This window comes from Paenibacillus sp. BIC5C1 (genome assembly GCF_032399705.1).
Lineage (GTDB): Bacteria > Bacillota > Bacilli > Paenibacillales > Paenibacillaceae > Paenibacillus > Paenibacillus taichungensis_A.
The window spans coordinates 2537549-2998921 of record NZ_CP135922.1; the positions used below are offsets into that span (position 1 = coordinate 2537549).

Here is a 461373-nt window from a genome sequence, read left to right on the forward strand (position 1 = left end):
TTAGCAAACCTACGGTTACTGTCGTCATTGGAGGAGGGCACAGCATCGGGGTTCCGATCGCGGTTGCCTCAACCTATTCCCTTATCGCGGGTAGTGCAACAATGACCATTCATCCGATCCGTATGAACGGACTTGTGATAGGAGTGCCTCAGACGTTTGAGTACATGGAGAAGATGCAGGAACGTGTCGTAAGATTTGTTACGTCACACTCCAATATCTCTGAAGAAATGTTCAAAGAACTGATGTTTAAGACAGGTGAACTCAACCGCGATATCGGAACAGCTGTGGGTAGCGCTGATGCGGTTAAATATGGATTGATGGATGCCGTAGGCGGGATCGGCCAAGCCATCGCTCAGTTGAATCAGCTCATAGGAGACAAAAGACAGACGCTGCAGGCTGGAGGCTATACCCAATGACACTTTACACAGTGATGCCACCTGAATTGCTGTGGTCGGGGATGTGGAATGAAGGAGAAGATACCCGTGAGATCAAGATGAACGGATTATTGATGCAGGTCAGACCTGTTAATGAAAATGAGGCTGTCATTGTACGTTTACTTGAATGCCCCTTGGAAGCTTATCTGAATCCCGCTAATATGCCCGGATCTATCGTTCCGCTTTCGGGTAACCCGGGACCAACATAACGCGACCAAATAAGACAAATTGAGCAGAAAAAGAACATATGTACGGATTATATTTGTATGGTATAATATTCTTCTGGGGGTGACCTGATTTTGGCCAGAAGAAAAAAGAGGAAAAAAAAGGCCGCAGCTTTTAGCGGCGTTTTAAAATATGAAATTTACGGCATTGTGCTTATAACCCTTGCTGTCATTGCTTTGTCGGGTGAAGCAACCGTGGGGCGCTCGCTTTCCAAGATGTTTGGATTGATGCTTGGCAAGTTCTATTTTGGGATTCCGCTTATAGGGATCTATTATGGCTTAATGGTGATGATTCATCGGAAATGGCCGAGCGGCTGGACAACGCGCAAGACAGGGCTTGTATTGCTGGTGTTTGCTTTAACCCTGATGAGTACCGTCTCTGCCATGCACCAGAAGCTTATACCAGTTGGAGCCCTTGAGCCAGGTGCTGTACTTACACAGATACATAATGATATGCAAACCGAGTTGCTCACACCTGCTGCGCCAGGCGAACGGGATTCGATGCTCAATAAGGACATTAGCGGCGGTTATATAGGAGCGGCTCAGTTTGCCTTGTTCTTGTGGTTGTTTGGCAGCTTGGGAGCCCGATTGATTATGATCGTGATGTTCGTTATCAGTTTCATGCTGGTTACCAATCTTTCTTATGTCGATCTGATTCGCATTTTCAGAACGAAGATATGGGATGCAGGTAGTGCGATGTACAAAAAGCTGGAGGCTAGACCAGCAGCACGTGCTACTTCAAGCTCTGCGGGCAAGAAAAACGGGAATGTTCGCAAAGTGGTACCTGTTCCAGTAGACGACGAAGATGATGATGACGATTACGATGATCTGCAGAATCAGCAGCTACCGAAACGAAAAGCACCGATTTTTTTCCAACTCTTTGGAAAATGGGGTTCTGATCGGGAACGGACGAAGACTGAGCGTGGAGTGGACGAGGATGATTCTTTAGATTCGGAACAGGTCGTCTACCGAGCCGAGCAGGAAACGCCTGCAGATTCATGGCATGATGAGCCAATCATCGCATCCGACATAATGGCTCCCGCAGCAGTTCCTGCGCAATCAAGACCTAATTCGGCTCCAATCATTCGTGACTTCTTTGAACATGTCAGATCAGAGGATGCGAGTAAAGAGGATGATCTGGATGATGCGTATCCTTTCCCGGATGATCTAACGGATAACATGCAGGGAGAAGAGCTTCCAATCAAGATCTCAGATGAACTTGTGGATAACAATGAGTGGCCTGAAGCGGCGGATGCCGGAACAGCTACGTTGGATTCTGTTGAGGGTAGTTCCGACGTTGGGTCAACGTTGAGCAATGCGGTTCAAGGTTCGGTTGTTTCAGATACGGAGGGGCAGGAAGTGCAGCCTGTTAAGCCGCCTCCACTACCTCCGAAACCTTATAAACTTCCGTCTTTCAGACTTCTTTCCAAGCCGAACAATGGAGGCAAGGGTGGCGACCAGAAGGATTATATGCAGACTGCACGCAAGCTGGAAGCAACGCTGGAAAGCTTCGGTGTTCGTGCCAAAGTACTTGAAGTAGTCAGAGGACCTGCTGTTACACGGTATGAGATCCAACCGGATATTGGTGTGAAGGTCAGCAGAATTGTAAGTCTGACAGACGATATTGCATTAGCCTTGGCGGCAAAGGATATCCGAATGGAAGCACCAATTCCCGGCAAATCCGCTATCGGTATTGAGGTACCTAATGGAGAGGTTTCCGTTGTAACGATGAGGGAGGTCATGGAGACAGCTACATTCCAGGAAGCCGAATCCAAAGTGACCATTGCATTTGGACGAGATATCTCTGGACAGACGATCATCGGTAATTTGGCTCGTATGCCCCATCTGCTGGTGGCTGGTGCGACGGGTTCAGGTAAATCAGTATGTATCAATGGTATTATTACGAGCATCCTGTACAAAGCGAAGCCGGATGAAGTGAAGTTTTTGATGGTCGATCCCAAAATGGTCGAGCTGAACGTATATAATGGTATTCCGCATCTGATGGCACCGGTCGTAACGGATCCTAAAAGGGCTTCACTTGCTCTCAAAAAGATCGTTGTTGAGATGGAGAAAAGGTATGAGTTATTCTCCAAATCCGGTACACGTAACGTTGAAGGTTATAACAATCTGATGAAAGACAACCCAGCGGCGGTTTTGCCTTACATCGTTGTTATCGTGGACGAGCTGGCTGACCTCATGATGGTTGCCGCAGGTGACGTGGAAGACGCGATTGCTCGATTGGCTCAGATGGCGCGTGCAGCGGGTATCCATCTGATCATTGCCACACAGCGTCCATCTGTGGATGTTATCACTGGTGTAATTAAAGCCAACATTCCGTCCCGGATTGCCTTTGGTGTGTCCTCTCAAGTGGATTCTCGAACCATTCTGGATATGGGTGGGGCCGAGAAGTTGCTGGGCCGAGGAGATATGCTGTTCATGCCTATGGGAGCTTCGAAGCCGGTTCGTGTACAAGGTGCTTTCATGAGTGATGAGGAAGTTGAAAATATCGTGAATTACGTGCGTGGTCAAGGTGAAGCGCAGTATGACGAATCCATTGTTCCTGAGGTGGATGATTCCGTTCAGGCAGCAGATGAAGTGCAGGATGAGTTATATGAACAAGCAGTGCAGATTATTTTGGAGGCGAAGCAAGCTTCCGTTTCTCTATTGCAACGCCGAATGCGAGTGGGTTATACCCGCGCAGCACGTTTGATTGACTCCATGGAGGCCCGAGGTGTGATTGGTCCTTACGAGGGCAGTAAACCAAGGGAAGTATTGATCTCACTGGAACAGTATCAACAGAATAAAATAAGCTCGTAATACACAGCATGTGTATACGATCCAAGCCCTTAACCTTACTGGTTGAGGGCTTTTTGCATGCCATTTGACTGAAGATTTGCCATGATGTCCAATGATCGGAGGATTTGGTGCATAGGAACGAAGTATGCTTGTCATAATAACCTTAGCGATTCTGTTAATCCCACAAGAGAAAGGTAGAGCACAGTCGATGCGAAAAATGAACATATGGCTTTTCACTGCTATTTTGCTGATGTCCGCATTGGGAATTCGTTATTTGCTTCCTGGGAATACAGCAACCGATAGTCCAAACCCAAGTATCCCGCAGGTCGAAGAGAAGTCCCTACCCACCTTTAGCACCAATGCTGTGAAATATGGAAGTTACGGTCAGGATGTATACGAGCTTCAAGGCCGACTGAAGTATTTGGGATTTTACAATGGTAAAATTGACAGTAATTTCGGCAGCACCACATTGAAATCGGTAAAATGGTTTCAATCGGAATTCGGCATGAAGGCGGATGGTGTGGTTGGAGCCAAAACCAAGCTGAAACTTTACAATGCTTCAAAACAATGGTCGCCAACAGAAACACCATTGCACAAGGATCAAACTTCAGGAGGTAGTGGCAACAATAACAATACTGCTGATAAAGAGCAGGACAATATGGGCTCTGCCAATTCCATGGGATTGTCAGAGAACGAAATCAAAATTATGGCTAACGCGGTGTATGGTGAATCTCGCGGAGAGCCATTTGAGGGTCAAGTGGCAGTGGCGGCAGTTATCCTGAATCGCGTGAAATCGCCGAGTTTCCCGAACACACCGTCAGGAGTGATTTTCCAGCCGGGTGCATTTACTGCCGTTGCAGACGGCCAGATTTATCTGGAACCGAATGCACAAGCTAAAAAAGCAGTTGAACAGGCGATGAATGGTTGGGACCCATCCGGTGGATGCCTCTATTATTTTAATCCGAAGACAGCTACATCCAAATGGATCTGGACACGTCCTCAGGTAAAAACAATCGGGCAGCATATATTCTGTATGTGATGATTTTGGAAGCAACCAGAAGGCGTGACTTCGGTTGCTTCTTGCCTTTTGAATGGGTTAAAATGGTTGTTACGTTTAAGCTTCACTTATTGCACGATAAATGACGCCGTAAAGGGGTTTTGACATTTGAATACATCAGGATTTGAACGAGGAAACCGGAAAGAATTCCGTATACATGTTCTTCCTACGAAACGTTTTAAGACATTTGCGATCTCGCTATACGCAGGGGTTCCCCTGCAGGAAGATACGGTTACCAAAGTAGCCTTAACACCTTTCGTACTTCGGCGCGGTACCGAATCCTATCCGGAAACAACGCAATTTCGTGAACAATTGGAACATTTGTATGGAGCGGGTTTTGGCTTTGATGTCTATAAACGTGGCGATTACCAGATCGTACAGTTCCGTATGGACACTATTAATGATTCTTTTGTTGGCGGAGACGAGCAGCTGTTGGATCGTTCATTTGCTTTTCTGGGTGAAGTGCTCACACGCCCTGCACAGGAGGATGGACATTTCCGAACCTCTTATGTACAAGCTGAGCGGGAGACTGTTCGCAAAATGCTTGAGTCCATCGTGAATGACAAAATGCGTTATGCTGCGGAACGTAGTATTGAGGAAATGTGTAAAAATGAACCTTATCGTCTGCACCCGCTTGGTGAGCGCAAGGATTTGCCAGGCATTGATCCAGATACATTGACAGCTTCGTATCAGGAATGGTTACAGCAGGCAAGCATGGACTTGTATGTGGTGGGCGACACCACGCTGGAAGAGGTAGAGAATCTGGTTCAGCGTTATTTCAATGTAGAACGAGCGACTTCTTCCGACTATCATACACAGGAAGCTATTCGTGGAGATAAAGAAGTGGAAACCGTTGTAGAACGGCTTAATGTTAATCAGGGTAAGCTCAATATGGGGCTTCGCACGTCTATCACTTATAGTGACCCTCAGTATGCAGCTGCTTTGATGTATAACGGCATTCTCGGAGGATATCCTCATTCCAAGCTGTTTGTTAATGTTCGCGAAAAAGAAAGTCTGGCGTACTATGCCTCTTCGCGTTATGACGGACATAAGGGGATTGCAACGATTCAATCCGGGATTGAAATCCCCAATTACGAAAAAGCCGTCATGATTATCAAGCAGCAGCTGGATGAAATGAAGAACGGGAATATCACTGACCTGGAGATGTCTCAGACCAAGGCGATGATCCGTAATTTGCTCAAGGAAATGCAGGATTCTGCATTTGAGCTGATTGCTTATGATTTCAATCGACAGTTATCCGGCAAAGAGCGGACCGCCGAGGAACTGCTGGCCCAGGTAGAACAAATCAGCAAAGAAAATGTTCGTGAGGCGGCAGAGAAATTCCGTCTGGATACGATTTATTTCTTGCGTGATGAGAAGGGGGAATAGTCGGTGGAAAGCATAACATACGATCGTTTGCAGGAAACGCTGTATTACGAAGTGATGGATAACGGGCTGCATGTTTATATTTTGCCTAAACCGGGTTTCCAGAAAACATATGCCACATTTGCAACCAAATACGGTTCGGTGGACAATCATTTTAAGGTCGAAGGAGAAGAGGAAGTGAAGGTCCCGGACGGAATTGCTCACTTTCTGGAACACAAAATGTTTGAAGAACCAACAGGGGATATTTTTGCTACATTTGCTTCTCATGGAGCTTCTGCCAATGCTTTTACCAGTTTCGATCAGACGGTTTATTTGTTTTCGGCAACGGAATATGTCAATGAAAATATACAAACATTAGTTGATTTTGTGCAAAATCCTTACTTCACCGATCAGAATGTGGAAAAGGAAAAAGGGATCATCGCACAGGAAATTAATATGTATGCCGATAATCCGGATTGGCGCGTTTATTTTGGCCTGATCGAGGCAATGTATCAGAAACATCCTGTGCATATTGATATCGCCGGAACCGTTGAATCCATTGGTACCATAACCAAAGAAACGTTGTACACATGTTACAACTCTTTTTATCATCCAAGCAATATGCTTCTGTTTGTCGTGGGTGGAGTAGACCCGCAGGAAGTGATCGATATGGTTCGTTCGAACCAGGCGAAGAAAAATTACAAACCTCAAGGTAAAATCGAGCGGATTTTTGAACCGGAACCTAAGCAAGTGGGTGAAGCCAGACGTGAATCCAAATTGGCCGTTTCCCTGCCTAAATGTTTGTTTGGTTTTAAGGAAACCGAAGTGGGACTTACTGGAGAAGAGCTGCTCCGCCGGGATATGACAACTAAACTAATGATGGATCTGTTATTTGGTTCCAGTACCCCGCTATTTCAAAAGTTATATGATGAAGACCTGATTTCGGACAGCTTTGGGCATGAATATAACAGTTCGCCGCAATATGCTTTTTCTGCTATTGGCGGGGATACCAAAGACCCGGATCAACTGCTTGCGCGTATCCGTGAAGAAGTCGATGCTATTGTGGAAAAGGGATTTGATGCAACCGACTTTGAGCGCGCACGCAAAAAGAAAATAGGTGGATATTTGCGTATGCTCAATTCACCAGAAAACATTGCAAATGAATTCACGCGTCAGCAATTCCGTGGTGGTGATTTTTTCAACATGCTCCCGTTGTATGAATCGCTTACACTGGAAGAGGTAAACCGCAGATTGAAAGAGCATATTCGTTGGGATCAACTGGCGATATCGCTTGTCGTGAGTCCTTAATATGGAGAGGGGAACAGGACAATTGAAGCCAATTGGAGAAATGACGGTACTTGTAACAGGCGCGAGCGGAGGCATTGGAGCAGCTATCGCAGAGCGTTTTGCCAAGGTGGGTATGAATGTAGTGATTCACTATATGAAATCGCATGAAGCAGCTAATGAAGCGGCGAGAAGGTGCATGGAACAAGGCAGTGGTAAAGTCATGACGGTGTCTGCTGATCTACGCAGTCGGGAGCAAATTGAACGTATGCGTGAGAAGCTGGAATCCCATGGGCTGATGCCGGATATTCTGGTGAATAATGCAGGGATATCTCATTATGGAATGCTGTCCGATGTTACGGAAGAAATCTGGGATGAAGTGATGGCGATCAATCTGAAAGGCACGTTCTTATGTACACAGGAAATGATGCCTCACATGATCTCCCAAAGATATGGTCGAATTATTAACGTGTCGTCTATTTGGGGACTGTCGGGTGCCTCTTGTGAGGTGTTGTATTCTACAACCAAAGGCGGTGTAAATGCATTCACCAAAGCTCTTGCCAAAGAGTTGGCTCCATCTGGCGTAACGGTGAATGCTGTAGCTCCCGGTGCAGTTCAAACATCCATGTTGAACCATCTGGACCAGGATGAACTAAAAATGCTGGAAGAGGAAATTCCGGCAGGAAGACTTGCCCAGCCAGATGAAATCTCATCACTGGTCTACTTCCTTGCGCTTCCCGAGTCTGGATACATTAATGGGCAGATTATAAGTCCAAATGGTGGCTGGCTCACGTAATATATGGGGCGTGTATTCAATTTTGTTTTAAATTCGGGGTAGTTTCTTGATGGGAATTAATGGTTCATTGATGATCTTCGATTAATTCAAAAATGCTCGTATATAAAATGTCCGGGAAGCACATATTACAACTGTTGATTTTAAATCTCATGCGTCAGCTAAGGAGGATTTATCATGTCAACAGAAAAAACAGTGCTCTCAAGTTTTGACACATGGAAGAAGTTTTTGGGTGACCGCGTGCTGCAAGCAGAGAAGATGGGGATGAGTGAAGATACCATCAACAAACTTGCATACGAAATCGGTGACTTCCTGGATGAGAAAGTCGATCCGGCGAACCATTCCAACCGGGCATTGAAAGAATTATGGGATGTCGGCGATGCAGATGAGCGTCGTACGATCGCGTGCCTGATGGTCAAATTGGCCAAACAAAACGCATAAGATTACAGATGGAAAGCTCCCGCAAGGGGGCTTTTCTCTAATGATTACACATTGATTACAGACCTGTTCTTGTAATTCATTTTCATTTTATATATCATTAACGTGACCCATTTTTAGAAGATATCTCAGATTGTCGTCCAATGGACGCGTTCTGTTACTGTCGAATAATGTGGAATAATGCTTTACGGGGTGTTTAAATGGAATCTAAACAATGGTATATGGAGTATAAAATACATAAGAACAGACCCGGTCTGTTAGGGGATATTGCCTCTATGCTGGGGATGCTTGAAGTAAATATATTGACCATCAACGGTGTTGAAGGCAAAACCCGGGGGATGCTGCTGGAATCGGACGATGATGAGAAGATTCGTCTGCTGGGTGAAATGCTTGGCAAAGTAAACAGCATAACGGTGTCTGCTTTGCGTCAACCGAAACTGGTCGATATTCTGGCTGTGCGTCATGGTCGTTATATTGATCGTGATTCGGACGATCGCAAAACATTTCGTTTTACGCGGGACGAACTTGGGTTACTTGTGGACTTTTTGGGTGAAGTATTTAAGAGGGAAGGCAATCAAGTCATTGGTTTGCGTGGAATGCCGCGTGTAGGTAAAACGGAATCCATTATTGCAGGTAGCGTATGTGCGATGAAGCGCTGGACGTTTGTTTCCTCCACACTTCTTCGTCAGACCATAAGAAGCCAGATGTCCGAGGACGAATTGAATCCAAACAATGTGTTTATCATTGACGGAATTGTCAGTACGATTCGTTCAAGCGAACGGCATTATAATTTGTTACAGGACATCATGACGATGCCAAGCACCAAGGTTATTGAACATCCGGATATTTTTGTGCAGGAGTCTGAATATGATTTTAATGATTTTGACATTATTATTGAACTGCGCAACAATCCGAATGAAGAAATTATTTATGATACGTTTACGGCCAGCTACACCGACGAACTGTAACGCTCCGTACGGGATCATGAAATAGATAAGCAACAACCATAGAGATAAACATAAGGAGGAGATGGCATGTCTGAACTGGGTCAGCAGTTAAGAGAGGCCCGGCTGCAAAAAGGGATGAGTCTCGACGATGTACAGGAAATGACTAAAATTCGCAAGAGGTATTTGGAGGCGATAGAGGCAGGAGACTACAAAGTGCTGCCTGGTAGCTTCTATGTGCGTGCATTTATCAAAACCTATGCGGAAACGGTGGGACTAAATCCTGATGAGCTGCTGGAGGGACATAAGAAAGATGTACCTGCAGAAGAAACGGAAGCAACCATGGAGCCAGTGATTCAAAAACGTTCAAGCCGCCCGGTTGAGCGCAGTAACCGCTGGATGTCTGTTGCGCTGATGTGGACTTTTCCGGTATTAATTCTTGTGCTGTTGTATGTGTATGTAGTGATGAACAAGGATGATTCGGATACACAAGGGCTGGATCAAACGAAGATCACAGATAGCCAGCAGCAACCTCAAGATAAACCGGATGAGCCTACAGAAAATGGCCAAGCTTCTAATCCTCCAGCTAATGAATCAGGTAGCGGAGAAACGAATGAAGGCGAAGCAGGCGGTAACGGTGGCGGAACAGCAGAAGGGCAGACTGACGGACAAACTGACGGACAGACGGATGGGCAAACGACGGGTGAAAATGAAGAGAACCCAACGGATAATCCGCCAGCTTCTGTAACTGTTGCTGAAGACGGAAAATCAGGCAATATTACGAACTTCAAAGTGAACGGCAGTGCAGGGCAGCCTGTGACGGTTACAATTAAAGCAACGGGGCATAGTTGGCTGGAAGTATACAAGGGCGAGAACTCCAGTGGCGAGAAGTTGGAATACGGCAACACCGCTGAGGGAGACAGTTATACTTTTGAATTGGACAGTGCAGGAATGTACATTAAGTCGGGTTACGCTGCAGCGACCACAATTGAAGTTGCAGGGCAGGTTGTGACAGACGGGAAAGCGACAAACCGCATTCGGTTAAGACTTGGTGAGGATACGTCCTCCACTGGTACTGAAGGCACGACGACAAATGAAACAGGAAGCACCGGCACTAGCGCCGAATAACCAAAGTTTCTGCGGGAGACACTAACCTTGTCTTTAACTTGCAGTCAACTTTTGGTGAAGTGAGGTGGATGGCTGTGACAGTCAGCTGGATCGTAACAGGTTTGGGGATCATTGTCAGCCTCCTGGGTTATTACTTGACCCCAACTGCCTGGGGTTACGGAATTTTGGGTTTTGGACTTGCACATGTGCTTCTGGGTGTGCTTGACATGTTCAGACAGCCTAATCGCAGCCGTTATTAGAAGGGCAACCGCACGAAAAGCATTTTTGGCAACCATCTTAAGTGGTAGCCAAAGATGCTTTTTTATTTTGAAAAACCTCATAAAATTAGACTTTTGCTTGGCGTATCCTCTATAATGTTACAGAACATATGATTAACTGAAAGGGTGACTGGTTTGAGTTCAGAAAATTCATTTGATATCGTGTCCAAAATGGACTTGCAGGAATTGACAAATGCCGTTACACAAACAGAAAAGGAAATTGGCACGCGTTATGACTTCAAGGGCAGCAAGAGCAGTCTGAAACTGGATAAGGATGCGTTAACGATCGTATCTGATGATGAGACCAAACTCAAGGCTGTTATCGATGTACTGCAATCCAAGATGGCTAAGCGGGGTTTACCTTTAAAAAACATTGATTATGCAAAAGTAGAACCAGCTTCTTCAGGTACAGTCCGCCAGCGTTTGAATTTCAAACAGGGGATTGATCAGGATATCGCTAAAAAAATTAATATTCTGATTCGTGACTCCAAGATGAAGGTGAAGAGTCAGATTCAGGGAGATCAGCTCCGGGTAACAGGTAAAAGTAAGAATGATTTGCAGGCAGTTATGCAGTTGTTGAACGGTGCCAATCTACCTTTGGATCTGCAATATACAAACTTTAAGTAATATCTCCTCATTGCAGCTAGGTATGTTTTTTGACACTGCAATTGGCGTATATTATACTAAGTGTGCATTGCTGGCAGATAAGCATCAAAGCCCAGTCATCATCGTTTGCTGACTTTGTGAAAAGCAGTACATCTTCTGAAAGTCACCGGAACGTTTAAAACGGTTTTGCGTTTGAACGGTTGACTTTATTTTTTGCGTTTTTACATAGTGAGAGCACTTTAGTGCTGATTGACAGTGAAACTGTACATTTCATGTTCCGGATGATGAATACGGGATTAAGATGAATGTTTGGAGTAATGGAGGATAAGAGGGAGGGCGTCTTGTGAATTTACCCAACCGGATTACGCTTGCACGAATTTGCTTAATCCCTTTTTTAATGGTGTTCCTGCTCGTAGATTTTCCGTTTTATCCAGAGCCGTTGCAATTGGGAAGCTTATCACTTCCGTATAATCAGTTGATTGCTGCTGTCATTTTTATCATTGCAGCAAGCACGGATGGAATTGATGGCTATCTGGCGCGGAAAAATAATATGGTCACCAACCTAGGGAAATTGCTTGATCCGCTGGCTGACAAGTTGTTGGTTACTGCGGTGCTGATTTCACTTGTGGAAATGGGTAAGTTGGATTCCTGGATTGCTGTGGTCATTATTAGTCGTGAGTTTGCGGTTACCGGCTTGCGTCAGATTGCATTATTGGATGGTTCGGTTGTTGCGGCAAGTGCCTGGGGCAAACTGAAAACCGTCGTGCAAATTGTGGCGATTGTGCTGCTGTTGTTGAATAATTTCCCGTTCTCATTTACGGGTATTCACATGGACGTTATTGCCGTTTGGGCTGCAGCGATCATTACGATTTGGTCAGGTATTGATTACTTTATCAAAAACAAAAATTTGCTTCATTTATCGAAAGCGTAACGTTTAGGTTAAATGGGTAAGCATGAAGAAATCATTTGTACGGAGGGCAATAGGAAATTATCCTATTGCCCTTTGATCACTCACCACATGTACAGGAGGATGCTGAATGAAGGCAGAAATCATTGCAGTTGGCACAGAATTGTTGCTTGGACAAATTGTGAATACCAATGCCCGATATCTATCCCGTGAATTGGCTGCGATCGGGATTGATGTATATTTCCAAACGGTGGTTGGTGATAATCTTAATCGACTTAGTGACGCTATTCGCATCGCTCAGGGTCGTGCAGACGTCATTTTATTTTCCGGGGGCATCGGTCCTACACAGGATGATCTCACCAAGGATGCGATCGCGGCGGTCTTGAACCGCAAGCTGCATATAGATCGAATGGCTATGGACAAAATCGAGAGCTTCTTCCGAGATCGTAATGTGGACATGACTGAAAATAATCGCCGTCAGGCGATCGTTATAGAAGGCGGGACACCGCTGGCGAACGAAACAGGCCTTGCCGCAGGAAATGCGATTTCCGACAATGGCAAACATTATGTAGTGATGCCTGGACCACCGAAAGAGCTGATTCCTATGTTTGAACAGGAAGTTAAGCCTTGGTTATTCCAGCATGTACTGACAGAAGAAATGCCGATCTACTCGAAAATGCTGAAGTTTGCAGGAATTGGAGAATCGGCATTGGAAGACCGACTCCTGGATTTGATTGATACGCAGACAGATCCAACGATTGCTCCTTATGCCAGTGAGGGAGAAGTTACGGTACGTGTATCTACAAAGGCTCCAAGTGAGAGTGAGGCGAAGCTGAAGCTTGATGCAATGGAAGTTCAGATCCGGGAACGATTGCCAGAGCATCTCTACGCGAACGAGGATGTGCCTATAGAGTATACAATCGTAACAATGATGTCTGATATGGGTCTGACCCTTAGCGCGGCTGAGAGCTGCACAGGAGGGCTCGTCATGCAAAGTCTGACGTCAGTCCCTGGCAGTGCTTCGATGCTTAAGGGCGGAATAGTATGTTACTCCAATGAAATTAAGGAGAAGCTGCTCCATGTGCCACATGCCTACCTGGAAGGTGAAGATGCACCGGGCGCAGTGAGTCCGGAAGTCGCCAAAGTGCTGGCAGAACAGATTCGCATGATTGGGGATGCCGACTTCGGTCTGTCGGTTACAGGTGTAGCGGGGCCTGGTTATTCTGAACGCAAACCCCCAGGACTTGTTTTCATCGCTTTGGCAGAGCGTGGCAAAGAGACAGAAATTCATGAACTGCGCATTAATGGCAATCGGGAGACGGTTCGGATCCGTTCCGCGAAGGCGATTCTTTATCGTTTGTGGCGCAAGCTTGTGGAGATGGACTAGTTCACGGCTCAGATTGCATTTGCCTAAGCAAGCAAGTATAATAAAGGAAGACGGAAGAACCGTAGAATTAGGCTTTAAAGCCTTGTTTACGGTTCTTTTTTCTGTTTAATGGAAAGTTTGCTTGAGGAAGAGGCGCCTCGGCCTTCACAAAAAAAACGAATGTATGTTCGAAAAAAAGCTTGGCAAACGTGTTAAAACAAGGTATCATTATCTTATAAACAGTAAAGGGTGTGAGCTTATTGTCAGACCGTCGTGCCGCGCTTGATATGGCGCTCCGTCAAATAGAGAAGCAATTTGGTAAAGGATCCATCATGAAACTGGGTGAGTCGACTCACATGCAAGTGGAAATCATACCCAGCGGTTCCTTGGCTCTGGATATTGCATTAGGAACAGGCGGCTTGCCTAAAGGCCGTATTGTTGAAATATATGGACCAGAATCTTCCGGTAAAACAACTGTAGCATTGCATGCGATTGCTGAAGTACAACGGGTGGGTGGACAAGCTGCATTTATCGATGCAGAGCATGCTCTTGACCCGCAATACGCAAGCAAACTGGGTGTTAACATTGATGAGTTGCTTCTGTCTCAGCCAGATACGGGTGAGCAAGGGCTTGAAATTGCAGAAGCACTTGTACGTAGTGGCGCTGTGGATATTGTCGTTATTGACTCCGTTGCTGCATTGGTACCAAAAGCGGAAATCGAAGGCGAAATGGGTGATTCCCATGTCGGTTTGCAAGCGCGTCTGATGTCTCAGGCGTTGCGTAAACTGTCTGGTGCAATCAGCAAATCCAAAACCATCGCAATCTTCATCAACCAGCTTCGTGAAAAAGTCGGTGTTATGTTTGGTAACCCGGAGACAACACCTGGTGGTCGTGCCCTGAAATTTTACTCTACAGTGCGTCTGGATGTACGTCGTATTGAGAGTATTAAATCAGGCAATGACATCATCGGTAACCGTACTCGTATCAAAGTTGTAAAAAACAAAGTGGCACCACCGTTTAAACAAGCGGAAGTGGACATTATGTACGGAGAAGGTATTTCGAGAGAAGGCAGTATCATTGATATTGGTACAGAGCTGGACATCGTTAACAAAAGTGGTGCGTGGTACTCTTACGAAGGCGAGCGTTTAGGTCAAGGACGTGAGAACGCGAAGCAGTTCATGAAAGAGCATGCACAGATTGCTCAAGTGATTGAACAAAAAATTCGCGAAGCCAGCAATCTGACTACTGCAGTTCCTGCCCCTACAACTGAAGATCAACAAAAAGAAGCGGCAGAAGAACAAGAATTGTTTGAAATTAACGAGTAATGCTCTGAATCCCCGTAACTTGTCTGATTGAGCTTGGCTCGATCTAGATCTAGTAATGGAGTAAGGTGTGCGCTCGTGCTGTCCAACAGCCTCTGTCCGAATGGGCAGGGGCTGTTGGTACGTTTTCTGTTAGGGAGAGGCCGGACATTGTTTCCGGCCTTTTGTATTAGCATCTGGTGTCTTTGTGAAGTTACGCTCTAAACGTATGCAGTTTAGCTGCGTTATCTCCGTCGGAGATCAGCTAATCGAGAAAGTCTTTTGTTTTGTTGAGTGCTTTCAGTTAGACAGCATGTGACACAGGTACCAAATGAGTGGAAGGGGAGACCGAAATGGATCAACATGAAGATGATTTATATGAAGAAACCGAGCTGGAGGGAATCTCCCAATTCCCGGATAATGAAGAACTTATCATTACACGAGTTGAACGAACGAAGAGCAGGGAAGCTCGTTACCGAATTACCTTTGGTTTATATTCAATTACGGTTCTTGAAGATGTAATGATTAAATATCGGATGACCCGGGGAAATACGTTTCTGAAAAAAGACTTGGAAGATATCATCGTAGCTGACGAGCGACAGCGAACGTATGTGCAATCTTTGCGATATCTGGAGCATAAACCCCGCACACGCCACGAATTAAGTCAGAAGCTTCGTCAGAAAGAGTTTGCAGCACCGTTGATTGAAGAGGCCCTGGATCGGCTTGAGCGGGAGAATTTGGTCGATGACGAACTGTTTGCGAAGGAATGGACTCGTCAGCGTATGGAGGGCCAGCGGAAGGGAAAACTGTGGATAAGGCAAGAGCTTCGTCAGAAGGGCATTGCCAATGAGCTAATTGCTGAAGCGCTGGAAGGTGTAAGTACAGATGCGGAATATGAGACGGCTCTAATTGCCGGACGCAAAAAATGGAATCAGGTTAAAGGAGACATCCAGGAGAAGAAACGTAAAACGCTTCCCTTCTTGATGCGACGAGGTTTTTCCATGGATATGGTGCGTCGGGTCGTGAATTGTTTAATTGAAGAAGACGGGGCTAAAGACTCCGAAGAAGACGAAGCGTTGTTATGGGATTAGCAGACTGGACTCACTATACTGCATTCTCTTGACAATTTCTTTCGTCAAATACTAAAATGGACATGAGTCTGTAAGAAATGGACAACCCTTTTTCCTTCCAAAAAAGCGGTTTCTGTTTTTTTAGATTTATACCATTCATGATTATGGGTTCGCCAGAAACGGTGAATAGTACGTGGCAACATGTACACTTGAAATGAAAATCGGCGGGGGATCGCCGTGAGTATTCGTTATTCCCAAAAATATGTTAGGTTTGAAAACTGCAAATTGACCCAAGGAATGCCTTGGAGGAACCAACGAGGAGGTGAACAGTATGAATCCTGCAATCACGATCGCTCTCGTTGCAGCCGCGCTATTCATTGGGTTCGGAGTAGGATATTTTATTCGCAAATCTCTTGCAGAAGCTAAGATCTCCAGTGCGGAAGAAGCTGCCGTACAAATCGTGGAGAACGCGAAGAAAGAGGCAGAAGCACTGAAGAAAGAAACGGTGCTGGAAGCGAAAGATGAAATTCATCGCATTCGCGCCGAAGCTGAAAAAGACACTCGTGAACGTCGGAACGAAATTCAACGACAAGAAAGACGATTGTTGCAAAAAGAAGAGTCGCTGGATAAAAAATTGGAATCACTCGAACGTAAAGAAGAGCAAGTGGCTAACAAAGAGAAACGAATTGATGAGACACAGCAGCAGATCGAGATGATCTACAAAAACCAGGTGACGGAGCTGGAGCGCATATCCAACCTCACCATGGAAGACGCACGCAGTATCATACTGTCCAACGTAGAACAGGAAGTTCGTCATGAGACGGCTCAAATGATCAAGGACATTGAACAGCAAGCGAAGGAAGAAGCGGACAAAAAGTCCCGCGAGATTATTACACTCGCCATCCAACGCTGTGCGGCTGATCACGTGGCGGAAACAACGGTATCCGTTGTTACTTTGCCAAATGAAGAAATGAAAGGCCGGATTATCGGTCGTGAAGGACGTAACATCCGTGCGCTTGAAACCCTTACAGGGATTGACCTCATTATCGATGATACGCCAGAAGCTGTTATTCTGTCGGGCTTTGACCCGATTCGCCGTGAAATCGCCCGTACTGCCCTCGAAAAACTGGTGGCTGATGGACGTATTCACCCGGCACGGATTGAAGAGATGGTGGAGAAATCCCGCAAAGAAGTGGATGAGCGTATCCGTGAATACGGTGAGCAAGCTACCTTTGAAGTGGGCGTGCATGGTCTGCATCCGGACTTGATTAAAATTCTGGGCCGGTTGAAGTTCCGTACAAGCTACGGTCAAAACGTCTTGAAACATTCGATGGAAGTCGCTTATCTGGCTGGGTTGATGGCTGGCGAACTCGGAGAAGACGTAACCCTAGCAAGACGTGCAGGTCTATTGCATGACATTGGTAAAGCGCTGGATCACGAAGTGGAAGGATCACACGTCGAAATCGGCGTGGAACTAGCGAAGAAATACAAAGAACATCCGGTTGTAATCAACAGTATCGCGTCCCATCACGGGGATTGCGAAGCGACTTCGGTTATTGCCATGTTGGTTGGTGCAGCAGATGCGCTCTCCGCAGCAAGACCAGGCGCACGCCGCGAAACGCTGGAAACGTATATCAAACGACTGGAGAAGCTGGAAGAGATTTCGGAATCGTTCGAAGGTGTCGAGAAATCGTATGCCATCCAGGCCGGACGCGAAGTTCGCGTTATGGTACAGCCTGAGAAAATCGACGATGCTGAAGCCTTCCGCCTCGCGCGTGACATCACGAAGATGATCGAGAACGAACTCGATTATCCGGGTCACATCAAGGTCACCGTTATCCGGGAAACCCGTGCGGTTGAATACGCAAAATAGAGCATTACGGAAAAGTGGCCGCAGTAGTGGGCCACTTTTCCTGTTGATAGCCTGTTAAAAGGCATTTTTTTAATAAAAATAATGAGCAAGAGATAGAGGTCCTGCGAAGTTTCGGATGCTTTGAAGAAGGCTGCGCTTGGTAGGGATTAAGGAGGCAGTAAAATGAAAGTTTTGTTTATTGGTGATATTGTGGGCAATGTGGGGCGTAAGGCACTGAAGGAAAACCTCCCCTACCTCAAAACGAAGTATAAGCCACATGTGGTCATTGTAAATGGGGAAAATGCAGCGGCAGGCCGGGGAATCACCGGGGCAATTGCGAATGAATTTTTTAACTGGGGTGTGCATGGCATCACCCTTGGTAACCATACCTGGGACAATAAGGATATATTTGATTTTATAGATGATGAACCACGTATGATTCGTCCTGCGAACTTTCCTCCAGGAACACCAGGGCGCGGGTACACGGTAGTCAAAGGAGAAGGTAAGGAGCTGGCGATTGTCAACCTGCAAGGGCGGACGTTCCTGCCTGCTCTGGATTGCCCATTCCGGGTTGCCGATGAGATTGTGGATGAACTGCGTCAAGACCATAAATGCATTCTGGTCGATATGCATGCTGAAGCAACGTCTGAGAAGATTGCCATGGGCTGGCATTTGGATGGACGTGCGTCGCTGGTCGTAGGTACACATACACATGTGCAGAGCAACGATGATCGAATTTTGCCTGGAGGAACAGCTTATTTAACCGATGCGGGTATGGTAGGGCCGCGTGACGGCATTTTGGGCATGGAGCGTGAAGCGGTGCTTCGCAAATTCTACACTCAGCTTCCGGTACGGTTTGTTGTTGATGATGGCAAATGGCATTTCCACGGTGTATTTGTGGAGATTGATGAAGCCACAGGCGCTGCAACACGTATTGAGAAAATTCGTCTGATGGAGGACGAGTGGCGCATGGAATAGGGGTATTGTCCCATTTTGCAGGGAAACCCGTCTAAAAAGAAGGAATTTTTTTGCCTCCCGCGAATAACATCTAGTAAGTGGAAACAAACATTCAACATTCCCAGGGAGGTACTTACCATGGAAGTATTAAAAGTTTCAGCAAAGTCCAATCCCAATTCCGTAGCCGGCGCTCTTGCAGGTGTTCTTCGTGAACGTGGAAATGCTGAACTGCAGGCAATTGGAGCGGGAGCACTGAACCAAGCCATTAAAGCGGTAGCGATAGCCCGGGGATTTGTAGCACCAAGCGGAGTTGACTTGATTTGTATTCCAGCTTTTACAGACATTGTGATTGACGGCGAGGACCGAACGGCCATTAAGCTGATTGTGGAGCCCAGATAATACATGCGTTTATGCATTGAACCTGTTTACGAAGTAGACAGGTTTTTTTGCGTTTTATTCCATACCATAACCGTGTAGAAGGAGAGATTGTCATGCACAACTGGCGAGTAGCCGATTTTCATTGTGATGCATTAAGTAAAATGCTGATGAACCCTACCCATTCATTTGAAAATGCTTCACAGCTGGATGTGAATCTGGAACGTATGAGAGAAGGCAACATTGGTTTACAAGCCTTTGCAATCTATTTGCCCGAAGTGCTTGGCAGAGGCAAGTTTGAACATGTGATGGGCCAATTGGACATTTACCGCAAGCGAGTGGAGATAACCAAAGAACGATCTGAAGGCACACATACATTATTATGGCGAGAACAACTTACGCAGATCGGGCAGACGGACAAACCATGGGGACTGCTTACACTTGAGGGTGTCGATGGAATGGAGGGCAATCTCTTTTATCTGGAGTTATGTTATCAAATGGGTGTGCGGATCGTTGGGCTTACCTGGAACTATGCCAATTGGGCAGCTGATGGTGTATTGGAGAAACGTGGGGCTGGACTAACGGAGAAGGGCAGGGAGCTGGTTCAACTGTGTAACCAAATCGGCATGTTGCTGGATGTTTCGCATCTCACTGAGAAAGGCTTCTGGGAACTTGCTGACCTTAGTGAACGTCCTTTTATAGCTTCGCATTCCAACAGTTATGCCATCTGCCCGCATGTGCGTAATTTGAAGGATGATCAGATTCGGGCCATTATTGCTCGAGAAGGACGTATCGGACTGACGTTTGTGCCGTGGTTTGTGAAGCAGGAAGGCGAAGTATGTATTGAAGATCTTTTGCCTCATATTGAGCGGATATGTTCTCTGGGTGGGGAGCATCACCTGATGATGGGGTCTGATTTTGACGGAATTGCTACGTATATTCATGACCTTGAACATACCGGGCATTATCCGAAGCTGATAAATACGTTGCTCAAGCACTACGATGAATCACTTGTACGCGGTTGGATGTGGGGCAATGCGATGAGTTATTTAGAAGTTAACATGCCGTCGAAAAAATTGAAGATGGAACATGAGAAATTATGATACTGTTGGCCACCTGAATAAAACGAACTGAAAGCAAAAGTCGTACATGTTCAGACGAATTTACCAAATGTAGGGGATTAATGATTGCAAAATAAGTGTATTTCATGAATTTTCAGCAGTTCGTTTTCATTTCACTTCAAAAAGGGGTATAATACCATAGGATTGTTAAGAGCCTGGTTACAGGCCATAGATAAACAAGGAGTGAAATTCACAATGAGCAAAACAGTACCTGTGGGCGTATCTGCCCGTCACATTCATGTATCTCAAGAGCACGTTGAAATTTTGTTTGGTAAAGGTTACGAATTGACTGAGTTTAAACCTCTGTCCCAACCAGGACAATATGCTGCTAACGAAACAGTAGCGGTTATTGGTTCAAAAGGACAGTTTGATAAAGTGCGTATCCTTGGACCTGTTCGTCCGGAAACGCAACTGGAAATCTCGATGACAGACTCTTTTGCTATTGGTGTTAAGGCACCTGTACGCGAATCCGGAAGCATTGAAGGTACTCCTGGTATCACGATTAAAGGACCTGCTGGCGAAGTTACAATCGATAAAGGTGTTATTGTTGCTGCTCGTCACATCCACTTCCATACTTCTGATGCCGCTAAATGGGGTATTGAGGACAAACAATTGCTGAAAGTTCGTTTGGGTGGAGATCGTGGTCTGGTGCTGGAAAATGTACTGGCTCGTGTATCGGATTCCTTTGCACTGGACATGCATATTGATACGGATGAAGCTAATGCAGCGGGCGCTCGTAACGGCGATACTGCTGAAATCATCGACTAATCACATGAAACAAATCTTCAGCCGTGTTCTAGCGGTTTGAATGAACGTATAAACCTGAGCATAACCGCAGCGTCGCTACATTCGACCTGAGGATAGCTCAGGTTTTTGTGTGTTTTCGGGCTCTTCAGCAGACCTGCACAGATTTTGGGATAGGCGAAAGGGCAGCGGCTTTGGATGTGGAACTACAGCCCAATTCATGTTATAATTTGCTGTAATGCTCTTTTGATGTATAAAACGTGCAAATCACGTGAAACAAGATGAAATAACGATTTTTTATTAATAGAGGCTGTAAGGAGTGACCGAAGGAAATGGCTAAAGACTCAAAAAAGGATTACTCCCAATATTTTGATTTCTCCGATGCCAAAGTAATTTCGCAAGATGAATTCAGCAAAAAGATAAGAATCCGGGGCCGGGAGATTAACATCAAGTCGGAACCTAATCATCGTCAGGAGAAACAACGGGGCAAGGAAGACGTCCAGGTGCTTTACGAAACGGCCGTACCCGATGAACTGAAAAACGTGGGGAAAGGCAAACACTATATCGTATATACGTATGGATGCCAGATGAACGAGCATGATTCGGAGACCATCAAAGGGTTGCTTGAATCAATGGGGTATCAGGCTACCGAGGATCGTAAAGAGGCAGATATCATTCTGTTAAATACATGTGCGATTCGGGAAAATGCGGAAGATAAAGTGTTTGGTGAGCTGGGCCATCTGAAAACCCTGAAAACCGAACGTCCTGGCTTATTGCTGGGTGTGTGTGGTTGTATGTCGCAGGAAGAAGGCGTCGTGAACCGAATCATGCAAAAGCATGGCTTTGTGGATATGATTTTTGGTACACACAATGTGCATCGGCTGCCACATCTGATTCAAGAAGCGCTGTTCAGTAAAGAAATGGTTGTTGAGGTATGGTCCAAGGAAGGCGACATTATTGAGAACCTACCGAAAAAACGTGAGGGCATGCGCGGCTGGGTTAACATTATGTATGGTTGCGACAAGTTCTGTACATATTGCATCGTCCCGTTTACGCGGGGAAAAGAGCGCAGCCGACGTCCGGAAGATGTCATTGCCGAAGTTCGCGAACTGGCAAGACAAGGTTTTAAGGAAATCACGCTGCTCGGCCAGAACGTCAATGCTTATGGCAAGGACTTTACGGATCTGAAGTACAGCTTCGGTGACCTGATGGATGATATCCGCAAAATCGATATTCCACGGGTTCGGTTTACAACCAGTCATCCACGTGACTTCGATGATCATCTGATTGAGGTGCTTGCGAAGGGCGGAAACCTGGTGGAACATATCCATCTGCCTGTGCAGTCTGGCAGCACGGAAGTCCTGAAACGTATGAGCCGCAAGTACAGTCGGGAACACTACCTGAAGCTTGCTGACAAAATTAAAACTGCAATTCCAGATGTCGTGTTAACCACTGATATTATCGTTGGTTTCCCGGGGGAGACGGAAGAGCAGTTTGAAGATACGCTGTCACTAGTCAAGGAAGTTGGCTACGACTTTGCTTACACATTCATCTACTCTCCGCGCGAAGGTACACCTGCTGCGGTGATGGAGGATAACGTGCCGATGGACGTGAAGAAGGAACGTTTGAAACGCTTGAACGAGACGATCAACGCATACAGCCATAGCAGCAATGAGAAGCAGCGCGGCAAGGTTGTTGAGGTGTTGGTCGAAGGTGAGAGCAAACGGAATTCCAATGTTCTGGCAGGACGCACACGCAGCAACAAGTTGGTGCATTTTGAAGGACCTAAAGAATTGATCGGTACTTTTGTACATGTGGAAATCACCGATCCAATGACTTTCTATATTCGGGGCAATCTACTCTCAGAGCCAGTAGCCGCCAATCAGTAATACACAACCCTAATAAGATGGAATCGGATTTTTAGATATTAGAATTTTGGAATTACAGCGAAAGTGGCGAAGGAAACGGAATCGATTCTGTAGAAGCGTAGCGTTCGCCTTTGTCCCCAAATTTTAACCTTTAATCATTTTATTAGGAAAAAATTTGGGGACAACAGCGATCGAAAGAACGATCCGTAGCCGTAGCGGCCGTGCAGCAGTCATTCTTCCATCTCTAATATTAATTTTCCGTTTCATCTTATATCATCTCATAGAATGGAGCGATTTCGAGTGGCGCAGGAAGAAGTGCAGTACAACCATTATGGAATGCCTACCTACGATACGCGCAATCTGGTCATACGCGACGACATTATGGGAAAAGCCAAAGAATTGGCTGATATGCTTGGAACGAGCGAAGAAGTTAAACAGTTCCAACAGGCTGAGTCCAAAATTCGTGATCATGAACGCATCCAGCAATTGATTGCAACGATTAAGAAGAAACAAAAGGAAATCGTTGCTTTTGAAAGCTTCAAAAATGCAGACATGGTCAGCAAAATTGAACAGGAAATTGAGGATCTGCAGGCAGAGTTGGACGGCATTCCACTCGTTACGGAATTCCAGCAAAGTCAAAGCGATATCAATTATTTGCTTCAGCTTGTTATTTCAGTAATCCGGGATACTGTCTCCGAGAAAGTGAACGTGGAGGCAGGTACGGATTCACCTCCGACCAGCTGCGGTTAAGTGAAACGGAAGGGTGCGGACGCAGTCCGCGCCTTTTTTGATCATCTCAGACTCCACGTGGTGGGGTTATTTTGTGTGGTGGCTTGATCAAGACAACTTCACTGGATAAGACCTGTTCCGTAAGAGCAGGCTTAATATAATAACGAAGCACTTTAGATCAACTACGAAAAGAACCAATGCTGGTAAAATCATCAACAACAACATACATCATGGGCTTTATACTTAAAGTGCACTAAAGGGGAAATCAATATGGGTATTTTGGACAAAATGGTTGCAGAAGGAAACGGAAGGTTTTGGGGTTTTCTCGGTTGTCGGTTTATTAAAGGTGACGGAGAAAAAGTACAGATCGCGCTGACAGCGGGCGAACACCACACTAACTCCATGGGGATTATTCATGGTGGTGTGCTGACGTCCCTGATGGATCAGGCGATGGGCATGGTAGCTACAGCCGCAATGGCAGTAGACAGTTGTGTGACAACCAATCTGAATGTTCATTTCTTGGCACCCATGAAACAAGGGGAATTAATCGTGACATCAACGATCCTGCATCAAGCGGGGCGTAGTGTGACGGCACAATCTGAGGTCCGGGATGCATCTGGCACGTTGGGGTGTATGGCAACAGCTACATTTCGTATAGCGCGAGTAAAATCGCAAGACACGGAATCGTAAGGTTGACAAAAGATATTATTATGTCATAATGAAAATATCAAAATGAGAATAGTCGGTGGTGCCCATGAGCGAAAACTACGAACAATTCAATACTGAAAGCGATGAACAGGCAGCACGTGCCTATAGTTCCAAGAAATATCGTACACCTGATGGCGTTCCCGCGGATATCGTCATGTTCACCTTGACCAAGCGGGAGCGTAAGACGGTAACCAAGACACTCCCCATCCGGGAGTTGAAGGTCATGCTGATCAAACGCAAAGGATGGCCTTTTGCGGGAAGATGGGCGTTGCCAGGTGGATTTTGTCAGGAAAATGAATCCATCTATGGTGCTGCAAAGCGCGAGTTGATGGAAGAGACAGGTGTGGACGGCGGACATCTGGAGTATTTGAATGTATATAGTCAGCCTGGGCGTGACCCCAGAGGATGGATTATCTCACATGCGTTTTTTGCACTGGTAGAGGAATGGATGCTGGAACACCGTCAGGCGGCAGATGATGCTCAGGATGTTGGATTATTTACGATTCAGGAAGCATTGCAAGAGCTTGAGCTTGCCTTTGATCATCGGACGATTATAGAAGATGCATACCGGCGTATTCAACAGCAAATGCTGGAAACGACGATTGCACGACAGTTCCTGCCTCGTGATTTTACACTAAGCGAGTTATACCAAGTGATTCAGAGTGTTGTACCTGACTTTGAAGAACCGAATTTCATTCGGAAGATCACTTCAACTCGCAGCCGCAAAGGCATTGTGGAAGAGGTTCGGGATGAAGAGGGCAACCTGCTAAGCTCCAATCAATATTCACAGCGTCCAGCGCAGCTATACCGTTTTACCGAGCTTGTACCTCGTCTTTCCATCTATACTTAATTCGCAAGCGAATCATGATGGATTGAATCAGGATCAACCTATTCTCAAAAAGGGAGTGTGGACGATGAAAGCACTGATTGTAATCGATTATACATGTGATTTTGTGACGGGTTCATTGCCTGTAGGCAAGCCTGCTCTAGAGATTGAGGAGACGATTGCAGCGATAACGGAGGCTTATTGCAATAACAAGCATGAGGTTGTTATGGCTGTCGATTTGCATGAAGAGAATGATCCTTACCATCCGGAAACGGCTCTTTTTCCGCCCCATAACATCAGGGGTACGGAGGGAAGACAACTTTACGGAAGTCTGGCTCAGGTAATGGAAGAACGGGAATCCCAGATTCGCTGGATGGATAAAACAAGATACAGCGCATTCTGCGGTACAGATCTGGAGCTGCGGCTGCGTGAACGTGGAATAACAGACATTGCACTGATCGGTGTATGTACAGATATTTGCGTACTGCACACCGCAGTGGATGCTTATAATAAAGGTTTTCACATAACGATATTTGAAGATGCCGTAGCGAGCTTCAATCAAGCAGGACATGATTGGGCGCTTGGACATTTTCGTGCAAGCCTTGGGGCACAGGTGGTCAAAGCGAGCGATACCGTTCTTGCAGGCTTGAACCTATAAACGAACCTGTGATTATATCCATTATACCCTGTTGAACAAGTGTTACGATGCAGGGGAATATGGTGAATAGGAATAAATCGGAGACTTATGCAATGGTACGTAACCATAATCATGAATCATGCGCAATAAGTCTCCACATGTTGACCCGTGTAAGCAGGCAGAGCCTGCCGGCACAAGCGGAAGTCAGAGAGGATGAGACAAATGCAGACGACTAGCCTGGCTTTACATACGGATAAATATCAAATCAATATGATGTACGCCCACTGGGTGAATGGAACTCACAAACGGAAAGCGGTGTTTGAAGCCTATTTCCGCAAGCTTCCTTTTGGCAACGGATATGCTGTTTTTGCCGGCTTGGAACGCATTGTGAATTATATCAGCCAGCTTCGGTTTACGATGGAGGACATCAAATATTTATCCAAACAAGAGGAAAATTACGATCCGGTCTTTCTGGAAGAATTGCTCCAGTTTTCATTTCAGGGGACAATTCATTCCATGAAGGAAGGCGCGCTCGTTTTCCCTGATGAACCGCTCATTCGGGTAGAAGGCTCCATTATGGAGACACAACTGGTGGAGACGGCGATACTTAACTTCATGAATTATCAGACGTTAATTGCAACCAAGGCTTCCCGGATCAAACAGGTGGCAAGTCAGGACACTCTGCTCGAATTCGGAACACGGCGTGCACAGGAAGCCGATGCGGCCATTTGGGGGGCGCGTGCCTCGTATGTGGCAGGATTCCATGCAACTTCCAATATGCTGGCTGGCGAGCGCTTCGGAATTCCGACAGCAGGGACACATGCCCATTCATGGGTGCAGAGTTTTATGAGTGAGCAGGAGGCGTTTGACGTCTATGCCAAAGTGTTGCCAGATCAAGTGACACTTCTGGTGGATACGTTTGATACATTGAACAGTGGTGTTCCTCATGCAATCAAGACCGCCAAGAAGCTAGAGAGCCAAGGCAAAAAGATGAACGCCATTCGTTTGGACAGCGGGGACCTTGCGTATCTATCCATTCAAGCTCGGCAGATGCTGGACGACGCCGGACTGGATTACGTGAAGATTGTAGCTTCCAACGACCTGGATGAAAATACGATTTTCAACCTTAAGGCGCAAGGAGCTCGCATCGATACATGGGGAGTAGGTACACAGCTGATTACCGCTTCAGACCAACCTTCTTTGGGTGGCGTGTACAAATTGGTGGAGCGCGAAGTGGATGGTGCCATGCTGCCTACGATCAAAATTTCAGCCAATCCCGAAAAAGTCTCCACGCCAGGTAAAAAAGAAGTTTTCCGGATCATTGATCCCAAACATGGCAAGGCGATTGCAGATTATATCTGCTATCCAGGAGAAGAGCAACCGCTACAGGGCGGGCCGCTCAAGCTGTTCAACCCGCTACACCCCTATTTGAAAAAGACGGTAACCCGCTACGAAGCAGTGAACATGCTGGAACCGATCTTTGTGAATGGGCGCAAAGTGTATGAACTGCCTACCCTGGATGAGATTCGCAGTTATCACCGCGAGCAGATGGATCTCTTCTGGCCAGAATATCTGCGTAAACTCAACCCTGAGATTTACCGCGTAAATATCAGCCCTGCGGCCTGGAATATGAAGCAGAAGCTCATTGCTGAACACGTGCAATCCACTGAAGAATAAATCAAATAAAGGGGCATAACCGGAAGCAAGTAGGCCGGGTTATGCCTTTTTGGTTTCCATTTTGCTGCTAATTATCCCGCATGACGAAAGACTGTGTGTGAAACATCATGGACGGACAGTCCATGAACTGCGGTATACTGTACCTTCAAAGGAAGCAGGTTCACAAGGAAAATGAAGCAATTATTTCTCGGGAAAGCGCAGGAGACGTCAAATGCTGCATCTTTCCGAGCTTCCCTTTCGACATGATCCATTTCTGTGGCTGTTTCAACTGAGCATTAGCCGGGGATGAATGAAAGAGGAGGTGCAACCATGAGATGGATTTTGTCACTGACCTGGCTGGCCTTCATTGCGTATGCCTGTGTTTGGGCACCTGGGCAGCCTCTTGAGAGTGACCCTGTGTTTAAAGAACTGGTTACACTGCAAAGCAAGGAACCCTGGCTACTAACCGTATTTTCGTGGCTTGGGATTTACCCGGCCATCTTTGCTTGCCTACTGTTAAGGAAATCAGTGGAAAAGAGAGGAATTCGTGTACCAGCTTGGCCTTTTGTGTTGCTGTCTTTTGGATTGGGAGCCTTTGCGCTGTTGCCTTATTTTGCGTGGTCCTCACAAACACACAGAGGTTCGGGGTACGAACAACTCTCTTTTGGCAATCAGCGTGAATCGGGTATAGGACGTGTAGCAGCGCATAAGCTGACCCATGTAATTCTTTTGCTGCTTACATTGGGCACAGGCTTCTATGCAGTGACTCAAGGCAATTCTGATGTATACATGGAAGCGTTCAGGGCTTCTTCCTTTGTACATATTATGACAATTGATTTTGTCATCCTGACGTTGCTTTCCGTGATCGCATTGTTCAGAGATGCTTCTGACAATCGTCGTTCTCACATATGGGCCATTGCAGGGGCAATCCCATTGATAGGTCCGCTCGTTTATTTAATGACAAGCCGGAGAGATTGAGTTCGCCGGATGCTACCCTTATACTTGTTTAATCCAAAAGCGAATAATTTATGATGTGAATAGAAAAATATGTAAATTTATTATCGAGGAGAGGATAACGAATGAAAAATACTTTTCCTGCTTATGTCGTACGTAAAGAAGAACAGGGCGGCGTGAAGGCTGCTATGGAGCAGCTGACGAAAGAGGACTTGCCTAATGGTGATGTAACCTTACAGGTTCAATACTCAAGCGTCAATTTTAAAGATGGACTCGCCACAACAGAAAAGGGTGGTGTGGTTCGCGAATATCCGATCGTACCTGGTATAGATCTTGCAGGCATTGTAGAGGAATCCGTGAGCGGCCGGTTTGCACCGGGGGATCGGGTGATCAGCACAGGTTTCGAGCCAGGCGTGTCTCATTTTGGAGGATATAGTCAATATGCGCGTTTGCGCAGCGAATGGCTTGTTCCCCTGCCGCATGGACTCAGTGAGAAGGAAGCGATGGCGATTGGAACGGCAGGGTTCACTGCTGCACTTTCGGTGGATGCTTTGTTGCGAACTGGAGTGACCCCGGAAATGGGTAATATTCTGGTGACAGGAGCTACCGGAGGAGTAGGCAGTATGGCGGTGGCTATTCTGGCGAAGCTGGGATTTGAAGTGACAGCAAGTACAGGCAAAAAAGATGAACAGGAACAGCTGCTTCGGAATCTGGGTGCCGCACATGTCATTTCACGCGAAGAAGCGGATGCGCCAGCCAAAGGGGCAATGGGCAAACAGCTCTGGGCAGGTGTTATTGATCCGGCAGCAGGTCCGGCACTAGCCGAGCGTCTGAAACAAATTCAATACGGAGGCGCTGTCGCCGTATCAGGCTTAACCGGAGGAGCTGCGTTCGAGTCTACCGTATTTCCGTTTATTTTGAGGGGGATTCAATTGATTGGGATTGATTCAGTCTATTGCCCGATGGAACGGCGGGAACGGATATGGAAGCTGCTTGGCGGAGAATGGAAGCCGGATCGGGCACTGGAGCTGGGGATTCAGGAAATCTCATGGGCACAACTGCCTCAGACACTGGAAACGATTCTCAAGGGCGGTGCTGTAGGTCGTACTGTAGTTAATACGATGTCGGATACACCTGCCGAATAAGATTCTTTTCTCCTAGACATGCTAACTCTACCTGAGAGCGTCACCGTGCATGTGGCGGGAAAGGAAGGATGAGTATGCGTGTTAACGGAAAAGGATTGCAACATAGATCTGGACGTGTGAGGTCTGTCTTGGTCAGTATTGTCGTGGTGCTGTGTACAATATCAGTAGTAGCGTGTTCAGCATCGAATGTTGAGCAGGAACGGAAAATATATACCCGACAAGCGACGGATGAAGGAAATGTTAGAGCAAAGAGTCAAGGTCACGGGTTAAATGGTCCATTAATTCAGGAGCTGGATGAAGCTTTTGTTGCAAAAGGCATAAAGTTGATGAATAATATGTCTGCGGATGATGGTGAGGACGGAATCTCTTATATGTACCTGCTGAATGGAAGTGGCAGACATATTATAAAGGTCCACATTTTCAGCGATGCTCTTACAAGAGTAGCCCGGATGAACGAAATGTACGGTAATGGCGGCGATGAGGCTGTGATGGAAAATGCGCTTGGCAAAACAACAATTCGCAGCAAAGACTACGTTTCACTGGTCTATACGGCTTCAGGTGGAGAGAAGGACGATTATGAAGAAGACGTCATGCAGATATTCCAGCATGTGCTTGAGCAACTGAAGTAATCGACTCCACTAAAATAAATCGGAAAACCCGTCTGATTATTCAGACGGGTTTATATATTTCACGCATGACATGCCTCAGTTCAGGCAAAATGAGTTTTTCCATTGCCAGCTTGACAGCTCCCTTTGAGCCTGGCATGGAGAACACGGCTGTACGCCCAATCGTTCCGGCTACTGCCCGGCTAAGAATGGCGGCAGAACCAATATCCTCGGTATAACTGAGGAAGCGGAAGATTTCTCCAAACCCTGGCAGCTCCTTATCGAGTAGCGAAGACACTGCCTCGTATGTTGTATCTCGGGGGGCAATTCCGGTCCCACCGCTGAGCAGCACGACTTCGATATCGTCACGAACGGCGGCATCCTGCAGGATGCTTCGAATGGTTTCAGTTTCATCCGGTGTAATGATATATTCAATGATCTGGTAGCCCGAATCAGTCAGCAGTTTATGCATAAGTTGTCCGCTTGCATCGGTGTCCTTGGTGCGGGTATCTGATACGGTTACAATCATACAGGATACTGTGTCAGGGGCTTCCTGACGATGTTCTTCCACTGAATTGGTCATAATACATCCTCCTCCAATCAACATGTTCTCATAGCATAGACCATTCAGTAGAATGAGGCAATGGACATGCCAATAGAAGGCCAGGATTGCGCAAAGATTGCAGGATAGTGTACACTCGCTAGGATAGAGATAGATTAGTTCAATTGGACAAATAGAGAGGTGAACAACGATGAGTGAATTAAAAACAAATGAATCATCCATACCTGTATATATATTGTCAGGCTTCTTGGGCAGTGGCAAAACGACGCTTCTTGTTCAACTGATTGAACATTGGCAGCAGCAAGGTCTCCGGCCCGCCGTTGTGATGAATGAATTGGGTGAAGTGAATCTGGATGGTCAAATTGTTGATGCTTCCGTGCCCATGACGGAAATGTTGGGAGGATGCATCTGCTGTACTGTACGCGGTGACTTAGGGCTGCAACTTGCGGATCTTGTGCAGGAGGAGTCACCTGATGTCATTATCATTGAAGCAACGGGAGCAGCAAACCCGATGGAGATTCTGGATGCAGTAACGGAAACATCCCTCTATATGCGACTGGAACTGAAAAGCCTGATTACTGTAGTAGATGCCGCGCATCTGTCAGGGCTGTACCAGGAGCAGAAGGGACAAACCTTCAAGCTGATGCAGGAGCAGATTCGCTGTGCGTCTGTACTTCTCCTGAACAAAACGGACCGGGTAAACGAGCAGCAGTTGGCAGATCTGCGGGACCTGTTGGCACGCTGGAACGGTTTCGCTCCGGTACTGCCTACGGTGAAGTGTGAAGTCGATATGGATGTGTTGCTTCGTAGCGGAGAGAATGTGCATGCCTATCAATCTATTGAGGAAACGAGTAAAAACGTGGAGAAGGAACATCACGTGCATTCCGAGGCTTGCGCAGTGCATGGATGCAGCCACAATCATGAACAAGTGGATCATGATCACGAAGTACATCAAAATTCTCAGGGGAATGGGCATGAACATCCTCATGACCACAACCATAGTCATAATCATGCCAACCCCCATGCTTCGCATGAACATGTCATGGTATATACGCACTATTTCACCCAGCCGGTGAACAGTGAGGCTTTTGAGCGTTTGATAGCTGAGTTACCACGCGATGTGTACCGGGCAAAAGGGATTTTATCCTTTAGCGATACGTCCAGCCGGTTCTGGTTCCAATATGCTTATCGGGAATCTGATTATATGAAGATTACGCCTCAGGGAGATGTGCCTAACGTCGCTGTGTTTATAGGTGAGCATTTCGATCAGTCGATTATTCGCAACCAATTGCTGGAATTAGAGGCGGCAAATCAGGTTTAATGATTCAAGGTTCCTCCAGACGGGGTATTAAGTAGCATAGCAAACTTAGTCTGGGAGGTAACTTTAATGACACAACAACAATATCAACAATGTATCGATGCTTGCCTGGAGTGTATGAATGCTTGCAACGTATGTTACATATCGAGTCTGAAAGAATATGATCTGGCGATGCTGCGTGATTGCATTCGTTTGGATCGTGAATGTGCAGAAATCTGCAGTTTTGCTGCTCAAGCCATGACACGCGGAAGTGATTTCATCGCCGAAATTTGCGAACTGTGTGTGAAAGCATGTGAAGCTTGTGCTGCTGAGTGTGGCAAACATCAACATGATCACTGCCAGGCTTGCGCAGAAGCTTGCCGTAAATGTGCAGAGGCTTGCCGCCTGATGGCCGCAGTAGCGTAAATATAACTCCATTGAACTGAATTGAAAATAAAAAGCCCTGGCAATATTCACGATGCCAGGCTAATCCCCTCACAGAAGACAATGATAAGACATCCGATAAGATGGATTACAACGTTGTCTACTGGAGGGGATTTTTTATGGATTCAACATAGTAACGTTCCTGTTCCTCACCATCCGAAGGTGAAAATTTCTATCCACAGCTGGTACTACATTGGGAAATGCATGTAACAGGTTGCCAAAGCAGAGCTTGATCTGTATAATGATGGCAATGAATTGAAACGATGAATATCCGTGATCGGGAGAGTAGCCAGAATCCATGCATGACAGCGAGCCGGGGCAGGTGGAAGCCGGTATGACATGACCAGAGTGAAGCGCACCCGTGAGATGGTTGTCCGAAGTAATGTTTACATCCGTGAGAGGGTGTAAAGCATGGGCTAGAGGGCAATCCGGCAGGCGGCCGTTAATCGCACCGAGCGGAGCAGGCTGTGAATGTACTATGATGTGCATTTACAACCTGCTCACCAAGAGTGGTACCGCGGGAACTGTGAAGATCAGCTCTCGTCTCTGATATAGAGACGAGGGCTTTTTTGTTTTCTATTGCATGGCTAAATACGATAATGACTAGGAGTGTTCAACATGTTGATGAATCAGGCAGCAGCACATATTGCTCCCTTAACGGGAATGAAGCAAGACGAGGTGTTGAGATTACTGGAGGTTCCACCACAGCCGGAGATGGGAGATGCCGCGTTTCCTTGCTTTATTCTGGCCAAGTCGTTGAAAAAAGCACCCGCTGTTATTGCTACGGATATCGCAGCTCAATTACAGACAGTTGGGCTGGATGCTTCTCCAGCAGGACCCTATGTAAACATACGTTTCAATCGGGAAGATCTGGCGCCGAAGCTGCTGCAAGAACTGGGACATAAAACATTTGGCAAGCTGCAACAGGGGGCAGGTGCACGCGTTGTGATCGACATGTCGTCGCCTAACATTGCCAAGCCATTTGGAATCGGTCATCTGCGCTCCACCGTGATTGGGGCAGCGTTGTATCGGTTATATAACGAGGCAGGCTATACTTCGGTCAGTGTGAATCACCTGGGGGATTGGGGAACGCAGTTCGGCAAACAGATTGCAGCCTACAAACGTTGGGGCAATGATGAAGCCTTACAAGCTGAGCCGATTCGTACATCATTGGAGCTGTATGTGAGGTTTCACGATGAGGCGGAGAATGATCCCTCACTGGAGATCGAGGCACGAGATTGGTTCCGCAAGCTGGAGCAAGGGGATGAAGAAGCACAGCGGTTATGGACCTTTTTCGTAGAAGTGAGCATGAAAGAATTCAACCGGATGTATGAGCGTCTGAATGTACAGTTTGACCATACGCTGGGTGAGAGCTTTTACAATGACAAGATGGGTGCGGTTGTTGAAGAACTGAAATCCAAAGGATTGCTTGAAGAGAGCGAAGGCGCATTGGTGGTACGTTTGGAGGATGAGAATATGCCACCTTGCCTGATTATCAAAACCGATGGAACAACCATCTATCCAACGCGGGATTTGGCAACAGCCGTTTATCGTCATGATGTGATGAAGGCGGATAAAATGCTGTATGTAGTCGGGGGTGAGCAGAAGCTTCATTTCCGTCAGGTATTTGCGGTATTATCACGGATGGGGTATGCATGGTCTGAGATTTGCGAACATATTCCGTTTGGTTTGATGCGTTTCGAAGGACGGAAGATGTCTACCCGCCGGGGAAAAGTTGTCTTTTTACAGGAGGTACTCGACGAGGCAGTTGCTCGGGCATTACAGATTATTCAGGAGAAAAATCCAAATCTGCCGAATCCGCAGGAGGTTGCGGAAGCGGTTGGTGTAGGTGCGATTGTATTCGGTGATCTGCGCAATAATCGGTTGAACGATGTCGATTTCTCGCTCGAAGATGCGGTGAGCTTTGAAGGGGAGACAGGACCTTATGTGCAATACACACATGCCCGGATTAACAGTGTGCTTGCGAAGGCAACAGAGGCGGGGCGTGTGGAAAATAAAAATCAATTAGAGGATGTTCGTAGCAGTAGTAGCAACAATGCTGCGGCAAACTCAGAGAACAAGTCGGTCATGGTCGGTGACACTTCATGGGCATTGCTGAAACTGCTGGCGGATTATCCGCAGTATCTGGAAAAAGCAATTCATCGCAACGAGCCCTCGGTCATTGCCAAGTATGCGATAGATGTTGCCCAAGCGTTCAACCGCTTCTACCATGCGGAACGGATTGCGGATGCGCCGGCTGATATCAAACCATTCCGGGTGGCGTTAACAGAGCGTACGGCGGAGCGTCTTGCCTACAGCCTATATTTACTTGGCGTCCAAGCTCCTGAACGGATGTGATTCTATGGGATGGAGGACAAGTAGATTATTCGATAAAGCAGTAAAAGCAGCAGCAGGCTCAAACGGACGAATCATATCGCTACAACAGGTGAGCAAACGACTTGGGGATGTTCAGGTATTGAATGATATCAATCTGGAAGTAGGCCAGGGGGAGTGCATCGTCCTGGTGGGCAGGAATGGCTCAGGCAAAAGCACGTTGCTGCGTGTGCTGGCGAGCATGTTACTGCCTGACTCAGGCTCCCTGCACAAGCCAAGCCATGGGCGGATTATGTATGCACTGGATGGATTGGCACGCCTGCCCTTCACCTCAAGAGAGTACTTGTGGGAAATGGGACGTATTCGTGGCATGCGCCCTGAAATATTGCGTCAACGGATAGGCGAATTAAGTGAACTTTTATTCGTGGGCACGGCGCTGGATCAGAATCTGCCACAGTTGTCCAAAGGTACTTTGCAGAAAGTGAACTTGATTCAGGCTATGCTACCTGGCCCTGATGGGTTATTGCTGCTTGATGAACCATTGTCCGGTCTGGACGTTCCGGCGCAGGAAGCAATTGTAACTCTGCTCAGACAGTGGAAACAGGAAGGAAGCCAGATCGTAACAGCTTGCCATGAGCTATTGCTGATTGATCGTCTCGCAGATCAGGTCATCGTGTTACAGAAGGGAACGGTGCTGCGTCGCTGGAGCCGGGAAGATTTGCAGCAAGCTGGTGAGCCCGCTGTGAGTATTCAAAGTGTGATGGAAGGGCAGAAACAATCCGTTATCGATGCGCTGCTGGTTGAACAACCGGAAATCATTACATGTCATCGCAGCATGGCTCGTCAGGATTATGGTCGAGAAGTATGGGATTGGAAAGTGTCACGCAGTTCGGCAGATCGGATTATAGGAATGATACTGGCTACTGGTGGTTCCATCGTGTCTGTGCAGCCGGAAGAGAGCCGATTAAATATGGAAGGATTGATGGAGGGGCGGCACCCAAATGAGGTTATGGGCAGGGAAGCAGCGGAAAACCTTTCCTCCATATCTAGGGCAGGAGGCGACCTCCAATGATCTACTTGACTCGTTATTTGTTAAAACATTACATACGTTCACAGAAATATGTTGCGCCGGTGATCTTTTATATCATTACGATGCTGCTTATCTATTCCTACAAACCTAATCCGGTTGCGGACAGTTACAGTGTTACGGCCATGCTGCTCTTTTTTGGTGCCGCTTGGCTGGGCTTGACGGTAATGAATACGGAACCTGCGGGGCAGTATCAATTACTTGTGCTGCATGCAGGAAGCAAACGCAAGGTTGTCCTTGCACAAATAATCTGTGCGTTGATCATGCAGTTTGGCCTGACTGCTATTACCGTGTTATATCCGGTTGTTACGGGCATGTTTGGAAGGCTACCAAGTGCTGGGGAGTGGATCATGGCTTGGTCCGGACATTTGGCGTTGTCGCTCCTGGGTCTGGGGCTCAGTGTTTTCTTCCAAAAATCGTACATTCCCATGTTAAGCCGCAGCATGCCGCCTTTCATAGTGGTGATATTGTTATCGTTTGTCCAAGGTTCGTTAAGCGGACGTTTGCCTGAATCCATACAGGGGGTTGTCAAGATCCTGCCTCCGGCATTTTATCTGGTTCGTGAGATGATGTTATTTGAAGATTTGAAATTGGGGGCTGTTGTGCTGATGACAGTGTGGGCTATACTTTATGCCATAGTTCTACTCATCATCCATATATGGTTATCGGGAAGAAGGGATTTACGGAGTTAGATGCTATTATTCCGCTTAACTTGAATGTTGGTCTATGTTTCGTTACCATAGAGGGACGTTGGATGGAAAGTATTGTACGGAGATAAAGGAGGCTCGCTTATGCAAAAGACAGACATGCAGCATGGTGACATGCTGGACAGCGAACACTCCAGAGAATTGTTTGCATATTACGGATTGGCTGTATATTATGGACAGGCGCTTGAACAGCAACTGGTCAATCTGATTTTATTAATGAAAATGTCTCAGGGAAAAGTTGTTTCCGAAGAAGATCTGGAAGATCTGTACGAGCGGAAGATGAGCAGTTCACTCGGACAACTCATTCATGAGGTACGTCATCATTTTACTTTTTCAGAGGAAGAGACTCGTCAGTTGAATGAACTATGGAAGCAGCGTAATAGCATTGTACATCACTATTTTAAGGAACGTATTCATGAGACATTCAGTCCTGAAGGACGATCACGCATGATCAAGGAGCTGGAAGATTTCAAAGACCGTGCACAGGAACTGGAGATTAGTCTTCAGCAGTACACAGGTGCCTGGATTGCAGAGCTGGGGTTGGATGCTGAATCCGCGGCGGCGTTGCAGACACTCGAACGTATGCATGCAGAGAGCATGCACGCCCGGGCACTGGAAGAGGATGAATCATTGTGATGGAAGGCAAGTCCCGGATACGTAAAATAAAAAGCAGACGCTGGCTTGTAATATCCATTACATTGCTCGTGTTGCTTGGGGGTATATGGACGTTAACTACCGCCTCGCTCATCTGGACCTACACCGATGAGGAATCATCCAGACAAAGTGATGTGGCTATAATCCTCGGTGCAGCCGTAGAAGGGGATAACCCTTCACCCGTATTTCGCGAACGTATTGAGCATGCCATTTTATTATATCGCCAGGGGACGATCAGCCATCTGCTCTTTACTGGTGGTTCTGGCAGTGCAGGAGAACGAGCCGAAGCCGAAGTAGGACGAGATTATGCTGTTGCACATGGTGTAGATACTGCAGATATTCAAATGGAAACAGAGTCAAGAATTACGGAGGAGAATCTGGTGAACTCGCTTAGCGTTGGGAAACAGGCGGGGTTTCACACCTACACCATTGTAAGTGACCCGCTGCACATGAAACGGGCGATGAAGCTCGCTAGTGGACTCGGCATGGATGCTGTTCCGTCCCCAACACGAACGACGGCTTACCAGACCTGGCGAAGCCAATTTCCTTTTCTGGCAAGAGAAACGATATTATATATGGGATATACGGTCAAAGAATGGATAGATGGATAGATGGATAGACAATCCGCAGCAGCACGGAAAGTGACTGGTCTGCGCGATTGTCTTTTTTGCACATGGTGATGAGGCGTTTCTAAGTTCCGGGATAATTAATCGCTGCACTAACCAGTGCGGCTACCCCAAAACCGATGAACCACCAAGGCCAGCGCCGATGATTGCTTTTGCGTATACCGATGAACAAACTGATGATCCCCGCAAGTAATACCACGGTAGCCAAGCTGCTGCCAACGATCCAGCCAATGCTCATATGTTTACCTCCTCTATATGGAATGTTAAGAAAAGCTCCCTATGGAGAGCTTCCCACCTCTGACCTCTGCTTGAAATGGATAAGTACCGTTACGATACGTATGTTGATTATGATTGGATTGAAGCGGGAAATCACTGTTGAATCGGCCTCCGGCCTGTTTGAAGTCTAACTTAAATCCATCGTTATCTGCTGGGATTCGCACTTCAACGTTACAACCTGTGGAGCGACTATCCAGAGATTGAAGCATCGTTGAGGAGTGAATGGTGAGTGGGCTGCCTGTCACTTTGGATTGAATATGGGTGAACTGACCGGATAACTGAACAGGTGAAGAAGTGGCTTGCAGTTGCATATGTTCTGCATGGAGGTCTGTTGCTGTAACCCGACTGCCCACTGATCGTAGACGGATATGCTGGGCATGGCCAGTTAAGGTGAGCTTGCCGGATGTACAGTCACAATCCCATTGTTCCGAAGAAACGTTATCTACAAGAAAGTGGGAACCAACTCCGTTGATCGACAGCCTTTTCAAGACCGCAGGCGGCAGTATAATGTGGAGCGATGTGCGATGGAAGTTAATGCCCAGCGGAAAAGCTTGTTTTCGTCCATCGATCAGACGTAATAAACCTTGGCTGACGTTAGCTTCAAAACATCTAGTTGTTGGAAAACGAGCGGAGCCCCATTGAATAACACGGATAACCGCTTCTGTGCCCTGGCTAATATGCACTTCGCCTTGCATCCATTCCAGAGAAAGGGCGAGAAGGGGTTCTTCGGACAACCATTCTTTGCAAATCATATGTCCATTAGGCTTCAAAATGGTTATCCCTCATTTCTGTCATCGTCTTCATCCAGAATAGGATAAGCATCCATCGCAGCATGTTGGTCTAGAATACGTTCAATTAGTGATTCACTCACAATATTGGCACCAAGCATGTTCATCAACCGCTGTAAAAAATAAAGACGTTGCTTTGTTTGGCTCGAATTGCGGCCGAATAGTGTTGGATTAATCCATATATTGACCAGCATCATGAATACTTCTGCACAAGCTTCGGGATCTTCGGTATGAATAGATCCATCTGTAATGCCTTCACGCAAAATCGCTGCAATCACCGGGGCATCAATCCGCACAGCCTGTTGAATCCCTCGTACAATGAACACTGGATTTTTGATCTGGGTTCGAAGTACGTGATCCAGGGAATGGGCCTGTTGATCAGAAACGACATACTCCAAAATCTGAACTAATTTCTCTCGTGCTGGTGTGGTCCTTGTATTTGTAACTAATTGATCCAGCATCTGAGTGGAATAGTTGAACTGTTGTTCCATGACTGCGTCCAGTATTTCCTCTTTGGATCTAAAGTGATGATACACAGCTCCCTTGGACATGCCGAGGGCAACAATGATGTCCTGGATACTTGTTTTTTCAAATCCTTTTTCTGTGAACAACTGCGCAGCGACGTTCAGAATCTGCTGTAACGTCTGTTCAGGATGCTTATTTCTAGGCATAATAACCTCCTTATATTTAAATACCGACCGTCGGTATGTATAATACAGGAAGATGTTTCCATTGTCAATAAGAGAGGATCAAAAGGAGTGAATACACGAAAGAAGTCTAAAAATAAAAAACCGATATGTGGTCTTACCCCTGTCAAGTAGACAGATAAAAAAAGCTATGCTGCCAGTGCGCATCGATATTCAATCGGTGCGCGCTGTTTGAGTTTGGCTTGAAAGCGTCGGTAGTTGTAATTGTACATATAATCTTCCACGGCTTGTCGAATCTCTACTTCTGAATTACACTGGTTAAGGTACAGCTTCTCTGTCTTGAGATGCGAAAAGAAGGATTCGATGCATGCGTTATCTAGGCAGGTTGCTTTGCGAGAGTGGCTGCCCTTCACGCCGAATGCTTCTAATCGTGTGTTGTACGCCTGAGACGTGTATTGGAAGCCCTGATCCGAATGGAGCACGGCTTCTGAAACGTCTCTTTTTTGTGTCCATTGTTCCACCGTATCCAATACGAGCTGAACATCGTTCCGTTTAGACAACTGCCAAGCTACAATCTCATTGTTGAACAGGTCTTGAATCACGGACAGGTAAACAAATGTACTTCCATTCGGAATATAGGTAATATCCGTCACCATTTTTTGCTGGGGTGCTGTCGCATGAAACTGGCGCTTCAGGCGATTCGGATAAATCACAGATGGCGTATAGCTGGACTTCTTCCGCTTCTTACGAATTACCGATTGGATCGATAGTTCCCGCATGATTCGCCATACTTTCTTGTGATTAACGTTCAGACCAGCCTCCCACAACGCCGTTGTCATGCGAGGATAACCAAACTCTCGGTTTGCAAAATGAATAGCCATCATGTGTTCTTTGATCTCACGCTCACGGTCTTGTCTTGCGTCTCGCTGCGGCTGTGTTGCTCGCCATTTGTAGTAACTGGAACGGGGTATTCCTGTAATCGATAATAGGCGTGTAATGCCATGCGAGCAGCGCAATTCGTCTATGATATCGTAGTTCTCCCGTTGGCTCAGCGCTTCTCCTTTACTAGATTTGGATACCGCTTTTTTAAATAATCCACCTGTGCTTGAAGGTAATCCCGTTCTTCTTCTACACTGCTAAAGGCAGTACGAGGACGTCCTTTCATTGGATTCGGAACATTGTTTTTTCGCTCATCAAACACTTCCCCGTTTTTCCATTTTTTTACCCACACCTTCAGTTGTGAACAGTTTCGAATTCCTTCGCGATCAGCGACCACTTTGTAACTTGAAGAACCTTCGACATAGGATCTAACTGCATTCAATTTAAACTCTTCGGTATACGTCTGAAATGTTTGTCCTTTTTTGGCCATAAAAATATCCCCTCCAAGTGTCACTTGAACCCTCATGATAACATGAAGGTTTTTTTAAGTGTCTACTTAAAGGGGATAATACCATATGCCTACAGACTAAGAGGTCAGCGGGCATATCGGTTGGTTGTTGAAGTATATTTGCATTTATTCCCGGTTTACTTACACGCCGCCTCCAGCAAAGGAGGAAGTGGTTCGAATCGCCTCGCCCAGTGGGTTGTTTCCATTCGTATCCGGTGCTGTTTGAGCACCTTGCTGTAGCTGATACATCTGATAATAGCGACCTTTAAGTTCCATCAATTCATCATGTGCACCTTGTTCAACGATCCGTCCGCGATGCAGGACCAGAATCTGGTCGGCTGAACGAATGGTGGACAGACGGTGGGCGATGATGAAAGTGGTCCGTCCTTTTTTGAGGACTTCGAGCGCATTTTGAATTAATGCTTCCGTTTCGGTATCAATATTCGCCGTAGCTTCATCGAGAATCAGAATGGCTGGATCGAATGCCAGTGCACGAGCAAAGGAGATCAATTGCCGTTGTCCGGCAGATAATGTGCTTCCTTTTTCGATAACCGGCTCGTCGAATCCTTGCGGTAGATGCGCGAGAATTCGCTCAGCACCTACATCGCGCAGCGCCTGTTCAATCTGTGCACGAGTAATCTGCTCATCCCCGAGACTCACATTGGAAGCAACGGTACCCGTGAATAGGTACGGATCTTGCAGTACAATGCCCATATGTTCGCGAATCCACTGTTTAGGCAGATCCTTCACGTTCTGACCGTCAATCGTGATCTTGCCTTTCTGTGGATCATAGAACCGGAACAGCAGGTTGATGATCGAGCTTTTACCGGAACCGGTATGGCCCACCAAGGCAACCGTTTGACCTTGCGAGGCTTTGAACGAGATGTTGTTTAGCACATAATCTTTTTTATAGGCAAAAGATACATCGTCAAACACAACATTTCCTTTGTACCTCGGCATCGAGCCATCGGTTACCGATTCACCTTTCTCATCCATCAGTTCAAAGACACGTCCCGCAGATACCATAGAGGAGTCCAGGTTCGCGAGTTGGTTCACCATACCTGTAATTGGCTGGAACAAACGTCCGAGAACGTCAACGAATGCATACAGTACACCCAGCGAGATGATACTCGTGCCGTCCAGCACACTAGAGCCGAAGTACCACAGTACGACCGCAAAAGCCATATTCCGCAGGACGTTAACCAGATTGTGTGAGGTGAAAGCGTTCAGATTGAGCATTTTGTTCTGGTGTTTCATATAATCATCATTCAGATCTTCGAATTCCTGCTTGGTCTGCTTCTGATGACGGAATACCCGGATAATGGACATCCCCTGAATGGACTCGTTAATTATCGCATTAATCTCGCTCAGGCGTGAACGTATAATTGTATTGTAACGAGTAGCGATTTTACGATAAAGCACAATCCACAGAACCAGCATCGGCACAACGAACAGCGAGATCAATCCGAGGCGGAAATCCAGCAGGAAGAGCGCAACGTACACTCCCGTGATCGTAATGATGCCTGAGAAAAAGTTCGACAGAACCGCAACGAACAGATCCTTGACGGCTTCGGTATCGTTGGTGACCCGAGAGACCACTTTCCCGGCGGGCAGGTTGTCGAAAAAGTGTACGGGCAATCGCTGGATGTGTGCATACACATCGTTACGAAGTTTTTGGATGACTTTGTTGGCAGATGATTGCAGCCAGTATGTTTTGCCAAACTCCATAATGACTGAGATGACAAGGAAGATCATGTAATACACAATCAGTTGATAGATGCTTGGCATTTCCGGTTTGTAGAAGGCAAAGAGTTCACCAGCGGATAAAGGCACCGCCGCATATTGACCCGTTACTTCACCAGCGCGTGTAACCGTCAGTGTTCCGTCCGCATAGGTTCGATCCCCATCGGGGGCACTAACAGGTTCATTCACAAAATAAAAACTTTTCCCGGCTTGCAGTATGCGTACCTCGGTACCTTTCGTTTCATCCGGTTCAAACCGGCCGTCACGTTTGTAGTTCTTTCCATTATAGACCGCCGCTTCGCTAGAAGCAGTAGTCTCATAGAAAGGCTGCTCAATGGCGAGCAAATGATTGTCAATCATGGACTTAGCGATGAAAGGGCCGGCAAGCTCGGCCGCAACTCCAATCGTAAGCATAATTAAAGCGGCAATAAACGTACCTTTGGCTTTTAGGGCGTATTGAAGCAGCCGTTTGCCTGTATTAGACTTCAAAGCGTTGACCTCCTACGTGGACAAATTAGACTCCACCTGCTGCCGTTCATACTGTTCACGGTACCAGCCGTTCATAGCAAGCAGTTCCTGATGGGTTCCTTCTTCCGTTATTTTCCCGTGCTCCAGTACGATGATTCGGTCAGCGTGTTCAATAGCGGACAGACGGTGAGTCGAGATCAGCGTTGTTTTCCCTGAGCGCTTGTTGCGTATATTTTCGATAATTTTGGCTTCGGTTCTTGCATCGACGGCGGATAAAGCATCATCCAAAATCAAAATGTCCGGATCGGCGATAAAGGCACGCGCCAGCGATACACGCTGTTTCTGTCCACCGGACAGCGCAATTCCTTTTTCACCAACGAGTGTGTCCAGACCATCGGATAAAGTGCCCAGATCTCCGTCAAAGGCTGCGGTGCGAATCGCTTCCATAATTACATTATCATCAGCCCCCGGCTTACCGAATTGAATGTTCTGACGGACTGATTTGGAGAACAGCACCTGTTCCTGTGGAACATATCCAATCCAGCTGTGCAGGTCATCTTTGGCGATATCCTGAATCGGATGACCCGAGATGCTTAACTTACCCGATCCGGCCGGGTATTCATGAAGCAATTGTTTGAGCAGGGTGGACTTGCCGCTACCTGTGCGTCCCACGATACCCAGTGTCTGCCCGCGTCGAAGTGAAAAGCTGACATGACTGAGATTGTCTATAGTAGAACTAGGATAACGGAAGGTAACATCCTGCATGGCGATTTCTTCCGGATTAGAAATATGAGCAGGCTGTTCAACATCTTTTACGGCAGGTTCTACAGATAGCGTCTCGTTAACACGATCGAGTGAGGCACTACCACGCTGCATCAGGTTAATTAATTCACCAATCGCGAACATTGGCCAGATCATCATCCCCAGGTACATATTGAACGATACGAGATCACCTAGGGTAATTTCATTATGAAAAACAAGATAAATGCCGTAGGCAAGTGCAATCACATAACTGAGTCCGACACATAACCGGATGGTAGGTTCGAACAGTGCATCCATCTTGGCAACGGCCAGATTTTTGCGGTACACATCTTCGGTGACATCCGCGAACCTTTTCTCGTCCAGACGTTCCTGAACATAGGCACGCACGACTCGAATGCCGGCAATAGACTCAAGCACCTGATCGTTCATATCCCCGAATGCATCCTGTGCCAATGTGTATCGTTGATGGACAGCTTTACCATAGATCATCATGGCGATGGCGATAAAAGGCAGTGGCAGAATTGCGGCCAGGGTCAGTTTCCAGCTAACCAGAAAACCCATGGCGAATAATACGGTTGCCAGAAAAGCAGTGGAGTCGGTTAACGTCAGCATGCCGAAGCCTGCTGTGGTGGCAATGGAACGAAGATCATTCGTGGCTCGTGCCATCAGATCGCCGGTTCTGTTTTTCTCAAAAAAGGGCGGGGTCATCCGCAGCAAATGGTCCATAAAGCGTGACCGCAGCAAGCGTTCAACCAGATTGGCACCGCCAAACAGTTTGTGCATCCATATGTACGTTGTCAGGTAGATAATGATGACCGATCCTAGAATAAGTAAAATGTAACGTGTAAGTGAGGCGCCGGTGATGGAACCGCGTACAATCTCGTCAATGGCATTGCCCAGAAGACGAGGTGGCAGCAGTTCAATGATGCCCACCATAATAAGCAAGGTGACACCAATGAGGTATCGTTTGCGTTCCAGCCGGAAAAACCAGGCCAGATTTTTAAGTACAGAGAACAAGTGGTATCCCTTCCTTTCAAGTTCGTGAAATACATGTTCCGTTCATGTTTTGCCATTTGAGCCCACAAAAAAAGACATACCGCACGCAGGCGGTATGTCTTGGGTATCATTCATACGGCAGCATGGCTCCGAGAGCAGAGCCACCACCGTAGATAAAGTTCAATTGTGAGAGTACAAAACAGCAAACCTGTTTAGAGGCTTCTGTGATGCGGTCTTATGAACGGAATAACGATTTCATGGGTGCTCCGGTATTTAGTTGTATGCTAAATTGATGTAGATCGTCATTGTTAAACACCGTAACCACCCTTTCTTTTTTGGTAATAAATTGCATGTGGATCTCGTATGTTTGCATCTTAACACCGACTTTTATAATCTGTCAAACGTTTTTCCAAAACAGAAGATGCAGCGCAGTGTGATGGAATTATGACAAGAGAATGAACTTTTTTTGCGCATTTGGGGTGGTTGAGGTTTGTAATCAGGCCATTGTAGCGATATGATGGAACATATATATAGAGAAGGAGCTGACACCAAATGAGTACCATACATGTATCTGACCGCGCTGCTCGCTGGTATAAGGAAGAACTGAATTTGAACGAAGGAGACAGCATTCGATTCTTCGCCCTTTATAGCTCCGGCGGAGGTCTTCATCCTGGCTTCTCCCTCGGAATCGCCGTGGAGGAACCGAGACATCCTGCTGATCAAACGAAGGTATCGGGTATTCAATTTTTTATGGAAGATCATGATTACTGGTATCTGAAAGGTCATCAACTTCATGTAGATGTTGTTGAAGAAGGACAGGATATCGAATATCGCTACACCGAGATTTAACGTAATATCTCTGCGCATATAGAATGGCTCATCACCGGTCGCACCGATTTTCGAACAGGAGGAGATACGACATGAATCCGCCAGCCCGAGATTTGGCCCAGTATATCGCGAATCGCTCTCATATTGTTGTTAAGGCGGCGGTTCGGGCCGAGAATGAACAAGGTGAATTATTGCTGATCCAGCATGCTGAACACGGACATTGGCGTATTCCTGCGGGACAGATGCGCCCGGGAGAAGCCATTGAGGACACCGCGCACAGGGAACTGTGGGAAGAGACGGGGTGGACCACCAATCATATGATACTTGAAGGTTTGCATTCCGGTCCGAATCTGAGACATTTGCATGCCAGTGGGGATGAAGAATATTTTGTCATTGCCATGTTCAGGACACAAATTGTTCAGGATACGCTCGTAGAATCACGAGTAAATAGCGAAGCCGGGCTGAAGTTTTTTGATCTCAAATCATTGCCCAGGCTCAATGATTTGAGCCGCTTGCTGTTGAGGTCTTCCGAAATAGAATAAACGGAACAAAGAAGAAGCCTTTCCCGCTGGGAAGGCTTCTTCTTTGTTGTGGCAATCCGTAATCTATGGACTAATATCCATGAGTACGATGATCATTCTTGTGTATCAGCTGGCTCCCGACATACCTAGACTTGATCAAGCGGTTCTTCATCATCCATCGCAAAATCAAAATCGTCAATATCGAAGACCTGCACAGGTGATGCCGATTCAATAATGCGAGCGATCAATTCGACCTGATCGGTAAGTATGGGGGTATCCAGTCGCTGTGAAGTTAGAAGCAGTTCGGTCTCAATGGGATCAAAATATTCACCATATTGTGCGGTATCAACTGCATTAATAATGGCGATGGAGACCTGGTCACCAAACAAAATGGATGGACTTTTGGCCCAGGGAACAGCCAGGGCGCGCTCTATTTTTTTCTTATTCAACGGTTCTTCAAAATAAGAAATCATTTCATTAATCTTGGATTTCACATGCTGGTCATCCGCCGGATTATCCATCAAAGGGTCAGGGCTGGTCTGAAATTCATATAATTCCAGGATGGTGGTGTAAGGAACAATATATTCAACAGGCGCCGGCGGCGCGAGTAATTGACCGTAAATTGCCACCATCACGGCTTCTGTAACAAACTGACGTGACATGGGTTCCTGAATCCTCCTGCGGCCATTAATAGTTGCGAGTTGAATCAATTTTCTTTTGTATGATGGATCATCAAATTGATTTCTCTGCTATGGACTTGGGTGCTTGAGTTGCATGAATAGAAGTATATCATACAACGGTGGGAAAAACAGCCAGTCCGCTGAAGGATGTCAAGTCCCAACTTTGATCATGATTTTCCAAGCAGTAAGGATAAAATTCCTGCTGCAATCAGGGGACCAACCGGTACACCCTTGAACAAGGCAACCCCAAGCACAGTTCCAATAAGCAGCCCGGCAACGACGGTAGGCTGTGTACTCATCAGCGTAGCTCCTCGGCCTCCCAGGTGGGCGACAAGTAATCCCACACCAATGGCGAGCAGCGATTTCCAGTGCAGAAAAGACTCTCCAATCGTCTGCAAACTGATCTTGCCGCTGGCGAGAGGTGCCATAACACCAATGGTAAGGACGATGATACCGATCGTAAGTCCGTACTTTTCCAGCCACGGAAAAGCCTGATTAAGGTTCAGCACCCGCAGCAACAACAGAAATACCATGGCTACGGTTACGGGTGTATTACTGCTGATAATACCTAGCGCGGCAAACACGAGCAACAGCAGTGAGGTCATATCCATCGATTTCATTCCCCTTCGGTCTGCCCGCTATGCCGACCAACGATATGTTCTGCAATATATCTTCCATGCCAGCGCCCGGATTCAATAAACACTTCATTGGCATTGCGGCCTGAAGCGATTACTCCACCAACGTATATGCCTGGTACGCTGCTCTCCATTGTCTGTGGGTCATATACCGGTTTATCCATATCCTCAGACATCTCCACACCTACGGAAGAAAGCAGTTTGCGGTCAGGACGGAAACCAGTCAAGGCCAGCACAAAGTCATTGTCGAGTTCACTTGTGGATCCATCAGAATGCAGCAAACGAATGGAATCGTCCAAAATTTCATTTACACATGAGCCAAGGTGAAGTGAAATTTTGCCTTTTTGTACCATGCTTTCGAACAATGGCCGAACCCATGGTTTAATATGTTCCGAAACACCACTCCCACGATAAACCATGTCAATATGAGCACCGACACGAACCAGTTCCATCGCAGCATCGACAGCTGAATTACTGCCTCCAATAATGGCCACACGTGTGCGTGTGTAAGGATGAGCTTCACGGAAATAATGAGTGACTTTATCTTTGTCTTCTCCGGGAATGCCAAGATAGTTAGGGTGGTCAAAATAACCTGTAGCAACAACGACATTTCGTCCTTCATGAACGATTTCCTGCCCACGCCGATTGACCGTATGTACCTCGAACGTGCCATCGTCTTTGCGTTTGATTTCTTGGGCTTCCTCATAGTTATGAACACGCAGGCCGAAATGTTCGGCTACCTTGCGATAATAGGCGAGTGCCTCGTAACGAAAAGGTTTGTCGTTCGGAGTGCTGAACGGAACATTCCCAATTTCAAGTAATTCCGCTGTACTAAAAAACTGCATATGGGTTGGATACAGATAAATAGATTGGACGATATTGTACTTCTCAACAATTACAGCGGACAGTCCCAGCCGCTCACATTCAATGGCAGCAGATAGACCGCATGGGCCTCCGCCGATAATAATGACATCTTCCATGTTCTTAATCCTCCTTATTTCAAACACTATAATCCTACCGTAAATATGGGTTTAATGCCAGTTCAGGAAGGAGAAGAACGTAAAGAAATGATCCTGAACTGGGGAATTGACTTAGAAGAGGGAAAAGACTAATATCAAATTAGATGATTATCTAAACGAAAGTGAGTTGAGCGAAATGCAACTGGAGAAGATCGTGGCTTACCATAAAGCCCTGGCTGATCCAACCCGGCTTCGGATGCTGTTGCTGTTATCTCAGGGAGAACTTCATGGTCAAGCGCTTGCCGAGAAACTTAACTTGTCTCAGCCAACCGTTACACATCATGCATCCAAACTAAGAGAAGCGGCGCTAATCAAGGAACGCAGAGAGAAAAATACAGTGTTTTTCTCGCTCAATCCCTATTTTATCAGGGAGCACGCGCAAGCTTCAGTTGATTTTATTTTTAGACAAGAGGAGGTTGCCGATATGAGTGATGTGAATGAAACGCTGAAGGCATCCGTAATGCGGAATTTCTTCTCAAAGGATGGACGATTGCGTCAGATCCCGGCTCAATATAAGAAAAAGCTGATTGTACTGGGTTATTTGGTAGAGCAGCTTGAATTTGGACGGAAATATACGGAGAAAGAGATCAATACATTTATTCAAAACTATCATGAGGATTTTGCCACCATTCGTCGGGAGTTTATTATGCACCAGTTCATGTACCGGGAAGATGGGATCTATGAACTGAATCCGAAGGAGATGTGGACACGCTGGGATCAAGTAAAGTAAGTGAAAAAATAATTAGACTTGACAAAAGCGGTTGAAGCTGTGTAACATGATGGATAATTCTACAAGGGAGGCGATGTTAAATGACAAATCTAATGGCAGTATACGTTAATTTGAATATGAACAGCGTCTCCGGAACGGATCAAGGCATGTAATTTTACGGCAGTTGGGCAGTATTGTTCGCAATATTGTCCATATGTACGTAACATCGAATAACATGCACAGATGAAGCCACGGGTGACGTACCCGTGGCTTTTTGTATGTCGAAAATGGGTTGTTTCTGGATAACGAGTATCGGATTGTCGTAATGATGCGTCTGATATGAATGCCATAAAAACAATTGTCCATTCGGCTAACTTCTTATTGCCGCGGGTGCAGTGCTGCTCGTGGTTTATTTGGTTTTGATGCCGGACCGGAGCGTTCGTTGTTGATTGTTGTCAATGTCAATGAAGGATAACAAACCATTTATCGGGAGGAATTTTTATTTTGAATAACACGATGGAGAAGTACGGCTGGTCTGCAAAATGGCAGGAGTTGTGGCAGCAGACGGGTATGGAAGAACAATTAAGAAAACCAGCAAGAATTATTGCAGATCACGGGCAATTGCTTCGCCTGATTACGGCTGAGGGAGAATGCTGGGGGCGGGTATCCGGACGGATGCGTCATGATAATGAGGAGACGGGCATTGTACCAGCCGTTGGGGATTGGGTGGCCGTTACTGGGCAAGCTGGAGAAGAAGCCATCATTCACAGCATTGTGCCACGTCAGAGCAGGGTATCCAGACAAGCCGCTGGTCCAGTGACCAAAGAGCAATTGATTGCAGCGAATGTGGATACATTGCTGATTGTTGCCGCTCTTAATCATGATTTTAATCTGAGACGGCTTGAAAGATACATTATGATGGCCTGGAATGGTGGAGTCAGACCTGTCATCATTCTAAGCAAAAGTGATCTGAGCGAGAATGTGGAAGAACAAATTTCGCTGGTGGAAGGCATCGCCCCTGGGATTGAAGTGTTGGCAATTTCGGCTGTTCAGGATCAGGGCAAATCTTTACTTGAAAAATTTCTGTCTCCAGGCACAACGGTTGCCTTGACGGGTTCTTCTGGTAGTGGCAAGTCTACCCTCGTCAACTGGATGATGGGCGAGAGTGTACAGCTCACGCAGGCCGTTCGGGAGGACGACAGCCGTGGACGACATACGACCACTCATCGGGAAATATTTGTACTGCCGCAGGGAGCGGTATTAATTGACACGCCCGGAATGCGTGAACTCAATCTGTGGGATGAAGGTCAGGATGGTTTGTCACATGCCTTTGGTGAAATTGAGCAGCTTGCAATGGAATGCAGGTTTCAGGATTGCACGCATACCCGGGAAGCCGGTTGCGCCGTGAAGGAGGCTATTCAGGAAGGTTCGTTGGATGAAAAAAGGCTGGGCAACTACTTGAAAATGCAAAAGGAACTGAAATTTCAGCAGCGCAAGGAAGAGACCGCATCCAAACGACGGACCGCTTCAAGCAAACCCGTCAGTTCCCGCAAACCGAAACATGTCCGCAGTACAAAAGACTGGGAAGAAGCCTGAGACCAGGTGGGCATCCCTCTATATCATGCATAGGATAGGTCAGGAGGGATGTCATCATGCCAGATTACAGCATCATCGTAGACCTGTCCGATCATATGTTATATCTTTTGGATGGCTCACAAGTGGTTAAAGGCTATCCTGTCGCTATAGGCAAGATGCTCACGCAGACGCCTAACGGCGTGTTTACGATTATTAACAAACAAGAGAATCCTGGAGGGCCATTTGGTGTTCTTTGGATGGGGTTGTCGGCGCCGCATTATGGGATCCATGGAACCAATGATCCTTCATCCATTGGCAAGTCCGTTTCTCATGGATGCATACGCATGTATAACTCGGATGTGCTGGACCTGTCATCCAAAGTGTCAGTGGGCACACAAGTAACGATCCGGCCCTAGGGCCGGATTTATCTGAAGAAGGCGATTGTAAAGTCACGGCGTGGCCGAGAGAAAGGGAGTAATAACATGCAAATCAGACCAGCGCGTGAAGGGGATGCGGAAGCCGTAGCTCATGTACATACAGAGAGTTGGAAGACAACATATCGAGGGATCGTGCCGGATGATTTTTTGGACAATCTGACTACGGAATCAAGATTGTCCCAATGGGAACGAAATATCCGTTCTGGCGAAAAGGATCAGATTCTGGTGGTGGCTGAGCAGGAAGATGGGGAAATTGTCGGATTTGCCTGCGGTGGAAAGGAACGTGAAGGCAAGTTGCCTTACGATGCTGAGTTGTATGCTATTTATTTACTGAAAGAAGTGCAACAAACGGGTATTGGCCAGCAGCTGGTGAAACACGTCGTTCGTTATCTCCAATCCCTGGACATGAGGAACTTGTTGATCTGGGCACTGGAGCAAAATTCAGCCTGTCGTTTCTATGAAAAAATGGGCGGGATCCCTGTCCAAACACAGTATATCCGTATAGGCGGTCAAGATCTATTAGAGGTTGCTTATGGTTGGGAGGACTTGACTCTTTTTGGAGAAAAGACAGTTCCCGATAGTTGAATAAATGCAAATTTGGCTGAATGTGTTAGGCATCGAGGAGCATTTTCTCATCTGAGGATGAAAGGATTCAGCTGTTCTTCACGTTTGCGCAATCCTTAACAAGGTTAATGAACTACTACACTGTATTGAGGTGAGATATTCAATCTTGTTTGGGAGGCGTTATTCAGATGACTTTAATGGAGACAGAACTTACAACATGGACGAAACAATTTATTAATGGCGAATGGGTAGAAGGCTCCGGCGAGAAGATAGTCGAAAATAAAAATCCGTACACGGGAGAGGTCATCGCAACCTGGCGATCCTCGAACAAGGAAGATATAGATCGAGCATATGAGGCGGCTCAAAAGAGTTCAATGGAATGGAAACAATCCTTGCCAGGGGTAAAAGAAGGTGTACTCCGCAAAGTTTCGGTTCTAATGGTAGAGCGCAAAGAGGAAATTGTAAAACTGCTGATTACAGAATCCGGGAGCACACGCATCAAGGCCGAGGCAGAGTTTGCTTCTGCGAAACGGATTGTGGATGAAGCTGCTTCGTTCCCTTATCGGATGAAGGGGGAGATTCTGCCTTCAAATACACAAGGGAAAGAAAATCGTGTTGTGCGGGAGCCCAAAGGAGTTATCGGCGTTATTGGCCCTTGGAATTTTCCGTTACACCTGTGTCTGCGTTCCGTAGCTCCGGCTATTGCTTTGGGTAATGGAGTCGTTATTAAGCCTGCTTCTGACACACCGATTACAGCAGGCTGGCTTATTGCGGATTTGTTCGAGCAGGCTGGATTGCCTGAAGGTGTACTGAATGTGGTAGCTGGGAGCGGGAGTGAGATTGGGGATTATTTTGTAGCGCATCCGGTTCCCAAAATCATTTCCTTTACAGGCTCCACAGAGGTGGGGCGGGGCATCGGCAAACTGGCGGGTGAGCATCTGAAAGAAACTGCGCTTGAACTTGGTGGCAACAATGCGATGGTTGTCCTGGAAGATGCGGATATTGAACGTGCTGCAGAATCTGCGGTGTTCGGTAAATTTCTGCATCAGGGGCAGATCTGTATGGCACTTAATCGTATTATTGTGCATGCTGATATTTACGATAAGTTTGTGGAGTCCTTTGTCGCCAAAACGAAAAAAATTCAAGCTGGTGATCCTTCGGATTCCCAAACGCTGGTAGGTCCGCTCATTCGTGAGAAGGAAGTGGAGCGCCTGATGGACTTGATTAAGGGAGCCAAGGCGGAAGGAGCAAGATTGCTGCTGGGTGGAACGAGCAAAGGCAGTGTGCTGGAGCCCACCGTACTCGCAGACGTGAAACCGGAGCAGCATATTGTGCAACAGGAACTGTTTGGACCTGTCGCGATATTAATGAAAGCACAGGATGAGCAGGAGGCCGTGCGTTTGGCGAACGATACGCCTTATGGATTGAGCGGCTCCGTATTCACCGGAAATCTCGAGAGAGGGTATCAAGTTGCCCAACAGATTGAATCAGGCATGGTGCATGTAAATGATCAATCTGTGAACGATGAGGCGCATGTGATGTTTGGTGGTGAGAAATCATCGGGAATTGGCCGTTTCGGCGGCGATTGGGCGATTGAGAAGTTCACACGGACTCGCTGGATCAGCATTCAGCATCAATATCGGGAATATCCTGGAGTTCAATAATTCGACAGAGAACATGGATTGGATAATACTTTGTTTTATAATCAGCTAGGGTTCGAGAAAGAGTGACAAAAATTGCGCAGAGTCCGCCTCAAGCTTGATGTGGCGGTCTTTTGCATGTTTTTACACGTTTGAAAAACAGGCGAGGAAATAGTGTGAACAAGCTGTTTGGTATACCTGTAATCTGGTTATTTATGGATACACGGGCAGAACAGATCCGTAAATCCAATAGGTAAAGGGGCCTGAACTTCATGTCCATTGACCGTTTCATTCTGAGAAAGCTTAATACTTGTCAGGAAGAAAATACGCGTGATAATCTGGTTCGGTTGTTTGTCATTCGAATCCAAAAGGCCGAGATGGAAGAAGAACACGAAAATGCCTATGTCGTCAGCCGAGTGCATTAGAAATAGATATAAGAGATTTGGTACACAAAAAAAGGAAGCTTGTCCTTAGCGGCAAGCTTCCTTTTCCTTATGTTCGCGAATGAATGAATTCGCAGTTTCCATGTTGAATTAAACAACTGACTCATCTTAATAAAGTGATAAGGCGAGGGAGTCATTTTCGCTACGGCTGTGAAGAATGGCTTCACCACCGACAATCTCAATACTAATCAATGATTGCAGACATTTCTGTAAAGCACGTTTACCATTGCTAATCTTATGCTCAAGGGCACTGCTGAGCAATCGTAGTGTCTTTTGCACAGGTTGTTTGTTTTCTTGATTAAAATATACAGGGATTGATTTGTTTTGAAAAGTTATTAGTGTTCTCACTAGAAATCACCTCACGAGAGTTATTTCTTACTGGTTATATTAAATTCCAATGCTTAAAATTACCTTAAAATCAGCTTATGAAAACATAAAGGTGGGCAATGTTTGAAAAGTGTTCACAATTCAATTGTGGGCGAAGCATTAAAAAGTCCCGAAAAATCAATTGCCAGCTACCATTTATATGGAAGAAAGATGTGTAGTTTCGCATCCTTGCAATAATTAACGTGACTACTGCCTCGAAAGTTCTGAGTCGAATGGACGATATTTTAATATATACGTGGGTCATATGTAACGAAATTACAGGTTGCACATTGCAAACAGGGTGTTTATGTAAGAAAATAGGGATGGAATAGCGTTTCATCTGCATTATTTTGATTTAATTTGACACTAGGACAATTTACATATGAGACCATGGGAGGGATTATTTTGATTCTTACCGTGTATTCCGGCCGGGAGGAAGGCGAGTGGTTCGACATCGAGGTCCCGGATGAATGTACTATCGAACATCTGAAGACATTGCTGGGAGTCCGCATTTTCGGGCAGGCACCGGGAGAAGGGATTCAGTACATCCTTGAAGCCAAATTTCCGGAAGGATTGTGGTTCTCGCCACAGAACACACAACAGTTAATGGAAACAGGGCTGCGTCAAGGAAGCTGTGTACGGGTCCAACGGGCGTTCTCCACTACTTCTGAAGAAGCGCCAGTGTATGGAAGACGTTCATTGTTTCAGCAGGACAGCAACGAATGAACGATCTGGGCGTATATATTGATTACGGCAATGAAATATAAGGAGGTCTTCTCTTCGTGAATGTGTTATATCAACGTTCTCCAAGAATGACACCGGTTCTTAAGGAAGAAAGGCTGGAGATTCTGAGGCCTCCGGCAGAACCAAACAAACCTACATTTTCAATGATTTCTATTATAATACCGATCATGATGACGATGGTCAGTATCGGATTCTACGTATATATCAACATGACGGGCAAAATGGGCAATCCCAATTATATGATGTTTCAGATGATGACGGTTATGATGATGCTTACTTCATACACGATTCCTTTTTTTGTATATCTGAGCAACAAGAAGTCCTATCGTAAAAAGCTGGAAGAGCGTACTACCATGTATCGTGCACAATTGGAGAAGCATCGTGAAGAGTTGAAGGCAGCTCAAGCGGAGCAAGTGAAGAGTCTGTATGAAATTCATGGGGATCCCAATGTATGTCTTCAGTTGGTGAAGAATCGCAACAGTTCGTTATGGGAACGGTCCCCGGAAGATGATGACTTCCTGCAGGTACGAATCGGCACAGGCGAAATTCCGTTCCGGATCAAACTCCAGGTTCCTCGTGTGGACGGTTATGAAAAGGATGAGTTAATTGAAGCGGCTCATGAATTGGCAGCTGAATTCGAGACAGTACCCGAAGCATCGATTACACTGCCTTTATTTCAGTCGAAAGTTATGGGGTTGGTCGGCAATCGTGAGGAAGTACTCGCTTCATTGCGTGTAATTATTTCACAACTGACCGTCCGTCATTCACCGGATGAATTAAAGATTGCTGCCTTTTATGAAGAAAAGGAATCAAAGGAATGGGATTGGCTGCGCTGGTTGCCCCACATTTGGGATGAAGATCAGGGACAACGCTATATGGCCGACAGGCACAGCGGTGCGCATCAATTGGCGGACAGCTTGTTTTCCGTGTTGAACCGACGGCGCAATAATAAGGAAGATCGATATAAGAAAACCGTGCAAACGCCATGTTATGTGGTGGTTCTCTCGGATACTCAATTAATAGAAGAAGAGCCGCTGCTTCCCTTGCTGTTGGAATCGGCGCAGGAGATCGATGTATGTACCATCATTCTGGCAAACCGCAAGGAATCCCTACCTATGCATTGTCAGTTAATTATGGAGGCTTCCAAAGGAAAAGGGCTTTATATTAAAAAAACTGAGGATGCCGACGTGATCAGGCAAATGTACACGCCAGATGTGATCACCAGAGAGTCCGCAGATGCACTCTCGCGGTATATGTCACCGATTCGTCTGAAACGCTCATCCGCTTCAGATATACCCCAGGTGCTTCCGTTGTTCGACATGTTAAGTACATCTCGAGTGGAAGATCTGGATGTGGTCACACGCTGGAGCCAGACACGGTACCCGGACACACTTCCCGTGCCTATGGGCGTGCGAGCCGGCGGCAAGAAAATTGCAATTAACTTACATGATAAAATCGAACGTCAGGGTCATGGCCCGCATGGTCTTATCGCAGGGACAACGGGCTCAGGCAAGAGTGAGGTTATCCAGTCAATTGTGGCCTCTCTGGCTGCCGAGTTCCATCCACATGATCTGGCCTTTATGTTGATTGACTATAAGGGCGGCGGGATGTCGAATACATTTGTGGGCTTGCCTCACGTCGTCGGCACGATCACCAATCTGGATGGAAATTTGATTGAACGAGCCAATATCTCACTGCGGGCCGAACTGGTCAGAAGGCAGAAAATATTAAATGATGCAGGAAATCTCCAGCACATTGATGAGTATTACAAAATTCTGCGTTCCAGACATGAACAACCGTTGCCGCATTTGGTTATCATCATTGATGAGTTCGCGCAATTAAAGCGGGATCAGCCGGAGTTCATGGATGAATTAATCAGCATAGCGGCCATCGGCCGGACACTAGGTGTACATCTTATACTGGCAACTCAGAAGCCTGCAGGTGTGGTCGATGATAAAATCTGGAGCAATTCGCGTTTCCGTATCTGTCTTCGCGTTCAAAGTGAAGGGGATAGTCGGGATATGATCAAAATTCCGAATGCGGCCTGGATCACCAAGCCAGGCCGTGGATACTTCCAGGTAGGCAGTGATGAAGTGTTTGAGGAAATGCAATTCGCCTGGAGTGGTGCGCCGTATAATCAGCAGGAAGATACAACGACAGTATTGCCTGTTATGGAAGTTCGCTTGAATGGCAAACGGGAACCACTCTTGACTGGAGAGCGCAGAGCTGTGCTCAAAGGTGAGGATGTGCCCAAGCAACTTCAGGTATTTATTGATTATGTGGCAGAAGCGGCAGCAGAGGCGGGGATCACCCGATTACCAGGGCCTTGGTTGCCACCCTTGCCTGAGACACTGGAATGGGAAAGCCTCAACGACTGGCGGGAAGAAGAGAATCGTGAAGTATTGCTTGACGGCGGAGCCGCTGGCCTGAAACCTGTAGTTGGCCTGCTGGATGATCTGCCTAATCAACGACAGCAGCCGCTCGCACTTCCGGTGGATCAGGGACATCTGGTTGTATACGGTATGCCTGGTCTGGGAAAAACGACGTTTGTGCAAACCTTGCTGATGTCACTGGCCCGTTCTAAGCGGACTGAACCTTGGCATGGCTATATTATTGATATGGGCCGGATGATGAAGGATTTCGCAGGCTTGCCTCAGATCGGTGCGGTAATGATGTCTGAAGAGGAAGATCGGATCAAGCGCTTATTCCGATACATCCTGAAACTGTCGGCACAACGCAAGGACATGATCTCGGAAGCCGGGGTTAAGACAATATCAGCCTACCGTCGCGCAGCTCATGCAGCCGTGCCACAGATTGTAGTTGTTATCGATGGTTATCTTTCTTTCCGAAATGCTTATCCCGAGGAGAATGAACTTCTGGAAACGATCCTTCGTGAAGGTGGCAGTTTGGGAATCACATTTATCCTTACGGCCAACCGTGTTACGGATGTATTTGAGAAATTCAGAAGCAATATTCCCAATGCGGTTTCGTTTGAATTGTCTGATCCAAGCGACTATTATTACGCAGTGGGACGGCCGTCCAAGGCGCCTAGCCAGCTTCCACCTGGAAGAGGACTGGTCAAAGGACAGGTACCTCCATTGATGTTCCAGGCGGCTTTGCCATCATCCGGAGCAGATGAAGGCAAGCGTTCTTCCGCTCTGCGCAGCATGATTGCAGAGATCAGAGAAAACTGGAACGGAGAAGATGCGCCGCAGATTGCGCCGCTCCCGGAAGAGGTTAAGCTCAAAGATGTACTTATCCGTACAGGAACCTTCGGGCAAGTCTTAGACGGTTCTTCCTTAACAGTACCCGTAGGTCTGCTGACCGATGATTTGGAACCCTTCCTGCTGAATTTGCGTGAAGGACCGCATTTCATGGTTACGAGTCCGATGGAAGGTGGCAAAACGACATTTTTGCTGACCTGGATGTTATCCCTTGCCTATCATGCGTCTCCTGAAGACGTGCAAATATACACGGTAGATATGCGGTATGGTTCCGGAGGACTGGGGGAAATCAATAGTTTGCCCCATGTCCGTGGACACGTATCCCGTGAAGAACAGCTTGCACCTGTGATCCAACAGTTGTACGATGAAGTTCTAAAAAGAGGCGAGTTAACCGGTGGACCAGAGATCGTTCTCGTTATCGACGATGCGGATACGTTATCCAAGCAATTAAATGATTTTAATGTGAAGGATCAATTGGGAGCGATCGTTCGTCAAGGCAGGGACCGAGGAATACATGTGATTCTGTCAGGAGTTCCTGCAGACTTTCCAACCTTTGGTTCTGACTGGGTGAACGATGTGAAGGCTTCCCAGAGCGGATTGTTGTTCGGGACTTTAGACCCTAATGATCTCTCGTTCTTCCGTATACCTTATTCGGAGTCCGGAGGGAATTCAAATGGGCTGAAGGTACTGCCTCCGGGTCAGGGTTATTATGTAAAACGTAAATATTCCAGGGTTAAAGGTGCAATTCCATGTGATGGCACCTGGAAAATGACCGATTGGATATCTGAAATTCGTGACCGATGGCATGTTGTAGTTTGAGGGGAGGTGGCTCATAATGTTGACGGTTCATGATTCCAAGCAAAAGGTAGTCACTTTGCAAATAAAAGAGCTTTTTTTCCTGGCCGGGATTCTCGGTTCAGACCGATTGCTTGGCGTGGAAGATCCGTTCCGCGGGTATATGGCGGAAGACATTGCTTTGGAGTGGGAGCGTGTAAAAACATCCCTGCTCGACAAAGGATATCTGATTCAGGATCAGGACAGCAGTGAGCTGATCATGACACCGACCGTTTTCTCCAGGGTAGCCATTGCGGGACTGTCCGACAGGGCTTGCTGGATTCGCTACACGCACAGCGGCAAGTCGTATGAAAGTTATGTGCACTGCACGGATGAACGTGTCGTTGAAGTATCCCGTGTTGCAGACGAACCGGATTCGTTCCGGCTGAGTGACCTGGGGAATGTTCGTGAAGCGATTGATTTTCTGATTCAAAGAATGAATTGGAGTGGTCATTCTCCGGCGGAAAAGCCGGCACTGATGTGCTCCAAGAAAAAATTCTATGATGTGATGAATGATCTGAAGAACAAAGAATTACAGGCAGTGGCTGATGAGTTGGTACAAGAGACAAGCGATCCCGAGGGGTCACTTGCGCTTGCGCGCTGTCTGGTGAACAAGGAATCAGAAGGGGAACTGCGGTTGCTTGTATGGAACGGAGAAGGATGGAAATCACAGTCTGCGGCTTTCGCTGCAAGTACGGTATCCAACTGGCTGTTTCGCATGAGTACTGCGGCTTCGGATGATTGGCTTGTTGCAGCACTGACGACGAGAGAACAGTTTCACGAGATGCTGCTGGACTGGCTTAAACAGCCTGCAGGGGAAGAGGAAAGGTGATGGTAAATGCGCATTCGTGTGGAACCGGATGTGCTTCGGGCACTGAGCAGGCAGATTCAGTATGCGGCGGAGCAAATACAACAAAAGATGACAGTATTGGATCAGGCCATTCATTCGTTGGAGTGGGATCTTGAAGCCCGCGCCGCGATCATGAATGAATGGAATCACAGCAAGCGACTCTGCGAAGCAGCAGTACGTCGTTTTATGGACTTGAGCGTACAGCTGGGACGCAAGGCCTTGTTATTCCAGCAGGTGGACATGGAGTATCGTACAGTGTTGAGTCATGTGAACACAGCCTATGGCAATGCGGTCAATATGTTGAATGTTCTTCAGACGGAGCGTGCAGGAGAGATTATGCCTGCGCATTCGGCAACTGCTGCTGTTGTATCCGATCCATTTTCCGCGGTAGCGGCAGTGTACCGTGTACAGGATGCCGCACCGCCTGATGGCTCGCCGGCGACCCTGATTCAGGCCATGCAGCCTGAACCTGTGGCGTGGAGATTCACAGATCCCTCCTTTCGTGGGAGAAGAGAAACCGAACCTGTGGTTTCCTGAGCTCACGGAGGACAAGGCTGAATAAGCAAGACAGCAGAAAGTGAATTTTTTTATAAATAGTCTGTTAGGTGAAGTTTCGAATGCCAAAAATGGGGTAAATAGGATTAGGTCCTTCGGCTTTTGTCCGATCGATCCTTGTATAGTACAATTTGAACAAGTGAACTTAATTGCACAAACCAAGGAGGAATTTACAAATGGCAGGACGGATTTTAGTTACCCCAGAACAGCTTGATCAGGTTTCCAACCAATTTAAACAAAGCGGTGAGCAAAGTCAGCAAATCGTTTCTACATTGACTCAATCCATCACAAGCATGGAGGGGCAATGGGAAGGTATGACGAAACAACGCTTCTTCCAGGAATTCCAGGAAGCCAGCAAACAAATGCAATCTTTCGTTCAGACGCTGAATAGCATCAGCGCGGAACTGACGGCTATTGCCAACAAATTCCGTACGGCTGACCAAGCTCGCTAATCTGCGATACATAGTTCGGGCAGTTTTCATTACCGAAGTTGCCCAGAATCATATGCGGGAAGCAAGCTGAGGATGTATAACTACAGCAAAAACCGGGCGTTTTCACAACACCCGGTTTTTGCTGCACTATGACAGAATGACAGAGAGAGGGATGAGTATGTCTTTTCAACCAAATCCCGGGGATGAAGTGGTGATTAACGACATTGCCTATATCATTGGGCAGCATCCGGCTGCGCCCGGTCTGGCTTACGCCCAAGCTGGAAGGCAGGGTATCGTCTATCAGTTGTTACCCCGTAACGGTTCCATAAGTGGGGCCAAAGCACTAAAAGTATTTTTTCCTAAATTCCGTATCCCGGCTATGGTGTATCAGTCTGAGCATATGGAGTCTTATAGTGAACTGCCAGGTTTGCAGGTATGCAAGCGTGATGTGCTCACTCCGGAAAGAAACGGAGCGCTCATTGGAGAACATCCTGATCTGTTGTATGCGGTATTGATGCCGTGGGTGCATGGTCTGACCTGGTTCGATGTAATCAGCGATCAAAAGCAGCTGACAGCAGAGGAAAGTCTGAAGCTGGCGAGAGCTCTGGCTGGGACCGGTTCGGCTATGGAACAGCGTGGACTGGCTCATTGTGATTTGTCCGCACCCAATGTGATGATTCCGTTTTTTTCCGAAGTGGAGAACCTGAGTGGGATTTCAGCAGTTGAACTGGTAGACGTTGAGCAGATGTACGGTTCCAGAATGGATCGTCCAGATGCTTTGCTTGCCGGTTCACCGGGGTATGCGGCCCATCGGACAGTGCATAGCGGTTTGTGGAGTGCGTATGCCGATCGTTTTGCGGGAGCAGTTATCATTGCGGAGATGTTAAGTTGGTCTGATGCAGCGATTGTGGAGAAAGCATGGGGAGAAAGTTATTTTGACCAGCACGAAATGCAGACGGTAAATGAACGTTATTATGCCATGAGAGAATCGCTCCAGAAGCGCTGGGGCTCCAAGGTGTCCGATCTGTTTATTCGTGCCTGGGAGAGTCATGATCTCAGCAGCTGCCCTACGTTTGGCGAATGGTTTGTGGCACTGGCTGCTGTGGACATCCGTCTGGCAAGTGCAGCATCTGTTGAAGAAGAGTCTGAAGTCAAGACTTCAGACCAGTCAAATGCAGTGGAGACTAAGCAGATAAAAGGGACAGAAGCAGCAAGCGGTATATCGGATAAGCTGGGAAATACGGGTCAGAATGTGCCCGCCGTGGAACCCTCTCCTGGTCAGGAAGCGGTAGTAAACCGTCTCTTCCTTCAGGCGAGAGCACTGGAGGATGAAGGCAAACCGGCTGCGGCGCTCGAAGTGTACCGTTCACTACATCATTTCATTCCGGATAACAGTGCGATGCAGATGGAAGTTGAGGCTGCGATTCAAGAGCTGGACGCGAAGCTAAATCCCAAGCCTGATGATACAGCTCAGCCATTCAAGGTTCCTTTTTACCGATCCAAAAAGTTTATGATTTCTTCGGCGGTGTTGATTGTTCTGCTGGCTGGAAGCGTGCCGACGGTAAAAATACTGGCCGATCAGGCGGAGGTAAAACAGAAGGAGCAGGAGGCGGCTGCCCAACAGGCCGAACAAAAGGCTGCGGAAGAGGCCGAAGCTGCGAGGCTGACTGCTCTGAAGCAGCAGGAAGAAGAAAAGAAACAAAAAGAAGCAGATGCAGCGAAACTGGATGCAGAGGAAAAGAAAAAGCTGGCTGAAGCGGAGAAAAAGCAGGCAGAGGCCAAGAAGAAAGAAGAAGAGCGCAAAGCGCTCCAGGCTAAGTACGATAAGCAAGCGAAATATGAGGCGTATCTTGCCAAGCAGAAACAACAGAAGCTGGAAGCAGCCAAGAAGGCTGAACAGGAAAAGTACGACAAACAGGCGAAATATGAAGCTTACCTAGTCTGGAAAAAAGAAAATGACGCTAAGATTGCGAAGCAGGAAGCCGAACGTAAGGCAGCAGCTGAGGCTCAGCGCATACAGGAGGCAGCCCAGAAAGCTGCGCTCAAGAAAAAGCGTGCCCAGAATGTTGTCACGCTGATAGCGCATTACAATAAAACGTATAATGCGCAAAAAGGCAGAAAAATTGAGAATGCCGAATCATACGCGCGTGATTTCAAAAATCTGTACAACACTGATGCGACCTATTTCAAAGGTGTCGGTAAAGTGGCAGCACGAATGAGTGCGATCAATAAATTCCTGAGCAATACGGATTATACATTACCCAACTTGTAAAATAACGTGAACGACGGAGGTGACACATCCCAGATGAACTACACAATTCAAGCATCCCAGCGCACACCCGCACTGATTATCTATTTAATTGATATTAGCGCCTCTATGAATATGGTTCTGGACAACCGTCGGCGGATTGATGTCGTTTATGATGCCTTATCTCTGGCTATTCGCCAAATGGTGTTTCGTTCGACCAAGGGCAACCGACTGACACCCCGTTACAGGATCGCGATTCTGGCATACAGCGACGATGTGTACGACCTGTTGAACGGGATAAAAGGAATCGACGAAATCGCTGCTGTAGGTTCCTTACCCGACTTAACGCCGAAAAGATTCTCGGATTCAGCGAAAGCTTTCCTGCAGGCCGAGAAAATTCTGCAGGCTGAAATTCCAAATATGCAGGATTGCCCTGCACCGCTTGTATGTCATATGACCGATGGGGTAGCTACAGGCGAAGATCCGGAGCCCATTGCCAAAAGAATAATGGGTATGAGCGTGCCTGATGGCAATGTACTCGTCGAGAATATTTTTATATCCGATCATCTGCTGGAGGGCCCTATTCCAGAGCCGCGAAGATGGAAGGGAATATCCCAGGAGACGGTCCTTCAGGATGAACATGGGGAGAAGCTGCGCAATATGTCCTCGGTTCTGCCGGAAAGTTATCGTGAAATGCTGGTTGAGGCGGATTATTTGCTTTCACCTGGTGCACTGATGATGCTTCCCGGTACTTGTGCAGAACTGGTATCCATCGGGTTTCAGATGTCCGCTGCTACGCCTGTGAGATAGGAGGGGAATCATGAGAGCGATGCGTTTGGCAACATTGTCTGCTGGAGATAAGGGGAGCCGTGCGGACCACTATCAGGGCAACTTTCGTTATGTGAGTGTCCAGACAGGGGAACAGCCGTTGACCCGTTATCAAGGTACATTCAAATGCAGGTATGGCTATGGAAGAGCGGCGGAGACCGTTAATCAGGGAGACACCGGACAGGATTTTGCTGCTGTTCGCATGAATGGTAATGTGTGTACTTTCGTATTATGTGATGGGGTAGGCATGAGTTACCTTGGGGATTTTGCCGCACGCTTTCTGGGGAACGCCTTGCTGGAGTGGCTGGAAACGACTCCGCATCCTTCTTTGGATGTTATGGAACGTCTGCTTCATGATTTGACCAGTTCGGCATCCGAACAGCTGGAGAAGTTGCAGCCTTTGGAAAACTCGCCTGTACTGCTGCGGGAAGTGCTGATGGAGAAGCGGAGCAAGGGAAGTCAGGCCATGTACGTATGTGGACGCATCGAGCTCTCGGCAGGCAATCGAAAAAGCAAAGTGTGGCTAGCCTGGCAAGGGGATTCCCGTATCCGTCTCTGGCGTAACGGTCAGGAGCAATCGGCAGCATTTCAGATGAACTGCCGTACGAATGAACGTTGGTCTACATTGGAAGGTCCAGTGGGTGGCCAACCGCATATCTATGAGGCGAAAATGTCTGCGAATGAAGCAATTCGTCTGCAAATGTACACGGATGGCCTGAATGATCTGGATGCTATCCAGGCTTATATTCCGGATGAGCACATCCAGGTGCTGCTGGATGCCAGACATACGGGCGGGCTTGAAGATGATGCCGCTTTCATTGAGCTGGAATGGTGAGGTCAAGTGAGGATTCTATGACAACTCTGATCATGCTGCTAAAAGTGGTGAGCCTTAACTACGAAAAAACTTGTCCATGTTGATTTAAAAGACACTCTTTTTGGGTAATCTTGTGAAGAATCTACTTACAGAAATTGCATGAACGTACATTCTTACATAATTACTGAGCGAGAAGGAGTGGAATGGATTATGACACAACATAACGGCAAGCCAAGGTTCGAAGGTAAAGTCGCCATCATTACAGGTGCTGGTTCGGGGATTGGCAAAGCGGCAGCACTCAAACTGGCGAGTGAGGGAGCACATGTTGCACTGCTCGATCTGGTTAATGATCGGATTTCGGAGACGGAAGCCGAAATTAATAAGCTGCGTGAAGGTGCGGCAAGAGCATTCGATGTAGATATTTCCGATCCTGCCCGGGTGGAAAAAGCAGTTCTGGAGACCATCGAATTATTCGGCGGTCTGGATATCGTTTTTGCCAATGCAGGTATTAATGGTGTATCGGCACCGATTGAAGAAATTCAGGTTGAGGATTGGCAGCAGATTATTACGACGAATCTGAACGGGACTTTTTTTACGATCAAGTATGCACTGCCTCATATGAAGAAACGTGGTGGCGGCAGTATCATTATCACAAGCTCCATTAATGGTAATCAGCGCTTCTCTAGCTTCGGCATGTCGGCGTACAGTACATCTAAGGCGGGGCAGGTTGCTTTTGCCAAGATGGCTGCGCTGGAATTGGCGAAGTTCAAGATTCGTGTCAATGTCATCTGTCCCGGAGCGATTGCAACGAATATTGACCAAAGTACGGTCAAAACGGATGAGTTGGATCAAATCGTCATCCCGATGGAATTCCCGGAAGGCCAGCAACCGCTTGCGGACGGACCGGGTCAGCCAGAGCATGTCGCTGATCTGGTAGCTTTCCTGGCTTCTGCGGAGTCCAGACACATTACAGGTGCGGAAATTGTCATTGACGGTGCAGAGTCGCTGTTGAGCTAAATGAGCATTTTGTATCCATATCCATCCATAGAGCGACTTTCAATCAGCGTCGTGAGCGAGTTAAATGGAAGGATGTAAAATGTTGTAATGAATGTAACTATGAAGTCGTTCCTCTGGAACGGCTTTTTTTGTTATAATGCTAACATTCGAATAGACACGTGGAACATCAATTAGGAGAGATGAAATGAAGACGGATTTACCGATACAACAGATTATTCCTGAGCTGAGGCAGTTATTTCAGGAGAAGGATACAGGTGTGTTAATTGCCGAGCCGGGTGCGGGTAAAACGACCGTAGTACCGCTGGCACTGCTGGAGGAGCCATGGGTTGCTGGACGGAAAATCATGATGCTGGAGCCTCGCAGACTCGCCGCTCGCTCAGCAGCTGCACGAATGGCGGCTTCACTTGGTGAAAAAGTGGGACAGACCGTAGGATATCGGGTGCGTATGGATACGCGTGTTAGTCAATCCACTCGCATTGAAGTGGTGACGGAGGGTGTATTGACCCGGATGCTTCAACAGGACCAGGGGCTGGAAGATACGGCGATGATTATTTTTGATGAATTTCATGAGCGGCATTTGCATGGTGACCTTGGTTTAGCGCTTGCGCTTGAATCCAGGGCCATGCTGCGTCCGGATCTGAAACTGTTGGTGATGTCGGCCACGCTGGACCCTGTTCCTGTCTGTGCACTGCTTGGTGAGGGGACGAGATGGATTGACTGTCCTGGACGTACGTTTCCGGTGGAAACCCGATATGTATCCAAACCGGCATCCGAACAGATCGAGACTTTTACAGCTCAGGCCGTCGTTAAGGCGCTGGCAGAACAGGAAGGGGATGTTCTGGTTTTCCTACCGGGTGCAAAAGAAATCCATCGCACAGAGCGAGAGCTGTCCAACCGTATGCTTCCTGCCCACGTTCAGGTACATACTTTATATGGCAGCATGTCTGTAGAACGGCAGGATGAAGCCGTGCGACCCGCAGATGAAGGTCAACGGAAGGTTGTGTTGTCCACGTCCATTGCCGAATCCAGTCTTACCTTGGCTGGAGTCAAAGTCGTGGTGGATGCGGGGCTGAGTCGTGCCTCCGTATTCTCGGCACGGACCGGCATGAGTCGGCTAGTCACCCTGCCGGTGTCCAAGGCGTCAGCCGATCAGCGGCGGGGTCGCGCGGGGCGGATTGCACCGGGCCTGTGTTACCGGCTATGGAGCGAAGAGGCCCATGGCGTGCTGCCTGAGGCAGCAAAGCCGGAGATTGCCTCCGCGGACCTTGCGCCGCTGGCGCTGGAGCTTGCCGCCTGGGGTGTCCAGTCCCCTGCAGAGCTGCAGTGGCTGGACACCCCGCCTGCCGCAGCCTACGGCCAGGCACAGGCGCTGCTGCGCCAGCTGGGCGGCCTGGATGACGCAGGCCGCATCACGCCCTTCGGGCGGCGGATGAACACGCTTGGCGTGCATCCGCGACTGGCCAGCATGCTGCTCCGCGCGGCGGAGCTTGGGCTGGCCAGCTACGCCAGCATGCTGGCGGCACTGCTGCAGGAGCCTGCCGGCCTCCGCAGCAGTGGCAGTGCAGGCGCGGGCACCGATCTGCGCCCGCGCGTGGAAGCGCTGCTGACTGCGGACAGCAGCGGCATGCCGCAAGCGGCAGCGTCTGTCGCAGACGTCGCTGCCGTGCGGCGCATGCTCCAGGAGAGCCGCCAGCTGCGCTCGGCGCTCGGCCCGGCGGCCGATCCGGTACGGCCGGATGAGGACAGCTGCGGATGGCTGCTGTCCTTCGCTTATCCGGACCGGATCGGGCAGCGCCGGGAGGACGGCCGCTATCTGCTGAGCAGCGGCCGTGGGGTACGGCTCACAGCGACAGAATCGCTGAGCCGTTCAGCTTATCTGGTCGCAGCCGAAGCCGACGACCAGGGCGCGGATGCGCGCATCCTGCTGGCTGCACCATTGCAGGAGAAGAGACTGCTGGAGCTTGGTCCACATCTGCTGCATGAAGAAGTACAGGTGGCCTGGGACCGAAACACCCGCAGTGTGCGGGCGCATAAAAGGCTGCGAATTGGAGCCATTACGTTGAAAGAGAGCAGTATTGCGCAGCCACCCGAAGACCAGGTGCAGGAAGCTTTACTCTCGGGAATACGTATCGAGGGGCTGGATTGTCTGCCCTGGACAAAATCATCGCGGCAGCTGGCGGACAGGATGCGCTTTTTGCATCATCATGTGCCGGAATGGCCTGATCTCATCGAAGATCATCTGACCGAAGAACTGGCAGAACATCTCAGCCCTTTTTTGACAGGCATGCGATCTGCTGCGGATCTCAAAAGATTGTCGATGCAGGATGTGCTGCTCGGCGGACTAAGCTGGGAACAGCGACAGCAATTGGATCGTGAAGCGCCTACACATATTCAGGTGCCTAGTGGTTCGCGTATTCCTGTGGATTATAGCCGACCTGAAGATCCAACGCTCGCGGTGAGACTGCAGGAGATGTTTGGCCAGCAGGAGACCCCGCGTATTGGTGGTGGTCGAGTACCACTGACCATACATTTGCTTTCCCCGGCGCAGCGGCCTGTACAGGTCACACGAGACTTGGCGAACTTTTGGCGGGAGACTTATTTTGAGGTAAAGAAAGACTTGAAAGGCCGTTATCCCAAACATTATTGGCCGGATGATCCGCTCGAAGCGATAGCGACTAACCGAGCTAAACCGAGAGTTTAGCGGTTGCTTGCCTGAGTTCAACTTCGTATCTCACCACGTGCAGACCCTAAGGCGGTGGCTCTTTGCATATCAATGGTTGGTCATTCTCCTAGGCCTTCAAGGATATGATGTTGAGGTGGAAGCGTTTGAAAGAAAACAAGGCGGGTAATAACATAGCGAACCACTCAATTAGATGAGGAGGGATTCACTATGCAGAAGAAAATCGTAGGTGTGTTTAATACAGAGCGTGAGGCATCATCCGCAATCGAGGGACTGAAAGCGCAAGGGTTCACTTCAGATGAAATCTCGGTCGTTACACAAGATCGGGATGAACTGAAAGCTATTCGCGAAGAGACGGGTACAAAAGCACCCGAAGGTGTAGCTGCAGGTGCGGCAACAGGCGGGGTGCTCGGCGGAGTCGCTGGATTGCTCGCTGGCATTGGCGCATTGGCGATTCCGGGCATAGGTCCTATTCTGGCCGCTGGCCCAATTGCTGCAGCATTTACGGGTGCAGCTGTAGGTGCAGGAGCAGGCGGACTTGTAGGTGGACTTGTGGGTCTGGGCATTCCGGAAGAGGACGCAAGACAGTATGAGGAATACGTGCAAAGTGGTAAAATCCTGCTACTCGTGGACTCTACGGATCGGGACACGGATGTTTATGACGTGTTTAGCAGTAACAGTTATGTGAACCGGGACAGAATTGATGTCAATCGGGATGATGTTACGGTTGAGCGCACGGATCTCGATATGGAAAATCAAAGATTGGAAGCTCGGGATAAGGCCGCTCGACTTGGCAACAATACTTTTCTATAATAAATCGGTTCAGTAAAGACAGGAATCTTCAACTGGAATGACATAAGTGAGCCACCAGGTGGTCATCAGCCGGTTTCCTTTAGAGGAAGCCGGCTTTTGTCCCTGTTTTAACTTCCTGCTGTTGCAAGGTACAGGTGTTAAACCTGCCAGGCAGGGAATAACAATACATACAGCAATACGGCCAGGGCCAGTCCAATTACCAGTAGCATCAGCGTCAGGAACCGAATCAATCTCGTGGATGCCTGGAATGTTTGTGAATTAATCTGATTGCGTTTTCGGTGATAAGCGGAAGCAGAGCACAGGATGATCAGAATACCACTGACCAAGGAAGTAATACCAATGATGATTGCCGCGATATGGGCCATCCGATCATATGCCGTTGAACTGAATCCGAAGCCTGCTGCAAGAAAACCAATCCCGACCATGGCAATGCCGGTACGTACCCAGGCCAGAAAGGTTCGTTCGTTAGCGAGATGCTGTTGTACATATTTGGAGTCAATGGTGGTTATGTCTTGGTCTATACCTGAGATGTAAATCACCCCGTTCATCAATATATGGCTTTATTGTACGTCGTTTTCATGGCAAAACCAAGAAAGGAGGCTTTCTGTTATGCCTCGTAAAGAACGAATTACAGAAATTGAAAGTCTGAGGGGGATTGCTTTTGCAGCAGTCGTCCTTCAGCACTCCATTGCACATTATTCCCTGGTCCCGGAAGCGGGGCTGGAAGACGGTGTATTGCTCGCAATCTTATTAGTGCTGTCCAAATTTGCTGTACCCCTGTTTATTTTTATTACAGGTATGGTGCTTTTCTATAATACAGGAGACAAGTTGCATTATGGACGTTTTATGCAAAAGCGATTAACCGATGTAATCGTCCCCTATATGATTTGGTCACTGATCTATTTCACACTCGCACCTCGCGGATGGAACGGATTTGGTTGGCAGGATATCCCTGACCTTGGTTTAAAATTAATCACAGGCAAAACGACCTCGCATTTTTGGTACATTATTATGCTTATTCAGTTTTATCTGTTGTTTCCCCTGTTTTTGCGAGCCATCCGTTACGTCTATAACCGATATGAGGCGAAAGGGCGCACAATAGCTCTTCTGATCTCCGGTGTGGTGTACCTCGTGCTCGCGGATCAATTGCGAAATATCGCCAGGTTTATGGAATGGTTGAGTGTCCCGGTGCTGACCGATGCCTTTACAACCTATGCGGATCGAAATTTCCTGTATTTCTTTTTTTATTTTGTGCTTGGTGCGGCAGCCGGGCTATCGGTTCAACATTGGAATGAGTGGATTCAACGTTTGCGCTGGGGATATTGGACCGTGTTTATTGTCCTTGGTCTTCGGTTTATATATAAGTTAATGCTGGAGTTCCAGAAGCCGGAGGGTATACAGATTACATTCTATACCGTCAGTCTTATTCGACCGGATATGATCTTATTTCTCATTGCTTCCATCATGGTGATGTACCAGCTGGCTGGCAAGCTCCACAATATCAGAGTAACACGATTGTTGGCGTGGATTGGCGGGGTTTCATACGGGGGTTACCTGATGCACATGCTGATGTTGCGCTACAGCTACATTCCGGATGAACAGTTTTTTGTGGCACTGGGTTTAAACCCCGTAATTCGCATGATCATCACTTGGCTGCTGGCGCTTACGTTATCCTGCGTACTTACGTGGCTCATCTCTCGCGCAAGCTGGGGCAAGTGGGTTGTGGGAACTGTACCGAAGTCCAAACCTGATTAACGGGTGAATACATCATTATATGAAAAATTCAGAATAACAGTGAGTAGAAGTCCGATGAAAATGGAAGCAACAACCTGAAAAAAGTGACGCCATTACTATGACGAACCTTTTTTGAAATAATTTTTTAAAATTTCATTACATGAAAAATTCATAATAGAAAGTCCAAATTCTCGCTCTACCTTACGTTCCTGCCTCTCCATCAGTTCTCCTTCTTGCATTCCAACGCCCATCGATTAAAGGGAGAAAGACGGATAAAGATGGCAGAAGGGGAACATAAGTTTTATAATACTAGATATATAGAGCTGACAGGAGGGGATTGAACGTGGCTTTTATGATTGCGCAGCGGGCATTTATTAAGCTGTATCTGATTACGATGGTTGAACAGCACAGGGGATATGGTTATGAGATGCTGGAAGCCATGAAGCAGGAATTCAAAGCCTACGGTTATGTACCACCCCAGAGCGAGATATACCGGGCGCTGCATGAATTGGTTCAACAGGGTGTCTTTTATCGTACAAAGAAGCTGAAGGGCAGTGATCCCAAAGTCGATTTTCAGGAAATCGTTTTATATCACTTCACGGATGATGGTGCGGAGAAAGCCGAATTATATAAAAAACAGGTTAAGGCTGATCTTGATCGTTGTCTCGGCATGTTACACAAGGCAGAAGAGGACAATTACGGAGTGAAAGGAAGATAAGCATGGACAGACACTTACAGTGGGGTGTACTTGGTACATCTACAATTGCGAAAAATGCAGTCATTCCTGCGATTCAACAATCCGAACGTGGTGAAGTCTTGGCAATAGCCAGCCGCAGCAAGGAGAAGGCGGAAGCTCTTGCAAATGAACTCGACATTGCCAGAGCGTATGGCAGTTATGATGAACTCATTGCGGACCCGGATATTGAAGCTGTGTATATTCCTCTGCCGAACCACATGCATAAGGAGTGGACAATTAAGGCTGCTCAGGCTGGAAAACATGTATTATGTGAGAAGCCGGCTGCTCTGAATTCAGATGAAGCGGCGGAAATGATTGAGGTATGTCAACAGCACGGCGTACTGTTTGCAGAAGCCATCATGTATCGATACCATCCCAAGCATAGACGTGTACAAGAGATCATAGCCAGTGGGGAGATTGGTACGGTCAGAGCCCTCCACGGCAATTTCACTTGCAATACCGCTGACGATAAGGACAATGTAAGGTTCAAAAAGGAGATGGGCGGAGGATCATTATTTGATCTTGGCGTATATCCTATCTCGGCAGCCCGCATGTATCTGGGGCAGGAACCGGAAGCCGTTACGGTACATGCTCTATTTTCAGAAGAGCATGATGGCGTCGATATGATGGCTTCAGGACTTGTGGAGTTTCCCAATTCAGTAGCGTTAACGTTTGACTGCGGCATGTGGGCTTCTGGACGAGCCGAGATGGAGATACTTGGTACCGATGGTCGGATTGAACTGCCCAAGGTGTTCGGTTGGGAGAACAGTGATATTCCACCACAGATTATCGTGCACACCGATTCCGTCAGCCGTGAGGAACGTGTATCGGTATCGAACTCCTATGTTTTGCAGGTGGAGACCTTTGCAGCCGCAGTGCTTGAAGGAGAAACGTTACCGTTCAGTCCGCAAAATACCATTCAGAATATGCGTGTTATTGATGCATGTTTGGAATCGGCGCGAACCCGTCAACGGGTGCAATTAGTGGATCAAAACAGGAGCTAGCATGCTAACATGATAGATGAAAAGAAATGTTCGAAATGGTAGACTCCATCCGCCGGGATGTGAGTCTTTTGTTATATTTAAATGTTATATTTATATATTTTTACAATAATAACAGTTAAATTTGATATTTCCTCCAAAATGATGTGATATAAATAGTAAATAGATGGCTTTTTCACTATAATCTAGCAGAACGTACATCCAGGCAGAATTCACATCTCATATCACTTACATAGTGGCAACGTTCATCCATTTTAAGTCATTGGGAGGCTGGATTTATGAAAAAGTTCTTGTCTACAGCTCTGCTAGCGGTTATGTTAACGATTGTTTTCTTCACAGGTTCACAGATCGCTCCGGTTGGACAGCAGAAGGCTTCAGCTGCAACGTGTACCATCATCAATACGTTTACTGGTGTGGCCAACTATCTCAGCGCCAACGGGAATCTGCCATGTAACTACATTACCAAAGCACAGGCAACGGCACTTGGCTGGGTATCTTCCCAAGGCAACCTTGCTACGGTTGCTCCGGGCAAAAGTATCGGTGGAGACGTGTTTAGCAACCGGGAAGGCTTGCTTCCAGCAGCTAGTGGCCGTACTTGGCGTGAAGCGGATATCAACTACACTTCCGGTTTCCGTAATTCTGACCGAATCCTGTACTCCAATGACGGCTTGATTTACAAAACGACAGATCACTATGCATCCTTTACTCGCTTGAAATAAGGAAGGACAGGACAGACATGAAGAGGGTAGTACTTAACGGTGAGGACTTTTCCAGCACGACAGAGCTACATGAGCTATTGAAGCAAAAGCTTGAGCTGCCAGACTTTTACGGTGCAAATCTGGACGCCTTGTGGGACTGCCTTACAGGCATGATCGAGCTGCCGCTTGAATTAACCTGGACGAACTACCAGATCAGCAAGGAACGGCTGGGTAGTGAAGCAGAGAAGGTATACCAGTTGATGCTGGAGGCGGAAGAAGAGAGTATTGGATTTCAATTCAAGACTGAGGATTAGTACATGAACTACGAATCATAGCAGCAAATAAATATTAGTGTTTGGAGAACAGACGAACAGACCCTTCGGTCTGTTTTTTTGTGTTTTTATGGAGAGGGCCCATTAAAAATCATCAAGAAAAGAATGGAATAAATACAACGTTAAAAATATTTTCACGAAAGGGTTGATTTTCGCATATCATACGTTAAAATAAAATTAACATTAAAAATATTTTCACGTTGAGAGGCGGAATAAAAATGAGCGAAGGTGCAGTCGCACACAAACAAGGGATCGGAGAATTAATTCGGGTTAAACCTTATGTGCAGTTTATGGTGAGCAAGGTTGTATCCAGATTTGGCGATTCGATTGATTCCATTGCTTATAGCTGGATGGTGTACATTTTGACAGGTTCAAAGCTGCTGATGGGAACACTGCTGGCTATTAACTTTTTGCCGAGTATCTTTCTGGGGCTGTTTGTCGGAGCTTTGGTGGATCGCATGTCGCCCAAAAAGGTGATTGTGCTCACAAATACCGGCCGAGGTTTATTTGTGGGCATTACAGCACTTTTGTTTGGTCTGGGTGAGCTGCAAGTCTGGCATCTGTTCGTTATCACCATTCTGAATTCTCTTCTGGAATGTTTTGCGTCACCTGCAGAGGTGTCCACTGTACCGCGATTACTTCCCAAATCGATGCTGCTGTCTGGTAATGCCATGGCCTCATCTGCAACCCGGGTTGCAGAACTCGCAGGACTTGCAGTGGCGGGAACGTTAATTGCAACAGCAGGGATCACGTGGACGATATTGATCGATGCGGGCTTGTTTGCTTTAAGTGCACTTCTGATGAGCCGTGTGGGGTACCCGAAAACCTCAACATCATCTAACAGTGATAATACACCATTGTATTCATCTAATTCTCCTTCAGCAAGAAAAAGTATATTCTCTGAAATGACAGAAGCCTTTCATTTTATGCGTAAACATGTGTTGTTACTGATCGTTTCGATTCTGTTTGCCTTTGTTAACTTTTGTCTGATGCCATTCAATGTCCTTCGCACGCCATATGTCATTGAAACGTTGCATGCCGGAGCAGGAGGATTAAGCCTACTCAGTGGGCTGATTGTGGCAGGCATGGTACTGAGCGGCTTGTGGCTGTCCCACCAAGGATCGAATTACCGTAAAAGTGTGCTGGTCATCGTAGGCATTGTCATGTTGGGGCTCAGTTATGCCATGACCGCTCTCCCGTCTTACATGACGTCCTACCAGCTGCCTGTTGCTGCTGTCTTTTGTCTGATGATGGGCATGGGGATTCCACTCGCTACAACACCCCTTGCATCCTATCTCATGGAAGTTACACCTTCCGAGATGCTTGGCAGAGTGTACGCCCTTCAAAGTATGCTCGTCGTGAGTGTTGCTCCATTAGGAAGCTTGCTTTCTGGAGCCCTTGCTGATTGGGTGGCATTGCCGATTCTGTTTATCGTGTTTGGTGTTTTGCTTGCCATGTCAGCTGCTCTAGTGCTTCTGAGTAAGACTTTCCGCACTGTTCTATAATAGAACTTCCTAAAGCCTGTTATCTTCAGCCTGTTTTGACCGAAACCCTGTTCGGACGGTATAATATACACATGATGGGCAACAGGTACCCCGGAAATGAGGATACAGGTATGCAGCGCAAAGTACTTTCAACGATTGAAGAAATCAAGGTCTACTCCGATCCGTATCGGATACAGATCATGAATATGTTTAATAAACAGGGCAGACCTTCTACGGTTAAAGAGATCGCAGACCAGATGGGCGAAGTCCCAGCCAAGGTACATTATCATGTGAAAAAACTGGAGAAAATCGGTCTGCTGACCATCGTATCCACTCGTGAAATTAATGGAATTATTGCCAAATATTACGATCCCTTCAAGGGGGAAATCCAGCTCCGTAACGAAGATGAAGAGAATTCACCTTTGAAGGAGGTATTTCGTTCCGAAACCTTCAAATTGTTAAATGAAATGTTTGAGCAGAGCCGTCGGCGATTCATGAATCAGGCGGAAAACGGAGACCGCATGTTTATCTCGGATATGACGTTGTATGCTAGCCGGGAAGAAGTAGAGCAGTTGTACAACAACATTACGAAGATGTGTGAACCCTACTTAACGAAAGACAGGCATGATGCGGACCAAGAGGTCTTTCATTTATTCAGTTCCCTATCCAAAGATACGGTGAATAAGCCCGCTATGGAAACCGCTGGGAAATTGAAAAAGAAGGCTTCGCCCGATAAGGGCAAGCCCGCTGCCAAAACGTCAAGACCTGCTAAAAAGCAGAAGGAATCCTCGTCTGGTGGTCAGGCGGAGGAGTAACCGAAGCATATTCATCGGATTGATTGAAGTTCCGTCTGTGTAAAGATGATATGCTGGACCAAGAAAAAAGCCGCCGTTGGCGGCTTTTTCATGCGTAATTTGGCATGATGGGAGACATGTACTTATTTAAGCGTAAACGACCTTAATTCGTTCATAAACTACATGTTTTCATCATAATCTTTCACGTCACGTTTGGCTGCGGTTGCGGGGGAGTTCGATGTGCCATATTCCTCGACGGCTTCCCAGGCGTCAGCGTTATCGAACTTGCCAGCATTGCGCTGTCTTACTTCACCGGCACCGCTAGGCGGCATCGTCATGACTTCCTCTTCAACGGGCCGTTCGTTGCTTAACTCGCGGTTAGGCGTATCATCGATACAGTAGGCCGTGTAAGGGATCGCTTCGAGTCGTTCAAAGGGAATATCCTTACCACAGGTCACACAGGAGCCATACGTTCCTTGTTCGATTCGCCCCAGCGCTTCATTCACTTGGTTGAACTCGTCGGTTAACGTATCATCTATCGCCAGGTCACGGCTTCGCTCAAACGTCTCCGTACCGGCATCTGCAGGGTGATTATCGTATGATGACAGCTCACCAGTTGAATCTTTCAGGGACTCGGCTGGAGCACCGTCTTCCATGCTGGATTCAAAATGACGCTGCAGGTTTTCATGTTGTTCCAAAAGAGCGTTTTTGAGCTCTTGAAGTTGATCTTTGGTTAATGTACTCATAAGGACATGCTCCTTTCCCGCATTGGGGTTGTAGTCAGTCCTTACCCGAATTTCATAAGAAGCAATCAGTTTCGTGTGTAAAGAGGGGCGTTCGATTTTATATCTGACGGATAATGTGTTATAAAAAATATAGAGAGAAAATGCGGCGGTATCGAAGATCTTCTTGTGCTTACCGCGGCGCGTTTGATAATGGAGGGTTGTCAATATGGATGAGCATATGAAACGAAGATTGGACAAACAAAGACAATTGTTCAAGCAATTGGGCGTACAGCTCGACGCTTTATCAATTCATGAAAAACAATTCAACTATAAACTTCGTGGTTATGATCCGGATGAGGTGGATGCCTATCTAGATTTGGTTATTAAAGATTACGAACGTTTCTACGCCAATATAGCGGATCTGATGGACAAGTGGCAAGAACAGCAGTTAACGATTCGGGATCTGAAGTCATCGGCGAAACCAGTGGAAGATCCAACGAAGATTGATCGCAAACAACTGGACGATATTGTGAAACAACTGGAATACAGCGTTCGGCAGTTAAAAATCCGGGCGCGCCCTGAACAGGACCTGTTCTCTGAGTAAGCCTGCACATCTGGGATGATATAAAATCAGCATTATAATGCTCAAATAAAAGGTGGTTAATCATGAGTACTCATTTTTCGGTCAGTGTGCATTGTTTGTTGTTGTTGTCTTTCAGCGCGCCTGAACGAATCACTTCGGCACTGATTGCAGGTAGTGTGAATACCAACCCTGTCGTGGTCAGACGTATTCTGGGCGGGTTGAAAAAGGCAGGGCTTGTGGACTCCTCACCGGGAACAAGAGGATTTTACCTCGCCAAGCCCTCAAGTGAAATCACATTAGCCATGATCTATCAGGCTGCCAAGGATGAAGGACCATTGTTTCCGATTCATGGTAACTGTAATCCAAATTGTGATGTTGGCCTTCGTATTGATAGCCTGCTGACCAATCTGTATCAGGTTGCCGAAGCAAAGGTGGAACAATTCTTTGCATCCATTACCCTTGAAGATATGGAGCGCTCCTGTTCCCAGCTTGAAGTTCTTCCATCACATGCCGAATAAAGCGTAATATAAGGGAAAGGGAAGGTGTGCTGTACTATGAAAATTATTGTCATTTCGGACACTCATTTACCTCGAAGAGCACGGAAGTTGCCCGATCCCTTGGTTGAGGCGCTTACAGATGCTGATCTGATTCTCCACGCGGGGGACTGGTCGGACTGGAGTGTATACAAGCTGCTTAGCGCTTATGCACCCGTTGAAGGTGTTGCAGGTAATACGGACCCGCCTGAAATAGGTCAAAAACTCGGGTTCTCCCGCATCGTTGAGGCGGACGGTTTGCGTCTTGGTCTTGTACATGGTCATCTGGGATCGAAGTCTACAGAGCAGAATGCGATCCACACCTTTGCAGGACAGCAGGTGGATGCTGTGATTTTTGGACACTCGCACATTCCGGTGATGCATACGGTCAATGATGTGCTGATATTTAATCCGGGTTCTCCTACGGATCGGCGGCGTCAGCCCCAGTATTCTTTTGGTATCATGACGACACATTTAGGGGAATTGCAGGCGGAACATGTTTTTTTCGATGAAAAATAAAAGTTGAAAATCAGGCATCTCGAATCAGAAGGCTCTTCTGTTAATCGGGGTGCTTTTTGCTATGTATGCATTCAAAAGGGAACTTGCAAGTTATCTCTGAATGGGGAATATGGTCTGCTGTTTATCTGTCATTCATCTCTTCTCGTTACCCCCTATGGAGGCATTTGTATGAATGATACAATGCGTTTACAACAATAAATTGAATACGTTTACATAAGGAGATGAATGTTCATGAAATTGTCTGTATTCACAGTTGCCACTCCAGACTTGACGGCAGATGAGTTGGCTTCTGCTGCAGCTGCAGCCGGCATTGAAGGGATCGAATGGAGATATCGCGGAATCCCGGCGGATGCTTTATCCGAAGAACCTTCTTATTGGAGACATAATCGTTGCTCGATAGATCCGGACCAGTGGGAGGGACAGGTACCTCTATTTCGTGATGCGGCAAAAAAGCATGGCAGACAGTCGATTGCATTGGTGCCATATCTGAGCTGTGGAGATCTGCTTGCCACGGAGCAAGCATTTCAAACTGCACAAGCCTTAGGGGCATCCATGATGCGTGTTGGAGTTCCCGGTTATGATCGGAAAACCAGCTATCCTGAGTTATACAAACAAGCTGTGCATTATCTGAATGAGGTTCAAGAGATGGCCCAACAGTATAAGGTAAAAGCTGTAGTAGAAACCCATCATCAAACGATTGCTCCCACTGCATCGCTGGCTTATCGGCTCGTGCAATCGCTGGATTCCCAGCATGTAGGGGTATTGTACGATCCAGGTAACATGGTCCATGAAGGATATGAGAACCATCGTATGGGATTGGAATTACTGGGGCCTTATCTGGCACATGTGCATGTGAAGAATGCGGCTTGGTTCAAGGATGCATCAAACATGAATTCGAATTCCAGTGTGAATGAACAAAATACAGAAATATCGCTAACATCAAACTGGCATTGTCAGTGGGCCCCCTTGACCGAAGGCGTGGTGAATTGGTTGCAAGTATTCCGCGACCTCAAATCCGTAGGATATGATGGATATTACGGGATTGAGGATTTTAGCGGAGTCTTGCAATCGAAGGCGATGTTACAGCATTTTGCAGATGTTTTTGCCGAAATTGAACGTCGTGTGGACGAGGAGGTACAGGTATGAGTTTGGTTCGAGTAGCCGTCATTGGCATTGGAAATATGGGTGCAGCACATGCCAGAACGTTGGTAGCAGGAGAAGTACCGGGTGCAGAACTGGTGGCTGTGTGTGATGTGAGACAAGAAATGGAGAGCTGGGTATCCGGCAACCTTCCGGCTTCAGTCACCTATTGGCAGGATGCGGAGCAGATGATGTCATCAGGGACAATTGATGCGGTCATTATAGCAACCCCGCATTATGACCATCCCGAAAAAGCCATTCAGGCTTTTCAGTATGGCCTGCATGTCATGATCGAGAAACCTGCCGGAGTATACACCAAACAGGTACGCAAGATGAATGAAGCGGCTGCTGCCAGCGGCAAAGTGTTTTCCATGATGTATAACCAGCGAACCAACCCTTTATATATCAAACTAAAAGATCTGATTGCATCGGGAGAACTGGGCGAGGTACGTCGCACCAACTGGATTATAACGAACTGGTATCGCTCCCAGAGTTATTATGATTCAGGCGGCTGGCGCGCTACGTGGGCTGGTGAAGGGGGCGGTGTCCTGATCAACCAGGACCCTCATCAACTGGACCTATGGCAATGGACCATCGGCATGATGCCGGTTCGTATGCGTGCCTTCTGTTCATTCGGCAAATACCGGAACATTGAAGTGGAAGATGATGTAACGGCATATGTCGAGTATGAAAATGGAGCAACAGGTGTATTCGTGACTACGACGGGAGAAGCACCAGGTACCAACCGATTCGAGGTCAACGGGGATCGTGGAAAAATTGTCATTGAAGATGGTCAGTTGACCTTCTGGCGTCTTCGTGAACCCGAGCCTGAATTCAATCAGAGATTTACCGGAGGATTTGGACAGCCGGAATGCTGGAAATGCGAGGTGCCGATTACCGGTGTGGAAACCGGACATCCTGGGCTGATTCGTAATTGGATCGATGCCATCCTGAAAGGGACTCCGCTCATTGCTCCGGGAGAAGAGGGGATCCATGGTTTAACATTGTCCAATGCCATGCTTTTGTCAACCTGGACGGATAACTGGGTGGATCTGCCGATCGATGAAGATTTGTTCTATGAACATTTGCAGCAGCGGATTGCCAGTTCAAATACAAAGAAAGACAAGGCAGGGAGCGGCAGTCAGCCTGCCGATCTGTCACAGACGTTTAAGTAAGGTAATTGTGTAGCTGGTTTATTCACGAATCCCAGACGGAAGGACGGAGAAGACATGGCAAAAGACGGAATGTTCTATGCTCCAAAGAGTCTGAAAAAAGAGGTCGTATGTGGTCCAGGTGAGTTTACCATTGCTGCTGTAGCGTTGGACCATGGACATATCTACGGCATGGTTGGCGGGCTGGTGGAAGCTGGGGCAACGCTCAAATGGGTATATGATCCTGATCCGGCCAAGGTCGAGGCTTTTCGAAAACAGTTCCCGCAGGCACAGGTCGCCGCATCTGAAGCGGATGTACTTGCTGACGATGAAGTGCAGCTCGTAGCTGGAGCAGCCATTACATCGGAACGTGCGCCACTCGGCATGAGAGTTATGGCCGCAGGCAAAGATTATTTTACGGACAAAGCCCCCTTTACCACACTGGACCAACTGTCCCTTGCGCGTGAAGAGGTTAAACGCACTGGGAAGAAGTATATGGTCTATTATAGTGAGCGTCTGCACGTGGAAAGTGCGATCTATGCCGGACAACTGATCGAACAGGGAGCCATTGGCAAGGTTGTACAGGTTATGGGGACGGGGCCGCATCGATTAAACGCGGGAGGTCGGCCTGAATGGTTCTTCCAGCATGAAAAGTATGGCGGCATCCTCTGTGATATTGGAAGTCATCAGATCGAGCAGTTTCTGACTTTTGCTTCATGTACGGATGCAGAAGTGGCGTTCAGTCGGGTGAACAATTTCAATCATCCACAATTCCCGGAACTGGAGGACTTTGGCGAAGCATCACTGATCGGTAACAACGGTGCTTCCGGTTACTTCCGCGTAGACTGGTTTACACCGGATGGCCTGGGTACATGGGGCGATGGGCGAACGGTTATTTTGGGAACGGACGGATACATTGAACTGCGTAAGTATATCGATGTGGCGAGAGAGCCTGAAGGCGATCAGGTATACCTGGTTAACCATGAAGGGGAATATCGATATAGCGTCAAAGGACAGGTCGGTTATCCGTTCTTCGGTGAACTAATCCGAGACTGTCTGGATCGAACAGAAATCGCGATGACACAGGAGCATGCGTTCAAAGCGGCAGAACTTTGCTTGATTGCACAGCATAAGGCAATGAGTGAGAGAGTGGTATGGAGTAGTGGTGCGAAGTAAATGGTTTCATTTGGAAAAGTAATAGATTATGTAATGGGAGAGCAGCTGGTGAAGGCTGCTCTTTTGTTTGTTGTAGTACCTTCGCAAATGGAACAATATGGTTTATTATGTATGTAGTTCAGAAATCGAGTTGAATGTGTGGTATTTACGAAGTACATAAATTTAGATGTTATGTGCAATTGCCTTGCCAAACCAAAGAGAGGGATGATGATAATGGATTTTAAACCTTCGAATTACTTGCTAGACAACTTTATTTCTGCTGATTTGTCTAGCTTAACTGAAAATAACACTATTTTATTTGATAAAGAAAGACATTGGGTCGGCGTATTTATATTAAACTCTACCCTTAAATATAAATATGAAGAAAAACAAAGAATATACTTAATGAATATTTTAAGAAGAATAGAATCTACATTTTATCAATATAACGCTGGAAGTGCTTTATTAGATGACTTTTTAAATCACGATAAGGAAAGTATATCTAAATATTTATCAGCGGTTGTTTGCATTGAGACTTCAATTTCTCATTTGTATCAAGCATACATGTTAGGAAGCAAAATGGCCGGTGAGGGTACTAAATTGTTTGAGAAAAATGATGGTTCTTCGATTGAGCGGTTAAACAAGCTTTATAATGTAGCCAAACACTACGATAGTTCTATAAGTAGCGGTAGCTTAGAGGAATTAAATACCATACCTATATGGATAACCAATCAAGGAATTAAATCTAATCAAACCTTTTTAAACTTTGATGAATTGCATGCAATGATGAGAGAAGTAGAATATATAGCTGATGAAATAATAAAGGGAAATTAAAATTGCATATTCATGAAGAAGGCAACAGCACATAACATAATATTCACGCTGCGGACATTCGTCCTTGGTCTGGCATTCGCCTGACACCCGACATGCGTCGAGTCGTGAATACAGGAACGTTAGACGAGAAAACTTAAATCATATTTGCAAAAACTCAAAAGAAGGTGAGTTAAATGAAGCAAGGCGCTATGTTTGATTCAGAAAGAAAATATAGATACTTATTGACTAGAGAATGGGATATTACGCTACCTAAGCTATTATACATAATGTTAAATCCCAGTACAGTAAATGAAAGCTCAGAGGATCAAACTTCGAGACAATGTCTATATTTTGCAAACAAATTTCAATATGGATCACTTGAAGTAGTCAATCTCTATAGTTTGATATCAACCGATCCAAAAAGGCTAAAAGAATCATTAATAGACCCTGTAGGGCTTGAAACCGACAAGTACATTATAGAAGCAGCATTAAGAGCCGATAAAGTGGTCATAGCATGGGGCGAAAAACATTTCTTTAACAAAAGAGACAAAAAAGTAATGGAATTATTGAGGAATGAAGGAATTGATCTATTTTGCTTAAAGAAGGCTAAGTCTGGCCACCCTAGACATCCATCAAGACTTGGACACGACATAGATGAACTGATTTATTTCAGATGATTATTCAGGTAGTAAATTCTGTCGTATAACATAATATTAAAGCGGCGGTTCCTTTTGAACCTTGGTCTGAGCTTGGATTTCGAGGAGGGATTTCAGCAGACAACCCCTTTGGGGTTCGTGAATACAGGAACGTTATACGAAATCATCGGAACAACATTCAAAACTAACTAAAGGAGTGACCTGAATGATAAAGTCGCCTGGAGGTTCAATTTTTCCATATTATTATAAGGGTGGAGAAATCCATTGTCTTAAATATGGAAGTAAGTATAGAAAATATGATGAACTTTTTGAATTAATGAGAATGGAAGAAGAATTTATTTTTAAAGCTAATAAAAAACTGAAGATATGGATTGATCTGTACGAAACATCTATAACAGAAATGGTTCTTCAAGAACTTGTGAACAATCTAAATAACTTGAATGGCTATGTAAAGAAAATCTCATTTGTTGGACTTTCAAGTACAAGTAAATGGAAGTTAAAGCGCAAAATAAAGAATTTAAAACTAGAATATCCTGTTTCATATTTCTCAGATCCGGAGGAAGCAAAGACTTGGTTGATAAGTGAAAGATAGTGAATGTAGCTCAAAAAGGTGATATCACGTTATATGTAATAGCAACAAAGAAATAATAAAAAATTTTAAATTACTTTGGAGGTATGTCGAGATGGAGAGCAAAAAAATCGATAGTAATGAATTCCCGATATTGGAATTTGATGAATCTCGAGTTGCAATAATAGAGGCGTCTAATTTTATCAAGCCAAAAGAAGAATTTGAATATTGTGTAATAACATTCTTTCGAGATGTAATTGAAAAAATGAAAACGGAGGGAAAGTTGAAAGAAGTTGCATCTCTACATTGTGAGACTGTAGATTTGCCAATATATGAAACATATTATGAAGGAAAAAAAGTACATATTACTTTGGGGTATTTAGGTGCTGCGGGTTCAGCTGGATTCTTAGAAGAACTGATAGCCTATGGTTTTCAGAAATTTATAGTTTGTGGTGGTGCAGGTGTATTAAAAAAAGACATTGCTGTTGGACATGTAATAGTACCAGTTTCGGCCGTGAGAGATGAAGGAGTATCATACCATTACATTAAGCCATCAAGAGAAATTGAATGTAATCTAGAGGTATTAAAAATCATAGAGGACGATTTTAATATACATAATGTCAGTTATATAAAGGCCAAAACCTGGACGACAGATTCATTTTATAGAGAGACTAAAGAAAAGGTTGAGTTGCGGAAAGCAGAAGGGTGTGTAACCGTAGAAATGGAAGCAGCAGCATTTATGGCTGTTTCGCAATTTAGAAATGTAAAATTAGGTATTATCTTGTATGGCGGTGATGATTTAAGTGGTGTCGAATGGGATAGTCGAAGTTGGAATAGCAGATCAGAAATAAGAATAAACCTTGTTGAAATATCATTGCGGATATGCAGTTCTTTATAAAAGGAATAGCTATAGTATCCATTTATTAGTGTATTTATTAAAAGGGAAATGCTAAATAGACAAGCAGAAGTTAAATGTAAATATGACAACATAAATAAAATATGCGAAATCGAAGAAGGCAGTTACAACATATATAACACCGTATTCACGCTGCGTCCCCTGATGGGGCCTTGGTCTGCAAGGGGCATTTCGGAAAAGTGGATTCAGCAGTCAACCCTGCGAAGCCACCCGATCTTAGCGGACCTTAAGCCTCTGGGGTTCGTGAATACAACATCGTTATACGCCAATACCGATAAATATTAAAGATAATATTTAAGGAGATAATTTATGAAAGGTAAGGTACTCTTCTTATTTTTTATTACGATAATGTTTTCATCTTGTCAAAATATTAGTCAATCGACTATTTTGAATAGCGAAACTAAATCAATAATGAATTCTGAACTGCCTCCTGATGTAGAGAGTACAGGTAATGGAACCGAATCGAAAGAAGTAACTGAAGGTCGATCAGAGCCTTCTAACAATGAAGTGTTATCCATGAGAATAGGGAACTACGATTTGAAAGGAGAATTTTATGATGAAATGCTTCGAAATCCTATAGATCATGATTATGAAGTAGAATTTAATGAATTACAAAATTCCAAAGAGATTATTACAACAATGGGATGGGGGGAGCTGGAAGGCAAATATAAAGAGATTTGGGATAAAGAGTTGAATCAAATATATAAAAAGCTTCTTTCTAAGTTGGATAGAGAACCAAGAGATGCACTAATCGAATCTCAGAAAGAATGGTTAAAGTATCACTTAAGGGAAACAAAATTTGTAGAGGAGACATTTATTAACAATGGTTACCTTGGATCAAAAGGATCGGTAAGCCTAGGCACGGTTATACGGGAGAGAATTAGGGAAAGAACAATGCAATTATTTGAATATCGATATTTGCTAGATGGCAAAGTTGAGTTTTTATACCCAAGTAAAAAATAGAGTTGGAATCTTGATCACAGGTTTCTAGGTGATGCTTCGAAGACAGTAACGTCGCATAACAATGTATTCATGTTGTGTGGCTATCACACCTTGGTTGTCAGATGTATAATCATGGAAGAACACTCAGACAACAAACGAGCCAGCTTAAGATAAGATCTATCTAAGGCTGGCTCGTTTCGTGAATACAAGAACGTTACATGAAACTTTGGAACGACGACAAAAAAACAAATAAAGGAGATTAACTCAATGTGTACTAGTTTTGCTGTTCATTTAGACAAGACATTTATTGGTATGAACTTCGATATTTCTCGAAGACCCATCAAAATTGTTTTGATTGGTGAAGATCAACTTTTAGTTCTTCAGAAGGATGATGGACAATTTTATCCAGCATTCGGTTTGAATAGTAGTGGTACATTTATGAATTTACTAATGGTCGATCCAATTGAAGAAGGCAAATATAGACGTGGAAAGAATTGCGTACATATTATGAAATTGTTTGATGAAATTCTTTCTGGACGTATCGAGTTATCTCAATTAAGTGAATATTTAACCAATAACATAATTGTTAATGTCCCGAGTCATAGTGTCCACAGTTTGATAGCAGGGAGAAATAGGAAGACATATATTGTTGAGCCTGGAAGAAAGAACATCGATATTAATTCTTCTGATAGGGACTTCATGGTACTAACTAATTTTCCTGTATCGGATAATTTCGATAATGAATATAAGAAGGTTGAAGGATCAGGAAAGGATAGATATATAAAGGCCTATGAAGTCATTACAAATAACAAAGAAACATTTAATATTGCAACAGGCCTTAACTTACTCAAGGATACTGCTCAGCAAAGTGGGGATTATCCAACCCAATTTTCAATTATATTTGTTCCAGAAGAAAGTAAAGTTCATTTTACTTTGAATGGAGATTTTACAAAGATATTTGAATTCTCATTTATCAATAAGCAAATTCAGAGTATTGAAGGTTTTACATGCAATAAGAGTCTTAAACTTACCAAAAAAGGTGTACTACTTTCAGAACTTGAAGATTGGTAATGACTGTACAGATATAGGAATAGGATTTCGAGAGTTATTCAATGTCCGAAGCATCACATAACATTATATTCACGCGTAGGGCCTCGTTATCCGAAATTGGCATAAAGATAATAAGCCCATTGGAGGCGATACCATGGTAGAACACAAAATTGAATTATCCCAAGAAACACTAATTGGTTCATTTACTAAAGAAGTGGCTCCTATCCTTTCGGTGTCATCTGGTGATTCCATACGTTTTGAAACATTAGATGCTGGTTGGGGGACTGGGAAAAGTAATAGTGAAAGAAAGAAACCATTTTCAAGAAAAGAAAAAGTTGATGGCGGTCACGCCTTGGTGGGACCTATTTATATTGAAGGTGCTAAGAAAGGGATGACTTTAGAGATTGAGTTTAATGATATTATACCTGGGCAATATGGTTTTACTGCTGCAGGTCAATATCCTAATTGGCAAAATCAGAAGTTACATTTGACCGAATATAAGGAAATTAGCCTTGATTGGAAACTCGATAATAAATCCATGATGGGAGTATGTGAAATCAATGGCAATTCCTTCTCAGTTTCATTACGACCTTTCATGGGCGTTATTGGAATGCCTCCAGATGACATAGGAATTCACTCTACTTGGCCACCACGTTATTGTGGTGGGAATATTGATTGTAAAGAGCTTGTGAAAGGAAGCAAATTGTATCTTCCTATTTCTGTTGATGGGGGTTACCTTGCTATAGGTGATGGTCATGCTTTGCAAGGGGATGGAGAAATCAGTTGCCAAGCTATTGAATGTCCGATGGAGGTTGTAGATATAACTGTAAATTTGATTGAAGGCATAGATTTGTTAAACCCCCGAGCTAATACTCCTGCAGGTTGGATTACTTTTGGGTTTCATGAAGATCTTAATGAAGCAACCGTTCAAGCTTTAGATGGAATGCTTACCTTGATGGGTGAGTTGTATGGTTTAAATCGTGTTGAAGCTATTGCTTTAGGGAGTTCAGTTGTTGATCTACGTATAACGCAAATTGTGAATGGGGTTAAAGGGGTACATGCCTGTCTACCACATGGAATTTTGAAGTGATTCGAACGTAACTCGAAAAGGACGCCAATATCGTATTCACGCTGCGGGTATTCGCCCTGGATCCGACAGGAGTCGGAGCAAACGCTGGGTAGTAAAACACAAGGGAATGGACGTTGCAAATATATCAACTTTATGTGAAACCATAGTGCGACATTTAATGAAAGCATCTAAAGGAGGCTTGTATGAAGACAATTATCTATATGGTTAGGCATGGAGAATCACCATACAACGAAGGAAATGAAAGAACAAGAGGGCTTACCCCAAAAGGAAAGATCGATATTGAAAAAGTAACGAAATTACTTATAGGTGAAGGAATAGATATGATTATATCAAGTCCTTATACTCGAGCAATTCTGAGTGTTGAGGGATTGGCCGAGCACTTAAAGTTAGATATTAAAGTATTTGAAGATCTTAGAGAACGACATTTTGCATCTTATAATATTGAAAATGCAGAGTTAATGTCTAGTATCAGAGAGAGTTTTAATGATTTTGATTATACCTTGCCGGGTGGAGAGTCCAATGCTGATTGTCAGAAAAGAGCACTCTCAGTTATAAACCCCCTCCTAAAAGAGAACAGAGGGAAGAAAATAGCCATCGGGACTCATGGTCTTGTGATGACTTTGATGATGAATCATTTTGATTCAGCTTTTGGTTTGGAGTTTTTGAATCAATTAAAGAAACCAGATATTTATAAAATGCAATTCGAGGACTTAGAATTAGAAGAAGTAACAAGAATGTGGAATGATTAGATTTCCTAAGGAATATAAAGAAAACTGTGACATTACATGACAGAGTATTCACGCTGCGAGCTCGGCGTCGTGAATACAGGAACGTTATATGAAAACATCCAAATAATTAAAACATCTTAGAAGGATGAAAAGATAAAATGATAAAATCTATTAGTATTGATGAATCGATTGGGGCCACATTTAAGGAAGAAATCGTTGTGAATCCTACATGGACGGACACTTTAAGTTTTTTAAGAAAACTCGATGGAGATAAATTTACATTAGTATTTTTTGAGATATCAGACACGGATTCAGCATTAGTTGGAGGCGGACCTGAATATTTCATTGTGTCTATTACAATTGATGATACTATATATACTCTTATGAACGATAAACTGGGCAACAGTGAAATTTCTCTGGTTGCTGGTGGTCAGTTAGGCAATTATTGCGACAACATTTGTATAGAATTAATTCCCATGCTTGAAGTAATAAAGTATTTTTATGAAACTGGAAAAATACTCGAAGCACATATATGGAAACAAGAATAAAGAATAATAATTATTTTGATGTAACTCGAAGAAGTGAGTGACTTCAAATAATGTCGAATTCAACGTATCAGTTTTCGGGTTAAAACCGAATGCTTTACATCGCTGTACGTTCACTTATGGTGGCTCTCAAGATGCTCCGAAGGAAATGGGGACATATGAGGAATTAGAAACCCAAGTTCATGGAGATATAGTTCTTGATGATGATGTGGAAATTTTAGTAGCTGACCCATCGTTCAAAGGAACAGAAATAGGAAATTACTTAGAGCAAACCTGCATCAACTATTCCATTGAACTATTTTGGCATATGGGATTTGAGATGCGTGCAGAGGAAGTGCCCTCTGATTTTAGAGGTCCAAGCATGCCCTCATTAGCGAAGCGAATCGCAAGCAACGGTAACATTGACGCAAGTGTAATCGGGAGTGCTGTCAACGATTTGAAATGCAATCCTGGTCTCTGGTCTGACAGAGGTAATTACGAAGAAGTGCTTCAGGAATTAAAATACATGTGGCATATACTCGTTCGATATGGTAAATCGATTGCTGATCAGAGTAATTGATTTTTACTGAAGATTATTAGAATCATAGACACTTTAAATATAACTCGCGCAAAGGAAGATGAGAAAATGGATAAAGGGAAAATTATATTTTTGAATGGCGTAACCAGTTCAGGTAAAACTTCAATCGTAGAAGCGATGCAAAATTACTCTGAACCCTTTTTTTATGTTGTGGCCAATGATCTTTTTGAAAATACGATTGGTGATAAACATTTGCAAAAAGACTACTGGAAGTATTTAAGTGAAGCCATCATTCTAATGTATCATACAGCAAAGTTATTTTCCGATCATGGAAAGAATGTTTTAATCGATGGGATACTTGTTGAAAGACCTGAATTAAAGCCGCACTATGATAAAGTTCAAGATATATTTGATGGATATTCTTTGGATATCGTTGAGGTGTACTGCCCATTAGATCTTTGTCGTAAGCGAAATATAGAACGTAGTGACAGAAGAAAAGATCAATCCGATGAGCAAACTAAAATAATGTCGCAACACATTCACTATAGCTTTTCAGTCGATACGAGTTTGAATACGCCGGAAGAATGTGCAGAAATAATTATCAAATCAGTATTCAAAAAATAATTTAATTGATTGAAAATATCAGTTCAAGGAAGCAGAATCAGGAAAACACACTTCAAACTTTCAGTTGAGGGGGAGGAAGAAGCATGGGTTCAAGAATAATGCATCTGATTGTGGCGAATAGAATTGCAGATTCCTTATCTATAGTAGATAAAACACCTTTTTTACTTGGAAATATTGCACCGGACGCAGTTACAACAAAAGATTCATCACATTTTTTTGCTGGTGAAATTCAGGATTATTCAAGAAACGTAGACTATAAAGGATTTTACATAAGTATCGATCACAGGCAGAGGACCTTTATGTTCTGGGTTATTTCACACATTTAATTGCCGATGATATATGGTTGAAAGGTTTTAATTTACCTTGGTTAAGGAACAGAATGGAAGCTAATGAGGTTATATAAACAGTATCATAACGACTTTAAATTATTGAATGGGAAGTTGCTTGAACATTATGGATATGAAGAGGAATTAAGAAACAGGCTCAATTACATTCCAACAATACCGGATTTAGAAGAAGTTAAATCTACAGATGTCGAGAAGTTTGTGCCATATGTATTTAATGATTTGAATTATGACAAAGAAATTTTGATAGAAGCCCTCCTTAATGTTTTTACTTTTGAGCAGATCATTGGATACTTAGAGACATCAGTCGATATGGGATTATTGAATATGAAGTATTTAAAGATAAAGTATAATTTGTAAGTAATTTCATGAATTCTGAAGCATCCCATAACAATACATCCACGTATCGTAACCGCCTGATAGCTGCTCGGTCTATAGTCATGAGAGAAAGTACACCGAAATGTCATGTGGCTCGAAGTTGTAAATATAATAATTAATCTAACGGACAGATTAATAGTAAATGAAGGAGTAAACTATAATTCGCCGAATACTATTTAGGTATAAATAAGTAAAGGAGGATTATATTATGTGGTTTTGTTGTGTGTATAAAAAACCGATAAGAATCCGTAATCTCCCTCAATATTAAAAATTGAGGAGGATTAAAATGAGAATAAATAACAATTATTTAAAAGAACAATTAAAGCATGTGTATTGGTTAAATGGTGGTTGTTGCGCGGGAAAGACAACGATGACACAGAAATTTGTTGCAGAGTTAGGATTTCAAACATTGAGCGATGATGTCTTGAAGTATAGACCATTCACTAATCCGACTGAATATCCTGCTCTTCAATATCCCCATCCCGGTTTAAACTGGGAGGAGTGGTTTAATAGGCCAACTGATGTGGTATTTCGGTGGCTTTGTGAAATCGTTGTAGAGATGATGGGATTTTTCGTTATTGATTTATTGAAGATGCCGACGGATAAACCAATCATTATCGATTTAGGAATATTGCCTGAACATATCCTACCCTTTATTCCTAAAGAAAGAATGATGTGTCTTTATACATCTGATGAAGAAATAGAAAGGCTATATTACTTTAGAGAAGATCACAAGATGATTTTGGACGTTATTAACCTTACATCAAATCCAGCGGAAACGATTAAACATAGCAACAAAACTATGGTGAAATTCTCCCATGAAATTAGAAATGCCTGCGTTAATAACAATATCAAAACACTTGAAAGAACACCTGACTTAGGTATAGAAGAACAATTCAGATTAGTTTGTGAGCATTTTGAATTATGATATGAGCATCTTTTGTTAATTTTATATGTAATACGGGTCAGGCTACCGATATAAGGTAGCCTGTTTAAATAACGGGACATGATAGTTTGGTCATAGTGAATTATAAAAATTATGCACCTCCTGACGTCCTGTCTTTAGTCAAGGATATGAGCCGAAAGCAGATAACAATATGTTTACGCAGCGGCTTCTTACGGAACCTTGGTCTGCGGAATGAATTTCAGGGAAGCTTGCACAGAAAAAGATTCGATTTCGTCGAACATCTTTAATGCAGGAGCGTTATGTGAATACCCAAAATATACAAGGAGCGAAAAATGAAAAAAAGTATAGTGTTTATATTATTCATTTCAACCTTATTAATGGGGTGTAACAAGAACGAGCTAATATATAACGCCCCAACCAATGAACAAATCACTGATTATGTAAATAGTCATCGTTTAGATTTACAAGATAGTATATGGATTAAGGAGTCAGCAATCATTTTGCTCGAAAATTCATTAATAACCCTTTATACAGATCAACATGGGAAGGTATACGACCAAAAATTATCGTGGGGAATAAATTATTCAAATCCTGTGTTTGTAGGAAACGGAAACCCATATATAGCAGTCATAGTTAATAACAAAATGCTAAGCTCTGGAGCTGATCGTATTTTAATTACCTATACTGATGGTAAGTCCTATTCAAGAGGGATTACGGAAAAGAAGGGTTATTTGATTCCTAATACTCAAATTAGTGAAGTAGAGAACTTAGTAATATTCGACAATGAGGGTAAAGAACTTTACAAAAAGTAAACGGAATAGCCCCTTCAGTTACGAATTGATCTTTAACACCGAACTTTGGGAGTAAGAAATATTGTTTATTTAAAGTATTAAGGCGCATAGTGTTGTATTAAGAAGACGTAAAAAAATTATATTATATGGGTGATTATAATGAAGATTATTTTCAAGAATTTCGATGATTCTTATTATGAACAAGTGTGCGATTTTTTGATTGAATTATCAAAAGATGACCGTAGGCATATCAATTGGAACTGGGCAAGGTGGGAGTGGATGTTTTATCATCCTGATTTCAATCGAGACTTAATGGATAAGATTGGCTTATGGTACTGTAATGACGAGTTAGTAGGGATAGCAACGTATGACCACTATTTTGGTGAAGCATTTTTTGCTACTAAACAAGGGTTTGAAGAAATAGAAGAAGATATATTAGAATATACCACTACTACTTTCAGGAATGAAAATGGCCTTGGGATTGCGGTGAATGACAAAGATACTCATACTCTAGATTTATTGCGCAGTAAGAAGTTTGTGGAGAATGATCTGTCTGAAAACATACTTGAACTTACACTAGAGAATGTTAGCCTTGATTATGTAATTCCTGAAGGTGTAATACTAAAAAATATAGATATAGAAAATGACTTATATAAGCTTCATCATTTGTTATGGAAGGCATTTGAAAATGAAGGATCTGTACCTACGGATGAAGCTGCTATAAGTAAGCAAAAAAGAATGTTGTCAGCAAGAAATATGAATTCATTCCTACATATTGTTGCTGAAAATGAAGACGGGGAATACGTTGCTTATTGTGGCTTATGGTACAGTCAAAAAACGGATTATGTTTATGTTGAACCTGTATGTACAATTCCGGAGTATCGGCAGAAGGGGCTTGGAAAAGCAGTGGTATTAGAAGCCTTGAAAAGAGGTCGATCCTTAGGTGCTGAAAAAGCATATGTTATTTCGGATAGTTCTTTCTACAAGTCATTAGGTTTTCAACAGCACTCTCATTATACTTTCTATTGGTATAACATTTGATACTTTCTTGAAACTCTCGGGTTCGTAGGGAACGTTATCTAAAGAGAAAGAATTGTGAGAAAGGATGAACGCATGGATATTCAGGACCTCCCAATTGAAATAATAGAACAAATCGGAAAAGTTCAGAAAATTACTTTTCCGAGGCAAGGTCATACTTCTATCGTGGCTATTTTGGATACGCCCGATAAAAAGTACGTGATTAAAAAGACAGAAAACGATCTCTATAATGAATGGTTGTCAGAAGAATACAAGGTGCTTCAATATCTTTATCATACGGGACTACCAGTTCCGCGAGCATATTCATATCATGTAGAGAATAAAGCGAGATGGCTTTTAATGGATTATATTGATGGAATAAGTTTGAGAGAATTTCTATCTAAAGAGCCCAATCACAAAAATAAAGAAAAAGCTATTTTTAACTTTGGACTTTGTTTAAAGAAAATACATGAATGTTCTTGCCCTGTTGAATTATTGACGAATGATAAACCTTGGTTAGATACAATGCTAAATAAAGCAGAATTTAATCTGACTCACTTTGCAGTAGACGGAACAGATGAATTACTTAAACGATTGAAAGAAGTAAGACCTAAACCAATAGATAACAGTTTGATTCATGGAGATTTTACAATAGATAATGTATTAGTTAATGAAGGCAATATAGTTGGAGTTATCGATTGGTCAGGAGCTACATACGGGGATCCAAGATATGATGTAGCATTGGCAATTAGACCAAAATATAATGCTTTCGATAGTGATAGAGATAAAGAAATATTTTTTAACGCATATGGCAAGTTAAAAATAACGGATGAAGAGTATAACTACTTTGAAGATGGATTATATAGCTTCTTTTAGTTCCCTTCGCAACGTCTTATCAGATAATACCATGTTGAGGCATCGAGCCATTTGCCTTTAAGTCGGTGAAGGTTCATAAAATACAGTGAATGAATGGGATCTCGTGGTTGATTGTCCAAAAGAATTTAATAAAAGAACTATTAATGAAGAATGGTTTGAATTATGAGATTAGAGAAGAACTTCGTAAGTTAATTCAATGATGATAATTAAAACATAATATTTGTTGCTCAAGGAGTGCTGACTGCAAGATCGATTACGAAGAGGCATTAAGTAAACGAATGGAGCTGCGAACATAATTATATTGAGGGGGTTATCATGGTGTATAAGCATAGTGTTTATGAAACAAATAGCTTCTATTGGAATACAAAAAGAAATGACTTTTTAAGAGCAATCGTGCTTCCTTTTTATGGAGCATTTGTTACAGAAGAAAAATGCCAACTTTTTGGCGATGTCTCAGGTAAAAAGATGTTAGAGATCGGCTGTGGAGATGGCCAATCTTTGCAATATCAGGGAGAGCGTAAAGCATCTGAACTATGGGGGATGGATATATCTGAAAGACAAATTGAAAAGGCAACACAACATTTGAAAGCGTGTGGCCTTTCAGCAAGATTGATCTGTTCTCCCATGGAAGAAGAATGTGACCTCCCCGTGGATTATTTTGATTTTGTTTATTCGGTTTACGCCATAGGCTGGACAACCGATCTTGAAGGTACCTTTTGTCGGATCGCTTCATATTTAAAAAAAGATGGCATATTTATTTTCAGTTGGTCTCATCCAATTCACAAATGTGTTGTTGATGAAAATAATAGATTGGTTTTTAACAAGTCTTATTTTGATGAATCTTGGTATTCGGTCGCTCCTGATTTTGTTCAAGGCGAGCTAACTTTGTCTGATCGTAAACTATCAACCTATATAAATGCGTTAGCTAAAGCAGGGTTTGTTATTGAACAAATGATTGAAGAAACCGATCAGGAAATAATCCAACTGCATGATGAACATAATGATCTTGTAGAAAGAGCGAAAATGTTTCCTGTAACCTTCGTTATCAAAGCAAGAAAACTTTGAAATTACTAATAGATCCAAAAAAATATTATCTATGGAGGTATTCATGGTAACGTTAAAATTACATACAGAGAAACCGATTCTACAATCTGAACTAATGGGTCTTTATCAAGATGCTGGTTGGTGGCCTAACCGAGATGAGAATGGAATATTACAGCTACTTGTTAGCGGTGTTGCAGTAGGAGCTTGGAAAGATGATATATTAATTGGTTTCTGTAGGTCTATTTCAGACGGAATATATCGGGCTTATGTAGAAGATGTTGTTGTATTAAGTACGTACAGAAATAAAGGAATAGGAGAACTAATGGTCAAAAGACTTTTAGATGAACTGAAAGATATTGATGTTATTAGTTTGTTTTGTACAGAGGATTTGGATGGTTTTTACGAATTGTCAGGATTTAAACGGACAAAGCAAATTGTAATGCATTATAAGAATCAAGGAAATTAAAAAAAATCAAAGAAGATGGGTACTTACTTAGGAATAAGGGAGAATGTGACAATGTTTAAATACGAAATTGATGAATCTTCTTATTTATCGCTATTGGAAATTAAAGATGCAGAGCAATTATATAATTTGATTAACAGTAATAGGGATCATATAGGTGAGTGGCTGAAGTTTCCTAGTATCACTGTAGAAGCGGATGATTCAAAAACCTTTATAGAAAGAACACGGATAAGATATGCCAAGGAAGAGGGTTACTGGTTAGGAATATGGAGTGAGGATAAACTTGTGGGTTCTATAGGTTACTTATATCTAGATCAAGAGAACAAAAAAACTGAAATCGGATATTGGCTAGGTAAAGAATATGAGGGTAAGGGATTAATTACTAAATCTATTAAAGTACTAATAAATCATGCTTTTGACGAACTGAAATTAAATAAAATTGAAATAGGAGCAGCTACAAACAATATAAAGAGCCGTGCAATTCCTGAGAAATTAGGGTTTAAACGTGAAGGTGAACTCAGAGATTACGAGTATATCAATGGAAGGTTTCTAGATAGAATAATCTATGGATTGAAAGCTAATGAATGGAGAACGGATTAGTACTTCTTATAGAAAGTATATGATATCATCCGAGATTAAACTTTTTACAGCGGTGCTTATGCCCCTTGTCATTCAATTAACAATAAGGGAAGTTGACTCTGACGACTCAGAACTGCCTTAAGCCAGTACGGATGTGTTTAAATAGTGAGTTTTAATTCTGCTTGAAAGGATTGAATTAAAATGAACAATTCTTGGACTATTTGTATTTCAGGAGAATATGACTTGAATTTTATAATGTATGTGGCTAGTGCACATGGATTATTAACAGATGGATTCGATGACGCAGCCTGGCCTAATAGTAAATCTTTAAATGTTGAGCAAAGTAATGAAAAATTTAAAGAGCAATGGAAGGAGCTATGGAATGAGAGCATCTATAAAAAGGGGGAGCGGAGAAAAGGAAAACACCAAAATTTAATTATCGATCCTCCTGATTTTTCAATGATTAGAGAGGGAGACTTAAAGGCCGTCCTGATTAATATGTGGCCGTCATTCATTAAATGGTGGAATATGCCTGCTGGCGGTCAAATTGCAATGCATTATTGGGAAGCTCAACCCGATCTTTTAGCTTTTGTACAAGAATTCGAAAGTCAAGTCGGAAGAAAAATAAATCCATTTAGGTTAGATGTTGATTTAGTATATACAGGTTTAAAAGCACCTATTGAAGTAAATGAACAATTTATAGTCATGCCAATTAAACTTGAGTATTTATGGAAGAAAGATTGGTGGATAGAGAGATTTAAAGATTATTATTGAGTAATTCGAGGAGGGTACAGTATGTCAAGATCGGTTTATATCATTTCGGGTCCCGCCGGTGTAGGGAAATCTACTACATCAAAGAAACTTGTTGAACATTTGGATCGCAGTTCATATATATCTGGTGATGATATTAGTCATCTACCTGTAAACGGGAGGGAAAAGCCTTGGATCTGTCGAGAAACTCATAAGCTGACTTGGATAAATATATTAAGTTTAGTGAAGAATCTACTAGAATTTAATTACGATGTTGTTATAGATTATGTGACGTTTCCGTCGGAAGCTTACTGGTTAGCTAGTGAACTGGAGAGTATGAATGTAAGGATCATTTATGTTGTATTTATGGTCGATCAAGAAACAATTATAAGAAGAGATCAGTTAAGAGAACCATCGATACAAATGGGAGAACGAAGCGTGATCCTATTGAATGAATTTAGAGAAGTATTAAAAGAAGAGAGACATATATTAAATACCCAAGAATATTCTGTTGATCAGGTAGACGAAGTAATTGAAGAGATATTAAACAATACTAGATTTTTGATAAGCTAATTTGAAGAAGTTAAGAAGTGAATTAGACGAGGCAGCTTAGGATACATTCGCACCTGATAACCGCAACGAGCTCTTTCTTTCGAATCTTCAATTGGTGATGGACTTCATTTATACGAGAACGTATTCTAAATAAACCATAGTGAAGAAGGTGCACCTTTCATTGCTTAACCTAAAAATATCAAATAATAAAGCATTCTTTGAACTAAATGATTATGTCTCACAGGTAAAGAATAAAATATCTGCTACTGCTGCTGCCACATATATTATTCATAATGATCGTATCGTGAATGAATGGTACTCAGGAGTACATGGCAATTCTAAACATAGTCGATTCGTTGATGAGGAATCACAATTTAATGTTGCTTCAGTTCGAAAAACATTCTTAGGATTTGCTATTAGTCTTGCATTATATGAAGGTAAAGTCAGAAGTATAGATGATCTTGTTGTGGACTACTTGAATGAGTTAGATAGGGAAGCATTAAGCCATATAACCATACGACATTTGTTAACCCACACTCATGGTTTAGGTAATCTGCATAATAGATTATTTCTTCAAGGAACTGACTGGAAGTACAATAATATTGGTGTTAATCTGCTAATTGAGATTATTCGGAAAGTTTATAAAATGCCTTTATCACAATTACTCGAAGAGCGTTTATTCTCACCTAGTGGCTTTAGTCAAACAGGATGGAGGAAGGAAAATAATGAAAAATTAGTGTGGATTAATGAACTATATAAGGATGATCAAGGTAACCAAGCCAACTTATTTATGAGCATAAAGGAATTGGCATATTGGGGTTATCTGCATTTGAATAAGGGAGCTATAAACGGGAAGCAGATACTTCCTAAAGAAATATTTGAGCAAACAACCACTATTATTAGTCCTCCTGATCTGGAACAACAATTGCCGAGAAACGGTTTTTTTTGGTTTGTGCAAGATGAACCGCGCTCTAATACAGAATTAGGTGATAAACTTCCACACGGTTCTTTTCAGTCTCTTGGCGCCACTGGATGTGCCTGTCTTGTCATTCCTAAGTGTAAAACTGTAGCGGTAAGAATGTATAATCAGATTGGACAAAACCCATTAGGGTACGACTATCTTGAGGATATCAAAACATTTGGGGATTTGGTCTGTAAGTACATAGAAGATATATAAACCGTGAACTTGGCTTAAATGATATTGATAAATTTTACTGGATAAGAATGTATGTTCTGATATAATTGAACTGAGAATAGTAAATCTCTTCCTCTAATTTTGGTTACAAATAAAAACAGTGAGGTGAGTGAGATGGAACAAAGGAATGCGCCAGAGCTAAGAATTGAACTATGGGATGAAGGAGATCTAGATTTGCTTCGCCGATTAAATTCGCCTGAGATGACAGTACACTTCGGAGGACCAGAGACTGAGGAGAAAATCCTAGCTCGCCATAAGCGCTATTATGAAATCGCACAAAATGGAACAGGGAAAATGTTTAAGATTCTCTTGCTTCCGCATCTTGAAGTCGTGGGTAGTGTAGGATATTGGGATCAGACGTGGAAAGAAGAATCTATTTACGAGATAGGTTGGAGTGTTTTATCGGAATATCAAGGTAGAGGAATAGCGACAGAAGCAACAGCGAAGGCCATAGCTTCTATCCGTTCTGAAAAGAAGACACCTAAATTCATTCACGCTTTTCCTAAAACCAAGAATCCCGCTTCGAATGCCATTTGTCGCAAACTGGGCTTTTCGTATATTGGTGAGTGTGATTTTGAATACCCTATTGGAACTACCATACGATGTAATGACTGGAGATTGGCAGTCGAGGAAAATTAAGATCAAGTGCATGGAGGAAATTTTATATCAGTTGCACGGCTTTCTCCATATTTCAGGGCAGATGAGAGACCATCTGCTTTTTTTTGCTTGATTTACTTCATATATGTAATAATATGGTTAGCACATAGTGAATATAATTTCCTGATAAGGACAGGATAGGTGCCTGGTTTCTATGGATTTATTTTTATTTGAATCCAAGAGACGCTGAGTGAAACTACTTAAACCATTAAGGAGAACTAAAATGTTTCAGTTTCCCAAGTTAGAAACAAAAAGACTTGTATTAAGAGAATTAACAGAGAATGATTCCACAGAACTATTTCAATTTTTTTCATTGGATGAAGTTACGAAGTATTATGATGTGGAGAGTTTTACAACCATTAAACAAGCAGAGGAATTAATTCAAAGATGGAGTGAAAGATTTGAAACAGGTCAAGCCATTCGTTGGGGAATCACTTTGAAGTCTGAAAACAAAGTAATCGGAACATGTGGCTTTCATGGCTGGATGAAAAAACATTATAAAGCTGTCATTGGATATGAACTAACACCAGAATATTGGCATCAAGGTTTTATGACCGAGGTGGTTGAAAAGGTAATTGAATATGGCTTTAATACGCTTGGTTTAAACCGAATTGAAGCATTTGTAGAACCGGAAAATGTGGGATCAAGAAAGGTTCTTGAGAAAATCGGCTTCAGAGAAGAAGGCATATTGAAGGAAAATTATTATTGGAAGAATCGATTTGTTGATAATGCCATTTATGCATTTCTCAAGAGTGATTATAAAGTTCATTAATAGCTAACGAAAGAAGGATAACCAGATGATTACAATCAGATTTGTTTCAAATGAGGATATCCCACATATTCAATCTATAGCTCAAGAAACATGGAATTATACTTATAAAGAGATATACTCCGAAGGCTACATACAAAATTTTCTAAGCAGAGCATATTCAGATGAGAATTTAAGTCGATCTGTCGCTAGAGATCTTCAAAGTGCCAAACGGAGTTTTTTAATAGCAGAATTTAATGGCAGAATCGTTGGCTATGCTCAAACAAGACAAGTCAAAGAAGAAGAATATGAATTACTAAGAATCTATATACGGCCAGAATATCACAAAATGGGAATAGGTAAAGAGTTTATTCAGAGATTCACTCAAATTTTAAAGCCAATAAATATACTGTTTGCCTGGGTAGGGAAAGAGAATCATATAGGAAGGGCATTTTATGAGAAAAGTGGATTTAAAGAAATAGAAGAGATGATCGAAACCATAGAAGGGCACAGCAAAACGCAAGTTAAATATGAATTGGAAATCTCCAAGGGAAAGGTGGTTTCATAAATGTTTTTTCTTCAAATGTCGGGATTTCCTGGTTCCGGTAAGTCGACTCTTTCAAGACGGATAGCTAAAATAACGGGTGCCATAATTATTGATCATGATATCTCCAAGTCTTCCATATTAAAATCTATTGGGGATAGTAATTTAGAATTAAAAGTTCTAGGTATGACTTCATATAATATTGATTGGGCGCTGATAGAGTTTTATCTCTCCCAAAGTTATGACGTAATATTCGACAGTCCATGCTTTTATTCCGAGATGATTGAAAGAGGTTCATCATTAAGTAAGAAGTATAATGCTAAATATAAGTACGTTGAATGTTACCTGAATGACTATCAGGAAATAAGTAAAAGATTACAAAATCGAGAACGGATGATAAGTCAGATTTCGGGCACATCTGAAGAAGAGTTTGAAAATAATGTTAATGAAAGTAAGAGACCTAATGATATTCAATGTTTGCGTATTGATTCGTCACAACCTATAGAGAAATATTTAAATAATGTTTTAAATTATATTGATGAAGAATAAGTAAAGTGTTGTGAAATCGAAGATCCAATGAGAAAAATGCAAACGCTTTAAAACATTTCCCGACAGTCGTGATTCTAAGAATAAAGAAAGTAGGCTGAATTTGATGGTGCATGACATCTTATTACATAAATTTCAATATAGTACACTGACTGAGCTTACCGGAGGTTACACCAACAGCAGTATTTTACTTGAGGGATCAGATCCCCTGGTCGTAGCAAAGATTTTCAATGCTCATAATCGTGATGCGATAACAGAATTTAACTGTTTAACCCTATTGAATAATTCAGGTGTGTCGCCAAAGATTCATGATTTTTTTGAAGACAACGGTTCACAGTACATTATTATGGACTACGTGCACGGAATTAACAGCCAGAGATTTCTTGATGATGGAGACTTTCATAGAGCTAAGGAAATCTACGAGTTGCTTGGAATTCATCTTGCAAAAGATATTCACTCATTAAAATGGAGAGATGGTGACCCTGACCTGCCAATCATAGAACTAATAAATATTGATATTGATGATCTTAACTATGTACCGAATAATCAAAAGGAACAAGTAAAACAGATACTTAATGGATCAGTTATAGGGGAGAAAACCTTAATCCATGGAGATTATGGACCGCATAATGCAATTTTATCTAATAAATTAATATCTATTATTGATTGGGAGTGGGCAGGCTGGGGGAATCCACTGCAAGATGTCGCATGGGTAATATGGTTTGTACATTTACATTATCCAAACTTCTCTCGTGAGTTGTCTGAGATTTTTATTAATGCGTATAGTAAATTTTCAGATCTTAAGATTACAAATGAATTAGTGAAGGTATACTCAGTTTCAAGAGTAATTAATGTTTTAGATCGGATAAAGTACACAAATGAAGAAGTGAAAAATGAATGGCTAAAAAGATTGGAATGGACATTGGAAACCAACTTTGTAGGATGATTCGTGGATGAGGCACCCCTTTACATAACATCGTTTTTACACTTGTGCAGGACGATTTAAAATTATTTTAAAACTAATATCCCAAGAGAGGACTAGATATATCTATGAATCCACCTAAGCATATCGTTTCAGCGGCAGCGATTGTGATGAATGAAAACAATGAAATTTTGCTAATTCGGGGACCTAGAAGAGGATGGGAAATGCCTGGAGGGCAAGTGGAAGAAGGAGAATCCATACAAGATGCGGCAGTCAGGGAGACAAAAGAAGAATCGGGGATTGATATAGAGATTATTCGATTTTGTGGAATATTCCAGAATGTGAAGGGTTCAATCGTGAATACATTATTTTTAGCAAGACCGATTGGGGGAGAACCCCTAGTAACTAGTGAAAGCCTAGAAACAGGGTATTTTCCAATAGAAGAAGCATTAAATAAGGTGACTTGGAAGAATTTTAAACAGCGAATTGAATATTGTTTAAAGCCAGATTCGCAACCATTTTATATTGAATTTTAAACCTTCTAACACAAAAAAAGGAGATGGACCTATCTATTCTTATAGATCTCTAGTGAATGAAGACTTAAAAAGTATAAGTTCTTTTCCACAGTCAAAGAACGAATTTAGATGAACAAAAAATAATAACTATACAAATGAAGTTAGAGATTTAGAATGCATTCAAGAAGAACGAAATCGCATTTTATACGTGTAATGTTGGGAACTAACATAGAAGCAAAACATTAAATTAGCTTTAATAACGGAGGATGATATGAAATGGAAATCTCATTATCCAAAGCAGGTCTTAAAGAAGCTTCAATCATTCACGAAATGCAAATAAAAGCATTCATGCCTCTATTAAATAAATATAAAGACTATGAAACAAGCCCAGCAAATCAAACGGTAGAACAAATAGAAGATCGAATAAATCAAAGCTATACAGATTATTACCTAATAAGAGAAGCAAATATTCCTGTGGGAGCCATTCGAATAGTAAAAAAGGAGAATAAAATCTATCGAGTAAGCCCTGTATTTATTTTACCCGACTATCAAGGGAGAGGGATTGCACAAAAAGTATTTTCAATGATTGAAGCTAGATATAGCGATGCAACAATATGGGAGTTGGCTACAATCTCAGAAGAGAAGAGGAATTGTTACCTTTATGAAAAATTAGGATATAGGCAGAAGGGTGATACGAAACAAATTAACGACAAAATGACAATTGTGATTTATGAAAAACGCATGATTTAGGTAATCAAAAAAAACTCAAACACTATAGTTCACAACATTAAAGCAGATGAGCAAATTTAGAACGTCCATTGAGTTATAAAGAAAATTTGAAACTAATAAAGGACTGATTGCATGTGCTATGTTAATTCAAGAGCTATCATTCAAAGATCTGGTAACGAAGCAACGGAGATTGTCACACAAAGAAGAACAAAGACGGACTCTTCTTTTCAGTTTGAACTTCCTGGAGGTAGAATTGAACCGTTTGAATCGTTGGTCCAAGCTCTGGTAAGAGAGGTTAAAGAAGAAACTGGATTAGATGTTTATGAAATTGAAGGAACTGAAACAAGAATTGATACAACTGGAATAAATCCTGAATTTGAAGTGGAATGTCTTAGACCATTCGCTGCTTATCAAACCATTAAGGGGCCGATTTTTCCGATGTTGATCGTGCTGGAATTAAGTATTACCTGAATCATCAAGGATTTTGAGAGGAGCTGGATTGATGGATTTTATATATGGAGAATACCTTATCAGTGATAACAAAGAACTTATGGACATCCATGCGGTAAAGGGTTTTTTATATAGAAGCTATTGGGCCAATAAGAGATCCGATGAAAAAATTGAAAAGTCTATCCATTCTTCAATATGTTTTGGGATTTATAAAGAAGAAATTCAAGTTGGTTTTGCAAGGATTGTCACAGATGATGCGACAATGTATTGGCTTTGTGATGTTTTTATTCATGAGGAATATAGGGGCCAGGGACTTGGTAAGAAACTGATTGAAGTGATTACACAATCGGAGCGCTTTAAAGATTTAATGGGGTTACTCGGAACATTAGATGCACATGAATTATATGAACAATATCAATTTAATAGAAATAGTGAACGCTTCATGATAAGACTTCCTGATTATTTGAGGGCGTGATGACTTTGAAGAGAGCTGTTAATTTTCTTTCTTTGATCATCGGAATAGTTTTTATAGCCCTTGGAGTAATACCAGCTATTTTTGACTATCCCTACAGTGATGAACAAAACTCCGGGCCGGCAAGCTTTTGGGAACTGATTCTAATCACTAGTTACGAACAATGGATATTGTTTCTGATTGTTGGTCTGATATTAAGTCTGTTTAACGTGTTACAACTACGAAAGATATGAAGGAGGATTCATCAATGTACAAACTTAAAACAAAAGAAACAGACAACAGCGTCATTGAATTTATTGAAAGTGTTGATAGTCCCAAAAAACGTGAAGACGCGTACCAACTATTGGATATTTTCACTGAAACAACAGGGTATAAAGCAAAGATGTGGGGACCGAGTATTATTGGATTCGGCTCCTATCATTATAAATATGAATCTGGTCATGAAGGTGACGCACCACTGGTGGGCTTTTCTCCTCGAAAAGCAAAAATCAGTTTGTATTTTGCGACAGGTGATGCAGAGCGAGAGAATCTGTTAAAAGACTTTGGAAAACATACGACAGGAAAAGCATGTGTATACGTCAATAAAGTTGCAGATATCAATCTAGATGTTTTACAAGCGTTGATCAACCAATCTATCAGGTTTTTGAAAGAAACCTATCCGAATCATTAATTCCTGTTCACTGTTATTATTGGAGGTCACGTGATGAAAGAAGAAAACATTTATGTACGATGGGCGAACGAAAATGATGCAGAGGAGCTACTAAAGCTCAATGATGCTTTTAATGGAGTAGGTACAACCATGGAAGACGTAAAAGAGAGCCTTGAGTTATCTAATGAGTTGATTGCTCTAGCTGTGATTGAGGATCAGGCAGTTGGATTTGCTTGTGCTCAATATTTTAAATCTTTTTGTTACCGTGGACTCCAGGGAGAAATCACAGAAATGTACATTACCGAAGTTGCCCGGAGAAGAGGATTAGCTCGTTGCTAATTGCTTTTATAGAGGAGGAACTTAGAGAAAGAAGTGTTACCAGTATAAAGATCCTGACAGGCCAAAGAAATGAAATAGCTATAAAGACATACGAAAAATCAAACTGTACAAGAACGGAAGAAGTGTTGCTACAAAAGAAACTATAAAACACAAAGATATTGGATGATGATCTAGAGGGAATTTAAATATGGATTAGATATGGGGCGATGAAATCTAAATCTTGAGAAGGAGGACTTAAAATGAAATTTATTGTGTCTGCAAGTGTGATTGTCCTTAATGAGAACGATGAAATCTTACTTATGAAGGGACGAAGAGGCTGGGAAATGCCTCAAGGCTGTGTGGAAGAAGGCGAGACCATCACACAAGCTGCTATTCGAGAGGTGAGGGAAGAAACTGGCATTGATATTGAACTTATTAAGTTTTGTGGCCTTTATCAAAATACTATGCGAGGAGTATGTAACAATATATTCACTGGAAAACCGATTGGAGGAACGCTAACTACAAGTATTGAAAGTGATGAGGTTGGTTTTTTTACACTAGAACAAGCCAATGAAATGATAACCTGGGGGAATTTTAAGGAGAGAATTCACAAAGCATTGGATGAGAGCGCTCATCCCATTTTAGTTGAGTTCTCTGAATAACATATGGGTGAAAGTATCTTGAAAAACAACATTGTTGTTGTGGTTAAGGGAGTCATTGAAAATAAAGGTAGGGTACTGATATTAAAACGTTCTGGTGCAGATGAAGTTTCGGCGGGAAGCTGGGAAACAGTTGGTGGAAAGATCGATTTTGGAGAAGAATTAGAGGAAGCTTTGGCTCGTGAAGTGAAAGAAGAAGCAGGAATTAATGTGAGTGTTGAGAAGTTACTATTTGCTACTACTTTTTTTACGGATCCGCATAGACAGATCGTATTACTGACATATTTGTGCAGAGCAATAGATGATCAAGTGATACTTTCAGAAGAACATAGCGAATATATGTGGGCAACCCGATCAGAGTTATATGACTATTTACCACAGACTATTTTAAATGATTTTAAAAAATATAACGTAATCGATACCGTTGAAATCATAGCTGAACAATATGATCTCAAGTAACTCATTAATCTACTCCAACGAAATATATTTCGGCAAACGAAAGGGATATTTGAATGAACCCAATTACTATAGAACCAATCGATAAAACGAATTGGGAAGAGGCGATCGCGATCTCTGTACTTGAAACGCAAGTAAATCTTGTACCGACGGTCATCGAATCTTTAGCATATGCCTACGTGAAGCCTTGGGATGCAGCTTTTGATCCATATCTTTTGCGTGAAGGCAATAAAGCTTTCGGTTTTTTCTATTTATCCTACACACCAGCAAGTACGGATAATTATTGGATTGGAGGATTTCAAATAGATAAGGACTATCAAGGAAAAGGATTAGGAAGTCAGTCACTTTATACGATACTTGATTGTATCCAGAACAAACATCCACAATGCCAAATCATCTCACTAACCGTAGAAAAAAATAATGCTCTTGCAAGAATATTATATGAGAAGATCGGATTTATTAATCAGGAAATGGAAAATCAGGATGGTGAAGTAATATATAAAATGAAATTGAAATAAGTAGAAATCTGTCATTTTGAAGGTGCAATGATCCATTTTAATAAAAAAGGTGGGGATAGCATGGTGTACGACGATCGCAATAAAACGATGACCACAGAGAGGTTGCTGTTAAGATTATTTACGGAAGCAGATGCTGAAACCGTTACCAGACTATGTAATGACTACTACATTTATAAGAGCACACTCACATTACCTTACCCATATACATTAGAATGTGCAGTGTCTTGGATAGAGCACCATAAGGAAAATTTCAATGCAGATAAATTATATGAATTTGCTATTTGTGATAGGGAAACAGGTGATTTATACGGGGCAATAGCATTATCTAATCAACAACGTTACGATAACGGTGAGTTATCTTATTGGATAGGTCAGCCGTTTTGGGGAAAAGGTTATGCAACGGAAGCAGCTAAAGCCATGTTAGACTTCGCTTTTGATGTAAAAAAGTATCATAAGGTATACGCGCGACACTTTGCTTCTAACCCGGCGTCCGGACAAGTTATACAGAAAATTGGCATGATACAAGAAGGAGTACTGATGGATCATGTCAAGAAAGAAGACCGGTATGAAGATCTGATTTACTACGGAGTAGTGAGAAATAAGGTGAAAGAATAAATTTCAAACCCGACGTGGAGGAATACATATTGAAAATTAAACCGGGTAAAAAAGTTTTACTTTCGTGGATGGATTGTTATGTACCGGAAAAAGATTTGTTTTTCCTATCAAAAGAACATCTTGATTATGAATTTGACTTTACCGATGTACTCTTAATGCCAAAAGAGGAGTTCTATAACCACAGCACTTATAGGCAAGTGAATTATGTGAATGGTTATGAGTATTGGAATATAAAGAACGTTGATTATGTAATCATTGCTGAAAAAGAATGGATAGAAACCATTCCTGAGGAACAGAAACGATTTTTATTAAAAGCACAAGTGCAAAGTGGAAGAGGGCTTGTTTTCCCTGTTTCATTTGTAGATGATTTGGCAGAAATACCTGCAAGCTATTTGATGGATGGGCACGTTATCCTTCAGCGCTTCATGTGGGAAAAGCTGAACAAATCATGTAAAGAACAGATACTTACGACATTGGTTTATGAATGGTGGGATAAAGGGGAATGTGAGAAGCAACCGGAGTCGCTACCTGGTTTTCTAAAACCATATGCCAATTCGTTTGCTACTTCCCAAGGAGCAAATTGCCTCGCAGCAGTTTTGTTTGCAATCTCCAAAGGGAAACAGAAATGGTTTATCTATGAATGGGTACATCAAAAAACGTTTCTTGAGAAATTAAAACAGTATCATTATGAGGAGTTATTAACTGACGAACTACATCAAGAGGACATTGTTATATGGACAGATGAGAATGGGATCATTCAACATGCAGCATATCATCTGGGAGAAGAACTATATTTCAATAAAGATGGGCAAACGATGTTCAACCCGTGGAAGATACTCACTAAAGAGCAGCTGTATAACGAGTGGGAGCATCTAACCATTGTAAAGTATAGGCCATGTAATGAAGTATTTTGATGGGAATTAAAACGAAGTTCCCGTACTTTTATTGGAGAGGATAATATGAATACACTGATTCCATCCTTAGATTTGATTAAAGAAATTGAAATCTCGGAAATCGATTATATGACAGATCGGATGCTTGCTATACAGGGTCGGGACTCTAATCCGGAAGGAATTGAGATTCAACAATTTGGAAATGCCATCTGTTTCTACAGTAAGACCATGCCATGGCCCACGTTCAATACGGTGAAGGGTTTAACGAATAATGATCTGGAACACCTGAATGCTATCATTGATTTTTATAGACAGCGAGATCGGAAGATTCAGTTCGAAGTCATACCATCTGTGGTGGATCAGAACTTCTTGAAACGTTTAACAGACATAGGCATGTATGCATCGGGATTTCATTCATCGCTTATCATCAAACCGGAAGAAAAAAAGAATCACTCAGATCATATCCAAATTCAAGAACTTGAAGAGGATCAATTCGAGCTATACGCGACCATTCATTGCAGGGGCACCGGTTTGTCGGATGACGGTATCCCTTATGTCGCCCGGAATAATCAGGTTCTTTATCATCGTCCAGGTTGGAAATTTTACATCGCATATGTCAATGCCATTCCTGCTGCGGTAAGTGTTCTGTTTTTTAAAAATCAAAAGGCATCCTTAACCTTTGCAGCAACGTTACCTGAGTTTAGAAATCAGGGTGTACATCAGCAGCTTTTGAATAAAAGAATAACGGAAGCCTTGAATAAGGAATGTAAACTGGTGGTAGGGCAATGTTCATTTTTATCTCAAAGCCATCGAAATATGGAGCATGTTGGAATGAAATTGGGATATATCCGAACAGCATGGACTGATAGATAAGAATCAATTTGAAATAGGAGGTGGCTCATGAACAATACAAATAAAATCCTTGGTGCGGTTCTCATGATAAGCAGTATTTTTATTTCAACCTTAGATAGAATTTCCGTGAGAATATCCATAGCCATAGTGGAAGCGGGATACGCTTCAGGTGGGAAAACACGCGAGATAATCCCAGCAAGTGATAATGGTTTCACGGGTTTTCTCGTATATTTCTTATTTTTCGTCGGATTTGTGTTATTGGTTGCTGGTTTCCCGGGGAATTCCAGAAAGGATAAAACAAATAGGTACACACAAAACCGATCTTAGGAGGAGTTCATTTGCCAGACCACGAGGAAGTCCTACACGGAGGCAATGTGAATAAGGTTGTAAAAGTAGGTAGCACAGTTCGGCGTGACGCTATACCGAATCCATATGTATATGAGTTGCTTAAGCACCTTGAAAAGATGGGCTATGCACATTCCCCTAGATATTTAGGAGTAGATGAGCAGGGCAGAGAAATCCTTTCTTACCTGGATGGTGTGGTCCCGGGAAAAAACTATCCTGAGATTGAAAGTTATATGTGGTCTGATGAGACCTTACACAAAGTAGCGAAACTTTTAAAGAGCTATCATGATGCTACAGTGGATTTTGTTACAACTACGGTTTCTTTAAATAACTGCCCAAAGGTATCTACAAAGGAAGAAGTAGTCTGCCATAACGATTTTGCATTGTATAACGTTGTTTTTAAAGATCGGTTTCCTGTAGGAATCATTGATTTTGATATGGCAGGGCCTGGTCCGCGTCTATGGGATATCGTTTACAGCTTGTATACCTCTGTCCCATTAGCAGGTTTTTCACCGGGGAAAGATGAAAGAGAAGTCGTTCCATATAATAAACAGGATCATGCATCTGAGCGAAAAAGACGTATAGCGTTATTTTTTAACGCTTATGGTATGGATGTGCCGACAGATCTGAAGGAATGGGTGATTTCTCGAATTCATTTCATGTGTACCACACTATCTGATCGGGCAGCGTCTGGAGAAACAGCTTTTATCAAAATGGTTGAAGAGGGTCATTTGGCTCATTATGAGAAAGAAGTAAGGTTCCTTGAGAAACATTTCGGTGACTGGAGTTAATTAAAATAAAAAAGTGAAACGGAACGAGTGATATTATTGTGATCAGATTAATACCTACTACAAGAGAGAACTGGAAAGATGCATTAAACTTACAAGTTCAAGCCAATCAGAATCATTATGTTCCATCAGTAGCTGTGTCCCTAGCGAAGGTTCACATTCGTCCAGACGGGGATGAGTACAAGTATCTGCCGTTTTGCATATATAATGCAGAGGATAGCTTAGTGGGTTTTGTCATGATCACAGTCGATGAAACAACAGCTTGGTCCTATTGGTTGAATGGTTTTATGATCGATGCAATTTATCAAGGTAGGGGATATGGGAAAGCAACGATAGATTCGGTAATTAGATATATAAAAGAGAACTATGTCCATAGCAAGTGTTTGAATTTAACTGTATGTGCAGATAATGAAGTTGCCAGAAAACTTTATCAAAAAATGGGTTTTTCAGAGACCGGAGACGTATATGATGATGAAATTGTATATCGGTTCGTTTTTTAATTTAACGAGAGAGGTGCAGTGATGATATATCGGAGGAAGACTCCTACTTCTGCTTAACCAGTACAACACCAATGATGATGACCACAAGACCAATCCACGTTTTCCAAGAAGGTACTTCCTTCATAAACCAATATCCCATCCATATGGAGATGAGCACTTCTATGCATTTGGCAATGACCAAAACATAGCCCAGTTGGCTGACTGCTTTCATACCAAACTTGATCCCGTATCCCACACTCAGATTAGCAGCGAGAAATAAAGGCAGCATCCAAAGATGGAATTTAAACGTAGACCAGAATTGAGGGTCGATATGCTTGCTTTGATATGAAAAAATAACGTTGATACAGGCTAAGCCAGCAAACATGAGCACAAAGCTGATAAAATACAGCATAACATCACTCCCAAGGATAAGTAGTATGATTAATGTTTCCTCGAACCAAGAATTTTATCCATGGGCATGAAATGCTGTTAGCGAATTTGTTTTTGATCAACGAAAGGAGTTGGCCTGGTAATCGAGAATCAATGAATGAAGCAAATATCGTACTGGGTGGTATGACCAAGTTCCTTGCAAAAAACACTTTGAAAAGAGGAGTTGAAGGCATGGATATTAAAAACAAGAGTGGAGATGTAATTGGGAAAATTCAGTTTCAGACTAGTGAAGATGAGGGCATGGTACATCAAAATATTATGGATCTGAAGCCAGGTGATGGAAAAGGCATTTATATCTCTAACGCCGAGGACAACAAATTTTCTCAACAAACGAGTTATGCAGCCAGAGATTGGGAGGGAGATTTTGGCGCCTTGAGAGAAAAGCTACACCCTTGGCAACCCCGTTTTCCAACGTGCTCGGTTGTGCAAGATATTAAAGTATTTCACGGCTTCGATAACCTGTCCGACCAAGAAATAAATGAAATGATTGAAGAAAGCGAAAGGACCGGAAGCAATGTCGTGATAAGAGATTTAAAGCCTAATCATGTTATTACAGGCATCAATATCACATATCAATCGGATCGGGGAGTGTTTATGCTTCACGTTTTTGGCACTACCAAGAGCCGAATTAATGTACCGGATACGGAATCATTCAAAATCGAGAAACTGGATGTGTGTGGCCATGAGGCGTATTATATTTCGAATGCTGAGAACAGACAATTGATCTGGATCGAAGAAGATGCGGGTGGTAAGGCATTGCAATATGAGATCGTAGGAAGCGATATGTCGCAAGAATGGGTATTGAATATCGCTGAATCCATGATCGAATGACAAATTCAGTTGGGTAGATGGATTTGAATGTAAAACCTGAAACGATCAAGCAGCAAGCGGATTCTGTCCTTAGTTGGCATGTTAATTTCTTTAAGCTATATGGCAAAAAAAAAGATATGTTTATGCATGTAATCTGGAAAACATTTCTATGACGAATTTTACATAAAAGCGATGCAGAATTCATTAAATTCCACACGTCCTTTTATATACTTAGTTTGTTTGACTCAGCGAACTAAAAGGACTAGGTGGTTGTTTAAATGTTGAAAAAACGAGACTTACACGAATGCCACTCACTGCATGATTTGATGATGGACCCCGCTGTTTTTCCATACGTTCGTCATAAGTGCCGATCTTATGAAGAATACTTATTTGTAACCAAACAGGTGATCGATGAAGAAGAGCAAAACACATGTATTTCCAGAACGATCCTTAATGAGCTGGGACATCCTATCGGAACCATTGATTTATATCACATGGAACATAAGACAGGTTTTCTTGCAACATGGATTGGAGCCCCTTATTTCGGAAAAGGTTACAATCAACGAGCAAAGGAAGCCTTTTTCGCTGAGTTGTTTCTTCAACATGAAATTGAAACAGTCTTTCTTAAAATTCGAAAACAAAACATTCGATCCAAGAAAGCGGTTGGAAAATTGCCTTATGTCAAATTAGCCATTGATATTCACCACGAAGTGTATAAGTTGATAAACAATACGGAACAAATCTATGATTTGTATTACGTGAGTCGTTCTGACTTTATGGCAAGTGAAGAGATGAACCAAGTGGTTGCCACGTAACAACTAAAAATGTCTTTCGATATCTACTCAAACGAAATCCCGCCAGGTTATCCTGTCGGGATTATTATTATTTCTTTGACAGTGCATGATGTAGTAGATAGGAAACAATAAGTAAGGATGCAGGAATATGGAAATTAAGGTCGAAAGAAGAGATAATAGCAAGAATGAAACTACGTTATAAGTAAGTCGCAAAGTATTTTAATGCTGGGGTGATGTAATGGAGATCAAAAAAATAGAGAATCTATCCAATGAAGATTGGCTTCAACTTGGAAACTTTGGTTATAAATCCACTCAAAAATATGAGCTTACCAAAAAGGAGACACAAGGTTCCTTTAGTATGCATTTAACATTAATAAATTTGGATGACATCTACGAAAAAGAAGAAATGAACAGTACAGATGATTTGGAACGATATGAAGAAATCACACGACTGGGATTTTCATATGGAATATATATAGGTGGGGAAATCATAGCGCTCGCAATTTCTGAACCACAAACTTGGAATAATACGTTGATGATATGGCATCTTCAGGTGAATGAAAAATACAAAAGAAAAGGATATGGAAAACTGTTGATCAATAAAGTGAATGAGATTGCCCACGAACAAGGCTTCAGAGCGATCACGTTAGAAACCCAGAATACGAACGTTCCAGCCATTCATTTTTACAAGCAATGTGGTTATCAAATTGAAGGAATTGATGTATCACTATATTCAAATAATCATAGCCAAAACGAAGAAATAGCTTTGTATATGAGAAAGAAGATCCAATAAGAGTAATCGGAATTTCTCAACAAGCCCCGTTGTAATGAGAAAAAAATATATAAGGGTGAATGCAATGACTGTTGGAAGAAAAGTTTGTGTTTTAAAGGATGAATCTCGTATTGATCCCATAAGTAAAGAACTCAGAGAAGTGCTCATTAGTATATACTATCCTTCCAATCCAGTGGAGCATGAGTCGAAGTATATTTCGTTATTTGAACCTAATATCTCTTCCGCTGTTGATATGCTCTCTAGTATGGGAGTGGATAAGGATTATATATGTAATCTGGACTCAAAAATACATAATGATGAGAGTGTTGATATTACTGCTAAAACCTGTCCTATTATTTTTGTAGCTCCGGCTTTTGGTGTAGTTAGAGATATGTATTCCTTTTGTGTAGAACATTTAGTGGAGTGCGGATTTGTTGTTATTACTATAGGAGCCACTCATGAATCTATATTTTCAATTTTTCCTGACGGTCGTTTTGTCAATCAATCTAATGAGGTATCCGAAATAGAAAGTTTAGATATTCATTCTTGGAAACAATTATTGAAGCTTAGAGTTGAAGATATCAGTTGGGTTTTGGAAAATATAGCTGAGGTCTTGGATTCAGATAAGGATCTTAGGGGCATAGTCGATGTGAATGAAATGGGGATCATTGGTCATTCACTAGGTGGGGCTGCTGCTTATGAATTGCTAAAAAGAGAAAAGAGAATTAAGGCTAGTATTCTATTAGATCCTAGTTTCCATTTAATGACGACGAGTATGGAAGAGGGGGTATCTGTTCCGTTATTGGTAGCTCGGCAAGAGAAATGCTCGTTTGAAGAACTGGAAAATGAAATCTCTCCAGACTTATTACCTTTGTTACTGAGTGGGTATGAGTCTTTATTTAACTCGAGTGATCTGAATAGTTCATTTATTAAATTAAACGGTACTCATCATATGACTTTTAGCGATATCCCGATACATTACAACGAAGATGGGATACAACACAAGCATTCCACAATAAATAAGTACATCTCTGCTTTCCTAGAGGAGCATTTAAAGAAGGAAAAAAATAAATTTCATAAGCTGCTGAAAAATAAGATTAATGATGGAATTGATCAAGTAAATAGTAAAGGACATGTTATTTAAGGAGGGGACTAGAAATGTTTAGATAACACACGCCTTAAATATTCTAGAGGTAGTTAGCATTGATGAGGAGGAATGACGCATGGAATTAAATAATTGGTCTGAGGAAATTCATTCTTATAATTTATCAAATGAATATTCCATTCAAAAGGCTGAGCCCGAAGAATGGGGACTGTATTGTTCTGTCTATTATAATATGGCCTATATTGGATTTTTCAGAGAAGAAGGTTTTAATGTTTCACGGAATAACTCTTTTTGGATTTATAAAGGAGAATCAAAAATCGGTGGGGTAAGGATGGCACCCAATTCGTTATATCATCTATTCTTTATTCCCCCATTCAATGATTCATTTGAGGTACTAAAGCTTCTTAAAAGAATACTCGTAAAATGGTCTGATCCAACTCAACGTATTAAGATATATGAAATTCTCCCCGATCAAGTACAATTATTTACGAGGGCTGGATTCTGGCCAGATGAGTTCAGATGTCGCTGGATGCAGCGACCGACAGATCATTTCAATGTGCGTTGGGATCATGATTTTATAGTTAAGAGCCCCGAAATTATCGAGAATGAAATTGGTGCTAAGCAATACATTAATGAAGATGAAATCGCTCAGTGTGATTTTGACAGCTTTGTAGGAGGTTTTGAAGCCTTGAGGAGAAAGCAGTCGTCCTTGGAAGACTTTATCCCGAACCAAGAAATCCATTATACCAATGAGGACCTAACTCAAGCTTCTACCCTTGTATATGATAAGGTTACTGGACAGCTCGTAGCCAACTGTCGCCTATGTTTGCAGGATAATCAAGCAGCAGTATATAGCATCGGAGTCAACCCCGCATACAGAGGAAAAGGACTTGCTACACGCATGCTGCAAAGAGCCCTGACTGAACTTAAAGACAAGTATACAGTTCTAAGGTTATATGTTATGGAAGGCAATGATGCCGAATCAGTTTATTTTAATCTTGGATTTGTTCCTGGCGTTCAAGAGATACAAACGATGTATGTACCTGAACATGAGTAGTCACGGTTAAATTAATCAACTACCAACCCGAGTGGATCTTTTGAATCGGGCAGCATCGCTGGTTCTTAATCTCTCGGGTTTTTGTTTCTTGAAGAAAGGAAGTTTATTATTGGAGACTATATTAATGTTGGTAGTGTCTTTGTTTCTTGGAATCTTTGTTGTGAAAATTGGAATGGATAATTCCAAGAGTAATCAGTACACCAAAGAAATATTGCAAGAATTAAGAGAAATCAAGGAGATTCTAAGGGAAGAACAATGAAGACAACATCGAGGAGGTTTTAGGGTGCTTTATGATTTAAAAGGCGAAGCCAATATGTCTCCTGTTGTTGGGTTGTTATATTCTGCGGTTACAGAAAACAGCCAACGACTCCAACGAATTACAGACGGTATGTCGCAGGAAGAAATAGATTATAAAGGACCTAATAACAACTTCAATAGTGCCGCTCAATTAATAAAACATATCACCTACGTCGATCTGAATTGGGCTTATCGAATAAAGGGACTACCACTTCCTCAAAATTTAAGAGAGCAACATGGCCCTATGATTGATGAAAATGGCAGACTTCCGATGGTTCAAGGAATATCTTTGAATACACTTATGTCGACATATGAAGGTGTCCTAACCATGTTGAAGGACGCGTGTACACAATTAACGGATGATGATCTAACGAGGATTGTCACTTTTGGACATGAGAATGAGAAGCAAGCGACCATACGCTGGGGCATATGGCATATCGCTGACCATAGTCGTTATCATCAAGCCCACATTAATCAACTGCGAAAATGGTATCGTGAAGCCTACTGAATAGCGATGAAAAAGCGGTTGTGATGATAAGTTGAGGCACAAAGAAGAGGTGAGGGTATGGGGAATTTATCTGAACTGAGCCATGTTAATGTTGAAGAAAACACGATTTTTGAAATACAGGCTGCCCTGGAAAAGGGAGAGCTTTGCTCAAGAGACCTGGTTCTGTATTACTTATATCGTATTGCACAATATGACCAAAATGGGCCAAAGATCAATTCCGTGCTGGAAATCAACCCGGATGCGATTTTTATTGCAGAGGCCTTGGATGCTGAAAGGAAATCAGTGGGACCCAGAGGACTTCTACACGGGATTCCGGTTCTGTTGAAAGATAACATAGAAACCAACGACAGAATGCATACAACTGCTGGAGCACTGGCTTTGGAAACCCATATTAGTTCTAAGGATTCTTTTCTTGTTAGCAAACTGAGGGAAGCTGGGGCAATTATACTTGGGAAAACTAATATGACAGAATGGGCAAATGGCATGTCTTCGGATATGTGGGCAGGATACAGCGCTAGAGGTGGACAAGTTTTGAATCCTTATGGCGATTTTTTCCCAGGGGGTTCAAGCACGGGTTCTGCTGCTGCAGTTGCAGCTAACTTTACGATGGTCTCCGTAGGAACGGAAACATCTGGTTCCATATTAAGTCCATCCATTCAGAACTCTATTGTTGGTATCAAGCCAACTGTGGGTTTAATAAGTCGTGGTGGAATAATACCGTTCTCACACTCGCAAGATACTGCTGGTCCAATGGCGAGGACTGTAACAGATGCAGCAATTCTACTAGGGATACTTTCAGGAAAAGACGAGGATGACCCGGCTACCTGGAAAAATCCATATTCTAAAATAGACTATACAACATGTTTAGACCTTAATGGGTTGAAAAATGCAAACATAGGCATCTTCAGAAAAGCCCCCCTTACACGATATCGTGATAACGAAGAATATGATGAAGTTCTATTTGAGAACGCTGTAATCCAGATCAAAGAAGCTGGGGCTAATATTATTGAAGATATAGACATCCCATCGTTTGACCGGAAGTGGGAGTGGAACAAGTTGAATAATGAATTTAAGTATAACGTTGAACATTATCTGCAGAGTCTTCCATCGCATTTACCTGTGCATACCCTCAGTGAATTAATCGAATGGAACAAGCAAAATGCAGAACGGGCTTTAAAATATGGGCAAAACCTTCTCGAATATAGAGAACAGTTGAATAATCCATTGAATAATTCGAATTACATTTTAGAGTTAATAACGGATCTATATCATTCGCAAAATAACGGCATAGATTATGCTGTACATAAGTTTGGACTGGACGCCATTGTTTTCCCTTCTTATGTTGGTGCTGATCTTTGTGCAAGAGCCGGGTATCCATCGATCGCTGTACCTGCGGGATATAAGGAAAGTGGTAGGCCATTTGGAATCACATTTGCAGGTAAAGCCTTTAGTGAATCAGTGTTGATTCGTATTGCATTTGCCTTTGAACAGCTAACAGCTCATAGAAAAAAGCCGAACTTATAAAATCAAAAGAGCACCTGGTGAGATGAGGAACATTTAGTTCATATGAAAAACAAAGGAGGTGATTCCATTGGTAAACAATTAAAATGAGAAAATCTAAATGTTGATTTAAATAAGCATGCAGATTTTCTCTCTTATGGATCAAGAATTTATTATAGAGGAGAATGAACATGCTAAATCAATTAAGCGAAACCATCTATTATCTATCTAACCAAAATGATAAAGAAAGACCGACATTGGGGTTAGTTTGCGGTGATAATTACAGCCTTGTCGTTGACGCTGGAAATTCGGTTCAACATGCCAGGGATTTCTTACATGAGATAGAGAAGTTGAACGTTCCGCCCGTTAAATATGTGGTCATCACTCATGCCCATTGGGATCATTTTTTAGGAATGAATGAATATGGTGCTACGATTATTATGAATAGTCTAACTAGCCAAAGGATGAATGATTGGCGGAACTATTCTTATGATGACCGCTCTCTTCAGGAGTATGTGGATTCCAAGAAGATGACTTCACATTGCATGGAAACGATACAAAATGAAATACCAGAGAGAGACACATTTCAGTTATGTCCCCCGGATATCATTTTTGAAAAGTCACTCCATCTGGACTTGGGCAATAAAGTTTGTGTACTTGGAACCATTCGAAGTACGCATACAGATGATTCAACCATTGTATATATTCCGGATGAAAAGGTCATTTTTCTGGGCGACAGTGCTTACAATACAACTACAAATTCGCTATATCATATTAAGCAAGACAAGTTATTGCCTATGATTAAGGACATTCAGCAATATGATGCCGTTCATTTTTTGCTTGGCCATGAGTCGATCTGTGACGTGGAGGAGATGGATACGTATTGGAGAGAGCTCATCTCGGCCAATAATGCTGTGAAATCCACATCCTTAGAGGAAGCAATCGAGCGATTTGAAGCAGCCAACGATCGAACAGCAAATGACAATGAACTTTTCTTCTTACAAGGATTCGTGAATGATCAGATATTACAATCAAAAGCAACGGATTAAAAGAACATCCATGTAAACCCTTTTCAATTGATACATGTGAAGTTCTCTGATATACTTTTCGCATGATATTTGATTGGGGGTTACTCAGATGGCAATGCTGAATTGCTCGTTAGCTAGAAATAACTCATGCAAAGCCTGATCGGGGGCGATACTTTGCGTGGGGCGCGATAGCTTAGATTCTTTCGCCCATACTTAATATTATCGTTTCTAATAACAGGCTTTGCCCTTATTGATTTTTTTCTACGAAAAATAAGGAGCTGAAAGCTATGAGTACACCATTTATTAGAAACCACCAATATAATTTGATTAAAAGACAAGCGGAATTTGTTCGCAAAACCGTGCAATCCGCCGCGGATCGCAGGGTCTTGGAGACTGTTAGATACAGTGCTGCAACAAACATCATTGATGCATTTACGGATCTGACAGAGGATCAGCAGCAAATGCTGGAGCAAATCTCGTCGCTGGAGACAACAGACGATTTTCAACGGTATATGAAAGCACTAGAACCATACCTGGAGTTGTATCCACCGATTACGTTGAAACAAATTCAGAAGTTATTTCCGAAGAACAAAAAGATGAAAATGCCTGATCTACAATCCATTGATTTTCGATATGTAACGTATCTGAGCTGGGTAGATATTGCAACGAACAAATTATTCGTTGTGTATCCGTTCGAAGGACAGTTTATCGGTATTGAGGGAAGAATAACGCCGACACACAAGAAGGGATACTGCCTATTCTGTAATCGGCATCAAGAGCTTGCATTCTTTACGGTCAAGACCAAGAACGCTTTACCGGATAACTATTCTGCGATTGGTCAATACGTATGCATGGAGAACCAAGGATGTAATCACAGCATTACCAATACAGAATCGCTGGAGAAGTTCATTCTCTCCGTTCGTAAATAAGGTTATATTAAGTAAAGGGCTGCCTGCAAAGGCGGCCTTTTTTGCTTATCATTTCATTCCTAAAGGGTGTTCAGAAATCATTGGAAAAAGAGGTTGAACATTGTTAACATGTAATCATAGACAAATACTATGAAATCGTGAGGATCTATAAAATGAATAACCCTACTGTTAACGATGAATTGAAAATTGTATTTGAAGATCATGAGGAGGATTACCATGCTGTCTGTAGTAATCTTTATCAATACAATCTAAGAGAAACAAATGGTCTGTTAAAGAAACCTGGCAAAAGCATCAATTTGTTTCTAAGGGATAAGACAGGCAAAGCAGTTGGTGGGATCTTCTGTGCTACGTATTGCTATACTTTATATATTGATAACTTTTGGATTGATGAAGAATACAGAGAAAATGGGTATGGGAAATCATTAATCATGCAAGCAGAGAGCATTGCTGTTAGTGAGGGCTGCAAACTTTCACATACAAGTACATTTTCTTATCAGTCTCCTGAATTTTACAAGAAGATGGGTTATGAAGTGTTTGGAATGATAGATGAATACCCGGAAGGAATTATTCAGTATTTCTTGAAGAAAAGATTGTAGACTTACATAGGAATTTCAAAATCATTATATAACAGCTACAAAGGAGAAAAGATATGACGGTCGTTGGAATCTTGGGGACAATTCATAATCAAGAATTAAGAGAAAAATATAATAGTTCACTTACCCTGTATGAGGATCTGATTACAGAATTCAACCCGGATATCGTCTGCGGTGAAGTCCATCCCCTGAGTTGGAAGAAGTATATCAAGAATAAACAGGATAAGGGATATTGGGGGGAGCCAGCTAGTGAGTATTGGGAGCTTATCTTTCCATTATGTGAAGAACGGAATATAGAGTTTGTGCCTATTGACTGGTTTGAGTTAGATGTCTGGAATGATTTTGATCCATTTAATGGCTTCTCAGAAGAACAGCGTAAAGCATTCGAGAAGATCGATGATGAATGGTTTGCTAAACAAATGAATACACATGACGTTGGATCGATTCCCTTTAACTCGGATGCGTTTGATAACATGACCAAACAAAAATATGAATGGTTGGATCAGATTAATCCAAAAGCAAATAACTTTAGATGGATTGTACGAAATCAGATCATGATTCAACGTGTGAAGAACACGTATCATTCGAATCCGGGAAAGAAAATTCTATGTGTTGTGGGAGCAGATCATAATTATATTTTCAAAGAGGAATTGATCAATGAACCTATTGAATTGGTATATCCATTAAGATAGTTCAATGAATAGACTATAACCTTCAGGAGGCTTATGCCATGATCAGATTGTGCAACAGCGTGGACGCAGATGCAATGGTTGAGATCATTAATGATGCAGCAAAGGCATACCAGGGTGTAATTCCAGAGGATCGCTATCATGAACCCTATATGCCATTGCAAGAATTGAATCAGGAAGTCCGTGATGGCGTCGTATTCTGGGGCTTTGAAGAAAATAATAGATTATGGGGCGTTATGGGAATTCAGGATAAAGGTGATGTTGCTTTAATCAGGCACGCATATGTAAGAACTCACCAACGAGGGAGCGGAATAGGCACAAAACTGTTGGCTCATCTGGTGGCATCAACCGACAAACCGATATTAATAGGAACCTGGGATTCAGCAGAATGGGCTATAAAATTCTATTTAAAAAATGGTTTTACCCTAGTTTCTTCGGATGAGAAGAGGCAGTTATTAACTCGATACTGGAACGTTCCTGAAAGACAAATCGAAACCTCTGTCGTTTTATGTGACGGGAAGTGGAGCGATGTTGGAATTTAAGAGCATTTTTTTCCGAGGCCTAAGAATCACTAAATGATGTGAGGTGCTTAAATGCTTTATCATTTTAGCGAGGTTTCAGATATCCATGTTTTTATTCCAAGAGAGCAACAAAACAGAGCTGAATTTCCAGCAGTGGTGTGGGCTATTGATGAAGAGCATGAATATTCATATTACTTTCCAAGAGATTGCCCTAGAATCATCTGTAAAAAGACTGACACTTTAAGTGATGAGAATAGGGAGAAGTTTTTCAAGCATTCTGATGCTGATATCATCGTTACGGTTGAAAGTTCATGGTATCCGAGTATTATGAATCAGACCCTGTACAGGTACCAATTCGATGACACGACTTTTGAACTCTTTGATCCAACGGCGGGATACTACATTTCTTATCAGGTTAATAAGCCTCTACATATAGACCGCATGGATGGTTTAATGGAGAGATTATTTAAGAAGGGAATTGAACTCAGATATACTCCAAATCTGTACCCACTGAGAGAGGCGATACTTACATCGGATTTCAAAGAATTTGGAATACATCGATTCAATAATGCAACGAAAGTTTAGAGCGATTACATTTCGCTATGATGTGATGGTACGAAATTGTAAGCTCCTACGACATGTTGTAAAAGGAGGGGATCATTTATGGAAGCTAAAGTTGTGATTTTGCCTGCTTTTCAGGTGGCAGGTTACAAAATTGAAGCCACGGTTGCTGCGTTTGAATCGGGTCTCGGCAAGATCCATTATGAACAACTGCTCAAAAGAAAAGAGGAGATTCAGCATCGGATAAATGACAATGTCATATTGATGCAGATCTATCCTATGGACGCACATTTTAATCCCAAGGAGGATGTGTTTACGCATCTGATTGGTTATGAGGTGCTCACAGACAGCGCTGCCCCACCTGATATGATTCTTCATGCGGTCAAGGAAAGCCAATATGTGACTTGCACACACAAAGGACTTGAATCGGAGCTTGATGCTACATATGATTATTTATACGGCCAATGGATAGATGAAACGGGGTATGAGCTGAAGGACTATGATTTTGAAATTTGGGATGAACGATATCAACCTGATCATCCCGATAATGAGATTGATTTGTTCGTAGCGTTGCAGTAGTTATAGGCTCTTTTTTACGATACAGAATCTTCTATTTCGTATATAATAGAAATTCATATGAGTCTGTATAACTACATAACATCGCGAGGTGCACCCATATCATGCCAACCATCTATGATTTTAGCGTAACCAAAACGAGTGGAGAACGTTTCCCGCTCTATCAATACGAAGGAAAACCTGTACTGATCGTGAATACAGCGAGCAAGTGTAAGTACACGCATCAGTTCGACGACATGCAGAAGCTTTATGACCGATATAAAGAGCAAGGACTTCAGATCATTGGTTTTCCTTGTAATCAGTTTGCCGAGCAAGAGCCGGGAAGCAGTGAAGAAGCGGAGTCCTTTTGTCAGATTAACTATGGCGTGAAATTCCCCATGTTCTCCAAGATGGATGTCAATGGAGAAGCAGCGCATCCACTGTATGACTTTTTGAAAAAATCGGGACCGTTTGCAGGTTTTGATGAGTCAGATGTGCAAGCGAAACTGCTGAAGCTGATGGTGGCGGACAAAGCACCGGAATGGTTGCATGGGGATGCAATTAAATGGAACTTCACGAAGTTTCTGATTGATGCCGAAGGGCATGTGGTTAAACGTTTTGAACCTGTTGACTCGATTGACGAGATCCAGGCGAGTATTGAACAGCTACTGTAAGTTATCTTTCACAATCCCAAAAGGCCATGACACTTACCGTGCAAACAAACGGATATGTGCATGGCCTTCTATATTTCAAAAGTCCGTCCAATACTATCCGACATGATGTGAAACGGGTAAAATGGTAAGAAACCCTCTCCAGAACAGGAGGTACTTGAACGTGCCAAGTGTAATGCAATTTAGTGGCCCACTGGAATATAGCTATCGCTCCACCAGCACGTACGACCCTGGAGCATCGGACGGATTTCATTCGCATCCGCAATATGAGGTGTACTATTTTCATGATGGCGAATGCACCTATCTGATTGGGGATCGAGTCTATAACCTTGAACCGGGTGATCTGGTCCTGATGCATGGCATGACCCTTCATCGGCCACATCCCATGCCAGGCAGACCGTATGTGCGAACGACGCTGCACTTCGATCCCTCGGCCATCCGCAGCAGTCTGCACCCGGATCGGGTGAGCGAAGTCCTAAAGCCGTTCGAAGAACTAAGAAACTGCCGGATCAATCTGACAGGCAGTATTCGCTCCGAATTCGAAGCTTTGCTGCTGAGTCTGCATCAGCTTACGGTGAATCCGGGTGATTTCAAAGAGGAACGCATGAACGTTCGTTTATGTGACCTGCTGTATGTTATAGCTGGAATCTGCCGAGGCAGGGTCGAGGACCACCTTCCCTCTTCCGATAAGGAGCGGCATGTACAGCATATCATTGGTTATGTCGAAACTCATTATATGGAGGACATTGGGCTGGATGATCTGGCAAGTGAGCTTCATCTGTCCAAGCCTTACTTGGCAGGATTGTTTAAAGAAATGACGGGCAGTACCATATTTAAATATGTGTATGACCGCCGCATTAATCAGGCCAAACTGCTATTTCAGTTCCAGCCGGATATCAGTGTGACAGAGGCTAGCCGACTGGCCGGGTTCAAACGTTTATCCCATTTCAGTCGAATGTTCAAACAAAGTGTAGGGTGTGCACCTGATCTGTACCGCAGTCGATTACATCGATCGTTTGATTAATGTAGTGTTACGGATCAAGATTTTACATGCTGCACAGCCTGAGGAGGTTACTGAATGCAATCTGAACAAGAACAACCATTCAAGCTTGGTTACCGAGTTGGATCAGCAGATGCCGATTACAGATCACAATGTCGTGCATCTGCTTTACTGGAACATATGCAGTTGGCAGCAGACCGCGATTTAGCAGGCATGGGAGTTACCGTATCGCAGATGCTGGATCAGGGATTGGGCTGGATGCTATTAACGACAGATGTCACGATCATGCGCCCAGCCCGATTGGAAGAAGAAGTATCCTTGCAGACATGGCATAAAGAAAATAAAGGTGTGACATGGTTAAGGGATTATATCCTCACAGATCGAGAGGGGACACATCTGTCTGAGGCTCGCACGGCTTGGACGTTGGTCGATCTAAAGAGACGCAGAGTCGTCAGACCATCAGCTTTGCCTTTTGAAGTGAAATCGCATCCCGATTTATCCTTAGGTGAAGCTCCTGCTAAAGTGACGGTCCCCTCTGAACTCAGCTTGCAGGAAAAATATCGTCTAACTGTACAATACAGCAGCACAGATAGTAATGGTCATATGAACAACGCCCGGTATGCAGACATATGTTGTGATGCATTAACACTGGATGAACTGGCTTCAGGTATGATCCGTCTGCAAATTTCATATCATCGTGAGATTCGTATGCAGGAGCAAATGATTGTTGAGCGTTCAGAGGTTACTGAGGGCGCTGTGTGGGTCCGGGGAAGATTGGCTGAAGAGAATGGGAGCATTATTTTTGAAGCCAAATTGACTCTCGGAGATTTCATTGCTTCGCCCAGTGATCAATAAAATGGAACTGAATTCAAGTAGATGAAGTCAACCAGTCCGTTCTGGTTGGCTTTTTTTCTATTTGACGCAGAGATAGATGCCCCTGTCACGTTCATCTCATATTTGCTCCGTGTTTAGAAGTCAGACAGAAAAGGTAAAAGAAGGGTAAATGAAAACGGAGGAGGAACCACGAATGAAAGAGCGCACACCGGATCAAAATAACAAGGATACACATAAGGATCGTTCCCATGATAATCCAGAGCAGTATCCAACAGAGCAGGAAATTTTGCTTGACCGGCATGAAGAAGAGCAGACGGTGGACCCCATTCCGATGGAAGATCTGAATATGGAGAAGCAGGAAGAGAAGAATAAGGATCAAACCAAGAGCAATTCGTCATCGGAAGAGAAATATCGAGCAGATTACCGCGAGTCCAAGTGATCAGAATCATGCAATAGCTATGTGAAACGAATAAATGTACACTAAGTGAGTATAAAATAGTTTGTTTACTAATGTATGTTACTATATTATAGTTACTATGTTGGCAACTTAGGAAATACCATTTTGGGAGGCGAATATTTGTGTCTAAATCTTTCTTTGAAGCGTTGAAAAACAGAAGATCTTATTATGGAATCAATAAGGAATCCACAATCTCGGATGCTAAAATTCAGGAAATCGTGGAAGAAGCGGTAAAATACACTCCGACTTCATTCAACTCACAAACATCTCGTGCCGTAGTATTGCTCGGTGAACAACACGACAAACTGTGGAATCACACGGAAGAAATTTTGCGTGAAGTGGTAGGAAATGAAGAAGCCTTCAAATCCACAGCTGAGAAAATGGCTGGATTCCGAAGCGGATACGGTACAGTACTCTTCTTCGAAGACAACAATGTGATTGCGCAGCTTCAACAAAATTTTGCAGCTTATGCGGATAACTTCCCGATCTGGGCGAACCAATCCAACGGTATGTTGCAACTGGTGATCTGGACTGCTTTGGAACAAGAAGGTCTGGGCGCTTCCCTGCAGCACTATAACCCGTTGATTGACGAGAAGGTCAAACAGGAATGGAACATTCCGGAGAACTGGAGACTGATCGCTCAAATGCCATTCGGCAAACCAACAGCAACACCAGGCGAGAAAGAATTCCAACCGATTGAACAACGTGTAAAAGTACACAAGTAAGACTTTTGCCAGAAGCCGAATGTGACCTCGATTCATAAAAAAATGGAGGAGCACTGGTTCATCGAATTTCCCAATATTTAACCACATACGGCCTCGCTTCAATTTGATACGATGATGTAGATCGTACTCCAATGAAGCGAGGCTTTTTGATGTGAATAATAGAATAAACAAACGTACCCGGCGAAAGCTATGGAATGCTATTTTGTGCGGTGTACTAGTGATAGGATCAATCTCCATCGGTGAATCCACAGCTCAGGCAGCAGCGACACAGCAGGGGTTCAAGGATACAACCTCCAGTTATGCCAAGGATGCGATTGCACATCTCGTCAAGGCAGGAATTGCTGCTGGAACCTCCGAGAATACGTTTGAACCCAAAAAGGCAGTCACTCGTGCTGAATTTGCAACATTTGCTGTGAGACTGCTAGGTTTGAAACCTGTTAAAAACAATATTAATCCTTATAACGATGTTAGCATGAGCGCTTGGTACTACGGTAACGTTGCAGCCATGACCAATCTTTCCATACTTGAGGGCAAGAGTCAGGGCGTGTTCCAGCCAAACGCCTCCATTACGCGGGAAGAAGCGGCTGCACTGCTGGTGAGGATGCTGAAACAATCCTCCAAATCAACGAATCTCCTGTCATCCACGTATGACGATGCAGCTAAGATATCCGAATGGGCGCGTCCTTATGTGCAGACTGTATATCAGCTTGGTTTGATGCGCGGCAGTGATGGCAAGTTTCGCCCGCATGACCAAGTGACCAGAGAAGAGGCAGCAGTGATGCTGGATGCCATTTTGCAAAAGAAAACCTGGTCAGATCAGCTGAAAAGCGAGGATCAGCTTGGTATTCAGCTAGGATGGCAATATAACGCCTCTACAGCTGAGTTCAAGAAACAGATTGAACAATCGGAAGCAAATACACTGGTTCCCCGTTGGTTTTTCCTGAATAGCAGCATGAAAGTCACAGATCTTACGGACACGTCGCTATTATCCTGGGCAGCTGCTACAGACCGACAGATATGGCCATTGCTAGGCAATCGTTCGAACCCGGACCTTACTCACCAGATGTTATCGAGCTCAGCCAACCGGGCTTCAGTGATCTCACAGGTCACCTCTTTTGTGAAAACATATAAACTGGATGGCATTAACGTGGATTTCGAAAACGTACTGCCAGCTGATCGTGAAGGAATGACTGCATTTATTACTTCCCTGACAACGGCTTTGCACGCACTGGGCGCTGTTGTATCCGTGGATGTATCACCCGACCTGGGGACAGACTGGACCGATGCATTTGATTATGCGCAATTGGGCGCCATATCGGATTACATGGTACTAATGGGTTATGAGGAGCACTGGAACGGCGATCCGCAAGCAGGGTCTGTGGCATCTCTTCCTTGGGTTGAAAGGGCTTTGGATACGATGCTCGCTGAGGTAGTTCGCGCCAAAACAATTCTCGCCCTGCCTTTATATACACGGGATTGGTCTTCTGTTAATCCGGCAGCCAGTTCATGGGACATCACTTTGGCAGAACAGGGAACTCGTGCGCGAGCTTCAGGTTCCGTGAGACGATGGGATGCAGATCTGGTCCAATATATCATCGGCTACAACAGTAATGGGACACCGAGATATATATGGGCAGAGGACAGTCGTTCATTATCCGCGAAAGTAATGATGAGCGGAGAACGTAACATTGCGGGATTGGCATACTGGTATATGGGCGGAGAGACGGCAGATGTATGGAATGCCATTTCGAATGCTTCACGATTTGAATCATACATTTTCTAAATTCCGGTATTATAATCCTTCCTAAAACCGACCCAAACGTACCGTTATTCAGACGGATGGTTTGGGTTGTTTTATTTTGGTAAAAGCTAAGTTGTAATGGATCACGTTTGATTTTGGTTGAACGGTGTAAATGGATAGAAGGATAGTGAACTGTCCAATAACATAGAAGAGATAGAAGCATAGGAGGGAGATGGAGCATGCGAGAGTATGATTGCATCATAGTAGGTGGAGGACTCGCAGGACTTCAGGCAGCTATTCAGATGGGTCGTTATTCTTCCCATCGGGTATTGGTAGTGGACGCAGGAGAAGGCAGGTCAACGTTATGCCGAACCTATCATAATATTCTTGGTTTTCCTGAAGGAGTATCTGGTGAAGAGCTGCGCTCCAAAGGCAGAATGCAGGCAGAACAGACTGGAGTGTCTTTTGAGAAAGACCGTATAATTAAGGCAGGACGCCGGGGAGAACAGATTCAATTGTTCGGCTCTTCCGGCTCTGAATATATGGCAAAAACAGTCTTACTGGCAACTGGACTAACGGACAGGATACCGGCCATTCCGGGATTGAGGCCTACGTTGGGACGAACAGTATATGTGTGCCCGGATTGCGATGGATATGAGATTCAGGATCAGCGCACGATATTGCTGGGTGCAGGCGAAGCCGGTGCAAACATGGCTATGGTTTTGATTCAACGTACCAATGAGTTATTGTATATCAACCATGAGCAGTCTCCAATCTCCGCTGAACTTCATCGAAGCATGAAAGAGGCAGGAGTTCGTTACCTTGAGGCCGCCGTCCAAGAAGTGCAACAGATGGAAGATGGTCATATTACGGGTGTACTGACGGAAGATGGACAGATTTATGAGTCAGAGCGTGGATTCATTGCGTTTGGAGGCAATCGTGTACATTATGAACTGGCAGAGCAGCTTGGAGCCGTCATTGCGGATAATAAACACGTGGAAGCCAACCCGCGTAGTATGCTGGCCGCGCCTAATGTATGGATTGCCGGGGATCTGGGTCTGCATGCGGAACAAGCTACGGTTGCCATGGGCGAAGGTTCGATTGCTGCGATCTGGATTCACAAGGCATTGCAACAGATGAAAAAGGAAAACAAGGTGAATCAGATTTAAACACAAATTAATAAGCAGATTAAGATGCATATTCAAATGCAGATGGTGAAAAGCTCCTCTCGATAGAAAAAAATTTAAAGTCCCCCGACCGTTATGACTAAGGTTGGAGGACTTTTTGCGTTACATGTAAACCGCTTCTATAAGGATGGACTGAATTAATTTATTTGCTGTTTGTATCGCGGGTCTCGGCCGTTTTGCCTTTGTGAGGATGGGTAATATTGTCTACGATTTCTCCTACGGCTTCTTCAATCATGTCGGTTGGGCCGGGATTGTCCGGATCTGGGTGTAGAATTGTATTAACACCTGGCTCAAGATCTTTGTTTTTTCGCTCTTTTTTATATTCATTCATGGAAAATCCCTCCTTATTCAGGTATGTTTAAGGTGTTCCTTAACATATCCAATCCTTATAATCTATATGTAAACGATTAACCAATTGAATCAAATTGAAACGTTATGTGTTAGGGGAGGAGGAGGTCATCTGTTCAAAAAAACGAGCATGCTCCTGTTACTTCTTGTTTTATGTGTGTGGACATATTGGAGAACGGATAGCGATGATCAGAATCCATATCTGATTACCGACTACAGCCGTCTTCATCCGGTTAAGGTTGAACGTGTAGTGGAAGGCCATGAAGAGCAGCAGCTCGTTGAATTGCTTCAGGACGCCCAAGAGAGAAATCTAACGATATCTATTGCCGGGCAGCGCCATAGTCAGGGAGGGCACACCTACTATAAAGATGGCATTGTCATAGACATGACTTCGTATAACAAAGTGCTGGAAGTTAATACCGATGCCAAAAAGGTACGTGTGCAGGCTGGGGCGACCTGGTCTGACGTACAGCGAGCCATTATCCCATATGGATTGGCGGTCAAAAATATGCAGTCCCAAAATATTTTCACTGTAGGCGGATCTATCAGTGTGAATGCACACGGTCGAGAGCTTCATCAAGGTTCCTTAATTGAAAGTGTCGATTCCTTTCATCTCTTGACGGCAGATGGTAAAATTAGGCAAGTTAGTCGCAGCGAGAATGCAGAGCTTTTCCCGCTTGTACTCGGGGGTTACGGACTGTTTGGCGTGATTCTGGACGTTACGTTGAAGTTAACGGATGACGAAGTCTATCGTCTCACAACTGAGCAGGTGCAGGTTGAGGACTACCCGTCTTATTTTCAAAAGAATATCCTGGGAGACCCGATGATGCGAATGCATCTGGCCCGAATTTCAGTTCAGCCCGGTGAAGGCTACTTTCACGAGATGTACGCATTGAATTATGCCTCTGATCCAACGGCTTCACTGGAAGATTATAATCATCTGGATGAACGTGAAAGTGGCGTGCTTCCCAGCAAACTCCTGTTCAATTTGAACCGTGAATTCGAATGGGGGCGGGCCTGGTTTTGGCCGCTTCAACAGCGGTACTTCGAGTCACAGGATGGCAAGATGATTAGCCGCAACAATGCGATGGCTTCTGCGTCTGCCTTCATGGAGTATCATCAGCCCGGTGAAAATGATTTGCTGCAGGAATATTTTATTCCGGTTGATGCCTTTCCCGCATTTGTTCAGGAGATGGGTGAGATTGTATCCCAGGAGCAATTGGATCTGCTTAACATTACAGTCAGGTATGTGAAACATGATGAAGAAGCTGTACTTTCCTATGCAACACACGATATGTTCGGTCTTGTCTGTTTATTTCACGCTTCATTGTCCGAGGAAGAACAAGGGAAGTTCAAAGACAGTATGCAGCAGCTGATAGATGCCGTCCTTCGATATAACGGAACATATTATCTGCCCTATGCAGGTTATGCAACTTCAGAGCAATTCGAACAGGCTTATCCACGAAAGAGTGAGTTTTTTGCAGCCAAAGAAAAAGTTGACCCCAATCATCTTTTTATGAACTATTTTATGGAGCAGTATGGAGGAAATCATCTATGAATATCAAGTGGCTTGTTCGATCTCAAACTATTGTTACGCTCGCTTCGGGCATGATTTATCCGTATTATCTTTTGTTTCTCAAAAATCTGGGTAACAGCTTCTCCAAATATGGGCTTGCCTTTGCCGTATTTACAATCAGCTCGGCTGCTGCTTCACAATGGCTCGCTTCCCGGATGGATCGACACGCCAAGAAGTGGCTCATTGTAAGTTCGGTAGGGATGGCCGCAGCCATGATTGCATTCCCTTGGGTCATATCCTACATCTGGGTGCTGCTGCTGCAAATGATGATGGGCATATGCAATGCGATGCAGCGGATGAGTGAACGGGTGCTGCTCGCCGATTATACGGTTGCTGGGCAGCGGGGATCAGCTGTAGGCAACTATCATTTCTGGACATCCGCCGCGTCAGGATTTGCGGTTATTATTGGCGGTGTGCTGATTGATTGGCTGACGATCGATGTATTATTTTATCTGAGTGCCATACTGTATATGTGGGGAGCTCTAGCAGTCTGGCGATTACGAAGCATTTCTGAGGAAACAGTAGATGAATAAAGGATAGAAATGTCTGATTAATCTCCGGTGAGAAGTTTATATTATAGATAACCTGGTATGAAAAAGCATTTTGCTTACATTCCACATAGCGAGTATTCTCAAGGAGGTTTTTCAGATGAATGAACAAAATCATGTTATCCATAAAGATGGCCAAGTTTCAACTGACAAAGTAGACAATGCGATTGATAAGATTGCGCCGGAGGAACGGGAACAGATTTTACAGAATTTTGATGCCTTCAAAGAATATCTGGGCAAACGAATTGCAATGGGAGAATCGATTGGACTGGGTGAGGAGCAGATGGCCAAAATTGCCGAGAAAGTAGCCGACTATTTGGCTGCCCGGGAAGAGCCGCGTAACCGTGAGGAGAAGTTGCTGCAAGAACTGTGGAATGTCGGGAAAGAGGAAGAGCGCCATATGCTGGCTCATATGCTAGTGCGTCTGGCACAAGGTTCAACCCCGAATCATTAAGATCGAGCTGAAACTAAAAGCTAAGCCAATAGAGACTCTGGATGCCATTGCATTCGGGGTCTCTTTTTGATGACACCTATTGTAACTATTTTTCATCTGGCTGATACTTTTGCAGCGTGTATACCCAGTATGATAGGGATAGTAGAAAGAAAGATTAAATATTCATATGAGCGTTTGAAGAGAAAGCCTTCCGGTTAAGGAATAGTAACGTTCATAATAAGGAGAGATGCTGCCTATGAAGAACGCGGCGAAACAATGGAAATTACGAATGCTGGGTGCGGCTGTTGCATTGCTTGGCATGATTGTACTTGCTACATATTTGCTTACACCAGCGAACGCTGAGGGGAGCAGGGACTCTGTACAGGCTTCTGCCAAAGAAGCGCAGGCTGCAAACTCTGAGATGTTTACAGCGTATGTGGAGGACATACAGCATGAGGATGGTAAATTGTACTTGATTGTAGACAAGATTGGCTGGTACCAAGGTGCTGAGGCTGATAAAGTTTTTGAACAACGCAATCCGGACTCCGGTATAGATGGTGCTCCTGATGGTTATTATATTGTTAATGATAGCAAAGAGCAGGAAAAGGTAGAAGTAAGTGCTGATGCTGAAGTGTTGATGCAGTTGTATGATCGTGATGGTACAGTGTCGGGTACCAACATTCAATGGAATGAATCAGTGGCGCTCAGCAAGTTCGAATCCTTGTATGAGAATACCAATATTATCGATCTGTCCGTATTCCCGTATCACCTCACTGTGCAGGACGGCAAAGTGACCAAAATTGTACAGCAGTACATTCCATAAAATTAGATCAGAATGCAACGGTTAAGCATTCCTCCGGTTCCATTGAACCGGCAGGGATGCTTTTTGGTTATGACAAATTCATGAAGGAGATTGTAATTCATGGTATGTACATGTATCATTATAGGAATGGTGTTTTTACATAGTTCAGGAGGCTTCTCATGCTTAAAGACATGATTGCGTTAACGAAACCCGGACTTTTGCGGCTGAATGTGTTTGCGGTAGCGGTAGGGTTCTGGGTCGCTTCAAAATGGGATATCTCGTGGATATCTCTGCTCATGGTGTTGATTGGATCAACCTTGGTCATCGCTTCGGCTTGTGTCATTAACAACTACTGGGATCGTGAATTGGATCAGAAGATGGAGCGTACCAAAAAACGGATTGATTACATCAATCATCTTAAACCCAAGTTTGTATTGGGGTATGGAATTGTTCTTGGTGTGGTTGGTTTTGTGCTGCTGTACTTCCTGGTCAATCCGTTATCCGGTTGGATGGCACTCCTCGGATGGTTTGCTTATATCGTGATCTACACGATGTGGCTGAAACGCAGCTCGACCTGGAGTACGTCATTGGGTGGAATTGCGGGGGCGATGCCGCCTGTAATCGGTTATTGTGCGGTAACCAATCAGATTGATGCAGGTGCCTGGTTGCTGTTTGCGCTGTTATTCCTGTGGCAGCCACCTCACTTCTGGTCACTCGGGATTCGCAGAGTGGAAGAATATCGTGCAGCCGGTTTCCCACTGTTGCCGGTAGTCAAAGGTGTGAAGCGTACAAAGGTGCAGATGATTCCTTACGTGTTTCTGTTGCTTCCTGCTGTATTTCTGTTGTATTACTACAACTACGTTGGACTTGTGTTTCTGCTCGTATCCGCCATTGGTAGTCTGATCTGGTTGATTCATACACTAAGCGGATTGAAAACTCAGGATAATGAGAAATGGGCAAAAGTTAACTTTCTGATCTCTGTCAATTATCTCATGGTTGTATTCATTGTAATGGTGGTAAACACAACCTGGTCCTAAGCGTTTCATCATTTTTGTGAAATGTTCGAACATGAAGATGCCAAAGTAGCAGACATCTTACGAAAAAGCACGCTGTAGAATAGACTTGGACAACCTCTGGTTGTTCCGGCCATACTTCTAGGGGTGCTTTTTTGCTATAATTATACTATGGAAAATGATTTTGGAAGAATGGGAAGTGGAGTAGATGAATGATTTACAGCAGGCTATCCTCTTGAGGACGGAGGGGAAAATGCAGGAGGCGATAGAGCTGCTGCAGGAATTGGCATTACAGGAACCGGACAATGCAGAGGTTTGGTACCAGCTCGCTTGGGCTCATGATTCACTGGGACTGGAGCGTGAAGCGGTACCCCATTATGAAAAGGCTCTAGGTCTTGGGCTTCCGGTTGAGGACAGGACAGGTGCCATACTTGGACTTGGCAGCACGTATCGGACTCTGGGGCAGTACGAGCAGGCGAAGGCCTGGTTTGAAAAGGGGTTAAGTGAATTCCCGGAGAACCGGGAATTTGAAGTTTTTCTTGCCATGGTGCTCTACAATCTGGGTGAGCATGCGGAGGCAATGAAGCGGTTGCTGGTACAACTGGCTGATACATCAAGGGATAAGGGAATAAGCGACTACAGCAGAGCCATCCGTTTCTATGCAGATCAACTGGATCGAGTATGGGAATAGCTTGAGTCAACGGAGGACCAATTACAACGATGGGGTTAGCCATTCCTGTACCGCTTCAATGAACCGACGGGAAGCGGGGGACAGATTGGTGAGAGATGGGCAAGCGATGCCAATGGTACGATAAGGATCTCCTGTGAGTGGAACAAGAGCGAGCTCATTCGTATGGTGTTGAAGAACCATTGCAGGTAAAAGACTGATACCAAGACCGTTTCGAACCATTGCCATGATGGCCTGATCTTCGGCGACTTCATAGACGACATTCAATTTGGCTGCATGTTGCCGAATTAACCGTTCGATTTCGTTATCACCGCCCCATTTAGGCAAAATAAAGGGCTGTTCCAGCAGTACATCAAATGAGACAGACTTCTCCGTAGCGAGCGGATGTTCCAGAGGCAGGATGCACATCATCCTGTCTTTTTGTAATGGAATCGTCTCAAAAGGCGAAGAGTCGCCAAGGGACAGAAAGCCAAGATCGATGGCACCTCCAGCCAGCCAGCCTTCAATTTCTGCGTAGTCCCCTTCCCACAGCTTAATTTCGATTCCGGGATGACCGAGGCGAAATTGCTTCAGGATGCCAGGCAGCCACTGCGTGGATACACTGGCGAATGTGCCAATACGAACGGTTCCAATCTCGGCGCCGCGAATCAATGAAATCTCCTGGTTCATCAGTTCGGTCCACCGCAGAATTTCACGAGTATAGCCCAGAATCCGTTCCCCTTCGGCAGTAAGTCGTACACCGGAGCGGCCGCGATTCAGCAGCGAAAAACCACACTCGGTCTCCAGACTGGCGATGGCATGACTGACCGCTGATTGGGTAATATTCAATGCTTCTGCTGCTTTGGTGAGGCTGCCGTATTCCACTACGGCATTCAAAATTTCGTATTTGACCAATGACATGAAAGATTTCGTTCCTCTCTTCATTTAATACATGAGTTTATTTCATATGTTCTATTATAAATATTCATTTTTATAATGCAAAGAGATCGTTTATACTTGCCAAGGCGAGTTAGTTCGACAGAGCCTTGGATAGATTAAAATACATAGAATGAAGGTAGAAGCAAGATGAACGGAGTACGTGCACCACAAGGTCAGGCATCAAGAAAAGCGGATTTGCAGATGCTGCTCGCAACGGTAATATGGGGATCATCCTATCTATTTATGAAATCAGGACTGGAGTCCATGCAGGAATTGAATCTGGTCGCTTTCCGGTTTGGAATTGCCTTTATTGCGGCAGCTGTCCTTTTCTATCGGCGACTGTTCAGAATGGATCGAGGAACGCTTGCAGCAGGGGCTATTATGGGAACAGCGTTATTCGCGGCCTTTGTATTTATCACTTATGGAGTACAGCGCACAACGGCTTCCCAGGCAGGGTTTTTGATCAGTTTGGCAGTGATCTTTGTGCCCATCCTGACGACAATTCTGCATCGACGAATGCCAGACTTGCGGTTAACGATAAGTATTCTTGTGGCGGTAATTGGGCTCGCGTTGTTGACACTTCAACATGAGCTTAGTCTGCATATGGGGGATATCCTTTGCATTCTCGCAGCGTTAATGTACGCGATCTACATTATGATTGCTGGCAAGTATACGCCGAAGCATGATCCACTAACGCTGGGGACGGTGCAACTGGGCGTTGCAGCCCTGTGGGGGCTGGCTGCTACATTTGTGCTGGAGACACCACGTTTACCTGACACACCTCAATCTTGGGCAGCCATTCTGGGTCTGGGAGTACTGTGCAGCGGCATTGGTTACATTTTGCAGACTCTGGCCCAGCGGCATGCTTCACCAACGCGAACAAGTCTGATCTTTTCGCTTGAACCACTGTTTGCAGCAGCATTTGCGTTTACCTTTCAAGGAGAGTCCCTTACATTGCAAGGGTATGCGGGGGCAGCACTGATGCTCATTGGTGTTCTGATTACAGAGATCAGAATCCCTTATCCGGTATTCTGGCGAAGAAAGCGGACGGCAATACAGACCGAACTGGGAGATCAGGGAGCACCGGGCGTATAATTTAGAAATAAAGCAAGAGTTCTTCCATTAACTTCTTTTTGAAGCTGGTGGCGGAACTTTTTTTATTATTTATCCGGGGAAGTTTCAGAATCCATAACAAATCCTCAACCTAACAAAACGAAAATTTTCATAACTTGTTTTGTTGAATCTCTCTTTTTATGCTACACTAAATGAAAAATAAAGGAAAAACGGGTGAGAAGGATGGCCAAAAGAGTAACCATGCAGCAAATTGCCGATGCTGCGGGGGTATCCAAATTCGCAGTCTCTCGTGCGTTGACCGGTAAACCTGGTGTCAGTGAACATACCCGGGAGATGATTGTCAGGACGGCAGGACAGCTCGGATATTTCAAAGCTGAACCGAAACGATATCTGGTGGAAAACCCTGCTGAACAGGAGATGAAGATAGATAGACAGGGGACTATTCTGATCTTGTTTCCTAACATTCGTTCGCAGAATCGTTCCTCCCTGTACTGGGGTCCTATCTTTGACGGAATATCTGCACGCTTGAATGAGAAGGGCATGGATATCCTAACCTTGACGGAACCTTCCTCGGATCGTATGTTTTCGGTGTTGAATCCCGAAGCCATCAGCGGAATTATTACCGTAGGTTCCATCTCCACATCCGTATTGCTTGAGATTTATCGACTGCACATTCCACTTGTGATGGTTGATCATGAAGACCCGGCAATTCATGGAGACACGATATTTACAGATAATATGAAATGCATGCAGGAACTGGTGCTGATGCTCGTTGGAAAGGGCTACAGACGGCTACAGTTTGCTGGTGAATTGCCTGATGCAGCCAGTTTCAGAGAGCGATGGCTCGGTTATCGTTCGGTATTGGAAGAGATGCAGCTGCAAGTTTCGCAGCAGGCAGAATTGCTGGGTCCTGATCTGGATCACATTCGGGAATCGATTGTCGCCATGAAGATGGAGGATATCCCAGAAGTGATGGTATGTGCCAACGACCACATGGCCGCTGTTGTGATTGGTGCACTCCAAAGCAGGGGCATTGAGGTGCCGGAGCGCTGTGCAGTAACCGGATTCGATAATACCCGTACAGAAGAGCCTATTCTTGCTACGGTGCATATCGATAAGGAGAATATGGGCAGACGTGCGGTGGACCAGTTATTGTGGCGTATGGAACATCCGGACGGGCCTTTTGAAAGAAAGCTGATCTATTCGGAATTAATTATTCGTGATGAGTTCAACGCTATTTTAACGTGAAGCTAATGAACGTGAATTTAGAAATGTTAATAATAACCCCGTCATTACACTATAAACTTGGGGTGAAAAGACATGGAGAGATCGGGCTTCATGTCTTTTTTTGTTATCTGATATGTTTTTTTTAATAATCCACAAAACAGATTGACTGAATTGAGTATAACGTGTTAATTTTGTTTTGTAAGTTATTTATTTTTATAATAACAAAAACTAACAAAATGTTTTTCTAAAACTACTTCAATGATAACGGAGGCTGTCATGAGCAAAATACAAACGCAGACTTTTCAGAATTGGACGTTCAAGGCTTGGGAGGAACAGGAATGGATGCCGGCTCACGTACCCGGCTGTGTGCATACGGATTTGCTGAAACTGGGTAAAATACCGGACCCTTTCTATGGAACTAACGAAAAGGAAATTCAATGGGTCGATAAGAAAGACTGGGAGTATCGCACGGAATTTGATGTGAATGAAGCATTGCTGTCCCAGCAGCATCTGGAGCTGGTCTTTGATGGTCTGGATACATATGCCGATGTTTACGTGAATGAACAACATGTGTTGTCGGCAGACAATATGTTCCGGGTGTGGACAGTCGATGTGAAATCTGTTGTAAAGGCAAGTGGCAACGTTCTCCGAATACGTTTTCGTTCGCCGATCAATGAAGATCTGCCGAAGTTGGAGAAGCTCGGATATGCTCTGCCTGCATCGAATGATCAATCTGACGTGGGGGGACTAGGGGACAAAAGAGTGAGTATTTTTGCACGGAAAGCCCCGTATCACTATGGTTGGGACTGGGGTCCACGTTTTGTAACCAGTGGAATCTGGCGTGAAGCACGCCTTGAAGGCTGGACGGACGTACGAATTAATGATGTATTCATTCAACAAAATGAAGTAACCGCTTCTTCCGCTTCTCTCACTGCAATCGTGGAAGTAGAGACTTCGCAATCCATAGAAGCAATCATTCGAATCGGAACGGATGAACAGAGCTGGGAGCAGGCAGTAACTCTGAAACCAGGCGTACAGACTGTGGAAGTTCCAATCTCTATTGTTGAGCCGAAGCTATGGTGGAGCCGTGGATTGGGTGACCCGCATATGTATTCTTTCCATACGGATGTGATTCAGGGCGAACAGGCTGTGGCCGAGTCCACAGTCAAAACGGGTATTCGTTCCATTCGTCTGGTTCGGGACAAAGATGAAGCGGGAGCATCCTTTTATTTTGAGTTAAACGGAGTTCCTGTCTTTGCTAAAGGGGCCAACCACATTCCCAACGACAGTTTCATAACAGAAGTGACACGTGAGCGCTATCTGCATGAGATTGTATCTGCTGCCGAGTCGAACATGAATATGCTCCGTGTATGGGGTGGTGGCTTCTATGAAGAAGACGTATTCTACGAGTTGTGTGACGAATATGGTTTGCTCGTATGGCAGGACTTTATGTTTGCTTGCAGCATGTATCCTGGAGACGAGGCTTTCCTGAACAGTGTGAAGCATGAGGCGATCGATAATGTGAAACGTCTGCGTAATCATCCAAGCATCGTGCTGTGGTGTGGTAATAACGAGATTGATTCAGCGTGGGCACATTACATTGAGGATGGCGGCTGGGGCTGGAAAAAAGATTACAACGCGGAGCAAAGAGAACGCATTTGGGCGGATTACGAAGCTATTTTCCATGATCTTTTGCCGGAAGTGGTGGAAGCCTATGCTCCTGGTGTGGATTATTGGCCTTCTTCACCACTGGTATCACTGTCGGGAGACGAGAAACAGCATGCTCACCCATCCACATCAGAAGGGGATATCCACTATTGGGGTGTGTGGCATAATGTGGAGCCCTTTGAGAACTACAACGTTCATGTTGGACGCTTCATGAGTGAGTATGGCTTCCAGTCCTTCCCTGAGTATGATTCGGTTCGCAAGTATGCGGAGGAAAAGGATCTGGCATTGGAGTCTGAAGTCATGCTGGCGCATCAGAAGAACGGAGCAGGTAATCGTCTGATCAAACAATACATGGATATGTACATGCATGAACCTAAGGATTTCCCATCCTTCCTCTATATGAGCCAAGTGCTTCAGGCTGAGGCGATGAAAACAGCCATTGAGGCCCACCGTCGTCGCAAACCGTTCTGTATGGGAACGCTCTACTGGCAGATGAACGACTGCTGGCCGGTGGCTTCATGGGCGGGGATGGATTACTTTGGACGCTGGAAAGCATTGCAATATTACGCGAAACGCAGCTTCAGCGATATCTTGGTATCGGTAGATGGTACCAAGGAAGATGTGACGGATATTTATCTAATCTCGGATCAGCTTGAACCTGTGAAAGGCAAACTCAAGGTACGCCTGATTGGCTTTGATGGCACAGTATATCGTGAGGAAGAGCATGAAGTCGCTCTGGCATCCAACTCTGGTCAACAGGTGCTGTCATTGAGCCAGGCGGAATGGCTGGAAGGCCGCGATGCTGCAACAACATTGCTGCGTATTGATCTGAAGCAGGATGGAGCAGCCGACATCGCACAGGAGCATTATTTTGCACCATCCAAGGACATTGCACTGCAACCCGCACAAATTAAAGTAACCGAAGTTACCGAGAATGATGGCGTGCATCTGGTTCTGGAAAGTGATGTGCTTGCAAAACAAGTATGGATTTCTACTGAGGCAGAAGGGGTGTTCTCGGACAATTTCTTCGACCTCATTCCTGGCATTCCGGTGAAGGTCAAGTTTACATCTAGAGAGGATATGCAAGTGTCTGATGGTGCTGTCTCCAAGGCGGGGGTCATCCAGGTTCGTTCCATGGCTGATTTTATCAAATTGTAATTATAGACGAAGCAGCAAAATCGTTGAGATCTCCCATAGGGGGATTTCGACGGTTTTTTGTTTTTTTATAAGCTCCAAAATGAAAACGGACTTCAAAGTTATAACCAACATTGCTATAATTGATAATCATTATCAATTATAGGTGGGTTCTTTGTCACAATTGTTGACCATTGGGCGTGTTCCATCGCTTAGGAAAGGGAGTCTATATGGGGATTCAGGAGGATATCAAGCTGTGGGATCAGGTTCAGGTACGCGTGCTTGATGTCCGTCTTATATCATTAACAACAAACGAAAATTTTCAAAATTATATCTTACCAACCAGTGCGTTTGTGTATGTGAATGGCAGGGGACAGATCTGGTTAGATAACGAAGTATGGTCTACAGGCAGATTTCTGTTAGTGCACGGAGGCAAAGGAAGGCGGATGGCGCTTGAAGCAACCGGAGTTATTGAGGCATATCTGATTTTCTATAAATCAACACTGCCCTCGAACGTTCTTCTGGACTACCGAATGATGCTGTTACAGAACAATCCCTTCGAGCGATCGTGGGGAATAGAGCCAGATAATACACTACAGTTGCATGAACTTGTTCAGAATATACATGATTGCTGGAATGGACAGGATCAACTGGGCAAAATTCAGGTGAAAGGGTACTTCTTTCAACTGATACAGCTTGTATTGAATCAGCAGATTCGGATGCAAAATGAAGGTGAGCAGCTCTCGTTAACGGATCAGGTTTTACGCTATATCACAACGCATTTTCGTGAATCGATCTCGCTTGATTCACTCGCTCAGTCTTTGAATTACAGCCCGCAATATGTGTCGCGCAAGTTCAAAGAACAGATTGGTGCTACGCCGACCGAATATTTGATCCGGTTAAGGATTGGAGAAGCAAGGGCTCTACTCTCTGCTACGGAGGCTTCATTACAAGAGATTGCAACGTATGTGGGTTATCCGGACCCCTTTTATTTTAATCGCATATTCAAGAAAGAGATGGGAATTACACCAGGACAGTATCGTTTGAAGCAGCGAGAAGACATGAATAGAGTTTCAAAAAGTACAGTAAATGCAACAAATGAATCCATTGTATCGGAAGAAACAGAACGTTATCCTTTAATTGATGATGATAATCATTATCAATATAATGGAGATGAGGAAATCAACATGTTTAACCAATTAAGATCAGCCATCATGTCACTTGTGTTTGTACTTACATTAAGTGCTTGTGGAACAACCGGACAAGGGGCAGGATCGCCGGAACCATCAACTGAAACCGAACAACCTGCAATTGCGGAAACGAAAACCGTAAATACCACCTTTGGAGAGGTAGAGATTCCTGCACATCCAGAGCGAGTCGCTGCAATTGATTATTTGGGAACAGTCCTTGCCCTTGGTGTCAAACCCATTGCTGGAGGACAATTTCTCATGAATAGCCCTTATCTGGAAGGGCATCTGGATGGACTTGAAACGATCGGTGATTCCATTGAACAGCTGATGGAGCTGGAACCAGATCTTATTATTACATTGAATCCGGACAAGGGGGCTTTTGAAAAATACAGCAAGATTGCACCTACCGTCTCTGTCGCATCCATTACATTCCCAACGTTGAAGGATGAGGTCAACTATTTTGGTGAAGTACTTGACAAAGAAGCTGAGGCGAAGCAATGGCTGGCGGAATTCGATCAAGAGATTGCTAAAATAAAACAGGAAGTGAAAGATGTCGTTCCGGCAGATACTACATTCTCCGTGATGCAAGAGTATGATCGCCAAGTATTTATATTTGGTAATCAATCGGGTCGTGGCGGGCGTAACATCTACGAGTTGCTTGGTCTGCAAGCACCTGCAGCCATACCTGCCGAGTTAATGCAAGGGGCGTATCATGAATTCTCAATTGAGCTGCTTTCCAAATACGCTGGGGATTATATTGTACTGACCAGTAAATCAAAGCTTAAAGATTTACAAGCAGACCCTGTCTGGGGTTCATTACCTGCTGTCAAAAATGGAAGAGTATACATATGGACGGAAGAGCAGTCCTGGTTCCGTGACCCGATTGCTCTCCTGAAACAGACACAGGATCTGGCTGAATGGATTATCAAAATGAATAAGCAAACACAATGAGTTAGCTGTTTCTGATAATTAACCTAAAGCCCGGGGCACTTAATGTGCATACCCGGGCCTTTTCATTTTTTTAGCTGCATAGAAGCTACTTGTTATTGTATCTCCAAGATCTCGATATCATAGGGGCCAAGTTCCAAATGAGTGCCTTTAATATTTCCGTCCAGTGCACTCTTATATGAGGATTGTAACGGAATGGAGACAGATTCAGGACTTAAGTTCAGGATAAAACGAAACGTTCCATTCGGTCCTGAGCGGGTTGTCACCTGGACACCGTCTGGCAGGGATTGAATCCCGGTCAGGCCGCATTGTTCAGCGATGGTTCGCAATAACTGGCTCAGATAAGCTTCATCCGGTTGGGTCGCCACATAATAGACAGTACCTTTACCCCAGTTGTTTTGGGTGACAGCCGCACTTTCGGCATAAAATTGATCCGCATAAACCGCAATCGGCTGTGCCGTGTCCAGCTCCAACACATCAGCCCATAGTGAGGCAGCATATGTGTTGCCCTTTTCATCCCGAATCTGAATTTGGTCATCACCGACGGGATCATATTCGGTTACACGTACGCCAGAGCAAGCAGATAACATACCTGGAAGTGGCGCCATGACACAGACGTTGTTATCGTTTTTGACACCGGTCCGATGCGTTAAGACCAATATGCCACCATCCGCTGCAAAAGCTTGCAGGCGTTCCGCGGTGTTCTCGTCCAGCAGATACAAGTGCGGAGCGATGATGATTTTGTAGCCATCGAGCGCTTCCGAGGAATGGATAACATCTGTACTGATTCCCCATTTGGTCAGGGCACGATGCCATACTTTTATATTTTCGTAGTACTCCAGTCCTTTCGCCTGTGGCTGAATTCGTAGAGCGTTTAGCTGATCGTGTGAATGCAGGATGGCGACTTCGTTCTGCAATGTAGAGCCTTGCAGGCGTTCACTCAGGCGGTTCACTTCGGTACACAGTTGCTGAAACTCCTTGAACCGTCGCCCTGGAACATTGCTGTGATCAATCAGTCCATGCCAGAACTGTTCTGCTCCTATAGTGGCACTGCGCCAGCGGAAATGCACGACAGCATCCGCTCCACGGGCAATAGTCTGCCATGAGTAAGCACGCAAGAAGCCGGGCTGGGGTGTACGCCACATTGGAAACCAGCAACCCGGAGGTCCGCTAAGCTGCTCCATAATCCAGAAATTGCGGCGTTTGATGCCTCGTGTCAGATCTAATGACAAAGCGCCACTATAAGGTGCGGTGTCCGTTTTGTTAGGTGAAGGGTTGGGATAGTAATCAAAAGAAGCGAAATCCAGATCCTGACCGATTTTATATTGATCTGCCTTTTGCGGATAACTGTGAAAATTATGAGTGACAAAATGATCGGGACAGTTATGCCGAATGATCTCGATTTGGATGCTTTGAAAAGCCACAATGGAATCCGACTGAAAACGGGAATAGTCCAGCAGGAACGAAGGATTCTGAAATGGAGAGCCGCCATAGGGTGGCGTCACCTGTTCCCAATCGCTGTATTCTCCACTCCAGACAACAGTACCCCAAGCCTGGTTGAGCTGCCCTAGTGTAATGTAACGGGCACGAACCCACTCGCGAAAAGCCTCTGAACAAGCATTACACTGGCAATCCGTGAAACTGAATTCATTATCAGTCTGCCATCCAATCACAGCCGGATGTCCTGCATATCGCTCGCTGAGCTTCTGAACAATTCGTGCACTGTACGTTCGCATGCTCGGACTGTTATAACATCGGTGGCCGCGGACTCCTTCATGGTATAACTGTCCACTTGCCAAGACTGGCAGAATATCAGGACACTTTTCAGTGAGCCAGCGTGGTGGTGTCATCGTTGGTGTACCGATCACCACCTGAAGCCCATTGCGATGAAGGATATCGAGCGCCTGATCAAGCCATGTCCAATCGAATTGTCCATCGGCAGGCTCCATTCGGCTCCAGGCAAATTCACCCACTCGTACAATACGTACACCACTATCGGCCATTAATCGGGCATCCTGCTCCCACAGATTAGGGTCCCATTGTTCAGGATAATAATCAACACCCATTTGAATAGGTCGGTTTTGGTTCATGTATGTTACTCTCCTTTGGTCTGGAACAAAATGATTTTCATGCACGCTCAAGCCAGTGCTTAATGACTCCACTATCATCATCTTGTGGATGAGCATCGAGTCTATTTCATTTTATAATGGATAATGATAGGGGAATATAATAACATGTTGCCATAGGGTATCAGGATCTTGCTATTTTTGGAGGAAGAACACATGCGAAACCATTGGTTTATGCCGGAGCCCGGGTATGCAGGGTATACATGTTATCCGGTAGCCTACGGAAGATATCTCGATCCAGAGCACAGGGAATATCGTCCAAACGGAATACGGGAGTATAATTTGCATCTGGTTTTTAACGGACAGGGTGAAGTGAGAACCGAGCAGGGCAACGTCCGATTAACGGCTGGACAAGGTTTTCTATATGCGCCAGGACAAGCACAGCAGTATTATTCCGACCCATCTGATCCATGGGATATCAGATGGATTCATCTGCAAGCCCACGATCTGAAGCGGCTGCTGGGCTTGCGGAATCCGGATAAAGTGTGGCTCTTTTCATTCTCTGGAGAGGACCGTTTCGAGGAGCTGCATGAACAATTATGCCAGCTCGGTGAAGGTTATGAGAGTGTACATGAACCGAAGTTGTCGGCGGTACTGTATGAGTTGCTAGTTGAACTGGCACGGAATTCGGAGTCAATTGAAGGGACGTCATTACTGAACCATCAGGATACAATCCGCTCAACAGCCGATTATATTCGTCGTCACTGCACACAACCGCTAAGTCTTGCTGAAATGGCGGATACAGCAGGGTACAGCGTGTATTATTTTAATCGCATGTTCAAAAGTATCATGGGTGTTCCGCCCGGCAGGTATCTGCTGGACTGCCGCATTCTGGTCGCGAAGAGAATGCTCGTAGACTCGGAACTATCCGTAAAACAAATTGCTTCTCAGTGCGGATTTACACACAGCAGTTATTTTATTCGCATGTTTCGAACGAATATCGGGATGACCCCGCAGCAATTCAGGCTTCTCTATAGCTCAGGCAGTGGGAAATAGGAAGATTTCACACGGTTACTGATGCTTTCTATACAAGCATGCATAATTTCCCTGCAATAACAAACAATACAATCAAATTCAATTCAAGCAGGGAAAGGAAGTGCCTGAGCATGTGTAACCGTTTTTCATTGGCAGCCGATTTGGATGAGGTCAGGGATCATTTTAAGATTGAACGGGTGATGTATTATTACAAAAACCGTTACAATATCAGCCCAACCCAGCATACACCGATTATTTTGCATCAGGATGGTGAGCGGGTATTGGACGAATTCCGATGGGGATTCATTCCGTTCTGGGGACGCGATGCAGTCAACGCCAACCTTATGACGGTACATGAGAATCCAGCCTATTACAAGCTGGTAGAGACGAAGCGTTGTGTTATCCCATGCAATGGTTTGTATTACTGGCGTCAGGAAGGCAAGAAAAGCTATGCAGTGCGAGTGGTTATGCCGGATCGCGGATTGTTTGGTATTGCCGGATTATACGAGGTCTGGAAAGATACCCGCAAACAGCCACTGCGTACCTGTACGATGCTGATGGCGGGGGCGAACATGGTTACACGGGAGTTTGGCAGCAAAATGCCGGCGATTTTGTCGGAAGAAGAGATTAATACCTGGCTGGATCCAGCGAACACACGCGTGACACAGCTGCTGCCGTTGTTGAAATCCTACAACAGTACAGAGATGAATCTGTATCCAGTTACTCCGATGGTAGCCAATGATGAGCATGACTGCTATGAATGCGTGGAAGAAATGGACCAGAAGCTGGCATATGTACGCAGTTTCTAAGCTAAGCAACCAGTTTTATGAGGCGGAGAGTCGTAGGACACTCCGCCTTTTTGGATTGAGACCGAAAAAACAAGTGTAATGGACAAAAGGCGGAAAGTGAATGGAGCATCGAGCCTTTAAGCATGGCATGGATAGGGGTGAAAAATGAAAAGTTGCAATGTGAGTGAAACGTAACTATAATCATTACAGTAAGTAAACGCATATATTCATATATCTATTAAAAGAGATATTTAAACAGGAGGGAACCACGAATGAATCCAAAGTATAGCCCAATGTTTGAACAAGTTTCATTGCCAAGCGGAATTACGCTGAAAAACCGGATCGTGCTCGCTCCAATGACTCATATGTCCTCGAATCCAGATGGTACTGTCTCAGACGCTGAACTTGCTTATTATGCACGTCGTACCGGCGGTGCGGGTATGTCTGTTACAGCAGTAACTCATGTAACTCCGAATGGAATTGGTTTTCCGGCTCAATTTGGCAGTTATGACGATAGCTTTATTCCCGGTCTGAAACGTCTGGCCGATACGATTAAGCAGCAAGGTTCCAAAGCCGTACTGCAAATTTTCCATGCAGGTCGTCTGACACCAGAACAAGCGGTACCAGCGGGTCAAGTCGCTGCGCCAAGCGCTGTTGCCAGTGAGCGTCCGGGATCTCCTGTACCAAGAGAGTTGTCTGATGACGAAATTACGTCCATCATCAAGGACTTTGGGGAAGCAACCCGTCGTGCCATTGAAGCTGGCTTCGACGGTGTTGAGATTCATGGTGCAAACGGTTATCTGATTCAACAGTTCTTCTCTCCGCATTCCAACCGACGTGAGGATCGTTGGGGTGGAAGCATCGAGAAACGTCTCACATTCCCACTGGCTGTAGTGGATGAAGTCCGGAAGGCTGTAGCTACACATACGAAAATGCCGTTTATCGTTGGATACCGTTTCTCACCAGAAGAGCCGGAAACACCGGGATTGACCATGGAAGAGACATATGCACTGGTGGATGCGCTGAAAGATAAAAATCTGGATTACCTGCATGTATCCCTCAATGATTTCTGGTCCAAACCAAGACGAGGTGAAGCAGATACTCGCTCCAGAATTGAATTCATCCTTGACCGCGTGAATGGTAAACTGCCTGTGATTGGCGTAGGTGCCATCCATACCGCAGACGAGGCAGCCGAAGCTCTTCAAAGTGGTGTGCCACTGCTTGCGCTTGGCCGTGAGCTGATTATCGAACCTGATTGGGTTGAGAAAATCGAAAGCGGACGTGAGGAAGATATCGAGACGATTCTCACCAAATCGGATCAAGAACGTCTGGTTATCCCTGACGGTCTGTGGAATGCAATCATTCACACACCGGGCTGGTTCCCTATGGCTGACGATAAATAAGACACAATTTCATTCGAAATGGAGGGAGCGTAAGCTCCCTCTTTTTTGCACCCTCTGCGCTCTCGATGAAATTCTCCTTCCGGAGGCACTGTGGTATGATGGGATGAACAGGATTCATCTTGGATAATCAACAGTTTGGAGTGAATGAAGATGCTCGTGGCTGAACGTTATGAGAAAATTGTGGAATGGGTAGATGCGCAGGGAAGCATGCGCGTAACCGAGCTTAGTGAGCGCTGCGGTGTGACGGAAGAGACGATCCGTCGTGATCTGGACAAGCTGGAGCAAGCGGGAAGGCTCAGACGTTCCCATGGCGGGGCTGTCAGCGTAAAATATAAAGAAGAGGGGCAGTCGGAAATCCCTTATCCGGAGCGGGCTGTAACTCATGCGGAAGAGAAACGCAGAATTGCGGACGAAGCGGTGAAAATGGTAGAGCCTGGTGACCGGATAGCGCTGGATGCCAGTACAACGGCGTGGTATATGGCGGCAGGACTGCCAAACATACCACTCACCGTGTTGACCAACTCCATTAAGGTCGCAGCGGAGTTAAGTAACAAGGAACAGATCCGTGTAATTGCGACAGGTGGGCAGCTTGCTTCGAAGTCCCTATCGTTTGTAGGGCCGCTAGCTGAACGGTCGCTTGATGCTTATCATGTGGATAAAGTTTTCTTATCCTGCAAAGGAGTACATCTGACCAAGGGCATCAGTGAGTCGAATGAATTGCAGGCGCTGGTGAAACAGAAGATGATCAGCATAGCGGATGAAGTTATATTGCTGGCGGATTCGAGCAAGTTTGGTGTGCAGGCTTTTACAAGAGTGGCGGAACTCAGCAGTGTGGCAAAAGTAATAACTGATCTAGGCTTAGCTGAAGAACAGGTTAGTGTACTGAATGAACAGTCCATAACATGTGTCCGTGTCTAATTAGAAAGGAGTGAATATAATGAAACATCCTTTTCATTTGAAAGCTACTTGGAATGGTGGACGTAACAGCGAAGGGCATATTGATGCAGGCGGGTTAAAAACAGTCATTTCGATTCCGCAGGAGATGGGTGGCCCGGGTACTGGAACCAATCCGGATGAAATGCTGCTGGGTGCAGCATCTACCTGTTATCTGATTACGCTGGCAGCAATGCTGGAGCGATCGGATATTACGCCGGATGCGCTGACGCTGGAGTCGGAAGCGACGGTGGATGTTACCAATAACGTATTTACGTACGAACGGATCATACACAGACCTCGCATTGTACTCAAAGCGAATGCATCTGGTGCTGATATTACGAAGGCAGAGCGCCTGGCACATAAAGCAGAAGAGTCCTGCATGATCTCCAGAGCGGTAGCAGGAAACGTCGCCATCGAGACACATCCAGTGATTATAACAGCAGACGTTAACGCGGTATGATATACTGAAGAATAGGCGGTTTGAGCCGTCATTTGTGTAAGATAAGGGGAAGTTCGGTATGAACCTACGGAAAAGCAAAAACTCACGTTTTGCACGTTTAACACGTGCTTTGAAGCTAAATTTTCTCAAATTGTTACGTGCTCCCGGCGGGGCACATAAAGTATCTACCGGATTTGCTTTGGGTTTTGGGTTGGAACTGATTGTTATTTCCACAGCATCACTGGTATATCTCGTGTTCTATCCGATTGTACGTTTGTCCGGTGGCTCACTGCCAGCGGCTATTGTGGGTAACGTGGTCGGCAAGCTAACGTTCCTGCCCATCATATTGATGCCACTTGCCAAGCAAATTGGTTCCTGGATATTGCCGGCGCACAGCATGGGGCAAGGGCTTGTTCATGAGAGTGCCTTTATGGAGCTGTTTCGTGGCAACTGGTCCGCGCTAAGTGAACTTTTGCTGGGTGGTCTGGATATTTTGGCAGGCATGTCCGTCTTTGGAGTCATCCTGGGTGTGATTTCTTACTTTGTCGTCAAGTTCTTCTATGTCAGAGCACTCAACCGTCGCTTTGAACGCCGATTGGAGAAACGCAAGCAGGCAGCGATGTCTCCAACTTCGGCTTCCGTGCTGATCAGGAAGACATCACAATCATAATTGGCAGAATGACCATGGAAGCAGCGGTTGTCCATAGAATACAGCGGGAAACAAACTGCGGAGAGGCATTGAATTGCTCGGCTAAAATGACTGCGTTCACTGCGGTTGGCATGGACGCCAAGATCAGCAGCACACTGAATAACGTTCCTTCTATCTGAAGTGCGGTTAGGATCAGATACGAGAGTACTGGTGCTGCGGCAAGCCGTACTACAAGTCCAGTCCAGAACGCTTTGCGAACGTTAGGTTTCCAAGGTTCGACCGAACCACGTGGTCTGAGCATCTGTGCACCGAGAATGGCCAGTACGACAGGGGAGTAACCGGCTGCGAGCATGGAGATACCTCCATCCAGTGCCACTGGCAAGCTCAGATTGGATGCACGCAGGATGATAGCTATCGCAGCAGCATAGATGGAAGGCATACGGAAGACGGACAGAATCGCATTTTTGACCGTGAATTCAGATCTGGCAGCGAAAAAGATTCCTACTGTGTTTACAATGATCATCTGTCCGATGACATATACCGAAGCTTTATCCAATCCAAGCTGTCCAAAGGCAAGCAACACAAGCGGGAGCCCATAATTCACGCAGTTCGTAAACGTGGAGACAAGGGTGAGTCCCGCTTTTTCGCTTGCCCCAAGATGGAATACTCGGCTCAGCAGTTCAGCCATTGCCCACAGGGCAATTAGATTGATGATGGAGAACCAGAACGTGCCGGTTACGTCTGTCCATGTAATATCGGCATGCAGCAGTGTATCAAAGATAAGCGCAGGGCTCAAAATATAGAGGGAAAAGGTCGACAGCGGCCGAGTATCCCAATTTTTGAACCGTTTTAACAATATGCCTCCGATCACGGGAAGTGATATGGGCAGAAATACATGATATAACGTAAGCAGAAATGAATTAAACAACCGAATTCAGTCCTTTCTGGATGAAAAACCTATTTTATCATAGCAGAAGTTGACCTTTGTCGGAATGGATATTGGTGTTGTCTAACGTCATGATCGATGTGACTACCACTTCTTTTAATGGATGCGCAGAGGTGGTGGATTGCTATTTTGATATGGCAGATTTATTATAGAAGAGGTGCAACCAGATTACATACACATAGAGGAGGAAACTGTAATGAGTGAATCAAAACGCTTGCTCGTATTGGTCGGCTCTTATGCCGAAGCGGAAAATGAGGGCATTTACGCATATGAATTGAATGAGGATACAGGTAACCTCTCCAAGCTTGATGGCATCTCCGGCGTGAAAAATCCAACGTTTGTAAACGTGGATGCTGAAGGTAACAAACTGTATGCGATCGGTGAGACGGCGTCTGCCGAAGGCAATAAAATGTCTGAAGCTGTAGCTCTGAGCATTGATCCTTCTACAGGAAAATTATCATTGCTGAATCGTCATGACTCCATTTCGGCTCCACCATGTCATATCCAACGTGATCCTTCGGGACGTTACTTGATTCTGTCCAGCTACCACGGTGGTCTGGTGGGTCTGCAAGCCCTGACGGATAACGGTGAAGTTGGCGTGCTTCTGGATGAGAAGAAACATGAAGGCAAAGGTGCGCATCCTGAGCGTCAGGACAAGCCACACGTCCATTCTGCATTCTTCAGCCCGGATGGCAAATACATGATGGTACAGGATCTGGGTGCGGACAAAATCGCAATCTACTCCATTGATGCAGACAAGAATGAACTCGTACTGCACAGTGAAACCAAAACACATCCGGGTGCAGGACCTCGTCACCTGGCATTCCACCCGAATGGTCAATTCGCCTATGTCATTAATGAAGTGGATTCTTCCATTACGTCTTACCGTTATGATGCAGCTGCGGGTACATTGACAGAGGTTTCTACCGTGTCCACATTGCCTGACGGCTATGACGGCAGTGAAAACACAACAGCTGAAATCGCCGTATCCAACGATGGACGTTTCGTATACGGTTCGAACCGCGGGCATGACAGCATCGTGGTATTTGCAGTAGACGCTGAAACAGGACATTTGAAACTGGTTGAGCATGTATCTGCTGAAGGTGAACACCCACGTCATTTTGCTTTGACGCCGAATGGCAAACTGCTGATTGCAGCTAACCGCGATACCAACAATATCGTTTCCTTTACAGTGGATCAGGAGAGCGGACGTCTGAAATACACAGGTCACAGCACAGGTGTATCCAAGCCGGTATGTGTGAAACCTGTTTATCTGTAAATCCAGGATTTGAAGCATTAACCGAGAGGCTTTGAATTAGTTCCGGGATCAATATGTATAATATTGTTGACCTGAACCTTTGGAAAGACCCTGTCCTTGTGGCGGGGTCTTTTTTGATGAGAAGAGCACAGGAATTGGCTGGTATCCTCATGTGTGGATTGTGAATATAACTTATTTTCAAGATTTCGGTTCGTATAACAATGCAATTAAATCAATAGTATCGTGCAGGTAACTACCTGACTTCAAAGTGCGTACTTCCTGAACGGATAGTCAGGTTCTACAATGAATGAGTAGCCACGACAAACATTGCATGCATCTGAACTGGCTGAACGGTGCAGGCTAAATATTTTAACATCCTTTACAGGATATACTCATACTCAAACAACAAAGGAGAAATGAATCGTGAAATTGCAATTGGCATTGGACTTGGTAAACATCCCTGAAGGTATTGCACTTGTTAAAGAAGTTGAACAATATATTGATATCGTTGAGATTGGTACTCCAATCGTTATTAATGAAGGTTTGCACGCGGTAAAAGCGATGAAAGAAGCATTCCCTAATCTGCAAGTTCTTGCAGACCTTAAAATTATGGATGCTGGTGGTTATGAAATCATGAAAGCAGCTGAAGCTGGTGCGGATCTGATCACTGTGCTTGGGGCAACCAATGATAGTACGATCAAAGGTGCAGTAGCAGAAGCGAAGAAACAAAACAAACAAGTTCTTGTGGACATGATCAACGTGCCTAACCTTGAACAGCGTGCTCGTGAAGTTGATTCGCTTGGCGTAGATTACATCTGTGTACACACAGGTTATGACCTGCAAGCTGAAGGACAAAGCCCGTTCGAAGATCTGCAAACGATCAAACAAGCCGTGAAAAACGCAAAAACAGCTGTAGCTGGTGGCATCAAGCTGGAAACATTGCCTGAAGTGATCAAAGCACAACCGGATCTGGTGATTGTGGGTGGCGGTATTACGGGCCAAGCAGACAAAGCCAAAGTAGCAGCTGAGATGCAGCGTCTGGTTCAACAAGGGTAAGACATATGAGCACAGTGCAATACGCAGTGGACATCTTGAAGGAGCTGGAACGTACCCTAAGCCAGATCGACGACTCGGAGATGCAGGCCATGGCGGAACATATTCTGGCTGCCGAACAGGTTTTTGTGGCAGGCGCAGGCCGGTCCGGTCTGATGGGCAAGGCTTTTGCCATGAGATTGATGCAGATGGGTCTTCGGGTATATGTAGTTGGGGAGACCGTTACACCAGGGATCAGTCCGAAAGACTTCCTCTTGTTATGCTCAGGCTCAGGGGAGACAGGCAGTCTGGCAGCAATGGCTCAGAAGGCCAGTAAAGCAGGAGCTCCTGTGGGTCTGATCACAATTAAACCAGAGTCCACCATTGGACAGCTGGCAGATACCGTGGTTCGTCTTCCGGCCTCTGCCAAAGAGGATACAGCGACCTCCGGAGCCGAAGTGACCATTCAGCCGATGGGCTCCCTGTTTGAACAGGGGCTGCTGCTGAGCATGGATGCACTGGTGCTGACCATGATGGAAATGAAAAGTATGACTGGAGCAGACATGTTTGGACGTCATGCCAACCTGGAATAGACCATATGTCATTAACTTGAAGAAGTAGAATATATAAGTTGAACTAAACATTTACACAACAACGTAGAGGACAGAAATAAGCTGGAGAAGCGGAGCTAAAAGCTTTCTGAAAGAAAGCTACATCGGAAGCATACGCGTTCGCCTTTATGACCAAATTTTCACTTTTGATAAAGAGGATAAAAAATCTGGGCATAACAGCGATCGGAAGATTGTTCTGTCATCGGAGTGGCCAGTGTAAATATTCATTAGTTCAACTTATAGATGGAAGACCGGAATTCCCTTAAACAAGTGGGAGTTCCGGTCTTTTCTGCGATCGTTGCCTGTAGTCTAATTCTGGGTTTGCTTAACATCAGGGTCGTGCTGTAGTAGAATATATACAAGCTGTATCGAACCAATGAACCCGTTATATGATACAAGGGAGCGGCAAGTTCTCCTGTTGCGGAGTGTTCTTGTGATATGCGAAATGCATTTTAGCGATATAAGATTAAGCGAAAGAAAAGGGGGCTCGGAGCCATGGCAGCCGAAGTCAAGGAACGCATCAACTTGAAAGAGATCAACTGTGAGAAAGAATTGACCCTTGCTGTTATTGGCGGCAAATGGAAACTGATTATTTTATGGCATCTGGGTCTTGAAGGCACCAAACGTTTCAGTGAATTGAAGCGATTGATTCCTCATATTACCCAAAAGATGCTGACCAACCAGTTGCGTGAGCTGGAGGAAGACAAGCTAATTGAGCGCAAGGTGTATGCAGAAGTACCTCCTCGTGTGGAATATACGTTGACGGATCACGGACAGAGCCTGATGCCCGTACTGCATGCGATGTATAACTGGGGTAAAAACTATGGTGAAAATGTAATTTGGAAATCAGAATAAATTATAGTCAGAACGAACCGCCCGGTAAATGGATACTTCCATCACTCGGCGGTTTTTTATATTTTTAAATTTTGGTCAGTGGATCAACAGTTTACTCCAAACGCAGTTGGGCAGAATTAGCTTGAAGAAGTAGATCTAGAAGCTTTCTGAAAGAAGTTACATCAGAAGCATGCGCATCGCATTTATCCCTAGATTCCCCCTGTTTACTTTTATTGAACTAACGTTCACACGAGAAACGTAGAGGACAGAAAGAACCTGAAGAAGCAGAGCGTTCGCCTTTATCACCAGATTTTCACCTATGTAGAATTGAATCAAAAAATCTGGGGATAACAGCGATCGGAAGGTTGTTCTGTCATCGGAGTGGTAAGTGTGAATATTGTTTAGTTCAATCTATAATCCCTTGAACCAAAAGGCTCATTTTAGGATATGTAAGGCATAAATGCTCTGAATATGATACGATGAGAGATATTGGAAATGCAAGGAGGATGACATATAACGATGGAAAAAATACGTACACGCGATGAAGTAAGCCAAGAGACTACCTGGGACTTGCGAGACTTGTTTGGGACTGACGAAGAGTGGGAGCAGGAGCTTAGATCATTGACTGAAGCTGCTGCTCATATCGAAACATTCAAAGGACATCTGGGCGACGGAGCTGAGCAGCTGCTGGCCTGTCTGGATGCCCGTGAAGCACTTCATGAACGGATTGGAAAAACAGCTTCATATGCCCGACTTAAACAGTCGGAGGACAGTACCAATCCCGCAAATATTGAGAATTCAGCCAAGGCAGGAGATATTTTATCGAATTTGTCGTCGTCCTTGTCTTTTGTGAATTCCGAGATCGTGAATCTTCCCGATGGAACGGTTCAACGTTATATTGAAGAACTTCCGGGTTTGCAGCCGTATGCTCGCAGTCTGGATCGTCTAATCCAGGAAAAAGCACATCGTCTCTCGCCCGAAACGGAGAAGGTACTCGCTTCCCTTGGGGAAGTGCTGGACTCGCCATACCGGATCTATCTGCGCGGTAAACTGGCAGACATGACGTTTGACGATGCACTTGACGGCGATGACAATAATCGCCCGCTGTCCTGGTCATTTTATGAGAACAATTATGAAATGTCATCGGATACGAAGCTGCGCCGCTCTGCTTATGCCGCGTTCAGCTCCAAGCTGAACGATTACAAAAATACGTTCGCTGAAGGTTACGCCACCGAAGTGAAGAAACAGGTCGTTATGTCCAGGCTGCGTGGATATGATGATGTTACGGATATGCTTCTCAGTCCGCAGCAGGTAAGCAAAGACATGTACAACAATGTCCTGGATATCATCCAGAAGGAACTTGCGCCTCATATGCGCAGACTGGCAGCTCTCAAGAAACGTGAGTTAGGTCTGGACAAGCTGATGTTCTGTGATCTGAAAGCACCACTGGACCCTGAATTCAGCCCTGCCATTACATATGAGGAAGCATGCACGCTCATTCGTGAAGCGCTTGCCGTGATGGGACCGGAATATGGCGACATTGTGGAACGTGCATTTAGTGAGCGGTGGGTAGATTACGCTGATAATGCGGGCAAATCGACAGGGGCTTTTTGTTCGTCCATATATGGTTCTCATTCCTATATCCTCATCTCATGGGCAAATAATATGCGCGGAGCGTTTACACTTGCCCATGAAGTCGGACATGCCGGACATTTCATGCTTGCCGGGCATTACCAACGTCTTACGAATACACGACCATCGCTCTATTTCATAGAGGCACCTTCAACGATGAATGAAATGCTGCTGGCAGATCATTTGTTGAAACGTTCTGATAATCCGAGAATGCGTCGTTGGGTCATTTTGCAATTGCTCAATACGTACTACCATAACTTTGTTACGCATCTGCTTGAAGGTGAATTGCAGCGTCAGGTGTACGCACTTGCAACCAAGGATGAACCTATCACAGCGAAGACGTTAAGTCAGCTGAAAGGCAACATCCTCTCCGAGTTCTGGGGTCCTGATCTGGTGATTGATGAGGGGGCCAAACTGACCTGGATGAGACAGCCTCATTATTATATGGGATTGTATCCATATACCTATGCAGCAGGTCTGACGGCATCTACCGCTGCTGCACAGCTGATTCGGGAAGAAGGGCAGCCTGCCGTGGATCGCTGGCTTGACGCATTGAAAGCGGGAGGAAGTCTTGATCCGCAAGAGCTGATGAAGCTTGCGGGTGTGGACATGTCTGGACCTGAGCCGATTCGTGCTGCTGTTGCCTATGTTGGTAGTCTGGTCGATGAACTTGAACGTCTGTATTCGTAATCAGATTCATATAGTATACGGACAAGGCTTGTAGGGTTGTCTGCGTGCACCGTCTCCTTGGCAGGGGGCGGTGCATCTTAATTTGCAGGAAGAAGGGAACGATGATGAATGACGTCATTGAGCATATCTTCATCACTGGGCTGGTTAAGCATGGATGGCTTCGGTATTTTTGATGACATGAATGATGTTCCGGGATTTGAGGGCAATCAGAGTGGTTTTTTTGCTGGATTCAATGAGATTGGTGCAATGAGTGCATTTGGATCCATTTTTATCGGTGGCGTCTTTCTCATCATTGCCGGTGTCATTGTTTATGCCATTATTTCAGGGGTACGCACATGGTCATCGAATAATGCATCAGCGCTGTTAACCTTGCATTCAACGATTGTGGCAAAGCGAACAGAAGTCACAGGTGGGAGCGGGGACAGCAGTGCGTCTACCTGGTATTATGCCACGTTTGAATTTGATAATGGAGACCGTGTGGAATTAAATGTTGGCGGCAGTAATTACGGAATGTTTGTGGAAAATGACCGAGGCATGCTGACGTATCAGGGGACAAGGTTTAAGCATTTTGAAAGAGATGTGCAGCCTCAGTCCGGTGTTAGCAAAAACAGCTTTTATACGTGAGTTAACAGGAAGGCGGCTCCTCCCCAGTGGAGAGAGTCGTTTTTGGTATGGGTAAATGAAACCAATCACAGGGTATTCAAACGTTTACATTGATGATATACTCGTAAAATAAAGCAAAACAGTATAAAACAAAAATAAACAAACAAAAAAATAAAGAATAAAGTACAGAGTAGTCATGGATGAAATCAAGAAATGTTCAAGGGCGAAATATAGTTTGGGATGAAGGGCTGGTGAAAAGCGGTGAGTGTGCTGGCGTATGATTTGGGTGCTGGAAGCGGGAGAGCACTGCTGGGTCATCTGAATGATCGGGGAATGGAAACGTTGGAGATCCATCGGTTCAAGAATGAGCCGGTAAAAGCGGGGGAGCGGCTGCACTGGGATATATTGAGGCTGCACCATGAATTGCTGGAAGGGCTAAATCTTGTTAAACAAAAGGGAGAGCAGCCTGAAAGTCTGGGGATTGATTCCTGGGCAGTTGATTTTGGACTGCTTGGGAGTCATGGTGAATTGTTGGGCAATCCATATCATTATCGTGATGCACAGTTTAACGGCATGATGGATCAGGTGCGCAAGGAATTGACCTCTCAGCGAATTTTCGAACGCACAGGCATCCAGTTTCTTAGCTTTAACACATTGTATCAGTTGGCAACGCTTAAGCGAAGTGGCTCCCCACTGCTTAACGAAGCGGAGCGATTCCTTATGATCCCCGATCTGCTTCGTTACTTTCTAACCGGTGAAGCGGTGAATGAGTTTACCAACGCCACCACAACGCAGCTGTACAATCCGACTACAGGGCATTGGGACGGTGAACTACTTGCACATATCGGCATTTCGGAGACGCTGTTTGGAGAAGCAGTCATGCCAGGTACTCGAGTGGGACAATTGCGCAGCAGCATTTGCAGTGATCTTGGCCTATCTGCCATTCCGGTTATTGCGGTTGCAGAGCATGACACAGGATCAGCAGTCGTAGCTGTTCCTGCAACAGAGCGTTCATTTGCCTACCTAAGCTGTGGAACCTGGTCACTAATGGGCACGGAGATTGATCACCCCGCCATCAGTTCCGAGAGTTTGGCGCTCAATTTTACGAATGAGGGCGGGGCAGGAGGCACGTTCCGTTTGCTTAAGAACATCATGGGCCTGTGGATTTTGCAGGAATGCATGCGTGAATGGGAACGGAAGGGACAGGGAATCAGCTATGCGGAGTTACTAAGCAGGGCGGAACTTGCTCCTGCATTTTCAAGCTTGTTTGATCCCGATGATGACCGGTTTATGCCAGCAGGGGATATGACCTCTCGCATACAACAATATTGCCGTGCTACAGGGCAGGCTGAGCCGCAAGACCAGGGAGCCATTGCCCGTTCCATTCTGGAGAGTCTTGCACTGAAGTATCGGCGAGTGCTGGAATGGACAGAACAACTGTCCAGACAGTCTTTTAGTGGATTGCACATGGTCGGTGGTGGCATTCAGAATCGTCTGTTATGTCAGTGGACTGCCAATTCCATTGGCAAACCGGTATGGGCAGGGCCGGCAGAAGGTAGTGCGATCGGGAACATGGCTGTACAGTGGATGGCAAGTGGAGCCTTTAAGGATATATGGGAAGCGCGCAGGGTCATTCGTGATTCATTCCCAGTTACCGATTATGAACCAAAGGACAGACCGATCTGGGAAGAGGCCTATGGTAGATTCCTAAAGTTGACGGCTTCGCCCAAATCACAAGCCGGAAGCGAGGTGTAACATGCTGGCAGCAGAGCGCTATGACCGGATTGTGGAGATGGTTAATGTTAAGGGCAGTATGCGTGTATCCGAACTTAGTGAGCACTGCCGGGTAACAGAAGAGACGATTCGGCGTGATCTGGACCGGCTGGAGCAAGCCGGGCGACTGCGCCGTTCTCATGGTGGCGCTGTCAGCGTGAAGGAAGAGCAGCCGGAGATCCCTTACCGGGTAAGGGAGACAACACATGCAGAGGAAAAGAAAAGAATTGCCTTATCGGCTCTATCCATGATTCGGCCGGGGGATCGAATTTTACTGGATGCCAGCACGACAGCAGGGTATATGGCGGCCAATATGCCGGATATGCCATTGACTGTATTGACCAACTCCATACAGGTAGCCACTGAACTGAGCAGCAGGGACAAGATTGAGGTCATCTCAACTGGAGGGCAGCTGGCCCAACGATCTCTGTCTTTTGTTGGACCGCTCGCCGAACGTTCTCTGGAGACATATCATGTCGATAAATTGTTCCTGTCTTGTAAAGGTGTGCATCTGGAAGGCGGCGGAATCAGTGAATCCAATGAGCTTCAGGCACGCTTGAAGCAGAAAATGGTCGGTATATCCGACCAGGTCATTTTGCTTGCAGATACGAGCAAGTTTGGGGTTCGTGCATTTGCCCGGGTAACCGGGTTAAGTGCCGTTCATGCGGTGATCACGGATCAGTCGCTTAATGATGATTTGATAGAACGTCTGAACAGATATGATATCTCAATCACAAGGGTATAAAACATTACGGTATTCGACACTTATATGCGTTATAACAACAATTCTTCAGTTATAGGAGCGTGTAATCATGAAAGTCTCCTTATTCATTACCTGCCTCAGCGATGCCATATATCCCCGTGTGGGGGAGGCGATGGTGAGATTGCTCGCTGCTCATGGCGTTCGGTTGGAATTCCCGCCCGTGCAGACCTGCTGCGGTCAGCCTTCCTACAACAGCGGGTATTGGGATGAGACACGGGTAGCAGCCAAAACGATTCTGGAAGCCTTTGATGACAGCGATTTTGTCGTCTGTCCCTCGGGCTCCTGTACGTACATGATTCATCATTATCCCGAGCTGTTTGTCGATGAACCTGTATGGCTGGAGAAGGCTAAACGTTTGGAAGCCAAAGCCTACGAATTCACTCAGTTTCTCGTTCAGGTGCTTGGCATCACGGATTTGGGTGCACATTTTCCGCATAAGGTTACATACCATCCCTCGTGTCATGGCAGCCGTTTGTTAGGCGTAAAGGATGAGCCTATGGCATTACTTTCGGCAGTAAAAGGTTTGGAATTTGTTCCCCTTCCTTACGGAGAGGACTGCTGCGGATTTGGGGGTACCTTTGCCATCAAAATGCCGGATATATCTGGGGCCATGGTCACAGAAAAGGTAGATCATATCAAAGAGACGGAAGCTGAAGTATTAGTAGGACTGGATATGGCCTGTCTAATGAATATCGCAGGTAACCTGCGGTATCGGAACGAACCAGTGCGTGTGATGCATTTGGCTGAACTGCTGTATGAGGGGGTGCAAACAGGATGAGTCAACCCGGTGTAATGGATGTTACCGTCAAAGAACGTGCAGAACTGGCTTTGAATGATGACTTCCTGCGGAAAGCCGTCAAGTTTACAACAGAGCGATTGCGTAATGGCAAGAAGTCCGCATCCGAAGAACATGGCAACTGGGAAGAATGGCGCGAACGTGGACGTCAGATTCGTCTGCATACGATCGCACATCTGGATTATTACCTGAACGAATTCGTCAATAATGCACGTGCCAATGGGGTTCATATTCATTTTGCCGATACTTCGGTAGAGGCAGCGGCGATTGCGCTTGATATTGCGGCTCACAAGCAGGCTTCCACCGTGGTGAAATCCAAGTCAATGGTGTCCGAAGAAGTACATCTCAACCATGTATTGGAATCCGCAGGCATTGAAGCGATAGAGACCGATCTGGGCGAATACATCATTCAATTAGCGGGTGAAGCTCCATCTCATATTGTCATTCCGGCTATTCACAAGAACCGTTACCAGATTGCGGACCTGTTATCCAAGGAAGCGGGAGAAATTCTGGAACCGGATACCACCGTACTTGCCGGATTTGTACGCAAAAAGCTGCGTGAGAAGTTTCTTGAAGCCGATATTGGCATGACTGGTTGCAATTTTGCGATTGCGGAGACCGGTTCCATGGTTCTATTTGAAAATGAAGGCAATGCCCGTATGGTATCCACCGTGCCAAAAACACAGATTACCTTAATGGGCATGGAGCGTATCATTCCATCCTGGACAGATCTCGAGGTGATGGCAACCCTGCTGCCACGCTCCGCGACGGGTCAAAAATTGACGATGTATATGTCCGGCATCACCGGCCCTCGTCGAACAGAAGACGGGGACGGGCCAGATGAAATGCACATTATTATCGTGGATAATGGACGTTCACTTCAGTTGGGTGATCCCGAATTTCAGGAGCTTTTGAACTGTATTCGCTGCGGTGCATGTCTGAACGCTTGTCCAGTGTATCGTCATATCGGTGGGCATGCCTATGGTGGAACCTACAGTGGACCAATCGGAGCGGTACTTACACCAGCATTGAATGGCAATATTGATGAATGGAACGACATTGCGGGTGCTTCGAGTCTGTGCGGAGCCTGTTATGAAGCCTGTCCGGTCAAAATTCCGCTGCATGATATGCTCGTATATTTACGCAGACGCAAGGTGGAAGAGGGCCATGGCAATAAGCTTGAGAGCGCTGGCATGAAAGGTTTTGCAGCGGTTGTATCCAATTCTAAACGATTCGGAGCGGCTATACGTCTCGGACAGATTGGTCAGAAAGCGGTTGTACGGAATAACGGAATTTCACTTAAACTTGGGCCCCTCAAAGGCTGGAACAGCTACCGGGTTGCACCAAGCCTTGCGAAGCGTTCCTTCCGGCAGCAATGGAACAAGTTGGATCAGGAGCTGAATCAGGAGAAGAAAGAGATGGATTCTTCTGTTCGGGACCGAATGGAACAGATTCTTCGTGAACGTGAGGGGGGCGGTGGCCAACATGAACACTGAACATCAGGAATGGCTGGAGCAGTTGGAGAAGAAGTCCCGTGCGAAGCAGGAACACTTTATGAATGACATCGCCTCCAAATTGAGAAGACCACGGCAGACACATGCTCCAACCCATCCTTTTCGAGGTGCACCCGCATTCTGGACGGATTTGCAGTGGGACATAGATAAGCGTATACAAGCATTCACCGATAATTTTGTGAATGTAGGTGCTCATATTGCGAGGGTAAGAGACATTGGCGAAGCTTCGGCCTTTATTGCTAATAAATCTCATGAATTAAGTGCGAAATATATCATACGTCAGAATGAACAGACGCTGACGGATCTTGGATTGGAAGAGCAACTTCCCGATGTGCAGATTTCTGTATGGAACAGCCAAGCAGAGGAGAACTGGAAGGCACGGGCAGCCGAGGCAGATATCGGTGTAGTGATGGCGGATTATGCCACTGCATATACGGGTTCCGTCACGGTGCTTTCTTCGCCAGAAAAGGGACGCTCAGTGAGTCTATTGCCCACCGTACTCATCATTATTATTCCTATTGAGCGGCTCTACACCAGACTTGGTGAAACGCTTGATCGCTTCGATGAAGCCGGAAGAGAGAATCTTCCAGCAGGCATTCATTTTATTTCCGGTCCTAGTCGTTCTTCTGATATTGAAAATGATTTGACGATTGGGGTACATGGACCGGGGATTGTATATGGTCTTATTATGGGGTAACACCATTTCGAAATGCATAACCTCACGAATGACTGTCCAAAAGCAGCTTTTTGTCTGCAAAGGGCAGTTTTTTCTATGTCTAGTTTGTCCATTATGAAAAAGATAATGAGCCATATAATCATACGGCAGCAGACAAGATGTTTTATAGGTGGAAACTATTAATATTATAATTATTATATATTTAACCTATCAAGTGAAGCGGCGTATAATCCATTTCAAGAGAGGGTTCATGTGAGAACCAACCCAGGAGGCGTTATGAATGAGTATATTTTCTTATCAGGTTCCATTTATGGATGGACACACGGGCGATTTATCTGTTTTTGAGGGGAAAGTACTGCTTATTGTGAATACAGCCAGCAAGTGCAGTTACTCTCGACAATTTACGGAGCTTCAGCACTTGTATGAGCAGTATCGTGATCAGGGACTGGAGATCCTGACGTTTCCTTGTGATCAGTTTAATCACAAGGAACCAGGCAGTAATGATGAGATAGCTCAGTATTGCAGGAATCATTTTCATATATCCTTTCCGATTTTTGAGAAGATCGAGGTTACCGGACCATTCATGCATCCTTTGTTTCGCTATCTGGTCGAAACGGTCCCATTTGAGGGTTATGATATGGAATGGGAAGAAGGTCGGTGGATGGATCAATTCCTCAAGGAGAAACATCCCGAATTATACCGGGGAGACGGGATCAAATGGAATTTCACCAAGTTTCTGATTGATCGAACCGGGGAAGTGAGTGGCCGCTATGAGACTACGGTTGCACCGATAGAGATAGAGTCTACGATTCGGGATTTGCTGAAACAGGCCTAGTTTGAGTTTGAGTGGACTGTGTATCTTCAAAATACTAGTGTTCGTTTCAGAGCAAAATATTCTCTATATTGATGGACCAAAGGGGAATTTTACTCATGCCAATTCGGATGGATACCCATTGGTCCTACGACTTTGAGACTGTTGAAGATTAGGACTGGAAATGTTAGGGTAAAAGAAAGATAACGAAGGAGCCCATTTTTTTTACTCTAAATTGACCAATATACCATTTTGGTCAATTGGTTCCGGTGTGATTTTCAGGTTATCTGGATGAAATATGAAAATTTGCAGAAAATGTAGTCATGTCTGTTGATCTGAGTCGTAATTGAATGCAGGTATTATTTTTTAGTCGAACGTATTACTTGGAAGAGGAGTGAGTATGATGGCGCAAATTTCAGTTCCCCAACCCAAAACTTTTGGACCTTTAGGAAACTTACCACAGTTAAATACCGATGAGCCTGTACAATCACTGGTGAAACTCGCTGAAGAGTATGGCCCCATTTTTCGAATGGATTATCCTGGGCGAAGTGAATTATATATTTCAGGTCATAAACTGGTAGCTGAGGTCACCGACGAATCCAAATTCGATAAACGTGTATGGGCACCGCTCGAGAAGGTACGTGCATTTGCCGGAGATGGCCTGTTTACGAGTTGGACTCAAGAACCGAATTGGAAAAAAGCTCACAATGTGTTGCTGCCCAGCTTCAGCCAGCGTGCGATGCAGGGATATCACAACAAAATGATTGACCTCGCTGTACAGCTCGTTCAGAAGTGGTCCAGATTAAACCCGGATGAGACAGTTAACGTACCTGATGATATGACTCGTCTCACCCTGGATACGATTGGATTGTGTGGATTCAACTACCGATTTAACAGCTTTTACCGGGAAGAACCGCATCCCTTCATTACCAGCATGGTTCGGGCGTTGGACGAATCGATGAGTTCGTTACAGCGTTTGCGTCTGCAAGACAAGCTGATGATCACCAAAAAGAAACAGTTTGAGCAGGATATCCGTTCGATGTACTCACTAGTCGATCATATTATTGCGGAGCGTAAGGAGCAGCCCCAGGAAGGGGCGGACGATCTGTTGTCCCACATGCTTAGTGGCAAGGATCCGGAAACCGGGGAAACGCTGGACGATGAAAATATCCGTTACCAGATCATCACCTTCCTGATTGCTGGACATGAGACGACGAGTGGTTTGTTGTCCTTTGCCATCTATTATTTAATGAAAAATCCGGATACACTCGCCAAGGCTCAAGCTGAAGCAGATCAGATTCTGAAAGATCCGGTTCCAACATACAATCAGGTCCGCAATCTGAAATATGTTCGCATGGTTCTGAACGAGGCGTTGCGGTTATGGCCTACGGCTCCGGCGTTCTCCTTATACGCGAAGAAAGACCTTGTTCTGGATGGGAAATATCCTTTGCAAGAAGGGGATAGTGTCAGTGTGCTTATTCCCAAGCTGCACCGGGACCGTGATGCATGGGGCGATGACGTCGAGGCATTCCGTCCGGAACGTTTCGAAGATCCGAGCAAGGTGCCACATGACGCCTATAAACCGTTTGGTAATGGTCAGCGGGCCTGTATTGGCCAGCAGTTCGCCCTTCAGGAAGCAACACTTGTGCTGGGTATGGTCCTGAAGCATTTTGAATTCATCGATCATGCGGACTATCAGTTAAAAGTGAAAGAAACGTTGACGCTCAAGCCCGATAACTTCACGATCCGTGTTCGTGCACGCGGGGGTCAACCGGTGATGGCTGTGCCGGGTGTTGCGGTGGAGGAACCGACTCCGGTTGCTAAACGACAAGAGCCGGATACAGCAAATGCCCATCACACCCCGATGCTCGTCCTGTATGGATCCAATCTCGGGACTGCGGAAGGCATTGCGCGTGAAATCGCAGATACCGCAAGATATCAGGGCTTCCGCAGCGAGGTGGCTACCCTGGATGATCGTGTAGGTAAACTTCCGAAGGAAGGCGTCGTCATCATTGTGAGTGCATCCTACAATGGTCAGCCACCAAGCAATGCCAAGGATTTCGTCGAATGGATTGAACATGCGGATGCAGGGGAATTCCAAGGTGTACGATTCTCTGTTCTCGGATGTGGGGATCACAACTGGGCCAGTACGTACCAGCGTATCCCGCGTTTGATTGATGAGCAGTTATCTTCCAAAGGAGCAGAACGGTTATCACCCATCGGAGAAAGTGATGCCAGCGGGGACTTTGAGAAACAGGTTGGAGACTGGACCGAGCAACTATGGCCGGATCTGGCACGAACTCTGGGCCTCAAGTTGAACACAAGCTCAGGTAGTGAGCGCAGTTCCTTGTCAGTACAGTTTGTCAGTGGACTGGCGGTAACGCCGCTCGCGGATACGTATGATGCACATGTTGCTGAAATGCTTGAGAATCGGGAACTTCATGATGCGGGCAGTGAACGAAGCACACGTCATTTGGAGATCAAACTGCCTGAAGGTGCAACGTACAAGGAAGGCGATCACCTGGGCATTTTACCGCAGAACCCGTCTGAGCTCGTAGAACGAGTATTGAAACGATATGGATTCACAGGTACGGAACATTTGGTTCTGGATGCCTCTGGTCGCAGTGCCGCTCATCTGCCATTGCACCAACCGGTTAATCTGGTCGATCTTCTTAGTCACAGTGTGGAACTTCAGGAAGCGGCAACTCGAGCCCAACTGCGTGAACTCGCGGCGTACACGGTATGCCCACCGCATAAGAAGGAGCTCGAAGCGCTTCTTGATGAGTCTGTATACATGGAAGAGGTACGCAAGAAACGTATATCCATGCTGGATTATTTGTTGAAATATGAAGCATGTGAGCTGCCTTTCGAACGGTTTTTGGAACTGCTTCCTTCCCTCAAAGCCCGATATTATTCGATCTCCAGCTCTCCACGAGTGCAGCCTGAGCAGGCCAGCATAACCGTCAGCGTAGTGCGTGCTCCAGCTTGGAGTGGTCAGGGAGAATATAAAGGTATAGCGTCCAACTATCTGGCAAACCTGAAGTCTGGTGAAGAGGTTGTCATGTTCATACGGACGCCTGAGTCCGGGTTCAAACTGCCCGAAAATGCAGAGGCTCCGATCATTATGGTTGGTCCGGGAACAGGTGTGGCTCCATTCCGTGGTTTCCTGCAGGCAAGACGTGTAATGAAAGAACAGGGTCAGCAGGTCGGCGAGGCCCATCTGTATTTTGGATGTCGCAACCCTGAACATGATTATTTGTATAAAAATGAACTCGAAACGGCCGAGCAAGAGGGTCTTGTCCAGCTTCATACCGCATTCTCCCGTGTGGACGGGGAAGAGAAATGTTACGTACAGCATCTAATGAGAGATGATGCCCAAAAATTGATTCCTCTGCTTGAACAGGGTGGACATCTGTATGTTTGCGGCGATGGCAGCAAGATGGCACCTGATGTTGAAGCTACCCTCAAGAAAGCGTACGCTGATGTCAGCGGTAACTCCCCGGAGCAAGCCGATGCGTGGTTAGAACGTTTGCAGCAGGAAGGTCGTTATGCCAAGGATGTGTGGACAGGTATCTGAGTGATACGTTCCTGATTTGAATAATTGATAGGCATCTGCGCGGTGAGACACAGAAGGGTTCTGTGCTCACCGCTTTTTGCTATGGCACAATATCCGAGCAGACCAATGCACCTATGAGTTATACTAGGGAAGAGAACTATGCATATTATGACATGGGATAGATCCAAAGTATGGATCGTTCCTCTAATCATCAAGATTGCAGGCACAGACAGATATGAATTCAGCCATGTCTGGTCTCGTTATTTCTTCTTTTTAGTTGTTGGACGATAGATCGATTCGACTTGGGTTATCGGAAAGAGAATACGTGAGGAGAATTTACCTTTTCCCTGCAGTTCAATGTAATCTAGTCCAACTCCAACAAGTCGAATATTGTTAAATGCATTTCCGGATGGGAATACCGTACGGATGCCTACCCGTATGCCTCGCCGTGCTCGTGGTACATCAAATACACGAATGGAAAACAAGCTGAGTGGAATAAATAACTGCCGATTGACTTTGATGAAATTGCGCGGAAATACTTTTCTAATGATTCCAGGTTCCAGACCGGACAATGGAGCATTCAGTTCTGCCAGATGTCCCTGGAACTCGGCCAGACGCTGCTGAAGTGTTTTTCCTGTATGAAATTGGTGCCAATTCATAAGCAATCCTCCGTTCGCCATTTATACCTACTATATGAATGGGCGAGGGCAAGAGGTGAGCGAAATGGCGCCCATGTTACTCATGATAAGGTACAACTTAAGATATAGGGAGTGATTCAAATGAACGTGGAAATGTATAAAGACCTCATTCGCGATGAACGTGGCAACTATTATATCGCGGTACAGATGGAAGGTAATGAACTTACGCTCGTCAACGCATTTGTTGAAGCATCGTTTACACCGGAACTGATCTATAATGAAGAATTTCGGAATAAACATAAAGAGATGGAAGGCGGTTTTGTAGGCAAAATCGCAATGGACCTTCTCCGGCATGATGTGGTCATGGGTTTGAAACAAATGGACAGAAAGCTGCTGGAGCTGTCGGAAGTTGAACAGAAGTACACGGTGAACTATATTGATACGATTGAGTTCTATCGCCACCCTGCGTGGGAGCGGAAAGCATAAGCGAAAAACTCATATTCGTGGATAGTCCATTAGGATAGTAAATCGTAAAAGCGCAAGTACAGGGGAGTTATCCCTGCCGCTTGCGCTTTTCATGCTGCCACTATTCATTCGGAATGGCCTTGTTAATGTTCCTGTAGAGAGCACACTACTTACTTCATCGCACTAGCGATAGGAAGGATAGATGATGCCGATATCCCGTTCTGTTTTCAAGCTTCCCTCTATATACCGCTGGAGTTCATTTCCTTTGATTCGAAACGGAATGGATTTTCCTCGATAGGTCAGTTCACCCTTAATTGTGCGCACGCTCATTCCGATGACACCTTCCAACTGTCCACTCCGATCCGTAATTAATCGAATTCCTGCTGGTCCTTCCATAAGAACCTTACCATCCTGATATACCGTTACCCGTTCTGTCGTGTTCACCAATTCAAAATGCAGGCCATTCATCGTGCGGCTGTACGCCGTATGACCAGCAACTTCTTCGCCATGATCCATGTCGATGGGGAGAAGGCCAGTAAACCACAGTTGGTCCGATCCAATCGGCATAATGCCGCATAACCGTTCCACATAATCAAGCAGGCAAAGAATGGAGGGGGAATAGGTTTCAGTAAAACCCTCCTCCCCGGTCCATGGGCTTAAAGCCTGCGCAAAGCGCATTGCTTTGGAGAGGGACGACAAGATGGGTTGCAGCACCCAGGTCAATTCCACATAGCGATGGTGATATTCAAAAGCATGCGGTGCACGGATCAGACTCAGGAAGTTGGATGCTCCACCCCAGCTGTTATAAGAGGAGAACGGATCGAATCGTGGATCATCCATCGACATGGAGGTGAACGGGTATTTGGCAAAAAACTTGCTTGTGTTCAGCAAATACCGGCGCAGCATGTTATCAAACAATTCACGGTCGCCCACCTCGCAGGCCATCACGCGCAGCAGCACATCGGACTGTACTTTGACCAATTCGTCATTGCGATCCCGGTCGTAGAAGAACATATCCTCTTCGTCATAACAGTAGCGGAAGAGACTTTCGTTACTGGCTCCAGCTTTCGCTATCCACTCACTACCTGACTCCCCAAGTTCCTCAGCCATTCGGGATAAATACATGCGCTGGCAATATATATTGGCGGTTAAGTCTGGTGCCAACAAGGGCAGGACTGGAGAGTCCGGATGGTAGGACGCTGCATCATTCATATATGGTGTATCCGGGACATGCCAGAACCGGGGGGACAGATCATGCCCGGTGTCAAAGGTGCTGAATGCCTCCACACAGCCGGTCCCTCGGGTATTGCGATACGTTGCAATCCATTCGTCGTATTGTACCATGGCCTTGTACATGGACTTCAGGAAGGAACGGTTCTTTCCATGAAGCTGGTAGTGGTTCCATACGCTTCGTGCCAAGGGTGTAACGAGCTGAATCTGGCGAAAGGATGGGCCATTCTCCGTTAGCTTATAAGGCAGCAATCCATCTTCTCTTTGGTGTCGGGCAAAAGCAAGATATGTCGTTTCCGATACGGAAGGAATCAGACGTGACAGCAGCTCCGCATTAATGGTGCCTGTACTCTCCAGCCAGCAGCCCAGATAGATGCCACCTTCCTGAAGAATGGGTTCACTGCCGTTCAGGGGCACAATGCAAGTCAGTAACTTCTCCAATGCGGAATAATAAGTCGCTTCCAGTCGTCCGCCGGATGCCGCGAACCGAACACCCGACGCCTGCCATTCCTGTATTAACTTTTGATCTTCCGGTTTACCTGGCTGCACATGATCGTGGATCGAGATCTGCCGCAGCTTGTTCAGCAGGGCTTCTGTCATGTCGACCTCCTTGTAGCTAGCGGTTATTTATTGGTTGGATTCAAAGATTCGCACGGTGCCATTATAGAAGTCCGTCACAGCTTGCTCCACACTTTTTCGGCCAAAGCCGATTTCCTGGTTGGTTGTCTGGGCCAGCTTGGAGAATTCAGCGAATCCCGGAGGATTATAGCTCACGTCAAAAGGCTCCGTTTTCGTAGCTTCAGATACAAAGCTGGTGTAATTATATACGATCTCTTCAACAGGTCCCGCTTCTTGCTGAAGCAGATTGCGGTTGGCTTCCGTAACGGGCACACCGCGGTCGTTGCCGAGAATTTGGGCTGCGTCCGGATCATTAATCCAGAAATCCATCAGGATCGCGACTTCTTTTGCATGTTTGGTATTCGCATAACCGGATAACCCCTGACTGGATTCAAATACAACCCCAGTTCCCTTTGGCCCCCTGGGTACAGGCAAAAGAATGAACTTATCTTCCGTGAGGCTCTGGAAAGCAGCCAGTTGATTCGAAGGAAGCAGGCTCATAGCGGCCTTGCCCGTAATAAGCAAGGATTTACTCGTATCATCCGGTGGATTGGAAACCTGCAATTCAGGCGTGACCACACCTCCGGAATTGGAAGCCTGCTCCCAGTAAGTGAACCATTCCAAAATGTCTTCTTTTGCAAATCCGAGCGTGCCGTTCTTCATATCATATAGCTGTTTGCCACGTTGTTTCAAAAATATGTCCATACCGTCAACCGTGAAATTATAGGTTCCATAATAGCCCTTGCCGAGCTTGTCGGACAGTTCTTTGCTGATTGCAGCATAATCTTCCCAAGTCCAATCCGAAGCTGGCAGAGGGATTCCCGCTTGATCGAACAGCGCCTGATTAACGACAATGCCCCGTGCATTCGCACCCGCGGAAATATGCTGCAGCTTTCCATCAAGACGCCCATACTCAACCATAGTGGCATCCATGCCATCCAGATTCAGTTCACTACCGACATAAGGGTCCAGGTCCAAAAGCACATCCTTCTTGGCATAGTCAACCACATTACCTCCAAGGAAGAAAATATCCGGTGCTGTGCCTGATGCCAACTGTGTATTCAACTTGTCGAAATATCCGGAGGAAGGCGCAAACTCACCTACAATTTTAATATTCGGATGTTTCTCCTGAAAAACCTTCAGGGCTTCATTCGTAATATCTGCCCGTTTTTGGTCGCCCCACCACATCATGCGCAGTTCGACTTGCCCGCTTTCAGCGGTCTTCGTTCCTGTCTGCTCATCAGCGCCGGTATGATCCGTTCCAGAGCAGGCAGTTACCAATAACAGGAGTGAAGCTATCACAGTAATCATTAATCGTTTGAACATGAGAAATCCCCCTGACGATGGATAATGAAAAACATAATATCTGTTGTACACTTATTGCGTCTGGACAGGTGTTTTCGTAATCACTTCAGCCCGGTCGTTGCAATTCCCTCTAGAAAATAACGCTGAAATACAAGAAAGATAATGGTCACAGGCAGCAGAGACAGAGTGGACATGGCGAGCAGTGCGCCCCAATCCGATTGTCCCGATGGATCGAACAACGACCGAATCCCAAGCTGTACGGTAAACAAATCAATTTTGCTCAAGTAGATCATCTGGCTAAAGAAGTCATCCCAGCTCCAGATAAAGGTGAAGATCGCTGTTGTGATCAGGGCAGGAACGAGAAGAGGCACCACGATTCTGAAAAAAATCTGCGATTGCCCGCAACCGTCAATGGTTGCGCTCTCGTCCAGCTCCCGTGGGATACCACGGATGAATTGAACCATGAGCAGAATGAAGAAGGAATCCTGTGCCAGCCACTTGGGCAGAATGAGCGGGAAATACGTATTAATCCAATGCAGCTCGTTATACAGAATGTACTGAGGTACCAGGGTTACATGGTAAGGAAGCATGATGGTGACCAGCATTATGCTGAACCATAGGCCTTTGAACTTGAACTTCAACCTGGAAAAGGCGTAGGCTGCAAGGGAGCAGGAAATCACATTTCCCAACACACTCAGGACTGAGATCAGCGTCGAGTTGCCGAAGAAACGGCTAAACGATACACCTTGCAATCCTTTCCAGCCATTCACAAAATGATCGAGGGTGAAGCTGGTTGGAATCAGGCTGCTACTCGTGAAGATGAGATGATTCGGTTTAAATGAACTGAGAATTAACCATAGTACCGGATACAGCATCAACAGACCGAAGAGGATAATGGCGGCATGCCTCCCGGTTTGAACCAAACGTCGCTTTAATGACATGTGCACTATCTCCCTTCCTGATTGTCGCCGTAGAACACCCAGAATTTCGAGGTGAGAAAGACGATTGCGGTGAATACCCCGATAATGACCAGCATGATCCACGCCAGAGCGGAAGCATAACCCATATCAAAGAACGAGAAGCCTTTCAGGTACAGGTACAAGGTATAGAACATTGTGGCGTCGAGCGGACCTCCGCGTCCATCCCCGATCACATAAGCGGGTGTAAAGGCTTGAAACGAATTGATCATGCTCATGATCAGGTTGAAAAAAATAACAGGAGAGAGCATCGGGAGTGTGATGCCGAAGAATTGGCGCACCTTTCCGGCACCGTCGACGTCCGAAGCTTCATATAAATCGGCTGGAATTTGCTTTAGGCCAGCCAGGAAGATAACCATGGCCGAACCAAATTGCCATACAGAGAGCGTGACGATCGTGTAGACCACATAATCGGGATGGGCAATCCAGGCGGGTCCGGTGATTCCGAACCAGCTCAGAAACTGGTTGACCAAACCACTTCCCTCGAAAATCTGACGCCAGACGATCGCAATAGCGACGCTGCCTCCCAATAGGGAAGGGATGTAATACACGGTCCGGTATAAGCCAAGGCCCCGAATCCCTTTGTTCAGCGCCATCGCTATAAGTAGGGCGAAGGCAAGCCTTAACGGAACGGATAGAAATACATAATAAAACGTTAGTCCCAAAGATCTGCGAAAGGTATCGTCTTCGGTAAAAATCTGGACATAGTTGCTGAGCCCCGTCCACGTTGGTGATGATAACAAATTGAATTTCGTCAAGGACAGGTAGAGCGATGCAACCATCGGTCCGAGTGTCAGACAGAAAAGTCCGATGAGCCAGGGCAGCAGAAACAAATAGGCTGTCATATTCTGCTGGCCGTATAACGGCTTGGACAGCTTTCTCATCATAGGCCTCCCTTCAGGATTGGATGTGAATTCGTGATCACCGCAATATTGAATCCGCTTACAATATTTGCGGCGATTCTCTTGGTAAAGTCATCATACCGGGGAAGGGGAGAAGCCGGAATCTCATTTCTTCGGATCATGATTATCAATTTTTTCGGAATGCAGCAAACGATAATCCGAAGGACTCAGATTGAACATTTTTTTGAATTTGGAACTGAAATAGCTTGGAGAACGGAAGCCTGTCAGCTCGGTTACATCCCAGACGGTTAATTGGGTTTCCTTCAGTAAACGTATGGCATGTTTCATGCGAACCTCGGTTACATATTGAATAAAAGAGATGCCGGCAGCTTCTTTGAATATCTCTGAAAAATAGGTAGGGTTGTAGTTATATTGCTCAGCTAACGAAGTTAATGTCAGTTCCAGCATGTAATTTTCCTCGATATATCGTTTGGCTGATTCAATGACCGTATCTTCTCCAACCTCGGATGGCTGCTGTTGCTTCACGAAATCTTCCGCCCAATGTATCAGCAGCAGTTCTGCCTGGCCTGGAGTCTTTAGCCAGAGCACCCATTCCGGGGAAATCCACGAGGATTCCTGTTCGAACAATAATGAAATTTGAAAAAGGCTTCGAATCATATGGGAAGTGGATATTTGAAATGAGTCAGCAAGCTCCTTTCGAATCACGCTGCGGAAGGAATCCAACTCTCCACGAATGAGGCAACGATGCAGCATGCGGTTGGTTTCCTCTGGCAGTAATGGAATATGATCTACAACGGGCACACGGTCCTGTGCACCTTTGCGTCCAGCAGAGTTCCATGCCAATAGGGAGTGAATATAACCTTCTTTCCAGCGCTCAAGCCCAGATACGGACAACCCCAATCCAACTTGTACATCTATCTTTAAGATAGAGCGGGTCTGTGCTGTGATCTGCTGAGCAAATTCGTGCTGAATACCTTCCAAAGTTATGAAATGCATAATTCCAGGGTGGGCTCCGTCATGGAACACTTGCACGTTATCTGGATAAGACTGGGCCATTTCGTGACAAAGCAGCTCAAAGGGAAGATGGAGCGTTTCGGAAACATGTCCCACTGAAATAGTCTGTATAACGGAGTCTCGCATACCAGCCGTGATGAAACAGACGCTGTGATCCTGCCAGGATTCCAGATGAAACAGCCGCATTCGCTCTGGCAGTGAAGAAGGTGGGAGGCGTTGTCCCCTAACCAGATCAAGCAGGAAACGTTGCTTCATTTCCTTGTAATACTGGGAGAGACGCCATTGCATCATTTCGGAATCACCGTGCAGCTTTTTCTTTTTATCCAACTCCTCTTTGATTTTATTTAAAGTGGTTTTCAGTTCGTCCCGGGTTACAGGCTTCAGTAAATAGTCCATGGCCTGGCTGCGCACACCTGCTCTGGCATAGTGGAAATCTTCATATCCAGTGATGATCATAATCTGAATGGAAGGATTGAGGCTTCGGCAAATGTCCAGCAATTGCACGCCATCCATGACAGGCATGTTCATGTCTGTAATTAACAAGTCAAAATGTTCAGCTTTCAGAAGCTCTTCCGCTTCGATGCCGTTTGCCGCTTCACCTGAAATGACGAAGCCCATGTCTTGCCAGTTCACTTTTAATTTTAGTCCTTCGCGAACCTCGATCTCGTCATCTGCGATCAATACGTTGTACATCATATTCCTCCTGTGCGGGTAGAATCAGTTCAATAGACGTGCCGTTACGTTCTCCGTTCTCGATCTGAATGGCAAACAGACTTCCGTAATGCAAGCGACAGCGTGCAACCACATTACCGAGTCCAATGTGCCAGCTTTGGCTTCGCAATAGGGGCTCCAGCTGAGAAGTTTCAATAGGATCATGGAGTTTCTGGATGATCTCAGCTGGAATCCCCGGCCCATTGTCTGAAATGTTGAAATGCAGGCGGTTATTCCGTCTGGAGATCCGGATGTGTACTTCTGCCGTCGTCTGATGCTGGAAGCTGTATTTGACGGCATTCTCAATCAGCGGCTGAAGAATAAATTTGATGATGACCAGGGAATCCAGCCTGCCTTCCTGTGTCAGAGTAATGTCCAGCTTATGACCGAAACGGGTTTGCAGAATGGAGATATAATGGCGGATATAAGCCGATTCCTCTGCAAGCTGTACCCTGTCGTCACTTGTATTCATGGAGAATCGCATCATTTTGCCCAGATCCTCAATGACCTGAACGGTATCATCTGTTCGGCGCTGCATGGCGAGACTGCTCACCAGTTCCAGCGTGTTAAACATAAAATGGGGGTTAATCTGCATGAGCAGTGCTTTATACTCTGCTTGCTGGCGGAGCAGCTTCAGCTCGAATTCATTCTGGATGTGCTGTCGCAATTGGCTGATCATGTAGCGGAAAGTGGAGATGACATAACTGACTTCGCTTTTTACATTTTTGTCCGGAGGCAGAAGGGACTCTGCCTGATCGAATGCGCCGCGCTGTACCTGTCTCATAGCCAGTACCAGTCGTGTTAAAGGTTTGGTGACGCCATAAGAGAGCCAGGCAGCGGCAAACAAAGAGACGAGAATGAGAACAATGGTGACCACCAGAATGGTACTCTGAAGTTTGTGAAGAGAAGAATACAGCTCTTTTTCCGGTGCCAGACCAGCCAGCATCCAGCCCGTACGCCCCAGCTTTTTGTATACCAGAATGTCACGCTGTCCTTCATCATTTTTCAGGTATACCACACCCGATTTAAGCGAGTTGTTCCGAATCTGATCGATTTCTGCTAAAGCTTCGGCACCAAGCTGATTGGCCTGTTGGGAAAGAATAGGGCTTCCTTGTTCACCCAGCAGAAAAATAGTGCTGCTCTCGGCCAGATGAATTCGATTAAGCGGTTCCAGAAAGTATGATTCGCTGACATTAATTTTCATCACATTTTGGGCTGTAGCATGGTGAAAGGTCCCAATGGGCATCAGCAGACTAACTACCTGGTTGCCGTGATCCATTATGTTTTCATGTTGATCGGTATGTGCAGGCAGCCAGTGATTCCCTGAGATAAAGAAATTTTTGTACCATGATTCTTGCAAGCAGAGAGGGTCGGTCGTTACTTGATTTTCATTGCCAATCCTCAGCCCGTTTCGTCGATAGATGGATACATCGGAGATACTGGTGTAACTGTTCGTAGCCTGGGTCAGAAAACGGCTCATCGCCAGATTGACAAGCATCTTTTCCCCTTCAGGAAGGTTGGGGTCACTTATCGCGTTATCCCAGTTCTTGGCGGTGTCGCTATTGAAGACGAGAGAGGCTACATCATAGATCTGCATTTGAACCATATCGACATAGGAGCCGTATTCCTCCATCTTCTCAAGAGCAGAGGATTCAATGTAAGAGCGGATCACGGTACGTGACTCCTTAAAGAGCAGGAAGGATAGTGTGCCAAAACAGAGAACGAAGAGCACAACGATAAAGGCAATCAGGCGGCTTTTTAATGAGAAAAACATGGATACCTCCCTAAACGAATAGACATCAAGTTGTCGTCAAAATGGGGAAAAAGACTGCGTAATATACGCAGCCTTTGAAGGAAATGGGGTTGGAGCGGCCTTGCGTTCCTAGAAACGAACCAGATTGTTGATGCGAACAGGCAAACCGGTTGCGATGGCGCGATTGGCTGCAATTCCGGTGAGGATAGATCTCGCGCCATCAAATTGGTTGGCAGCGCGGTGGTATGGATCTTCCGTCGGCTCTCCAAACAGATCGTTCAGAAGAACTGGGTCGCCTCCGCCATGGCCGCCTTCTTTCTCCTCAACCTGAACCTCGTACGGCGCATCGAACATCGGAAGGACCCGCAGCGTTTTCCCAATCAATGCACCTTCGAGATTTTTGTCCCCCAGCGAGTTAACGTAGGATTGTTCCACAATGTTCATCTCGATCCGACCTTTGGTACCGTTAATGGCGATGCGATAGCCTTCCCACGGCTGGTATGCTACCAGTGAATAGGTCAAAATGGCTTTATTTTGATACCGGACAAGAACGCCCATCGTATCCTCAATGTTGATGCCATCTCCGAATACGCTTTGATCCCGTTGGTAGCCGTCTTCCGGCTCAGCATCCAAATACATGGCCTTGAGATGTGCATCCGAATCCAGGTGCAGGGCAAAAGGATCTTCTTGCGCAAGCGGACTGCCTGTTGCACGAGTGTAAAACTGGGTCACGCCTCGTTCCTCAGCGTTCTCTCTACCATAGAACATGAGATCGCCAAATGCGAAAACGGTCTCAGGCTGCGAACCGATCCAGAAATTGACCAGGTCGAAGTGATGCGTGGATTTGTGCACGAGCAGTCCGCCACTATTACGCTTGTCCCGGTGCCAGCGGCGGAAGTAATCTGCGCCATGGCGCGTATTAAGCAGCCATTCGAAGTGAACCGAAGTCACTTTCCCGATCGTGTCATTCTGAATCAGTTCTCGTATCTTGGTATGGTGCGGTGCATAACGGTAGTTAAAGGTGACGCGTATATTTTGTCCAGTCCGCTTGACGGCATCAAGGATATCCTGACATTTGTGCTCATCGACCGTCATGGGCTTCTCGGTCACAACATCACAGCCAAGCTCCATTGCGCGAATGATGTATTTGTGGTGGGTGCGGTCGATGCTGGTTACAATGACGAAGTCCGGCTTCTCATTCTCAATCATCTGATCGAACTGATCGGCAGTATAGGTTGGCACCTCATTGTATTTATATTTTTCTCTCAGCAGCTGATTGGCGTAATTCATGCGTGTCTGGTTAATATCGCAAAAAGCTGCAAGTTCGGATGTTTCCCTGAAATGTTGGGCTAATGCTCCATAGAAAAATTCAGCACGGCCGCCTGTTCCGACCAATACGTAGCGTTTTTTGTTACTCATGTCTATCGCCTCCTTGAATATAGCTCTAGACTATAACAAGGAAGCACTTCTTTCGCCGCTTTTTGTGCGTAATCGCTTTCAAATGCCGCTTATTTTGCTATAATTCAACTAAAGGGGGCAGCTGCATGATACGGACACTTCGAGCGGAATATAATGATCCTACCGGATATTTGAATATCGAATATGATCGCCGCATTGGATATTTCTCCATGACGGATGACCATCTGCATAACCATTATGAGCTGTACTACCTGCTATCGGGTGAGCGTATATACTTCATCAAGGATCGAACTTATCGGGTTAAAGCCGGAGACTTCGTATTCATCAACCGGAATACCGTACATAAAACGATGGAGAGTGGAAGACCGGACCATGATCGAATTGTTCTGTATATCAAGCCAGAGCTATTCACCGAATTGGCCATTTTACCTGAGTTGGCTGAGGGACTAAAGGAGCCATTCAGTTGGGATATTCCCATTCTGAGCCTTCCTTCACAGGTAAGTGAAACAGCGGACCGAATGGTCAGTGAAATGATTGATGAAATGGTCCATACCAGAGCTGGAAGCAGTCTGCTGCTGCGTCACCGTTCCGTTGAACTGCTGTTGTTCGCATACCGTAACAAACATCTGGGTACCGTGCACTCGGCCGATAGTGAGCCGGTTCTACATCCCAAGGCACAGGCAGTGGTGCGTTATCTCAACGATAACTATCAGCAGGATTTAGCTCTGCCTGAGGTTGCTGCATTATTTCGAATTAGTCCCCATTATCTCAGCCGCCTGTTCAAACAGACCACAGGTTTCACGTTCAGCGATTATCTCAATCTGCTTCGCGTGAAGGAGGCGCAGCGCTTGCTGCGTGAAAGCGAGGATTCGATAACGGAGATCGCTCTGCGTGCGGGATTCAGCAATTTTTCTCATTTCGGGAAGATGTTCAAACGGACGGTTCAGGTGTCACCGAGGACATATCGGCAGCAGTTTAGAGAAGCAGGTTCGATGAGAGTGCTGAAATAGGGTGGGTTTATTTCAAACGTTGGAGTCCCTTAATAATGATGTTTGTTTTATCACTTACCTTTTGTAGTTCTTTCAATGAAAGCTTCGCATAGGCTGGAGGGATCACGTGCCAGTACTGATGGAAAAGATCACTTCGTTCAGTATATAACCTTTGGGTTGTTCCATCGACCATATTAGTAATGAGCCCATAATATTCGAAAGCGTTCTTAATATTGTTCGGATAGATGCTCAGGTTTGTTTCATCTGTTGTTTTGTTGCTTTTGATGTATCGATCCAGCTCTTTTTTATAATGTATACTTTCCAAAATAACACTGCGGTAAGCTGAGTCGGCAGAAGACTCGATACGATGTTTGAGTTCACGATACTTATGAAAAAAGATGGATGCAATAATCAGAATGATAGTGAATAAAATCAAAATAATATGTCGTGTTTTTGTACTCATAAATACGTCCTTGTTTATGTATTTAGTATTTTCCCATTTTGAAAATGGAGTTCTACATATTAACATGTAACGACACTTAAACCTATAGGTAAATACAGGAAGGGAATTCTTGACGATTTCGCGATCCGAAGGAGAACATGTAAAAAGAACCTGAACAATCCTGCGTGCGCAGACATTGGTTCAGGTCCTTTATTATGACGTTGTAAAATTGAGTTTGAATTTCAAATCATGGACAACGCTGCTCAAACCGAAATTTGACTTGTATCCTTCTCCGGTCGCAATTTCATCTGTAACTCTTCATCCCGTGGACAGACCATCACACCATCAATGACATCGAGACGTGCGCCCTGTATAGAGGAACGACGTGCCGGTTCACTGGCATGATCGATACCTTCGATCCGGTCCGGGTGGGTGAAATAAAAGATATAGGCTTCATCATCCTGTACGACGACATCTGCATGCAAACCAATTACACCATCATCCTCACGATTCCCCGGTTGATCGAGAATCAGACTGTTCCATTCCCAATTCTCCAGGTCATCCGATTTGTAAACGGCCTGTCCTCTCCATTCGTCAACAATCATCCAATACGAATCACGGAAACGAAATACGTTAGGTCCTTCATGCGCTCGTCCTGTAATAACCGGTCCGATCACATCCCATTGATAGAGATCCGGGCTATCTGCTGCATACGTATGGGATGAATTAGCCTCATCCTTGTACCACATCCGGAATTTTCCGTTCGGCAGCGGGTAAATACACGCATCAATCACACGGTCCGAGCTAAGCTCCAGTTTGCCGTGGAATGTCCAAGATAGCAGATCCGTACTGGTGTAATGCAAAATGTGCCGATCATGGCCCGCCCAGTCATGGGGGACCCCTTGAATGTAACTGACATACATATGATACGTGCCCTCATGCCAGAAAATTTCGGGAGCCCAGAATGTATTATGTCCCCATTCATGCTCCAATCCGGTTAACGTACCGCGATATGTCCATGTCTGTCCACCGTCAGATGAAGAAGCTACGCCCAAATCCGTGCCATGCACCCAGGCGAACTTTGGCCCTCCGGCTGTGGCTCTGCGATTCGTATAGATCATCCACCAGGTTTGCTCAGAACGATTCCACACAACAACCGGATCAGCAGCTCCATCAAAGATGGGATCACGAAACAATGGTGCACTCATGATAATTCCTCCTTCCATTCAATTCCATTGATTTTGAGAGTTATTGCTTCTATCGTAAAAGAAATGATTTGAAATTACAATATAACGTTTTCAATATTTAAAGAATTATATATTTATTAATTCATTTAATCTATCTATCCATTAAATCAATCATCGTATACTGCATCCTGTATTCTAGTTTGGAGCATTGAATGCTGATCGACATTTGAAATGTAATTAATGACTTATATAGAAGAAAAATATCCGTTCAGCCTAATTTGCATCTTGCGGTTCAAGAGCAACCGGCGTATATTGAAATTTAACCAAATTAGGAATAAATTCAAAGGTAGACAGCGTGTAAGGACATTTTGTACATAAGGGGGAAGCCGATGATACAGACCAGATTGGACGAATTGGGCATTGTATTGCCCCAAGCAAGTACGCCGGCAGCAAAGTATACCAATGCAGTGATTGTAAATGGAATCATGTATGTGTCAGGTAAAGGGCCAGATACGCTAGAGCGTGGCAAACTCGGGGAGCAGTTTACGACGGAGCAGGGATATGAATTTGCCCGAAATGCTGCTATTGAAGTATTGGCTGTTGTTCAGGATGTGCTTGGTTCGCTGGATCGGGTGAAGCGGGTGGTTAAAGTGCAGGGTTTCATCAATGCCACCGCCTCGTACGAGGAACATCATAAAGTGCTAAACGGGTTCTCGGATCTGATGCTGGATGTGTTCGGAGAACAGGGTGTGCATGCCCGTTCCGTATTTGGTGCTGTATCTGTGAGGGATAATTTGCCGCTGATCATTGACTCGATATTCCAGGTGGAGGAGTAGAGTTCATGACCAATTCCGCTTCAATGAATCCGTTAATGCTGTCTTTTCCCGAAAGTTTCGATACACAACGATTGACTATTCGTGCCCCGAGGTGGGGAGATGGAGCGGCAGTGAATGAGGCAATTTGTGAAAGTGCGGAGCAATTGCGTTTGTGGCTGCCTTTTGCCGAGAACATACCTTCACTGGAGGAATCGGAAGCGAATGCCCGCAAAGCCAGGCTGCAATTTCTAGAGCGTACCGACATGATGCTTCATTTACGTGACAGATTTACGGATGATTTCGTAGGCAGCAGCGGACTGCATCGAATCGACTGGAATGCACGCTGTTTCGAGATCGGTTATTGGATCAGAACTTCGCGTGCTGGTGAGGGTCTCGTGACAGAAGCGGTCAGAGGTATTGAGCAGTTCGCAATAACCTATCTGGAGGCCAATCGACTGGAAATTCGATGTGATGCCCGCAATGTGCGAAGTGCCAAAGTGGCTGAGCGCGCTGGCTATACGCTTGAAGGTGTACTGCGCAAGATGCGGCGTGACAGTACAGGTACACTCGTGGATATGATGGTGTTCGCCAAGGTAAGAGGCGATGAGTTCGAATAGAATCGTTTGAAATAAGATAAGAAATGAATCGGAAAATGATTTGAAAGAAAGAAACGGCTCCTGGAAGAACACGTTGTGTTGTTCTCCAGGGCCGTTTTTTAGTATGCAATATTGGAGGTTGGGTGTATTGATGCTGAATGAACACCTGAATGAACGGGAGCAAATAAGAGTAATCTCCTTACCTCATTGGATTGGGAATATTGACGTATAACGGCGTTTCACCACGCTGATGGAACCGACTGAGAAGATTGGCTTTGGCCGGCAAGGTCTCGGTGGTCAACAGATCACGAATGACGTCGTTGATGTGCGAAGATTCGGTTGTCTTTTTTCGAAGCTCCTCCAACGTATTTCTCACCACCTTCCAGTATGGCTGCTCCAGTTGACCCGTATAGTATGCCAGACGCTGCACCAAATGACTTAGATGATTGACGAAGAAATAATATTTCAAACGATGACGTGATTCTTCTTCGGTATACAAGACAGGACTGTTGGCATTGACTACCTGATCGATCCAACCTTGCTGTTCCGCTAAGCCTCGATTGACACTGATGCCCTCCAGATCCCTAACCACAAAAGCGACAGGCATTCCATCTTCAAGACGCAACATGGAATTCTGTACATGAGCTTCCAGACTAATGCCTGTCTCGGCATACAGTTCCACAAGTGGAACCATGGACAACTCCAGATATTGGCGAAGCCATTCATACCAGTCTGTCTGCACCCTTACATCAAGTACACAGTCCGGCGAAGAAGATGATTGAAGACTTTCCCGAACAGCTTGGAACAACAATGGTTCAGTTTCTCCGGGAAGCACCTCCATAAGTGAGGCCACGACATAAGGCGCCCCTGTAGCAGAGCTGCAAGACTCCGGTGCTTCACGCAGGATCATGGAGAATCCCGAGATCAGCGCATCTTGAGTGGACGAAGGCATCTCCGGTACCTTCAAGCTACGATAACCTTTTTCCAGCAAAATTTGAAATTTCTCTGATGTCCAGCGATCCTGAATCTGCTGTACAATCCTGGATGCATCCAGCGTGCGCAGCAACTGCTCTTCATTGTTCTCGCGAATAAAGTTTGTAATTCGAATATGAAGAGACAGCTTATAGAAACAACTTTCCTTTGGATTCCAGACCGTGCGCACCGATGAGGTTGGGTATACGTAGGGTCCGGTAGAGCCCAGATCAATCAAAGTGCCTTGTTGTAATAAGGACTTTACAGGTTCAAGTGTCCGCAAATAGGCAGCCTGCCAAGGATGACAAGGGAGGAGAACATAATTTTTGTTGTTCAAAGGGAGGTGCTTACAAGCGGCCTCGGCCATTTCCGCAGGAACCCAGGGTGCTTCGCTGCCATAATCCGCGGTATCCAGCCAATCCTCGAACACAAGTTCAGGTGCTGCGGCAAAACAACTGAGAGGAAAGCTAACGCCATATTCTGGCGAATAGGCATGCGAATCCGAAGAACTGAAGCCCTCCAGACTTTTCGGCGTTGGATGAAATGGATGACCACATAGCAGTGCCTGTTCCAGATATCGAAAATCCAATGTTACAGGAAATGGTGTATTCTTCGCATGCTCCAGATAGGAGGTCATATGCTCCAAACTGTTGTAAACCATCTGCTCCAGCTCTGCTCGTTTCAACATTCGGTCATCAGGATGGGGTTCTACGGATGATATTTCATCGAGTAACAGTGTCGTTATTTGTTCAAAAGATACCTCTCTCCAACCATCGGGCTGTGCCTCTTCTGATTCTGCAATGTGAAACTTGTTGCTATAAACATGATGTCCAGCGGCGGAACGATGAAGCAGATGTCCATATATCCTCTGATCTGTACGCGGAAGCTCAATAACCAGCGAAATATCAGGCCGCGTGGCAATTCGAACATAAGGATCATGCTGTTCGGTTTCTCGAAGATAGGTGTTCAATATACGGCTTAGCATCTCCTGACGGGCAATTCCGCTCGGCGATACTAAAGAGGGATGAACAGTCTGCTGGAATGGATCGATAGTGACGTTATCCTTGGTCATGATTGATTATCATCCTTTCACAAATTATTGGAGGGGCAATTGTACGGGAGCTTTCGGCTCATGAACCGCTGGGCGGCGTACAGCAAGCGAAGCGACGAGCATGACTGTCCCCATGACGAGAAATACAGCTGGAATTCCCCAGATACCTCCGATTAGAACCCCAATGGATGGACCGGCAATCTGACCAGCCATTAACATGCTGTTGGTAGCTCCGATGCGCACGCCCCGATCCTGATCGGTGGAGGATTTCAGCACGTTGAGCATGACCGTCTGCAATAGGGCGCTGTAGAAGAATCCTTGCAGAAAACGTACAACCAGCAGCCAGGCCACCCCGAGTGGAAGTGTATGTGCAAGCAGGCACAAGCCGCATAACAAACCAGCCAGCCGGAGATTGCGTTCGGATAAGTACCGATCGTTTCGCTTACCCCACCACGATGCGCCAACCAATTCACCAACCGAAGACATCGCGAGCAGAACCCCGACGGTAAGCGCAGCTGCACCTGAGGAAGGGATGATTTCACGAATAAACGGAGTAAACATCGTAAACGTTGCAAAATCTGCGAGCTTGAAGATGATGCCTGCGATAACGAGTCTTCGGGCAATAGGATGTGTAATCAGCGAAACGAAGGCATGGATAATTCCACTCTTGTTCCTGTTTTTGTGGTTGCTTAACATAGTGACCGAAGGCGGGTGCTGTTCCACAGGAGATACTTGAGTATCGTTCTTGACCGTACGAGTCCGATGCGTTGTCGCCCCCCTTAATACGAGTGCAGCAAGCACAGCAAAGCTCAATGTCAACGAGGCCGTAATAAACAATAGCGGACGACTTCCCCACGTGTTTACACATATGCTCCCTAGCAGTGGTCCAACGAGCAGGCCTGCTGCCGATGCCCGCTCCAACTGTCCAAGCGCAGAACCCTGCTTTTGGTCAGGGGCATGGGTTCCCACAAACGCACTGCTCGCATCGGATATGCCACCGAAAGCCCCCTGGCAGAGACGGAACAAAAAGAATTGAAAAGGCGTCTGGGCAATGCCCATCAGAAACATGCTAAGGGCCAGTCCGACCAGCGCTCTGACAACCATCCATTTTCGACTCCAACGATCTCCGATCTTACCCCAAAAAGGGGTTAGAAGTGCGTAGGACAAAGCAGGCGCAGAGACGGACAGACCTGTCCACATCAGCACTTCTTCCGGCGTTCCCGCGTTCAGATGCTCCATGTAGTACGGTATAAAAGGGCTGATTCCAGTCAGCCCGGCACTGGAAAGAAAGCGTCCACCCCACAAAATACGGACGCTCTGTTTCCATGCCATTTGAGACATCATGTGTCCACTTCACCACCTTGATTTTGGCAATTTGAAACCAATTGCTGATCAGATTATCAAGAATGATTCTCAATGTCAATCTTATTTTTTTCAAAAACTTTCCAAAAATTTTAGTGTTGACAGGAAAAAAAAGGATATGCATAATAGGCCCTGTGTCCAATTTTGAAAATGATAATCATTATCAATAAAGCGATTTTGGACAACAATATGCCCAGAAAGCTGGTGTAAACACATGGAACAAAGTACGCTGCAAATCAAGGATCGCTCGAATAAAGTTGCGGATTCCATTATCGATTGCATCGGTCAAACACCACTGGTTCGCTTGAATTGCCTGTTTGGATCTTCAGGAGCGTCGGTGTATGCCAAGCTGGAAATGATGAACCCCGGCGGCAGTATGAAAGACCGACCTGCACGGTACATTATCGAGCAGGGACTGCGGGACGGAACGATCAAACCTGATACGCATCTCATCGAGAGCACTTCAGGAAATCTGGGAATTGGTCTTGCATTAACCGCCAAACGATATGGACTGAAATTCACCTGTGTGGTTGATCCGAAAATCACATCGACCAACCTGAGAATGATAACCTACCTCGGGGCGCAGGTTGACATGGTGACTGAACCGGACGAACACGGAAGTTATTTGCAATCCCGCATTCGCAGGGTCAAGGAATTAGCCAGTCAAGACCCGGCAGGTTACTGGATCAACCAGTATGCCAACCCGTTGAACTGGCAAGCTCACTATCATGGTGCAGGTCAGGAGATTGTGGAGCAAATGGATGGACAGATCGACGTACTGGTGTGTGCAGTGAGTACGACTGGAAGCATTCTGGGCATATCCCGCCGCGTGAAAGAGGCAAATCCGCATGCGCGGATCGTAGCCGTTGATGCAGTCGGTTCGATTATTTTTGGCACACCTTCCCGTCAGCGTGAATTGCCGGGTATTGGCGCCAACCGGGTCCCTGAATTATTTAGCCCAAACGAGATTGACCAAGTTATTCATGTGGATGATCGGGAATCCGTACTGGGCTGCCAGAAGCTGCTGGAACGGGAAGGTATTTTTGCAGGGGGTTCGTCCGGATCACTGGTTGCTGCACTGGAAAAACTGGTTCCAACCTTGCGGCCTTCAGCCAAGGTGGTTACTGTTTTCGCAGACCGTGGAGAACGTTATCTGGACAGTGTGTATGACGAGCAATGGGTTAATCAATTACCGCCAAGCCAAGCGATCAAGAGTATATAAAAATTTATCTCGGAGGAGAGATCAGATATGAGTACCGTTCAGGATCATAGCCTTTTGTATATGAGTAAACAGGATATTATAGACCTGGGAGGGCTGTATTCAGAGCCATATGTCAAAGCAGTAACCCGTGCACTGGAGCTTCATGCCAAGCGGGATATCGTGCAGCCGTTGAAGCCTTATCTGCGGGTTAACGAGGAGAGCGGCCATATTGCCGATCGCATTATTGCGATGCCTGCGTATGTGGGTGGCGATGTTGCAATCAGTGGTCTCAAGTGGATCGGGAGCAAACATGATAACCCGGCCAAGCGTCATAAGGAACGTGCAAGCGCTCTTATTATCCTCAATGATCCGGAAAGCAATTATCCGGTGGCGGTAATGGAAGGTAGCGTCATCAGCGGGATGCGCACAGCTGCAGTTACAGCTATCGGGGCAAAGTATTTAGCGAGAAAAGGATTTCGTACGGTGAGCGTGATCGGCTGCGGGGTGATCGCCAGAATGCAGATCACCTCGCTGCTTGAACAATTTGACTCCATTCGAACTATCCATCTGTATGATCTGAATGCCGATACGGCACGGCAGCTCGCCAATGAAATTGGTTCGCGCTTTGATCAGGTTGAAGTGCTGGTGGAAGATTCGTCAGAACAAGCGGTACGACAAGCGGAAGTACTCGTAACAGCTACGGTGGCCTCATCGCCGCATATTCCGTATGAATGGATTGCCAAAGGTACATTTGTCAGCAACATCTCGATTATGGATTTGCACAAGGATGTATTTACGCAGGCAGACAAAGTGGTCGTGGACGATTGGGATCAATCCAACCGCGAGAAAAAGATTATTAATCAGCTGGTGCTTGAAGGTAAGTTTTCCCGAGAGCAGCTTCACGCTGAACTAGGTGAGATCCTGATTGGGGAAAAGCCAGGGCGCGAACATGAGGATGAGATTATTGTGCTGAACCCGATGGGGATGGCGATTGAGGATATTTCCAGTGCGGCAGAGATGTACGCAAGAGCGGTTGAACAAGGAAAGGGCACACGTTTATGGCTATAGAGCTGAATACAGGGCGTATGCCTCAGGTTGCAAGAGTCCGTGAGCATTTATTGGCACTGAAAGAACAACAGACCGAACCGGTATGTGCCTACATTCGGGATGTAACAGCCCTCGTCGCTCATGTGCATCAACGTGTACAATCCATGCCGGAATCCAGTCAGCTGTTCTATGCCATCAAAGCCAATTCGGAAGAAGCGGTGCTTCAAGCGCTGGCCCCTGTAGTGCATGGTTTCGAAGTGGCATCTTTGGGCGAGATCATGAAGGTGAGACAAGTCTCTGCGGATATTCCGATTCTGTTTGGTGGACCTGGCAAGACGGAAGCCGAGCTGCGGGGAGCGATAGAGCATAACGTGCAGCTTATTCATGTGGAGAGTATACACGAGCTGAACAAGCTGAACGAGATTGCGAGTCAAAATGACGTTCGGGTATCCGTATTGCTGCGGATTAACCTGAAAGGTCCACTGCCGCAGGCGACATTGGCAATGGGCGGTCGTCCGACCCAGTTCGGGATCGACGAGGTTGTGCTGCCACAAGTCATGGACCAGCTAAGGAATCTGCCACATATTCAGGTCGAAGGGTTTCATTTTCACTCCCTCTCCAACAATCTGGATGCGGAGCAGCATGTAAAACTGGTTGAGTATTATTGCATGATCGCGCGGGATTGGGCGAGGCAATATGGATTAACATTGCGCTATTTGAATGCCGGGGGTGGAATCGGTGTGAACTATGCCGATCTGGAGCAACAGTTCGACTGGAACACATTTGTGAATGGTATCGCACCGGTGCTGCAACAGGAACTGCCTTCGGAAACGACTTTGTTGTTCGAATGTGGGCGTTACCTCACGGCATCGAGTGGGTATTATGCAACAGAGGTTCTTGACGTTAAAGCCAACCACGGCAAAACCTATGTCATCGTTCGCGGCGGTACGCATCATTTCCGCCTGCCCGTTTCTTGGCAGCACAGTCATCCATTTGAGGTGATTGAGGTGGAGAACTGGACGCATCCGTATGACAGACCTGAGGTGAAAGAAGCCGCTTTTACTGTGGCAGGCCAGCTATGTACTCCGAAAGATATTTTGGCAAGTGATATTACGTCAGACAGGGTTCGGGCAGGAGATATTTTGCTGTTCCAATATGCGGGCGCTTATGGCTGGGCGATCTCGCATCATGACTTTTTGAGTCACCCACACCCGCAGCATATTTATTTGCAGTAACACATAAACGGTTGAAGGCAGTGCAATCATGGGAGGTGTCATATGAACGGTCTAACAGCAGCGTTGGTCAGGTCCGAAGAGTGGATACGAGTGCGGCGACGTATTTTCAGGCAATTGGTGGAGTCGTTTCTGTATGAGCAAATATGGAGTGAACCGGTGATCGGGCCTCATGTGGAGGCAGAGTATACACTGCGAGGGGAGACGGAGGCAGGAGAGCAGGTGGAGTACACCTTTTGGGCTGTACGAAAAGAGAGCTTTGGCCGCATTCGATTGTCAGATAAACCAATCATGCGAATAACAACGGAAGAACGAGTGGAAGCGGATTCCATTCCCCGTTTCCTGCTGGAAATGGCTGCGCATATTCCCACATCCGAAGCTCAGCTGGCCCAATTCATGGATGAGCTTCAGCAAACCCATCTGAAGGACACACTGTCCGTGCGATGGCGTTCTAATCAGCCGGAACCTCGGATATCTGCATATGACGAGTGGGAATCCGCCCTGATTGAAGGGCATCCGTATCATCCTTGTTACAAATCCAGAGTTGGTTTTACGCTTTCTGACAATGAAGCCTATGGACCGGAGTTCGGACCCGAATTCAAGCTGGTCTGGATTGCGATTAAACTGGATGCAGCCCAAATAGCCATTTCGTCCTCGCTGGACACGTATGCTGCGTTTATCCATAACGAGCTGGGAGAGGAATTGCAGGCGTTCAAGTTGATTTTGCAGGAAGCTATATCGAGTGAGAAGTTGAAATCGGTCTCCAGCTTCAATGCCAATGTCGTTGCCGGGGGGAATGAGAATACGTATGGGGATAGGGAAGCAATTGCTGATCAATATGTGTTTGTGCCTGTGCACCCCTGGCAGTGGGAGCGAATAATATCGGTGGCCTGTGCGGAGCAGCTCCGAACAGGGGAAATGGTGTATCTGGGTCAAGCAGGTGACACCTACCGTCCTCAACAATCCATTCGCACATTGACGAATGTGAGTCATCGAGATAAACCGTATGTCAAACTGCCGCTGAATATGGTGAATACGTCATCTGGACGAATTCTGGCACAGCATACGATTATGAATGCGGCTCGTATTTCGGACTGGCTTGGTCGTGTGGCGGCAGAAGATTCATTTTTGGGGGATGAGCTTGGGCTGATCGTGCTGAAGGAGATTGCAGGGGTATCGTACCGCCACCAGAAGCTGCCTAATATGCTGGAGCAAAAAATATACGGATCACTTGGAGCGATCTGGCGTGAAAGTCTGCATCCACGCTTGATGGCAGGAGAAGATGCTTTGCCATTCAATGCTTTGTGTCATCTCGACCAGCAGGGCACGCCCGTCATTAAACCGTGGATAGACAAATATGGCCTGGATCGCTGGGCCCGGCAATTGGTGAATGTTGCGGTAGTACCGCTGATACATCTGCTGTACGCACATGGAGCTGCGCTGGAATCACATGCGCAGAATATGATCATCGTGCTGAATCAGGGATGGCCCAGCCGGATTGCGCTTAAGGATTTCCATGACGGTGTCCGTTACTGTCCATCCATTCCTCACCCTTTTGGATACCCGGATATTGAATATCCGCCTGCCAATCATCAGCGGGTGAATCGTAACTCATTTGTGGAGAAGGAGGATCCTTCCGAGGTGAAGGACTTTATGTTGGACGCGTTGCTTTTTATCAATCTGACCGAAGTCGCATTTTTCCTGGAGAAGCATTTTGGCCTGAGCGAAAAGCAATGGTGGCGCATGGCTGCCGAAGTCATTTTGAATTACCAGGAGCGGTTCCCGGAGTTACAGGCTCGATTTGAACAGTTTGACGTTTTTGCACCCGAGATTGAAGTGGAACAACTGACCAGACGGAGAATTCATGAAGGGCCGGGGGATTGTGTTCATCGGGTAAGTAATCCACTGCATGTCTACAGGCCAGTGCGACAGAATTAATCAGGAGGGGAGGAGTGCACGCGCATGGAAAATACGAGAATTACTGAATATCAGAGTCATAACGAGGATCCGTTTTGGCAACCTTTTTGCATGGAGGAATCATCTAGCCACTCAGGAAATGGTGCTGCAAGTTCTAGACTTGCAGTGGAGAAGGAGCATTGGCAAGAGCAGCAAAGAGAGCTTTACACCGCAGCCCTTAATTCACAGCACTATACCGATGCACGCAGACGCATATTCAGGCAGTTGGTTGAATCCTTGATGTACGAAGGTGTTATTGCATATAGCTCACGGGAGGAGCAGGGGTTCAACGTTTGGGAAATGGAAGGTCTTGGTTTGAACGGCGAACGGGTTATCTACGCATGCAAGGGAACAAGGCATCTCACCTTTGGTCGTTTACGGCTGAACCATGAACCGATGACAAGACGTGTCTGTGTGGATGAGATTCCAGCTTTGGAAGAAAGCAATGGGGTTCGAAGACAACAACGTATTCAGCCTGGAACTACAGTTGGTCAAGAAGCGGAGTCGATTTCTCTATTTTTGCTGGAAGTCGGACCAGCGATAAGCGCGGATGAAGGGAAGCTGCTGCATTTTGTTAAAGAACTGGAGCAGACGCTGATCAATGATACACTGGCGCGATATGTACGAGCTGAGCGGCAGACCGATTTACATGCTCTTCCCGATGAAGACTGGGAAAGTGGAATTATCGAGGGTCATCCGTACCATCCAAGTTATAAATCCCGTATCGGCTTCCGAATCGAAGATCAGCTTGAATATGGACCCGAGTTCGGCAGATGCATTAAACCGATATGGATCGGAATTCATAAGCAAAAGGCACGGATAAGTCATGGCGCGAATGAATATGGACCAACTACAAGGGAGTGGCTAAAGGATCAACTTGGCGAACAAGTGTTGGAACGCTTCCTCACGGCACTACAGGAAATGGGTGCTGATCCGGCCGAATATGTGCTGATGCCAGTCCATCCGTGGCAATGGCGAACAACGATCAGTTCTGTTCTTGCAGAGGACATTCGTAACGGAAGCATCGTACCGTTTGGCAGTAGCGAAGACCGCTATACGGCTCAACAGTCGATCCGTACGCTAGCTAACCGATCACGTCCCAATTCACCGTACTTGAAGCTGTCGCTCAGTATGATCAATACGTCTACAGGCAGGGTGATCGCCCCACATACGGTGGAGAATGCACCTCGCATTACCGACTGGCTGCAGGGAATTAGCAAGCAAGATCCCTACTTGAGGGATGAGCTACGAGTCATTCTTTTGGGAGAGATTGCTGGTGTTACATACGACAATCCTCAGATACCGGAGGCTTTGAAGCACCTCTCGTATGGTGTGCTCTCCTGCATTTGGAGGGAAAGTGTACATTCCCGGCTGGAACCAGGTGAATCAGCGATTCCGTTTAATGCATTGGCTACACTGGACTATGAAGGGCGGCCGGTGATTGATCCTTGGGTAAAAAAGCTGGGTGCTGATGAATGGTTGTCCGAGCTGCTGCTGACTTCGGTACGACCACTCATTCACTGGTTATTCTCTCATGGGATAGCGCTGGAGTCTCATGCACAGAATATGCTGCTGATTCACCGGGAAGGCCGGCCCTCGCGCATTGCCCTGAAGGATTTTCACGACGGAATTCGATTTACAAGAGAGGTACTTGCCGATCCCAAGCTCTGTCCAGCGCTTGTTGAGGTGCCGGAATATCATCGTCGTGTGAACCGAAATTCATTCCTGGAGACGGACGCACCCGCAGAAGTGCGGGATTTCATCCATGATGCCTTTTTCTTTATCAATCTTGGGGAGCTGGCTTTGTTCATGCAGGAGTATTACCAGATCAGAGAGCAGACCTTCTGGAACCAAGTACGTAAAATCATTACCGACTATCAACAGCGTTTCCCTGAATTTCATGAACGTTACGAACAGTATTCCTTGTTTGACTCTGAAATCGGAGTAGAGCAATTGACGAAGCGTCGCTTGTTTCCAGATGATGAATTGCGCATTCATCAAGTTACGAATCCACTGGCGCACCAGATTATGGATAAATATGGGTCGAATGAGGATGAATTAAAAAATAGTATATGAGATCACAAGAATATTGCATGGACAGAAACTGGAATTGTGGGATATTGTTTTAATAATGATAATCATTATTGATTAGGTTATTAAATAGGATCAGGGGGTTGGATGGAATGCAAGTAGAGAGAAAGAGGATTGGAATGAAACCATGGGTACATTTTGTTATGCTGGCGGTACTGATGCTGGTGCTCGCGGGTTGTGGGAATTCGGGATCGGGTGCCGCGAGTGGTTCAGCAGCGGAAACAGCACCAACGGAACCAAAACAGGAAGAAACCGTAGCCAATACTGGAGATACACGTACCGTCAAAGATGCATATGGTGAGGTTCAGGTTCCGGCAAATGCGAGTCGAATTGTAGTGCTGGACATTGGGGCACTGGATAATCTGTTGGAAATGGGCATTACACCTGTAGGTGCACCTTCCATCCTGGCAGAAGGCGATCCTTACCCGGCTTATCTGAAAGGCACAGAAGGCATTGAGAATATCGGTTCGGTGAATGAACCAAGCCTGGAGGCCATCGATGCACTGAAGCCAGATTTGATCATTGGTAATAAAGATACACATGATGCCATCCATGATCAGTTAAAACAAATCGCGCCTACGGTGTTTGTAGAAACACTCGGGGTAACCTGGAAAGAAAATCTGCAGCTTCATGCCGATGCTGTAAACAAGCTGGAAGAAGGCAAGAAGCTGTTGGATACATATCAGCAGCGCATTGAGGAATTGAAATCCACGCTTGCAGGCAAGGATGCCAAGGAAGTATCGCTGTTCCGTCCCCGCGAAGACAAAATTCAGGTCTATCTGAAAGAAACCTTTGCAGGTACGATTATGGAAGATGCCGGAATTGTTCGTCCCGCAGCACAGCAGGATGCAGGCTTCTCCAAGGACATTACGGAAGAACAGATTGCTGATCTCGATGGGGACGTAATCTTCTGGTTTAACCGTGAACCGGATGCGTTCGCCAAGCTGGAGAAAAGTAAATTGTGGGCGACGTTGAAAGGAGTCCAAAACCAAGCTGTTCACCCGGTTGACTGGGAGTACTGGATGAGTGGCTTGGGCATTCAGGCTGTAAACAAGGTCGTGGATGACTTGAACACCTATGTAGCCAACTAAATGCAAAACATGCTGTACCTTTTCCAGAGACAAGGATTGGGAAATCAGCACTTTATCATTTGCAATTATGCTTCCAAGTGGTCATAGCTAAACTGTAAAATTGGGTCGTCGAATGTGACGATCCAATTTTTCTGATTTTTCTGCACAGGGCTAATGCCACGTTATATTCGTGCTCTATATTTGTTCCTATATAATAGAAGGAAAAATTTTTACAGTCCGTTTTTTCAACTGATTTATACAACATATTGAAGTACATAAATCAAGCAGCATGCAGGTCGGAGGCGTAAAAATGAACACAAACATCAGGTTTAAAATCACTGGTTTAGCAACCATTATTGTGTTGACACTTCTCGCGTTTCTATTCAGCATCATGTATGGCATCGTACAGATTCCATTGCGTTCCGTTGTGGATACGTTCTATGCCTTTGACGGATCGCGTGAACACCTGATCATTCAAACCGTCAGGCTGCCAAGAGCGGTTATTGCCGCAGTGGTTGGCAGCTCACTGGCTGTGGCCGGGTGCCTGATGCAGGCGATTAGCCGCAATGCCCTAGCAGGTCCTGAACTGTTCGGTATTAACTATGGCGCGGCACTTACCGCGGTGCTTGCTTCCTTTTGGTTGGGAACGACGTCTCTACAATTATTTGCATGGTCTGCGCTGTTGGGGGCGGCGGTAGCAGGCATGCTCGTGTTCCTTCTCAGTTCCACGGGCAGACAGCCCTTATCTTCAGTCAAACTAGTTCTGGCAGGCTCTACATTAAATTTATTATTTGCTTCATTGACACAAGGCATTCTCATTCTGAATGAGCAGTCCCTGGATACGATGCGCTTCTGGTTGGCGGGTTCATTAACAGGCAGGGATCTCGATCTGTTTATTCAAATTCTGCCCTATCTGATCATTGGCACCATCTGTGCTTTTGCATTAAGTAGTCAATTGAACATTTTTGGCTTAGGAGATGAAGTGGCTCAAGGATTAGGACAGCGCATGAAGAGGATTAGGATCATCTGTATTATAGCGATTGTTCTGCTGGCTGGCAGTGCCGTGGCACTTGCCGGACCCATCGGGTTTATCGGGTTGGCCGTTCCGCATATTGCAAGATTGATAACAGGCAGTGATTATCGCTGGGTAGTTCCATACTCTGCTGTTCTAGGGGCACTACTGCTGCTCACAGCAGATATTGGGGCGAGATTTGTATTGCCGGGGCAGGAAATTCCTGTTGGGGTAGTTACAGCCTTCTTCGGTGCTCCTTTCCTCATCTATCTGGCTCAAAGAAAGGAGAGGTCGATATGATTTCTTCTATTATAAAGAGACGCGCATTCGCCATTATTTTGATTCTTTTACTGTTAAATGTAGGGGCGCTTGTGCTTAATGTGATGTTGGGAGATCGCTCCATCCCTCCGGGAGAAGTATTGCGCAGTCTGATGGGAAGGGGAGATCAGGAATATTACTTTACCATTCATCAGTTGAGGCTGCCCCGGGTACTGACCGGTTTTTTGGTTGGGTGCGGTCTGGCATTAGCGGGTACAATCCTACAGGTCATTACGAGGAATCCTCTGGCATCACCTGGCGTGATTGGGCTGAATTCGGGTGCGGCTGCGGCGGTGGTTGCCGTTATGGTGCTGGTTCCTACTTTTCCAATGCGGCATATGCCGTGGATTGCATTCATTGGAGCCTTTCTCGCGGCCGCGGTAATCTATGGATTGTCATGGAGAAAAGGAGAGACGAGTTCCACGGTTCGTATGCTGCTGATTGGTGTGGGCATATCTGCAATGGCAGGTGCGTTAATCACATATTTGCTGACGGTGGGCAAAATATTCCGGGTCTCCCAGGCTTCCGTGTGGATGGCAGGCAGTCTATACGGACGAACGTGGGAACACTTTTGGCCTTTATTGCCGTGGATGCTGACCCTGTTTCTTCTATTAATATGGATGTCCAGATGGCTGGATATGTTTCTGCTGGATGTCCTGTCGGCCGCTGGGTTGGGTCTGCGGGTAGAGACCATGCGGGTGTTGTTCCTTCTGATGAGCGTGGGGTTCGCCGGGTCCGCGGTGTCTATGGCAGGAACGATTGGTTTTGTTGGCTTAATGGCCCCTCACATGGCAAAACATCTGGCAGGCAGTCGGAGTCTGGTTCGCTTGCCGATTGCGGCGTTGCTTGGAGGACTAATCGTCATGCTCGCAGATCTCGCCGGACGGATATGGTTCACTCCGTATGAGATTCCAGCCGGATTAATTACGGCGATTATCGGGGCTCCATATATGATGTATTTGCTGTTACGACGCAGAGGGATATAATGAAGAAAAGGATTCAGAATGCAAGAAAGGCTGGTGCATTTTTTGATGTCATCATATGTGAACGAAGCCAATCTAATCTATCTTTTATCTTCAGTACGTAAAAGAAAGTTTCCCATGACCCGACAAGCCAAACATGTTCGGGTTCCTGTATACATATTATGCTTTATTACAGAGGGCGAAGGGGTTGTTGTACTGGATGGTGCGCTCCAGAAGGTTCGTCCTCTCCAGTTATATTTGCTTGTACCTGGCATGATTGTGGAGTTCCCGGAACAAGGTAGTACGTTCGAATATTATGGAGTATGGTTTGAACCGATCAGGCTAACCAAGACCAGAGGTAGATATGAAGCATTGCCTTCCTTGTCCTTATCCGGTGCACTCTCGCCAGGCCATATTACCGTGCATCATCCTCAACAAATCCTCCAACAGATTGTGCAGTTGTATCACCAGAGTGGGCAGAAACGAAATCGGGATTCATTGAATCTGAAAATTCAGTTAGAGCAATTGATCCAGAATATTATGAAAAATGAACCGGAACAGCAGAGTACCGTAATGGATGAACGGGTTGAACGGAGCATCCTTTATATGGAGCAGCACTACACGGACAAAGTAAGCATTGAACAGCTGGCTGAAGCAGCAGGTGGCATGCCGCCGGTTGCTTATTCACGTTTGTTCCGAAGTGAAACAGGTTTGCCGCCAGTCGAGTACCTGAGCAATGTACGCATGACCCGGGCCAAGCAGATGCTGAATACGAAGAATAGTCGAGTTAAAGAAGTCGCAGCTGCGGTTGGTTTTCGAAGTGAATTTTACTTTAGTCGCATGTTTCAGCGCATGGTGGGCGTATCGCCTACATTATATATGAAGCGGGGCAAGTTAAAGGTGGCTGTAGCATCCTCGCTCGGTTTCGACGACCATCTAAAATCAGTTGGAATCGAGCCGGTCTGTGTGGTGGATTTATTCCAGTATCCAGGTCAGAGCAATGAGCAGTATGCGGAACAATTGCACAGACAACTGCAGGAATTGAAGCAGTCCAATCCGGACATGATCATCGCCGATCATTATCATACGGAGTTCAGAGAGCAGTTCAAACAAACGGCTGCGCCTGTATTTCTGGATTTCTCTGTGTGGGACTGGAAAGGAAACTTTGAGAAAATTGCCGAGTTGGTGAACCGGGAACGCGAGGCATCGGAAATGCTGACACGTCTGGATGTGCAGATTGAGACAACGGGCCAGACATTGCGCCGGATGCTGGGCCTTGAACGGATCACCATCATGCAAGTGAGTCACCGGACGATTGGCGTTCAGGGCAGGGTGAATCATCCGCTCAATGAATTGATATACGGTGAGCTAGGTCTGCGTCCGGGCAATCAGGCACCGGCAGAACTGTGGCGAATGGAGCTGCAGCCGGAAGCTATGCCTGTATTGGAGACAGAGCATCTGTTCATTCATCATCATCATATTCTCGCTGGTAGTGATAAAATGTATGACGAGTTGACCAGAACGGCAGCATGGCCCCAGATTCTGGCGGTGAAGAATGGAAAAGTTAAGCGCATTCCCAATTGGTTTGTAATGAGTTGGACTCCGCTCGGTAGACAACGAATCATGAATGAATTAATGGCAGCCGTGGGTGAACATCAACAGCGATAAACAGTGCTGAACTGGTGGCGTTTCAACAGGGATCGTACTGCAATAGGCAATCTACTCATATCAGGGAGAGTGAAGAATGAGACGAATTGGGCAAGGAAGAACGGCTGAGATCTATGCGTACCCATCCAATCAGATTATGAAATTATATCATGCGGATTTTCCAACCGAAGCTGTTCAGAATGAGTTTCGAATTACCGAGGCAGTATTCCAAAAGGGCTTACCTGTTCCACAAGCAAGGTTGTATATGGATGATGCAGCGCGCAAAGGGATTATATTTGAACGGATTGAAGGCAGCACGATGTTATCCCTTATGATCCAGGAGCCCGTGTTGATCAAAGAACTATCGCGTCAAATGGCAGTCTGTCATCATAGCCTTCACGCCCAACAGGGTGATGAAGGAGTATTCCCTACACAAAAGCAGATTCTTACTGGGGCCATTCAAAATACCTCTCTATTGTCGGAAGAGGATAAGACGCAGGTAATTGCTTATTTGTCGTCTCTTCCAGAGCGAAAGCAAATTTGTCATGGCGACTTTCATCCCGATAATGTCATGTTAAATGAAACGAGAGATCAATATTGGGTTATAGACTGGATGACAGGCATGTCGGGTGATCCAGCGGGTGATGTGGCACGAAGCTGGGTAATATTAATGAGCGGCACGTTGCCGGAGGATACGGACCCGGCTGTTCAAAAAGGATTTGAATTGGCTCGCAATGTAATGTTGGAACATTATATCCAACATTACATCCAGATCTCCGGGATATCCCGCCAGGAGTTGGATGCCTGGATTCTGCCTGTCGCGGCTGCACGTTTAGACGAGAGATTACCTGCAGTGGAAGAGAATCAGTTGATCAAGCTTGTGCAGGATCGTATTCGTCTACTGAATTGATATATATAGCTTAACTAACAAGGATAACGAGGTGAAGAAATCCATGCTGAACGCATTAAAGGCCATACAATCTTACAAGTCAGGCCATCTCCCTGAGGAAGAGCAGCCAACGTGGTTGCAGCTGCTGGCAGCGGCAGAGCAGCCGAATATTAACCTGGAACGCATTCATTCCATAGCTGACCTGGAAGGCACGAATCCGGTACTGGATTATGTAGAACGCACACTCCAGGTGCTGGAGCAGCTTCAAGTTTCTTTTTGGATGCGAGAAATTCTGGAGGATGTGCTGGTCTGGTCGGAAACGGCAAAGGCAGGATCACCGAAACAGCGGCGAAATTGGCAGAAACAGGGGGTTAACCTGTTCGTGCACAATGTCGGTTCAGCACAGCTATATGACATGTATGGAAGTGTTGGAAATTTGCATGACAAGCAAGGCCATCGTGAGAAGGAACATTCATCTCGATCAGAATCCTCGCGTGATTTATCAAATGATGATCCAAGTGGTAGTGCACAAATTGTGCAAACCGCATATGGTTCACCCACACCTCGGCATGAGATCATTCATACTCTTATTGCCACACACGGACTTATTGGTCAGTACATCAGGGGAGAAATCCCATTTGCCGAAAATGCCCCGCTTCACTCGTTCATACCGCAAGGGTGGCTGACCGCAGATGAATTGCAGGCCATCCTGATCGCATTAAATGAATGCATCATTGCTGGCGTTGAGAGAGCGTTGTGGAATCAAGTTCAGGTTGAAGTGCAGCGTATCGTAGGTTGGATCATTACAGAGCCGGATCATACGGACTGGAATGTGAAGGAGCGTCTTTCACGCTTACGGAGTTCGTCTATACTTCAGGGAGAAGCGATGGATGAAGCATATGCCAAACTTCAAGCCCGGCTTGAGATAGAGAGAATTCTCGCTCCTCTGGCTCATCGGACCTTATGGTATGTGGAGTCAGCGATGCATGATTTTTCGTTGCAGGAGATGGTTAAGATCTTCCTTTTGACGCTACACAGTGAAGCTATGTTGCTATCTGTAGATGATTTGACGATGAACAGCACAGGCATAGGCAGAGTAACCGAAGAAGAAGGAGTGGGCTTAAACTCGACTTCGCAGGAGCAACAATTGGATGTAGTGAGGCATATCAGCTTCGAACCATTAATGAACACGATGTATTATGATTATAAAGGTGTCAAGAAACTGAATATTTACAAGAAACGAATGATTGAAAAGTATTTGGAGCAATATTCGTGGGAGCAAATTGAAGCCGGTCAGACGATCACTTACCCCCATCTGACACATCGGATTGAACGGCACAGGGATTTGCGGGATACGGTATTTGTGACATTTAAATTTTCTCCAGCGGCGGAGAAACTGATTGCATTCTGTATTGAGGCAGAAAAGTCTCCGTTATACGAAAAGGCTGTGCTGCTGTTATTTGACCTATTCGGATTGCGTCGGGATGCGTATGATCGGTTCAATAATGAAGAGACGTATCTGGCCGACATGAACAGCTCAGGTGATTACAAGAAAGTACTGCTGGATTACATGGTTGGCAAACGTGTGCTCGATATCGGTCCCGGCGGTGGAATATTGCTCGATCTGATTGAGCAGGAAAGACCTGAGATGGAACCAATCGGCATTGATATTTCAGCGAATGTCATTGAGGCGTTGGAGCGCAAAAAGCAGCGGGAGGCACATCGCTGGCAAGTATTGAAGGGGGATGCTCTTCAACTGGATCAATACGTGCAGTCAGGCACGGTGGATACGGTTATTTTTTCATCCATTCTGCATGAACTGTATTCGTATATTGAGCGTGACGGACGCAGATTCAACAGGGACACGGTCGTTGCTGCGTTAAGAAGTTCGTTTAACGTGTTGTCCCCTGGGGGCCGAATTCTGATCAGGGATGGCATCATGACTGAACCCGAAGCACAGAAACGTCGAATTCGTTTCCTCGAACCGGATGGGATGCGATGGCTAGAGCGGTACGCACAGGATTTCCAGGGACGCAGCATTGAATTTGAGCGAATCTCTGAGGACGAGGCGCTGTTGGATATCAACGATGCGATGGAATTTCTGTACACCTATACATGGGGTGAAGAAGCATATGTCCATGAGATTCAGGAACAATTCGGCATATTTACCCCATCGGCATATGAGCACTGTATTCATGAAGCACTGGGGGAGCAAGCCGAGATTATTACATTCCGGTACTTTCTTCAGGAAGGATATACGGAGGCGCTTGGAGAACGAATTATATTTATGGATGAACAGGGTCAACCTGCACCTTTGCCTGACAGCACCTGCCTGATCGTGATTGAAAAGAAGAAAGGAATGGCGGACAGATGACAAATGAAGCCAACACGGCTTTATATTTTGTAAGGCACGCGGAATCTGAATATATCGAAGGGCAGGAACGCGAGCGAAGTCTGACGGAACAAGGGAAGAGAGACGCGGCTAGCGTTGCGGGTTTGCTCCATCGGGAGCAGATCCGGTTGTTTTATTCCAGTCCGTATAGACGGGCCGTGGATACGATTCAGGGGTTGGCCGAAGTGTCAGAAGGCATTGTGGTCACGGAAGAGGATTTGCGTGAGCGTGAGCTGTCCGGTCCTGAAGTGAAGCATGAACATTTTCGTGAAGCCAAACAAAGGCTCTATAACAATCCTGCATTTGCTTATTCAGGTGGAGAATCCGGCGAAGTCGCTGGGGCGCGGGCAATTGCTGTTATACAGCGAATTCTGGATAGGCATCCGGGACAAAAAATAGTGATTGGCACCCATGGGGATATCATGACGTTGATTTTCAATTATTATGATCCGTCCTACGGTTATGACTTCTGGGCAAATACAACGATGCCGGACATCTACAAGCTTGAGTTCGATCGTGATGTCAGACTGGTTCAGGTAACACGATTGTGGGATGATCAGATTTAGTTTCTTTAGGTAACACGTTCTAACGACGTTAGGAGGCGATGATACTGAACCTCAAGTTGATAGAGTCCTTTATGGAGCAACAAATCCGTTTTAATGACAATAAAAGTTTATTTTATAATGGAGGCAAGTCTGCATTAGGGCCATCTCCACGAACGTTGTCCTGGCTTTTGGAATATCGCGCTGAAGTGGCAAAAGCATTAGAACGTATTTTTGCAGATGGATTATTGAGTCATTTTACAATTAAACTAGCAGATCAAGGAATCGGCCATTTTATCCATGTGAACCAGTTTATGCAGTTTACGAGCAAAGACAAGTTGCAATTGGCAGAATTATATAAAGATCAATTTATGCGGATCTGGTCTCTTTTGCAGAATGAGAGGGCAGAGGAAGAGGTATTACAGCAATTTTTCCAGAAGCATTATCAACAGTTAAAAACATTTCTAATACAGACTAACGGCGAGGACTTGTTTAAAAAATACACAATGGATCCACATCTGTTCTCCGCAGGCCAATTTGGTCCATTATTTACGTAGTAAAAAAATTGAAGCTTATGGGATGGACAGACAAGTGGATGAATTGGAAGATCGGCCGTTTTTACGACGTATGGGCTGGATGGAAACTTCATTTGAACAAGAACAGTGGGGGACAATAATTTCCCATTTGGCATTCTCCAACCATTTCACACATCATCATCTCAAGGCAGACGGCGAACCAGAAGTATACGCTCAGAAATATATGGAACTTTTAAGAGCGCTAAAACCAGGAGGTTCCTTCTTCTATGCGCCGAGTGTTCCTTTCATAGAGTCATTCGTAGATCAACTGCCACAGTACTTTGTATGTCGAACCTGGATAACACCAACACAGCAAATGACGCGAATTACGCGACTGGACTAGATAAAAAAGGGGACACGGCGTGAAATGAAGAGTACGTTTATGCTGGATACGTACACTGTTGAAGAGCTAAAAGTCTCTCACTTGCAAGATAGGATGTACTGCATATTTGATCTTGAGGGCACAGGGATTAATCCGGCAGAGGAGAGTGTGACCCAATTCGGTGCAATGAACTACAAAAAAGGAAAGTCATTAGATTCATCTTTCACTTCACTTGTACGTTCCTCTAAACCGATTCCGGAAACGGTCGCGAAGTTAACGGGAATTTCAAATGAGGATAAGATCCAGGCTCCCTCATTTGATGCGGATAAATTGCTGGCCGATTTGAATGGAGGGCGAATTCTTAGTCAGCAAACATTCGAAGGACTGGATGTGGAAGCCTATCTGAATCAACGGGATGCTTCCGAATTTGCCGATGAGTGGATGCAAGCATTTGAACGGTTTGCTCAGAAGACAGACGTCGTGGAAGGAGAAGTGCTGCGTGCATGCAGGGAACGGGCTTTCAAACGAACGATTGCTCTTGTAGGCGATCCTGAACTAGCCGGATATATCAGTGATGATATTGGATTGATTGGCGCGGCCCTGTTACAGGACGAAATGCAGGACTCATTTGTTATGCAATTACTTGAACGTTATCAACAAAGTACATTGCCCCTGTGTTAAGCGGGAGTGACGGTTGTATATTCTTTTCGTTTGTATAAAAAAATAGCTTCGAATGTGTATTGTGAGTTCTGCACAGCATAAGGTACAATTCATCTAAGCATTGAGTGAGAATGATAATCATTATTCATAAAACATATTCTCACCAATACAACAACAGATTACATAGGGGTGAAGGGTATCATGGTAAGGTTCAATAAAGGGTTTAAAGGGTGGACGATCATACTGCTACTTATGGTTGTAGTTATATCGGGCTGTAGTGCAAATTCTGAGTCAAAAGCAGAACAGGCTCCTGTATCTGAGACCACAGTTTCGGATGGCAGTACTTCTGAAACAACAGAAAAAGAAGCAGAGACGCGTGTCGTACAGGATGGATTTGGTGATGTGACGATCCCGGTGCATCCGCAGCGGATTGCTGGTATCTATGTGGAAGATTATCTCAAGGCTCTCGATATCACACCTGTCGTACAGTGGTATAATCCGATGTGGGGTGTGCAGGAATATCTGGATCTGGATGTGCCACGGTTCGATTTGACTGGGAGTATTGAAGCGTTACTTCAATATGATCCGGATCTAATCATTGTGGATGGAGTGGATGCAGCGACATATGAAATGTACTCCAAGGTAGCACCGACGTATCGTTTGCCTGAGGACATTTTGCAGGATTCCAATCAGATCTTGACCACCATTGCCGATGTTGTCGGTAAACCGGAAAAGGGTGCAGAAGTTGCGGCTGAATTTGAAGCCAAAATTGCAGACGCCAAGTCAAAGCTGCAAGAAGCGATTGGAAATGAGACAGTAGCCGTTGTACGCCTTAACGTGACTGAGAAGACGTTAGCTTTGTTTGGCGTAAAGAATCGTCTTGCAGGATTTATCTATTCAGATGTTGGATTAACACCGCATCCGTTGGCAGCTAACATGAAGGAATATCAGGAGTTACTGTCAGAAGAGGCGATTCCGGAGCTGGATGCAGACCACATTATTGTGTTCCCTTCCAATGGGAATTGGTCTTCCAAAGAGAACCAGGCGGCCATCAAAGTATTGGACGGGAAGTTGTGGCAGTCCCTTCCGGCCGTTAAAAACAAACATGTGTACATGATGGAAAGATCGCACTGGCAATCAGGAGCCGTCATAGCCAATTCAATGAAGATTGATGATCTTCTGCAAAAAATGATTCAATAAGCATACTCCCATAAGAAAGTTCTTCAGTAGGGTTGAAGAGCTTTCTTTTTTCGTATACACTGTTTTAAATGATAATAATTCTCAGTTAAGGAAGATGAAATGAACATGTGCCCCACAATAATGCAATGGATTCCCAAGCCCTGGTTATGCTTGCTTCAACATATGAAATACTTAGATTATAGCCAAGTCGATATCGCCAACAGGCGGACATATAACAAGACATCATCACATGCTCTTTTCGTAGTGACGGGTGGGCATGGCTCAATAGATTCTTTGGAAAATAGGGACACTCGTTTGGAAAAAGGGATGATTATGTTTGTTCCAGCTGGACGTACCATTGTGATTGAAGGCTCCAGTGAGTTGCAATATTATAGACTTGAGCTGATGGTAGCTGAGATGAAAGAAGATAAGGCCAGTAAGTTGAGTATAACAGATGAAGTGGTGCAACAAGAGCCGACGGCCTTTATATCAGATCTAGATCGGTTGCCTCTTATTGAGCTGAATTATAGCCCATGGAGTTCCTGTCTGAAATCGTTGGAACAGATATCTCGTGGGCAGACTGCTCATAATTGGTTGGACCATTGGGAGATACAACTGCGTTTTCAGGAGTGGTTCCGAGTGCTGCTTCGGCAAAATGATCCCGAGATTGAATCGCCGGATGACCGTGCCCGGCTTCAAAGCTCGATTCGTTATATTCGCGAACACTATGATCAGCCCATAACGGTTGACGATCTGGCAGCAGAGATCCGGCTTACCAGATCCAGTTATACCCGACAATTCAAGGAGATCACAGGCAAGCTTCCGCTTGATTATATAAATGCTGTACGATTGGAGCATTCCAAACTGCTGTTACAGATGACCGATGATCGCTTGCATGAAATTGCACAGAATGTCGGATTTAATAACGAATATTATTTCGGTCGCCGATTCAAGCAATATGCAGGTGTTTCTCCAGGGGTATATCGGCGTCATTACCGTCAAGAAGTACGTGTGTTTGCACCGTATCTGGAGGATTTTGTACTGGCACTTGGAATAAAACCGATACTGCAAACTTCCCATCGTTCTTGGGGAAGACAGCAATATTTGGGGTTGGAAGATGTTCCTGAATTTGATGTTTCTCAGCTGGACATAGGGTTTATTGAGACGAATGTACCTGAATTTATTATGCTGAACAACGGATACCAACGCTGGAATCTGGAGCGGTTTGATCAAGTAGCCCCGACATTTTACGTGGGTCATCAGGGAGAGGATTGGCGTTCCATTTTGAAATCCACCGCGGATGTGCTGGGAAAGGTAAGCCGGGTGCAGGATGTCATAGGTGATTATGAGGAAAAGGCGCAGGAAGCCAAGAAACTTTTGAAACGATATATGCGTGGAAAAACCGTCGCTTTTTTGCGTATTTCTACATCGGAAATTACACTCTATGGGAACCATTATGGTTACGTAGGTCCTGTATTGTATCAAGATTTAGGATTAACTCCGCATTTCCGTGTACAGCAATGGGCAAGCCAAAATCGAAGAGTCGGTATTGGGCTGGAGCAGCTATGTCAGCTTGAAGCAGATCACCTCTTTATCACATTTGATAATATGAATTCTGCCTATCCCGGAGAGGAACGGAAGCTCCTGGAAAGAGATGAGTGGAAACGGCTGCCTGCCGTAAAAAGCGGTCACGTATATGAGGTGGATTTTATGACCTGGATGAATTACGGTGTCATCTCCCATGGGAAGAAGATCGATGATATACTACGGTATTTGGGCTGAATTAGACAACACGTGAAGACTAAATTAACTCAAAAATCAAATTAAAGGCGTGGTCACCTGAAAGGAACAGTGGCGATAAGCTTGCTGCTCCTTTTTATTCTTAACTGACCTCTTTGATCAATTCCTCGTGATTATTTCGCACATTACCTACTGCAGAATCCACCTTGTATGCTATCATTTCATCGGCCTCATACGGGCTGAGAAGCCTCAGAACGCTTTCCTTGTCCGATTCCTTGTTTAGCCAATCCGCTTCATCTTGCGGCCGGAGAATGACTGGCATACGATCGTGGATGTCAGTCATAAGACGGTTAGGTTCAGTAGTAATGATGGTGCAAGTTGAAAGCTTGTTGCCTTCTGGATCAATCCAAGTATCGTATAGGCCAGCAAGCGAGAAGATGGAGTCATCTTTCATTAAAATCCGCATTGGTTGCTTTATGGATCCGTCCTTTTTCCATTCATAAAATCCCGAGCATGGGATAATACAACGCTTGGAACTGATCAGGCGTTTAAAGGCTGGTTTCTCTGTGAGTGTCTCTACACGGGCGTTTATCATCTTATTGCCTATTTTTTCATCCTTGGCCCAATTAGGAACCAGACCCCATCGAAGCGACCCCAATCGATTACCGTCTTTACTGCCGATAATTGTCGGGATGAATTGCATAGGCGCAGCGTTATAATTAGGTTTGTACTCAAATCCCTCAGCAATAGAAGCATAGTACCTGTCCATAATTTCTTCGATTGGATCTGTAATCGTGAATCTTCCGCACATATCGAAGCCTCCTTTAAAACGCTATAGTATGTAATTTAACTCAAATCTTTAACGTTAGAAACGGGTAATATGTGGTGTCGCGTATCCAATTGAAAAAAAATATGCAATAAATCACGTGGAATTTCTGCGAAACAACATGGGAAAACAGCGATGTATGCAGGCAGGTTTGGATTTGAGCAAAATATATAGAAAAAGCCTGTTCACTAATGAACGGGCTTTTTAGTGTGTCGTTTTGCCGCAGTTAAGTCAGGAGATTTAGTTTTTCTCCATAACAGCAAAGTAATTGTTTTCGTCATCTGCAAAGTTGAATACTCTTCCGCCAGGCATCGTTACAATCTCGCCAACCGTAACTTGTTTATTGGATAAGTGAGTGTAAAGTTGATCCAGGTTATCTGTGAAAAGCATAAGAGATGGTGTGCCAAGGTTTAATTCAGGGGACATTTTGGCAACGAATTCTTTATCGTGCAGGATAATGGTGGTTTGGGCATCCTTCACAGGAGCAATCTCAATCCAGCGCATGCCATTCCCATTGACTTCGTTAACGACATGGAAACCTGCTTTTTCTGTCCAAAATTGAAGAGCCTTGTCCTGATCGTTTACATACAACATAATTTGTCCGACTTGAGTAAACATTGATTTACACTCCTTATATACGTAGTTGATCATGGTTGAAGCATGTATGCGTTTGGATGTAGCTATTTAGATTGAGTCAAGCTTTATATTACCATATACGAGCGCCCAACATACAACTTCAATTCAAGCACAAAAAGAGGAAGCAAATGTCCTTGACTGCCGCATTGCGACATACCATTAGATAAAGGACAATTCGAGCGACCGAATTGCCTTTTAAGCACAGCCATGTAATGGCAGATGGGAGCGCTGTAATGACGAAACGGGTAGTTCTATTGGAAGAAGGTACGGCAGAGATGAAAGGGCTGATGGGTAGTAAAGGGGCTGAACTTGCGGCGTTGCTCCAGGCAGGTTGGCCCGTTCCGGCCGGATTCATTGTAACAAGGGAAGGCTGTCGCACGTTCTGTACCCGTCTTGCACATCTTTCAGCTGAAGGAGCCCAAGAGATTGGCAGCGCAATTCAGCATCTAGAGAAGCAAACCGGCAAATTCTTCGGTGATTCTTTAGCGCCGCTGCTGCTTGCCGTCCGGTCAAGTGAAACGTGTTCCCGTAATACGGCATCCCATGCTTTGCTTTATGTAGGACTGAATGATGTGACGGTGGAGGGTTTCGCGAGGCAAACGAATGATCGTCAGTATGCCCTTAATTGTTATCGGATTTTATTGCAGGATTATGGACAACTGGTGCACGACATTCCGTATACCCTATTTGAAGAAAAATGGGGAGACATCTCGATACTCGATGAAGCGAAGCTAGAATTCGCCATCGCAGAATATAAACGCTTAATAGAAGAGAAAGGACGTCATCCTTTCCCTCAGGATGTGCAGTTACAATTAAAAGAAGTGATGCGTGCAGTTTCTGATTCACAACGTGTCATAAGGCCCAGCTCCCAACAAGAACTTCTTCGTAATCCTTCTCCTTTCTCCGATGAAACTCATGGAGCAGCTGTTCTTATACAGGTGATGGTCAATGGCGAGTGTGGTGATCGAAGCGGAAACGGAACGGTATATTCTCGTCATCCGGGTACCGGGGAACGGGGCATGACAGGTGATTACGTTTCATCTGCTGCTTCCTGGCGTTCGAATGAAGGATTGGAACAACTACGAAGTGAAGAGCCGGGAGTGTATGATTTTTTGCAGGATGCTTGCAGTTATCTGGAATCCCACACGAGAGAGGTACAGGAGATCCAATTTGTCGTGGATTCAGGGAGCCTGTATCTGGTGGAAATCAGTGAGGCGAGGTTAACCTCACAGGCGACGCTGAGGAGTACTGTAGACTTTGTGGATGAAGGGGTAATCACCAAAGAGAATGCAATATTACGTATCCAGCCTTGGCATGTGACGGAATTGCTTAAAGCATCTTCAACTTTATCACCAGAGCTGCAGCTTCTACTGGAATGGGCAGATGAAATGAAGGGGCTTACAATACTTTCGAATGTGGATCATCCCAAGGACGCCGTGAAGGCCCGCGCGTTAGGCGCTGAGGGCATTGGATTGTGTCGAACAGAACAACTGTTGTTGTCTGTTTCGAGATTTCCTTTTGTACAGAAAATGATTCTGGCTGACAGTGAAGCTGAGCGCAAACGTGGACTGGAACGTCTATTGCCGATGCAGCAGGCTGATTTTGAACAACTCTTCGAAGCGATGGATGGTTATCCGGTAACCATTCGATTGCTTGATCCACCGCTGCATGAGCTGTTGCCTGATATTGAAACGTTAAAAGAACGACAAGAGCAGTTGGCTCTCAAGGCATTGGAGGAGGACAATACCGAACTGCAGGAGCTTGAGCGTGTTATCCGCAGGGTGCTGGAATTGCAGGGACAATATCCACTGCTAGGACAGCAGGACTGTCGACTGGGAACCGTTTTCCCGGAAATCTACGATATGCAGCTTGAAGCCATTTTTCGTGCAGCGGTGAAGGGCATCCGCCAAGGTTTATGGGTACGGCCGGAGATTATGATTCCTTTGATAGCTCATGCCAATGAACTTCAGGTCATGAGAGATCTGGTGGATCATGTAGCGGACCAGGTGCTTGGAGAGGAGAAACGTCACTGTCTTTACAAAGTGGGAGCACGGATTGAAGTCCCTCGAGCGGCACTGACTGCAGCTCCTGTCGCGCGTCATGCGGACTTCTTCTCGTTTGGCACTGATGAGCTGACACAGATGACATTTGGTTACAGCCGTCACAATATGGAGAAGCCCTTCCTTCATTTTGTTGAGCAACAACACTCATTGCCCAGTAATCCATTTCAGGTACTGGATATCGACGGAGTGGGGCAGTTGGTGGAGATGGCTCTCGTTCAGGGCCGAATTCGGAAACCTTATTTAAAAGCAGGCATCTGTGGCGAGAATGCAGCCGATCCGGCTTCCATTGCTTTTTGCCACCGTATTGGTCTGGACTATGTAAGCTGTCTGCCAGAACAGGTACCGCTAGCTCGTATTGCTGCTGCACAGGCGGCACTCCTTGCTCAGAAGCAGGACCCAAATGAGAACAGGCAGGACGGCGATATATCGACGATTGCATAACATTTCCATATCCCCTCATGGAATAGCAACCCTAAAACTGTTATACTGAAATATGCGTTTTGTAAAAGGAACGTAAAAATTTCAGATAAGGGTTGAAAGCGACCATGTTTAATTCCAAAAATGAGCGGACCTCATCACGGACCTTGTTTGCCGTGTTATTCATTCTTATGCTGCTGAAGCTGTCGCTTTTGCGGTATTTCTTTTTCCAGGGTCTGTCTGGCATCGGTTTCGTTACTGACGCATTGGGGGCCCTGACCGTGGTATGTATCCTCGATCTGATCGTGCCAAAAACCTGGAAGCGTTCAGTGTACGCAGGTTTTAATGTGTTGTTCTCGCTTGTATTGTTCGCGGCGACACTCTATAACGTACATTTCAGTTCGGTTCCCACATATACGGCACTCAGCGAACTGGGCCAAGTCGCCCAAGTGAGGGGCAGTATCGGGCCTTTGGTAAGACCAGAGCACTTCCTATTTTTTGTGGATATCGTACTGGCACTGCCCGTATGGTTTATCTTGCGCAGTCGTCGTGCTTCATCTCGTAACAGCAGCTACCGCGACAGTGGACTCCATTTCGGCAGAAGCCGGAGACGGTATTGGGGCAAGTTGGGTGTAGCTCTTACAGCTGCTTTTTGCATCGTGCTGTCAGGCAGCTTCATTGTCAAAGGGGAAACAATTGATAATGAGCTGGTTCGTGCCGAAAATCTCGGTTTCCTGAATTATCAGGTGTCATCTGCGATTCTGACGAGCAAAGAGAATGAAGCCATTGCGAATGGCAACATTAACGAAACCATCGACAAGATTAATCAACTGGTTAGCAAGTTTCCGTATCAGGATAAGTCTAGTCAAGGCACGGCTATCAAAACCAAATATTATGGTCAGGCTAAAGGAAGCAACCTGATTGTCCTCCAACTGGAGTCATTTCAAAACTTCCCGATTAATGCTTCTCTCGACGGTCAGGTGTTAACCCCCGTTCTGAATGATCTGGCAAAAGAAAGCTATTATTTCTCTCATTTTTTCCAACAGATCGGACAGGGAAATACATCGGATGCTGAGTTCATGTCGAACACATCCATCTATCCAACTGGAGTTGTACCCATGTCAGCAGGGTATAGTGACCGTGATCTGCCAAGTCTTCCAAAACTGCTAGGCAAAGAAGGATATGAGTCAGAAACGTTCCATGTCAATGACGTCACTTTCTGGAACCGGAACAAAATGTATCCGGCGCTTGGATTCAATCGTTACTTCGACAAGCCTAGCTTCAAGAATGATAAATTTAATGATTTTGGACCATCGGATGAGGAATTATATCGTGTAGGTGTGGAAAAAATGGCTGCGCATCAGGCTGCTAATCAGCCGTTCTATGCTCAGTTCATTACAGCATCCAGCCACTCACCGTTTACGGTTCCTGCGGACCGAGCGAGAATTACCATCCCGGCCACAATCACCAATACGTTGCTGCATGATTACCTGCAAGCGATCAATTATACGGATTATGCGGTAGGTCAGCTGATCAATGAACTCAAGGCAAACGGGCTATGGGATAACACAACACTCGTTATATATGGCGACCATTTCGGTCTTCCGGCAAATGATGAGATAACTCAGCAGATTCAGACCAATCTTGGTGTGCCCTATGATGGTAAAGTTAGCCGCTTCAATATCCCGCTCTTGATCCACACGCCGAAACAGGCGAAAGGTCAAGTCATAGAACAGCCTGGCGGTCAATTGGATATACTGCCAACGGTGATGAACCTCATGGGGGTTTCTTTGAAGGAAGAGAAATTCACAGCATTTGGACACGATCTACTTAACATGGACCATAATGCGTTCGGTATCCGGTATTATTTGCCGACAGGTTCTTTTGTGAATAATGATATTATGTTTATTCCGGGTGCGGGCTTTGATGATGGAACAGCCTACTCGTTAAAAACGTATGAACCCGTCACGGATTTGGAGCCGTACCGTTCCGATTATGAGCATGTGCTCAATTTGATGAAGCTGTCTGACGAGTATGTGAAGCTGTTGCCCAAACGTGCACCGTAATTGAATTCTTATATGTATGAAATACTATAACGTCACTGGCTCACGAGCTGGTGGCGTTATTTGTTTATTCATCGTACATTTCTTCGTGTAATGAACGTGTAACTGAGAAGCAGATATCCTTTGAAACTGTAATCAATAATGTTACAATGTGAGATGGAGCCACTAACGCAGATGACGAAAGGAATGAATATAGATGAAACTTAGTGTACTTGAACATGGACATATTAATGAGGGACGGACGGTACAGGATACCCTTCAGGAGACTGTAACTCTTGCCAAACATGCAGATGAACTGGGCTTCTCCCGCTTCTGGATGTCGGAGCATCATGGCAGCGGAGCACTGTCATTTTCCAGTCCGGAAGTTATGATTGCACATGTCGCAGCACATACAGATCGAATTCGTGTAGGTTCAGGCGGCGTAATGCTGCCTCATTACAGTGCATATAAAGTTGCTGAGAACTTCCGTTTACTGGAAGCTCTACACCCTGGCCGAATCGATCTTGGCATTGGCAGAGCCCCGGGTGGCATGCCGATTGCCAGCAGAGCTTTGAATGAAGGAAAGTCATCGAATGTGCAATTTTTCCCACAGCAGATTGCCGATCTGGGTGGATACTTTCATGAACAGCTGCCGGAGGATCATCGTTTTGCTTCCCTAGTTGCTGGGCCATCCGTACCAACTGTTCCGGAAGTATGGTTGCTCGGCTCCAGTTCCGAAGGTGCGCGAATTGCTGCAGCACAAGGGACCGCTTACGCGTTTGCCCAATTTTTCGGAACGCCGGGTGGAGAGGAAGCGATGAAGCATTATCGCAGACACTTCAAGCCTTCTATCCTGAATGACAAACCACATTCCATGATTGCGGTGTCGGCATTCTGTGCAGAGACCGAAGAAGCAGCCGCTGAACTGGCTCGAAGTAATGAGTTATTCTTCCTGCGGCTTGGCCGGGGGCTGGAGCAGAACTCATTCCCATCCCTGGAAACGGTGAACAACTATCCATTTACGGCCATGGAGATGGAACAGATCCGTCAACGCCGTTCTTTTTCTATCGTCGGTACACCGGATCAAGTGAAGGACAAAATTACAGCAATGGCTGAACGCTATGAAGCAGATGAAGTTATTATTGCATCCGCGATTCACTCATTCCAAGATCGTTTACGTTCATTCAGCTTGATAGCGGAAGCCTTTAATATAAAGCAGGATTAATCGGTACTGAAAGGGAATTAGTATTCTGAAATGGCTGGAGCCTTGTCTTTGCAAGGTTCCGGTTATACTCTTGCGTGATCAGGGAGAGGAGAGATTCACATTCGCAGATGTGTCATTAGTGATATTCATGGCTGTTACGACGAATTCAATGCTCTGCTTGGGCTGGCAGCATACGATCCTGAGCAGGACGAGCTGATTTTGCTAGGTGATTATGTCGACCGCGGACCGAAGAGCAAAGAGGTCGTGGAGCAGATTATGCAGATGCACGAGCAGTACAACATTATTGCGATCAAAGGAAATCATGATGCGATGATGGTCAAGGCGCTGAACCATAATGTCGAGGAATATGACAAACACTGGATTCGCAATGGAGGTTTACAGACGCTGGCCAGCTATGTCGAGGTTTCTTTGAATGATGAGCAGTTGGACTGGGATGTGTATACTGAAGCCAAACAGTGGGTCCGTACACACTATGAGCATCATCTTCGTTTTTTGGAACAGCTTCCCCTTGTATACGAAATTCCTGGTTATATCTTTGTACATGCCGGGATTAATCCGGATGTGGAGGATTGGCGGACCCAGTCAGAGCGTGACTTCATTTGGATTCGGGAGCCATTCTATTCAAGACCAACCTCGCTTGAGGAGACGGTGGTATTCGGTCATACGCCAGTCAAAAACTTGCATAAGGAGCCAGGTGTATGGTTTGATCCGAATGGGGACAAGATTGGCATTGATGGCGGATGTGCTTATGGTGCTCAATTAAACTTGCTGGAGATCGGCGAAGATGGAAGTCTAGAGACTCTTTTTGTGAAAAGAGGAGAGACCCGTCAGGGTCCCGAGGTTTAATCCACACGGCGAAATTCAAATAAATCTCTTTAAACAAAAGTATAAATTAAATCCCGTTGAAGCCCTAACCTTTTCCTTTCTTGAGAATGTGGATTGGTATACATATCGACAATGGATTGAAGCTGGTGGAACGGCAGAGTTGTGCATTCGTTTACGGAGTATAAAGGCAAGAGCCTGACATGATTTTGTAATTAATTCGCTGTAAAGGGATTGGAATTAAGCCTTATTAACGCTATAATCAGTAAGGGTATGATTGAAATATTACATTTTATTCATCTAAATCAGAATTGACGGAGGGCTATTAATATGGAAAAAGCATTAATCTTCGGTCACAAAAATCCCGATACGGATACGATCTGCTCGGCCATTGCCTATGCAGACTTGAAAACAAAATTGGGTCAGGACGTTGAAGCTGTTCGTCTCGGCGAAGTAAACGGCGAAACTCAATTTGCACTGGATCAATTCAAAGTGGCAGCGCCACGTCTGATCAAAACGGCAGCTAACGAAGTGAACAGGGTCATCCTGGTTGACCACAATGAGCGCCAACAAAGTGTTAGCGATATTGAGGAAGTGACTGTTGTTGAAGTTATCGACCATCACCGGATCGCGAACTTTGAGACAAGCCAGCCTTTGTATTTCCGTGCAGAACCTGTAGGTTGTACAGCAACCATTTTGAATAAATTGTACAAAGAAAACGGCGTGGAAATCAGCGCACCGATTGCTGGTCTGATGCTGTCCGCGATTATTTCCGACTCCCTGTTGTTCAAATCCCCAACGTGCACAGAGCAGGATGTAGCAGCAGCACGTGAGCTGGCTGCCATTGCTGGTGTGGATGCAGACAGCTATGGTCTGGATATGCTGAAAGCGGGTGCGGATCTGAGCCAGAAAACGATTGCTGAACTGATCTCCCTGGATGCAAAAGAATTCGCAATGGGTCAAGCAAAAGTGGAGATTGCACAAGTGAACGCGGTTGACGTGAATGATGTGCTTGTGAAGCAACCTGAGCTCGAAGCAGCGATTGAAGCGATTATTTCCAGCAAAGGTCTTGACCTGTTCGTATTTGTCGTAACCGACATCCTGAACAACGATTCGGTTGCATTGGCTTATGGTGCTTCCACCAAAGCTGTAGAAAAAGCGTACAATGTAACATTGTCGGATAGCAGAGCGCTGCTCAAAGGCGTAGTATCCCGCAAATCGCAAATTGTTCCAGTTCTGACCGAAGCGTTCAACTCGTTGTAATATGCACAAAACCGACGTATAACCATTACGTCCAGATATACGATGAATATTCAGTTACAACATCCAAGCCTGCTCTTGATCTGTCATAGGTCAGGACAGGCTTTTGTTGTAGAGGAGGGTGTACCATGATCAAAAATGAAAAGATTAAAGCGACTGAAGTGCAGCTGACCGGCTTGAACGGTGAAGATCTCGGCATCATGTCTACGCGTGAAGCACTTGCACTTGCGAAGCAGCACAAGGTGGATCTGATCTGTATGTCCCTAATGACCAGCCCGCCGCCATGCAAATTAATGGGTGCTGGAGCAGCGAAACAGGAAAAACAACAAGAGAAGAAGAAGGCTGCAAAATCACCGGATAAACGTAAAGTGAAGGAGATCCGACTGAACCTGCAGATGGAAGACCACGATCGGGAGACCAAGCAATCTCAGGCAGAGCGTATCCTGACGAAAGGTGACTCGGTGAAGCTTGTCATCCAGGTGCATGGAGCCAAGGAAGGAACTGCGGGCAAGGAATGGGCAGAACAGCTGTGCAAATCTTTGGCCGAGTATGGCAGCAAAACGACGGGTATCCAGGTAAGTGGCAAGCAGGTCGTTGTACAATTGGACCCCATTGGATAATAACAATGAACGAATTCAGCTGAATAAAAAGGAGCTGTGGGAGACAATCCGGTCGTATTTCGCGGATCTCCCAACTGATCTCAAAAACCCCTTAGAGCAACAGCTAACCTGCTCTAAGGGGTTTTCAGCATAAAATATCGTCAAGCAATTCTACATTCCTAATAACAACCATGCCTCAAGCTGTTTAGACTCGCAAGTAACGGCTGCCGCCAATGCGTACGTACAACTGTCCTGGCAAGACCGGGGTAGATGAGGCTGTCTGTGAATTCACGTTATTGTTCTTGGCATAGCGGGACAGATATAGAAAGTCAGGATAAATAACCGTATCCATTAAATAGGCTGATACTGTACTTCCAGGAATGCGGTTTTGATTCAATGAACGGATGATTTCTTCCCCGCTTGCAATCCCGATTCCATGACCATAATATAAGTCTTCACGCAGCATAATGGTATTCTCTCCCTGCCATTCTGGTGTTTCAGGGGAAACATCCGGATTTTTGAAGTACAATACATCTCCAGGAAGCGCAGAATCGCTTCCGTTCTTCTCTGTTAATCGCAGATCGCTGTCATAGTGCCAATCATAGAGCAGCAGATCGCGGAACAATGAATTGAAATCATCTTCCCGAATGCTGTTTAATACTCCGCCATATAGAACAATTACAGTCGCTGTTGCACATTCAAAGGCATACAGATGACCATTCTTCCATATGTCCCGGATTCCCTCAGCAGGCGTTATCTCAGACCTTAGCTCAAAGCCACCTTCAGCATTTCGATTCCAATATGCCGGGTTACACCTGGATTTCTCGAATGAGGCAAAGCTGACCCCGCTTCGATCGAGCGCTTCCGCTGCATCCACCAGAGACTCGCGCAACGTCCATTCAAAGTGAAGATGATCCATGGATTGATATGTGTATACGGATGTACTATTCTGTAGTTGCTGCAACCAATGCCATGCAAAAGCAGACCAATCCGAACGCACCAGCTCAACCGGTTGATTCGCAACAGTGATCATAATCATTACCTCCAGTATCATTTGAATGTTCAGCCTTGTACAAACGGGTATGCACGCGTATTCTGTAGTATATGACACCATGAACACACGATAAGAATGTCGATAATTGCCTGAAATTTGTTGATCTCGTTTATAAATCATGACATTTGGGGTACTACTCTTATAGATGAAGTTATGTTCAGGTCGATCTGTTCATACGGAATATATTCAGATTCCCCATAAAGGAGGATATGTGGTGTCGAATCCAATTGCAGAGAATCGTTCTCTGTTCGAGCAGTTATACAAACATGCACCGATCGGCATTGCTGTTGCTTCGCATGTGAACGGACGTTGGCTTCAGCTCAATCCGGCATTTTGTGAAATGCTGGGGTGCAGTGAAGATGAATTGATTGGCTCCCCGATTGTACATATGATCTATGAGGAAGACATAGAGATGGAGGAGTTTAGATCCCATTTCTGGGGTATGACCAATGGATCAAGTCTGATGTATGAAACAGAGTTACGGCTTAAGCGCAAGGATGATTCTCTTCTGTGGGCGACGGTAAGAGCCTGCATCGTCAGGGATGAAACGAGTGGCGAGCCGCTTTATTTGCTTGTGCAGGCAGCGGATATTTCGAAGCAAAAGGATGCGGAGAGTCGACTCATTATACAGCGCAAGCAGTTGGAAGAGAGTAGTCGTATCTCAAGATTGCTGGTTGAATCCTCGCTTGACCTGATTGCCATTCATCATGCTGATCCGGAACGGACGTTCAAGTACGTATCTCCAGCCAGCCAAAACATGTTGGGATATGATCCAGAAGAAGTGGTTGGTCAATCTGGCCTGTTCTGCATCCACCCCAGCGATGTACCTCTTGTGGAAGCTTACGTAGCGGGTCAAATTCAAGGCCTTGCTCCTGATCGAATGATCTATCGGCTCCTGCATAAAGATGGTTCTGTTGTATGGGCAGATACCATCACTCATTATCTATATGACAAACAGGGGAATCTGCAGGAAATGATCGCGGTGACCCGTGATATTACAGCAAGCAAGCAGCAGCAGTTAAGTCTTCAAGAATACCAATCTTTGTTCGACAGTAATCCACTTGGAGTTGCTTCATTGGATTTGGACGGAAACTTGCTGAAGGCTAACGCGGGTCAGGAGCAATTGACAGGCCATACCAAGGAGGAACTTCTTAGTTCATCTTTTGATCATCTCATTGATCCGGCGGACCTGGATAAGGCAAGGCATCACTTTGAAGAGACCGCAAAAGGAACCGTACAGAGCTATGAAGTAGGGCTGATTCACAAAGACGGACAGCGTATTGAAACGAGTGTGATTAATGTTCCGATTTTGCTCGAGGATCGGGTCGTAGGCGTCTATGGAATAACCAGCGATATTACGGAGTCCAAAAGGTATGTAGAGGAAATTGAAAATCTCAGTTATGAGAGGGCGTTGATTCTTAATGCCATGTCTGAGGGAGTCATTGGCCTGGATCAGAATGGAAACCTTATATTTGCCAACCCGATTGCAACAGAGATGATGGATTTCTGTCCGTCTGAGATGAATGGCAAGCCACTTGAAGAGATTATGTTACAAATGCAAAGCGAGGGTATCCCTTATCCGTCCAATGGAACTCCAATTCTTCAAGCTGTACGAGAAGGGCGAAGTCTGCCGCGATCTGAGTCTGTATTTTGGAAGCAGGATGGCTCCAGCTTCTTGGCGGAATTCCAATTGAAACCGATTATGGAGCAGGGGGACAATCGTGGGGCAGTTCTGGTTTTCCGCGATATGACATCGGTGAAGGAAATCATTCGTGCCAAAGAAGTGGCAGAACATGCGGATCGAGCCAAATCCGAGTTCCTGGCAATTATGAGTCATGAGCTTCGTACACCTCTGAATGGAATTATGGGCATGGCTCACCTTCTAAAAGAAACAGAGCTGGATGAGGAGCAGAACGGCTTCGCTGATATCATCATCGACAGTGGTGAATCACTGCTGCATATTCTGAATGAAATCTTGGATTTCAGCAAGATTGAAGCAGGCAAAATGGATCTCGAACGACAGCCAGTGGATCTCAAAGCCGTTCTTGGCGGGGTTATGGAACTATTTGCGCTTAGAGCTTCCGAAAAGAATATTGAACTATACTGTGAGATGTCAGATCAGATTCCCGAATGCGTACGAGGCGATGAAACACGAATTCGTCAGATTCTAATAAATTTGGTAGGCAATGCCGTCAAATTCACGGAGAAGGGAAGCATTCAGGTTCATGTGAGCGTTAAGCCAGCGGAATTTTACAATGAGAATCACCTTATCTTGTTAGTTTCAGTCAAAGATACGGGGATTGGCATTCCGTTCAATAAGCAGCATCAACTTTTCCAGTCCTTCTCGCAGCTCGATCCGGCTATTAATCGGAAATATGGAGGTACAGGTCTGGGATTGGCTATCAGTAAAAAGCTTGTGGAACTCATGGGCGGCGCCATTGGTGTGCAAAGTGAGACAGGTGAGGGAGCCAATTTCCAATTCACCCTGTTACTTGAACGTTGGCAAGACGAGTACACGGATCGGATTGAAGAGGTGGCTGATAACGACCTGAAGCTGAATCGAACAAGTCTGGCAGCAGGGATCAAAATTCTTATAGCTGAGGATCAGTCATTGAACAGTCATTTGCTGGAGGAAATGCTTCGTAAGCTCGGCGGTGTATGTGATATCGTGGAGAACGGTGCTGAAGCGGTGAAAGCATTAGAAAGGGAAACGTATGACCTTATTTTTATGGACATCCAAATGCCTGTTATGGATGGAATTGAAGCGACCTGTCGAATTAGGCAAAGCCATCCTGAAACTCCCGTCATTGCAGCCATCACGGCATTTGCAGGAGCGAACGACCGGGAAGCGTGTTTACAATGCGGCATGCAGGACTTTATCAGCAAACCGTTCAGCTCTACGGAAATAAGTCGTGTACTAAACACATGGGTTCCGTATATTCGGTCCCGGCAAGAGCGCTGATGGTTAGTAGCACTAAGAATACAGAGATAAGAAAATAACCTGCCCTAATAAGGGAGCAGGTTATTTTGCATATCGTTGGTATTGCCCTGACAGATATCAGGACCATCCTCCAATTAACCCCGAAAGGGTTACACACTCGTCATCTTCCAGTTCTGCAATTAGGGTAAGTTCTTCGTTGTCATTGGGGTCCACCGAGAACAATTCACGGCGTCCGTCTTCATGGACAATAATGACCAACTTATTACCGCTTTTTGTATCAAACTGGTACTTCACTCCGATACCAGGCAATGGGCATTCCCGGATATTCATGAAACCTGTCACCTCTTTAGCTTTTCCATAGTTAAGTTAACCGTTCACACAGTACGGATGTATTCTACTATCCATAACACCGTTTGGCAAGTCGGAAATGAATTAGTGGTGATCTCATCCAAGTTTCCTGAACTGTGGTTAGTTATACTTTTCGAGCCTGTCTGGTTCGTCTACGACGGACCATAAACCAGATAAGTAATGCAATGATCAGCACCAAGGCAATGCCCCCCGTAATAATAATGTTCCGAATATTCGGGACCTGTACGGTCAAATCCAGCTTATTCGTATTCAGTGGGGAGACGTGCCAAATAAGGGTCTTTCCATGATCTTCGACCAGATCTGCATTGGAATCCTGGGCCTTAATTGGCAGTGTCAGCTTGAAATCAAAATTGACATCTTTCAACAGCAAGTTTTTGAGGAATCCGGGGACCTTGGTGATTTGGTCTTTGACTTCTCCATCAGGTATTGTCTGCAACAGGTCAGCTTCAGCAGCAATATGCAATTTGGAAGTGAAAAAGCCGGGTGTAGTGGATTGCTCCACCTTGATTCCATCAGGCAGATCCGACATGCTGAAGGTAGAGACGGTATTACTTTTCTCATAATGGGTTGTCGCTTTGAGCTGTGTCCGATCTCCCTGGTCCGAAACTTCGGCCTGGAAATTATTCTGTTTCAACGTATTTGCGAGCATTGTCATGAGATTTTCTTGTCCCATCATTCCCAAAGCTGAGTCGGTTACGCTGAGATTCAGATCCAGATCGGATGAACCGTCCATATTAACCGTGACATGAGCTTCACCATCAGCACAAGCGGATAGTATAAACAGCATAAGAGTTAGTAGAGAAGCGAATAATAGCTGACGAAAATAGGGTGTGCGAGTCGACATTCAGTTCAAACCTTTCTGCGTATAATCCAATTCCAATTCATAGAAGTATAGTATACACCGTAAGGATGGCGGATGAAACTTTGTTCACTATTAGAGCCTGGTGAATGTATGCTTTGATAGGATAAATCTATAGAATTAGCATGAAAAAAGAGGTGCGAAGCAATAAAGGAGTGATTCGATAATGATAACAAGTCAGACGAGTTGTTTATTGTGCTTGAGGGTGAACGTTTAAACCGTGAATCTGTGTTTTGAACATTTTGGATGCAGATAAGGTAGATGTGGAATAATCGAGTGAAGGACATACCGGTTGAAATTACAATGAAAAAGGACATAATATGTTGAGTGAAAATGAAGATTTCGTATTTTTGTCAATGTTCAGTCAATTCAAAATGGGTTTCACCGTGTAAACTGGTAGTAGTGTGAAGAAATACGGAGCAGGGGGGTTACATTCATGACATATATCATTATTATGGCAATCATTATGGTTGTGGGAATGGTCGGAATGGGCTGGTTCTACAAGATTATGGACAACGATCAACACTAGGGTATATTGAAAAAAAACTTGAAAAGACAAGCCTATAAGCTGGCTTCGCAATGGATGCGAGGCGGGCTTATTTGTATATAATACCCAAAAGTCTAAATATAGCATGAAATCATGTCGGATTTAAGTGGTATGCTTCCAAATGGAAATGTTTTACACTTGAAACTGTAAGCGTTTACATTTAAATTTATGGGAGGCTAACATTATGGGTTTGAAGATGAAGAAAAGGTCAGGCAAGAAAGCATGGATGCTGCTGGTTATGTCTTTACTGATTGCGGCCGTTCCAATTACAGCAAGCGCAGCATCGGATTCCACAGCGTATGCCAAACTTAATTTCAGCAACAACAAATATTATATTTTCAATAATAGCTGGGGAAGCTCAAGTGTCAGTGGCTGGTCCCAGTCCGTGTATGTGAACAGCAATACTGATCTGGGTTACGTTTGGAACTGGCCAACGACTGCGGGTGGAGTCAAAGCTTATCCTTCTCTTGTCAGCGGCTGGCACTGGACAGAAGGCTACACACCAGGCAGTGGGCTGCCAACGCGATTATCTGCGAACAAAAGTATTAATACCGGCGTAAGCTATTCTAAGGCTTCCAACACCACTGGGGAGTATAACAATGCGTATGATATCTGGCTGCACGACATCGGCAATGCGACCTGGTCAAGCACACCCACCGAGGAGATTATGATCTGGAACGATTGGACTTCCGGTGTAGGACCTATTGGTTCCAAAGTGTTCTCGGATGTGTCCATTGGTGGACAAACCTATGATCTGTATCGCGGTGAGATTACCGATAATGGAGTGCATCAATGGTGGGTATACTCGTTCCTGAAAAAGTCGAAATCCCCCAACAACTTTAGCATCAACGTCAAAAACTTCACCGATTATCTGATCTCCAAAAGTTATTTTACCAACAGCAAGTATGTCAGCAGTGTTGAATATGGAACCGAAATTACGAAAGGCAGCGGCCAGATCAATTACTCCAATTGGTACGTGAACGTTCAGTAACGGTCTGTTTATCACGCCTTTTCCTGATTTAATGAGATGCTGCTCGAAGGAAAACCCATTTCCTGCTGATGCAGCATCTTTTACTTTTGTATTGTACTTAACATTCATGCGTAACATATGTAACGAGTGATGTAGCTCCATTTGACCGATGGACAAATATTTTTCGTAAAGTTGGGATTTTTAGGCTGCTCTTTTGTATAATAGGGTTTAGTTCAACTCGGGGAATCCCGAAATATGCCTAACAGGAAAGGGTGTACATAAATGAAATTTAGTGAGTATACGTATACACGTCCCGATCTGGAACAAATCAAAACGTCATTCCGTGAGCTTCTGAGTGGTTTTGAAGCCGCGACTACGGTTGAAGAGCAGAGTGGATATATGGACAAGATTAATGCTTTGCGCAGTGACTTTGAGACTCAGGCACAATTGGTCTACATCCGTCATTCCATTGATACCAATGATACATTTTACAAAGAAGAGAATGAGTTTCTGGATGAAAGCTCTCCGATCATTCAAGAATACATCACCGATTATTATCGGGCATTGGTAAATTCCAAATTCCGTGCTGAACTGGAACAAAAATGGGGTTCACAGCTGTTCCAGCTGGCGGATCAGTCTCTGAAAACGTTCAGCCCGGAAATTATCGAGGACCTTCAGAAAGAGAACAAACTCTCTACGGAATACAACCAGCTGATTGCTTCGGCCAAAATTCCGTTTGAAGGTGAAGAGCGCACATTGCCGCAGCTGCATCCTTTTGAGTTGTCCACGGATCGCTCCATGCGGGAACGCGCATCGGAAGCAAGATATACGTTCATGGCTGAGCATGAGGCTGAATTCGATCGCATTTACGACGAATTGGTGAAAGTGCGTACACAGATCGCGAAGAAGCTGGGATATCCATCTTATGTGGAACTCGGCTATGACCGTATGAACCGTACGGATTACAACGCGGAGATGGTGTCCAATTTCAGAGCACAAGTTCGTGATTATATCGTGCCTGTAGCGACGAAGCTCAGAGAGCGTCAACGCAGCCGGATTGATGTGGATACCCTCTATTTTTACGATCAAGGCTTCAGCTTTAAGACGGGTAACCCGACACCTAAAGGAGATGCCGACTGGATCATTGACAATGGTAAGAAAATGTACGCTGAATTATCACCGGAGACGGATACGTTTTTCCAGATGATGACGGACAATGAATTGATGGATCTGGTGAGCAAAAAAGGCAAGCAGGGTGGGGGCTATTGTACCTTCCTGAACGATTACAAAGTGCCTTTTATTTTCTCTAACTTTAACGGTACATCGGGTGATATCGACGTATTGACACATGAAGCGGGTCACGCGTTCCAGGTCTATGAGAGCCGTCACTTCGAAGTACCTGAGTACAACTGGCCAACGTATGAATCCGCAGAGATCCATTCCATGAGCATGGAATTCTTCACTTGGCCGTGGATGGAATTGTTCTTCAAGGAAGATACGGATAAATACAAGTTTGATCACCTGTCTTCTGGACTACTCTTCATTCCTTACGGCGTGGCAGTCGATGAATTCCAGCATTTCGTTTATGCAAATCCGGATGCAACACCAGCGGAGCGCAAGCAGGCTTGGCGCAATATTGAGAAGACTTATCTGCCGCACATCAATTACAAGGATAACGCTTATTTGGAACAAGGCGGATTCTGGCACAAGCAGGGTCATATCTTCTCGTCGCCGTTCTATTACATCGACTACACCCTGGCACAAATCTGTGCATTCCAGTTCTGGAAACGCAGTAACCAGGATATGAAGTCCGCATGGGCTGACTATTTGACTTTGTGTAAAGCCGGAGGAAGCCTGTCCTTCACAGGATTGGTAGAACTGGCAGGTTTGAATTCTCCGTTTGAAGACGGCTGCGTATCCTCCGTTATCGGCGATATCGAAGCATGGTTGGATGCAGTAGACGATAAAGCGCTGTAAGCGAGAAATAAAAATAAAGGTCGAAGAGGTGAAAGGGAACGAGGAATAAACCTGACGTTACAGCATTCTGAGGCAGGGCGGATTTGAATGAATTCATTTCCCTACTCTATACAAAGAATGCGAGGTTATACCATGTTGGTTATACTGGATCAACCGTCCCAAAGGAATCAATTGGCGCCCTTCATCTCAGGAACGAACGGGCATGTGGTTATGGGTGGAGTACTTGCAGGACTTCAACGCGGGCGTGTCTATGCAGATCAGCTTCATGTTCCAAAAAGTGCCCTGATTTGGGCCGAAAACGAAATGTTTTATTTGATCGGAAGATCGGATAATGAACAGTTCAATAGTCTTGTCAGAGAGGTACTTGTTCAGGAGCTACTGCCTGAAGCGTTAGATGCTGGCGAAGACATGCTGAATCTTGAAGTGTACCCCGAGCCCGGCTCGGATTGGTCTCCAGTACTGCATCACATGTTCATTGGACGTTTGCGAGAAGGATTACGAGTTCCTTTTCAATTCAATCTTGCGAAGTATGAAAAGTGGCTTGAACGAAGTTCCAACTTCAAGTTCGTTTCTCCCCGATATGAGATTCAAGTTATCGATCAAGCTGTAATGCTAGAGGACAAAAACTGTATCATCGAGCAGGAAATTTTGAAATTCTGGCATTCGGTGGAGGACTTTTTCCAATACGGAGCAGGAACATGCACGGTATATCAAGGGAAGGTTGTAGGTACATGTATCTCAGTGTTTGTCAGTGGCATCCACCATGAAACAGGCATCAACACCTACGATCCGATACACCGTGGCAAGGGTCTGGCTACGGCCATGGCAAGCGCTTATGTTCAATCCGTTTTGGAACAGGGGTGTGTTCCACACTGGACGACAGAGGATTTTCGTCATGATTCCATTGCAATAGCGGGTAAGCTTGGTTTTGAACAAAGCAGAGCCTATCCCGTCTATTACATGCCGATTCAGGAGCTTCTAAATTGCTGACCATCTGCAGGGACTGTACCCAAGTCATGAAAATGACCAGGGACAGTCCCTGTTTTTTGATTCGATTTGTGAAGCCTGTGAATTCAAGATCAACTAGCCCTTTTCAATTCACGCACACATAAGCCAGTTACTGAAGAACAGTCATAATTATTGGATAATTCCGTGCAAATGAAACATTTATCAACTTGGTTGTGATTTATTTCACTATATCTGAAAACGGATTCAGTTACAATAAAGACAGTAAATCAGGGGTAACAGGAGGCTGGTTCAGATGGCAACACACGCTTATTATGTTCCGCCCGTGAACTTGATGGGTAGAGGATGTTTACACGAAGCAGGAAAAATGATTGAGAACATGGGTATTCGCAAAGCGCTTGTCGTAAGTGATCGTCGATTAATTTCTTCCGGCGTTGCTCAACAAGTGCTGTCTATACTAAGAAAATCAGGGTTAGACTATGTTGTATATGATGGGGTTCAGCCCAATCCAACCTGTCAGAATGTACATGATGGACTTCACGTATTTCAGGATCATGGCTGTGACGCCATTATATCGATAGGCGGAGGTTCACCTCAGGATGCAGCCAAAGCCATTGGCATTGTCGCAACCAACGGTGGGCATATCCGCGATTATGAAGGTTTGCATCAATCGAAACACAAGTCCGTGCCGCTTGTTGCCATTAACACAACGGCTGGCACGTCCAGTGAGGTGACCATGAACTACGTGATTACAGATGAGGAACGCAAGGTGAAAATGGTGATGGTGGATCGAAACAGTCTCGTCGACCTGTCGGTGAATGATCCGGAACTGATGCTGAGCAAGCCGGCCAGTCTTACTGCCGCCACGGGCATGGATGCATTGACCCATGCGGTGGAAGCCATGGTGACGCCTGGAGGGTTTACAGTGACGAGTGCTACAGCGGCGGCTGCCGTTGAGCTAATCTTTGAATATTTACCAAGAGCCGTCAGGGACGGCAGTGATCTGGAAGCAAGAGAGCATATGACGTATGCGTGTTTTCTTGGCGGGATTGCTTTTAACAATGCAGGCTTGGGTTATGTTCATGCGATGGCCCATCAACTTGGTGGAGTCTATGATCTGCCGCATGGGGTATGTAACGCGATGTTGCTCCCTTATGTAGAAGAATTGAATGCAAAGCATGTGCCAGGTAAATTCCGTCATATAGCCAAAGCAATCGGTATGGATGTAAAAGGAAAACGAGATGAGGAGTGCTCGGAGTATGTAATCCAAGCCATTCGTCAGCTTTCCAAGGATGTTGGCATTCCTGAGAAACTGTCTGAATTGGGTGTGAAAGACCCAGATGTTGAGTTGCTGGCAGATAACGCGATGAAAGATGCTTGTGCACCTGGTAATCCGTATCAACCTTCCAGGGATGAAGTCATGGAGCTGTTCCGCAAAATTATATAGAGTATTACAATATGGTTAGTACAAAGAGGGCCTGAATATATGCCAGATTATATTCAGGCTTTTTTGTGTTGTGCGAACTTCTGAGCCTTGTGAATACGGATTCATTTCCTTCATTGGATAAAATAGTTTTATCTCGCAATGATCATTATTTTTTGTTTGACAGAGGGTGTGCTTTAATCCATAATCAATCCATACTAAACACATAAGTTTTATTGGAAGGGGAGAGTCAGTCATGTCACAGTTTAAATCATCAACGAGAAACTCATTATGGGTAGGAGTGTTAGCCGTTCTGTTATTGGTAATCGTTAGCGGTTGCTCCGGATCGAACAATGATCCCGCTCCCAATGCAGCAGCCCAGCCAGGCACGAGCCAGGGTACGGATGAAAATTCAAAGACGGACGAGACTGCAACGGGAGGGACCTTTGTATATGGTCGGCCGGCTTCTGTAACCTCGTTTGATTTGCATAATCAGATCACATCGAACAACGCTTTTGCCATTGATAAAGTATTTGAATCTCTGGTTGCTTTTGATAGCAAAGGCGAGATTGTGGATTGGCTTGCCAAGTCGCATAACATCAGTGATGACGGTCTGACGTATACCTTTGTGCTGCGTGATGGCTTAAAGTTCTCCAACGGCACAGATGTTACGGCTGAGGATGCCGTATTCTCGCTGGAGCGGCACTTGAAGGTTGGTGGCCCATTGGCAATATCGGCCAAGGTAGACACTGTCAAAGCAACGGATAGCCATACACTGGTGATCACGCTTAAAGAGCCGTATACGCCGTTTATTTCGGAGCTGTCCAACTTCTCGAACGGTATTATTCCCAATAATTTTGGCGGAGTTACCGAGGAAGAATTTTTCAAGAATCCAGTGGGTACAGGTCCTTTCGTGGTTGAACAGTGGGACCCGGCAGGCGATGTCACCTTTACGAAGAACACTCACTACTGGCAAGAAGGAAAGCCATCGGTTGATAAGCTTGTTTACAAGCTGATAGAAGATGACAGCCAAGCTATCAATCAATTGAAAGCAGGAGAAGTGGACGCAATTGAGTCGCTTGCTCTGCAAAATGCCGATGAAATAAAGAATGGCGCGGATACAACGGTTGTAACCAACGGCAGCTGGGTGACAGAGCAATTGTTCTTTAATACGCTGGATAAGCATTTTTCGGATGTGCATGTTCGTCGGGCATTGGCTCTGGAACTTGATCGTGATGGTCTGACCAAGGCGCTTACCTTTGGTTATGCACAGACCGCTAATTCATTGCTGCCGACAACGATTCCTTACAACTCGAATGATACACTCAAGGCACTGAATTTTGATGTAAATGCAGCCGAAGCGGAACTGGCCAAATCGGCCTTCCCTGATGGATTTACTACAAAACTGCTTGTAGCTTCAGGCAACAGCACCAGAGCGCAAGAAGCGCAAATCATTCAGGCAGCGGGAAAACAAATTGGCATTAACATCGAGATTGAATCGATTGAACTCGCTACCTTCCGTGAACGATTCTTTGCTTATGATTTCGCCGCGATGCTGAACAGCGGGCAAGCCGATTCTCCGGAAGCGAACTCGATCATTGCGTTCCAGACCGACCCTGATGGTTTCAGCAAATCTTACTGGACGCATTACACCAATGATGAAGTAACCAAGCTTCTCTATAAAGGCCAACAAACACCGGACGGCGATGGCCGTGCCGAAATATACTCCAAATTGCTTCAAACGCTTGCTGATGAAGTGCCTTACATTCCGCTTTATTATCCGGATATTCTGATTGGCGTTCGTTCTTCAGTAGATGGCATTGTTGTTTTGCCTAACGGCAGTGTGCGTTTTGAAGACGTTCGTATTCAGAAATGAAGAAGTTCTGGTTGATCAGTACTGTGGGAAGAGCGTTGGCAGTGATCCTTTGTGTGATGACAGCAGTCTTTTTTCTCATCAGAATGGTACCAGGCGATCCTGCCAAAATGATTCTCGGCGAGTACAGCACCCCCGAGGCCGTTGAGAGCATGCACCATGCTCTCGGGCTGGATCTGCCGCTGGGGGAACAATTCATACGGTTTGTGAAGACACTTTTCACTCAGGGGGATACCGGCAACTCCATTATTAACGGAACCTCGACTAGAGAATTGATTGCTGATCGAGCACCCGTTACCTTGCTGCTTATTGGCATGGCGTGTGCACTGGCAATTGTCATAGCACTTGTGCTTGCTACACTGGCCGCTACACACAAGGATAAGCTGCTGGATCATTTGATACGTATTTTTCCTACGGTAACGCTAGGTATGCCAATCTTCTGGGTTGGCATCCTTTTGATTCTGCTGCTGAGTGTTCATCTTCACTGGTTTCCGGTTGGTGGAGTCGGTGAAGGGTGGTGGGGCACCTTATACAGTTTGACACTTCCCGCCATTACCGTAGCTTTTTCACAGATTCCAACATTGGTTCGTTCATTAAGAGCCCAGATGCTTGAAGTACTGGAATCTGATTTTGTAGTTACATTGAAAGCTGCGAGATTACCGAGCCGGGTCATTCTATTCAAACATGTCCTGCGTAATGCGGCGCTTCCGACGCTGATCCTTCTTGGCGTTAATATCTCTTATCTCATTGGCGGCACATTGGTCGTGGAACAGGTATTTGGTATTAAAGGAATTGGCAGTCTTTTGTTTAGTTCCATTTCCAAACGGGATTTCCCGGTCATTCAAGGCATAGCCCTTTACTGTGCTGTATCTGTCGTGATCATCAGTCTCCTGATAGAGCTTCTGTCCAGATGGCTTGATCCCAGAACGAAAGGAAAACCATGAAAACGATACGAATTGAACCTCTGTTATATGAAGACAGCCAAAACACCAGTCTCTTGAATCGCATATTGAAAACTCCTACCCTGCTTGTGGGAAGTGTGATGTTTGCTGTGCTGATCCTCTTGGCTGTAATCATACCGTGGGTTAGTCCTTATGACCCTTCGGAGCAAAATTTGAGTGCCTTTTTGCAGCCTCCGTCTGCGGAACATTGGTTGGGCACAGACCAACTGGGACGTGATTTGTTTACTAGACTGATTTATGCCGCGCGAACCGATTTGAGCATTATGGTGCTGGCGGAAATTGTACCCTTTTGCATGGGCGTATTTCTGGGGATGCTCGCAGGGTATCACGGAAAATGGATTGATAAGGTCATATCGTTAGTTACCGATACACTTATCGCTTTCCCTTTTTATCTCATTGTCATTATCGTGGCTTTTGCCAGCGGAGCGGGTGAGCGGGGGATTTATATTACGTTTATGCTCGTTGGCTGGATTGTCTTTGCCCGTGTGGTCAGGGGGCTGAGTGCATCGTACCGCAAGCAGGAATGGATCGCATCCGCACAGACGTTAGGTTTGCCGGGAATACGGATCATCCTTCGTCATCTCCTGCCCAATGTATTGCCTCAGGCGATCGTTGTCCTCATGACGGATATGGTGGGGCTGCTGGTGGCGATTGTTACGCTTGGATACCTGGGCATTGGCATCGCACCACCGACCCCGGATTGGGGCACGATGATCTCGGATGGACAATCCTTTATCACGACAGCCTGGTGGCTCTCGGCAGTTCCGGGATTTGCAGTCGTTTACACGGGAATTGCTTTGTCGCTTGTCGGTGATGGATTGGCTGATGTATGGAGGAAAAAATAATGTCCACTGAACCGATTCTTGAAGTCAAGGCACTGTCTCTGTCAACCAAGTCAAATCAAAAATTAGTTCAAGATGTACATTTCTCGCTCGGCAGAGGGGAGAGCCTGGGATTAGTAGGTGAATCCGGCTCTGGTAAATCACTAACTCTTCGTTCGATTCTGGGACTGTTGCCAAGCGGTGTAGAGCAGACGGGCGGAACCATTCGGAGTGACGTGAACAGCGCAATGGTATTTCAAGACCCGAGAGGTGCGCTCGATCCGCTCTGTCCCGTTGTCAAACAGCTGACGGAAGTTGTCTATTACAGGCAAAAGTTAAGCAGGAAGGCCTCCAGGGTAGCAGCGCTGGAATTGCTTGAACTGTTGGGTCTTCCCGACTCGTTGAAGCGTGTGGATCGATACCCTAGCCAGCTGTCAGGTGGGCAGTGTCAGCGGGTAGTCATAGCACTGGCCCTGGCGTGCAAGCCGGGCATTCTGCTCTGTGATGAGCCAACAACGGCGCTGGACGTTACTGTGCAGCGTCAAATTATGGAGACGATCCAACGTTTGCAGGGTGAACTGGGATTCGCCATGATCTTTGTAACACATAATCTGGCGATTGCAGCGGCGCTGTGCTCGAAGCTGTGCGTGATGAAGCAGGGGCGGATTGTGGAGCACGGGGATTCGCTTGACCTTTTGCAAAACCCGCAAGATCCTTACACCCAAATGCTTATTAACTCGGTACTTCCTTTACCGAAGCTTGAAGGGAGCGAATAACGATGGAACTTTCTCTGCAAGTCCAGAATGTAACGGTTCAATATGGTGATTTTACTGCGCTGGACAACATCACACTGAATCTTCAGAAACATACCACGCTTGGTCTTGTCGGTGAGTCCGGTTCGGGCAAATCTACCCTTGCAAGAGTCATTGCCGGGTTAATTACGCCGGATGAAGGGCAGATTTCGCTGGGGGATCAGCAATTAAAGAAGAAGAGAAGTCGTGAGCAGTATAAAAGCATACAGATGATCTTCCAAAATCCGGATGCTTCACTGAATCCCAAACATTCCATTCGGCAGATTCTTGCTGAAGCGCTGTTGTTTCATCGCATTGTAGACCGTGCACAGGTGGAGAAAAGATCGAGAGAGATCCTGGCCCGTGTTCAGTTGGAAAGCAGGGCACTGGACAAGTATCCCCATGAATTCTCCGGCGGTCAGCGCCAACGGATCGCCATTGCACGTGCATTAAGCGTAGAGCCGAGTCTGCTAATTGCGGATGAGCCGACAAGTGCACTGGATGTTTCCGTGCAGCGGAGTGTGCTCGATCTGTTCAATTCACTTAAGAGGGAACTTAATCTTACGCTACTGTTCATTTCTCATGATCTTGGAGTTATCCATGCGATTAGTGATACGGTAGCAGTCATGCGGCAGGGTCAGCTTGTGGAGATTAGCCCCAAAGATCAATTCTTCACTCGACCTGAAACGGCATATAGCCGAGAGCTATTATCCGCAGTTCCAAAGATGCCGAAATCAAGTTCTTTAGGAGGTTAATATGAGCCAACAATATAAAGGAAACATTCCCCTCGCCCTGTCGGAATACGATACACTTACACAATTGCTCTCCAACCTTTTGAATACAAAGTATCCTCCGGTGATCATCCCGGGTGAGGCTATCTTGGGCATAGAGGCCGTGGCAGCTGGAATATCTGCACCGGGTCGTACGATTGTCAATGTCGTAACAGGGCCTTATGGCAGTTTGTTTGGTCAGTGGCTTGAACGTGGAGGGGCAACGGTTATTGAAGTCAAAGTTCCTTTTGATGAAGTTGTACCTGTGGAGAAGGTAGCTGCCGCAATTGAAAAGTATCAACCATCCGCACTATCCTTTGTTCAAGCAGAGGTGGTAACAGGTGGGTCGAATCCCGCAAAAGAAATTATAAAGATTGCGCGTGCCCATAACCTGATTACGGTGAGCGACTCTGTCTCAGCAATTGGGGGAGAGCCTCTGCTGGTCGATGAATGGGGTGTTGATTTTGTAGCTGTGGGTGCACAAAAAGCCTTGGCCGGCCCTAACGGCATCAGCGCGGTAAGCATTTCACCACGTGGATGGGAATTTCTCGAATCCAATGCGCATGCACCGCGCAACTCCATCCTGTCTTTGCTTGATTTGAAGCCATCCGAGGAAGGAGCTGTACCTGTAAGGGTTCCCCCCAACATTCCAACGCTGGAAGCCAGAGCACTGATTTTGGCTTTGACAGCCATTGAGTCTGAAGGATTGGAGCAGGTGATCAAGCGTCATGAACAGGCGGCGTTATCTGCTATAGCAGGAATTCAGGCCTTGGGTCTGGAGCCTTGGCAAAAAGATAACAGAACATTTTCGACACTCACGACGACGGTCCGAATTGCAGGTGAGGAGAAGTTGTATATTGATCAGCCGATCGGCATCGTTGCTCCTGGGGATGGAGAACTTTTTGGTCAACTCTTGCGAATTAATCATTTTGGAGTTAATGCGTCCCTGGCAGGTGTGGAGGAAGCTGTTGCGACCATTGCGGCATTATTGAATGAGGAGCATGAGCAAGCAGTCCAGGCTGTTCGCCTCGTTTGGGGGAAATGAATATGACCCAGGTAAAATCGGAGGAGAAAAGTTTCAAACATATCTTTATAGCAGGCATTGTAGGAAAACGGTTCGATATCTCGATCCAGAATGGACGGTTTGCATCTGTTACAGAATCCGTGCCGCAGAATGATAACCCATCGCTTCCAGGTACAGATTTATGGATAAGTCCCGGACTTATTGATCTTCATACACATCTGGCCTGGACAGACTTTGACCATGCGGATCAATTGAAACGTGACAGTCACGAGGTTGAAGTGATGCAGGCGCAAGCTTTTGCAGCTACCCTCCGGACGGGAGTAACTACTGCTCGCGATGCAGGCGGATTGTTACCAAGCGCCGCTCGGCATCTCGCTCAGCACTATCAACATCCCTTAAGGGTTGAAACCAGCAGTGAAATGCTGGGTGCGGCAGATGCCAGAGGTGTAGAGTATCTGGAAAAACGGTTGAACGGAATTTTTGATACAGGCGCGGGCTGGGTTAAAATCATGGCGACAGGTGGACTGGGAGCCCCTACGGAACAAGTGCTCGATCCTGTATTTTCGGAGGAAGAGTTCGCGTTCATCGTTCGCCATGCCCATGCTCACCATAAAAAGGTGTTGGTTCATACCTGGGGTGGTGTGACGATAGACTGGTCTATCCAGGCCGGGGTGGAATCCGTGGAGCATGGCATGTTCTTATCGGAGGATCAGGCCGGCAGACTTGCGCAGTCCCGAACGGCCTTTGTGCCAACCACATCAATATATCGGATTGCCGCAGATCCGAAAGGCGTGCTTGCGTTGCCTACTATTATCAGTGATCGTGCAGCGCGCGCTGCTGAAGCTCATTCTACAGCCATCGGATATGCAAAAAGAGCAGGAGTCCGTTTCGGCTTCGGTACGGATTACGCCACACCTTCACTGCATGGCTATAATCTGCAAGAGTTGGATACGCTGATTGATTATGGCTTGACCCGGGCAGAGGCGTGGCAATCTGCGACGACCCATGCTGCTGAGATTCTGGGTCGTGGCGACGAATTGGGACAGATTGCAGAAGGTTATATTGCGGACGCCATTATTTTCAATGCTGATCCGTATCAAACGAAAGATGCAGATCAGCTGCGAGAGAGCATCGTGTCCGTAATTATTGGAGCGCAGAAACCATAACTTGGTTTCTGCGTTTTTTTCTTTACACGTGAGTGCAGTGAGGGCTATGTTGCTTCGAAGGATCAGGTTGTCGGGTGAATATTAAGCGATAATTAAATCCCCAAAACTTTTCCAAAAGGATTTTGCAGACCCATCAGCGAATACAATATTTAATAACAGCGGCATAAAGGAAGGAGTGATATCCACTTAAACTTTTGTCGAAGTTTTCCAGCAAGATTCCTCAGCCCGTTTCGTGTTTAATGTTATATAGGAGAAGTGTATTGCATTTTACACGGGGTACACCTTAATTTTTACATCCACCTATCACCTCTACACAGCAAGTACAGGCAAATCTGCATGTATCATCTACTTTCAGACATCACAAAGAACAATGTTTGGCTGCAATTCTAATGCAACATAGTCTGTACAGCATGCTCCTAATCATGACAAAAGTGTCCACACAACAGCATATCGGATTATGGGCTCTGAAATGATTTAGAACGAATGCACATGGAGGAGGCTGTAATGATGGCAAAAAAAGAAGTTGTAGCGATGCTGCTCGCTGGAGGGCAAGGCAAAAGATTAAAGGGACTGACCAAATCACTGGCCAAGCCTGCTGTTTATTTTGGCGGAACCTACCGCATCATTGATTTTCCTCTAAGTAATTGCTCCAACTCTGGCATCGACACGGTCGGTGTATTAACCCAATACGAACCTCTAGTGCTACACTCCTATATCGGCATTGGCAGTGATTGGGATCTGGATCGCAAAAATGGTGGGGTATATGTTCTACCTCCTCATGAACGTGAAGACGGTAGTAACTGGTACCGCGGTACGGCGGATGCGATTTACCGTAACCTGAATTTTATCGAACAATTCGATCCTGAGCATGTGCTCATCTTGTCAGGGGATCATATCTATAAAATGGATTACGAGAAAATGCTTCAATACCATAAAGAAAAGGATGCAGATTGCACCATATCGGTCATTGACGTTCCGTTGGAAGAAGCCAGCAGGTTCGGGTTGCTCAACACCCACGATGATTATCGCATCTATGAATTCGAAGAAAAACCTCCTGAACCCAAGAGCACGCTTGCTTCCATGGGTATCTATCTCTTCAAGTGGGATGTGCTGAAACGCTTCCTGATCCAGGACGAACAGCAGGCATCCACCTCCTATGATTTTGGCAAAGATATCATTCCCTTGTTGCTTGAAAATGAAAAATCACTATACGCTTATCCATTTGAAGGGTATTGGAAAGACGTCGGTACAATTCACAGTCTATGGGAATCCAATATGGACCTGCTGGATGAGGAAACGCCGTTTAATCTGAACGACCCGGACTGGCGTATCTATACTCGTAATCCGAATCAGCCTGCGCAATATATTTCACCATCGGCGAAGGTGCGGAATTGCATCATCAGTGAAGGCAGTGTGGTATATGGTGAGGTTAAACACTCGGTGTTGTTCTACGGAATTGAGGTGGGAGAGAACAGTTCCGTAACCGATTCAGTGATCATGCCAAAAGTGAAGATCGGTCAAAATGTACGCATTCACAAAGCTATTATTGCCGAAGGATTGGTGATCCCGGATGGAGTACATCTGTCACCCGCCCCTGAAGATGAGAGTGATATATTACTGGTCGATCAGGAAGAACTGGAACGTCAGCTTCTCGAGGGAATGACAAGCAAAGCCTAATCTAAACCCCAAAGGACGGTGCATGCGATGAAACCATTGATCGGAGTTATTAACCTTGACCATGAGCTTGAGGAATTGAAGGAATTGACGTACTTTCGCTGCGGAGCCGCGGTGCCTTATGCCGGGCGTTACCGTCTGATTGATTTTGTGTTATCCAATATGATGAATGCTGGCATTGAGAGTATCGGTGTATTTGTGCGTCGCAAGTACCGTTCACTCATGGATCATTTGGGAGACGGTAAGCCGTGGGATCTGGATCGCAAGCATGGCGGTATGTTTATTCTGCCACCGGACTGGAACGATCCAACCGATACGTCACAAGGGGATTTGCAGCATTTTCACAATAATCTCGATTTCTTCCGGCGGGGTTCAGGGCAATATGTAGTCCATGCAGGTAGTCGGCACGTGACCAAAGCAGATCTGCAGGATGTGTACAGGTACCATATAAGCAAGGGCGCGGATGTAACGCTGGTCTGCAAAAAAGTAGATCAACTGCTTCCTGAGCATGACGCTTGTGTCAAAGTTGAAGATGACGGGAACGGTAATGTGGTGGACATTCACCAAAGCGCCGATCACCCGAATATATATACAGAAATTTTCATTATGGAAAAAGAACTGTTCCTGCGCCAGGTACAGCGCTGCATCGCTCATGGCGAAAGCCATTTCTTCCGTGATGTGATTCAGAAAAACCCGGATGGCTTGAACATTGCGGCGTATGCCTATGATGGCTATCATGCCGTGATCAATTCGATTGACAGCTATTATCGCAACAGTCTGGAACTCTTGAATAGCGGACTGTATGAGCAGTTGTTCAAGGAACAGCCTGTTCAAACCAAGATTAAATACGAGGCTCCGGCCAAGTACTTGGACACCGCTGAGGTGAAACATTCATTGCTCGCGAACGGCTGTATTGTAGGTGGGGAAGTGGAAGACAGCATCCTGTTCCGTGGGGTGCATGTGGCGAAAGGTGCCAAAATTAAAGGCTCCATTATTATGCAAAAATGCTACATCGGAGAAGGTGCCGTTCTGGAGAACGTCATTCTCGACAAAGATGTAAAGTTAAGCGGCGGCCAGACGCTGATCGGCGACCCGTCGAACCCGTATATTCTGGCGAAGAGTACTATTATTTAATACCGACACGTAACCGATATCATCTATAAATATATATAAAATAAAAATCCTGTAGGATGGATTTAAGGTTCATGCTGCTTCGAAGCATGGGTGCCACAGCTAAAGCTACGGTTATACGTGCTAAAGCAGTGGAGGTGACGAAATCGATTCTGAAGAAGCGTCAGCGTTCGCCTTTGTCTCCAAATTTCAACCTTTTATAATGTTCATCAAGAAATTTGAGAGACAACAGCGATCGGAAGAACGATTCGTAACCGGAACGGGCTCTTAGCCGGAAGTGCAGCTTTGAAAGGTGTAGCACTCATGTGTAAGAAACAAGTATGAACCGCCACCATCCTACAGGATTTCACCGGGAGGAACCTTCTTTTGTTTGACAACAAGGAAACGTTCAAGAGTATTTTTAGACGCAATCTGGTCAGCAAATTGGGCAAACCATTAGCAGAAGCAACAAAGGAGGATGTCTATCACGTACTTGGAAGCATGATCCGTGAATATGCGGGTCAGGATTGGGCGGCGTCGAATCAGGGGTTTAAGCAGCGCCAGGATAAACAGGTCTATTACTTCTCGCTGGAATTCCTGATTGGACGTCTGCTCGGCAACAACCTGTTAAATGTGAATGAATTGGAACTCGTTCGTGACAGTCTGGCTGAACTGGGTTTTTCTTTGGAAGAAGTGGAAGAACAGGAGGCGGATGCAGGGCTAGGCAACGGAGGTCTGGGAAGACTCGCAGCCTGTTTTCTGGATTCACTGGCTTCCCTCGGCTATGCAGGACATGGATGCGGAATCCGATATAAATATGGCTTGTTTGAGCAAAAAATTATTAACGGCAATCAGGTGGAACTACCCGATAATTGGCTCGAGAAAGGCAATGAATGGGAAGTGCGCCGTCCGGACAAAAAGGTGGAAGTGCAGTTCTGGGGCCGTGTGGAGGCTTATGAACAGGATGGGCATTACCAATTTGTCACCAAGGATGCCGAATCAGTTGTAGCTGTACCATATGATGTGCCTGTAATCGGTTATGGCCAGCCCCATGTAAACACCTTGCGATTATGGAGTGCGGAGCCCAAGCGGGAGACTTCACTCGATACCCCTTCGAACTATTACGGATATCTGGATTACAGCCGTTCGGTAGAATCAATTTCAGAGTTTTTGTATCCGGATGATTCCCAATACGAGGGCAAGCTGCTCCGTCTGAAACAGCAATATTTCATGTGTTCGGCAGGCGTACAGAGTGCTTTGCGTACATTTAACAAGCTTGAGCTTTCGTATGATCGATTGCCGGATAAAGTGGCGTTTCATATCAACGATACGCATCCAACCCTCGTAATTCCCGAACTGATGCGGATTCTGATTGATGTTAAAGGTTATGGATGGGATGAAGCGTGGGATATTACGACTCGCACCGTATCGTATACAAACCATACAACGCTAAGTGAGGCGCTTGAAAAGTGGCCTGTAGCCATGATCAGCAAGCTGCTGCCACGCATTTACATGATTATTGAAGAGATCAACAAACGTTTCTGCGGCATGCTGCTCGAACGTTATCCCGGAGACCAGGATCGTATTCAGCATATGGCGATTGTTGCCAATGATCAGGTGCGGATGGCACATCTGGCGATTGTGGGCAGCCATAGCGTTAACGGTGTTGCGGCATTGCATACCGAAATATTAAAGGAACGGGAAATGGCTCCGTTCTATGCACTCTATCCCGAGCGCTTTAATAATAAAACCAATGGTATTACCCATCGCCGCTGGCTGATGCACGCCAATCCGAAGCTGTCGAATCTGATTACAGATACGATTGGAAGTGAGTGGGTCAGGGAGCCGGGCAGACTGAATGAGCTGGTACGCGTTTCTGATGATGCTTCATTCCAGCAGCAGTTCCATTCCATTAAACGTGATAATAAGGAGCGACTGGCCGCGTACATCCTGGATCATACCGGAAAGACTGTCAATCCGGATTCCATCTTTGATGTACAGGTGAAAAGACTGCATGGGTACAAACGGCAGCTACTGAACATTCTGCATGTTATGCATTTGTATAACCGTCTCAAGAGCGATGCTTCGTTTGATATCGTGCCACGCACGTTCATTTTTGGAGCAAAGGCAGCGCCGAGTTATTATTTTGCCAAGAAAATTATCAAATTGATTAACACGGTAGCAGATACGGTCAATCGTGATGCGGCCGTGAAAGATCGTCTGCAGGTATTTTTCCTGGAGAACTACTCGGTCTCTCTTGCGGAGAAAATCATTCCTGCCGCGGACGTCAGCGAACAAATTTCAACCGCAGGCAAGGAAGCCTCCGGTACGGGGAACATGAAATTTATGATGAACGGTGCGTTAACCATTGGTACCATGGACGGTGCTAATGTCGAGATGGCAGAGCAGGTTGGTCAAGATAATATGTTTATCTTTGGTCTGAGTGCAGACGAGGTGCTTGAATATTACCGCTCCGGCAGTTATCGGCCGAATGAGATTGTACAGCAAGATGAGCGAATTCGTGAGGTCGTGGAGCAGCTGGTACATCCGGGAGCGTTCTGTGAGCGTGATGGTGAATTCTGGGATATCTATGATTCATTGCTGGCCCATGGTGACGAGTACTTTGTGTTGCGTGATTTTGCTGCCTATGCCGATGCACATGCTTCCATTGATTCGGCATACCGCGATGTATCGGGCTGGACACGCAAGGCAGTGCTGAATACAGCTCATTCCGGCATTTTCTCTAGTGATCGCACCATCAGTGAGTATGCGACTGATATCTGGGGCATTCATCCGGTGTCGGGACACTGGAAAGGTTAAATAAGGATTGATTAAAAATAAAATCCCCTTGTACACTAGGTTGATCTCTGTTGGGTTCATAAACCTTTATCAGAGATCCTCCTTGTTGCACAAGGGGATTTTTGTATGAATCAGCCGACTGGTCGGGACACACTTTGGGCGATATCGCGCCGCTTTTCACGACGAAGAATGATCGGAACCGTGATCACTGCAGCGATCACCAACAACGGAGCTAGTAAACCAGCGATGGGTAACGCCGTTGCGCCATTCGCTGAGAAGACGCTCATGTCCCAGAACCCGTGCAGGAATATGGAGGCCACGAGCGATCCGGTAGACCGTCGGGCGAGGTAGAAGATCGAACCGAGGCCGAAAGCGATCATTACCTGGAACAGGGCACCCGCTCCGATGCCCAAGAACATGTTCGGTAGGTGGAAGACTGCGAACATCGCTGTTGAGAGAAGCCAGACCCCGGTTTCGCCAAATCGGCTGCGCAGAGCAACCATTAACTGACCTCGATTGATCATCTCCTCATTGAAGCCCACCATGATACTGCCGAAAATGAGATACAGCCACATGAGGGGGGTGACACGGGTGAAATCGCCGGTCAGCATGTTCACGATCGCGATGACCATCATGATGATCGGAAGAGTCATTGTCCATCGAGAAAGACGCCGCCTTTCAACCAGGCTAGGACGCCACCATCCGTAGATTGTGAGCATTGTGATGGTCAGCATGGCACCGCCGGACAGCGGTGCTATGTACCAGAGAAGAAGGGTCCGCTCACTCTCACCCACTCGCGTGTAGTCGATGCCGTTAAGCAAGAAGATCGCATAGAAGACTGCGCTGTATAGGAAATATGTGAGAACACCCCATCCTACGCGGGGACGAACCCGAAGGGCAGAATCCAAAGTTTCTTGCAGCTTGTCCTTATTAATTGACATGATAAACACTCCCACTATCCATTAATATTTTTATTTGCTCATTTTTCTTATGATTTTAACTTCGATTAAGTCAAGATATAGTAGGATCTTGTATCCGTATCCTCCTTCTCGCAAATTTTGTTTTCTCTGTGCTAATTCTTTGAATGGTCCAGAAATCCAACCGAAGCTACGATGAAGAGGAACATATTTGGGTTGCTACCTCATATACAATTCTAGTAGCCCAAGTTAAATAGAAGCTAACCAAATGGATAAAAACCAGCTAAATTTTCACTGCTTTAGTTTAGGTTCTGTTTAGGTAACGATGGGTTAGAAAGGATGAGGCAGACTTGAAGAGCTAGCTCATCAACAGCATGAAGGTCGGGACAAGATATTCGCAAAATGTTTATAGCCGCTGGCTGCCATAGTCTTACTATGAACGAAGGGAAGGGCCGCATTTTGAGGTGACGGAGGTATGGAAGTCCAAGCCTGAGCAGCTGGACATGAAGAGCTATATCCATTTAAAATAGACCTTAACGCGCTCTACAGAAAGGTCGGAGGTATGAAATTGATGAACGAACGTTCGTGGCTTCACACCAGGTGGATGCTCTCAATCGTCGCATGTATGGCATTGTTATATGTGTTGATTATGGGTAACTTACTCTTTGTCAGCGGGAGAACGCCTGGCGTGAACTATCAATATAATCTGGTACCATTAGAGACAATTAAGCCCCTACTTTTTGAAAAGAACAGATACCATACGGAAACCTGGGTGAAGAATCTGTTCGGGAACATTGTTTTGTTCATCCCGCTTGGGATATGGATTCCCTGGTTATTCCTCAGGTGCCGAAAGATTTTACCATTTACAGGTAGGGTCGTTTTACTTTTGTTTGCTGTTGAGATTGCGCAATTGATTACCCGTGTTGGTTCGTTTGATGTCGATGACATTATTTTGAATACAGTGGGTGCCTGGATTGGATACATTGGGTTTGCCTTATTCATATACTCACAGAGAAAGCCTCGAAAATGAACTGCGAATAGCGGTCAATGATCGGGTCTTTTTGTGTTCATGGAGCTTTTCTGTTTATAAGAGGAGCATTTCGGATAAAACATACTAACGGGTTATATAGTAAAGAGTGATGAAAGCGAGGTGGTCTATATCGTTTGGTGGAAAGAGAGTGTGGTGTACCAAGTCTACCCCAACAGCTTCAAGGATTCCGATGGGGACGGCCAGGGTGACTTGCAGGGGATATATGACAAGCTCGATTATTTGACTGATCTGGGCGTGGATGTAATCTGGATCTGTCCTATTTACGATTCACCTGGTCATGATAACGGATACGATATCCGTGATTATTACTCCATTTTACGTAAGTATGGCACGATGGAGGATTTTGACCGTTTGCTGGCTGAGGCTCACAAGCGTGGTCTCAAAATCATGATGGATCTGGTGCTGAATCATACGTCGGATGAACATGCGTGGTTTGCCGAGTCACGTTCATCGAAAGTGAACCCGAAACGGGATTATTATATTTGGCGTTCAGGCAAAAATGGTCAGGTTCCAAACAACTGGGAGTCCTACTTTGGGGGTTCTGTGTGGAAGCATGATCCGGAGACGAATGAATATTATTTGCATCTCTACACTGAACATCAGCCTGATCTGAATTGGAATAATCCAAAGATGGCAGAAGAGATGTATGAGATGGTGCATTGGTGGTTGCAAAAGGGTGTGGATGGTTTCCGTTTCGATGCGGTGGCGCATATCGCCAAGGCAGAGGGGTTACCCAGCGCGCATAATCCGGATAATCTGCCGGTCGTTCCTGCGTATCAGCTTTTTTCCAACCTCGAGCAGGTACATTCGATTCTGAATAAACTTAACGACATGATCCTGAAGCCTTATGGTCCAATGACTGTTGGGGAGACTTCCGGGCTAGGACCGGAACAGGCGCTGGCCTATGTTGGGACAGATCGGAATGAGCTCAATATGGTGTTCCAGTTTGAGCATATGTTTGTGGACGCTCAATCATCCGGAATCGGCAAATGGAACTATCGGAAGTGGAAGCTGCCCGAGTTGAAAGAAATTATGAGCCGCTGGCAAACCGTCCTGCATGACAGAGGCTGGAATGCCAATTACATGGGCAATCATGACCAGCCGCGTCCAGTATCCCGTTTCGGTGATGATGGAAAGTACAGGGTGCGCTCTGCCCAAATGCTGGCCACATGGATGCTCACCCTGGAAGGTACGCCATACATTTATCAAGGGGAAGAGATTGGCATGACCAATGTTGCGTTCCCTGATATTGAGGATTATCGAGATATTGAAACGATGAATTATTATCGGCAGCATATTGGTCAGGGGCGAGCGAAACATGAAGTCATGCAAGCAATCTGGCGTAAGAGTCGTGATAATGCACGTACACCGATGCAGTGGGATGATACGAAACACGCGGGATTTACCGATGGTGAGCCATGGATTCAGGTGAATGCGAATTATCCTGAGATTAATGTGGCAGATGCCGAACGTGATCCCCAGTCCATTTTGCATTATTACCGTAAACTCATCGCTCTTCGCAAACAACATAAAGTACTCATCTATGGTGAGTATGAGCTGCTTTTGCCGGATGATCCCGATATTTATGCCTATACCCGGACGCTGGATGATGAGCAGATGCTGGTTATTCTGAATTTCCGCGAACATGAGCCTGAGATGCAATGGCCTGAGGGGTGGAACGATGAAAATGCCAAGACTGTCATCAGCAATGTCAGTAAACGATATTCCACCGATAAGGGCGAGATTCTTCTTCAGCCTTATGAAGCACGGGTTTATCGAATGCAGCGATGAGGCGTCATTTTGCTTTGGCGAAGAGTTTTGAATTATAATATAGGTTGAAAATCAAACTAACGAACGCATATGTCAGGAGGATACCAAGTTGCTGAATATTACTTACCACGGACACTCCAGTGTACAGCTGGGCACAGAAGAGAAGTCGTTAATCATTGATCCTTTCCTGCGAGGCAATGAACTTGCTGTCACCAAGCCGGAAGACATCAAGACCGATGCCGTTTTACTGACACATGCACATATGGATCACATTTTGGATGCTGAACCGATCGCCAAGGCTAATAATGCCAAGGTGGTTGCGATTGTGGAACTAGCTACATATATGTCATGGAAAGGTCTGGACACCCTTGGCATGAACATGGGCGGAACGGTGGATCTTGGTTTTGCGCAAGCCAAAATGATTCAGGCTTTCCATACATCCGGAATCGTGCTGGAAGAGGAACAACGGATCATGTACGCAGGGGTGCCTGCAGGATACATTATTAATATTGGTGGCAAAACCATTTTGCATGCCGGTGATACCAGTCTGTTCGGTGATATGAAAATGATTGGTGACCGCCATGATATCGACGTAGCACTATTGCCTATTGGTGGGCATTTCACCATGGGACCGGAGGATGCTTTGCAGGCCGCTGAATGGTTTAATGCCAAACTGACGATTCCGGTGCATTATGATACGTTCCCGGTGATTCGTCAGGATGCGGAGAAATTTGTGGAGCAGCTTGCTTCCAAAGGTCTTGAAGGCCGTGTGCTGGCTCCGGGACAATCCCTTACCCTGTAATGCTCTTTTAATCACTGTTTAATCATAAAAGATATACGAAGCTAAAGACGAATATCACGTCAAGATAACTGACGTGATATTCGTCTTTTTTCGGTTTTAAGTTCAATTTAGCACGCCGAAGTTAGTCCGAATGACAAAAATCTCGAAACCCCATTGTTGAGGTTCAAGCTGTAATGTTATAAAAAATTACACGGAAACCAAACGGAAATCCGAATTGACCGAAAAACTGGGGGAGCGTTCATGTCATTTGTGAAATCATTGTTTTTTCAAATTATTGTAGCGGTTATCATCGGAATTGGTGTAGGAATTCTGTGGCCTGATCTGGGCAGTCTGCTGCAGCCGCTCGGAACAGGTTTCATCAAGTTGATCAAAATGATCATTGCTCCATTAATCTTTATGGTGATCGTGACAGGCATTGCCAAAATCGGTGATCTGAAATCAGTTGGACGGATTGGATTCAAAGCCATCCTGTGGTTCGAAATCGCTACGACTGTCGCTCTGATCCTTGGACTCGGCACAGCTAATCTACTTCGTCCGGGTGCAAGTATGAACGTGGACCCATCGACGCTTGATGCAAGTGGCATCGAAGCCAAAACCAATGGCTCTGAACTGCCGCATGTCGTCGACTTTATCATGAATATTATTCCAACAAGTGTTGTAGATGCTTTTGCACAAAATGCATTGCTGCAAGTGCTGCTCGTTGCCTGTTTGTTCGGGGTAGCCCTGGCAGCAATGGAAAGCAAGGCAAAGGAGAATGTGCTGACACTGATTGAAAATGTGTTGGGTATCTTGTTCCGCATTATTGGATACATTATGAAACTGGCACCGATTGGAGCATTCGGAGCCATGGCATACACTGTTGGAGCATATGGAGCATCCACGCTGTCCTCCTTCGGTTTGCTGATTATTGCCTGTTACGGAGCAGCGTTATTGTTCCTGGTGATGCTTGCGCTGTCTGCCTGGTGGATTACGGGACTGAACTTTCTGCAATTTGTAAAATATACACGTTCCGAAGTGATGCTGGCGATTGGCACAGGTTCCTCGGAAGTTGTTATGCCTCGCATGATGGACAAGCTGACCAAAGCAGGCTGTGATCGTGCTGTCGTCGGCCTTGTGGTTCCAACAGGGTACTCGTTCAATCTGGACGGAGCCTCGATCTACCTGTCGCTGGCGACGGTTTTTCTGGCCCAGGCGGTTGGCATTGATCTGACACTGGGACAAGAGATTACGATTTTACTAGTGTTAATGCTTAGCTCCAAAGGTATGGCCGGTGTACCCGGCTCCGCATTTCTCGCTTTATCTGCTACAGCAGCAGCCCTGAATGCATTCCCGGTAGCTGCTGTTGCCTTACTGCTCGGTGCGGATCGTTTCATGGACACCATGCGAGTATTCACGAATCTGATGGGCAACTGTGTTGCGGCATTTGTAGTGGCGAAATGGGAAGGACTGTTGGACCAAAAACGCATGCGGGCTGTGCTGTCTGGGGAGATCAGCACCGAAGAGCTCGAGAGAGAAGAACTGGAGTCGATATCCTCAGTGAAGTTGAACAAAATGGAACAGGGAAAGGGTATGGTTTCGACGGACATGTTGTAAGAAGCAGAAGTGAATGGGCTTCGTATGAATTTTTAACTCATCCTTCTTTAAATTTGAACCGACTATTACCCGCATGAAATCATGGGGTAACAGACGGTTTTTTTCGTTTCAGATACAGATATCATGGAGTTCTCGAACGCATACAGCAAAATAATTGTTACAGAGGAATCATTAATGGGGAATGTGTAGAAGAGGAAAAAGATAGCATATTGAAGTTTCAACTTGTATATACATGTTTAGTTATGTAATATATAAATGAAGTTAGGCCAAGAGAATCACATAAGCAATACAATTTATTGGAGGCGTTAACATGAGTTCAACCAACACAACTTCATCATCGTGGTGGAAAACTTCCACGGTGTATCAGGTATATCCCAAGAGTTTCAACGATACAACTGGATCGGGTACCGGAGATATTCGGGGATTGACCGAAAAGCTGGATTACTTGCAGCATCTCGGTATTGATATCGTGTGGCTGCAGCCCGTATATGTCTCTCCACAGCATGATAACGGTTATGACGTAGCGGACTATTATCGGATTAATCCTGATTTTGGTACGATGGAGGATTTTGACGAACTGCTTAAAGGTCTGAAGGCACGTGACATGAAGCTGATGATCGATATTGTGGTGAATCACTCTTCTACGGATCATGAGTGGTTCCGGCAATCGCGTTCTTCCAAGGATAACCCGTACCGCGATTATTATATTTGGAAAGACCCTGCTCCAGATGGTGGTGTGCCGAATAACTGGCAATCCAAGTTCGGCGGACCTGCATGGCAGTTTGATGAGCAGACAGGACAATATTTCCTGACGCTGTTTGACAAAACACAGGCTGATTTGAACTGGGAGAACGAGAAAGTACGTAAGGCAGTACGGGACATGATCAAGTTCTGGGCGGAGAAGGGCGTAGATGGTTTCCGTATGGACGTCATCAATCTGATCTCCAAGGACCAGCGTTTCCCCGACGATGATGGTAGCGTTTCCCCAGGCGACGGACGTAAGTTCTACACCGATGGACCACGTGTGCATGAGTACATTACAGAGATGTATGAAGAGGTGTTTGGACCACACAATATGGTAACGGTTGGGGAGATGTCCTCGACTACGCTGGAGCACTGTATCAAATATTCAAACCCTGCTTCCAGGGAATTCTCCATGACGTTTAACTTTCACCATCTGAAAGTGGATTATCCGAATGGACAGAAGTGGGAACTGATGCCTTACGATTTTGAAGCGATGAAACAACTGTTTAGTGAGTGGCAGACAGGTATGCAGGCAGGTGGGGGATGGAATGCTTTGTTCTTGAACAACCATGATCAACCGCGGGCGTTGTCCCGTTTTGCTGATGATGGCGATTATCGTGCGGAGAGTGCCAAAATGCTTGCTACGACCATTCATGGCATGCAGGGAACACCTTACGTATACCAAGGCGAAGAGATTGGGATGCCGAATCCGGTCTGGAACGATGTCAGCGAGTTCCGTGATATTGAATCAACCAATATGTACCGACTGCTTCAGGAAGAACGGGGCAAATCCGCCGAGGAAGCATTCCTAATTGTGAAAGAGCGTTCCCGGGACAATTCCCGAACACCGATGCAATGGGATGGAAGCGACAATGCCGGATTTACAACGGGTACACCGTGGATCAAAGTGGATGAACGATATCCGTCGATTCATGTGGCGCAGCAGATGGCTGACCCGAATTCAATCTATTATCACTATCGCAAGCTGATTGCTCTTCGCAAACAGGTTGGTGTGCTGACCGATGGTCTGTATGAACGTTTGGACGATGCACATCCGGATGTATTCGCATACGCGCGGACGAATGGAAGCGAAACGCTGCTAGTGGTATCGAACTTCAGCAAGCGGGACGTAAAATTTGCTTTCTCTGAAGCCGTCTGGAATGACCACATTGCGGGTAAATCAGCAGAACTGCTGATTGGAAACACGGAGGTATCGCCTGCACTCGAGCAAGAAATCTCCCTGAGCCCGTATTCATCCTATATGTGGCTTGTACCGCAAGAGGACTAATTCACATTATATAAATGGGAAGTGACAATATGGCAATTGATAAAAAACAGGTTGAGGAGATCGTACGCGCGGTCGGCGGCAAAGAAAATATCGAAGCTGCAACGCATTGTGTCACACGCCTCCGGTTCGCCCTGTACGACGAAAGTAAAGTAGATACGGAAAGTCTGGAACAGAACGATCTGGTCAAAGGCCAGTTCTCCTCTCAAGGACAATTTCAGGTAGTCATTGGTCCTGGCCTTGTGGATAAAGTGTATGACGAAATGATTCAGATTACCGGGGGCGAACGCGCTTCCAAGGATGACGTAAAGGCTGTTGCGGGTAAAAAGCAAAACCCGATCCAGCGTGCGATCAAAACGTTATCGGACATCTTCATCCCGATCCTGCCAGCGATCATCACGGCCGGTCTCTTGCTCGGTATTAATAACATTCTGACAGGACCAGGCATATTCTTCGATGGAAAATCACTGGTGGACGTATATCCAGCATGGAAGGATCTCGCATCTATTATTAATACCATCGCGAGCACAGCCTTTACCTTCCTGCCAGCATTAATTGGTTGGTCCGCTGTAACAAGGTTCGGCGGCAGTCCGTTGCTCGGGATTGTACTGGGTCTGATCCTGGTTCATCCCGATCTGCTGAGTGCTTATGGTTACGCCAATGCAGTCAACGAAGGCACCGTGCCTACGTGGAATCTGTTCGGCTGGCATATTGAGAAGATCGGTTATCAGGGGCAGGTTCTCCCGGTATTGGTATCCGCTTATCTGCTTGCCAAGCTGGAGATTTTCCTGAACAAAAGGGTGCATGATTCGATCAAACTGCTCGTCGTGGCACCTGTCACTTTATTGATTACCGGGTTCCTGGCGTTTACAATTATTGGTCCAGTTACATTTGCCATTGCGAATGGAATTACATCCGGTTTGATCTATATCTACGATTCATACGCGGCTCTCGGCGGTCTGATCTACGGTGGATTGTACGCATTGCTTGTTATTACAGGAATGCACCATACGTTCCTGGCGGTCGACGTACAGCTGATTGGTAGCCAGGGCGGAACGTTCCTGTGGCCAATGCTGGCGCTGTCCAATATCGCGCAAGGTTCTGCCGCACTTGCCATGATGCTTGTGCTTCGTGAGAAGAAAATGAGAGGACTTGCGGCAACTTCATCCGTCTCGGCCTTCCTCGGGGTAACCGAGCCGGCGATTTTCGGAGTGAATATCCGCTATCGTTATCCGTTTATCTTCGGTATGGTCGGTTCTGCGATCGGCGGTGTACTGCTTACGATGAATAATGTTCAAGCCACCTCTATCGGTGTAGGTGGGGTCCCTGGATTCCTGTCCATTTTCCCGAATAAATGGGGAGTATTCTTCATCGGTATGGCAATTGTACTGGTTGTTCCGTTCGTACTGACAGTTCTTTTTGGAAGAGCGAAGTTGAGAAAAGAAGACCGAAATGCAGATCGTGCTACTGTAGCAAGCGGTCAAACGTCAACAGCTGAATCTTCTTCTCGCACAGCTGTGGCAAATACAGGTACAGAACAACGCACACGCACTGCTGCTCAGGTGGCGGATGAGCCTGTGAATACACTGGAAATTATGGCACCATTAACTGGTACAGCTGTTCCGCTTGAGAAAGTACCTGATCCGGCTTTTGCAGAGAAACAAATGGGTGAAGGGGTTGCCATTGAACCTTCTGGCAATCAGGTCGTTGCCCCGTTTGATGCTCAGGTTGCCCATGTCATCAAGAGCAAACATGCTGTCATTCTTGAGCACGCGAGTGGCTTGCAGATTCTGATTCATGTAGGGATTAATACGGTATCGCTCAAAGGCGAAGGTTTTAACATGCATGTTGAAGCTGGAGAGAAGGTAAGAGCCGGGCAAACGTTGCTTGAATTCGACCGTAAAGTGATTGAAGCTGCGGGATATCCGCTCATTACGCCAATCATTATTCCGGACGGTCAGGACATGGTTGATCGGGTGGAGGTCACTACAGGTGATGTTACATCCAATCAGAACGGTGTGCTTAAGGTTCATTTGAAAGGTTAAGTTTACGAACAAATGGGGAGCTGCGATATTCGCAGCTTCTTTTTCATTCTGAAACCGAAATAAAGCTGAACGCATACCAATTTGCATGGGTTTACTCTTTATGGATTTCGTTTTTTTTATTTCTTACGTGGTAAACTGTATCTAGGATACCTGTGGCAAAATCTCATGTTCGCAGCGATCGGAAAGCTTGTTCATCAGGACTATGCATGTTCACGTTGAGAAGTTCATATGGTTCAAAGAGAGTGGCTAGTCAATGGACGGAGGAGGAGAGCCATGACTCGTGTTGCGGTAATGGTCATTCATGGTCTGGGTATGCAAAAGGAAAATTATGCGGATACACTGATTTCGCGATTGCATAAGGAATTGGATCAGGTTATGGTGTTGCCCGGAGCAGCCAAACAGATGCTGGATATCGAACCCGTATTTTGGGCTGACGTATTTGAGGATCGGGAAGAGGCGCTGTTTCAGCAGCTTGTCAGCTCTCAGGGATTGAACTATCAAGTGTTGCGTCGATTTGTCATACATTATCTGGCTGATGCCGTCGCGTATCAACCTGTGGAAAATCAAGGGCATAACTATGATGCGGTACATTATACGCTGAATCGGGCGATGCACGCACTTGCCCAGCGGAATGGGCCAGAAGCTCCACTCTGTATCATTGCACATAGTTTGGGAGCTGTGATTGCCAGTAATTTTTTCTATGATCTTCAATACCCGTCTAGTCGCACGCCTTCCATCGTGGATGTTACTTCCGCATTGGAACGGGGAGATACCTTAACGAGCTTTTATTCCTTTGGAACGACGTTACCATTATGGAGCCTGCGGTATCATGATTTTAGCCGGCCGATTCAGGTACCTTCACCGTTGGCAGGACAGTACTTTCCTGGGCTGGAAGGGGAATGGATTAACTTCTATGATCGGGATGATATTCTGGGTTACCCGCTGCGCCCTATTGATCCGGCCTATGAGGCAGCGGTCAACGAAGACGTGGAAATTAACTCTGGCGGTGTAATTGGGAGCTGGAATCCGTTGAGTCATGGCGGGTATTTCTCGAATGGGACCATGAATCGGAGGATTGCACAGGGTTTGGCTCGAACGTGGACGTGGGTGAATCGTGGATCACGTTAAATGTCATATATGGAGGGAGAACAATACTTATGGAATGCAGGACAGGCTGTGCCGCATGCTGTATCGCGATTTCGATCTCATCGCCGATACCCGGGATGGCTGACGGCAAGCCCGCAGGTGTGCGCTGTGTGCAGCTGACGGAGGACAATCGCTGCGGAATCTTTGGTCAGAAAGAGCGCCCCGCTGTATGTAGCGGATTGCAGGCTTCGGAAGAGATGTGTGGCAGCACGAATCAGGAGGCGTTTGAACGTTTGAGCTGGCTGGAGCAGGAAACTGCACCGAATTCAGCGTGACAGAGTTGTTTTGAGGGAAAAGGATAATTATACTTAATATGGAAGGGGTTTGAGAAAAGAAAGGGGTATGGGATGAATGGGACTTGCCAAACGGTTTGTGATGGTCGTTGTGAATATGATTGGAGAACTGTGGATGGGATTCTACAGGCGAAACTCAGACTTCTATGACAAGCAGACATCAGAGTCAAAAAGCAAACTTGGCTATTATGCATTTATTATTGGGGCGGCCGCTGTAACCGTGGGCATTGTGAGCTGGATGTATAGTCGGGTTTATTCATAATTTGAGCAAACCCATAAAAGAGAGTATCCGCAGTCTGGGAATCAGTCGGATACTCTTTTTGGTATGTTCACTTCCTATTTACGTGACCGAAGAGTGAGTGCTCGCCTCTTTTTTCCTCAACATATGCATGAGAATCATCTTAAGGAGCGAAGAGACGATAAAGAAAATAAATAATATGCGAAACAGCTGATATCCGGACACCACCGAGAGGTTGGCATGGACTTCATGAGCCATGATGCTCATCTGATCCATCCCGCCAGGTGCCATGCTCAACAATGATGTGGCAGCCGAGAGAGAGAACATCCTCATTAATATATAGCTCAAGCCAAGCGAACCTGCGATGAGGAGAGCACTGCTCGTGATTGCGAGTGTTACGGTCTGCATCTTGCGTTGCAGTTGTTGAGGACGAAGCATTAGACCCACATGACTGCCAATCATTAATTGCGAAATATTAAGCAGGGACGAAGGCAGATTGGGTGTGTGCATCGCTGTGCTTAATTGAATAACACACATGACGATCATGGGTCCAAGCATAAACGCTGTCGGAAACCGAAGCTTGCGTGCAATCCATGCACCAGCGACACAGAGCGGGGCATAGAGCAAAATTTCGGGAAAGAGTGCTGCCCAAGTTGCTGTCTCGATCACTGGCTGATCCGTGCCGCCACTTGTTGTTCCCCCGATCCATGGACTGAACAGCAGGAACGGAACACAGAAAACAATCATGATCAGCCGCGTGACCTGCAAAAAAGTAACGAGCGTCAGATTGATGGATTTCATCTCATCGGCAAGGGAGACCATCTGGGACAGTCCACCAGGAATGCTGCCAACCAGCAGGGAGGGAAAGTCAAAGTCTGTCAGCTTTGAAGCAACATAGGCGGTCAATGTACATAATCCGATTAAGAGAAGGGTCATGAGCAGCATCATAGGCAGCTGGTGCAGAATGCCTTGCAGTGCTTCTCCCGTCAGTGTTAATCCGATGGAGTAACCCACGATTAGAATACCGTAGTCCCGAACGGAAGCGGGCCACATGAGCGGCAGCTTGACAATCTGTGAACCAACCAGCATAAAAATCATCGGGCCAAGAAGCCAAGGAATGGGAGTGTGGATTGCTGTAAATACTAACCCGCCAAGAACAGAGACAGTCAAACTTAGAAAAAACCGAAAGACAACGTGGGAACCGAGCTTGTGCATCAGTTCCATCCGCGTCGTCTTTCGGCTGCATGAGGTAGATTGTAGTACATGTAAGATCACTCCTGATGATAAGATACAATGATTGATCCTTGGACGGTGATTGCCTCATTACGAAGCAGGACAGGAAGATAATTCATCCACTGTCCTGCTAAATGGTTATCATTTATCTGTTCGCCACGAGGACACGGGCAGAAGGCTTCGGTTCTTTGAACATCATATAGTACATCAGCGATGAAATCACGTATAAACTGCCTGTAATGCTGAACGTGATCGCGTATCCCCAATACGTGCCATAAGTGGTCACGAGGTAGGATTGCACGGGTCCCATGGTGGCCCATCCAATCATAAAGGCGGTCTGCATCAGTGAATTGGCGATTCCTCGGCGTTTGTCCGATACTCTGTCCACCAGAATGGCGGATTGAATCGGATTGGCTGCATTCATCAGCGCTTGTCTGAATAAGAAACTCACCGAAGCGATCAGCAGCATATTCGTAAAGCCGGTCAGCAGCAGGAAAGGCAGTGACATGACCTGGAAGATGACGACAGCTCGAACACTTCCCACCTTGGCCGCCAGTGTAGGTCCAATCAGCATGGATACAATGGTCATGATCTGACCCAACGAAATGAGCAGACTCATGGCACTTAAGGACACCGAAAAACGGTTGGTGAAATACAGATTTAAATAGGGCACAACCAGTCCTGAGCCAAACCCAATTAATAATTGGGTTATGACAAATTGACCGATCAAACGGGAATCTTTCTTTTGGCTAAGAGTGTCGTTATTGCTGGCTTGTTCTGCGGAATGAACGACATCCTGTTTACCATCCGTTGCAGATGATGCAGATTCAATGACAGGTTGCGCCGGAGTATCCGTTTGCGGAGCCTTCTTATCCTCGGATACAAACAACATCGGAATAAACGCAACCAATGTAGCTGCCCCACCCACGAACAATACCGTTTGCAAACCCGTGACTTTGGCGAGGCCAGCCGTATGAAGCAGGTCTGCAAAAACGCCACCACCCAAGCTGCCGAGTACCTGAGAAGCGAGTACGAGGGAGGAGTAATAGCTGAACATCTTCAGTCGTTGACTTTTCTTCACATTCTCAGCGAGGAAGGGAATGGCCAATACCTGAAATACACCAGCGAAAAGTCCGGAAAATACAGCAAACCAGATCAGTCCGCTGGCAGAATAATCGAAGGAACGGCCAATCAGAAAGATTCCGCTGAACAAGGCGCCGGTAATCAGCAGCCGCTTACGGCTAAAGAAATCGCCGCATAGTCCGATAGGAACAAACATTATCGCTGTCGCAAGTGATTGAATACTTACAATCTGGCCGTTCATTGTATCATTGTAGCCCAGACCCTGAATGTACAAATTGTACAAGACAGAGAACATGCCATTTCCGATCTGATACAAGATGCTTGCCAGAAAAAACAATTGAATATTGCGGGACCAGCCCCGAATTTCAGCATGAATCTGTTGTAGAAGTCTCAAGTGGTTTCCCCCAGTCTGCCTGTGCAGTGATTTTAGTTTAACAGGAAAGGGGGATTTGCGGAAGAATTGACCACTGTTTATTTTGCAGAAGGGAATCCCAGCACCCGGGCAATCACGAATCCATCGTAGCCTTTAAGGCCTACAGTTTGCAGTGCAGTAGCTTCAAGACGCGGATTATCTGCAATTAATTTCAGGAATGACTGAACGCCATGAACTCTGTTGTCCGTGCTGTTTGCATTGATAACTTCACCGTCCCTGACGATGTTGTCACCAATAATCAGACTTCCCGGACGAGCCAGACGCAGCGCCCATCGCAAATAGTCTGGATTACTCGGTTTGTCTGCATCGATGAAGATGAAATCAAAAGTTTCTCTGTACTCTTCCTGAACGTCGGGAAGAGTAGTAAGGGCAGGACCTACTCGAAGATCAACCTTATGCATAAGTCCTGCACGCGTGATGTTGGCTCGTGCCATCTCTGCATGGCGTGGATCTGCTTCCAGTGTGACGATACGTCCGTATTCGGGAAGGGCTCTTGCCATCCAGATCGTACTGTATCCGCCAAGCGTCCCGATTTCCAACACACGAGTTGCGCCTTGTATTTGAAGCAGGAGCTGAAGCAACTTCCCTTGATTCGGTGCTACGTCATGAGCGGGCAAGCCGGCTTCTGCATTGGTACGTAGAGCCTGCTCCAGCAGGGAATCCGAGGGGATTAATAAAGCGTTTAAATAATCGTCGACTTGACTCCAGGTTTTCTGTTGAACAGAACCATTTACATTGTTCATCGTTATACGTTCCTTTCCGATTGCATGTATTGGATTTCATACTTCAACTATAAAGCGAATAGATATATAAATAAAATATATATAATTTATGTTAATATAACTTTAGATTATATACTTCAAGTGAAGAAGGTGTAGCGGTTGAATTTGCACGGATTACGATTGTTTCATGCCATCGTGAGGTATGGAGGAGTCACGCGTGCGGCAGAAGAACTCAACATTAGCCAGCCAGCGGTATCCTCTCAAGTGAAGAAGTTTGAGCGAGAGTTGGGCATTCCATTATTTGCTTCAGAGGGGAGAAGACTGGTTCTTACCGATGCAGGAATGCAATTAACAGGCTACGCGGAACGTCTGTTCATGCTGGAACAGGATGTCGAGAATTTTGTGCAGGATTTTCGGGCAGGCAAAAAAGGACTGATTCGTCTTACCGCAACCTATTTGCCCTCTAATTTTCTGCTGCCGGGCTGGATTGCCCGTTTCAAGCAAATGCACGAGGATGTGGAGCTGGTCGTAAGCACAACCAATACCCGGATGGCTTTTGACCAATTGCTGCGTTATGAGGCCGAGATTGCGGTTTATGGTGGAAGTGGCATTACACATTCAGGTGTTCATTGGGACGTATTGTTCGAAGATGAAATGTGGTTCGTAGTACATCCCGATCATCCCTATGCGGGAAAGGGAATTGATCTTCGGGAGATGGTGGCAGAGCCCTTCATCATGCGTGAAGAAGGCAGCGCTACACGGGAGCGTCTAGTCTCTCTATGCACAACAAATAACCTGGCCGCTCCCCGCATTGCGCTTCAGTTCAATGGATTGAACGAAACGATCAGTGCGGTGAAGGCAGGTTATGGAGCCAACTTTATTTCTTCTCTGGTCGTAAAGGAAGATGTGCAACAGGGCAGGTTAGCACGTGTATTCGTTCGAGGTGTACAGTTGAAAAACACAGTAGCAGTATGTACACGAGCAGGCGAAGTGTTATCTCCTGCCGCACAGCATCTGGTTGAACTCATCAGACAGGAAGCATCATTAATGAAATAAATAGTTCAATAATTGCATGATAGCTAACTTTGAATGTCATCGGTCGCTGTTTTGTTCGTTCCTCTGGAGTATAATCGGGCGTACAGGGTGACTCCACCAACGATCAGAACAGGTATCCATACTGCCATCATGGGTACGTGGTGGAACAACAGCGCAGCTAGAATAACGCCGCCCAAATAGATTGCAACGGCACCTGCACGAAGGTAGGAATCTACTGATAGCGCTTTGACCAGCGAGCGGATACTTGCGTGTCGCAGTCGCTGAAGGATGCTTACCGCATCCTCAACCACGGCGGCAAGATTATTGGTGAGCACGGTCGTCGAGATACCTGCAATCCCAATGCGGCGTGCCGCAGTCGTTTGCATTCCCATGGCAGTGGCCAGCATGGCAATCAGCAGATAGGATAATTGTTCGGAATATGGACTAATCATGGCGATGGCAAAGAGCAGAAGCAATATACTTTCTACAGTGAACACGTTTGTGACCCGGGAAGACCAGCCATTTTTCGTCTGCACACGTCCAATCATGTGTGCAGCGATGGCATTTCCTGCAATAAAACCAATGAGAGCAAGGAGTGCACGCAGCACAACAAATTCCTGAGCACGGGCGATCGCGATCCCCAACAGCACAATATTGCCTGTCATATTGGCTGTAAGCACATGCCCTAGTCCCAGGTATCCGATCACGTCGACCATTCCGGCAGACATGCATAACAGCAGCATTGCGTACTTTTGGAGGGTATTTTGATTCATAATCATCCGTCCTTTCCAAAAACGTAACCCTTCCAGTATACATCCACAACGCATGATCCTTCAAAATGAAGTTTATGATGCAAGCCCAATTTCCCATAGCAGCAAACAGGTCTGAATCGTCCCTACCTTGAAGCTAAGGAGCTGCGAGCCAGTCAAACATATTGTTCACTGCCGTCTCATGTACGCTTTCCTGAAAGCGATGATCTTGTCCCCCATAAGCGTGAAACGTAACGTTGGCGCCTCTACGTTTCAGCCAATGATACATCCGGGTTCCATGACTGTAGTTCACCTGCGTATCAGATGTGCCATGCATGATCAGCACAGGACAATGGAGTTTATGCGCCTTCGACAAGGGAGAACGAGCGAGATAAGCTTCCGGAGCTGAACGTGGCGAACCGCCAAGTACTCTTTTCAAAGTGCGTCTCAAGTCGGTTCGTTCATGATAGGTACGTTCCACATCGGCGACACCGCTCCAAAGCACTAGTTTATGTACCTTCGTAGGTCCTTCATTGTAAGTCGTTGCTGTATGTACGGCATTGATGGCTCCACGCGAAAATCCCATCATTGAAATTCGCTTTGTATCGGCAAAGGGCCATTCTTGCACCAGTCGGTAAGCGGCATGTACATCTTCGGCATCTCGTCCGCCATACTCGTCACGTCCTTCCCCACCCTCATTACCGCGATATGATGGAGCGAACACAATATAACCTTTATGAACAAATTGCTCCAGCCAAGCGGTATTTACCCCACCATAGTTGCCCAGCCCGCCCCGGCAATAGATCAGAACCGGCCAACGTGCATCAATACCGTCCATGGTGTGTTGTTCTACAGGAGGGTAGCGGCTTGCGAGCTGTTGCATTTGCATGGATTCTTGCGTTACGGTGAAGCCTTGGAAGGCAGGGCTGCTATGGGTGTTTTCTAACGGCGAGAAGGCGGGTAAGAAACAGCCGTCAGGCAGGCATAAATAGCCTTTTACCCGAAGCGCATCGGACGAATACGTCACATGATAGAGCAGGGGGATCGACCTCTTTCATCGGAAATGGCGTGCCAATGGACCATGATTCTTCTTTAGGATGCGCCTAAACGAGTTTCCCATACCTTTCCACCAGCAACAGCCGTTAGGTGCGAGAAATTCGTTTATTGGCTCCATATGATTTATAATGGTTCAGGAGACATGTGAATTGACCGATGTCCTCTTATTTATAAAACTAACTTTAGTGTGCACGAAGAAAGGAAGAAAATTATGATGAACGCTCCACATCCGATTGATCAATTCAAGAAATTTAAATATGAAATTACGAGATTTATGATGATCTATAAATTTGCTTTGGATCAAATGGAGACCAAAATTGAGGTGCTGAAGGAAGAATTTCAGTCCCTGCATGATTACAGCCCGATCGAACATACGAAATCCAGATTAAAGTCACCTGAGAGCATTATGAACAAGATGTTTCGTAAAAATCATGAGTTAACCTTTGAAAGTATCAAGGAAAATATTAAGGATATCGCCGGTGTACGTATTACCTGCTCCTTTATCTCCGATATCTATCGCATTAAAGATATGCTTTGCAACCAAAGTGACCTGCGCGTGTTGGAAGTGAAAGATTATATCCAAAATCCGAAGCCAAACGGTTACCAAAGCCTTCATCTTCTGGTTGAGGTGCCTGTTTACATGTCTAATGGAGAAGAACGGGCATGTGTGGAAATCCAGATTCGTACCATTGCGATGGATTTCTGGGCGAGTCTTGAGCATAAAATCTTTTATAAATATAATAAGGATGTTCCCGAACGTTTAACAAAAGAACTGAAAAGTGCAGCAGACTCTGCAAACGCATTGGATCAGCAAATGGAAAGACTTCACCGGGAGATTCAGGAGATCAAGGACGCCGAGAACGAGCGTGATGAAGAGGAACTGCGCCGTATTATCATTAACAATCAACAGTTCACACTACCTTCCAACCTGCTCAAGCTGTTAGGAAACGGGGAACAATAAGGAAACGTGAACTACCGCAGGGAAAGGAATATGTTATTCATATGAAAAGTACACCAGCTTCATTAAGCACCAATTCTACATCCCGTGTACGTATGGCATTGATTCTGGGGACACTTTCGGCCTTTGGCCCGCTGTCCCTGGATATGTATTTGCCGGCACTACCCACACTGGCCGATGAGTTCCAGTCATCCACTTCTTATGCGCAGCTTAGTCTAACGGCATGTATGGTCGGACTGGCGGCAGGGCAGCTGCTGGCAGGACCCTTAAGTGATGTGCGTGGTCGTCGTACACCGCTTATTGCGGGCCTTATACTTTATACGATTGCTTCCATACTCTGCCTGGTCAGCCCAACGATGGGCTCCTTTGTTGTGCTGCGTTTCATTCAGGGTGCAGCAGGAGCTGCGGGAATAGTCATCTCGCGCGCGGTGGTGAGGGATGTGTATTCCGGTCCGGAACTTACACGTTTCTTCTCCCTCTTAATGCTGATTAATGGGGTCGCTCCGATTGCTGCACCAATTATAGGCGGGCAATTGCTTGCGTATACATCGTGGCGTGGCGTATTTATTTTGCTGAGTATCATCGGTATTTTGACTTTAGTTGCTGTTGTGGTTGGTCTAGGGGAGACACTGCCTACAGAACGACGATCCAGCGGAGGACTGAAGCAGACGCTGATTACATTCCGCAAAATCGCAGGGGATCGCCTGTTCATGGGATACGCTTTAACCCAAGGTTTTGTATCTGCTGGCATGTTTGCCTACATATCAGGTTCACCATTTGTGCTTCAGAAGATATATGGTATCTCCCCGCAAATGTTCAGTCTGTGCTTCGCCATTAACGGTCTCGGTATCATATTAGCTAGTCAGATTGCCGGAAGACTAGCAGGTAAAGTATCTGAAACCCGTCTACTAATCGCAGGCCTGTTAACAGCCGCTCTGGGAGGAACATCCCTGCTCATCGCCATTCTCGCGGGAGGTAATCTGATTTCGGTCCTGATCCCGTTATTTCTCGTGGTATCCAGTGTGGGGCTGGTCAATACGGCTTCCTTCGCGCTGGCGATGGCCAATCAGGAGAAATCAGCAGGCAGTGCATCAGCACTTATTGGAGTGATGACGTTCCTGTTCGGCGGTATTGTCGCTCCGCTTGTAGGTCTTGGAGGAGAAGGCACAGCTGTACCAATGGGCATTGTAATCGCTTGTGCGGATCTTGGTGCACTGCTGATTTACGTTGTTATGGTAGGCAAAGGCAAGAGAGGGCAACGTCAGGGTAAACAGCGGTTGGCGTGAATTGTGTTTGCGTGGTTGCACTGACTAGAAAAATGAATTGCCGACAATAAAGAATATTTTGACTATAAAAAGCGCTCCAATTGGAAGGCACGTTCCTTCAACTGGGGCGCTTGTTCTATGTCTGAACGTGCTTTAGCAGAGAGCAAACAAAATCTGTGTATTAAGCAGGATACCTGGAGTAAGGAACGGATAGAAGTAACCGATGACAAAACCGAACAGATTGGTGGAAGGCCACATTAAGTAAACGTCATTGTATGTGAATACAAGTGACCAGCGGTTATAACAGAAATTTTGCAGTACACGCTGCTCGGGATCACGAGGTGTTGCTACTCCTGATTGGGCAAACTGTACAGCTTGGGTCAGATTTTGTGGCTGTTGCTGGATAAATAGCGGTAGAAGGCCGGGGCTGCTTTTAATCAGGTTATACAGGAAAACCATCTCTGCAGGGGGTTGACCAACTGGACGAGGGTAGGCACTAAGCAAGGTAGGCAGATTGCCCTGTGATAGCTGTGCGGGCACACCCGGTGCCGTACCAGGGACGCCTCCAGGAAAATAAGGAGGTTGGCCACCACTGCCTCCGCCCGGAACACCGGGAATGAAAGGGGGATAGGAACCTGGTGCTCCTGGGAAACCTGGCACTGGCTGACCTCCTGGAGCACCTCCGGGGAATAGGGGTGGCAATTGAAACGAACGATCCTCATCATAACCCGAGTATACGTTATATGGATAATCCATGTACGAACATCCTTCCTGTCGTCGTATTCTGGAATTAGCATATGGCGGCATCCGCCTAAACGTGAATTGTTCGAATGAAGGTGTCTTCGACCTTAAAAGGCAAAAGCTGCATTGACAAGTTCGTTGATAACAATTATCATTGTCAATGGAATTGGACAAAAGTACATACCAGTATTATATGCATCAATAATGTATAAACGTCTAAGTCTGTCATATCAACTCAATCCATTGAGGTGTTTATATTGAAAGGGGATAGTCAAGTGTTTAAGAGAAATAAAAAAATGATCATGCTTCTGATCTCCGTAATGGTCATGTCCATTTGGCTGGCAGCATGCGGATCGAAACCAGCAGAAAACGGTACAGCAGCAGGAGAGAACAACACAACAACGGAGACAGAGACACAGACAGAAGCTCCGACAGAACGTACTTTGACAGATGCAATGGGTCACGAAGTGAAAATTCCTGCAAATCCGGAACGTATCATCGCTTCGTATCTGGAAGATAATCTGGTTACACTCGGCGTTAAGCCAGTTGCCCAATGGTCTGTAGCTAACGGAATCCAGGAGTATCTGCAAAAAGATCTGGACGGCATTCCGACGATTGCCTTCGATCTTCCTTTCGAAGCGGTAACCAGCTTCAACCCTGATCTGATTATTATCGGTTCCGAAAGTGTGGTTGAAGGTGAGAAATACACTCAATACAGCAAGATCGCGCCTACTTATGTACTTGGCGATGAGATCAACAGCGACTGGCGCAAAACCCTGCTGAAAATCGGCGAAATTTTGAATAAAGGCGATCAAGCACAAAAAGCGCTGGATGATTACGAAGTTAAAGCCAAAGAAATCAAGGAAAAAATCAACACGGTTACAGGTGGAACAAAATCGGCAGCGGCCATATGGTTGGTTAGCGGCAAATTCTTCATCGTTAGTGACAATGTGTCCAGTGGTGAAGTGATGTACAAGGAACTGGGACTTGCTGAGCCTGAAGTAGTGAAAGAAATCTCTGCTAATGCGACAGGTAACTGGTCTTCCATCTCGCTGGAAAAATTGGCGGAAATGGATGTAGACTATTTGTTCTTTGTGAATAGTGATGAAGGTACAGGGTCAGAAGCACTGAAAGATCCGGTATGGCAAAGCATCCCGGCAGTAAAAAATGGTAACTTGTTTGAATTTACCCGTTCGAGCAGCTGGTTGTATAGCGGAGTTCAAGCGAACCTTCAAATTATGGAAGACATTCAGAACAGTATTGTAAAATAAAAGAAATCTAATATGAAACTGAATGTGTACACTCCCTGGTGCGATGGGCACCAGGGAGTTTTTTTGTGATTTCAACATTTTACGATATATAATAAATGAAGAAGATCGTGAGAGATAAGTATCGTTTTACGATCACGGAAGGGGATAGATTATGATACATACTTTGGACCCGCTAGAATTGACGGGCAGAGATAACTATAAACTGATGAGTGGTTCGGTGGTACCACGTCCAATCGCTTTTGTGACAACACTTTCTCATGATGGCAGCGTCATTAATGCAGCGCCCTTTAGTTTTTTTAATATAGTCAGCTCTGACCCGCCAATATTATCGATATCCATCGCTCGCAAGGATGGCGTTATGAAAGATACGGCTCGCAATGCGCTTTCCGGGAAAGAACTCGTTGTACATATCTGTGATGAATCGATCGCTCTTGACATGAACGAGACGGCTGCCATGCTGGAGCCCGACGAAAGTGAGCTGGAACGGACAAACCTGACGAATGTACCAAGTACTGTGGTCTCCGTACCAGCAATACAGGAAGCACTCATTCGGATGGAATGTAAGTTGTATCAGCATATTCCGATATCGAACGATGAGGGAAAACCGGTCAGTGATCTGCTTCTGGTTCGTATTGTACAATATCATTTCAGTGAGAACGTGTATGATCCTGCCACCAATTATATATTGATGGATCATCTCAAACCGATCAGCAGGCTGGCCGGGAATGACTATGCCAAACTTGGCGAGAGATTTACGGTGGTCAGGCCGGAGTAAGAGCAGAGCAGGTTGAACAACCTGTTGAAGGAAGGGTAAGGATAAGAGAATAGCAATTATCCTTTAATAAGACGGACAACATGTGCGGAATTCGCATGTGTTGTCCGTCTTTGCGTGTTTCGTGAACATAAAGGGAGCAAGCCTCGAATAGACTTGTACTATATCCTGCACATGTGACATGAACCTATTTTATATATAAGGAGGTTGGAGCCGATGAACCAAGTCGATGGAACTGCATCCGCTGCATGTATCATGGGAATTGGAACGGCATTGCCTGTTCACCGCATTGAGCAAAAAGATGTGTCTGCTCGGCTCGCACAAGCGTTGGAGCATGAGCCGGATTCCAGAAGGTGGGCGAAGCGAATATTTAACCAGTGTGGTGTCGAGACACGATATACATGTGAACCGAATCTGCTGGAGCCAGTAGAGTCTTGCCGTTATCTGCCCTTTACCCAGGCTGAGAACGTTCCGACCACAGTCGAACGTATGGGCAAATATAAGGAAGCAGCCGTTCCGCTTGGAATTCAGGCAGCACGTCAGGCACTCGAGGATGCCGTCATTTCGACCTCGGAGATTACACATCTCATCACCGTCAGTTGCACTGGGCAATTCCTGCCCGGTCTCGATGTTCGGCTGATTCAGCAGCTTGAACTATCGCAGCGTATTAACCGGATTCCGCTTGTATTCCAGGGTTGTGCTGCCGGTCTGAAAGCTGTACAGTTGGCGAATTCAATTGTGACGAGTGACAAGGATGCTATGGTTCTTATCGTATGTGTGGAGCTGTGCACTCTTCATTTTCAACCGTCCGCCAAGCGGGATGATCTGTTCGCAGCGTCCTTCTTCGGAGATGGCGCATCTGCCTGTGTAGTGGGTCTCTCCGGATTAGGACGCAAAGAACTGTTCAGATTGGGAGCCGGGCATTCCGTGTTGCTTCCAGACTGTTCGGAAGAGATGATCTGGGAGGTGGGCAATACCGGCTTCGATCTGTATCTCTCGCCACAGATCCCGAAACTGCTGGGCTTGCATCTTGGTCCAGAGGTTGAACGACTGCTGAACGGCAGTGAGCTACCAGAGATCTGGGCGATCCACCCTGGAGGCAGAGGTATCGTTGATGCGGTACAGAAGCTGTACCAGCTTTCAGATGAACAGGTCGCATACAGCCGAAACGTTTTACGGGATTATGGAAATCTATCCTCTGTGACGATTTTGTTTGTTTTGCAAGCCATCCGCGATGATTATCGTAATAGGGAAGAAGCTTCCAGCGGAATCGCCCTTGCATTTGGACCGGGCCTGACGGCGGAATTGCTTCCTTTTACTTATGTTCCTGCATCCATTGAAGAAAGAGAACCAGTGAATCAAGGCGCAATGTAAAAGAAAAGGAAATACCAATCTGATATCAGAGGAGCTTGGGTATGGGTTATCGCAGCCTTGCTGTCCTCATTAGCCGATATCCGCGGTTCATCATTCTCTGCTGGGTGTTTGTCATCGGGATGTCAGCCGTCTGGGCTTGGAAATTGCCTGGTATTGTTCAGGATCATGGGTTGAACTTGAATCAGGGAGATGCTCATGCTGTAGAGCTTATTCTGGAGAAAGAGTTCCATGTTCCTGCTGATCCGGTTATTCTTCTATTTGAAAAAAAGACAGGCACTACCCCCGCCGAATTCCGGGGCTGGATTAAAGATCGTCTGCAGCAAGTGAGTAAACTGTCAGGTGTAACGTCCATACTCTCTCCTCTTGAAGCACGTGGAAGCCGGATGCTGCGGGGGAATGTGGCCTATGCTCTGCTAGCGTTTGATGTACCGCCTCACAAGATGGGGCCGCCGCTTGAACAGCTGCGTTCTGTGCTTACAACAGACGGTCCTGGAACGATCCAAATAACAGGGAAATCCGTTGTACAGCAGGATGTAAATCGTCTCAGTTTTCGCGATTTGGAACGGGCAGAGGTTGTGGGATTGCCACTTGCCTTCGTCATTTTGTGTTTTGCATTCAGAGGTATTTATGCAGCGCTGATTGCAGTTGTTATGGGAGTATCCGGCGTCATAACGGCAATGGGAGTTACATCCCTGATGGGTTACCATCTGGCGCTCTCCAACTTTGTGATCAACGTGATTCCGATGGTGGGAATGGCGCTCAGCATAGACTTTGCCCTGATTATTCTCAGCAGATACAGGGAAGAACTCCAGCGAGTTCAGAATATTGAAGAAACAGGTTGGGGCAACGAAGAGGTTCTCCAGAGAATGCTGCGTACAGCGGGAAGAGCCGTATTCTTTTCTGTGGCTTGTGTGCTGTTAGGACTGCTTGGTCTACTATGGATTAGATTGCCGATGTTTCTGAGTGTATCCCTTGGAGCCATTATCGTGCTCGTCATATCGGTCCTGCTGAATATAACACTGCTGCCAGCCATTCTATCGCTCTATTCTGTGCGAATCTTTAGACAACGATCTGGGCATTTCATATCTTCAAAACAGGAACAGTATCAACAATCGTTGCCGTCACGTTCGATCTGGTCATTCTGGTCAGGCATGATTATGAAACGGCCGGTCCGGATGGCGCTGCTTGGAACGGGTGCGCTGCTTCTCTTTGTTCTACCGGTTGCCCGGTTAGAGATTGCCATCCCGGATGCTTCTTCCTTGCCTGGCAGAATGGAGTCTCGCCAAGCGACTGAGCAGATCCAGAGCATTTTTGGACAAAAGAACGTCTCTGCTGTAGAGATTGTAATTGGTGGAACGGGAGAGCCGTTGACCACATACCATTGGCGAATGGCATTGAGTAAAATGCGAGAGCTTCAACAGGATTCGAATGTAGTGGCTGTTGAATCTGCATGGGGGATCATGCTGCCGGACAAGCTCTCAGGCCAAGCTCAAACTCATATCAAATCACAAATGAACATTCCATCACCTTCTTTGCGTGAAGTGCGGAAAGAAACCCAATCTCAGCAGCCTGCATGGCTGCGCTCATATGTGTCCGACCATTCCATTCGTATGATGGCTACCATCCACGGAGCACCGGGCTCCGATGAGGCTGCTTCCTGGCTCGAAAAGATGAGGGAAAAGGACATCGCTAACGCCATGTCTTTCATACCCCTGCGTTATGGGGGAGAAGCAGCCATGCAGCATGAAATCATGCAAGAAGTTTCTGGACAACTGCCCAAAGTGCTGGTGTTTGTTGTGGTATCGAATTATCTTGTATTGCTCGCAGCATTTCGGTCATTGCTCATTCCGATCAAAGCCATTCTGATGAATCTGCTCAGCTTGGCTGCTTCATTCGGCGTGCTTGTACTGGTCTTCAATCAGGGCCATCTAGGTATGGAGCCAACTGCTATTGCCATTATGATTCCTGTGTTCATTGCCGGGCTTGTCTTCGGTATATCAATGGACTATGGCGTATTTATGCTGACACGCATTCAGGAGGTATACAGACGAACAGGGGATAGTGATCTGGCCGTACAGCAAGGACTGGCTTCAACCGGACGTCTCATTACTTCGGCGGCAGCGATTCTGCTGGCCGTGACTGTACCGTTTGCCTTTGCTGACGTGGCGGGTGTAAAACAGCTGGGAATCGGAATTACAGCGGCGGTGTTCATTGATGTAACCATTATCCGCCTAGTACTGGTACCTGCACTCATGAAACTGATGGGCAGATGGAACTGGTGGTTACCAGGGCACAGGGAATAGAAGGAATAGAAGGCCAGCCAGTAAGAAGGATATTCTCGAAGCCTGAAGATCAGGTATGCGAGGATATCCTTTTTTTCATCAAAATAGTGTGAATTCAGCCCAAAACAGGCAATAATGTTCAATTCACCGACTGTACCGTGATTTATAATAGACAGGACAAGTCCAACATATTTTTACATAAGTCTATCACTTGAAATCCACAGGAGGGATGAACGGTAATGTCGGATATCGAATCTTATCTGCAAAAACAAACAAGCCCGCGTGGACGCTCCGCCTATCAGAGGGGGCAATCTCTTGAGCAATGGCGGAGGCAGTTGCGAGCACGGATTATAGATAGGCTGGGCGGTTTCCCATCCGTGGCGGCGGAACTTAATCCCGTACTGCTTGAACGCACCGCATGTGATAGCTATATCCGGGAACGGGTTGAGATTACGACCTACGCGGGGTTGCGCATGCCGATCTATATGTTGATACCCAAGTCAGTAAGCGCTACCAAAGAATCACGCCCAGCCATTTTAGCCTGCCATGGACACGGGTATGGCAGCAGGGAGATTTCTGGCATGGAGCCCGACGGTTCACCGCGTAAAGGAGAGCCTGGCTTGCATAAAGACTTTGCGGTCGCCCTTGTACAGCGTGGATATGTGGTTGCGGCTCCAGAATTGCTTGGATTTGGTGACCGAAGGTTGGAGGAGGATCGGAATGCACCACCCGGCGTAAGCTCCTGTACCAAAATTGCCACCCATCTGCTCATGACAGGGCAGACTCTTGCTGGGCACCGAATCTATGAAACGATGCGTGTGCTGGATTATGTAAGCACACGTCCTGAAGCTGATCCAACACGCATCGGCAGCATGGGCATCTCGGGTGGCGGACTCGTGACGGCATTCACTGCTGCGCTGGATGAACGGTGCCGTGCGGCTGTCGTGAGCGGTTACACAAGTACCTTCCAGGGCAGCATATTAGACAGAAATCATTGCCTCGACAATTATATCCCAGGAATTCTGAGAGAAGCAGAGCTGCCAGATATCATAGGTCTGATCGCACCTAGGCCGCTATTTATTGAAGCCGGAAGTGAAGATCAGGTATTTCCGCTGCCAACAGCAAAAGAAGCCTATGCACGATTGACGGAGATTTATGAACAGGCGGGAGCACAGAAATGGCTCGATGCAGACTTTTTTACAGGTGGCCATGAGATCAGTGGAGCGAAAGCCTATGACTGGCTGGATAACGTTCTGTAAGGCAATCATATATAAATGAACCTTTGAGAGGAGAGTTTAGTTATGAAATGGTCAAAATCCGTGCGGTATTTGCTCTGTCTAACCCTGTTTACTAGTCTGATTGGAGGTGCTCTGACAGCTAATGGAGGACAGGTCGCCCAAGCTGCGGCGAATGAGTACAAATTTGACTTTGGTGCGGGTGCAGTTGAGAACGGTTACACAGGTGTGTCGGCAACGGAGGCCTACACCTCAGCGAAAGGTTATGGATTCAATACACCTGCTAATATGCGTAATGTCACCGCCTCAGGAACAGGTGTTGCAAGCGATGCCGTACAGTTTGTCACCTTTGGAACGAAAAGTTCGAATACGTTTAATGTGGATCTGTCCAACGGTCTTTACGAGGTTAAGGTGGTCCTGGGCAATACAGCCAGATCGAGTGTGGCGGCAGAAGGCGTATACCAGATCATCAATATGACGGGGAACGGGGCGACCGATCAATTTCAAATTCCGGTGACGGATGGACAGTTAAATCTCTTGGTTACGGAAGGGAAAGAAGGGACAGCATTTACACTAAGCGCACTTGAAATCCGAAAAATATCAAATCAGACCGTGACGAATCGTACAATCTATATTGGCGGCGATTCGACGGTCTGCAATTACTATCCGCTCAGCAGCAGTGTACAGGGTGGGTGGGGACAGCTATTTCCTTCCTACGTGAATACGAGTACGTTTCAGGTTCGCAATATGGCCTCTAGTGGTCAATTTGCAAGAGGTTTCCGCGATGATGGTCAAATGGAAGCGATTCTGAAGTATATTAAGCCGGGAGACTACTTCATTTTGCAATTAGGGATTAATGATACCAATGCCAAGAACAATACAACCGAAGCAGAGTTCAAGGAGATCATGCGTGACATGGTCCGTCAGGCAAAAAATAAAGGAGCCACAGTCGTTCTATCGACGCCGCAGGGTCGGGCAACTGATTTCAACTCAGCCAATGTGCATACTGCGGAAAATCGCTGGTACAATGCATCTACACGTGCGCTCGCTCAGGAAGAGGGCGTAACACTTGTAGAACTGAACAAACTCAGTTCCGCCTATTTCACGTCCATAGGACCGGCTGCAACACTGGCCTTGTATATGACGGGAGACACGCTTCATCCGAATCGTGAAGGGGCTGCCCAGCTTGCACGAATTGTTGCGGCTGATCTGAGAAGGCAGGGACTGAATGGATTTTGATCCGGTTAAAATATAACTTCGTTCCGCTGCTCCACAAACATAGATTGGAATAAGCTGAATCGTATAGTCAAAAACACCCCCGGGACAGCCAAGTAATATACGGCATGCCTGGGGGTGTTTGATTGTAAACCAAGTGACTATTCCATCATATCCTTGGCTTCATGGTTGACCTTTTTACCTTTCAAGAGTGGTTCAAGTTCATCCTGTACACTCTGTTCCCACAAGGGTACATCTGTGCGATAGGCAGCCCGTCCGTTCAGATGTCCGGCTACCGGTGCTGTGATAAATACAAATACAATGCCAAGTAATACCCGAGCACTGATATAGTTATCGTAATACCAGAAGAAAAGAAACGTTCCACTCAGTACACAAAGTACGCCGAGTGTAGTGCTTTTGGTGGCGGCATGTGCCCGTAAGTATACATCTGGCAGTCGGATCAGTCCGAATGCGCTAAATGCACTCAGTAAGGCTCCCAGCAAGACAATGAGTCCAATGACAATTCCGGCGGTTCCATCAACGATCTCCTTCATTTTTGAATACCGCCCCTCGTTCAATGTATCGTGCAAATGCAACTGTGCTTAGAAAAGCGAGAATGCCAATCAACAGAATAATATCCAGATAAGCTTGGGTATGAAGCATCATGGACAGAACAGCAACGATGGCAATAACGTTAATACCGATCGTATCCAGTGCCGTAATCCGGTCGGCCATGGAGGGTCCCCGAAGTACTCGGTACAGACAACCCAGAATGGCCAGGGAGAGAATAAGCAAGGAAATGAACAACAGTGAGGATAACATTATCGTGTCACCTCCATAATGGCTTTTTCGAACGTATTTTTGATATCATCACTCATTTTCTGTTCGTCTTTGATATCCAGTGCGTGAATAAATAGTTTGCGTTGATTCCCTGAAATCTCAAGTGGGAGGGAACCTGGCGTCAGTGAGATGAGCAGACAAAGGAGTGTAACTTCCCAGTCAGAGGACAGTTGTGTCTGGTAGGTAAATATGCCGGGCCGAATATCGAGCTTGGGCTTTACAATCTGGCGAATAACTTCAATACTGGCCCGTACCAGTTCCTTGAAAAGCAAGACAATCAGCTTGATGATCGCCCAGACACGAACGATATAGAAGCGTTGCGGAAAGAACCGTCGCATGCTCCCAATCAGCAGCAGACCCAGCAGAAAACCCGTGAGAAAGCCAACACCATTCCACGCATTATTCAGAAACATCCATACAAAGGCAATGATCAGATTCAGCACAATCTGAAAGGCCATACGCATCTACTCCTTCAACACTGCATCTATATATACATTGGGATGCAGCAGAATGTCGCCTGCGCGGGAGGTCAGTTGGAACATGCCCTCAGCCCCCACACCCATCGCGATGATGAACACAAACAGAATTCCGGCAGGGATGAGCAGGCCGTTCACGGCATAAGGTCTTCTCACTGCGCCTGCCGGCGGTTCACCCCAGAACGCCTGGATGAAGATGCGAAGAACCGAATACAACATCAGCAGGCTGGAAAGGACGGCAATGCCAGTCAGACCGTATAAGCCAGCCTGTAACCCGCCTTCAAATAGCAACAATTTCCCAGGAAATCCACTGAACGGAGGAATACCTGCCAGTGCAAGTGCACTGATGAAGAACATCCAACCAAGCAGTGGGTAGCGGTGGATCAGCCCGCCCATATTGTCGAGTTTGGAGGTGCCTGCGACCGCGATCAGAGCGCCTCCGAGCAGGAATAGCAGTGTTTTGATGAGCATATCATGCAGCATGTAGAAGAGCAGTCCTTCCAGTGACGGACGACTTGCTGCGGCCATGCCGAAGGCTACAAAACCTACCCCTGCGATTACGTTGTAAATTAGTATTTTATTGACGTCACGATATGAAATGGCCCCGATTACCCCGAGTACCATGGTCGCTCCGGCCATCCAGCCGATAAGGGCGTGGAAGAAATCAGGATCATGATAGAAAATCAGTGTGAATGTTCGCACAATGGCATACAGGCCAACTTTGGTCAGCAAACCGGCAAATAGGGCGGTTACCACTGCCGGAGGTGCTGCGTAAGAGCCGGATAACCAGAAGAACAGAAACAGTCCAGCCTTGATACTAAATACGATCAGGAAGAGGACAGCGATCAGGGTAATGACTCCACTCTGTCCAACTTCAGCGATCCGATTGGACAAGTCGGCCATGTTTAATGTGCCGGTAACAGAGTAGAGAAAACCGATAGAGGCAACAAATAGTGCAGAAGAGACAATGTTAATCAAGACATACTTGATCGTTTCTCGTAGTTGTCTTTCCGTACCTCCCAATACAATTAGTGCATAAGAAGAGATAAGCATCAGTTCAAAGCATACAAACAGGTTAAACAGGTCACCGGTAAGAAACGAACCGTTCACCCCTGCAATAAGGAAATGAAAGAACGGGTAAAAATGATGTTCTTCCCGTTCCTTATTTACACTGCGGAAGGCGTAGAGCAGACATGCAAGAGCAATGATCGAAGCGGCCACGACGAGCAAGGCAGATACCATATCTGCAACAAGTACAATGCCGTAAGGCGGTTCCCAGCCTCCCATATTGAGCGTCTGTATCCCGGATTGTGTCACTTGGGTAATCAGCACGGTCGAAGCGGCTGCCGTCAGCAAAAGGCCAATAACACTCACAACCCGCTGGATGCTTACCCGCCGGAAGAATAGAAGGGCTATAACCCCGGTAATCAGTGGCAACAGAATGGGCAGAACAACGAGATTATTCATAAGGACGCCCCCTTACTTCTTCCATATCGTCTGTTTTCAGCTTCAGATAGGAACGATAGGAGAGTACAAAGAAAAAGGCGGTTAGTCCGAAATTAATGACAATGGATGTCAATATCAGTGCCTGGGGAAGTGGATCGACATAACGTTCAGCCTGCTCCCCAAGCAGCGGTGGTGCTCCAGTTTTGAGACGGGACATCGTAATCAGCAGCAGATGCACCCCGTGAGTGAGTATGGACATGCCAAGCACGATCCGGAGCAGGCTCCGCGATAAGATTAAAAAGACGGCGACTGCAAACAAAATGCCAACGGCCACACACATCAATATTTCCATATCAGCGATCCTCCCCGATCTGTAGAATGATATTCATGGTGACTCCCAGGACGGCTAGATATACGCCGAGGTCAAACAACATCGCGGTCGCAAGTTCAGTCTCTCCAAGTATTGGAAGATCGAAGTAACCATAGGTCTGACTGAGGAAAGGTACGCCGAACAAAAACGAGCCTGCTCCAGTCAATAAGGCAATGGCCAGCCCGATGGCCGTCAAGGTGCGAAAATCGATAGGTAACGCTTTGCGTACGGTATCTGTACTGAATGCCAGTGCAATTAAAACCAGTCCAGCTGCCGTTACCAAGCCGCCAATGAACCCGCCACCCGGATTATGATGTCCTGCAAAGAACAAATGCAGCGCAAAGGTTAGAATGATAAAGACAACAACCTTGGTTGTCGTTTGCAACAATACATCATTGCTTTGGAGTGGTACGGTATCCCATTTTGATGAGCTGCGTTCACGGTTCCCATACTTTTTCGTATTGTCCGCGTTGTCATCTGTCTCAGCATCGGTTTCTTCAGTCTGTTCTTTCTTGCGGAATTTCAGTCTGGCGCCAAGATCCCTCGCTTCGAGATTCAGATTAATCATGGAGTAGATGGACAATGAAGCGACCCCAAGTACCATAATCTCCAAAAGGGTATCGAAACCACGGAAATCCACCAGCAACACGTTGACGACATTTTTGCCGCCAGCCAGATTGTAACTTTCCTGAATGTAAAAGTCGGAAATGCTCTCCAGTGACGCGGTTCCGCTTGCAGCTAATGCCACAAAGGTCATGACCACACCTACGGCAATGGCAACAATCATATTCACACGAAGATAGCGTCGACTTGATTTGCCCCGTTGCAGTTCAGGCAGATGGTAAAAGCAGAGCAGGAACAGGGCAACGGATACCGTTTCAACAATCATCTGGGTTAATGCCAAATCCGGCGCTCGGAACAGCACGAACAGTAAAGTGACGAGATAACCTACTGCACCTGTCATAATGACTGCGGATAGTCTGTTCTTGGCAAAAGGGATCGAAACCGCTGCTGCAATCAGTGCGACAAGCAGCACTGCTTCATAGAAAGAAAAGGGGGCATTGCCCTTGAAATTCCAGGTGATGTTCTCTCCTGAACGGAAAAAGGCGTAGACCAGCAATGCAACAGTGAACGAGAAAATATATACCAGATAATTACGAACCGAGCCATTCATATAGGCTTCCGTCCATTTACGTGCATAATGCTGGAGATTATCGAGTACGACATGATACATATTGTTTATCGTTAACCCTTGAGGATAGTGCTCGTAAATTGTTCTCCAGCGCGGCAGCAATTTGTACAATGTAATACCGAGGGCGATTACACCGATGGTCATGATTAATTCCGGTGTGAGGCCGTGCCACAGTGAGAAATGAACATCAAAATGCTCATTTCCGGTCAGCAACGATGGAAGTACAGCAGCCATCGCCGGTTCAATTAATGATCCAGACAGCAGATTCGGGAATAGACCAAATAGGATCACAAGAATCCCGAGTATAACCGGAGGAATCAACATGCCGACTGGAGCTTCATGCAGTTTTTCCGCAGGAAGTTCGCTGCGCATGCGGCCAAGGAACGTTTTGAACACAATGATAAGCGCATAGATCAGTGTGAACACACTTGCAAGCCAGGCGAAGACAGGCAAGAGTACACTCCATGAACCGAGTCCAAAGATGCGGAGGTGTGTGACTTCCACCATTGCCTGAAAGAACAGCTCCTTGCTCAGAAATCCGTTAAACGGCGGAATTCCGGCCATGGCGAGTGCTCCGACGAGCGCTACCGTAAAGGTCACAGGCATAAATGAAGCAAGTCCGCCGAGTTTCCTTATATCCCGCGTGCCTGTCTCATGATCCACAATGCCAACGACCATGAACAGTGCCGCCTTGAAGGTAGCGTGATTGAACAGATGAAGCAGTGCTGCCGTAATGGCAACCGTGTACATCGCGGAGGATTCGCCATATCCGAAATAGATGGCTGCCGAGCCAACGCCGAGCAATGACATGATGAGACCAAGCTGTGAGATGGTAGAATAGGCTAGGATCGCCTTAAGGTCATTTTTTTTTACGGCAAGGAATGATCCATAACACAGTGTGAGCAGTCCAACCCCGGTGACGAGCCAGAACCATAATCCCTGTCCACCAAAGATGGGGGTAAACCGGGCTACAACATACAGTCCAGCCTTGACCATGGTCGCCGAGTGCAGATAGGCACTGACGGGTGTTGGAGCTTCCATGGCGTCAGGCAGCCAGATGTGGAACGGGAACTGAGCGGATTTGGTAAAAGCCCCGATCAAAATCAGCACAAGAGCAGGTAAGAATAGTGAACTGTCCTGAATCTGTCCCCATTCCGTAATGGTTGCCCGAATGCTGAATGTGCCAGTCATGAGATACATCAGCATGAATCCAGCAAGCATGGCGAATCCGCCAAATACGGTAATGAGGAACGATTTCTGTGCGCCTGAGGTAGACGCTTTGCGTTTGTAGTGAAAAGCGATCAGGAGAAAGGACGTAATACTGGTCAACTCCCAGAATCCATACAACACAATCATATTATCCGACAGTACCACGCCAAGCATGGCTCCCATAAACATCAGCAGATACAAGTAAAAGCGGTTTAGGGCTTCTTTGGTATCCATGTAGAAAATGGAGTAGAGCACCACCAGTGTTCCTACACCGGTGATTAACAATGTCAACAGCAAACTTAGGCCATCCAGATATAGATTAAATCCAATGTCCAGTGACGGAATCCAGGGGATATACCCGGAAACCATATTCCGCTGAGACACGGCGGGTACGAGGCTCGCAAAATAAACAAATAATAGGGCCGGGATAAGTAAAACCAGCCATCCCATATGTATTTTACGGAAGAAACGATGCAGCATGGCAAGTACAATACCAGCGGCAAAAGGCAGAATCACAGCAACATGAAGCAGGCTCAACATTACACCCCCAATGACTGAATTTCTAATGCTCTTTGTTGTGGCAAACAGGTGCTCATATGGCGCTGTGAGCATGCTTGCTCTCTATATTCATAACCCAAGTATGTATATACAGAATCGTGACTATTCTTTGAATGGAAGAAACACGGTACAAATAACGTCTCCATATTGTATGGATGTGTATAATGAAAAAAGACATTATCTCCGATAAAGATGTAAACGAAGGTGACATCGCGTAGTTCTTAAACAACATGAATGATGTTGAAAAAAGCAAGCTGGTTTCACCGATTATTGGAGGAAGTTATGTCATTCAAGCTTAAAACTGTACTCACCATGACCTTCGCTGTGTTATCCCTGCTGGTTACACTGACGATTGGGTATATTCTTAGTCAAAAATCATCCATTGCTGTGGAGACGGAGATTGGTCATTCCCTCATCAGCACGGCTTCTCAGACATCAGACAAGCTGGATCGCTTCATGTGGTCGCGTTCAGGCGAATTGAATCTTCTGGGTCGAATGATTGCCTTGGAAGACCGTTTTCAGCCTGCCGAAATGCAGATGCTGCTCGATCAGCTCCAAGATAGCTTTCCCACTTTCTCATGGGTTGGATTCATGGATCCAAAAGGAAAAGTGCTGGCTTCCACAGACGGCATATTGCTGAGTGAAAATTTATCCGAACGCCCCGTGTATCAGGAAGGAATTAAGGGTAAATTTATTGGAGATGTCCATGATGCGGTCCTTTTGGCGAAGCTGCTTCCGAACCCGACCGGCGAACCACTGCAATTTGTCGATATTAGCTTTCCTGTGAAATACAAGAACGGAGAGATTGCTGGCGTACTTGCGGCACATTTGAGCTGGGCATGGGCGAAGGAAATGGAGGAAAGTGTCCTGCAACCTTTGAAATATGAGGAAAAGGATATCGAGATGTTTATTGTCAGCCAAAGGGAAAATACGGTGTTGCTTGGTCCCAAAGAATGGATTGGTCTTCCTTTGAAGTTATCTGGCATCGAAGGGGCAAGACTGAACAAAAGCAGCTGGTCCATAGAAGAATGGCCGGATGGAAGAGAATATGTAACCGGGTTTGCGGCTAGCCAGGGGCATCTTGATTATCCCGGACTTGGATGGACTGTGGTTATTCGTCAGCTTAAATCAACAGCCTTTTCTTCCGTGACCGACATGCTCTGGTTCAATGTGTGGGCAGGACTCTCGGTTACGGTGCTATTTGCATTAATTGGCTGGATCATTTCCAGGAAAATCTCGGCTCCGATTGCACGGCTGACTCAAGTGGCGAATCGACTTGGTGCTGGAGAGCAAGTACAGATTCCGGAAAATCGGGGCTTCAGGGAAATTGAAGTGTTGTCGCGTTCCTTGGGAGATATGCTGACTTCCCTAACAAATAAGGACTCGGAACTGGTTATTATGCAGAATCTTGCGCATTATGATCAATTGACCGGTCTGCCCAATCGTACAGCACTCGAACTCTATCTGGAAGAATCATTGGAGATGGAAAGTGAAAATCACACGTTAACGTTCCTTTACCTTGATCTGGATGGATTCAAAAGTGTGAATGATACGCTTGGACATCAGACCGGAGATATTCTGCTGCAAAAAGTAGCTCAGCGTTTGACCAGTCTTCGTCATGACAAGGGAATCACGGTAAGACTTGGCGGAGATGAGTTCCTCATTGTGCTCCGTTCTGTGGGAAGCAACCCAAGAGAAGAAGCTCGTATCTATGCAGAAGATATCATACAGCGCCTGAATAAGCCGTTTATTATTGAATATGAACGAATTCATATTGGATGCAGCATTGGGGGTGCAGAGTATCCCACCAACAGTGGCAATCCAAGTGAAATTATCCGTATGGCAGACGAGGCGCTGTATGAATCGAAACGTGCGGGCAAAAATAGAATGACATTTTATCCAGAATTGAAGAAAACAATTAGAGAATAATATAATATAAAGTAGCAGTAACTGATCCGCATACAGGCAAGGAGCGATGAGATGTCTGGAAAATATACCAATGTACCCTATGGTTATGAACCGCCCCCGGCTACCCGAAAAGGCACGCTGATTTTCTATGATTCATTTGAGCACGTAACGGATGAGCAGCTTGAACGCGCCGCTGCTATTGCAGACACACGTTCCTTTGTGCAACTTGTGCTCTATCCGCTGCATGAGAATACGGTGAAGCGAATGAGCAAGGATGGTGTGCAGCCTTTTTACAAAAGGGAAGACCGTCTTCATGATTGGAGAAGAGAGCATACATCCTTTCGTGTACGGGTGGAAGGCTGGGAGGGCAAGCGAAAGAAGTATACGCCGATCGAAGCGGCCCTTCGTCATATTGCAGAGGAATATCCAGCTCCCCTTTTCCTGTATCTCACGATGGAGATGGCAAATCAGTTTGCATCATTTGACTCGTTCAAGGATTGGATTAAGGAAGTTCGTCTGATTATTGATGGAGAACCTGATAAGCTCCATCCGAGGCTGGAGCAAAATGCCCATCGCTGGGAATGGGCAGAATGAACCGATAAATACGGATTGACGATTAGCAGTCAGTAAAAAAGTAGTACTGTACAGCCGGCTTCCCGGTGAGCAGCACTACTTTTTTTGCATTTTATATGGAGTACTAGACCAGATCAAGGGACGTCATCGTTTTATTTTTCCCGGTTCGTTTGGCCGCATAGAGACACGCATCCACTTCCTCAAACAACTTGTCTTTGGACAGATGGGCACTGTAGCTTTTGAGCCCGACACTTACCGTAATATAAGCGCCTTCAAGCTCCAAATGAACATGACGGGCGATCTTCTTGCGGATCTGCTCCACCAAGGCATATGCCTGCTCGAAAGGTTGCTCAAACATTAACAGTGCAAATTCTTCTCCACCATAACGTGCTGCAATATCGCTTGATGTAATGTTCTCCTGAATGACCTGAGAGACTCTCTCCAGAATGGCGTCTCCCACCCGATGCCCATATGTATCATTTATTGACTTGAAGTTATCAATATCAATTAGAGCTAAATGTAGACTCATGCCATTATTGGCATATTCAAACGCTTTTTCATAGTAGTCCTTAAAGGAGCTTTGATTATACAGATTGGTTAATCCGTCTGTTTTGGACTGCTTGGTCATTATTGCATTTCGCACGATTAGATCCTGCTTGGCAAGCATACTGGCCTGGAGATCATCCAGTACCTCGACGCCGCTTGTAACAATTAACTGTGCGACATATGTACCTACAATGAGAAAAGCCGGAATGGAAACCATGTCAAACGAAGATAAGTACAGCCGATAGTCTGGATCGCAGAGTACGATGACATAACCAATCATCTGCATGAGGCATACCGTCCATACTTTTTTCTTGCTAAAGAACAGAACCGAAGCGAAGATCGGCAACAGACAAATGGCAAGGATGATCCGAATATCATAATTGACATGAATGATAGTCCAGGCAATGACTGTGCTGGCCATGGACATGGAATAGAAGGAAAATGAACTGAACCGGTGTTCTACCCAACTGGCGATTAGAATAGCTAAAGAGCTGGCTAATGTAGGCCAAAATAAAACATAGATTATGAAATCTTCTGGAGTTCGATCATAATCGAGAAACAGAAAGCAGCCTATTTGAATGACAACATGCGTTAAAACGACGACCCAGTAAGCGCGAAGCATTTTTTTGACCCATTTGGAATGCTTGAATTCGTACTCGGTTGGGATATGGTTGCTATGTAAGTTAGGACTCTTCAATATATCACCGCTGACTGCATCATAATGATACGACAGACATTGCTCTCGTATGCTTTAATTATAAAACACATTGCACGAAACGCAAATCATTTAATTTGTATTATGAAAACAAAGCTTACATAAGTGCAAAGCGCATAAAGTTCTTATAGAGGACAAACAAAAATCTGAATTAGGCCTCATAGACTGTGTATTAAGGCTCCAATCTATATGGCTGTAATTATGATGAAGGAGGTGATCTCTATTCCTCTTGTCGTTCGTTCAACCGTCAATGCAACGGGAGCAATTACGTTTACAGGCAATACACTCGGTTTGAGTCGTTCTGATACGGCAGGGGTACCCGGAACACAGGACAGTATTGGGGCATTCACAACGACCAATACCGCCTTGACTTATGGGACATATCCAGCAGGTACGACAAGTTTGTACCAGAGTAACAGCTCAGCTGCCATATTGGTTCTTCCTGCGGGGAGTACAGTTTTATATGCAGAATTGATCTGGGGCGGAAGTTATATTAATGGAACCGTGAATCTGAGCTCAGCCATCAACAACCCTGTCACGTTTATCACCCCTGCAGGGACATCCAGCGTTACTCCTGACCCGGCGACATACAATCAATTTGATTTTGGAAATGGTGCTTCAGGTTATGTACGTTCTGCCAATGTTACGTCGCTTGTCCAAAGTGGAGGAGCCGGTACATATATCACTGGAGCAGTTGTAGGGACAATTGTCATTACGAATGATGCCACGGCCAATCATGCAGGCTGGACGCTTGGAGTCATATATCAAAATCCGAACTTGCCGTTCCGAAACATGTCACTGAGGGCAGGCGGAGTGCTTGTCCAATCAACTTCCGCACCGGTGGTTACCACATTGACCGGATTTGCGACTCCGATCTCTGGCACGCTCGGGGGAAGAGCGCTGTTCAGTGCGCAGGAGGGAGACGCGAACCGGACTGGGGATCAGGCGTTGTTCGGGCCAACGTCGGCTACTTCGGTTGCCTTGTCGGGGCCCAACAACCTGGCTGCCAATTTTTTTGCTTCCCAAATTAACGGAGATACGGGAGCTCTCAATACAACGGGGACGTTCGGAACACGGAACCAGATCAATGGAGCACCGGGCACTAACATTTCCGGCGGACGTCAAGGCTGGGATATAACCAATGTGGATGTGTCTGCCAGACTGATTAATAATCAGTCTTCAGCCGTGTTGACGTTAACCACATCAGGTGATGCCTATATCGTTAACGGCAATGCCATTCAGGTTGATATCAACGCACCAAAAATTACAGTGGCCAAGGCATCCGTTGCCTCTGGTGCGGTAGCAGGGGATAGCATTCTCTATACCGTTACAGTCAGCAATGCAGGTACAGCCAGTGCAGCCAGCGTTGTTCTATCTGATTCATTGCCTGTAGGTCTCACCTTCATACCAGGGAGTGTAACGGTCGCTGGTGTGTCCCGCCCAACACTCGATGTGACCGCCGGAATTCCACTTGGTTCATTAAACCTATCCAACAGTATCGTTGTAACCTATCGTGCGCTCATTGGCCAGGACGCAAGCATATTGCAATTGGTGAATTCAGCCAATGCAGCTTTTACTTTTCAAAGTGTGGCCGATGGTCCGACCATCTCAGGAGTAATCCCCTCCAACAGTTCCACACTTCCTGTATATTCACCAAACCTGTCGATTGTGAAATCGGCGAGTACAGCCAACGCCACGGTGGGAGACACGGTAACGTATACGCTTCAGGTGAACAACCGAGGGAATATCGCGGCGGTCGTTACATTGACAGATAACATCCCAAGTGGGAGCTCGTATGTAGCGGGCAGCTTCCGCCTGAATGGTAATGTTATTGCAGGTGCTAATCCTGCGACTGGCGTTAATTTGGGGAGTCTTGCGGCAGGAAGTACAAATACCGTAACCTTCCAGGTACTCGTAACAAGCTTGCCTACACCACCAACTCTTGTGGACCAGGCGACCGCTTCCTATTCGTTCAACTCACCTGACGGACGGACCATTACTGGTACAACCACATCGAATACTGTGACAATTCCGGTGACATTACCCAATGTAACTGCGGTAAAATCGGCCTCGGTTAGCGATGTGGCTGTAGGGGAGACATTTACCTACACCGTAGTGACCACGAACGGTGGCATTCAGCCGATTAACAACGTGATTCTCACAGATGCTGTCCCCGCAGGGTCTGCATTTGTCCCAGGAAGTGTAACTGTAAGTGGAACAGCTGTAGCAGGAGCGAATCCAGGTAGTGGAATCTCCATTGGAACACTTACTGCAGGAAGTTCTGCAACAGTGACTTTCCAGGTAAGTGTTCAATCGTTGCCTTCTACGGGTTCGCTTGCGAATCTTGCTTCCGTCTCCTATAGTTCAGGTGCGTTCACGGGCATTTCCAACTCCAATTCCATTACAACCCCTGTATACCAGGCGGCAATCGGCGTTAACAAGTTGGCGAGCGAAACCAATGCGACACTAGGAGATCAGATTTCATACACACTTGTGGTAACGAACAACGGAACCATAGCAACTCAAGTAAATGTAACCGATACGATACCATCGGGCCTGACGTTTATTCCGGATTCGGTAACTGTGAATGGTACTGCGCGTCCTGGGGCCAGTCCATTAACCGGAATAACGTTGGGGAGTCTGCTGCCAGGAGCGACATCAACGATTGTGTTCCGAACTTCACTCACTACACTCCCATCACCGCCAACGCTAGAAAATCAGGGGGCCGCTAGTTACACATACCAGCTTCCGAGTGGACGAAATCTCTCAGGAAGCAGTTTGTCCAATGTCGTTCGTATACCTGCATCAAGCCCCAATATATTAATTAGCAAAACAGTAAGTACGCTGGATGCCACCGTAGGGGATGTACTTACCTATACGGTTGTTGCAACAAATGCAGGGAGCAGTGCGGTACAAAATCTGGTGATCTCTGATACGCCAACCGGTTCGGAATTCGTTTCCGGCAGTGTCACTATTAATGGAACTGCTGCAAGGAATGCAAGTCCACTTTCGGGCATTGCTGTGGGTGCATTAAACAGCTCGAGCAGCGTTACGGTGACCTATCAAACAAGAGTGACATCCGTTCCGTCCACAGGTTCAGTCAGCAACCGGGCAAGTGCAGCATTTACGTCAGGCAGTTTTAATGGCGTTTCTTCGTCTGTCACGGTGAATACCCCCATATATCAACCAGTGATCCAAGTAACAAAAACAGCTAGTACCTCGAATTTGACGGTAGGAGATTCTTTTAATTACTCCATTCAGGTCAACAATTCAGGCAATATTGCCGCGACGGTTACCTTGACAGATCCAATTCCTGCGGGAGCTGTATTCAGCACAAACAGTGTCATTATCAATGGTGTGCCTACACCAGGTGTAAACCCGGCAACCGGCATTAATTTGGGTTCGATTGCGGCTGGCTCAAATTCAACGGTCACCTTTGTTGCAACGGTAACGAGTTTGCCTAGTTCAAGGCAGTTGGCTAACCAGGCGGTCACATCATACTCCTACACTCTTCCGAGTGGAAGAACGATTGCCGGTTTTTCGTCATCAAATACAGTCACAATTCCCGTTTCTCTGCCGAATGTAACCGTTGTAGACAGCAGCAATGTTGCCTATGGCGTAGTGGGGGATGTCATACGATACACATCTGTTATCCGGAACAACGGGACTGTAGCGGTTAACAATATGATCTATGTCAATCCTCTTCCTTCGAATACCCCATTTGTACCCGGAAGCGTCATTGTGAACGGGACTTCATTCCCGCTCTCCAATCCGACCGCCGGCATTCCACTCGGTACTCTGGCTCCAGGAGCTCAGGTTACCGTAACTTTTGAGGTGACGATTACCATGCCGAACCCTTCACAGATTAACAATCAGTCGACGGTCAGCTTCACATCCGGTTCATTTTCGGGGTCATCATCGTCCAATACAACACAGACTCCGGTCATACAACCGCAAATTTCACTCGTCAAAGCAGCGAATACAGTAAATGCAACAGTAGGTGACACGGTTGTATACACGGTAACTGTCAGTAACACAGGCAATCTGGGGGCAAACGTGACGGTGACGGATATAATTCCTGCAGTTACGACTTTTGTACCCAACAGCCTTGTGGTATCTGGGGTACCACAGCCTGGAGCAACCCCCGGAACGGGGATTCCGGTAGGTATTGTGGCTGCGGGAGCAACAGCTGTTGTCACGTTCGCCGTTGTAGTGGACTCACTTCCGTCTCCGCAGCAACTTAGCAACTTTGCGACGTCATCTTATACATTCACACCCCCTGATGGACGAACGTTAACAGGAACAGCCACTTCTAACACACTGACATTTCCAGTCTCCTCACCAAACGTTGCCGTGGTTAAAAGTACAGTTTCGACTGCGGCTGCCGTAGGGGATACAGTTACTTACTCCATTTTGGTAACAAACAGCGGAATAGAACCGGTAAACAATATTCAGTTTTCTGATCCAATCCCTACGGGGGCCTCTTTTGTTGCAGGCAGTGTCACTATAAATGGGGTAGTACAGCCCGCTTCCAATCCAGCAGGGGGAATATCTCTTGGTACGCTCGCTCCCGGAACGTCCGCTACTGTCACTTTCAGTATCAATGTCAATGCGATTCCACCAAGCGGTCAATTAAGCAATCGATCCACGGTCAGTTTTACCTCTGGGGCATTCTCAAGCACAACGTTCTCCAATACTGTGGTTACACCGGTATTTCAGCCCATTCTGTCAGCGCAAAAAACGGCGAGCACACAAAATGCTACCGTTGGGGATACCGTCAGTTACACGATTACTGTCAACAATCAAGGGAACTATGGTGCCCAGATTAACCTAACGGACAATATCCCTGCAGGAACCATTCTTGTTCCGAATAGTGTGATTGTAAATGGTCAGCCATTACCTGCAGCCAATCCTGCAACAGGCATTCCGGCAGGCACTGTTGCTGCTGGGGCAACAACAACAGTTACCTTTTCCGTAGTTATTGATACTTTGCCGACCCCGCAACAGCTGGTGAATCAGGCTTCGGTTGCTCTTTCCTTCACGCTACCTGACGGACGCAATATCACGGGTTCAGTTTTGACTAATATACTTTCCATTTCGGTGTCGGCTCCCGATGTCGATGTAGTGAAATCTACGACATCTACGTCTGTATCTGTTGGTGATGTCGTAACGTACAGCATTGCAGTAACTAATAATGGAATAGCGACTGTCAGCAATGTGGTCTTCACGGATGCATTGCCGGCAAGTACTGTACTTACAGCAAATAGTGTGTTTATTGATGGTGTTTCTCGACCGGGTGTCAATCCTTCAACCGGAATAACGCTTGGTTCCATCGCGCCTGGAGTTACCGTGACCGTTGTGTTTAGTGTGCAGGTTACAGCACTTCCATCCAGTGCAGTATTAAACAATCAGTCTACGGTGAGCTTTACATCAGGTGTTTTTTCAGCTACCACATTTTCCAATACGGTCACTACCCCGGTATATCAACCGATTCTGTCGGCAGTCAAAACAGGAGACCGGGCTATAGCAACGGTAGGGGATACCGTCGTGTACAGCATCACCATCACCAATGCAGGGAACTTTGGGGCATCTGTCACGTTAACCGATACCATTCCGGCAGGAACAGAACTTGTGCCGAATAGTGTCATTATTAATGGAGCTTCAGCACCAGGAGCGGACCCAGCTTCAGGGATTCCACTGGGTGTAATCTCCACAACAACTGTAGTCATGTTCTCGGTCATAATCATCACCCTCCCTTTAAGCCAGGCCATAATCAATCAGGCTTCAGCAACCTATTCCTACACGCTGCCGGATGGAAGAACACTGGGAGGCAGTCTTTCGTCCAATTCTCTCAATATTCAGGTGTCTGCTCCGAATGTCAGTGTCGTCAAGACGACACCGGTAATTGATGCTGTAGTGGGCGATACGATTGTATATGAGATGGTCGTAACCAATAATGGAATTGATCCTGTCAACAATGTTGTCTTAACCGATCCAATTAGTTCGTCTGTTACCTTTGTAACTGGCAGTGTCCTGGTTGACGGCGTTCCGCGCCTCTCAGCTAACCCGACACTGGGTATAGCGCTTGGTTCCTTGGCACCTGGAGCATCTGTATCCGTATCGTATGCAGTTCGGGTCAATACACTGCCTTCACCACCACAAGTGAGCAGTCAGTCATCGGTAAGTTTCACATCGGGTGTGTTCTCGGGAGCGGCCTATTCGAATACCGTGGTAACGCCAATTTATCAGCCGATCATTGCCGTAACCAAAACAGCGAGTACGTCCAATGCGACCGTCGGTGACATCATTACCTATTCTTTTTCCATTTCGAACAGTGGAAATTTAGCAGCTACTTTGACACTTACGGATAACATTCCAAATGGGGCAGTATTACTTCCCAACAGCGTCCTGATTGATGGTGTTCCACAGCCTGGGGCGAATCCGGAATCAGGGATTGTTGTTGGCTCGATACCTCCAGGAGGGTCCGTTAATGTAACGGTGACTCTGGAAGTTACTGTAGATTCATTGCCACAGAATCAGCAGTTGGTCAATCAGGCGGTAGCCAGTTATACCTTTAGTCCGCCGGATGGACGTCAGTTGACGGGCACGGTATCCTCCAACGTTCTGGTGATTCCTGTATCTGCACCAAATGTCGTTGTTGTCAAAAGCACAAGTGCAGTTGATGCTGTTGTTGGCGATGTGATCACCTATACAGTTGTGGTAACCAATAGTGGCATTGAGGTAGTCAATAACGTGGTTATGGTAGACCCTGTACCAACAGGCACCGTATTTGTGGCGGGAAGTGTTACGGTGGATGGCGAGGCAAGGCCTACCGGAAATCCGAATACAGGGATAACGCTCGGTTCAATTGCCGCCGGTGCTTCAATTACCGTTACATTCAGAGTGGGGGTTGTGGTGATATGAGCCAATCTTCCGGTCCGTTGTCCCACTCGCTACAGAATCAGTCACTGGTTCGATTCAGCTCGGGTGCGACTGAACTGGAACAGGTGGCCTATTCTAATACGGTAGTTACACCATGGATCGGCCCCAGGCTGGAGGTCCACAAGTTTTGTAACGTTGCTGAGGCTGCTCTGGGGCAGACACTGACCTATCTGATTGAAATTGTGAATTCGGGGAATTGTGCTGCTATGGTCCATGTATTGGATTCATTCTCTTCGGACACTTCACTTCTCCCCAACAGTGTACTCCTGGATGGAGCTCCGCTGCCGGGAGTATCACCGGAGGGAGGGATTCCTGCACAGGAAGTTGTACCTGGAGCGATATTGCGAATTCATTTTCAGGTGATCATCGTCGGTCTTCCCCATACCTTGAAACTGGTGAATCAAGCGAAGATACGTTATAAGTTTGTGACGCCTGAAGGCCGAACGGTTGAGGGAGAAGAGAAATCCAACGTGGTAGAAGTAAACCTGGTCTCGTCAAGTCTGTCGTTGGTTTTGAATGCAGATCGTGTGCAAACTTTTGTCGGAGATATTGTCACTTACAACCTTTTGGTGAGTAACCCGGGTTTTATAATAGGAAACGATGCCAGGGTAACGATTCCGTTACCTAAAGGTATTGAATTTCTTCCGGGAAGTGTCATTGTGAATGAAATTTTTGTTCCCGAGACGACGCCTGACTCCGGAATTATGATAGGCGATGTACTGCCCGAAGAATCTGTTCCAATTCAATTTCGAGTACAGGTCACGGGAGGAAGCATAGCTGAGAATTTAACAATTCAGGCATCCCTAGAGTACGTTTCAGGTGACACGTTGGAGAATGTATACTCGAACGTAGCAACTTTGCAAGTCATCCAACCTCGGATTTCAATTGCGAAAATTGTGAATCCATCTACCGCTACTCCTGGGGATACCGTTCAATACCAAATAACGGTACACAATGAAGGTTCTTTTGCAGTAGATGCTATCGTGACGGATTTTCTTCCGCCAGGCATGAGATATGTTGAGGGGAGCCTCGGGTGGAATGGTGTGAAACGGCTAGGAACAAATCCAGTCAAAGGCATCAATCTGGGAACGTTGACTGCACGATCCGTGGTTAATATCCAATTTGAAGTGAGCCTCACAGAACAGGAGCAGGGTGTACCTACCGTCTTCGAACTGATGAATAAGGCTCGCCTGCTCTATACATTTCGCTTATCAGATTCTCGTTCTGTGCAAAGAATAATTTCCTCCAACTCGGCTGTAATCCAGTTGAAGTTTCCCATCATCTCGGTTCATGTGCAAGTGAAGCCTGACTTGATCGAAAGGGGAGGAAATGTAACCTTTCATGTACATGTGACCAACACAGGTTCTTGGCCCGCACGGGTGCAATTGGCTGATGTACTCCCTCCAGGTGCCAAATGGATTGGGGAAGCAGAAGTACGGGATCGAGCGATCTTTTCAGGGTATTCTTCACCAAGATATTTACATTTGGGTGAAATGGAACCTGGAGCGGAGAAATGGATTACTTACGTTGCACAAATATCCTCCACTGAACAACTGGGAATCCAGCAGGGCTCCGTAACTGCGATGTATACCTACGAGTGGAACGGTCAGAGACATTCAGGACAGTCCATTTCGAATGTATACACCATTATTGTTGAAGATGGCGATGAATGATGGAAAACAATAGCTTTTTCCTGTAAATGAAGTTATTTTTTTGCTTCACTATGGAGTCATGACATTACACGAACGTGAATGAATGGTATACTAATTAAATATGACCTCGGCAAATAACCCGTGGATTCGGGACGTCGGATTAGCTATAGAGGAGGCCGCTACATTGGCAAAAGCAAAAGTTGCAAAAAGACCTACCCGGGACGAGTTTGAACTGGAAGAGCTGGGGAACCAACTGGTCGAGGCATTTCATGAACGTTCGGAAGTGTTGCTGACCGTATGGGGCAAGGAAGATCAGGTTCATGGGGTCATTGTGAAGTTGGACTCACGTACTCGGCTAGTGCATGTTGAATATACAGAGGAAGAATTTACGGCGAAAGTGCCATTCCTGGATATTATGCGTATTGATTCTCCACGGTATTAAATTGAAACTACGTATTGAATCGAAAAAATGATAAACAGGATCTGAAACAGGGCATCAGCCCTGTCAAATCTGTTCTCCCTGCATAAGATAACCCATACCTGTTGCAGAGGAGGTACGGTCAATGAGCGAAGTATTAGGTGGAGAAGCAAGAGGCTACGGATACGGAGGTTTTACTTCTGTAGGTGCCATTCTGGTTCTGTTTATCCTGTTGGTTATCATCTCCAAAGCATTCCTGGTATGATTTATTCCAGATGAATAAAGGAAGCTCTGCCATTGTGGCAGAGCTTTTTTGTTATGGCTTCAGCCAGTTGAGTGCGTGAAACGCGCGAAACAAAAAACCACCCGCTATGCGGGTGGAGGGACCTGAGGTTTGACCACCAAGACCATTCCGATAAAATTGAGATGTTCAGGCTCAACGAAAGGAATGGTCTTAGATGGCAAATAAGAGCTACAGCCTAGCTCACACAAAGTGGATGTGCAAATACCACATTGTATTCACCCCGAAGTATAGACGGAAAGAAATCTATAATCAAGTGAGAAGAGACTTGATCGAAATTTTCAAACGTCTATGTAAGTACAAAGGAGTAGAAATTATAGAAGGTCACATGATGCCCGATCATGTTCACATGTTGGTAGCGATCCCACCGAAAATGGCTGTCTCCACGTTCATGGGATATCTAAAGGGAAAAAGTTCGCTCATGATCTTCGAGAAACACGCCCAGCTCAAGTATAAATACGGAAATCGAAAATTTTGGGCAGAAGGGTATTACGTAAGTACAGTGGGTCTAAATGAAGCAACGGTAAGAAAGTATATACGTGAACAAGAAGCACATGATCAGGCGATAGATAAGCTGAGTGTAAAAGAATATGAAGATCCATTTAACAGTAACAAGAGCAAAAAGAAGTAAAACCAGTTTAACTGGTAAGTGAAAGTGACAAATAACACTGAGCCTGAACAGATTTGCTGTCAGGCTAGCGTCTTTAGGCGCAGTTTGGCAACAGGGGGTTATACCCCAAGAGCAAACCACCCGTTCGACGGGTGGTCCTGATTTATATTTTGTGTTGTCGTTTACGGTTGAGCAATCCGTAGAGAACAACGATCACCACTGGGTAGAGAACGGCCCATCCAGCAAATGGGAACACAATAGCTGTCGCCACAAAGGAAATCCAACTGATTGTTACACCAATACGACTGCCTTTGAGTAATCGTATGCCGGCTGCGCATCCGCCAAGATAGGTGAGAATAAACGTTGCATTAGGCAACTGAATAAGAGTCGTGAGTGACACCAGACTTGATCCGTATATGCCTAACACGAGAGTGAAGCAGATGGCCAGGAAGCCGATTGCAGCAATTGGTGTATGGTACCGACTGGATAAGCGGGACATCCATTGCGGGGCAGCTCCTTGTCTTGCCAGTGCATAGGCGACACGGGATGCGGCACCAGCATACGCAATGACTGTAGCGGTGCAAATGAATATGCCAGTCAGCCCAGCAAGTAATCCACCCCAGGAACCGAGAGCCTGACTAATGATCCATACGAGAGAGACATCTGCTCCGCCATGTAGATAGCTTTGAGTTCCGACTGTCGCCAGTGCAGTCAGGAAATAGAGCACCCCTACAATAATGGCTGCAATGGTTACGCCTTTAATAGCTGCTTTGCGTGGATCAGTAAATTCTTCAGATAGGTGAGATACAGCTTCCCAACCGATAAAACACCAGAATAGAATGGCTCCAGCCTGCCCCACGCTGACCCAACCACTTGGCATAAATGGTGTGAAATGTATGGATTCCATATTCGGAATAGCAAATACAAATGCCATAACGAGCACAATAATAATCGCCAGCACAACGCCAATCTGTACCTTTCCTGCGACTTGCATGCCCACAATGTTAATGATCAGTCCAGCCGCCAGCATGATAGCGGCAATCGCTGTTCTATATCCTTCCCCGAGTCCCAGCGCAGCTGTCATGTAGCCTGCACCTGTAAGGGCAGCCACGGGAGCACCAATGGGAACGGACATTAGAAAGAACCAGCCGACTAAGGCTCCTGCCCGTTGTCCGAAAGCGAGGGTAACGAAATGGGATACACCGCCTGCGTCCGGGTAACGGGCTGAGAGTAATCCCATGGACAGGGCAAGCGGGAGAATCAGCAGCACCATGCCTCCCCAGGCGAGAAGTGAAGCTGGCCCTGCCAGTTCGGCAGCAAGTCCGGGTACTATCAGGACACCTGAACCGAGAACTGCACTTATATAAAGCGCAACAGCTTGCGGCATGCCTATGGTTTTTTTGAGCTGAGAAGAAGATGTGTTCATGAAATAAAAAGGCCTGCCTTCCAGAATAAAATGATTTTAGAGCGAGAACTATGTAATTATATAGGAAGAGGTGCATTCAGTCATTGGCGAATTTTGTAGAAAATTCATGTAAGTCGTGCAGACGTTATGATAAAATAAAACCATCCCTAGAGAAAGAATGAGGTGTACCCTAATGAGTAAAGAGTTGACAGAAGCTTTAAACGAACAGATGAACTTCGAATTTTATTCGGCTCACGTATATCAGGCGATGGCCGCATACTGTTCTGGCGAAAGCTTGGACGGATTTGCCAACTTCTTCATCGTACAGGCTGAGGAAGAACGGTTCCATGCGATGAAAATATACAAATTCCTGAATGACCGCGGACAACGCGCTACGCTTGCTGCATTGCCTGAGCCGAAGAATGAATATTCCTCGATGCTGGATGTGTTTGAACACGGATATGCACACGAGCAGCAAAACACGAAAAAATTCTACAATCTGGCAGATATTGCCCTGAATGAGCGTGAACATGCCACGATGTATTTCCTGAAATGGTTCATCGATGAGCAAGTCGAAGAGGAAGCTCTGTTTGATAATATCATCCAGAAGTTGCGCCGCATCGAAAAAGACAGCAATGCTTTCTACATGCTGGACGCCGAATTTGGTAAACGTTCGTTTACAGCTCCTGCGGAGTAAGAGGGGACTAAGCAAAGCAACCAGGATTGATTCGAACGACAAGAAAATCGATCTACATATGAAAAGTCTGCTCTCGAGCGGGCTTTTTTGTTATACCATTTTATTCTTCATCGCTTGCTTCATATAAATTCCATAAATGAATCTATCAGAAACCACAATTTGGGTTAATAGAATATATGTCAACATTGATCTATCCCGACGGATGTTCTTTTTCGAGCAAATCTATCAAATTCGTTTTATTTTTTTGGGTAATCTGACAAAAGTGTAACTCGAACGTAGCATTTGAAGCGAGAATGGGACGCACTCTTTTTGATAGTATTAGGATTATCGCCAAGGGCTGCAATGAGAGAAACATAGACACCCGGGGAAATACAAGACATAAGGGAGACTTTTAATTATGCTACATATTCGTAAAACGTTCATCACCGCACTTGCTATTCTATTGATCATTCCATTGCTTTTGCCGCAGTCGGCTTCAGCTGCATCATCCGCATCCAAACATGCTGGAAATAAAGCGAGCTCCAAGATCATATATCTAACTTTCGATGATGGGCCGACCGCCCACACGGGACAATTACTGGATATCCTAGATCAGTACAATGCCAAGGCGACATTCTTCATGCTTGGACCTCAGATGGAGAAGTTTCAAAAGGCTACTAAGCGTATTGTTGCAGACGGACATGGACTGGGTTTGCATGGCGTAACGCATGTTCCCGGTAAATTTTATAAATCCGCATACAGTGGCTTGAAAGAAATGCAGCAGGCCAATGAAAGCTTGAATAAAGTGGCAGGCGTCAAAACCAGTCTTGTCCGTACTCCGTACGGTAGCAAACCGTATCTCAAACCGGCATATCGCAATGTTCTACTGGGTCAGGGTGGATTTCATCTGTGGGATTGGAATGTTGATTCCGAGGATTGGAAATACAAGAAAGATCACCAAAAAGTGTACAACAGTGTGATGAAGCAGATCCATAATGTGCAAAAGAGCGGAACCACCCCAGTGGTCCTGATGCATGATCAGGAAGCGACATTGAAAGTTCTTCCTCAAGTGTTAAAAACACTGAAAGCAGAAGGTTACCAGTTTGAAGTGCTGACCAAGAAAGTACAGCCCGTGAATTTCTGGAATGACAAACGTTAAAATTCAAGCTAGACAACAATGTAAGCTGATTCCAATAACGGCTTCAAGGAGGACAACAACATGAGTAAACCTAAACTATGGATGACGATTCCTGTGACAACAGCCGTGCTGCTTGCTCTTGCGGGGTGTGGTGGTCAGGATACCAAACCATCATCAGCGGACAACACGTCCCCCGCGGCTGGCGAACAGGCTCAGTCAGGCAGTGGAGGAGCCGATTTCTCCAATGGAACGAAAGATAGCGGAACAGATACTACAGGAACAACGGGGACCAAAGGTTCTGCAGGAAGCGGGACATCGAATTCGGAAACGGGCAGTGACGGTCAAACCCAGCAAAGTGGGAACGATGTCATTATGGACATTCGCAGTCAGCTGAAGATGAAGAACGCTTCATTACCTACTTCATTTTCCCTGGAAAAGGGAAAACATCTGACTGCATCGATCACATCGAATACTTCAGATGCGTTCCACATTAACTATTATTCCACTGACCAGCCTGTTGCGGTGAATGATGCTTCGTTGACGGCCTCTGGCAGCAAGGTGCCTGTTCTGGCATCCTATGAAGTGAAGACGTACAAAGATCCGAACAGTACCGATATTTTCCCTGAGACAGACTTGAAAGACTTTCCTAAGGATATGACAGTGGATCTGGGACATGGTATCAAGGGGATGACCGAAGGTGCGGCGGGCAGTCAATATCTGACTTGGACAGAAGGCAGATGGACGCTTCAAATTCGATCCGTTTCCGAAGATAACATGAATAATCCGGGAATTGCGAAGAGAATGGTGGAATATTTGGAGTCCCATACACTTCCTGCACCAAAGGATAAAGGATTCGTAAACGTGGAGTACCCAAGCGGTGGTAAAAACGTCAATGTAACGATCTCCTGGCAAGATGGCAAGCAGATTCATCAGCTCCAGACCGAACAGGTGCCACTGGAAGCTTTGGGCATGGTTGTTTCTGTAAAGTAACATGGCCCTGAAATAAGGTTTCAAAGGGGGAATAGGCTGGATGGGAGTGAGTGCTCCAGTCCAGCCTATCCTTATAAAAGCAAGGTGCACCGATGGGAAGGTGTACCTTGCTTATTTATGTTTCATTGGGTTAAAGCGGTACTTTCATTTAAACCACCCTTTTTCTTTGGAACGGGTGATAGCTTCAATACGGTTACTTGCGTTTAACTTGTTGAGTATAATAGAGATGTAATTTCGCACGGTACCGGTTGTAATAAATAAATGTCCGGCTATTTCCTTTGTATTTTTACCGTCCGCCATCAGGCCGAGAACGGCATTTTCACGTTCGGTCAACGGGTTCTCCTGAACATAAGCCTCGTCCACCAGGTCGGGGGCAAAAATACGTCTTCCATTCATGACCTGACGGATTGCTTCGGCAAGTTCCTCGATCGGGCTATCTTTTAACAGATAACCGCGTACACCGCCTTTCAAAGCACGCTCGAAATATCCGGTCCGGGCAAAGGTTGTCAAAATAATGACTTTACAGTTCAGGCCTTTAAGTTCCTCAGCGGCCTCCAGGCCACTTTTGACGGGCATTTCAATGTCCATCAGACAGATGTCTGGTGTAAGCTCCCTGACCAGAGCAAGAGCTTCCTGTCCATTGCTTGCACGACCTACCACTTCCATATCCTCTTCCAGATTGAGTAGGGAAGACAAGGCCCCTAGCATCATACGCTGGTCTTCGGCGATTACGATCCTAATCATTGTTCAACCTCCTTTATCGGTTTGCGGACCAGCTTGGGAACATGGATGACAATGCCTGTACCTTCCATGTCTGCTCCGGAACGAATATCCAAACAACCGTTCACAAATTCAAGTCGTTCTTTCATTCCCAAGATTCCGGTACCGCGCCGTTCTTGCTTGCGGGTACGCTCGATTCCGACTCCGTTATCCTGAACCGTTAGTATATTATCGGCCAGTGTTTCCTGGATCCGAATGGTGCATACCGCTGCTTGACTGTGTTTGACAACATTTGTCACGGCTTCTTTCAGGCACATGCCGAGCACATTTTCATTTAACTGTGACGTATCCTGCAACTTCGGATTGCCCTCCAGTACAAATTCAATGGAAGCGGCCTTCAAAATCTGTTCAGCACGGAACAGCTCATCCACCAGTTGTGTTCCACGCATGGTCGTTACCATTTCCCGAACTTCCTTTAGTGCCGTACTCGCTGTCTGTCTCAGATCGTTCAGTTCAATCTCGGCCTGATCTGGATTTATGCGGAGCAGACGCTTCGCCAGATCGGTTTTCAGACCGATGAGAGAGAGCTTCTGTCCAAGGGTATCGTGCAGATCACGTGCAATACGCTGCCGTTCTTCCATTTTTACAAGATCATCCAGCCTTTTGTTTGCATTCTCCAGTTGGCCTTCCAGCTGTTCACGCTTATTTTTGTTATACGTACTGATCGGAAGCAGAATGGATGCCATCAAACTAATGAATACAAACGGGAACTGACTGAGTAGCAGGGTGCTCTGTTTGATGAAACTATAATTAATGGTTAGAAAACTGGCTGCCAAGTTCACCGAATAGAGGGTGAAGAAACCGGCTTTATTTTTAATATTCCCAATAAAAAAAGCAAGAAACAATGAGAAATAGGCATAATCATAAGCGATGGTCATCGTTATCGATATGGCGATCAACAATCCAATCCACATATAGACCTGCCAGCCCTTTGTGATGAAGGCAAGCAGATAACAAACAAAGAAGAACAGAATGATGAAAATCCCCGCAACCATGGGCCACAATTTGGAATATTGTGAAATATAATAGAAGGGAAGGATGAAAAAGACGAGCCATACATAAGGATTTAAACCTGTATTTTTATAAAAGAGCTGCATCCACTTTTGAATGAAAATTCTCCTCCTCGGACTTGCATTGTACTCAAACTTAGCCTGACTGTAGCACGACTTTAGCCTGAATACAAGAAAACGAATCCGACAGAGTTAAGGCTTCTCTGTCAGACCCGCTTGGTTGTTTACTCGAATAGGCGGTTGAGCGTAAGGCTTGCGGGATAACGTTTTGATCTCGCCGAAGCTGATAAATTGTTTGGATTCTTCGTCCCACAGACGGAAGCGCAGGGCAGCCAGACTGGAACGAAGCGTAATCGTTGTTGCCTTCTGCAAAGGCGGTGTTGCGTTATGTGCTTCTTCCAAATAATAGTTGGGTACACGTGGGCTCAAGTGATGCACATGGTGGAACCCGATATTGCCACTAATCCATTGCAGCAGTTTCGGCAGTTTGTAATATGAGCTACCTTCTACAGCTGCTTTTACATAACTCCACTCATCTTCATGTTCAAAATACGTATCTTCGAATTGATGCTGTACGTAAAACAGCCAGATACCGAAGAAACCGGAGAAGAAAAATACGGGTGCTTGCACCAGTACAAAAGCCTGCCAGCCGATCAACCAACACATGGAGGCATAGAGGGCTACGATTAACACTGTAGTCAGATGAGTATTCATACGTTCTTTGCGTCTTGCACCTTTACGGTTAAAACGGTAAGCGAACAGGAATACATAAATGGGACCAATACCAAACATGACGAACGGATTACGATAAATACGATAGAAGAGACGACCCCAAGGGGAAGCTGCTTTGTATTCTTCAACGGTCATAACCCAGATATCGCCAACACCACGTTTGTCGAGATTGCTGCTGGTTGCGTGATGAATGGAGTGCTCGTTTTTCCATTGCAGGTAAGGCGTCAGGGTTAATACACCTGTAATGGTGCCGAGAATGTCGTTGGCACGTTTGCTTTTAAAGAATGAACCATGACAGCAGTCATGGAAGATGATAAACGTTCTAAGTACAAATCCCGAGGCTACGAGAGCAATCGGAAATGTTAACCAGTAGGACACGGACAAGCTATAGTACGCTGCGGCCCATAATAATAATAATGGCAGTATGGAATTCACTAATTGTTGAATACTCAGGCGAAGATTGTTTTTCTCATAAGGGGTGACTTCTTTTTTTAGCGCCATTTCCTTGGATCTGCTCATTGACGTACGTCCTCCTTCAATGGTTAATAACTGTAATCAGTTATAACCTAACGCTTCCTGGGAAGATGTCTCCAAGTAAGGCGTTTTTATCATTGTATAAGAATGCATCCATTACAGTAAGTCATAAACGTCAGTACACTGTAATGATGAATATCAATGACGACCCATGACATTTGTCATGGGTGGATGAAGTTAAACTGCTTTATATAGCCTAAATAAGCACGGATTTCGAATTCCTTTGTACAATTCGCGCAACAATTTGTATTATGTATACAAATTTTGTTCATGGCATGGTAGAATCTATCATTGAGTGGTTATGACAACTTATGAAATTGGTTGATAGGTTGATTTTCTGATGGATTGGATGGAGTGCATGATGAAGAAAAGAATAACGGATATTCTATTTATTATGGCGGGTGCATTTCTGTTTGCACTTGCAGTAAACCTGTTCGTCATCCCGAATGATTTGGCTGAAGGCGGCGTTACGGGGATTACTATTATTTTGTATTACCTTTTTGAATGGTCTCCAGGACTGATGAACTTGCTCCTGAATGGTATCCTGCTGATTGTGGGGTACAAGTTTCTGGACAGAACGACAACCGTGTATACCATTATTGCGGTGGTATTCAACTCGCTGTTCCTGCACCTGACCGAGAGCTGGACGATTGCATCGGACGAGCTCTGGATTAATACTATTTTTGGTGGATTATTTGCCGGTCTGGGTATCGGTTTGATTGTTAGAGTAGGTGGTACAACGGCGGGTACGGTTATTCTGGCCCGTCTTGCCAACAAATATCTGGATTGGAACATCAGTTATGGACTGTTATTCTTCGATCTGATCGTGGCATTCTCGTCTTTCTTCATTATAGGGCCGCAAGGTTTGATGTGTACGATTGTCATGCTGTTCGTCGGCACCAAAACGATGGAGTTCATTATTGAAGGGCTCAATCCGAAAAAAGCAGTTACGATTATATCTACCAAGCAGGACGCCATTGCTCAACAGGTCATTGAGAAGATGGATCGGGGAGTCACCGTTCTGTCCGGCCATGGCTACTATACAAAGAACCCGAAAGAGATCTTATATATTGTCATTAGCAAACAAGAAGTTCCAATGCTGAAGAAGATTGTGCGAGCGGAGGACGAAATTGCTTTCATAACGATCCATGATGTGCGTGACGTATTTGGTGAAGGGTTCATCGAATTGTCCAAATCGTAATGAAGCGTATGTATAAGGAAGTAAGAAGCTGCGGTGTATCTCACTGCGGCTTTTTTGGATTTATATAGTGTAAAGTCGAAATTAAATGATCACGACGATTTCAGGTTTTGATATTGAAATCATATTATCCGATACAGACAAAAAGCTGTACACGTATAAACCCCGATGATATATTAAATTTAATTCGTTAAGAAACTTAACTAACTATACAGGGAGGCGATAAAATGGCTGGCACATCTCAATATATCCGCAATCTGAACGAGAATCTGATCATGGATGCGCTGATCGCAACTGGTGCAATGTCCAGGGCAGATATCAGTCGTCAGACCGGACTCAGCAAACCTACGGTGTCGTCGGCGATTGAACATCTGATTGAACGAAATCTGGTGCTGGAAACCGGTAGAGCCGACAATGCACAGGGTCGCAAAGCAACACTCATTCGATTCAACGAAACAGCTTATTATGTGTGTGGCATCGATATTGGGGCAACCCGAATTCGGATCGCACTCTCTGATCTGAATGGTGAGATTAAGGATTACAGAACGTATCCGATGTTATTCGTTCAAAGTGCTGATCGAGTGGGGACGGCTCTCCTTGATGTTCTTCGAAGCCATATGGATGAATTACTGACGGAAAACCAATTGAATTGGGAGCAGATTCAATGTGTTGGTTTTGGCATCCCTGGTGTTGTAGTCCCGGGATCTGGAGATATTGACCGAATCGTTGCCCCGTTAGAGGGATTGGAAAAGTTGCTCTCACTTGAATCATTGTCGGGGGTATTTTCGTGTGAAGTGATCCTGGAGAACGATGTGAACCTGGCTGCACTGGGTGAGTACAGGAGGGGAGCCGCAGCGGATTCCAATCTGTTTGTTTTTTTCTCCATCGGTACTGGAACGGGTGCAGGCATCATGGTGAACGGACAATTGCTACGAGGCATGGGTGGGTTGACAGGCGAACTCGCGGAGATGTTGTTGGAAGAGGGCCGTCGATTGGAGGATCTCCTGTCTGCTGATGGTCTGATGGAACTGGCCAAGCGTCAGTGGGATGCCAGTCTTCTTGAGGACACTGATTCTGGTATAGAAGATCTTCGTGAACAGCAGACTCCTGAGAAACTGTTCGAAGCTGCCCGACGTGGAGAAACGCAGGCTGTGCACATTCTGAAACAATACAGTCAAATGATCGCATCGGCTCTGCGGCATATCTGTGTCGTTCTCGCTCCCCATCTCATTGTACTTGGCGGAGGTATTGGGGGAAACGGGGATGTGTTATTGCCGCACCTCAGACAGATCGTATCTGAACAATTCCCGGCGCAGCCGGAACTGATCTGTTCAGAGCTGGGCGAGCGGGCTGTAGTGACCGGAGCAGTGCAGGTGGCGTTACAACAAACGATGTGGAGTCTTCAGCAAGAGGCAGCATTAAACATCAACTAGGCTGATTTGAAAATAGAGAAGATTCATCAGACATTGAACGGGTTGAACATCGCATATTAGGAGGACGAAGCCATGTTTACCGACAAAAAGGAATATTCATTTTCAACCTGCTGGAATATCAAACGTCACACTACGGGTCAGGGCATGATTGAGGAGATCAAATCTCTAGGGTTTAGACAGGTGGAGCTCAACTATAACGTTACAAATGAATTGTTACAAACAATTGAACCGATGATTGAACGGGGAGAAATCGGAATATCCAGTGTGCACAACACGTTTCCGCATGTACCAGATCCCGATTATGGAACCGATTCGGTTCTGCTCGGTTTCGACGATGAGCCTCGTCGTAAGCGCGCCATTGAACTGCTGCTCGGTTCAGCAGAGTATGCACACCGATATGGAGCGAAGGCAGTCGTCGTGCATCCAGGTGAGGTGCCGTTTGAATATAATATTGATGAAGCATTGAAAAAGATATATCACGATCAAGGGCCGGACTCCTCGGACTATCAATCGTTGTGGCAAGAGATGATAGAGAAGCGTGAAGCAGTGAGCACACATTATCTGAAAAGGATTCAGGAGAGTCTGGAAGAAGTGTGTGAGTTGTCTGAACAGCGCGGGTACGGGGTGAATTTCGGCATTGAGACCCGATCACGCTGTTACCAGATGCCGACGCTGCAGGAGGCGGGTGCAATTATTCGCAATATGAAAGGGGCACCACTCGGCTTATGGTACGACATTGGTCACGGTATGATGATGGACCGTATGGGGCTCTATGATAATGTACGCGAAGCAAACGAATTGATCGACCATGTCGTCGGGGTCCATATTCATGAGACAGTAGGCTTGTCGGATCATTGGTGTCCGTATATTCATAGTAAGGACATGGCGTTTTTTGATTCATTCCTGGATATTATTGATCGTTCTCCGGTCAAAGTATATGAGTTGAAAGCAGCATGCACGCCGGAAGAGATTGATGACAGTCATCAGTTAATTACAGCTCGTATCGCCGGACGTCAAGCGGCACGTCAGCACGGATAATTTGCAGGTGAACAGCGACAATAAATAAATGTAAAGAGAGCGGTCAGAATACTCTTACCTTTCAGGTTAAGTGGTATTCTGCCGCTCTCTTTCGATGTGATATTCTCTAATCTGCAATTATAAGATATAATATGCATTAATCAGGCTATGGTATCCCTTCCTTCTGAACTCTTACAATGGTATTAGGGGTGCCGCTTCCCTGATTTTTTTAGTTTTTGGACTGTGTCATACATATGAAGAATCGGCACAAAGCTAGGCCCAATTATACCAATGCTGAATATATTATTGTCATGTGGGAGAGTACAATTGATGGACTTATTCTCAATCTATTTCAGCAGGAATTTGAAAGTGATCATCGCAGAGCGCAAAGGCAAGCTGCCTGTGCGTATATTGGCGACTGCAATGAGAAATTTGGAATCGCTGGGATATACGTTTTCGACGAATCTGATAGAGGTGCTGCGCACCTGGGAACGTGATAGATTCATTTCCTGGTTCGAGCGACTGATGGAAGAGCTTCAACAGATAAAAGGAATCCATTTAAAGGAAACCCTCGTGTATCCGAGATTTCCCAAGCGAAAAATGAATATTCAGGAAAGTAAGTTTTATTTAAATGCTCTGATGTATTCATGGAGACAGCAGCTTCTTGAAAAGGAGCAGGAGCAGCGCATATTACTGCTCAACAAGCTGCGACTGCGTGTGATTCATCTCGGCAGTGAAGCAGATTTTAACCAAGTGGGAATGAACCTGCTTACAGCGAAATCTGCGTTATCGCTAGTTGCAAGAGAGCAGTTGATCTGGTTTGCGACCAAGTACGAAGGCTGGGTCGCATTTGAGCCAGAAGCAGGGCAAATACCAGTAGGGGAAAATGCAGCCGTTTATTGTGCGGCTTTATTAAAGGCGGGGCGTGCTTCGGTGGAGCAATTCCAGCGACATTTGCACTCGGCAACAGATATATTGCGGCTGGCGGTGGCGTGTTCCGATGGAGATGTCAGTCTGAAGGAGAAGACCCGTTTCCGTTCATTTACCCGATTTGAACGTCGGATCATACTTGCTTTATTGGAGGGTGCTTCAATCCCGTTGGAAGATTTGTTTCAATATAAAGAGCGCTGGAAGAGATTGGCCGAGCGACTACATCCGGGTGAATATCTTCACCGTTATCCAGAGGCAGTAGCGGTGCTGGACCAATTGCGACATGGGGAACGACCGCTTACCTTTCATGGCAGAGTGGAGCGGGCATTTGAACAGAAAGAAAACCAGCTTATTCTGGAGACGCTCGCCGAACGTTCGGGAGAGATGGTCGGTCAGCTGGACCGAATGATACGTTCCGGTGTTCCGGTACAGCAAGTGATCGGCAAAATGGAAACTGTGGAAGAAAAGGTATCGACAAGGGCGCTGCTTCGAGTGTTGGCCCACTTCAGCACACGGACGGAGCTTCAGGTCAGGAGGAACTTTTTCCCAAAAGGTAACATGGCAAATCTGTATGTCTCCACTCAGCCATTGCCTCATCTCAATGTTGAGGATGTTCATAAGGTAATATCTGCGGTAGAACATACATTGTTGAAACGGTTTGCCAAGTTACCTTCACTCGGTAATGTCTATATTGATGAAAGACTTCAAGAGTTTTCGGTTCCATCGGGAGAACGAAGGGCAAGCGAATCTCTTCGAGCTCTATCGCGTGCGTCATGGATATCGTTACCCGCAGGAGATACCGTTCGTTTTTTTCTGTTGTGGAGAGAAGGCTTGGGCGGTGAGGAGCGAATCGAATGTGTGAATACCGATCTGTCAGGAGTGCTGTATGATGAGGATTGGCGTTATATGGACCAAACATTCCGGACCCCTCTGCAATCGAGTGAATATGTAGCTGCAAATAGCGGGCTTAAGGTGACTGCACCGGATGGAGCGGCGAAGTATATGGATCTGCATTTGCCATCCATTTCTAAGTTAGGCGCACGTTATATTGTAATCATGGTTAACGCATTCAGGGATAATGTCATCAAGGATTTGCTGGAGTGTTATGCTGGCTGGATGATGCGTCAGGCGCCACAGTCGGATGAAATATTCGAACCTTCAACGGTGCAGGAGCGAATCGATCTGACGGCAGATTCCCGTAATTGTATTCCAGCCATTATTGATGTACAGGAGCGGCGCATTTTGTGGTGCGATCTTGACTTGAAAAGACAGTCTAAAGTGCCGGTGGAGAACAACAAAGCCGATGTGGCTTTGATCGCTCGGGCAATGACGGAGTTGAAACGTCCCGATTTATATACCTTATTCATGCTTCACGCTAAAGCGCGGGGAACATTAGTTGAGACATTAGGGATGGCCAATCTCGTATTTACAGCGGAACTGGAGTCGATTCGTGTGGCTGAGGTGGCAGAGTATTTGACAGAAGGCCCACCCGTGGAGCGCACCGTGATTACACCTCTGGAGCAGGACTATATTGTGGAGCAGTTTTTGTAACATGTAGGTTTGGATTTTGGGCCATAGATCATTGTAAAAGGGGTATTTGTCACGTTGGACCTAAGCGGGTCACCATGACAAGTACCCCTTTTGGGTGTGAATTAGTTTTATTGAGCATATAAGCAGCATGAAAAGAGAATGGAGAAGTTCAAGGTCATTCCATTCAATTCACATTTTATTCGTACATTCGTTGTTCGACTTCAGCAAAAGCGATATCAGGGTTCTCATCGGAATTATCGATATAAGCCACGGCGAAGGCGGGCAATGGCCAGGCTACTTGCTTACGGGCAAGTGAAGCTGTGAAGGCATCCCAGTTCTCCAGCTTCCACTCATCCAGGGGTGATTGTCTGGCTGTAATTCGCTCACGATACAACGCTTCATTTGCAAGATAAATATAGGCCACACGTACATCTGTATCATCCAGGGAACGTCCAATCCGTGCGAGTTCCTGCTCGATCCATTCCGGAGTTCCGATTTCTTTGGTAAATGGTCCTACAACAACCGTATCGATACCTAATTGCACATTGTCCAGAGCAGCATCCATCGTAATACGGTATCCCAAATCACGGCACAGCCGTTTGTATTCCGGTGAATCCCGATCGGAAGGATCGAGTCCCTGCAGGGTCATTATGGCTTCAGCAGCAGGACGCAGCAGGATATCCATATCCAAAAAAGCAGCTTTATGTTTACGCGAGAGGGCTTTGGCAAGAGTTGTTTTGCCGCTCCCGGCACCGCCAAGAAAGAAAATCAGTTTGCTCATGGTTTGGAATTGCCTCCTTATAATCGATAGAAAGAATATGTAATATGTGAGTACGAATAAGATATTCATGATGACCCCTCTGGTATGAAAGGACTTGTTTATTTTATCATAAACGTCTTCAATAGATAGCTAGACAGAAAAGGAAGGATCAGGTAATATTATACCTAGTTTTACTATGCATAGATTTCCGATGTATATAACCGAGTGGTTTTTTAGGTTCATTAGAAGTTTTAAAAAGTGTGGTAAAAGTGGTTGTTGTTTTTGGACGTTGAAGCATGAACAAAAGGGAGTGACAGCTGTGCAGGTAAACAAACAAATGATTAAAGGCAGCACGGAGACATTGATTCTTACGTTATTGAAGGAACAGCCGCTTTACGGTTATGAATTGATCAAGGAACTCCATCGTCAATCCGAAGGTGTATTTAATTTAAAGGAAGGTACGTTATATCCCATTCTGCACGCGATGGAGCTTGAGGGATGGGTGGAGTCTTACTGGATGGAGGTTGAAAGTAGAAAACGTAAATATTATTCCATTTGTGACAAGGGTGTGGAGGCGTTACAGCATAAAAAAGCCGAGTGGCTTTTATTCCGCGGTGCAGTGGATCGGGTGCTTGGGGAGGGGGGCTTAACATGACGGAGCGACATGAGAAGATTAAACATTATCTTGATCAACTGTGTAGTCAGGTTAAGGCACGTGAAGTACATACTGATCTGCGTGATGAGCTTGGCAACCACATGGAAGAAATGATGTTGGACATGGAACAGGAGGGACTGAGCCAGGAAGAGGCAGCTGCATACGCCATTGAGCAGATGGGTGATCCCGCAGTGGTGGGCAAAAGTATGCACAGATTGCATCGTCATCGCATGCATTGGGGGCTGTTAGTTGGACTAATTGGTTTGTCTATAACTAGCCTGTTACTGATATGGATTTTTACGACGAATGTCGCAGATGAAAAGTATCAGTCCTTATATCGGGGGCATGTGGTGTACATTGTTATAGGTGTAATGTTGATGTTGTTCTTTATCTACTTTGATTATCGTAAGTTGAAAAGAGCGGCCTGGTGGAACTATATTCTGCTTAATGTCATGTTGTGGATCAGTCCAATGATAACTACAGATTTTTATGGTAATAGCAGGTATTGGAGCTTATTTGGCTTAACAATAGACCTAACCACAGCTTCAGTGTGGATTTTGCCAATTGCTATAGGTGCCATTATGCTGGACAAGCTTCGTTCCAAATGTAATATGCAATCCATATTGACCTACATTGCAATGGTAGCGTTACCGTTAGTGCTACTGTTTCAAATGTCGGACTGGGTTCGCATGGTTCTGTTTGGCACAATGTGCATTATTTTATTTGGCTGGCTCACGAAAAAATGGCTTTATACAGTCATGGGTGCTGTTATAACAGGAATTATTTTTGTATTGTTATTGTTTTTTGCAGATCAATATGGACGCCTGAAGAGGCTCTCTGTCGTTTTGAATCTTCAGGATGATCCTTACGGGGACGGGTATAACAATAATTCCATTATTGAAGTTATTCAATCATCCGGCTGGTGGGGCAATGGGATTGATACAACGTTCGACAAGTTTAAAACGAGTTATTATAATTACCCAGGTGTGCTGCTCATTGATGTGTTTGGCTGGTCAGCCGGGATACTGTTATTGGTGGGTGTCATCTGGTATGTTGCCAGTATGATGAAGATACTTCCTCGCATCCGGGATGATTTTGGTCGTATGATTATTGTCAGTATCACCGCTGTGTTTGCATTGCAAATCATCTATTCGTTAGCGATGACCACTGGGAAGGTTCCAATCCTAAGTATTTCTTTTCCTTTTATTGGATATGGGAATCACCTGATTTATGATTATGCCATGCTCGGTTTACTCCTCGGTGTGTACCGTCGGAAGGATACCATTTCGAAGAGAAATGAAATAATACGGCAGAAGGTGGATGCGGACCCAATGACCAGTTTATAGGCATCCAAAATCATTACCGCATCTTGAAACGAATGGATTGTTATGCTCGTTTAACGAGCATTCACGGAAACCAGATGTGCCGGAGGTTTACCCATCCCTGGCTGTTGAAGGAGAGGCCGCGAACGGAAGGCAGGTAGGCCGTCTCCACAGGTTTTTCAGTTAAATGGAACAATAAACTCTGCTGCACCAAATATTGTTCAATCCGGTCCAGTTCGGCAGTTCGGTCTGCAGATAGTTGCAAAGCAACAACGGCTTGCAGCATCTCTTGTACACTCTTCTTGGAAGAGTCCTCCAGATGTTCGGATAAAGTGAGATAGAGATCGTATCTGCGTAATTCTTCGTCCCGGTCCCGAATCAGGGAGAAGAGAATCAGATCGGATTCCAGTCTCAGGTTGCCTTTGAATTGCTCCAGCGTGCCTATGCGGACAGTACATGTGAAGCCGTACATTTCTAATGACGCTGCCAAACGTTTAGCATCCATCCGATACTGAGGAATGGTTGTGATGTGCAAGGGAATAGGTAGATCAAAAGTGGGGTGCTGAGACAAATGAGTCAATTCTTCTGCATTCATCAACATTTTATCAGCATCTCCTAAACCACCTTCATTACTTTCATTCATGCCATTCCCATACAATTTAGTAATACACGCCTGAACATGTGCTCTTACATCCGGATCGCTTAGCGGTCCGGTTTTTTGTGTATTACAAGTGAGTAATTTGCGTACCATCACGCCTGCACTAATCTGTGTCCAGTCCCTACCCTCAGACGAGGATGGATTATGAACAAGGTGGAAGAAAGGAGATTCGATATCTTGCTTTTCATCCAAATGTGCAGGAGCACTCCACGGAATTTGTAGAATATCTACTCGGTCCAGATGCGCTCTGCCTTGAAAATATACTGGAAAAGCTTCAAGTCTGCACAGGTGATCATCCCAGGTTGTAACCTTGAAAGGCCCGGTTCCTATAGGCTTTTGCATGGTATTCGGTACATCTGGTTCCTTGTCTCCATCTCTATGTTGCCTGTACGTGGCTTGTGAAACAATCGCTGCACGGCTCGTAGAAAGAAAGGGCAAAAACAATTCGTGAGGGGCTTTGAGTTTGAAACAAACGGTCAAGGGATCTGTTGCTTCAAGCGATAGAATTTGTTTGCTCACATCGCGGTATAATGTCCGCCGTTCTGTGGATTGCAGTCGTTCAAATGTATACACCACATCCGCGGCTGTCAGCAGATGTCCATTGTGAAAAGTAATCCCTTTACGCAAATAAAAGAACCATGTTTTCCGGTCTGAACTGACATCCCAGGTATGAGACAGACAAGGAACAATCTCTCCATGTTCATTACGTTGAACCAGCCCGTCGAACACATGACTGGTGACAAAAGATTCTGCCAGCAAATTGATAAAAAGAGGATCAAGCGCATGCAGTTGTTGGCGGATCGGTAACCTGAGCGTATCAATTCGCTCATAATGGCTACCAGCTTCCGTATGGTGTCCAGAATAACCAAGCAGCCACTGGTTTAGGTGATCCTGCATTGTCGTAGAACTAGAATAAGCACCAACCTGTTCGGCGGCTTGCTGCAACTCGCGGCGATTCATGGCCTGCATCATGTATTCTGCAGCAATTTGATCAGCCGGAACAAGCAGGGTCAGCGTAGAACGCCGTCCACGTCCGCGCTGGGACACCCACCGTATCCAGTCTTGGGCAATCATTTTTTTGACGATCGTTAATGTGTTACGGTGTGTACACTCGAGCAGTTCTGCAAGGTCAGAAAGCGTTACTTCATGCTCTGCAAGTTGACCAAACTGGCTATGGAGCAGCAAATATTGCTGATGTAATTTCAAGGTTAAGATTCCTCCTGGAGGTTGTAGCTGATGCATCATATTATAAAATAAGAAGTTTTATCGTTTTTAATTTCTATTTATATTCTTATTTTATCATCTAGAATTAAACCTAGAAAGTTAATGGAGGTATTTCCCATGATTGATAAGATAATGGCTTCACCCAATCGCGCTTTAATTACGCTACTATCGGCATTCATGTTAGCTATCATTCATCAGTATTTGTTTTATGGCAAGGAACCTGGTGTTTCTTATCCCATCTTTGTTATCCTCTTTTATGGCTTTATGTTCTTGTTTGCCAGAGACTGTATGCGGCCATTGACCATGATTAATGCTTTTGTGGCTGGGGTGGTGCTGATGCTGGCGCTGACGTTTCTGTTATACGACAATAAACCGCTGCGTATACTTAATTTCCTGGTCGTACCAGGGCTTATTATCTTACATATGACTTATCTAGTCGGCAGAAAACAGAGACAATGGTGGAATATTGAATTGATCGGTACCGCCTTGGACCATTTGCTGCCACAATCCATCCGTCATTGGGGAACTGTTGCAAGTATTGTGGTGAAAACAGGAGGGCGGGGATTGGGCAAAACACAGAAAACGGCTGCTTTTAAAGTATTCATTGGCCTTATCGCATCCGTTCCCATCCTCATCGTGGTAATAGCACTGCTCTCCTCTGCAGATGGAATTTTTAATCAGTATTTATCTGGTTTTCCGGAATGGTTAAATCAACTGACACTGACACCAGGGCTACCGAGAATGATCTGGATTCTCATCGCGGGCGTTTTATTGTTCAGTTACGTATGGGGATTCGTGCAGCCGATGCAATATGAAGTGCAGAAAAGAGAGAATGCACATTGGAAAAATGGAAAAGTAATTACGGTTGCTTCAGAAATCGAAAAGCGAGAAGACGTTTCCGTGAATTTCATACAAGAGAATCCTTCCTCGAACTCAATCATAGGGGATAAGCAAGTAAATAAAATCGCACCTGAGACGATTCATTCTCAAGCTCATCGTGGACCTTTTAGATTGGACCCCGTCATTGTGGGCACGATGCTGCTGGTTATTAACTGTGTGTACGTTCTGTTTGTGCTTGTACAATTTTCTTATCTTTTTGGAGCGGGTGAGGGGCATCTTCCGTCAGACTTGTCTTATGCGGAGTATGCAAGAAGTGGATTTGTGGAGCTGATACTGGTAACAGGCATTAATTTTTTCATCCTGATCATCGCTCTTCAGTTCACCCGTTCAAGCGGCAAAATAGGTTCTGTTGTGCATCAGGTGCTGCTCTTTGTCCTGGTGGCTTGTTCCGCTATCATGCTGTACTCGGCGTTTATACGCCTCAACCTGTATGAACAGGCTTACGGATACACCTACATTCGATTTCTCGTACATGCATTTATGATTTTTCTGGCTTTGCTGCTGCTCATTGCCGCTCTTCGAATCCGTTATACCTCCATACCGTTAATCCGCTGGTATATTATACTGTCCCTTACAGCCTATGTGACAGTCAACTATGTGGGTATGGATAAACGGATTGCGGAGCTCAATATTGCACGATATCATCAGACAGGCGTTATTGATGCATCCTATTTGGCAAGTTTATCAGCTGACGCGGTTCCGCTACTGCGAGAGTTTGCCCAGAGAGAGTACCCGAATTTGAAAGGGGAAATGCTGGAGCGTCAAGCTAACTTCGACCTGGAGGAAACAGAGAGTTCATGGACTTCTTTTAATGCGGCAAGACATAGAGCTAAGCTAGAATTATCCAAATGGAGAACGGAATGAATTCAACTACCTGTTTTCCAGCAATGAATTTATGCAAAATCAATATGTAAGTGTTATACTATAAAAACTAACCTATAAAGGGGGTGAATCCCTTGTTTGAACTTCAGGAATTGATACCCTATATATTTTCACTCGGACTCATTTTCACAGTCAGTTACGCTTATATTGCCCATCTGCATTGCGGCATTACAGAGTACTGGATGGAAGGTGGGGCCGGAGGTGGTCTGGAACCTGGATTGCCAGCCTTGTCCTTGGACGGACAACACAGACCTGAAGCGTTAAGTCGAATTGTCAGACGAAGAGAATCCCCGGATGAAGATGAACCAGATTGCCATTCCTCGTTGTATGTACTTTCTACAAAACAACGAGGAGGATATATATGGAACATAAGACAAGCAAGGGGTTCACTTTTACATCTGGCAAGGGACGGATCTATGGCCTGATTGCAATTCTTTTTGCAGTTATGCTACTGGCTGGATGCAGTAACAACGTCTCCGAGATTAATTCATCAACACCAGGGTTCTTTAACCATTATGTTGTATTTCCACTGTCGTATTTTATTCAGCACATCGCAACGATATTTAATGGAAGTTATGGGGTAGCCATTATTGTGATTACCCTCGTTATCCGTCTTGCGTTGTTGCCATTGATGATGCGACAAGCCAAATCTCAGCAAGGAACCCGAGTGATCATGAATGCTATGAAGCCGGAGATGGATGCGCTCAAGAAAAAGTATGAGGGCAAAAACGACCCAGCCGATAAGCAGAAGCTTTCCCAGGAAACGATGGAGCTCTACAAAAAGCACAAATTCAATCCGCTGAATATTGGATGCTTGCCACTGCTAATTCAGTTGCCCATTTTGTCAGGTATCTACACGGCTATCCGGCTTACGCCGGAGCTATCTTCCCACTCCTTTCTGTGGTTCAAATTAGGAGCGCCTGACTATGTGCTTGCAGTTGTGGTAGCAATAATTTATCTGATCCAAGCCAAGGTTTCGCAAGCCAATATGGCGCCGGAACAGCGAAAACAATTCGCAATCATGGGATATATTTCTCCTTTGATGATGGCCTTTTTCTCGCTTTCGGCACCTGCAGCGATGCCGCTGTATTGGACGATCGGCGGTTCATTCCTGGTCTTGCAGACGTTGTTGTTCCGCAAATTGTATCCGGTTGAACACCCGCAAGAGCCCGTGGCTGTGCAGGTGAAGAACAAAAACATCAAACCTGCGAAGCCCGCTAAGTCCTAAGTTTACACTTATGAGAATGGTGCAGTAGAATCGTATAAATATAACGTATGTGTTGATATAACTGATGTTCTTCACCATAATGTAGCGCAAAGATGCCTTGTCCCATGGGACAAGGCATCTTTTTGTATGTCCAGGGTTATAACATTCAAATAGCTGGTTCATCAGACAACTGGAAACGGGATACAAAATACCAGATTAGCTCACGGCGGGAGGATACGTCTGTTTTGGCGAAAATGGATTTTAAATGATCCTGTACCGTGTAGGCTGATATATGCATCGCTTCCGCAATTTCTTTGGAAGAATAACTGCGCAGCACGTAACCCAATAGTTCCCGTTCCCGAATGGACAACCCATGACTCTCGGCGAGTAAAGGCAGTAAGTCCTGCGGCATCGCCTGTTCAAGCCTGATTGCAATCTGATCCGGACCTGAAAACTGTTGCATGCGGCTGGCATGAAGCAAAAGGTAACGGCCATCCAGGAGTTGAATGCAAACTTTGGAAGGCGAATGAAGGATAGGTTCTTGCGCAACCATCAGATCGGAATCTGTACGAAGCTGACGCTGTAAATGCGAGCTGACTGCACGGACTGGGCGGGGCAATACATCGGGTCCCACATGCTCCAGTAAACGTAATTGCGACAGCCAATACTGAGCGGCAGCATTCACGGATAACAGCTCGAAAGCGTCCGATGTAATCATAATACCTGGGTCCGAGGGACTTCCGCTTTTAATCTCGTCCACAAGAGTCAGACTTGTGGATCGTAACATCAATGCAATTGAAGGTGTCCAGGCCTGAATGCTTAGTCGCTCCTCTTCCGTGAATACGGGTTGTTCCGTTTTGCGATATAGGGTTAAATAGCCCCAACAGGCTCCGCCACTGACCAGTACAGCCCGAAGTTCATCACCGAAACCTGCTGGTTGAAGGATGTTATGATATCGGGCGCTTGGTACAGGGTTTTCGCTTATCGAAGCATGAAGAATCGCTGTATACTCACCGCTGCGAACCAAATCAGCATACTTATGTATATCTTCTTCCATGTATTCATTAACGAAAAGTCGATCATGAATGGCTTCAATGCCGTCTTCCGTCACGGCACCCGTTGAGAGAAGAGTCTGTGGATCAACCGTTGTGAAGCAATACGCGTCATAGGGAACGATATTCTGAATTTGTTTTAGTACAGCTTCCCGGTAGGTGCGCGAGGTCCAGGTTCCTTTTTCGAGAGAAGTAATGAGTCGCTGGTTCCGTTCCATACGTGATGTCATAAAGCTTTCTCCTCTCCTCCTGCAGATATCCCATTGTTCTGGGATTGTACGCTCTGCGTATCCTTTTATAATGAAATTAGACGAACGAAGAGTCAAGTCTAACTTGAATCCACGAGGAGTGTAGTATCAATGGACCACAATCAACCCCCTATGAGCTGGGATACGGCGGATGAAAACCGTTACGAACAATCAATAGCCTTGAAAATTCCGGGTTATTCTCATATGCATGATCTGATGGAGCGACTACTTGCCGCTTCTATCACAGATAACAACCAAGCTGAAATACTAATTGTCGGAGCGGGTGGAGGTAAGGAAATATCTGTGCTTGGTTCTCGCCATGCGGGATGGACATTTACTGGAGTAGATCCTTCCCAGCCGATGCTTCAGTTAGCAGAACGTAGAATCCAGGAAACGGGTATCGACGCCAGAGTGCAACTTAAATCCATGACGCTTGAAGCGTTACCGGAAGATGAGGTCTACGACGGGGCGACAAGTATGCTAATGCTGCATTTTATTCAGGGGATCGAGTCCAAAAGACGGTTTCTGTCCAATCTAGCGGCCAGACTCAAGCCTGGGGCGCCACTCATTATTGCAGCAGTGAATGCCGATCTTCATTCGCCTGTATATCCAACCATGATGCAAGCCTGGCAGGATCACATGTTAAGTAATGGGATTCAGCCTGAAGAATGGGAGCGGTTTGCAGCTTCACTTGGCCGAGAGTCGGATCCCATCTCATCTAAACAAATGATAGAGCTAATGAAAGAATGCGGGTTCTCGCACATTACACGTTATTTCGGAGCATTCTGGGTGGAGGGATATTATGCAAATCGAATCTAAAATAGAGTCTGTGAAAGATCAGATTTGGGTTGTTGGCGGATATGGTCAGGTGGGGCAAATGATATGTACGCAGCTGGGACGCTCGTTTCCCGGCAAGGTATGGGCGGCAGGTACGCGGATGAATCGGGCTGAGGAATTCAGTCGATCTACGGGTGGTATAGTCCAGCCGCTTCAATTGGATGTGCGAAAAGCGATTGACCCTGTTGTGCTTCAATCGGTCAAGTTGGTGGTCATGTGTGTGGACCAGACGGATACCCGATTTGTCGAGGCTTGTGCGAAAGCAGGGACAGATTATATCGATATTTCAGCCAATTATGACTTTCTGGGTCAGGTCGAACAGCTGCATTCCAAAATGCAACGTTCCAAAGCAACAGCCATGCTTAGTGTGGGACTGTCGCCTGGTGTGACCAATCTGCTTGTGCGTGAAGCAGGTGCCCATATGGATCAAGTGGACGAAGCGGACATTACCGTCATGCTGGGACTGGGTGAGAAACACGGGAAAGCCGCGGTAGAGTGGACTGTGGATCAGATGAATGCAACCTATCAGGTCATGAAAAAGGGTAAACCAGCTGAAGTGCAAAGCTTTCACGATGGGAAATGGATTGATTTTGGTGCAGACCTGGGCCGCAGGAAAGCGTATCGGTTTAACTTTTCGGATCAACACGTCGTTGCTCGTACACTTCGTATTCCGACGGTGTCCACCCGGTTATGTCTCGATTCCCGTTGGATGACCAGATCCATGGCTATCTCGAAACGTATGGGGCTGTTCACACTACTTCGTATTCCCTCCCTTCGTAATGGTACGGTTAAGGCTTTTGGGGTTATTCCCGGAGGAGAGCCAATGTATGCAGTTAAGGTAGATGCAGTGGGATGGAAAAAGGGCAAACAAGTCCATGTCGAGCAGCTGCTGATTGGCGAACGTGAAGCAGATGCAACAGCAGCAGTTGCGGCGGCAGTAGCGGAGCGAATGTATCGGACGGAACTGCCGCATGGTGTCTATCACATTGAACAATGCCTTTCCTTGCAGCATGTTCAGGAAGCACTTCGTTTTCCATTGAAAGTAACAACGAAGATCACGTAAATCATATATGTGGTTGGATCATTTTTTTGCTCAGGCTCTCCGATCTGCTATGATGGAACAAATAATCATGCTAGAACGGAGGCAGATCATGAACTGCATTGCTGTATTGCCATATTACAAAGTACAGAGAGAAGTGACGGGTCTCGCACAGGAAGTAATGCAGAGCGATCGGTCCATGATCCTGTACTCGGACAAGATTGTAACGAAATACCGCGAGTTTAATATTACAGAAGTGTTCGACATGTCCTTTAGGAAAATGGGGAATGAAGGTGGTTTTTTCTATCTACATACCAGCACCGGGGTCTATCCTTATATGGTCAACACAGATCCCAAGCCTTTTATTCAAAGTTTTAGAACAATGACGACTCAAAAATTAACTTAATCTTGACCTTGCCGTTACGTGAAGGCTTATCCTCGGATTTGGAAGTAAGGCAATCCAAATCTAGAGGAGTTGTGAAACAATGAGTGTTTTAATCCAGCAAGCCACAATCTTAACGATGAAAGACACCGATTCCCCCTTCAAGGGGGATATTCGCATTGTAGGCGACCGTATCGCAGAGATTGCTCCCCACATTATGGCCCAACCGGGTGATGACATTATGGATGGTCAACATAAACTGGCCATGCCGGGACTGATCAATGCTCACCAGCATACACCGATGAGTCTGTTACGAGCATTCTCGGATGATCTGAAGCTCATGGACTGGCTTGACCGTAAGATGCTGCCTGCAGAAGCCCGAATGACACCCGAAGATATATACTGGGGAGCACAACTATCCATTGCCGAGATGATCCGTTCAGGAACAACAGCTTACGCGGATATGTACATTCACATGAATGAAATCGCAGAAGCGGTAACGGAAACCGGGATTCGGGCATCGCTCACACGCGGCATGGTATTTGTGGAGGATGACGGTGGGCGCAGATTACAGGAAGCGGTCGATTTGATACAACGTTGGTCGGGTAAGGCCGAGGGTCGAATTACGACGATGTATGGCCCGCATTCTCCCTATACTTGTCCAGTAGAACCTTTGCGGGAAGTAATCGCGATGGCGGAACAGGAGAGCGTGCCTATCCACATTCATCTGGCTGAGACGAAAGAGGAAGTTGTGAAGATTCGTGAACGCTATGGCATGACGCCAACGGAGTATTTGGAAGAGGCAGGTATGTTCGAAAAGGCACACGTACTGCTTGCCCATGGCGTACACCTAAATCGAAGAGATATTGGCAGATTGAAAGGCATGCGTGGTGGAGTAGCGCACAATCCGGTCAGCAATCTGAAGCTTGGCTGCGGAATTGCCCCAATCACCGAGATGATTGTACAGGGAATTAACGTGGGTCTTGGAACCGATGGGGCAGGAAGTGCGACAACCATCGATATGTTTGAAGAGATCAAGGCTGCAACCTGGCTGCAGAAGCTGGATTATGGTGACCCTACCCGCTTGTCGGCAAGAGATGTACTACACATGTCTACACGGGGAAGTGCAGGTCTGTTGAACCTTCAGGATGAAGTGGGTGTGCTGGAAGTTGGGCGCAAAGCTGACCTGATTCTGATTGATCTGAAGAAACCGCACTTGCAGCCGGTTCACGAGCTGGAATCATTGCTTGCATACAGCGTGAACGGCGCCGATGTAGATACCACCATTGTAAATGGGCGTGTGCTGATGAGAGGCAGGCAGCTGCTGACGATTGATGAGGAAGAACTATTCCGTCAGGTAGAGGTTCGGGCGAAGCGTATTGTTGAAGGAATTTAATTTTGACACTCGTAGTGACTTGATATGGTTCACCTCAAGTCACTACGAGTGTCTTTCTTTTACCAGGCTGAAGCAGATTGTCCAGTTCATTATCAGTTCACACAAATTTGTTAGAATGTGAAAAGTAAATCAAACAAATAGATAGATACGGTGTACGACTTGGAGAGGAAGAGATCAGATGACCATATTAGAAGTTAAACATGTGAAGAAATCATACACGTTGTACGGTAAAGAAAAGGTTCCCGTGCTCCACGATGTGAATTTGAGCTTTGAGACCGGAGAATTCGTTTCCATCCTTGGCGAATCGGGTTGCGGAAAGTCAACCCTTATGAATATTATTGGTGGAATGGACTCCGATTTTGAAGGGGAGATCCTTGTTCGTGGAAAGAATTTAAGTGCCATGACTGAGAAGGAAATGGATGATTATCGAAAAAATAATATCGGATTTGTGTTTCAAAATTTCAACCTGATCCCGCATCTGTCTGTGCTGGAGAATGTTACGATTGCCATGCAAATGACGGACACAAGTGAAAAGGATCGCAATAAGCGCGCTATTGATATTTTGACCGAGGTCGGGCTGAAGAATCATCTGAACAAACGGCCTAACCAGCTGTCAGGTGGACAGAAGCAAAGGGTTTCCATAGCTCGTGCATTATCGAATAATCCGGACATTATTTTGGCGGATGAACCAACGGGTGCATTGGATAAGGAAAACGGAGATCAAATCCTAGCTTTGCTGGACAGCATTGCGCAAAAAGGGATGCTGGTCATTGCGGTAACCCACTCGCAGAAAGTAGCTGATTCCGGTACACGTATTGTGAAGGTAGAGGAGGGACGGATTAAGGATGACATTCATCTAAAAGATCGTTCCTTAACTACCTATGAGGGTAGTAGTGGTGCTTCGAGAAACCTGGGCTTACTTGCTTCTTTCAAGATGGCTCTCAAAAATATGAAACTCAATGGTAAGCGAAATGTACTGGTAGCATTGGGTGGGTCGATAGGGATTTTGAGCGTACTCCTGATGTTATCATTGGGAAATGGCATTACGAGTTATATGAATAACGAAATTAATGCAAGTATGGATCCCCTACTGGTGGATATCACTAAACCCAGTGAAGAAGCAAGTGACAAGCGCGGCCCGGAAGCTCTGATGGCAACAGGACAGGCATTTACAGATGCTGATATCGAAACCATCCGTAATCTTCCGAATGTAGATCATGTGGAGACAATTACCTCTGTGGATGGAAAATCGACTCTGGTGTATGAAGAACAATCGGAGGGACTCACACAATTAACGACCTTTACAGACGCATTTGATAAAGAAATGATTACAGCAGGTACTTTCCCAGAAGGCAATCAAGTTCTGTTACCGTTGAAAACGGCGAATAAATTAAGTGGAAATGATCAACCTGATTCTATGGTAGGAAAATCAATCCATCTATATATCAATGAAATGGATGCTAACCACAAACCAATTATTTTAGAAAAAGAAGTTACGATCTCAGGTATCTATGAAGCGACGGGTCAACAAACTCCGATGCAGCAGACTCCAGGGTATCTCCCTTCACAGACGCTGAAACAGATGTACACTGATAATGGAATGACCATCGGCCCGATTCAAGTTAATGCTTATGCAACCGATATGAAATATGTGAATGAGATTAATGCCGAAGTTGTGGATGCAGGTTTCTCTGGCTCTCAAACAGCAAAAATCATGGAGCGTATCACGACGTACGTAAACATGGCTACAATTGTTCTGGCTGGAATTGCCGGAATTTCATTAATTGTATCAGGGATTATGATATTGGTGGTACTGTACATTAGTGTAGTGGAACGGACGAAGGAAATCGGAATTCTTCGAGCAATTGGTGCAAGAAAAAAGGATATCAAGCGAATATTCTTTTCGGAATCTGCCTTATTGGGTATTTTCAGTGGGGTCATTGCCGTTATCCTTGCAGCGATAATTAGCTATGTACTAAACATCTTCCTGGACAATGCTTTTGGTGCAAAATTGATTAATCTATCTGGATACTATATCGTGTTTGGTATCGCAGTAAGTACGTTAATCAGCATCATCGCTGGTTTGATGCCATCTTCCAAAGCTGCCAAGCTGGACCCAATGGAATCCTTGCGATATGAATAAATACAGTTGTGAGTAATGATAATTGCGGAAAGGATAATGCATAAATGAACACGATTCTTGTGGTTGATGATGATTCCCATATCCGCAAATTGATTCGAATATACCTTGAAACTAATCAGTTTTCCGTCGTGGAAGCGCCGGACGGCCAAGAAGCATTGAATATCTTGTCTCATACCAAAATTGATTTAGCGATTGTAGATGTGATGATGCCACGTGTAGATGGTATTGAACTGACCGAAGATATTCGATCTTATATGGATATTCCGATTCTGATGGTGACTGCCAAAGGCGAATCCAAGGATAAAGTCAGAGGATTCAATGCAGGGTCAGACGATTATTTAGTAAAACCTTTTGATCCAGTAGAGTTAATCCTGCGTGTGAAATCCTTAATGAAGAGATATAACAAGATATCATCGAATGTTATTCATATAGGCGGTGCAACAATTAATCTGAGCAATTTGACAGTGGATGCAGGAACTCAATCGGTTGAATTGAAAAAGAAGGAATGTGAATTGTTGTTTGCTTTGGCGAGTTTGCCAGGGCAAATATTCACACGTACACAGCTAATCGAAGATATATGGGGTATCGATTATGAAGGTGATGAGCGAACCGTAGATGTGCATATTAAAAGGCTAAGAGAACGACTGGAACCCATTCCCGAGCTGATGATTTCCACAATTAGAGGACTGGGATATCGTCTGGAGAGTATATGAAAATCATAAGAAAAAGCCTGCGTCTACGAATAGTAGTAACATTTTTTGGTATTGTCATCATCAGTGTAATTCTTTCCTTTATATTAAATATGCGTTCTCAGGAAAACACACCGAATCATTCCATGATTACGATTGCTGAAGATATCGCTATGATGATAAACCTAATCGATGATCCGGAAAAAGTGAAAACAAGCTTAAATATTTTTGCAAGATACGGCTTGAATATAACTTCCGTGAATGAACAAAGTGGATTGCTTGCCTCATTACCAAAGGATAAAGTTCATGAGTTATTCGACGTAAATTCGACGAAAGCGTTTATAATGTCCAATAAAGATGAAACGACAATCGTCGGTGTTCCCAGGATAAATGAAGAGAAAGATGCGCTTCTGATCAAAATTAATTTTTCATCAATTTTTCATAATGTGAAACGTACATTATTTATATCCCTACTCACTGTTTTAGTCATAGGAAGCTTATTAATCATGTTCATGTCCGGGTACATTGTGAAACCGATCAAAAGACTAACCGCTGCAGCCAAGAAAATGGCGTCAGGCGATCTAACTGTCCGGTTGAAACATAATAATCAGGATGAGTTTGGTGAGCTGATGGAGAGTTTTAATCATATGGCCCGTGAGTTGCAAAAAATAGACTCGGTGCGTGATGATTTTGTCAGTAACGTCTCTCATGAAATGCAGTCCCCATTAACATCGATCAGAGGATTCACAAGAGCGCTGCAAGATGGTGTCATCCCATTGGAAGAGCAGAAAGAGCATTTGGATATCATATATGAGGAAACTTTACGTTTGTCCAGGCTAAGTGATAATTTACTAAGGTTAGCCTCACTGGATTCGGAGCACCATCCGTTTAATCTCACCACCTTCCAATTAGATGAACAGTTAAGAAGAACGATCGTATTGGCAGAACCCCAGTGGGCGCACAAAAATATCAGGATTGAATTGGACTTATTGCCTTGCGAAATTACCGCCGATAAAGATTTGTTTGAGCAGGTCTGGCAGAATCTAATCAACAATGCGATAAAATATACGGGTCTCGATGGGGGCATTTACGTCGCAATCGAGATGTCCACGTCATCTGTGAAGGTATCAATTAGAGATTCAGGACAAGGAATACCGGAGAAAGAGCTTCCGTATATTTTCGATCGATTTTATATGGTGGACAAAGCACGAAGCAGTGCTCTCAGAGGCAATGGATTAGGACTTTCATTCGTGATTAAAATTTTGAAATTACATGATTGTACAATTGATGTGGAGAGCAGGGTTGGAGAAGGAACGCAGTTTACGGTTACGATCCCCAGACCTTCGACTATGTCTTAAAAAGCTTAATTAGCAATATTTAAGCAATCGCGGTCCTTATGAATACAGGACTCCTTTTGCCTGAATATTGCTTTTTGGTAAGTGCTGCGTAAGAGATTTAATATATTGTTTTGTTTAGTGGCAGATGATTTGATAAGATAGAAGAGATGCAAGCATCAATCCATTTGTAGTGTGACGAGAGTGAAGTAGATTCAACGTTTATTCTATCTGCTACCCCCGCACATCTATGTGAATATATGAACATAACAATTTATTATATAAAGAATGGAGCCATCCAATGAAATATCGCAATATGGAAGATTGCATTAATGATCTGGAGCAGCATGGACATTTGATTCGAGTGAAGGAAGAAATTGACCCTCACTTGGAGATGGCAGCGATACATATGAAAGTGCATGAGGCGAAAGGCCCAGCTCTGCTTTTCGAAAATGTGAAAGGCTCGAAGTTCCAGGCTGTTTCGAACCTCTTCGGTACACTGGAACGAAGCAAATTCATGTTCCGTGGAACGCTTGAAGGTGTACAACGTGTCATGGCTGTCCGGGATGATCCCATGAAGGCACTTAAAACGCCATTTCAGCATATCAGCACAGGTCTTGCCGCTTGGCAGGCTCTACCTAAGCAAAAGTCCATCAGTTTGCCTGTAACCGCGCAGGAGATTCAGATCTCGGATCTGCCGTTGATCAAGCATTGGCCTATGGATGGTGGAGCATTCGTTACACTGCCTCAAGTCTATTCGGAGGACCCGGACAAGCCAGGCATCATGAACTCCAATCTGGGCATGTACCGGGTACAGCTAAGTGGTAATGATTATGAACTGAATAAGGAAATTGGACTTCATTATCAGATACATCGCGGAATTGGTATTCATCAGGCCAAAGCAGTCAAAAAGGGAGAACCTCTGAAAGTGAGCATCTTCATTGGGGGGCCGCCGGCACATACACTTTCTGCCGTGATGCCTTTGCCTGAAGGGCTCAGTGAGATGACTTTCGCAGGGCTACTTGCCGGCCGACGTTTCCGTTACAGCTATAAGGATGGATATTGCATCAGCAATGATGCCGATTTTGTCATCACGGGTGAAATTTACCCGGACGAGACGAAACCAGAAGGACCGTTTGGTGATCATCTTGGATATTATAGTCTGACCCATCCGTTCCCGCTAATGAGAGTGCATAAAGTGTACGCCAAGCCGAATGCGATTTGGCCATTTACTGTGGTGGGTCGTCCTCCGCAAGAGGATACCGCATTTGGGGATCTGATTCACGAAATTACGGGTGATGCCATTAAACAGGAGATTCCGGGCGTAAAAGAAGTTCATGCAGTCGATGCAGCAGGAGTACATCCGCTCCTGTTTGCGATTGGAAGTGAGCGTTATACACCCTACCAAGCGGTAAAACAGCCAACAGAGCTGCTGACGATTGCGAGTCGTATTCTGGGTACAGGCCAGCTCAGTCTGGCGAAATATTTGTTTATCACAGCAGAAGATCAGCAACCGCTGGATACGCACCGGGAAGTGGAATTCCTGACGTACATCCTGGAACGAATGGATCTGCAGCGGGACATTCATTTCCATACCAATACAACGATCGATACGCTGGATTACTCGGGAACCGGATTGAACAGTGGCAGTAAAGTTGTATTTGCAGCCTATGGGGACAAGAAACGGGAATTGTGCCGTGAAGTACCGGAGATATTGAAGGATATCCGGGGGTATAGTAATCCGCAGCTCGTAATGCCAGGAGTTGTAGCCGTTCAGGGTGCGTCATTCACCAGTTATGTGGATACAGAACAAGAAATGAAGGCATTTACGGATATGCTGAAGGAAAAGGGAGATCTGTCTTCTTGTCCGATGATTGTTTTATGTGACGATAGTTCTTTCCTTAGTGCGAATCTCAGCAACTTCTTGTGGGCGACATTTACCCGCAGTAATCCTTCCCATGATATGTACGGTGTGAACAGCAGTTACAACTATAAACATTGGGGCTGTGACCAGATCATTATTGATGCCAGAGTGAAGCCGCATCAGGCTCCACCGTTAATTCCTGACCCATCTGTTGAGAAAAGCATTGAACGCTTTTTCGTACAGGGAGCGAGTCTAAGCTCAATCAAAATATAGTTGAATTCAATAAGAGCCCAAAGATTTTTTTTGGGCTTTTTGGTTATATATGTGTAAAACAAGATGCCAGATATCTAAATACAAATTCAAACCGGGACTTTTTTGAAAATAGGACTGAGAATAAAGTCTTATACGTTCGTATTTCCTTTTACGATTAAGGTCGTTTGGACTATGGAGAAAAAGAATGTATTTATCGATATAAAGTAGTATAGGGATTTTTGGGACCCGATCTAACGGGTGCTGTTGACTATAAATGATTGTTCAGGGGGAATACCGATTTGAGAATCCATATTATGAACCTGCAAGATGGAGACCGTCTAACTGCGGATACATTCAGCGAAGCGGGATTACACGTTCTGGGTCAGGGTACTGTGATCAAAAGTGAAGATATCACCTTGCTGATGCAGCACCGCGTAGACTATGTGGATATTGAACCACGCGAGGAAGAGATCACGGAAGCAGAATTTTTTGCTGCTGCAGCAAAATTTGCATCTGGAGCAAGCACAAGCACCAAGGAAGAACCGCCCGAAGAAGAAATGAAATCCCAATTTATACAAACTGTACATAATTATCAGTCTGCGTTTCTTGAAGCACTGACGGTAGGTAAGTTCAACGCTACCATGGTGGACGATGCGCTTCAACCGATGGTGGAAGGACTGGACGAGCAAAAGGATGTCGTACATCTCCTGATGATGCTGGAACGGGATGATGTCAATAACTACACCCATTCCATTCAGGTTGGACTGTTGTCATTTTACCTGGCTAACTGGCTTGGTTATTCCCAAAAAGAGAGTTACCAGATCAGTCGTGGTGGCTACCTTCACGATATCGGCAAATGCAAGGTATCCCATCGGATACGTAACAAGATGGAACCGTTAACCGCAGATGAAGAGCTCGAATTGCAGCGTCACACGATCTATGGACATGATATTATCAAAAGTTCCATGACGGATGAAGCTACGGCGCTGGTAGCTCTTCAGCATCATGAACTGGAGGATGGCACGGGATATCCAATGCAACTGAAAAAAGATGAAATTCATCCATACACACAGATCGTATCTGTTGCTGACATATACATCGGGATGAGATCCGGCAGTCACGGAAGCAGCAATCCGAACCTGATTAACAACTTACGCGATATCTATGCGATGGGATTCGGCAAATTGAATGAAAAGCCGGTTCAAGCCTTGATGCAGCATCTGCTTCCTAATTTTATTGGTAAACAAGTACTGCTGAGCAACGGCGAGCGGGGTGTTATTGTCATGAACAATACATCCGATATTTTCAAACCACTGATCAAGGTGGAATCGGAACAATATCGTGATCTGTCCAAAGAACGCACTCTTGCCATTAATGAATTAATTATCTAAGTTTGAATAACAAATGAATTCATACAGAAAACGGGCCTCCTGTACCATGATAGGGGACCCGTTTTTTTCATTTATATTATGCACTGCGTTGTTCTTCATGGTGACCAGGAGTATACTTTTGCAAAGACCTTAATCTTCCTTTTTAGGAAGATTGAGCTGCCAATTCACGCCATAACGATCCTGGACCCAGGCGAATTGCTGACTGACGGGGGATGCAGCCAGCGGCATCAATACCTCTCCCTCAGTGGATAAGGCTTCGAACAACCTGGCAATCTCGTCGGTCGTTTCGCAGTCGATAAACAGTGAGATAGCTGGAGTAAACGCGTGAAAAGCGCTAGTGTTGTCAATCGCCATAAAGGTTTGCCCGTTCAGAGTAAAAGTGGCATGCAGAACTTTGCCATTATCCTGATAAAACACGTGCTGAATGGTCGAGTCAGCAAATAAAGAAGTGTACCAGTGAATAGCTTCCTCTGCTTGTCCCGAGAACATTAGAAACGTTGTGATTTTGGTTGATGCATTCATGAATCATATACAACTCCTTTCAGTGATCACCAATAGGTTGCAGAGAGGGCCAAGCCCCTATTCATATTGTAACGGAATCGGGAAAGGAGAGATAGCTCTTGATTGAAGTGGTAACTGAGATTGAAATACATGCCCCCATCGACCGATGTTTCGACTATGCGCGGGACATTGATATTCATACCCAGACGGTCTGGAAACATACCCGTGAGCAGGCTGTAGCTGGTGTTACAACGGGCAGAATTGGCGAAGGCGACACGGTAACTTTCGAAGCAAACCATTTCGGGATAAGGCAGCAGCTGACTTCCCGGATCGCCGAGTACAATCGGCCGTATCTCTTTGTGGATCAGATGGAGAAAGGTGCTTTCAAGAGCATGAGACATGAACACAGCTTCAGCAAACTTGGTGAGCAGACCACTTGTATGAGGGACACACTAAGATTTGAAGCTCCTCTTGGTGTTCTGGGTTGGGTCGCAGAGCGGATTGTACTCAAGAGGTATATGCAGGCTTTCCTGGAGAGCCGTAATTTGAAGCTAAAAGAGTTACTAGAAAATAAATAGAGCCGATCTGTCAGGAGGAGATGATGTTTGATGGAAAACGAATATTTTGTGGGCTGGGGCACACTTGCCCTCATTAATGCCGGACTTGCTCAGGGAAAAAACAGAAGTGGTCGTAACTGGTTTCTGATTTCCCTGTTATTTGGTCCGCTAGCCACTCTGTTTATCGTGGTATGGAATAAGCTGGATTAAGTTCATTTATTGATTACGAATTCCGATGGAAATACCGATCGAAGGCCCAGAACAGAAGCGCAGTGGCACTAACGCCTGCGCCCAGCCAGCAAACGCCAGTCCAGCCTGTCCACGCGTAAACTTGAGTAGAAGCAATGGAACCGGTAGCACTTCCTATCGAATAAAAGATCATGTAGGCGCCCGTCAAGCGGCTCTGCGCCTCAGGTCGAACTTCATAGATCAGACTCTGGTTGGTGACATGTACGGCCTGCACAGCAAGGTCCAGCATAATTACCCCAGCTATAAGCAGCCATAATGAGTGGTGAACATAGCCAATGGGCAGCCAGGATAGAAGCAATATGACCAGAGCGACGCCTGTCGTCTTTTGTCCCAATCCCCGATCAGCTAGTCTTCCTGCACGTGCAGCAGCCAGCGCACCAGCAGCTCCCGCGAGACCAAAGGCTCCAATAGCAGTATGTGACAGGGAAAGTGGCGGAGCGCTAAGTGGCAGCACCATGGAAGTCCACAGAATGCTGAAGGCTGTGAAGATCAACATGGCGAGAACGCCACGTGTCCGCAGAATAGGCAGCTCACGGTATAGTTGCAGGACAGAAACGATCAATTGGGTGTAGCTGAGTTTCTCTCGTTTAGGTTCGTGTTTTGGGAGTACAAGAAATAGGGCAATAACGCCTAGTAATGTCAGACTGGCAGAGAAGAGATAGACCGATCTCCAGCCGATCCAATCGTTTAAGGTGCCTGCAATGGTTCGTGCCAGTAATATGCCTATGACGATCCCGCTTGTGACCAGACCGACGATACGCCCTCGTTCTGAAGGTGCAGCCAGGGAGGCGGCAAAGGCAACGAGTGTTTGTGTAATGACGGCAAGCAACCCGATCGCCGCCATTCCAATGAATAGAACCTGGCTGGAGGATGAGGTACCGACAGTGATCAGTGCGATTACGGATAAAAGCATCTGGCTAATGATCAGCTTACGCCGGTTCAATAGATCACCAAGAGGGACCAGTAATAACAATCCGAGGGCGTAACAAATCTGGGTTACGGTAATAACAATGCCAATGGATGAATGCGTGATACTGAATTCGTCAGCAATGGAGTCGAGTAAAGGCTGGGCATAATAAATGTTAGCTACCGCCAGTCCGCTGCACAGGGCAAATAACAGCGCCACAACGCGGGTCATACTCGGACGTCCTTCGCTGAAGGGATGTGCTTGATGAGAAGGATTTTGCATGGATGATTCACCTTTCTGTATTCGAATATGGTAAGTTAGGGAGCAGAAAGTCCACTGATGAATTTAAATATACCGATCAGTACATTATGATTCCGAATAAACATACTTCACACGTTGACACGATGTCAAGAATTAAAATGGAATGATTAAATTTTCTTTTATAAATTGAGATATGTTTGACGTGGGATTTGGATATAGATTAAAATAGATGTATACTGATCGATATATAATGAGGGTGAATACATGGTTAGACAACGGGAATTTGATACGGAGCAGGCACTGGAAGCGGCGATGCAGATTTTTTGGGATAAGGGATTTGAAGCGACGTCCTTAAGTGATTTGACAACAGCCATGGGGATTCAGCGTCCAAGTCTATATGCGGCTTTTGGTGACAAAAAGGAATTGTTTGAAACGGCACTTCGCAGATATACAACTTTGCATGCCGCTCAGGTCAGATCCAGGCTGCAACATACATCCTCTGTGAAAGAAGCCTTCCGTACCTTATTTGAACATATTGGAGCAGAAGGGGATGTGACAGATACTCGTCACGGCTGTTTTTGCATCAATACGATGGTTGAACTGGCTCCGCATGACCCCAAATTCGCTGTTCTGACACGCGAGCACCAGATGTATCTGGCGGCGATTTTCAAGGAGACGATTGAACGGGGGCAGGAAACAGGGGAATTGTCTAATGATCTCGACGCAAGTGCGTTGTCCAGGTCTCTGGTTGTATCGATGATTGGATTGACTGTGATGATGAAATCGGAGCCGGATCGCTCATTTGTGCAGCAGAGTATTAAGATTACGTTATCGTTGCTTGAGGAATGAGGGAAAGATTTCATTTTTAGAAAGGGTGTTCATATGGAGCGTTATTTTCATAGGATCTACCTTGTCGTTTTATACATTATAGGTGTGCTGCTTACGACATACGGCGGGATGGGGATCATCAATTTCAGTTTGATTGTGATTGGCATACTTGCTTTTATTGCTATTGTTGGTTCGCTGACAGAGAATGATCAATCAAAATTGGATACGATTTTTTGGAAAATACGGTCCTTGCTTCAAGTGGCGATGGCCATACTGATCACGGCGCTGCTTTTCAAGCTGTTTTGATGTGACAGGGTGAAATGGGAGCGTGTTCCTGCTCTTTTTTGTGTCTGAGGACAGTGGGCAGATAAGGGTTTGAGTTGATACAATACAGATAGGGTATAGATTAAATTAGGGTGTATACTATGATTTACATATTCGTGTAACATGTTCAAAGATTGTTAGATGATGCACATATATGAGGAGGAGATTCAACCATGCAGACGAAGTTGCGTTGTGCCATATTGGATGATTATCAGAATGTAGCCCTTTCTTCAGCGGATTGGACTCCTATCCTGGATCGGGTTGAGGTTCAGACGTTCAATAACTATTTGGGATCAGAAGAGAAGGTCGTTCAGGAACTGCAGGATTTTGAAATTATAGTCTTGATGCGTGAGCGTACACCTTTTCCTGAATCCGTGATTACACAATTGCCCAAGCTCAAGCTTCTGATTACAAGCGGCATGCGCAATGCCTCCATTGACCTCCAGGCTGCGGAAGAAAGCGGTGTAATCGTGTGCGGCACGGAAGGTAGCTCGAACCCGCCGACTGAACTCACATGGGCGTTGATACTGGGTCTGTCCAGACAGTTGGTAACTGAAAATAACGCACTGCGCTCCAATCGGAATTGGCAGAGTACAGTTGGCATGGATTTGTACGGAAAGACATTGGGATTGCTCGGTTTAGGCAAGATTGGCAGCCGAATGGCAGAGATTGCACAAGCCTTTGGCATGAACGTGATCGCCTGGAGTGAGAATTTGACACAGGCAAGAGCAGAGGAACAGGGAGTCCAATGGGCAGAGACCAAGGAGCAGCTGCTTGAACAAAGTGATATTGTTTCCATTCATCTGGTGCTCAGTGATCGGACACGTAATCTGATCGGACGAGCCGAGTTGCAACGGATGAAAAATACTGCTTTATTGATAAATACGTCCCGTGCAGGCATTGTGGATCAAGAGGCGATGGTCGAAGCTTTACAGAATGAGTGGATTGCCGGGGCAGGTCTGGACGTATATGAACAGGAACCTCTTCCTGTGAATCATATGTTGCGTACACTGCCCAATCTGCTGGCAACGCCGCACCTGGGTTATGTGACTCAAGGCAACTATGCCATTTATTTTAACCATACCGTAGAGGATATTGAGATGTTTATCAAAGGAACACCAATTAGACAATTGCTTTCGAAGAAGTAATGGTTCGGAGGTGGGGTTGAGATAAAAGAGTGTGAATGAAGATAAAAAAAGGTGTTTCTCAGGAACGAAATTCATACCTGGTGAGCACCTTTTTTGTATTTATCGAGTGGGATTGTCCATTAAATCCGGTGACTTTGCGATCATTCTTCTGCGGGTGGTCCTTGTGAAGATGAGCGGATCATGGCAACGCTGGACTCACGCACAATTAACCGTGGCTCAAATTGAATATGCTCGTAATCCGTGGTGCTCATCTCTCGAATCCGTTTTAACAGCAATTCCGTAGCAAGTCGGGCCACTTCTTCGCCCATAATCGAGACTGAACTGATCTGCGGAGAAGTAACGGTAGTCCATTGGTTATTATCAACGCCCACGACAGCGATATCTTCTGGGACTCGAACGCCGAGTTCTTTAAACCGATTTACCAGTCCGATGGCGACCATATCGTTAATCGCGTATACGGCATCTGGCATGTGAGTCAGTCCATAGAAATAATCCGCTGCATTAGCTCCCGTATTCAATGAAAAATCTTCTCCGAAGTAAACAAGCGAGATATCTACATGTCCCAGTGCCTGCTCATAAGCCCGATAACGTTCTTCAATAATATCTTTGGGAGCACCGGCGTATGCGATGCGAGTCCGTCCAATCTTAATCAGATGTTCCATCACCAATTTCCCTTCAGGCTGTGAAAGAGAAACGACATCTGCTTTCATGCCAGGGTCCAGCTTTTTACCGTAATTGATCATGGAAATGGGAAGAGGAGCTTTATCAATTAAGCCAGACAACGTTTTGGGATATGCCAAAGGCATGAAAATAAGCCCGTCCACGTGCAGTTTTTTGATCGTACGAATGGTTTCCAGTTCCGTTCGTGCATTACCCGCCGTATTAATTTGAACCACATGATACCCGTGCTGCTTCGCCGTTTGTTCAACAGACCAAGAGATCTCGGGAATGATGGCGTTGCGTATGTCAGGTACAACCAGTGCAATCTGATGCGTCTGGCGTATTTTCAAACTCTGAGCAGAGGTATTGGGGACAAATCCTAGCTCCTCAATGGCCTGCATGACTTTATCCCGGGTTTTGTTGCTGATGCCATCGGAATTGTTAATGGCACGGGAGACGGTAGCGATACCTACACCTGCAAGTTCTGCAACGTCCTTGATCGTAACCTTCTGATCTTTACTCACGTTTAGTTAACCTCACTTCATCGGAAACGATTCCGAATTTTGAAAATATATACGAATGAAATGACAATCCTATACCTTGATTATAACATTTGAGCCAATAAGTATCCTGTGAATACGATTAAAGACCAGAGATGTTGGTTGCTTTCCAAAAGAACCGAATGGATAAATAGAGATAAATCGCGCATTCTATATCAATTGAATTAAAAATATACACGAGAGAGAACGGAGGGAAAGCCACAGAGAAAAAAAGATCAATACATTGAAAACGCTGGCATTACACCAGAATTATCGACGTAAAATTCATAAGATAGACATATGTGTGACAAATTATGTTTGACAGCCTATTTAAAATGTGACATATTTAACTTACGGAAACGTTTCCGATTATATCAAAAATTATGATCTGGGAGATGAAACAAATGAAAGCATTGCGTTGGCATGGAGTGAAAGATTTACGTCTCGAAAATATTGATGAACCCCGCCCTGAACAGGGAAAGGTTAAAATAAAAGTGGAGTGGTGTGGAATCTGTGGCAGTGACTTGCATGAGTACACTGCTGGCCCGATCTTCATTCCGGCTCAAGCACCGCATCCGCTAACAGGGGAACAAGCACCTGTTGTGATGGGACATGAATTTTCAGGACAAGTCGTTGAAGTAGGAGAAGGTGTGACACGATTTAAGGCAGGTGACCGCGTTGTAGTGGAACCGATCTATGCGTGTGGCCATTGTGAAGCCTGTAAACAAGGGAAATACAATTTGTGCGATCAGATGGGTTTCTTGGGCCTGGCTGGTGGAGGCGGAGGTTTCTCGGAGTATGTAACAGCTGAGGAATATATGGTACATGCCATTCCTGATTCCATCTCGTATGAGCAAGGAGCGTTGGTGGAACCTTCCGCAGTAGCACTTCATGCTGTTCGTCAAAGCAAACTCAAAGTGGGCGACACTGCGGCTGTTTTTGGTGCGGGTCCAATCGGGTTGCTGGTTATTGAAGCGTTGAAAGCTTCTGGCGCATCGGATATTTATGTTGTTGAATTATCCGAGGAACGTAAAGCCAAAGCGGAAGAACTTGGCGCCATTGTTATTGATCCTACACAATACAATGTGGTGGAAGAAATCCATGCGCGTACACAAGGTGGCGTGAATGTAGCTTATGAAGTAACGGGTGTACCACGGGTGCTGCAACAAGCGATTGATTCAACGCGTATTGGCGGTGAATTGATGATCGTCAGCATCTTCGAACAAGAAGCACCGATTCTGCCTAACTCCATTGTTATGAAGGAGCGCACAGTCAATGGCATTATCGGTTACCGTGACGTATTCCCGGCTGTGATTAGCCTGATGGCTAAAGGTTTCTTCCCAGCTGATAAGTTGGTAACCAAACGAATCAGCCTGGACGAAGTGGTAGAGCACGGATTTGAAGCACTGCTGAAAGAGAAAAACCAGGTTAAAATTCTGGTGAAAGCAGAGTAACTTTACCGAGCTATTTAACAAGACAACATAATAGAGTGGAAGTCAACGAATGGCAGCTGTCACCAGGTTGAAGTTCAACTTGAGCTGATGTCCAGCGGTAGGCAGCTGCAACGAATGAATGACAAATAGACAACGCATCTTCGGATGCGATTGTCTATTTTTTTTGCACAAAGCGGGCGGAATTTGTTGCAAGTACGTTTCATTTTACATAATATAAAAAGATACAATTTGTATCATTTTGATGTAAAGGTGTTATTTCATAAAAATGAAGGAGGAAGCGGACATGCAGAGGAATACGAAGTGGGCAGCCGTGATTTTGACGGTTGTTGCAGGCATGGGCTGGCTGCTTATGGGCAGTTCAAAACCCAAAAACAATGTTTCCACTGAACAGCAGCCGACTGCAGAACGGGCACTTGCCAAGGTGTCCAATGCACCCATCACATCGGCCGATGTGACGTCCAAGATCGAGTTGCTTGGGAAACCTTTTAAGAAAGCACCGTATGCCAACAATGTCTGGGATTTGCAATTGTACAGAGGAAAAATATATATGGGTCACGGGAACAGCAGTAATTTAGGTGTTTCACCTAATGCGGGCCCAATTCCAGTCATTTATTACGATACAGCCAATCCCAAATTTATAACCCAGGCCGTCACCAATAACAATCCGAGCATCGTTCCTTCGACCAAATTATTCGTAGATGAGGAACAGATAGACATTTATAAAGTGCTGAACGACAAATTGTATATTCCCGGAAATGATTCGGATGGTGAGCAGTGGGATATGGGGAACTTCTACCGGTTAGACGGAGATGTGTGGACAAAGTATCGTAATCTGCCGCTAGGTGTACACGTATACGATTTGGCATCCTATCAGGGCAAACTGTTTGCGGCGCTGGGTACCGAGCAGAAACCTACTGTATTAATCTCTCATGATCAAGGAGAAAGTTGGCAAAAATTCGCCACTATCAATACGTTTGGCTTCAGGGCATATACGCTATTTGAGATCAAAGGCAAATTATATGCATCAGGAATGATGTATCCTGCCAATAATATTTGGGGAGATAAAACCAATATATTAGAGATTAATGAGAAGCTCGAAAAGAAAGACGTCGTCATCTATGGTAGCAAAATGCTCCCGGGATTATCCTATCAAACGGGCACCGTCCCGTATAATAAAATAGGGAAAAACATTAATTTCAACAATAAGCTGCTTTATATTGTCGGAGGGGTATTCAATGACGGGCAACTGTTACCCAAATCCTTGAATGTCATGACCGACATTAATCAGGCAACATGCGTCATTTTGCCAGATACTCAGGCTCTTCCTACGGATCTGCTGCTTCGGGAAGGGAAGGTTTATGTGCTTACCTACACTCGCAAAAGTGCGAATCTCTATATAAACCGGGTATATCAATCCACAGATCTGAACACATGGAATGAAATTCTCCGTTTTAACCAGGACACGTACGCCAAGTCTTTTGAAGAACACGAAGGTGATTTCTACTTTGGACTAGGCACAGACCCCGATGTTCTATCGACTTCATCAGGCAAACTACTGAGAGTTAATCGCAATGACATCCCTGTTAATTCTAATTAATCGAAAGGAAGATTATGGATTATATACTATGCTTCATCCACATTTTTGGTTACAGAGAGAGCTGTTTAGGTTAATTGTACAGGGCAGGACGAGATCGTAGAACTTCTTAGATGAAGCTACATCGAGCTTGCTCTATTTTTGTGTTCAAGAGATTGTAATGCCTCTTTGATCGGGAATTTGAAAATAAAAATCAGAAACTATAAAATAGAAAGGTGATATTTGTTAACCAACTCACTGAATAACTTCTGTGGTAGAGATACATGAGCATGTGCAATGGAGTATACCTGTTTTCTTCCAACTTTATCGTAGAGGAGCAATACACAATGAATGTACCGTCAGCTTTGTTTAAACCATTTACCTCGGACAAGCTTACCCTGTCCAACCGGATCGTCATGGCACCCATGACTCGTGGATTTTCGCCCGAAGGAGTACCCGGACCAGAGGTCGTGGAATACTATCGTCGCAGAGCGGCCGGAGGTGTAGGGCTGATTATTACGGAAGGAACGGGTATTAACCATCCTTCATCCATTAGTGGCACGAGCATTCCGCTGTTCCATGGCGAAGAATCATTGCAGGGTTGGGCGAATGTAGTCAAAGCAGTCCATGAGGCAGGTGGCAAAATCATGCCACAGTTGTGGCATGTGGGTACAGCCCGCCGTTCAGGCGACCTGCCTAATGCAGAAGCTCAGCCGGTAGGCCCTTCGGGAATAAGTATGGCAGGTGAACCTGAGAGAGAACCATTGTCAGAAGACGAGATCAAGGGCCTTATCCAGTCGTTTGCCCAAGCGGCAGCAGATGCGCAGCGCATCGGTTTCGATGGTATTGAGCTTCACGGGGCTCATGGCTACCTGATTGATCAATTCTTCTGGGAGCACACCAATCGTCGTACGGATAAATACGGAGGCGATCTGACACAGCGTACGCGTTTTGCTGTTGAAGTTATTGAAGCATGCCGCGCTGCAGTAGGTCCTGACTTCCCGATCGTACTTCGTTTCTCCCAATGGAAAATGGGGAACTACGACGCACGGCTGGTGAAAACACCAGAACAACTGGAGCAATTCCTTGCACCACTGACAGCTGCAGGCGTAGATATTTTCCACTGCTCGACACGTCGATTCTGGCTGCAGGAATTTGATGGCTCAGAGCTGAATCTTGCAGGCTGGACACAGAAAATAAGTGGCAAACCGGCGATCTCTGTTGGATCAGTAGGACTCGAAGCGGAATTCGTGGACAGAGCGAACGAAAACCAGGGAACGGGTGACGCTCATCTGGATCTGTTGAACGAGAAAATGGAGAATAATGAATTCGACTTGATCGCGTTGGGGCGTGTACTACTGAGTGATCCGGAATGGCCAAACAAAGTTCGCGAAGGACGCGAGTCCGACATTGTCCCTTTTACAACAGAAGTGCTGAAAACACTCTATTAAGAGAAGCTTTAAGGGTAAGTGCCAAAACAACGAAAACTGAAAACAAACCTGATGCCGCCGAAAGGCGGCTTTTCGTATGATCAGGTAAGCAGGTTATTAGGGGTTGCCTGTTTTTCTGTGACACTGTTTTTCTGTTACAATATGTAGTACATAGAGGGGTGAATGACGTGCTGGATACGATTGATAGCCATATTTTGCGGCGCTTGGCCCAGAACAGCAGAATCTCGTACACTGATCTGGCCAAAGAGGTCGGTCTTTCAGGGGTAGCAGTTAAGGAACGCATTGAACGTCTTGTAAATCAAGGGATTATTGAGCAATTTTCGATTGTAATCAGTGCCGAGAAGCTTGGGAAAAAAATTTCTGCTTATCTTGAGCTGGAGGTTGAACCCAAACATTTGGACAAGATTGTGGCGGCGCTGAAAGAAAACGAGCGGGTGGCCGTGCTTTATGAAATGACGGGGGCTTGCATCCTGCACACCCACATTCTTGTGGAGAGCATCGAGGAAATGGAGCGCTTCATGAACGAATCGATTTACTCTCTGGAAGGGCTGGTTCGGGTGGAAAACCAGATTTTGTTGAAGCGTCACAAAAACCAGGATGGATTGAATATTTAACGAACAAGAACCGTCAGGCCCGAAGACCAACGGTTCTTGTTTAATTCCTTTGCAAAAACAGGAGAGAGTGACTATTCCGCCTTGGACAGTTTTGCCTGATAGAAGGTTACGAAATATTCGCTGACTTCTGCCGACTTCTGATCGTTCAATTGAATAGGCGCCGTCAATTTGATCGTTTTCTCATTAAACGTAGCCGTTGTGGCACCGATTTTGGCCGAGAGCGTATTGCCGTTATATTGAATGGTGATCATTTTTGTTGCGGGCTCCCATCCGATGTCTGCCCCGAATTGTTCAAAACTGGTGCGCAGCAGTGTGCGCTTCTGTTCTTTTTCCCCGAAGATTTTTTTGTTGATGATGCCATGAATGCCCCAGTTACCGTCAACAACCTGCGTAATTCCGAAATCCGTTGAAACGGACATCAGTGAGTATGCTTCATCTTCAGTTAAATCCATGCCTCTCATCAGAAAAGACTTCGTTTTGTTCGCTGCGTCCTTCATCGCTTTATCCAGGGAGGACTGCTTGAAAATTTCTGTCTGTGCATTCTCACCCAGTTCGGCCAAATGGTTCGCGTAGCTGAAGCCATGAACAACCCATTCGTTTTCATTCTCAAGAAGTGGGAAGTTGAGCGCCTTCAACTTGTTGTCCAGCGCCGCTTTTTTATGCAGAATGAGCTGGATATCCCCGGTCACGGATGTTTCAATCGCCGTTCCGTTCAATTCGGAATCACCTTGACCTGCGTGCGGATCACCCACAGAAAGCAGTGCTCCAGGTACTGATACCGGATAATACATCGTTGCCCCTTCAGTTACGCGCCAATCGTCGATATTCCCGCCATAATACGATGGTGGAACGGAATCGACAACATCAGCTTCTTTGGGAGCCACGCTCATTGTGCCAAAATGCAGCCGGACAGGAACGTGAACGCCTTTTAGCACATCATGGTTCTCTTCCACCGTCGAGTGATCAACGATAACACCCGGATAATCTATGGTTGGATGAACAGTGCCGCTCGGATCGGTCTGCGGTGTCCAGCGATAACTGTACAGTGCCTTGGCGTAATCATTGCCGCCTTTCGTCTCCATTTCATATATCGTAACAACCTCACGTGTATTCGGCGTTTCTTCCATCTCACCATATAAAAGGCCCCAGTTCGCAGCTACATTCGAACCAAAGGTTTTACCGGCATACTCCCCGTTTCCGCTAGGGCGCAGCTTCATGTCTAAAATCTTCACTTCAAGTACATCGCCAGGTTCAGCACCCTCGACTGCAATCGGTCCCGTCATGATATGTACGCCAGGTCCACGATCTGCCTCGTTTTTTTTCGTTTCGCTCCAATGGAAAATATCTTCTGCGCCGGCATCGCCTTTGATCATGCGTTCATAATCATCGCCGGAGTGATGCGTAACAGCTTCCACCGTGACGATATCCCCCGAATTAACCGTAAGTACAGGATCACCTTTTCCGATATTGCCCCAGCGTACGTTTTCCGATTTTGCTTCAAGATAATGTGTCTTCGGAACGTTTTTGAATTGATTTGTGTCAGCATTTGCAACATAAGAAGCTGGAATCACTAATAATACAGCAGATAACGCAGATGAAACCTTCCATTTAAACCGGTTATTCATTAGACAATCACTCCCATTCGATATAATGTCATTTTACTTAACATGATATGAGTCAAAGTATAACAGATGTATTTTAGGTTAACAATATAAAGTTTTTATTTTATTTTTTATATTTTTCTAAAGCTATTTGTTCAATATTCTTAAAATTATTAGATATCCAAATTGAAATGCTTGATAAACATTAGCTGTTTTTGGTCTTCCTATAATAATAATTTCAATATATGAAAAATTCACAATAGAAAACATTTTTCGCACCGCTGACACCTTTTCTCATACCTTTCAATCCAACACGCCCAAGGAATAACACCATGAAATAACACACTTTAACCTCAAAAGGGGATTTTTTTTGCGTCATTCATGCTACTACTTAAGAATTTGTACTCGACCCATCTCCATTTTGAAAATGATGCACCTTATGATAAGGTTATGCCTGAACCACATTCAGCCTGAATGACAACAACGTTTAAGGAGGATGACCATCCTTGTATATTGATAATCGCAAGTTAAAACATAAACACATAAACACGCTTCAAATGTTGTTCCTGCTATGCGGAATAGTGCTGCTCTTATCTGCATGTGGACAGTCCCAGAAGCCTTCCTCGTCAGAGCCAAATAACCATAATGCCGGAACGGAGACCAATGCGAATTCAAACGCAGGTGCAAACGATCAGGATAATGTGCAGGATGATCAACAGAATACAGTGCCTCCACAGGAAGTGAAGGATCCGGTAGAAGAGCAGCTCGACCAATTATCATTGGATGAGAAGATCGGACAAATGATTCTCGCTGGTGTTCAGGGGACCACTTTGGATGATCAAGCGAAACAGATGATCACGAATCAGAAGGTGGGAGGGATTATTTTTTATGCCAATAATGTCTCGACCGTGCCAGGAACAGCAAAGTTCGTACAATCCATTAAGGATGCCAATCGTTCCAACCCGGTTCCTATTTTCATGAGTGTGGATCAGGAAGGTGGCAAAGTTAGTCGTATGCCGGAAACGGTAGAGACTATACCTTCCAATGGGAAAGTGGGCAAGACGAAGGATGCAGATTTGGCTGAAACGATGGGCAAATTGTTGGCAAGACAAATTCAGCTGGTAGGCTTTAACGTCGATTTTGCACCGGTGCTGGATGTAAACAGTAATCCGAATAACCCGGTGATTGGGGATCGTTCATTTGGAAGTTCAGCCAGTCTGGTATCTCAAATGGGTGTAGCCGAGATGAAGGGGCTGCGCAGCGAAGGGATTATTCCGGTGGTAAAGCATTTTCCCGGTCATGGAGACACGTCAGTGGACTCCCACTTGGATCTGCCTGTCGTAAACAAAACAGAAAAGCAACTTGCCCAGCTGGAGTGGATTCCGTTTGAGGCAGCGGTGAAGGAACAGGTGGAAGCGGTTATGGTAGCCCATATTCTGTTTCCGAAGCTTGATCCCGATCATCCGGCCTCCTTGTCGGACGTCATTATTGGTCAACAATTGCGTGGCAAATTCAAATATGACGGTGTGGTCATCACAGATGATCTGAGCATGGGCGCGATCGCCAAAAATTATAAGCTGAACGATGCCGCCGTGGCGACGGTTCAAGCAGGAAGCGATATTCTGTTGGTAGCTCACAGTTATGAGAGTGCCAAGACTATTTTTGATACGCTGAAGAGTGCGGTGAAGTCCGGGAAGATTTCAGAATCCCGAATTAATGAAAGTGTATATCGAATTCTGGCTTTGAAGCAGAAGTATAACTTGTCCGATGAGGAGCAGCCGTCAGGAGATTTGAAGCAGCTGAACGCTGACATTGTGGATTGGCGCAAACAGGTCGATGCCCGATAGTACCTACCTGTGTTATGATTTTGGAAAGAGAATTGCATATTCCATTACGACAGGTTAGAGGTGAGACCCTTTTTATGTATACGATAATGATTATTGAAGATGATCCGAAGATTGCGGGATTACTTCAATCCCATATTGAGCGATATGGTGACAGGGCCGTTGCGGTTGAGGATTTTGAGCAGGTCGTTCAGCAGTTTGAACAAATGAAGCCGCATGTCGTGCTGCTGGATATCAACTTGCCGAGTTACGATGGCTTCTATTGGTGTCGCCAAATTCGTTCCATCTCCACATGTCCGATTATTTTCATTTCCGCCCGGAGTGGCAAAATGGATCAGGTCATGGCGCTTGAGAACGGTGCGGACGATTATATTACGAAGCCGTTTGAGCATGAGATTGTCATGGCCAAAATTCGAAGTCAGCTGCGCCGGGTGTATGGCGATTACGCTGCGCGTCATGAAGAACGCAAGGTGGAATTGGATGGACTAACTGTTTATCTGGAAAGATTGGAGATGGAGCTCGGCGACCGCAAGATACAGCTGACCAAGAAAGAAACCATTCTGCTGGAGACGTTGCTGCGTCGCAGTCCAAAACTGGTTAGCCGTGAAACCATCTTGGAAAAACTGTGGGACGATTCCTTTGTGGATGATAATACACTTAGCGTGAATGTGACCCGCGTGCGTAAACGATTGACTGAGCTGGGAATTACAGATGCGCTGGAGACAGTGCGAGGTTCAGGTTATCGACTCAACAGTAATTGGAAGGCATCGTCACCCTCATGAAGTTGTTTATCAAAGAACATATTCTACTGACTTGTTGGGTGATCGTTGTGCTGCTCACCGTGGTTGCGGTCTTCTGGTACGACGGCTATGACCACTGGTTAACGGCCACGTATGCGGTATCTCTGGGGCTAGTCCTATACGCAGCCTATCTCATTTATCGGTATCTGTCCCATCGCATGTTCTATTCCCGGATGTCACATCGAATGAATGATCTGAAAGAATTTGTTCCATTGAATGAGCCCGCGCCCTTGCCGCAGGCATTGTCAGAATTGCTGGACTCACAGTACAGTCATTATCATGCGCATCTGCATCGTCTGGAACAGCGTCAACAGGAATACCTGACTTTTATGAATCAATGGGTTCATCAGATGAAGACACCTTTGTCCGTCATTGAACTGACGGTTGAGGATCAGGAGGATGAGGATCCCCGTTTCATCAGCATTCGAGAGGAAGCAGACCAGATGAGACGAGGGCTGGAAACCGTGCTGTACATGGCGCGGCTGGAGACATTTGAACAAGATTTCAGTGTGGAGCCAGTATCCCTCAAGGCGGCTGGGGAAGAAGCCATCCATGAGCTGAAACGGTTCTTCATTCGCAATCACGTGTATCCCGAGATGAAAATTGATTCTGCGTTAATGGTCCAATCAGATGCGAAGTGGATTCGGTTTGTCCTCGTACAGCTGTTATCCAATGCCATCAAGTACTCTTCCGGGGGAAACGGGCAAAAGGTAACCATCCAGGCCCATGAATCAACACGATCCATTATTCTTGAAGTGAAAGATCAGGGAGTGGGTATTCCCAAGTCGGATCTCAAACGAGTGTACCAGCCTTTTTTCACCGGAGAGAATGGGCGTCACTTTAAAGAATCTACGGGTATGGGGCTATATATTGTTAAGGATGTCCTGACACGAATGAACCATCGGATTGACCTTACATCCGTTCAGGGAGAAGGAACCACTGTAACCATTACATTTGAAATCTAAATATAAAATTCATAAGCGGAATGAAATGAGAAGACGTCTGGTGCCCTGACAGGGATCGGCGTCTTTCTCGTTTTCTACATAGTAGAGGATGATTGTTGGACAGCGAGACCTATATAACCTTACAAGAATGTCATGAAGATGAAAGGTTAATCCATAGGAGAATGGTCGAAACTTCGATAGACTGAAGTCAGAACGTAGAGAACGACCTCGAATTGCGATGAAGTTCAGTTCAACTTGGTTTAATTCAAATTCGAAAATCTAAAAGGAGCCATTAACCTATGGAGATATGTTCAGTGAAACAGATTAGCAAAATTTATAAAGGGATCGTGTCATACGAAGCCTTATCAGGAATTGATCTCAGTATTCAGGAGGGTGAATTCGTTGGCATCATGGGTCCATCCGGCAGCGGCAAAACAACGTTGCTGAACATGATTTCAACTATTGACCACCCTACTTCAGGGGAATTGCAGATTGCAGGTAAGAACCCATTTGAACTGAATCACGATGAACTGGCTCTGTTCAGACGCCGAGAGCTGGGGTTTGTATTTCAGTCGTTTAACCTGCTCAACACACTCACGGTAAAAGAAAACATTGTCCTGCCGCTTACGCTGGATGGAGTACCGGTTGAGGAGATGAATGAACGTGTTGATCGACTCGCAGAGAAGCTGGGCATCGCATCTCTTCTGAACAAACGTACGTATGAAATCTCCGGAGGTCAGGCCCAGCGGACAGCAATCGCACGAGCCCTGATCCATTCTCCCAAGCTGGTGCTGGCCGATGAGCCTACAGGAAATCTCGATTCGAAGGCAGCACGTGATGTAATGGAGATGCTGGAACGTCGCAACCAGGAAGATCGGGCCACCATGCTGTTGGTCACGCATGACGCTGTTGCGGCAAGTTATTGCAGCAGGGTTGTATTTATTAAGGATGGACGACTGTACAACGAAATTCATTATGGAGATAACCGATCGACGTTCTATCAACGAATCATCAACGTATTATCCCTGATGGGAGGCTCAGGACATGAATTTTCGCCAGTTCGCCATTAATAACGTTGTTCGGAACAAACGAATTTACTTAGCCCATTTTCTGAGCAGTACGTTTTCCGTCATGATCTTTTTTACGTATGCATTGCTCTTGTTTCACCCGGATCTGAAGGATGGACTGAAAGGTTCAAGTAATACAGTGACCATGCTTGCGAATCAAGGGTTTCTAATTGCAGAGATTATTATTTTCATCTTTTCGTTTTTGTTTCTGCTCTATTCCGTAGGTTCATTTCTAAAGACACGTAAAAAAGAATTCGGCATATTTCAAATCATCGGCATGACTCGTAAACAGATGAACCGACTATTATTTATGGAGAATATGTGTATTGGACTCGCCGCCATTGTGGCGGGCGTTGGATTAGGAATGATTTTTGCCAAGCTGATCCTGTTGATCTGCGGTTCCATGCTCGCTGTGGAAGAAAGTCTCCGATTCTATTTCCCATTAAAAGCAATCGCACTTTCTGTCGGAGCATTTCTGCTGTTGTTTGTTGTGATTGCGCTGAGCTCATCGCTGCTGATGCGAAAAGGGTCATTGATTGACCTTGTAAAATCAGAGGAAAAACCAAAACCCGAGCCAAAGGCTTCTCGTCTTTTAGCACTTCTCTCCGTCATACTCATTGGGGGTGGATATGCGGGTGTATTTGCTTTTGTATGGATCACATACTCTTTCCCTTTGCTGCTTGGTAGTGTTGTTTTGGTTATTGCAGGCACATATCTGTTATTCACCCAACTTAGTGTGTATGCCATTCGTGCGCTCAAAGGCAATAAGCGTTTGTTTTTCCGCAAAACGAATTTGCTGTTTCTTTCCGAACTTACCTATCGAATGAAAGATAATGCTGTCATGTTTTTTATGGTAAGTGTGATCTCGGCTTCTGCCTTTACGGGCATTGGTACGATGCTTGCGATCGCTGATCCGGGATTATCATCCATGACAAATCCATATGCGTTTACTTACCAGAATTCATGGGAGACCTCCAGTGCAGAACGCCAGATCAGGAAGATCGAAGAGACTTTAATTGATAATGAAGTTCCGTATCAGAAAGGAAGTTATATTCCGCTATTTGATGGCGAGGGCAACTATATTATCAAACTAAGTGAGTATAATCATCTTGCCAAGGCACTTGGTTACAAAGAGCGAACTTTGGAGAACGTCAACGACTCGTTTATGACTCCGGGTAATCTTACAAGTCGCAAGACGTTACGTGCATTGGTCGGGCAGGGTTCAACTCAGAAAAATATCGATATAAGGGTTGGAGAAACAAATAAAAAGATACGTCTAACAACTCCTGAGACCGAGATCGTCATCCCAGTTGAATATACAAGGGAAGTGTATGTGGTTTCCAATGAGCTGTACGATAAAATGAATAAGGAATTTAAGAATGAAATCCAAGCGGATGAAAATTTTTATTTCGATAAAAAAACTCAATTTGTTGTGACAGATTGGATGGGAACGCGGAAGTTTGCTCCTGATCTGATCGAATCCATTCAAAATGACTCAGATGGTCAGGGCTACTTTGAGATCAGCGCTCTCGTGCTGGATTGGCTTAATTCCAAACAAACCAATGGTATTATCCTAATTCTAAGTGGATTGATTGGCATTGTCTTTTTCACCTTTGCTGCAAGCTTTACCTACTTCCGGTTATATGCAGATCTGGAACGGGATGAAGAGCAGTATCGCATGATTGGTAAGATGGGACTGAGTCGACCGGAGCTTCGCAGCATTGTAACCAGACAGCTGGTATTAATGTTTTTCCTTCCAATAGCATTAGCCATAATCCATAGCTCCGTTGCATTTGTCGCATTGCAGCAGTTGGTTGATTTCTCCGTCATGGGTTATACTTTGCGCATTTTCCTCGTATTTGCATCCATGCAGATTCTATTTTTCCTGCTGGTACGCTGGCGCTATCTGCGTCATATGTATGCCAAATTAATCTAATATAAAGAGGTTGTCCGATAAGTCATGATTAAGACTTATCGGACAGCCTCTTTTTCGTGTTATTTTGAACTAACGAACCGGAAACACCTTATTCGCTCTCATTTATACCGTTCTGAATTGTAACGAATCCTAGTGACGTTATTTAATTAGTTACGTCGCTTTTTAGGCTCTGACGAGCGTTTTGCATCGAATAACGTCACTGAAGTTCGTTAAAAGTGGCATGCCTTCAGAATCCGCCTTTTAAGGTGCGGAGGGTTCGTTAGCGTCTGGCAAGTTTGGTGTATTACCCTAAAAGAATCAGCCATGCAGCCAAACCTGCCGAAATGAGAAGCCCTTCTGTCATAACCCCGTTGACTTTTTCCACCAAAGCAAAGTACTATTTTAATAGATACAATATGTATCATTTCAGTGTAACTGAGTCTTGAAATGACTAAAAACATTATCACCATTGAGTTTTCTAGCCTTTCTAACGGAGAAGGAGGATTACATTGAGCATAACGATGTCCCGTGGACAAGCTTATCTGCAACGGCTGAACGACGAACGGAATGTATGGCTGGATGGAGAACGTATTCGCGTAACAGAGCATTCTGCCTTCCGGGGAACCTTACAAACGATTGAAAGTCTGTTTAATCTGGTAGAAGGGGCGGACACGAGAGAAACAGTGGCTTATTGGGATGAGCAGACGAATGGATATGTACATCAGGCTTTTCGAGTACCCCGTAATGCTCAGGAGATCAGCAGCAGGGCGGCAGCCTTTCGATTGTGGTCTGATCGCACCTACGGGGTAATGAGCCGTCTCTCGGATTACGCCCGATCCCGCCTGACCGGATGGTACGCCACACGGGATGCGATGGCTGTATATGACCCGGCATATGGAGTTAAAATCGCTGCCTATTATGATGAGGCAAAACGTAAAGATGCCTTCCTGACCATTGTCCAGCGTGACCCGCAGATTAACCGCGCTCTGCCTGTTGGGGAAGATGAAGATGCAATGCTCAGAATCATTCGTACCAATACAGAGGGCGTTGTCCTTCGTGGTGCGAAGATGGTGGCGACTGCTGCTCCATATGCGGACGATATCATTGCATATCCGATTCAGCGAATTCCTGGACATCGCCCGGAATTGGCGCATATGGTTATTGTGGCAGCAGGAAGTCCAGGATTACATATGGTATGTAGAGAATCTTTTGCAACATCAGATTCAGATACCGCTCATCCGCTCAGTAGTCACTATGATGAGATGGATGCTGTATTATTTTTTGACGACGTATTTGTACCTTGGGAACGTGTACTGTTGCACAACAATCCGGAAGCGGTATGGCAGATTCGCTGCAACGTGGCATCCTCGAGTCTGGCTTACCATCAGAGCATTATTCGGCTCCATTCGAAGCTGGAATTCATTACAGCCATCACGTCTTCCATTGCCAAGGAGATTGGAGTAGACTCCTTCCTAAACGTACAGGAACAGCTTGGGGAGATGATTAGCCAGATGCATACGATTGAAGGACTCATCATCGCATCCGAGGCACAAGCTGCGCCGGATGTTCATGGTAACTGGCTACCAGGATTCAAGTATATCGAAACAGCCCGTAATCTGGGGAACTGTTATTACCCGCGCGCTGTTGAGATTTTGAAGACTATAGCCGCAGGTGGCCTTATTCAGATCCCTTCCGGGAAGCTGGAGCTCGATGGGAGTATCAGCCCCATGATGAACAAGTATCTTGGAGGCGTAACGATGCAGGCACCGGAGAAGATTCGGTTATTCCAGCTCGCCTGGGAGCTGACAGGAAGTCCGCTGGGAGCCAGACATGATCTGTATGAACGTTTCTATGCCGGTGACCCTGTACGCAATCAGGCGAGTCAGTATGTGCAATATGATAAGGACCGATTATATGATCGGGTTGAACCCTGGTTACGTAGCAAGTGATGAATGGTACTGAAACTTTACTTATTTTAGCTTTATATTTGAAGCTCTGGCCTGATGCCCGGGCTTTTTATTTAGGTTATCTTTAGAAATGGTTTAGATTGATTTAAGAGACGTAGTATATAGTAGTAACGTATAGACATATGAACAATAAACGGAATGTACGGATACGAATTCGAATGAAAACTGAATTTATTGAAACAGGAATGAGAGGATTCACATGAGATACACACTATTAATTGCAGACGACGAACCTGAAATTGTGGAACTGCTTCAGCTGTACCTCGAGAAGGACTACAACATTGTGACGGCCGTTAATGGAGTAGAAGCGCTAGAGTGTATCCGTTCAACTCAGATTGATCTGGTCATACTGGATATTATGATGCCCGTGATGGATGGACTCCAGTTGATCAAACAAATCAGGTCCACACATCATATGCCTGTTCTTTTCTTGTCGGCCAAGAGCCAGGATCATGACAAAATCCTTGGACTCGGATTGGGTGCCGACGACTATATCTCCAAACCTTTCAATCCTTTGGAAATTGTCGCCAGAGTGGAAGCTTTGCTCAGAAGAGTCAATCAATTTGATGCACCTGACATGCCTGCTGCCAAAGAGCTGAATCTTGTGCTGGGTGAGCTCAGGCTTGATCGATCCCAATGTATCCTTTTTCGTTCGGGTAAACCTGTGACATTGACCTCTACAGAGTACAAAATCGTGGAGCTTCTGCTTGAGCAGCCAGGCCGTGTCTTCACCCGTAAAAAAATATACGAAGCCGTCTGGGGAGATTATTACGCTCACGAGGACAGCACGATAATGGTACATATCAGTAACATTCGGGAGAAGATCGAGCGCGACTCCAGACAACCGGAATATTTAAAAACGATAAGGGGACTGGGATACAAAATTGAAGCGCCCATGGAAAGCTAGAGAAAAGAGACTATTGCAAACGTCCCTGACACTGGACTTTTTGCTGTTTAACTTCTTTTTGTTGTTACTGGTAGCCATTGTGTACATTATCATTAATCTGGATGTGGTCGATTTCCGCATTTCGGATCAGGTGGTTGATCCTGATCTGAATGTGGAGGCACATGTGTATGTGACAGAACTGGAGAACGGATGGTTGTCCGGTAGTTCCAATGAGGCCAACAATACCGAGATTCAGCGTCTCAAGGATAGCGGAGGATGGATTGAAGTGCTGGATGCGGATCGGAGGGTCATTCGTTATATCGGGGACAAGCAGGATACGTTCACTCAATACAGTGAAGCTGAGCTATATGCTGGACTCGAAAACCGAAACGAACAGCCGTATTACTACTCCATTAGTCCACTTTCAACTGAGGGAGCTGCAAAGTACGTTTTGCTGAAGATTCCGCGTGACTTGGTCAGTGTACGTATTAATGATAATCAGCTGATTACCAATTTGAAGCATCCGTTATCGTTCTACATTATGATCGGGATCGGGTTGGTCTTGCTGCTGATATTTGTATACAGCTATTGGGTCGCCCGGCGAATCAAAAAGCCGCTAAGTATTCTCTCTCTAGGTCTTACCCAGATGATCCAGGGGAATTATAGTACGCGCATGTCCATTACGGCAGAGAGGGAATTTGTCCAGATTGGAGAAACATTCAATTATATGGCTGACGTCATTGAGAATACATCTGCGGAGAAACGTTATGCCGAAGAGAGCAAGCAGCGACTGATTGTGGACCTGTCACATGATCTCAAGACCCCGATCACGAGTATTCAAGGATACGCCCAGGCTTTGGTGGAAGGGCGGGGGGAAGATAAGGACAGGCAGCAGCGATATCTGGGATATATCTACAACAAGTCTGTTCAGGTCGCACGCATGATTCAGAATATGCTGGAATTGCTCAAAGTGGATTCACCTGACTTCCGTATGCATATCCAACAGCGGGAAATCGGCGAGTTTGTACGTGAGATTATGGCTGATACGTATGGTGAGATTGAGCAGAACCATTTTGGCTTGCATGTGCTAGTCCCAGATGAAGAGATCTATGCAAGGTATGATCCGGAGCTGTTGTCCAGAGTGATTCAGAACCTGATTACAAATGCCTTGTCCTACAACCCTCGGGGGACGGAGCTGCGTGTGGAGTTAATCCCACTGGACAACCATGTGGTTATTGAGGTCGCTGATACCGGTGTGGGTATCCCTCAGGAGTTATGGGCAACCATCTTTGATCCCTTTGTACGCGGGGATGAGGCTCGTACGGGAACCGGGGGTACCGGGCTTGGACTGGCCATTGCACGGCGGAACACCGAGAAAATGGGTGGACGATTAACACTTTCCCGACGTGGAAGGGAGACGACGGTGTTCACTATACAGATTCCGAAATAAAGAACCGACATAAAGGATAAGGTGGACATAAACATGTCATTCTGATCACCATTTGCAAAGTGCTCATATAGAAAAGGTTAAGTGGAGGGGAAACTTTTTGTTCAAAGTAAATTCGTTTGTACGTTTCAGTATTGCACTGGCACTGATACTGATTAATATCTATCTGTTATCACGCGTCAGCTTTATTTTCCAACCGCTTGTTACCATGCTTACGGTTATTACCGTGCCGATGATGCTGTCCGTATTCTTTTATTATCTGCTGCGGCCGCTCGTCAATTACATGGAGAAAAAGAAGCTGAATCGCACACTTAGCATTCTGCTAATCTATCTGGTGTTTGGGATACTGTTCGCCCTGTTTATTATAGGGTTATGGCCTTCACTACGCGAGCAGTTGATCAATCTGGTAGAAAACGCACCAAATTTAATCAATTCACTGAGTTTGCAGCTTAAAGAGCTGGAACAGAACGGCGTCATTACGGCTATGTTCCCGGAAGGATCGACCCCGTTTTCGCAGATTACGGATTACATTAACAAAGGCTTTACCTTTGTAACGAACTATGTGAGTGGATTCTTCTCACTTATCTCAAGCTTTGCGATTGTTCTGTTCACTTTCCCGATCATTTTGTTCTACATGTTGAAGCAGGGAGAGAAATTCGGCCGTAAGCTGGTGCACATTGCACCAAAACGCTTCCAAAAAGACAGTCGTGACGTGGTACTTGAGATCGATCAGGCGTTAAGCGGTTTTATTGTGGGACGAGTTCTCGTGAATCTGGCACTGGGTGTGCTGATGTATATCGGTTTCCTGATCATCGGTCTCCCGTATGCACTGCTGTTAACCGTAATTGCGGTTATTATGAACTTTGTTCCGTTTATCGGGGCAATCCTTTCCTCCGTTCCTATTGTCATTATGGGACTGGTGGTATCCCCATCGGTTGCGATCTGGTCACTCATTATTATTCTGGTAGCTCAGCAAATTCAGGATAATCTGGTTGCACCGTATGTATTCGGCAAAAAACTCGACATTCATCCGCTTACCACCATTATATTGGTGCTGGGTGCAGGGGACCTGGGCGGCATAATTGCCATTCTGATCATCATCCCTGTCTACATGATCGTAAAAATTATTTTGGTTCGAATCTATCAGCTATTCTTCAAGGACAAATGGCAGAATGCTTAAACATTTATAAATGATATAGAAGGAGTGGAAATCATGTCTGAAATCATCCCACAACCATACACTGAACCTGAGTATATTGAGCCACAATCTGTTCAAATGGGCGCCATTCATATTTCCAACGATGTAGTATCCAAAATAGTTGGCATGGCCGCCCAGACTACAGAGGGAATATCCTCCATGTCTGTTGGTCTTACCGAAGGAATCGCCAAGAGCATCAGCGGAAAGAGCTTGCAAAAAGGGATTGACGTTGTGATCAAAGATGACCAGGCATCTATCCAACTGCGAATCAATGTTCAATTTGGCAGAAAGATGCACGAAGTCTGTCAGGAACTTCAACATAATGTGCAGCAAGCAGTGGAGCAATTAACAGGCATTATGGTGAATGAAATTAAAGTTCAAGTGGTAGGCGTGACCATGCAGGAGCAGGCTTAAAGTAGAACGAGAAGAACGAACGAATGGAATTCAGTCGTAAGCAGGTAGTGATATCCTGTGTAAAAACACAAAACAGCACTTTCCCATTAGCAGCATAAATGGGAAGGTGCTGTTTTGTGTTTGCGATAATACGTAGGGGCTTCGCCCATAACTTTTTTGAACATTTTTGAGAAAAGCAGCTGGTCGGCATATCCGACGGAACGGGAGATATCCCCAATGGTCAAAGCCGGGTCCAACGTCAGCTCAGCCGCCCTGCGCATGCGGTAATTGACCAGATAAGACTGAATGCTGGTGCCCATCTTGTCTTTGAAGAGAGAGCACAAGTAGCTGCGCTGCAAGCCAACATGAGAAGCAATGGACTGTACTGTGATGGTATTGGCATAATTAATCTCAATGAAATCCATTACCTGAGTGACATAAGTTTCTTTTGTATAGTCCTGGAGCGGAATAGGTCTGTCCTCACCGGCTCGATCAATCAAAATGGAGAAAAACTGAAAGAGCAATCCCGTCATGCTGATCTCCCATCCCTTATGGGTATTGCGAGAGCTAATCATGCGGTGCAGACAGGAGCGCATCTCGTCATCGTCATTGCCCATTTCAAAGATCGGATGGTGCTCAGACAGGCAAGCCTGCTGTAATAACGAAGGGCAGGTGCTCCCTTGGAAAGCAACCCAGCTATACTCCCACGGATCATTCTGATCTGCTTCATAATGAACGACAGAATGGGGCACGATGAGGAACCCCTGGCCTTTGTGCAGCGTAACCTTTTTGCCTCCGACTTCGAAGGTGCCTTTGCCGTCCAAAATGTAATGGATTTTGTAATAATCCCGCATGGCCGGGCCGAAGTGGTGACCGGGTGCGCAAGCTTCCGTGCCGTAATGAAGGAGCTGAAGCTCCTGAAAGTGACTGTTTTTGCACATATACGTAATCAAGGCTATTCACTCCTGTTTATGAGGTCGTTATACCTTGCATTTTAACATATAAAAGGTGAAAAGGGATCGTTTTATGAATATCATTTGATGAAGATACCAATCATTTTTCCATATCGTTGTAGTGAAATGCCATATCGTTTTACATGGAAAGTGTCTAAGATGAAAGGGTATTCAATAACTTTTACAGGAAAAGAGAGATTAACCATGCCCTATACTGCGAGTGAACAACGATACAGTGAAATGAAGTATTCCCGCTCTGGCAAAACCGGAATTAAGCTGCCGCAAATAGCACTAGGCTTATGGCAGAACTTCGGTGGAAACCGCACCTTGGATATTCAGGAAGAGATGATCCTGCGCGCATTTGATCTGGGGATTAACCATTTCGACTTGGCCAACAACTATGGACCACCTCCAGGATCAGCCGAAGAGAATTTTGGTGTCATTCTCAAAAAACATCTGCGTCCGTACCGCGACGAACTGCTCATCTCAACCAAGGCAGGTTATCATATGTGGAACGGTCCATACGGCGAATGGGGTTCACGCAAAAACCTGATTGCCAGTCTGGACCAAAGTCTCAGCCGGATGGGACTGGATTACGTAGATATTTTCTATCATCACCGCCCAGATCCGGAGACACCGCTCGAAGAAACGATGACTGCGCTGGATCATATCGTTAGACAGGGTAAGGCTCTGTATGTAGGCTTGTCCAACTATGATGCCGAACAGACGAAGGAAGCTGTGACCATTTTACGTCGTCTTGGAACACCTTGTCTGGTTCACCAGCCAAACTATTCGATGCTGCATCGCTGGATTGAGGATGGTTTGCAGGATGTGCTGGATCAGAATGGCGTAGGATCGATCGCATTCTGTCCGCTTGGCCGCGGACAGTTGACGAATAAATATGTGGACAAGATCAGGGAAGAGCGCGCCAATCCAACAGGCAATCTGAGAAAAGAAGCCTATACGGACGAACGGATCGCCAAGTTCGAAGCACTTCAGGCTGTTGCCGAACGTAGAGGCCAAACGATCTCCCAGTTGGCGCTAAACTGGATTTTGCGTGGTAACCGAGTTACTTCCGCTCTGATCGGCGCAAGCCGTGTGTCCCAGATCGAAGAAAACGTAGCCGCACTTCAGGCACCAGATCTGACGACAGAAGAGCTGAATGAAATCGAAAGTATCTTGGATGGCATCGGGAACTACGCTTGGTAAGATTGTAACGAAGAGATACGACTATGTAGATTCAGCGTCATGTCTACAATGATTGAATCAATCTATATGTTATAGATATGTTGAGATAACTAAGGTGTCTTCCTGTAGTCGGGAGGACACTTTTTTGTCTTACTTATCATCCTTTATATGTAGAGATAGACCTTTTAGAGCTTCGTTTTAATTGACCTGTGTTTATTTTTTTCTAAAAACTATTTCATATCATAGCACCAGGTCCTAGGATTTAGGGTATAATATATAGATGCTATACATTTGAAATATGAAGGAGAGGCTCCATTTGAATTTTCAACAGTGGATTTCGCCTGAAACCTATAACCTGACATCCGAGATGGAGAATCACCCGTCGGATCGGGTTGCACTTAGATGGCTAAGCGATCATAAAGAATTGGAAGAGATCACTTATGGTGAGTTATTAAAGCAGGCCAATCGTCTTGCTGGAGGTTTGCGTGATCTTGGTTTGGAGAAGGGTGACCGGGTGCTGGTCATGGTACCACGTCGAATTATTGCCTATGTCATATACATTGCCTGCCTGAAACTGGGCATTGCTGTTATTCCTTCTTCCGAAATGCTGCGTGCGAAAGATCTTGAGTATCGTCTTCGGCATTCCGAGGCCCGTGCTGTCATTGTCTGGTCCGAGACCACTGCCGAAGTTGAAAAGATAAATGCAGATCTGCCAGCATTGGCACATCGCATCGTTGCATCACCAAATGGTGATGATAGTGTACCTGGAGAAGGCTGGGTCAATGTACACCAGTTAATGAAAGACCAATCCGATTCGATGGCTGCGGTGGAAACACATCGTGACGATATGGCCATTCTCGCATATACCTCCGGTACGACTGGCAATCCAAAAGGCGTAGTACATAGTCATGGTTGGGGTTACGCCCATTTGCGGATCGCTTCATCGTTATGGCTGGATATTCAGCCTTCGGATACGGTGTGGGCAACGGCAGCACCGGGATGGCAAAAATGGATTTGGAGTCCGTTCCTGTCTGTACTCGGAAGAGGGGCGACCGGACTGGTCTACAATGGATCATTCCAACCCAAACGTTATCTGGAACTGCTGCAAGAGCATCAGATCAACGTCTTGTGCTGTACGCCGACGGAATATCGGTTAATGGCCAAAACAGACGATCTGGGCCATCATGATCTGTCCGCACTGCGCAGCGCCGTGTCTGCTGGTGAACCGTTAAATCAGGAAGTAATTGAAATTTTCCAGCGTCACTTTGACCTGACGATCCGGGACGGATATGGACAAACCGAGAGTACGCTGCTGATCGGCAGCTTGAAAGATGCTCCCGTACGAATTGGTTCTATGGGGCAGTCCATTACACCAGGCCTTATTGAGATCGTCAATGAAGAGGGACAACTTGTACCTGCTGGTGAAGTAGGAGATATCGCAGTGCATAAGGATATGCCAGCCTTGTTCCGTGCTTATTATCAAGATGAGGGACGGAAGGAAGCGAATCAGCGTGGGGATTATTTTGTAACTGGTGACCGCGCACGGAAAGACGAAGAAGGATACTTCTGGTTTGAAGGTCGCAGTGATGATATCATTATCAGTTCGGGTTACACGATTGGACCGTTCGAGGTGGAAGAAGCGTTGATGAAACACGCCAGTGTGAAGGAATGTGCCGTTGTCGCAAGTCCCGATGAGATCCGTGGTAATGTGGTGAAAGCATTTGTTGTGCTGAGAGACGAGTCTCTCGCATCACCAGAACTGGCACGTGAACTGCAAAATCATGTGAAGGAATGGACAGCACCTTACAAATATCCACGCAAAATCGAGTTTGTAACTGATCTGCCGAAAACAAACTCCGGTAAAATCCGCCGAATCGAGTTGCGTGAGCAGGAAAAACGCAAGGTTTAAATAATTACGTGTACACAAATAGTTGGAAATATCAGCATAAGTAGTGAAGGGGAAGGAATCGACTCTGAACATTCAAATATGAAACAGGAGTGAACACAACCATGAGTAATTTTGAACAAACCTTTGAAAAATCGTTGGAACAATACGCAGAGCTGGTTGTCAAAGTCGGCGTAAATATTCAGAAAGGACAGGATCTGCTCGTAACGGCACCCATCGAAACATTGGAATTCACCCGTCTGATCGTACAAAAAGCGTATGCAGCTGGTGCCAAGTACGTACAGGTTGATTTTGATGATGACAATATTACACGCAGTCGTTTTGAACATGGTTCTGACGATAGCTTTGATTATTACCCCGCCTGGAAGGCGGAAATGATGGAGAAGTTTGCAGAAGCAGGCGGGGCTACCCTCACGATCAAAGTACCTGACCCTGAATTATACAACGGCATTAATTCCGACAACGTTTCGCGTGCAACCAAAGCGGCAGCTCATGCACGTCGCGGATATTCGAAATATACGCGTAACCACGAAATTAGCTGGTGTCTGATCAAAGCGCCAACCAAGGCGTGGGCGAACAAAGTGTTTGCCGACATTCCAGAGGAAGATCGCATTAACGTGATGTGGGAAACCATCTTCAAAATGAACCGTGTCGATGGCGGAGACGCTATTCAGAACTGGAAAAAACATTTGGACACCTTGAATGCCATGAGTGATTTGCTGAACAAGAAAAACTATAAAAGCCTGCACTACCGCGCACCCGGAACGGATTTGAAAATCGAGCTGGTGAACAACCACATCTGGGGTGGTGGCGGTAGCGAAAACAAGCAAGGTGTGTATACCGTTGCGAACATGCCGACAGAAGAAGTATTTACAATGCCGAAGCGCAGTGGAGTCAACGGATTTGTCAGCAGCACGATGCCGCTGAACCTGAATGGACAACTTGTAGACCAGATGAGAATTACGTTCAAGGATGGACAGGTTGTTGCGTTTACAGCAGCTTCGGGTGAAGAGCATCTGAAAAACCTGTTTGCCACCGATGAAGGTGCACGTTATCTTGGCGAAGTGGCCTTGGTGCCACATGATTCCCCAATTTCCAACTTGAATCGTATTTTCTATAATACCGGTATTGACGAGAATGCATCCTGCCATCTGGCCGTCGGAAGTGCATATCCATTTAATATGAAAGATGGTACGACGATGTCTAACGAGGAATTGCTGAAACATGAATGCAACGTTAGTCTGACCCATGTGGACTTTATGATCGGCTCTGCAGAGCTCGACATTGATGGTGAGTTGCAGGATGGTACGGTGGAACCTGTATTCCGCAAAGGGAACTGGGCATTTTAATTGGTAAAAACAAGGCAATAAGTTATAAACAAAAGCGACTTCAACGTTGAAGTCGCTTTTGTTGTTTTTGGCATCCACAACTTTGAATGAGTTATAGTGGCTTAACGGGTACACATATTTCGCAATGATCCAGAAGAAGCAGATCACCCGCATACCTTTCTATAATGGGTTTGTTGTCCATGATACAACCATTGCTCTGCAAATACGGGAAAATCTCGGTCCAGGCTTGCTTCACATCTTCTGCTGTATGTTTGACTTTGCAAACCAGATATTGCCCGCCAGGAAGTTCAGCTTCTTCAAGTTGGGGAGTCGACTCATCTCATCCAGGCAGTAATCCTCTGATATGACAATACAAGCATCATACCTGCATTGAGACGGGAGGGTGGTTTTCGGGTTATCCTGCGGAATGCCGAACAAGATAGTCGACCTTGTAAGCAAGCCTTTGGATCTTGCCCAGGTCTTTAATGTTTCCATCGCGTGGTTGTTAGCAGGACCATACGGACCCACTTGTCGTACATAAGCAATTCGGGAGGTTGGCAGGTTTTCGATGTGGAATTCCATTGCTTTTCATTCCTTTCGTTACGGTTATGGGTTACATCTCGAATGCTATCATGGTATAAAAAAATATTCATATGTATTTTTGGGAAAGAGAGATCGTAGGACTTTAAGTCTATTTTCAGTGTTAATGGGTTACTAGGACTTGTGGTATTCTTGTTTCCGCATCAGCAAACACTTAGAATTGAAGATATAATCATGACATTAGAAGCGTAGCTGAGAGTTAGGGGGAGAAGAATTGTAATGGATATCACCAGAGATTTTACGGACGAACTTTTTAAGCAATGGGTGCGGGTGCATTTCTGCGATAATCGAGAAACCATTCAGTCAAGCGATATCGAAACCGTAACATCACTATCACTCGCAAATCAAAATATTTCCAGTCTGGCAGGACTAGAACACTTCAGTATGCTGGAAGAGCTGGATTGCTCGTATAATCAATTAACCGTGCTGGAAATAAGCCGTAATCCAAACCTGAAAATGCTGATTGGCAAAGAGAATCTACTTCTGTCACTAGATTTGAGTGCAAATACGGAGCTGGAGTTTCTGGATTGCAGCTTTAACCGACTTCGAGCTTTGGATGTAAGCAACAACCCCAAGCTTGTGAAGCTGGAGTGCCATTGGAATATGCTGTCGAGGTTAAATCTGGATCATAATCTTTCTTTGAAGGAACTTAGCTGTAGCTATAACGCATTTTTTACGCTCGAACTGCATCACAATAAGCTGCTGGAACGGCTCGATTGCTCCAACAATTACATATCACATCTGGATGTCTCAAGCTGCATGAACTTGCTGCAAATCCGGTGCAATCATAATCATTTAACCGAACTGGATACGTGTAACAATCCGAAATTGGAAAGTGTTAGATGTTTTAATAACCACATCTCGAAGTTGGACCTCAGTCAGAACGAGCAGCTTCAGGAGCTTTATTGTTCAGAAAATAAACTAACCGAACTTGATTCTGAAACCCACTCCAGATTGGATAGAATTCAGTTTGGGAACAACCTGATCATTGAACCGGACATTAGCGTTTCGGGTGTAGGAATCTTTCAGTATGATGTTTCGATGTCATACTATACAGCTATTTTGACGTACAAGGGAGAAGATATGGTCATTACTACGGATGCTTCAACGAAAGTAGCTATGGATCAGTTGTCTCCAGTGATCGAAACGGCCTGGAAACAGTTCGACGAATTATGTGAGCGAACGCTTCAGGTAATAGGGAAGACACATCCGGACGAGGATGTAAATGGATTGGTACTGGCGGACATGGTATTTCAGGAAGGTGGCTGCTTCAGAGTAGGTTATGATGCGGGTGATACACCTGCTGGACGGCTCTATCTGTATGCTTCGTTTAACGAAAAATTGGAAATTTCTGATTCGCTTATCTATGAAACGTATTAAAGCCACGAGAACGTGGCTTTTTTGTTTATAACTTTTAGTTATTCGGCATGCATTTTGTTGAAGCTGACATATTCGTTAATCGGTTTGCGGTATCCGCGCGGACGTTGTTTGGTTTCTGACTTTTTGCCGATTGTAATTAGCATGGCCGGTACATAATGGTCAGGAATATCCAAGCTTCGTTGTAACTCTTCCGCGTCGAAGCCAATCATGGGGCAGGTGTCCCAACCACGATCCTGAGCGATCAGCATCAATTGCATCGCTGACAGACTGGCATTACGAATTGCATCTTCCCTCTGGAAGAACCTCCCACGCGTTTCATAAAATTCGATGACGCTCTGTGATTCTTGCTCGTATTGGAAGGGAGTCATCGCACCAAGGTTCAGCAGGCCCTCATTGATTGTGCGGATGTGATGGTGTGCATTGACATCGCCGAGGACAACAATGACCGCAGAGGCGGTTTTAACTTTATATTGCTGTGAAGCTTCATAGACTTTTTCTTTCTGAGCCGGGTCCGTCAGCACAAGATAGTGCGTATGCTGGAGGTTAAAGGCGGAAGGTGCGAATTTGTTCAAGGCAAACATTTCTTGCAATTCCGACTCTGGAATCTCAATTCCTTCTTCAAAAATAACGGCCGACCTACGGTTTTTGACTAGATTCTCCAATTCACTCATGGTGGTTTCCCTCGCTTATGTATGATTTATAAACTGACTATAACACACTAAGTTACTTTATGTAAGTATTATTTTTGAATAAGACAAGATCTGCCTGCCATACGATAAAATAAAACAGAAGAGGTGATTCATGAAAACATTCATCACAAGGTACAGGGCTGGAAAGTCGCGAAATGAATTTCAGGTATACGTCATCGAATCATCCACGCTGAAACGTTTTTTTGTGGTGGAGATGGTGCTGGGTACCATCGCGTACAATGTTGCACTTTTTTGGTTTCACAATGCAATTCTTGCTGGTGTAGGTTCTTGGGCTGGAACGGAAAGTTTAAAGAGACTGCCACTCGTATTCAAAAAAATATCAGGTCGACAGGAAGGTTCAGGCAGCATGAGCACGTTCTTTACTTAAGGAATAGGACGGCTTAGGGCTACAGGCTCTCTTTTTCAATCGCAAGGGACACCAGACACGTTATTTCCTGAAATGCTCCAAAAAACGTTACATATGGCCAAAACCCCGTTATAACGTGTCTGAGGTTCCTTAGCATTTTACATCGCTTCAACCTCTCATACACGTCTCAACTTTGTTACACCCCATGTCTTCTGCTGCTCCAACCTCGAACGAGGAGAGAGACGCGCCATCTTTAAATAAGTCAGGCGGCCAGTCATCTCACCATCGTACCCCGCAAAAAAATTTCGACAATCTCCTTACCTAAATTCAAAGTGGAATCATGTTCTCTTAATGTATCTTCCTTGTTGCCGATGACCATCATTGTTGAGAAAGTTTGCGCGAGAAGCATGGAATTATTGCTTCGAAGAAAGTTATTATCCATCGCATCTTTAAAGTAATGAGCCAGCTCTTCGTAAATTTTATTTTCTGCTGCTCTGATTTCCTCGATCTGTTTCTCACTCAAATATCTCTCCGCATCTTTGAGCAGGGTCTCAATCTCCGCATGAGGATTAGCTAACCTTGCTTCTGCCACATGTAGCAGTCCTGTTTCCAGATTGTCAGCTTCTCTTAATAATCGTGACGTAGCTTGGTGCACATGTTTAAACATGGTCGTAACCGCGATCTTAAAAAGTTCCGGTTTACTGGTGAAGTGATAATAAATGGATGGTTTAGACACATTACAAGCTTTGGCGATCTGTTGGAGTGAAACAGGTTCATACCCATGCTCCATAAAGAGTTTGGCGGCCGTTTGAAGAATTATTTCTTGTACGGGCAAATTATCTTCTGCTTGTTTGGGTCTTCCTGGTGAGCGTTGTGATTCTATATTCATTTTCATCATTACCTCCGTGAATATTTTATGACAAATTATCCATTGAATAAGATTAGACTTGTAATTTTACTTACCGGTAAATATAATTTACTAGAAATGAAGCAGCAATTCAATGATAAATACAAAAGCGAGCAGGTGAATGTACTGGAATTTGTCTGTGTAATGGGTCGCTGCTGTGCTTTCCGCTCTGCTATCTTCATCCAGAATAATAATTGAAAGAGGTTTTAACTTTGGCAAAAACAGAGAAAAAAAACAAATGGACCAAAATATTGTTATGGGGAGTTTCCTTCATCGTAATTGTAATTATTGGCTTATTGGTATACCTCAATTCGATAACCTATAGTCCTTCCAATCAAGCGGAACTCGCATTTCAGAATGATAATCAGGTCAAAGTAACAGAGGTCAAAGACGGTTATAAATTTGAGCCACAAACCGGGAAAGTAATCGAACCGAATATTATTTTTTATCCTGGAGGTCTAGTAGAACCGGAAAGCTACTCACCATTTGCCAGAGAACTGGCTCAACGGGGACATCGCGTATATATTGCGGAAATGCCACTGAATTTAGCCATTTTCGGTCAAAATAAAGCGGACTCCTTTCTTGAAGAACACCCAGACGAACCATTTGTTATTGGGGGACACTCTTTAGGAGGTTCATTTGCAGCGAGATATGCTTCTGAACACAGTGAAAAGCTGCAGGGTATATTTTTCTTGGCTTCTTATGCGGATGAGGGCGGATCCATAAAAGATACAGATTTATCTGTTTTGCAAATAACAGGTACAGCAGATGGTGTTCTCAATAAAGAAGCTTGGGAAAGTGCCAAAACCAATCTACCTGCTGACACTTTGTATGTCAGTGTAGAAGGAGGGAACCATGGCCAATTTGGCTCTTATGGGAAGCAAAAAGGGGACAATGATCCAGCGATTGATGAAGAGCAGCAATTAAAACAGGTCGTTGATGCTGTAGAGGAATGGAGCACAGAACTGAATAATAAACCTTAAATCTGCTATGAATTGAACGTAACTTTTCCATCAATGTGATTGAGCTGATCCATATGTTTTCGATTTGGATCTGTCATTTACATATGTCTATCATATGAGAGTGGAATGAGTACCTTTGTCATCAGATATTTCTACTGTTTATTTGGTGCGCTCAAGGTACTGTTCAAGTGTAAGGTTCTGGCTCGTAATTTCCCCCGCAATATACACGCCAACATAACGCACATGCCATGGCTCATAAGAGTAGCCTGTCAGTTTCTCCTGATCTTTGCCATAACGAATGATAAATCCGTATTTATGTGCATTGGCTTTCAGCCATTTGCCTTCCTTGGTGTTTCCAAAGCTTTGTTGCAAATCATATCCCGCTGATGCACTGGAGATATCCATCGCAAGACCTGTCTGATGCTCGCTTTGGCCTGGACGAGCACTGGTTTTATTGGCAACAGCTTCGCCTTTGATACTCGCATTTCGGTCAAAAATGGATTTTTGGGTGGCATAAGAGCGGTAACCGGACACGGCTTTGATATCAATGCCGTCTTTTTTCGCTGCTGCGAACAAATTCTCGATTGCTGTGGCAGCTACTTTACGCATTTGCTTTTTCGGACTGGAGCCAGAGAAGCTAAATGGAATGTTAGGAACAACCAGATCCTGAGGAGCATAGGTCGAAGGCAAGTTTCTTTTTTTATTCACTAGCACAACCGTGCTTGATAGATTCGTTACCGTTGCCAGACCGCTACTACTCGTTTTGATTGTGCGTCCAGGCGCATTATCGTGCAGGAATTGAGTGAAGCTGGAGCTGGCAGCAGATGCGACCGGATTCAGCTCCTTAGTGAAGGGCAGCGTTGTGAATGCTGAGCCTGCTACGACAGAACCTATAAGTATCGTGGATACGATGGATTTACGTGTAAAAGATTTCATGATGTGTGTTCCTCCTCGGGTTATATCAATCTCGTGCTTTGCTATATACCGAGTATACTAGAGGATTATATCCATAGGTTCTCCAATTGTTTCCGAGTTGTAAACAAAGTTTGCGAGATTCATAGTTTTTAAATGTCTGACGAGAAAAAGAGCACAAAAAAGACTCTGCACCTATTGTGCAAAGTCTTTTTGTATACATAGATAAGCGAATCAAATACTCATTATCTCAGCCACAACTTTTGAATTACAGCTCGCACGAAACAGAATTGCCGAATCTTCCAGCAGCCACTACGCGGGCATCCCGAACACGGACATTGCTGCTAAGTACACCGGAATCACTGCTTAATTTAAAGGAAGGATAGTTGGGTTCCGTGTCCAGCTTCATGTGCTGCTCCAGGTTTAACTGCTGTTTCGGATCGACATAAAATGGCACGAGATTGGTTTCAATTTGAACATCCAAAGCTTCGGGTTCATCCACGATAAGTATGGCGATAATTCCGTTACAGCCACAACCTTCCATGTCATAGATCACTTTGAAATAACCGGGCTGATCATTCAGGCTTTCAGTTAATCGCGCAGCAGCCAAATCTGTAATTTGAATATGCATATCGCTACACTCCTTTATATGTTGGCATGATTGTAATGGTAAATGGATTAAATCAACTTCTAGTGTCATTATACCACTTTGGCAAAAATCAAAGCATTTATTTTCTTGACTGATCAGTCTGGAAAATGAACACTGAGCAAACCGAAGGAGGAAGTGAAAATGTTCAACGATAAACCTTTAACACTGATTACAGGAGCGAATGGACAGCCAGGAAGCCGCGTTGCGGCCATGCTTCAGAGGCAACACTTTCGGTGCGTCTGGCAAGAAAAAAAAACCAGCTTCTTCTGATTCTGCCGACAATTATGTCTATTTTGATTGGTACGATTCAACCACTTATGGTCCAGCGCTGAAAAATGTGGATCAAGTGTACCTTGTTGTGCCGGTCATGGACATGCACCCGGAAGACGTAATGATTCCGTTCATCATAGACGGGAGGAAGGAGAGAAGATCAAACGACGGAGACGGTACTTAAAGTCACAGGGCAAAGCCCACTTTCACTGGAGCAGTTTATTAGGCAGCATATGAAATGAGGGAAATCATAGAAGGATTTTATAAAAATATTGGAAGCAAATTCTGCTGAATAATAAGAAGACGGTGCCGGAAGGCCCGTCTTTTTTGCTGATTATTTAACCTTTGGAGGTACCCGTTCATATTCCGATGATTATAGAAACAACAATACCCAGTCCAGCACGGTGATTATATGTGGCCGCTTTTGGGGAAATAGATGAGAATGAATGTTTGATAAAAGGAGAGAAGTGAACGGATGATTCAGTTCGAAAATGTATCCAAGCAATATCCTGATGGAACCCATGCTCTGCGTCAGGTTAATCTCAACATTAATAAGGGAGAGCTGTTCGTCATGATTGGTCCGAGCGGTTGCGGCAAAACCACCATGCTCAAAATGATCAATCGCCTGATCGAGCGGACAGATGGGACCGTACGAATTAATGAACGGCCTATCGATGAATATAACATTCATGAATTGCGCTGGAATATCGGATATGTGCTGCAACAGATTGCGCTGTTCCCACATATGACGATTGCCGAAAATATTGCGGTTGTTCCTGAACTCCGAAAGTGGAAGTCAGAGCAAATCAAGGAGCGCGTACATACTTTGCTGGACATGGTTGGACTGAAAGGTACCACATACAGTGATCGCAAGCCTGCCGAGCTATCTGGTGGACAACAACAGAGAATCGGTGTATTGCGCGCACTCGCTGCCGATCCCGAAATTGTACTGATGGATGAACCGTTCAGTGCACTTGACCCGATTAGCCGTGAGAAACTACAGGACGATATTCTGGATATTCAGCGTCAGATGAAGAAGACGATTGTGTTTGTTACCCACGATATTCAGGAAGCGATGAAGCTGGGTGATCGTATCTGCATCATGAAGGATGGGCAAGTGTTACAGGTAGGCACCCCTGAAGAACTTATCCAGCTCCCAGCCAATGAATTTGTACGTGACTTTGTCGGCAGTTCTGGTCCGGATAGGAGTTCACAGCTTGTATCTGGTGGGGGCGACCCAATGTTTGAATTACAAACGGCCTCCGGCGAACAAGAACGATTGATTTCAAAATTTGATCTTGAATCGATCATGTCACCGCTCTCACCCGGACATGTACCGAAGTCAGTTAAAACGGCTGTTCCCGTATCGATTACGCTGCCGGATTTTGTGGAAATCATGGCTTTTCATGATCATTTACTGGTCGAGAAAGACCATCAGATTATTGGTCAGGTTAGTCGAGCCGATCTGATCCAGTACTGGTCCGGGCAGTTGCAGGAACGAGGTGAAGGGGATGAGTAGATTTACGGAGGTGTTCAGCGAGCGCAAAGGACAGTTATTGTCCGCACTCCTTGAGCATATTCAGATCTCATTTATCGCATTGTTCTTTGCCGTTCTGATCGCGATTCCGCTGGGCATTTATCTGACACGCAAGCCAAAAGTGGCTGAGCCGATTATTGGGGTTACGGCCGTACTGCAAACGATCCCGTCTTTGGCTTTGCTCGGACTGCTTATTCCGTTATTTGGCATTGGTACACTTCCTGCAATCATTGCTCTGGTGGTGTATGCCTTGCTTCCGGTACTCCGCAACACGTATACGGGCATATCGGAAGTCGATCCTTCGATGGTCGAGGCAGCGAATGCGATGGGCATGAACAGTCGGCAGCGTCTGACCAAAGTGGAGCTGCCACTCGCGATGCCTGTCATTATGGCAGGTATTCGTACCGCAATGGTTCTGATTGTAGGTACAGCAACGCTTGCTGCCCTGATTGGTGCAGGAGGTCTGGGTGGACTCATTTTGCTTGGTATTGATCGAAATGATACAGCATTGATTATTCTGGGAGCCATCCCAGCCGCATTACTTGCCATTTTGTTTGATGTGCTGTTACGCCAGTTTCAACGTTTATCATTCAAGAAAACGTTGGTCACGCTCGGAACACTCGCTCTGGTGGCCATTCTGGTAGTCACGATTCCATGGCTCTCCCGTGGGGGGCAGAAAGATCTAGTTATTGCTGGAAAGTTGGGTGCCGAACCAGAGATTCTCATTAACATGTACAAATTGCTGATTGAAAAAGATACCGATCTGAAGGTTGAATTGAAACCAGGATTGGGGAAAACCACATTTCTTTTCAATGCACTGAATTCAGGTGATATTGATATTTATCCGGAATTTACGGGTACCGCCATATCTGAATTTATGAAGGAAACCGCAGTTAGCACAGATCGAACAGAAGTGTATGAGCAAGCAAGAGACGGGATGTTGAGCCAATTCAATATGGTTCTTCTGAACCCGATGGAATACAACAATACGTATACGTTGGCTGTGCCTCAGAAGGTTGCGGATCAGTATAATCTCAAGACTATATCGGATCTCAAGTCGGTACAGCAGCAGATCAAGGCAGGATTCACACTGGAATTCTCAGATCGGGAAGACGGATATGTTGGCATTCAGAAGAAGTATGGCATCAAATTCCCTGACGTAGCCACAATGGAACCGAAACTGCGTTATGCAGCCGTTCAGCGTGGAGATATCAATTTGCTGGATGCTTACTCCACAGACAGTGAATTGAGACAGTATAAACTCGTTGTGCTGGAGGATGATCAGGAATTGTTCCCGCCATATCAGGGAGCACCAATGCTCCGCAAAGAAACGGCAGACCAATATCCGCAGATGGTGGAGGTATTGAATCAACTTGCAGGCCGGATCACGGACGATGAGATGCGTCAAATGAATTACGAAGTGAACGTTAATGGAGCGAGTCCAGAACAAGTGGCAACGAATTATCTGCAAAAAGCAGGGTTATTATAGCTTGATATGTATGGTTATACCTGAAGAGGAGGAACTAACATGACACAACTTTATGATCTGATCGTGATTGGAACCGGCAGCGCTGCAAGCTCAGTGATATCCCGCTGCGCCGAAGCTGGATGGAAAATTGCTGTGATTGATGAACGAGAGTTTGGCGGAACCTGTGCGTTACGGGGCTGTGATCCCAAAAAAGTACTTGCAGGAGCGGCTGAACTGATCGACTGGAATGAAAGAATGAGGGGCAAAGGAGTGGAAGGTAACGTTTCTATTCAGTGGTCGGAACTTATGGCGTTCAAGCGAACATTTACGGAAAGTATTCCGAGAGCAAGCGAGGATAAGTTCAAACAGGCCGGAATGCATACGTTCCATGGAAAGGCTTCTTTCGTTGACGAAGATCATATTCGTGTAGGGGACAAAGTACTACAAGGGAAACATATTCTCATCGCAACGGGTGCGCGTCCAGCACCACTTCCTATTGATGGTGCAGAGCATCTGAAATACAGCGATGATTTTCTTGATCTGGAACAGCTGCCGGATAAATTGGTTCTGGTGGGTGGAGGTTACATTGCTTTTGAATTTGCACATATTGCGGCCAGAGCCGGTACTGAAGTTCATATTATTCATCGAGGAGAAGAGCCGCTAAAACAGTTTGATTCGGAACTGGTGGACCTGCTGCTGCAAAAATCCAAAGAGGTAGGCATACACGTACATTTGAATGCGGAAGTGAAGGCGATTCGTCAGCAAGGAAACACATATGTGGTCAGTGGAACCCGCAATGGGGCTGATCATCAATGGCAGTGCGGCCTTGTCGTTCATGGAGCAGGGCGTGTTCCAAATATAGATGGGCTTGAACTCGAGAAGGGAAATGTCAGCTATACGAAAAAAGGCATCTCCGTTAATGAGTTCTTACAGAGCGAAAGCAATCCAAGAGTCTATGCGGCCGGCGATGTTACCGCAACGGAAGGACTTCCGTTGACACCGCTCGCAGGCCAGGAATCACGCGCAGTATCTTTGAATCTACTCGAAGGCAATCATAACAAACCTAATTATAAAGTAATGCCCTCCATAGTATTTACAGTGCCATCCCTGGGTTCTGTAGGCCTTGATGTCGAGCAGGCCAAGAAAGAGGGCTATGAGGTGAAGGTAAATGACATGTCGAAATGGTATACTTATAAACGTACAAATGAAAAATTTGCCATGGCCAAAGTTGTAGTCGACAATGCAACAGGGCGTATTCTGGGTGCCCATGTATTGGGTGGCAAAACAGAAGAACTGATTAACCTGTTCGCCATGGCAATTCAGTTCGATTTGACGACCGATCAGCTAAACACCATGAATTTTGCATATCCTACAGCCGCATCGGATATGGGCTCTTTAGTTTAATGTGATGGTGTGGAAGGAAGGGATGAATCATGTCAGTTAATTTTCATCAGATTCATGATGCCGAGTGGACAACCGAACCGGTTCAAGCGCGAACGGAAGGTGACCGTCTGATTGTGGAGGCACAGGAGGGCAGTGACTTCTGGGAGAAGACCTTCTATGGTTTCTGTCATCAGAATGGACATGCCATGCTTGCTCCATGGGATGGAACCAAGGCCATTGAAGTATCATTTGATCTGAGCTCATTCACGGAATTATATGATCAGGCGGGATTAATGCTCTGGCATGGACAGGATCAATGGATCAAGGCGGGGGTAGAAGTAAATGACGGCGTGGCTCATGTAGGAGCGGTCGTAACGGATCGGTTTTCCGATTGGTCGCTTTCGCCTGTACCGGAATGGGGCGGACGCATTGTTACCATTCGGGCTTCGTACCACGACGAAGCCGTGGTTATTCGTGCCCGCACGGATGAGCATCCTTGGCGTACTATTCGGGTCGCGAGATTTGCCTATCCGACGAACAAGCAAGCAGGGCCGTTTCTCTGTTCTCCCAAGCGTGCCGGGTTCGAGGTTGCGTTTACCAAATGGAAATGGACTGAACCGGATCAGGATCTGCACACAGACCCTCCCATTGCCGATTAAGTTTGTTTGGTTGGGACAAGTGACGCAATCGTAACAAACGAAAACAAGCAAATCTTCCTTGATGGAGGACTTGCTTGTTTTCATTTGCATTAGGCAGCGCTATGAGGTTAATTTATCAAGCCTTCAATGAATATGCTGAGGCTTATTTGAGTTTTGTCCACTTGAAGTTGCACTACTGTTGTCGTTTATCCTCAAGGTCTTATTTGCTTGAGTCCGTGTTTTTGGAGTCAGATTTGGTGCCATCAGCATCCTCTTCACCATCACTTGCTTCGTTCAACTCACGCATTCGTTCTTCGTAATCATCCAGAAACCATAATGGGTCCATGTTATCTTCCTCGCCATTATAATTGATCAATACTTCTTCGCCGGCTTTGATATCTGTATAAGCATAGAAGTCAAAAGTGTGGTTTTCGAAGTTGATATCATAGGTGGCGTTAGGCTCGTAGGAATGGTTAATCAAACTGCCATAGCCCAGCAGGATAGCCGTATGATTGGCTCCATACTCGAATACGTAATCTTCGAGAATTGTTTTCTCAACATGTTCGTGGTCTTCATTGGGATAAGGGACAACCGGAGCCTGATGGATCAGCTGGCCTTTTGGAATGTCTACGGTCGCAAATACGCCGCGGTTAAATTCGCCATCACCCAATTTGGATTGTTTCACTTCAATCATGATTTTCACCTGATGCTCCCCAAGAGAGCTCCATTCTTATAGTAGTAAGTCGTTTAAGGAAAAATTTTAACTCATCCATACCTATAAGGCAAATGTCATTGATTTCAGATTGAGTGGATCAGGGGTCAAAACGAAGGACATTTCATCGAAAAATGGTGCTAAATTTACAATAGGGCGTTGAGTTGTGCATGATATAACGCTTATAATATACAAAGAATTAAGTCTATATAGAAAAGGTGTCATGAATGAGCATATTAAATGTCGAAAAATTAAGTCATGGTTTTGGTGACCGTGCTATCTTTAACAACGTTTCTTTCCGCCTCCTGAAAGGCGAACATATTGGTCTGATCGGGGCCAATGGTGAGGGTAAATCTACCTTCATGAACATTATTACGGGTAAACTCCAGCCAGATGAAGGTAAAGTGGAGTGGTCCAAACGCATGCGTGTCGGATATTTGGATCAGCACGCTGTGCTGAGCAAGGGGCAATCCATTCGTGATGTCCTTCGTGGTGCGTTCCAGTATTTGTTCGACATGGAACAAGAAATGAATGATATGTACGGCAAGATGGGCGATGTAACTCCAGAGGAATTGGAACAGCTGTTGGAGGATGTAGGTACGATTCAGGATACGCTGACTAACCAGGATTTCTACATGATCGATGCCAAAGTCGACGAGACTGCACGCGGTCTGGGTCTAACCGATATCGGTCTGGACAAAGACGTTAACGACCTTAGTGGTGGACAACGTACGAAGGTATTGCTCGCCAAGCTGCTGCTTGAAAAACCGGATATTCTGCTCCTGGATGAGCCTACGAACTATCTGGATGAATTGCATATCGAATGGCTGAAACGCTATTTGCAGGAATATGAGAATGCCTTCATTCTGATCTCGCATGATATCCCTTTCCTGAACAGTGTAATTAACTTGATCTATCATATGGAAAATCAGGATCTCACCCGTTATGTGGGCGATTATAGTCATTTCCAGGAAGTTCATGAGATGAAAAAACAGCAGCTGGAGTCGGCGTATAAGCGCCAACAACAGGAAATTGCCGATCTCAAGGACTTTGTGGCCCGGAACAAGGCAAGTGTGGCTACGCGCAACATGGCGATGTCCAGACAGAAGAAGCTGGACAAGATGGATGTCATCGAAATTGCCAAGGAAAAACCGAAACCGCAGTTTAACTTCCGTGATGCCAGAACGTCCGGCAAGCTCATTTTCGAAACAAAAGGCCTCGTCATTGGATACAATGAGCCGTTGTCGAGACCACTGGACCTGCGCATGGAGCGTGGGCAGAAGATCGCCCTTGTGGGTGCGAACGGTATCGGTAAAACAACGCTGATGCGCAGCATTCTGGGCGAGATTCAGGCTTTGGAAGGTACCGTTCAGCGCGGTGAACATCTGGAGATTGGATATTTCCAACAAGAGATGAAGGATGCGAACTACAATACCTGTATCGAAGAGATCTGGCAGGAGTTCCCTTCCTATACCCAATTTGAAGTACGTGCTGCACTCGCAAAATGCGGACTGACGACCAAGCATATTGAGAGCAAGGTTGCGGTACTGAGCGGTGGAGAGAAAGCCAAAGTGCGTCTCTGCAAACTGATTAATAACGAAACAAATCTGCTCGTACTCGATGAGCCGACGAACCATCTGGACGTTGATGCGAAGGAAGAGTTGAAACGCGCACTCAAAGCATACAAAGGCAGCATTCTGCTGATCTCTCACGAACCTGAATTCTATCGTGATGTGGTTACGGAGACATGGAATTGTGAGTCGTGGACAACGAAGGTATTTTAACGTAATATGGGCGAGTTTGCGAACAAACTCGAAAGGTGATACAAGGCGCGTATTTTGCTTGCATAGCAGGCGGAATACGCGTTTTTCTGCATGTTACAGTGAAAAATGTCCGAACTGAGTTAATGGTTGACAGCTTCAAATACGTAATCATATAATTCGAGAAAGCGATTACATTTATATATTATAAACCTGTTTCACGACATAGGGGCAAAGAAGACGAGGTATTCCGTTTTGGTAACATTGCACTTAGGAGAGAAGACGGGTCTTTTTTTGCCTCATAATGAAACCGGTTTCATTAAAAAAGGGAGGTGGAGCGCACTTTTTTACCGCATGCTTACTGCTGAGGACAGGCCGGATAACAACACCGCCTTCAAGAACCATGCTTTCATCTTCCAAGTCAAAGGAGAGAATGAACATTGGATAAACTCAGGAAACCCTTGATATTCATGTTATCTGCTACGTTGGTATTGTCTTCAGGACCATTGATGTTACCAAGCCATGTATATGCCGATGCAGATAGAATGCCTGCCACGTTGCTGCAAGACGATTTTTCTGACGGGGATTACACGGCATCGCCCGTGTGGGACGTAAGCTCAGGTAGTTGGGCGGTAATGGCGGACCCGACGGATGCGTCCAACTCCACACTTTTTCAGAGCGATACTGGGGAAGGCATCATTTCAACCGGAGACGTCATGTCTGACATGACGATCTCCATGCGTCTTTACACGGGGAGCGGTCAGGGATTTCCGGGAATTTTATCGCGGTTTCAGGATAAGAACAACTTTTATTATTTTCAAATGCAGGCCCCTAACAATAAACTTGTCTTTTCCAAGCGGGTGAACGGAACAGATACGACATTGAAATCGGTGGACTATGCGTTGGCCAAAAATACGTGGTATACGCTCAAAATGGTGCTGTCTGGTTCTTCCATTCGAGGGTACATCGCCGAAAACGGTTCGGGTCGGTTGGTATTCGATTTGGTCGATACTACATACGGGTCGGGTACAGTTGGCATTCGAAATAAGTGGCAGTCGGTACATATAGATGACGTTATCATTGCCGAGCAGCCGCCAGGGAACGATCTTCTACTCTCCAACGATGAACAGACGCCGTCTTCGGTTTCACTGCAATGGACCGAGGCAGAAGGTGCAACGAGCTATTACCTGTACCGATCCTCTACGCCTGAAAATGGGTATTCCCTGATTACCAACACCGAGTCTTTGGGTTACGTGGATGAGGGATTAAGTCCGGATATGGTGTATTATTACAAGCTCGCCTATGAATACGGAGGGATGACCGAATCGTTATGGTCTGCGCCGCTGGAGGTTCGGACGACAGCCGTTGCTCCACAGGCTCCAGGTGAATTGAAGGCCTTGGCACTCGATGCCACGAGCGTGAAGCTGTCCTGGCCGGCCGTGGACAAGGCGAATGGTTACCGTGTGGCTCGGGCTGAGGCTGGCAGTGACCAGTATGATCAGGTGTATGAAGGTACGGCGCTCAGTTACACGGATCAGGGGCTTGAGCCCGGCAACAGCTACAGCTACCGCGTAACGGCCTTTAATGCTGCCGGAGAATCTGCGTTCACCGTTGCCGAGGCCACCACATACTCGATTGATTCTCCAGCAGGGTTTGCTGCTACAGTTGTAACGGATACGTCGATTTCCCTAGGGTGGAATGAACTTTCTGGATCGGATGTATCATATACGGTATCCCGTGCAACCAGTGCTGCGGGTACGTATCAGCAAGTATACAGTGGCAATGAAAGCACGTTTATTGATAGTGATCTGACGATGGGCACGGGGTATTTTTACATGATCCAGGCAACCGTCGATGGCACTGTTTCTCCGGCATCTGCTCCACTTGGCGTTGCCACCATTCGTACAAGCTTTACGCCGGGGCAGTTATGGCCGGATCAGGACGGCAAGCCGATTGATGCACACGGCGCAGGATTTTTTTACGATGAACAGACTGAAAAGTATTATTGGTATGGCGAATACCATACGGGCGGATGGCCAGCCGTTGGTGTGTGCGTGTATTCATCCAAGGACCTGCTGAACTGGACAGATGAAGGCATGGCATTGACGATGATTCAATCGATGGATGATTTCGACAAGAACCCGTTGATCGCCAAGTTGTATGAAGGTCGTGATGACAAAGTGGACATTTGGGCCGATATCCGTAAAGGCCGGATTATTGAACGACCGAAGGTCATCTATAACGACAAAACGAAAAAATACGTGATGTGGGCTCACATGGACGGAGACAAGGACCCCTACAACGACAATGCGAACTACGGTAAAGCACGGGCCGGCTACGCGATCAGTGACTCCCCGACAGGGCCTTTCGTATATCAGAAGAGTTATCGGATGGACAGAACTCCCGAAGGAGAGAAAGATTACTTCCCAAGTGACCGGGGCATGGCGCGTGACATGACGTTGTTCAAGGACGACGATGGTACCGGATATCTGATCTACTCCAGTGAGGAAAACCTGACGCTGTATATCTCCAAACTGAATGAAGACTACAGTGACGTAACAGGGTGGCATAAGGAAGGACGAACAGATGACAAAGGCAATCCGGTACGTGATTCCACCTATCAGGCGGAATACGGCGTCGATTATGTGCGCGTGTTCCCAGGCGGACAGCGTGAAGCGCCCGCGATGTTCAAGTATCAGGGTAAATATTATATTCTGACCTCCGGCGCGTCCGGCTGGGCCGCTAACGAAAACAAAGTGACTGTGGCGGATAACATTTTTGGTCCTTGGTCAACGATGACCAATCCGTTCGTACGCACATTGCCGAGCGACCCCGATCCAGGTAAGGCATTCGGAACGCAGGCCACTTCGGTTATTCCGGTCGATCCGGAAAAAGGAAAATTCATTTACGTGGGAGACACATGGAACGGCGGCAATTTCTCAAACGACGGGGCAAAATACGTATTCTTGCCCATTGAGTTCGGGATAGGATCAGACATTGCTATCAAGTGGTATAACAGTTGGTCGCCTGATCTGCTGAATTCGATGGGCAAGGTAGATATCACGGATCCGCTGCCGGAAGCTGTGCCGCTCGGAAAAGTACCTTCCCTGCCTAAGACGGTCAATGTGCGTGACGGAGGTACGCTTGTGTCAACCCCAGCGGTATGGACGGTCGATAACCGGGTCATGACGGCAGAAGATTTTGCGAAACCAGGACCAATCACCCTTCAGGTAACGACACCGGAGTTCGGTAACAAAAAGCAGGCTATCCGAGTATATGTTATTCCGGAGAACGCACAGTATTTTGTGAACAGCGGTGGATACGAAACAGCTGATTATAAACTGATGGGTGCCTACATGAAAGGCACGCTCGTCAATTCGAATACGGCAGATCAGTTATACGCGCCGGAGGAGGGACGGACTTGGGGTTATGTCAGCACGGATGCGCTCGCTTCCGGTTCGAGCGGCGGGGATATTTTCTCGACCGTCCGTTATTTGAACGGCGGCAATGTCAGCAACTCTCCCAAAGGCAGCGATCTGACCTATACCTTCGATGTGCCGAACGGGACATACGATATATACGCCGGGTTCAACGATCCGTGGACGAATACATCGCGGAGAGCGAACTTCCTCATCAATGGCACGAATACTGGTGCAGTTACTTATACACCCGCCAGTGTCAGAACTCACTCAGGCATTGTCGTATCTGGCAACAAGTTGGAATTAACGGTACGTAATACGGCATCACAGGACCCGCTGATCAGCTGGATTATAATTTCCAAGTCTGATGCGGTGCCACCTGTGGACGACAGCGCCGGTCTGAATGCTGATATATCGGCTGCAACAAGTGCATCACTCCACTGGGATGCAATTCTTGGCGCAGCAAGCTACAAGCTCTATCGCTCCGATCGTGAGAAGGGAGAGTACAGTATCGTCTACAACGGCAGTTTGCGGGAGTATACGGACAACGAACTGAGTCCCGGCACCAGTTATTATTACAAAGTGGAAGCTTTTGACGCGTCGGGGCATTCGATGCGCGGTTTGTCTTCCGCATATCATGTGCTTACGGCCCAACAGTCCGCTGCCGATGTGGCTGCAAGCATTACGGCACTGGAGCAGCCTTCTGCAGGTGCGAAGAGACTGAAGTTACCGACCGTACCGCAAGGTTTTGCCGTGGAGATCACCTCTAGTTCGGTACCGTCCGTCATTCAAACCGATGGAACGATCATCCCGCCATCGATGGAAACGTCGGTCGCGCTGGAATTGGAGATTACTCGAACCTCTGATGACAGCAAAGCAATGACTATACCGCTGATGGTGAAGGTACCGGCATATACGCCTTCACCAGGCGGCTCGGGCTCCGATGGTTCGGGCGATGGTACAGGAGTGAATCCGGGCGGCAATTCAAGTAGCCCTGGAGGACAGGCGGGGAGTGGTACCCCGAGTACAGAGAATTCATCACCACGACCAGAGTCGCAAAAAGACCGTGCCGTTCTCGAATTACAAGGTTTTGTTGATCAGAAAGGTGTAGTGCAGACGAAGTTGAATGCTTCAACGATTGAAGAGGCATTGAAAGTCGCTCCGGTTAGTAGGGGTCACAGGCTCGTCGAAATTCGGCAGAAATCGGTCTCAGGAGCAAATGCTTATGAATTACTCCTGCCTGTTTCTGCATTGATGGATCAAGGCGAAGTATATGTATTTAACATCGTTACGGAACTTGGAACGTTAGAACTTCCTGTCACACTTTCAAAGAAAGACTTGGCTGGATATGAGACTGTATCGGTACGATTGATTCGAACTCAGCTGTCGCAAACAGTTGCAGATCGGCTTGGAACACAGCACGGGGTTCGATTCGAAATTGATCTGGACGGTGCTGCTTGGCCAGCAACAAGTGAACTGACACTGCGTCTACCTTACGAAACATTGCAAAATGTACAACGGGATATGATTGTAGGGTTTGTTATAGATGCGAATCATGTGGCAACTTCGTTGCCGCAAAGTCGTTATGATCAGAATAGCAGAGAGGTCGTATTCGCTGTTACGTCTGCAGCAGGAAATTATGCTGCCGTGTCCGTGAAGCAGACGTTCAAAGATCTTGCGGATGTACAATGGGCCAAGAATGCAATGGAAGCATTGGCAGCACGAGGAGTTTTTGATGAAGGTGCGAGCCGGGACTCCCTTCAGCTGCATCCAAAACAGGAGATGACGCGTGGTCAATACGTGCAGTGGCTGATGACCGCACTGAGCTTGAATACATTGCACGGGAACGCGTTCTCCGATGTCAACGCGGATGCTCCTTATTATAAAGCGGTAACTGCGGCTCGTGCGCTGAGCATCACTGGCGGCACCGGGGACGGGCGCTTTAAGCCTGAGGCAACTATCACCCGTCAGGAAATGATGACGCTGACCGTGAGGGCACTTGGAGCGGCTGGATTGGTCGATCCGGAATCAGCTTCGGTGGATAGCCTCGAACAGTTCCGCGATGCTTCCAAGATCCGCTCATATGCCCGCGATAGTGTAGCTATGCTTGTGAAACTGGGCATCGTCGGTGGATACAACGGAGAAGTGAAGCCTCTTGCCCAAGCGACTCGTGCCGAATCAGCAACGATGCTGTATGCGATGATGAGCAAATTGGTTTGGCCCAACTGATTATACTCAACCATTTTAGTGTAAGAAGAAAAGACTTACTTCAACCTGGATTACAGGATGAAGTAAGTCTTTTTCTTTTTGCTTGTGCGCCCGGCATGGGGGATAACTGGACGGTAAAGTTGTAAAATCACTCTTAACGAGTAAGTAGCCTGCTGTCCGATTGCAGAGGTCACTTGTAATGTCTGCCGATTTGATACGCTTGTTCCAGCAAGCCTTCAATGTGCGTTTTGGAATCGGATATGGTCTCATAGAGAAACTCGACTCGGGATTCCTGCAATCCTGCATAACCCGCAATCCCATTATTCAGATAATTTGAAATCATGTTGTAATAATCGTACTTATGGAATGAAGCCTCCGTTCCTCCAGCTAGTGCAATCCAGAGTGCCTTTTTGGAGTTTGCTTTGTTCAGCAGCCCCATATTCCATACCTTGTCCAGGTAAGCCTTGAGCATGGAAGGAACGTTGTACCACCATACCGGGAAAATAAAAACAATGGCATCAGCCGCGAGCACGCGATCCAGCTCTTTGCGAATTACAGGGGCATGTTGTTTATCGGGATTTTGCCAATCTCGCTCGTCTTCTACGCTATATAACGGATCGAATCCATCATGGTACAGATCAAGGATATCAATTTCGTGGTGATTCTCCTTCATACCTTCTATAAATCGATTCATCACAGCAAATGTTAGAGAATCCTGTCTTGGGTGAGTAACGACCAGTTTGATTTTCATGTATGAGTAACCATCCTTTTTCCTTCATTTTTTTGGTTTAACGTTCTGACCAATGTTATTATAAGTTTCATGACATCTTATTGAGAAGTACGCACCTTCGAGTGCTGTAGATACCTTAAGGTTCTTCGGTTACTTTTAATAATGGACATACATAAATGAGATTTAAGGGGGATTCCCAGTGGAACAGGAACTGAAAAGATATGAGAGTGGTGTGCAGGCAATGCTGGAACTCGTCGGTGGAAAATGGAGGATTCTTATTTTGCATCAACTGATATCAGGTAAAAAACGAACAAGCGAACTTCGCAGAGCCATCCCTGGCATTACTCAGAAAGTCCTTACTCAGCAGCTGCGTGATCTTGAAAAGAATGAAATCATCCATCGAATTATTCATCCCGAGATTCCGCCCAAGGTAGAGTATGAGCTGACCGAGTATGGCTTGACACTGCAGGCAATCATCGACCGCATCTGTCTGTGGGGAGAGAATCATCTGGACAGAGTGTATGGAGATAAAAACAAAGTACTGGAGAATCATTTTAGCGAATATATTCCGTTTTCGACTTCGAACTAGACTGCTCCCAAATTAAAAAAACAACAAAAACCTTCCTGAATAGAAGTGGAGGGTATTTGTTGTTTTTTTGTCCTTTATCAGTGAAACTGATAAATACCATAAAATCATCGAAATTGACCCCTACCATAGGGTATGGTAGGTTCAAGAGAGTAGAAATTAATATGATCATTTTAGTAGGAATTAAAATTGACGTAATGCGCGAGGTGGCAAATAGTGGAACTTCAAGTGACAAACAGCCCTTTTAATCAGGAACAGGTTGAGCTGCTCAATCGCCTTATTCCTACATTGAACAACGGACAGAAAACGTGGCTTAGCGGATATCTTACAGCCATTCAGGGATATGCGGCTTTAGCTGCACCTGCTGGTGTAGAACAACAGGTTATATCTTCAGCAGGAACTACTCCTGAAAGCGCACCTGCTACGGTGTCCAGGGAAGTTACGGTACTCTTTGGATCACAAACCGGGAACTCCAGTGGACTTTCCAAGAAACTGGCGAAAAAGCTGGAAGAGCAGGGGCTTCAGGTGACCCTGTCGTCAATGGGAGATTTCAAACCGAACGGACTGAAGAAAGTTGAGAATCTTCTCATTATTGTCAGCACCCATGGGGAAGGTGAACCGCCGGATAATGCGATTCCGCTGCATGAATTCCTGCATAGCAAACGGGCTCCGAAGCTCGAGGGATTGCGTTACTCCGTATTGGCACTAGGAGATACTTCGTATGAGTTCTTCTGTAAGACAGGAAAGGATTTTGACATACGTTTGCAGGAACTTGGCGGAACAGCGCTTGTACCACGTGTGGACTGTGATGTTGATTTTGATGAAGCGGCTGCAGAGTGGATGAATAATGTGCTTGCTTCACTCAGCAGTACGTCTGCTGCTGCGGGAGTGGTAACCAGTGAAGCGGTTGGAGCAGCAGTAAGCAGCGGTGATTCCGAGTTCAACCGGACCAATCCATTCAAGGCAGAAGTGCTGGAAAATCTCAACTTGAACGGCAGAGGGTCGGACCGCGAGACGCGTCATATCGAATTGTCTCTGGAAGGCTCCAACCTGGATTACGAGCCGGGCGACAGCCTCGGTGTATTCCCTGAGAATCATCCACGTCTGGTCGATGAACTGATCGCTGCCATGGAATGGAATGCGGATGAGCGAGTTACGGTTAATAAACGTGGAGACCAGGTTTCTGTACGTGAAGCATTATTGCGTTACTTCGAAATAACTGCTGTCACAAGACCCGTTGTGGAGCAGCTGGCAAAGCTGAGCCCGGGTAGCGGCTTACCCGCACTGCTTGCAGATGATTCGGAATTCCGCAAGGTCATGAACAGCTGTGATTTGCTGGATCTGGTACAGGATTATGGGCTTAAAGGTATTCCGGCTGCATCGTTCGTAGCTGTGCTTCGTAAAATCCCGGCACGTCTATATTCGATCGCAAGCAGTTCGAAGTCTTTCCCGGATGAAGTTCATCTTACCGTTCGTTCAGTACGTTACGAATCACGTGGTAGAGAGCGCTATGGTGTATGCTCTGTTCATCTCGCTGAACGAGTCGAATTAGGTGATACATTGCCTGTATTCATTCAGCAAAATCCAAACTTCAAACTGCCGGAGAACCCGGATGCTCCAATTATCATGGTTGGACCAGGTACAGGTGTAGCTCCGTTCAGATCCTTCCTTGGAGAGCGTGAAGAGACGGGGGCAGAAGGCAAGTCGTGGCTGTTCTACGGTGATCAGCATTTCTCCACCGATTTCCTTTATCAGACCGAATGGCAGCGCTGGCTCAAGGACGGCGTTCTTACGAAAATGGATGTCGCGTTTTCCCGTGATGCAGAAGAGAAAGTATATGTGCAGCATCGAATGCTGGAACACAGCAAAGAGCTGTATCAGTGGCTACAGGAAGGTGCAGTTCTATATATCTGTGGTGACGAGAAACGAATGGCACATGATGTTCATGCTGCACTTGCAACCATTCTTGAACAAGAGGGTGGCCTAACATCTGAACAGGCAGCGGAATATCTGACACGGTTGCAACAGGAAAAACGTTATCAGCGGGATGTGTATTAATTACAGACCATATGCCGTATAAGGCATCCCGGAGATACGAGAGGAGAAAGCAGCATGGCTTATAATAACTTACTTAACCCGCAGCGCACGAACAGCGATGTGGAAGATATAAAGATCAAAAGTGACTACTTGCGCGGAAGTCTGACTGAAACGTTGGCGGATCGGATCAGTGGTGCGATTCCTGAGGACGATAACCGTCTGATGAAACATCACGGCAGTTATATGCAAGACGATCGCGACCTGCGTAATGAGCGGAATAAATCCAAGCTGGAGCCTGCCTACCAATTCATGTTGCGTGTGCGTGCTTCCGGAGGAATTGTTACACCCGAACAGTGGCTGATGATGGATCGTGTAGCGCATAAATATGCGAATGAGACCATTCGTCTGACGACGCGCCAATCATTTCAACTGCATGGTGTGCTCAAATGGGACCTCAAAAATACTATTCGTGAAGTAAACGATTCGTTGCTCAGCACCCTTGCTGCATGTGGTGACGTCAACCGGAACGTCATGTGCAACCCGAACCCGGACCAATCGGATATTCATGCTGAAGTATATGAATGGGCATGCCAGGTGAGTAATCACCTGGATCCACGCACTCGTGCTTATCACGAGCTGTGGCTGGATGGAGAGAAAATTATTGATTCACAGGACACGGATGAAGAAGTAGAACCGATTTATGGCAAAGTGTATTTGCCGCGTAAATTCAAAATCGGGATTGCTGTTCCACCATCCAATGATGTAGATGTGTTTTCGCAGGATCTCGGATTCATCGCTATTGTAGAGAACGGCAAGCTGCAAGGCTTTAACGTTTCTGTCGGCGGTGGTATGGGGATGTCTCATGGTGATCCGAAGACTTATCCGCAGGTCTCCAAGGTCATTGGTTTCTGTACACCAGAGCAAATGATTGATGTTGCGGAGAAGACGGTTATGATTCAACGTGATTACGGGGATCGTGCAGTGCGTAAACATGCCCGTTTCAAATATACAATCGATGACCGCGGCCTTGCCTGGTTTGTGGAAGAACTGACGAGTCGTCTCGGCTGGAAGCTGGATACGGCGCGCGAATTCCATTTTGAACATAATGGAGATCGTTACGGTTGGGTGAAAGGCAGCAACGGCAGATGGCACTACACCTTGTTCATTCAAAATGGACGTGTGAAGGATGTGGACGGTTATCCGCTCATGACAGGTTTGCGTGAAATTGCCAAAATCCATACCGGAGATTTCCGTCTGACAGCTAATCAGAATCTCATTATCGGGAACATCAGCAGCCAGAAGAAGAAAAAGATTGAGGCACTGATTGAGCAATACAATCTGACTGATGGTGCTCACTACTCGGCGCTTCGCAGAAGTTCTATGGCTTGTGTGGCGCTTCCGACTTGTGGTCTTGCCATGGCGGAATCCGAACGGTATCTGCCTTCCCTGATCGACAAGCTGGAGCCTGTTCTGGACGAAGCGGGGCTGAGAGACGAAGAGATTGTTATTCGTATGACGGGTTGCCCGAACGGCTGTGCAAGACCGATGCTGGCCGAGATCTCGTTTATCGGCAAAGCTCCAGGAAAATACAATATGTATCTCGGCGGAAGTTTTACCGGGCATCGCTTGAACAAATTGTACAAAGAAAATATTGGCGAATCCGAAATCTTGGATACATTGACTCCGATGGTGAATCAGTACGCCAAAGAACGCAATGATGGTGAGCATTTTGGAGATTTCGTCATTCGTGCTGGTTATGTGCCTGAAGTGCTGGATGGTCAGCAGTTTCATGCCTAATTAGATAAATTCGTGAGAGAAGCATTCCCTTGGGAATTGCTTCTTTGACGTTTTTGGATCGTTTCTTTTTGGGATGTCTGAACGTGGCGAGGTGAAATCGACTTGCCTTTTACCATTTTTTCGTGAGTCTAAACTTGTTGAAGTACGCCCAACAAGATATAATGACAAAGTAGAAAGCAGATTATATGTTGAAAGTGAGCGGAAACGATATGGGTCGTAAGTGGAATAATATTAAAGAAAAAAAAGCTTCAAAAGATGCAAATACTAGCCGGGTCTATGCTAAATTCGGCGTTGAGATTTATGTAGCTGCCAAGAAAGGCGAACCGGACCCGGAAGCGAACCGCGCACTGAAAGTCGTGCTGGAACGTGCCAAAACGTATAACGTACCCAAAGCCATTATTGACCGTGCCATGGAAAAGGCAAAAGGCAGCGGGGACGAAAATTATGAAGAACTGCGTTATGAAGGATTCGGGCCCAATGGTGCCATGGTTATCGTGGATGCGCTCACCAATAATGTGAACCGTACTGCACCGGAAGTGCGCTCTGCATTTAACAAAAACGCGGGCAATATGGGTGTAAGCGGATCAGTTGCTTATATGTTTGATCCTACAGCGGTAATCGGGATAGAAGGCAAAAACTCCGAGGAAGTACTGGAACTTCTGCTTGAAGCAGATGTGGATGTACGTGATATCGTGGACGAAGACGATGCTGTGATCGTATATGCAGAACCGGATCAATTCCACGCTGTACAGGAAGCGTTCAAAGCGGCGGGTGTGACTGAGTTTACCGTAGCCGAGCTGACGATGCTTGCGCAAAACCACATTGAACTTCCAGAGGACGCACAAGCCCAGTTCGAGAAACTGATCGATGCGCTTGAGGACCTTGAAGATGTGCAGCAAGTGTACCACAACGTAGAGTTCGTTTAAGCGTATTAAGCGAAACGTGGTTCGATTGCCAAAAAGAGTGTCTAGCCAATCAACGGATTGGACAGACACTCTTTTTATTTTCTCCTATGAGTCGGATTGCAATGCACCCGGAGATTTTTTTGATTTTGCCGATTTGCTACCGCCAAACTTGAATAACACAATACCGCCAACGATGACAAGAACGCCAAGAAGCTGGTTCCACGAGAATGGGATCTGCTCCAGTCCAAGCCATCCCATGGAATCAAAAAGCAAGGCGAAACTTAACTGGGATGTAAGTACGATGGAGATAGCAAATGTGGGACCAAGCAGTTTCATCCCCTGAACGAGACAGAAGACAACCCCAACACCGATGGCTCCGCTAAGCCAGTACCAGGGCTGCATATGTTGGAAGCTGAACGTATTTTTTCCCTCCACCACTAGAGAAATCAGAAATGATGCAATAAACCCGGTGAAAAGCACCATCGTTGTCGTGGACCACGAGCCGGTACGTTCATTTACCTTACTATTAAAGATGGTCTGCAGACTGACAAGAGAACCTGCCAGTAACGCAAGCAAAATACCTGTAATGATCATAGGATAGAGATCTCCTTATTCATAGATGTTGTGACCCGCCACTTCTGCCAGACCTGCCCGATCTTTGACCATAATAAAGCCCTGATCCCGCATGATTAATCCATCTGCACACAGCTTCTGAATCACCCGATTCAAATGCCGATAACTCGTACCGATCAGATTCGCGATATCTGTCAAATTAAAGGCGTCCAGTTCTTCGTGGACAACAGTCCCCGCTTCTTCAGTAGAGATGGAGAGCAGATAGCTGGCTAATCGAACCTCGACCGGATACATCAGGTTGAAGTTGGAGAGGTTCGAATCAATATAAAACTTGTGAGAAATAATTTTGAGCAAAAATTTCAACAGGGGTGCGTAATCGCTGGCGAGTTCGGCTAACCAATTATAATGAATGCGCAGCATGACCACAGGGGAAACCGCCTGCACGGTGTTCACGATGTCGCTCTCCCGAACGTACTCGACATCACCAACCATTTCAAGCGGTGTTTTGAAACAAAGAACGAGTGTTTTATCCTGTGGAGAGGTCGTGAAAATTTTGACTTTCCCCTCGACCAGCACATATAAATATTCGGACATTTCCCCTTCGCGGCAGATTAATTCGCACTTCTCGAAGTGGCATATCGTCATATGTGGACGCAGGGGCTCGTGAAATACCGATTCGAGTTGATACTGCTTCAAATAGTGCAACAATTGATGCTGATTCTGGAATTCTTCCATAATGTATTTCACCCCCGTCTTTATGTTGACCTGGCTACAGCTTCATAATAATGACGCCCGTAACCATTAATGCTATACCCAGAAATTGCGGTAGTTTCATTTTCTGCTTCACAACACCAAACCATCCGTTACTATCGACCATAAAGGTCAGGAATAGCTGTGCAATCAACAGCGCTGAGATCGTAAAAGTTACCCCAATTTGCTGGATTGCCGTGACTTCACTAAAAATAATTACTGCACCAAACGCGCCTCCCGCCAGGTACATGGGCTTCACTTGCTTCAATCCTTGCAGGTTGATGTCCCGCACGAATACAAGGATCAGAGCTGCCAATATAAACCCGGTGAGTTGTGTAATCGTAGCGGCTTGCCAGGTACCCATGTCCGTACTGATTCGGGTATTGGCAACCCCTTGCAGGGTAATGCATGCACCGCCTAATAGTGCAAAAATAATTCCTCTCATGGTTGTACTCTCCTTGTCGCGTCATTACTTCTTCGATTTCTATTAAATGATATATCCACTCAAAAAGCCAAGGACAAATGTCCTCAGCTCAGAAGTTATAGCATTTAGAGTACAATAAACCCTTCGTAAAATCCAGACAGGACCCAGGATGGCACGTGATTCTGAAAATCACAATACTTGAAACACCGGTTGCTCACCAACATAATGAACTGACAATTCCGGGAAACCAGCAGCCAATCTTTCAGACAAAAGTTTCATCCCGGAGGCCTCACTTTCGGCATGGCCGATCATGAGAAGAGCTTTTTGTTTTCCTTGCTGCACAGCATCACGTATGTACTCTGGTGTCTCCCATTCGAATCCTTCACCTGCGATAATCAAATCCAACTCTTCTTGCTGAAGAAGGGGAATGGTCAGATTGCCGTTGCCTCGAAAACCGACCAGGATCGCTGCACGTCTGCATATCATCTTTGGATCACCAGCTAGGCGTACATATTCGCTTCCAAGCGAATGTTTAATATGTTCCGCAATAAGCTGAACTGTCATACCTTCCGGAAAGGACAGAATATCAGCTTCTGGTCTTCTCTGTTCCACAGAAGATGACCACCCCAGTGCCTGAACCAATCCTTCCGTAATGCCATCAGGCTGAAAGCGATGAATGGCATCATGACAGCGATAGATTGCAATTTTGCCGTTCTCAATCAGCTTTCTCTTGGTTTCATAGACTGGATCATCAGCCAGCCAGTCGGTGTGACTATGATGGTTATAGAAGGGAGGCTCATGAGCGATAATCAGATTAGCCCCACGTTGTATAGCATGCTCAATCACATGTTGTGTAGGCATAAAAGTTACAAAAACGCCTGTGACCGTTTGGTGGGGAGAACCCGTTATCAGTTGATCCACGGTGGTTTCTGGAAGTTCAACTTCGGCGGTTAGGTGATCTATTATGTGTTGAATGGTTATATTCATATACTTCATACCTCCAAGAACAGGATATGCACAGTTTATCATGTTGATGGATGAACAGCATCATAGATATGGACTTTTTCCTGTTGAAAGAAAAGAAGGGCGGACAGCTGTGGAATCGATGATAGGTAGCTGGTTAATATAACAACGAACAGTCGTATTCAAAATGTAACGATGCTGGATTCATATAGTTTTCTCCTACAAGAAAAAGTATACTTACATAGAGTCTTTATCTAGATGAAATGGGTTATCCATTCAAACCTACACTAACATTTAGTTAAGTATAAGTCTTAATTCTGATGAAGAGATCCGACATAGAAGGGCGATGATTACATGACAGCCAGTACCATTATGGAACGTCTGAAGAGTGAGACAGCTCATTATCACAGACAAGTGGAACAGAACGAGTATGCCAAGGCGATTATGAATCAAACCGTTAGCTTGGGAGAGTATAAGAAATATCTGGAGAAATTTTACGGGTTCCTGAAACCATTGGAAAATCAAGCTGTACAGCAGCCTTTCTGGAGCAGTACAGGACTGGATATCGGGATTAGAGGAAAAGCGAACTTGCTTGAAAATGACCTGCGAAATCTCGGCGCCAGTGAAGAGGAAATCAGCCAGGTTCCTTTATGTAAGGATCTTCCTGATATCTCGACACCTGCAAGGTTGTTCGGTTATTTATACGTCATTGAAGGATCTACGAACGGAGGTCAGATCATGACCAAACGTTTGTCACAGTTCCTGCCGATTGATGCAGATCGGGGGCTGGAATATTTTAATGCCTATGGTACGGAAACCAGAACGAGATGGGCGGAGTTCACAGAACTACTGCGTCAATCCATCACGGAGGAAGAAGATCACGACATCATGGTGCACACGGCCTCGGAAACGTTCCGATTACTTGATCAATGGATCAATACAAATACAAATACAGATCAGTTGTAAGTTGAGAATAAGAGTTATCACATCATGAGAGGGGATTTTTCAGGCTATGCCCGAATCGAAGTCCAAGAAAGAAAATAATTTGCTTAACCGTACATTGCTCAATCAGGGTACGTACACCAATGATCCAATTGATCTAAACAATTGCGACAAAGAACCTATTCATATCCCCGGCTTCATTCAACCTCATGGTGTGCTCTTGGCTGTGAGCACCAACAATATACCGACTATTGTACAATGCAGCCAAAATACGGAGGAACATCTCGGTCTTTCTACGCAAGAGGTGCTGGGCCTTCCACTCGAACATCTGATTGGCAAGGATAATATAAGGCAGGTACTGGCACGCACCTTCAGTGCATCTGTAACATCAGACCTGCAATATATGGATCTTACGATTAACATATCTGGAAATGCTCAGGTCTTCACAACAGTCATTCATGAGAGTGAAGGCCTGTTAATTTTGGAAATGGAACCTTCCTATGAAAATGGAGATATGGAAGGTAATGATTTTGAGTGGATTTCCAGCTTCTTCAGCCGACTTAAAAGTACTGATAATCGGGTCGAGGCGAGTCAGATTGCTGCCGAGCAAGTGAAAGAAATGCTAGGCTATGATCGGGTCATGATCTATGAATTTGACGAACAATGGAATGGGAAGGTCATCGCTGAAGCGCGTGAGGAAGAGCTTGAACCTTTTCTCGGACACCATTACCCGGCGTCTGATATTCCCAAACAGGCACGGGAATTGTATCTGCGCAATTGGTTGCGCACCATCGTGAACGTGAATTATACACCTGTCGAGATCGTTCCCTTGCTTCAACCTTTGACGGGCAAACCGCTTAATTTGAGCTTGTCGGTTCTGCGCAGTGTATCCCCTCTGCACATTGAGTATTTGCAGAACATGGGTGTTGGTGCAACCGTAACCATCTCTCTGATCCATGACAACCAGCTGTGGGGCCTGATTACATGTCATCACTATTCAGCCAGATATATACCCCATCGTGTTCGTAACTTGTGTAACTTCCTGGGTTCCTTCTTCTCAAGTGAACTGTTTCAACGTCAGCAGCTGGATGAATATCAAGCTGAGATCAGGTCACGTGAAGCGGCTACCCAAATTGCTAATATTTTTATTGGGAATACAAGTCCAGCGAGGATTATTGAAGAATTGCAGGGCGAAGAGCAGACCTTACTGAGTCTTATGGATGCTTCGGGAGCTGCGATCTGTTATCAGGACAAGCTGCTATTATATGGCGATACGCCGACACGGGAGCAAGTACGCGAATTGGCAGCATGGCTGGCGGGCAAATCGGAAGATTACAGTTATCATACTTCCAAGCTGAGTTTGGAGTATGATCCTGCCCAAGCTTACAAGGAAAAAGCATCGGGTATTGTTTATGTTGCCATATCCCCTGGGCAGCATCATTACATCATCTGGTTCCGCCCTGAGGTGGTTCAGCTTGTGGATTGGGCAGGTGATCCAGCCAAAGCGGTGATCAAAACCGATGATGGCATGCGTTTGTCTCCACGAAAATCCTTCGAGAAATGGAGAGAGGTCGTACAATCCACCTCTTATCCTTGGACAACGAAGGAGCTGAATGTGCTGCCATTGCTCAAAAGCATCGTACGCCGTCAGACAGAGAACCAACTGGTTCAGGCAGAGGAGCAGGCATTGCAGAACGCACGTATTTTGCGGCAAAATGAACAGCGCTACTTGCAGTTGATGGAGTTTTCACCGGTTGCCTTTTTTACGTTGACGGATGGATTCATCATTTATTGCAATAACAAGGCAGCTGAACTGCTTGGTTATGAAAGTTCCAAAGCTCTCATCGGCAAGGATTTCAGGGGATTTGTGCCTGACAAGACGAGAACGATTTTGCAGCAAAATCTGGAGGAACTGAATCTCAACAATACGCGTTTGTTTACCAACCAGGCATACTTCATCACAGCAACTGGCATGTCCTTACTGCTTGAGATTACACTGGCTTCTGTTACACATGCTGGCAAACCATCTGTGATGGTTCTTCTTAACAGTGGGACATCTCATCCTGATCAGGAACATTATACGGAGACAACAAGTCAACTCCAGAACTATCTCAACACAGATCCGTTAACAGACATGCCGCTTCAGACCATATTCCAATCCCAGCTTCAGGATGATTGGAATGAATGTTTGCAAGAGAAATGCAGTTTGGGACTGTTTATTATAGATATCGATGATTTCCGTTCATATAATGCATCTTATGGACTTCAAGGTGGCGATCTGTGCCTGCAGTGGATTGGAGAAGTGCTGACGGTGGTCAGTGAACAGAATGATGGCGTCATCTCCCGCCTTCGGGGAGGAACCTTCATGTTGAAACTGAAGAATGCAACATCGGAACGTTCAGCGGAGCTTGCCGAAGAAATCAGACAACATGTGCTTGCACTTCAAATTCAGAGTGATCTGTCCAGTCCAAGTGAAGTGGTCACGGTTAGCGTTGGCGGTTCGGTAATGGTTCCTGAAGAGACGCTGATGGTGTCGAATCTGATTGAAAAAGCCAGCCTAGCCCTTGCTCAAGCCAAGAGTGACGGGAAAAATCGGGCTATCATGGTATGATATAAGGTTGTACTAACCTTGCTGTAAAGGATGAAGCAAAATGGTATAGTGGGAAGGCATTTAAACTGGATATCAGTTTGAATGTCTTTCTTTTTTCTGTTAATAAGGAAACTATTATTTTCATCACCGCAGGCCCAGGACAAGTGTTATAATGAACAATATGGATACACTTGTTCGTATTCACACGTGGAGGACGGTGAAACGGAATTCAATGAAAGAGGATTCAAGACAACTGGAGTTTATAGAGATAGATCTGTGCGAAGAACCCATAATAGCGGCAGTCCCGGTTCCTGATCGTTCAACGATTGTCCGTGCTGATTTTGATATAAAATTACCTGGTGGCATATTGTCTTCGGAGAAAAGGTTTGTAGAGGAAGCAAGGCAACTCATTGAAGTGGAAGGGGAGCAGGCTCCCTGGGTTCCTTTTATGAGTTATTGGCCGACCTATGGTGTAATGAACGAACCCCAGCGCAAGTGGTATATGTATTGGAGGACTGAAGTCCGGCAAGGCCGTTTCCCTGACACGGATCTGTCCTATCTGTTTGTGCATATTTATGAGCTGATTAACGGAATTGGTTGGCAGGAACCACAGGCAGGCTACGAGCAATTAAAACAACTATGGATGAACTATCGTGAACGGCTTCCGCAGTTGGATATGTACATGCAGGAATGGATTATTGATTATGATCTCGTACATGAGTTGAACATGTCATTATCCGAGATAGTGGAGCTTTCGAGTGGTTTTTTGCCACCGGAGATTCTGGATATGGAGTTGCAACGGCTCTTGAGCAGCAATATATCGGAAATCTCGCTGAAGTTGTTACAAAGATATTATGACTACGACATTACGCTCAGCAAATTTTACAGGGATGGCGGCATGAAGGTTCTGGAACAATACATTCCCCGAGTCATGGCTTTGTTGGATTCTTATCTGCTGCGTACACGCAAGGTCGGCATATTGGATCAGTTTGAGCTAAATCATGAGAGAGTTATCGAACGTACGCTGTTTCGAAAAGCCGTATATGATGAATCCATTTATGGAAAATCGGTTCGAATAACATATGTTCCGATTGGAGAGCATGCAGATTTTATTCAGTTTGTAACTCGAGTTTTTCGATGCACGGAAAATAAATGCCGTGAACTGCTCGGTTTCAGAGGGCGACTTCGTGGAAAGACCCTTGAACCAGAGCTAGCAAACGTGATTGAACGTTACCTGGACAAGGCCTTTGCAGTCGAGAAAGTACCAGTAGTGGAGCAACCGATAGTCCGAATTGATGCGGGGAAACTTGCATCGCTGCAACAGGAAAGCGAATATGTGCGCAGAGCACTCATGATCGAGGAAAATCATATCACCGAAGATGAAGATGCGAACAATGTGACTAGCCAAGCGCCTATGGCCATTCATTATTCAACGGATGAAGCTGAAAGAGCTGAGGAGTCTAACCAATCGGAGGTTGGCTTTGAGGGAGCGCTTGAAACTGACGGAGTCCAAGAAAACGGGAATAACGAGCCAATATCATTACAATGGGAGGCGGATTTTTCTGCTGACTTGGATGAAGAGTGGTTACAGTTCTCTGAAATGCTATCTCCGCAGCATGTACAGGCAATTTATGCCTTGCTTGGTGTCAAACCGGATACGGAGCTGATGCGGGTGGCTGAGCAATATGGAACGATGCCTGCACTCCTGTTGGATGAAATTAATGATGTGGCCATGGAAACGATTGTTGACCTTCTCATTGATGGTGATCGTATAGTTTCGGATTATATGAATGTGTTTGAACATGTGAAGAGGTGATTAGGCAGTGGCAGAACTTAAAATACCGAAGCGGCTGACTACCGCACTAGTGAATTCGTTGACCGCGGGCGTTGTGCCACGAATCGGACTGGAGCAGATTGCAGTTGGTCGGAAGTCTGAAGTGGACGCGATTTTGCGAGATATGGACAATATTGCAGAAGGCGGGGCAGCGTTTAAGCTTATTACAGGGAGGTATGGGAGCGGGAAAAGTTTTCTGTTGCAGATGATTCGTAACTATGCGATGGATCGGGAATTCGTGGTGGCGGACGGTGACTTGTCACCTGAGCGCAGACTGGTGGGAACCAAAGGTCAGGGGCTCGCAACCTATCGTGAGCTGATGACTCGTCTGTCTACTCGTACACGACCAGATGGCGGTGCACTGGAACCGATTTTGCAGAAGTGGATCGCTGGTCTTCAGCAGCAAGCGATGCAAAGTCAGGGATTGCGCCCGGATGATCCGGCTCTTCCTGCCGAAGTCGAGAAGCAGATCTATGCGGTGACAAACGAAATGCAGAATTTGGTGCATGGATTCGATTTTGCCAAGGTGTTGGCTTCGTACTGGAACGGCTATAAATTGGAGGATGATGACCGAAAACAGGCGGCGCTGCGCTGGTTGAGAGGGGAATTCGCAACCAAGACGGAAGCCAAGAAAGAGCTGGCTGTCGGCGTCATCATTGATGATGATAACTGGTATGACTACTTCAAATTATGGTCCGAATTTACGGCACGGATCGGTTACAAAGGACTGCTGTTGTTCATAGATGAAGCGGTTAATCTGTACAAAATTACAAACAGTATATCCCGGCAAAGCAACTACGAGAAGTTGCTTACCATGTTCAATGATACGATGCAGGGCAAAGCAGAACACCTCGGCATTTTTGTGGGCGGTACACCACAATTCGTGGAGGATGAAAGACGCGGACTATTCAGTTATGAAGCACTTCGCTCCAGACTCATCGATGGGCGCTATGCAGCAAGAGAATACGCGAATTATACCGGACCGATCTTGAAACTTTCAATGTTGTCCCATGAAGAGATTTTGATTCTTTTGCAGAAGCTGCGTCAGATTCATGCTCTGCATTTTGGATATACTGCAAGTCTAACGGATGAGGATTTAGTTGATTTTATGCAAACAGCGGTCAACCGGCTCGGCGCGGATGAATTACTGACCACACGTGAAGTGGTGCGGGACTTCATGGATGTGTTGCATACGCTCCATCAGAATCCCGAAGTAACCTATGCTCAATTGCTTGGTGAGCGAGCAGTCAAACCGCAGGAAGCAGGGAAAGGAATGGATTCATCATCTGCTGATGATCTGGATGATTTTCTGGCGGAGTTTGAATTATGAGTGAGAACCCTTTCTATCGACTGGCTCCTTTTGTACAGGAATTTATTTATAAAAAACGATGGGAATCCCTTCGGCCTGCACAGATTGAAGCGTGCAACATTTGTTTTCATACCGCGCATCATATGCTGATTGCAGCAGGCACTGCCTCCGGCAAGACGGAGGCGGCTTTTTTTCCAGCACTAACCGAGCTGCATGAACGGCCCTCCAAATCCGTGGGTATCTTGTACATCGGGCCGCTTAAGGCACTGATTAATGACCAATTCGAGCGACTAAAGGACTTGTTGTCCGAGGGGAATATTCCGGTATGGCACTGGCATGGAGATGTGCCCCAGGCAGAGAAAACACGACTCATGCGAAGCCCCTCCGGTGTGCTTCAGATTACGCCTGAATCACTGGAAGGTCTGCTGATGAATCGTCCCAATGCCATTCCGGCATTATTTCATGATCTGCGGTATGTCATTATAGACGAGGTTCATGCATTCATGGGAGCGGATCGTGGCATTCAGGTGTTGAGCGAGCTGGCGCGAATTGAACGTATGGCTGGATGTAAACCGAGAAGAGTGGGGTTATCTGCGACATTAAGTGATTATGATGCTGCTACAGCCTGGCTCGCTGCTGGAACTAACCAGGGGGTGGATGTGGTTTCTTCCCCGGGTGGACGCAAGCTACGTCTAAGGGTGGAGCATTTTTCGTTCCCGGATGCACGGGATGAAGAGCAGGCAGAACATCTGCATAATGCACGTAAAGTCTATTACGACTTCATCTATGAGAGTACACATCGCAAAAAAGCTTTGATATTCACCAATAGTCGGACGGATGCAGAAGTCACTATACTTGAGATGCGGCGTGTCGCCGCACGGAGACAGGAGCGGGATGTATTCCATGTTCATCATGGGAGCATATCCGCGATGCTGAGAGAAGAGACCGAAGCCGCCTTACGAACCGGATCAGGGCCAGCAGTAGCTGCGGCTACCGTAACGTTGGAACTGGGGATTGACCTGGGTGAACTGGAGCGGGTTGTACAGCTTGGAGCACCTTATAGTGCATCGAGTTTTGTTCAGCGCCTTGGAAGGTCAGGCAGGCGTGAGGATATGGCTTCCGAGATGCTATTTGTATGTCCGGAAGAAGAGGATGAGGAAGCTCAATTGCCTGCTCGAATGCCATGGACACTCATGCGAGCGATTGCTGTTATTGAACTGTATGTAAAGAGCAAGTGGGTTGAACCACTTGAGGCCCGTAAGATGCCGATGGGGGTGCTCTACCATCAGACGATGAGCATGCTGAAAAGCATGGGGGAGGCTGAACCCAAAGAATTGGCTGAGGCTATACTTTCGCTCGCACCATTCGCGCAGATTCGTGCAGATCAATATCAGCTTTTTCTGAATTATCTGATTGAGACCGATCATCTGCAGTGGACTGAAGATCGAACGTTAATCATTGGGCTTACGGGTGAGAAAACCGTGAATAACTATCGCTTTTACGCGGTGTTCAAAGATGATGAAGAGCACAAAGTGCTGAACGGTTCCGAGGAGATCGGGTCGATTACAACCGTGCCGCCACCTGGATACTGTTTCTCTCTTGCCGGGAAACTGTGGAAAGTGGAAGAGGTCGATCATAAGCATAAATCTGTGTATGTGAAGGCGGCCAAAGGTAAAGTGGATACGTTGTGGCTGGGTGCGGGTGGGGACATTCACACGTCGGTTGTCCAGAAAATGCGTGAAGTACTTTCAGACACGGTGATATATCCCTACCTGTCACCGCAAGCGGTAAATCGATTGGAACGCGCCCGTCGACTTGCTCGTGAAAGTGGTTTACTGAAGCAGGTTGTCATTCCAGCTGGAGGAGATTCCTTGTATGTATTACCTTGGGTGGGAAGCAAATCTTTCCGCACACTGGAGCGTTTGATGAAGCAAAATTTGTCTGACAAGCTCGCCTTGCGATCTGTTGTACCTATGGAGCCATATTATTTTGTCGTGTCAGGCAAAGTGGATGGTCGTACACTTTTGGCCGAGATCATGAGTGAATGTCGATCAGCAAAAGACGCATCTACGTTGCTTTCAGAAGATGAAGCGCCGTATCTTGGTAAATATGATGAATTCGTGGCTCCTCCATTGATCCGAGAGGCATTTGCAGTGGACGGATTGGATTTAAATGGTCTCAAAGAAGGATTGCAGCAAACGTTAACATGGGATTCTTCATCTGTGAAATGACGTAATGACGCATGTTCTTTACCTTAAATTTGAATTAAAAAAATTTAAATTGTGAATCAGGGTTGACACCACCTCACCTCCCATGTAATATATGAAAAGTCGTCACACACGAATCGCAAACAAAACAAGTGCATATTTCATTTCGTATAACCTCGCAGGCCGAAAGTGTACACAGGGCGAGGGTCTCTACGGGAAGCCTATACTTCCTAACTACGATGCCAGGGAATCATTGTATTCCTTGCTCGTAGTTAGGATTTTTGCATTTGGATGGTGTCTGTGACCTTGGCATGGATCAAACATGCGGACGCATTTTTCGATCATCAGGAGGTTTATCTACAATGAAATATTATCTGTCCGTTCTCGCAGGAGCGATGAGCTATGGCATATTATCCACAATTGTGGTTCTGGCTTACGGCGAAGGGTACAAACTTGGAGAGGTCGTGGGCACACAGCTGATCACGGGCTTCATCCTGTCCTGGATGCTGGCATTATATTCGAAGTTTAGAATGAAACGGAAGTCACAGGCAGATGGAAAACCATCAGCGGCCGTGGCAAAAGCGCTTCAGAAATTAACGTGGAAGCAGCGTTTGCTGTTGATGGCTGCAGGGACGCCGACGGTTATTACCGGTCTTGTCTATTATCAGTCTTTGCGGTATATTCCCGCGTCACTGGCCATTATTCTTTTGTTCCAATTTACGTGGATTAGCGTATTGATTCAGGCCGTGAGCAAACGTCAGCGTCCTGACAAAGTAACATTCCTAACTTTGATTATCCTGTTTGGCGGCACATTGCTGGCAGCTGGTTTTCTGGAACAAGGACTCGGAGAGTTTAACGGCTTGGGTATAGCGCTTGGCTTGATGGCAGCTGTAAGTTACTCCTTGTTTGTGCTGTTTAGTGGTAAAGCCGTTCCAACAGCACATCCGGCTTTTCGCAGTGCCTGGATGGTTACCGGGGGTCTGGTCTTGCTGTGCATTCTGTTCCCACCGACATTCCTGTTTAACGGGTTGATTTGGAGTCAACTTCTTGTTTTCGGATTGTTGCTTGGTTTCTTCGGAGCTTTTATTCCACCAGTACTGTTCGCAGTAGGTGTGCCTCATATTGGTGGCGACATGGCCGGAATTCTTGGTGCGGTTGAGCTCCCAATCGCTGTCCTGCTCTCATCCATTGTGCTTCACGAGCATGTGAGCGCATTGCAATGGATCGGGGTTATCATAGTGCTGATTGGTGTAGCGCTGCCAGAGATCTATAAGTTACGGATGAGACGAAGTCGAAATACACCTATATATTCCTGATTGGTGAATAGATAGAACGATATTGACAATAGCTATAGCTGAAAGAGTCTGAGTGATTCAGGCTCTTTTTTGATGAATATATTTATTTGGCTAAGTAACATACCGTTGATATGGCCCATTCGAGTCATTTTCAATTTCAACCGGATGGGGTATGCTGAAGAAGAGTATCGATAGAATGGGAACATAGACAGAGGAGCGTTGAGATGAAAAGCTGGATTAGCAAAACCTGGCCTTGGCTTACGCTGGGAATTACTGTAGTTGTGCTGCTTGGATCTTTTATGGTGTATTTTATGGGCAAGGACATGTCCCCAGGCTCAGGAAGTGCCGTGACGGCCAAAGCCGAGACGCCGGAGGACTTGAAGGGATATGAAGTTGTTGATGTTAATGTAAGTAACGACGGCTTTGAACCTAATGTTATTGAAGTTAAAGCCGGGGTTCCAACCAAAATTAACTTTATCCTTACTCGTAAGGTTACGCATGTTAAATCGGTAGCGGCTGACAAGCTGGGCATGGATCTTTACATGCAAAAAGGAAACAACTACTATACTGTAGACAAGGATGTCCAACCTGGTGAATATGAAATTCACTGCGGTATGTACATGATCTACGGAACAATTAAGGTCATATAGTGGACAGGAGCAAAGATTCTTCATTTGAATCTTTGCTCCTCTTTTGTGTGCATGATATCATGGACTAGTGATCAATTTCATCTGGAGGTGGCCAAATATGAAAGCGCTATTTATTGGAGGAACAGGTACCATCAGTACAGCAATTACCGATCAGCTTGCGAAGCAAGGCTGTGAGCTTTATTTGATCAACCGGGGAAATCAAAATGATAATTTGCCTGCTCAAATCAAAGTGCTGCAAGCCGATATTAACGATGAAGCACGGGTTGCAGAGCTGATTGCCGACCTGGAGTTCGATGTTGTCGCAGACTTTATCGCATTTGTACCTTCTCAGCTGGAGAGAGATTACCGTTTGTTTAAGGATAAAACGAAGCAGTTTATATTTATCAGTTCGGCATCTGCATACCAGACACCGCTTGCTGATTATCGGATCACAGAAGGTACGCCATTATCCAATCCGTATTGGGAATATTCGCGCAACAAAATTGCATGTGAAGATTATTTGATGAAACTGTATCGTGAAGAAGGATTTCCAGTGACCATTGTGCGTCCAAGCCATACGTATAGTGAACGTTCTGTGCCTCTCGGTGTACACGGGGCAGAGGGAAGCTGGCAGGTCCTCAAGCGCATACGTGAAAACAAACCTGTCCTCATTCATGGAGATGGCACATCGCTCTGGACCATAACGCATAACCGTGATTTTGCCAAAGGATTTATTGGCCTTATGGGCAACATTCACGCCATTGGTGAATCGGTACATATTACCTCGGACGAGTCAGTAACCTGGAATCAGATCTATGAAATTATCGCAGGAGTGCTTGGTGTCAAACTTCATGCGGTTCATGTATCTTCCGAATTTTTGGCTGCATGCAGTGATCAGGATCTTCGAGGCGGTCTGCTGGGAGACAAGGCGAATACGGTTGTATTTGATAACAGTAAATTAAAAAGGCTTGTTCCGGAATTTGTGGCAACGATTCGGGCCGATCAAGGAATCCGGAGTACGATAGAATATATTCTTGCACATCCTGAATTGCAGACCGAAGATCCTGAATTTGATGCATGGTGTGACAAGGTGGTCGGAGTATTGGACGAGGCGTTGTTGAAAATCAGAGATGAGAAGTGAGGCGAGCATATGTCCCAAACCGGACATCGACTGGTAAAGGAAATCACCAAAACCGTCAATTTGAACTATTTGCTGCACATTCCTGAGAAGGAGGAACCACTTGCTGCAGACCAGAAATGGCCTGTCATATTGTTTCTTCATGGTGCTGGGGAACGCGGTAATGATCTGGAAATGCTTAAAGCACACGGGGTTCCGCTTATTGCCGATCAGGACAAAAGTTTCCCGTTTATCGTGATTTCACCGCAATGTCCAGTGGACGAATTTTGGGGTATGCATCGCGAAGCTATCATGGCCCTTCTGGAACATGTTTTGGAGAACGAAGCTGCTGACCCGAAACGGGTGTATCTTACAGGTCTGAGTATGGGCGGGTATGGTACTTGGGATCTGCCACTGTTTAATTCCAATACATTTGCTGCATTGGCTCCTGTATGTGGGGGAGCGGATCCTTCCAAAGCGGAAGAACTGCGTAATATACCGATCTGGGCGTTCCATGGGGCCAAGGATGACGTCGTTTATGTAACGGAATCCGAAAAGATTGTTCATGCGCTTGAAGCGTTGAACGCGGATGTGAAGCTGACGATATACCCTGAAGGCGATCACGATGCTTGGACGGAAACTTATAACAACCCGGAATTGTACAAGTGGTTTCTCAGCCATTCGTTATAATCAATCATTCGTAAATTGACAATATTCAGCATTTTTAAGTATTTACTTTCGTTATTCGAATCGTTATAATCAAGAAAAAATGACACTTGTTAGGGGAGGCACCCCAACAGAGGACTTTGTTCCTTTGTTGGGGTGCCTCTTTTTTTTGGTGTGTAGAAAAGGAGAGCAGACGTTGAAGAAATCTGAGAAGCGTATTAAAAAACAGGCCGAGCAGCTTACCAAAGTGGTACTGGCATTTGCCCTGCTGTCACCCCAAGCCTTGCTGGTCGAATGGGGCTCAACGGCCATTATGGCTGAAGCTGTGGAAACCATCAGTATTGTATCCGATACTTCCAGCATGAAGGCTGTTCAATCCTCCAAGGTAAAAGTGGAAATGAATAGTGATGGCAAATATAGAATTGTGCTGCTTCCAAATACAAACGTATTCTACGGTGGCGATACAGGGAATGTATCCACCATTATTGATCATAACGGAACACCCATTAATTTTAAGTCGTTGCCCCTTAACTATTATCGGATCAATAACAATGTAATTGAAATGTCCAGGCAGAAAGACAATGTAGAGTATATTTTGCGTGTATCTATCGTTAATGCTACATCTCAGGGCGGTTATATGAAGGTGGAATTGGAGGCTATTAACCGCAGCGGCTCTACGCTGAATCTGGGAGGTACGTTCTATTGGGATACGATGGTGAATGGCAACGATGCTTCTCCGTTTGAAGTGATTGAGAACGGATGGCGCAATTACAGTGGCGGTGTTCAGGTAACCGCTTTTTATGCTAACACGTATAACGTCGTGGACGCGGATCGCATTTACATGGGACAGTACAATAGCCCGGACAATGCGCAGCTAACAGGTGGTTCCTCTCCATCTTCTTTTACGCCAGGGCAGACTGTTACCGCAACGGATACCGCTGCGCAGTTCTGGTGGAACGGCAAAGCAACCGCGAACCAAACTTCACGCAAATTTTCGACGATTGTGGGGATTGGTCCCAAAAATGCACCGCCTTCATTTGCACTATCGGCCCCTTCTTCGGGTCAAACCTATTACAAAGGGGAACAGCTTCAAATTTCCGGTACAACCCGGGATACGGATGTGGGAGATCTTCTGACTGTCAAATGGTCGATCGACGGAGGCACTGAAAACATTCTGACACAGATGACGGCTACAGGTTCCAATCAGTCATTTAATACGAATTACACATTGCCGGATACGCTCGCAGATGGCGCACATACGTTGCAGGTGTGGGTTATGGATGACAAGGGAGGAGTCTCCTCAGCAGGCACGGTCAATTTCACGGTGAAAAGTTTCGTTGTTCCGGGAACACCGACATTTACATCGGTTAACAATAATAATCTGACCGTGAACTGGGACAAGAAGGCAAATGATGCTTCTGTGAGGTATGAATTGAAAAATGTAACGACGAATCAGAGCTTCGATACTGGTACAACAAATAGTCGGCAAGTGACCGGACTTACACCGAATACTCAATATTCTTTTGCTGTGCGCGCCAAAAATACAGTCGATTCGTATACGGGATATTCAAGTCCAGCTAGCAAATTTACACTAGCAAATGCACCAAGCGATGCAGCTGTAAGCCAATCAGGAAACTTCGTTACGGCTAGTTGGAACAACAATGGCAATCCTGCTGGAACGAATTACAGAACGGAAATACGTAACTCCGTCGGACAAGTGCTTGCATCGGGTACAACTTCATCAACTCGTACTGAACTTGCGTTAACTGGACTTGCTGACGGATTATATAACGTATATGTAGCAGCACTGAATGGAGAAGGCATACAGACTGCATTTACCTCTGCAGGTCAGATCACAAAGGACACAACCGGTCCCACTGCCCCCTTGATAGCAGTAAATCCTTCTTCTTGGACCAAGGAAGATGTCCTGGTTACGATTACAGCAGGCTCGGATGCCTTAAGTGGTGTACAAAAGACTGAGTACAAGCTGGGGATTGGAGGAGAATGGAAGGAATACACTGCTCCCATCACGGTTGCTTCTGAAGGAAACACACTCATTATTGCACGCAGTATAGATGCATTTGGCAATACAGGACAGGAGGCTTCTGTTACAGCGCGAGTGGACCGTACAGCTCCGACGCCTCCCGTCATCTCGTTAAATCCTCCGGAATGGACCCACTCTGCAGTAACCGTGACGTTAACGGCAGGTACCGATGAAGCAAGTGGGGTGGGTGTTACGCAGTATAGGCTTGGAGGGGAAGGGACTTGGGTCGATTATCGAGAGCCATTCACCATTAATACGGAAGGAAACACCGAGATTCAGGCGCGAAGTGTGGATCGGGCCTTTAATGTCAGTGCTTCAACTTCAGCCACTGCCCGGATCGATAAGACAGGGCCTGATGAGCCCAAGATTATACTTAGTGATGATGAATGGACGAATCAGGATGTGTCCTTTGAAATAACCAGTGGTGAAGATACAGGCAGTGGACTTGCCAAAAGCCAATATCGCCTTAACGAACAAGGCCCCTGGATCGATTACACCGGAGAAGTGAAGGTTACCGAAGAAGGACAAACCACAGTATATGCACGCTCACTTGATAAGGTAGGAAATGTAAGCACTATAGCGAAAGCACTAATTCGACTGGACAAGACCGCTCCAACAGAGCCGGTTATTACATTAAGTCAGTCCGGCTGGAGCAAGGAAGCTGTACAATTTACGGTTGCTGGCAGCGTAGATGAACATGCCATTTCGTATGAATATAGTTTGAATGGTGCCCCGTATATTGCAGGAACCTCCGGCACAGTGAGTTCAAACGGCCCCAACGTAATTCGAGCCAGAGCGAGAGACGCTGTTGGAAACGTTAGCAAGGAGATCAGTCGTACGGCTTATGTCGATCTGGTCGCTCCAACGATTACATTTACACCGAATGGACAGGGTTGGAGTGACACTAATCTATCTGCTACCATTCAATATGAAGATTCTGATTCGGGTATAGATGAAATTTCACGATTGTACAGTGTAAGCAACAGTACCGTATCGCCAGACAATTGGAATGAAGCTCGCTCGAATGAGCCTGTAATTTCAATTGAATCCGAAGGCATTTGGTATATTCATGCCAAAACAATGGATGTGGCAGGGAATACATATGAGACCGTATCAGCACCTTATCAGATCCAGCGCAAGCCACAACAGCCGGGAAATGCGAGCGTTACACAGATCAGTGAAACTTCGGCAGAACTTACGTGGGATTTGCCCACCGGAGAATGGTACACCAACGGGTATCAGTATGAAATTATAAACCATACGACAGGCCAGTCTTGGACGCTGGATTATCCTAAACATACGCTCGTTGATCATTCCCTCAGTGGTGGGCAAGCCTATGATTATGAAGTGAGAGTTCGAAACAATACGGGTATAAGTGATGCAGTTACAGTCCGTGCACTGACAATTCCTGCGGCTCCGGGATCATTACAAATTCGAAAAGTTGATTTCCAGCCTGAGCTGGCAGAAGTGCATTTCGATTCGGTTCAAGGAGCTACTGCGTACCGTATATCAGCTGCAACTTCGGATGGAAGAATTGTTTTTGACCAGACGATCTCCGATTCTTCCAATCTCCCGTACATTACCAATTTGGTCCCGGGGAGCATTCATACGATTTCGGTCACAGCTCTGAATGAGAGTGGTGCAGGAGAAAGCAGCAGGGCGGGATTCCTGACATTGCCTGCAGCACCCGGTGAATTTGCAGCAGTGCAGATTCGGGAGCAAGAGATCTCTCTGGGATGGCAGACGGTAACTTCAGCTACGTATTACAGCCTTTCACGCAGTGGAGAAGGAATCTACGAAGGATTGGAAACGCAGTATGTGGACGCAGGTCTGGATAGTGGAACAGAGTATAGCTATGAATTGCTGGCCGCAAACGAGACAGGAGAAGGCCCGGTAACAAGCTTGCAGAAGCTGATGACATTGCCGGGGGCCATTGAAAGCCTGAGTATAGATAATGCGACAACAACGAGCATGCGTCTCAGTTGGGATCCTGTAAGAGGCGCGGAGCGATACGAAGTCTTTGTGAATGGGGAAAAGCGTGAGACGCTGCTTGCTGGAACCCATGAATATCTGCTAACTGGATTGACCGCGGGAACGTTGGTTCAGGTGGATGTTCAGGCTGGCAATGGAAGTGGACAAGGTCAATCCAATCGAGTATCTGGAACGACGCTTCCCGAGAGTCCTTCAGGTCTTCACTTTGTACAGCCGACTGAAGCAGGAGCAACACTCAGATGGGATGCAGTACCCGGAGCTACGAAGTACCGGGTCGTTGTTGAGGGTCAGAGTTATGAGATATCAGATACCCAGCTTGAAGTCCATCAGTTATCAGCCAGTCGCCACTACACGTATCAAGTGGAGGCCGGAAATGCCGCTGGTTATGGTGCACCCACAAGCGGTGAGCTGCTTACTTTGCCAACCAGACCTGAAGGACTCAAAGTGACACGTACAGATGAAACAAGTATTGGAGTAGAATGGGAATCTGTAAATACAGCTGAATCCTATATTGTGAATATCAATGGGACCGAAGTAGGTCGAACTTCTGGACTTGCCTATACGGCTGAAGAATTGTTGCCAGGCATGGAGTATTTAGTGGAAGTACAGGCCGTGAACATGTCTGGAGTCGGTCAGTCCGCCAGCTTGATTCGATTATCCAAACCAGCATCGCCTTCAGAGATCGTAGTTGAACCTGGGGTTCATAAAGCCAACTTGTCATGGGCCGCGGTAGCAGGTGCCTCGGAGTATGTAATTCAACAGGGGAACAAAGAGATTTACCGTGGAACAGAGCTTATGACCCTTATTTCAGGACTTGAGGATGGAACGATCCATCATTACACACTTGTTGCAGTGAACAGACAAGGGACCCCATCCGAAGCGACAGGTATATCCATACTGACATTGCCAGAGAAACCAGTTGAGATTAAGGCATCGGAAGTGTCGGAAAGCAGTCTTAGTCTGGATTTTACCAAAACAGGGGTAAAAGGTGCAGACGAATACATCATTGAACGCAATGGACGAGAAATTGCTCGCATGGATGCGAGTGAAGCCCGATTCGTAGATGAGAATTTGTCGCCAGGCACGAAATATACATACAAGATCCGGGCGGTTAATGCAAGTGGTACAGGTGCTTCCCTTACCTATGGAATAACAACTCAAACGCTGCCACTATCCTCAGATGGGATTACAGTGAACAAAGGAACTCACTATTTTGATCTGGCGTGGGAAGCAGTAAAGGGAGCCGCCGCATATGAAATACGCAATCAGACAACGGGGGAAGTACAGACTGTGTCCGAACCATCGGCTCATCTCGCCAGTTTAATGGATGGCACAACGTATACGTTTGAACTTACTGTTATGAATGAGGATGGTCACCGTTCTTCTCCTGTTCAGGTTCTTTTGTTGACCAAGCCCATATCCCCACAAACAGCAAGTATTGCTGCGGTAACCGATCAATCGGCAACGCTGGATCTGAGTGGCAGCGCCACACGAGGCGCGGAACAGTTGATCATTTTGCGAGATGATCTTGAAATCGACCGCATTCCGGCTGACAGTATTTCTTATGTCGACAATGACCTGACGCCGGGGGAGAGATACACCTATACGGTTAAGACTTCGAATGCTTCCGGCGATAGCGATGCGGGATTTGATGTTCAATTGCGTACACTTCCTGCAACAATTACGGAAACACTGCATCCAGATGTGATTGAAGAAACGGAGGCAGTGATTAAATGGAAAAAGGTTAAAGGGGCAGAGGGGTACATTGTAATGATAGCCGATGATGAATTCATAACCATTACAGAGAGTGATTTGACTGAGGTTACTCTTAATGGACTTACCAGCGCAGCTCAATATGATCAAGTACAGATCGTTCCTTTTAATACGGCGGGGAATGGAAGTCCGATGATCATTGCTCCATTTTTCACGCTGCCTCATGTCGATTCTGTTGAGATGAATCTATATCCGGAGACGGATCATGCCAGACTGGAGTGGGATTTTCCTTATTCCAACGAAACGTTTGTGATTCTAATGGATGGTATCGAGCTGTATAGAGGTAAACAAAAAGAATATATCGTAAATGAACTGCAGGGTGGAACGAACTACTCCATCGAACTGTATACCGAGAACGACCAGGGGGATACATCACATAAGCTTGAGTATACGCTGTTGACCAAACCGGAAGCTCCTAAGAAAGTGGAATATCGTTCGACACAGGATAGCATACAACTTCAGTTCGAAAAGAGCCGTGTCAAGGGGGCCGAGCAATTCATCATTGAACGTGACGGTGCGGAGGTCGGCCGAGTGTCTATTGACGAGCCTTATTACGAGGACCGGGGGCTTGAGCCAGGTGTGAATTATGTGTATACCATTAAAACCGTTAATGCTTCCGGTAAGAGTGAGGTCGGTTTCAATCTAACAGCAGTAACACTGCCTGGAAAAATTCCTTCTCCACCTCAAGTGGAAGAACGTACTCAGTATGGCGCAGATATTGTATGGGATATGATTCCTGGTGCAGCAGGCTATCGCATCTATCAGGAAGAAGAATTGATTGAGACAACAATGGAAACATCGATACATGTAACTGAATTGAAAAGTGCCCAGCGCTATTCCGACTTTTCTATTGTGCCTTTTAATGAGGCGGGAGACGGAGAGACAGTCAATGTACCTGAGTTCGAGACATTGCCATCAGAAAAATTCACTGTTTCAGCGATCACCCAGAGCACAAGCAGCATTGCGTTGAGTTGGAAGCTGGAATCCTTGAATGAAACGATCGTGCTTTCCAGTAGTGGGCGGGAGATTTATCGCGGAAAGGATCGAAGCTTCATCTGGACAGGATTAACGGGTGGGCAGCGCTATGATGTCATATTGTGGACTGAAAATTCAGCTGGGGAAAAAAGTGAAAGCCAGCAGGCCACGGCTGTAACTATGCCGTATCCACCATCAAGCGGAAGTGGAGCCGGTTTACCTGTAACTTCCTCCAAACCGGAGAATGCCCAGTCCGGAGCAACTCAACCTGTGCAAAATGACAAAGCGGAAACAGCAGCCAAGAAAGAGGTCAAGTTCATTGATATTGGTCAAACATTCAATAAAGATCAGATTATATGGCTGGCAGAGCAAAGTATCATTCAAGGTGTAAGTGAAACCCGCTTCGAACCCCGTCGCCCCATTACAAGAGCTGAGTTCACAGCACTTATTGTGCGATTAATGGGGGTGGACACGTCTGCTGAATATCAGCATGCTTTTCGGGATGTGAACGATCAGGATTGGTTTGCTCCAGAGATCGAAGCAGCCGTAAGTCGTGGTATGGTACATGGCATGGGGAATGGTAAGTTTGCTCCATATGCGCTGGTAACACGGGAACAGGCATCGAAGATCATTGCGAATGTTATTCGCAAAATCAAGCCAGAACCCACAACTTCACGTCGTGCCTTTACGGATCAGATGGATGTGTCCGATTGGGCCAAAGAAGAGGTTGAAGAGCTTGCTGGAATGTACATGCTTACCGGGTACGAAGACGGAAGTTTCCGACCCATGCAGCACCTAAGCAGATCCGAGGCGGCAGCCCTGATCTTCCGACTGAACAAACTGATTCGTATTATTGATGAGAACCAAACTATGGAAGAAGAGAACCGAACTATGGATGATAAAGGAACGATTATTGACATAGACGGTAAGGTTAACACGTCAAAAACGGATATGAACGACCTGAATTAAATCACATGGAAATTATCATTTCATCCTCCTCAGCAGCCACATTATCCGTTATTCGACTTTTAATGTTATAATAGGTTGCCAATATGATAAAAAAAGGGTAATGGACAGTGGTGATGAATGATGAATAATAAATTTATCCGAATCTATGAAGATATTGCAGCTCGTATTCGGACTGGAGAAATTGAAGCAGGCACGCTGCTTCCCTCGGAACTGGATTTATCGGAAAGTTATCAAACTTCAAGAGAGACGATTCGCAAAGCGCTGAAAATGCTGTCTGAAGAAGGTTATATCCAGAAAATTCAAGGTAAGGGCTCCATTGTATTGGATATACGTAAAATTGATTTTCCTATTTCGGGCCTTGTTAGCTTCAAGGAACTGGCTAAAAAAATGGGACATCGGGCCAAAACGTACGTTAAGGTTTTTGAAGAAAAAAAGGTTGATCAAGCCTTGTTCAAGAAAATCAATTTTGGTCTGAATGAAAAGGTCTGGGAGATCAGACGTGTACGGAAAGTGGATGGAGAACATGTCATTCTCGATAAGGACCATATAAGTCAGAAGCTTATCCCTGGTTTGAGCAAGGAAATATGTAATGACTCCATCTTCGAGTACATTGAGGAAGAGCTCGGGCTGACCATCTCTTTTGCCAAAAAGGAAATTTTGGTGGAGGAACCTACCGCTGAGGATAGGGAATTGCTTGATCTTGAAGGTTTCCACAATGTAGTTGTGGTTAGGAGCCAGGTTTACCTGGAGGATGCCAGTCAATTCCAATTCACAGAGGCAAGGCACCGCCCGGACAAGTTCAGATTTGTGGACTTTGCTCGGCGTAGATGATATCCATTGACCATGATTAAGAAACAGAGAGTACCTATTCACTTCTTTTAGGGGTGAACGAGGTGCTCTCTTTATTTCGAAAACGATTTGCAGTGTTTAGGGGGATTGCCAAATGTTGATGGGGGAGGTTGTGAGTACAAAATAAATTCCTTATCATGGTAAAAATAACTTGACCGGTAAGCGTTTTCATTTTATTATATGTCCATAACCTTAACGATAAGGTAAATTAATTTAAAATATGTATCTTAAATAAAGTTATATACTTATAATAATAACTTTATGGAATTATGAGTTGCTTTTGATTTTAGTTAACTTATTGCCTTGAGCAGGGTTAATTGAAATAAACAAAAAAATGTAGGAGGTTCTAACGAATGGTCAAGTTGCAAAAATGTACAGTCTTTACCGTAATTGCTGCACTTATGTTGGTGATTCTGGGGAGTGCTGCACCCAAAGTGTCTGCTGCTTCAGGATTTTATGTAAGTGGAGGCAAATTGTACGATTCCACTGGCAAGGCATTTGTTATGAGAGGTGTCAATCATGGACATTCATGGTTTAAGAACGACCTGAACACAGCTATTCCTGCGATTGCCAAAACAGGTGCCAACACCGTACGGATTGTGCTCTCCAATGGTGTGCAGTACACCAAAGACGATCTGAACTCTGTTAAAAACATCATTAATGTTGTAAGCGCAAACAAAATGATTGCGGTGCTAGAAGTACATGATGCAACAGGGAAGGATGACTATAATTCGTTGGATGCAGCAGTGAACTACTGGATTAGCATCAAGGAAGCACTCATAGGCAAAGAAGACAGGGTTATCGTAAATATTGCGAACGAATGGTATGGAACATGGAACGGCAGTGCCTGGGCTGACGGATACAAAAAAGCGATTCCGAAGCTGAGAAATGCCGGTATTAACAATACATTGATCGTGGATGCAGCAGGCTGGGGGCAGTACCCGCAATCCATCGTGGATTATGGACAAAGTGTATTTGCAGCGGATTCGCAGAAAAATACTGTATTCTCGATTCACATGTATGAATATGCCGGTAAAGATGCGGCAACCGTTAAATCCAACATGGAGAGCGTATTGAACAAAGGTCTGGCCCTGATCATCGGTGAGTTCGGTGGATACCACACGAATGGGGACGTCGATGAATATGCGATCATGAAATATGGTCAGGAAAAAGGGGTAGGCTGGCTCGCGTGGTCCTGGTATGGCAACAGCTCTGATTTGAACTATTTGGACTTGGCTACGGGTCCTAACGGAAGTTTGACATCCTTTGGAAACACAGTCGTCAACGACACGTATGGAATTAAAAACACTTCAAAAAAAGCAGGGATCTACTAGAGTCTATGGGGCCTAGCTTTTCGAAAAAGATTCATCCAATCAACGAGTGACATTAAGCTTGTTGTGACCCAAAAATCTCTTCAAGCACTCTGACCAACACGTCAGGGTGTTTTTTTATAGAAAGAAAAATCACCAAAACAGAAATCTTTTGAATTCTTCCGTTTATATTTAAAATCTTTTATTTTCAAAACAAAACAAAGATGATAAACTCTGATTAGGAATAAAACAAACATTATCGGAGGGGAACAAATGGTACAGAGTTTATGGAATTCATCACAGGCTTCGGAGAAAACAACCGGACTGGAGCAACTGGTCTACCGATCCAATCTGATTGGGGCAGATCGTCGTGTATGTAACATTTTCGGAGGCAACACGTCTACCAAAACGACGGTGAAAGATTTTCGCGGCCGTGATATAGAAGTGATGTATGTAAAAGGTAGTGGATCGGACCTGGCTTCCATGCAGGCGAAGCATTTTACAGGACTTGGACTTGAAGACATTCGTCCATTAATCGAACGTGAATCCATGTCGGATGAAGAAATGGTCGAATATCTGGGGCACTGCATGATCGATTCCAAACACCCGCGTGCATCCATTGAGACGTTGTTGCATGCGTTCCTTCCATATAAACATGTGGACCATACCCATCCGGATGCAATTATTAGTCTGTGTTGTGCAGATAACGGAAAAGAACTGGCAAAAGAGATTTACGGGGATCGCTTTGTATGGGTTCCTTATGTGCGTCCCGGATTCACACTGTCCAAGATGATTGCTGAAAGCGTATTCTCAAATCCGAATGCTGAACTGGTTCTGATGGAGAAGCACGGACTTGTGACTTGGGGAGAAACATCGGAAGAGTGTTACGCGCAGACGATCAAAATTATTAATGAAGCGGAAGCCTTCATTGAAGCACGTGTCAACGAAGGAAGCCTGTTCGGTGGAGAGAAGCATCCTGCGCTTGAGGCAGAAGTTCGTCGCCAGATCGTATCCAAAGTAATGCCAACCATTCGGGGAGCGGTATCCGACAGCAAAAAAATGATTTTGTCCTTTGACGATCAGGAGGATGTGCTTGCCTTTGTTGGTGGAGTGGATTCGCCGAAGCTGTCACAGGTAGGCGCGGCGTGCCCGGATCATTTGGTGCATACCAAAGTGGTACCTCTATTCATCAATTGGACACCGGACGCGGAGGATATTGAAGGGCTGAAATCCAAGCTGGTGGAAGGCGTGGCTGCCTACAAAGAGCAATATCAACAATATTTTGAGAGCAACAAAAATGATGGTGACGTGATGTTCGAAGCTGCACCTCGTGTCATTCTCATCCCAGGTGTGGGCATGATCAACACAGGCAAGAGCTGGGCCCTGTCCCAGGTAAGCGGGGCATTGTATCATAGAGCCATTGCGGTTATGCGCGGTGCGACAAGTCTGGGCCAATTCGTATCCCTCAGCGCCAATGAATCCTACAATGTAGAGTACTGGCCGCTTGAGCTTTACAAATTATCGCTGGCTCCGGCGGAGAATGAGTTTTCCCGCAAAGTGGCGTTTATTACCGGGGGTGCCGGCGGAATTGGAAGTGAAACCGCACGCAGATTGGTATCCGAAGGGGCGCATGTCGTTCTTGCGGACCTTAACCTTGAAGGGGCGCAGAAGGTAGCTCAGGAAATTAACGATCAATATGGTGCTAATCGCGCATATGCATTGAAGATGGATGTGACCGATGAGGAAGCCGTGCAATCTGCATATGCCGAAGTTGCCATACAATATGGCGGCGTGGATATTATCGTGAACAATGCGGGTTTGGCCACCTCCAGTCCATTCGACGAAACATCGTTGAAGGAGTGGAACTTGAACATGAGTGTGCTGGGTACGGGGTATTTCCTCGTAGCACGCGAAGCGTTCAAGTTAATGAAGCAGCAGGGGATTGGCGGCAGTATGGTATTTATTGGGTCCAAAAACTCAGTCTATGCAGGCAAAAGCGCCTCAGCTTACAGCTCAGCCAAAGCACTTGAGGCTCATTTGGCCCGCTGCATCGCAGCTGAAGGTGGGGAATACGGCATTCGTGTAAATACAATTCTCCCGGATGCCATCCTGCAAGGTTCAGCAATCTGGAACGGTTCATGGAGAAATGAACGTGCAGCAGCCTATGGTATCGAACCGGATCAATTGGAAGAGTACTATCGTAAACGTACAACTTTGCTCGTCAATATTTATCCTAGAGATATTGCGGAAGGCATCGCCTTTTTTGCCTCATCCAAATCGGAAAAAACAACCGGTTGCATGATGACGATTGACGGCGGTGTGCCAGCAGCATTTACACGATAATAAGGAGGGTTCTCGCACATGGAAAATCAGGTCAAGCAAGCATATGAAGCAGCCAAATCATTATATGCCCAGCATGGAATTGATACGGATGAAGTGCTGAAGAAGCTCGCAGAGATCAAAGTGTCTGTTCACTGTTGGCAAGGGGACGATGTGAAAGGTTTTCTGAATAAAGACGGGGAACTTACGGGCGGAATATCCGTTACAGGTCAATATCCAGGGGCTGCAACGACACCAGCAGAGCTTCGGGCAGATCTGGAGCAAGCCTTCTCTATGATTCCTGGCAAACATAAGGTCAATTTGCATGCAATCTATGCGGATACGGACGAACAAGTGGAGCTGGACCGGATTGAGCCGAAGCATTATGAGAACTGGGTGAAATGGGCCAAAGAACAAGGGCTTGGTCTGGATTTCAATCCAACCTGCTTTTCGCATGAAAAATCAAGTGACGGCTTCACGCTAAGTCATTCCGATCCGGCGATTCGCAAGTTCTGGATAGATCACTGCAAAGCATCCCGCCGCATTGGCGCATACTTTGGTGAGCAATTGGGTCAGACCTGTGTAACCAATGTGTGGGTACCGGACGGGTTCAAAGATAATCCGGTCGATCGGATGACACCGCGGAAGCGGCTGAAAGATTCACTGGATGAGGTATTTGCCGAGAAGCTTGATCCGAAGTATCATCTGGATGCGGTCGAGAGTAAACTGTTTGGCCTCGGTTCCGAAGCGTATGTCGTTGGTTCTCATGAATTCTATATGGGCTATGGACTTCAAAATGATACGTTAATCTGTCTCGATGCCGGACATTTTCACCCAACAGAAGTCATCTCGAACAAACTGTCTTCACTTGCCCTGTTTACTAACGGCATTCTGCTGCATGTCAGCCGTCCAATGCGTTGGGACAGTGACCATGTTGTCATTATGGATGATGAGCTGCTGGAAATTGCCCGCGAATTGGTACGTCATGATCTGCTACCAACGACACATATCGGACTTGATTTCTTTGATGGAAGCATCAACCGGGTTGCTGCGTGGGTAGTTGGCACACGCAACACGATTAAAGCTTTACTGCGTGCGATGCTGGAACCTGTGGATGCTCTGAAATCAGCGGAACTGGAAGGGGATTACACCCTCCGCCTTGCTTTGACGGAAGAATTCAAGTCCTATCCTTTCGGCGCGATCTGGGATTATTATTGTGCCAAACAGCAAGTACCTGTACGCGAACAGTGGATTGCTGAGATCAAAACCTATGAGCAGGAAGTTTTGCTTCAACGAGATAAATCTTTCGTATAGGATGATGCAGGCCACGGTGGAGAAGCTCTCCGCTGTGGCTTTTTTGTATGGAAACAGCTGCGAAATGCATAACTACGGTCAGAATTTCCATACTAAAAATACATAGAAAAATGCAAAGAATCAATGCTATTACTGTAACGAAGAGGAGGATGCATCCGATTTGAATCTCGCCCACAACAAATTGTATATCGCGGCACTTGGCGGCTTGAATGAAATAGGCAAGAACATGTATCTTATCCAATATAATCAGGACATCATTGTCATCGACTGTGGCTCCAAATTCCCGGATGAAACTCTGCCGGGCATTGACCTCATCATTCCGGATGTGACGTATCTGCTGGAAAATCAGGACAAGGTGAGGGCGCTTGTGGTTACTCATGGACATGAAGACCACATTGGCGGCATTCCTTATCTGTTAAAACAAATCAATATTCCGGTATATGCATCCAGACTGACACGAGGATTGATTGAACTGAAACTGAAAGAGCATGGTCTGCTGCGCAAAGCAGACTTGCATACGGTTGATTCCAAATCCAGCATAACGCTGGGTGGAGTTCAGGTTTCTTTTTTTGCAACTAGTCACAGCATACCGGATTGCCTTGGTATTTTCTTTCAGACACCTGGGGGAAATGTCGTCCATACCGGGGATTTCAAGTTTGATATGTCACCTGTAAATGGGCCGTATCCCGATCTGCACCGTATGGCCGAGATTGGCAAACAAGGTGTGCATGTGCTGTTGTCCGAGAGCACCAATGCAGAGAGACCCGGGTTCACCCCTTCCGAGCGTGTCGTAGGTGACCACATATTGGACGCGTTTATTCGTGCCAAACAAAAAGTGTTTATTTCAACCTTTGCATCCAACGTAAGCAGGGTGCAACAGATTGTAAATGCAGCATTCGAGACGGGACGCAAGCTGGCACTGCTGGGCAGAAGCATGATTAATGTAGTGTCGGTAGCCAGTGAATTGGGATACCTGGATGTACCTGAGGGGCTGATCATTGAGGCTATTGATTCGGACCAGTTTCCACCTGATGAGGTCGTTGTACTCTGTACGGGAAGTCAGGGGGAAACGATGGCTGCTTTATCCCGTTTGGCCGCCTCCAAACATCCTCATGTGAAGATCGCACCTGGAGATACCGTTATTATTGCAGCTGGCGCGATCCCGGGGAACGAACGCAATCTTGCGCATGTCATTGATAATCTGTATGTGCTCGGAGCTCGCGTCATTTACGGTTCAAGCGGTGCAGCAGGCATGCATGTATCAGGACACGGCAGCCAGGAAGAACTCAAATTGATGCTGACCCTGATGAAGCCTGATTATCTAATTCCAGTTCACGGTGAGTTCCGAATGCTGTATCAGCATAGACAATTGGCGGAGTCCGTGGGGATTGAACGGGATCATGTATTCATCGTGAACAATGGGGATATGATTCAGTACAAAGACGGCGTGGCTTCTCCTGGTCCCAAAATTGCTTCTGGCAACAGTCTGGTCGACGGTCTGATCATGGGCGATGTCGGGAATATCGTGCTGCGTGACCGACGGCAGCTGTCATCCGATGGAATGCTGGTGATTGTGACTACGTTGAGCAAAACGGAGAAACATATGGTAACAGCACCTGAGATTATTTCCAGAGGTTTTGTATTTGTGAAAGATTCCGAAGAATTCATGAAAGAGATTCATGAGCTGGTTCAGAACAAGATGGATGAGTTAACCGGAAGCGGAGCGAATCAGTGGAATGTGATCAAAAGAAAGCTGAAAGATGAGATCGGTCATTACATCTACGCCCAGACGAAGCGAAGACCGATGATCCTGCCCATTATTATTGAGGTTTGAGAAACTGGAGCGGAGCCGATGTATAGAGATTAAGATGAGAATTAAAAGATTAAAATGGTCAAAAGCCTGAGAAATGTAGGATCATACCGTTTTTCGTATGAACCACACATTTTAGTCAGGCTTTTATTGTTAATAACCTATTGATCCTTCAGCAATCCAGATTGTCTCACAGAGGAGAGGAACTGGTGGAACTGCTCAATGTTTAATTGCTGTGCGCTATCCGAGAGGGCTACCGCCGGATTCGGATGAACCTCAACCATAACACCATCTGCACCCGCAGCAAGAGCTGCCTTGGCACATGGCGCAAGGATATCTTTACGCCCGGTAGAGTGGGTGACGTCCACAAGTACAGGCAGATGGGTTTCCTGTTTCAGAATCGGCACAGCAGAGATATCAAGTGTATTGCGTGTTGCTTTTTCATAGGTGCGAATACCGCGTTCAATCAGCATAACCTGTTTGTTCCCCCGGGAGACAACGTACTCCGCAGCATGAACGAATTCATCAATGGTTGCCGCCAAACCACGTTTCAGCAGGATAGGAATCTGAACATCCCCGGCAGCCTTGAGCAGTTCAAAGTTTTGCATGTTACGGGCACCGATCTGGATGACATCAATATACTGGCCAGCCAGTTCAATATGACTTGGATGCACGATCTCACTAATTGTCTTCAGTCCGAACTCGTCGGCAACTTCCTTCAGTATTTTCAATCCTTCGATTCCAAGTCCCTGGAAATCATATGGAGAAGTACGAGGTTTAAATGCACCTCCGCGCATCACGGTAATGCCAGCTTCTTTCAGCGCTGCTGCGACCTCGCGTACCTGCTCATAACTTTCAACCGAGCACGGTCCGGCGATCATAATTGGTTTGCCTGCTCCAACCTTGACGTTTCCGATGGACACGACAGTATCTTCCTGCTGATTTTTGCGGCTAACGAGCAGTTGTTTCTTGTGTTCGTCGACCTGGAGGTTCAAGGAAGCCTGGAAAATCTGTTTGAACAAAAGTTTGATGGCATCGTCTTGGAAAGGCCCCGGATTGGCGGCAGTCAGTTCCTCCAGCATTTCTTTTTCGCGAACCGGATCAAACTTGGGAACACCCTGTTTTTCCTTGATTTGACCAATTTCCTGTGTAATTTGGGCCCGTTCTGACAACAAGTGCAGGAGGTTATGATTAATCTCACTCAATCGGCCTCTTAATTGTTCCAAGTTCATGCTTTGATCCATGCTGATCCACTCCTTCAATTTAGATTTATAAAAAAACACAAAAAGGCCCTTCATCCGTAAGGGACGAAGAAGCCGTGGTACCACCCTAATTAGAAACGGTCCTGCTGATTGAATACAGCCGATCTGTTTCTCACTTTGACCTTTTAACGCAAGGAACGGATTGTCCTAGAAGCTATATCCATGAGGAATAGCTCTTCAGCAATCGGCTCGGGAGTGAACTTCGGCGGCATGTTCTTTTCGGGTGCTCTCAGTCTTCGGCACCGCATCCCTGTAATGAACGATAACTCCGCGTACTCTTTCCGTCATAGCCTGTATGATTAATGATGTTCTGTATTTCATGATGCACGTTATGAATTGAGGTTATACTAGCATCTCATGTTCCTTGTCTGCAAGAAGCTGAATTAATGCCATGCATCAATAACGCTTTACCGTGGCGCATTATGCAACCACTTCCAGTGTTCTGTGAGATTTACTAATATCTCAATGGGAATAGTATTCGCAAGGGTTTGCCTTTCGAAGTATAATATAAGGTAATATAAGTGAATTCAAGCGAATGAGAATAAGAGGAGAAGTTATGAATAAAACGATTTCGGATATCGCCCAATTGGCAGGCGTGGCGAAGAGCACAGTCTCTCGTTTCCTGAATGGTGGTTCTGTTAGTGAGGATACACGGGAGAAAATCGAACGTATTATTAAACAACACAATTACGTACCCAATACGTTTGCACAGAGTCTCAAAGCCAAAAAAACCAGTATTATTGGAACGGTTGTTCCTCGTCTGGATTCCTTTGCTACCTCTCAGACATTGATCGGCATCGATGAAGAATTAAGAAATAATCAGTATCAGATGCTGATCGCAAATACGAGTCAGGATATGCAGCGCGAGATCGACGCCATATATGACTTTGCCAGACAGAAGGTATCCGGCATTATTTTGCTTGCCGCAGAAGTGACCGAAGCACATCTCAAAGCCGTTGAAGACATCGGAATTCCGGTCCTATTGGTGGGGCAGCAGCATGAACAGCTGCACAGTCTAGTTCATAATGATGATCAAGCGGGCTATGAGATGGGGAAGCATGTTGTGGAAAAGGGCCATCGGAAGATCGTCTATATTGGGGTTACCGAGAGAGACCAAGCAGTTGGAATCCATCGCAAACAGGGGTTCAAGCGTGCGATCGACGAATGTGGCGGATGTGATGTGACGTATTATGAGACAAGTTTCAAAATGTCCGAAGCTATCATTACCGCAGAAGCGATTTTGAAAGAAAGTAAACCGACAATTATTGTGGGCGCAACAGATAACATCGCACTGGGTGTGATGAAGATTGCTTTCTCCAATAAGATACAAATCCCTCAGGATTTATCGGTTACTGGCTTTGGCGGTTATGAAATTACCGAGATGATTCATCCTACGCTAACGACAGTAAAATATCATTATTTTGAGGCAGGTCAAGTAGCGGCCCAGCACATAATTCGCCTGGTAAAAGGTGAGCCAGTGGAACAGTGCACGATCCTTGATGTGGAGATTATTCCACGAGAAAGCGTTGACAAGATATAAATGAATCCTTTATGATAATTCCATCGAACCGGTTCCACATTGGATATCCAACACGATTATGGGAACACGGTGGCAGGCGAAAAAGCCGTATGGAATTATTTTTTTGATCTAATTGGAACCGGTTCCTCTAATTTTTGGATTATAAAATAAATTAAATTAAGAGTTACACGATCACGGAGAGGGCAGAAAAAATCTGTAGAAACGTAGTGTGCGCCTAAAAGCTTTCTGTAAGAAAGCTGCTACGGAAGCATAAGCTTCAGCGGATTTCACCCTTTAGAAAAGGGATAAAAGAAATCTGGAGATAACAGCGATCGGAGGATTGTTCTGCCATCGAAGTGGCCAAGTGTAACATTTCTTGGTCTAATTTATATTAGCTAGGATGGAGAACACTTTTTATGAAAATGACTAGAGAGCAACGCTACAGACGAATCGAGCAGGCAGAGCCTGGAGAAATAGGCAAACTGGAAGCTTTGATCTCTGCTTGTCCGTGGAGACAGCATTACCATATCCAGCCGATAACCGGACTGCTTAATGATCCTAACGGATTCTCCTATTACCAGGGATATTATCATTTGTTCTATCAGTGGTTCCCACTCGGGACCGAGCATGGAATGAAGTATTGGTACCATACCCGTTCAACGGATCTGGTGCAGTGGGAAGAAGTCGGAATTGGAATAAGGCCGGGCGACACATATGACTCACACGGGGCATATTCGGGCAGTGCTATTGAAAAAGATGGCCAACTCAACCTGCTATACACAGGCAATACAAGAGATGAAGACTGGATCAGGCATCCGTATCAGTGTCTGGCGATTATGGATGAAAGCGGTTCAATAACCAAAGTGCATCAACCTGTGATTTCAGAAGTGCCTTCTGGCTACACGGAGCATTTCAGAGACCCCAAGGTTTGGCAGCAGGGTGACACGTATTATTGTGTGATTGGAGCCCAGCGTGTAGATGAAACAGGATGCACGGTATTATATCGTTCGTCAGATCTCAGAAACTGGACATTTCTTGGAGAGATTCATACTGGGCTACCTAAGTTTGGCTACATGTGGGAGTGCCCCGATTATATGGAGATGCAGGGTCAAGGTGTGCTGATCTTTTCGCCACAAGGAATAGAGAGTCAGGAAGATGAGTATCAGAATATTTTTCAGTCGGGCTATCTGATTGGCGAACCACTGGATCTTCAGACAAGGCACTTCGAACATGGTCCATTTCAGGAGCTGGATCGTGGCTTTGACTTTTATGCCCCACAGACGATGCAGGCGCCGGATGGAAGACGAATTTTGGTGGGCTGGATGGGACTTCCCGATTTGGAGTATCCGACAGATAAGAATGGATGGGCACATTGCCTGACGATTCCGCGGCAGTTGTCACTCCGGGAGGGGAAGTTAATTCAACAGCCAGTTTCTGAAATGGTGAAGCAGCGCAGGGATTCTGAAGGGACTCATAGGAAATTCACACTGGATCATGAGACTCGATCTTTCACAGATTTTACTGGAATGGCTTATGAACTGGAATGTGAAATCCGTGATTTTGACGCAGAGGTCGTAGGCATTGAATTGCGGGCGAGTGCAGAAGAGAAGACCGTGTTGCAGTATGATCGGTTGGCACAAAAAGTAACCCTGGATCGCTCGCAGTCAGGCGCCACGCTCGCGGATCAGAACGGGAATATGCGGCGCTGCGCATTGAATGCTGACGTCCTTAAGTTTCATATCTTTGTGGATTCTTCTTCTGTTGAGATCTTTGTCAATGATGGAGAAGAGGTATTCACAAGCCGTATCTTCCCAAGCAAGGAAAGTGTGGAGATTCGCTTCTTTGCTCGTGGAGGTAAGGCAGGATTTCAGGCATCAAAATGGGATTATTAGATATAACGTGAGAGGAATGAAGAACCATGTCGGATAATCAGCAGATTGCCCAGGACGTTATTCGTGCCATCGGGGGCAAAGAAAATATCGCATCATTTGCACACTGTGCAACACGTCTTCGGATCATGGTGAATGATAAAGACAAGATCGATCAGAAGCAGGTCGAGAACATCGACAAAGTGAAAGGGGCTTTTTTCAACTCGGGCCAGTATCAGATCATTTTTGGAACCGGAACAGTGAATCGGATATTTGAAGAGGTCGAGAAGCTGGGCATCGAAGGGTCTTCCAAGGAAGACGTGAAGAGTCAGGGCAAAAAGGAAGGCAATGCTTTTCAACGGGCCATACGTACGTTCGGTGACGTATTTGTACCGATTATTCCTGTGCTGGTAGCAACGGGACTATTCATGGGTCTGCGAGGGCTGCTCACTCAAAACGAAATTTTATCGTTAGTTGGTGCAACACCGGAGGACATTTCGCCCAATTTCCTCTTATTTACTCAGATTCTGACGGATACGGCATTTGCATTTCTGCCTGCACTCGTAGCTTGGTCTGCATTCCGTGTGTTTGGCGGAAGTCCGGTTCTCGGCATCGTTTTGGGTCTGATGCTTGTGAATCCGGCGCTGCCGAATGCATACGCTGTTGCCGATGGATCAGCACAACCGCTACATATGTTCGGATTCATACCGGTGGTCGGGTATCAGGGTTCCGTGCTGCCTGCGTTCTTCGTCGGATTGATCGGAGCGAAGTTTGAGAAGGTTCTGAGAAGACGCGTACCAGAGGCGCTTGATTTAATTCTTACCCCTTTTATTACGCTGACGGTCATGATTACATTGGGACTCTTCGCAATTGGTCCGGTATTCCATTCTCTGGAGGAGTGGGTGCTGCATGGAACGACAGCCGTATTGGGATTGCCATTTGGTATTGCGGGTATTATTATTGGTTTCTTCCATCAAATTATTGTTGTTACCGGTGTACATCACATCTTTAACTTTCTGGAGATTCAATTGCTGGAAAAAACGGGCTTTAATCCGTTTAACGCGATTATTACCTGTGCTATGGCTGCACAAGGAGCGGCTTGTCTGGCAGTGGGGTTGAAGACCAAAAATACAAAGCTGAAAGCACTCGCACTGCCTTCGTCATTCTCTGCATTTCTGGGGATCACCGAACCTGCAATCTTCGGGGTTAACTTGCGTTACATGAAACCGTTCATCATGGGTCTTGTCGGAGGCGCTGTGGGTGGATTCATCGCATCCTTGTTCCATTTGCAAGGTACAGGTATGGCGGTGACGGTTATTCCAGGCACGTTGCTGTATTTGAACAGCCAATTGCCTTTGTACATTTTGTCCAACGTGGTGGCCATGGGAATTGCATTTGCACTTACCTGGTTCTTCGGATATAAGGATCAGCCGATTGCTGAGGAAATTCCGAGCAATGCAGGAGAAGAGAGCAAGCCGGAAGTTCTATCGCCAAAGTCAAACTCATCTGCCAGCCAGGCCGTTAACCATCGGACCAAGGTAGATATGCTGGAGATTGCATCACCGATCACAGGCACAGCGGTTGCTTTGGAGCAGGTTCCTGACCCTGCATTCTCGGAAAAGCATATGGGAGAAGGGATTGCTATCGAGCCTTCTGAGGGCAAAGTGTTTGCACCTTTTGACGGCGTCATTGCTCATGTGATGAATAAGAGCAAACATGCGGTAATCCTTGAACATGAAACAGGTGTTCAGATGCTTGTGCATATTGGAATTAATACCGTTGGATTGAAGGGGGAAGGTTTTATCGCACATGTGAATAGCGGAGATACCGTAACCGCAGGACAATTGTTGATTGAATTTGACATGAAAGCGATCCAGGCTGCCGGGCTGCCATTGATTACACCTGTGCTCATTCCGAATGGGAACGACAGCATTGAACAGGTGATGACAACGATGACAGGCCCTGTTCAGGCCAATGGGGAAGCACTAATTGTGGTGAAATTTACTGAACCGCAATAAGCGTAAAGTTTTGAAAAAGACCGATCGAAAAATGCAAAGGGACCCGTTGTTTATCACCAGGGTTTCTTTGCACTTTTATGTATCTTTTCTACTTAACGGAAGGTGTTAAAAAGAATAATACGTCAGTGCGTATTGCATCAGAAAGGAACGAATTTCTTCCCGGTTTAACATCACATCCAATGGGCTGGCTTTCTCGATATTGCTAAGCAAATCGCTGACGGCTTCTTGCAGGAACAGCATGCGTTCATTTCCCCATAGTTCTTGATGCTGCTGGATAAATTGCATGACTTGCGACAGCTCGATACCTTTTAAAGCTCTGAATACTGAAGCCCATTTTACCAAATCAGAGGGATGGGAACCTACAGGCAATTCAAATTCGGCAAAACCATGAACATTCCCGCATGAGATTTTGAACAATCCGCAGTAGCAGGCTGCATGTCCCTGCGCTATGAAGGGTAATTTCTGCATATCGTACCGAATAATCTCGATGGAACTAATCCGCGTATCAACACCAATCTCCGTTCGAATTTCCACATCACAATCTGCAATCACACGCTCCAACCTCCATAGGCAAAATCACCTTATTGTTTTCGTTATCCTGCGGATTATGTTACGACTGAACACAGCTCAAGTAAAATCAAACGGGATGGAAATACCCCTGATTTTCGGATTTTTGGTTTGGTATTCATACATGTAAGCGATTAACAAGAGATATATCTTCATTTTGGACTAGATTAACCCGATTTTTTCTTCCGCTCATGACAGATCGAGTAACATGCCGCATGATAGCGAAAAGAGGAGATTAAGCGAGAAATGCTCACCCGAATTGTCTGGAATCGATCAGAACGGTGCAGAAATCGAATGCAGTTCCATTGCAGAGATGCAGACAGAGGACTATGATTCGCACATAACGTACTCCAGATGGCATTTGCAGGATCTGATGTGAAGGCGAGGTTGGCGGCAATGGATGACGCAATGATGGTTGTATCAACAGGACAAGGTGAGGCGGGTAAAAATTTTGTGAATGTATTACTCCAGAGGGGATTTGCGGTTGTCGTGCTTGTGCACAGTGAAGAAGAGGGGGAACAATTTCAATCGCTTGGGGCAGTCACTGTGCGTTACATTCAGGAATTGGCATTCCGTAATCAGCTTCCGCCCGAATTTGCTGTGAAAAACGCCTTTGTATTTGAAAATAGCTTGCCGCAGTGCTGCCAGGACATTGAACTGTGCCGCAGCTTGTGTCCGCAACAACTCTATGTCGTTTCCAGCAACAGGCCTCATGTTGAACTTGTTTATAAAGGTCTGGGAGCAACTTATGTCATTCACAGCCGGAGTGGAGATGTTTCATTTTTATTGTGAATCACCTGATCGCGGGTTCCTTGTCGCCTGTAGGATGAACCAAGTATAAATGAAAAACGTTGTGTCCAGAGTCTGTTGCCCTGGCCACAACGGTTCGTCAATTGAATTCCTATGTGTTATACATTGAGCTGTGAAACCCTATCAGGAAGAGATTCCGACAACACTCGAACCATTCTTTGTAATTTTGTACGTAATGACGTCTCCGCTCCAGAAGTGGAACTTAAGAATGACTTCGCCATTATTTGTTTCGTTGAAGAAGTTTTGTTTCAGTTCAATGACGTTGCTGCTATAATTTGGACTGAAAGTGTAGGAAAATTCTTTGAACGAAGTCCAGTTTTGTGGACCTGCGTTTCCGCCACTTGTATATGTGGCTTCCATGGTGGCCAGTTGATTGCCATTAAAGGTAGTCGGAATCGCAAACGAGCTCGTTGTGCCCGTTACATTGCTCAGTTTAGGCGTATCATACTTGATGATATTCAGGTTCCAGTTTGCGCCTTTGTTGAATTTGACGGTCAGCTTGGCATTAACCCCAAGATTGCCTGAAGTGGTCAGTCTGGACAACAGACTGGATTTTAATGTCAGCACATCACCGCTGATTGTGTAATCTGTACCTTGAACAAGAGTAGTGCTGCCATTCGCAAGTGAACTAAATGTATTGCCATTGAGATTCAGTTTTACGGTTTTATCCTGAATGGCTGCCCCTTTTTTCAGATAAACCAGATCGGATTCAGCTGTGGAGGAACGACCTGTCCAGCTTGCTTTCATCGTGTTATACAGGTCTGGGTCAGACCAGGTAAAGGTGGTACGACCGAAATGCTGCCCATTATCCCATAACATGGTGGTCATCTGTTTCTGACGCAGGTACTGGCCAATGAATTCAAAGAATTTCAATTTCTCGCCTTGCTCAATGACGCCCGTGTGCTGATCAAAGCCGAGCAAGCCATACTCACCGACGATAACCGGAATGCCTTTGGCTGTAAATGCATTGTATACCCGATCAAATGTAGCGGTAATATCCTGCTGTACTTCAGCATTATATTTGGTGTAACCTGCGATATTTACGCTGAATGGCCAGAATCCATAGTAGTGAACCGTAGCGATAATATTAGGATCATTTAATTTTGCAATCGTCTGGGATAAAGCATCGAGATCTGCTTGAGCGGAAGACGTATGCATCGTTGGCAGAACCAATGGACGTGTTGCATTGTTTCCACCGGATGCTCTCACGATGTTATGAAAAGATACATTGAGCTCATCCAGCAAAGCGTAAGCAGTAGCGGTATTCGTTGTGCCACCTTCAGTGAAGCGTGGTTCATTCACACTTTCGAACATCAGTTTAGTGGATGAGTTTTTGAATTTGTTTGCAATTTGAGTCCAGGCGGAGTTGTAACGAGCAAGAACATTGGCATGGTCATTCTCCATATAGCTGATCCACTGCCATGAATCGTGATGGATATTGATCATGACATACAGATTGGCATCAAGCGCCCAGTTTACAACCTGTTGAACACGATTCATGTAAGCGGTATCAATAGTATAGTTGGGTGCTCCACCCATATGAGCTTGCCAGGTCACTGGAATACGAATGCTCTTGTAGCCTTGATTGGCGATATTTTGAATCAGTTGCTGATTAATCAGCGGGTTACCCCAGGCCGTTTCGTCTGCGCCAACAGCATCAAGGGAGTTGCCCAGATTCCAGCCCGGCTCCATCGCAGTAACATAGGACTGAATATTGGTTGGGGCAGCGGCCGCACTTGCCTGAATCGAGTCATCTGTAGCAGCAGAAGCGATGGCGGATGAGAACAGGGACAGGATCATTGTCGTTACGATAGTGAGTGAGAGGAACGATCTGCGATTTTTGTTCATTAACATAATCTCCTTTGTAATGATTTCGTTGAACTAAAATAGAGCGTTTACAAAAATGAAGAATTAAGCTCAGCATAGACGATACCGAGTATTGATTTAAATGGAATCACCACCAAATTAAGTATTGAAAACGTTTTCTGAAGTGCAAATATATCATGATCCATTGAAAGTAAACACCCTCTTAATTAGTACAAAATCCATGTAATAATTAGTGATTAATGGATTATTTTATTATAAATTCATTCGGATAAATAGCGTTGCATTACATCCGTGGTTGAAGTTAAATAAATCTCAGGAGGGGATATCGAATGAGACTGGATGCGCATCAGCATTTCTGGAATTATAATATTCGTGAATATGGTTGGATCGAGGAACACATGAGCGTCATTCGACGATCGTTTCTTCCAGAAGATTTGGAGAGTCTGTTAACCGGTGCAGGAATATCGGGTTGCATGGCGATACAGGCTAGACAATCGTTGGAGGAAACCGAATGGCTTCTAGACATGGCGCAGCGGCATGAGTTCATCAAGGGTATTGTGGGTTGGGTAGATCTGTGTTCTTTAGAAGCTGAACATCAGCTTGAGAAATATGCATCAAGCCCTTGGCTGAAGGGAGTGCGTCATGTAATACAGGATGAACCGGATGTACAGTTTGTATTGCGTGACGATTTTCAGCGCGGAATTGCTTTGCTACAGCAATATAATCTGGCCTACGATCTGCTTGTGTCCAAGGAGCAACTCCCTTATGCTGTAGAGCTAGTAAAGATGTTTCCTGAACAGCGATTTGTACTTGACCATTTGGCGAAGCCCGATATTAAGGCAGGAACGGTCTCCCCTTGGAAGGAAGCGCTATACTCTTTGTCAGAACAACCGAATGTGTACTGCAAATTATCTGGAATGATAACGGAAGCAGATTGGACAAACTGGAAACAGGAGGACTTTGCACCTTATTTGAATATCGCCCTAGAAGCGTTTGGTCCGGATCGGGTGATGTTTGGCTCGGATTGGCCTGTTTGCACGGTGGCTGGTACATATGCTCAAGTGCTTGAAATTATCAGGAAACATACTTTTTGCATGTCTGAGGTAGAGAAGCAGATGATATTCGGCGGCACCTGCGCTACCTTTTATCAGTTATAGTGATCGCATTCTACAGCAGATCTAGGCTTAACGATGTTGACAGTTTCCCTAATTCTTGCTAGAGTTTTATCCAATCCGCATAATTGTGATCTGGGAATGTTACCGATATGGGCATAACCTGAGCTGGCTTGTATACACTGCAACGTGTATCCGAGCTGGTTCGGGTTTTTTGTATTTATGTTGAACGAACGATTTTACATTGGACACTGCGCTGCCAGAACAATCTTCTGATCGCTGTTATCCCCAGATTTTCTGATGTGTAGTTCAACATGAATATTTTGTCTTTCTAATGTTTCTTGCGATTGGAGCGGATACTGAATTACATATTTGAAAGGAGAATATGCATGACTAATTTTAAGTTTCCCAAAGACTTTTTGTGGGGTGGAGCCATTGCTGCCAATCAGGCAGAGGGTGCTTATCTCGAAGGAGGTAAAGGGCTGAGCATTGTTGACTTGTTGCCGACAGGAGAGAATCGCAGAAGCATCATGAAGGGTCATGTCCCTGCATTGACCCCACTGGAAACCGAGTTTTATCCTTCGCATGAAGCCATTGATTTCTATCATCGTTATCCCGAGGATATCGCTCTGTTTGCCGAGATGGGATTCAAAGCGCTGCGTGTATCGATTGCCTGGGCACGGATTTTCCCAACCGGAGAAGATGCACAGCCGAATGAAGCGGGTTTGCAGTTTTATGATCGATTATTCGATGAACTGTTGAAGCATGGTATCGAGCCTGTGGTTACGCTTGCTCACTTCGATGTACCGGTCAATCTGATTGAGAAATATGGCAGTTGGAGAAGCCGTGAGTTGGTGAGTCTGTTTGAAACCTACGCAAAAACCGTATTCAGCCGTTACAAAGACAAGGTGAAATACTGGATGACGTTCAACGAAATTAACATGCTTCTGCATCTGCCATTCCTTGGTGCGGGTTTGGTCTTTAAAGACGGTGATCATGTAAAAGAGATTCAATATCAGGCAGCACACCATCAATTGGTGGCAAGTGCACTGGCGGTTAAAGCCTGTCACGAGATCATCCCGGGCGCAATGATCGGTTGTATGCTTGCGGCAGGAAGCTTTTATCCTTATACCTGCAATCCGGAAGATGTGTTCCAGGGCATGGAGAAAGACAGGGAGTCCTACTTCTTCATTGATGTTCAGTCGCGTGGGGAGTACCCGGGTTATGCCAAACGTTTCTTCAAGGATCATGGACTCAATATTAGCATGCAGCCAGGTGATGCGGAAATTCTGAAAAACCATACTGTTGATTATATTGGATTTAGTTATTATTCAAGTCGTACAACTTCCACGGATCCGGAAGTCGTCAAAAACATGACGAGCGGCAATGTATTTGGTTCTGTAGCGAATCCGTATTTGGCAAAATCGGAATGGGGCTGGACAATTGATCCCAAAGGCATCCGCATTACAGCCAATCAACTGCATGACCGCTATCAAAAACCGCTGTTTGTTGTAGAGAATGGTTTTGGCGCCAATGACGTGGTTACCCCTGAAGGTGAGGTTGATGATGCGTACCGGATTGATTATCTGAAACGCCATGTTGCTGAGATGGGTGAAGCTATTCAGGATGGTGTAGATATCATTGGTTATACAAGCTGGGGGCCAATCGATATTGTCAGCGCTTCTTCAGGAGAGATGAGAAAACGCTATGGTTATATCTATGTGGACCGTGACAATGAAGGCAAGGGTGAATTGAAGCGGATCAAGAAGAAGAGTTTCCATTGGTACAAAAATGTAATTGAATCTGATGGCAGCAATTTAGAACAGGAATAAGCAGGGCAAAATCAGGGCCATTCTCCATGATCATATCGGAAGGACCACTCTTCATGGGACTTCCGATTGTTCCCTTGCTGAAAGCGTTGACATCTGTGTCTCATCGCGCTATACTTGACGCAATTATATCGTTTTTGGGATTGTTACTACTTGAAGTAGGCAAAACCTAAGCACCAAAAAAACAGACGTACTTGTCTTGTTTATTTTGTGATGCTTCAGGTTTTTTTTGTATGCCCAAAAGGCGATATATGACTGCCAAGAGAGTGGATCGTGACGGGGGGATTGAAGTGAAAATAGCAAAGGTTATCAACAATAACGTCATTAGCATCTATCAGGCGGATGGAGCAGAGCTTGTCGTGATGGGGCGTGGGATTGCCTTTAAGAAGAAGCCGGGGGATAAAGTAGACGAGACCCGCATCCAGAAAGTTTTTGCGCTTAAAAACAAGCAGACATCCGACAATTTCAAAATGCTTCTGCGTGAAGTGCCCATGGAACTAATCGAAATTGTGGAAGAAATTATTACCTACGCCAGAGAGAATCTGGGCCGTAACTTGAATGAAAATATTTATGTTTCCCTGACGGATCATATTAACTTTGCGATTGAACGATATCGTGAAGGGGTAGAGATCAAGAATGCACTGATGTGGGAAATCAAACAGCTATACAAGGCTGAGTTCGGACTAGGTCTGAAAACGCTGGAGCAGATCAAGTCTAGACTTCATATCGAGCTTCCTCCGGATGAAGCAGCGTATATTGCCCTGCATATTGTCAACGCGGAGATGAATGAAGAAGTTATTACAACGATGAACATCACGAAGTTTATTCAGCAGATTATTAATATAGCGAAATATCACTTCAAGATGGAATTCGACGAGGAGTCTCTCAGTTATTTTCGCTTCATTACGCATCTGAAGTTCTTCTCCCAGAGGGTATTAAGCGGCACGCATTATGACAATAATTATGACCACTTTTACGACATGATAAAAGAGAAGCACCCGGAAGCGGCGGCATGTACGGAGAAAATCGAAATGTTCGTCAACAAGGAATATAACCATCAGCTTACCAACGAAGAGAAATTGTATCTGACCGTCCACATTGAACGGGTCGTTAATCGATAATAATTAAAATGTTGACAAATTTGTTTAAATTATAATAATATGAGATTAACAGGAATTGAATACGATTTAACTGGGATTGTTACTGGTTATGCAGGCAAAACCTAAGTCATGAGAAGGCAGGACCAATGTGTCCAAACCTTACTCAAGGCTTAGGTTTTTTGCGTGCAAAAAAATCGGTAAGGTGCCTGTTTTAGTAAATATGGGGGTGCACATCATGAGTCAGGAAAAACTCGCAAAAGAGATCGTCGAACTGGTCGGCGGCGAAAAAAATGTGGTATCACTGGTACATTGCGCAACACGTTTGCGGTTTGTATTGAAAGATGACGCCAAGGCAGACAAAGCCAAGCTGGAAAAGACAGAAGGGATCATCGCAGTTAAGGAAAATGGGGGTCAGTTCCAAGTGGTCGTTGGCAATAAGGTGCCTGAGGTTTACAGCGCCATTGGTCAGATCAGCAACATTTTGAATGATTCTTCCGAAAAGGAAAAGCCGAAGAAGTCCGCGAAAGGCATTGGCGGCATTATCGACGTGATTTCCAGTATTTTTGCACCGCTGCTAGGGGTTATGGCGGGAGCCGGTATCTTGAAAGGGCTGCTGCTCATTGCAAGCAATGTCGGCTGGCTGGAAACGACGGAAACCACGTATAAAATCTTATTTGCAGCAGCAGACAGTCTGTTTTATTTCTTACCTTTGCTGTTAGCGGTTACAACCGCTCGCAAATTCCAGGGTAACATGTTTGTGGCGATGACCATTGCTGGCGCATTAATCTATCCTTCCATCGTCACGCTCAAGGCGGAGGGAACGCCAACCGATTTCTTCGGCATCCCTGTCATTTTGATGAATTATTCATCTACCGTTATCCCTATTATTCTGGCAGTCATCGTCATGAGCAAATTGGAGAAATTTTTCAATAAAGTTCTTCACGAAAGTGTGAAAAATTTTGTCACTCCATTATTTTTGCTTGTCATTATGGTACCTCTTACCCTGCTCGTATTTGGTCCATTTGGAGTATATGTAGGTAATGCCATTGCATCAGGACTCGTTGCCGCATTCGGATTCAGTCCGTTATTGGCAGGAGCCGTTATGGGTGCAAGCTGGCAGTTGCTCGTTATTTTCGGGGTTCACTGGGGACTCATACCCGTATTTATCAACAATGTTGCTGTATATGGACGTGATGGCGTCAAACCGGCTGCGACAGCTTCCATCTTCGCGCAGACCGGAGCTGCATTCGGCGTTATGCTGAAAACCAAAAATAAAAAGCTGAAAACGCTGGCGGGTTCATCGACATTGACAGCCTTGTTCGGGATTACCGAGCCGGCCATATATGGTGTCACTCTGCCACTCAAACGCCCATTCATCGCAGGAGTGATCGGGGGTGCTGTTGGTGGGGCCATTATTGGTCAGGCAGGTACGCAGGCATTCGCTTCGGGCGCTCCAGGGCTACTGACTTTGCCGATCTTCTATGGACCAGGTGGAGAGGGCTTCCCTGGACTGATTCTTGGGATCTGCGTATCCTTTGTTGTTTCGGCTGCATTGACGTACATTATGGGATTCAAAGATCCGGTTGATGAGGAAGAACAAGAAAAAAGCACGGAATCTACCAATCCATCAGAAAGAACGGCGGAATCCGTGGATCAAGAAGTTCTTAGCCCGATTGAGGGGACTATTGTTGAACTGACTGAGGTACCAGATCCGGCATTTTCATCCGGCGCGATGGGTAAAGGCGTTGCGATTGAGCCGGCAGTTGGCCGAGTCGTTGCTCCTTTTGACGGTACTATTACTGTGGCTTTCAAAAAGAAACATGCCCTGGCTGTTGTATCGGATACAGGTGCGGAGATTTTGGTTCATGTCGGGGTGGATACCGTCAAGCTCGATGGTCAGCACTTTACATCACATATTCAGGAAGGTGATCGGGTTAAAGCAGGGGATTTGCTGCTGGAATTCGATATCGCTGCAATCAAGGCCGCTGGTTATCATACGGTAACCCCTATTATTGTAACGAATTCTGCAAACTATGAGGAAGTGGTTCCTTTGACTACGGGACAAGTTCGGGTTCAAGAGCCTTTACTTACCCTGTATGGTGGAAAGGGACAGGAATAAGAGTAGTACTGAACTAAAAGCCGTGTCCGACGTGTAACAGAATGTTTTCTGTTTACGTGGATGCGGCTTTTTCACTGTTACCCAATCAAATTCACCAGGTCCTGAACCTGCCCCATCATGGAGATTGGATCTTCCCGAAGCCAGTCTTCCGTCATACGGTAAACCTGCCCCTTTTGTACTGCCGGAAGTTGCTGCCAATACATGCTGCGTTCAAGCTGTTCAAACTGTCGGATGGATTCCGGATCGCCGGACACAACGATAAAGAGATGATCACCCGCATATTTATGCAATTGATCTAGTGGAATATCTTCTTTGAACGGATGAGATTTGTTTTGCTGGGCTGCCAGCACCGGAGCAGGAGGTTTTAATTGCAAATCACGATATAACACACCTACGTCGTAGTAAACCTGGAAGGTAGCAGGGAGCCCTCTCATCCAGAAGAATGAGACCGTTTGGTCATCATCATGAAGAGGAGACAAGAGTCCTTTGGTTTCCCTAATCTTGTTCATATAGCTCTCCAACCAGGCTTCTGCCACAGGCGTTCTTCCAGTCAAATCCGCAATTAGACGAAAGCGCTCAAAGAAAGGCAGGGACCAGGGAACATCCAGTGTAGGAGCAATCTTGGAATATTCCGCATAATGATGCCCGTTAAAAGTCACGATGAGATCGGGTTTCAATTCCGATATCTTATCCATATATGGTGTTACCACAGAATTCCCAATCGAAGGAACACCTCGCACATGACCCTGGTAATAACGGCATTCCAGCAATTGGTAAGGCGCGCCAATAGGTGTTATGCCGAGCGCCAGCAGCTCACCCAGGAACTGAAACGAGGCAACACGCATCGTGTGCTTTCTTAGATGAATATATAAACGCGGCGATACACCGGTGTGCTGCTTGAAGCTGCGACTGAAATGAAAAGGATCACGGAACCCGATATGTCCTGCAATTTCCTGAATCGAATCATTTGATTCCAGCAGACGTTTTTTGGCACGATTCATTCGTAAGGCATTCAAATATTGGATAGGGCTCTGTCCGGTATGCTCACGAAAAAGACGCGAAAAATGGCGTGAGGATAGCCCGGTCTCTGCGGCAAGTTGATCCAAAGTATAGTCAAGTGTAACGGATTGTTCCAACCGTTTAAGGAGTGTATCTACAGCCTGTATGCTGCGATATTCTTTATCCACCGTGTCTGCTTTCATGACGAGTAAAATCAATTCCTGAAACAGTACATGTTTGCTGTAGTTTTCTTTCTCGTCGCAAAGATCCTCCACGGGGTGCAGCAAGTGAACCAATTGAATCATGCGGGAAACATGCTCTGGGTATACTTGACCTTGCGCTAATACAGCTGTGCGAGGCGTACCCTGAACAGACACGGGTAGAGGTTCGAATTCAATCCAGTATACTTGCAGAGGAAGATCAGAGTGGTTCTCAAGCTGCACTTCCATTCCGGGATGAAATAGAAAACAGCTTCCTGCTAAAACCTCAGTTAGTTTATCCATGCAATGGACGTTGCCGCGCCCTTCGGTGATGATCATCAACGTATGACGTTGTATTGATTTTGTTGACGAACCGGATATCGCATCGCAGTATGTACCTGTATGTATATAGACCAGCGAAATCATGGTAACCCTCCTCAAAAGCTGAAAAGAAGCTCATCAGGCAGGATCGCTGAAGAACTTCTCTAATGTATATGATGTGATGAATATTTTTTATTTGGTAAGTAATTGAACTGCATCATCCAATTGAGCATTGAGAGACATCACGTCGTAAGAGAACCATAGGCTCTCATCAACCACGTAAACTTTATTATTTTTGACGGCAGGCAGTGAGTGCCACAACTTGCTATCATCCACTTCTTTGAGGAAATCAGGATCATTATCGAATCTGACCACAAACAGTCGATCTGCTGAGGCATATTCTGGCAGCTTCTCAAGAGAGATGTTGATGCCGAGTTCATGATCCCCTTTGGCCCATTCCTCTTTGACGGTATCTGTCATGTTGAACTTCAGCACGTCATATAAGGTATATCCTACATTAGCGTTCCCGTATACTCTGAGTTGACCTTTTTCAAATCCGCCAATAACCACTACGCCGAATGTCTCATCTGGTGAAACGAAGGAAGAAAGCTTGGTGCGTGCCTCTTCGGATTTCTGATTGAATGCCTGAACCCATTCCTCTGCTTGTTCGCTTCTGCCAATTACGTCAGCCACTGACTCGAAGTGTTGGAATGCATCGACACCTTCCCATTGGACAACAACCGTAGGGGCAATCTTGGACAATTGTTCCAATTGGTCCTCATTCCACTCTGCTGCAATGATGAGGTCCGGCTGCAGTTCGAGTGCCTTTTCCAAATTCAGCTTATTGGATACCCCGATATCTTCGATCCCTTCCAATTGATCTTTAATCGAGACATAGTTGTTAAGCAGATGTGATGCTGCCCCAGCTGGTTTAAGTCCTGCTGCCAGCATTTCCGGTAAATACTGTGTAGTTAGAATACGTTGGGGATGGGATGGAATCGTTACCTCACGGCCAAGAGCATCTTTATATACACGAGTTGCCGATTCTCCGGCAGTATCGGTTGACGTTTCTGACTGCTGAGCAGAGTTCCCCCCATTAGAAGATAATGATGTTTGTTCCCCTTGACCGCAAGCAGAGAGAAGCAAGGTTAGCACAAGAATGATGCATGAAAGCTGGAGTTTATTTGGATGACGCAACATAATAATGAAATCCCCTTTTTTCTTTTATAATGATAATCATTATCAATTATTATAGTCAAGAGTTCTTTTGAAGAACATGTTGAATATGGACTTGAAGCATGGAAAATATGGACATGACATTCTGGCGCAATAGAAAATACCTCCAAAAATTAATTTTGGAGGCATTTGTTTCGTTTTATTTACGACCCATTGATGTCCTAAGAATCTGCTCGCACAACCGTTGAGTTCATATTGCCTGTCAGTCGTTGCGGAGGGAAGACCATGCGCACAGGTGCGATGATGATCGCAGCGAACAAGGCTTTGATCAGATCACCGATAATGTAGGGATAGAACCCTTGTATCATGGCTTCGGGTAATGACATTTTGTAAGCATAGGCCAACCAGGGCACGCCCGAAACATAAATCAACATTGAACCAAATACCTCAAATACGATAAAGGCCAGGAAATAACCAACGAATCCGTTCAGTTTGATTCTGCTGAGTAATAACCCAATAAGCAATGCGGAGAAGGGCCACATCATGACATATCCCCCTGTAGGACCAAGGAGTACTGCAAGTCCGCCTGCGCCATGCAGAAGCGGGAAGCCAACTGCAGTCAGGACTACGACTAAAGCGACACTTAGAAAACCATATAAGGGACCAAGCAGTCCGCCTGCCAGCATAACCGCAAGAGTTTGCAATGTAATCGGCACAGGAGAGAAACCAATGGGAATACTTATGTAACCAAAAAGAACCAGTATGGCTGCCATCAGTGCGCTGAATACAATACCTCGCAAAGATAATTTCATGTTTGAACATTCCTTTCAATTTTGGTAATCTTATTGTTAACCGATCAAACGGATGTGGTTAACGATTTGGATCGTACCACAAAAGATTCAAAAGGGAAAGGACCAATTTGCGATGCAAGACGTTACACCTTTGATTACACTAGATCAAGTCCGTGTTCATTATGCCTCCGAGTCAGGACGTATTCGTAAGGCAGTGGATGGGGTTACGCTGGAATTAGCTCCGGGAGAGTGGATAAGTATTGTGGGAGCCAATGGTAGTGGCAAGAGCACGCTGGCTGGACTACTGATTGGATTCACTCCGTTATCCGGCGGAGAAAGAAAGGCTACTCCAGAACTGGTTGTTCGTGGAGTCCTCCAGCAGCCTGATGCACAGGTACTGGGAGATACCATTGAGGAGGAGTTCCATTTTGCTTTATCCTCTCTGCTGGAATCTCCTGATGAACAATTACGCCGGAGAGAGCACGCATTACATACGGTTGGACTTGAACACCCGCCAGAGGCGTCAATATCGATGCTGTCTGGAGGACAGAAGCAGCTGCTTAATATCGCGGTAGCGCTGGCGGCTAAGCCAGATGTGCTCATTCTGGACGAACCTACGGCCATGCTTGATCCAGGAGCCAGAGATCGAATGGAAGCTGTAGTTCAAACTATTGTCCAGCAAGGGACGGCGGTAATCTGGATTACGCATCATTTGGAGGAAGCGACCCTTTGCGATCGAATTATTGCCATGGAACAGGGACGCTGTGTTTACGATGGAGCTCCTGCAGCTTTCTTCTATGGAAAAGATAAGGAAGAGACGACTGCTGAGGCTGGAAAAGAAGCACAACCACCATCACCCTGCGAACAGCTGGGGCTTGCTCCACCTTTTACGGTGCAGACGGCTCTACTTCTGAAACGGAAAGGTCTGCTCCATCATGCGACACCTCTGCGACCAGAGCAGTTGGTTAAGGAGGTAGCCCTTTGGCAATCGAATTAGAACATGTAGGTGTAGCTTCGTCACAACCTGACAAAAGAGCGCTGCTTCAAGATATCACAGTCCAACTGAAACGTGGCGAAGTCACTTTATTGTTAGGCTGCACAGGATCAGGCAAAACAACACTGCTGCAAACAATCGCCGGTCTAAAGCCTCCAGATGTGGGCAGCCTCAAGCTGGATGGAGAGTTTTTCTGGCAGAACGGTAAAGTGCCGCAGTCCATTTTGCTGCAAATGGGCTTGGTCTTTCAATTCCCGGAGCAACAGTTGTTCGCCCGAAGCATTGGTCGAGAATTTGCTTATTCCCTGCGTCCATATCGGCTACCGGATGAGCAAAAGAAAAAGCAGATTTCCGAAGCACTGGAGCACTGGGACTCCCCAGCGGGTCAGGGAGAAGAAGAACGGTTCCATTCGGACAGATCACCTTTTGCACTAAGTGGGGGAGAACGGAGAAGACTGGGGCTTGCCCTGGGAACTGCTACGCAGCCTTCATGGCTATTGCTTGATGAACCCAGCGCCGGATTGGAAGCACAAAGTGTGATCATGCTGCTGGATGTATTGAATCAGCATCGAACTGCAGGTGAGGGAGCCATTGTGGCTACACACGACCTGGACTCATTTTTACCACATGCGGATCGGGTTCTTTTGTTGAAGGATGGGCGTCTGGTTGCTGATCTCACGCCACGAGAACTTCATACAAGACCAGATCTGCTGGAACTTGCGGGAATTGGGCTGCCACCATCCATGCAACTGGCACAACAATTTGCGGCGTCGGGCATTCATTTTCCTTCTACTGTGTTGACCCCGGAGGAAATGGCTGAAGCTATTGTTCAGTTCGTCAATGAGCCTTTAGAGCAGAAGGTTAATGTTATTGGTAATGAGGAACCATTCAGAGTAGAATTCAGAGTAGATGAAGCAAAGCTTGCCTTTTCAAGCTCCGACACTTCGGGAGGAGAAGGCACACAGGAGTCCATATACGCCCACGCTGAATCAGGATCAAGCAGAGGATTGTACGGTGCCATGGACCCGCGTCTGAAATGGGTTTTATACATTTTGCTCGTGACCGCTGCGATGCTTCAGCGCCACTGGTTAGGTCTCTCTCTTACGTTGGTGCCGGTCATCTTGGCGCTTGTTGTGTTGCCACGGCAGGCTCTGATGGGATGCTTGAAATTAATGAAGCCGCTCGTACTGTTCTTTCTCGTATCTACCGCGTTGTCGGGCACGACTCTTTCTACAGAAGGTGGCGGCCTACAGTTTGGATTTTCCCTGATGCAGGCGGAGGCGACGTTACTGAATGTATACCGTTTGTTTATCGTTACGTTGGCAAGCCTTTGGTTTTCACTGACTACGCCATATGGGCGCATGGTTGAGGGACTGAATTGGGTGCTTGGTGTTGGCAAAAAAATTAAACTGCCCGTGTCGTCGTTTGCACTCGCCGTGTCCTTAATCTTTCGTTTTATCCCGATGATCTGGAGTGAATGGCAGCGATTCTCGCTAATCGTCCGGGCACGCGGCAAAGCTGCATTAAGACCGAATACGGTACGTATACGTGATCTTGGTCCAATGGTCATTCCCTTGCTAATGGCGCTGTTTCAGCGTGCAGAAGATATGACGATTGCGATGGAAATGCGGAAAGTTAGGGAGAATTCCTTGCTCGGAGCACGCTCCTCCTTATTGGTATGGACCAAACGAGATACATGGATTTGCATGATTGGACTTATTGTTTTTGTATTTTATATCTGGATCAGAGACTGAAACGCATTGTTTGCCATGCATCATGCATAAATCCTTTCATTTCCGTTCAAAATAAACATGCTTTGATCACCACGAAGCAGATATGGAGGGACGAACGATGAAGGATAAATTTCTGCAAGAAGAAAGGCAAGAATATACCGATGTGTCCACGGTGGAGTCGCAGCGAAATGATATCACACTCGAAGAGTTCCCTGAAGGTCCTTACGGCTCATCTCTAATGTCTGAATCTCTTGGCAAAAGCTCGCCGTGGCGAGTGGATCAAAGGACCGCGCACCGTTTCGATTATGAAAATCATGAGCTGCACGAAGGGGAGGTTCGGGATTACCCCGGCCAGGATGTCTACGATGAAACGGTCCCCGATAATGTAACCAAGCCTCAATACCCGGAAGAAGAAGATTTGTAATCACGTACTATATAAAATAGATGATAGCCTTCGGCAGGTTCCTCCTGTCCGGGGGCTATTTTTAGTTGTATCGCTTATGAAAACAATTCTCCTCAAATTCCACAATATGGGTTATCATAGGTGTACTTCGTATAAGGAATGTTTGTGGTATATCATTTCTAACAATATAAGGAGATAACCATGGATCAGGACTATATTCAGTATATGCGGTCATTTGTGGGATGAAGTTGATTTGAGGAACAAAGAAGATGAATTTGGAAAGCGGGAAACTAGGTGCGTCTTTCAATTCAGGAAAGATTACCGATGATGGAGAGTATCTTCCAAGTCGGCTTATTGTGGCGAGTGGGTAGAAGAATTTCTAAGGAACTCAGGACGTCTTATTTCGCCTTCAAGTCCTCTTTTAAAAAAGTAAGGAACTTCAGAGACGCTATTTGCAGAAATCTCTGATAAAAACGCTACAAACGTCTGTTTATTCTAATATAGCGCGCCTCAGGTTCCTTAGATTTCTGCGTTCACCTCAAATCCATGAATAAGACGTCTCAGATTTGTTAGCGCTCGCTCCACCTTCTGCTACCGAGCATGCTCAGTTCCATTTCGGCGTTCAGTAGGTTTGAAGACATACTTATAAATTGGGGGGTATCAGAATGAGAGAGATTAACTATAGCAATTATTTTTGGCAGGATGATAAGGTCAGATTACGTGCTTTGCGTGAGGAAGATTGGGAGGATCATTATTATAACCGGTTTGATTCACCCGCTCGTCGTTTACTGGAATGTGCAGTAGAACTGCCACCTACGAATGCTGATGCGAAGAAATTTACGGAAGCCTTCTCCGAGTTCTCTTTAGACAGAGGACGAATCATGTTCACGATTGAGAATATGGATGGTGAGAATGTTGGGGGAGTGAACCTGAACAGCATTGATGAGCGGAATGGTACCTTTAGCATTGGAATTCAAATTGACAGGGACCATCGCGGAAAAGGATACGGGACGAGAGCCATTCGTATTTTGCTCAAATATGCCTTTTTCGAGCGCAGGCTTAATAAATTCAATGATTATGTTCTGGAAGGCAATGAACCTTCTGCAGCCATGATGAGAAAGCTTGGATGTGTGCAGGAGGGCGTGCGTCGTCAGGTGATTTATACCGATGGGAAATATCAGGATCTGATCCTGTTCGGATTAACCAAAGACGAGTTTATTGATAAGGAAGGACTCGTGTGAGTCCCATTTTAAATCAGAGCGGCCCGATGTTTATGATCTGCCAATGTTAGTTCGGTAACTGACAATGTGCAAGGGGTGAAATATGAGGAAGCTGTTATGGATAAGTTCGTGCGTTGTTGTATGTGTATTGGTTAGTGTTACTGCATTCTTCTGGAATGATATTTTTGGATATAAAACGTTAGAGAAGGCTGTTCAGTCTACTTGGAAATACCCTCTTCAAGTGGTTAATGTAGATCAGCAAAATGAACTGGTTTTGTCACTGGACCAAACACAATATGTTTTCGCTGCTTATGAACATAAGAATGGGAGATATCACTATGATACCGATAGTGAATCAGGTTGGACAGCGAGTTCAGATGTGGGGCCCGCCTTTTTGGTACAAGCGGAACCGAAGAACAACAAAGGAAATTTTATATGGGGCGCTTTATATTCCAATATGCCTGTACACAAGTTTAAGATTGAATACACAAACGGTGAGACTCAGGAGGTTGAGTCAAGTAATAATACGTTTATCATGAAAATGCCGGAAGCTTACCAGAGTGAAGACAAAATGATGTTAATGACAACGTTCACGAATGTGTATGCTCTTGATGAAGAGAACAACGTAATAAGAGCTTATAATTTGAATTGATTTTTGGTTATCGAGCTTTAAAGTGAAACGCAACAAGGTAGATAAGATGTACACCAGGAGGCTTTATGAAACAAACCAACCAAAGTGATGAATTAATCATTGATTGCAAAGATATATATTTGCGCGAGTATCGACTTGAGGATTTGGAGAAATTGCAGGAAATCACCTGGCAACCTGAGGTATACGAATTTTTGCCAGGATGGAATGCTGCGGTTGAAGAGAGAGTACTTTGGCTGACTCAATACGAAATCCCTGAGAATCGGAATTTTAAACAAGCTGTTTTGGCGGGAGGAGACATCGGAGACCTCTGTTTACGGTTGGCTATCGTGCTCAAAGAAAATGATGAGTTTATTGGATGGTGCTGTTCGGGGATCAAGGATGAACTGCCAGCGCCCAATCGGGAGATTATGTACGGCATTTCGAAACACTTCCGGAACCGTGGCTATACAACGCAGGCAGTAAAAGGAATAACACAGTATTTATTTGAAAATACAAACGTTGAAGTATTGAATGCCATTGCTTTATTAACGAATCAGGCATCCAACAAGGTAATACAGAAATGCAATTTTGAATATCTGAATATGATTGAAATCGAAAATGAACCGTACAACCATTACCAATTGTTGAAGCACCAACAATAACCCTACTGTAATTGGCTCAAGAAGACTGCACAGGAGTGATACCATAGATTCCAAACCTCAGCTTGTTTTAGATCTGGCCGGTGTGCTGATCACCAATCTTTCCTCCTCATTCTGGCAGGAGCTTGCTAGCTATGCAGGTACTCCTTTTCCTGTATTAATCGAGCAATTAAGTGGTATACGCAAGGACTTGTGGACAGGAAGGATGACAGAGGAACAGTTCTGGATCTGGATGCAAACACAATATCCCAATATGGAAAAGATGTATGCATATGAATTACTTGAAAAAACAACAGAGTTGCTACCTGCCATGCATCGTCTTGAACGATGGAGCAAGCAGGCAGAACTTCATCTCTTGAGCAATCATTGTCAAGAATGGATTCAACCGATTTTGCCGTTGATCCAACCATATTGCAAGAGCATAACGATATCCAATCAGGTGGGATATTGCAAGCCAAATACAGAAATATATGAACTTGTACAATCTCATTTAGCCAAGGATGCACCTATTATATATGTGGATGATCAGGCTAAAAATTTGAAGCCTGCTGCTGAGCTGGGATGGGAAACATTACTTGCGGATGAACAGCATCAATGGATTGCTGAAATTGACGGATGGCTCGCAGACCAATGATAATTAGCGATACAGATGCCACTACATACAAATCCACCTATCCACCAATTCGATACTAAACAAATACCCATATCATTTCTCTGTAGAAATGATACGGGTATTTGTCATATGATAAGAGCCGCAATAAACGAAAATCCGCATCTCACGCTTTCGTTCAGCTTAGGATTCACTCTTGACCAATGGCAGCAAAATCGTAAATTCCGTTCCTGCACCTATTTGGCTGCGTACTGTAATTTTCCCGCCATACGATTCCACAATCGAAAGTGTAATGGCAAGGCCTAGACCCGCGCCCCCTTGTTTTCTTGAACGGGAAGAGCTTGTGCGATAGAAGCGTTCAAAGATATGAGGGAGATGTTCCGGTTCAATCCCGGAGCCGTTATCTTTGACAGTTAACTCGGCTTTATGCTGAGCGGCATATAACGTCATGCTGATGGCTCCCCGATCTGAATCGGTGTGCTGTACTGCATTGTGGAACAGATTAAGTACAACCTGTTTCAATTTGTGAGCATCGGCCATTACATGAACTTCAGCGGTCAGGTCGAGATGAACCTGTCTTTCCTGAGCCATCATGATCAGCTGTGGCTGCATTTCGAGCAGCAGACTGTCGAGTTGAATGACTTCCTGCTCCTGCTGAGGCGCCTGATCCAGCTTGGTCAGCATCAGCAGATCCTCTACAAGTTTGTTAATCCGCATCGATTCACCATACATGCTGTTCAAAGCACTATATAATTGCTCGCTGTTGGAGGCTGCGCCGCGTTTGAGCACCTCAATGAATCCGTGAATGGAGGTAAGAGGGGTACGCAATTCATGGGAAGCATCGGACAAAAAACGCTGCATCTGCTCCTTCGATTCCCGCTCTGCTTCAAACGAGTCTTCAAGTCTCTCAAGCATACCGTTAAATGAAAGCGCCAGCTGATCCACTTCCTGTTGTCCCTGGACAGAAGGAAGTCGTTCGGCCAGGCTGCCTGCATCAATTCGTTGCACAGTATCTACCATACTGGACAAGGGAATCAGTGTCCGGCGAAGTGCTTTAGCGTATAGAACGAGTCCGGCCACCATAGCCAGCAGAGATAACATCAAGAAGATCAGAAGCTGTTTTACGATCAGGTCTTTTAGCGGTTTCGTAGCAGTGCCCATCTGCACCATGGGTAAGCCGCGATTACGTGGTCCAGGCGAAGAGAAGACGATTAACTGCTCATTGCCTTGATTATCCGTTACAATCCGGTACGGAACATGTTGTTTATCGTTGATCCGATCTGTGATGTTCTGATATTCAACGGATGTCAAGCGAGGAGCGGTCAGACCGTCTTCACCAAAAATATCCTCGAAGCCACTTTGATTATCGAATAAGGCGAGTGAACGATCGGGAATGTATAAGAAACGATTGCCTGATCCTCTTGGATCTGATCCAGATTGCCCACCAAAAGGATTGCTTGTCGCACCACTTCGTGAAGACGATCCGAGCCACACAGGAGGCATGGACATGAGCTGCTCTTCCATGGTTTTCGCCTGGTTGCGATACAGAAAACTTTCCATAATCCAGAATTGAAGAATGCCAATTAATAATAACAGAGCTGCCATAATGAACAGGGAGCGTGCGAGTAATTGAGAGCGAAGCGAACGTGGCGATATCCATTGATGCAGCCATGTCCAAAGATGTTTGTCCTTCTTTAATAAAGAGACCATCAGAGATCCACCCTGTATCCGACACCTCGAAGTGTACGAATGAGTTTATGCTCTTTATCCCCCAGTTTGTCACGCAAGGAGCGGACGTACACCTCCACAATATTCTCTTCTCCACCAAAATCGTATCCCCACACGCGGTTCAGAATGGTCGCTTTACTCAGGACAATACCATGATTGAGCACGATGAATTTTAATAGTTCATATTCGGTTGGAGATAACTCCAGAATCTGATCGTGATAGGTAATCTCTTTGCGTTGATCATCAATTCGGAATGGACCATGAGTCACTGCCCCTATTAATAAAGGAAACTGATTTCGAAGCCTTGCCTGAATCCGTGCAAGCAGTTCATCGAACGCAAAAGGCTTAATCATATAATCGTCAGCACCAAGCCATAGGCCTTTTACCCGATTTTCAACTTCATCTTTGGCTGTCAGCATGATCACTCCGACCTGAGCTCCGCTCTTGCGCAGACGCTCAACAACTTCAAACCCATCCATCTCGGGCATCATGACATCCAGAATGGCCATATGTGGACGAAAGTCGAGTGCCAATTCAAGCGCAGCAGCTCCATCCGGGGCTGTACGTACATCAAAGCCTTCGTTGCTTAGTCCAAGCTCCAGAAATTGCAAAATATGTGGTTCATCATCGGCCAATAGTATTTTAATGCCAGTACTTAGCTTCATAAGCAGGCGTTCCCTCCCGTTAAATCCATCGATTACATACCCTCAATTCTAGAGGTCTATATGCTGTATTATCGCTCGCCAAACTGAAAATTAGCTGAAAAGTTTGCAAGTTATCCTCAGGCAACATTCAGCGGGCACTCATCCCAGTTTTACTTTGGCCTGTCACAATAGTTGATATGAAGAACTTGAAGGAGTGATTGAGATTGAATAACGCCAAACGAAGGATTGACCTTGTCCTTCTGCCGATTGTTTTACTGGCGGCATTTCTGAACGGGTATGGCATCTGGAACGACCAATATGCCAATTCCTATTATACGACCGCCGTCGGGAGCATGCTGAGGAATTTCCATAACTTTTTCTATGCATCGCTCGACTCGGCTGGTTCGGTAACCGTAGACAAACCACCGGTTGTCTTCTGGATTCAAACCGCTTTTGCTTACGTTTTTGGATTGCATGGATGGAGTGTTATTTTACCGCAAGCGTTAGCGGGGATCGGTTCGGTGCTGCTGATATATTTCATGGTCAAGCCTACATTTGGTCTTGCCGCGGCGCGAATCTCGGCACTTGCGATGGCGACTGTTCCTGTCGTGGCAGCGGTCAGCCGTACCAACAATATTGATAGCATGCTGGTATTCACGTTGCTGCTGGGTTCATGGTTTTTGTTCAAGGGAAGCAAGCAAGGCAGTACGTGGCGTATTCTGGTTGCCTTTGCACTCATCGGACTTGCTTTTAATATGAAAATGCTGCAAGCCTACATGATTCTTCCGGCTTTCTACTTGTTCTATCTGCTTGCATTCAACGCAAAGTGGAGAAGAAAAATCATTCTGCTGATCGGAAGTACGGCGGTGCTGGCAGTTGTTTCCTTATCCTGGGCAGTCACCGTGGATTCTATACCGACAGATGAACGGCCTTATATCGGCAGCAGTGAAACCAATTCGGTGCTGGAGCTGGCTTTTGGATATAACGGCTTATCCCGTCTCACGGGACAACAGAACAGATCAGCGAATGCAGGCATGCCAAACGCCTCTGATGAAGGCAAGGCCCGTGGCAACGCAGCTTCCCAGACCTCAGCATCCGGTCAATCGGGCAGCGGCTCGGCTCCAACAGGCAATGCACCGGGGAATGGTGAAATGGGTGGCATGAACGGAATGACTTTCCCAGGCGGTCAGATGCCAAACGGTGGCGAGATGCCTAATGGAAGAAATTTTGGAGGTGGTAATGGCGGCGGAGGCATGGGTGGCATGTTTGGTACCGGGGAGAAAGGTCCTCTGCGGTTATTCCAGACCGAACTGTCCGGTCAGGCCAGTTGGTTTTTGCCTATTGTATTACTTGGCTGCATCGCCATATTTGCCGGGTTAAGACGGAGAAATATAACCGATAAGCATAAGGAAGCCCTGTTCTGGCTGGCCTGGCTGCTTCCGGTAGCTGCATTCTTCAGTGTGGCTGGTTTCTTTCATCAATATTATCTGATTATGCTCGCACCTCCGGTAGCGGCATTAACCGGAGCAGGGTTTGCAGCCATGTGGTCGGCATATCGTGAACGCAATGGCTGGCAAGCCTGGCTGCTTCCGTTATCCGTACTGCTTACGACCATCTTCGGCTGGTATATCATGCAGGTGTATAACGAAACTATCGGAGCAGGTTGGTCCATAGGTGAGTTAATTGCAGGCATTCTGATCACGGTTATCCTGATTGTGATGCTTAATCGTTCACATCCATGGAAACAGGGTTTGATTATCGCAGGCTTCATGGTCATGCTGATTGGACCAACCTATTGGGCATTTACCCCTATTACGTATGGAGGCAACAGCATGATTCCGGCGGCCGGGCCGACAGGTTCCAATGGGATGTTTGGCGGAATGGGCATGGCAATGGGAGATAGACAAGGTGATCGCAATGGTGGCGGAATGGGTATGGCTCAGCCGAATACATCAAATGACACCGACACCGATCAGGCTTTCCCATCGTCCGATGAAGCTGACCCTAACAATGCGGGCATGGGAACAATTCCGAATTCAGGCGGAAACATGAATGGCGGAGGAGGCATGCCGACGACAGGTGGCCGAGGTGGTGCGGGAAACCGCAACGAAGAAGTGGACACCACAACACTGAATTATCTGAGAGAGCATAACACAGGTGAAACCTATCTCTTTGCAACGACGGACTATAACCAGGCAGCTCCATATATCATCGATGAAAATGAAGCAGTCATTACGCTTGGCGGGTTCTCGGGTTCAGATCCGGTGTATAGCACGGAAAAATTGGAACAACTCGTGAAGAGTGGGCAAGTGAAATACTTCATGGTAGGTGGCATGGGCGGCCGAGGTGGCAGTTCTGATATCGGCGACTGGATCAAGGAGCATGGTACCGAAATTCCAACGTCAGAGTGGAAGACGGGTACGGACAGCGGTTCAGGTTTCGGCGGTCAAACCACTCTATATGAAGTGAAATTATAAACTTGATCGAATGGTTAAAGGAGGGAACGAACATGGCTCAAAAGTGCCGTTACAGCATTATCATTCCGATGTATAACGAAGAAGCGGTGATTGAGGAGACCTATCGGCGTCTGAAAAAAGTCATGGGCAGTACAGGAGAGAGTTACGAACTTCTTTTTGTCAACGACGGTAGCGTGGACCAAAGTGCACAGATGATCCGTGACTACGCCCGTTGGGACGAAAGTGTGAAGCTGATAGATTTCGCACGCAACTTCGGTCACCAGATCGCAATTACGGCAGGGATGGATTATGCAGCAGGCGATGCCGTCGTCATTATTGATGCGGATCTTCAGGACCCTCCCGAGCTGATATTGGACATGATCGCCAAGTGGAAAGAGGGCTATGAGGTTGTCTATGCCCGTCGAACCCGACGAAGCGGTGAGACACGCTTCAAGAAATGGTCAGCAAGCATGTTCTACCGCGTACTGCGTGCGTCGACGGATACGGATATTCCAGTGGATACGGGGGATTTCCGACTGATTGATCGCAAGGTGTGTGATGAGATGAAACGTCTTCCGGAAAAAAATCGATTTGTTCGCGGACTGGTCAGTTGGGTGGGGTTCCGTCAGACGGCCATTGAGTATGAACGGGATGAGCGTTTGGCAGGGGAGACAAAATACCCGCTGAAACGCATGTTGAAGCTGAGTTTGGACGGCATTACCTCATTCTCATACAAACCGCTCAAGCTTGCAGGTTACGTAGGAGCTATTCTATCCATCGGCGGTTTCATCTATATGCTTAGTGTCATTGCTTCAGCGATATTCACAGATTCTACGATCAAAGGATGGCCTTCGATGGTCAGTATCATGCTGATATTTAACGGCTTTATATTGATCATGCTGGGCATTCTTGGCGAGTATGTCGGCCGAATCTATGATGAAACGAAGGCGCGCCCCCTCTATATCGTAAGAGATGTGTATCAGATGGAGAGTCAGTCAAGTCAGTCACGGTTAACGGGCAGAGTTGCTCATCATGACTAACCGGTTGGTCACTATATTTAAGTTCGGCATTGTGGGTGTCCTGAATACGGCAGTGGATGCATTGGTATTCACGTTGCTCGCTACCGCAGGCGCACCTGCTCTAATTGCCCAGGTAATCTCGTATAGCTGTGGGGTCGTAAACAGTTACTGGTGGAACGGCAGATGGACCTTCCAGGATTCGGGAAGACAGGGCAAAAAAAACGAAATCATGCGTTTTGTAATTACCAATCTAGTGGTTCTTGCGTTATCTTCTCTGATTCTGTACATCTGCAACAGCATATTAGGTTGGAGCGTGGTAATGAGTAAAATACTGGCAACTCTCTCGGGCATGGTTATAAATTATATTGCGAGTCGGCATTGGGTGTTCCGGGCAGAGCCCGTTCAAGGATCTGACCCTTCATCTGATGCGAATGAAAGGAGTGTTTCATGATATGAGAATTAAAAAAGCAGTCATTCCGGCAGCCGGGCTTGGCACCCGATTTTTGCCGGCAACCAAGGCACAACCGAAAGAAATGCTGCCAATAGTGGACAAACCGGCTATTCAATACATTGTGGAAGAAGCGGTACAATCTGGCATTGAAAATATCATCATCGTAACCGGACGGAATAAAAAATCGATTGAAGATCATTTTGACAAATCGGTTGAATTGGAACATTCCCTGTACGCCAAGGGCAAACAAGCGCTACTGGAAGAGGTGCAAGCGATCAGCGAAATGGCAAGTATTCATTTTATCCGGCAAAAAGAGCCGCTTGGATTGGGCCATGCGATTGGATGTGCTCGCCAGTTCGTGGGAGATGATCCGTTCGCCGTACTGCTTGGAGATGATATTATGGTGTCAGATCCACCAGCGCTCGCACAGATGATTCATTTATATGAAAAGACAGGCAGCCAGATTGTTGGCGTGCGGCAGGTGCAACCTGCTGACGTGAGTAAATACGGCATTATCGATTCACAAGGGGCAGAGGATCGGGTTCACCGAATCACCAATCTGGTAGAAAAACCTTCAATTACAGAAGCGCCCTCCCGAACAGCCGTGATGGGACGTTACATTCTGAAGCCTTCCATCTTTCCCATTCTGGATCGAATCGAGAGAGGTGCTGGAGGAGAATATCAGCTAACGGATGCGCTAAAAGAAGTAAGTCAGGTGGAAGAACTGCTGGCTCTTGAACTGGAAGGACGTCGCTACGATATTGGTGATCAGTTCGGATATATTCAGGCGATCCTGGAGATTGGACTGATGCGTAAGGAACTACAGCCCATGCTTACACCATATCTTCAGAAGCTCGCTACGCAGTGGGCGTAGGATTGATATGTAGCTGAGGTTTAAATCTGCTGTAGGACGGGGGCTGCTCATTGCCATGGTTCTGGCATAGACTCCAGCATTGTACAATGGAGCCTGTCACGATACAATGAGCAAGAAGTTCAAGTTGCTCTTTGAGGAGTGAGGAATCATGAATGAGTCTATCATCAGGGATCTTATTCAGTATATGGACGTGGAGGACAACGCGGCTATTCAATACATTCAGACCGAGCATCGGTTGAAACTGGGTCACTTTTGGGAAATCCGGGAAGGCAGCCGCGTTCTGGAAATTGGTTGTGGTCAGGGAGATACCACTGCCGTACTTGCACATCTGGTGGGGGAACACGGTTACGTTCATGGTGTAGACATTGCACCTGAGGATTATGGTGCACCACTGACCGTAGGGGAAGCGGCAGCCAAGCTGCGGAAATCTCCGCTGGGTGGCCGAATTCGAATGGATTATGAGTTTGACATCCTAAGTGGACAGGCTCAATTCGCTGAAAATGAGTTTGATGTGATTGTACTTTCCCATTGTTCATGGTACCTGAAATCGTTTGAAGAACTCGCGGAGATTCTTAAAAAGGTTAGGACGTGGGGACATCAGCTATGTTTCGCCGAATGGGACACACGAGTTACAGATGTGAGCCAGCTCTCACATTGGTTATCCGTTCTGATTCAGTCGCAGGTTGAATGCTATAAGGAGAACAGCTTCTCCAATGTGCGCACGCTCTTTACACCGGAGGATATCCGAGAGCTTGTCTCTGCGGCAGGCTGGACGATTAAGGAAGAGGCTTCGATCCATTCTCCCGAGCTGCAGGACGGTCGCTGGGAAACGGAAATGACACTGGCAGAAGCGCCAGTGGAACTGCAGATGCTTCCGATTCCGGACAAAGTAAAAACACTTCTAATTTCCGAACTGAAATTACTTAGAACACATCATGTTTCTGGGCCTGGGAGTCCACTGGGAACGTATGCAATTGTTGCCAAAAAGCAGTAAAGAAATAGCTATTTGCAGCAATTTATAAAAAAACGTCTATCGACGTACTTTCACAGAAGACAGACCGCGTTTAGCTGAAGTTTTTCTTGCGATAATTGAATTGTTCAGCTCCGCTGAAAACGTATTAATTCCGTTATCTAAAAAAATGTGTTTACTTCACGATGGTAATTTTGATATTATAATCGCAATATCAAATGCGACGAAGAGATGAGTAGATAAAAGGTTTTCTTTCACAGAGAGCTCCGGTAGCTGAAAAGGGGTAAAGAATTTTTTATTGAATAAAGACTCAGAGCAGCACATCGGAACTTGAAGGATTGAGGGATGGTGTGACAGGAGCTCCTGTTACAGAGCGAGAGTATATACGGATGGGCATGATTTTATGCAGTATCCTTAACTCGAAGAGGCTGGTATGGCGACATATTGGCGAATCTGGGTGGTACCACGAGTGTAACAATCTCGTCCCTGAGACTTTTGTCTTGGGGATGGGATTTTTTGGTTTTTCCGGGATGTTGGCTACACGCTTTGGAAACGCCTGAATAGTGTTTAATAAGAGGGAACTCACACTGAAAGGAAATGATGATTCTATGTCAGCAAAATTGAAAGTCGGTATCGTCGGAGGAACGGGGATGGTGGGTCAACGATTTGTGGATCTGCTCAATGGACACCCATGGTTTGAAGTAACGGCTATTTCAGCAAGTGCCAACTCGGCAGGCAAAACATACGAAGAATCCGTACATGGCAGATGGAAACTCGCCGTTCCGATCCCGGAAGCAGTGAAAAACATCGTTGTGCAGGATGCTTCCCAAGTGGAAGCTTTTGCGAGCCAGGTTGATTTTATATTCTGTGCTGTAGATATGAAAAAGAATGAAATTCAAGCGCTCGAGGAGGCTTATGCCAAAACGGGAACTCCGGTTGTTTCCAACAACTCGGCTCACCGCTGGACAGCGGATGTACCTATGGTCATTCCTGAAATTAACCCGGGACATCTGGACGTGATTGAAGCTCAACGCAAACGTCTAGGAACGAAAACCGGATTCATTGCAGTTAAACCAAACTGCTCGATTCAGAGCTATGTACCTGCACTTCACGCGTTGCGCGAGTTCAACCCAACTCAAGTGGTGGCTTCCACTTATCAAGCAATCTCTGGAGCAGGCAAAAACTTTACCGACTGGCCGGAAATGCTGGATAACGTGATTCCATACATCGGTGGCGAGGAAGAAAAAAGTGAACAGGAGCCGCTGCGCATCTGGGGAAGCATTCAAAATAATGAGATTGTAAAAGCGTCCTCACCATTAATTACAACACAATGTATTCGTGTTCCAGTAACAGATGGTCACCTGGCGACAGTATTTGTATCCTTTGAGAAAAAACCATCCAAAGAAGAAATTCTGGATCGTTGGTTGCAATTCAAAGGTCGCCCGCAAGAACTGGGTCTGCCAAGCGCACCGAAACAGTTCATTACGTATTTTGAAGAAGAGAACAGACCACAAACGAAGCTGGATCGTGACATCGAGCGCGGCATGGGCGTTTCAACGGGCAGACTGCGCGAAGACTCCCTGTATGATTACAAGTTTGTAGGACTGTCTCACAACACGCTGCGCGGAGCAGCAGGTGGTGCAGTTCTGATCGCTGAATTGCTCAAAGCTGAAGGATATATTCAGCCGAAATAAACAGGCATTGTGGAGATGGGAATAGCAGTAATAGAATATCACTGACAGGTACCCCTTTTAGTAGACAAGAGTATGAGCATCTGAGAAGATGAATTTATTTTTGTTGAACAAAGGGGTATTTTTAAATCCAAACCGTTTTGCTACGGTATTTGGATGACATCGTTACTATACATATCTGTTACAAGGGAAGAAGGGATCTGCTCATGTCGTTACAATTATCATTCTATGAAGGGCAAAACTAATATGGTAAATATTACATTGTAAATTCATGAGAATTCCGGTATTTTTATTAACGGCAAACTTTTCCTCTATAAAGTAGAAGTGGATTGTCTTAGCAGGTAGCAATTGAAGTGAAGGAGAAAGGAGGAAAAATAGTATGTCAGAAGTTGCTAGTCAAAGAGTACATAAGCCAGGACCACCACCAGTAAGTTTCGGTAGTTGGATGCTCACATTGTTCCTTATGATGATTCCGCTTGTAAACATTATTATGTTGTTTGTTTGGGCATTTGGAGATTCGAATCCTTCGAAATCAAATTATGCCAAAGCATCATTGCTGTGGGCAGCCATCGGAATTGTTGTGTATATTCTTGTGTTCGTACTTATCATTGGAGCTGGAATTTCACTCTCAGATTACTAGGTTTAAGAGTACGTAGCTTAATAAAGTTTCAACTCGAACGCCGACAATAATGTCGGCGTTTTTTAATTTGTTTTTTCTCATGTTCGTTGATTAGGTACACATTTCGTTAGTTGTAGTTCTATTCCATGAAGAGGATTGGGATTACGATAGAAATATCAAGCGACGAAGTGGGTGATGAGGAAAATGAAGAAAGTAAATGTGCCAGACCACCCACAATTGTTGGGAAAGGGAGTTACGCAGACCAAATCGGTTTCAGGGTGGAAAAGGTTTATGGGACAGTGGGAGTTTCAAGTTATGATCTGGCCTGCTCTGTTATTCTTGCTGATCTTCAGCTATGGACCCATGTGGGGGATTTTTATTGCGTTCCAGGATTACAATTTGTTCGCAGGCGTGAAGAATAGTCCGTGGGTTGGATTCATGCATTTTCGCATGTTCTTTGAATCTCCGGAATTCTGGAGCGTGATGCGAAATACATTTGCCATCAGTTTGCTTAAGCTGTGTATCGGTTTTCCCGCGCCGATCATCTTGGCCCTGATGTTAAATGAAGTGGCAGGCAAGTTCAAACGAGTCGTTCAGACAGTCACTTATGTTCCTCATTTTATGTCATGGATCGTAATCTCTGGGCTCGTATTCTCTATGCTTGCGGTGGATAATGGGGCGGTTAATGAGCTTCTGATCGCACTAAATCTCATTCATGAGCCGGTTAACTGGATGTCCACACCCGAGTATTTCTGGGGAATCCTTGTATCCTTAAATGTCTGGAAAGAGATTGGGTTCGGTTCAATTGTCTACCTAGCGGCCATTATCGGCATTGATCCCGCCCAATATGAATCTGCTTCCATCGATGGAGCGAGCCGTTTCCAACAGATCTTTCGAATTACAATCCCGAATATTATGCCGATTATGATGATCTTTCTGATTTTGGGGATTGGTAACATTCTAAATGCGGGTTATGAAGATATTCTGGTACTCACAAAAAACTTGAGTAATGGCATCGTTCTTCCCGTTGCGGATGTAATCGACACCTATGTCTATCAGATGGGGATTGTTAATCAACGATTCTCCTATGCAACCGCGGCAGGATTATTCAAATCGTTATTAAGTGTAACATTGTTGGTTGTAGCGAACACATTGGCAAGAAAGTTCGGAAAAACAAGCTTGTGGTAAAACCGCGAGTGAAAGAGTGGGAGATCGTCTATGAAACTGTCTGCAGGAGATCGTATTCTCAAAATCGTGATCTATGCGCTGTTGAGCATTCTGGCATTTATTACTTTTTATCCGTTCTGGAATTCCCTTGTCTTGTCGTTGAACGTAGGTTCCGATACCTCCTCAGGTGGGATCACCTTTTGGCCAAGACAATTTACGTTGGAGAATTATGCAGTTGTGTTCCAAGAAAAAAATATCTACAATGCGTATCTCATCACGATTCTTCGGACAGTAATTGGCACGGTATGTGCACTGCTTTTTACATCTTTATTCGCTTATGCGATGTCCAAAAAAGGGATCATGTTCAAGAAAACCTACATGATTCTTGCCTTAATAACAATGTTCTTCAGCGGAGGAATTATTCCGTACTTTATCCTTGTCTATCACCTTCAATTATATGATACGTTCTTATTCCTCGTGCTTCATGGCATGGTTAACGTGTATAACATGATCATCTTCCGTACCTTTTTTATGGAACTTCCGGACGGGCTGGAGGAATCGGCCAAAATGGACGGATGCAGCAATTTTGGTGTATTTTTTCGAATTGTGCTGCCTGTATCCGGCCCCGTTATGGCGACCCTAGGACTTTTTACTGCTGTATTTTTGTGGAATGACTGGTTTATCCCGGCGGTATTCATCAGTAATCAAAATTTGATCCCTCTGCAAACGTTGCTGGTCCAGATTATCAACGCAGGAACAACGGCTTCGCTGATGACCAATCTGAACAGTTATGCGCAAAGTATGGTGCAAAATACGGTTACCGTAAAATCCTTGCAGATGGCTACGATGATGGTGGCCACGCTACCTATTCTCATGATCTATCCATTTTTACAGAAGTATTTTGTGAAAGGTGTTCTGGTAGGCTCACTTAAAGAGTAGTTTGCTCGCAAAATGGTTATGAAGCCTTCTTGTCTGACGGACAGGAAGACGTGTAACATACAAATGTATAAGAGAGGGGCAAGGCAAATATGGAACGAAAACAACAAAAACGACGTAAATCACTGCACTGGCTTCACCTTTCGGCATTAAGTGCAGTACTAATGATTAGTGGATGTACAGGAGGCGAGGAGGGGGCAAGTTCATCTGTAAATGAAAGCGCAAACACCAAAGAGCAGATAAAGACAGGTGAAACCGTCTCTCCAAATGCGGATGCAAAATCAAAAGTAAGACCAGTCAGCTTCACCCAATTTGTCAATTATGACTGGTACACAGCTCCAACATGGGAAGAACGCCCACATGGCAAATGGATAACAGACGAGCTTGGTGTTGTGATGGAACCTGTACAATCCAACGGAGCGGCTGCGACCAAACTCAATTCCATGATTGTTGCCAAAAAGCTTCCTGATGCCATAGTACTTGACCGAGGCAAAGACGTGGAACGACTAGTCAGTGCAGGTCAGCTTGTAGCACTTGACCCTTATCTGGAGAAGTATCCTGAGTTTGTAAAGACAATCGGGGAAGAGACGATAAATATGCTCCGCAGTGCGGACGGTAAGTTATACCAAATTCCGAACTGGTTTATTAGTGGTGATAACGGAAATGGCAATGCAGCCTATCTTGTGAATCGTAAAATTTACAAGGAATTGGGATCACCGAAGGTGGAAACCTGGAGCGAGCTTGAGGCTTATCTGAAGCAGGTGAAGGAGCGGTATAACGGCAGTATCGTTCCGATTGATTTTGGGGAAATGCGTGACAGTGAATCTCAGATGATCAGCATGCTCTATAGTGGAGCAGCGGAAGATCGCACAGGTGGATTTATTTCACCGGGTTCTGGAGGTGTATTTGGTGTACCGCAGGGAGCGCAGCTAACTTCTATTTATACAGATCCTTCTTTTGAACAAACCGTCATGTATGCAAGTCGTTTATTCCGTGAGGGATTAACTTCTAAAGATGCGTTTACCCAGACACGTGATCAAATTTTGGAAAAACTGAAAAATGGTAAAGTCGCTGTATTCAGTGCCTTTGATTCGGTGGTCGAAGGGATAGGGCGTGAAGCTAACAACCATCTGCAAGCTGCCGACCCGGAAGCGGGATATGATGTCATCTGGCCGGTGCATGCTGATGGCGTGGACAAAAACAAGGTGTATCCGAGTGGATACAATACGCTCGGCTGGAACGTGAATGTCATTACGAAGAATGCCAAGGATCCGGAAGCCATTTTTGCTTATATGAACTGGGCGACCAGTGAAGAAGGTCAGCAAGTCCTCTTTTTTGGGCCGAAAGGATTGTTCTATGATGAGGTTAAAGACGGCGTTCCGATCCCGAATGAAGCCTATGTTAACCGTGATCCGAAGAAATATGACGAAATGAAGATCGGAGAGTTTAACTGGTACGGTAACACAAGTTACGTCGATGTGGTCAAAGCCAAACGGGAAGAGCTTCTGCCCGAAGAAGCACAAGACTGGACAACGGTTGCCCAGTCCACCGTTTCCTTTAAAACGTCCAAAAACATGACTGAATTCTCCAATCTGGATCCTCTTGCAACTTCGGAAGAAGGGATTATTCTTCAAAGGTTGAAAGATTATTATAAGCAGGTCATTCCTCGTCTTGTATTCGCCGGAAATGATGAAGAAGTAAAGAGTATTCTGGCGGAGGCTCAGGCGGAATCTGTGAAGCTTGGGTATGACAAAGTGCTGAAATGGAAAACCGCCAAATGGCAGGAGAATCTTAAAATTATGGGGAAATGATAATAGAACCAAGCTATACGATGTCAAAACGGTGGGTGTGCTGAGGCACGCCCTTTTATTCTCTATTAAGGAGTCGAACGATCATGTATAAAGCAGCGTTGGTCGATGACGAAAATTACGATCTGGTCGGTATGCGTGAACTTATTCCCTGGGACGAACTTAATATTGAGATCACTTTCATGGGGAACAAACCACTTGCCGCATTGCATTACCTTCAGAATCATGATGTGGACATTCTCGTTACCGATATTAAAATGCCCGTAATGTCTGGCTTGGAGCTTGCCCGAATGGCACTCCAGAAACAGCCGGAGCTTAAAATCATATTTATCAGCGGTTATGAGGACTTTGATTATGCGAAACAGGCTATTCATTTGAAAGCGGATGGCTATATTCTGAAACCGGTGGATGACGATGAAATTAAGACAACTCTGCAAAAAATCGTTCATGTTCTGAGAGAAGAGAATGCCAGATTGGAGACAAACAATGGGAGCGATGCACTTGAACATTTTGATTTTGTGAAACAGGATTTCTTGAAGCATCTCATGGAAGGTAGTATTGATACGCCAACCTTGCAGTCCTTCACCCGGCTTTATCCGCTTCCCCTACGAACGGAGACGGCCCATGCCGTTATTATAGAAATGGATCATATGCAGCACTTGTTCACAGATGAAGAATATGAACGATGGCATGAGCTGACTTTCCGCCAAATTACGTCCTGGATTGAAACTAAAAATTGGGGGGCATGGTGCCGATTGTCTACGGACCGAATTGGACTCATGTATTCCTATGATGCTGGGGATATAGAATTGAATCTGAACGAACTTATCCATTACATACGTGATCGTTCCCGCTTTACCATTACGGTCAGCTTTGGACAAAAAACGAATCGGGTTACCGAACTGCCGGTATCCTTTGATGAAGCGCGAAATTTAATCGGATGCAAAATGTTTCTTGGTAAAAATCGGCTTATCTCTCCAGGAGAGGTGCATGTTCCGCTTGTAAGAGATGTACTGGACGTAAATAGTCAGCTGGATCGGCTATTTACAGCGATGTCCACATATGATCTCGTCACGATCTGTGATGCCGTGGAGGAGCTGTTTGAGCATGTGCGGGCCTTTTCCGATTCGTCCAAAGTACACCATTTCTCTACTCATGTCCTGTCACGGCTCGAAGGATATTTGAATGCAGAGGCACAAGGTGATTTTCCTCACTTTGCAAAGTGGAAAGCAGAAGGATTTGAGACCGTTCAGCAGTTCGACACGGTGGATGATATTAAATCCTGGCTAAGACGAACCGTGTTCGAATGGTCGGAACATATCTACTTGCGCAAGCAAAAGTCCAATTGGAAGTTATTCTCCGATATTGAACATTATGTTGGGCAGCGTCTGTCACAAGACGTAACTCTAAAGGATCTGGCTGCCCATTTCTCGTATTCTCCGAATCACCTTGGATTTCTGTTCAAGGATAAGGTGGGGGTCAATTTTAGTGATTATGTTGCTGCCCGGCGGCTTGAACATGCCAGGCAACTGCTGCAGACTACTAATCTCAAAATCTATGAGATTGCCGATCAGGTTGGTTATCGAAGTCTCACCTATTTCAGCCGATTGTTCAGGGAAACTTTTGGCATGAAGCCCGGCGATTTTAGAAAGCAGAGTTGATGCATGATACAACACAGCAATCGACGACGCTTCCTGCCCATTTTATATAAATTACTTATATCCAATCTGGCTCTTGTAATTATCCCGATTATAGTGATTGGTTGTTATGCCTATATATCCTCAGCACGTTCAGTGGAGGAACATACACGAAATAACCTTGAGGTAGCAGTGAGTCAGATTCAAAGCAATGTGGAATACAGGGTAGGGGAGATTATTCGCAGTTCAGATGAAATCTATCAGGATCAGGGGTTATCTACGTTGCTTTCGGGCTATTATCTGGACTGGGAGAAGTATCAGGTGACAACGCAATATGTGATGCCAAGACTTGAATCGGCTACCAATCTGCCCAAATCCAAAATCAAGCTCTCCTTGTATTTGCATGCACCTACCATCAGTGAATTTTACTACAATGAAACGGAGCAGTCACTGATCGCTGGAGAAAGACAGTATGAGATTTTGCATACCAGCCGGATTGTGGATAAGGCATGGTACCAGAATCTGCGCATCGGTTACGACGAAATGAAATGGCAGCAAATTGAGAACGATGCCGAATACGGATATATCTCTTTGTTAAGACATGCCATTAATTACGAAACGTTTCAGTCCATTGGCCTTATTCGAGCTTCCGTTAAGTTGAAAGATATTTTTGAAGATGTTGACTTCAATCAATTAGGGGAAGGGACGAAGCTGTTTGTACTCGATCAGGATGAACAGCTCCTCTATTCGAGTTCGCCTGGCGGTTCCTTGCCTTATACTGCCGAGGAGTTGAATGAATCCCATGATTTTCTGAAAATCTCCAAACCGATTCACAATATTCCTGTTCAGATCGTTGCACTGGTCCCCAATGCATCCTTTAAGGACAATTCTCAGAAAGTTCGGAACGTGACCATCATCATATGTTTCATCAGCATTCTTGTCATGACCCTTGTCAGTTTCATTATGGCACGTATGTTCTCCAGCCGCCTCTCCAAACTCGTAGTATCACTTGAAGCTTTCAAAGAAGGGGAACTACAACGGCGAATTCAATACACAGGTAATGATGAGTTTGCCATTATTGCGGAGTCCTTTAACGAAATGGCTTCCACTACAGAGCAATTAATTGATGAAGTCTATACGAGCAAGCTGGAGAAGAAGGAAGCAGAACTGCAAATTTTGCATTCAAAAATAAATCCTCACTTTTTATACAACACGTTTTCTTCGATTAGCCGCATGGCAAAGCTTGGGGAAATTGATAAGCTGCATGAGATGATTCGTGCGCTGGCGAAGTTTTATCGTCTTACCCTAAACAAGGGGGAAATGCTGATTCAAGTCGAGAAAGAGCTTCACATTGTTAGAACGTATCTTGATATTCAAAATATTAAATATGCAGAACGAATTCATTATCAGTTGGAATCTGAGCCGGAAACTTTAGGGCTGGAAACAGTTAAATTCATACTGCAACCGTTTGTCGAAAATGTGCTGGAACATGCCTGGTATGACGATGAGATCAAGATTCATATTAAGGTAAAAAAGCAGGCAGAACATGTACACATTGAAGTGCACGATAATGGACTTGGGATGAAACAGGAGATTATAGACGCAATTTTCACCGAAGGTGCAGGTGGTATAGGGTACGGAATACGTAACGTGAACCAGAGGATCAAACTTCATTATGGCAAGGACTATGGCGTGAGTATTCGTAGTGAAGTGGGAACAGGTACGGTAGTTACGATTGTTTTTCCGGTTATGTCTCCGCCTTCCAGACAGGAGTAGTTCCGTGCAAAGTTACACTTATCGTTGCTCGGTATAGTATTTTTTGTAAGCGTACCCAATTTAAAATGAAAAGGAGCCGATACATCTTCATATTCCACATCATGACTTCGGTACCTATCACCCATTTAAGGGGGTATTTTAAGACATGGCATCAAGAAGTAAAAGAAGAGCGTTTGCTGGCAAAGGATTGGCGATTGCATTGATCGCTGCATTATTTACCACCTTGTTTCCGGGCTTTGTCCCATCCAAAGCTCAGGCTGAACCTGCATCCTATCTATTGTCTAGCAATCGACCAGCTTATGCTTCATCAACTGAAGGGAATAATACGGCGAATCTCGTCGTTGACGGTTCCAGTGGAACGAGATGGTCGAGTGCCTGGGGCAAAGATCCGCAGTGGCTGTATGTAGATCTGGGTGACACTGCTACGATTGACAAAGTACGCATCCAATGGGAGGGAGCATATGCCAAGGCTTATCAAGTTCAGGTTTCAACTGATGAAGTGAACTGGACTGACATCTACAATACAGCTACAGGCAATGGCGGGAATGATGAGCTCACCGTTAATGGAAGCGGCCGCTACGTACGCGTATTAGGGACAGAAAGGGCCCTCGCGAATTATGGTTACTCCATCATTGAGTTGGAAGTGTACGGAACCGGTGGAACCGGTGTACCACCTGTTACATATGGACCGGATGTGGCACAGGGTAAGCAAGTAACCGTCTCTTCCTATGAACAATCCGATTATCTGCCCCCAGGGGCAACACTTCCCGAGAATGCAGTCGATGGGAATTCCTCTACCCGATGGGGTTCAAATCATACGGATGATGAATGGATCTATGTGGATTTGGGCAGCAAGCGGAACATTGGACGAGTGGTTCTGAACTGGGAAGGGGCTGCAGGACGTGCCTTTGATCTGCAAGTCTCCGATGATGCCACTGCCTGGACTACCGTGTACAGGGAGCTGCATGGGAATGGAGGGAAACAGGATATTTCGATGTATGCATCCGGACGTTATGTCAAAATGCAAGGCATCGGAAGAGCGACCAATTTTGGTTACTCCCTGTTTGATTTTGAAGTATACGACTATGTAGAAGGAACGCCGAAGCCATCCTACCCTATTCCTGAATTGCCAAGTCCCAGCACGGTTCAGGTAGGAAAGGGCAGTTATCTGACGAATGACATCCGTATGCCTCAGCCCAAATATCCTTCCTATAAAACGGATAACGTTCAGGCACCTATTGCGTCCAATGACTGGTGGCAGTCCCTGCTTATTAAGCCGCTCAGCGATTCTATTATTACACTGCCACTCAAATCCAAGTTCTACCCCCAAGGGCTCGGCCTTTTGAACCCAGGGGAAGGATGGATTAATGGAGATGGAAGTGCAGTGAATGCAGACGGCAACCCGGATCTGTATTTTATGTCCACCAATATTAATGCCAATAATATGGAAACCCGAGTAAGCGGGTACAGCGACTATGCGGTAGATACGATACTGAGTGACGATGCTTCGGCGAAAATGAAAACGACCTTTGTAAAGGGTTCACCTTATGTGTTTATGGAATTCAACAATCCTAATACAGCCGAAATCTTTTCTTCGCTCATTACTAAAGTCGTGAATGGTAATGGAGAAACGGTATTGCAATCGGATGGTGATACCTTTACGGGAGATCATATTGGCATTCAGTTGGAGAATCAAAGTGGCGATCCGGCTGGGGGAAAAGAGGAACGGTACTACGGAATTTTTGCCCCGGAAGGAACAGTATTCAAAAAAGCGGGAGCCAAGATCAAACTCCAGCTTGGAGGCGGCAAAGGTTATCTATCCGCTGCGACAATGCCGTCTTTAACGGATCTGAATCAATTCCATGAACATGCCTATGCCTTTGTAACGAACACAGAGGTTACTTACAACTATAACGAGCAAACGTCTACCGTTACGACCAACTTCAAAGCCGAGACCGAAGTGAAGCGTCCAGGGTTCTCAGCGAACACATTGCAGGCCCTATATCCACATCAATGGAAAATTTCGAATTCTCTGCTGACTTCGCTCACATATCCGTCCATTCGTGGAACGTTGAAAGTGCGAGAAGGTAACCAGTTTACGGTGGAGGATCATTTCTACGGCATGGTTCCCCAGTTCACGGAACCTACCAATGCAGAATACAACCGAGAAGAGATGGTAGCTTATCTCGAAATGCTCAAAGCGGAGACAGACAACAATCTGATGGCTGCTGACGCTTACTGGCAAGGCAAAAAACTTCATCCTCTTGCCATGGGTGTACTTGCAGCGAACGAAATGGGAGAGACCGTCTACCGTGACCTGTTCCTTTCCCGCATGAAAGAGATTCTGGTCGATTGGTATACGTACACAGCAGGTGAACCTGATTATTTCCTCTATTACAATGATGATTGGGGAACGATGTACTACAAGACAAGTGAATTTGGTGCTAACTATGGAATTACCGATCATCATTTTACGTATGGGTATTATGTATTTGCATCAGCGGTGCTGGCTACCTTTGATAAGCAGTTCCGGGCAGATTATGGTGATATGGTGGATCATCTTATTCGGGATTATGGCAATCCGTCCAAGAACGATCCGTTGTATCCGTCTTTCCGCAGTTTTGATCCTTATCAGGGCCATTCCTGGGCAGGAGGCTATGCAGATAATGATAGTGGCAATAATCAGGAAGCTGCTGGCGAATCCCTCTTTGGCTGGGTAGGGCAGTATATGTGGAGCCTGTTAACTAAAGATGAGGATTTCCGGGATGCAGCGATTTACGGATTCACAACTGAACTGAAGGCAATTGAGCAATACTGGTTCAACTATGATGGGGATAATTGGCTAGATGAGTGGAAACACGCTTCTGTAGGGCAAGTCTATGGAAGTTCGTATTTCTTTGGTACCTTCTTCAGCGGTGAACCGGTTCATATTTATGGTATCCACTGGCTGCCAACCAGTGAATATCTGACCAGTTATGGTTTGGACAAAACGAAGGCTGCTGGTTTGTACAACGGATTTGTTGCCGATAACGGTGGACCTGAACGAGAATGGCAGCATATTGTATGGCCTATTCAAGCGCTAAGTGATCCGGCTGCAGTGCTTGCCAAGTGGAATGCTACATCTATGCAAAAAAATGAAATTTTTAATACGTACTGGTTCGTAAACAGTATGGCAACACTGGGTGAGCGGACAAAAGACATCTGGGCTACCGGATGGAGCAGTGCAACCGTCTACAAGAAAAATGGAACGTATACTGCACAAATCTGGAATCCGACAGATGAGAGTGTAACGGTCACTTTCAAAAATGCATCTGGGACCACTGGAAAAGCTGTCGTTGGGCCTAAATCTCTGGTAAGAGTCGATCCAACCCAAAATACCGAAGTTTCTGATTCATGGATTCCCTGGAACGGAGAAAACGGAGGAAATGAAGGTGGAGAAGATGGAGGGGATACCAACGTTAATTTTGCACTCAACAAAAATGTGACTGTTTCTTCAACTGAAGAGCCTTTTGTTGGCAATAATGCAGTCGATAGCAATCCCGAGACACGTTGGAGTTCCGGATTTGGTGATACCCCGGAGTGGATTACGATTGATCTCGGAGAGATCAAGCAAGTAAAACGCATCAAGCTGAATTGGGAAGCAGCCTATGCTACCGCTTATCGTATTGACGTATCCGAAGATGGTACCGTTTGGAAGGAAGTGTATCATACGCAAGATGGCAAAGGTGGCATAGAGGAGCTTGCGGTCAACGGAAAAGGAAAATATGTGCGACTCACGGGTGAGAAACGAGCCACCCAATATGGTTACTCACTCTATGAAGTGGAAGTGTATGGTAGAGACTAGACGTTCACAATGTTCTAGACAAGGGAACAGCAGATCAGAATATTCTGATCTGCTGTTTGTGTTTGGAGCATATTTAAGATAAAACGGTACAATGGCGGATTCGCATTCAGGCTGCAGACGTCTTATCAGTATTGTGAAGAGTCTGCGAACGACGCCCAAGCAGATATCCTGCAAGCGAGGCCAACATCTGCTGGAATACCATGCCTAGTACAACCGGGACGGCAACTGGTGGAGGGAAATAAGATACGGCAAGCACCGCTCCCGCACTAATATTGCGCATGCCTCCGTTGAACACAAGTGCAACCTGATCGGCTTCATTCCAACCGAGTAATCGGGCAACGAAGTAGCTTAGAGCATAGCCAAATGAGGCCAGAAAAATAATGATGGCTGCCAGACCAGCGAGCTGCCAGTTAAAGTCAGCCAAATAGGGGGCAACAACAGAACCATTAATCGCGACAACCGCTGCCATGAACAATTTGGAGAACGGATTCAGTCTGGGCCCCCAGACCGGAACAATGGCCCCTTTGGTCCATTCATTCAAAAGCATTCCGAGCAAGGAGGGGACAACGATCATCCAGAAAAGACTGCTCATCATGGCTGCAATATCCAACGATACACTAGTGCCAATCAGCAAGGATAACACACCGGGTACCACGAAAGGAGCAAGCATGGTGTCAATCAGGATAATCGACAGTGTCAGCGCGATATTGCCCCGATAGATGCTGACCCAGATAAAACTGCTCACACCTGTTGGAATAACGGCAGCCAGAACAAGGCCCGTTATCGTGTAGGCATCCGTTGGGAAGACCAGGTGACCCATGCCCAGAGCAATGAGAGGCATCGCCAGATGCAAAATAAACAGACAAACAAACAGTGGGAAAGGCTTCTTCAGCACGTTCACAAAATCCCGTATCCCGAGACTGATGCTTCCGGCAAACGTCATGAAAGCAAAAAGCCATGGCGACAAAAAAGTATAAGAAGAAAGAAGATTCCCGCAAAGAACGCCAATAATAATGCTGATTGGGGTAATCAGTGGCATGATGCGGTTCAAGCGTACATTTAAGGCCTGAAGCATATTCATGACATCCCTTTACCGTATGATTCTTTTATTATACATGTTAATAACGCAGAGTGCAGACCCATTTGCAATGTAGTATACGGAGCAGTTATCATAAATCTGGAAGAAACACTTTAATTTGAATAAGGGGAGAGGGTCATAATTAAACGGAAAAGAAAGCATACATTGATGATGGCAGGCCTCATTGCATCAAGTATTCTTGTGATATCCGCCTGTTCGGTTGTAGAACAAGCGAATCAAAGTTTTAATTACGTTAGTGGGGCTACTGATTATATAGAACAAGTATCGAACGCCGGAGCCGATCTGCAAGAACTCGCATCTGGAGCGGTGAGTAACCCGGAAATAACAACTCAGGTACAGGAGAAAATAGATCAGATTCAGGCGGAAGCCAGTGAATTCTCTCAGCTGACAGCACCAGTGATAGGAGAAAGCATTCATGAAAATCTGGTCAGTTACAACAATCAATTAACTGAAGTGGTGGGTCAATTTGAGAATACGCTTGCAGAGCAGGGCTTTACTGCAGAAAACTGGGAGAAGACAGGAATTCCCGAATTGATTAATAATATTAATGGTTTAAAAGATCCGTTAAGCGGGCTTGGCAACGAATCCAATTAAGTTTTAAACAGGCTAGGCTTTGACCAATAGCAAGTTAATTTAATCTCATGTAAAAAGGACGATATACCGGAGTGATTTTGATCACATGCGGATATCGTCCTTTTTATTTTTCTAATATCAAGATGTTGATTTGCCGCGAATTTTGGAACTTAGATCATCAATCTGTTCATCCAGTACATTTCCTGCTTTGCTTAGAAACCCTGTAATAAGCTCCAGTTCTTCCTCAGTGTAAGTGGAAGCCAGTTTAACCATAGCTGCGTGAAGGGTGAGGTATGTGCTGCTGACCTCTTCCTTGTTTTCGTACAAAGGCACAATGATGACTTTACGGCGGTCATTGGGGTCATTTTCCCGGCGAACAAAGCCGTTCTTCTCAAGCCTGTCAATTAATGTCGTGACACTCCCTGTGGCCAGACCGGTAAGTTTTGACAGCTCACCTGCAGTGATTGGACCTTTCTCGCGCAGGATATCCACGGATATGAAATCGTTATTGTACAAGCCCAAAGAGGCAGCCACATGCTGCTGATATAAAACGGTTCGTGTACCCAGGCTTCGCATGCGTAACGTAAAATTCTCCTGTAATTCGGTAGGTTGTTGTTGATGTTCTCTTGACAAAAGATAACCCTCCTCTTAAGATGACATATATCTTGATTATCGAGATATTAGATTAACAAGATAATAAATTTTGGAGATAC

At 45.6% G+C, this 461373-nt stretch carries 409 protein-coding genes, 3 pseudogenes and 1 other annotated feature (1 of these 413 running past the window's edge); of the genes and pseudogenes, 329 read left to right on the top strand and 83 right to left on the bottom strand.

Going from position 1 to position 461373, the window contains the following annotated elements; all coding sequences use genetic code 11:
- The 30 genes from RS891_RS11625 to RS891_RS11770 all read left to right on the top strand — a co-directional run.
- Positions 1-416 carry the 3' portion of a ClpP family protease gene (locus RS891_RS11625; protein WP_397386910.1) on the top strand. The gene continues 358 nt to the left of window position 1, outside the view, so the window shows 416 of its 774 coding nt (coding positions 359-774); its start codon lies beyond the left edge, outside the window; its stop codon occupies positions 414-416.
- Entirely contained in the window at positions 413-643 is a 231-nt protein-coding gene (locus RS891_RS11630) for a YlzJ-like family protein (protein WP_063566367.1), read from the top strand. The genes RS891_RS11625 and RS891_RS11630 overlap by 4 nt, the downstream gene beginning before the upstream one ends.
- A gap of 90 nt (positions 644-733) precedes the next feature.
- A complete protein-coding gene (locus tag RS891_RS11635) occupies positions 734-3475 on the top strand; it encodes an FtsK/SpoIIIE family DNA translocase (protein WP_315795341.1) in 2742 nt (913 codons plus the stop codon).
- 187 nt (positions 3476-3662) lie between these two features.
- Entirely contained in the window at positions 3663-4493 is an 831-nt protein-coding gene (gene sleB / locus RS891_RS11640; RefSeq protein WP_113052598.1) for a spore cortex-lytic enzyme, read from the top strand.
- A gap of 126 nt (positions 4494-4619) precedes the next feature.
- Positions 4620-5900: an EF-P 5-aminopentanol modification-associated protein YfmF gene (yfmF, locus tag RS891_RS11645; protein WP_315795342.1), complete on the top strand. Its 1281-nt coding sequence runs from the start codon at positions 4620-4622 to the stop codon at positions 5898-5900.
- Positions 5901-5903: 3 nt separating this feature from the next.
- Positions 5904-7184 carry an EF-P 5-aminopentanol modification-associated protein YfmH gene (yfmH, locus tag RS891_RS11650; RefSeq protein ID WP_315795343.1) on the top strand — a complete coding sequence of 427 codons (1281 nt, stop codon included), beginning with the start codon at positions 5904-5906 and terminating at the stop codon, positions 7182-7184.
- A 1-nt stretch (position 7185) separates the two neighbouring features.
- Positions 7186-7956: an elongation factor P 5-aminopentanone reductase gene (gene ymfI, locus RS891_RS11655; protein ID WP_076289541.1), complete on the top strand. Its 771-nt coding sequence runs from the start codon at positions 7186-7188 to the stop codon at positions 7954-7956.
- A gap of 174 nt (positions 7957-8130) precedes the next feature.
- Positions 8131-8394: a DUF3243 domain-containing protein gene (locus RS891_RS11660; RefSeq protein WP_062833846.1), complete on the top strand. Its 264-nt coding sequence runs from the start codon at positions 8131-8133 to the stop codon at positions 8392-8394.
- A 197-nt stretch (positions 8395-8591) separates the two neighbouring features.
- Positions 8592-9359 (top strand): DUF3388 domain-containing protein, encoded by a 768-nt coding sequence (locus RS891_RS11665; protein WP_024630282.1) that lies wholly within the window; start codon positions 8592-8594, stop codon positions 9357-9359.
- A gap of 66 nt (positions 9360-9425) precedes the next feature.
- A complete protein-coding gene (locus RS891_RS11670; RefSeq protein ID WP_315795344.1) occupies positions 9426-10463 on the top strand; it encodes a RodZ domain-containing protein in 1038 nt (345 codons plus the stop codon).
- A gap of 68 nt (positions 10464-10531) precedes the next feature.
- On the top strand, positions 10532-10702 hold the full coding sequence (locus RS891_RS11675; RefSeq protein ID WP_157258470.1) for a hypothetical protein: 171 nt from the start codon (positions 10532-10534) through the stop codon (positions 10700-10702).
- 153 nt (positions 10703-10855) lie between these two features.
- Complete coding sequence (locus tag RS891_RS11680; protein ID WP_017689115.1) at positions 10856-11347, top strand: YajQ family cyclic di-GMP-binding protein; 492 nt, start codon at positions 10856-10858, stop codon at positions 11345-11347.
- 322 nt (positions 11348-11669) lie between these two features.
- Positions 11670-12257 carry a CDP-diacylglycerol--glycerol-3-phosphate 3-phosphatidyltransferase gene (gene pgsA / locus RS891_RS11685; protein ID WP_063566359.1) on the top strand — a complete coding sequence of 196 codons (588 nt, stop codon included), beginning with the start codon at positions 11670-11672 and terminating at the stop codon, positions 12255-12257.
- 106 nt (positions 12258-12363) lie between these two features.
- The gene (locus RS891_RS11690) at positions 12364-13620 is read left to right on the top strand and encodes a competence/damage-inducible protein A (protein ID WP_113052593.1); all 1257 of its coding nucleotides are present in this window, start codon (positions 12364-12366) and stop codon (positions 13618-13620) included.
- Positions 13621-13859: 239 nt separating this feature from the next.
- On the top strand, positions 13860-14924 hold the full coding sequence (gene recA / locus RS891_RS11695; protein WP_113052592.1) for a recombinase RecA: 1065 nt from the start codon (positions 13860-13862) through the stop codon (positions 14922-14924).
- 329 nt (positions 14925-15253) lie between these two features.
- Positions 15254-15991 (top strand): regulatory protein RecX, encoded by a 738-nt coding sequence (locus RS891_RS11700; RefSeq protein WP_113052591.1) that lies wholly within the window; start codon positions 15254-15256, stop codon positions 15989-15991.
- 310 nt (positions 15992-16301) lie between these two features.
- Positions 16302-17843: a ribonuclease Y gene (rny, locus tag RS891_RS11705; RefSeq protein ID WP_053783853.1), complete on the top strand. Its 1542-nt coding sequence runs from the start codon at positions 16302-16304 to the stop codon at positions 17841-17843.
- Positions 17844-18005: 162 nt separating this feature from the next.
- Positions 18006-18800 (top strand): TIGR00282 family metallophosphoesterase, encoded by a 795-nt coding sequence (locus RS891_RS11710; RefSeq protein ID WP_024630289.1) that lies wholly within the window; start codon positions 18006-18008, stop codon positions 18798-18800.
- A 117-nt stretch (positions 18801-18917) separates the two neighbouring features.
- Complete coding sequence (locus RS891_RS11715; RefSeq protein WP_019005392.1) at positions 18918-19178, top strand: stage V sporulation protein S; 261 nt, start codon at positions 18918-18920, stop codon at positions 19176-19178.
- 92 nt (positions 19179-19270) lie between these two features.
- Positions 19271-20257, top strand: coding sequence for a dipeptidase (locus RS891_RS11720; RefSeq protein ID WP_315795345.1), 987 nt, complete (start codon positions 19271-19273; stop codon positions 20255-20257).
- 213 nt (positions 20258-20470) lie between these two features.
- Positions 20471-21043, top strand: coding sequence for a phosphate propanoyltransferase (gene pduL / locus RS891_RS11725; RefSeq protein ID WP_053783855.1), 573 nt, complete (start codon positions 20471-20473; stop codon positions 21041-21043).
- Positions 21044-21351: 308 nt separating this feature from the next.
- Positions 21352-22908, top strand: a complete 1557-nt coding sequence (miaB, locus tag RS891_RS11730; protein ID WP_099853235.1) for a tRNA (N6-isopentenyl adenosine(37)-C2)-methylthiotransferase MiaB — start codon at positions 21352-21354, stop codon at positions 22906-22908.
- Positions 22909-23172: 264 nt separating this feature from the next.
- A complete protein-coding gene (locus RS891_RS11735; protein WP_205525043.1) occupies positions 23173-23637 on the top strand; it encodes a YlbF/YmcA family competence regulator in 465 nt (154 codons plus the stop codon).
- Positions 23638-23886: 249 nt separating this feature from the next.
- Positions 23887-24306: a PaaI family thioesterase gene (locus RS891_RS11740; RefSeq protein WP_315795346.1), complete on the top strand. Its 420-nt coding sequence runs from the start codon at positions 23887-23889 to the stop codon at positions 24304-24306.
- A 64-nt stretch (positions 24307-24370) separates the two neighbouring features.
- A complete protein-coding gene (locus tag RS891_RS11745; RefSeq protein ID WP_113052587.1) occupies positions 24371-25174 on the top strand; it encodes an NUDIX hydrolase in 804 nt (267 codons plus the stop codon).
- Between the two features lie 64 nt (positions 25175-25238).
- Entirely contained in the window at positions 25239-25808 is a 570-nt protein-coding gene (locus RS891_RS11750) for a cysteine hydrolase family protein (RefSeq protein ID WP_315795347.1), read from the top strand.
- A gap of 201 nt (positions 25809-26009) precedes the next feature.
- On the top strand, positions 26010-27464 hold the full coding sequence (locus RS891_RS11755; RefSeq protein ID WP_063566350.1) for a nicotinate phosphoribosyltransferase: 1455 nt from the start codon (positions 26010-26012) through the stop codon (positions 27462-27464).
- 309 nt (positions 27465-27773) lie between these two features.
- Positions 27774-28421, top strand: coding sequence for a hypothetical protein (locus RS891_RS11760; RefSeq protein WP_315795348.1), 648 nt, complete (start codon positions 27774-27776; stop codon positions 28419-28421).
- A 101-nt stretch (positions 28422-28522) separates the two neighbouring features.
- Positions 28523-29542, top strand: coding sequence for an acrylyl-CoA reductase family protein (locus tag RS891_RS11765; protein WP_315795349.1), 1020 nt, complete (start codon positions 28523-28525; stop codon positions 29540-29542).
- 74 nt (positions 29543-29616) lie between these two features.
- The gene (locus RS891_RS11770) at positions 29617-30171 is read left to right on the top strand and encodes a hypothetical protein (RefSeq protein WP_315795350.1); all 555 of its coding nucleotides are present in this window, start codon (positions 29617-29619) and stop codon (positions 30169-30171) included.
- 40 nt (positions 30172-30211) lie between these two features.
- Here RS891_RS11770 and RS891_RS11775 read toward each other — a convergent pair whose 3' ends face one another.
- Complete coding sequence (locus tag RS891_RS11775) at positions 30212-30733, bottom strand: MogA/MoaB family molybdenum cofactor biosynthesis protein (protein WP_315796285.1); 522 nt, start codon at positions 30731-30733, stop codon at positions 30212-30214.
- 166 nt (positions 30734-30899) lie between these two features.
- Here RS891_RS11775 and RS891_RS11780 point away from each other — a divergent pair, with 166 nt between their 5' ends.
- The 7 genes from RS891_RS11780 to RS891_RS11810 all read left to right on the top strand — a co-directional run bounded on the left by RS891_RS11780 (position 30900) and on the right by RS891_RS11810 (position 37843).
- Positions 30900-32030, top strand: a complete 1131-nt coding sequence (locus RS891_RS11780) for a CobW family GTP-binding protein (protein WP_315795351.1) — start codon at positions 30900-30902, stop codon at positions 32028-32030.
- Positions 32031-32096: 66 nt separating this feature from the next.
- Positions 32097-32432 carry a four-helix bundle copper-binding protein gene (locus RS891_RS11785; protein WP_090896129.1) on the top strand — a complete coding sequence of 112 codons (336 nt, stop codon included), beginning with the start codon at positions 32097-32099 and terminating at the stop codon, positions 32430-32432.
- A 636-nt stretch (positions 32433-33068) separates the two neighbouring features.
- Entirely contained in the window at positions 33069-34808 is a 1740-nt protein-coding gene (argS, locus tag RS891_RS11790) for an arginine--tRNA ligase (RefSeq protein ID WP_315795352.1), read from the top strand.
- Between the two features lie 4 nt (positions 34809-34812).
- Positions 34813-35856, top strand: coding sequence for an ATP-binding cassette domain-containing protein (locus RS891_RS11795; RefSeq protein ID WP_315795353.1), 1044 nt, complete (start codon positions 34813-34815; stop codon positions 35854-35856).
- Positions 35853-36563: a hypothetical protein gene (locus RS891_RS11800; protein ID WP_315795354.1), complete on the top strand. Its 711-nt coding sequence runs from the start codon at positions 35853-35855 to the stop codon at positions 36561-36563. Before RS891_RS11795 ends, RS891_RS11800 begins: the two co-directional genes overlap by 4 nt.
- Positions 36564-36662: 99 nt before the next feature.
- Positions 36663-37214 carry a hypothetical protein gene (locus RS891_RS11805; protein WP_063566340.1) on the top strand — a complete coding sequence of 184 codons (552 nt, stop codon included), beginning with the start codon at positions 36663-36665 and terminating at the stop codon, positions 37212-37214.
- Complete coding sequence (locus RS891_RS11810; RefSeq protein ID WP_315796286.1) at positions 37214-37843, top strand: YdcF family protein; 630 nt, start codon at positions 37214-37216, stop codon at positions 37841-37843. The genes RS891_RS11805 and RS891_RS11810 overlap by 1 nt, the downstream gene beginning before the upstream one ends.
- A 79-nt stretch (positions 37844-37922) precedes the next feature.
- Here RS891_RS11810 and RS891_RS11815 read toward each other — a convergent pair whose 3' ends face one another.
- The 7 genes from RS891_RS11815 to RS891_RS11845 form a co-directional block, all read right to left on the bottom strand.
- Complete coding sequence (locus RS891_RS11815; RefSeq protein WP_167434745.1) at positions 37923-38096, bottom strand: hypothetical protein; 174 nt, start codon at positions 38094-38096, stop codon at positions 37923-37925.
- Between the two features lie 25 nt (positions 38097-38121).
- Complete coding sequence (locus tag RS891_RS11820; RefSeq protein ID WP_315795355.1) at positions 38122-38904, bottom strand: DUF4097 family beta strand repeat-containing protein; 783 nt, start codon at positions 38902-38904, stop codon at positions 38122-38124.
- A gap of 5 nt (positions 38905-38909) precedes the next feature.
- Complete coding sequence (locus tag RS891_RS11825) at positions 38910-39593, bottom strand: TetR/AcrR family transcriptional regulator (RefSeq protein WP_315795356.1); 684 nt, start codon at positions 39591-39593, stop codon at positions 38910-38912.
- A 164-nt stretch (positions 39594-39757) separates the two neighbouring features.
- Complete coding sequence (locus RS891_RS11830) at positions 39758-40621, bottom strand: IS3 family transposase (protein WP_315796181.1); 864 nt, start codon at positions 40619-40621, stop codon at positions 39758-39760.
- Positions 40618-40938, bottom strand: coding sequence for a transposase (locus RS891_RS11835; RefSeq protein ID WP_315793342.1), 321 nt, complete (start codon positions 40936-40938; stop codon positions 40618-40620). The genes RS891_RS11830 and RS891_RS11835 overlap by 4 nt, the downstream gene beginning before the upstream one ends.
- 159 nt (positions 40939-41097) lie before the next feature.
- The gene (locus tag RS891_RS11840; RefSeq protein ID WP_315795357.1) at positions 41098-43188 is read right to left on the bottom strand and encodes an ABC transporter ATP-binding protein; all 2091 of its coding nucleotides are present in this window, start codon (positions 43186-43188) and stop codon (positions 41098-41100) included.
- Between the two features lie 12 nt (positions 43189-43200).
- Positions 43201-44946, bottom strand: a complete 1746-nt coding sequence (locus RS891_RS11845; RefSeq protein ID WP_315795358.1) for an ABC transporter ATP-binding protein — start codon at positions 44944-44946, stop codon at positions 43201-43203.
- 531 nt (positions 44947-45477) lie between these two features.
- On the opposite strand from RS891_RS11845, the gene RS891_RS11850 reads away from it, so the two are divergent.
- Positions 45478-45774, top strand: coding sequence for a HesB/YadR/YfhF family protein (locus tag RS891_RS11850; protein ID WP_315795359.1), 297 nt, complete (start codon positions 45478-45480; stop codon positions 45772-45774).
- A gap of 71 nt (positions 45775-45845) precedes the next feature.
- The gene (locus RS891_RS11855; protein WP_181586519.1) at positions 45846-46295 is read left to right on the top strand and encodes an NUDIX domain-containing protein; all 450 of its coding nucleotides are present in this window, start codon (positions 45846-45848) and stop codon (positions 46293-46295) included.
- Between the two features lie 125 nt (positions 46296-46420).
- On the opposite strand, the gene RS891_RS11860 is transcribed toward RS891_RS11855, so the two are convergent.
- The 3 genes from RS891_RS11860 to RS891_RS11870 all read right to left on the bottom strand — a co-directional run bounded on the left by RS891_RS11860 (position 46421) and on the right by RS891_RS11870 (position 48569).
- Entirely contained in the window at positions 46421-46936 is a 516-nt protein-coding gene (locus RS891_RS11860; protein ID WP_063566333.1) for a hypothetical protein, read from the bottom strand.
- A gap of 185 nt (positions 46937-47121) precedes the next feature.
- On the bottom strand, positions 47122-47565 hold the full coding sequence (locus RS891_RS11865; protein WP_076289566.1) for a DUF441 domain-containing protein: 444 nt from the start codon (positions 47563-47565) through the stop codon (positions 47122-47124).
- Positions 47566-47570: 5 nt separating this feature from the next.
- Positions 47571-48569, bottom strand: a complete 999-nt coding sequence (locus RS891_RS11870; protein WP_113052572.1) for a YpdA family putative bacillithiol disulfide reductase — start codon at positions 48567-48569, stop codon at positions 47571-47573.
- 175 nt (positions 48570-48744) lie between these two features.
- Between RS891_RS11870 and RS891_RS11875 the strand changes: the two genes are divergently transcribed.
- The 6 genes from RS891_RS11875 to RS891_RS11900 all read left to right on the top strand — a co-directional run bounded on the left by RS891_RS11875 (position 48745) and on the right by RS891_RS11900 (position 53958).
- On the top strand, positions 48745-49338 hold the full coding sequence (locus RS891_RS11875) for a DUF2087 domain-containing protein (protein WP_113052571.1): 594 nt from the start codon (positions 48745-48747) through the stop codon (positions 49336-49338).
- Positions 49339-49821: 483 nt separating this feature from the next.
- Complete coding sequence (rsgA, locus tag RS891_RS11880) at positions 49822-50913, top strand: ribosome small subunit-dependent GTPase A (protein WP_315795360.1); 1092 nt, start codon at positions 49822-49824, stop codon at positions 50911-50913.
- A 56-nt stretch (positions 50914-50969) separates the two neighbouring features.
- Positions 50970-51308: a L,D-transpeptidase gene (locus RS891_RS11885; protein WP_079346840.1), complete on the top strand. Its 339-nt coding sequence runs from the start codon at positions 50970-50972 to the stop codon at positions 51306-51308.
- Between the two features lie 66 nt (positions 51309-51374).
- On the top strand, positions 51375-51914 hold the full coding sequence (locus RS891_RS11890) for a GNAT family N-acetyltransferase (RefSeq protein WP_113052570.1): 540 nt from the start codon (positions 51375-51377) through the stop codon (positions 51912-51914).
- Between the two features lie 167 nt (positions 51915-52081).
- On the top strand, positions 52082-53557 hold the full coding sequence (locus RS891_RS11895; RefSeq protein WP_315795361.1) for an aldehyde dehydrogenase family protein: 1476 nt from the start codon (positions 52082-52084) through the stop codon (positions 53555-53557).
- Positions 53558-53805: 248 nt separating this feature from the next.
- Entirely contained in the window at positions 53806-53958 is a 153-nt protein-coding gene (locus RS891_RS11900) for a hypothetical protein (RefSeq protein ID WP_162842451.1), read from the top strand.
- Positions 53959-54084: 126 nt separating this feature from the next.
- Here RS891_RS11900 and RS891_RS11905 read toward each other — a convergent pair whose 3' ends face one another.
- On the bottom strand, positions 54085-54324 hold the full coding sequence (locus RS891_RS11905; RefSeq protein WP_024630323.1) for a hypothetical protein: 240 nt from the start codon (positions 54322-54324) through the stop codon (positions 54085-54087).
- A gap of 423 nt (positions 54325-54747) precedes the next feature.
- On the opposite strand from RS891_RS11905, the gene RS891_RS11910 reads away from it, so the two are divergent.
- The 11 genes from RS891_RS11910 (at position 54748) to RS891_RS11960 (ending at position 69380) form a co-directional block, all read left to right on the top strand.
- On the top strand, positions 54748-55068 hold the full coding sequence (locus RS891_RS11910) for a hypothetical protein (RefSeq protein ID WP_053783884.1): 321 nt from the start codon (positions 54748-54750) through the stop codon (positions 55066-55068).
- 56 nt (positions 55069-55124) lie between these two features.
- On the top strand, positions 55125-59129 hold the full coding sequence (gene essC, locus RS891_RS11915; RefSeq protein ID WP_315795362.1) for a type VII secretion protein EssC: 4005 nt from the start codon (positions 55125-55127) through the stop codon (positions 59127-59129).
- A 16-nt stretch (positions 59130-59145) separates the two neighbouring features.
- Entirely contained in the window at positions 59146-59976 is an 831-nt protein-coding gene (locus RS891_RS11920; protein WP_315795363.1) for a hypothetical protein, read from the top strand.
- Between the two features lie 6 nt (positions 59977-59982).
- The gene (locus RS891_RS11925) at positions 59983-60531 is read left to right on the top strand and encodes a WXG100 family type VII secretion target (protein WP_113052565.1); all 549 of its coding nucleotides are present in this window, start codon (positions 59983-59985) and stop codon (positions 60529-60531) included.
- Between the two features lie 194 nt (positions 60532-60725).
- Positions 60726-61001 (top strand): WXG100 family type VII secretion target, encoded by a 276-nt coding sequence (locus tag RS891_RS11930; RefSeq protein WP_017689071.1) that lies wholly within the window; start codon positions 60726-60728, stop codon positions 60999-61001.
- Between the two features lie 157 nt (positions 61002-61158).
- Positions 61159-63252: a protein kinase family protein gene (locus RS891_RS11935; RefSeq protein ID WP_315795364.1), complete on the top strand. Its 2094-nt coding sequence runs from the start codon at positions 61159-61161 to the stop codon at positions 63250-63252.
- Between the two features lie 33 nt (positions 63253-63285).
- Complete coding sequence (locus RS891_RS11940; protein WP_064639011.1) at positions 63286-64038, top strand: vWA domain-containing protein; 753 nt, start codon at positions 63286-63288, stop codon at positions 64036-64038.
- Positions 64039-64048: 10 nt separating this feature from the next.
- A complete protein-coding gene (locus RS891_RS11945; RefSeq protein WP_113052563.1) occupies positions 64049-64891 on the top strand; it encodes a protein phosphatase 2C domain-containing protein in 843 nt (280 codons plus the stop codon).
- 189 nt (positions 64892-65080) lie between these two features.
- Positions 65081-65887, top strand: a complete 807-nt coding sequence (locus RS891_RS11950) for an SDR family oxidoreductase (protein ID WP_113052562.1) — start codon at positions 65081-65083, stop codon at positions 65885-65887.
- A gap of 184 nt (positions 65888-66071) precedes the next feature.
- Positions 66072-68588: an ATP-dependent helicase HrpB gene (hrpB, locus tag RS891_RS11955; protein ID WP_315795365.1), complete on the top strand. Its 2517-nt coding sequence runs from the start codon at positions 66072-66074 to the stop codon at positions 68586-68588.
- 189 nt (positions 68589-68777) lie between these two features.
- Positions 68778-69380 carry a general stress protein gene (locus tag RS891_RS11960; RefSeq protein WP_063563227.1) on the top strand — a complete coding sequence of 201 codons (603 nt, stop codon included), beginning with the start codon at positions 68778-68780 and terminating at the stop codon, positions 69378-69380.
- A 137-nt stretch (positions 69381-69517) separates the two neighbouring features.
- Here RS891_RS11960 and RS891_RS11965 read toward each other — a convergent pair whose 3' ends face one another.
- Positions 69518-69928, bottom strand: a complete 411-nt coding sequence (locus RS891_RS11965; protein WP_315795366.1) for a YidH family protein — start codon at positions 69926-69928, stop codon at positions 69518-69520.
- Positions 69929-69989: 61 nt separating this feature from the next.
- Between RS891_RS11965 and RS891_RS11970 the strand changes: the two genes are divergently transcribed.
- The 7 genes from RS891_RS11970 to RS891_RS12000 all read left to right on the top strand — a co-directional run bounded on the left by RS891_RS11970 (position 69990) and on the right by RS891_RS12000 (position 76180).
- Positions 69990-71135 (top strand): acyltransferase, encoded by a 1146-nt coding sequence (locus RS891_RS11970; protein ID WP_315795367.1) that lies wholly within the window; start codon positions 69990-69992, stop codon positions 71133-71135.
- Between the two features lie 322 nt (positions 71136-71457).
- On the top strand, positions 71458-71832 hold the full coding sequence (locus RS891_RS11975) for a replication termination protein (protein WP_063563231.1): 375 nt from the start codon (positions 71458-71460) through the stop codon (positions 71830-71832).
- Between the two features lie 2 nt (positions 71833-71834).
- On the top strand, positions 71835-72854 hold the full coding sequence (locus RS891_RS11980) for a Gfo/Idh/MocA family protein (protein WP_315795368.1): 1020 nt from the start codon (positions 71835-71837) through the stop codon (positions 72852-72854).
- Between the two features lie 275 nt (positions 72855-73129).
- Entirely contained in the window at positions 73130-73570 is a 441-nt protein-coding gene (locus RS891_RS11985; protein ID WP_113052557.1) for a ribonuclease, read from the top strand.
- Positions 73571-73587: 17 nt separating this feature from the next.
- Positions 73588-73863: a barstar family protein gene (locus RS891_RS11990; RefSeq protein ID WP_247902255.1), complete on the top strand. Its 276-nt coding sequence runs from the start codon at positions 73588-73590 to the stop codon at positions 73861-73863.
- A 236-nt stretch (positions 73864-74099) separates the two neighbouring features.
- Positions 74100-75386 (top strand): MFS transporter, encoded by a 1287-nt coding sequence (locus RS891_RS11995; protein ID WP_315795369.1) that lies wholly within the window; start codon positions 74100-74102, stop codon positions 75384-75386.
- A gap of 110 nt (positions 75387-75496) precedes the next feature.
- Positions 75497-76180 carry an ArsR/SmtB family transcription factor gene (locus RS891_RS12000; protein WP_113052554.1) on the top strand — a complete coding sequence of 228 codons (684 nt, stop codon included), beginning with the start codon at positions 75497-75499 and terminating at the stop codon, positions 76178-76180.
- A 158-nt stretch (positions 76181-76338) separates the two neighbouring features.
- Here the strand turns inward: RS891_RS12000 and RS891_RS12005 are convergent, their stop codons facing one another.
- Positions 76339-76905, bottom strand: a complete 567-nt coding sequence (locus tag RS891_RS12005) for a TraR/DksA C4-type zinc finger protein (protein ID WP_315795370.1) — start codon at positions 76903-76905, stop codon at positions 76339-76341.
- A gap of 205 nt (positions 76906-77110) precedes the next feature.
- Here RS891_RS12005 and RS891_RS12010 point away from each other — a divergent pair, with 205 nt between their 5' ends.
- The 48 genes and pseudogenes from RS891_RS12010 to RS891_RS12245 all read left to right on the top strand — a co-directional run bounded on the left by RS891_RS12010 (position 77111) and on the right by RS891_RS12245 (position 111486).
- The gene (locus tag RS891_RS12010; protein WP_024630343.1) at positions 77111-77488 is read left to right on the top strand and encodes a DivIVA domain-containing protein; all 378 of its coding nucleotides are present in this window, start codon (positions 77111-77113) and stop codon (positions 77486-77488) included.
- Positions 77489-77550: 62 nt separating this feature from the next.
- Positions 77551-77985, top strand: a complete 435-nt coding sequence (locus tag RS891_RS12015; protein ID WP_113052552.1) for an Rrf2 family transcriptional regulator — start codon at positions 77551-77553, stop codon at positions 77983-77985.
- Between the two features lie 36 nt (positions 77986-78021).
- On the top strand, positions 78022-78519 hold the full coding sequence (locus RS891_RS12020) for a metallophosphoesterase family protein (protein WP_113052551.1): 498 nt from the start codon (positions 78022-78024) through the stop codon (positions 78517-78519).
- A gap of 231 nt (positions 78520-78750) precedes the next feature.
- On the top strand, positions 78751-79665 hold the full coding sequence (locus RS891_RS12025; RefSeq protein WP_315795371.1) for a sugar phosphate isomerase/epimerase family protein: 915 nt from the start codon (positions 78751-78753) through the stop codon (positions 79663-79665).
- Complete coding sequence (locus tag RS891_RS12030) at positions 79662-80834, top strand: Gfo/Idh/MocA family protein (protein ID WP_315795372.1); 1173 nt, start codon at positions 79662-79664, stop codon at positions 80832-80834. The genes RS891_RS12025 and RS891_RS12030 overlap by 4 nt, the downstream gene beginning before the upstream one ends.
- Positions 80835-80888: 54 nt before the next feature.
- Positions 80889-81986 carry a Gfo/Idh/MocA family protein gene (locus RS891_RS12035; RefSeq protein ID WP_315795373.1) on the top strand — a complete coding sequence of 366 codons (1098 nt, stop codon included), beginning with the start codon at positions 80889-80891 and terminating at the stop codon, positions 81984-81986.
- Positions 81987-82199: 213 nt separating this feature from the next.
- Positions 82200-82799, top strand: a complete 600-nt coding sequence (locus RS891_RS12040) for a hypothetical protein (RefSeq protein WP_315795374.1) — start codon at positions 82200-82202, stop codon at positions 82797-82799.
- 173 nt (positions 82800-82972) lie between these two features.
- A complete protein-coding gene (locus RS891_RS12045; protein ID WP_315795375.1) occupies positions 82973-83455 on the top strand; it encodes a DUF1643 domain-containing protein in 483 nt (160 codons plus the stop codon).
- A 184-nt stretch (positions 83456-83639) separates the two neighbouring features.
- On the top strand, positions 83640-84026 hold the full coding sequence (locus RS891_RS12050; RefSeq protein WP_113052544.1) for a hypothetical protein: 387 nt from the start codon (positions 83640-83642) through the stop codon (positions 84024-84026).
- 91 nt (positions 84027-84117) lie between these two features.
- Entirely contained in the window at positions 84118-84900 is a 783-nt protein-coding gene (locus tag RS891_RS12055; protein ID WP_113052543.1) for a nucleoside phosphorylase, read from the top strand.
- 327 nt (positions 84901-85227) lie between these two features.
- Positions 85228-85881, top strand: coding sequence for a lysozyme inhibitor LprI family protein (locus RS891_RS12060; RefSeq protein WP_315795376.1), 654 nt, complete (start codon positions 85228-85230; stop codon positions 85879-85881).
- Between the two features lie 246 nt (positions 85882-86127).
- The gene (locus tag RS891_RS12065; RefSeq protein WP_315795377.1) at positions 86128-86931 is read left to right on the top strand and encodes a hypothetical protein; all 804 of its coding nucleotides are present in this window, start codon (positions 86128-86130) and stop codon (positions 86929-86931) included.
- 133 nt (positions 86932-87064) lie between these two features.
- Positions 87065-88000 (top strand): acetamidase/formamidase family protein, encoded by a 936-nt coding sequence (locus tag RS891_RS12070; protein ID WP_315795378.1) that lies wholly within the window; start codon positions 87065-87067, stop codon positions 87998-88000.
- 182 nt (positions 88001-88182) lie between these two features.
- Positions 88183-88749 (top strand): histidine phosphatase family protein, encoded by a 567-nt coding sequence (locus tag RS891_RS12075; RefSeq protein ID WP_315795379.1) that lies wholly within the window; start codon positions 88183-88185, stop codon positions 88747-88749.
- Between the two features lie 137 nt (positions 88750-88886).
- The gene (locus tag RS891_RS12080; protein ID WP_315795380.1) at positions 88887-89276 is read left to right on the top strand and encodes a hypothetical protein; all 390 of its coding nucleotides are present in this window, start codon (positions 88887-88889) and stop codon (positions 89274-89276) included.
- 58 nt (positions 89277-89334) lie between these two features.
- Positions 89335-89832, top strand: a pseudogene (locus RS891_RS12085) (DUF3626 domain-containing protein); the annotation flags it as partial.
- A 66-nt stretch (positions 89833-89898) separates the two neighbouring features.
- The gene (locus RS891_RS12090) at positions 89899-90414 is read left to right on the top strand and encodes a phosphotransferase-like protein (RefSeq protein ID WP_315795381.1); all 516 of its coding nucleotides are present in this window, start codon (positions 89899-89901) and stop codon (positions 90412-90414) included.
- Positions 90415-90497: 83 nt separating this feature from the next.
- Positions 90498-91118 (top strand): annotated as a pseudogene (locus RS891_RS12095) (zinc dependent phospholipase C family protein).
- A gap of 304 nt (positions 91119-91422) precedes the next feature.
- Complete coding sequence (locus RS891_RS12100; RefSeq protein WP_113052534.1) at positions 91423-92064, top strand: DEAD/DEAH box helicase family protein; 642 nt, start codon at positions 91423-91425, stop codon at positions 92062-92064.
- 311 nt (positions 92065-92375) lie between these two features.
- Positions 92376-92855, top strand: coding sequence for a hypothetical protein (locus RS891_RS12105; protein WP_315795382.1), 480 nt, complete (start codon positions 92376-92378; stop codon positions 92853-92855).
- 138 nt (positions 92856-92993) lie between these two features.
- Entirely contained in the window at positions 92994-93875 is an 882-nt protein-coding gene (locus RS891_RS12110; RefSeq protein ID WP_315795383.1) for a GNAT family N-acetyltransferase, read from the top strand.
- Between the two features lie 54 nt (positions 93876-93929).
- Positions 93930-94727 carry a phosphotransferase family protein gene (locus RS891_RS12115; RefSeq protein ID WP_315795384.1) on the top strand — a complete coding sequence of 266 codons (798 nt, stop codon included), beginning with the start codon at positions 93930-93932 and terminating at the stop codon, positions 94725-94727.
- A 315-nt stretch (positions 94728-95042) separates the two neighbouring features.
- Complete coding sequence (locus RS891_RS12120) at positions 95043-95792, top strand: class I SAM-dependent methyltransferase (protein WP_315795385.1); 750 nt, start codon at positions 95043-95045, stop codon at positions 95790-95792.
- Positions 95793-95835: 43 nt separating this feature from the next.
- Complete coding sequence (locus tag RS891_RS12125; protein ID WP_315795386.1) at positions 95836-96237, top strand: GNAT family N-acetyltransferase; 402 nt, start codon at positions 95836-95838, stop codon at positions 96235-96237.
- A 51-nt stretch (positions 96238-96288) separates the two neighbouring features.
- Positions 96289-96834 carry a GNAT family N-acetyltransferase gene (locus tag RS891_RS12130; RefSeq protein ID WP_315795387.1) on the top strand — a complete coding sequence of 182 codons (546 nt, stop codon included), beginning with the start codon at positions 96289-96291 and terminating at the stop codon, positions 96832-96834.
- 180 nt (positions 96835-97014) lie between these two features.
- Positions 97015-97587 (top strand): hypothetical protein, encoded by a 573-nt coding sequence (locus RS891_RS12135; protein WP_146752112.1) that lies wholly within the window; start codon positions 97015-97017, stop codon positions 97585-97587.
- Positions 97588-97608: 21 nt separating this feature from the next.
- Complete coding sequence (locus RS891_RS12140) at positions 97609-98136, top strand: AAA family ATPase (RefSeq protein ID WP_113052528.1); 528 nt, start codon at positions 97609-97611, stop codon at positions 98134-98136.
- 160 nt (positions 98137-98296) lie between these two features.
- On the top strand, positions 98297-99292 hold the full coding sequence (locus RS891_RS12145) for a serine hydrolase domain-containing protein (protein ID WP_315795388.1): 996 nt from the start codon (positions 98297-98299) through the stop codon (positions 99290-99292).
- A 132-nt stretch (positions 99293-99424) separates the two neighbouring features.
- Positions 99425-99949 carry a GNAT family N-acetyltransferase gene (locus tag RS891_RS12150; protein WP_113052526.1) on the top strand — a complete coding sequence of 175 codons (525 nt, stop codon included), beginning with the start codon at positions 99425-99427 and terminating at the stop codon, positions 99947-99949.
- A 241-nt stretch (positions 99950-100190) separates the two neighbouring features.
- Positions 100191-100739: a GNAT family N-acetyltransferase gene (locus RS891_RS12155; RefSeq protein WP_315795389.1), complete on the top strand. Its 549-nt coding sequence runs from the start codon at positions 100191-100193 to the stop codon at positions 100737-100739.
- A gap of 25 nt (positions 100740-100764) precedes the next feature.
- Positions 100765-101283, top strand: coding sequence for a GNAT family N-acetyltransferase (locus RS891_RS12160; protein WP_315795390.1), 519 nt, complete (start codon positions 100765-100767; stop codon positions 101281-101283).
- Positions 101284-101808 carry a P-loop nucleotide/nucleoside kinase family protein gene (locus tag RS891_RS12165; RefSeq protein ID WP_315795391.1) on the top strand — a complete coding sequence of 175 codons (525 nt, stop codon included), beginning with the start codon at positions 101284-101286 and terminating at the stop codon, positions 101806-101808.
- 103 nt (positions 101809-101911) lie between these two features.
- On the top strand, positions 101912-102751 hold the full coding sequence (locus RS891_RS12170; protein ID WP_315795392.1) for a phosphotransferase family protein: 840 nt from the start codon (positions 101912-101914) through the stop codon (positions 102749-102751).
- A gap of 104 nt (positions 102752-102855) precedes the next feature.
- Positions 102856-103263 carry an NUDIX hydrolase gene (locus RS891_RS12175; RefSeq protein ID WP_315795393.1) on the top strand — a complete coding sequence of 136 codons (408 nt, stop codon included), beginning with the start codon at positions 102856-102858 and terminating at the stop codon, positions 103261-103263.
- Between the two features lie 255 nt (positions 103264-103518).
- Entirely contained in the window at positions 103519-103992 is a 474-nt protein-coding gene (locus RS891_RS12180) for a GNAT family N-acetyltransferase (protein ID WP_315795394.1), read from the top strand.
- Between the two features lie 111 nt (positions 103993-104103).
- A complete protein-coding gene (locus RS891_RS12185; protein WP_315795395.1) occupies positions 104104-104442 on the top strand; it encodes an NUDIX hydrolase in 339 nt (112 codons plus the stop codon).
- A 31-nt stretch (positions 104443-104473) separates the two neighbouring features.
- Entirely contained in the window at positions 104474-104896 is a 423-nt protein-coding gene (locus RS891_RS12190; protein WP_113052518.1) for a GNAT family N-acetyltransferase, read from the top strand.
- A 244-nt stretch (positions 104897-105140) separates the two neighbouring features.
- Entirely contained in the window at positions 105141-105563 is a 423-nt protein-coding gene (locus RS891_RS12195; RefSeq protein WP_113052516.1) for a DUF1801 domain-containing protein, read from the top strand.
- Positions 105564-105596: 33 nt separating this feature from the next.
- A complete protein-coding gene (locus RS891_RS12200) occupies positions 105597-105881 on the top strand; it encodes a GNAT family N-acetyltransferase (protein ID WP_315795396.1) in 285 nt (94 codons plus the stop codon).
- 239 nt (positions 105882-106120) lie between these two features.
- The gene (locus RS891_RS12205) at positions 106121-106522 is read left to right on the top strand and encodes an NUDIX hydrolase (protein WP_315795397.1); all 402 of its coding nucleotides are present in this window, start codon (positions 106121-106123) and stop codon (positions 106520-106522) included.
- Between the two features lie 18 nt (positions 106523-106540).
- Positions 106541-106978 carry an NUDIX hydrolase gene (locus RS891_RS12210; protein ID WP_113052513.1) on the top strand — a complete coding sequence of 146 codons (438 nt, stop codon included), beginning with the start codon at positions 106541-106543 and terminating at the stop codon, positions 106976-106978.
- 53 nt (positions 106979-107031) lie between these two features.
- On the top strand, positions 107032-107493 hold the full coding sequence (locus RS891_RS12215) for a GNAT family N-acetyltransferase (protein ID WP_315795398.1): 462 nt from the start codon (positions 107032-107034) through the stop codon (positions 107491-107493).
- A gap of 60 nt (positions 107494-107553) precedes the next feature.
- Positions 107554-108108, top strand: a complete 555-nt coding sequence (locus RS891_RS12220) for a GNAT family N-acetyltransferase (protein WP_113052511.1) — start codon at positions 107554-107556, stop codon at positions 108106-108108.
- 29 nt (positions 108109-108137) lie between these two features.
- Positions 108138-109022, top strand: a complete 885-nt coding sequence (locus RS891_RS12225) for a hypothetical protein (RefSeq protein ID WP_113052510.1) — start codon at positions 108138-108140, stop codon at positions 109020-109022.
- A gap of 45 nt (positions 109023-109067) precedes the next feature.
- Entirely contained in the window at positions 109068-109874 is an 807-nt protein-coding gene (locus RS891_RS12230; protein WP_315795399.1) for a GNAT family N-acetyltransferase, read from the top strand.
- A gap of 27 nt (positions 109875-109901) precedes the next feature.
- Positions 109902-110180, top strand: a complete 279-nt coding sequence (locus tag RS891_RS12235; RefSeq protein ID WP_113052508.1) for a hypothetical protein — start codon at positions 109902-109904, stop codon at positions 110178-110180.
- A gap of 11 nt (positions 110181-110191) precedes the next feature.
- Positions 110192-110989 carry a phosphotransferase gene (locus RS891_RS12240; protein ID WP_315795400.1) on the top strand — a complete coding sequence of 266 codons (798 nt, stop codon included), beginning with the start codon at positions 110192-110194 and terminating at the stop codon, positions 110987-110989.
- Positions 110990-111024: 35 nt separating this feature from the next.
- Positions 111025-111486: a GNAT family N-acetyltransferase gene (locus tag RS891_RS12245; RefSeq protein ID WP_315796288.1), complete on the top strand. Its 462-nt coding sequence runs from the start codon at positions 111025-111027 to the stop codon at positions 111484-111486.
- A 43-nt stretch (positions 111487-111529) separates the two neighbouring features.
- Here the strand turns inward: RS891_RS12245 and RS891_RS12250 are convergent, their stop codons facing one another.
- The gene (locus RS891_RS12250; RefSeq protein WP_315795401.1) at positions 111530-111877 is read right to left on the bottom strand and encodes a hypothetical protein; all 348 of its coding nucleotides are present in this window, start codon (positions 111875-111877) and stop codon (positions 111530-111532) included.
- Between the two features lie 209 nt (positions 111878-112086).
- Here RS891_RS12250 and RS891_RS12255 point away from each other — a divergent pair, with 209 nt between their 5' ends.
- The 21 genes from RS891_RS12255 (at position 112087) to RS891_RS12355 (ending at position 130231) form a co-directional block, all read left to right on the top strand.
- Positions 112087-112746: a DUF4367 domain-containing protein gene (locus RS891_RS12255; RefSeq protein WP_315795402.1), complete on the top strand. Its 660-nt coding sequence runs from the start codon at positions 112087-112089 to the stop codon at positions 112744-112746.
- Between the two features lie 257 nt (positions 112747-113003).
- Entirely contained in the window at positions 113004-113540 is a 537-nt protein-coding gene (locus RS891_RS12260) for a GNAT family N-acetyltransferase (protein ID WP_315795403.1), read from the top strand.
- Positions 113541-113757: 217 nt separating this feature from the next.
- Positions 113758-114312, top strand: a complete 555-nt coding sequence (locus RS891_RS12265) for a GNAT family N-acetyltransferase (protein WP_113052502.1) — start codon at positions 113758-113760, stop codon at positions 114310-114312.
- A 64-nt stretch (positions 114313-114376) separates the two neighbouring features.
- Complete coding sequence (locus tag RS891_RS12270; protein ID WP_315795404.1) at positions 114377-115435, top strand: alpha/beta hydrolase; 1059 nt, start codon at positions 114377-114379, stop codon at positions 115433-115435.
- Positions 115436-115514: 79 nt separating this feature from the next.
- The gene (locus RS891_RS12275) at positions 115515-116453 is read left to right on the top strand and encodes a GNAT family N-acetyltransferase (protein WP_315795405.1); all 939 of its coding nucleotides are present in this window, start codon (positions 115515-115517) and stop codon (positions 116451-116453) included.
- A 283-nt stretch (positions 116454-116736) separates the two neighbouring features.
- Entirely contained in the window at positions 116737-117258 is a 522-nt protein-coding gene (locus RS891_RS12280; RefSeq protein ID WP_315795406.1) for a DinB family protein, read from the top strand.
- A gap of 57 nt (positions 117259-117315) precedes the next feature.
- A complete protein-coding gene (locus RS891_RS12285) occupies positions 117316-118782 on the top strand; it encodes an amidase family protein (RefSeq protein ID WP_315795407.1) in 1467 nt (488 codons plus the stop codon).
- 167 nt (positions 118783-118949) lie between these two features.
- Complete coding sequence (locus RS891_RS12290; RefSeq protein ID WP_315795408.1) at positions 118950-119807, top strand: MBL fold metallo-hydrolase; 858 nt, start codon at positions 118950-118952, stop codon at positions 119805-119807.
- Between the two features lie 266 nt (positions 119808-120073).
- A complete protein-coding gene (locus tag RS891_RS12295; RefSeq protein WP_113052496.1) occupies positions 120074-120715 on the top strand; it encodes a FusB/FusC family EF-G-binding protein in 642 nt (213 codons plus the stop codon).
- 152 nt (positions 120716-120867) lie between these two features.
- Positions 120868-121311, top strand: a complete 444-nt coding sequence (locus tag RS891_RS12300) for a GNAT family N-acetyltransferase (RefSeq protein WP_315795409.1) — start codon at positions 120868-120870, stop codon at positions 121309-121311.
- A 53-nt stretch (positions 121312-121364) separates the two neighbouring features.
- Positions 121365-122000, top strand: a complete 636-nt coding sequence (locus RS891_RS12305; protein ID WP_315795410.1) for a hypothetical protein — start codon at positions 121365-121367, stop codon at positions 121998-122000.
- A 38-nt stretch (positions 122001-122038) separates the two neighbouring features.
- On the top strand, positions 122039-122539 hold the full coding sequence (locus RS891_RS12310) for a GNAT family N-acetyltransferase (RefSeq protein WP_315795411.1): 501 nt from the start codon (positions 122039-122041) through the stop codon (positions 122537-122539).
- 51 nt (positions 122540-122590) lie between these two features.
- On the top strand, positions 122591-123103 hold the full coding sequence (locus RS891_RS12315; protein WP_315795412.1) for a DUF6886 family protein: 513 nt from the start codon (positions 122591-122593) through the stop codon (positions 123101-123103).
- Between the two features lie 78 nt (positions 123104-123181).
- The gene (locus RS891_RS12320) at positions 123182-123658 is read left to right on the top strand and encodes a GyrI-like domain-containing protein (RefSeq protein WP_315795413.1); all 477 of its coding nucleotides are present in this window, start codon (positions 123182-123184) and stop codon (positions 123656-123658) included.
- A gap of 101 nt (positions 123659-123759) precedes the next feature.
- Complete coding sequence (locus RS891_RS12325) at positions 123760-124308, top strand: glutathione peroxidase (RefSeq protein ID WP_109999975.1); 549 nt, start codon at positions 123760-123762, stop codon at positions 124306-124308.
- 160 nt (positions 124309-124468) lie between these two features.
- Positions 124469-125329 (top strand): AraC family transcriptional regulator, encoded by an 861-nt coding sequence (locus tag RS891_RS12330; protein WP_315795414.1) that lies wholly within the window; start codon positions 124469-124471, stop codon positions 125327-125329.
- A 54-nt stretch (positions 125330-125383) separates the two neighbouring features.
- A complete protein-coding gene (locus RS891_RS12335; RefSeq protein ID WP_315795415.1) occupies positions 125384-126160 on the top strand; it encodes an acyl-[acyl-carrier-protein] thioesterase in 777 nt (258 codons plus the stop codon).
- Between the two features lie 172 nt (positions 126161-126332).
- The gene (locus tag RS891_RS12340; protein ID WP_315795416.1) at positions 126333-126578 is read left to right on the top strand and encodes a hypothetical protein; all 246 of its coding nucleotides are present in this window, start codon (positions 126333-126335) and stop codon (positions 126576-126578) included.
- Positions 126579-126718: 140 nt separating this feature from the next.
- Positions 126719-127321, top strand: a complete 603-nt coding sequence (locus tag RS891_RS12345; RefSeq protein WP_315795417.1) for a nitroreductase family protein — start codon at positions 126719-126721, stop codon at positions 127319-127321.
- 151 nt (positions 127322-127472) lie between these two features.
- Positions 127473-129104: an S-layer homology domain-containing protein gene (locus RS891_RS12350; RefSeq protein WP_315795418.1), complete on the top strand. Its 1632-nt coding sequence runs from the start codon at positions 127473-127475 to the stop codon at positions 129102-129104.
- Between the two features lie 197 nt (positions 129105-129301).
- On the top strand, positions 129302-130231 hold the full coding sequence (locus RS891_RS12355; RefSeq protein WP_315795419.1) for an NAD(P)/FAD-dependent oxidoreductase: 930 nt from the start codon (positions 129302-129304) through the stop codon (positions 130229-130231).
- Positions 130232-130391: 160 nt separating this feature from the next.
- Here RS891_RS12355 and RS891_RS12360 read toward each other — a convergent pair whose 3' ends face one another.
- Positions 130392-130580 carry a hypothetical protein gene (locus RS891_RS12360; RefSeq protein ID WP_099852957.1) on the bottom strand — a complete coding sequence of 63 codons (189 nt, stop codon included), beginning with the start codon at positions 130578-130580 and terminating at the stop codon, positions 130392-130394.
- A gap of 84 nt (positions 130581-130664) precedes the next feature.
- Here RS891_RS12360 and RS891_RS12365 point away from each other — a divergent pair, with 84 nt between their 5' ends.
- The 6 genes from RS891_RS12365 (at position 130665) to RS891_RS12390 (ending at position 135660) form a co-directional block, all read left to right on the top strand.
- On the top strand, positions 130665-132155 hold the full coding sequence (locus tag RS891_RS12365) for an FAD-binding protein (RefSeq protein WP_315795420.1): 1491 nt from the start codon (positions 130665-130667) through the stop codon (positions 132153-132155).
- Positions 132152-132706 carry an MFS transporter gene (locus RS891_RS12370; protein WP_315795421.1) on the top strand — a complete coding sequence of 185 codons (555 nt, stop codon included), beginning with the start codon at positions 132152-132154 and terminating at the stop codon, positions 132704-132706. The genes RS891_RS12365 and RS891_RS12370 overlap by 4 nt, the downstream gene beginning before the upstream one ends.
- Before the next feature lie 115 nt (positions 132707-132821).
- A complete protein-coding gene (locus tag RS891_RS12375; protein WP_113052483.1) occupies positions 132822-133175 on the top strand; it encodes a DUF3243 domain-containing protein in 354 nt (117 codons plus the stop codon).
- 235 nt (positions 133176-133410) lie between these two features.
- Positions 133411-133977, top strand: coding sequence for a hypothetical protein (locus RS891_RS12380; protein ID WP_113052482.1), 567 nt, complete (start codon positions 133411-133413; stop codon positions 133975-133977).
- A 158-nt stretch (positions 133978-134135) separates the two neighbouring features.
- Entirely contained in the window at positions 134136-134993 is an 858-nt protein-coding gene (gene cyoE / locus RS891_RS12385) for a heme o synthase (protein WP_315795422.1), read from the top strand.
- Positions 134994-135177: 184 nt separating this feature from the next.
- Entirely contained in the window at positions 135178-135660 is a 483-nt protein-coding gene (locus RS891_RS12390) for a tetratricopeptide repeat protein (RefSeq protein WP_315795423.1), read from the top strand.
- Positions 135661-135681: 21 nt separating this feature from the next.
- On the opposite strand, the gene RS891_RS12395 is transcribed toward RS891_RS12390, so the two are convergent.
- Positions 135682-136557, bottom strand: a complete 876-nt coding sequence (locus RS891_RS12395; protein WP_113052479.1) for a LysR family transcriptional regulator — start codon at positions 136555-136557, stop codon at positions 135682-135684.
- A gap of 165 nt (positions 136558-136722) precedes the next feature.
- Here RS891_RS12395 and RS891_RS12400 point away from each other — a divergent pair, with 165 nt between their 5' ends.
- The 4 genes from RS891_RS12400 (at position 136723) to RS891_RS12415 (ending at position 143819) form a co-directional block, all read left to right on the top strand.
- Positions 136723-137670 carry a DMT family transporter gene (locus RS891_RS12400; protein WP_315795424.1) on the top strand — a complete coding sequence of 316 codons (948 nt, stop codon included), beginning with the start codon at positions 136723-136725 and terminating at the stop codon, positions 137668-137670.
- A gap of 201 nt (positions 137671-137871) precedes the next feature.
- On the top strand, positions 137872-138897 hold the full coding sequence (locus tag RS891_RS12405) for a LacI family DNA-binding transcriptional regulator (protein ID WP_113052477.1): 1026 nt from the start codon (positions 137872-137874) through the stop codon (positions 138895-138897).
- 255 nt (positions 138898-139152) lie between these two features.
- Entirely contained in the window at positions 139153-141702 is a 2550-nt protein-coding gene (locus tag RS891_RS12410) for a beta-mannosidase (RefSeq protein ID WP_315795425.1), read from the top strand.
- A gap of 206 nt (positions 141703-141908) precedes the next feature.
- A complete protein-coding gene (locus RS891_RS12415) occupies positions 141909-143819 on the top strand; it encodes an AraC family transcriptional regulator (RefSeq protein WP_315795426.1) in 1911 nt (636 codons plus the stop codon).
- 92 nt (positions 143820-143911) lie between these two features.
- On the opposite strand, the gene RS891_RS12420 is transcribed toward RS891_RS12415, so the two are convergent.
- Positions 143912-145906 (bottom strand): beta-galactosidase, encoded by a 1995-nt coding sequence (locus RS891_RS12420; RefSeq protein WP_315795427.1) that lies wholly within the window; start codon positions 145904-145906, stop codon positions 143912-143914.
- Positions 145907-146098: 192 nt separating this feature from the next.
- On the opposite strand from RS891_RS12420, the gene RS891_RS12425 reads away from it, so the two are divergent.
- From RS891_RS12425 to RS891_RS12450, 6 genes are all read left to right on the top strand, one after another.
- Complete coding sequence (locus RS891_RS12425) at positions 146099-146938, top strand: AraC family transcriptional regulator (protein ID WP_315795428.1); 840 nt, start codon at positions 146099-146101, stop codon at positions 146936-146938.
- A 110-nt stretch (positions 146939-147048) separates the two neighbouring features.
- A complete protein-coding gene (locus RS891_RS12430; protein WP_024632055.1) occupies positions 147049-147726 on the top strand; it encodes an SOS response-associated peptidase in 678 nt (225 codons plus the stop codon).
- A 251-nt stretch (positions 147727-147977) separates the two neighbouring features.
- Positions 147978-149108 (top strand): NADH-dependent flavin oxidoreductase, encoded by a 1131-nt coding sequence (locus tag RS891_RS12435; protein ID WP_315795429.1) that lies wholly within the window; start codon positions 147978-147980, stop codon positions 149106-149108.
- A gap of 150 nt (positions 149109-149258) precedes the next feature.
- Positions 149259-150026 (top strand): DeoR/GlpR family DNA-binding transcription regulator, encoded by a 768-nt coding sequence (locus tag RS891_RS12440; protein ID WP_113052471.1) that lies wholly within the window; start codon positions 149259-149261, stop codon positions 150024-150026.
- A gap of 19 nt (positions 150027-150045) precedes the next feature.
- Positions 150046-150504 carry an OsmC family protein gene (locus RS891_RS12445; protein ID WP_315795430.1) on the top strand — a complete coding sequence of 153 codons (459 nt, stop codon included), beginning with the start codon at positions 150046-150048 and terminating at the stop codon, positions 150502-150504.
- 58 nt (positions 150505-150562) lie between these two features.
- Positions 150563-151153, top strand: a complete 591-nt coding sequence (locus RS891_RS12450) for a DUF2062 domain-containing protein (protein ID WP_113052469.1) — start codon at positions 150563-150565, stop codon at positions 151151-151153.
- Here RS891_RS12450 and RS891_RS12455 read toward each other — a convergent pair.
- Positions 151131-152060 carry an AEC family transporter gene (locus RS891_RS12455; protein ID WP_315795431.1) on the bottom strand — a complete coding sequence of 310 codons (930 nt, stop codon included), beginning with the start codon at positions 152058-152060 and terminating at the stop codon, positions 151131-151133. The genes RS891_RS12450 and RS891_RS12455 overlap by 23 nt on opposite strands.
- 214 nt (positions 152061-152274) lie before the next feature.
- Here RS891_RS12455 and RS891_RS12460 point away from each other — a divergent pair, with 214 nt between their 5' ends.
- From RS891_RS12460 to RS891_RS12520, 13 genes are all read left to right on the top strand, one after another.
- Positions 152275-153357: a lactonase family protein gene (locus tag RS891_RS12460; RefSeq protein WP_315795432.1), complete on the top strand. Its 1083-nt coding sequence runs from the start codon at positions 152275-152277 to the stop codon at positions 153355-153357.
- Positions 153358-153759: 402 nt separating this feature from the next.
- Entirely contained in the window at positions 153760-154392 is a 633-nt protein-coding gene (gene hxlA / locus RS891_RS12465) for a 3-hexulose-6-phosphate synthase (protein WP_063563327.1), read from the top strand.
- 5 nt (positions 154393-154397) lie between these two features.
- A complete protein-coding gene (hxlB, locus tag RS891_RS12470; protein WP_113052466.1) occupies positions 154398-154961 on the top strand; it encodes a 6-phospho-3-hexuloisomerase in 564 nt (187 codons plus the stop codon).
- Positions 154962-155474: 513 nt separating this feature from the next.
- Complete coding sequence (locus RS891_RS12475; protein ID WP_076289676.1) at positions 155475-155834, top strand: winged helix-turn-helix transcriptional regulator; 360 nt, start codon at positions 155475-155477, stop codon at positions 155832-155834.
- 498 nt (positions 155835-156332) lie between these two features.
- Positions 156333-158135: an oligoendopeptidase F gene (gene pepF / locus RS891_RS12480; protein WP_113052465.1), complete on the top strand. Its 1803-nt coding sequence runs from the start codon at positions 156333-156335 to the stop codon at positions 158133-158135.
- A gap of 108 nt (positions 158136-158243) precedes the next feature.
- A complete protein-coding gene (locus tag RS891_RS12485; protein WP_315795433.1) occupies positions 158244-158759 on the top strand; it encodes a DUF2500 domain-containing protein in 516 nt (171 codons plus the stop codon).
- A gap of 240 nt (positions 158760-158999) precedes the next feature.
- Positions 159000-160493: a rhamnulokinase gene (locus RS891_RS12490; RefSeq protein WP_113052464.1), complete on the top strand. Its 1494-nt coding sequence runs from the start codon at positions 159000-159002 to the stop codon at positions 160491-160493.
- 1 nt (position 160494) lies between these two features.
- Complete coding sequence (locus tag RS891_RS12495) at positions 160495-161256, top strand: DeoR/GlpR family DNA-binding transcription regulator (RefSeq protein WP_315795434.1); 762 nt, start codon at positions 160495-160497, stop codon at positions 161254-161256.
- Positions 161257-161323: 67 nt separating this feature from the next.
- Positions 161324-162052, top strand: a complete 729-nt coding sequence (locus tag RS891_RS12500) for a (Fe-S)-binding protein (RefSeq protein WP_113052462.1) — start codon at positions 161324-161326, stop codon at positions 162050-162052.
- Positions 162049-163566, top strand: coding sequence for a LutB/LldF family L-lactate oxidation iron-sulfur protein (locus RS891_RS12505; protein ID WP_163753305.1), 1518 nt, complete (start codon positions 162049-162051; stop codon positions 163564-163566). Before RS891_RS12500 ends, RS891_RS12505 begins: the two co-directional genes overlap by 4 nt.
- The gene (locus RS891_RS12510) at positions 163556-164281 is read left to right on the top strand and encodes a LutC/YkgG family protein (RefSeq protein ID WP_315795435.1); all 726 of its coding nucleotides are present in this window, start codon (positions 163556-163558) and stop codon (positions 164279-164281) included. Before RS891_RS12505 ends, RS891_RS12510 begins: the two co-directional genes overlap by 11 nt.
- A gap of 259 nt (positions 164282-164540) precedes the next feature.
- Positions 164541-165095 carry a glutathione peroxidase gene (locus RS891_RS12515; protein WP_315795436.1) on the top strand — a complete coding sequence of 185 codons (555 nt, stop codon included), beginning with the start codon at positions 164541-164543 and terminating at the stop codon, positions 165093-165095.
- A gap of 379 nt (positions 165096-165474) precedes the next feature.
- Entirely contained in the window at positions 165475-168648 is a 3174-nt protein-coding gene (locus RS891_RS12520) for a bifunctional cytochrome P450/NADPH--P450 reductase (RefSeq protein WP_315796289.1), read from the top strand.
- A 239-nt stretch (positions 168649-168887) separates the two neighbouring features.
- On the opposite strand, the gene RS891_RS12525 is transcribed toward RS891_RS12520, so the two are convergent.
- Complete coding sequence (locus RS891_RS12525) at positions 168888-169286, bottom strand: hypothetical protein (RefSeq protein WP_113052457.1); 399 nt, start codon at positions 169284-169286, stop codon at positions 168888-168890.
- Positions 169287-169406: 120 nt separating this feature from the next.
- On the opposite strand from RS891_RS12525, the gene RS891_RS12530 reads away from it, so the two are divergent.
- A complete protein-coding gene (locus RS891_RS12530; protein ID WP_113052456.1) occupies positions 169407-169751 on the top strand; it encodes a hypothetical protein in 345 nt (114 codons plus the stop codon).
- Positions 169752-169913: 162 nt separating this feature from the next.
- Here RS891_RS12530 and RS891_RS12535 read toward each other — a convergent pair whose 3' ends face one another.
- From RS891_RS12535 to RS891_RS12565, 7 genes are all read right to left on the bottom strand, one after another.
- The gene (locus tag RS891_RS12535) at positions 169914-171560 is read right to left on the bottom strand and encodes an MGH1-like glycoside hydrolase domain-containing protein (protein WP_315795437.1); all 1647 of its coding nucleotides are present in this window, start codon (positions 171558-171560) and stop codon (positions 169914-169916) included.
- 27 nt (positions 171561-171587) lie between these two features.
- On the bottom strand, positions 171588-172904 hold the full coding sequence (locus tag RS891_RS12540) for an ABC transporter substrate-binding protein (protein ID WP_113052454.1): 1317 nt from the start codon (positions 172902-172904) through the stop codon (positions 171588-171590).
- Between the two features lie 80 nt (positions 172905-172984).
- Positions 172985-173824 carry a carbohydrate ABC transporter permease gene (locus RS891_RS12545; protein WP_315795438.1) on the bottom strand — a complete coding sequence of 280 codons (840 nt, stop codon included), beginning with the start codon at positions 173822-173824 and terminating at the stop codon, positions 172985-172987.
- A 5-nt stretch (positions 173825-173829) separates the two neighbouring features.
- Positions 173830-174744 carry a carbohydrate ABC transporter permease gene (locus tag RS891_RS12550; protein ID WP_315796290.1) on the bottom strand — a complete coding sequence of 305 codons (915 nt, stop codon included), beginning with the start codon at positions 174742-174744 and terminating at the stop codon, positions 173830-173832.
- A gap of 123 nt (positions 174745-174867) precedes the next feature.
- Positions 174868-176433, bottom strand: coding sequence for a response regulator (locus RS891_RS12555; RefSeq protein ID WP_315795439.1), 1566 nt, complete (start codon positions 176431-176433; stop codon positions 174868-174870).
- On the bottom strand, positions 176405-178222 hold the full coding sequence (locus RS891_RS12560) for a cache domain-containing sensor histidine kinase (RefSeq protein ID WP_315795440.1): 1818 nt from the start codon (positions 178220-178222) through the stop codon (positions 176405-176407). Before RS891_RS12560 ends, RS891_RS12555 begins: the two co-directional genes overlap by 29 nt.
- Positions 178223-178330: 108 nt before the next feature.
- Positions 178331-179620: a Gfo/Idh/MocA family oxidoreductase gene (locus RS891_RS12565; RefSeq protein ID WP_315795441.1), complete on the bottom strand. Its 1290-nt coding sequence runs from the start codon at positions 179618-179620 to the stop codon at positions 178331-178333.
- Positions 179621-179745: 125 nt separating this feature from the next.
- On the opposite strand from RS891_RS12565, the gene RS891_RS12570 reads away from it, so the two are divergent.
- Positions 179746-180630, top strand: coding sequence for an AraC family transcriptional regulator (locus RS891_RS12570; protein WP_315795442.1), 885 nt, complete (start codon positions 179746-179748; stop codon positions 180628-180630).
- 7 nt (positions 180631-180637) lie between these two features.
- Here RS891_RS12570 and RS891_RS12575 read toward each other — a convergent pair whose 3' ends face one another.
- Both RS891_RS12575 and RS891_RS12580 read right to left on the bottom strand, forming a co-directional pair.
- Complete coding sequence (locus RS891_RS12575; protein ID WP_113052447.1) at positions 180638-181072, bottom strand: hypothetical protein; 435 nt, start codon at positions 181070-181072, stop codon at positions 180638-180640.
- Positions 181073-181314: 242 nt separating this feature from the next.
- Positions 181315-182259 carry a glycoside hydrolase family protein gene (locus tag RS891_RS12580; RefSeq protein WP_315795443.1) on the bottom strand — a complete coding sequence of 315 codons (945 nt, stop codon included), beginning with the start codon at positions 182257-182259 and terminating at the stop codon, positions 181315-181317.
- A 368-nt stretch (positions 182260-182627) separates the two neighbouring features.
- Here RS891_RS12580 and RS891_RS12585 point away from each other — a divergent pair, with 368 nt between their 5' ends.
- A complete protein-coding gene (locus tag RS891_RS12585) occupies positions 182628-183074 on the top strand; it encodes a RidA family protein (protein ID WP_315795444.1) in 447 nt (148 codons plus the stop codon).
- Positions 183075-183079: 5 nt separating this feature from the next.
- Positions 183080-183670, top strand: a complete 591-nt coding sequence (locus tag RS891_RS12590) for a GNAT family N-acetyltransferase (protein ID WP_397386911.1) — start codon at positions 183080-183082, stop codon at positions 183668-183670.
- 178 nt (positions 183671-183848) lie between these two features.
- Here RS891_RS12590 and RS891_RS12595 read toward each other — a convergent pair whose 3' ends face one another.
- Together RS891_RS12595 and RS891_RS12600 are read right to left on the bottom strand one after the other, a co-directional pair.
- Entirely contained in the window at positions 183849-185693 is a 1845-nt protein-coding gene (locus RS891_RS12595; RefSeq protein ID WP_315795445.1) for an IucA/IucC family protein, read from the bottom strand.
- Between the two features lie 24 nt (positions 185694-185717).
- Positions 185718-187016 carry an MFS transporter gene (locus RS891_RS12600; RefSeq protein ID WP_315795446.1) on the bottom strand — a complete coding sequence of 433 codons (1299 nt, stop codon included), beginning with the start codon at positions 187014-187016 and terminating at the stop codon, positions 185718-185720.
- A gap of 232 nt (positions 187017-187248) precedes the next feature.
- Between RS891_RS12600 and sbnA the strand changes: the two genes are divergently transcribed.
- From sbnA to RS891_RS12685, 17 genes are all read left to right on the top strand, one after another.
- The gene (gene sbnA, locus RS891_RS12605) at positions 187249-188256 is read left to right on the top strand and encodes a 2,3-diaminopropionate biosynthesis protein SbnA (protein WP_315795447.1); all 1008 of its coding nucleotides are present in this window, start codon (positions 187249-187251) and stop codon (positions 188254-188256) included.
- Between the two features lie 27 nt (positions 188257-188283).
- Positions 188284-189303, top strand: a complete 1020-nt coding sequence (gene sbnB / locus RS891_RS12610; RefSeq protein WP_113052441.1) for a 2,3-diaminopropionate biosynthesis protein SbnB — start codon at positions 188284-188286, stop codon at positions 189301-189303.
- The gene (locus tag RS891_RS12615; protein ID WP_315795448.1) at positions 189294-190517 is read left to right on the top strand and encodes a type III PLP-dependent enzyme; all 1224 of its coding nucleotides are present in this window, start codon (positions 189294-189296) and stop codon (positions 190515-190517) included. Before sbnB ends, RS891_RS12615 begins: the two co-directional genes overlap by 10 nt.
- Positions 190518-190559: 42 nt before the next feature.
- A complete protein-coding gene (locus RS891_RS12620; RefSeq protein ID WP_315795449.1) occupies positions 190560-192452 on the top strand; it encodes an IucA/IucC family protein in 1893 nt (630 codons plus the stop codon).
- A gap of 24 nt (positions 192453-192476) precedes the next feature.
- The gene (locus RS891_RS12625) at positions 192477-194546 is read left to right on the top strand and encodes an IucA/IucC family protein (RefSeq protein ID WP_315795450.1); all 2070 of its coding nucleotides are present in this window, start codon (positions 192477-192479) and stop codon (positions 194544-194546) included.
- Positions 194547-194680: 134 nt separating this feature from the next.
- On the top strand, positions 194681-195652 hold the full coding sequence (locus tag RS891_RS12630; RefSeq protein WP_315795451.1) for an ABC transporter substrate-binding protein: 972 nt from the start codon (positions 194681-194683) through the stop codon (positions 195650-195652).
- Positions 195653-195941: 289 nt separating this feature from the next.
- Positions 195942-196943: a FecCD family ABC transporter permease gene (locus RS891_RS12635; RefSeq protein ID WP_315795452.1), complete on the top strand. Its 1002-nt coding sequence runs from the start codon at positions 195942-195944 to the stop codon at positions 196941-196943.
- Complete coding sequence (locus RS891_RS12640) at positions 196940-197947, top strand: FecCD family ABC transporter permease (protein WP_315795453.1); 1008 nt, start codon at positions 196940-196942, stop codon at positions 197945-197947. Before RS891_RS12635 ends, RS891_RS12640 begins: the two co-directional genes overlap by 4 nt.
- A 45-nt stretch (positions 197948-197992) precedes the next feature.
- Positions 197993-199591, top strand: coding sequence for a helix-turn-helix domain-containing protein (locus RS891_RS12645; RefSeq protein WP_315795454.1), 1599 nt, complete (start codon positions 197993-197995; stop codon positions 199589-199591).
- 76 nt (positions 199592-199667) lie between these two features.
- Complete coding sequence (locus tag RS891_RS12650; RefSeq protein WP_315795455.1) at positions 199668-200480, top strand: phosphotransferase family protein; 813 nt, start codon at positions 199668-199670, stop codon at positions 200478-200480.
- 43 nt (positions 200481-200523) lie between these two features.
- The gene (locus RS891_RS12655; protein ID WP_315795456.1) at positions 200524-202833 is read left to right on the top strand and encodes a class I SAM-dependent methyltransferase; all 2310 of its coding nucleotides are present in this window, start codon (positions 200524-200526) and stop codon (positions 202831-202833) included.
- Positions 202830-203417 (top strand): histidine phosphatase family protein, encoded by a 588-nt coding sequence (locus tag RS891_RS12660; protein ID WP_315795457.1) that lies wholly within the window; start codon positions 202830-202832, stop codon positions 203415-203417. The genes RS891_RS12655 and RS891_RS12660 overlap by 4 nt, the downstream gene beginning before the upstream one ends.
- Positions 203418-203455: 38 nt before the next feature.
- Positions 203456-203950 carry a hypothetical protein gene (locus RS891_RS12665; protein ID WP_315795458.1) on the top strand — a complete coding sequence of 165 codons (495 nt, stop codon included), beginning with the start codon at positions 203456-203458 and terminating at the stop codon, positions 203948-203950.
- Positions 203951-203972: 22 nt separating this feature from the next.
- A complete protein-coding gene (locus RS891_RS12670; RefSeq protein ID WP_315795459.1) occupies positions 203973-204311 on the top strand; it encodes a hypothetical protein in 339 nt (112 codons plus the stop codon).
- Between the two features lie 24 nt (positions 204312-204335).
- Positions 204336-204971 (top strand): 3'-5' exonuclease, encoded by a 636-nt coding sequence (locus RS891_RS12675; protein ID WP_315795460.1) that lies wholly within the window; start codon positions 204336-204338, stop codon positions 204969-204971.
- Between the two features lie 180 nt (positions 204972-205151).
- On the top strand, positions 205152-206150 hold the full coding sequence (locus RS891_RS12680) for an ABC transporter substrate-binding protein (protein WP_113052430.1): 999 nt from the start codon (positions 205152-205154) through the stop codon (positions 206148-206150).
- Positions 206151-206456: 306 nt separating this feature from the next.
- Complete coding sequence (locus RS891_RS12685) at positions 206457-207911, top strand: helix-turn-helix domain-containing protein (RefSeq protein WP_315795461.1); 1455 nt, start codon at positions 206457-206459, stop codon at positions 207909-207911.
- Between the two features lie 100 nt (positions 207912-208011).
- Here the strand turns inward: RS891_RS12685 and RS891_RS12690 are convergent, their stop codons facing one another.
- Complete coding sequence (locus tag RS891_RS12690; protein WP_315795462.1) at positions 208012-208680, bottom strand: SOS response-associated peptidase; 669 nt, start codon at positions 208678-208680, stop codon at positions 208012-208014.
- Between the two features lie 255 nt (positions 208681-208935).
- Entirely contained in the window at positions 208936-209313 is a 378-nt protein-coding gene (locus RS891_RS12695; protein ID WP_024631833.1) for a VOC family protein, read from the bottom strand.
- 251 nt (positions 209314-209564) lie between these two features.
- Here RS891_RS12695 and RS891_RS12700 point away from each other — a divergent pair, with 251 nt between their 5' ends.
- The 6 genes from RS891_RS12700 (at position 209565) to infC (ending at position 217780) form a co-directional block, all read left to right on the top strand.
- Positions 209565-211835 carry a putative PEP-binding protein gene (locus tag RS891_RS12700; RefSeq protein ID WP_315795463.1) on the top strand — a complete coding sequence of 757 codons (2271 nt, stop codon included), beginning with the start codon at positions 209565-209567 and terminating at the stop codon, positions 211833-211835.
- A 104-nt stretch (positions 211836-211939) separates the two neighbouring features.
- Positions 211940-213877, top strand: coding sequence for an LTA synthase family protein (locus RS891_RS12705; protein ID WP_315795464.1), 1938 nt, complete (start codon positions 211940-211942; stop codon positions 213875-213877).
- 193 nt (positions 213878-214070) lie between these two features.
- Positions 214071-215078: an LLM class flavin-dependent oxidoreductase gene (locus RS891_RS12710; protein WP_113052426.1), complete on the top strand. Its 1008-nt coding sequence runs from the start codon at positions 214071-214073 to the stop codon at positions 215076-215078.
- Positions 215079-215192: 114 nt separating this feature from the next.
- On the top strand, positions 215193-215924 hold the full coding sequence (locus tag RS891_RS12715; RefSeq protein ID WP_315796294.1) for a metallophosphoesterase family protein: 732 nt from the start codon (positions 215193-215195) through the stop codon (positions 215922-215924).
- 306 nt (positions 215925-216230) lie between these two features.
- Positions 216231-217163: a manganese-dependent inorganic pyrophosphatase gene (locus RS891_RS12720; protein WP_315795465.1), complete on the top strand. Its 933-nt coding sequence runs from the start codon at positions 216231-216233 to the stop codon at positions 217161-217163.
- A 125-nt stretch (positions 217164-217288) separates the two neighbouring features.
- Positions 217289-217780, top strand: a complete 492-nt coding sequence (gene infC / locus RS891_RS12725; RefSeq protein ID WP_315795466.1) for a translation initiation factor IF-3 — start codon at positions 217289-217291, stop codon at positions 217778-217780.
- Positions 217781-217964: 184 nt separating this feature from the next.
- Here the strand turns inward: infC and RS891_RS12730 are convergent, their stop codons facing one another.
- Complete coding sequence (locus RS891_RS12730) at positions 217965-218792, bottom strand: protein-glutamine gamma-glutamyltransferase (protein WP_315795467.1); 828 nt, start codon at positions 218790-218792, stop codon at positions 217965-217967.
- Between the two features lie 235 nt (positions 218793-219027).
- Between RS891_RS12730 and RS891_RS12735 the strand changes: the two genes are divergently transcribed.
- Positions 219028-221775, top strand: a complete 2748-nt coding sequence (locus RS891_RS12735; protein ID WP_315795468.1) for a PAS domain-containing hybrid sensor histidine kinase/response regulator — start codon at positions 219028-219030, stop codon at positions 221773-221775.
- A gap of 96 nt (positions 221776-221871) precedes the next feature.
- Here RS891_RS12735 and RS891_RS12740 read toward each other — a convergent pair whose 3' ends face one another.
- Complete coding sequence (locus RS891_RS12740) at positions 221872-222084, bottom strand: cation:proton antiporter regulatory subunit (RefSeq protein WP_053779896.1); 213 nt, start codon at positions 222082-222084, stop codon at positions 221872-221874.
- 142 nt (positions 222085-222226) lie between these two features.
- Complete coding sequence (locus tag RS891_RS12745; protein ID WP_315795469.1) at positions 222227-222967, bottom strand: hypothetical protein; 741 nt, start codon at positions 222965-222967, stop codon at positions 222227-222229.
- Positions 222968-223713: 746 nt separating this feature from the next.
- On the opposite strand from RS891_RS12745, the gene RS891_RS12750 reads away from it, so the two are divergent.
- From RS891_RS12750 to RS891_RS12815, 14 genes are all read left to right on the top strand, one after another.
- The gene (locus tag RS891_RS12750; RefSeq protein WP_254790073.1) at positions 223714-224520 is read left to right on the top strand and encodes a glycoside hydrolase family 12 protein; all 807 of its coding nucleotides are present in this window, start codon (positions 223714-223716) and stop codon (positions 224518-224520) included.
- A 261-nt stretch (positions 224521-224781) separates the two neighbouring features.
- Complete coding sequence (locus tag RS891_RS12755; RefSeq protein WP_076289721.1) at positions 224782-226476, top strand: M3 family oligoendopeptidase; 1695 nt, start codon at positions 224782-224784, stop codon at positions 226474-226476.
- A gap of 132 nt (positions 226477-226608) precedes the next feature.
- Positions 226609-227466 (top strand): GNAT family N-acetyltransferase, encoded by an 858-nt coding sequence (locus RS891_RS12760; RefSeq protein ID WP_315795470.1) that lies wholly within the window; start codon positions 226609-226611, stop codon positions 227464-227466.
- Between the two features lie 271 nt (positions 227467-227737).
- The gene (locus tag RS891_RS12765) at positions 227738-228889 is read left to right on the top strand and encodes an iron-containing alcohol dehydrogenase (protein WP_315795471.1); all 1152 of its coding nucleotides are present in this window, start codon (positions 227738-227740) and stop codon (positions 228887-228889) included.
- A 232-nt stretch (positions 228890-229121) separates the two neighbouring features.
- Positions 229122-230741 (top strand): ABC transporter substrate-binding protein, encoded by a 1620-nt coding sequence (locus RS891_RS12770; protein WP_315795472.1) that lies wholly within the window; start codon positions 229122-229124, stop codon positions 230739-230741.
- Between the two features lie 11 nt (positions 230742-230752).
- Positions 230753-231682, top strand: a complete 930-nt coding sequence (locus RS891_RS12775; RefSeq protein ID WP_315795473.1) for an ABC transporter permease — start codon at positions 230753-230755, stop codon at positions 231680-231682.
- Positions 231679-232545, top strand: coding sequence for an ABC transporter permease (locus RS891_RS12780; protein ID WP_315795474.1), 867 nt, complete (start codon positions 231679-231681; stop codon positions 232543-232545). Before RS891_RS12775 ends, RS891_RS12780 begins: the two co-directional genes overlap by 4 nt.
- Positions 232545-233297 carry an ABC transporter ATP-binding protein gene (locus RS891_RS12785; protein ID WP_315795475.1) on the top strand — a complete coding sequence of 251 codons (753 nt, stop codon included), beginning with the start codon at positions 232545-232547 and terminating at the stop codon, positions 233295-233297. Before RS891_RS12780 ends, RS891_RS12785 begins: the two co-directional genes overlap by 1 nt.
- Before the next feature lie 2 nt (positions 233298-233299).
- Positions 233300-234067 carry an ABC transporter ATP-binding protein gene (locus RS891_RS12790; protein ID WP_315795476.1) on the top strand — a complete coding sequence of 256 codons (768 nt, stop codon included), beginning with the start codon at positions 233300-233302 and terminating at the stop codon, positions 234065-234067.
- A 1-nt stretch (position 234068) separates the two neighbouring features.
- Positions 234069-235127: a pyridoxal-phosphate-dependent aminotransferase family protein gene (locus RS891_RS12795; RefSeq protein WP_315795477.1), complete on the top strand. Its 1059-nt coding sequence runs from the start codon at positions 234069-234071 to the stop codon at positions 235125-235127.
- Positions 235128-235129: 2 nt separating this feature from the next.
- The gene (locus RS891_RS12800; protein ID WP_315795478.1) at positions 235130-236272 is read left to right on the top strand and encodes an amidohydrolase family protein; all 1143 of its coding nucleotides are present in this window, start codon (positions 235130-235132) and stop codon (positions 236270-236272) included.
- Between the two features lie 507 nt (positions 236273-236779).
- Positions 236780-237949: a glucose-1-phosphate adenylyltransferase gene (locus tag RS891_RS12805; protein ID WP_113052411.1), complete on the top strand. Its 1170-nt coding sequence runs from the start codon at positions 236780-236782 to the stop codon at positions 237947-237949.
- Positions 237950-237976: 27 nt separating this feature from the next.
- Positions 237977-239080: a glucose-1-phosphate adenylyltransferase subunit GlgD gene (gene glgD, locus RS891_RS12810; RefSeq protein WP_024631848.1), complete on the top strand. Its 1104-nt coding sequence runs from the start codon at positions 237977-237979 to the stop codon at positions 239078-239080.
- Positions 239081-239443: 363 nt separating this feature from the next.
- A complete protein-coding gene (locus RS891_RS12815) occupies positions 239444-241876 on the top strand; it encodes a glycogen/starch/alpha-glucan phosphorylase (RefSeq protein ID WP_113052410.1) in 2433 nt (810 codons plus the stop codon).
- Between the two features lie 110 nt (positions 241877-241986).
- Here the strand turns inward: RS891_RS12815 and RS891_RS12820 are convergent, their stop codons facing one another.
- Positions 241987-242796 (bottom strand): CPBP family intramembrane glutamic endopeptidase, encoded by an 810-nt coding sequence (locus RS891_RS12820; protein ID WP_315795479.1) that lies wholly within the window; start codon positions 242794-242796, stop codon positions 241987-241989.
- Positions 242797-243397: 601 nt separating this feature from the next.
- On the opposite strand from RS891_RS12820, the gene RS891_RS12825 reads away from it, so the two are divergent.
- From RS891_RS12825 to RS891_RS12865, 9 genes are all read left to right on the top strand, one after another.
- Positions 243398-243802 (top strand): VanZ family protein, encoded by a 405-nt coding sequence (locus tag RS891_RS12825; RefSeq protein ID WP_397386946.1) that lies wholly within the window; start codon positions 243398-243400, stop codon positions 243800-243802.
- Positions 243803-243922: 120 nt separating this feature from the next.
- Positions 243923-245614 carry a glycoside hydrolase family 13 protein gene (locus RS891_RS12830; protein WP_315795480.1) on the top strand — a complete coding sequence of 564 codons (1692 nt, stop codon included), beginning with the start codon at positions 243923-243925 and terminating at the stop codon, positions 245612-245614.
- An 88-nt stretch (positions 245615-245702) separates the two neighbouring features.
- On the top strand, positions 245703-246395 hold the full coding sequence (locus tag RS891_RS12835) for a metal-dependent hydrolase (RefSeq protein WP_113052406.1): 693 nt from the start codon (positions 245703-245705) through the stop codon (positions 246393-246395).
- 240 nt (positions 246396-246635) lie between these two features.
- Positions 246636-247988: a C4-dicarboxylate transporter DctA gene (gene dctA / locus RS891_RS12840; protein WP_315795481.1), complete on the top strand. Its 1353-nt coding sequence runs from the start codon at positions 246636-246638 to the stop codon at positions 247986-247988.
- Positions 247989-248298: 310 nt separating this feature from the next.
- Positions 248299-250020: an alpha,alpha-phosphotrehalase gene (gene treC, locus RS891_RS12845; protein WP_315795482.1), complete on the top strand. Its 1722-nt coding sequence runs from the start codon at positions 248299-248301 to the stop codon at positions 250018-250020.
- A 29-nt stretch (positions 250021-250049) separates the two neighbouring features.
- A complete protein-coding gene (gene treP / locus RS891_RS12850; protein WP_315795483.1) occupies positions 250050-252062 on the top strand; it encodes a PTS system trehalose-specific EIIBC component in 2013 nt (670 codons plus the stop codon).
- A gap of 273 nt (positions 252063-252335) precedes the next feature.
- A complete protein-coding gene (locus RS891_RS12855; protein WP_072732562.1) occupies positions 252336-253190 on the top strand; it encodes a chemotaxis protein in 855 nt (284 codons plus the stop codon).
- 29 nt (positions 253191-253219) lie between these two features.
- The gene (locus tag RS891_RS12860) at positions 253220-253483 is read left to right on the top strand and encodes a YkgJ family cysteine cluster protein (protein ID WP_315795484.1); all 264 of its coding nucleotides are present in this window, start codon (positions 253220-253222) and stop codon (positions 253481-253483) included.
- A gap of 76 nt (positions 253484-253559) precedes the next feature.
- A complete protein-coding gene (locus tag RS891_RS12865) occupies positions 253560-253763 on the top strand; it encodes a hypothetical protein (RefSeq protein WP_064638863.1) in 204 nt (67 codons plus the stop codon).
- 78 nt (positions 253764-253841) lie between these two features.
- On the opposite strand, the gene RS891_RS12870 is transcribed toward RS891_RS12865, so the two are convergent.
- The 3 genes from RS891_RS12870 to RS891_RS12880 all read right to left on the bottom strand — a co-directional run bounded on the left by RS891_RS12870 (position 253842) and on the right by RS891_RS12880 (position 257231).
- On the bottom strand, positions 253842-254963 hold the full coding sequence (locus RS891_RS12870; RefSeq protein ID WP_315795485.1) for an AbrB family transcriptional regulator: 1122 nt from the start codon (positions 254961-254963) through the stop codon (positions 253842-253844).
- 154 nt (positions 254964-255117) lie between these two features.
- Entirely contained in the window at positions 255118-256449 is a 1332-nt protein-coding gene (locus RS891_RS12875) for an MFS transporter (RefSeq protein ID WP_113052400.1), read from the bottom strand.
- A gap of 77 nt (positions 256450-256526) precedes the next feature.
- Positions 256527-257231, bottom strand: a complete 705-nt coding sequence (locus RS891_RS12880; RefSeq protein WP_315795486.1) for an O-methyltransferase — start codon at positions 257229-257231, stop codon at positions 256527-256529.
- Positions 257232-257369: 138 nt separating this feature from the next.
- Between RS891_RS12880 and RS891_RS12885 the strand changes: the two genes are divergently transcribed.
- Positions 257370-258266 carry a LysR family transcriptional regulator gene (locus tag RS891_RS12885; RefSeq protein ID WP_113052398.1) on the top strand — a complete coding sequence of 299 codons (897 nt, stop codon included), beginning with the start codon at positions 257370-257372 and terminating at the stop codon, positions 258264-258266.
- 23 nt (positions 258267-258289) lie between these two features.
- Here RS891_RS12885 and RS891_RS12890 read toward each other — a convergent pair whose 3' ends face one another.
- Together RS891_RS12890 and RS891_RS12895 are read right to left on the bottom strand one after the other, a co-directional pair.
- Positions 258290-259018, bottom strand: coding sequence for a YoaK family protein (locus tag RS891_RS12890; RefSeq protein WP_315795487.1), 729 nt, complete (start codon positions 259016-259018; stop codon positions 258290-258292).
- Positions 259019-259151: 133 nt separating this feature from the next.
- Positions 259152-259877 carry an alpha/beta hydrolase family protein gene (locus tag RS891_RS12895; RefSeq protein ID WP_315795488.1) on the bottom strand — a complete coding sequence of 242 codons (726 nt, stop codon included), beginning with the start codon at positions 259875-259877 and terminating at the stop codon, positions 259152-259154.
- 387 nt (positions 259878-260264) lie between these two features.
- Between RS891_RS12895 and RS891_RS12900 the strand changes: the two genes are divergently transcribed.
- Positions 260265-261011, top strand: coding sequence for a GTP pyrophosphokinase (locus RS891_RS12900; RefSeq protein ID WP_113052852.1), 747 nt, complete (start codon positions 260265-260267; stop codon positions 261009-261011).
- Positions 261012-261052: 41 nt separating this feature from the next.
- On the top strand, positions 261053-262294 hold the full coding sequence (locus RS891_RS12905; RefSeq protein WP_113052395.1) for a multidrug effflux MFS transporter: 1242 nt from the start codon (positions 261053-261055) through the stop codon (positions 262292-262294).
- Between the two features lie 132 nt (positions 262295-262426).
- Here the strand turns inward: RS891_RS12905 and RS891_RS12910 are convergent, their stop codons facing one another.
- A complete protein-coding gene (locus tag RS891_RS12910; protein ID WP_113052394.1) occupies positions 262427-263029 on the bottom strand; it encodes a hypothetical protein in 603 nt (200 codons plus the stop codon).
- 260 nt (positions 263030-263289) lie between these two features.
- On the opposite strand from RS891_RS12910, the gene RS891_RS12915 reads away from it, so the two are divergent.
- From RS891_RS12915 to RS891_RS12940, 6 genes are all read left to right on the top strand, one after another.
- On the top strand, positions 263290-264285 hold the full coding sequence (locus RS891_RS12915) for an iron-hydroxamate ABC transporter substrate-binding protein (protein WP_258530575.1): 996 nt from the start codon (positions 263290-263292) through the stop codon (positions 264283-264285).
- A 154-nt stretch (positions 264286-264439) separates the two neighbouring features.
- Positions 264440-265060, top strand: a complete 621-nt coding sequence (locus RS891_RS12920; protein WP_397386947.1) for a flavin reductase family protein — start codon at positions 264440-264442, stop codon at positions 265058-265060.
- A 213-nt stretch (positions 265061-265273) separates the two neighbouring features.
- Positions 265274-266431 (top strand): type III polyketide synthase, encoded by a 1158-nt coding sequence (locus RS891_RS12925; RefSeq protein WP_315795490.1) that lies wholly within the window; start codon positions 265274-265276, stop codon positions 266429-266431.
- Between the two features lie 41 nt (positions 266432-266472).
- Positions 266473-268734: an MMPL family transporter gene (locus RS891_RS12930; RefSeq protein ID WP_315795491.1), complete on the top strand. Its 2262-nt coding sequence runs from the start codon at positions 266473-266475 to the stop codon at positions 268732-268734.
- Positions 268735-268952: 218 nt separating this feature from the next.
- Positions 268953-269972, top strand: a complete 1020-nt coding sequence (locus RS891_RS12935) for an alpha/beta hydrolase family protein (RefSeq protein WP_315795492.1) — start codon at positions 268953-268955, stop codon at positions 269970-269972.
- Positions 269973-270014: 42 nt separating this feature from the next.
- Complete coding sequence (locus RS891_RS12940; protein WP_315795493.1) at positions 270015-271187, top strand: rhamnogalacturonan acetylesterase; 1173 nt, start codon at positions 270015-270017, stop codon at positions 271185-271187.
- Positions 271188-271324: 137 nt separating this feature from the next.
- On the opposite strand, the gene mnhG is transcribed toward RS891_RS12940, so the two are convergent.
- Genes mnhG through RS891_RS12970 form a run of 6 tightly spaced genes read right to left on the bottom strand, consistent with a single transcriptional unit; the run spans position 271325 to position 277233 of the window.
- On the bottom strand, positions 271325-271717 hold the full coding sequence (gene mnhG, locus RS891_RS12945) for a monovalent cation/H(+) antiporter subunit G (RefSeq protein WP_113052387.1): 393 nt from the start codon (positions 271715-271717) through the stop codon (positions 271325-271327).
- The gene (locus RS891_RS12950) at positions 271701-271985 is read right to left on the bottom strand and encodes a Na(+)/H(+) antiporter subunit F1 (protein WP_053782045.1); all 285 of its coding nucleotides are present in this window, start codon (positions 271983-271985) and stop codon (positions 271701-271703) included. Before RS891_RS12950 ends, mnhG begins: the two co-directional genes overlap by 17 nt.
- Positions 271985-272461 carry a Na+/H+ antiporter subunit E gene (locus tag RS891_RS12955; protein ID WP_113052386.1) on the bottom strand — a complete coding sequence of 159 codons (477 nt, stop codon included), beginning with the start codon at positions 272459-272461 and terminating at the stop codon, positions 271985-271987. Before RS891_RS12955 ends, RS891_RS12950 begins: the two co-directional genes overlap by 1 nt.
- Positions 272462-272467: 6 nt before the next feature.
- On the bottom strand, positions 272468-273946 hold the full coding sequence (locus RS891_RS12960; protein ID WP_113052385.1) for a Na+/H+ antiporter subunit D: 1479 nt from the start codon (positions 273944-273946) through the stop codon (positions 272468-272470).
- Entirely contained in the window at positions 273939-274277 is a 339-nt protein-coding gene (locus RS891_RS12965) for a Na(+)/H(+) antiporter subunit C (RefSeq protein WP_024631879.1), read from the bottom strand. Before RS891_RS12965 ends, RS891_RS12960 begins: the two co-directional genes overlap by 8 nt.
- 1 nt (position 274278) lies before the next feature.
- The gene (locus tag RS891_RS12970; protein WP_113052851.1) at positions 274279-277233 is read right to left on the bottom strand and encodes a Na+/H+ antiporter subunit A; all 2955 of its coding nucleotides are present in this window, start codon (positions 277231-277233) and stop codon (positions 274279-274281) included.
- Between the two features lie 303 nt (positions 277234-277536).
- On the opposite strand from RS891_RS12970, the gene RS891_RS12975 reads away from it, so the two are divergent.
- Positions 277537-279183 carry a sensor domain-containing diguanylate cyclase gene (locus tag RS891_RS12975; protein WP_113052384.1) on the top strand — a complete coding sequence of 549 codons (1647 nt, stop codon included), beginning with the start codon at positions 277537-277539 and terminating at the stop codon, positions 279181-279183.
- A gap of 51 nt (positions 279184-279234) precedes the next feature.
- Positions 279235-279756: a hypothetical protein gene (locus tag RS891_RS12980; protein ID WP_113052383.1), complete on the top strand. Its 522-nt coding sequence runs from the start codon at positions 279235-279237 to the stop codon at positions 279754-279756.
- Positions 279757-279859: 103 nt separating this feature from the next.
- Here the strand turns inward: RS891_RS12980 and RS891_RS12985 are convergent, their stop codons facing one another.
- Entirely contained in the window at positions 279860-280978 is a 1119-nt protein-coding gene (locus tag RS891_RS12985) for a GGDEF domain-containing protein (RefSeq protein ID WP_315795494.1), read from the bottom strand.
- Positions 280979-281185: 207 nt separating this feature from the next.
- Between RS891_RS12985 and RS891_RS12990 the strand changes: the two genes are divergently transcribed.
- From RS891_RS12990 to tnpA, 5 genes are all read left to right on the top strand, one after another.
- Positions 281186-287920, top strand: coding sequence for a DUF7507 domain-containing protein (locus tag RS891_RS12990; RefSeq protein WP_315795495.1), 6735 nt, complete (start codon positions 281186-281188; stop codon positions 287918-287920).
- On the top strand, positions 287917-289611 hold the full coding sequence (locus tag RS891_RS12995) for a hypothetical protein (RefSeq protein ID WP_315795496.1): 1695 nt from the start codon (positions 287917-287919) through the stop codon (positions 289609-289611). The genes RS891_RS12990 and RS891_RS12995 overlap by 4 nt, the downstream gene beginning before the upstream one ends.
- A gap of 163 nt (positions 289612-289774) precedes the next feature.
- Positions 289775-290032 (top strand): YolD-like family protein, encoded by a 258-nt coding sequence (locus RS891_RS13000; protein WP_076291006.1) that lies wholly within the window; start codon positions 289775-289777, stop codon positions 290030-290032.
- 121 nt (positions 290033-290153) lie between these two features.
- Positions 290154-290273, top strand: a complete 120-nt coding sequence (locus RS891_RS13005; protein WP_024631887.1) for a hypothetical protein — start codon at positions 290154-290156, stop codon at positions 290271-290273.
- Between the two features lie 193 nt (positions 290274-290466).
- A complete protein-coding gene (gene tnpA / locus RS891_RS13010; protein WP_315793911.1) occupies positions 290467-290940 on the top strand; it encodes an IS200/IS605 family transposase in 474 nt (157 codons plus the stop codon).
- Between the two features lie 142 nt (positions 290941-291082).
- On the opposite strand, the gene RS891_RS13015 is transcribed toward tnpA, so the two are convergent.
- Positions 291083-292345: an amino acid permease gene (locus tag RS891_RS13015; RefSeq protein WP_315795497.1), complete on the bottom strand. Its 1263-nt coding sequence runs from the start codon at positions 292343-292345 to the stop codon at positions 291083-291085.
- 172 nt (positions 292346-292517) lie between these two features.
- Between RS891_RS13015 and RS891_RS13020 the strand changes: the two genes are divergently transcribed.
- From RS891_RS13020 to RS891_RS13030, 3 genes are all read left to right on the top strand, one after another.
- Positions 292518-293021 (top strand): ferritin, encoded by a 504-nt coding sequence (locus RS891_RS13020; protein WP_076291009.1) that lies wholly within the window; start codon positions 292518-292520, stop codon positions 293019-293021.
- Positions 293022-293418: 397 nt separating this feature from the next.
- Positions 293419-294159, top strand: a complete 741-nt coding sequence (locus RS891_RS13025; protein ID WP_076291010.1) for a polysaccharide deacetylase family protein — start codon at positions 293419-293421, stop codon at positions 294157-294159.
- Between the two features lie 60 nt (positions 294160-294219).
- Positions 294220-295128, top strand: coding sequence for a hypothetical protein (locus RS891_RS13030; RefSeq protein ID WP_315795498.1), 909 nt, complete (start codon positions 294220-294222; stop codon positions 295126-295128).
- A gap of 144 nt (positions 295129-295272) precedes the next feature.
- On the opposite strand, the gene RS891_RS13035 is transcribed toward RS891_RS13030, so the two are convergent.
- The 3 genes from RS891_RS13035 to RS891_RS13045 all read right to left on the bottom strand — a co-directional run bounded on the left by RS891_RS13035 (position 295273) and on the right by RS891_RS13045 (position 298169).
- Positions 295273-295872, bottom strand: coding sequence for a response regulator transcription factor (locus tag RS891_RS13035; protein WP_090896853.1), 600 nt, complete (start codon positions 295870-295872; stop codon positions 295273-295275).
- Positions 295869-297017 (bottom strand): sensor histidine kinase, encoded by a 1149-nt coding sequence (locus RS891_RS13040; RefSeq protein WP_113052378.1) that lies wholly within the window; start codon positions 297015-297017, stop codon positions 295869-295871. Before RS891_RS13040 ends, RS891_RS13035 begins: the two co-directional genes overlap by 4 nt.
- A 93-nt stretch (positions 297018-297110) precedes the next feature.
- Positions 297111-298169, bottom strand: coding sequence for a Delta(5) desaturase DesA (locus RS891_RS13045; RefSeq protein WP_315795499.1), 1059 nt, complete (start codon positions 298167-298169; stop codon positions 297111-297113).
- Positions 298170-298545: 376 nt separating this feature from the next.
- On the opposite strand from RS891_RS13045, the gene RS891_RS13050 reads away from it, so the two are divergent.
- The 4 genes from RS891_RS13050 (at position 298546) to RS891_RS13065 (ending at position 304313) form a co-directional block, all read left to right on the top strand.
- Entirely contained in the window at positions 298546-299385 is an 840-nt protein-coding gene (locus RS891_RS13050; protein WP_113052849.1) for a YitT family protein, read from the top strand.
- A gap of 224 nt (positions 299386-299609) precedes the next feature.
- Positions 299610-300815, top strand: coding sequence for an ROK family transcriptional regulator (locus RS891_RS13055; RefSeq protein ID WP_315795500.1), 1206 nt, complete (start codon positions 299610-299612; stop codon positions 300813-300815).
- A gap of 72 nt (positions 300816-300887) precedes the next feature.
- Positions 300888-301853 (top strand): sugar phosphate isomerase/epimerase family protein, encoded by a 966-nt coding sequence (locus tag RS891_RS13060; protein WP_315795501.1) that lies wholly within the window; start codon positions 300888-300890, stop codon positions 301851-301853.
- A gap of 309 nt (positions 301854-302162) precedes the next feature.
- Entirely contained in the window at positions 302163-304313 is a 2151-nt protein-coding gene (locus RS891_RS13065; RefSeq protein ID WP_315795502.1) for a cytoplasmic protein, read from the top strand.
- A 175-nt stretch (positions 304314-304488) separates the two neighbouring features.
- Here RS891_RS13065 and RS891_RS13070 read toward each other — a convergent pair whose 3' ends face one another.
- Positions 304489-305073: a P-loop nucleotide/nucleoside kinase family protein gene (locus RS891_RS13070; protein WP_315795503.1), complete on the bottom strand. Its 585-nt coding sequence runs from the start codon at positions 305071-305073 to the stop codon at positions 304489-304491.
- 298 nt (positions 305074-305371) lie between these two features.
- Here RS891_RS13070 and RS891_RS13075 point away from each other — a divergent pair, with 298 nt between their 5' ends.
- Together RS891_RS13075 and RS891_RS13080 are read left to right on the top strand one after the other, a co-directional pair.
- Positions 305372-305707, top strand: a complete 336-nt coding sequence (locus tag RS891_RS13075) for a PadR family transcriptional regulator (RefSeq protein ID WP_315795504.1) — start codon at positions 305372-305374, stop codon at positions 305705-305707.
- Complete coding sequence (locus RS891_RS13080) at positions 305704-307053, top strand: FtsW/RodA/SpoVE family cell cycle protein (protein WP_315795505.1); 1350 nt, start codon at positions 305704-305706, stop codon at positions 307051-307053. Before RS891_RS13075 ends, RS891_RS13080 begins: the two co-directional genes overlap by 4 nt.
- Before the next feature lie 61 nt (positions 307054-307114).
- Here the strand turns inward: RS891_RS13080 and RS891_RS13085 are convergent, their stop codons facing one another.
- Complete coding sequence (locus tag RS891_RS13085) at positions 307115-308893, bottom strand: ABC transporter substrate-binding protein (protein ID WP_315795506.1); 1779 nt, start codon at positions 308891-308893, stop codon at positions 307115-307117.
- A 135-nt stretch (positions 308894-309028) separates the two neighbouring features.
- On the opposite strand from RS891_RS13085, the gene RS891_RS13090 reads away from it, so the two are divergent.
- The 3 genes from RS891_RS13090 (at position 309029) to yidC (ending at position 311921) form a co-directional block, all read left to right on the top strand.
- Positions 309029-310675 carry a DUF4153 domain-containing protein gene (locus tag RS891_RS13090; RefSeq protein ID WP_315795507.1) on the top strand — a complete coding sequence of 549 codons (1647 nt, stop codon included), beginning with the start codon at positions 309029-309031 and terminating at the stop codon, positions 310673-310675.
- A 92-nt stretch (positions 310676-310767) separates the two neighbouring features.
- Entirely contained in the window at positions 310768-311118 is a 351-nt protein-coding gene (locus tag RS891_RS13095) for a hypothetical protein (RefSeq protein ID WP_315795508.1), read from the top strand.
- Positions 311055-311921, top strand: coding sequence for a membrane protein insertase YidC (gene yidC / locus RS891_RS13100; RefSeq protein WP_315795509.1), 867 nt, complete (start codon positions 311055-311057; stop codon positions 311919-311921). Before RS891_RS13095 ends, yidC begins: the two co-directional genes overlap by 64 nt.
- Before the next feature lie 145 nt (positions 311922-312066).
- Here yidC and RS891_RS13105 read toward each other — a convergent pair whose 3' ends face one another.
- Entirely contained in the window at positions 312067-313182 is a 1116-nt protein-coding gene (locus RS891_RS13105) for a helix-turn-helix transcriptional regulator (RefSeq protein WP_315795510.1), read from the bottom strand.
- A gap of 129 nt (positions 313183-313311) precedes the next feature.
- Here RS891_RS13105 and RS891_RS13110 point away from each other — a divergent pair, with 129 nt between their 5' ends.
- The 9 genes from RS891_RS13110 to RS891_RS13150 all read left to right on the top strand — a co-directional run bounded on the left by RS891_RS13110 (position 313312) and on the right by RS891_RS13150 (position 324527).
- A complete protein-coding gene (locus RS891_RS13110) occupies positions 313312-314019 on the top strand; it encodes a class I SAM-dependent methyltransferase (protein WP_315795511.1) in 708 nt (235 codons plus the stop codon).
- On the top strand, positions 314003-315100 hold the full coding sequence (locus tag RS891_RS13115) for a saccharopine dehydrogenase family protein (protein ID WP_315795512.1): 1098 nt from the start codon (positions 314003-314005) through the stop codon (positions 315098-315100). The genes RS891_RS13110 and RS891_RS13115 overlap by 17 nt, the downstream gene beginning before the upstream one ends.
- An 88-nt stretch (positions 315101-315188) precedes the next feature.
- Positions 315189-315482: a hypothetical protein gene (locus tag RS891_RS13120; RefSeq protein WP_315795513.1), complete on the top strand. Its 294-nt coding sequence runs from the start codon at positions 315189-315191 to the stop codon at positions 315480-315482.
- 79 nt (positions 315483-315561) lie between these two features.
- Entirely contained in the window at positions 315562-316854 is a 1293-nt protein-coding gene (locus RS891_RS13125) for an amidohydrolase (RefSeq protein ID WP_315795514.1), read from the top strand.
- Between the two features lie 178 nt (positions 316855-317032).
- On the top strand, positions 317033-318997 hold the full coding sequence (locus RS891_RS13130) for an ABC transporter ATP-binding protein/permease (protein WP_315795515.1): 1965 nt from the start codon (positions 317033-317035) through the stop codon (positions 318995-318997).
- Positions 318998-319041: 44 nt separating this feature from the next.
- Positions 319042-319710 (top strand): response regulator transcription factor, encoded by a 669-nt coding sequence (locus RS891_RS13135; RefSeq protein WP_113052363.1) that lies wholly within the window; start codon positions 319042-319044, stop codon positions 319708-319710.
- On the top strand, positions 319707-321044 hold the full coding sequence (locus RS891_RS13140) for a sensor histidine kinase (protein WP_315795516.1): 1338 nt from the start codon (positions 319707-319709) through the stop codon (positions 321042-321044). Before RS891_RS13135 ends, RS891_RS13140 begins: the two co-directional genes overlap by 4 nt.
- Positions 321045-321321: 277 nt before the next feature.
- Positions 321322-323157, top strand: coding sequence for a UbiD family decarboxylase (locus RS891_RS13145; protein WP_113052361.1), 1836 nt, complete (start codon positions 321322-321324; stop codon positions 323155-323157).
- Positions 323158-323435: 278 nt separating this feature from the next.
- Entirely contained in the window at positions 323436-324527 is a 1092-nt protein-coding gene (locus RS891_RS13150) for an HD-GYP domain-containing protein (RefSeq protein WP_315795517.1), read from the top strand.
- A 129-nt stretch (positions 324528-324656) separates the two neighbouring features.
- On the opposite strand, the gene RS891_RS13155 is transcribed toward RS891_RS13150, so the two are convergent.
- Positions 324657-325049 (bottom strand): VOC family protein, encoded by a 393-nt coding sequence (locus tag RS891_RS13155; RefSeq protein WP_315795518.1) that lies wholly within the window; start codon positions 325047-325049, stop codon positions 324657-324659.
- Between the two features lie 107 nt (positions 325050-325156).
- Between RS891_RS13155 and RS891_RS13160 the strand changes: the two genes are divergently transcribed.
- Positions 325157-325606 (top strand): SRPBCC family protein, encoded by a 450-nt coding sequence (locus RS891_RS13160; protein ID WP_397386948.1) that lies wholly within the window; start codon positions 325157-325159, stop codon positions 325604-325606.
- Positions 325607-325633: 27 nt separating this feature from the next.
- Positions 325634-325795, top strand: coding sequence for a hypothetical protein (locus RS891_RS13165; RefSeq protein ID WP_157258459.1), 162 nt, complete (start codon positions 325634-325636; stop codon positions 325793-325795).
- 13 nt (positions 325796-325808) lie between these two features.
- Here RS891_RS13165 and RS891_RS13170 read toward each other — a convergent pair whose 3' ends face one another.
- A complete protein-coding gene (locus RS891_RS13170) occupies positions 325809-327023 on the bottom strand; it encodes an MFS transporter (protein ID WP_315795520.1) in 1215 nt (404 codons plus the stop codon).
- A 243-nt stretch (positions 327024-327266) separates the two neighbouring features.
- Here RS891_RS13170 and RS891_RS13175 point away from each other — a divergent pair, with 243 nt between their 5' ends.
- From RS891_RS13175 to RS891_RS13185, 3 genes are all read left to right on the top strand, one after another.
- Positions 327267-327851 (top strand): TetR/AcrR family transcriptional regulator, encoded by a 585-nt coding sequence (locus RS891_RS13175; RefSeq protein WP_315795521.1) that lies wholly within the window; start codon positions 327267-327269, stop codon positions 327849-327851.
- 33 nt (positions 327852-327884) lie between these two features.
- Positions 327885-328136, top strand: coding sequence for a hypothetical protein (locus RS891_RS13180; protein WP_315795522.1), 252 nt, complete (start codon positions 327885-327887; stop codon positions 328134-328136).
- 191 nt (positions 328137-328327) lie between these two features.
- Positions 328328-329302: a D-2-hydroxyacid dehydrogenase family protein gene (locus RS891_RS13185; protein WP_315795523.1), complete on the top strand. Its 975-nt coding sequence runs from the start codon at positions 328328-328330 to the stop codon at positions 329300-329302.
- A gap of 140 nt (positions 329303-329442) precedes the next feature.
- Here RS891_RS13185 and RS891_RS13190 read toward each other — a convergent pair whose 3' ends face one another.
- Positions 329443-330486 carry a LacI family DNA-binding transcriptional regulator gene (locus tag RS891_RS13190; RefSeq protein ID WP_113052354.1) on the bottom strand — a complete coding sequence of 348 codons (1044 nt, stop codon included), beginning with the start codon at positions 330484-330486 and terminating at the stop codon, positions 329443-329445.
- Between the two features lie 419 nt (positions 330487-330905).
- Between RS891_RS13190 and RS891_RS13195 the strand changes: the two genes are divergently transcribed.
- The 4 genes from RS891_RS13195 to RS891_RS13210 all read left to right on the top strand — a co-directional run bounded on the left by RS891_RS13195 (position 330906) and on the right by RS891_RS13210 (position 335593).
- Positions 330906-331955 carry a 2,3-butanediol dehydrogenase gene (locus tag RS891_RS13195; protein WP_113052353.1) on the top strand — a complete coding sequence of 350 codons (1050 nt, stop codon included), beginning with the start codon at positions 330906-330908 and terminating at the stop codon, positions 331953-331955.
- 283 nt (positions 331956-332238) lie between these two features.
- Complete coding sequence (locus RS891_RS13200) at positions 332239-333552, top strand: hypothetical protein (protein ID WP_315795524.1); 1314 nt, start codon at positions 332239-332241, stop codon at positions 333550-333552.
- Between the two features lie 323 nt (positions 333553-333875).
- On the top strand, positions 333876-334979 hold the full coding sequence (locus tag RS891_RS13205; RefSeq protein WP_315795525.1) for an NADH:flavin oxidoreductase: 1104 nt from the start codon (positions 333876-333878) through the stop codon (positions 334977-334979).
- A 167-nt stretch (positions 334980-335146) separates the two neighbouring features.
- The gene (locus RS891_RS13210) at positions 335147-335593 is read left to right on the top strand and encodes an Lrp/AsnC family transcriptional regulator (protein ID WP_315795526.1); all 447 of its coding nucleotides are present in this window, start codon (positions 335147-335149) and stop codon (positions 335591-335593) included.
- Between the two features lie 71 nt (positions 335594-335664).
- On the opposite strand, the gene RS891_RS13215 is transcribed toward RS891_RS13210, so the two are convergent.
- Positions 335665-337218 (bottom strand): acetamidase/formamidase family protein, encoded by a 1554-nt coding sequence (locus RS891_RS13215; RefSeq protein ID WP_315795527.1) that lies wholly within the window; start codon positions 337216-337218, stop codon positions 335665-335667.
- Between the two features lie 482 nt (positions 337219-337700).
- On the opposite strand from RS891_RS13215, the gene nagZ reads away from it, so the two are divergent.
- The 10 genes from nagZ to RS891_RS13265 all read left to right on the top strand — a co-directional run bounded on the left by nagZ (position 337701) and on the right by RS891_RS13265 (position 349676).
- Positions 337701-339041 carry a beta-N-acetylhexosaminidase gene (gene nagZ / locus RS891_RS13220; protein WP_315795528.1) on the top strand — a complete coding sequence of 447 codons (1341 nt, stop codon included), beginning with the start codon at positions 337701-337703 and terminating at the stop codon, positions 339039-339041.
- A 74-nt stretch (positions 339042-339115) separates the two neighbouring features.
- Entirely contained in the window at positions 339116-339820 is a 705-nt protein-coding gene (locus RS891_RS13225) for a response regulator transcription factor (RefSeq protein WP_064638808.1), read from the top strand.
- Positions 339817-340803 carry a sensor histidine kinase gene (locus RS891_RS13230; protein ID WP_113052348.1) on the top strand — a complete coding sequence of 329 codons (987 nt, stop codon included), beginning with the start codon at positions 339817-339819 and terminating at the stop codon, positions 340801-340803. The genes RS891_RS13225 and RS891_RS13230 overlap by 4 nt, the downstream gene beginning before the upstream one ends.
- Positions 340804-341081: 278 nt before the next feature.
- A complete protein-coding gene (locus tag RS891_RS13235) occupies positions 341082-341852 on the top strand; it encodes an ABC transporter ATP-binding protein (protein WP_113052347.1) in 771 nt (256 codons plus the stop codon).
- The gene (locus RS891_RS13240; protein WP_113052346.1) at positions 341827-343785 is read left to right on the top strand and encodes an FtsX-like permease family protein; all 1959 of its coding nucleotides are present in this window, start codon (positions 341827-341829) and stop codon (positions 343783-343785) included. Before RS891_RS13235 ends, RS891_RS13240 begins: the two co-directional genes overlap by 26 nt.
- A gap of 500 nt (positions 343786-344285) precedes the next feature.
- Positions 344286-345713, top strand: coding sequence for a 4-hydroxyphenylacetate 3-hydroxylase family protein (locus RS891_RS13245; RefSeq protein WP_315796299.1), 1428 nt, complete (start codon positions 344286-344288; stop codon positions 345711-345713).
- Between the two features lie 217 nt (positions 345714-345930).
- Complete coding sequence (locus RS891_RS13250) at positions 345931-346638, top strand: response regulator transcription factor (protein WP_315795529.1); 708 nt, start codon at positions 345931-345933, stop codon at positions 346636-346638.
- A complete protein-coding gene (locus tag RS891_RS13255) occupies positions 346616-348067 on the top strand; it encodes a sensor histidine kinase (RefSeq protein WP_113052343.1) in 1452 nt (483 codons plus the stop codon). Before RS891_RS13250 ends, RS891_RS13255 begins: the two co-directional genes overlap by 23 nt.
- A 97-nt stretch (positions 348068-348164) precedes the next feature.
- Positions 348165-349244, top strand: coding sequence for an AI-2E family transporter (locus RS891_RS13260; RefSeq protein ID WP_076291048.1), 1080 nt, complete (start codon positions 348165-348167; stop codon positions 349242-349244).
- Between the two features lie 33 nt (positions 349245-349277).
- On the top strand, positions 349278-349676 hold the full coding sequence (locus tag RS891_RS13265) for an Asp23/Gls24 family envelope stress response protein (RefSeq protein WP_113052342.1): 399 nt from the start codon (positions 349278-349280) through the stop codon (positions 349674-349676).
- Positions 349677-349762: 86 nt separating this feature from the next.
- Here the strand turns inward: RS891_RS13265 and RS891_RS13270 are convergent, their stop codons facing one another.
- Complete coding sequence (locus tag RS891_RS13270; RefSeq protein WP_315795530.1) at positions 349763-350608, bottom strand: AraC family transcriptional regulator; 846 nt, start codon at positions 350606-350608, stop codon at positions 349763-349765.
- Positions 350609-350812: 204 nt separating this feature from the next.
- Between RS891_RS13270 and RS891_RS13275 the strand changes: the two genes are divergently transcribed.
- The 3 genes from RS891_RS13275 to RS891_RS13285 all read left to right on the top strand — a co-directional run bounded on the left by RS891_RS13275 (position 350813) and on the right by RS891_RS13285 (position 355051).
- The gene (locus tag RS891_RS13275; RefSeq protein ID WP_315795531.1) at positions 350813-351817 is read left to right on the top strand and encodes an aldo/keto reductase; all 1005 of its coding nucleotides are present in this window, start codon (positions 350813-350815) and stop codon (positions 351815-351817) included.
- A gap of 295 nt (positions 351818-352112) precedes the next feature.
- Entirely contained in the window at positions 352113-353705 is a 1593-nt protein-coding gene (mbcS, locus tag RS891_RS13280) for an acyl-CoA synthetase MbcS (RefSeq protein WP_397386913.1), read from the top strand.
- Between the two features lie 101 nt (positions 353706-353806).
- Complete coding sequence (locus RS891_RS13285) at positions 353807-355051, top strand: aminopeptidase (protein WP_113052338.1); 1245 nt, start codon at positions 353807-353809, stop codon at positions 355049-355051.
- Positions 355052-355142: 91 nt separating this feature from the next.
- Here RS891_RS13285 and RS891_RS13290 read toward each other — a convergent pair.
- A pseudogene (locus RS891_RS13290) lies at positions 355143-355612 on the bottom strand (AraC family transcriptional regulator).
- Between the two features lie 237 nt (positions 355613-355849).
- Here RS891_RS13290 and RS891_RS13295 point away from each other — a divergent pair.
- Positions 355850-357010 (top strand): leucine-rich repeat domain-containing protein, encoded by a 1161-nt coding sequence (locus tag RS891_RS13295; RefSeq protein ID WP_315795532.1) that lies wholly within the window; start codon positions 355850-355852, stop codon positions 357008-357010.
- A 38-nt stretch (positions 357011-357048) separates the two neighbouring features.
- On the opposite strand, the gene RS891_RS13300 is transcribed toward RS891_RS13295, so the two are convergent.
- Complete coding sequence (locus RS891_RS13300; protein ID WP_315795533.1) at positions 357049-357681, bottom strand: nitroreductase family protein; 633 nt, start codon at positions 357679-357681, stop codon at positions 357049-357051.
- A 130-nt stretch (positions 357682-357811) separates the two neighbouring features.
- Here RS891_RS13300 and RS891_RS13305 point away from each other — a divergent pair, with 130 nt between their 5' ends.
- Entirely contained in the window at positions 357812-358087 is a 276-nt protein-coding gene (locus RS891_RS13305) for a hypothetical protein (RefSeq protein ID WP_113052334.1), read from the top strand.
- 253 nt (positions 358088-358340) lie between these two features.
- On the opposite strand, the gene RS891_RS13310 is transcribed toward RS891_RS13305, so the two are convergent.
- Positions 358341-358964: a TetR/AcrR family transcriptional regulator gene (locus RS891_RS13310; RefSeq protein ID WP_315795534.1), complete on the bottom strand. Its 624-nt coding sequence runs from the start codon at positions 358962-358964 to the stop codon at positions 358341-358343.
- A gap of 221 nt (positions 358965-359185) precedes the next feature.
- Between RS891_RS13310 and RS891_RS13315 the strand changes: the two genes are divergently transcribed.
- Positions 359186-359956 (top strand): alpha/beta fold hydrolase, encoded by a 771-nt coding sequence (locus RS891_RS13315; RefSeq protein ID WP_315795535.1) that lies wholly within the window; start codon positions 359186-359188, stop codon positions 359954-359956.
- 138 nt (positions 359957-360094) lie between these two features.
- Here the strand turns inward: RS891_RS13315 and RS891_RS13320 are convergent, their stop codons facing one another.
- Positions 360095-360871 carry a M15 family metallopeptidase gene (locus RS891_RS13320; RefSeq protein WP_113052332.1) on the bottom strand — a complete coding sequence of 259 codons (777 nt, stop codon included), beginning with the start codon at positions 360869-360871 and terminating at the stop codon, positions 360095-360097.
- Between the two features lie 244 nt (positions 360872-361115).
- Positions 361116-361478 (bottom strand): iron-sulfur cluster biosynthesis family protein, encoded by a 363-nt coding sequence (locus tag RS891_RS13325; protein WP_315795536.1) that lies wholly within the window; start codon positions 361476-361478, stop codon positions 361116-361118.
- Positions 361479-361677: 199 nt separating this feature from the next.
- Between RS891_RS13325 and RS891_RS13330 the strand changes: the two genes are divergently transcribed.
- The 5 genes from RS891_RS13330 to RS891_RS13350 all read left to right on the top strand — a co-directional run bounded on the left by RS891_RS13330 (position 361678) and on the right by RS891_RS13350 (position 366813).
- Positions 361678-361950 carry a Rossmann-fold NAD(P)-binding domain-containing protein gene (locus RS891_RS13330; RefSeq protein ID WP_315795537.1) on the top strand — a complete coding sequence of 91 codons (273 nt, stop codon included), beginning with the start codon at positions 361678-361680 and terminating at the stop codon, positions 361948-361950.
- 291 nt (positions 361951-362241) lie between these two features.
- Complete coding sequence (locus tag RS891_RS13335) at positions 362242-363285, top strand: ABC transporter ATP-binding protein (protein WP_315795538.1); 1044 nt, start codon at positions 362242-362244, stop codon at positions 363283-363285.
- The gene (gene opuFB, locus RS891_RS13340; RefSeq protein WP_315795539.1) at positions 363278-364792 is read left to right on the top strand and encodes an osmoprotectant update ABC transporter permease/substrate-binding subunit OpuFB; all 1515 of its coding nucleotides are present in this window, start codon (positions 363278-363280) and stop codon (positions 364790-364792) included. The genes RS891_RS13335 and opuFB overlap by 8 nt, the downstream gene beginning before the upstream one ends.
- Positions 364793-364831: 39 nt before the next feature.
- Positions 364832-366175 (top strand): dihydrolipoyl dehydrogenase family protein, encoded by a 1344-nt coding sequence (locus tag RS891_RS13345; protein ID WP_315795540.1) that lies wholly within the window; start codon positions 364832-364834, stop codon positions 366173-366175.
- A 29-nt stretch (positions 366176-366204) separates the two neighbouring features.
- Entirely contained in the window at positions 366205-366813 is a 609-nt protein-coding gene (locus RS891_RS13350) for a DUF1349 domain-containing protein (protein WP_113052327.1), read from the top strand.
- Positions 366814-367012: 199 nt separating this feature from the next.
- Here the strand turns inward: RS891_RS13350 and RS891_RS13355 are convergent, their stop codons facing one another.
- Complete coding sequence (locus RS891_RS13355; RefSeq protein ID WP_315796301.1) at positions 367013-367486, bottom strand: SET domain-containing protein; 474 nt, start codon at positions 367484-367486, stop codon at positions 367013-367015.
- 245 nt (positions 367487-367731) lie between these two features.
- On the opposite strand from RS891_RS13355, the gene RS891_RS13360 reads away from it, so the two are divergent.
- Positions 367732-369288: an ABC-F family ATP-binding cassette domain-containing protein gene (locus RS891_RS13360; protein WP_315795541.1), complete on the top strand. Its 1557-nt coding sequence runs from the start codon at positions 367732-367734 to the stop codon at positions 369286-369288.
- A 416-nt stretch (positions 369289-369704) separates the two neighbouring features.
- Positions 369705-374912 (top strand): S-layer homology domain-containing protein, encoded by a 5208-nt coding sequence (locus RS891_RS13365; RefSeq protein WP_315795542.1) that lies wholly within the window; start codon positions 369705-369707, stop codon positions 374910-374912.
- A 169-nt stretch (positions 374913-375081) separates the two neighbouring features.
- Here the strand turns inward: RS891_RS13365 and RS891_RS13370 are convergent, their stop codons facing one another.
- Positions 375082-375642: an NAD(P)H oxidoreductase gene (locus RS891_RS13370; RefSeq protein ID WP_113052323.1), complete on the bottom strand. Its 561-nt coding sequence runs from the start codon at positions 375640-375642 to the stop codon at positions 375082-375084.
- Positions 375643-375820: 178 nt separating this feature from the next.
- Here RS891_RS13370 and RS891_RS13375 point away from each other — a divergent pair, with 178 nt between their 5' ends.
- The 4 genes from RS891_RS13375 to RS891_RS13390 all read left to right on the top strand — a co-directional run bounded on the left by RS891_RS13375 (position 375821) and on the right by RS891_RS13390 (position 380967).
- Positions 375821-376210: a winged helix-turn-helix transcriptional regulator gene (locus tag RS891_RS13375; protein ID WP_113052322.1), complete on the top strand. Its 390-nt coding sequence runs from the start codon at positions 375821-375823 to the stop codon at positions 376208-376210.
- 213 nt (positions 376211-376423) lie between these two features.
- Positions 376424-378265: an assimilatory sulfite reductase (NADPH) flavoprotein subunit gene (locus RS891_RS13380; RefSeq protein ID WP_315795543.1), complete on the top strand. Its 1842-nt coding sequence runs from the start codon at positions 376424-376426 to the stop codon at positions 378263-378265.
- Between the two features lie 54 nt (positions 378266-378319).
- On the top strand, positions 378320-380041 hold the full coding sequence (cysI, locus tag RS891_RS13385; RefSeq protein ID WP_113052320.1) for an assimilatory sulfite reductase (NADPH) hemoprotein subunit: 1722 nt from the start codon (positions 378320-378322) through the stop codon (positions 380039-380041).
- Between the two features lie 209 nt (positions 380042-380250).
- Complete coding sequence (locus RS891_RS13390) at positions 380251-380967, top strand: YebC/PmpR family DNA-binding transcriptional regulator (protein ID WP_315796303.1); 717 nt, start codon at positions 380251-380253, stop codon at positions 380965-380967.
- Between the two features lie 84 nt (positions 380968-381051).
- Here RS891_RS13390 and RS891_RS13395 read toward each other — a convergent pair whose 3' ends face one another.
- The 4 genes from RS891_RS13395 to RS891_RS13410 form a co-directional block, all read right to left on the bottom strand.
- Entirely contained in the window at positions 381052-381537 is a 486-nt protein-coding gene (locus RS891_RS13395) for a DMT family transporter (protein WP_063563626.1), read from the bottom strand.
- A gap of 18 nt (positions 381538-381555) precedes the next feature.
- The gene (locus RS891_RS13400; RefSeq protein WP_315795544.1) at positions 381556-382254 is read right to left on the bottom strand and encodes a Crp/Fnr family transcriptional regulator; all 699 of its coding nucleotides are present in this window, start codon (positions 382252-382254) and stop codon (positions 381556-381558) included.
- 34 nt (positions 382255-382288) lie between these two features.
- Positions 382289-382714: a DMT family transporter gene (locus tag RS891_RS13405; protein WP_113052318.1), complete on the bottom strand. Its 426-nt coding sequence runs from the start codon at positions 382712-382714 to the stop codon at positions 382289-382291.
- Between the two features lie 168 nt (positions 382715-382882).
- Positions 382883-383680 carry a Nif3-like dinuclear metal center hexameric protein gene (locus tag RS891_RS13410; protein WP_113052317.1) on the bottom strand — a complete coding sequence of 266 codons (798 nt, stop codon included), beginning with the start codon at positions 383678-383680 and terminating at the stop codon, positions 382883-382885.
- A 330-nt stretch (positions 383681-384010) separates the two neighbouring features.
- Between RS891_RS13410 and RS891_RS13415 the strand changes: the two genes are divergently transcribed.
- The 15 genes from RS891_RS13415 (at position 384011) to RS891_RS13485 (ending at position 411624) form a co-directional block, all read left to right on the top strand.
- Complete coding sequence (locus RS891_RS13415) at positions 384011-384622, top strand: biliverdin-producing heme oxygenase (RefSeq protein ID WP_113052316.1); 612 nt, start codon at positions 384011-384013, stop codon at positions 384620-384622.
- 46 nt (positions 384623-384668) lie between these two features.
- Positions 384669-387209: a diguanylate cyclase domain-containing protein gene (locus RS891_RS13420; RefSeq protein WP_315795545.1), complete on the top strand. Its 2541-nt coding sequence runs from the start codon at positions 384669-384671 to the stop codon at positions 387207-387209.
- A 151-nt stretch (positions 387210-387360) separates the two neighbouring features.
- Entirely contained in the window at positions 387361-389004 is a 1644-nt protein-coding gene (locus tag RS891_RS13425) for a TerB N-terminal domain-containing protein (RefSeq protein ID WP_315795546.1), read from the top strand.
- 7 nt (positions 389005-389011) lie between these two features.
- The gene (locus tag RS891_RS13430; protein ID WP_315795547.1) at positions 389012-390352 is read left to right on the top strand and encodes an ATP-binding protein; all 1341 of its coding nucleotides are present in this window, start codon (positions 389012-389014) and stop codon (positions 390350-390352) included.
- Positions 390349-392562 carry a DEAD/DEAH box helicase gene (locus tag RS891_RS13435; protein ID WP_315795548.1) on the top strand — a complete coding sequence of 738 codons (2214 nt, stop codon included), beginning with the start codon at positions 390349-390351 and terminating at the stop codon, positions 392560-392562. Before RS891_RS13430 ends, RS891_RS13435 begins: the two co-directional genes overlap by 4 nt.
- 338 nt (positions 392563-392900) lie before the next feature.
- Positions 392901-393854, top strand: a complete 954-nt coding sequence (locus tag RS891_RS13440) for an EamA family transporter (protein WP_090897067.1) — start codon at positions 392901-392903, stop codon at positions 393852-393854.
- Positions 393855-394057: 203 nt separating this feature from the next.
- Complete coding sequence (locus tag RS891_RS13445) at positions 394058-394483, top strand: cupredoxin domain-containing protein (RefSeq protein ID WP_113052311.1); 426 nt, start codon at positions 394058-394060, stop codon at positions 394481-394483.
- Between the two features lie 97 nt (positions 394484-394580).
- Positions 394581-395603: an SDR family oxidoreductase gene (locus tag RS891_RS13450; RefSeq protein WP_315795549.1), complete on the top strand. Its 1023-nt coding sequence runs from the start codon at positions 394581-394583 to the stop codon at positions 395601-395603.
- Between the two features lie 9 nt (positions 395604-395612).
- Positions 395613-396269 (top strand): carboxylesterase family protein, encoded by a 657-nt coding sequence (locus tag RS891_RS13455; protein ID WP_315795550.1) that lies wholly within the window; start codon positions 395613-395615, stop codon positions 396267-396269.
- Positions 396270-396441: 172 nt separating this feature from the next.
- Positions 396442-403998, top strand: a complete 7557-nt coding sequence (locus tag RS891_RS13460; RefSeq protein WP_315795551.1) for a fibronectin type III domain-containing protein — start codon at positions 396442-396444, stop codon at positions 403996-403998.
- A 120-nt stretch (positions 403999-404118) separates the two neighbouring features.
- Positions 404119-404829, top strand: coding sequence for a trehalose operon repressor (gene treR / locus RS891_RS13465; protein ID WP_083679056.1), 711 nt, complete (start codon positions 404119-404121; stop codon positions 404827-404829).
- Between the two features lie 419 nt (positions 404830-405248).
- The gene (locus tag RS891_RS13470; RefSeq protein ID WP_397333650.1) at positions 405249-406181 is read left to right on the top strand and encodes a glycoside hydrolase family 5 protein; all 933 of its coding nucleotides are present in this window, start codon (positions 405249-405251) and stop codon (positions 406179-406181) included.
- A gap of 249 nt (positions 406182-406430) precedes the next feature.
- Positions 406431-408500, top strand: coding sequence for a bifunctional aldolase/short-chain dehydrogenase (locus RS891_RS13475; RefSeq protein WP_315795552.1), 2070 nt, complete (start codon positions 406431-406433; stop codon positions 408498-408500).
- Between the two features lie 18 nt (positions 408501-408518).
- A complete protein-coding gene (rhaA, locus tag RS891_RS13480; RefSeq protein WP_315795553.1) occupies positions 408519-409790 on the top strand; it encodes an L-rhamnose isomerase in 1272 nt (423 codons plus the stop codon).
- A 160-nt stretch (positions 409791-409950) separates the two neighbouring features.
- The gene (locus tag RS891_RS13485) at positions 409951-411624 is read left to right on the top strand and encodes a ribonuclease J (protein ID WP_113052305.1); all 1674 of its coding nucleotides are present in this window, start codon (positions 409951-409953) and stop codon (positions 411622-411624) included.
- A 137-nt stretch (positions 411625-411761) separates the two neighbouring features.
- Here the strand turns inward: RS891_RS13485 and RS891_RS13490 are convergent, their stop codons facing one another.
- A complete protein-coding gene (locus RS891_RS13490; RefSeq protein ID WP_113052304.1) occupies positions 411762-412844 on the bottom strand; it encodes a bifunctional 3-deoxy-7-phosphoheptulonate synthase/chorismate mutase in 1083 nt (360 codons plus the stop codon).
- Between the two features lie 574 nt (positions 412845-413418).
- Between RS891_RS13490 and RS891_RS13495 the strand changes: the two genes are divergently transcribed.
- The 3 genes from RS891_RS13495 (at position 413419) to RS891_RS13505 (ending at position 418267) form a co-directional block, all read left to right on the top strand.
- Positions 413419-414402, top strand: coding sequence for a LacI family DNA-binding transcriptional regulator (locus tag RS891_RS13495; protein WP_113052303.1), 984 nt, complete (start codon positions 413419-413421; stop codon positions 414400-414402).
- A gap of 395 nt (positions 414403-414797) precedes the next feature.
- Positions 414798-416273, top strand: a complete 1476-nt coding sequence (locus RS891_RS13500; RefSeq protein ID WP_113052302.1) for a glycoside hydrolase family 32 protein — start codon at positions 414798-414800, stop codon at positions 416271-416273.
- Between the two features lie 26 nt (positions 416274-416299).
- Complete coding sequence (locus tag RS891_RS13505; protein ID WP_315795554.1) at positions 416300-418267, top strand: sucrose-specific PTS transporter subunit IIBC; 1968 nt, start codon at positions 416300-416302, stop codon at positions 418265-418267.
- Between the two features lie 105 nt (positions 418268-418372).
- Here RS891_RS13505 and RS891_RS13510 read toward each other — a convergent pair whose 3' ends face one another.
- Positions 418373-418819 (bottom strand): hypothetical protein, encoded by a 447-nt coding sequence (locus RS891_RS13510; protein ID WP_113052300.1) that lies wholly within the window; start codon positions 418817-418819, stop codon positions 418373-418375.
- A gap of 411 nt (positions 418820-419230) precedes the next feature.
- Between RS891_RS13510 and RS891_RS13515 the strand changes: the two genes are divergently transcribed.
- Positions 419231-419626, top strand: coding sequence for a hypothetical protein (locus RS891_RS13515; RefSeq protein ID WP_113052299.1), 396 nt, complete (start codon positions 419231-419233; stop codon positions 419624-419626).
- 141 nt (positions 419627-419767) lie between these two features.
- On the opposite strand, the gene RS891_RS13520 is transcribed toward RS891_RS13515, so the two are convergent.
- The gene (locus tag RS891_RS13520; protein WP_113052298.1) at positions 419768-421492 is read right to left on the bottom strand and encodes a cellulase family glycosylhydrolase; all 1725 of its coding nucleotides are present in this window, start codon (positions 421490-421492) and stop codon (positions 419768-419770) included.
- A 308-nt stretch (positions 421493-421800) separates the two neighbouring features.
- Between RS891_RS13520 and RS891_RS13525 the strand changes: the two genes are divergently transcribed.
- From RS891_RS13525 to RS891_RS13540, 4 genes are all read left to right on the top strand, one after another.
- The gene (locus RS891_RS13525) at positions 421801-422628 is read left to right on the top strand and encodes an amidohydrolase family protein (protein WP_113052297.1); all 828 of its coding nucleotides are present in this window, start codon (positions 421801-421803) and stop codon (positions 422626-422628) included.
- Between the two features lie 344 nt (positions 422629-422972).
- Positions 422973-424415, top strand: coding sequence for a 6-phospho-beta-glucosidase (locus RS891_RS13530; RefSeq protein WP_113052296.1), 1443 nt, complete (start codon positions 422973-422975; stop codon positions 424413-424415).
- 287 nt (positions 424416-424702) lie between these two features.
- Positions 424703-425533: a BglG family transcription antiterminator LicT gene (gene licT / locus RS891_RS13535; RefSeq protein ID WP_076291149.1), complete on the top strand. Its 831-nt coding sequence runs from the start codon at positions 424703-424705 to the stop codon at positions 425531-425533.
- Positions 425534-425747: 214 nt separating this feature from the next.
- On the top strand, positions 425748-427631 hold the full coding sequence (locus tag RS891_RS13540; protein ID WP_113052295.1) for a beta-glucoside-specific PTS transporter subunit IIABC: 1884 nt from the start codon (positions 425748-425750) through the stop codon (positions 427629-427631).
- 77 nt (positions 427632-427708) lie between these two features.
- Here RS891_RS13540 and RS891_RS13545 read toward each other — a convergent pair whose 3' ends face one another.
- From RS891_RS13545 to RS891_RS13555, 3 genes are all read right to left on the bottom strand, one after another.
- Positions 427709-429256, bottom strand: coding sequence for a helix-turn-helix domain-containing protein (locus tag RS891_RS13545; protein WP_113052294.1), 1548 nt, complete (start codon positions 429254-429256; stop codon positions 427709-427711).
- An 87-nt stretch (positions 429257-429343) separates the two neighbouring features.
- A complete protein-coding gene (locus tag RS891_RS13550) occupies positions 429344-430351 on the bottom strand; it encodes an ABC transporter substrate-binding protein (protein WP_113052293.1) in 1008 nt (335 codons plus the stop codon).
- 197 nt (positions 430352-430548) lie between these two features.
- Positions 430549-431139: a biotin transporter BioY gene (locus RS891_RS13555; protein WP_113052292.1), complete on the bottom strand. Its 591-nt coding sequence runs from the start codon at positions 431137-431139 to the stop codon at positions 430549-430551.
- Between the two features lie 112 nt (positions 431140-431251).
- On the opposite strand from RS891_RS13555, the gene RS891_RS13560 reads away from it, so the two are divergent.
- The 7 genes from RS891_RS13560 (at position 431252) to RS891_RS13590 (ending at position 437392) form a co-directional block, all read left to right on the top strand.
- Entirely contained in the window at positions 431252-432115 is an 864-nt protein-coding gene (locus RS891_RS13560; protein ID WP_315795555.1) for an ATP-binding cassette domain-containing protein, read from the top strand.
- Positions 432100-433866, top strand: coding sequence for an ATP-binding cassette domain-containing protein (locus RS891_RS13565; protein ID WP_315795556.1), 1767 nt, complete (start codon positions 432100-432102; stop codon positions 433864-433866). Before RS891_RS13560 ends, RS891_RS13565 begins: the two co-directional genes overlap by 16 nt.
- A 97-nt stretch (positions 433867-433963) precedes the next feature.
- A complete protein-coding gene (locus RS891_RS13570) occupies positions 433964-434269 on the top strand; it encodes a hypothetical protein (RefSeq protein WP_113052289.1) in 306 nt (101 codons plus the stop codon).
- 644 nt (positions 434270-434913) lie between these two features.
- Positions 434914-435489, top strand: coding sequence for a GNAT family N-acetyltransferase (locus RS891_RS13575; RefSeq protein ID WP_113052288.1), 576 nt, complete (start codon positions 434914-434916; stop codon positions 435487-435489).
- Between the two features lie 82 nt (positions 435490-435571).
- Positions 435572-436120: a hypothetical protein gene (locus RS891_RS13580; protein ID WP_113052287.1), complete on the top strand. Its 549-nt coding sequence runs from the start codon at positions 435572-435574 to the stop codon at positions 436118-436120.
- A gap of 65 nt (positions 436121-436185) precedes the next feature.
- Positions 436186-436761, top strand: a complete 576-nt coding sequence (locus RS891_RS13585) for a GNAT family N-acetyltransferase (RefSeq protein WP_113052286.1) — start codon at positions 436186-436188, stop codon at positions 436759-436761.
- 82 nt (positions 436762-436843) lie between these two features.
- Positions 436844-437392, top strand: coding sequence for an HAD-IA family hydrolase (locus RS891_RS13590; RefSeq protein WP_258530570.1), 549 nt, complete (start codon positions 436844-436846; stop codon positions 437390-437392).
- Positions 437393-437551: 159 nt separating this feature from the next.
- On the opposite strand, the gene RS891_RS13595 is transcribed toward RS891_RS13590, so the two are convergent.
- Positions 437552-439078 (bottom strand): sensor histidine kinase, encoded by a 1527-nt coding sequence (locus RS891_RS13595; protein ID WP_113052284.1) that lies wholly within the window; start codon positions 439076-439078, stop codon positions 437552-437554.
- A complete protein-coding gene (locus tag RS891_RS13600) occupies positions 439078-439761 on the bottom strand; it encodes a response regulator transcription factor (RefSeq protein ID WP_063563521.1) in 684 nt (227 codons plus the stop codon). Before RS891_RS13600 ends, RS891_RS13595 begins: the two co-directional genes overlap by 1 nt.
- A 203-nt stretch (positions 439762-439964) precedes the next feature.
- On the opposite strand from RS891_RS13600, the gene RS891_RS13605 reads away from it, so the two are divergent.
- The 13 genes from RS891_RS13605 (at position 439965) to RS891_RS13665 (ending at position 458988) form a co-directional block, all read left to right on the top strand.
- A complete protein-coding gene (locus tag RS891_RS13605; RefSeq protein WP_113052283.1) occupies positions 439965-442217 on the top strand; it encodes a glycosyltransferase family 39 protein in 2253 nt (750 codons plus the stop codon).
- A 32-nt stretch (positions 442218-442249) separates the two neighbouring features.
- Complete coding sequence (locus tag RS891_RS13610) at positions 442250-443236, top strand: glycosyltransferase family 2 protein (RefSeq protein ID WP_113052282.1); 987 nt, start codon at positions 442250-442252, stop codon at positions 443234-443236.
- On the top strand, positions 443229-443666 hold the full coding sequence (locus tag RS891_RS13615) for a GtrA family protein (protein WP_113052281.1): 438 nt from the start codon (positions 443229-443231) through the stop codon (positions 443664-443666). Before RS891_RS13610 ends, RS891_RS13615 begins: the two co-directional genes overlap by 8 nt.
- Before the next feature lies 1 nt (position 443667).
- A complete protein-coding gene (gene galU, locus RS891_RS13620; protein ID WP_113052280.1) occupies positions 443668-444540 on the top strand; it encodes a UTP--glucose-1-phosphate uridylyltransferase GalU in 873 nt (290 codons plus the stop codon).
- A gap of 148 nt (positions 444541-444688) precedes the next feature.
- On the top strand, positions 444689-445534 hold the full coding sequence (locus tag RS891_RS13625; protein ID WP_113052279.1) for a class I SAM-dependent methyltransferase: 846 nt from the start codon (positions 444689-444691) through the stop codon (positions 445532-445534).
- Between the two features lie 190 nt (positions 445535-445724).
- Positions 445725-446001, top strand: a binding site (T-box leader).
- Between the two features lie 117 nt (positions 446002-446118).
- Positions 446119-447204 (top strand): aspartate-semialdehyde dehydrogenase, encoded by a 1086-nt coding sequence (asd, locus tag RS891_RS13630; protein WP_113052278.1) that lies wholly within the window; start codon positions 446119-446121, stop codon positions 447202-447204.
- Positions 447205-447580: 376 nt separating this feature from the next.
- On the top strand, positions 447581-447841 hold the full coding sequence (locus RS891_RS13635) for a hypothetical protein (protein ID WP_315795557.1): 261 nt from the start codon (positions 447581-447583) through the stop codon (positions 447839-447841).
- 270 nt (positions 447842-448111) lie between these two features.
- Positions 448112-449008, top strand: a complete 897-nt coding sequence (locus tag RS891_RS13640; protein ID WP_257219414.1) for an ABC transporter permease — start codon at positions 448112-448114, stop codon at positions 449006-449008.
- Between the two features lie 30 nt (positions 449009-449038).
- Positions 449039-449926, top strand: a complete 888-nt coding sequence (locus RS891_RS13645) for a carbohydrate ABC transporter permease (RefSeq protein WP_315795558.1) — start codon at positions 449039-449041, stop codon at positions 449924-449926.
- 89 nt (positions 449927-450015) lie between these two features.
- On the top strand, positions 450016-451734 hold the full coding sequence (locus RS891_RS13650) for an extracellular solute-binding protein (protein ID WP_315795559.1): 1719 nt from the start codon (positions 450016-450018) through the stop codon (positions 451732-451734).
- An 83-nt stretch (positions 451735-451817) separates the two neighbouring features.
- A complete protein-coding gene (locus RS891_RS13655) occupies positions 451818-453392 on the top strand; it encodes a response regulator transcription factor (RefSeq protein WP_315795560.1) in 1575 nt (524 codons plus the stop codon).
- Positions 453393-453395: 3 nt separating this feature from the next.
- Positions 453396-455144, top strand: a complete 1749-nt coding sequence (locus RS891_RS13660; protein WP_315795561.1) for a sensor histidine kinase — start codon at positions 453396-453398, stop codon at positions 455142-455144.
- Between the two features lie 145 nt (positions 455145-455289).
- Positions 455290-458988 carry a discoidin domain-containing protein gene (locus RS891_RS13665; protein ID WP_315795562.1) on the top strand — a complete coding sequence of 1233 codons (3699 nt, stop codon included), beginning with the start codon at positions 455290-455292 and terminating at the stop codon, positions 458986-458988.
- 106 nt (positions 458989-459094) lie between these two features.
- On the opposite strand, the gene RS891_RS13670 is transcribed toward RS891_RS13665, so the two are convergent.
- On the bottom strand, positions 459095-460063 hold the full coding sequence (locus RS891_RS13670) for a bile acid:sodium symporter family protein (RefSeq protein ID WP_315795563.1): 969 nt from the start codon (positions 460061-460063) through the stop codon (positions 459095-459097).
- 171 nt (positions 460064-460234) lie between these two features.
- On the opposite strand from RS891_RS13670, the gene RS891_RS13675 reads away from it, so the two are divergent.
- Positions 460235-460681 (top strand): DUF6376 family protein, encoded by a 447-nt coding sequence (locus RS891_RS13675; RefSeq protein ID WP_315795564.1) that lies wholly within the window; start codon positions 460235-460237, stop codon positions 460679-460681.
- Positions 460682-460798: 117 nt separating this feature from the next.
- Here the strand turns inward: RS891_RS13675 and RS891_RS13680 are convergent, their stop codons facing one another.
- On the bottom strand, positions 460799-461236 hold the full coding sequence (locus RS891_RS13680) for a MarR family winged helix-turn-helix transcriptional regulator (protein ID WP_181586532.1): 438 nt from the start codon (positions 461234-461236) through the stop codon (positions 460799-460801).
- Positions 461237-461373: the final 137 nt, after the last annotated feature.

What these genes read in the sequence shown, in the direction of transcription:
- RS891_RS13680 (WP_181586532.1), bottom strand. Translation starts at nt 461,236, where the DNA reads ATGCGAAGCCTGGGTACACGAACCGTTTTATATCAGCAGCATGTGGCT.
- RS891_RS11865 (WP_076289566.1), bottom strand. Translation starts at nt 47,565, where the DNA reads ATGGATATGACCTCACTGCTGTTGCTCGTGTTTGCCGCGCTAGGTATT.
- RS891_RS12220 (WP_113052511.1), top strand. Translation starts at nt 107,554, where the DNA reads ATGGTGTACGACGATCGCAATAAAACGATGACCACAGAGAGGTTGCTG.
- RS891_RS13090 (WP_315795507.1), top strand. Translation starts at nt 309,029, where the DNA reads ATGATTGATAAGATAATGGCTTCACCCAATCGCGCTTTAATTACGCTA.
- RS891_RS13595 (WP_113052284.1), bottom strand. Translation starts at nt 439,078, where the DNA reads ATGGTCTCTTTATTAAAGAAGGACAAACATCTTTGGACATGGCTGCAT.
- RS891_RS13305 (WP_113052334.1), top strand. Translation starts at nt 357,812, where the DNA reads ATGAAAACATTCATCACAAGGTACAGGGCTGGAAAGTCGCGAAATGAA.
- RS891_RS13515 (WP_113052299.1), top strand. Translation starts at nt 419,231, where the DNA reads ATGGATGACGCAATGATGGTTGTATCAACAGGACAAGGTGAGGCGGGT.
- RS891_RS13635 (WP_315795557.1), top strand. Translation starts at nt 447,581, where the DNA reads ATGTCAGAAGTTGCTAGTCAAAGAGTACATAAGCCAGGACCACCACCA.
- RS891_RS11990 (WP_247902255.1), top strand. Translation starts at nt 73,588, where the DNA reads ATGAAGAGGGTAGTACTTAACGGTGAGGACTTTTCCAGCACGACAGAG.
- RS891_RS12510 (WP_315795435.1), top strand. Translation starts at nt 163,556, where the DNA reads ATGAACACTGAACATCAGGAATGGCTGGAGCAGTTGGAGAAGAAGTCC.
- RS891_RS13005 (WP_024631887.1), top strand. Translation starts at nt 290,154, where the DNA reads ATGAGCGAAGTATTAGGTGGAGAAGCAAGAGGCTACGGATACGGAGGT.
- RS891_RS13275 (WP_315795531.1), top strand. Translation starts at nt 350,813, where the DNA reads ATGCCCTATACTGCGAGTGAACAACGATACAGTGAAATGAAGTATTCC.
- RS891_RS13330 (WP_315795537.1), top strand. Translation starts at nt 361,678, where the DNA reads ATGGACAGCCAGGAAGCCGCGTTGCGGCCATGCTTCAGAGGCAACACT.
- RS891_RS13495 (WP_113052303.1), top strand. Translation starts at nt 413,419, where the DNA reads ATGAATAAAACGATTTCGGATATCGCCCAATTGGCAGGCGTGGCGAAG.
- mnhG (WP_113052387.1), bottom strand. Translation starts at nt 271,717, where the DNA reads ATGAAGGAGATCGTTGATGGAACCGCCGGAATTGTCATTGGACTCATT.
- RS891_RS12140 (WP_113052528.1), top strand. Translation starts at nt 97,609, where the DNA reads ATGTCAAGATCGGTTTATATCATTTCGGGTCCCGCCGGTGTAGGGAAA.
- RS891_RS11965 (WP_315795366.1), bottom strand. Translation starts at nt 69,928, where the DNA reads ATGAACGGGGTGATTTACATCTCAGGTATAGACCAAGACATAACCACC.
- argS (WP_315795352.1), top strand. Translation starts at nt 33,069, where the DNA reads ATGTTGATGAATCAGGCAGCAGCACATATTGCTCCCTTAACGGGAATG.
- RS891_RS12900 (WP_113052852.1), top strand. Translation starts at nt 260,265, where the DNA reads ATGAACGCTCCACATCCGATTGATCAATTCAAGAAATTTAAATATGAA.
- RS891_RS13625 (WP_113052279.1), top strand. Translation starts at nt 444,689, where the DNA reads ATGAATGAGTCTATCATCAGGGATCTTATTCAGTATATGGACGTGGAG.
- RS891_RS12040 (WP_315795374.1), top strand. Translation starts at nt 82,200, where the DNA reads ATGGATTTTAAACCTTCGAATTACTTGCTAGACAACTTTATTTCTGCT.
- RS891_RS13400 (WP_315795544.1), bottom strand. Translation starts at nt 382,254, where the DNA reads ATGGAAGAATTCCAGAATCAGCATCAATTGTTGCACTATTTGAAGCAG.
- RS891_RS12425 (WP_315795428.1), top strand. Translation starts at nt 146,099, where the DNA reads ATGCGAAACCATTGGTTTATGCCGGAGCCCGGGTATGCAGGGTATACA.
- RS891_RS13225 (WP_064638808.1), top strand. Translation starts at nt 339,116, where the DNA reads ATGTATACGATAATGATTATTGAAGATGATCCGAAGATTGCGGGATTA.
- RS891_RS12005 (WP_315795370.1), bottom strand. Translation starts at nt 76,905, where the DNA reads ATGAGTACATTAACCAAAGATCAACTTCAAGAGCTCAAAAACGCTCTT.
- RS891_RS12780 (WP_315795474.1), top strand. Translation starts at nt 231,679, where the DNA reads ATGAAAACGATACGAATTGAACCTCTGTTATATGAAGACAGCCAAAAC.
- RS891_RS12600 (WP_315795446.1), bottom strand. Translation starts at nt 187,016, where the DNA reads ATGATGTCTCAAATGGCATGGAAACAGAGCGTCCGTATTTTGTGGGGT.
- RS891_RS11945 (WP_113052563.1), top strand. Translation starts at nt 64,049, where the DNA reads ATGAGAGCGATGCGTTTGGCAACATTGTCTGCTGGAGATAAGGGGAGC.
- RS891_RS12545 (WP_315795438.1), bottom strand. Translation starts at nt 173,824, where the DNA reads ATGTCATTAAAGCGACGTTTGGTTCAAACCGGGAGGCATGCCGCCATT.
- RS891_RS11770 (WP_315795350.1), top strand. Translation starts at nt 29,617, where the DNA reads ATGCGTGTTAACGGAAAAGGATTGCAACATAGATCTGGACGTGTGAGG.
- RS891_RS12010 (WP_024630343.1), top strand. Translation starts at nt 77,111, where the DNA reads ATGGATGAGCATATGAAACGAAGATTGGACAAACAAAGACAATTGTTC.
- RS891_RS12855 (WP_072732562.1), top strand. Translation starts at nt 252,336, where the DNA reads ATGACTCGTGTTGCGGTAATGGTCATTCATGGTCTGGGTATGCAAAAG.
- RS891_RS13245 (WP_315796299.1), top strand. Translation starts at nt 344,286, where the DNA reads ATGTCCCGTGGACAAGCTTATCTGCAACGGCTGAACGACGAACGGAAT.
- RS891_RS12295 (WP_113052496.1), top strand. Translation starts at nt 120,074, where the DNA reads ATGAGTACACCATTTATTAGAAACCACCAATATAATTTGATTAAAAGA.
- RS891_RS13135 (WP_113052363.1), top strand. Translation starts at nt 319,042, where the DNA reads ATGAACACGATTCTTGTGGTTGATGATGATTCCCATATCCGCAAATTG.
- infC (WP_315795466.1), top strand. Translation starts at nt 217,289, where the DNA reads ATGATCAAAAATGAAAAGATTAAAGCGACTGAAGTGCAGCTGACCGGC.
- RS891_RS12135 (WP_146752112.1), top strand. Translation starts at nt 97,015, where the DNA reads ATGAACAATTCTTGGACTATTTGTATTTCAGGAGAATATGACTTGAAT.
- RS891_RS12250 (WP_315795401.1), bottom strand. Translation starts at nt 111,877, where the DNA reads ATGCTGTATTTTATCAGCTTTGTGCTCATGTTTGCTGGCTTAGCCTGT.
- RS891_RS12300 (WP_315795409.1), top strand. Translation starts at nt 120,868, where the DNA reads ATGAATAACCCTACTGTTAACGATGAATTGAAAATTGTATTTGAAGAT.
- RS891_RS12730 (WP_315795467.1), bottom strand. Translation starts at nt 218,792, where the DNA reads ATGATCACTGTTGCGAATCAACCGGTTGAGCTGGTGCGTTCGGATTGG.
- RS891_RS13415 (WP_113052316.1), top strand. Translation starts at nt 384,011, where the DNA reads ATGACAGCCAGTACCATTATGGAACGTCTGAAGAGTGAGACAGCTCAT.
- RS891_RS12310 (WP_315795411.1), top strand. Translation starts at nt 122,039, where the DNA reads ATGATCAGATTGTGCAACAGCGTGGACGCAGATGCAATGGTTGAGATC.
- RS891_RS12940 (WP_315795493.1), top strand. Translation starts at nt 270,015, where the DNA reads ATGAAATGGTCAAAATCCGTGCGGTATTTGCTCTGTCTAACCCTGTTT.
- rny (WP_053783853.1), top strand. Translation starts at nt 16,302, where the DNA reads ATGAATCCTGCAATCACGATCGCTCTCGTTGCAGCCGCGCTATTCATT.
- RS891_RS12195 (WP_113052516.1), top strand. Translation starts at nt 105,141, where the DNA reads ATGTACAAACTTAAAACAAAAGAAACAGACAACAGCGTCATTGAATTT.
- pepF (WP_113052465.1), top strand. Translation starts at nt 156,333, where the DNA reads ATGGAAAAAATACGTACACGCGATGAAGTAAGCCAAGAGACTACCTGG.
- RS891_RS13350 (WP_113052327.1), top strand. Translation starts at nt 366,205, where the DNA reads ATGTCAGTTAATTTTCATCAGATTCATGATGCCGAGTGGACAACCGAA.
- RS891_RS13610 (WP_113052282.1), top strand. Translation starts at nt 442,250, where the DNA reads ATGGCTCAAAAGTGCCGTTACAGCATTATCATTCCGATGTATAACGAA.
- RS891_RS12030 (WP_315795372.1), top strand. Translation starts at nt 79,662, where the DNA reads ATGAGTTTGGTTCGAGTAGCCGTCATTGGCATTGGAAATATGGGTGCA.
- RS891_RS12505 (WP_163753305.1), top strand. Translation starts at nt 162,049, where the DNA reads ATGAGTCAACCCGGTGTAATGGATGTTACCGTCAAAGAACGTGCAGAA.
- RS891_RS13445 (WP_113052311.1), top strand. Translation starts at nt 394,058, where the DNA reads ATGAAAAGCTGGATTAGCAAAACCTGGCCTTGGCTTACGCTGGGAATT.
- RS891_RS12935 (WP_315795492.1), top strand. Translation starts at nt 268,953, where the DNA reads ATGTCGGATATCGAATCTTATCTGCAAAAACAAACAAGCCCGCGTGGA.
- RS891_RS13505 (WP_315795554.1), top strand. Translation starts at nt 416,300, where the DNA reads ATGTCGGATAATCAGCAGATTGCCCAGGACGTTATTCGTGCCATCGGG.
- RS891_RS11900 (WP_162842451.1), top strand. Translation starts at nt 53,806, where the DNA reads ATGTCCATTGACCGTTTCATTCTGAGAAAGCTTAATACTTGTCAGGAA.
- RS891_RS11780 (WP_315795351.1), top strand. Translation starts at nt 30,900, where the DNA reads ATGAGTGAATTAAAAACAAATGAATCATCCATACCTGTATATATATTG.
- RS891_RS11920 (WP_315795363.1), top strand. Translation starts at nt 59,146, where the DNA reads ATGTTGACGGTTCATGATTCCAAGCAAAAGGTAGTCACTTTGCAAATA.
- RS891_RS13080 (WP_315795505.1), top strand. Translation starts at nt 305,704, where the DNA reads ATGACGGAGCGACATGAGAAGATTAAACATTATCTTGATCAACTGTGT.
- RS891_RS13185 (WP_315795523.1), top strand. Translation starts at nt 328,328, where the DNA reads ATGCAGACGAAGTTGCGTTGTGCCATATTGGATGATTATCAGAATGTA.
- RS891_RS12950 (WP_053782045.1), bottom strand. Translation starts at nt 271,985, where the DNA reads ATGTTATCCTCACTGTTGTTCATTTCCTTGCTTATTCTCTCCCTGGCC.
- RS891_RS11760 (WP_315795348.1), top strand. Translation starts at nt 27,774, where the DNA reads ATGAGATGGATTTTGTCACTGACCTGGCTGGCCTTCATTGCGTATGCC.
- RS891_RS13335 (WP_315795538.1), top strand. Translation starts at nt 362,242, where the DNA reads ATGATTCAGTTCGAAAATGTATCCAAGCAATATCCTGATGGAACCCAT.
- RS891_RS13065 (WP_315795502.1), top strand. Translation starts at nt 302,163, where the DNA reads ATGGACTTATTCTCAATCTATTTCAGCAGGAATTTGAAAGTGATCATC.
- RS891_RS12205 (WP_315795397.1), top strand. Translation starts at nt 106,121, where the DNA reads ATGAAATTTATTGTGTCTGCAAGTGTGATTGTCCTTAATGAGAACGAT.
- RS891_RS12375 (WP_113052483.1), top strand. Translation starts at nt 132,822, where the DNA reads ATGAATGAACAAAATCATGTTATCCATAAAGATGGCCAAGTTTCAACT.
- RS891_RS13360 (WP_315795541.1), top strand. Translation starts at nt 367,732, where the DNA reads ATGAGCATATTAAATGTCGAAAAATTAAGTCATGGTTTTGGTGACCGT.
- RS891_RS12380 (WP_113052482.1), top strand. Translation starts at nt 133,411, where the DNA reads ATGAAGAACGCGGCGAAACAATGGAAATTACGAATGCTGGGTGCGGCT.
- RS891_RS12570 (WP_315795442.1), top strand. Translation starts at nt 179,746, where the DNA reads ATGATACGGACACTTCGAGCGGAATATAATGATCCTACCGGATATTTG.
- glgD (WP_024631848.1), top strand. Translation starts at nt 237,977, where the DNA reads ATGAAACCATTGATCGGAGTTATTAACCTTGACCATGAGCTTGAGGAA.
- RS891_RS12750 (WP_254790073.1), top strand. Translation starts at nt 223,714, where the DNA reads ATGGGTTTGAAGATGAAGAAAAGGTCAGGCAAGAAAGCATGGATGCTG.
- RS891_RS11785 (WP_090896129.1), top strand. Translation starts at nt 32,097, where the DNA reads ATGACACAACAACAATATCAACAATGTATCGATGCTTGCCTGGAGTGT.
- RS891_RS11925 (WP_113052565.1), top strand. Translation starts at nt 59,983, where the DNA reads ATGCGCATTCGTGTGGAACCGGATGTGCTTCGGGCACTGAGCAGGCAG.
- RS891_RS13050 (WP_113052849.1), top strand. Translation starts at nt 298,546, where the DNA reads ATGAAGAAAAGAATAACGGATATTCTATTTATTATGGCGGGTGCATTT.
- RS891_RS13240 (WP_113052346.1), top strand. Translation starts at nt 341,827, where the DNA reads ATGAATTTTCGCCAGTTCGCCATTAATAACGTTGTTCGGAACAAACGA.
- RS891_RS12555 (WP_315795439.1), bottom strand. Translation starts at nt 176,433, where the DNA reads ATGATGTACAACGTATTGATCGCAGATGACGAGATCGAGGTTCGCGAA.
- RS891_RS13020 (WP_076291009.1), top strand. Translation starts at nt 292,518, where the DNA reads ATGAGTAAAGAGTTGACAGAAGCTTTAAACGAACAGATGAACTTCGAA.
- RS891_RS12690 (WP_315795462.1), bottom strand. Translation starts at nt 208,680, where the DNA reads ATGTGCGGAAGATTCACGATTACAGATCCAATCGAAGAAATTATGGAC.
- RS891_RS12170 (WP_315795392.1), top strand. Translation starts at nt 101,912, where the DNA reads ATGGTGCATGACATCTTATTACATAAATTTCAATATAGTACACTGACT.
- RS891_RS12230 (WP_315795399.1), top strand. Translation starts at nt 109,068, where the DNA reads ATGAATACACTGATTCCATCCTTAGATTTGATTAAAGAAATTGAAATC.
- RS891_RS13345 (WP_315795540.1), top strand. Translation starts at nt 364,832, where the DNA reads ATGACACAACTTTATGATCTGATCGTGATTGGAACCGGCAGCGCTGCA.
- RS891_RS13170 (WP_315795520.1), bottom strand. Translation starts at nt 327,023, where the DNA reads ATGCAAAATCCTTCTCATCAAGCACATCCCTTCAGCGAAGGACGTCCG.
- RS891_RS12035 (WP_315795373.1), top strand. Translation starts at nt 80,889, where the DNA reads ATGGCAAAAGACGGAATGTTCTATGCTCCAAAGAGTCTGAAAAAAGAG.
- RS891_RS13060 (WP_315795501.1), top strand. Translation starts at nt 300,888, where the DNA reads ATGTTTACCGACAAAAAGGAATATTCATTTTCAACCTGCTGGAATATC.
- RS891_RS13130 (WP_315795515.1), top strand. Translation starts at nt 317,033, where the DNA reads ATGACCATATTAGAAGTTAAACATGTGAAGAAATCATACACGTTGTAC.
- RS891_RS12415 (WP_315795426.1), top strand. Translation starts at nt 141,909, where the DNA reads ATGGGGATTCAGGAGGATATCAAGCTGTGGGATCAGGTTCAGGTACGC.
- RS891_RS11670 (WP_315795344.1), top strand. Translation starts at nt 9,426, where the DNA reads ATGTCTGAACTGGGTCAGCAGTTAAGAGAGGCCCGGCTGCAAAAAGGG.
- RS891_RS13500 (WP_113052302.1), top strand. Translation starts at nt 414,798, where the DNA reads ATGAAAATGACTAGAGAGCAACGCTACAGACGAATCGAGCAGGCAGAG.
- galU (WP_113052280.1), top strand. Translation starts at nt 443,668, where the DNA reads ATGAGAATTAAAAAAGCAGTCATTCCGGCAGCCGGGCTTGGCACCCGA.
- RS891_RS11755 (WP_063566350.1), top strand. Translation starts at nt 26,010, where the DNA reads ATGCAGACGACTAGCCTGGCTTTACATACGGATAAATATCAAATCAAT.
- RS891_RS12820 (WP_315795479.1), bottom strand. Translation starts at nt 242,796, where the DNA reads ATGTCAATTAATAAGGACAAGCTGCAAGAAACTTTGGATTCTGCCCTT.
- cyoE (WP_315795422.1), top strand. Translation starts at nt 134,136, where the DNA reads ATGCTTAAAGACATGATTGCGTTAACGAAACCCGGACTTTTGCGGCTG.
- RS891_RS12120 (WP_315795385.1), top strand. Translation starts at nt 95,043, where the DNA reads ATGGTGTATAAGCATAGTGTTTATGAAACAAATAGCTTCTATTGGAAT.
- RS891_RS13105 (WP_315795510.1), bottom strand. Translation starts at nt 313,182, where the DNA reads ATGACATCACGTATGGAACGGAACCAGCGACTCATTACTTCTCTCGAA.
- RS891_RS11690 (WP_113052593.1), top strand. Translation starts at nt 12,364, where the DNA reads ATGAAGGCAGAAATCATTGCAGTTGGCACAGAATTGTTGCTTGGACAA.
- RS891_RS12050 (WP_113052544.1), top strand. Translation starts at nt 83,640, where the DNA reads ATGATAAAGTCGCCTGGAGGTTCAATTTTTCCATATTATTATAAGGGT.
- RS891_RS11960 (WP_063563227.1), top strand. Translation starts at nt 68,778, where the DNA reads ATGCAGAAGAAAATCGTAGGTGTGTTTAATACAGAGCGTGAGGCATCA.
- RS891_RS12155 (WP_315795389.1), top strand. Translation starts at nt 100,191, where the DNA reads ATGTTTCAGTTTCCCAAGTTAGAAACAAAAAGACTTGTATTAAGAGAA.
- RS891_RS13285 (WP_113052338.1), top strand. Translation starts at nt 353,807, where the DNA reads ATGAGTAATTTTGAACAAACCTTTGAAAAATCGTTGGAACAATACGCA.
- RS891_RS13015 (WP_315795497.1), bottom strand. Translation starts at nt 292,345, where the DNA reads ATGAACACATCTTCTTCTCAGCTCAAAAAAACCATAGGCATGCCGCAA.
- RS891_RS12860 (WP_315795484.1), top strand. Translation starts at nt 253,220, where the DNA reads ATGGAATGCAGGACAGGCTGTGCCGCATGCTGTATCGCGATTTCGATC.
- RS891_RS12635 (WP_315795452.1), top strand. Translation starts at nt 195,942, where the DNA reads ATGAACACAAACATCAGGTTTAAAATCACTGGTTTAGCAACCATTATT.
- RS891_RS12125 (WP_315795386.1), top strand. Translation starts at nt 95,836, where the DNA reads ATGGTAACGTTAAAATTACATACAGAGAAACCGATTCTACAATCTGAA.
- RS891_RS12000 (WP_113052554.1), top strand. Translation starts at nt 75,497, where the DNA reads ATGCAGCGCAAAGTACTTTCAACGATTGAAGAAATCAAGGTCTACTCC.
- treC (WP_315795482.1), top strand. Translation starts at nt 248,299, where the DNA reads ATGAGTTCAACCAACACAACTTCATCATCGTGGTGGAAAACTTCCACG.
- RS891_RS12710 (WP_113052426.1), top strand. Translation starts at nt 214,071, where the DNA reads ATGAAACTTAGTGTACTTGAACATGGACATATTAATGAGGGACGGACG.
- RS891_RS11875 (WP_113052571.1), top strand. Translation starts at nt 48,745, where the DNA reads ATGCAACTGGAGAAGATCGTGGCTTACCATAAAGCCCTGGCTGATCCA.
- RS891_RS12130 (WP_315795387.1), top strand. Translation starts at nt 96,289, where the DNA reads ATGTTTAAATACGAAATTGATGAATCTTCTTATTTATCGCTATTGGAA.
- RS891_RS12110 (WP_315795383.1), top strand. Translation starts at nt 92,994, where the DNA reads ATGAAGATTATTTTCAAGAATTTCGATGATTCTTATTATGAACAAGTG.
- hrpB (WP_315795365.1), top strand. Translation starts at nt 66,072, where the DNA reads ATGAAGACGGATTTACCGATACAACAGATTATTCCTGAGCTGAGGCAG.
- RS891_RS12435 (WP_315795429.1), top strand. Translation starts at nt 147,978, where the DNA reads ATGAATCCAAAGTATAGCCCAATGTTTGAACAAGTTTCATTGCCAAGC.
- RS891_RS13155 (WP_315795518.1), bottom strand. Translation starts at nt 325,049, where the DNA reads ATGAATGCATCAACCAAAATCACAACGTTTCTAATGTTCTCGGGACAA.
- RS891_RS13300 (WP_315795533.1), bottom strand. Translation starts at nt 357,681, where the DNA reads ATGAGTGAATTGGAGAATCTAGTCAAAAACCGTAGGTCGGCCGTTATT.
- RS891_RS13470 (WP_397333650.1), top strand. Translation starts at nt 405,249, where the DNA reads ATGTTGGTGATTCTGGGGAGTGCTGCACCCAAAGTGTCTGCTGCTTCA.
- RS891_RS12440 (WP_113052471.1), top strand. Translation starts at nt 149,259, where the DNA reads ATGCTCGTGGCTGAACGTTATGAGAAAATTGTGGAATGGGTAGATGCG.
- yidC (WP_315795509.1), top strand. Translation starts at nt 311,055, where the DNA reads ATGGAACATAAGACAAGCAAGGGGTTCACTTTTACATCTGGCAAGGGA.
- RS891_RS11835 (WP_315793342.1), bottom strand. Translation starts at nt 40,938, where the DNA reads ATGGCCAAAAAAGGACAAACATTTCAGACGTATACCGAAGAGTTTAAA.
- RS891_RS13140 (WP_315795516.1), top strand. Translation starts at nt 319,707, where the DNA reads ATGAAAATCATAAGAAAAAGCCTGCGTCTACGAATAGTAGTAACATTT.
- RS891_RS12500 (WP_113052462.1), top strand. Translation starts at nt 161,324, where the DNA reads ATGAAAGTCTCCTTATTCATTACCTGCCTCAGCGATGCCATATATCCC.
- RS891_RS11930 (WP_017689071.1), top strand. Translation starts at nt 60,726, where the DNA reads ATGGCAGGACGGATTTTAGTTACCCCAGAACAGCTTGATCAGGTTTCC.
- RS891_RS13560 (WP_315795555.1), top strand. Translation starts at nt 431,252, where the DNA reads ATGCAAGACGTTACACCTTTGATTACACTAGATCAAGTCCGTGTTCAT.
- rhaA (WP_315795553.1), top strand. Translation starts at nt 408,519, where the DNA reads ATGGAAAATCAGGTCAAGCAAGCATATGAAGCAGCCAAATCATTATAT.
- RS891_RS13420 (WP_315795545.1), top strand. Translation starts at nt 384,669, where the DNA reads ATGCCCGAATCGAAGTCCAAGAAAGAAAATAATTTGCTTAACCGTACA.
- RS891_RS12615 (WP_315795448.1), top strand. Translation starts at nt 189,294, where the DNA reads ATGGCTATAGAGCTGAATACAGGGCGTATGCCTCAGGTTGCAAGAGTC.
- RS891_RS11745 (WP_113052587.1), top strand. Translation starts at nt 24,371, where the DNA reads ATGAGCGAAAACTACGAACAATTCAATACTGAAAGCGATGAACAGGCA.
- RS891_RS12965 (WP_024631879.1), bottom strand. Translation starts at nt 274,277, where the DNA reads ATGGAAATATTGATGTGTGTGGCCGTTGGCATTTTGTTTGCAGTCGCC.
- RS891_RS12100 (WP_113052534.1), top strand. Translation starts at nt 91,423, where the DNA reads ATGAGAATAAATAACAATTATTTAAAAGAACAATTAAAGCATGTGTAT.
- RS891_RS12325 (WP_109999975.1), top strand. Translation starts at nt 123,760, where the DNA reads ATGCCAACCATCTATGATTTTAGCGTAACCAAAACGAGTGGAGAACGT.
- RS891_RS13370 (WP_113052323.1), bottom strand. Translation starts at nt 375,642, where the DNA reads ATGAAAATCAAACTGGTCGTTACTCACCCAAGACAGGATTCTCTAACA.
- RS891_RS11815 (WP_167434745.1), bottom strand. Translation starts at nt 38,096, where the DNA reads ATGAGCATTGGCTGGATCGTTGGCAGCAGCTTGGCTACCGTGGTATTA.
- RS891_RS12320 (WP_315795413.1), top strand. Translation starts at nt 123,182, where the DNA reads ATGGAAGCTAAAGTTGTGATTTTGCCTGCTTTTCAGGTGGCAGGTTAC.
- RS891_RS13410 (WP_113052317.1), bottom strand. Translation starts at nt 383,680, where the DNA reads ATGAATATAACCATTCAACACATAATAGATCACCTAACCGCCGAAGTT.
- RS891_RS11740 (WP_315795346.1), top strand. Translation starts at nt 23,887, where the DNA reads ATGGGTATTTTGGACAAAATGGTTGCAGAAGGAAACGGAAGGTTTTGG.
- RS891_RS13425 (WP_315795546.1), top strand. Translation starts at nt 387,361, where the DNA reads ATGAACAATATGGATACACTTGTTCGTATTCACACGTGGAGGACGGTG.
- RS891_RS12185 (WP_315795395.1), top strand. Translation starts at nt 104,104, where the DNA reads ATGTGCTATGTTAATTCAAGAGCTATCATTCAAAGATCTGGTAACGAA.
- RS891_RS12075 (WP_315795379.1), top strand. Translation starts at nt 88,183, where the DNA reads ATGAAGACAATTATCTATATGGTTAGGCATGGAGAATCACCATACAAC.
- RS891_RS12745 (WP_315795469.1), bottom strand. Translation starts at nt 222,967, where the DNA reads ATGTCGACTCGCACACCCTATTTTCGTCAGCTATTATTCGCTTCTCTA.
- RS891_RS12565 (WP_315795441.1), bottom strand. Translation starts at nt 179,620, where the DNA reads ATGAGTAACAAAAAACGCTACGTATTGGTCGGAACAGGCGGCCGTGCT.
- RS891_RS12795 (WP_315795477.1), top strand. Translation starts at nt 234,069, where the DNA reads ATGAGCCAACAATATAAAGGAAACATTCCCCTCGCCCTGTCGGAATAC.
- miaB (WP_099853235.1), top strand. Translation starts at nt 21,352, where the DNA reads ATGGCTAAAGACTCAAAAAAGGATTACTCCCAATATTTTGATTTCTCC.
- RS891_RS12360 (WP_099852957.1), bottom strand. Translation starts at nt 130,580, where the DNA reads ATGAATGAATATAAAAAAGAGCGAAAAAACAAAGATCTTGAGCCAGGT.
- RS891_RS13320 (WP_113052332.1), bottom strand. Translation starts at nt 360,871, where the DNA reads ATGAAATCTTTTACACGTAAATCCATCGTATCCACGATACTTATAGGT.
- RS891_RS11855 (WP_181586519.1), top strand. Translation starts at nt 45,846, where the DNA reads ATGAATCCGCCAGCCCGAGATTTGGCCCAGTATATCGCGAATCGCTCT.
- RS891_RS13230 (WP_113052348.1), top strand. Translation starts at nt 339,817, where the DNA reads ATGAAGTTGTTTATCAAAGAACATATTCTACTGACTTGTTGGGTGATC.
- RS891_RS12680 (WP_113052430.1), top strand. Translation starts at nt 205,152, where the DNA reads ATGGTAAGGTTCAATAAAGGGTTTAAAGGGTGGACGATCATACTGCTA.
- tnpA (WP_315793911.1), top strand. Translation starts at nt 290,467, where the DNA reads ATGGCAAATAAGAGCTACAGCCTAGCTCACACAAAGTGGATGTGCAAA.
- RS891_RS11850 (WP_315795359.1), top strand. Translation starts at nt 45,478, where the DNA reads ATGAGTACCATACATGTATCTGACCGCGCTGCTCGCTGGTATAAGGAA.
- RS891_RS11700 (WP_113052591.1), top strand. Translation starts at nt 15,254, where the DNA reads ATGGATCAACATGAAGATGATTTATATGAAGAAACCGAGCTGGAGGGA.
- RS891_RS13550 (WP_113052293.1), bottom strand. Translation starts at nt 430,351, where the DNA reads ATGTTGCGTCATCCAAATAAACTCCAGCTTTCATGCATCATTCTTGTG.
- RS891_RS12525 (WP_113052457.1), bottom strand. Translation starts at nt 169,286, where the DNA reads ATGAATTGGCACCAATTTCATACAGGAAAAACACTTCAGCAGCGTCTG.
- RS891_RS12020 (WP_113052551.1), top strand. Translation starts at nt 78,022, where the DNA reads ATGAAAATTATTGTCATTTCGGACACTCATTTACCTCGAAGAGCACGG.
- RS891_RS13175 (WP_315795521.1), top strand. Translation starts at nt 327,267, where the DNA reads ATGGTTAGACAACGGGAATTTGATACGGAGCAGGCACTGGAAGCGGCG.
- RS891_RS12625 (WP_315795450.1), top strand. Translation starts at nt 192,477, where the DNA reads ATGGAAAATACGAGAATTACTGAATATCAGAGTCATAACGAGGATCCG.
- RS891_RS13070 (WP_315795503.1), bottom strand. Translation starts at nt 305,073, where the DNA reads ATGAGCAAACTGATTTTCTTTCTTGGCGGTGCCGGGAGCGGCAAAACA.
- RS891_RS11665 (WP_024630282.1), top strand. Translation starts at nt 8,592, where the DNA reads ATGGAATCTAAACAATGGTATATGGAGTATAAAATACATAAGAACAGA.
- RS891_RS12765 (WP_315795471.1), top strand. Translation starts at nt 227,738, where the DNA reads ATGGCAACACACGCTTATTATGTTCCGCCCGTGAACTTGATGGGTAGA.
- RS891_RS12685 (WP_315795461.1), top strand. Translation starts at nt 206,457, where the DNA reads ATGATTATGTTTGTTCCAGCTGGACGTACCATTGTGATTGAAGGCTCC.
- RS891_RS12535 (WP_315795437.1), bottom strand. Translation starts at nt 171,560, where the DNA reads ATGACAGAAGCCCTGCTGAACAAGCTGCGGCAGATCTCGATCCACGAT.
- RS891_RS13390 (WP_315796303.1), top strand. Translation starts at nt 380,251, where the DNA reads ATGGGTCGTAAGTGGAATAATATTAAAGAAAAAAAAGCTTCAAAAGAT.
- RS891_RS13540 (WP_113052295.1), top strand. Translation starts at nt 425,748, where the DNA reads ATGAGTCAGGAAAAACTCGCAAAAGAGATCGTCGAACTGGTCGGCGGC.
- RS891_RS12785 (WP_315795475.1), top strand. Translation starts at nt 232,545, where the DNA reads ATGTCCACTGAACCGATTCTTGAAGTCAAGGCACTGTCTCTGTCAACC.
- RS891_RS13325 (WP_315795536.1), bottom strand. Translation starts at nt 361,478, where the DNA reads ATGCATATTCAAATTACAGATTTGGCTGCTGCGCGATTAACTGAAAGC.
- RS891_RS13490 (WP_113052304.1), bottom strand. Translation starts at nt 412,844, where the DNA reads ATGGATCAAAGCATGAACTTGGAACAATTAAGAGGCCGATTGAGTGAG.
- RS891_RS12290 (WP_315795408.1), top strand. Translation starts at nt 118,950, where the DNA reads ATGCTAAATCAATTAAGCGAAACCATCTATTATCTATCTAACCAAAAT.
- RS891_RS12800 (WP_315795478.1), top strand. Translation starts at nt 235,130, where the DNA reads ATGACCCAGGTAAAATCGGAGGAGAAAAGTTTCAAACATATCTTTATA.
- RS891_RS12760 (WP_315795470.1), top strand. Translation starts at nt 226,609, where the DNA reads ATGTTGGTTATACTGGATCAACCGTCCCAAAGGAATCAATTGGCGCCC.
- sleB (WP_113052598.1), top strand. Translation starts at nt 3,663, where the DNA reads ATGCGAAAAATGAACATATGGCTTTTCACTGCTATTTTGCTGATGTCC.
- RS891_RS12675 (WP_315795460.1), top strand. Translation starts at nt 204,336, where the DNA reads ATGAAGAGTACGTTTATGCTGGATACGTACACTGTTGAAGAGCTAAAA.
- RS891_RS11765 (WP_315795349.1), top strand. Translation starts at nt 28,523, where the DNA reads ATGAAAAATACTTTTCCTGCTTATGTCGTACGTAAAGAAGAACAGGGC.
- RS891_RS12445 (WP_315795430.1), top strand. Translation starts at nt 150,046, where the DNA reads ATGAAACATCCTTTTCATTTGAAAGCTACTTGGAATGGTGGACGTAAC.
- RS891_RS13110 (WP_315795511.1), top strand. Translation starts at nt 313,312, where the DNA reads ATGGACCACAATCAACCCCCTATGAGCTGGGATACGGCGGATGAAAAC.
- RS891_RS12590 (WP_397386911.1), top strand. Translation starts at nt 183,080, where the DNA reads ATGACCAATTCCGCTTCAATGAATCCGTTAATGCTGTCTTTTCCCGAA.
- pduL (WP_053783855.1), top strand. Translation starts at nt 20,471, where the DNA reads ATGAGCAAAACAGTACCTGTGGGCGTATCTGCCCGTCACATTCATGTA.
- RS891_RS12660 (WP_315795457.1), top strand. Translation starts at nt 202,830, where the DNA reads ATGACAAATGAAGCCAACACGGCTTTATATTTTGTAAGGCACGCGGAA.
- RS891_RS11950 (WP_113052562.1), top strand. Translation starts at nt 65,081, where the DNA reads ATGACACAACATAACGGCAAGCCAAGGTTCGAAGGTAAAGTCGCCATC.
- RS891_RS12805 (WP_113052411.1), top strand. Translation starts at nt 236,780, where the DNA reads ATGGCAAAAAAAGAAGTTGTAGCGATGCTGCTCGCTGGAGGGCAAGGC.
- RS891_RS12580 (WP_315795443.1), bottom strand. Translation starts at nt 182,259, where the DNA reads ATGAGTGCACCATTGTTTCGTGATCCCATCTTTGATGGAGCTGCTGAT.
- RS891_RS11825 (WP_315795356.1), bottom strand. Translation starts at nt 39,593, where the DNA reads ATGCCTAGAAATAAGCATCCTGAACAGACGTTACAGCAGATTCTGAAC.
- RS891_RS12410 (WP_315795425.1), top strand. Translation starts at nt 139,153, where the DNA reads ATGAGCAAAATACAAACGCAGACTTTTCAGAATTGGACGTTCAAGGCT.
- RS891_RS11630 (WP_063566367.1), top strand. Translation starts at nt 413, where the DNA reads ATGACACTTTACACAGTGATGCCACCTGAATTGCTGTGGTCGGGGATG.
- hxlB (WP_113052466.1), top strand. Translation starts at nt 154,398, where the DNA reads ATGAGCACAGTGCAATACGCAGTGGACATCTTGAAGGAGCTGGAACGT.
- RS891_RS12650 (WP_315795455.1), top strand. Translation starts at nt 199,668, where the DNA reads ATGAGACGAATTGGGCAAGGAAGAACGGCTGAGATCTATGCGTACCCA.
- RS891_RS13250 (WP_315795529.1), top strand. Translation starts at nt 345,931, where the DNA reads ATGAGATACACACTATTAATTGCAGACGACGAACCTGAAATTGTGGAA.
- RS891_RS12390 (WP_315795423.1), top strand. Translation starts at nt 135,178, where the DNA reads ATGAATGATTTACAGCAGGCTATCCTCTTGAGGACGGAGGGGAAAATG.
- RS891_RS12065 (WP_315795377.1), top strand. Translation starts at nt 86,128, where the DNA reads ATGTGTACTAGTTTTGCTGTTCATTTAGACAAGACATTTATTGGTATG.
- RS891_RS12475 (WP_076289676.1), top strand. Translation starts at nt 155,475, where the DNA reads ATGGCAGCCGAAGTCAAGGAACGCATCAACTTGAAAGAGATCAACTGT.
- RS891_RS12865 (WP_064638863.1), top strand. Translation starts at nt 253,560, where the DNA reads ATGGGACTTGCCAAACGGTTTGTGATGGTCGTTGTGAATATGATTGGA.
- RS891_RS12495 (WP_315795434.1), top strand. Translation starts at nt 160,495, where the DNA reads ATGCTGGCAGCAGAGCGCTATGACCGGATTGTGGAGATGGTTAATGTT.
- RS891_RS13030 (WP_315795498.1), top strand. Translation starts at nt 294,220, where the DNA reads ATGAGTAAACCTAAACTATGGATGACGATTCCTGTGACAACAGCCGTG.
- RS891_RS11860 (WP_063566333.1), bottom strand. Translation starts at nt 46,936, where the DNA reads ATGTCACGTCAGTTTGTTACAGAAGCCGTGATGGTGGCAATTTACGGT.
- RS891_RS12520 (WP_315796289.1), top strand. Translation starts at nt 165,475, where the DNA reads ATGGCGCAAATTTCAGTTCCCCAACCCAAAACTTTTGGACCTTTAGGA.
- asd (WP_113052278.1), top strand. Translation starts at nt 446,119, where the DNA reads ATGTCAGCAAAATTGAAAGTCGGTATCGTCGGAGGAACGGGGATGGTG.
- RS891_RS12550 (WP_315796290.1), bottom strand. Translation starts at nt 174,744, where the DNA reads ATGAGAAAGCTGTCCAAGCCGTTATACGGCCAGCAGAATATGACAGCC.
- RS891_RS12670 (WP_315795459.1), top strand. Translation starts at nt 203,973, where the DNA reads ATGGACAGACAAGTGGATGAATTGGAAGATCGGCCGTTTTTACGACGT.
- RS891_RS12315 (WP_315795412.1), top strand. Translation starts at nt 122,591, where the DNA reads ATGCTTTATCATTTTAGCGAGGTTTCAGATATCCATGTTTTTATTCCA.
- RS891_RS11710 (WP_024630289.1), top strand. Translation starts at nt 18,006, where the DNA reads ATGAAAGTTTTGTTTATTGGTGATATTGTGGGCAATGTGGGGCGTAAG.
- RS891_RS13235 (WP_113052347.1), top strand. Translation starts at nt 341,082, where the DNA reads ATGGAGATATGTTCAGTGAAACAGATTAGCAAAATTTATAAAGGGATC.
- RS891_RS12930 (WP_315795491.1), top strand. Translation starts at nt 266,473, where the DNA reads ATGGGTTATCGCAGCCTTGCTGTCCTCATTAGCCGATATCCGCGGTTC.
- RS891_RS12275 (WP_315795405.1), top strand. Translation starts at nt 115,515, where the DNA reads ATGGAATTAAATAATTGGTCTGAGGAAATTCATTCTTATAATTTATCA.
- RS891_RS12640 (WP_315795453.1), top strand. Translation starts at nt 196,940, where the DNA reads ATGATTTCTTCTATTATAAAGAGACGCGCATTCGCCATTATTTTGATT.
- RS891_RS13145 (WP_113052361.1), top strand. Translation starts at nt 321,322, where the DNA reads ATGAAATATCGCAATATGGAAGATTGCATTAATGATCTGGAGCAGCAT.
- RS891_RS11810 (WP_315796286.1), top strand. Translation starts at nt 37,214, where the DNA reads ATGGAAGGCAAGTCCCGGATACGTAAAATAAAAAGCAGACGCTGGCTT.
- RS891_RS11935 (WP_315795364.1), top strand. Translation starts at nt 61,159, where the DNA reads ATGTCTTTTCAACCAAATCCCGGGGATGAAGTGGTGATTAACGACATT.
- sbnB (WP_113052441.1), top strand. Translation starts at nt 188,284, where the DNA reads ATGAGTACCGTTCAGGATCATAGCCTTTTGTATATGAGTAAACAGGAT.
- RS891_RS13125 (WP_315795514.1), top strand. Translation starts at nt 315,562, where the DNA reads ATGAGTGTTTTAATCCAGCAAGCCACAATCTTAACGATGAAAGACACC.
- RS891_RS12530 (WP_113052456.1), top strand. Translation starts at nt 169,407, where the DNA reads ATGAACGTGGAAATGTATAAAGACCTCATTCGCGATGAACGTGGCAAC.
- RS891_RS12540 (WP_113052454.1), bottom strand. Translation starts at nt 172,904, where the DNA reads ATGTTCAAACGATTAATGATTACTGTGATAGCTTCACTCCTGTTATTG.
- RS891_RS11890 (WP_113052570.1), top strand. Translation starts at nt 51,375, where the DNA reads ATGCAAATCAGACCAGCGCGTGAAGGGGATGCGGAAGCCGTAGCTCAT.
- RS891_RS12790 (WP_315795476.1), top strand. Translation starts at nt 233,300, where the DNA reads ATGGAACTTTCTCTGCAAGTCCAGAATGTAACGGTTCAATATGGTGAT.
- RS891_RS12980 (WP_113052383.1), top strand. Translation starts at nt 279,235, where the DNA reads ATGTCTGGAAAATATACCAATGTACCCTATGGTTATGAACCGCCCCCG.
- RS891_RS12645 (WP_315795454.1), top strand. Translation starts at nt 197,993, where the DNA reads ATGTCATCATATGTGAACGAAGCCAATCTAATCTATCTTTTATCTTCA.
- RS891_RS11715 (WP_019005392.1), top strand. Translation starts at nt 18,918, where the DNA reads ATGGAAGTATTAAAAGTTTCAGCAAAGTCCAATCCCAATTCCGTAGCC.
- RS891_RS12055 (WP_113052543.1), top strand. Translation starts at nt 84,118, where the DNA reads ATGGAGAGCAAAAAAATCGATAGTAATGAATTCCCGATATTGGAATTT.
- RS891_RS11970 (WP_315795367.1), top strand. Translation starts at nt 69,990, where the DNA reads ATGCCTCGTAAAGAACGAATTACAGAAATTGAAAGTCTGAGGGGGATT.
- RS891_RS12630 (WP_315795451.1), top strand. Translation starts at nt 194,681, where the DNA reads ATGAAACCATGGGTACATTTTGTTATGCTGGCGGTACTGATGCTGGTG.
- RS891_RS13295 (WP_315795532.1), top strand. Translation starts at nt 355,850, where the DNA reads ATGGATATCACCAGAGATTTTACGGACGAACTTTTTAAGCAATGGGTG.
- RS891_RS12165 (WP_315795391.1), top strand. Translation starts at nt 101,284, where the DNA reads ATGTTTTTTCTTCAAATGTCGGGATTTCCTGGTTCCGGTAAGTCGACT.
- RS891_RS13640 (WP_257219414.1), top strand. Translation starts at nt 448,112, where the DNA reads ATGGGACAGTGGGAGTTTCAAGTTATGATCTGGCCTGCTCTGTTATTC.
- treP (WP_315795483.1), top strand. Translation starts at nt 250,050, where the DNA reads ATGGCAATTGATAAAAAACAGGTTGAGGAGATCGTACGCGCGGTCGGC.
- RS891_RS11800 (WP_315795354.1), top strand. Translation starts at nt 35,853, where the DNA reads ATGATCTACTTGACTCGTTATTTGTTAAAACATTACATACGTTCACAG.
- RS891_RS13440 (WP_090897067.1), top strand. Translation starts at nt 392,901, where the DNA reads ATGAAATATTATCTGTCCGTTCTCGCAGGAGCGATGAGCTATGGCATA.
- RS891_RS13180 (WP_315795522.1), top strand. Translation starts at nt 327,885, where the DNA reads ATGGAGCGTTATTTTCATAGGATCTACCTTGTCGTTTTATACATTATA.
- RS891_RS12905 (WP_113052395.1), top strand. Translation starts at nt 261,053, where the DNA reads ATGAAAAGTACACCAGCTTCATTAAGCACCAATTCTACATCCCGTGTA.
- RS891_RS12355 (WP_315795419.1), top strand. Translation starts at nt 129,302, where the DNA reads ATGCGAGAGTATGATTGCATCATAGTAGGTGGAGGACTCGCAGGACTT.
- RS891_RS12585 (WP_315795444.1), top strand. Translation starts at nt 182,628, where the DNA reads ATGATACAGACCAGATTGGACGAATTGGGCATTGTATTGCCCCAAGCA.
- RS891_RS12160 (WP_315795390.1), top strand. Translation starts at nt 100,765, where the DNA reads ATGATTACAATCAGATTTGTTTCAAATGAGGATATCCCACATATTCAA.
- RS891_RS11720 (WP_315795345.1), top strand. Translation starts at nt 19,271, where the DNA reads ATGCACAACTGGCGAGTAGCCGATTTTCATTGTGATGCATTAAGTAAA.
- RS891_RS13115 (WP_315795512.1), top strand. Translation starts at nt 314,003, where the DNA reads ATGCAAATCGAATCTAAAATAGAGTCTGTGAAAGATCAGATTTGGGTT.
- RS891_RS11940 (WP_064639011.1), top strand. Translation starts at nt 63,286, where the DNA reads ATGAACTACACAATTCAAGCATCCCAGCGCACACCCGCACTGATTATC.
- RS891_RS12575 (WP_113052447.1), bottom strand. Translation starts at nt 181,072, where the DNA reads ATGAGTACAAAAACACGACATATTATTTTGATTTTATTCACTATCATT.
- RS891_RS13530 (WP_113052296.1), top strand. Translation starts at nt 422,973, where the DNA reads ATGACTAATTTTAAGTTTCCCAAAGACTTTTTGTGGGGTGGAGCCATT.
- RS891_RS13205 (WP_315795525.1), top strand. Translation starts at nt 333,876, where the DNA reads ATGAATGTACCGTCAGCTTTGTTTAAACCATTTACCTCGGACAAGCTT.
- RS891_RS11795 (WP_315795353.1), top strand. Translation starts at nt 34,813, where the DNA reads ATGGGATGGAGGACAAGTAGATTATTCGATAAAGCAGTAAAAGCAGCA.
- RS891_RS12665 (WP_315795458.1), top strand. Translation starts at nt 203,456, where the DNA reads ATGATACTGAACCTCAAGTTGATAGAGTCCTTTATGGAGCAACAAATC.
- RS891_RS12180 (WP_315795394.1), top strand. Translation starts at nt 103,519, where the DNA reads ATGGAAATCTCATTATCCAAAGCAGGTCTTAAAGAAGCTTCAATCATT.
- RS891_RS11980 (WP_315795368.1), top strand. Translation starts at nt 71,835, where the DNA reads ATGGACAGACACTTACAGTGGGGTGTACTTGGTACATCTACAATTGCG.
- RS891_RS12515 (WP_315795436.1), top strand. Translation starts at nt 164,541, where the DNA reads ATGAGTATATTTTCTTATCAGGTTCCATTTATGGATGGACACACGGGC.
- RS891_RS13545 (WP_113052294.1), bottom strand. Translation starts at nt 429,256, where the DNA reads ATGATTTCGCTGGTCTATATACATACAGGTACATACTGCGATGCGATA.
- RS891_RS12620 (WP_315795449.1), top strand. Translation starts at nt 190,560, where the DNA reads ATGAACGGTCTAACAGCAGCGTTGGTCAGGTCCGAAGAGTGGATACGA.
- dctA (WP_315795481.1), top strand. Translation starts at nt 246,636, where the DNA reads ATGTCATTTGTGAAATCATTGTTTTTTCAAATTATTGTAGCGGTTATC.
- RS891_RS11735 (WP_205525043.1), top strand. Translation starts at nt 23,173, where the DNA reads ATGGAGCGATTTCGAGTGGCGCAGGAAGAAGTGCAGTACAACCATTAT.
- sbnA (WP_315795447.1), top strand. Translation starts at nt 187,249, where the DNA reads ATGGAACAAAGTACGCTGCAAATCAAGGATCGCTCGAATAAAGTTGCG.
- RS891_RS11675 (WP_157258470.1), top strand. Translation starts at nt 10,532, where the DNA reads ATGGCTGTGACAGTCAGCTGGATCGTAACAGGTTTGGGGATCATTGTC.
- RS891_RS11870 (WP_113052572.1), bottom strand. Translation starts at nt 48,569, where the DNA reads ATGGAAGATGTCATTATTATCGGCGGAGGCCCATGCGGTCTATCTGCT.
- RS891_RS12430 (WP_024632055.1), top strand. Translation starts at nt 147,049, where the DNA reads ATGTGTAACCGTTTTTCATTGGCAGCCGATTTGGATGAGGTCAGGGAT.
- RS891_RS12305 (WP_315795410.1), top strand. Translation starts at nt 121,365, where the DNA reads ATGACGGTCGTTGGAATCTTGGGGACAATTCATAATCAAGAATTAAGA.
- RS891_RS12270 (WP_315795404.1), top strand. Translation starts at nt 114,377, where the DNA reads ATGACTGTTGGAAGAAAAGTTTGTGTTTTAAAGGATGAATCTCGTATT.
- ymfI (WP_076289541.1), top strand. Translation starts at nt 7,186, where the DNA reads ATGGAGAGGGGAACAGGACAATTGAAGCCAATTGGAGAAATGACGGTA.
- RS891_RS12755 (WP_076289721.1), top strand. Translation starts at nt 224,782, where the DNA reads ATGAAATTTAGTGAGTATACGTATACACGTCCCGATCTGGAACAAATC.
- RS891_RS13520 (WP_113052298.1), bottom strand. Translation starts at nt 421,492, where the DNA reads ATGAACAAAAATCGCAGATCGTTCCTCTCACTCACTATCGTAACGACA.
- RS891_RS12655 (WP_315795456.1), top strand. Translation starts at nt 200,524, where the DNA reads ATGCTGAACGCATTAAAGGCCATACAATCTTACAAGTCAGGCCATCTC.
- RS891_RS13435 (WP_315795548.1), top strand. Translation starts at nt 390,349, where the DNA reads ATGAGTGAGAACCCTTTCTATCGACTGGCTCCTTTTGTACAGGAATTT.
- RS891_RS12485 (WP_315795433.1), top strand. Translation starts at nt 158,244, where the DNA reads ATGACGTCATTGAGCATATCTTCATCACTGGGCTGGTTAAGCATGGAT.
- RS891_RS12705 (WP_315795464.1), top strand. Translation starts at nt 211,940, where the DNA reads ATGTTTAATTCCAAAAATGAGCGGACCTCATCACGGACCTTGTTTGCC.
- RS891_RS12910 (WP_113052394.1), bottom strand. Translation starts at nt 263,029, where the DNA reads ATGGATTATCCATATAACGTATACTCGGGTTATGATGAGGATCGTTCG.
- RS891_RS13600 (WP_063563521.1), bottom strand. Translation starts at nt 439,761, where the DNA reads ATGAAGCTAAGTACTGGCATTAAAATACTATTGGCCGATGATGAACCA.
- RS891_RS12975 (WP_113052384.1), top strand. Translation starts at nt 277,537, where the DNA reads ATGTCATTCAAGCTTAAAACTGTACTCACCATGACCTTCGCTGTGTTA.
- RS891_RS12925 (WP_315795490.1), top strand. Translation starts at nt 265,274, where the DNA reads ATGAACCAAGTCGATGGAACTGCATCCGCTGCATGTATCATGGGAATT.
- RS891_RS13585 (WP_113052286.1), top strand. Translation starts at nt 436,186, where the DNA reads ATGAAACAAACCAACCAAAGTGATGAATTAATCATTGATTGCAAAGAT.
- RS891_RS12595 (WP_315795445.1), bottom strand. Translation starts at nt 185,693, where the DNA reads ATGACCAAGGATAACGTCACTATCGATCCATTCCAGCAGACTGTTCAT.
- RS891_RS13615 (WP_113052281.1), top strand. Translation starts at nt 443,229, where the DNA reads ATGACTAACCGGTTGGTCACTATATTTAAGTTCGGCATTGTGGGTGTC.
- RS891_RS13200 (WP_315795524.1), top strand. Translation starts at nt 332,239, where the DNA reads ATGCAGAGGAATACGAAGTGGGCAGCCGTGATTTTGACGGTTGTTGCA.
- RS891_RS11985 (WP_113052557.1), top strand. Translation starts at nt 73,130, where the DNA reads ATGAAAAAGTTCTTGTCTACAGCTCTGCTAGCGGTTATGTTAACGATT.
- RS891_RS11660 (WP_062833846.1), top strand. Translation starts at nt 8,131, where the DNA reads ATGTCAACAGAAAAAACAGTGCTCTCAAGTTTTGACACATGGAAGAAG.
- RS891_RS11805 (WP_063566340.1), top strand. Translation starts at nt 36,663, where the DNA reads ATGCAAAAGACAGACATGCAGCATGGTGACATGCTGGACAGCGAACAC.
- RS891_RS13475 (WP_315795552.1), top strand. Translation starts at nt 406,431, where the DNA reads ATGGTACAGAGTTTATGGAATTCATCACAGGCTTCGGAGAAAACAACC.
- opuFB (WP_315795539.1), top strand. Translation starts at nt 363,278, where the DNA reads ATGAGTAGATTTACGGAGGTGTTCAGCGAGCGCAAAGGACAGTTATTG.
- RS891_RS12235 (WP_113052508.1), top strand. Translation starts at nt 109,902, where the DNA reads ATGAACAATACAAATAAAATCCTTGGTGCGGTTCTCATGATAAGCAGT.
- RS891_RS13035 (WP_090896853.1), bottom strand. Translation starts at nt 295,872, where the DNA reads ATGATTAGGATCGTAATCGCCGAAGACCAGCGTATGATGCTAGGGGCC.
- RS891_RS12070 (WP_315795378.1), top strand. Translation starts at nt 87,065, where the DNA reads ATGGTAGAACACAAAATTGAATTATCCCAAGAAACACTAATTGGTTCA.
- RS891_RS12015 (WP_113052552.1), top strand. Translation starts at nt 77,551, where the DNA reads ATGAGTACTCATTTTTCGGTCAGTGTGCATTGTTTGTTGTTGTTGTCT.
- RS891_RS13025 (WP_076291010.1), top strand. Translation starts at nt 293,419, where the DNA reads ATGCTACATATTCGTAAAACGTTCATCACCGCACTTGCTATTCTATTG.
- RS891_RS12265 (WP_113052502.1), top strand. Translation starts at nt 113,758, where the DNA reads ATGGAGATCAAAAAAATAGAGAATCTATCCAATGAAGATTGGCTTCAA.
- RS891_RS13525 (WP_113052297.1), top strand. Translation starts at nt 421,801, where the DNA reads ATGAGACTGGATGCGCATCAGCATTTCTGGAATTATAATATTCGTGAA.
- RS891_RS13045 (WP_315795499.1), bottom strand. Translation starts at nt 298,169, where the DNA reads ATGAGCAGATCCAAGGAAATGGCGCTAAAAAAAGAAGTCACCCCTTAT.
- RS891_RS12335 (WP_315795415.1), top strand. Translation starts at nt 125,384, where the DNA reads ATGCAATCTGAACAAGAACAACCATTCAAGCTTGGTTACCGAGTTGGA.
- RS891_RS12695 (WP_024631833.1), bottom strand. Translation starts at nt 209,313, where the DNA reads ATGTTTACTCAAGTCGGACAAATTATGTTGTATGTAAACGATCAGGAC.
- RS891_RS12370 (WP_315795421.1), top strand. Translation starts at nt 132,152, where the DNA reads ATGAATATCAAGTGGCTTGTTCGATCTCAAACTATTGTTACGCTCGCT.
- RS891_RS13195 (WP_113052353.1), top strand. Translation starts at nt 330,906, where the DNA reads ATGAAAGCATTGCGTTGGCATGGAGTGAAAGATTTACGTCTCGAAAAT.
- RS891_RS12825 (WP_397386946.1), top strand. Translation starts at nt 243,398, where the DNA reads ATGGCATTGTTATATGTGTTGATTATGGGTAACTTACTCTTTGTCAGC.
- RS891_RS12450 (WP_113052469.1), top strand. Translation starts at nt 150,563, where the DNA reads ATGAACCTACGGAAAAGCAAAAACTCACGTTTTGCACGTTTAACACGT.
- RS891_RS12175 (WP_315795393.1), top strand. Translation starts at nt 102,856, where the DNA reads ATGAATCCACCTAAGCATATCGTTTCAGCGGCAGCGATTGTGATGAAT.
- RS891_RS11885 (WP_079346840.1), top strand. Translation starts at nt 50,970, where the DNA reads ATGCCAGATTACAGCATCATCGTAGACCTGTCCGATCATATGTTATAT.
- RS891_RS13355 (WP_315796301.1), bottom strand. Translation starts at nt 367,486, where the DNA reads ATGATTGAAGTGAAACAATCCAAATTGGGTGATGGCGAATTTAACCGC.
- RS891_RS13660 (WP_315795561.1), top strand. Translation starts at nt 453,396, where the DNA reads ATGATACAACACAGCAATCGACGACGCTTCCTGCCCATTTTATATAAA.
- RS891_RS13055 (WP_315795500.1), top strand. Translation starts at nt 299,610, where the DNA reads ATGGCTGGCACATCTCAATATATCCGCAATCTGAACGAGAATCTGATC.
- RS891_RS12215 (WP_315795398.1), top strand. Translation starts at nt 107,032, where the DNA reads ATGAACCCAATTACTATAGAACCAATCGATAAAACGAATTGGGAAGAG.
- RS891_RS13580 (WP_113052287.1), top strand. Translation starts at nt 435,572, where the DNA reads ATGAGGAAGCTGTTATGGATAAGTTCGTGCGTTGTTGTATGTGTATTG.
- RS891_RS12285 (WP_315795407.1), top strand. Translation starts at nt 117,316, where the DNA reads ATGGGGAATTTATCTGAACTGAGCCATGTTAATGTTGAAGAAAACACG.
- RS891_RS13645 (WP_315795558.1), top strand. Translation starts at nt 449,039, where the DNA reads ATGAAACTGTCTGCAGGAGATCGTATTCTCAAAATCGTGATCTATGCG.
- RS891_RS12080 (WP_315795380.1), top strand. Translation starts at nt 88,887, where the DNA reads ATGATAAAATCTATTAGTATTGATGAATCGATTGGGGCCACATTTAAG.
- RS891_RS13655 (WP_315795560.1), top strand. Translation starts at nt 451,818, where the DNA reads ATGTATAAAGCAGCGTTGGTCGATGACGAAAATTACGATCTGGTCGGT.
- RS891_RS13575 (WP_113052288.1), top strand. Translation starts at nt 434,914, where the DNA reads ATGAGAGAGATTAACTATAGCAATTATTTTTGGCAGGATGATAAGGTC.
- RS891_RS12060 (WP_315795376.1), top strand. Translation starts at nt 85,228, where the DNA reads ATGAAAGGTAAGGTACTCTTCTTATTTTTTATTACGATAATGTTTTCA.
- RS891_RS12720 (WP_315795465.1), top strand. Translation starts at nt 216,231, where the DNA reads ATGGAAAAAGCATTAATCTTCGGTCACAAAAATCCCGATACGGATACG.
- RS891_RS12960 (WP_113052385.1), bottom strand. Translation starts at nt 273,946, where the DNA reads ATGAATAATCTCGTTGTTCTGCCCATTCTGTTGCCACTGATTACCGGG.
- RS891_RS12190 (WP_113052518.1), top strand. Translation starts at nt 104,474, where the DNA reads ATGGATTTTATATATGGAGAATACCTTATCAGTGATAACAAAGAACTT.
- RS891_RS12105 (WP_315795382.1), top strand. Translation starts at nt 92,376, where the DNA reads ATGAAAAAAAGTATAGTGTTTATATTATTCATTTCAACCTTATTAATG.
- RS891_RS13555 (WP_113052292.1), bottom strand. Translation starts at nt 431,139, where the DNA reads ATGAAATTATCTTTGCGAGGTATTGTATTCAGCGCACTGATGGCAGCC.
- RS891_RS13665 (WP_315795562.1), top strand. Translation starts at nt 455,290, where the DNA reads ATGGCATCAAGAAGTAAAAGAAGAGCGTTTGCTGGCAAAGGATTGGCG.
- RS891_RS12260 (WP_315795403.1), top strand. Translation starts at nt 113,004, where the DNA reads ATGTTGAAAAAACGAGACTTACACGAATGCCACTCACTGCATGATTTG.
- RS891_RS12560 (WP_315795440.1), bottom strand. Translation starts at nt 178,222, where the DNA reads ATGTTTTTCTCATTAAAAAGCCGCCTGATTGCCTTTATCGTTGTGCTC.
- RS891_RS11995 (WP_315795369.1), top strand. Translation starts at nt 74,100, where the DNA reads ATGAGCGAAGGTGCAGTCGCACACAAACAAGGGATCGGAGAATTAATT.
- RS891_RS12400 (WP_315795424.1), top strand. Translation starts at nt 136,723, where the DNA reads ATGAACGGAGTACGTGCACCACAAGGTCAGGCATCAAGAAAAGCGGAT.
- RS891_RS12870 (WP_315795485.1), bottom strand. Translation starts at nt 254,963, where the DNA reads ATGGAACTGATGCACAAGCTCGGTTCCCACGTTGTCTTTCGGTTTTTT.
- RS891_RS12420 (WP_315795427.1), bottom strand. Translation starts at nt 145,906, where the DNA reads ATGAACCAAAACCGACCTATTCAAATGGGTGTTGATTATTATCCTGAA.
- RS891_RS11895 (WP_315795361.1), top strand. Translation starts at nt 52,082, where the DNA reads ATGACTTTAATGGAGACAGAACTTACAACATGGACGAAACAATTTATT.
- RS891_RS12150 (WP_113052526.1), top strand. Translation starts at nt 99,425, where the DNA reads ATGGAACAAAGGAATGCGCCAGAGCTAAGAATTGAACTATGGGATGAA.
- RS891_RS12700 (WP_315795463.1), top strand. Translation starts at nt 209,565, where the DNA reads ATGACGAAACGGGTAGTTCTATTGGAAGAAGGTACGGCAGAGATGAAA.
- RS891_RS12395 (WP_113052479.1), bottom strand. Translation starts at nt 136,557, where the DNA reads ATGTCATTGGTCAAATACGAAATTTTGAATGCCGTAGTGGAATACGGC.
- RS891_RS13450 (WP_315795549.1), top strand. Translation starts at nt 394,581, where the DNA reads ATGAAAGCGCTATTTATTGGAGGAACAGGTACCATCAGTACAGCAATT.
- RS891_RS13455 (WP_315795550.1), top strand. Translation starts at nt 395,613, where the DNA reads ATGTCCCAAACCGGACATCGACTGGTAAAGGAAATCACCAAAACCGTC.
- RS891_RS12255 (WP_315795402.1), top strand. Translation starts at nt 112,087, where the DNA reads ATGGATATTAAAAACAAGAGTGGAGATGTAATTGGGAAAATTCAGTTT.
- RS891_RS13675 (WP_315795564.1), top strand. Translation starts at nt 460,235, where the DNA reads ATGATGGCAGGCCTCATTGCATCAAGTATTCTTGTGATATCCGCCTGT.
- RS891_RS12460 (WP_315795432.1), top strand. Translation starts at nt 152,275, where the DNA reads ATGAGTGAATCAAAACGCTTGCTCGTATTGGTCGGCTCTTATGCCGAA.
- RS891_RS12995 (WP_315795496.1), top strand. Translation starts at nt 287,917, where the DNA reads ATGAGCCAATCTTCCGGTCCGTTGTCCCACTCGCTACAGAATCAGTCA.
- RS891_RS12200 (WP_315795396.1), top strand. Translation starts at nt 105,597, where the DNA reads ATGAAAGAAGAAAACATTTATGTACGATGGGCGAACGAAAATGATGCA.
- RS891_RS13310 (WP_315795534.1), bottom strand. Translation starts at nt 358,964, where the DNA reads ATGATGAAAATGAATATAGAATCACAACGCTCACCAGGAAGACCCAAA.
- RS891_RS13570 (WP_113052289.1), top strand. Translation starts at nt 433,964, where the DNA reads ATGAAGGATAAATTTCTGCAAGAAGAAAGGCAAGAATATACCGATGTG.
- RS891_RS12880 (WP_315795486.1), bottom strand. Translation starts at nt 257,231, where the DNA reads ATGAACAATGTAAATGGTTCTGTTCAACAGAAAACCTGGAGTCAAGTC.
- RS891_RS12025 (WP_315795371.1), top strand. Translation starts at nt 78,751, where the DNA reads ATGAAATTGTCTGTATTCACAGTTGCCACTCCAGACTTGACGGCAGAT.
- RS891_RS12740 (WP_053779896.1), bottom strand. Translation starts at nt 222,084, where the DNA reads ATGAATATCCGGGAATGCCCATTGCCTGGTATCGGAGTGAAGTACCAG.
- treR (WP_083679056.1), top strand. Translation starts at nt 404,119, where the DNA reads ATGAATAATAAATTTATCCGAATCTATGAAGATATTGCAGCTCGTATT.
- RS891_RS12045 (WP_315795375.1), top strand. Translation starts at nt 82,973, where the DNA reads ATGAAGCAAGGCGCTATGTTTGATTCAGAAAGAAAATATAGATACTTA.
- RS891_RS12955 (WP_113052386.1), bottom strand. Translation starts at nt 272,461, where the DNA reads ATGGCCTTTCAGATTGTGCTGAATCTGATCATTGCCTTTGTATGGATG.
- RS891_RS11750 (WP_315795347.1), top strand. Translation starts at nt 25,239, where the DNA reads ATGAAAGCACTGATTGTAATCGATTATACATGTGATTTTGTGACGGGT.
- cysI (WP_113052320.1), top strand. Translation starts at nt 378,320, where the DNA reads ATGGCTTATAATAACTTACTTAACCCGCAGCGCACGAACAGCGATGTG.
- RS891_RS12990 (WP_315795495.1), top strand. Translation starts at nt 281,186, where the DNA reads ATGGCTGTAATTATGATGAAGGAGGTGATCTCTATTCCTCTTGTCGTT.
- RS891_RS12890 (WP_315795487.1), bottom strand. Translation starts at nt 259,018, where the DNA reads ATGAATCAAAATACCCTCCAAAAGTACGCAATGCTGCTGTTATGCATG.
- RS891_RS13670 (WP_315795563.1), bottom strand. Translation starts at nt 460,063, where the DNA reads ATGCTTCAGGCCTTAAATGTACGCTTGAACCGCATCATGCCACTGATT.
- RS891_RS12090 (WP_315795381.1), top strand. Translation starts at nt 89,899, where the DNA reads ATGGATAAAGGGAAAATTATATTTTTGAATGGCGTAACCAGTTCAGGT.
- RS891_RS12770 (WP_315795472.1), top strand. Translation starts at nt 229,122, where the DNA reads ATGTCACAGTTTAAATCATCAACGAGAAACTCATTATGGGTAGGAGTG.
- RS891_RS12340 (WP_315795416.1), top strand. Translation starts at nt 126,333, where the DNA reads ATGAAAGAGCGCACACCGGATCAAAATAACAAGGATACACATAAGGAT.
- RS891_RS13405 (WP_113052318.1), bottom strand. Translation starts at nt 382,714, where the DNA reads ATGAGAGGAATTATTTTTGCACTATTAGGCGGTGCATGCATTACCCTG.
- RS891_RS13650 (WP_315795559.1), top strand. Translation starts at nt 450,016, where the DNA reads ATGGAACGAAAACAACAAAAACGACGTAAATCACTGCACTGGCTTCAC.
- RS891_RS13215 (WP_315795527.1), bottom strand. Translation starts at nt 337,218, where the DNA reads ATGAATAACCGGTTTAAATGGAAGGTTTCATCTGCGTTATCTGCTGTA.
- RS891_RS12405 (WP_113052477.1), top strand. Translation starts at nt 137,872, where the DNA reads ATGGCCAAAAGAGTAACCATGCAGCAAATTGCCGATGCTGCGGGGGTA.
- RS891_RS12895 (WP_315795488.1), bottom strand. Translation starts at nt 259,877, where the DNA reads ATGCAACAGCTCGCAAGCCGCTACCCTCCTGTAGAACAACACACCATG.
- RS891_RS13265 (WP_113052342.1), top strand. Translation starts at nt 349,278, where the DNA reads ATGTCTGAAATCATCCCACAACCATACACTGAACCTGAGTATATTGAG.
- RS891_RS13120 (WP_315795513.1), top strand. Translation starts at nt 315,189, where the DNA reads ATGAACTGCATTGCTGTATTGCCATATTACAAAGTACAGAGAGAAGTG.